This is a genomic window from Streptomyces sp. NPDC087422 (genome assembly GCF_044744145.1).
GTDB lineage: Bacteria > Actinomycetota > Actinomycetes > Streptomycetales > Streptomycetaceae > Actinacidiphila.
This window is the reverse complement of record NZ_JBIUXT010000003.1, coordinates 1-461,373: the sequence shown is the minus strand read 5'-3', so window position 1 is coordinate 461,373 and position 461,373 is coordinate 1. Positions and strand designations below refer to the sequence as shown.

Genomic DNA, 461,373 nt, shown 5'->3' with positions numbered 1-461,373 from the left:
GGCGCCCGTCTCGGCGACCAGGCGGCTGAACGTGCCGGCGGCGCCGCCGTGGACGCGGGTGTCGGGCATGCCCAGCTCGCGGCACATGGCGTCGACCACGTCGGGGCCGACCGCGCGGAGGACGGCGTCGGCCGCGGCGTTGTCGGAGATGGTCATCATCAGGACGACCAGGTCGCGCAGGGACATGGTGACGGGGTCGCGGAGTACGGAGACGCCGGTCGCGCCGGGGACGCGCTCGTCGGGCTCCAGCGTCACCGGGCGGCGCGGGTCGAGCAGCCCGGCGTCCGCGAGGCGGCAGAAGGCGGCCATCAGCGGCACCTTGTAGACGGAGGCGATGGGCAGCCGTTCACCGGGGTCGATCGTCACCTGGTCGGACGGGCGGCGCAGATCCGCCACGTGCAGCCAGCCGCGGACGCCCGCGTCGTCGAACAGGGCGCGGATGGCGCGCTCGACCCCGCTCGTGTGCCGGGTGCCGCTCACGGCGCCACCCGCCGGGCCGGGACGCCGTGCGGAGAGTGCCCAGAGGTGTGAGGGGCCGCGATGCCACGGGCCAGGCTCTCCTCGAACCGCCGCGCCGTCCGCGCGGTCTCCCCCGCCCCCGGCCGCCGCGGATCCCAGGCCACCCGCAGCCGCAGCGGAAGCGGCGGATCGGCCGCCGCGCGCCGCTCCACCCCCGAGGCCGTCAGCGTGTCGTCCGCCGTGACCAGCACCGCCTGACCCGCCGCCACCAGTGCGAGCCCGGCGCGCTCGTCGGAGACCACCACCGTCTCCACCCGGCGGCCACGGCTGGCCAGGGTGTCCACGAACAGGTCGTGGGCCGCGGGCGCCTCGGCCCGCGGTCGTACGGCGACGGGCAGCCGCAGCGGCGCGCCACCGCCACCGGCACCGCCATCGTCACCGCCACCCCCACCCCCGCCGTGAGAAACGTGCGGACCGGCCGGGGTGAGGAGCCAGGTCGGCAGCAGGATCACCCGGCCCGCGGTGAGACCGTGCAGCACGGACGGGTGCCGGATCACGGCGATGTCCAGCCGCCCGGCGGCGAGGTCGTTGAGCAGTACGGCCGTCGGCGCCGTCGTCACGCCGATGCGCGTCCGTTCACCGGTCCGTACCGGCGCGCCCGCGACCTCGGCCGCCGCGGCGGCCGCGAGGGGCGCGGGCACCTCGGGGGCCAGCCCGAGGCGCAGACGGCGGCCGTCGGCCTGCTCACGGGCACCGGTCTCGCGCAGCTCCGCGAGCGCGGCCAGGGCCCGGCGGGCGTGCGGGAGCAGCAGGGTGCCCTCCTCGGTGAGGGACACCCCGCGCTCGCGGTCGAAGAGGCGGACGCCGAGCAGCGCCTCCAGCCGCCGCAGGCCCTGCGACAGCGGCGGCTGCGTGATGCCGACCCGCTGCGCGGCGCTCCCGAAGTGTCCCTCTTCCGCCAGCGCGACGAAGATTTCCAGATGCCGTTCCGTCAGCAATCCGTGCCCCCTGGCGTGGGCCGATACGGCCTGTGAATCGATCCGACATCAAGAGCATATTCGACATACGGCCCGGTCGCGGGCTTGACTCCGGGACGAGGGGCCGACCGTACGGTGTGCCCCCGCACCGACGCCGTGGGCCGTCCGCGGCCACCAGGACCGGCTCACCTCCTGAGCCGACCGGCGGCCCCCCGGTGCGAACCCACCCCCTTCAGAACTGCGAACCCACCCCCCCCAGAACGGAGTCCCGCACCCCATGGACACCCGCGCCCCTGTCTCCCGCCGTTCCGCGCTCGCCACCCTCGCCGGGATCGCGGCCGTGCCGATCACCGGCTGCGGCGGCTCCGGAACGTCCGCCCCGACCCGGTCGGGCGCGCGGCCGACGACGACGTCCCCGCCCGCGACCCGGCCCGCCCGGCCCACCGGGCCCACGCGACCCGCCCCGGGCGCGACGAACGCCGCCGACCCCGCCACACGGCGCGCCTTCGCCGACCTGGAGAAGAAGTTCGACGCCACCCTCGGCGTCCACGCGCTCGACACCGGCAGCGGCCGTACCGTCGCGCACCGCTCCGACGAACGCTTCGCGTACGCCTCCACCTGCAAGGCCCTGCTCGCCGGAGCCGTTCTGGAGAAGAACTCGCTGCGGCGGCTCGACCGCGTCGTGCGCTACGGCCGGGGCGACCTCGTCAGCAACTCACCGATCACCGAGAAGCACGTGGCCACCGGAATGAGCGTGCGCGACCTGTGCGACGCGGCCATCCGGTACAGCGACAACGCCGCCGCGAATCTTCTCTTCCGCGAACTCGGCGGCCCCCGGCGGCTCCAGGACGCCCTGCGCGCGCTCGGCGACCACGTCACCCACTGCGACCGGTACGAACCCGCGCTCAGCGACGCCGTCCCCGGTGACCTCCGCGACACCAGCACGCCCCGCACCCTGGCCACCGACCTGCGCGCGTACGTCCTCGGGACGGCCCTCCCCGCCGACAAGCGCGCCGTGCTGACCGACTGGCTCGTGCGCAACACGACCGGGGACCACACCATCAGGGCCGGTGCGCCGCGCGGGTGGCGGATCGGCGACAAGACCGGCACCGGCGGGTACGGCACCCGCAACGACATCGCCATCGCCTGGCCGCCCGGCGGGGGCGCGCCGATCGTCCTCGCCGTCCTGTCCCGCCGCGCGGCCGAGGACGCGACCCGCGACGACGCGCTCATCGCCCGGGCGGCCGAAGTCGCCTTCGGAGCACTGACGCGGTAACGGCGTCACCCGCGTCACCCGTGTCCGTACGTCACCGCGTCGTCCCCCGCCTCGCCTCAGCCGCCCTCCCGCTTGATCCAGTCGGTGTAGCCGGGCGGGTAGTCGTAGCCGGGACGGTTCACGTCGGCGCTGGTACGGAAGGGGACGCCCTTGTTGTCGATGTGGAGGGTGCCGTGGCGGGTGCCGCTCGACCAGTCCAGGAGCAGGTCCCAGCGGACGTCGTACGCCTTGGTGGTGGCGGTGACGCGGAAGACCTCGGGGTCCGACTCACTGACGCTGTACGGGAAGTCGCGCTGGCCGTTCTCCGGGGTGAGGTGCGGGCTGCCCTTGTCCAGGTCGACGCCGAAGTCCGCCGTCCCGACATTGCCGCCGCAGCCGACGGCCATCGCGTAGTCGTTCCAGGCGAGCGGCGCGGCCTTGGAGACGATCCGTACGTGCAGGGCCTCCAGGACGACGGTCTCGGAGCCGGTGCCCTGGACGGTGAGGGACAGGCGCTGTTCGTCGGAGGAGACCGCGCCGTACGCGGCGGCCCAGCGCGGTGAGTCCTGCTCGCTGGCGGGCGGCCCCATGTGCGAGGGCTCGGCGTCGACGAGGAAGTGCTGGCTGCACGGGTTCTCCTCGGCGCGGACGTAGGGGTGGACGTCGACGCTGACCGGCGGGGCCGTGCCGTCGCCTTCGCCGTCGCCGGTCCTGGTGGCGGGCGCGGCCCCGCCGGTCCTGGTGGCCGGGGGCGTGGTGGACGGGGTGCGGCTCGGCGCGGTCGAGGACGGGGTGGCGGGCGGCGTCGCGGTGGCCGCCGTACCGGTGGTCGTGGCGGCGGTGGTGCCGGTGGCGCCGACGGCCCGCTGTTTTCCGTCGGCGGACCCCCCGCCGTTCCCGCCGTCCCAGGGCCGGTCCACGGCGAGAACCACGGCTCCCAGGACGGCGGCCACGGTGACGGCCGCGATCAGGGCGTGACGGCGGCGGCGTGACGGCGGTGCGGGCGCGGGCGTGCGCGGCAGGTCGGTGACGACGAGGTCACCGTTCCCGTCGGTCTCGGCCTTGGCCTTGGCCGGGGTCCCGGCTTCGGCCCCGGTCCCGGTTTCTGCCCCGGCCCCGGTCCCGGTCTCGGCCCCGGCACCCGCCTCCGCCGCTTGCGACAACGGCGCCGCCTGCTCCGTAGCCGGTGCCGCTGCCTCCGCTGCCCCCGCTGCCGCCCCCGCTGCCGCCGCTGCCGCCCCCGCCCGCGCCGCCGCGGCCTGTTCCGCGCGCCGGTCGCGCGCCGCGTCCGCGAGGATCCAGCGGCGGTGCAGCTCCATCAGTTCCTCGGGCGTCGCCCGGCAGACCCGCGCCAGGCGCTCGACCGGCGCGTACTCGTTCGGCACCGCGGTGCCGTTGCAGTAGCGGTGCAGCGTCGACGTGCTCATGTGCAGCCGCTTCGCCAGCGCCCCGTAGCTCAGGCCCGAACGGTCCTTGAGCTGCCGCAGCAGGGTCGCGAACTCGTTCGTTTCACCGGCCCCTGTTGCCACCGACATCAGTTCCTCCATCCCCCCGCGTCCCAGTCACGCATTCCAGGGGATGTGCGTTCCCCCTGCTCAGAGCCCGTTTTTCCATCCCAGCGTCCCCAACTGCCCGCCGACGGTGGTGGCTGGGACGGATTGCCCCGCAAGCTCCAGTCATCCAAGCAGCACCACCACCCGAACGACTAAGGGGCACCCGCCACATGTCCAGCATCCGGAACTCCCGTACCCGTACCCGCTTCGTCACCGCCGCCGCGACCGTGGCGCTCGCCGCGTTCGCCCTGACCGCCTGCGACGACGGGTCGGGCAGCAGGGACGAGGGCGCCTCGCCGGCCTCTTCGTCCTCCTCCTCTGACGGCTCGCCCTCGGTCACCCCGACCCTCACTCCCGGTTCCGGCTCCACCACTGCGGACGCCGGGGGCACGCCGGTCGGTTCGAAGCCCGCCGCGGACGCCTCGACCAAGAAGCCCGTGGCCAAGGCACCCGCGCCGAAGAAGCCCGGGGCCAAGGACACGGCGGTCACCTGCCAGGGCTCCAACACCAAGACGGTCGCGTCCCCGCTGAACCGTCCCGTGAACCACATGCTGCTCACGGTCACCAACACCGGCGGGAACCCCTGCCTCCTCTACACGTACCCGTCCGTGCAGTTCACCGACGCCCAGGCCGAGCCGCCGGTCATCGAGGAGTCCCAGCCGCAGGCGGTCGTCACCCTGAACCCGGGTGAGTCCGGCTACGCCGTCATCGTCCTGGCCGCCGCCGACGGCAGCGCTGAGCACGGCCGCACCGTGAAGACCCTGAACGTCTACTTCCACGGCCGCTCCGGCAACGAGAGCGTCGGCACCGGCGCCCACCCGTCGCTGCCCGCCGGGGGCACCTACATCGACGACTCGCTCAAGGTCAGCTACTGGCAGCAGTCGATGAACGACGCGATCTCCTGGTAGCCGCCCCTCCGGGGGAAGGAGCCCGCCGACGCGGGGGCGGTTGGTTGACTGGCGCCATGACGTCATCGACCTCATCGCCCTCATCGAGCTCATGGAGTTCACCGAGTTCACCGACCTCAGCGGTCTTCGAGACCGTCGCTCCCGGCTCCGTCGTCTACCTCGACCGTCTCGCCGCGACCGACCTGGGCCGCTTCTACAAGGGCCGCATGCTCGACGCACTCGATGTCAGGACCGGCCAGACGGTCCTGGACATCGGCTGCGGCCCCGGCACCGACCTCGGCGCCCTCGCCGACGCGGTCAGCGGTACGGGCACGGGCTCCGCCCCCGGCGCGGTCATCGGTGTGGACCACGACCAGGTCGCCGTCGACACCGCCAGGGAACGTACCGCCGACCGGGACACCGTCACCGTCCACCTCGGTGACGTCCACGAACTGCCCCTGCCGGACGGCAGCGTGGACCGCGCCCGCACCGACCGGGTGCTGCAACACGTCGCCGATCCCGTACGGGCGCTGCGCGAGGCCCGCCGTGTGCTGCGGCCCGGCGGGCGGCTGGTGCTGGGCGAGCCGGACTGGGACACGCTGACCGTCGACCACCCCGACGACGAACTGTCGCGCGCCTACACGCGGTACGTGACCGACGAGGTGATCCGTAACGCCCGGATCGGCAGGCAGCTCCCCCGGCTGGCGGCGGAGGCCGGTTTCACGGTGCCGACGGTCGTCCCGGTGACGCCCGCCTTCCGGGACGTCGGCGCCGCCGACAAGGTCCTCGGCCTGGAGCGGACCACGCAACGGGCCCTCGCCGCCGGGTACTTCACCGTCGAAGGGGCCCGTCGCTGGCTGGACCACCTGGCCTCAGGGTCCTTCCTCGCTGCCGTGACCTTCTACATCGTGGTGGCGCAGGCGTAGCCGTGGCCCGGGCCGGTGGAGCCGGGGCGTCATTCCGCGAGCCCCTGAGGGGTCAGCGAACCCTGAGGGGTCAGGGAACCCCGAGGGGTCAGGGAACCCCCAGGGATCAGGCGGCCCGCACCGGCTGCCACAGCGCGTCGACGGCCTCCTCCGCCGCCGCGAGGCTCTTCTCGGCGAGCGGGATCAGCTCGGACATGGCCGGGGTGACCGGCGCGAGGGTCAGCTCGGCGGTGATGAAGCGCGGGACCAGGCCGGTCATGACCACGCCGTGCGGGAGCCACTGCTCCGCGTGGTCCCAGCCCTCGCGGGGGGTGCCGGGGGCGTAGCCGCCGCCGCGCGAGGCGAGGACGACGAAGTCGCGGCCGGTCAGCAGCGGGTCCCTCGTCTCGGCGTCGACGGAGAGACCGGGAACGATCAGGTGGTCGACCCATGCCTTGACGCTGCTGGGCGCGCCGAAGTTGTAGACGGGCAGACCGAGCAGAACGGTGTCCGCCTCCTTGACCTCACCGATCAGCGTCTCGGACAGCGCGTAGGTGGCGGCCTGCTCAGGGGTGCGGTCCTCGGCCGGGATCATCGCCACGCCCACGGTGCCGGTGTGGATGTGCGGAATCGGGTCCTTGCCCAGGTCGCGGTAGGTGACCGTGCCATCGGGGTGGGCGGCCTTCCAGGCGGCGGCGGCCCGCGCGGTCAACCGGCGGCTGACGGATCGGTCGCCCTGGACGCTGGAATCGATGTGCAGGAGGTGAGGCATCTCGTTAACCCTTCATACTTGGTTTGTGTAACGCCAACGATTTATAGCACGTCATGATTCCACGCCGCCCGATAGACTGAGGAAGTGGCCTCACTGCCCGTGCTCAACCAGCCCCCGCGACGTTCAGGCGCGCTGCTCGAACAGCTGACGCGCCGGATGCGACTGCACGCCGAGTCCGTGCTGACCCCGCTCGGCCTGCGCCCACGGCACCTGGTGGCCCTCACCGTCCTGCGTGACCAGCACGGCAGCACCCAGCAGGCGCTCTCCACGACGCTGATGATGGACCGCGCCAATGTCGTCGGCCTGCTCAACGATCTGGAGGCGGACGGCCTGATCGAACGGCTCCGCTCGCCCGAGGACCGCAGGCGCCACCTGGTGCAGCTCACCGACGAGGGCGGCAAGCGGCTGGCCAAGGCCGAATTCGCGCTCGCCCGCGTCGAGGACGAAGTCCTCTGCGCGCTCGACACCGGCCAGCGCGACACCCTCTACGATCTGCTCCAGCTCGCCGCGTCGGGACACGGCGTGGACGGGACGGCGACGGACGCGGCGTTGAGCTGCGTGACCGACGCCCCGGCCGCCGTGCCGGAGTGCCTGGGCGAGGCGGGGGACACGGAGACCTGCTGACGGTGCCCGGGGAGCCACGGGCGGCGTCGGCCCGCGCTCCCGGGCGGAGAACGGGGGCGTGATGTTCGGCATCCTGGGCGCGACGCGGGTGGTGGGCGCGGACGGCGCCGAGGTCGCGCTGGGCGGCCCCCGGCGGCGCGCGGTGCTCGCCCTGCTGCTGCTCGACGCGGGCCGGGCGGTGCCCGCCGAGCGGCTGATCGACGGCCTCTACGGCGACGAGCCGCCCGCGGGCGCGGGGAACGCCGTGCAGTCCCAGATCTCCCGGCTGCGCCAGGTGCTGCCGGTGCCGCTCGAAGGGCTCCCCGCGGGCTACCGGCTCGCCGTCGCACCGGACGAGGTGGACGCCCACCGCTTCCGGCGGCTGAGCGCCGAGGGCCGCGCCGCCCTGGCCGCGGGCGACCCGGTCCTGGCCGAGCGACTGCTGCGCACCGCCCTCGCGTTGTGGCGCGGCCCCGCACTCGCCGACGTCGGCGCCGCGCCCTTCGCCGCCGCGCAGATCACCCGGCTCGAAGAGCTGCGGGCCGGCGCCGTCGAGGACCGAGTCGACGCCGACCTCGCCCTCGGCCGCCACCGCTCCCTGGTCGCCGAACTCGGCGAACTCGTCACCGCGCACCCGCTGCGGGAGCGCCCGCGCGGCCAGTTGATGCGCGCGCTGTACGGCAGCGGACGGCAGAGCGAGGCGCTGGAGGCGTACGAGGAGGCCCGGCGTGAACTGGCCGACTCCCTCGGCGCCGACCCCGGACCCGAACTGGCCGCCGTCCACCTCGCGGTGCTGCGCGGCGACCCCGCGCTGCTTCCACGGGACATCTCACGCGAGGCCCCACGGGACGCGTCGCGGGCCGCCCGGCGGGATGTTCCACAGGACGCGCCGCAGGATGTTCCACGTGAAACAGACACGGCGGACAGGGTGGGCGCCGACGGACATGTTCCACGTGGAACATCGACGGAAGGCGCGGGAGGCTCAGGGGACGGCGCGCCCGCCCCGGCCTCGCCCCGGCACGAACTCCCCGCCCAGCTCACCAGCTTCGTCGGCCGGTCCGCCGAACTGGAGCGGATCGGTGAGCAGTTGGCGCGCCAGCGGCTCGTCACACTCACCGGCCCCGGCGGCGCGGGCAAGACGCGCCTGGCGGTCGAGGCCGCGGGGCGGTACGCGCACGACGCCTGTTTCGTGCCGCTGGCCGGACTCAGCGACGGCGCGGAACTCCCGCAGGCCGTCCTCGGCGCGCTCGGCCTGCGGGCCGGCGGGCTGCTGGCGGCCGGATCGGCCGCGTCCGGCGGCCAGGGGCACGACCCCGGCCCGCACGACCCCGTCGCGCGTATCACCGCCGCCCTGGACGGCCGCCCGCTGCTGCTGGTCCTCGACAACTGCGAGCACGTGGTGGAGGACGCGGCCCGGCTGGCCGAGCGGCTGCTCGCCGGGTCACCGCTGCTGCGGCTGCTCGCCACCAGCAGGGAAGCCCTCGGCATCAACGGCGAGACGCTGTGCCCGGTGCCCACGCTCGACGTGCCCCGGCCCGGCACCGACCGCGAGCAGGCGCTGCGCTCCCCCGCCGTGCGGCTGTTCACCGAGCGGGCCGCCGCCGTACGCCCCGACCTCGACCTCGACGCGACCGCGGACCCGGCCACCGTGGACGCCGTCCTGCGGCTGTGCACCGCGCTCGACGGGCTGCCGCTCGCCATCGAACTGGCCGCGGCCCGGCTGCGTTCGCTGTCGGTGACCGACATCGCCGACCGGCTCGGCGCGCTGCCCGACGACGACGCCCCGTACAGCCTGGGCGTACGGCCCGACGCGCTCTTCCGGCTGCTGTCGCGCGGCAGCCGCACCGCCCAGCCGCGCCAGCGCACCCTGCGCGGGGTCGTCGACTGGAGCTGGGACCTGCTGCCCGACGACGAGCGGGCCGTGCTCCGCCGTGTCTCGGTCTTCGCGGGCGGCTGGACGCCCGCCGCCGCGGAGGCGGTGTGCGCGGACGGCGCGCGAATCCTCGCCGAGGACGTGCTGGACCTGCTGGACGCGCTGGTCGACAAGTCCCTGGTGGTGGCCGAGCAGCCGGACGGCGCGGGCCGGATTCGCTACCGCGCGCTGGAGTCGATCAGGGCGTACGGCGCCGAGCGGCTGACGGAGGCGGGGGAGCGCGAGGCGACGGTGCGCGCGCATGCCGCGTACTTCCTGGACTTCGCGCTCACCGCCGACCCGCACCTGCGCCGCGCCGAGCAACTGGAGTGGCTGCGGCTGCTCGGCGACGAGCGCGACAACCTCCAGGCCGCGCTGCACCGCAGCCTGGAGGCGGGCGAGGTGCGTACCGCGATGCGGCTGATCGCGGCCCTGTCCTCGTACTGGCTGCTGCGCGGCGTGCGCTACGAGGGCTTCGGACCCGCCCGCCAGGTCCTCGCCGCCCTCGGCCCGAATCCGCCGGAGGGGATGGAGGAGGAGTACGCGCTGTGCGTGATGGCGGTGGTCGGGATGCTGCCCGACCCCGAGGAGTTCGCCGACCATGTCGCGGCGGCGACCCGGGTGGTCGAGGCGATGCACCGGCTGTCCCGCCGCTACCCCGTGCTCACCTTGCTGTGGGCGCCCTTCGCCGGGGTCCCCGACGAGGGCATCGACGTCCTGGAAGCGGTCTTCGACGAGTTCCTCACCGAGCGGGACCACCCCTGGTACCGCGCGCTGATCCTGCTCGGCAGCGGATTCCAGTCCTGGCTGACGCGCGCCGACCCGGTCGCCGCGCGGATCCACTGCACCGCCTCCTACGAGGAGTTCCGCCGCCTCGGCGACCGGTGGGGCATGATCACCACCCTCAACGTGCTGGCCGACCTCGCCGACCACCGCGGTGAACTCGCGCTCGCCGACTCCCTCCTCGAGGACGCGCTGCTGCTCGCCGAGGAGCTGGACTCGGCGCTCGACATGGCGGAGCTGCTCTGCATCCGCGCCGCGCACAGCACCAAGGGGGGCGACTACGCGACCGCCGCCGCGTACAGCGAGCGGGCCGTGGAGCTGTCCCGCCGGGCGGGCACCCCCGAGTGCCTGGCACTCGCCCACCTGGCGCTGGCCGAGTCCGTCCGGCTGCGCGGCGACGGCGACGGCGCCCGCGCGCTGTACGAGCAGGCGCTGGCCGAGTGCCCGGTCGGCTGGTTCTCCAGCAACGGCACCCGTTCCGCCGTCCTCGTCGCCCTCGGCCGGGTCGCCGTCGCCGACCGCGACCCGGACCTGGCCCGCGGCCACTTCCGCGAGGCGGTCACCCTCGACAGCGTCGCCATGCGGCTCCCGCTCAACGGCGCCGTCGCCGCGGAGGCCACCGCGGGCCTCGCCCTGCTCAACGGCGACGCGCCACGGGCCGCCGCCCTCCTCGGCGCCGCCGAGGCCCTGCGCGGCCGGCCGCCCACCGGGCCGGACGCCGCCGCGACCGTCGCCGCCGTACGCGCCGCGCTGGGCGACGAGGCGTACGAGCGCGAGCGCGCGCGGGCCGCTGCCCTCGACCGCGACGCGGCACTCGCCGTCCTGACGGCGTACCTCACGGCGGACTGAGCGGACGGCGAACCGGCCGCCGCGTGGGCGAGACCGGGCCCGAGACCCGCGCCCCTGACGCTCTCCGACCGCCTGCCGCGTGCGGCTCCCGTCCTGGGACCCGCGCCCCGGCCCAGCCCCGACCGCCCGCTGACCGGATCGCGCCCCGGCCCTGTCAGCCCACGGTGCGCCGGCCGTCAGCGGGCCGCCGCACGCTGCTTGCCATGACGACGACACCGAACGACGACGTGAGGGGCGGCGGGAGCGCCGCCGAACAGGCGCACCGGCGGCGCTGGGCCGTCCTGGCCATCTGCTGCGTGGCCGCCGCGCTGCTGGGCATCGACAACAGCGTCCTCAACTACGCGATCCCGTCCCTGTCCCGCGAGCTGGGCCCGTCCTCCACACAGCTCCTGTGGATCGTGGACATCTACGGCTTCGTCCTCGGCGGGCTGCTGATCGTGGCGGGCAACGTCGGCGACCGGATCGGCCGCAAGAAGCTCCTGCTGCTGGGCGTCGCGGGCTTCGGCGCCGCCTCCGCGCTCACCGCCTACGCCGACGGCCCCGGCATGCTGATCGCGTCCCGCGCGCTGCTCGGCCTGGCCGGGGCCACGATCATGCCGTCGACCCTGTCGCTGGTCCGCAGCGTCTTCGACGACCCCAAGGAGCGGACCACCGCGATCGGCATCAGCAGCGGCATCGGCGCGGCCAGCTTCGCGCTCGGCCCGGTCGTCGGCGGCGTGCTGCTCGACCACTTCTGGTGGGGCTCGGTCTTCCTGATCAACGTCCCCGTGATGGCCGCCGTCCTCGTCGCGGGCGCCGTCCTGCTCCCCGAGTCCCGCAATCCGCACCCGGGACGGCTGGACTGGCCGAGCGTGCCGCTGTCGATCGCCGGGCTCTTCGGCGTGATCTACGCGATCAAGGCCGCCGCACGCGACGGCGTCGACGACCACGCCGTCTGGATCTCGGCGGCCGTCGGCCTCGCCGCCCTCGTCCTCTTCCTGCGCCGCCAGACCACCCTCGCCGAACCGCTGCTCGACCTGAGGTTCTTCCGCAACCCCGCCTTCGCGGGGGCCGTCGGCTCCAACGTCGTGACGCTGTTCACCGCCACCACCCTGTCCCTCGGCTTCTCCCTGTACTTCCAGGTGGTACGCGGCTGGTCGCCGCTGACCGCGGGGCTCGCGCTGCTGCCGGGACCGCTGTCCGCCGCCTTCGCCGCGCCGCTGTCCGCGCTGCTGATCCCGAGGATCGGCCGGGCCCGTACCGTCTCGTTCGGCCTGCTGCTCATGGCGCTGAGCACCGCCGCGTTCGGGCTGATCAGCGCCGACACCAGCTACTGGCTGCTGCTTCCGGCGCTCGTCGTCAACGGCGCAGGACTGATCTTCGTCTTCTCGGTCACTGCCGACACCCTGCTGGCCAGCGTGCCCAGGACCAAGACCGGTACGGCCGCCGCCATTTCCGAGACCGCCATGGAGCTCGGCGGCGCCCTCGGAATCGCCATCCTCGGGTCGGTCCTCAGCGCCTTCTACCGCAACGGCCTCACCCTGCCCGCCGGGCTCTCCCCCGACCGGGCCGCCACCGCGCGCGAATCCGTCACCTCCGGCGTCGAGACCGGCGCCGCCCTGCCCGGCGCCACCGGGCGGCAGGTCGTCGCCGCCGCCAAGTCGGCCTTCACCGACGGGTTGCACGGCACCCTCTACCTCGCCGCCGCGCTGATGCTGGCCGGTGCCGTCGCCGCCCTGTTCGCCCTCCGCGGGGTCCCCGCCGTGCTCGACGTCCCCGAAGCCCCCGCGGAGCAGGCCCCCCAACCCGCCCCTGCCGTCTGACGACGGCGCACTTGTGCGCACAGTGGGTACAAGCCCCGAAGGGGCGCGGGGAACGGCGCGCTCAGCCCCCGCCGGGCTTTGAGCCCGAAAACGACAGCAACCGCCCCGCTGGGGACGGTTCTCACCCGCGCCACGGCGCGATCAGCCGTGACGTGCCACACACGTCACGGCTGATCGCGCGATTCGTCCCTCGTCGGCGGTTAGGGGTAGGTGCCGCCCCGGCCCTCGTCGTCGGGGCGGTCGGCGTCGGCCTGCTTGGCCTCGACCTCGGGGTCGAGGCCATCGGCCTCGAGGGAGCCGTCGACCTGGTCGATCGTGCCGTTCGGCGAGGACCCGTTGGGGTGGCCGACCGGCTCGACGACGGTGAGGGTGCCGCTGCTGTTCACGGGACCGCGGTCGGCGACGTCGGTCGCCTCGGGCGGCTCCACCAGCCAGTCCGGGTTGGTCTGCTTCGACCACCACTTCCAGGCGGCGAAGGCCGCACCGCCGACGAGACCGGCGACGACGAGCCCGCGGAAGACCCGGCCGGTGCGCTCGCGGCGCACCCGCCTGCGGACCAGCCCGTCGATCTCGGCCGCGGTCACCTGGCCGCGCAGGGCGTGCAGCGCGGCGGCACCGCGCAGCACCGCCTCGTCCTTGGCCGGACCGGCGACCGAGCGGGTCGCGGTCACGGCGGACTCCACCTTGGGCGCGGTGTAGTCGGCCGCCGCCCGCACCTTCGGCGCGGTGTAGTCGGCGGCGGCCCGCGCGCCGCGGCGGGTCCGCTTGGCGGCGGTGCCGAGCGCGTCGGCGGCCTTCGGCGGCACGGCCGACTTCGCCTGTTCGCGGGCCTGGTCGACCCGGTCGGCGAGATGGGCGTCGTACTGCTGCCTGGCCAGTGCGCCGGCCTGCTGCGCGTAGTACGCGGCGTTGTCCTTAGCCGTGCTCGCGTACGGCGCCGCCACCTCCGCGGCATGCCGCACGCTGTCCTTGGTCACGTCGGCTGCGTGGCGCACGCTGTCGATGCGGGTCACGGGATCCTCCTCCTCGGTGGCGTACGGTTTTCGCCTTTCCACCCAGTTTGAAATCATGCCTGTCGATGGCGGGTCCGGCATGTGTGGACGCGCATACGGGTCAGGTACCCGTTCCGAGCGGTCCGTCCCGGTGTCCGGGAGGGCCTTCGGGGCGCGCCGCCGGCTCCCTTGCCACGGACCCTCGGGGAACCCCGCGCGCGCCACCGCGTCCGTGAAAGGATTTGTCCCTGTCAGCGAAGACTATGGAAGGTAGACCGTGGCCGAGCAGCTCTACGCCACCCTGAGGACCAACCACGGCGACATCGTGATCCGGCTGCTGCCGAACCACGCGCCCAAGACGGTGGACAACTTCGTCGGGCTCGCCGAGGGCACCCGCGAGTGGACCGACCCCCGTACCGGCCGGCCTTCCACGGCCAAGCTCTACGACGGCACCGTCTTCCACCGCGTCATTTCCGGCTTCATGATGCAGGGCGGCGATCCGCTGGGGAACGGCACCGGTGGTCCCGGCTACGAGTTCGCCGACGAATTCCACCCCGACCTGGCCTTCGACAAGCCCTATCTGCTGGCGATGGCCAACTCGGGCCCGGCCACCAACGGCTCGCAGTTCTTCATCACGGTCGCGCCGACCACCTGGCTGACCCGTAAGCACACCATCTTCGGCGAGGTCGCGGACGAGGCCAGCAAGAAGGTCGTCGGGTCGATCATCGGCGCGCCGACCAACCCGCGCACCGACCGGCCGCTGGACGACGTCATCATCGAGACAGTCGTGATCGAGAAGCGCTGACGCGGCCCGCCGCCCCGCGGCCCGTATCCCGTACCCTTCGGAAGCACCTTCGGGGAACGTCTCAGGGGAACGTCTTCGGGAACATCGCGCCCCGCCCGCACGTAGGAGTGGGCGGGGCGTCTCAGCGCCTCCGCGCCGCATCGCGAGGCGCTTCATTCAGGGAGAAGGCTCATGGACCAGGCGGTCTGCTGCTACCGGCACCCGGACCGGGAGACCGGTATTCGCTGCACCCGGTGCGACCGGCCGATCTGCCCCGAGTGCATGGTCAACGCGTCGGTCGGCTTCCAGTGCCCGGACTGCGTCAACGAGTCCAGCCGGCACACGGCGGCGCCGCGTACGGTCGCCGGCGGCACGGTCGCGGCCGACCCGTTCCTGATCACCAAGATCCTCATCGGCCTGAACATCGCGGTGTTCCTGCTGGTCCAGGCGGTCGGCGACCGGCTGGTCTACGACCTCGGGCTGTACGCGGTCTGCGGCAACGACCCGTTCGGACAGCACGGCTGCATCGGCGTCGCCCAGGGCCCCGACCAGTGGTACCGCCTCATCACCTCGGCGTTCCTGCACCAGGCGGTCCTGCACATCGGCTTCAACATGCTGTCGCTGTGGTGGATCGGCGCCCCGCTGGAGCGGATGCTCGGCCGGGCCCGCTATCTCGCGCTCTACCTGGTCGCCGCGCTCGGCGGCAGCGCGCTGGTGCTGCTGCTCGCCCCGTCGTCGCTCACCCTGGGCGCCTCGGGCGCGGTCTACGGTCTGTTCGGCGCGACGGCCGTGTTCATGCGGCGGATGCGCTACGACATGCGGCCGGTGCTGATCCTGCTGGCGCTCAACATCGTGTTCACCTTCACCTGGGCCGACGTGAGCTGGCAGGGCCACATCGGCGGACTGGTGGCGGGCACCGCGATCGCCATAGGGATGGCCTACGCGCCGCGTGAGCGCCGCGATCTGGTGCAGTGGGGGACCACGGCGGCGGTCCTGGTGGTCTCGATCGCGCTCAGCGTGATCGCTGTGGCACAGGTCACGTCCTGAGGGACGGATTCGCGGCCGTGGACCCGTGTCCATTGGCGTTGATCACACGTTATCCACAGCGTGTAGGCGGGTCTTCGCAAGTTGTGCACAAGTCGTCGGAAGGCCGTGTTTCACGCCCGCACAAGCCCAAGATCAGCGAAAGACCGGTGGCCGACGTCCTGGCCACCGGTCGTACCGGCGTCAACCTCGTAGAGGTTATCCACAGATCTTCCGACCTTTTCCCCACTGTGGATAACCGTGTGGACAAACGTCCGGCAGCACGCCGACGCGGCCCCCGGCACCCCGCTGGGGACGGCTACTTCCACTGGGTGGACACGACGAACCCACCCGCGATGAAGCCGAAACCGACCACGATGTTCCAGTTGCCGAACGCTTCGACGGGCAGACTGCCCTGCGTCACGTAGAACAGCACGATCCACGCCAGACCGACGATGAAGAACGCCAGCATGAGCGGCGCGACCCAGTTGCGGTTGGTGTTGAACTTTATGGCGGTGGCCGTCTTCGCCGGTGGCGGCGTGAAATCGGCCTTCTTGCGGATCCGTGACTTCGGCACGAGGGACGCTCCTGTCGATGCGCTGCGTAACCGCGCGGGTGTGCGGGGTAAGCCGGGCGGGTTCTGGGCCTGGTAAGGGTCACTACCGCTTCCGGGCGTCCGTTAGCGTAGTGCTTCCTCGGGTTATAAGGAGACAGGGTACGGTGACGGATTCAGACGGGGTATCCCCCACCCCCTCCTCCCGTCCTGCCCACCGCACCGTAGCGCTGCGGACCATGAGTGCGGGAGTCTTCGCGCTCGCCGGACTGATCTTCTGGACCAGCTTCAACACCGCCAAGGGCGTCGACATCCGCAGCGACGACCCGCTGCCGAAGCTGTCCGACACCGTACGTACCAAGAACACCCGTAATCAGCAGCTGGAGGACCAGCTCTCCGGGGTGCGCAAGGACGTGGACCGGCTGACCCGGCAGGGCGACGGCGTCAGCCCCGCCGAGCGGGCCAGGCTCGACGCCCTCGACAAGGCGGCGGGCACCGGCAAGCTGACCGGCCCCGCGATCGACGTGACGCTCAACGACGCCCCGCCGAACGCGACCGCGCTGGTCCCCGGCGTCCCCGACCCGCAGCCCAACGACCTGGTCATCCACCAGCAGGACCTCCAGGCCGTGGTCAACGCGCTGTGGCAGGGCGGCGCCCAGGGCATCCGCGTCATGGACCAGCGGCTGATCTCCACCAGCGCGGTGCGCTGCGTCGGCAACACCCTGATCCTCCAGGGCCGCGTCTACTCCCCGCCGTACCGCATCACCGCCGTCGGCGACCAGGCCAAACTGCGCAAGGCGCTCAACGACAGCCCGGCCATCCAGAACTACCTCCAGTACGTGAACGCGTACGGCCTCGGCTGGAAGGTCGGCGCGCAGAAGCGGACGACGCTGCCCGGTTACTCGGGCTCGACCGACCTGCACTACGCGGAGCCGGCGTCGTGAGCGGCGGGCGTCCCCGGCCGAAGCATTGGCGAACGCATGCCGAAGCCTTTGTCCAGCCGGGCCCCCTATCACGCCGATCTCCCTTTACTCTGTTCCGGGGAAGAGGAAGGAAGGCAGCGCATGTACGGCTGGATCTGGCGGCATCTGCCGGGTAACGCGTGGGTGAGGGCTCTGATCTCGCTCGTGCTCGCCCTGGCCGTCGTCTACCTCCTCTTCCAGTACATCTTTCCGTGGGCGGAGCCGCTGCTGCCGTTCAACGAGGTCACCGTCGACAACGGGATGGCCGTCGTACGCGAGACGGGGACGGCCGCTGTCCGATGAGCGCACGCATTCTCGTGGTGGACAACTACGACTCCTTCGTCTTCAACCTGGTCCAGTACCTCTACCAACTCGGCGCCGAGTGCGAGGTGCGGCGCAACGACGAGGTCAAGCCCGCGCACGCGCAGGACGGTTTCGACGGCGTACTGCTCTCGCCCGGCCCCGGCACGCCGGAAGAGGCGGGCGTCTGCGTCGACATGGTGCGGCACTGCGCGGACACCGGGGTGCCGGTCTTCGGCGTGTGCCTCGGCCTCCAGTCGATGGCCGTCGCGTACGGCGGGGTCGTGGACCGCGCGCCGGAGCTGCTGCACGGCAAGACGTCGCTGGTGACGCACGACGGGACCGGCGTCTTCGCCGGGCTGCCGTCGCCCTTCACCGCGACCCGCTACCACTCGCTCGCCGTCGAACGCGACACCGTGCCCGAGGAGTTCCGGGTCACCGCGTGGACCGAGTCCGGCGTGATCATGGGGCTGCGGCACCGGGACGCGGCCGTCGAGGGCGTGCAGTTCCACCCGGAGTCGGTGCTCACCGAGTGGGGCCATCTGATGCTGGCCAACTGGCTCGCCGAGTGCTGTGATCCGGGGGCCGTCGGCCGCTCCGAGGGGCTGGCGCCCGTGGTCGGTACGGCGGGGGGCGCCGGAGGTTCGGGGAGTCCTGCGGGGAGGGCCGGGGCGTGACCACGCTCCGCCCGGAGCGCCCCTCGGACGGCCCGATGTCCTATGAGGACACCGGGCAGTTCAAAGCCGTTGTCGAGCAGCTCGACGACCCCCTGAACGACCCTCTCCCCGGAAGACCCCCCGCGGTTTCCGAGCCGACCTACGACGAACCGGCGTACGAGAAGCCGGTGTTCGACGAGCCGGTCTTCCCGGAACCGGCGTACGAGAAGCCGGTCTTCCCCGAACCGGCCTACGAAGAGCCGGTGTTCGACGAGCCGGCCGCGCCCTGGTTCGTACCCGAGGAGCCGCCGCAGGCGGCCCCGCCTCCTCCGCCGCCCCCGGTCCGGCCCGTCACCGCGGACGAGGAGCTGGACCTCGGCACGGCGACGGTCGTGCGGCCCGTCGTACGGCCGGTCGAGCAGCCGGCCGTCGAACCGCCCGCGGACGACGTACTCGAATCCGTCTTCCCCACCACGGAGTCGGCCCCGGAACCGGCCCCCGAGCCCGCGGGTCCCGGGCCCGGTCCGGCGCCGGGTCCCGCGCTCGGCCCCGACGGCGAGGGCGGCCGGGCCGCGCGGCGGAAGGCGGCGCAGGCACAGCAGCGCGGCGGCGCCGGACACGGCGGCCACCGCGCCAGGGGCCGTACGCCCGGCGGCGCGGCCGGTGCGGCCCCCGCCGGAGCCGTCCCGCTCAGCCGGGTCGAGGCCCGCAGGGCCGCGAAGGCCGCCAAGGAGAGCCCGGCGGTCGTCGTCAGCCGTATCGTCGGTGAGCTGTTCATCACCACCGGCGTGCTGATGCTGCTGTTCGTCACGTACCAGCTGTGGTGGACCAACGTCCGCGCGCACCAGCAGGCCAGCGGCGCCGCGAACAACCTCCAGCACCAGTGGGACGCCACGAAGGACGACCCGAACCGGGTCCCCGGCACCTTCTCGCCCGGCCAGGGCTTCGCGATCATGTACATCCCCAAGCTGGACGTCAAGGCGCCCATCGCGCAGGGCGTCTCGAAGCACAGTGTGCTGGACAAGGGCATGATCGGCCACTACGACGGCGTGTTGAACACCGCGATGCCGTGGGACAAGTCCGGCAACTTCGCGGTCGCCGCCCACCGCAACACCCACGGTGAACCGTTCCGCTACATCAACCACCTGGTGCCCGGCGACAAGGTCGTGGTCGAGACGGCGGACACCTACTACACGTACGAGATCACCAGTTCGCTGGCGTCCACCCCGCCGTCCAACATCAGCGTGATCAAGCCGGTGCCGACCGGCTCCGGCTTCACCGGGCCCGGCCGCTATCTGACGCTGACCACCTGCACCCCCGAATTCACCAGCACCAACCGGTTGATCGTCTGGGGAAAGCTGACCGAGGAACGGCCGCGCAGCAAGGGCAAGCCCGACGCGCTGGTGGAGTGATCCATGCTCCAAGCGGAACTTGAGGAACGGAACGGCGTGACCACGACCAAACGCGGCGGCCGGGGGCCCATCGCGGCCACCATCAGCGTCATCGGCGAACTCCTCATCACCGCGGGCCTGGTGCTCGCGCTGTTCGTCGCCTACTCGCTGTGGTGGACGAACGTCCTCGCCGACCGCCATGAGCACAAGGCGGCGGACAAGGTCCGGCAGGACTGGGCCCGGACGCCCGACGCGGGACCGGGGAGCCTCGACACCAAGGACGGCATCGGCTTCCTGCACGTCCCCGCCATGGGCAAGGACTACGAGGTGCTGGTCAAGAAGGGCACCTCGACCAAGGTCCTCAACGAGGGCGTCGCCGGTTACTACACCGACCCCGTCCCCGCCGCGCTGCCGACCGCCAAGACCGGCAACTTCACCCTCGCCGCCCACCGCGACGGCCACGGCGCCAAGTTCCACAACATCGACAAGATCCACGACGGCGACCCGGTCGTCTTCGAGTCGAAGGACACCTGGTACGTCTACAAGGTCTACAAGATCCTCGACCAGACCTCGAAGTACAACGTCGCCGTCACCGACCAGGTCCCCAAGGAGTCCGGCAAGACCACGCCGGGCCGCTACATCACCCTCACGACCTGCACCCCCGTCTACACCTCCCGCTACCGCTACATCGTCTGGGGCGAACTCGTCCGCACCGAGAAGGTCGACGCGGCCCGCACCCCGCCGGCCGAGCTGCGGTAGGCGCGTACGGCGACCCACGTGAAAGGGGGGCGGCCCGCACACCAGGTGTGCGGGCCGCCCCCCTTTCACGTACTGCCGGGGGTCAGCCGCCCCCGCCGTTGCCGTTGCCGCCGACGGCGATCAGCTTGACCGGCTGGCCCTCGGAGAGCTGCGCGCCCGCTCCGGGGTCGACCGAGATGACCATGGCGTTGTCGCCGACCGGGTTGCCGCCAGGACCGACTGCGGAGACCTGGAGGTTCAGGCCGAGCCCGTCGAGTTCGGCCTTTGCCTGACCCACGGTCTTGCCACCCAGATCCCCGGGCATCTGCTTCTGCGGGTCCTGCGTCTGCGGCGGGCCGGACGAGACCGTCAGGACGATCGAGGTGTCCAGGGCGATCGGGCCCGCGCCCGGGTCCGGGGTCTGGGCGGTGACGCTGCCCTTGGCGGTCGTGTCCGAGGGGACGTCCTGCGGCGCGCGGGTGATGTTGGTGAAGCCCTGCGCCTTGAGCTGGGCGACCGCGTTGTCGTACGGGACGCCCTTGACGTCGGTGGGCGCCTTCTTCTCGGGGGCCACCGCGACGGTCAGCGTGATCGTCGTGCCCTTGGGCTGCTTCGTACCGGCCTTCGGGGTCTGGTCGAGGACGGTGTCCGGGTCTTCCGTGGTGGTCGTCTTGTTCTTGCGGTCGACCTCGAAGCCCTTGGCGGTGAGCTGGCTCGCCGCCGAGTCGTACTTGTCGTTCTTGACGTCCGGGACCTCGATCGGCGCCTGGCCCTTGGACAGGACGACCGTGACCGTCTTGTCGTCCGGGATCGCGGCGTCGGCGGCCGGGGTCTGCTTGCAGACGAGGTTCTTGTCGATGCTGTCGCAGAACTCGGCCGGACCCTGGACGATCTTCAGATCGACGTTGGTGGCCTTGGCCTGCGCGTCGGTGAGGGACGCGCCGACCAGATTCGGCACGGTGCCGTTGTCCGCGGCGCCGCTGCCGCTGAACAGCGCCTTGCCCAGGAAGATCGCGCCGACCAGGACCAGGATGCCCGCGACGACCAGCAGCACCGTGGAGGTGTTGTTGCCGCCCTTCTTCTGCCGGCGGCGGTCCGGGCGGTCGTCGTAGCCGTAACCGCCGTCCTCCTCGCGCAGCGGCGGAAGCATGGACGTGTGCTGGTCGTTCTGCGACGGCATCGCCGTGGTGGCCTGGCTGTCCGGGTAGCCGTACCCGTAGCCGACCGAGCCCATCGCCGCCGTGGCGGCCACCGGCTGCCCGTCGAGGGCCGCCTCGATGTCGGCGCGCATCTCGTCGGCCGACTGGTAGCGGTAGTTCGGGTCCTTGGTCAGCGCCTTGAGGACGATCGCGTCCATCGCGGGCGTGACCTCGGGGTCGTACACCGACGGCGGCTGCGGCTCCTCGCGCACGTGCTGGTAGGCCACCGCGACCGGGGAGTCGCCGACGAAGGGCGGCCGCACGGTCAGCAGCTCGTAGAGCAGGCAGCCGGTCGAGTACAGGTCGGAGCGGGCGTCGACCTGCTCGCCCTTGGCCTGCTCGGGGGAGAGGTACTGCGCGGTGCCGATCACGGCCGCGGTCTGCGTCATGGTCATACCGGAGTCGCCCATGGCGCGGGCGATGCCGAAGTCCATGACCTTGACCTGGCCGGTCCTGGTGAGCATGACGTTGGCGGGCTTGATGTCGCGGTGCACGATGCCGGCCCGGTGGCTGTACTCCAGGGCCTGGAGGATGCCGACCGTCATCTCCATGGCGCGCTCGGGCAGCAGCTTGCGTCCGGAGTGCAGCAGCTCACGCAGGGTGGAGCCGTCCACGTACTCCATGACGATGTACGGGATCGAGACCCCGTCGACGTAGTCCTCGCCGGTGTCGTACACGGCGACGATCGACGGGTGGTTGAGCGAGGCGGCCGACTGGGCCTCTCGGCGGAACCGGGCCTGGAACGACGGGTCGCGGGCGAGGTCCACCCGCAGCGTCTTCACGGCGACAGTGCGGCCGAGCCGGGTGTCATGGGCGAGGTACACCTCGGCCATGCCACCACGGCCGAGCACTGAGCCCAGCTCGTACCGGCCGCCGAGGCGACGCGGCTCTTCCATAGCTCTGCCCTCTCCTCAAACCCGTTCTTGACCCAAAACCGGTAATGCCGTGCCCTGCGGATGCTCGGGCATACGCTACCGGGCGTTTCTGGTCCCTTCGCGCCCTGCCCGCCCGCCGATACCCGACCGGTACCTGTCCGGTACGTGCGCCGGTCCCGGGGGCGGTCTCCGGACCGTTTCCGGCGCCGGGACCGGGCCTGACACCGGGTTCGACGCCGGGCCGGGGACCGTGCCGGGGACCGGGCCTGCCGGGCGGCGGGCCCTCACTTGTTGAGGACGGCCTCCATGACCTTCTTGGCGATCGGCGCGGCCAGACCGCCACCGCTGACGTCGTCGTGGTTGGCCGCACCGTCCTCGACGACGACCGCGACGGCGACCGGCGACCCCTGGTCGGTCATCGCGTACGAGACGAACCAGGCGTACGGCGTGCCCTCGTTGTTGATGCCGTTCTGCGCGGTGCCGGTCTTGCCGCCGACCTTGACGCCGGAGATCTTGGCGTTGGTGCCGGTGCCGGAGTTGACCACCGTCTCCATCATCGTCTGGAGTTTCTGCGCGTTCTCCGGCGACAGCGGCTGCGACATCTCGCTCGGGTTGGTCTGCGAGATGGTGCTCAGATTCGGCGCCACCAGCTTGTCGACCATGTACGGCTTCATCAGCTTGCCGTTGTTGGCGATGGCCGAGGCGACCATCGCCATCTGGAGCGGAGTGGCCGCGGTGTCGAACTGGCCGATGGAGGAGAGCGCGACCTGGTCCTTGGTCATCTTGGTGTCGAAGTTGCTGGCGTTCGCGCGGACCGGGACGAACTGCTCCTTGTTGAAGCCGAACTTCTCCGCCTCGTCGACCATCGCCTGGAGGCCCACCTTGTCCGCGCCCAGGTGGCCGAAGACGGTGTTGCACGAAACCCGCAGGGCGTCGATCAGCGACGCTTCCTTGCAGGGGATGTTGCCCTCGTTCTTCAGCGGGGTCGTGGTGCCGGGAAGGATGTAGGGCAGCGGGGTGTCGGTCTTCGCGTTGATGTCGGTCACCGCGCCGTTCTCCAGCGCCGCGGCGGCCGTCACCAGCTTGAACGTCGAACCCGGCGGGTACGTCTGGCGCAGCGCGCGGTTCTGCGTCGGGTCGTCGGGGTCGTTCTTCTTGTCGAGCGCGACCCAGTTCTTCTCGTCGGTCTTGGAGTTGCCCGCGATGGTCGACGGGTCGTACGACGGGGTGCTCGCCATGGCCAGGATCGCGCCGGTGCCGGGGTCGAGCGCGACGACCGCGCCCTTCTTGTTCCCCAGGCCCTGGAACGCGGCCTTCTGCGCCTTGGCGTTCAGCGTCGTGACGACGTTGCCGCCCTGCTTCTCCTTGCCGGTCAGCAGGTCGATGGTGCGGTTGAAGAACAGCCGGTCGTCGTTGCCGGTGAGGAACTTGTCCTCGACGCCTTCGAGGAAGGTGGTGCCGAACGCCTGCGAGGCGTGGCCGGTGACCGGCGCCCACATCGGGCCGTCGACGTAGGTCCGCTTGAACTTGAAGTCGCTGCCCGTGGTCTCGGTGTGACCGGTGATCGCCTTGCCGCCGTCGACGATGATGTCGCCGCGCGGCTGGGCGTACTGGTTGATGGCGACCCGGCGGTTGTGCACGTCGTTGGAGAGCTGGTCGGCCTGGACGAACTGCACGTAGTTCACGCGCAGCAGAAGGGCGAGGACGAGCAGACCGCAGAAGACCGCGACCCGTCGGAGAGGCTTGTTCACTGGGTGCGCACCACCTGGGTCGGTTCGGCATCGGGGGAGGGAGCCGGGCTCGGGGCCGGACGGCGGGCGGTGTCGCTGATCCGCAGCAGGATCGCGACCAGCGCCCAGTTGGCGATCACCGAGGAGCCGCCCTGCGCCAGGAACGGCATGGTCATACCGGTCAGCGGGATGAGCCCGGTGACGCCGCCCGCGACCACGAAGACCTGGAGCGCGAAGGCGCCCGACAGGCCGATCGCCAGCAGCTTGCCGAACGGGTCGCGGGCCGCGAGGGCCGTCCGCACACCGCGCTCGATCAGCAGGGCGTACAGCAGCAGGACGGCCATCAGGCCCGCCAGGCCCAGCTCCTCGCCGACGGTGGCGAGGATGTAGTCGCTCTTCGGCGCGATGCCGCCGATCAGCCGGGAGTAGCCCTGGCCGAGTCCCGAGCCGAAGATGCCGCCGGAGCCGAACGCGTACATCGTCTGCGCGGTCTCGGTGACACCCCCGTTGGACGCCAGTTGCAGGGGGTGCAGCCAGTTGTGGACGCGCTCCTTGACGTGCGGCTCGATCGAGGAGACGACGACCGCGCCGCCCGCGCTGAGCAGCAGGCCGAAGACGATCCAGCTGGTCCGCTCGGTGGCGACGTACAGCATGATCACGAACAGGCCGAAGAAGAGCAGCGAGGTGCCGAGGTCGGTCTCGAAGACCAGGATCAGCAGGCTGATGCCCCAGATCACCAGGATCGGGCCGAGGTCGCGGCCACGCGGCAGGTACAGGCCCATGAAGCGGCGGCTGGCCAGCGCCAGCGCGTCCCGCTTGACCATCAGGTATCCGGCGAAGAAGACGGTGATGACGATCTTCGCGAACTCACCGGGCTGGAGCGAGCCGATGCCCGGCAGCGTGATCCAGATCTTCGCGCCGTTCACCCCGGGGAAGAAGATCGGCGCGACCAGCAGGGCCAGCGCCACCATCATCGAGATGTACGTGTACCGCTGGAGGATGCGGTGGTCCTTGAGGAAGACCAGCACGCCGACGAAGAGCGCCACTCCGAGCGTGGACCACATGAGCTGGTTGGGCGCCATGGCCTTGCCCAGCGACGGCTCCTGGTCGAGCCGCCAGATGAGCACCAGGCCGAGGCCGTTGAGCAGCGTGGCGATCGGCAGCATCAGCGGGTCGGCGTACGGCGCGAATTTACGGACCAGCAGGTGCGCGATCCCCGCGAGCAGACCGAGGCCGAGGCCGTAGCTGAGCAGCCCCGCCGGGACCGAGTCGTTCTTGGCGAGCCCGACGTTGGCGTAGGCGAAGACCGGGATGAGCACCGCGAAGACCAGCAGCGCCAGTTCGGTGTTGCGACGGTTGGGCGCGCCGATCGACGTGATGGTGGTGGTGTTGCTGGCGCTCATGACGAGCCGACTCCTCCTGCTGGTCCCGCCGCCGGCGCGCTCGCCGGTCCCCGCGGGGCTTCCGGTGCGCGACCAGCCGCTACTGCTGGCTCGTACCGCACTGCTGGGCCAGCTTCTTCTCGTCGGGCGTCAGCGGCGGCGTGGGGTCCGCCGTCGGGGTGGCGCTGCTCTTCTTCGCACCCGGCGTGCCGGTGGTGCCCGCTGCGGGCATCTTGTCCTCGGCGGCCTTCGCCGCCGCCTTGGCCTGGTCGGCGAGGGTCTTGGCCGTCGCGACCTTCTTGCAGACACCGGCCTGCGTCGCCAGCTCGTCGGCCTTGTCGTCGGCCTGGCCGAGGCTGCTGAGCGCGATGGTGTCCTGGACCTGCTTCTGCTGGTAGGCCGGTAGGTACTTTAGTTCGATGTCGGGGCGGTCCTTGTGGACCTTCGACAGCTTGATCCAGGCCAGCTTCTGGTCGATGCCCTGGTACACGGCGACGTGGTCGCCCTTGGCGCCGACGTAGTACTGCGTCTGCGTCCACGCGTAACCGCCGTACAGACCGCCGGCGATGACGGCGAGCACGATGACGGTGATCGCCGTGCGCTTGGGCCACTTACGGGTCTTGGCGGGCTTGGTCTGGCCGTCGTCGTCGTACGACCCGAAGGTGCCCAGCGGCGCGGCGCCGGCCGCGCCGGGTTCGCCGCTGCCGGGCGGCCCGAAGGAGCCCGCGGGGCCCTGCTGCTGCGGCGGGGGCGTACGGCCGAGCTCGGAGGCGCGCCCCGCCGGGGTCTGGAGGTGCCGCGGGTCGCTCAGCGGGAGCTGGGTCTCGGCGACCGCGCCGACGACCACCGGGGTGTCGTTGAGCTGCGCCGCCAGCGTGTCGCCGTCGTCGGTGTCCAGCACGTCCGCGACGATGCAGGTGATGTTGTCGGGTCCGCCGCCGCGCAGCGCGAGCTGGATCAGCTCCTGCACGGTCTCGTGCGGCGCCTGGTACCCGGCGAGGGTGTCCTCCAGCGTCTGGTGGCTGACGACGCCGGACAGGCCGTCGGAGCAGATCAGATACCGGTCGCCGACCCGCACCTCGCGGATCGACAGGTCGGGCTCGACGTGTTCGCCACTGCCCAGCGCGCGCATCAGCAGGGAGCGCTGCGGGTGGGTGGTGGCCTCCTCCTCGGTGATCCGGCCCTCATCGACCAGCCGCTGCACCCAGGTGTGGTCCTGGGTGATCTGGGTGAGGACGCCGTCCCGGAGGAGATACGCGCGGGAGTCGCCGACGTGCACCAGGCCGAGCCGCTGGCCCGTCCACAGCAGCGCGGTCAGCGTGGTGCCCATGCCTTCGAGCTGCGGGTCCTCCTGGACCATGTGCAGCAGTTGGTCATTGGCCCGCTGCACGGCGGTGCCGAGCGAGGTGAGGATGTCGGAGCCGGGGATGTCGTCGTCGAGCGTGACGATGGTGGAGATCACCTCGGACGAGGCGACCTCGCCGGCGGCCTGTCCGCCCATGCCGTCGGCAATCGCGAGCAGACGCGGACCGGCGTAGCCGGAGTCCTCGTTCCCCTCGCGGATCATGCCCTTGTGCGAACCGGCGGCGAAACGCAGGCTCAAAGACATGCGCACCTCCCCCGTCGGCTCCGGGTACATCCGCACGCTGCCCACCCTCTCGCTCGCGCGTCGTGGCTCCGCTCGCCCATAGTGCGACTACTTCCGCAGCTCGATGACGGTCTTGCCGATGCGGATCGGCGCACCCAGCGGGACAGGGGTCGGCGTGGTCAGCCGGTTCCGGTCCAGATAGGTGCCGTTCGTGGATCCGAGGTCCTCGACGATCCACTGGCCGTCGCGGTCCGGGTAGATCCTGGCATGCCGACTGGACGCGTAGTCGTCGTCGAGCACAATCGTCGAGTCATGTGCCCGGCCGAGGGTGATCGTCTGGCCCTGCAACGCGACCGTCGTCCCCGCGAGCGAGCCCTCGGCGACCACCAGTTTGGTGGGGGCGCCGCGGCGCTGGCGGTTGTTCTGCGGCTGCTGCCGCGGCTGGGCCTGCGCGGCGGCGGCCTGCTGCTGGCGCTGCTGCGGAGGGCGCGACTGGCCGTCCCCGCGGCGCGCCGCTCGCTGGGTCACCCGGGTACCGAAGAGGTCGCTGCGGATGACCTGCACCGCGACGATCACGAACAGCCACAGAACGGCGAGGAAACCCAACCGCATGACCGTCAGGGTCAGCTCTGACATTGCCCCCGCTTCACCCTTCGGCTTGCCTGTACACGATGGTGGTGCTCCCCACGACAATGCGGGAGCCGTCGCGGAGCGTAGCGCGCGTGGTGTGCTGTCCGTCCACCACAATGCCGTTTGTCGACCCGAGGTCCTGGACCACGGACGGCGTTCCGACCCGGATCTCGCAGTGTTTGCGCGATACGCCCGGGTCGTCCACCCGCACGTCGGCCTCCGTGGAACGGCCGAGAACGAGCGTCGAGCGGGAGATCTGGTGGCGGTTGCCGTTGATCTCGATCCAGCGGCGGGTGGCCGCGCCGGGGGCCCCCGCGGGAGCGCCGGTGCCGGGCAGCCGCGTGACGGGCGCCACACCGTGACGGGCGCCACCGCCGCCGGGGGGCGGGGCCGCGGGCATCGGCGGCGGACCCGAGGGCCGCTGCGGTCCGCCGGGCTGCGCGTACGTCGGACGCTGCGGCGCCTGCGGCTGGTGCTGCGGGCTCTGCTGGTACGAGGGGGCGGCCGGGGCCTGGTGGGCGGCCTGGTGGGCGGCTTGGGGCGCGCCGCCCTGGTGCTGCGACTCGCTGGAGGCCAGCGTGCGGCTGCGCACCCGGTAGAGCCCGGTGTCCAGGTCGTCGGCCCGCTCCAGGTGCACCTTGATGGTGCCCATGAATGTGTAGCGCTGCTGCTTGGCGTAGTCGCGGACCATCCCGGCCAGCTCGTCGCCGAGCTGCACCGCGTACGGGCTCAGCCGCTCGAAGTCGCCGGAGCTGAGCTCCACGATGAAGTCGTTGGGCACGACGGTGCGGTCACGGTTCCAGATCGTGGCGTTGTTGTCGCACTCGCGCTGGAGCGCGCCCGCGATCTCGACGGGCTGCACCTCGCTCTTGAACACTTTGGCGAAGGTGCCGTTCACCAGGCCCTCCAGGCGCTGCTCAAAGCGCTTCAGTACTCCCACGGGGCACCTCCCTCCTCGCGACCTTCCGGCCCAACGATTTCCGATACTGCTTACTGATCGTATCCACGCGCGGGAAAAACCTGTGGTTCCCCGAATCCCCTGGACCGGGCAGTGTCAACCCTCACACCGCCCGCGCCTCCTCCGCCGTCCCCCACTGGGATGGTAGATGCGCGTTCTGTCCATGGTGCCCGGTTCGCCGTCGTTCACCGCCGCCCTGTCCCCTCCCAGTGTCCCGCACCGCCCCCGGGTCCCTCTCCCACCTGCCCCCGCCCGGCTCCCGGCACTCCCCGGGCCGCCCGAACGCATGTGATTCCACCCCGGACCTCGTGCTAATCTTCTGCATGTCGGGAGGCCCTCCCACACCACTCGGACCCACCGGTCCGGACCGTGTGTGAGAATCAAACGGCAACACCCATGCGCGGGTGGCGGAATAGGCAGACGCGCTGGATTCAGGTTCCAGTGCCCGCAAGGGCGTGGGGGTTCAACTCCCCCCTCGCGCACAAAGAGGTACCGACGAGACGGGCCTCCGGAAGTGACGAAAGTCGCGACCGGGGGTCCGTTTCTCATTCCCCGGCGGGCCGGCTCCGGCCGGCAGGTCGCCTTCCCCCCGCCGATCCCCGCGGATCGGTCACGGCGGACGGCCCCGCGCGGCGCATCCCGGTGACGTACTGAAGGCCCGGGGGATCGAACGGCGGCGAACGGTGGCATCGGGGCGGGAACCGGTGCAGGGTGGTGTGCGTTGGAGTCATTGGGCAAAGGAATCGTCAAGTGGCGCGGCCCGCGCCGGATTGAGCAGGGAGATACACCATGGGTGTCAGCCTCTCCAAGGGCGGCAATGTCTCACTGACCAAGGAGGCCCCCGGACTCACGGCGGTCACTGTCGGCCTGGGCTGGGACGTGCGCACGACCACCGGTTCGGACTTCGACCTGGACGCGAGCGCGCTGCTGCTCGACGCCACGGGCAAGGTCCTGTCGGACAAGCACTTCATCTTCTTCAACAATCTCAAGAGCCCGGACGGCTCCGTCGAGCACACCGGTGACAACCTCACCGGTGAGGGCGAGGGCGACGACGAGGCGGTCAAGGTCAACCTGGCCACCGTGGCCGCCGAGGTCGACAAGATCGTCTTCCCGGTCTCGATCTACGAGGGCGAGAGCCGTCAGCAGAGCTTCGGCCAGGTGCGCAACGCGTTCATCCGCGTCGTCAACCAGGCCGGCGGCGCCGAGATCGCCCGCTACGACCTCACCGAGGACGCCTCCACGGAGACCGCGATGGTCTTCGGCGAGCTGTACCGCAACGGCGCCGAGTGGAAGTTCCGGGCCGTCGGCCAGGGCTACGCCTCCGGCCTGCGCGGTATCGCCCAGGACTTCGGCGTCAACCTCTGACGTGACGCCGTCGTTTTCGACGCGGCGCTTGACGTAGAGTCGGGCTCGTAGCGGCCCCGCCCGCGACCGTGCAGGTCGCGGGCGGGGCCGTTTTCGCTTGAAGGGCCCGTGCTTGACGAGGCTGCGCGTGACGGGCCCGTGCGTGACTGGCCCTTGTAGGACGCGCCCGCCCGCGGGTTACGGCAGCGGGTGCGCCGCCGCGTCCGCGTTGTAGCGGACCAGATACGCGGCGAAGCGCGCCAGATCCTCCGGGTCCCAGGCGGCCAGCCGCTCCTGGAAGATCTCCTTGCGGCTGACCCGCGCCGCGGCCAGCGTCTCGATCCCGTGCTGCGCGAGGTGCAGCACCTGCACGCGGTGGTCGGTGGCGTCCACCCGGCGCTCGATGTACCCGAGCCGTTCCAGCGCGGCCACCTGGCGGCTGACCGTGGACTTGTCGAGCAGATAGTGCGCGGCGAGGTCCGTCGCCCGGCAGCCCTGCTGCTCCTCCAGGTGCGCGAGGATGGTGAACGACACCAGCGACAGCTCGGGGTGCATGCGCGCGGCCGTGGCACGCGCCCGGCGCGCGAAGGCGGTCAACTCCCGCTGGATGCTCTCCACGGACGCCTCCCGTGCGGACATCGCGGCCACTCCATCCCGTCTCCACCTGCGCCGTTGTGGGACGCAACGGTATCAAGCGGGCAACGGAAGTTCGAACCAGACGACCTTCCCGACCGCCTTCCTGCTGGTGCCCCAGCGCCGCGACAGATTCGACACCAGCGCCAGCCCGCGCCCCTGCTCGTCGTCGGCGTCCGCGCGCTGCAACTGGGGCAGATTGTGGTTGTCGTCGCTGACCTCGACCAGCAGCTTCCCGACCCGCATCAGCCGTAGCTCGACCTCGTACGAGGCGGCCCGGATCGCGTTGGTGACCAGCTCGCTGACCAGCAACTCCGTGGTGTCGCTGAGGCGTTCGAGGCCCCACGCGGCGAGCTGGCGGCGGGTCAGGTCGCGGGCGGTGGCGACCTCGGCGTGGTCGAGCCGCAGCGTCCACTCGGCCACGTCCCGCGGCGCGATGCCCTCGAACCGGGCGACGAGCAGCGCCACATCGTCCCTGCGGTCCTCCGAGTGCAGGCGCGCGAGGATCTGCGCGCAGACGTCCTCGGGGGTCTGCTCCGGCTCGATGACGGTGGCGCACAGCGCGGCGAGCCCCGCGTCTATGCCCTGGCCGCGCACCTCGACGAGGCCGTCCGTGCACAGCACCAGCCAACTGCCGTCGGGCACCGGGATCTCCACCGTCTCGAACGGCACCCCGCCGACGCCGATCGGCGCGCCGCCGGGGATCTCCAGCAGCTCGGCCCGCCCGTCGTAACCGACCAGGACCGGCGGGATGTGACCGGCGTTGGCGAGCGTGAGGCTGCGGTGGATCGGGTCGTAGACGGCGTAGACGCAGGTGGCGAGGTGCTCGGTGCCGAGCCGGTGCGCCAGGTTGTCCAGGTGCCGCAGCAACTGGGCGGGCGGCAGGTCCAGGGCGGCCATGGTGATGACCGCCGTACGGAACTGGCCCATGACGGCCGCTGCCTGAAGGCCGTGGCCCATCACGTCGCCGACGATCAACGCCACGCGCCCGCCGGGCAGTTGGATGGCGTCGAACCAGTCGCCGCCGACCTGGGCCTGCCGGTCGCCCGGCATGTAGTGGTGCGCGATCCGGACACCGGGAATCCGCGGCGGCCGGGTGGGCATCATCGAGCGTTGCAGCGTGGCGGCGGCGCGCGATTCCTGGCGGTGCAGGCGGGCGTTGTCGATGTGGACGGCGCCGCGCGCGACGACCTCGGTGGCCGTGGCGGCGTCCCGCGCGTCGAACGGGCGGCGGCCGGGGCCGCGCAGGAAGCAGACCCGGCCCAGTACGGTGCCGCGCGCGGTGAGTGGCGCCACGATCATCGAGTGTCCGGGCAGCAGCGGGCCGAGCGCGGGCACGCCGAGGTCGAGCGCTATGTCGGGTGCGACCGAGGAGTCCACGACGGGGACGAGGACGTGGTCGCCGAGCCGCGGCACGATCCCGTCGACGGCGAGGGAGAGCAACTCGCCCTCCGGCAGGGCCGTTTCCCACGGTCCGGGCGGTCCGTCGTGGGCGATGGCGACGCGCCGGACGAGCACGGTGGCGGCCGGGCGGTCGTCCTTGGGCGGTTCGGAGTCGGAGAAGAGCTGGTCCACGATCAGGACGGCCGCGAAGTCCGCGAAGCGCGGCACGGTCACCGCGCACAGCTCGCGGGCGGTGGTCTGGAGGTCAAGTGTGGAGCCGACCACCGCGCCGGTCTCGCGCAGCAGCGCCAACTGCTCGTCCAGCGCGGTGCCCGGCAGGTGGGAGCCGTAGGGGCGGCCGAGCACGTGGCTGCCGAGCGGGTGGGCGCCGGACGCGGGGCCGCCGGGTTCGGGTCCGAACGGGGCGTGTCCGTAGGGGGGTTGGCCGAAGGGGGCCTGGCCCGGTGGCGTGCCGAGCGGCTGGACGGACGGCGGGCCGCTGAGGACCGGGGCGAGGCCGGGCGCGAAGCCGGGGGCGAGACCAGGTGTGAACTCGGTCGGGGACAGCGGCTGTTGGCCGGTCAGGGCGTCCGCCGAGCCGTTGGGGCCGAGGTCGGAGGTCAGGGAGGTGAGGGAGGCGAAGGGCACGGCGGTCAGTGCCGAGGCGCTGGAACGGTCGCCTGCGGGGGCGGCCTCCGCGCCGCCGTTCGCCCCGTGGACGTACTCGGGGTCGCGGCCGGGGCCGTACGCGGCGGCGTGTCCGGGGGTCTGATCGGGGGGCTGGCCGTGGCCGGGTCCGGGTGCGGGTCCGGGGCCGTGTTCCGCTCCGGGGCGCGGGCCGGGCAGCAACTCCCTGCGCAGGGACGGGTCCTGCTGGTCGGCGCGGGCGGCGGCGGCCATGCGGGCGTAGTCGTGCGGGGTGACCGGGAGCCGTGTGCCGCCGTCCACTTCGAGCGCCGGGGGACCGAGCGGCGCGATCTGCCGGACGAGCCGGTCGAGCCGTCCCGCGCTGACGCCGGGCAGTACGGTTCCCAGCCGGGCCGCGAGGGCCAGCGCCTGCGCCGGGTCGGCGACGCTGCCCAGGACGGCGGCCACCGAGATGTCCTGACGCTGCGGGCCTTCCGCGGTGTAGGGGAGTAAGCGACCGCCGAGCGCGATCCGCAGGCCGCCCGTGCGCAGCGGTTTGGCGTGCGCCGCGATGGCCAGCAGGCTGCGTCCGCCCGGCTCGGCGACGCGGTACGTCCACCACAGGACGTCCTTCAGCGCGCCGTCCCGGTCGGTGGCCGCGAGCGCGCCCGCCCACGCGGGCTGCGTGAGGTCGTCCAGCAGGTCGAGGGTGTCCTGGTGCGGCGAGGACGAGGTGCGCGCGACGCCCGCGGCGGACCGGGCGGGTGTCAGCAGCCCCGAGGCCCGGTGGCCGAAGACGTGATCCCAGCGGTGCCCGAACAGCTCCTCCGCGCCGCGGTTCCAGTACGAGATCCGGCCGTCGGGGTCGACGCAGAGGACGGCGAGGCGCAGCAGGGCGGCCACTCCGGTGAGGCCGTCGCCGAGCGGGCTCCGGCCGTTGGTGCCCCGGCCGTTGGCGCTCCGGCCGCCGGGGACTTGGGTGGTGGGGCCTGGGGCGTTGGGGCCTTGGGCATGGGGAACCTGGCCGTCGGACTCTCGCGTGTGGGGACCCGCGCTGTCGTGACCTGCGCTGTCGTGACCTGCGCTGTGGGGCGCGTCGAGGCTCGTACGGACGCTGTCCGTACCGGCGTGCTCCGTACCGGCCCTGTCCGTATCGACGTCCTCCGTACGGCTGCTGGTGTCGCTGCCACCGGTCGGCGGGTGGTCGGAGGCATGGGGGTCGCGCCGTGGGTGCCGCTCGGTGCCCTGGCGCGGCCGGTCTGCCTGTGCCGACTCGTCGGCCCGGGGTTCCGGATGCTCCGGTTGGTCGTGGAGGTCCTGCTGTTCGCGCTGTTCGTAGCGGGCGGAGCGGTCCGTCCGGTGTTCTGCGTCGCTGGCTGCGGGCTGCCGGGTGATCTCGTCCAACGTCGTGCACCTGCGGTTCGGCGCTGAGTAGGGTCCTGACGTCAAGGCAAGCACGAAACCCTGTGCGGGGTCGACCTATTGGCCGGATTACCCCCGGCGGTGGGGATTTGGCGTCCGTCCGTTGACGTGGGCGGTGGGGAGGGTGACCGGTGGATTCGAGAGTGCCGCACGTGGCGGGATTCGCGCGATGGCCGCATGGGGCGTCGCCGAAGCGGGCGGGGAAGGCGCTGCGGGAGAAGGTGCCGCGCGCCGCGCACGGCCGGCCGCCCTCCGGCATGTGGCGCGACACGGCGGACGTCGTCCCCGCGGTGGCCGGCGCGCTCGCGGCGACCGTGCCCCGGACCTCGACCGGGCCCCGGACCTCGGCCGCCCCCTGGACCTCGACCGCGCCCTGGACCTCGGCCGCGCTCCGGGCCGTCCACGACTCCAACGCGGGCCGGATACCCGAGCTGATACCGCTGCGCGTCGGCCGTATGGCCGCGAGCCCCTTCGCCTTCCTGCGCGGGTCCGCCGGGCTGATGGCCGCCGACCTCGCCGACAGCCCGGTGACCGGTGTCGGCGCGCAGATCTGCGGTGACGCGCACGCCGCGAACTTCGGCCTCTACGGCGACGCCCGCGGCCGTCTTGTCATGGACATCAACGACTTCGACGAGACTGTCGTCGGCCCCTGGGAGTGGGACGTCAAACGGCTCGCGGCCTCGCTGGTGCTGGCCGGGCGGGAGGCGGGCGCGGCCGAGGACGTGTGCCGGGCGGCGGCGTACGGCGCGGTGGGCGCGTACCGGCGGACGATGCGGCTGCTGGCGACGCTGCCCGTGCTCGACGCGTGGAACGCCATCGCCGACGAGGAACTGGTCACCCACGCCGACGCCCGCGACCTGCTCGGCACGATCGAGCGGGTCTCGGCGAAGGCCATGGCCAACACCAGCGCCAGATTCGCGGCGAAGGCCACGGCGGCCGTGGACGGCGGCGGGCGGCGCTTCACCGACGCGCCGCCCGTGCTGCGCCGGGTCGCGGACCGCGAGGCGACGGCGGTCGCGGGCGCCCTGGACGGCTATCTGCGGACGGTCGGCGAGGACCGGCTGCCGCTGCTCGCCCGTTACTCCGTCCACGACGTGGCCTTCCGCGTCGTCGGCACCGGAAGCGTCGGCACCCGCTCGTACGTGGTGCTGCTCCTCGACCACCTGGGAGAGCCGCTGGTGCTCCAGATCAAGGAGGCCAGGGCGTCGGCGCTGCTGCCGTACGTGGCCAAGGCCGGATTTCCGGCCGGTCCGGTGGGGCACGAGGGCCGCAGAGTGGTGCTGGGCCAGAAACGTATGCAGGTGGTGAGCGACTTCCTGCTGGGGTGGACGGACGTGGACGCGGTGCCGTACCAGGTGCGGCAGTTCAGGAACCGCAAGGGCAGCGTCGATCCCGCCGGGCTGGAGCCGGGTCTGCTCGACGACTACGGGCGGATGACCGGCGCCCTGCTGGCCAGGGCGCACGCCCACAGCGCCGACCCCCGGCTGATCGCGGGCTACTGCGGCAAGGGCGAGGCGCTGGACGAGGCCGTCGCGGACTTCGCCGTCGGCTACGCGGACCGTACGGAGGCGGACCACGCGGAGCTGCTGGCGGCGGTCCGGTCGGGGCGGCTGCCGGCGGAGCTGGGGGTGTAGGGGGTTCCCCGGCCGGGGAAACCGGGGTGTCCGGGGCGTCCGGGTTGCCTGGGGCGTCCGGGTTGCCTGGGGCGTCCGGGTTGTCAGGGCGGTGTCAGGGCCGGGCGGTGCGAGCCCGTACGGGGGCGGGCGCGCGGGTCGGCGCAGGTGGGCGGGGCGCCGTGGCGTGATCCGTGCGGGCGGGCGCTGCCGCGCCCCGCGGCCCCGCGAAGATCGGCGGTGCAGGGCCTAGGCTGTCCGAGTGACGAACAGCTCAGGAACCGAGTCCTCCGCCTCTTCCGCCACCTTCGCCGGACCCTCCGAGCCCGGCTCGCAGGATCGGCTGGCGAAGGCGGTACGCGCGGCTGAGCAGGCGTTGATCGAATTCGAGATCGCGGTCGAGACCTTCCGGGTCGAGGTGGAGAACTTCTCCCGGCTGCACCACCAGCGGCTCGGCCCGATGTACGCGCGGCTGGACGAGCTGGACGCGCTGGTCGCGGAGGCCGTCGCCGCCCACAGCGGTGAGCGGGAGGACATCGAGCGCGCCTGGGAGGCCAGGGCGCTGGTGATGCCGATGCCGGGCGTCGAGGAGCTGTTCGGCGGGCTGCTCGGCACGGACGGGGTACGGCCGGTCGACGACCCGAACCCGCCGCGCCGCGTCCGCCCCGGCAAGGAGGCGCAGCGCCTCTACCGCGAGCTGGCCCGCAAGGCGCACCCCGACCTTGCCCAGGACGAGAAGGAGAAGGAGCGCCGCAGCGCCTTCATCGCCCGCGTCAACGAGGCGTACGCCTACGCCGACGAGGACGCGCTGCGCGCCCTGTCCGCGGAGTGGGACGCGGGTCCCGTCGCGGACGAGGAGCTGCCGAGCGAGGCCGAGGTCCTGTACGCCCGGCTGGAGTGGCTGGCCGAACGCAAGGAGAAGCTGGCCGCCATCGCCGTCGAGCTGGACGAGAGCGCCATCGGCCAGATGATGAAGCTCTCCCCGGACGACCCCGACGCCCTCCTCAACGAGATCGCCGAACAGCTCCTGACCCAGGTCGCCCAACGCGAGGCCCGCCTGGCGGAACTGGTCCGCGACCCCGAATAGCGCCCTCTGCGGCCCGCTCGCACGACTCGCGCTTCCGTCCGGACGCCCCCTGCGGGCCCGGTCCCGGTGCGGGGGCCGGGGGACCCCGGGGAATCGGGCGGGGCGGGGGGTGGTTGGGGGCTGAGGTAGGTTTTTTCGGGTCAGCCAGTGATCTGGTGAGCCAAGGTGAGCGGGTCGCGGTTTCGCGGGCCGCGATTTCGTGCCCAGGAGGCCGCGTCCGATGTTCCGCTCTGAGCTGCCCGCGGTGGATGCCGCCGCCGTACCGGCCGACGCGATCCTGCTGGACGTGCGGGAGAACGAGGAATGGGCGGCCGGTCACGCCGAGGGCGCCGTGCACATCCCGATGGGCGAGGTCGTCTCGCGGATCGGTGAGGTGCCGGAGGGCGGCCGGGTGCACGTGGTGTGCCGCGTCGGCGGTCGCTCCGCCCAGGTCGCGCAGTACCTGATCGCCCAGGGCGTGGACGCGGTGAACGTCAGCGGCGGCATGCTCGACTGGGAGGCCGCCGGCCGCCCGGTGGTGGACGGCAGCGGCAGCGACGGCTTCGTCCTGTAAGCAGCCCCGCAGGGGTCACGTGGTCAGCGGATGGGCGGCGATCAGGTCGCCCAACGCCTCCTCGTGGGCCGCGGCCGGCCCCAGCGCCAGCTCCCACTGCTTGGCCCACGCGTGGTACCGGTGCAGCGGATAGTCGGTGTCCGCGCCGAATCCGCCGTGCAGGTGCTGCGCGGTCTGTACGACCCTGCGGACGCCCTCGGCCGCCCAGATCTTCGCCACCGCCACATCACCCGCGACCGGCAGGGGTCCGGGCGCCGAGGTGCTGAGCCGCCAGGCCGCCTGCCACAAGGTGGCCTCCATCGCCCGCAGGTCGATGTAACGGTCGGCGGACTGCACCGCGACCGCCTGGAACGTGGCGATCGGATACCCGAACTGCTGCCGCTTCGAGGCGTACGCGCTGGTCATCCCCAGCACCGCCTCCCCCAGCCCGAGCGCCAGCGCGCAGGTGCCGACGGTCAGCGCCTGCCGCAGCCACTCCCAGGCGCCGTCCGCGTCCAGCACATCCGTCGCGGGCACCCCCACACCGTCCAGCGTGACCTCGGCGAACCGCTCGCCGTTGGTGGAGACCTGCTCCGCCAGCGCCACCCCGTCCGCGTCCAGGGGAACGACGGCCACCACCGCCGCGCCGTCCGCCGTGTGCGCGGGCACCAGCACCAGGTCGCAGCTCCGCGCCCACGGCACCCCGGTCTGCACCCCGTCGAGCACGAAGCCGCCGCCGTCGGTGCCGCCGATGTCCACCCGCTGTGCCCGGACGGCGAGTTCGGCCCCTTCGTGCCCGCTGCGGCCGTTGGCGGCGACGGTGAGGACGGTCTCGCCGCGACCGGCCGCCGCCAGCAGCCGTTCGCGCAGGGGCGCGGAGCCGTAGCGCTGGACGGCGAGCGCCCCGGCGCAGCTCTCCAGCAGCGGGACCCGCGCCAGCACCCGCCCCGCCTCGCGCAGTACGAGGCAGAGCGCGATGGGGTCGAGCCCCGCCCCGCCGTACGCCTCGTCCAGCGTCAGGCTCAGCAGGTCGCCGTCGGCGAGCTTGCGCCACAACGCGCGGTCGAAGTCCTCGGCGACAGCGCCGGGGGTCAGCGCGGGGCTGGGCACCCCGTCCACCGCCACCCCGGAGAAGACGGACTTCGCCGCCTCGACCGCCGCCAATTGCTCCTCGGTGAAGCCGAAGTCCACGATCCGCTCCTCCCGCCACCAATTCTGACGATGCGTCAGATTAGGGCGGTCAGGCGTCGAAGTCCACCTCGACGACGGAAGTCACCGGGTGCGACTGACAGGCCAGCACATATCCGGCCTCCGTCTCCTCGGGCTCCAGCGCGTAGTTCCGGTCCATCCGCACCTCGCCGCTGACCAGCCGCGTCCGGCAGGTCCCGCAGACCCCGCCCTTGCAGGCGTACGGGGCGTCCGACCGGTTGCGCAGCACCGTCTCCAGCACCGACTCCCCTGCCAGGGACGGCCATTGACCGCCGCGGCCGTCGAGCGTCGCCCGTACGGTGCCGCCGCCGGGTATCGGCTCGGCCGCGGTGACGGCCGCCGGTACCTCGTCCACATGGAAGATCTCCTGATGGACGCGGGACCGGGGGACACCCAGCGTGCGCAGCGCCCGCTCGGCCGCGCCGACCAGTCCCAGCGGGCCGCACAGATACCAGCCGTCCACCGCCGCCACCGGCATCAGCGCCGGGAGCAGCGCCGTCAGCCGCTCCGCGTCCAGCCGCCCCGACGGCAGCCCCGCCTGCTGCTCCTCGCGGGACAGCGCGGACACCAGGTGGAAGCGGTCGGGCCAGCGGTCCTTGAGGTCCGCGACCTCCTCCAGGAACATCGTGGACGCCGCCGTACGGTCGCTGCGCACCAGGCAGAAACTCGCCCCCGGCTCACGCGCCAGCGCGGTGCCGATCTGCGACAGCACCGGTGTGATGCCGCTGCCGCCGACCACCGCGGCGAACCGCCCCGGCCTCGGCTCCAGCACGAACCGCCCCGCGGGCGTCATCACCTCCAGCACATCGCCCGCGGCCAGCTCCTTGAGCGCGTAGGTGGAGAACTCCCCCTGCTCGACCAGCCGCACCCCCACCCGCAGGGTCCGCGGCCCGGGCTCCACGCCGTCGTTCCCGAAACCCTCCTCGGGCAGCACCGGGTCGCACAGCGAATACGTGCGGCGGATCTCCACCCCGTCGGCGAACCGGCGGATCGCTATGTGCTGCCCCGGCGCGTACCGGTACTCCGCGCGCAGCTCCTCGGGGACCTCGAAGGCGATGGTCACCGAGTCGTCCGTGAGCGGGCTGACCTCCGTCACCCGGAGCGGATGGAACATTCACAGCTCCTTGAAGTGGTCGAAGGGCTCGCGGCAGGACTCGCAGCGGCGCAGCGCCTTGCAGGCGGTGGACGAGAACGGGCTGAGCAGCCGGGTGTCGGTGGAGCCGCAGTGCGGGCAGCGCACGGTCAGCTCCACGGCGACGGGCCCGCCGCCCGCCGGTCGCGCACCGGCCAGCGGGCGCGGCGGCGCCACACCGTGCTCGGCGAGCTTGCGGCGGCCCTCCGCGCTGATCGCGTCGGTCGACCAGGCGGGGGAGAGCACGGTGCGCACCTCGACGTCCGACATGCCGTGCTCGGTCAGCACCTCGGTGATGTCGGTGGCCATCGTGTCCAGTGCCGGGCAGCCCGTCCACGTCGGCGTCAGCTCGACCTCGACCCGGCCGGGCCCGGTCACCCGCAGGTCGCGCAGCACCCCCAGCTCGGCCAGCGAGATCACCGGCAGCTCGGGATCCGGCACGGCTCCGGCCAGCCGCAGCAGCTCCTTCTCCAGCGCGCTCGTCGCCTCGGCGGCGGGCGCGCTTCCGGTCACCATGACGCACCCGGGTGAGCGCGGTGCAGGTGCTGCATCTCGGCGAGCATCCGGCCGAACGCCTCGGTGTGCACACCCTGCCGTCCGGCCCCCGCCGACCACGGCGTCCGGTCGACGCCCTGGGGTATCTCCAGCGTGGCCCGGTGCAGGACGTCGGTGACGCGCTCCAGCCACGGCTCGCGCAGCGCCGGAAGGTCGGTGCCGAGCCCGTCGAGCGGTTCGAACAGTTCCCCGGTGTAGCGCCACAGGCCGTCCACCGCGCGCTGCGTGCGCCGGTGACTCTCCTCGGTGCCGTCGCCCAGCCGCAGCGTCCAGTGCTCGGCGTGGTCGCGGTGGTAGGCGACCTCCTTCACCGCTTTCGCGGCCAGCGGCGCCAGCTCGCCGTCCCCGGCCGCCAGGGCGGTGAACAGCAGCTCCTGGTGGACGGAGAAGAAGAGCTGCCGCACGATCGTCTCGGCGAAGTCCCCATTGGGCCGCTCCACGAGCTGCACATTGCGGAATTCGTGCTCCTCGCGGCCGAACGCCAGCTCGTCCTCGTCGCCGACCAGCGAGAGCAGGGTGCGGGCCTGCCCCAGCAGGTCGAGCGCGATATTGGTGAGGGCGACGTCCTCCTCAAGGACCGGCGCGTTCCCCGCCCACTCCCCCAGCCGCTGGGCGAGCACGAGCGCGTCGTCGCCCAGCGCGAGCGCGGCGGGGGCGGAGGCCCGTGCGGGGCGCGCCGCGGTGGCCGATGCCGTGGTCGTAGAAGAGGCCGTAGCCGTAGCCGTAGCCGTAGCCGTAGCCGTAGCCGTAGCCGCAGCCGCAGCCGTGGCCGTGGCCGGGCCCGGTGCGGGGTTCGGTGCCGTGTTCACAGGTGCTTCACCCCTTCCGGGATCTCGTAGAACGTCGGGTGCCGGTACGGCTTGTCGGAGGCCGATTCGAAGAACGGGTCCTTCTCGTCGGGGGAGGAGGCGGTGACCGCGGACGACGGCACCACCCAGATCGAGACGCCCTCGGCCCGCCGGGTGTAGAGATCCCGCGCGTTGCGCAGCGCCATCTCCGCGTCGGGCGCGTGCAGGCTGCCCGCGTGGCTGTGGCTCAGGCCGCGGCGGCTGCGGACGAAGACCTCCCACAGCGGCCAGTCGCCGCCCGTCTGCTCGGTCATGCCCGTGCCTCCCCGTGCTTGGCCGCGTATGCGGTGGCCGCCTCCCGGACCCAGGCGCCGTTGTCGTGTGCGGCGCGGCGCCGGTCGATCCGCTCCTCATTGCACGGCCCGTTGCCGCGCAGCACCTCCTGGAACTCCGTCCAGTCGATCGCCCCGTAGTCGTAGCCGCCCCGCGACTCGTTCCACCGCAGGGCGGGGTCGGGGAGGGTGAGCCCCAGCACCTCGGCCTGCGGGACGCAGATGTCCACGAAGCGCTGCCGCAGCTCGTCGTTGGAGTGCCGTTTGATCTTCCAGGCCATGGACTGGGCGGAGTGCGCGGACTCGTCGTCGGGCGGGCCGAACATCATCAGCGAGGGCCACCACCAGCGGTCCACCGCGTCCTGCGCCATCGCGTGCTGCGCCGGGGTGCCGCGGCTGAGCGTCAGCAGCAGCTCGTAGCCCTGCCGCTGGTGGAAGGACTCCTCCTTGCAGATCCGCACCATCGCGCGGGCGTAGGGACCGTAGGAGCAGCGGCACAGCGGCACCTGGTTGGTGATCGCGGCGCCGTCCACCAGCCAGCCGATGGCGCCGACGTCCGCCCAGCTCAGGGTGGGGTAGTTGAAGATCGAGGAGTAGCGCTGGCGGCCCGCGTGCAGCTTGTCGAGCAGCTCCTCGCGGCTGACCCCGAGGGTTTCCGCGGCGCTGTACAGATAGAGCCCGTGCCCGGCCTCGTCCTGCACCTTGGCCATCAGGATCGCCTTGCGGCGCAGCGAGGGCGCGCGGCTGATCCAGTTGGCCTCCGGCTGCATCCCGATGATTTCGGAGTGCGCGTGCTGGGCCATCTGGCGGACGAGGGTGGCGCGGTAGGCGTCCGGCATCCAGTCGCGCGGCTCGATCCTGGCGTCCTCGGCCACCGCGGCGTCGAACGCGGCCAGGAAGGCGTCCTGCCCTGCCGCCACCGCCTCCCCTGCGGTCGCCGCCGGCTCTGCCGTCGTCGTCATGCGGACCCCTCCTTCGTCATCACCGTCATCGGTGCCATCAGGCGTGCCACTCGGGCTTCGGCGCGGGCTCGACCACCCGTCCCGTCACCGTCACCGGCTCCATCGGACGACCGGCCGGCCGACTCCTCAACCGACCGACCGATCGTTCGGTTCGTTCCATGGTCGGTGGCGGGCCGAAGGGTGTCAAGGCCACCTCCCACGCCTGTGGATAACTCGGTATGGTCCCCGCCGGGACCTGCGGTGGGTAGCGTGCTGCCCGGCAGGCGTGCGTGCCCGGCACGGGTGAGAGCGGAGAGACGATGGAGTCATTCGAGGGGCCGCCGCCCCGGACCGCGGCGCTGTCCACGCCCGCGCGCATAGCCGTCGCCCTGGCGATCGGCGCGGTCGTCGTGGGCGCGCTGTACCACCTCGGCATGGTGTTCCTGCACGTCGCGCCCTCGAACACGCTCAGCAGGGAGCACGGCGCGGCGGTCGACGACTACGTCTATCCGGAGTTCGAGCAGAACTGGAAGCTGTTCGCGCCCGACCCGCTGCAACAGAACATCCATGTGCAGGCCCGCGCCGAGGTCCGCAAGCCCGACGGCAGCCTCTCCACCACGGGCTGGGTCGACCTCACCGCGATGGACGTCGCCGCGATGCGGCACAACCCCGCCCCCAGCCACACCCAGCAGAACGAGCTGCGCCGCGCCTGGAGCTTCTACACCGACACCCACGACGACAAGGAGCAGCCCACCGGCGGCGACCGCAGCGACATGAGCCGTACGTATCTCCAGCGGATTTTGCAGGAGCGTTTCGGCCCGCGGCTCAACGGCGGTGACGTCGTCCGCGTACAGGCACGTTCCGCCACCACCGCGGTCCCGCCGCCGTCGGGCAACGGGCAGCAGACCGGCACCCAGCCCTACTACCGGGAACTGCCCTGGTGGCCGGTCACCACCGCGGCCGCCGGTCAGGAGAACGCATCGTGAGCGCGCGCGACTCCTTCGTCCCCTCGCCGTTCGCCGGACTCGGCAAAGGACTCGACCGCGCCGTCGCGCGGGGGATCAACGCCATCACCGGCCGGGCCATCGGCCCGTACCAGAGCGCGATCATCCGGATCGGCTTCTCGCTGACCTGGCTGCTGTTCCTGCTGCGCGAATTCCCGCACCGCGCCGAGCTGTACGGCCCCGACGCGCCCTGGAGCTGGGACCTCGCCAAGCGGCTGGTCGCCGGGAACCACGCCTTCACCGTGCTGCTGTGGAACGACGGCCGCGCCTGGTTCGAGTGCGTCTACGCCTTCGCGATCGTCGCCAGCGCGATGCTGCTCCTGGGCTGGCGGACCCGTACCGCCTCGGTGTTCTTCATGATCGGCGTGCTGTCGCTCCAGAATCGCAGCGTCTTCGAGGGCGACGGCGGCGACAACGTCATCCACCTGATGGCGATCTACCTCGTCTTCACCCGCTGCGGCCAGGTCTGGTCGCTCGACCGGCGCCGCGCGGCCCGCGGGGAGGCGGCCGAGGCGGGTGCCGGACCGCCGGCCGCTTCCGCGTCCGACGCGGAGCCGGGCGCCGATCCGGTCGGCGTCGCCCTGTGGGCGGTGTTCGGCTTCGCGCTCGTGGCGGCGACGCTGTTCGGCAAGCTCAGCACCGGATGGGCGGTGCTGTTCTGGCTGTTCTGGCTGGTCCAGGCGCTGTGGTGGGCGGTGCGGCGGGTCGCGCCCGGCGAGCCGCGCACCGTGCTCGACATCATCGCCAACGTCATCCACAACGGCGCGATGCTCGTGATCGTCGCCGAGGTCTGCCTGATCTACTCCACCGCGGGCTGGTACAAGATCCAGGGCAGCCGCTGGCAGGACGGCACCGCGCTCTACTACCCGCTCCATCTGGACGACTTCACCCCCTGGCCCGCCCTGTCGCACGCCCTGGCGGGCAATGAGCTGATGGTCATGCTCATCACCTACGGCACGGTCATCGTCCAGGTCGCCTTCCCCTTCACCCTGTTCAACCGCCGGGTGAAGAACGTGCTCCTGGTCGCGATGATGCTGGAGCACGCCTCGATCGCCGTCGTGCTCGGCCTGCCCTTCTTCTCCCTCGCGATGATCGCCGCCGACGCGGTGTTCCTGCCGACGGCCTTCCTGGTCTGGGCCGGGGACCGGCTCGTACGGCGGCTGCGGCCGGGTGCCGCGCGCCCGCGGCCGGTGGTCCACGGGCAGCGCACCGCCCCCGACGACGCGTCCGCCGAGCCGGGCGAACCGGCCGTGGGACCACCGCCGCCCAGCGCCGTGACATGACGTGATCGGGCAGACGGGCCGCACCGTACGCTGAGGCCATGACCGAGGACGAGGCCGCCCACCGACCCGGCGCCGCAGCCGAACCCGACCCGGCGACCGGAGCCGACCCGGCGACCGAAGCCGCTCAGGCCACCGGGGCCGACGCGGCCACCGCAAGCGCCACGGCCGCCGTCCTCGCCTGGCAGGCCGCCGCGCCGGACGCGGTGCTGCTCGACGGCTTCCACGCCCTCAAGCACGCGCTGCGCTTCGGCGCCCGCGTGCGCACCGCGGTCAGCAGCGACAAGGCGGCCGTGCTGCGCCTCGCGGCGGAGCTGGCCCCCGACCTGGCCGAGGAGCTGGCGGCGCGCGTCACCGAGATCCCCGCCGCGGCGCTGCGCGGGCTGGTGACGCGGGTGCACCCCACCGCGGTGGCCGCGCTCGCCGACCGGCGCGACCGGGCGGCCAATCTGGCGCTGCTGGCCGAACGGCCCCGGCAGGCACCGGTCGTCGTCCTGGACAGCCCGCGCAATCTCGGCAACGTCGGGGCGGTGATCCGGCTGGCGGCCGGATTCGGCGTCACCGGCGTGGTCAGCACCGGAGATCTCGACCCCTGGCACCCCAACGCCCTGCGTGCGGGCGCCGGACTGCACTACGCGACCGCGGTGGAACGTACGGCCGCCGACGCGCTGCCGCCGGGACCGCTGTACGTCCTCGACCCGGAGGGCAAGGACATCCGCTCCGTCGAACTCCCCGACGACGCGCTCATCGTCTTCGGCTCGGAGCGGCACGGCGTCTCCGACGAACTGCGCGGACGCGCCGCCGAGTTGGTCGCCCTGCCGATGCGTCCGCAGGTCTCCAGCTACAACCTGGCCACCAGCGTCGGCATGGCGCTCTTCCACTGGGCGGCCACGTCCCGCTCGCCGCGGGTACCCGGCCGCCCCTGAACCCCGCGATCAGGCGGGCCGCCGCACCTCCACCATCCGGAAGCGGCTCGCGACGAACGCGCCGTCGCACAGCGCCGCGTTGGCCGCCGGATTGCCGCCGGAGCCGTGGAAGTCGGAGAAGGCGGCCGTCTGGTTGACGTACACACCGCCGGTCAGATTGAGCGAGAGCTGCGCGCACTCCTCCCAGCAGACCTCCTCCAGGCCGCGCTCCACCTCGGCGGAGGTGGTGTAGCCGCCGACCGTCATCGCGCCCTTGTCGCGGACGGTACGGCGCAGCAGCTCCAGCGCGTCGGCGGTCGAGTCCACGGCCACGGCGAAGGCGACCGGGCCGAAGCACTCCGACAGATACGCCGCCTCGGCGTCCGGCTTTGCGCCGTCGAGCTTGACCAGCACCGGGGTGCGGACGACCGCGTCGGGGAAGTCCGGGTGGGTCACCGAGCGGGAGGCGAGGGCGACTTCGCCCAGCCCGGGGGCCGCTTCGAGCCGTGTCTTGACGTCCGGATTCACCAGGGCGCCGAGCAGCGCGTTGGCCCGCGCGTCGTCGCCGAGCAGCCCGTCGACCGCGCCCGCGATGTCGGCGACCACCTCGTCGTAGCTCCGCCGTCCCGCGTCGGTGTCGATGCCGTCGCGCGGGATCAGCAGATTCTGCGGGGTGGTGCACATCTGGCCGCTGTAGAGGGACAGCGAGAAGGCGAGGTTGGAGAGCATGCCGCGGTAGTCGTCGGTGGAGTCGATCACCACGGTGTTGACGCCGGCCTTCTCGGTGAAGACCTGCGCCTGGCGGGCGTTGGCCTCCAGCCAGTCGCCGAAGGCGGTGGAGCCGGTGTAGTCGATGACCCGGACCTCGGGGCGCAGCGCCAGGGTCTTGGCCAGGCCCTCGCCGGGCCGCTCGACGGCCAGGCAGACCAGGTCGGGCGAGAAGCCCGCCTCGGCCAGCACCTCGCGCGCCACCCGTACGGTCAGGGCCAGCGGCAGCACCGCGCGCGGGTGCGGCTTGACCAGCACCGCGTTGCCGGTGGCCAGGGAGGCGAAGAGCCCCGGATAGCCGTTCCACGTCGGGAAGGTGTTGCAGCCGATCACCAGGCCGATGCCGCGCGGCACCGCGGTGAAGGACTTCCGCAGATTGAGCGGGTCGCGCTTGCCCTGCGGCTTGATCCACTCCGCGGTCTCCGGGGTGCGGACCTGCTCCACGTACGCGTACGCCACCGCTTCGAGGCCGCGGTCCTGCGCGTGCGGGCCGCCGGCCTGGAAGGACATCGTGAACGCCTGCCCGGAGGTGTGCATCACGGCGTGCGCGAACTCGTGCGTCCGCGCGTTGATCCGCGCCAGGATCTCCAGGCACACCATGGCGCGCGCCTCGGGTCCCGCGTCCCGCCAGGCGGGCATCGCGGCGCGCATCGCGGGCAGCAGCACGTCCGGATCGGGGTGCGGGTACTCCACACCGAGGTCCGGGCCGTACGGGGAGCGCTCGGTGCCCGTCCAGCCGTCCGTGCCGGGCTGGTCCAGCTCGAAGCGGTGGCCGAGCAGCGCGTCGAAGGCGGCCTTGCCCTCGTCGGCGTCGGCGTACGCCTTGGGGTGCTCGGGGTAGGGCGACCAGTACGCCCGGGTCCTGACGGCATCGAGCGCCTTGTCAAGCGTGTCACGATGGCGTTCGATCAAGGTCACGGCGGAGACAGTGGCGGACATGGCGGACCAACTCCTCGTCGAGCTGGGCTGAGTAGCAGAGACAACGCTAGATTAACCGAATGTTCGGTCGGGACAAGAGGGACGTCCCGGCCTGTGGATAACTCGGAAAGACCCGGCAGGATCTCCGCAGTACCTCGGGAAGGAGCTGTGCCACCGTGACCGCACTTGACCGCGGCGGTGTCGTCGCCGTCGTCGGCGCAGGCACCATGGGCCAGGGAATCGCGCAGGTCGCGCTGCTCGCGGGGCACCGCGTGCTGCTGTACGACGCCGCGCCGGGACTGGCCGCGAAGGCCGCGGCGGGCGTCGGGGCGCGGCTGGCCCGGCTGGCCGAGAAGGGCCGCCTCGACACGGCCGAACACCGGGCCGCGCTGGACCGGCTCGTCCCCGCCGACGGCATCGCGGACCTGGCACCGGCCGCGCTCGTCGTCGAGGCCGTCGTGGAGGATCTGGCCGTCAAGCGGCGGCTCTTCGCCGCACTGGAGGAGACCGTCGGCGACGGCTGCCTGCTGGCGACCAACACCTCCTCCCTGTCGGTGACCGCCGTCGCGGGCGCCCTGCGGCTGCCCGGCCGCCTCGTCGGCCTGCACTTCTTCAATCCGGCCCCGCTGCTCCCGCTGGTCGAGGTCGTCGCGGGCGCCGCCTCGGACCCCGCAGCCGTCGACACCGCCTACGACACGGCCGCCGCCTGGGGAAAGACCCCGGTGCGCTGCGCCGACACCCCCGGCTTCATCGTCAACCGGATCGCCCGTCCCTTCTACGCCGAGGCCCTGCGCGTCCACGAGGAGCGGGCCGCGGACCCCGCCACCATCGACGCGGTGCTGCGCGAATGTGGCGGCTTCGCCATGGGCCCCTTCGCGCTCACCGACCTGATCGGCCAGGACGTGAACGAGGCGGTCACCAGATCGGTGTGGGAGTCGTTCTTCCACGACCCCAAATTCACGCCGTCGCTCGCCCAGCGCCGCCTGGTGGAGTCCGGCCGCCTCGGCCGCAAGACAGGCCGCGGCTGGTTCGTGTACGAACCGGCGCCGGAGCATGGCGCCGCGCCCGGACCGCACACCGCGGAGCCCGCGGACGCGCCGCAGCGCGTGGTGCACGGCGATCTGGGTCCCGCGCAGGCCCTCGTCGGCCTGGTGCGCGCGGCCGGGATCGAGGTCACCGAGGACGACGGCGTCCAGGGCTTCGAGCTGAGTGACGGAACGTATCTCTACCCGGCGGACGGCACCCTGGAGCCGGGTATCCAGTTCGACCTGGCGGCCGACTACACGACGGCCACCAGGATGGCGCTCGCGCGGACCCCGGAGGTGCCGGACGCGGCGCTCGCGGAGGCCGTCGGGCTCTTCCAGGCGCTCGGCAAGCAGGTCAGCGTCATCCGGCTGGTCCCCGGACTGATCGTGGCGCGGACGGTCGCGATGCTGGTGGACCTCGCGGCCGACGCCGTCGCCAAGGAAGTGGCGTCCGCCGCCGATGTCGACACCGCCATGCGCCTCGGTGTGAACTACCCGCTGGGCCCGCTGCAATGGGGCGAGCGGCTCTCCCTGTCCTGGGTGCGCGAAACGCTGGAGTCGCTGCACTCGTACTACCCCAACGGCCGTTACGCGCCTTCGGTCGAAGTGCTGTGGCGCGCGAGGGCGGAGGAAGAATGATCTCCTCATGACCATGCCCAAGCGCGACACCTATACGCCGGATTCGCTGCTCGCCGTCGCCGTCGAGGTCTTCAACGAGCGCGGTTACGACGGCACGTCCATGGAGCATCTCTCGCGCGCCGCGGGCATTTCGAAGTCGTCGATCTACCACCATGTGCGCGGCAAGGAAGAACTGCTGAACAGGGCGGTGGGCCGCGCCCTTGAGGGGCTTTTCGGCATCCTGGAGGAGCCCGGAGCGGTCGACGGCCGCGCGGTGCGGCGCCTGGAGTACGTCACCCGGCGTACGACAGAGGTGCTGATGGCGGAACTTCCCTACGTCACCCTTCTGCTGCGGGTGCGCGGGAACACCGACACCGAGCGCTGGGCGATGGAGCGGCGCAGGGAGTTCGACCAGCGGGTGGCGGATCTGTTGAAGGCGGCGGTCGCGGACGGCGATCTGCGCGGCGACGTGGATGTCAGGCTGGCGACCAGGCTGCTTTTCGGGATGATCAACTCGATCGTGGAGTGGTACCGGCCGGAGGCCAAGGGCGCGCTCGACCGGCAGCAGGTGGCGGACGCGGTGGTGCGGATGGCGTTCGACGGGCTGCGTACGTAGCGACGGCGAGCCGGGCGACCGTGCGGTCGGATGGTCCAGACCATTGACCCACCGGGGGTGGCCCCGGCACGATCCAGCCATGTTCTCCGCTGAGCGATCTGTCGCGCGATTCGGGCCGCCGGTGCGGGCGGTGGCCGCCTCCGCGCTGGCCGTCTCCCTCCTGCTGCTGGCCGGGTGCGGAGGCGGCGGGGGCGCCAAGGACAAGGACAGGGCCGCGCCCGCCCCCACGCCCACCGCCACGGTGAACGGCTTCGGCTGCCTGTCACCCGAACAGGCCAAGGCGGGCTCGGTGAGTTTCCCGGCCGGGGACGGCCAGGACGTCGAGGGCTATCTGACCGGCACCGGCGGCACCGGGCTGGTGCTCGCCCACCAGGCGGACGGGGATGTCTGCCAGTGGGTGCCGCACGCGCAGGACCTGGCCGCGGACGGCTACCGCGTGCTGGCCGTGAACTCCGCGGGCAGCGAGGTGCGGGAACTCACCGCGGCGGCGGCCTACCTGCGATCCAAGGGCGTGACGAAGCTGCTGCTGGTCGGCGCGTCCAAGGGCGGTACGGCGGTGCTGTCCGCCGCGGGCACCATCACGCCGCCGGTCGACGCCGTCGTCTCGCTGTCCGCGCCCTCGACGTACTCCGGCATGGACGCCTCGATGGTCGTACCGAATCTGACGATGCCCGTCTTCTACATGGCCGCCGAATTGGACAGCCCCTTCCAGGACTCCACGAAGGAGCTGAGCAAGCTGACGAAGAAGGCGAAGGAGAACGACCTGACGATCGTCGGCGGCTTCAACCACGGCGTGAGCATGCTGTCCGACGAGGCGAACTACGCCAAGGTCAAGGCGTTCCTCAAGAAGTACGGCGGCTGACCGGAGGCGCTGGTCGCGGTCGCGGCCGGCACCGGTCCTCAGTCGCCGACGACCTGGTCGGTCTCCTCGAAGACCAGCAGGGTGCGGCTGCTGAGGACTTCCTCGATGGCCTGGAGCCGGGTGAGGACCAGTTCGCGCAGGGTCCGGTTGTCGGCGGTGTGGACCAGTAGCAAAACATCGAAATCACCACTTACCAGGGCAATGTGGGCAACACCCGGAAGAGTGATGAGTTGTTCACGGACGGTCCGCCAGGAATTCTGGACGATCTTGAGCGTGATGTACGCGGACGCGCCCTGGCCCGCGCGTTCGTGGTCGACGCGAGCGGTGAAACCTCGGATGACCCCGTCCTCGATGAGCCGGTTGATCCGGGCGTACGCGTTCGCCCGTGAGACATGCACGCGCTCGGCGACGGAGCGTATCGAGGCCCTTCCGTCCTCCTGGAGCAGCCGCAGGATCGTGCGGTCGATCGGGTCCAGCGGTCGGACCTCCGGGTCCTGTGCGGCCATCTGTTCTCTCGCCATCCCCCCGTGCCTCCTTACCATGGACGTACTGGCTCCATCTCAGGCTGTGCAGAACCGTTTGTCCACAGGCGAAACCACCCTGTAGCCAAAATGCCTCCGGCGACCGAACAATCGGTAGGGAGCGACACCCGCTCACGCCCGATCGCTTTTTCGGTCACCGACCACAAGGAGGTGCTCGCGATGACCGTGCTGGACACCCCTGCCTGGCGCCCCCGCACCGAAGCCGCGCCGCTGCTGCCCGACCCGGAGCCGTACCGGCTGCTCGGCACCCCCGCCGCCGCGGAGCTCGACCCCGCCCTGCTCCGCACGCTGTACGGGCAGCTCGTCCGCGGCCGGCGCTACAACCGGCAGGCCACCGCCCTCACCAAGCAGGGCAGGCTCGCCGTCTACCCGTCGAGCACCGGTCAGGAGGCCTGCGAGATCGCCGCCGCTCTCGCGCTGCGGCCCCGTGACTGGCTGTTCCCCAGCTACCGCGACACCCTCGCGGTGGTCGCCAGAGGCGTGGACCCGGTCGAGGCGCTGACACTGCTGCGCGGCGACTGGCACACCGGTTACGACCCGCACGAACACCGGGTGGCGCCGCTCAGCACCCCGCTGGCCACGCAGCTCCCGCACGCGGTCGGGCTGGCCCGCGCCGCCCGGCTGACCGGCGACGACGTCGTGGCGCTCGCCATGGTCGGCGACGGCGGCACCAGCGAGGGCGACTTCCACGAGGCGCTGAACTTCGCGGCCGTCTGGCAGGCCCCGGTGGTCTTCCTCGTGCAGAACAACGGCTTCGCGATCTCCGTGCCGCTCGCCAAGCAGACCGCGGCCCCTTCCTTCGCCCACAAGGCGGTCGGCTACGGGATGCCGGGACGGCTGGTCGACGGCAACGACGCGGCCGCCGTGCACGAGGTGCTGACCGAGGCCGTCGGGCGGGCCAGGGACGGCGGCGGCCCGACGCTCGTGGAGGCCGTCACCTACCGGATGGACGCGCACACCAACGCCGACGACGCCACCCGCTACCGCGACGACGACGAGGTCGCCGCCTGGCGCGCGCACGACCCGATCGCCCTGCTGGAACGGGAGCTGACCGGCCGCGGACTGCTCGACGACGACGTCAGGCGGAGCGCGGCCGACGAGGCCGAGACCATGGCGGCGGACCTGCGGGAGCGGATGAACGCCGATCCGCGGCTCGACCCGATGGAGCTGTTCGCCCACGTCTACGCCGAGCCCACGCAGCAACTGCGGCAGCAGGAGGCCCAGTTGCGGGCCGAGCTGGAAGCGGAGCGGCAGTCATGACCACCGTCGCACCGACCGCGGGCCGCGCCGCCGCGCCCACCCGCAGACCCGCCACCATGGCGCAGGCCCTCAACCAGGCGCTGCGTGACGCGCTCACGGCCGACGACTCCGTCCACGTCCTCGGCGAGGACATCGGCACCCTGGGCGGCGTCTTCCGGATCACCGACGGGCTCGCCGCCGAATTCGGCGACAGCCGCTGCACCGACACTCCGCTCGCCGAGGCGGGCATCCTCGGCGCGGCGGTCGGCATGGCGATGTACGGGCTCCGCCCGGTGGTCGAGATGCAGTTCGACGCCTTCGCCTACCCGTCGTTCGAGCAACTCGTCAGCCATGTGGCGAAGATGCGCAACCGCACGCGTGGCGCGCTGCCGCTGCCGATCACCATCCGCATCCCGTACGGCGGCGGAATCGGCGGCGTCGAGCACCACAGCGACTCCTCCGAGGCGTACTACGCGCACACCCCCGGCCTCCACGTGGTCACCCCGGCCACCGTCGAGGACGCCTACGGGCTGCTGCGGGCGGCCATCGCCTCCGACGACCCGGTGGTCTTCCTGGAGCCCAAGCGGCTCTACTGGTCCAAGTCCGACTGGTCGCCGGTCGCGCCGGCCGAGGTTCCGCCGATCGGCCGCGCCGTGGTGCGGCGCACCGGGCGCACCGCGACGCTGGTCACCTACGGCCCCTCGCTCCCGGTCTGCCTGGAGGCCGCGGAGGCCGCCAAGGAGGAGGGCTGGGACCTGGGCGTGGTCGATCTGCGCAGCCTCGTGCCCTTCGACGAGGAGACGGTCGCGGCGGCCGTACGCGGCACCGGGCGGGCGGTCGTCGTGCACGAGTCGTCCGGTTTCGGCGGCATGGGCGCCGAGATAGCGGCCCGGATCACCGAGCGCTGCTTCCACCACCTGGAGGCGCCGGTCCTGCGTGTCGCCGGATTCGACATCCCCTACCCGCCGCCGATGCTGGAACGGCACCATCTGCCGGGCGTCGACCGGATTCTCGACGCCGTCGGCCGCTTGCAGTGGGAGGGCTGATGGCCGTCGTCAAGGAATTCACGCTCCCCGACCTGGGCGAAGGGCTCACAGAGGCGGAGATCGTGCGCTGGCTGGTGGAGGTCGGCGAGGTCGTCGCCATCGACCAGCCGGTGGTCGAGGTCGAGACCGCGAAGGCCGTCGTCGAGGTCCCCTGCCCCTACGGCGGTGTCGTGACCGCCCGCTTCGGTGCCGAGGGCGACACCCTCGACGTGGGCCGCCCCCTGGTCACGGTCGCGGTGGGTTCGCACTCCGACGCGGCCGGGAACCCGGCGGGCCCGGACGCCTCGGGCGACTCGGACGCCTCGGGCGGCGGGGCCGATGAGGGCTCGGGCAATGTGCTGGTCGGTTACGGCACCGGTACGGCGGTGGCGCGGCGCCGCGGACGGGTGCGGGCGGTGGACGGGTCGGTGCAGGCGGCGGTTTCGGTCACCGAGGTGCCTGTCGCCGGGGCGCCTGTCGCTGACGGCCCGGTGGCCGTCATATCGCCGCTGGTCCGGCGGCTGGCCAGGGAACACGGGCTGGACCTGCGGGCCCTGGCCGGTACGGGGCCCGACGGGCTGATCCTGCGGGCGGACGTCGAGCGCGCGGTGGCGGCTCCGGCGGCACCTGCCGTGGCTCCGGCCCCGGCTCCCGCGCCAGCGGGGGAGGAGCGGGTGCCGCTGCGCGGGGTACGCGGCATGGTCGCGGACAAGCTGGCCCGCAGTCGGCGGGAGATACCGGACGCCACGTGCTGGGTGGACGCCGACGCCACCGAACTGCTGGCCGCGCGGGCGGCGATGAACGCCTCGGGCGGCGAGCGGATCTCGGTGCTAGCCCTCTTCGCCAGGATCGTGACGGCCGGGCTGGCCCGTTACCCGGAGCTGAACGCCACGGTCGACACCGAGCGGCGCGAGATCGTACGGCTGCCAGCCGTCCACCTCGGCTTCGCGGCGCAGACCGAACGCGGCCTGGTCGTGCCTGTCGTGCGCGACGCCCACACCAGGTCCACGGCCGGGCTCTCCGCGGAGATCGGCCGCCTGACCGAGGCCGCTCGGACGGGGGCGCTGACGCCGCGGGACCTGACCGGCGGCACCGTCACGCTCAACAACTACGGGGTCTTCGGGGTGGACGGTTCCACCCCGATCCTCAACCATCCCGAGGCCGCCATGCTCGGTGTCGGCCGTATCGCCCCCAAGCCGTGGGTTCACCAGGGCGAGTTGGCCGTGCGTCACGTCGTGCAGCTCTCCTTCACCTTCGATCACCGGGTCTGCGACGGTGGGACCGCAGGGGGGTTCCTTCGCTTTGTCGCTGACTGCGTCGAGAGCCCGGCCGTTCTCCTCGCCGCCGTCTGACCCCCGGGCGCTGGGAGGTCCCCCCGCGCCCCTTAAAAGATCGGCGCACCGTCCAGCGCGGGGGCGCGCCTAAAAAGATCGGGGTGCGCCGGGGCCGGGGATACTCGGGGGGTGGCGACTGGGTTTGATGGGGTGGTGTTGGCCGGGGGTGGGGCGAGGCGGCTCGGGGGGGTGGACAAGGCGGCGGTGGAGGTCGGGGGGCGGATGCTGCTCGACCGGGTGCTGGCGGCGTGCGCGGGGGCGGAGCGGACGGTGGTCGTGGGGCCGCGCCGGGGGACCGTACGGCCGGTGAGCTGGGCGCGGGAGGAGCCGCCGGGGGGCGGGCCGCTGCCCGCGCTCGACGCCGGGCTGACCGCGTTGGCCCACTTGGCCCCATCCGGGCCGCCGCTTCCCGCGCCGGAAATCGTCGTCGTGCTGGCGGCCGATCTGCCGTTCTTGACGGTCGGCGCCGTGACCGGCCTGGTGGAGGCGCTGGGCGCGCTCGGCACCGGGACGGAAGGGGTGCTGCTCACCGACGCGGGAGGGCGGGATCAGCCGTTGGCGGGGGCGTATTGGGGGGAGGCGCTGCGCCGGGAGGTGGCGCTGCTCAAGGGGGAGCACGGCGGGCTGGCGGGGCTGCCGTTGCGGCTGCTGACACGGGAGCTGGTGGTGCGCAGGCGGGCCGATCCGACGGGGGACGCGTCGTTCGACTGCGATACGTGGGAGGACGTGGCGGTGGCGCGGGCACGGCTGGACGGGGTGTCCGAGGGGTGAGCCTGTCCCACAGTGAGCCGGGTTTCAGGGACCATGGCCCTGTGTTGGACGAATGGATCGCAGCAGCCAAGACCGAACTGGGTATCGAGCTGGACGTGGACACCGGCGTCCTGCTCGATCTGGCCCGCGACGCGGCGCACGGCGTCGCTCGTCCGGCCGCGCCGCTGACCACCTTCCTGGTGGGTTACGCGGCGGCGCGCGCGGGCGGCGGCCCCGAGGCCGTACGGGAGGCGGCCGACAAGGCCGCCGCCCTGGCCGTGCGCTGGGCGCAGGAGGCCGACGCGCAAGAGGCCGACGCGCGGAAACCAGGCACCCCCGCCACCCCCGGCACCCCCGGCACCGACCCGGAACTGGCGGAATGAGCGGCACCCGTCCCGGCGCGGGCGCGTTCGACGCGGGCGCCTTCGACGCGGGCGCCTTCGACCCGCGCGCCTCCGACCCGCGCGCCTCCGACGCGGCCGACCGCGCGCTCGACGACGCCCTCGCCCTGGCGAACGAGTCGCGCCGTACCGCCGCCGGCGCGGCCCGTCCCGGAGGCCAGGACCGTAACGACCCGCTGTCCGTCGCCCTCCGCCACGGCCGGGACGACACCGCCCCCACCCCGGAGGGCCCCGCGCCCCGGCCCCCCGTCCAGGGCCCGGCCCCCGCGCAGGCACCCGCCCAACCCCAGCGCCAGCCCCAGCCCCAGCCCCAAACCCCGCTCCCCTCCCCCGCCGACGCCGTGCCGTGGCCCGAGGCGCGGCGGATCGCGCGCCGCGTCGGCCGCCGACTCGGCTCCGAAACACGGGAGTTGGGAGAGGACCTGCTGGGCATGACGCTGGCCAGGGCGCTGACGGCGCTGACGGACCTGCCGTCGTTCGACTCCTCCGCGATGGACGGCTGGGCGGTGGCGGGCCCGGGCCCGTGGCGGCTGCGCGGCGCCTCGGTGCTCGCCGGACAGCAGCGCCCGGCGGAGCCGCTGCTCGTCGGCCACGCCGCCCCCATCGCGACCGGCGCCGCCGTGCCGACCGGCACCACCGCGGTGCTGCGCAGCGAACACGGCTGGACGCAGCGCCGCACGGACGGCGAGTGGTTGCAGGTGCGGTCGCCGCACCCCGCGCCCGCGCCGGGCCAGGAGGTCAGAATGCGCGGCCAGGAGTGCAGGGGCGGCGAGGAGTTGCTGCCCGCGGGCACCGTCGTGACGCCCGCCGTACTCGGTCTGGCCGCCGCCGCGGGCTACGACGAGCTGACCGTCACCGTACGGCCGCGCGTCGAAGTCCTGGTCCTCGGCGACGAGTTGCTGGACCACGGCCTGCCCAGGTCGGGGCGGGTACGGGACGCGCTCGGCCCGATGCTCCCGTCGTCGCTGCGCGCGCTCGGCGCCGAAGTGGTGGCGGTACGGCGGCTGGTGGACGACGCCGACCTCCTGCGCAGGGCGGTCCGCGAGAGCACCGCCGACCTCGTGGTCACCACCGGCGGCACCGCGGGCGGACCGGTCGACCACCTGCACCCGGTCCTCGCCGCGCTCGGCGCGAAACTGCTGGTCGACGGCGTCGCCGTCCGCCCGGGACACCCCATGGTGCTGGCCGAACTCCCCTCGGGCACCCACCTCATCGGGCTGCCCGGCAACCCGCTGGCCGCCGTGTCCGGCGTCCTGACCCTCGCCGCCCCCCTGCTGCGGACCCTCGCGGGCCGCCCCGTACCGGCCCCGTACGCGGCCCCGCTCACCGCCGACGTGCCGGGTCACCCGGTCGACACCCGGCTCGTCCCGGTCGTCTTCGACGACGACTCCGCCGCGCGCCCGCTCACCTACTCCGGCCCCGCCATGCTCCGCGGCCTCGCCGCCGCCGACGGCATGGCCGTGATCCCGCCCGGCGGCGCCCGCGCGGGCGACGACACGGCCGTACTCGACACCGGGGCGCTCGCGCTGGCGTGGGGGAGCGGCACGTGAGGGCACCCCGGTGCGTACGCGGTGGTGCTCGATACGTGAAGGTACGGGGTACGTGACCGCCGTCAGCCCATGTCACGTGGTACGTGATCCCGTACGCGAAGCGATACGTCGTCGGACCGGTGGACGACACCGGTATATGAAGGTGAGCGGCACATGATGGGGAGCGGGATATGAAACTGCCCCGGTACGACGCGGCGGCCGGTCGCGCCGATCCTCCCCCCGGCGGCGCGGACGGCGCCGACGGCACGGGCGACGGCAGCGCCTCGGCGGCGATCTCCGCCGGTACGGCGGGGTACCGCCGGGTGGCCTTCCCGCGTCCCGCCGCGGGCCCGCTGCTCCAGGTCTCGCGCCGCCTGCTGATGGCGCTGCTGGTCCTGCTCGCCACCGTCCTGATCGTCTACTTCGACCGCGGCGGCTACCACGACAACGCCAACGGCTCGGTGTCGTTCCTGGATTCGCTCTACTACGCGACGGTGACGCTGTCGACGACCGGCTACGGCGACATCGTCCCGTACAGTACGGGCGCCCGGCTCGCGAACACCTTCCTGGTGACGCCGTTGCGCGTGATCTTCCTGATCATCCTGGTCGGGACGACCCTGGAAGTGCTGACCGAGCGGACCCGCGAGCAGTTCCGCCTCAAGCGCTGGAGGAGAACCTTGCGCGATCATGTGGTCATCGTCGGATACGGGACCAAGGGCCGGTCGGCGGCCCAGACGTTGATCGGCCGCGGCATCCCGCAGAGCCGGATCGTGATCGTCGACCCGAGCCCCAAGGTCGTGCAGGCCGCGACCGACGAGGGGTACGTCGCCGTCGTCGGCGACGCCACCCGCAACGACGTGCTGCTGCGGGCCGAGGCCCAGGTCGCCAAGGAGATCGTCATCGCCGCGCAGCGCGACGACACCGCCGTGCTCGTCACGTTGACCGCGCGTCAGCTCAACAAGCGCGCCCATATCGTCGCGTCCGTCCGCGAGGAGGAGAACGCGCCGCTGCTGCGGCAGTCCGGGGCCAACGCCGTCATCACCAGCTCCAGTGCCGCCGGGCGGCTTCTCGGGCTGTCCATGCTCAGCCCCAGCGTCGGGGTCGTCATGGACGACCTCATCACTTACGGGAGCGGGCTCGATCTCATCGAACGGCCGGTGACCAAGGCCGAGGCGGGGCAGGCGCCGCGTGACCTCCACGACCTCGTCGTGTCGGTCAAGCGGGGGCATCGGCTTCTCGACCACGACGATCCGGAGGCTGCGCCTCTGCTTCTCACCGACCGCGTGATCGCCATCCACCGTGCCGGGCCCGCCGGCCCGCCCCTCGCCTAGGTCCCCGCCCGCACGTGCGCAGGGCGTGTTTTTTAGGGGCGCGGCCCCTCGCGTCTCCTTCGCCTCGGGCCGCGCGCCGGGCTGGCGCAGGGCGTGCCTTTCAGACGGCGTCTGCCCCGCTGGGGCCGGTTTTTCGGGCGCGCCCCCGTGCTGGCTGGTCGCGCAGTTCCCCGCGCCCCTTAAAAGATCGGCGGGCCGTCCGGCGCAATGGAACCGGCGGGGGCCGTGCCCCCGGAGAGACTCGGCGGGCCGTCCGGCGCAAGGGAAACGGCGGGGTGGGGCCGTGGCGGGCTGGGGGGCTGAGGGCAGCGGTAGCCTCGGGGGATGTATGCGATGACGATTCCGGAGCCGGGCGGGCCCGAGGTGTTGACGTGGGCGGAGGTGGGGGATCCGGTCGCGGGGGAGGGCGAGGTCGTCGTCGAGGTGGCGGCGACGGCGGTGAACCGGGCGGATCTGTTGCAGCGGCAGGGGTTCTACGAGCCGCCGCCGGGGGCGTCGCCGTATCCGGGTCTCGAGTGTTCGGGGCGGATCGTCGAGGTGGGCTCCGGGGTCGCGGGGTGGCGGGTCGGGGACGAGGTGTGCGCGCTGCTCGCGGGCGGCGGGTACGCGCAGAAGGTGGCGGTGCCGGCGGGCCAACTGCTGCCGGTGCCCAAGGGGATCGACCTGGTGACGGCGGCGGCGCTGCCCGAGGTGACGGCCACGGTGTGGTCGAACGTGTTCCTCACCGCGCACCTGCGCCCCGGCGAGACGCTGCTGGTGCACGGCGGCTCCAGCGGGATCGGCACGATGGCGGTCCAGCTCGGCAAGGCGGTGGGGGCGACGGTCGCCGTCACGGCGGGGAGCGCCGAGAAGCTGGCGGCCTGCCGGGAGTTGGGCGCGGACATCCTGATCAACTACCGCGAGCAGGAGTTCGAGAAGGCCGTCACGGCCGACGTGATCCTCGACATCATGGGCGCGAAGTACCTCGGGCGGAACGTGGACGCGCTCGCGGTCAACGGCCGCCTGGTCGTCATCGGCCTCCAGGGCGGCCTCGTGGGCGAGCTGAATCTGGCCACGCTGCTGAGCAAGCGCGCCGCCGTCGCCGCGACCTCGCTCCGGCCCCGGCCGCTGGACGAGAAGGCCACGATCGTGGCGGCGGTACGCGAGCACGTGTGGCCGCTGATCGAGGCCGGAACCGTACGGCCGGTCGTGGACCGTACGCTCCCGCTGCGGGACGCGGCCGAGGCGCACCGCGTGGTGGACGGCAGCACCCACATCGGAAAAGTGCTCCTGACCACGGCATGAACACGCCCTCTCGCGGATAACGGTCCGATACGGAGCCGGCCGTCCGGGATGCCGGAAATGTTGCCGCGTGTGACGCTGAATCCACACAGGGTTCGGTGGAGAGGCGGGACGTGTGCGGCGGGCACCCGACAGGCGAAGCGCGATACGGAGGGCGGCGCCCGTGCTGCTCGCGGGGGCGCTGCTCGTTCCGGCGACGGCGACGGCGACGGTGATGGCGACGGGCTCCGCGTGGGCGGTCGCGCCCGGGCCCGACGAGCCCACGGCCCCGGCGGTCCGTCCGCTCCCGGCGCCGGGCGCGGACATCGTCACCGAGGTGCTCACCGGGCTGGTCCCCGGCCTCGTCGGCCGGCACGAGACGGTCGGCGGCCCCGGACTCGGGGGACGCCAGGACGCCGCGCCGACCACCGGGCCCAGCGGGCCGCCGGTGACGGAGGAGCCCACCACCGAGCCGACCGCTCCGGCCACCCCCACCCCCACCGCTCCGGCCGCCAAGCCGGCCCCCGACCCCACGGTCGGCGTCCGGCCCCCGGCCTCCCCCGCCGTTCCCGCCACCCCGGCGGGCCCGCTGCGGCCACCGGTCCCGACGCCGACACCGACGTCCGTACCGGGCGACGGGGCCGCCAGGCCGCCGCTCACCCCGCCCGTACGGTCCACCTACGGCGCCGCGCGCTCGGCGCCCTTCCTGGTCCCTGACGGCGGGCCCGCCCAGGCCCCGCCGCGCCCTTCGGCACCCGCAGGACCCGACGCCGCCCGCACCCAGGCCCGCGCGCAGACTCCCGCCGTCTACGAGCCCGGCCGCCGCGTCCTGCGCATCCTCCCCTTCGGCGCCGGCCTCGCCCTGGTCGGCCTGGGTCTCGGCTTCCTGGGCCTGCGCCTGCGGCGCGACTGACCCCGAGGCGGTCGCACGCGCCCCTCATGTCCCGTTGTGCCCGGTCGGACGGGTCGCCGCGGCCTTGAAAGGCGGGTCCATACTCGGTATACATACTCAGTATGTCGATCCGCCACGGCCTGCTGGCCCTCCTGGAGCGGGGGCCGCGATACGGCTTCCAGCTCAGAACAGAGTTCGAGTCCCGCACCGGTTCCACCTGGCCGCTGAACGTGGGGCAGGTGTACACGACGCTGGCGCGGCTGGAGCGCGACGGGCTGGTGGTGCCGGCGGGCGAGGACGACGCCGGACACGCGCTGTACGCCATCACGGAGGGCGGGCGGGGTGAGCTGCGGGAGTGGTTCGCCCGGCCCGTGGACCGGGCGAATCCGCCGCGGAACGAGCTGGCGATCAAGCTGGCCATGGCGGTCGGATCGCCGGAGGTGGACGTGCGGGCCGTCATCCAGGCGCAGCGCGCGCACACCATCCGGGCGATGCAGGACTACACCCGGCTGAAGGGCCAGGCGCTGGAGGCGGCGCCCGCGCAGAGCGGGGCGCCGGACCGCGACGACGTGGCCTGGCAGCTCGTTCTCGACCAGCTCATCTTCCAGGCGGAGGCCGAGGCGCGGTGGCTCGACCACTGCGAGACCCGGCTCGTACGGCTGACGGCGCTGGCGCCGACGGCCGAGCCCGCCGCACCGGCCCCGACTCCCGATCCCGCCGACCCCGCCGACGGCGGCGGCCTGGACGACGGGAAGGACGACGGGAAGGACGCCGCGCCGGACGGGGTGCTGCGCGGCGCGCTGAGGCGGACCCGGGCCCGCCGCTGAGCCGCGCGCCGACCGGCACCCGGCCCCGTACGCCTGACCGCGTACGCCCCACCCCGTACGCCCCACCCCTGCGCCCGGCCGCGTCGCGCGGCCACCTCCCGGCCAGGACCGGCCCGCCCGACCAGCGGCCGGACCACCGCCACCCGAGCACCCCGAAACCCGAGCACCCCGAAACCCGAGCACGCCGAAACCCGAGCACCCGAGCACTTCGCCGCACGAGCACTCCACGACCCTGGGGGACGCACCGCCCATGTCCGTAAAGCCGCACACCGAAGCCGCGCCGCCGGAAGCGCCCGTCCTCCGCCTGGAAGCCCTCACCCGCGTGCACGGCACCGGAGCGACCGAGGTGCACGCGCTGCGCGGGATAGACCTGGACGTGCGTCCGGGGGAACTGGTCGCCGTGATGGGCCCCTCGGGCTCGGGCAAGTCCACGCTGCTGACCATCGCGGGCGGCCTCGACCTGCCGACGTCCGGCCGGGTGATCGTGGAGGGCACGGACCTGACCACGGCCAGCCGCAAGGAGATCGCGGCCCTGCGCCGCCGCAGCATCGGCTACGTCTTCCAGGACTACAACCTGATACCGGCGCTGACGGCCGCCGAGAACGTGGCACTCCCCCGCGAGCTGGACGGCACCGGCGCCCGCAAGGCGCGCCGCGAGGCGGTCGCCGCGCTGGAGGAGATGGGCCTGGGCGAGCTGGCCGACCGCTTCCCCGACGAGATGTCCGGCGGCCAGCAGCAGCGGGTGGCCATCGCCCGCGCGCTGGTCGGCGACCGCCGCCTCGTCCTGGCGGACGAGCCCACCGGCGCGCTGGACTCGGAGACCGGCGACACCGTACTGGCGCTGCTGCGCTCGCGCTGTGACGCGGGCGCCGCGGGCATCCTGGTGACGCACGAGCCGCGGTTCGCCGCGTGGGCGGACCGGGTGGTCTTCCTGCGGGACGGCTCCGTCGTGGACATGACGCTGCGCTCCTCCGCCGAGTCGCTGCTGACCGGCGGTGCGGCCCAGTGAGCGGCGCCGCCTCGCAGGACCCCGCCGCCTCGCAGGACCGCGGCCCCTCGCAGGACCGCGCCGCCTCGCAGGACCGCGGCCCGAGCGCCCGCGCGGGGAACCTCAACTCGTGGCGCGCCGCCATCCGCATCGCCCGCCGTGACGCCTGGCGCTCCAAGGGCCGCAGCGCGATGGTGCTGGCGATGATCGCGCTGCCGATCATCGGCGTGAGCGCCGCCGACATCACCATCCGCAGCTCCCAGTTGAGCCCGGAGCAGAAGCTGAGCCGAGACATCGGCGCCGCCGACGCGCGCCTTGCGGACGCCGACGCCAACGGGCGGCCGATCTACCAGGACCCGCCCGCGGACATCTGGACCTCGGTGAAGGACGCCACCGCGGACCCGGACGCCACGCCGTCGGCGGCGGACCTGGCGGAACAGCAGGAGACCCCGAAGCCGACCGACCCGCTGACCGCGCTGCCCCGGGGCGCGCGCTGGATCTCCGACTCCCAGACCTACGCCCGCTTCAAGACGAAGTACGGTCTGCTCGCCGCCCCCGTGCGGGAGTTGGAGGCGGGCGACCCGCTGGCGCGCGGCATCACCCACCTGGACCGCGGGCGCTACCCGGCGGCCGACCACGAGGTCATCGCCACCACCGCGTTCCTCAAGTCCGCCGGTCTGAAGGTCGGTTCGAAGCTCGTCGTCCGCGACGTGGACCGTACGTACAAGATCGTCGGCGCGTACGACCTGCCGGACACGCTCGGCACCGAGCAGGTCATCGCGCGGCCGGGCGCTTTCATCGCGCCCTACACCGCCGCGCGCAAGGCGCTGAACGGCGAGGACGACTCGGCCTACACCACCTACCTGGTGGGGTTGCCGAGCGGCGACTACTCCTGGCAGATGGTGCAGCAAGCCAACACCCGGGGCATCTACGTCAAGTCCCGCGCGGTGGTGCTGCACCCGCCCGCCGACTCCGAAGTGCCGCTCTACACGAAGTCGCGCAACGGCAGTGCCCCCTACCGCACCGGCGACACGGGGAAGGCCACGGCCGTCGCCGTGGCGGCGACCATCGTCGGCCTGTCGATGCTGGAGATCTGCCTGCTGGCCGGTCCCGCCTTCGCCGTCGGCGCGCGGCGCTCGCGCCGCCAGCTCGGCCTGGTCGGCGCCAACGGCGGCGACCGCCGCCACATCCGGGCGATCGTGCTCTCCGGCGGCCTGGTGATCGGCGTCGCCGCGGCCGTCGTCGGCACCCTGCTGGGCCTGCTGCTCACCGTCCTGCTGCGCTCCCCGCTGGAGGACTTCGTCGGCCGCCGCTTCGGCGGTCTGACGCTGCGCCCGCTCGAACTGCTCGGCATCGCGGGCCTGGCCGTACTTACCGGTCTGCTGGCCGCCGTCGTGCCCGCGGTCACCGCGTCCCGGCAGAGCGTGCTGGCGTCGCTGACCGGGCGGCGCGGTGTGCGGCACGCCAACCGCGTGCTGCCGGTCCTCGGCATCGGCGCGATCTGCCTCGGCGGCGGCATCGCGGTCTTCGGCTCGCTGCGCACCGACAGCACCCTCGCGGTCGGCGGCGGCTCCGGCATCGCGGAGCTGGGCATCGTCGCGCTCACCCCCACTCTGGTCGGCATGTTCGGCAGGACCGGCAAGTGGCTGCCGCTGTCCCCGCGGCTCGCGCTGCGCGACGCGGTGCGCAACCGGGGCCGTACGGCGCCCGCGGTCGCGGCCGTGCTGGCCGCCGTCGCCGGTACGGTGGCGGTCGCCACGTACTCCGCGAGCGCCGACCGGCAGGACAGGGACGCGTACGAGGCCCAACTGCCGCGCGGCGTCGTGGCGGTGGCGGCCTACAGCGACCGCGGGCGTGACCTGACCGCGGTGCGCGCGGCGGTCGAGAAGCGCTACCCGGTCTCCGGCCGCGCCGACGTGTCCGCGATGGTCGTCGGCGGCAAGAACTGCCAGGCGGGCGGCGGTGGCGGCGACGGCTGCGGCGACGTCCAGCCGGTGAAGCCGGCCGCCAACGTGTGCCCGACCGACCGGCCGGAGGGCGCGACCGCGCTCACCCTGGCCGAGCGCCGTGCCCTGGCCCACGACTGGCGCTGCGCGTACGTGGAGGGCCTGACCGCCATGCCCACCAGCAGCGCCGTCCTGATCGGCGGCCCGGCCGTCCTGCACGCCCTCGGCATCCGGGACGGGGACGCGGAACAGGCGCTGGCGCGCGGCGAGACCGTGCTGTTCGACAAGGGGTACCTCGACCGCGGCACGCTCAAGCTGAAGATCACCCTGGACACGAACAAGGCGGTGCCCGACGGACAGGAGCCGGTCGGCCCGGTCAAGTCGGTGCCGGTGCACCTGGCGGCCGAGGGCCGTGACCGGACGTACGGGCTGCTGGCCGTGATGCCGCAGCAGGCCGCCGACGGCGTCGGGATCGACACGATGCCGCTGGGCTCCTTCTACACCAACGCCCGGATGCCCAACGGCCCCGAGCGGCAGGCGCTGGACAGCGACCTCGCCAAGATCGGCACCGACACGGAGGTCTATCTGGAGCGCGGCTACACCAGGGACAACAGCCTGGTGCTGCTCGCCCTGACGCTCTTCGCGGGCCTGGTCACCATCGGCGCCGCGGGCATCGCCACCGGCCTCGCGCAGGCCGACGCCGAGCCCGATCTGAAGACGCTCGCCGCGATCGGCGCGCCGCCGCGGGTGCGGCGCACGCTCTCCGGCCTCCAGTGCGGGGTGATCGCCACGATGGGCGTGGTGCTCGGCTCGGCGGCGGGCGTGCTGCCCGCGGTGGGGCTGCGGCACACCGAGCGGCGCGAGCAGTGGAAGTACTACCACCAGGCGCTGGACGGGGGCTGGGGCGGCACGAGCAGGCTGCCGCACGTGCCGATCGTCGTCCCGTGGAGCACGCTGGCCCTGCTGATCGTCGCCGTGCCGCTCGGCGCCGCTCTGCTCGCGGCCCTGGTCACCCGCTCGCGCACCCAGCTCGCCCGCCGCGCGTCCTAAGGGACAATGGCGGTATGGAGATGCCGATGAACGCGATGAACGAACGCTCGCCGGAAAGCTCGCAGAATCCGCAGAATCCGCAGCACTCACCGAATCAGCAGGTCCTGATCGTCGGTTCCGACGGAATGGCCCTGGGAGGCGCGCCGACCGGTGACGGCGGCGAGCACGGCGAGATCCCGGTGACGGAGATGGTCGAGCAGCCCGCGAAGGTCATGCGCATCGGCAGCATGATCAAGCAGTTGCTGGAGGAAGTGCGCCAGGCGCCGCTCGACGAGGCCAGCCGCGTACGCCTGAAGGAGATCCACGCCAGCTCGGTGAAGGAGCTGGAGGCCGGGCTCGCGCCCGAGCTGGTGGAGGAGCTGGACCGGCTCTCGCTGCCCTTCACCAACGACAGCGTGCCCAGCGAGGCGGAGCTGCGGATCGCCCAGGCCCAGCTCGTCGGCTGGCTCGAAGGGCTCTTCCACGGCATCCAGACCGCGCTGTTCGCCCAGCAGATGGCGGCCCGCGCCCAGCTCGAACAGATGCGGCGCGCCCTGCCGCCCGGCGCCGGCGGCCACGAGGAGGACGACGGCGGCAACCAGGGCGCCCGCTCGGGCCCGTATCTCTAGTCCGGATCTCATGTCCGGCCTTTAATCCGCATCCGAGCCGGTGAGGTGTCGCACCGGCGGGGGCCCGGTCAGTTCGAGCTCTTGCCGGTGGACACCCAGATGGTGACCTTGCCGCCCTTCTTCGGGTTGTAGTCCTCCAGATACTTCGGGGTCTGGCTGGTCACCGCGCCCTTGCCCCACTGCTGCTCGTCGGTCTGCTTGATCGTGTACTGCCAGCCCGCCGCCTTGATGCAGGCGACGACCGAGTCCACGTAGATCGACGTGAAGTCCGGCATCGTCATGACGTCCGGGTCGTTCGAGATCAGGTCGTTGTGCGCCTTGGTGCACTTGTCGGGGTCGATCGTGCGGCTCTGGTCGCCGTTCACGACGTCGCCCGCGCCGGTGCCCGTGGTCGGGTCGTCGGACGCCTGGGTCGAGGACGAGGTCGTCGGGCCGCCCGACTGGTCGTCGGCGCTGGGGCTGCCCTTGCCGCCGCCGCTGTTGGCCAGGACGATCGCGACGATCACCGCGATGGCCACGACCACGACGGCCGCGCCCGCGATCAGCGGTGTGTTGGACTTCCCGCCGCCACCGGTGCCGCCGCCGACACCGCCGTGACCGCCGGGGCCGCCTATGCCGCCGCCCGGGTGACCGCCCGCGCGCTGCTGCGGCATCTGCTGCTGGTGCTGCATCTGGGGCGCCATGGTGTACGCCGGGGTCGGCGGCGGCGTCTGGGACTGCTGCGGGTAGCCGTACGCCGAGGGCAGCGACGGGGCCGGCGCGGGCTGCCCGTAACCGCCCTGCTGCGGATTGCCCGGCGCGTACGGCGTCCGCATCTGCGGCGGCGGGGTCTGGAGCGGGCCCTGCGCGTACGGGAAGACCGACGCCGCCACGTCCTGGCCGCGGTTGCCGGTGGGCGGCGCGGAGCCGGACATCAGCGGCATCGTGTCGCGCCGCGTGGCCGCCAGGACCCGGTCCGCCTCGTCGTGCATCGCGTCCGCGGTCGGGAAGCGCTCCGCGGGGTTCTTGCGCAGCGCGCGCGCCACCAGCGCGTCCACGGCCGGGCCCAGCGCGCGGTTGAACCCCGACGGCGCGGGCGGGATCTCCTGTACGTGCTGGTACGCCATCGCCAGCGGCGAGTCCGCGTCGAAGGGCAGCCGCGCGGTCAGCAGCTCGAAGAGCATGCAGCCGACCGAGTACAGGTCGGAGCGCTCGTCCACACCGCGCCCCAGCGCCTGCTCCGGCGACAGGTACTGCGGGGTGCCGACCACCATGCCGGTCTGCGTCATCGAGGTGACACCGGACTGCATGGCGCGCGCGATGCCGAAGTCCATGACCTTGACCACACCGCGCTTGGTGATCATCACATTGCCGGGCTTGATGTCCCGGTGGACCAGGCCCATCTCGTGGCTGACCGCGAGCGCCGCCAGCACGTCCCCGGTGATCTTCAGCGCCTTGTCGGCGGGCATCGCGCCGTGCTGCGCCACATCGGCGGCCAGCACGTCGCCCAGCGGGCTGCCCTCGACGTACTCCATGACGATGTACGGCACGAGCTGGCCGTCGATGGTGTCCTCGCCGGAGTCGAAGACGGAGACGATGTTGGTGTGGTTCAGCTTCGCGACGGACTGCGCCTCGCGGCGGAAGCGCTCGCGGAAGGACTGCTCGTTGCCCAGGTTGGTGTGGAGGGTCTTGACGGCCACCGGCCGGTCGAGCACGGTGTCGTGCGCCAGGTGCACAGACGCCATGCCGCCCTCGCCCAGCAGGTCGCGCAGCACGTACCGCCCGCCGCCGACCGAGCGCCCCGTGTACTCGCCCTGCGTGGCGTCCCCGCTCATCTGTACCGCTACCCCCTGGAAAGTCCACCGGGGAGAGGGTCGCGCCGGTACCTGTGCGGTTGCCTGTGGCGATATTCGTCCCCGAGCTTGCCCGCCAAGTCTGGCCCATCGCACGGACACGTCAAGTTCGTTGACCATCTCGTCACCTGACGCACATCGGGCACGCACATGCTGTGTATCCCCGCGGGACCGCCGTATTGAGGTGCTGTGACGCGGACGTGTGCCCGGCGGGGCACGCGAAAGCGGTACGGTGGCCGCTCCGGGGCATCCGTACGATACGGGCGTCCGCGCGCGCCCGCCCGGACGATGACCGCGTACGAACGACGGCGAGGACTGATGGTCGACCCCAAAGAGACGGCCCCGGGCCCCGGAGCGTCGGAGACATCCGGCCAGTGGGGCGTGGGCACCGTCGTCGGCGAGGGCCGCTACCGGCTGACCGGGCGGCTCGGCCGCGGCGGCATGGCCGAGGTCTTCGCGGCGGAGGACGTACGCCTGGGCCGGATCGTGGCGGTGAAGCTGCTGCGCACCGACCTCGCCGAGGACCCGGTCTCCAAGGCCCGCTTCACCCGCGAGGCCCAGGCCGTCGCGGGTCTGAACCACCACGCGGTGGTCGCGGTCTACGACTCCGGCGAGGACCGTACGCCCACCGGCACCGTCCCCTACATCGTGATGGAGCTGGTCGAGGGCCACACCATCAGGGACCTGCTCTCCAGCGCCGAGCCGCCGCCCGTCGACCAGGCGCTGCTGATCGTCTCCGGCGTCCTCGAAGCGCTGGCCTACAGCCACCAGCACGGCATCGTGCACCGCGACATCAAGCCCGCCAACGTGATCATCACCACGAACGGCGCGGTCAAGGTCATGGACTTCGGCATCGCGCGGGCGCTGCACGGTGCCCAGAGCACGATGACGCAGACCGGCATGGTCATGGGCACCCCGCAGTACCTCTCGCCCGAGCAGGCGCTCGGCAAGGCCGTCGACCACCGCAGCGACCTGTACGCGACCGGCTGTCTCCTCTACGAGCTGCTGGCGCTGCGTCCGCCCTTCACCGGCGAGACGCCGCTTTCGGTGGTCTACCAGCACGTCCAGGACGAGCCGCAGGTCCCGTCGCAGATCAGCGACCGGGTGCCGCCCGAGCTGGACGGGCTCGTGCTGCGCGCGCTCGCCAAGCAGCCGGACGACCGGTTCCAGAGCGCCGAGGAGATGCGCGGCGTCGTCCAGTACGCGCACCAGGCGCTCGTCCAGCAGGGCGGCTGGACCGGCGGCATGTGGAACACCGGCGTCATCACCCCCCTCGCGGGCCCCCGGACCGGCGGCATGTCGCCGACCGTCGTGGCACAGGGGCGGCCCGGCAACAGCACCACCGCCGAATTCGGCGCCCCGCTGCTCGCCGGCATCTCCGGCACCGGTGACGACGACGGCGGTCAGGGCTACGGCGAGCGGCCGCCGGGCGGCGGCGGCAACCGCTGGCTCAAGCCGGTGCTCTTCGCCATCGCCGCGGTGCTGGCCATCGCGCTGGGCGTCTACTTCGCCACGCGCGGTACCGGCGGGGACGGCGGCGCGCCCGCCAACTCCCCGTCGCCGTCGGTGACCCAGGACACGGGCACCCCGTCCGACCCGCCGTCCACGGAGCCGACGGAGACCGGGTCCGACCAGACCGACCCGACCACGACTCCGGCGACGACCCCGCCGACGACTCCGACCACGACCCCGCCGACGACTGCGACCACCAAGCCCCCCACGACCCCGCCGACGACTCCGCCGACCACGCCCCCCACCACCCCCCCGACCACGCCCCCCACCACCCCGCCGACGACCCCGCCGACGTCGGACGCGGCCACCCCGGAGAACTGACCCTCACGGTCAGTGCCCCTCCGGGCGCACGGCCCCTCCTCCGTGGCGCGGCCCCGGACGGTTTCCTTGCGCTGGGCGGCGCGCCGAATCTTGTAGGGGCGCTGGGGGCACCTCCCAGCGGTAGCTGGGGGAGGAACTGCGCGCTCAGCCAGCGCGATGGTGCGCCGTGAAAAACCGGCCCCAGCGGGGCAGATGCTGTTGTTTTCGGGCTGACAGCCCGGTGGGGGCTGGTCGCGCAGTTCCCCGCGCCCCTAAAAACTCGGGGTACCGCCCTGCGCAAGGGCGCCCTTGTCGGGGGGGCCGTTAGGACGTGAAGGCGTCGATGACGGCGCCGTATTCGGCCGTCCACCAGACGGCCAGGGCAGAGGCGGGCGGGAAAAGAGGATCGCTGCGGGGGTCACGCCGCTGATAACGCCACTGGAGCATCCAGAAGTCGTTGAGGCGTTCCCACCAGACGCGGTGGACGGCGGTGGCCAGCTCGGCGACGGGAACCCCCGCCGCGGAGCGGTAGGCACGGGCGTAGGAGCGGATCTTCCGCAGGTCGAGACGCCCGTCCAGCGGGTGGACGAAGAAGATGGCGGCGGCGCGTACCGCCTCCTCGGCACGCGGCTGCACACCGAGCCGGTCCCAGTCGACGATGGCGGCGGGCTCCTCACCGCGGTAGAGCAGGTTGAGCGGGTGGAAGTCGCCGTGCACCCAGCCGCTGACCGTCCCGTCGGCGTCCGGCGGCCGGCGGTGGGCGTGGCGGCGCAACAGGGCGCGGCGCTCCAGCAGCCGGTGCTCGGCGAGTTCGTCGAAGGCGTCGCGCGGCCGGTGCCGGCGTACCAGCGCGAGCAGTTCGTCGATCTGCGCGTACGTACGGTCCGGGTCGGCGCTCGGGTGGTGGCGTTGGTCCTCCGGCGGTGGCGGCTGCACGCGGGCGAGCCCGGCGTGCACCATGCCGAGCAGCGTGCCGAGCCGCCGCGACTGCGTGGCGGTCAGCTCGGTGCCCTCGCGGTGCCTGCCCTCGATCCAGGGGAAGAGCGCGTATCCGTGGCCGCCGAGCCGCGCGACCGTACGCCCGCGGGAGTCCGGCAGGGGCGCGGCGACGGGCAGTCCGAGGCCGACCAGACCCCGCGTCGCGCGGTGCTGCCGGGCGATCACGCCGGGGTCCGCGGTGTCCCGGGCGACGTACTGCTTGAGGAAGAACCGGCCGCGGGTGGTGGTCACCTCGTAGCCCTTGTTGAGCAGCCCCCGGGGAACGGGTACGCAGGTCAGCGGGGTACCCGCGTCCTCGTAGCGGCGCAGCAGAGCGGTCAGCGAAGCCCGCGCCGGCGGCACCTTCGCCGTGCCCGTCACGTGCAGAAGCGTAGATCACCGCGACACCCCGCCCGCGCGGACTGGCGCCGACCCCCTGGGACGTGCTAAGGCATATGCCTCCGGTCACCCTCGGCCTGCATGCGGGCCACGTATGCGGCGGCCTGGGTGCGCCGCTCCATGCCGAGCTTGGCGAGCATCGAGGACACGTAGTTCTTCACCGTCTTCTCCGCCAGGTGCAGGCGCTCGCCGATCTGGCGGTTGGTGAGGCCCTCGCCGATCAGGTCGAGGATGCGGCGCTCCTGGGCGGTCAGGTCGGCCGTACGGTCGTCGCCCTCGGAGCGCGCGCCGCCGTGCCGGAGCCGGTCCAGGACCTTGGCGGTCGCGACCGGGTCCAGCAGCGACTTTCCCGCGGCCACATCGCGGATGGCGTCGATCAGGTCGTTGCCGCGGATCACCTTGAGCACGTATCCGGCGGCGCCCGCCATGATCGCGTCGAAGAGCGCCTCGTCGTCCGCGAAGGACGTCAGCATCAGGCACTTGATCGACGGGTCGTGCGAGCGGACCTCGCGGCACACCTCGACGCCGCTGCCGTCGGGCAGCCGTACGTCGAGCACCGCGACGTCCGGGCGGGTGGCCGGAATGCGCGCCACCGCCTCCGCGGCGTTCCCGGCCTCGCCGACGATCTCGATTCCCGGCTCGGCCGAGAGGAGTTCGTGCACCCCGCGCCTGACCACCTCGTGGTCGTCGAGCAGGAACACGCGGATTGTGGGGCTATTTCCTTCTACAGGCACCTGCCCAGCGTCGCACCGCCGGGAGCTCCCCGCCTCTTACGGACGACAGCCCGCGCCTCTTACGGACGACAGCGCCGCCTCTTACGCACTTTCCGTATCCGGGATACGGTGCGGTTGTCCCGGTGGCCTGCGGTAACGCGTATTTACTAGGAACTCCAAGCAAAACCGCAGGTCGGACGGCTTCGCGCGATGGCGTGGGTTATAGGTAACGTCTCTGTTGCAGGCCACTTGGCCGGGGCACTGTCACGCCTGGCTCGGCCATGCCGCACACACCCCGTGCGCCGCGTCGTACCAGGTGAGCCGCACACTGGCTGCCCGGCGGATCCCGGGGGCCGGACAGACGGAGGAGCGAACGTGAGCGTGAAGAGCACTGCCGCTGGGGCCACCCCCGCCAGGAGCGGGGGGCGAAGCACCGCCACTCCCGCCAAGGGCAGGGGACGGACCACCCGCGCAGCAGGCGCCAAGCGCCGTGGCACCGAGCCCGAACTCGTACAGTTGCTGACGCCCGAGGGCGAGCGCGTCGAGCACGGCGAATACTCCATCGACCTGACGCCGGAAGAGCTGCGTGGCCTGTACCGCGACATGGTGCTGACCCGCCGTTTCGACGCCGAGGCGATCACCCTGCAACGCCAGGGCGAGCTGGGCCTGTGGGCCTCGCTGCTCGGCCAGGAGGCCGCGCAGATCGGTTCGGGGCGGGCCACCCGCCCGGACGACTACGTCTTCCCGACCTACCGCGAGCACGGTGTGGCCTGGACCCGTGACGTGGACCCGCTCAACCTGCTCGGCATGTTCCGTGGTGTGAACCACGGCGGCTGGGACCCCAACGAGAACAACTTCCACCTCTACACGATCGTCATCGGCTCGCAGACGCTGCACGCCACCGGCTACGCCATGGGCGTGGCCAAGGACGGCGCGGATTCGGCCGTCATCGCGTACTTCGGCGACGGCGCCTCCAGCCAGGGCGACGTGGCGGAGGCGTTCACCTTCGCCGCCGTCTACAACGCGCCGGTCGTCTTCTTCTGCCAGAACAACCAGTGGGCGATCTCCGAGCCGACCGAGAAGCAGTCCCGCGTGCCGATCTACCAGCGCGCCGCCGGATACGGCTTCCCCGGCGTCCGCGTGGACGGCAACGACGTCCTCGCGGTGCTCGCCGTCACCCGTGCGGCCCTGGAGCACGCGCGCAGCGGCCAGGGCCCGATGCTGGTCGAGGCGTTCACGTACCGCATGGGCGCCCACACCACGACCGACGACCCGACCCGCTACCGCGCCGACGAGGAGCGCGAGCAGTGGGAGTCGAAGGACCCGATCCTGCGGCTGAAGACGTATCTGGACAAGCAGGGCCTGGCCGACGAGGCGTACTACACGTCGATCGAGCAGGAGAGCGACGTACTGGCCAAGCGGGTGCGCGACGGCGTACGCACGATGGAGAACCCGGACACCATGGCGATCTTCGAGAACGTCTACGCCGACGGGCACGCGCTCGTCGACGAGGAGCGCGCGCAGTTCGCCGCGTACCTGGCCTCGTTCGAGTCCGAGGGCGCCGCTTCCGGAGAGGGACGCTGACATGACCCAGATGTCCATCGCCAAGGCCCTGAACGAGTCGCTGCGCACGGCGCTCGACAACGACCCGAAGGTCCTCGTCATGGGTGAGGACGTCGGCAAGCTCGGCGGCGTCTTCCGGATCACCGACGGCCTCCAGAAGGACTTCGGGGAGGGGCGCGTCATCGACACCCCGCTCGCCGAGTCCGGCATCGTCGGCACCGCGATCGGCCTCGCGCTGCGCGGCTACCGCCCGGTGGTCGAGATCCAGTTCGACGGCTTCGTCTTCCCGGCCTACGACCAGATCGTCACGCAGCTCGCGAAGATGCACGCCCGCGCGCTCGGCAAGATCAAGCTGCCGGTCGTCATCCGTATCCCGTACGCGGGCGGCATCGGCGCGGTCGAGCACCACAGCGAGTCGCCCGAGGTGCTGTTCGCGCACGTCCCCGGCCTGAAGGTGATCACGCCTTCGAACGCCTCCGACGCGTACTGGATGCTCCAGCAGGCCATCGAGTGCGACGACCCGGTGATCTTCTTCGAGCCGAAGCGGCGCTACTGGGACAAGGGCGAGGTCGACACCTCGGCCGTGCCCGGCTCCCCGCACAAGGCGGTCGTGGCCCAGGAGGGCACCGACCTCACGCTCGCCGCGTACGGTCCGATGGTGAAGGTCTGCCTGGAGGCTGCCGCCGCCGCCTCGAACGAGGGCCGTAGCCTGGAGGTCGTGGACCTGCGCTCGCTCTCGCCCCTCGACTTCGACACTCTCCAGACGTCCGTGGAGAAGACCCGCCGCCTGGTCGTCGTGCACGAGGCCCCGGTCTTCTACGGCACGGGCGCGGAGATCGCGGCCCGGATCACCGAGCGCTGCTTCTACCACCTCGAGGCCCCGGTACTGCGGGTGGGCGGTTTCCACGCCCCGTACCCGCCGGCCCGCCTGGAGGAGGAGTACCTGCCCGGCCTGGACCGCGTACTCGACGCCGTCGACCGCGCGCTGGCGTTCTGAGGAGAGGGTTGTGACGACCATGACCGCACCTGCACAGCGCTTCCGCGAATTCCGGATGCCGGATGTCGGCGAGGGCCTGACCGAGGCGGAGATCCTCAAGTGGTACGTGGCCGTCGGTGACACCGTCACCGACGGGCAGGTCATCTGCGAGGTGGAGACGGCGAAGGCCGCCGTCGAGCTGCCCATTCCGTACGACGGGGTGGTGAGCGAGATCCGCTTCGGCGAGGGCACGACGGTGGATGTCGGTACGCCGATCATCGTGGTGGACGCCGGGGGGGACGGGTCCGCCGGGTCCGCCGATTCGGGCGGTTCCGCAGGGTCCGCCGATTCGGGCGGTTCCGCAGGGTCCGCCGGGGTCGCGGCTTCGGAGCCGCCCGCCGTGGAGACTTCCGCCCCCGAGGCCCCGCCCGCCGAGCCCAAGCGGCAGGCGGTGCTCGTCGGATACGGCGTCGCGCCGTCGGCCACGACGCGCCGTCCGCGCAAGCAGGCGGCCCCTGACGTACCAGCTCCTGACGTACCGACCGCTGCCGTACCGGCCCCCTCCGTACCGGCTCAGGCCGCCGAGCTGAACGGTCACGACCGTGCGGCGGCGGTGGACCGGCCGCTGGCCAAGCCGCCGGTGCGGAAGCTGGCCAAGGAGCTGGGCATCGACCTGGCGACCGTGGTGCCGACCGGGCCGAACGGCGTGGTGACCCGCGAGGACATCCGCGCGGCGGCGGCCCCGCCTGCCGCGCTGCCGCCGGTGACGGCCGCGCCCGAGCCGTTCGCGGCGACCGCCGGCGCCCGGGAGACGCGTATCCCGATCAAGGGCGTCCGCAAGGCCACCGCCCAGGCGATGGTCACCAGCGCCTTCACCGCGCCGCACGTCACGGAATTCGTGACGTTCGACATCACGCGGACGATGAAGCTGGTCCAGGAGCTGAAGGAGGACCGCGCCTTCACGGGCGTACGGGTCGGCCCGCTGCTGCTGGTCGCGAAGGCCCTGCTGGTCGCCCTCAAGCGGCACCCCGAGGCGAACGCCGCGTGGGACGAGGCCGCGCAGGAGATCGTCCACAAGTCGTACGTCAACCTGGGGATCGCCGCCGCCACCCCGCGCGGTCTGATCGTCCCCAACATCAAGGACGCGCACGACAAGACGCTCCCCGAACTGGCCGCCGCACTCGGCGAACTGGTCGCCACCGCCCGTGACGGCAAGACCTCGCCGGCCGCGATGCAGGGCGGCACGGTGACCATCACCAACGTCGGTGTCTTCGGCGTGGACACCGGAACGCCCATCCTCAACCCGGGCGAGTCGGCGATTCTCGCCTTCGGCGCGATCAAGCTCCAGCCCTGGGTCCACAAGGGCAAGGTGAAGCCGCGTCAGGTCACCACGCTCGCCCTCTCCTTCGACCACCGCCTGGTCGACGGCGAACTCGGCTCCCGCGTGCTGGCCGACGTGGCCGCCATCCTCGAACAGCCCAAGCGGCTGCTCACCTGGGGCTGACGCCGTCACCCGCACGGAGGGCCCGGACGTACAAACGTCCGGGCCCTCCGTCGTGCGTGCGTCCCACCCATTCGTCCCCTTTTATGCTGCCATCACCCCATGGCCGTCTCCGTCTCCGTCGTCCTGCTGCTCCTCGTCCTCGCCGCCATGATGATGCGCAACAAGTCCCTCAAGCCCAGCCACGCCGTCATCTGCGTCCTCCTCGGCTTCTGCCTCTCCTCCACCAGCCTCGCCCCCACCATCCAGTCCACGATGAACTCCACCGCCTCCCTGGTCAGCACGATCCGTCCCTGACGAACGCCGCTGACGCCCGCAGGACCATGAGCGGCCCCTCCACGGCCGCCACCATGGCGAAGGGGAACCGGTCGAGTTCGAGGCAGAGCGCGATGTCGTCGGGGTGCACTCCTTCGCGCACCCCCTCCGCCAGCTCGGCGGCGGCGCGCGACGTGGCGGCGCGGCGCAGGAACTCGGCGGCGTTTGTTCCGGCCCCGGCGGCCCGCCCGGCGATGTACTGAGCGCACGCCAGGTCCTCGTCGGCCTGCCCGTCCTCGCCGGTGACCACGAAGGTGACGCCGTCGCCCGCGTGCGCCCGCAGGTGGTCGGCCGTCGCCTCCGCCACCACGAACGCGGCGCACAGCACCAGCGGCGCGTCCTTCACCGCGAGCGCGCCGACCGTCCCCGCCGTGGTCTTCTGCACGACGGTCCGTCCCTCCAGGGCGAGCGACCGCATCAGGCCCGGTGAGTTGACGGTGTCGAACCCCGGCGCGGGCGCACCGTCCTTGACCGTCACCCAGTCCGGATGCCGGGCCTTGAGCGCCAGCGCCTCGTCCAACGACCCGGCCAGCACCACCTTCTCCGCCCCGCGCCCGAGCGCCCAAGCCGCCACGGTGAACGCCCGCATGACGTCCACGACCACCGCCACGGCCGGCGCCCGGCCCAGCTCGCCGAGTGCACCGATCCCGAGAAATGAAGTCTCCATACCGCCCATGCTCCCCCTCACCCTCGCCGTCGCCCCAGGGGCGTCAGATCCAACTCGGCCCAGACCGTTTTGCCCACGTCCAGGGGGACGACGGCCCAGCGGGCGGCGACGGCCGCGACGATCAGTAAGCCCCGGCCGGACTCGTCGTCGTCGCTCACGGCCTCGGGCACCTGGGGCCGCCGCTCCCCGCGCGCGTCGGTGACGCCCACCCGCAGTACGTCGTCGGCCAGCCGCACCTCGACCCGGAACAGCCGCCCGGCCACCCGCCCGTACCGGACCGCGTTGGTCGCCAGCTCGCTCACCAACAGCCCGGCGTCCAGGGCCACTTCGGGGTGCCCCCACTTCTCCACCAGCTCGGCGGTCCGCACCCGCGCCCTGCTCACACTCCGCGCCGTCGGTGCGTACAGGCATGTGTCATACGTCGTCTCCGCGTCGCCCATCCCGGCGACCTCCCAGCCTCGCGCGTCAGCCCGCGCACGGTCCCTGGCGGTGGCGTCGCCCCCACGCCCTCCGCCCCACCCGGGCATGACGCAGCGGTGCACTTCCGCCATGCGGCGCCGCTGTGCGAGCGGGTCGTCACCGACGGTAGAGGGTTCCCTTTCTTGGGTGCAACCTTCTTGGGGAAACATGTCTCCGTAACTGGCTTGCCGCTGCGGAAGATCGGTTGCAGACTGAGTCCGCTTCCAGGGAGGTGGCGACCCGTGGCAACCAGCCGGGCAGATGTGGGCAACCGCGTATCGACCGTGCTCGCCCGCAAGTTGGGCGGCGAACTGCTCCGCCTGCGCGAGGACGCCGGACTGACCCAGCCGCGCGCGGCGGAAGTGCTCAGCGCGTCGGTGGCCAAGGTGACGAAGATGGAACGGGGCTGGGTCCCGTTCCGCGACCCCGACGTCATCGCCCTGTGCAAGCTCTACGGCGTTCAGGACGAGTCCGCCGTGGAGGGACTGCTGCAAATCGCCCGGCTGGACCGGGAACGGCGCAAGGCAAAGGGCTGGTGGAAGCCTGACGCGGGCAATCTCAGCGAGTACATCGCGATGGAGGATGTCGCCGTACGTATCCGGACGTGGCAACTGTCGGTGGTCCCAGGCCTGTTCCAGACCGCCGACTACGTACGCGCGCTCGCTGTCAGCGGCGGCGTATGGGAGAACCCGGACGACATCGAGCGGTTGGTCGCCGTCAGGATGAAGCGCCAGGCCCGTCTGCAAGGGGAGAACCCGCTACGCGTGCACGCCGTCATCTGGGAGGCGGCTCTGCGACAACTCGTGGGCGGTGCCGAGGTTATGCGCGAGCAGTTGTCGCACCTCCATGACCTGGCCAAGCTCCCGAACGTGCACATCCAGGTGCTCCCGTTCCGAGCGGGCGCGCATCCCAGCATCGGCGGTCCGTTCAATATCCTTTCGTTCCTCGACAGCGCGGCGATGGAGGTGGTGCACATGGATACGCTTGCTTCCACGCAGTGGGTGGAGGACGCGGCCCATAGCACCGTCTACCAGTCGTTCTTCGAGAGCACGGCCCGGCTAAGTCTGTCGCCGTACGCGTCCTCGAAGCTGATCGATGACATGGGCAAGGGGTTGCACGACTGATGCAGTTCGAATTCGTGAAGTCGAGCTACAGCACTTCGGGTGGTGAGTGCGTTGAGGTCGCCGTCAACGTGCCCGGCACCGTACGTGTCCGCGACTCGAAGAACCCCGAGGGCCCGGCCCTCGCCTTCACCCCCGTCGAGTGGACGCACTTCCAACGGGCGCTCGCCGCAGGCGACTTCGTCAACTGACCGGCAGCCGCCGGTTACGGCGCCCGCACCACGGAACCACCTCGGCGTGCGCGCCCCACGGTGTCAGCGGTCGGCGTACAAACCGGCACCCGTACGGCACCGGCCCCGTCAAGGCCGCATGTCACCGCGACCCACCCCCGCCCGGGCCCGCCTGACAGCCCCGGCCGGCCCCCCTCCCCACCGCAGCCAGCGGCAGTGCGCCCGCAGGGCGCGAGACGAACCCGCCACGGCCCCACCGGGCCGTTCGCCCCCAGAGGACGCGGCGCCCGGCTGCGGCGACTGGCGCGCGAACTGGAACAGGCCATGCCGGGCGACCGCCCCTGAGGGCGTACGCGCGCGTCGTAGCCAGGCAACCTGACGGGCGGGGGCCGTACCGCTGGTCAGGCCGGGACGGCCGGGGAGGCGGGCTGGATCGCGCGACGCCTGACGAGCAGCACGATGATCAGGGCGACCTGGAGCAGGATGATCAGGAGGGTGCCCAGTGACACCTGGGGTTTGTCGCCCACGAGGTTGGAGATCAGGCTGGTGTCCCACAGGCCGTGGACGAGCATCGGCAGCACGAGGACGCCGCCGGCGCGCAGGCACAGGTAGAAGAAGTAGCCCGAGGTGGAGACGACGGCGGCCTGCCCGAGCGCTTGTGGTCCCTGGCTGATGGCGTTGCTGATGTGGACGAGGCCGAAGACGACGGAGGAGCAGAGCGCGACCTTGCCCTCGGTGAATCCCGCCCGGCGGAAGACATGGACGCCGATGCCCCGGAACATGAGTTCCTCGCCGACGCCGACGAACAGCCCGAGCAGCAGCAGGCAAGCCACGAGAGACAGGCTCTGGTCCGCCAGGTGCGGGTAGTTCAGCCCGATCACCGCGGCGGCGATCATCGAGATCGGTACCCAGCGCACCCAGCGCCGCACCGGCGCGCGGTAGCGCAGGACCTCGCCCCACCAGCCCAGCCAGGAGACGACCGCGGCGCCGAACGCGATCGACGCCCCGATCGGGATCAGCGCGTTGCGCACCAGGGACGCGGTCGTGGGGAACTGGCTGTCGGAGTCACCGGTGTCCACGCCGATCAGCAGGCCCAGGCCCTGGATGATGCCCACGTACACGACCACCACGACGAGGAACCAGGGCCACGACAGCCTGCGTCCCGCCCCGGCCTCCGGTATCGCTTCCGCCGTGTCGCGCATCGTGCAGCCCTTTCAGTGACGGCGAGGTTCGCCGCCCGACGGGCACCGTCACACATCGCCGCGGTTCCCCAGCAGACTCTCATACCGGAATGAACACCCCTCGTGCCCCTTCCCCGAACCGGCGGCACCACCCCGAGGACCGGCCGACCGTCCGCGGTGGCCGTCCCGGCGGGCCGCGAAAGCCGACGGGCGATCGGGGATTCGGCTACTCCGCGCTCCTGACACTTCACCGTGCCGCTGACACTTCACTGTCCCGGTGATGCCGAACGGGCATATGACGTCGAGGATATGGCAAAACGAATATGCCGGGAATCGTCTCGGGGCGGGAGGCGCATCATCCATGTGACCGCGCATGGGGGTAAATCGGCTATTCGGGAGGGGCGATGGGGCCCGGACCGGTGGGAACCGGACAGGCTCGGGCGCCGCGAAGTGGTGCGCAAGGAAGGTGAGTTGGGCGGGGCGGCCGGTCGGCAGGGCGGGGGACGGGCTGGTCAGGGCGGGAAACGACGGGACGGCAGCGGGTTGCGACGAGAGAAAGTTGATCTTGGCCGGAAGGGGCGAAAACTTGCCTCGGTGAGGCGGCCTCGGGGTGCCTCGAATTGCGCATGAGTGATATCGAGCCCCACGCGTCCCCGCTGTGTACCAATTTTGAAGATCAATATCGCCGAATGGCCGTATAGGTGATACAAGGTCGTACACCTGTGCGCGCGTGCCTCTCCGGCCTGCGCTGTCGTCACTTCACTCAGCAGGCAGGAAAATCCTGAGAGGGCCGCTCAAATGCAACACCACGAACCGCTCTGGTCCAACTCCCTTTATCCGACGTTCGCTTACGTGATCGCCTTTGTCGGCTCCGTGCTCGGCCTGGCCTGCTCGTCCCGGCTGCACCTCGTGGGATTCGGGCGGGGAAAGAGCTGGCTCGGATCGGGAGCCGTCGCGCTGGGCACCGGAATCTGGGGCATGCACTTCGTCGCGATGCTCGGCTACGACGTCCAGGGCGTGACGCTGCGCTACAACGTGACGCTGACCGTGCTGAGTTGGGTGCTCGCGGTGGGCGTCGTCGGCGTCGGGATCTACGTGGCGGGCCGGGACTCGTCCTGGCCGTCGCTGCTGGCGGGCGGCCTGCTCGCCGGGGTCGGCGTGGCGGGTATGCACTACCTCGGCATGGCGGCGATCATCATGCCGGGCACGATGAGCTACGACGGCTCCACCGTCGCCCTGTCGATCGTCATCGCCATCGTGGCCGCCACGGCGGCGCTCTGGGCGACGCTCCGCGCGCGCGGCCCGCTCTTCATCACCGGGGCCGCGCTCGTCATGGCCTTCGCGATCAGCGGCATGCACTACACGGGCATGGCGGCGGTCAGTTCCACGATCACCGACCACACCGACCCGACCACGGGCGTCTCGGCCTCGGCCTTCGTCCTGCCCCTGATCGCGGGCCTGAGCCTGATCGTCTTCGTGGTCGCCTTCGCGGTCCTGATGAACCCGACCGAGGAGCTGGCCGCCGACAATCCGGCCCCCGTCCGCCAGGCCCCGCCCCAGCCCGCGACGACCCACGGCGACTGGCCGTCCTGAGCCCGGACGCCCGGACGTCCGGACGCGTACGAACCGCCCTCCCCGGTCGTCCCGGCAGCCCCACCAGCGGGCCGACGCGGCCCGCTCGGTAGCGTGGACCGGGTTCCGGCGGCCCGAGGCCGTTACGGGGAAGTGTTGTTCACGGGGAAGCAGGGACTCATGGTTAACCGAAAGCACCGCGTCGCGCTGGCGGCGGGCCTCGCGGCGACGTGTCTCGTCCTGACCGCCGGGTGCGGCGGCTCGTCGTCGGACGAGACGTCGGACACGTCCACGGAGAAGAGCGGGGACGCGGGCAAGGGCAAGGGCGGGAAGAACGCGGCGCCGCTGCTGACCGTGCCCGAGGCGAACAAGATCGTGGACACGTATCAGGCGCTCAACAACGAGGCGAACGCGAAGCTCAGCCCGGCGCTGATCGCCAAGGCCGAGGCGGGGGCCATGCTCGCCTTCGACAAGGGCTACTTCACGCAGGCGTCCGGCCTCGACCAGAAGAACGTCAAGGCGAATCTGGCGGGCTTCGTGTACGTCAACCGCGCGTTCTACATCCCTCCGGCCGCGGCCAACACGGACTGGTTCATGGTGAGGGCGCAGGGCGCGGAACTGAAGGACGGCAAGCCGGGCGCGCCGTGGACGACCGGCACCCGCTTCATCGTCTTCAAGCACACGGCCGACGGCTGGCGCGCGGTCAACTCCCAGGACTTCTCGGGCGACGAGCAGAAAAAGATCCCGGAGATCGCGCTGGACGCGGACGGGCTGGCGCGGGTCGCCGAGCCGACGGCGAAGATCGGCGGCACCGCGCCCGCGGACCTGGCCGACCTGGTGGCGGACCTCTACGTGACCGGCGGCGCCGACACCCCGCTGGCGCGGACCAAGGCGCGCGAGAACGCGATCTCCGCGTACAACAACCGGCTCAACGGCCTCGACGGCCACGCGTACAACGACTACAAGAAGGCCGCCCCGCGCATCGGCACCACGTACGCGCTGCGCACGAAGGACGGCGGGGCCCTCGTGCTCAACGACAGCGCCGTCGACGAGACGTCACTGGCCAAGGACCTGACCTCGTACATCACCCTCGGCAAGCGGCTCAAGCCGTTCGTCAAGAAGGGCGCGAGCGACCACATGTACCAGGTCGTGAACCACGAGATGCAGATGGAAGTGGGCGTGATCGCCCCGAGCGGCACCCCCGCCGTCTACGGCCTCGAACAGCAGACGACGAGCGTGGACGCGACCCCGATGAGCACCGTCTGACGGACGGTGCGTCCGCGCCGACAGTACGGCGGGCGGCGGCCGTTGAGCCGCCCGCCGCCCGCCGCCCGCCGCCTCGCGCCCGTCCGTCCCGCCCTCTGTCCGTCCGGGACGACATCACCCGAAGACGGCTACCAGCCGTCCGATCACCTCGCCGCGCTCCAGCCGCCCGACACCCTCGCCGATCTCCTCGAATCCGATCTCGGTGACCCGCGACGACAGCTTCCCCTCGGCGACGAGGTCGAGCACCGCCGCGCAGTCCTCCTTCGATCCGGCCTGAGAGCCGACGAGTTCGACCTCGTTGAGGGTGAGCGCCTGAAGGTCGATCTCGCCGCGCGCGCGGCCGAGGCCGACCTGGACGATACGGCCGCCCCGGCGTACGGAGTGGATCGCGCCGTCGGTGGTCGTCCCGAACCCGGCGAAGTCGACGACCACGTCGAGGTTCTCGCCCGCGAAGTCGGTGATGTCGCCCGCGACCTTCTCCGCGCCGAGCGAGCGGGCGAAGTCGTGCACGCGCTCGTTCTTCTCGGCGACGAACACCGTCGCGCCGAGCGCGAGCGCGGTCTGGGCGCCGAGCGAGCCGAGCCCGCCGAGGCCGATGATCCCGACGCGGGAGCCGGCGGTGACCCTCCCCTGCACGGAGACCGCGTGGTACGAGGTGAGCCCGGCGTCGGTGGCGGCTGCCGCCTGGTCGAACGGCACCCCGTCCGGCAGCGCGACGACGAGCCGTTCGAGGACGACGACCTCGTCCGCGAATCCGCCGTTCTTCGACGTGCCGGGCCCCTCGATGGCGGCCGGGATGACGACCTTCTGGCCCACGGTGAACCGCGTCACGCCCGAGCCCACGGCGGAGACGACCCCCGCGATCTCGTGACCCAGTGTGATCGGCCGGAACGGGAGCAGCGGCGTCAGCGTGCCGTCGAGAAACCCGACGTCGCTGTGGCACAGCCCGGCCGCGCGGACGTGCACGACGAGTTCGTCCGCGCCCGGTGCCGGGGCCGGGACCTCACTGAGGGTGAGGGGCTGGCCGATGTCGGTGAACTGCCATGCGCGCATTTTCCGCTCCTTGGACGGTGGGCTCCCGGCGGGGCCGCGCTGATGTCGGCGGTCACCCGGAAGAATATTGGTACCTCATCCCAAAAATACTCCTCCACTACGCTCGGGCGATGACCACCTCCCGAAGGAGCCGCGGGCGACCGCCCGCCTCGACCCGCGAAGCCCTGGAGGAAGTCGCCTTCGACCTGCTGCTTCGCGACGGCTACGAGGCGACGACGCTCCAGGCGATCATGGCCGCGGGCGGTGTCGGGCGCTCGACGCTCTTCCGCTACTTCGGGTCGAAGGCGGGGATCGTGTGGGGCGAGTTCGACCGCGCGGTCGAGCGGCTGCGGGCCGCCCTTCGCGACGCCGACGACGTACCCGTCATGACGGCCGTACGGGCGGCGGTCGTCCGGTCCACGCGGCTTTCGCAGGCGGCGGCACCGGACTCGTGGCTCGACCGCTTCCGCGTGCTCGACCGGGACCCCGCGCTCGTCGCGGAGGCCGCCGCGCACTGGCGCGTCTGGGGCGAGACGGTGAGCGGGTACGCGGCCGGGCGCACCGGCCTCGACGCGGGCGACCCCGTCCCGGCGGCGATCGGCGGCGCCGTACAGGCGGCCTACGTCGCGGTGCTCAGGCGGTGGGCCGGGGCGGCGGAGGCGCGCGGGGACGACGCCGGGGCCGAAACGGTCGACATCGACGAGCTCGACCGGGACCTGCGCCCGGTCACCGACGCCTTCCAGGCCGTCCTGGACGGCGTGACGCGAGGCTGAACGGAGGCTCCGCCGCCGCTTGGCGACCTCCTTCGGCCCCCTTGTCCCGCGGCGGCGGCCGCGTTGCGACGGTGAGCGCGAGCCAGCCGAAGCGCGAGGGATATCAGGACCGCTTGACTACCGCTGATCTACTACTTTCTCCCGGACTGGTAGATCGGTGCTGTGACCTGCTCTTTTACCGCCGGATGCACGGGGACGCGGAGCCGGATGGCCGCCGCGGGAGTCAGGGGTGGGCGAGGAGGAGGGCGGCGGGGGTGGGGGAGTCGGGGGCGATGAGGGTTTCGGTCGCGACCGTGAAACCGGCCTCCTGGAGCCAGGCGGTCATCCGGGCGGCCGGGCGTTTGTGGACGTGGACCTTCATGGGGTGGCCGCCGTAGCCCTCCGTCTTGAGGCGGGAGACGGAGCCGGTGTGGAAGCCGGTCAGCAGCGGGGCGCCGGGGCGCAGGACGCGGTGGAAGCCGGAGAGGACGGCCGGGACCTCGTCGTCGGGGACGTGGATCAGCGACCAGAAGGCGACCAGGCCGGCGAGTGACGCCTCGGCGAGGTCGAGGGCGGTCATCGAGCCGACCTCGAACCGGAGTCCGGGGTGGTCGGAGCGGGCCACGTCGACCATGCCGGGGGAGAGGTCGATGCCGAAGGCGTCGACGCCCAGGCCGCGCAGGTGGGCGGTGACATGGCCGGGGCCGCAGCCCACGTCGGCCACGGGACCGCCCCCGGCGCCGGTGACCTTGGCGGCGAACAGAGCGAGCGCCGTACGCAGGGCCGGCGCGCCGTCCAGCGCCTCCCGTACGAAGTCCGCGTAGCTCACCGCGACCGTGTCGTACGAGGTTCGGGTGTCCGCCAGCCAGTCGTCCGCAGTCATGCTCCGAGACGGTAGCCCCGCGGCCCGCCGCCGCCGAAGCGCCCCTGCGCGACGGGCTCCTGGCATGTCCATATCCCGGACGGCCGTACCGTCCCCTCAGCTGTTGTATCTATGATGCGTGCATCATGGATGCCAGCACTCTCACCGTCGCCGCGCCCGGCCCCGCCGTCAAGGCGCCGCCCGCCGCCGAGCGGGTCTATCTGCACGTCAAGTCCGGTGTCCTGGACCGGAGTTACGAGGGCGGCACGCTGCTCACCGAGGGGGATCTCGCCGACGCGGTGGGGGTCTCGCGCACGCCGGTGCGCGAGGCGCTGCTGCGGCTGGAGGCGGAGGGGCTGATCAAGCTCTACCCGAAGAAGGGCGCGCTGGTGCTGCCGGTGTCGGCACAGGAGATCGCCGACGTGGTGGAGACCCGGCTGCTGGTGGAACAGCACGCCGTGGCCAAGGTGGTCGGGGCGGTGCCGCCGCGGCTCATCGCGCGGCTGGAGGAGTCCCTGGCCGAGCAGCGCGGGCACGCGGAGACCGGCGACCTGGCGGCCTTCGCCGTCGCGGACCGCTGCTTCCACGCGGAGATCGTCCGCGCGGCGGGCAACCGTATCCTCGCGCACCTCTACGACCAGCTCAGGGACCGTCAGTTGCGGATGGGGGTGGCCACCATGCACGCCGAGCCGAGCCGGGTGGCGAAGAACATCGCGGAGCACACCGAGATCCTGGACGCGCTCAGGGACGGCGCGGCCGACACGGCCGCCGACGTCGTGGACCGGCACGTCTCGTGGGTGAAGGTGCTCGCCAGGGGCGAGTCGTGAGCCGGAGCCCGGCCGCGGAGAAGGTCCTGCCGGGCGACCCGCCCGGCGGACGCCGTGCCGCCCTCGTCTGGGGCGTCGGCACCTCCGTCTACCTCGTCGCCGTCGTCCACCGCACCAGCCTCGGCGTCGCGGGCATCGACGCCGCCGACCGCTTCCACATCGGCGCCTCCGCGCTCTCCAGCTTCTCGATCCTCCAGGTGCTGGTCTACGCGGGCATGCAGATACCGGTCGGGCTGATGGTGGACCGGCTCGGCACGAAGAAGGTCCTGCTGCTCGGCGCCGTGCTGTTCACCCTCGGCCAGGGGGCGTTCGCGCTGTCCCACTCGTACGGCATGGCCCTCGGCGCCCGCGCCGTGCTGGGCTGCGGCGACGCCATGACCTTCGTGAGCGTGCTGCGGCTCGGCTCGCGCTGGTTCCCCGCCAGACGCGGTCCGATGATCGCCCAGGGCGCCGCGCTGTTCGGCGTCGCGGGCAACCTCGTCTCGACCGTCGTCCTCTCCCGCGTCCTGCACTCGGCGGGCTGGACCCCGACCTTCCTCGGCACCGCCCTGGTCGGCGCGCTCGTCCTCGTCCTGGTCGCCCTTTTCCTCAAGGACCACCCCGAGGGGTACGAACCCGCGCCCGCCGAGCACGCGGGCCTGACGTACGTACGCCGCCAGATCGCCGCCTCCTGGGCCGAACCCGGCACGCGCCTGGGCATGTGGACGCACTTCACCACCCAGTTCTCCGGCATGGTGTTCCTGCTGCTGTGGGGGCTGCCGTACCTCGTCGAGGACCAGGGGCTCTCGCGCGGCGCGGCGGGCGGGCTGCTCACGCTCGTCGTCGTCGCCAACATGTTCTTCGGCATGGTCTTCGGGCAGCTCATCTCCCGCCACCACGGCGCCCGCATGCCGCTCACCCTCGGCGTGATCGCGGCCACCGCCGCCGCCTGGGCCACGACGCTCGCCTGGGGCGGCGGCCACGGCCAGGACCCGATGTGGCTGCTGGTCGCCCTGTGCGTCGTCCTCGGCGCCTGCGGGCCCGCCTCGATGATCGGCTTCGACTTCGCCCGCCCCGCCAACCCGCCCGAGCGTTTCGGCACCGCCTCCGGGATCGTCAACATCGGCGGCTTCACCGCCTCCGTCCTCACCCTGCTCGCCGTCGGCCTGCTCCTCGACGCGACCGGCGACGACTACCGGATCGCCTGGAGCAGCGTCTTCGTGCTCCAGGCGGTCGGCACCGCCCAGATCCTCCGGCTGCGCCGCCGTGCGGAACGGCTGGAGCGGGAGCGGATCGCGGTCAGCCGCGTCGAGAGCGTGCACCGCCTGCCGGCGGCGGTCACCTCCGACTGACGCCCGGCGCGGCCGTACGACGCTGTACGGCGGCGGGGTTCATGGCGGGCGCGCCGTGATCCGGGAACGGCATGATCCGGGCGCGCGGTGATTCGGGAACGCCGTGATCCGGAAACGGCGTGTTCCGGGAACGGCGCCCGAGGCGCCGGGCGCTACTTCGTGACCGCGATGTGCGACAGGATCGCGTCCGCCAGTTGCCGGTCGCCCTCGATCTTGAGCTGGTCGGCGAGCGCGGCCGGACGCGCCCGGCCGGTGAGCAGCCGCAGGAACGTCTCCCAGTCCACGACGAAGGTGACGGCCGGGCCCAGCGAGACGGCCGAGTCGATGCTGCCGTGGCCCTCGGCGTTCACCCGTACGGTCCGCATGAACTCCAGCGGTCCGTGCACGTCGAAGACGACCGCGGAGCCCGGCTTGGCGCCCGCGTCCTCGGCGACCAGCTTCGGCAGCGAGCGCAGGAGGTAGTCACGGGCCAGTACGGCCGCGGGGGAGGCGAGGTTGCCCGGGGCGTCGAGGGCCCGGCGCAGATCCTGCTCGTGCACCCACACGTCGAAGACGCGGCCCCAGAGCTGTTCCTCCAGGGTGACCTCGCCGCCGCCGATCGCGCGGACCTCGGCGTCCGGCTGCCGCGACTCGTTCCTGAGCTGCCGCGAGCGGCGGATGATCGTGTACTCCAGCTCGGACGTCATCTCCGGCGCCGTGTGGTGGCGGCGGATGTCGACCGGGACCTCCGTGTAGCGGGCCGTCTCGCTGGTGATGTGCCGGAGGTCGCTGGGAAGTGTGTGGATGGGGCGCGGGTCGCCCAGCAGCTCGCACTCGAAGCCGATGATGTGGGACACGACATCGCGGACCGACCAGTACGGGCACTCGGTGTGGCGGTTCCACGCGCCGTCGGGCAGCGGCGTCACCAGTTCGTTGACGGATTCTATGGAGTGGGTCCAGGCGTCGATATACGGCTGGAGCTTGCTGTGGACGGTCACGGGACCCCTCGACGGTCGGTGCGCGGTCGTGGCGGTTGGCGCCTAAGTTACGCTGCGCGCGGGCGCCCACGCAGTGCTTTCGAGTGACGATGGTAGGCCCGGCTTGACGACCCAACGTATGGGCGGTGTCCGAGTGCGCGCAACGCTTCTTCAGATCGACGTGGACCAGAGGGAATCGGTCGCCTCGCGGCGCGACCGTGTGGCAGCGATGGTACGTGCCCACGCGGACGCGGATCTTGTCGTGCTGCCCGAACTGTGGCCGGTCGGCGCCTTCGCCGCCGAGGACTTCGCGGCCGAGGCCGAGACGGCGGACGGCGGCCCGACCGCCGAGGTGATGAGCGCGGCGGCGCGCGACGCCGGGGTGTGGCTGCACGCCGGGTCGATCGTCGAACGCGACGTCGTCGGCGGCGAATTGTTCAACACCTCGCTGCTCTTCTCCCCCGACGGCGATCTCGCGGCCGTCTACCGCAAGATCCACCGCTTCGGCTTCGACCAGGGCGAGGCCGTCCTCATGTCCTCCGGGCACGACATCGTCACCGCCCGCGTCCCCGGCACCGTCCTCGGTCTCGCCACCTGCTATGACCTGCGCTTTCCCGAGCAGTTCCGGCTGCTGCTCGACGCCGGGGCGCAGACGCTGGTCGTTCCGGCGGGCTGGCCCGCGCGGCGGCTCGCCCACTGGCGGCTGCTGGTGCGCGCCCGCGCCGTCGAGTCCCAGGCGTACGTCCTCGCCTGCGGGACGGCCGGCACCCACGCCGGGGTGGAGCAGGCCGGGCACAGCATGATCGTCGATCCCTGGGGTGAGATCGTCGCCGAGGCCGGGCCCGCCGAGCAGGCGCTCTCCGCCGAGGTCGACGTCTTCCGCGTGGACGTCACCCGCGCCGATTTCCCCGTCCTCCGCGACCGCGTCCTCGGAGTCCCCACCCCGAAGCCCCGCTAGGGCCTGTCCGGCCGCGAGAGGGGCCCGCCGGTCTTTCAGGGGCGCTGCGGGCACCCACCCCGCGTGAGGTTCGGGCACAGGGGCGGCGCCCCGGAAAGACCGGGTCGCCGCCCTGCGCAGGGCTATTCGTCCTCGTGCTCCTTGTCGACCATGCGGTCGACGCACACCGCCACCGCGATCAGCATCGCGGCATCGGCGTCCTCGCGCTCGATGTCGATGGCGTAGGCGTCACGGAGGGTGAACCACTTGCGGGAGATGCGCGCGAGGCGCTCCCCCTCGTACTCGATGTCGAACTCCTTGTCGATGATGTCGCCGCGCACTTCGAGTTCCTCGCCGGAGGCGAGCTCGGCGCGGAAGACGTCGCGGAGCAGGTGGAGGCGCTTCTTGCGGACGGTGACGAGGACGTCGCCGTCGCGCTCGATGGTCATGGCGTCCCGCAGGGACACCAGCTTCTTGCGGATGACGGCGACCTCGTTGCCGTCCGGGTCCTGGAGTTCGAGGGTGTCGCGGATCCGGAGGACCTTCCCGTCGACGTAGAAGGCCCTGCGGCCGTGCTCGTCCTCGATCCAGTAGTCGTCACCGATGGCGAACATCTTCTCTCGCACCACGTATTTCATAGGGAATGCCTACCCCGGCGGATGCTGTTGGATGGGGATATGACTGCACGTGCACGTGTCCGGGCGCCCGAGCTGACCGGCGAGGGCGGCTGGCTGAACACCGGCGACAAGCATCCGACCCTCGCTGACCTGCGGGGCAGCATCGTCATTCTGGATTTCTGGACGTTCTGCTGTGTGAACTGTCTGCATGTCCTGGACGAGCTGCGGGCCCTGGAGGAGCGGCACAGGGACACGGTGGTGATCGTCGGCGTGCACTCGCCGAAATTCGTGCACGAGGCCGAGCACCAGGCGGTCGTGGACGCGGTGGAGCGGTACGAGGTGCACCACCCGGTGCTGGACGACCCGCAGCTCTCGACGTGGAAGCAGTACGCCGTACGGGCCTGGCCGACGCTGGTGGTGATCGACCCCGAGGGGTACGTGGTCGCGCAGCACGCGGGCGAGGGGCACGCGCACGCGCTGGAGCAGCTCGTGACGGCGCTGGAGAAGGAGCACGCGGCCAAGGGCACCCTGCGCAGGGGCGACGGCCCGTACGTACCGCCCGAGCCGGTCGCGACCGGCCTCCGCTTCCCCGGCAAGGCGCTCGCGCTGCCCGGCTCCGGGCACTTCCTGGTGTCGGACTCGACCCGGCACGCCCTGGTGGAGCTGGCGGCGGACGCCGAGAGCGTGGTGCGGCGGATCGGCACCGGCACGCGCGGGCTGGCCGACGGCAACGCGGAGACGGCCCGCTTCAGCGAGCCGCAGGGGCTGACGCTGCTGCCCGACGGCAGCGTGATCGTCGCCGACACCGTCAATCACGCGCTGCGCCGCGTCGACCTGGGCACCGGGCACGTGACGACGGTCGCGGGCACCGGAAAGCAGTGGTGGCAGGGCTCCCCGACGTCCGGCCCGGCCCGCGAGGTGGACCTGTCCTCGCCGTGGGACGTGGCCTGGTTCGACGACCGGGTGTGGATCGCGATGGCGGGCGTGCACCAGCTCTGGACGTACGACCCGGCGACGGAGACCGTACGGGTCGCGGCGGGCACGACCAACGAAGGGCTGGTGGACGGGCACGCGGCGCAGGCGTGGTTCGCCCAGCCGTCCGGGCTCGCGGCGGCGCCGGAGCGCGGCGAGGCGGGGGCGCCCCCGGCCGACGGCTGGGGAAGGCTGTGGATCGCCGACTCCGAGACCTCGGCGCTGCGCTGGGTCGAGCGCGCCGACGACGACCCGGACGCGGACGCGGACACGGCAGGCGGTGACGGCGGAGAGCCGCGCCGCTACATCATCCGTACGGCCGTCGGCACCGGCCTGTTCGACTTCGGTCACCGCGACGGCCCCGCCGGGCAGGCGCTGCTCCAGCACCCGCTGGGCGTCACCGCGCTGCCGGACGGCTCGGTCGCGGTCAGCGACACGTACAACAACGCGCTGCGCCGCTACGACCCGGTGACCGGCGAGGTCACCACGCTCGCGACCGGCCTGCGCGAGCCCTCGGACGCGGTGGTCGTGGACGGCGACATCGTCGTGGTGGAGTCCGCCGGGCACCGGCTGACCCGGATGCACCTGCCGGAGGAGGCCGTCCGCGTGGAGGCCGTCGCCCACCGTACGCAGCGGGACGCGACCGACGTGGCGGCCGGTGCCTTCCGGCTCGACGTGGTGTTCACCGCGCCCGACGGGCAGAAGCTCGACGAGCGGTACGGGCCCTCGACGCGGCTGCTGGTCAGCGCCACCCCGCCGGAACTCCTGGCGGAGGGCGCGGGCAAGGGCACCGACCTCTTCCGCGACCTGGTCCTCGACCCGTCCGTCACCGAGGGCGTCCTGCACGTCTCCGCGATGGCCGCGTCCTGCGACGACGATCCGGCCAACCCCTACCCCGCCTGTCACGTGCACCAGCAGGACTGGGGCGTCCCGGTCCGCGTCGGCGCCGACGGCGACTCCCGGCTGGCGCTGGTCCTGGCGGGCCTGGACGCGTAAGGCGTACAGGCGCCGTACGGGCGTGCCCGGGCGGTGAGTAAGCTCCGGCCATCACTCTTGATCCGCCGGGGGGCGGAGCGTCACCTGGGGAGGGACCGAGTGCCTCGTCGCGCTCTCACACGCGGCTCCGTCGCGGCGGCCACCGTCGTCGTCATGGCCGCCGGGCTCGCCCCGGCCGCCACCGGCGGCACGGCGTACGCGGACGGTACGCCGTCCGGTACCGCGTCGCAGGAGACCGTCATACCCGCCGGTTCGCGGTGGCTGCCGCAGAGCGAGCCGCTGATCACCGCCGGGAACGACGGATACCTGGTCAGGGGGGCCAACGGCGCCCACTGGGTGAATCCGGCGGACGGCAGCGAGGGCCCGGTACTGCCGGATCCCACGCCCCTGGCCAACACCGGCCTGTCCGCGCACCTCATCCGCAACTTCCCGTCCCAGTCGGTGACGATCACCGACTACGACACCAACACCTTCCGCACGGTCACCGCGCCGGCGGGCCAGCGCTGGGTGCCGTTCGGCTTCAGCCTCGACCGCGTCCTCACCAGCGAGACCGCCGCCGACGGCACGCTCGCCGCGCTGCACGTGATCGGCGACGGCAAGGACGGTTCCGCCGACCTGACCGTCACCGGGCTGCCCCCGGGGACCGCCGTGCCCGACTGGCCCGACCTGCTCGCGCAGAACCGCGACCACGCCGTCCTGCGGCTGACCTCGGGCGCCGCGCCCGGCACCGCGCGCAATTACCTGCTGGACTACCGCACCGGCACGCTGCGCGCGATCCTCGCCGACGTGCCCGCCGCCGAGCAGACCACCGTCGTCCTCGGCAGGGACCGGGTGCTGGCGTACGGCGGCGCGGCCACGACGGCGTACACCGTACGGCTCGACGACCCGACGGCCCCCGTCGAGAAGACGCCGCTGCCCACCGACGGCCGGGACGGTACGCCGAAGCTCACCGTCACCGGGGACCGCGTCCTGGTGCTGGAGCGGTCGACGGACAGCCAGTCCGCGGGACTTCCGCTGCGGGCCGTCCCGGTCGGCGGCGGCCCCGCGCGGACCCTGCTGGCCAAGGTCGCCACGGACATGGCGACCGCGCCCGACGGCTCGGTGCTGGTCGAGGGCGGCACCGGACCCGACGACTGGGCGGTCCGCCGGATCACCGCGGCCGACGGCGCCGACGCGACCGTCACCGACCTCAAGACGCTGCCGCCGGTCGCGGCCACGGTCTACGGACTGTCCTACAGCGCCGGGCGGCTGGCGTACTCCGACACCACCCGGCCCTACCCGGCCCTGGTACGGCGCGATGTGGCCGCGGGCCCGGCGCCCGCCGTGTCGGAACCCGAACTGCTGTGGAGCTACGGTCCGAAGCCCGCCGACTGCGGCTCCGGCGTCTCCTGCGTGCACCTCCAGGGCACCGGCACCGGCACCGTGGCCTTCTCCGCCGCCAACATCATCACCGTGCCCCAGCCGCCGTCCCCGACCGATTCGCGCGCCGTCTTCCTCGGCGCGCCCGGCACGGTCACCGACGCCGCGGGACCGTACGTCGTGGTGCACACCGGCACCCCCGCGCGGCAGAAGGTCTTCGACCTCCGCTACGACGGCACCCTGTTCGACGGCCCGGTCACGGCCTCCGCGCTGTGGGGCCGCACCCTGTGGGTGCCCGGCAGCGCCACCGGCACCGTCCGCCCGTACGACCTGGAGCGGCGGACGTACGGCGCCACGGTCCAGACGGGCGCGCCGTGCGTGCCCAAGGAGCTTCAGGCGGACGGGCGTTGGCTGTACTGGTCGTGCGGCACCAGCGCCGGGGTGCACGACCGTACGACCGGCAAGAACGTGCCGGTGCCGACCGGGACCGCGCTGCTGGGCGACGGTTACGTCGTCCGGCACGACACGACGGCGGGCCGTCTGATGCTCACCGACGTGCACACGGGCTCGGCCGTCGGCAGCAACCTCGCGGAACTGGCAGCGAGCGACCTGGCCGACGACCGAGGCGTGACGTGGACGGTGGACAAGTACGGCGGCGGTGTCGCGTACGTCGATGCGCAACACCGCTTCCACGTGCAGCCGTTGACCTCGATACCGCGCAGCGCGGTGTCGGTGCTGAGCAGCGACGTCGGCCCGGCCGTCGTCGACGTCCTGGACAACCCCGAGGACTGGTACGGCAGGTGGACGCTGTCCCGGCCCGTCGCGGGCTGGAGCCTGACGGTCACGGACGAGGCGGGCAGGACGGTCGCCACCCGCCGCGGCTCCACGGGCGCGCAGGTGTCGGCGAGTTGGAATCTCAAGGGCGCAGACGGGGCGTGGGTCAAGAACGGCCGCTACACCTGGACGCTGACCGCGCCCCCGGCCGACGGCGGCCCCGGCGGGCTCTCCCTCACCGGCCTGATCGTCGTCAAGGGCGCCGCGGGCGTGCACGACTTCACCGGTGACGGGACCGGCGACTTCTTCGGCCTCACCCCGTCCGGCCGCCTGGACCTGCGCGCGGGCAACGGCAAGGGCAACGTCAACGCGGCGCGCTCCACGTCCGGTTGGCCGACGTCCTCGCTGTACGTGCCCTACGGCGACCTCGGCGGCGACCGGGTCAACGACCTGCTGGTCAGGGACGCCTCGGGCCAACTGTGGCGCTACGACGGCAAGGCGGGCACGAACTTCACCCCGTCCCAGCCGCGCACGCTCATCGGCCCCGGCTGGAACGCGTACGACGCGCTGGCCTCGGTCGGCGACCTGACCGGTGACGGCCGCGCCGACCTCGTGGCGCGTACGCCGTCCGGCAGCCTGTACCTCTACGCCGCCGACCGGAACGGCAGGTTCGGGCCACGCACCCTCATCGGCGGCGGCTGGAACACGTACAACCTGCTGATCGGCTCGCAGCACTCCGAATCCGTCGGCTACGGCCGTCAGCTTCTGGCCCGGGACAAGTCCGGGGTGCTGTGGGCCTATGACGGCGACGGCAAGGGGCACTTCGGGCCGCGCGTGAAGATCGGGTCCGGCTGGAACATCTACAACTCGATCGTGGGCGTCGGCGAAATCCGGCCGGTCCGGGGGGCGTACCTCACCGGACTGGTCGCCCGTGACGCGGCGGGCGACCTGTGGCGCTACGACGGCCGCGACAGCGAGCCGGGCTTTGCCGCCCGCGTCAGGCTCGGCGCGGGCTGGCAGATGTACAAGTCGCTGTTCTGAGATCCGGGGCTGACCTCACGTCAGAACGCCGGTGGTACTGGCCTGGTGTCAGTACCGCCGGTCACCCGGGTAGTAGCGCTCCTCGACGGGCGGGATGTCGCCGTCGGCCGTCGGGGGAATCCGGCGGCGCTTGAAGATGCTGACGTAAGCGGCGAGTCCGATGATGCCGACGGCCATCATGATCAGGCCGAGCAGATCCATGTTGACGCCCTTGGCGTGCCAGTCGGTGGCGAACGTGATGATCGCACCGACCGCGATCAGAATGATGCAGCCTCCGATGCCCACAATTACCGCTTCCTTTGGCCTAGTTGTGCTCCGGCGTTCTGAAGCAGCGCCTACCCCGGACCTCGGGGCACAAGCAGGCGCATCGGGTCACGGGCGGGCCGGGGCGCGGCCCCGGCCCGCAAGCAGGCCCCGGAAGGCCCCGGGAAGCAGTCCCCGGAGTCAGGCCGCCAGGAAGGCCGTCAGGGCGCTGGCCAGCAGATGCGGGTCGTCGGCGCCGGACATCTCGCGGGCCGAGTGCATCGAGAGGATCGGCACCCCGACGTCGACCGTGGTGATGCCGTGCCGGGCGGAGGTGATCGGGCCGATCGTCGTCCCGCAGGGCATCGAGTTGTTCGACACGAAGTGCTGGTAGGGGACGCCCGCGGTGTCGCAGGCCGCCGCGAAGACGCCGCGGCCGGTGCCGTCGGTGGCGTACCGCTGGTTGACGTTGGTCTTCAGGATCGGGCCGCCGTTGGCGCGCGGGTGGTGCGTCGGGTCGTGCCGCTCGGCGTAGTTGGGGTGCACGGCGTGGCCGGAGTCCGACGAGACGCAGACGCTCGCGGCCAGCGCGCGCTGCCGCTCCTCGAAGCCGCCGCCGCGCGCGTGCACCGAGCGGCTGAGGACGTTGCCGAGCAGCGGGCCCTGGGCGCCGGTGTCGGACTGGCTGCCGTTCTCCTCGTGGTCGAAGGCGGCGAGCACCGGGATGTACGTGAGGTCCTGGCCGCCCGCCGCGGCGGCCAGCGCGGCGGCGCCCGCGTGCACCGACAGCAGATTGTCCAGCCGGGGGCAGGCGAACAGCTCCTCGTCGCGCCCGAGGAAGGCGGGCGGCTGCGTGTCGTGCGTCATCAGGTCCCAGCCGACGACGTCCTCCGGGTCGAGGTCCGCCCGCTCGGCGAGGTAGCCGATCAGGTCGCCGTCCTGCGCGTCGCCCAGGCCCCACACCGGCTGGAGGTGGCGCTGCTTGTCCAGCGTCAGCCCGTCGTTCACGCCACGGTCCAGGTGGATCGCGAGCTGCGGCACCCGCAGCAGCGGGCGGTCGGTCGCGACCAGCCGCGTACTGCCGTCGCGCAGCGTCAGCCGGCCCGCCAGGCCCAGGTCCCGGTCCAGCCAGCTGTTCAGCAGCGGGCCGCCGTAGATCTCCACCGCCACCTGGCGCCAGCCCTGCGACCCCATGTCCGGGCGCGGCTTCACCCGCAGATTCGGCGAGTCCGTGTGCGCGCCGACGATCCTGAACGGTGTCTCCGGCCGTGCGCCGTCCGGCACGAACCACGCCACCACCGCGCCCCCGCGCAGCACATACCGCCCGCCCGGCTCGGCCCCCCACTTCTCCGTCTCCGCCACCCGCCGGAACCCGGCCCCCTCCAGCCGCTCCGCCACGGTCGCCACCGCGTGGTACGGCGTCGGACTCGCCTGCACGAAGGCGGCCAGATCTTCGGTGTGCTTACGGCCAAACGCCGGACGCTGAGAGCTCATGCCCTCAGCTTAGTTTTCGGCCACATGGCTCGCCCCGTGAGGGGCGCGGGGAGCTGCGCGAGCAACCCACCACCGGCGGGCAGTCCGGCGACCACCGGACTGCCCGCCGGGGCGGGTTGGAAGGAGTCCCCGTGGGCGGGTCAGAAGGAGTCCTCCGGGAGGTCCATGAGGCCGAGGTCGACGGATTCGGCCAGGGACCGAGCCGTCCCCACGCCGGGAAGGACATTGGCGGCGAAGAACTTCGCGGCGGCGACCTTCCCCGCGTAGAAGGCGGCGTCCTTGGCGGAGGCCCCGGAGAGCTTCTCGGCGGCCACGCCGGCCCCGCGCAGGAGCAGGTACCCGATGACCACGTCACCGGAGGCGAGCAGCAGCCGCGTGGTGTTGAGCCCCACCTTGTAGATCGAGCGGACGTCCTGCTCGGTGGCCGAAAGGTCCGTGAGCATGGCGCCGACGATCGCCTCCAGGTCCACCGCCGCCTTGGCGAGCTGGTCGCGTGCGGCGGCCAGGTCCTCCCCGCCCGTGGCCTCGGCGAGGAACTTCTTGATCTCCTCGCTGAGCGCCGTCATGGCCTGCCCCTGGTCGCGGACGATCTTCCGGAAGAAGTAGTCCTGGCCCTGGATGGCGGTGGTGCCCTCGTAGAGCGTGTCGATCTTGGCGTCCCGGATGTACTGCTCGATCGGGTACTCCTGGAGGTACCCGGAGCCGCCGAAGGTCTGGAGGGACTGGGCGAGCTGCTCGTACGACTTCTCGGAGCCGTAGCCCTTGACGATCGGCAGCAGCAGGTCGTTGAGCCCGTGCAGCCTCGTGGCGTCCTCACCGGCCGCCTCGGCGACCTGGATGGCGTCCTGCACGGAGGCGGTGTAGAGCACCAGCGCCCGCATGCCCTCGGCGTACGCCTTCTGCGTCATGAGCGAGCGGCGGACGTCGGGGTGGTGGGTGATGGTGACCTTGGGCGCGGTCTTGTCCATGAACTGCGCGAGGTCCGGGCCCTGCACGCGCTCCTTGGCGTACTCCAGCGCGTTCAGGTAGCCGGTGGAGAGCGTCGCGATGGCCTTCGTGCCGACCATCATGCGGGCGAATTCGATGATCCGGAACATCTGCCGGATGCCGTCGTGCTTCTCGCCGATCAGCCAGCCCTTGGCGGGGAGCCCGTCGCCGAAGGTCATCTCGCAGGTGTTGGACGCCTTCAGGCCCATCTTGTGCTCGACGTTGGTGGCGTAGACGCCGTTGCGCTCGCCCAGCTCGCCGGTCTCGAAGTCGAACTCGTACTTCGGGACCATGAACAGCGACAGGCCCTTGGTGCCGGGTCCCGCGCCCTCGGGGCGGGCCAGCACGTAGTGGATGATGTTCTCGGACATGTCGTGCTCGCCCGAGGTGATGAAGCGCTTGACGCCCTCGATGTGCCAGGTGCCGTCGTCCTGCTTGACCGCCTTCGTGCGGCCCGCGCCGACGTCGGAGCCCGCGTCGGGCTCGGTGAGGACCATGGTGGAGCCCCACTGCTTGTCGACCATGAGCGCGGCGATCTTCTTCTGCTCCTCGGTGCCCTCCTCGTAGAGGATTCCGGCGAAGGCCGGGCCGGAGGAGTACATCCACACGGCGGGGTTGGCGCCCAGCACCAGCTCCGCGTAGGACCAGATCAGGGAGCGCGGCGCGGTGGTGCCGCCGATCTCCTCGGGCAGGCCGAGCCGCCAGTACTCGGCGTCCATGAAGGTCTGGTAGCTCTTCTTGAAGGACTCGGGCACCGGGGCGGTGTTGGTCTTCGGGTCGAAGACCGGCGGGTTGCGGTCGGCGTCGGCGAAGGACTCCGCCAGCTCGTTCTCCGCCATGCGCGCCAGCTCGGCGAGGACGTCCTTCGCGGTCTCCACGTCCATCTCGGCGAACGGACCCGTGCCGTAGAGCTGGTCGCGGCCGAGCACCTCGAAGAGGTTGAACTCGATGTCGCGGAGGTTCGACTTGTAGTGGCCCATGACGTCGGCTCCGTATCGCAAGTGGGGTGGTCGTGGCACTCGTGGAAAATAATGCTACCCGTCGGTAATAAGAAGCAACCCCGGAAGGGTCGGATGTGACCGTTTCCTCGTCCCGGGGGCCGTTACTCTTGAGGCCGTGTACGGCTACGAGCAGAGCGTGAATCCCGGACCCGGCCCGGTCCAGGGCGCCGCACCCATGCCCGGTGGCTATCCGGAGCCCTCCCCGCCGTCCCTGGCCGACGCGGTCCGCGCCTTCACCACGGGTTCGATGGCCGCCGAGGACTTCCAGGCGATCTTCGCCACGTCCAAGGTGTACTGCCCGCGCGGCGACAATCCGGGCTTCCTGGCGCTGCACGACACCCAGCAGCCGGTCATCCCGATGTTCACCTCCCTGAAGGAGCTGCGGCGGTACGCGGGCAAGGAGTCCAAGTTCTTCGTGATCACCGGCGCCGAGGTGCTGGACCTGCTGCCCACCGGCTACGGCTTCGTGCTGGACATCGACGGCCAGCATCGCATGGTCTTCGACGCCAAGGCGGTCGAGCAGATGGTCGACTTCACGATGCGCCGGATGTACGGCTGAGGCTGCCCGGCGGCACGCCTGAGGCCGTACGGCGGCACGCCTGAGACCGTACGGGCGCACGTCCCGGACCGTACGCCCGCGCTTTCGATCTTCCCCTCCGGTGAGTGCTGGAATAGTCACGCCTTGCGAGATGTTCAGTGTTCAACTACTTTGGAACCGGAGCATCCCGAAGGAGGCAGTCATGCCCGCCGTGACCGTAGAGAACCCGCTGACCCTGCCGCGTGTGAGCGCGCCCGACGACGCCCAGCCCCGCAAGGCGCTACAGGTGTCCACCGCCCCGAGCGGTTTCGAGGGGGAGGGCTTCCCCGTGCGCCGCGCCTTCGCGGGCATCGACTACCGCAACCTCGACCCGTTCATCATGATGGACCAGATGGGTGAGGTGGAGTACGCGCCGGGAGAGCCCAAGGGCACCCCCTGGCACCCGCACCGCGGCTTCGAGACCGTCACGTACATCATGGACGGCACCTTCATCCACCAGGACTCGCACGGCGGTGGCGGCACGATCACCAACGGCGACACCCAGTGGATGACCGCCGGGTCCGGCCTGCTGCACATCGAGACCCCGCCGGAGTCGCTGGTCACCAGCGGCGGCCTCTTCCACGGCCTCCAGCTCTGGGTGAACCTGCCGAAGGCCGACAAGATGATGCCGCCCAAGTACCAGGACATCCGGGCGGGCGGCCTGAAGCTGCTCACCTCGGGTGACGGCGGCGCGCTGATCCGGCTGATCGCCGGTGACCTCGCGGGCCACGAGGGCCCCGGCGCCACCCACACCCCGATCACGATGATCCACGTCTCGGTGAACCCCGGCGCCTCGGTGACCCTGCCCTGGCGCGCCGACTTCAACGCCCTCGCCTACGGCCTCGCCGGCCGCGGCTTCGCGGGCCCCGACGCCCGCCCCTTCCGTATGGGCCAGGCCGTCGTCTTCGGCAAGGGAGACTCCCTCACCATCCGCGCGGACGAGACCCAGGAGTCCCGCTCGCCCAACTTCGAGGTCGTCCTGCTCGGCGGCCTCCCGATCCGCGAGCCGATGATGCAGTACGGCCCCTTCGTCATGAACACCCACGCCGAACTGGCCCAGGCGTTCGACGACTTCCAGGCCGGCCGCCTCGGCACCATCCCGGCCGACACGGTCCTCGGCCGCTAGCCGGTCCGCCCCGGCGGCCCGGACGGTGCGCCGGGCCGCGCGCCGGGCGGTGTGTCGAGCAGGCCCGCGGCACTGCGGGTCGTGACCTGACCCGACGGCGACGGCCGACGGCCGTCGGGGCTCCTTGACCGCGAGGTGGCCGGCCTACAGCAGGTGGTCGGCCTTGCCGGCCTTGATGTCGGTGATCAGGGTGCGGAGGGCTTCGCGGGTGTCGGTGAGGTATTCGTCCTCGCGGCCGTTGACGGCTATGTAGCCGTTGCCGTCGGCGTCGGTGCCGAGGCGGAAGCAGTTGCTTGCGTCTTGGCAGAAGGGGGCTTCCCAGGTGATGTCGGGCACGGGGGGACTCTCCTAGAGCTGGGACGTGATGGAGTGCACGAGGTCGCGCGTCTTTTCGGGCGGAAGGGCTATGCGTTGCATCTCGTCGAGGTGCAGTCGGTACTTGCACAAGTGCGCCTCGGTGTGCAGGAATTCGCCGACCGTGGCGCGGTCCAGCAGGGCCGTGTCCAAGCGGGCGACCTGGCCGCGGGCGTAGAGGATGGACTGGCCCGAGCCGGGAAAGGCACCGGCGGAGAACGGGATGGCCTGGACCGTGACGTTGTCGCGTTCGGCGGCGGTCATCAGGTGGTTGAGCTGGTCGCGCAGGACCGCGCGTCCGCCCACCTCGGTACGGAGGACACCCTCGTGGACGACGAGTTCGTACGCCGGGGCGTCCTGCCGGTCGATCGCCTCGTGGCGTTGGACGCGGTGGGCGACCCTGGCCTCGTACTCGGCCGGGGGCAACGCCGGGATGGCGGCGTCGAAGAGGGCGCGGGCGTAAGCCTCGGTCTGGAACTGGCCGGGCATGTGGGTCATCGTGCTGACGCGCAAGCCCTGGGCGTGCCACTCCAGTTCGGCGATGTCGAGGAAGGTCGACGGCAGGACGTCCTCGTACGCCTCCCACCAGCCGCGCACGCGGTCGCCGCACATCGCCACCAGCGCGTCGATCAGCGCTTGGTCGGTGCACTCGTAGACGAAGGCGATCCGGCGCACCCGTTCGGGACTCGTCCCGTGCCGACCGGCCTCGGTGCTGGAGATGACGGTCCGCTTCGTGTCCAGCAGGGCGGCCGCCTGCTCGGTGGACAGTCCCGCGTCCTCCCGTAGCTTGCGGAGCTCCGCACCCAGACGCTGCTGGCGTGCTGTCGGGTTGCTTCTCGGCGGCATGGGCTCCCTCCCCTCCGTGGCCCAGTCTGCCCTGCGGTGAGAAGCCCGGTCCAACGGGTCATCGGCGAATAGGTAGCACACGTACCCCCGATGCCCTACCGTAGTAGCGCGCAGCTACGCACAACTACGTCGGAAGCGCACCGCGAGTGACGGCGGCATGCCACCGGCGAACCCTCAAGACGCCACAAGACCCCTTCGACGCAACGGAGTTCGTCATGCCTGAAATCCCCCGCTTACCAGCACTCTGGCGCTTCCCGGCGCGGCCGGAGTCCGTGCGCCGGGCGCGGCACGCCGTCGCGGAGGCGCTCCCTCGTGGGGTGGAGCCCCAACTGGCCGCGGATCTGGGGCTGGTGACCAGTGAGCTGGTCACGAACGCCGTGCGGCACGGGGACCGGTGCGAGGAGGACGCGGTCATCGAGCTGGTGCTGTGGCCCGCCGACGGGCACTACTGGGTGGCGGTGTCCGACGGCGGGCCGGAGAAGCCGGAGCTGGCCGAGGCCGGGCCGGAGAGCGAGGGCGGAAGGGGGCTGGTGCTCATCGACGCGCTCGCGGAGGTCTGGGGAGTCGTGCCGCGCCCGGTGCGCGGGAAGTCGGTGGTCGCCGGGCTCAGCGACGTCAGCCGGTCGAGGCCGGGCGCGGTTCGGACAGGCGGTTGGCCTGGTGGGTGAGCGCGCGGCGCAGGATCGGCGTCAGGGGGCGTTCGACCAGGCGGTAGATGAGGTAGGCGAGCAGCAGCATCGAGCCGATGGCGAGGGCGAGTACGCCGTAGTTCGGTATGCCGGTGTGGGCCTTCAGCTTCTCGATGACGAGCGTGCCCAGGATCTCGTGGACCAGGTAGAAGGGGTACGTCAGGGCGCCCGCCGTGGTCAGCCAGCGCCAGTCGACGTCGGCGACGCGGCGCACGAGCGTCACCGCGGCGATGGCGGCGAAGCCCGCGGCGACCAGGGCGATGACGACGGTCGGCGAGCGGTGGAAGGTGACGGCCACACCGGGCTTGGGGACGAGGCCCAGGACCGCGTAGTGCTGGCCGAGCAGGAAGCCGGTCGCGACGACGCCCCAGGTCAGCAGGTCGTGGCCGAAGCGGCGCAGCAGGTAGAGGCCGATGCCGCCGATGAAGAAGGGCGCGTACTCGGGCATCAGGGCCAGCTTGAGGAACTCCTGGCCGGAGGAGTCCGCGTACAGGGCGCCGATCGTCCACAGGGCGCAGAAGGCCAGGACGCGCTTGCGGGTGGCGCCGCGCCACAGGACGGTGACGGCGAAGAGCACGTAGAAGCGCATCTCGGCCCACAGCGTCCAGGACACGCCCAGGACGCGCTCGGAGCCCGCCGGGGTCTGGAGCATCGTGAAGTTGGTGAGCAGGTCGGTGCGCGAGACGGTCTTGTAGCCGAGGACGAACAGGACGACGGTCACCAGGATCAGCGCCGCCCAGTAGGCCGGGTACAGGCGGCTGATCCGGGAGATCGCGAACGCCTTGACGCTGCGGCCCCAGCCGCTCATGCAGATCACGAAGCCGCTGATGATGAAGAAGAACTGCACGCCCAGCGGTCCGTACGCGGCGGCGTGCGACAGGTGCGGGAAGATCTCCAGCGGCTGTCCGCGCCAGGCTCCGCTGCCCCGGAAGGCCAGGTGGTAGATCGCCACCATGAGCGCGGCCACCAGCCGCAGCCCGTCCAGCGCCCGCAACCGGCCCTTCCCGCCGCCACGCGGTGCCGGTGCGGCGGACGCCGCCGGTACGTGGCCGGGCGCGGTCGGGTCGCCGGGCGACGTCGGGTCGCCGGGCGCGGTCGGGTCGCCGGGCGACGTCGGATCGTCCGTGGGTGCGGGGAGTTTCAGGCTCATCCCAGTGCTGCCTTTTCGCCGGCGTGAGTGTCAGGGCGCGCGGTCGGCCGTACGATCGCCCGTCACGTAGGCGTTCAGGCTAGGTGGAGGCACCGGCCCCACGGGGCGTTGGAGCGGGCCCAACCGCTCTGTGCGACCAGTGTTTTCCTCCGTTTCACGGCCGGTTCACACGACCGTGACGGATTCGCGTCCGCGGCCGACCCCGCCCCCCGCCGGGCGGTCACCCGATCGACGGGCTCGTCGCCTCGTACAGCTCGAACCAGATGGACTTGCCGTCGCCGCGCGGATCGACGCCCCAGGCGTCGGCGAGCTCCTCGATGAGCATCAGGCCGCGGCCTGAGGAGGCCATCTCGCCGGGGGAGCGGCGGTGCGGCATGTCGTCGGAGCGGTCGCCGACCTCGACGTGGAGGCGGCGGGTGCCGGGCATGCCGGTGACCATGGCGGTCAGTACGGCGTCCTCGTCGGTGTGCACCAGCACGTTGGTGACCAGTTCGGAGACGAGCAGGACGGCGGACTCGACCTGGTCGGCCGAGGTCCAGTCGTGCAGCAGGGCACGGATGTCGTCGCGCGTGGCGCGGATGCGGCCCGGGTCGGTCTGCGAGACGGTCAGCACCGCGCGGCGGACCGGGACCGCGCAGGTCGGGCCGTCGGGGTCGCGGCGCAGCAGGACCAGCGCGATGTCGTCCTCGCGGCGGTCGGCCAGCGGCCCGGTGGTGTGGTGGGAGGCGGGCCCGTGCACCGCGCGGATCAGGGAGTCGGCCAGCTCCTCCAGATCGCCCGCGGGCCCGGCCTCCAGCACATCGCGCAGCCGCTGCCAGCCGGTCTCCAGGTCGTGGCCGCCGGTCTCGATCAGGCCGTCGGTGCACAGCAGCAGCACCTCGCCGGGCTCCAGGACCAGCCGGGTCGTCGGGTAGTCGGTGTCCGGCTCGATGCCCAGCGGCAGGCCGCCCGCCGTACGCCGGACGATCGTCGTACCGTCGCCGAGCCGGATCGCGGGCTCCGGGTGCCCGGCGCGCACCACGTCGAGCGTGCCGGTCAGCGGGTCGGCCTCCAGATAGAGGCAGGTCGCGAAGCGTACGTCGGCGGACTCGTCGGCGCTCAGCCCCTCGTGCAGGCCGTCGCGCAGCCCGTCCGCCGGCCCGTCGGGGAGCCCGTCGTGCAGCCCGGCCAGAAAGCGGGAGGTGCGCGAGAGCACCGCGTCCGGGTGGTGGCCCTCGGCCGCGTAGGCGCGCAGCGCGATCCGCAGCTGGCCCATGATCCCCGCGGCCCGTACGTCATGGCCCTGGACATCGCCGATGACGATCGCGGTACGGCCCGACGGCAGCCCGATCACGTCGTACCAGTCGCCGCCGACCTGGAGGCCGCCGCCGGTCGGCACGTACCGGGCGGCCACCGCCATGCCCTCGATGCCCGGCCTGCGCGCGGGCAGCATCGTGCGCTGGAGGCCGTCGGTCAGGGCGCGCTCCGACTCGTGCAGATGCGCGCGGGACAGCGCCTGCGCGAGCATCCGGGCCACCGTGGTGAGCACCGAGCGCTCGTCGGGCGTGAAGGCCACCGGGTCGCGGAAGGCCGCCATCCAGGCGCCGATCGTGGACCCGGCCACGACCAGCGGGAGATACGCCCAGGAGGAGCGGCCGAACGGTTTCACCAGCGGCCAGGTGACCGGGAAGCGGTCCTCGTACGCGGCCGGCGACGGCAGATAGACCGCCTGGCCGGTACGGACCACCAGCGCGGCCGGGTAGTCGGTGTCCAGCGGCATGTCGAGGAAGGGGTCCTCGGTGCCCGCCGCCTGCCCGTGGTGCCCGATCACCGACAGCCGGTCGCCGTCCGTGCCGAAGACGGCGAGGCCGTCGGGCGAGAAACCCGGCATCGACAAGGTGGCCGCCACCCGCAGCACCTCGGCGGTGGAGTCGGCCTCGGCCAGCGCGCGCCCCGCGTCCAGCAGGAACGCCTCCCTGGCCCGCCGCCAGCCGCCGCCCGCCTGCGCCGCCGCCCGTGAGGGGCCGCCGCGCACCTCGTGCAGCGTGCCCGCCATCACCGTGCCCTGCGGGCGCACCCTGGCCCGTACCGTCCGCAGGGTCGCGCCGTCGTCGCCCACCACCCGCACCAGCGCCTCGGCGACCGTGCCCTCCGAGTAGGCCAGCGAGACCGCGCCGGCCAGCGACACGTAATCGGCGGCGTGCAGGCACGCCCGAACGGCGGACGTCCGGTGCTCGGCCGGGCCGCCGGACAGCCCGAGCAGGCGCGCGGCGCGGGCGTCGACCGTCACGGTGCCGGTGGCCTCGTGCCACTGCCACAGCCCGGTACCGACTGCGGCCAGGACGTCCTCGGTGCGCATTGTGTCAGTTTATGAGAATTGGGGCGTTATGGCCCAGTAGGGCGGCCTTCGTGGCCTTACGCCCCACCGAATCCGGAGTGAGGCCGGTGTGCGGGCGCCGGTAAGCTGTGCTGGGCCGCTGGCCCGGCCACCCACCCAACATCCAGCGTCGAGGACGAATGATGCACCGGTACCGGTCCCACACCTGCGGCGAGCTGCGCGCCACCGACGTCGACACCGACGTCCGCCTGTCCGGCTGGCTGCACAATCGCCGCGACCTGGGCGGCATCCTCTTCGTCGACCTGCGCGACCACTACGGCTTCACCCAGCTCGTCGTCCGCCCCGGCTCCCCGGTGTACGACCAGCTCAGCGGCCAGTCCAAGGAGTCCGTCGTCCGCGTCGACGGCCGCGTCCTGGCCCGCTCCGCGGAGAACGTCAACCCGGAGCTGCCGACCGGCGAGGTCGAGGTCGACGTGACCGCCCTGGAGGTGCTGGGCGCGGCCGACCCGCTGCCCTTCCCGGTCTTCCCCGAGGACAACGCGAACGAGGAGATGCGGCTCACCAACCGCTTCCTCGACCTGCGCCGCCAGCGCATGCACCGCAACATCATGCTGCGCACCCAGGTCATCTCCTTCCTGCGCCGCGAGATGACCGCGCTCGGCTTCAACGAGATGGCCACCCCGATCCTGTCGGCCACCTCCCCCGAGGGCGCCCGCGACTTCCTGGTGCCCTCCCGCGTGCACGCCGGGAAGTTCTACGCGCTGCCGCAGGCCCCGCAGCAGTTCAAGCAGCTCCTGATGATCTCCGGCTTCGACCGCTACTTCCAGATCGCGCCCTGCTTCCGCGACGAGGACTCACGCGCCGACCGCTCGCCCGGCGAGTTCTACCAGCTCGACGTCGAGATGAGCTTCGTCGAGCAGGAGGACGTCTTCGGCGTCATCGAGAAGGTCATGACCGACCTCTTCACCGAGCTGGGCGGCGGACGCACGGTCACCTCGCCGTTCCCCCGCATCCCCTTCCGCGAGTCGATGCTCAAGTACGGCAACGACAAGCCGGACCTGCGCACCACGCTCGAACTGGTCGACGTCTCCGACGTGTTCGCCGGGAGCGGCTTCAAGGCGTTCGCCGGCAAGCACGTACGCGCGCTGGCCGTGCCCGACACCGCCGAGCAGCCGCGCAAGTTCTTCGACCAGCTCGGCGAGTACGCGGTCTCGCTCGGCGCCAAGGGCCTGGCCTGGGTCCGGGTCGGCGACGGCAACGCGTTGACCGGCCCGATCGCCAAATTCCTCACCCCCGAGGACGTCACCGCGCTGCTCGCCGCCGTCGGCGCGAAGCCCGGCACCGCCATCTTCTTCGGCGCCGGTGAGTTCGACGAGGTCTCCAAGATCATGGGCCCGGTCCGGGTCGAGGCCGCCAAGCGCACCGGCCAGTTCGAGGAGAACGTCTTCCGCTTCTGCTGGATCGTCGACTTCCCGATGTTCGAGCGCAACGAGGACACCGGGGCCGTGGAGTTCTCGCACAACCCCTTCTCCATGCCGCAGGGCGGCCTCGAAGCCCTCAACACCAAGGACCCGCTGGACATCCTGGCCTGGCAGTACGACATCGTCTGCAACGGCATCGAGCTGTCCTCCGGAGCCATCCGTAACCACGAACCCGCCGTCATGTACCGCGCGTTCGAGATCGCGGGCTACACCCGCGAGACGGTGGAGGCCGAGTTCGGCGGCATGCTCCGCGCCTTCCACTTCGGCGCGCCGCCGCACGGTGGCATCGCGCCGGGCGTCGACCGTATGGTCATGCTCCTCGCCGATGAGCCCAACATCCGCGAGACGATCGCGTTTCCGCTCAACCAGAACGCCCAGGACCTGCTCATGGGCGCGCCCTCCGAGGTCGAGGAGGCGCGGCTGCGCGAGCTCCACATCCAGCTCCGCCCTTCGGCAGGGCGCCCTTCCGCGGGGCGCTAGGACGGCGTCTCGGGAGGGGCGAGCCGGGGGGCAACCCCGGGGGCGGGTCACCGCGTTGAAGGGGTGTGGAGAGGAACAACGGTGTCGCACCCCGGTTTCGAGGAGTTCGTGGCGGCCCGCGGCCCCAGACTGCTGCGGGTCGCGTGGCTGTTGACCGGCGACCCGCACCTCGCAGAGGACCTGCTCCAGACGGTGCTGGCCAGGGTGTGGCCGAAGTGGCACCGGATCGCGGGCGACAGCCCGGAGGCGTACGTACGCAAGGCGCTGGTGCACACCCACGCCTCGTGGTGGCGGCGGCGCTGGCGCGGCGAGGTGCCGCACGGCGAGATGCCCGACCGCCCGCAGCCGGCGGACCCGTACGGGGACGTGGACCTGGAGCAGGCGCTGGCCGCGGCGATACGGGAACTGCCGGTACGCCAGCGCGCGGTGGTCGTGCTGCGCTACTTCGAGGACCTGAGCGTGGCCGACACCGCGGACGTCCTCGGCTGCACGGAGGGCACCGTCAAGAGCCAGGCGTCCAAGGCGCTGCGGGCGCTGCGCGGACGGCTGCCCGAAGCGGTCGACACGGGCGTCGGAGGTGAACACCATGCCGGATGAGCGTTTCGCGGAGGACGAGCTGCGCGACCTGCTGGAGCGCGCGGTGCCCCAACTGCCCGCCCCCGTACAGCGGTTGGAGCGGGTCAAGGAGCGTGCGCTGCGCCGTCGCAGGCGCCGCGCGGTCGGGATGTCCGCCGCCGTCGTGGTGGCGGTCGCGGCGGCCGGGACGGTGCTGCCCGGTCTCGGCGGCGCGGCGAGCGCCCCGGCGCCGCCCGCCGTCGTCACCTCGCTCGCGCCGCCCGCGTCCGGCAGCGGCGGCCCGACGGCGAGCGCTCCGACGGCGACCGGCCCGGTGGACAGCGGCCCGAGCCCGACCCCGAGCCCCGGACAGACCACCCGCGCGACCGAGTCGGCGTCCGCCGCGTCGGCGGCGGTCACGTACCACTTCCCCGAACTGGCCGGTCTCGACCTGCGGTTGCCGCCCGGCTGGACGACGGTCGTCGCGCCCAAGACGGGTGACGTCTTCGCCTCCTCGCAGGCGCTCGGCCTGCCCACCGACGGCTGCGTCAAGCCGCTGGACGGCTTCTGCACCCCGCTGGTCCGCACCCTGACCCGCGGCGGGGCGCTGATGATGCTGACGCTCCGGCACAGCAAGACGACGGTGGACAAGCTCAACGCCGACGGCCACCCGGTGACTTCGTCCGTCGTCGTCAGCGCCTGCCGGGCGGTCGGCGGCACCGCGCAGACCAAGGCCCTGCTCACCGACGCGTCCGGCTCCGACGTCCTGATCGAGGTCTCGGTGTGCCTGGCCGACGCCACCGACGCGCAGCAGTCCCAGATCAACGACGCGCTGAAGAACGCCGTCTTCTCGTGAAGGCTCCCGTGAAAGGCCCCCGCCACGTCATGCGCACCACCCGCCGCCCCCGCCGTCTCCTGGCCGCCGCCGTCCTGACCGCGCTGGCCGCCGCCCCGCTGGTGTCCGGCTGCGTGGCCGGTGGCACGGGCGTGCGGGCGTCGAAGGTCGGCGACGAGGGGCCGCTGAGCACGGTGGTGAGCGGTCCCGCGGGCCGGGCGGGCAGGTCCGCGCCCGAGCCGGTGCGCACGACACCCGCGCCGCCCGCCCAACTGCCGGGCCTCGGGCCGAAGACGCGCTCGCAGATCCCCGCCGACGCGCGGCAGGCCGTCCTGGTCACCGGCGCGGGCCCCGACTCGCCGGACGCGAAGGTCACCTTCTACACCCGCGAGAACACGGCCGGTTGGCGGCCGTCGGGTCCGGTGTGGGCCGCGCACAACGCGCTGCGCGGCTGGACCGACACGCACCGCACCGGCGATCTGCGCTCACCGATCGGCGTCTTCGGCCTCACCGACGCGGGCGGCCACCTCCCCGACCCCGGCACCGAACTCCCCTACGACCACGCGCCGATCGGCTTCAGCGTCTCCGGCACCGGCTTCAGGGGCGAGCCGCTGGCGGGCTCCTTCGACTACGTCATCGCCATCAACTACAACCACCTGCCCGGCACGTCACCGCGCGACTGGACGCGTCCGCTGGGCGCCTCGCGCGGCGGCGGCATCTGGCTGCACGTGGACCACGGCGGCCCGACCCAGGGCTGTGTCTCGCTGCCGCAGCAGGCCATGCGGACGCTGCTGCGCACCCTGGACCCGAAGCTGCACCCGGTGGTGGTGATGGGCGACGGGGCCGCGCTGGCGCGCTGAACGGCCGTACGCACGGCCCCGATCGCGTTCCTCAGGCGGCCGGCGCGTCCGGGTCGCCGCCGAACCGCTCGATGTACGACGCCAGGTCCTCGTCGGAGATCTTCGCGAAGAGCACCGGCGGCACCGTGAAGGGGGTGCCCGCGGGCACCGAGTCCAGCGCGCGGGCCTCGTCGGCGGTGACCCAGCGGGCGTCGTCGGCGGGCAGCGCGAAGGCGGCCCGCATGGCGGCGGCCGAGGCCGGGATGAACGGCTCGGACACCACCGCGTAGAGGTGGATGAGATTCATCGCGGTACGCAGCGTGAGCGCGGCGCCGTCCTGGTCGGTCTTGATCTCCATCCAGGGGGCCTTCTCCTCCAGGTAGGAGTTGCCCGCACTCCACAGCGCCCGCAACGACTGCGCGGCCTTGCGGAATTGCAGCGTCTCCATGTGGCCCTCGTATTCGGCGAGCAGCGCGGCGATCTGCTCGCCGAGCTTCGCCTCGGCGGCGCCGGCCGCCGAACCCGCGGGCACTTCGTCGCCGAATCGCTTGCGCGAGAAGGACAGGACGCGGTTGACGAAATTGCCGAGGGTGTCGGCGAGGTCCTTGTTGACGCCCGCCGCGAACAGCTCCCAGGTGAAGGAGGTGTCGTCGGACTCCGGCGCGTTCGCGATGAGGAAGTAGCGCCAGTAGTCGGCGGGCAGCAACTCGAGGGCGGCGTCGGTGAAGACACCGCGGCGCTGCGAGGTGGAGAACTTGCCGCCGTAGTAGTTCAGCCAGTTGAAAGCCTTGACGTAGTCGACCTTCTTCCACGGTTCACGGGTGCCCAGTTGGGTCGCCGGGAACATCACGGTGTGGAAGGGCACATTGTCCTTGGCCATGAACTCGGTGTAACGGACCGTGTCGTCGGCCTCGTACCACCACGACTTCCAGTCCCGTACTTCACCCTCGGACGCGGCGTCGGCCCACTCCTTGGTGGAACCGATGTACTCGATGGGCGCGTCGAACCAGACGTAGAACACCTTTCCGTCCGCGGCCAGCTCCGGCCAGGTGTCGGCCGGTACGGGAACGCCCCAATCCAGGTCACGGGTGATCGCCCGGTCCTGGAGTCCCTCGGTGAGCCATTTCCGCGCGATGGACGAGGCCAGGGTGGGCCAGTCGGCGCCGTTCGCGTCGATCCACGCCTCGACCTCGCCGGCGAGCTTGGACTGGAGGAGGAACAGGTGCTTGGTCTCGCGGACCTCCAGCGCGCTGCTGCCGCTGATCGCGGAGCGCGCGTCGATGAGGTCGGTCGGGTCGAGCACCCGCGTGCAGTTCTCGCACTGGTCGCCGCGGGCCTTGTCGTACCCGCAGTACGGGCACGTGCCGACGATGTAGCGGTCGGGCAGGAAGCGTTCGTCGGCGAGCGAGTACACCTGCCGGACGGCCCGCTCCTCGATGAAGCCGTTCTCGTTGAGCCTGCGCGCGAAGTGCTGGGTGATGTCGCGGTTCTCCGCCGAGGAGCTGCGGCCGAAGTGGTCGAAGGACAGCTCGAAGCCGTCGTAGATCGCCTTCTGCGCGAGGTGTGCCTGGCCGCAGAAGACGTCGACCGGCAGGCCCGCCTCCTTGGCGGCCAGCTCGGCGGGGGTGCCGTGCTCGTCGGTGGCGCAGATGTAGAGGACGTCGTGGCCGCGCTGCCGCAGATACCGCGAGTAGACGTCGGCCGGGAGCATGGACCCCACCATGTTGCCCAGATGCTTGATCCCGTTGATATAGGGGAGGGCTGAGGTGATGAGGTGACGCGCCATTGCGGGCTGCTCCCAATTCGTTGCGGGGAGTGAGTAATTCCTCTACGGACGGTCAATATCGTATCGGACGACCGGGGGGCATCCGCCGCCCCTTTTCCGGGTAGCCGGGCTGTGAAGGGCTGTGAACAGCCCCGGGGGGTCGAGCCCTGAAGATCACAGCGAGTGACTGCACGTGCACATGCACGTGCACATGCACGTGCCTGCCCAACGAGTTATGATCTGCCGTACCAGACATGGCACTTATGGGGAGTGGCTGATGCGCCGGACGCACAACGGAATGGCTGCAGAAGACCTACGTGGAGTGGTCTGGCAGAAGAGCCGTCACAGTAATGCCAATGGAACGTGCGTCGAGTTCGCCGCCCTGCCCGACGGCGAGGTCGCCGTACGGAATTCGCGCTTCCCCGAGGGTCCGGCGCTGATATACACACGTGCGGAGATCGAATCGATGATCATCGGCGTGAAAGCCGGTGAATTCGACCACCTGGTCCCGTAATGCGCCGGTTGCGCCGCGACCCGCGTGGAACCGGCGGAACTAACAGGGTCCGCCCGGTGTGAGAAAAAGCGCCCAGACGACCTTTCCCGTGCCGCTCAGCGGGTGCCATCCCCAGTTCTCGCTGAACGAGTCCACCAGATGAAGTCCGCGGCCGGTCTCGGCCACGAAATCAGGGTCCTTGGCGACGGGCGCCACCCCGCTGGGGTCACGCACCGCACACACCACGCGCGAGGTCCAGCGCACCAGGCTCAGCCGTACCGGGGCGCCGGGCGCGCCGATCGGCACCGCGTACCGCAGCGCGTTGGTCACCAGCTCGGACGCGACCAGTTCGACCGAGTCGCGGAGCGTGGACAGATCCCATCGTTGGAGCGTCGCGCGCGTGAAGTGACGTGCCTCACCCACTGACTCCAGGGCGGCGGGCAGCTCACAGGTGGCTCCGTTACCCGAGGCCACGCGCTCAGGCGCGAGCACTCCCTGCCATAACGGCTCCAGCACGGCGACTGCCTCTGCCTTCATACGTGCCCCCGGGGTATCTGCACGTCCACCATGCTCATGGATCAGCACCCTCCGATGCAAGAGCGTCTGCACGTGCATCTGCAAGGAATTGATGCACGTGTCGGTGGAGAGTGACCGAACGGGTACACCGCGCAGTCCGTTAGTGGCAGACTGCTGATGAACCAAGGGCGGAGCGTGACCTATGAGCGCAGGGCAGCCGGGAGGCGGGTCCATCGTGCGACGAATGCTGCTCGGAGCGCAGCTGCGGCGGCTGCGTGAGTCCAAGGGCATCACCCGCGAGCTGGCGGGCTACTCGATCCGGGCCTCCGAATCGAAGATCAGCCGCATGGAGCTGGGAAGAGTCAGTTTCAAGGAGCGTGACGTCGCCGATCTGCTGACCCTCTACGAGGTCACGGACGAAGCCGAGCGGGCGGCCATGCTGGGCCTGGTCCGCGAGGCCAACGCGGCGGGCTGGTGGCACGGATACGGCGAGGTCATGCCGACGTGGTTCCAGACGTACGTGGGCCTGGAGGAGTCGGCCGCGCTGATCCGCACCTTCGAAGTGCAGTTCGTGCACGGCCTGTTGCAGACCGAGGACTACATAAGATCGGTGATCCGGCTTGGTCACCCCGAGGCAGCCGTGCCCTGGGTGGAAAGACGAGTCGGTCTACGCCTGGAGCGGCAAAAGCTTCTCGTCTCCGAGCAGGCGCCCCACTTCGTCGCCGTCATGGACGAGGGCGCGCTGCGCCGTCCGTTCGGCGGCCGGCAGGTGATGATCGACCAGGTGCGGCACATCCTGGAAGCCGCCGAGCGGCCCAACGTCGACGTCCGCATCCTGCCGTTCGCCACGGGCGGGCACGCGGCGGGCGGCGGCGCCTTCACGCTGCTGAGCTTCCCGGAGTCCGATCTGCCGGACCTGGTCTACCTGGAGCAGCTCACCGGGGCGCTCTACATCGACAAGCCCGACGAAGTGGTCGAGTACCAGAAGGCGATGAACGCGCTGAGTGATGTCGCGCTGACGCCCACCGCTTCCCTGGACTGGCTGAACTCCTTCCAGTGCGAACTGTGAGTCGTGCGCCCGGGGCCGACTTCCGCCGATGACGGCGGGAGCCGGCCCTTCGCGTGTGCCCCGGCCCTTCGCGTGCGCGCCGCGCCACGGACAGCCGCGGATGCGGAGCTTCCGCTCCCGATTCCGTCACCCTCCCCGCATTGACGATTACCGAAATGCGCACCACGTACAGTGTCTCGCCGGGCAATTCCCCCGAGGCGGAGCCGGTGTGACGCGCGTCATACGAGCGGGATGGTTCAAGTGGTAAACGTTGGGGCTTCGTCGTGTGCGTGCGAGCCACCGGACTGAAGGTGTGGGAATGGGCGTTCGTGGGCGCAAGCGAGAACCCAAGCGCAGTCGCAAGCGCTGGATCATCGCGATATCCGTCGCCTTCGTGGTGCTGCTGGCCGGCGGCGCCGGCGCGATCTACCTGAAGCTCAACGCCAATATCTCGACGTTCGACTCGGCGGGGCTGAGCAAGAACCGGCCCAAGGCCGGGCCCGCGGACGCCAACGGCCACACCGCCGTCAACGTCCTGCTGATCGGCTCCGACACCCGCTCCGGCGCGAACGGCAAGCTGGGCGGCTCCGCCTCCGGCGACATCGGCCGCTCGGACACCACGATCCTGCTGCACGTCTACCCCGACCACAAACACGCGGTGGGCATCTCCGTACCGCGTGACTCGATGGTCGACATACCCCCGTGCCTGCTGCCCGACGGCAAGTGGTCGCCGGACCAGCCCAGGGCGCAGTTCAACTCGGCGTTCTCGATGGGCGACACGGCCAAGGGCAATCCGGCGTGTACGCAGAACACCATCGAGAAGCTGTCCGGGCTGCGCGTGGACCACACCATGGTGGTCGACTTCGAGGGCTTCGCGTCCATGACCTCCGCCGTGCACGGCGTCGAGGTCTGCGTGCCGAACAAGATCTACCAGGGGGACATGAACCCCAACCGCGGCAGCAAGGGCAAGGTCGTCCTCGACGCGGGCATGCAGAATCTCCAGGGCCAGCAGGCACTGGACTACGTCCGCGTACGGCACGGGGTCGGCGACAACTCCGACGTCGGCCGCATGCTTCGGCAGCAGGCGTTCCTGTCCGCCCTGATCGCCAAGATCAAGGGGCAGGGCATGAACCCGACGACGCTGCTGCCGCTGGCCGACGCCGCCACCAAGTCGCTCACCGTGGACCCGGGGCTCGGCAGCGCCACCAAGCTGATGTCCTTCGGGCTGTCGCTGAAGAACATCGACCTCAAGAACATCCAGTTCATCACCGCGCCGTGGAAGTACGACGGGCCGCGCATCGACCTCGTCCACCCCGACGTGGACGACCTCTTCGCGGAGCTGCGGGCCAACCGGACCCTGGAAGGCGTCGACGCCTCGGGCAAGCCGAAGTCGACGGCCTCCCCGACGCCCGCCGCCACGGTCGACGGCACCGGCGTCTCGGTCGGCGTCTTCAACGGCACCACCGTGGACGGGCTCGGCGGCAAGGCCGCCGACAAGCTCAAGGGCTCCGGCTACACCGTCACCGGGACCTCCACCGCCAAGTCCCAGGACCACGCCACCACCCGTATCGAGTACGGGCCCGCCGACAAGGCGCACGCCACCGAGCTCGCCAAGCTCTTTCCCGGCGCGGAGCTCGCTCCGCTCGCCATCTCGGGCATCAATCTCGTCGTCGGCCAGGATTTCGCCTCGGCGGCGAGCAAGCCGAAGCCGTTGCCGACCAATCTCACGCAGCAGGCTCGCGCCGCGGACACCGACCCCTGCAAAAAACTCTCCTACGGCTAGCCCCCCGCCGGGGCCCTCCCGGGCAGGGGCGCTCTTCCAGGGGCCCGGCCCCAGGGCGGTTCCTCTGCGCTGGTCGGCACGCCGATTTTTTAGGGGCGCGGCCCCGGGCGGTTCTTCTGCTGGGGCGGCAGCCACGCGTTTTTTGGGGGCGCGGTCCCTGGGCGGTTTCCTTGCGCTGGTCGGCACGCCGATTTTTTAGGGGCGCGGCCCTGGGCGGTTCTTCTGCCGGGGCGGCAGCCACGTGTTTTTTGGGGCGCGGCCCTGGTGCGGTTCTTTTGCCGGGGGGCCAGCCACGTGTTTTTAGGGGCGCGGGGAACTGCGCGCTCAGCCACGGCGGTGGTGCGCCGTGAGAACCGGCCCCAGTGGGGCAGATGCGGTTGTTTTCGGGCTGAAAGCCCGGTGGGGGCTGGTCGCGCAGTTCCCCGCGCCCCTAAAAAGATCGGCCCACCGTCCGGGCCACGTGCGGGCACGGGGGCCGGGCCCCGGGAAAGATCCGGCCCACTGCCCCGGGCGGGTGCGGGTGCGGGGGCCGGGCCCCGGAAAAGATCCGGCCCACTGCCCCGGGGAGGTGCGGGGACGGGGGCGGGCCCGGGAAAGATCGGCTCACCGTTCTGGGTGGGGGCGGGGCCCGGGGGCTAGTCGGCTACGGCGGCTTGGGCCGTGACACGGTTGATGCGGCCACGGACGAGATATTCACCGGGAACGGCGTTGCGGGCACCGAATTCGGCCCCCCGGGCGGAGCCCATGTAGCGGGAACCGATCTTGGTGGACCAGTGAAGCAGGGCGGCGGGGTCCTCGACGAGCTCGGCGGTGCACTCGAAGAGGACGTAGGAGTAGGGCGGCTCCTGATCGTCCACGCAGAGCGCGAAGCGGGCGTCGCGGCGCAGGGCCTTGCCCTTGAGGGAGTCGCTGCCGGTGTTGAAGACGACGCGGATGTCGGAGGGGTCGGTGTCGTCGAGCAGGAACCAGACGGGCGTGACGTGGGGACCGCCGTCCTTGCGCTGGACGGCGAGCTTCCCCGTGCGGGTACCGGTGGAGGCGAAGGCGCGCCATTCGGCCTCGGTCATGTGCTGCATGGGGTCAGGTTAGGGCCCGGCGGGTCCGGGGGTCAGGCCGCCCCGCCGTGGGCGCGGGCGGCGGCGCCGCGTACCTCCAGGCCGTCGAGGAGGTCGGCGGTGGCCGCGGCGACGGCGGCCACGGCGGCGTCGAAGACCTCCCGGTTGTGCGCGGCGGGCGCGCGGAAACCGGAGATCTTGCGGACGTACTGGAGCGCCGCCGCTTCGATGTCGTCCTCGTCCGGATCGGGCGTCATCGGCGGTCGCAGGGTCTTGATGCTTCTGCACATGCCTCCAGTGTCGCGCGGGGGTACGACATCGCGCCACGAACTCGGTCGCGGCGGCCCCTTGGCGTGCGGCCGTCGCAGTGCTTCAATGCTCTCCATTGGTTAGGAACCTTTCCTAACTGCACAGCAGGCCCCCGCAGTTGGCCGTTCCTCCGACGGCCGGAAACGGAGACGCACGTGCACCGATCCCCCCACTCGCACCGCTCGAACCGGCGCCCCAGCCGCCGGATAGCCATGATCGCCGCCGTCGGCGTACTGGCGGGCGGCGGCGCCTCGCTGGCCCTGGCCACGGCGGGCAACGCGGCCACCGCGCCCGGCGCGCACGCCGCCGCCGTCGCGCCCAAGGCGGCGGCAGCCGGTCTCGCCGACCCGCACAAGAAGGAAATCGCGATGGAGCTGGTCTCCAGCGCGGAGAACTCCTCGCTGGACTGGAAGGCCCAGTACAAGTACATCGAGGACATCGGCGACGGCCGCGGCTACACCGCGGGCATCATCGGCTTCTGTTCCGGCACCGGCGACATGCTGGACCTGGTCAAGCACTACAACGACCTCAAGCCCGGCAACGTCCTGGCCAAGTACCTCCCCGCGCTGGAGAGCGTCAACGGCTCCGACTCGCACTCCGGCCTCGGCTCGGCCTTCGTGAGCGCGTGGAAGACCGCCGCCAAGGACACCGTCTTCCAGACCGCGCAGAACGACGAGCGCGACCGCGTCTACTTCAACCCGTCGGTCAACCAGGCCAAGACGGACGGCCTCGGCACCCTCGGCCAGTTCATCTACTACGACGCCATCGTGATGCACGGCCCCGGCGACGACTCCGTCAGCTTCGGCGGCATCCGCAAGACCGCCATGAAGAAGGCCAAGACCCCGGCCCAGGGCGGCAACGAGACCACGTACCTCAACGCCTTCCTCGACGCCCGCAAGGCCGCGATGAAGACCGAGGACGCCCACGACGACACCAGCCGCGTCGACACCGAGCAGCGCGTCTTCCTCAACGCGGGCAACCTCAACCTGGACCCGCCGCTGAAGTGGAAGACGTACGGGGACTCGTACCAGATCCTGACGCTTCCGTAGCGCCCGACGCTTCCCGCCCCCGGCCCGCCGACCCTTGTGTCGGCGGGCCGGGTACGCTCCCGGGGTCGGATGCAGAGATCGGATGTATCGAAGGAGCCGCCGCCCATGCTGCGCTACGGACTGACCCACCCCGCGATCCTCGCCGCGCTCGCCGCCGCGGGCCACGGCTCCCGCGTCCTGATCAGCGACGGCCACTATCCGCACACCCGGCCGCCGAGCGCGTCTACCTCAACCTCAGCCCCGACCGGCTGCTGGTCACCGAGGTGCTGGACGCCCTGGTCGACGCGGTCCCGATCGAGGCGGCGGCCGTCATGACCCCGCCGCCTGACCGTGACGACGCTTCCGAGACGTCCGACACTTCCGAGACGTCCGACACTTCCGACCTTTCCGCGCCGGAGATCTTCGCGGAGTTCCGTACCGCCCTTCCCGGCCTCACCCTCGACGGCCTCGACCGCTTCGCCTTCTACGACGCGGCCCGCGGCCCCGACACCACCCTCGTGGTGGCCACCGGCGACCGGCGTACGTACGCCAATCTGCTGCTCACGATCGGAGTGCGGTCGGAGGACCGCTGAGCGGCGGACGGCCTTCGCCCCCTGCCGTCCCGGCCGGGTGGCGGCTTACGCTGGGGCCCACACGCTGTGCACGCTCGACACGGGGGTTCCTTCCGTATGAACTGGCTCTGGTGGGTGATCGCCCTCTTCGCGGTCGGCGGTTTCACCTCGATCGCCGACACCGTCCGCACCGCGCTGCGCACCCGGCACGAGCGCACGATGGAGCGCCTTGAGGCGGACCGCAAGGAGCGCCGCGAGCTGGAGGCGGCGGGGCGCGGCCCCGAGCCGGTCTGCGGCTGCACCCACCACCTGGCCAAGCACGACAAGTCCGGCCGCTGCCACGAGACCGTCGAGGTCCCCACGGCCTGGGACGCGGACAAGAAGCCCACGCACTACGAGCCGGGCACGTGCAACTGCCAGCAGTACGTGGGCCCGCAGCCGCTCACCACGCTCTACGCCCAGGAGATCACCGACCTCTGACGACGCGTCAGCGCGGCTCTCGCGTGACGGTCGGCAGCGCGCGGGCCAGGGCGCGGGCGGTGCGCGCGGCGCGGGACTCCGCGCGGGCGACGGCGTCCGGCGCCGGGCCGAGCAGACCCTCCGCGAGGAAGAGGACCAGGCCGTGCGCGGCCGAGGAGACGTCGAGTATCAACTCCACCGCGCGGTCGCCCGAGGTGAGGCGGCGGGCCGTCGGGAGCACGGCGGTCAGCACCTGGTCGCCCGCCGAAGCCAGGCTCGGATAGCGGGACTTGTCGAGTCCCGCGCTGAACGTGATGTCGAACAGGGCCCGTTCCTCCACCGCGAACCGGACGTAGGCGGCGGCGAAGTCCGCCAACTGCTCGACCGGGTCCGCGGATTGACGGACGGCGGCCGAGAACCGGCGGTGCTGCTCGCGGTACCCGCGCTCGGCCAGTGCCGCCAGCAGCGCGTCCCGGTCGGCGAAGTGCTTGTACGGCGCCGCCGCGCTGACCCCCGCCCGCCGACTGGCCTCCGCGAGCGTGAAGCCGTGCGGCCCGCGCTCGGCGACGAGGCCGAGGGCGGCCCGCTCCAGGGCGTTGCGGAGGTCGCCGTGGTGCTGTCCACTGCGGCGGGCCGGTGCGGTGCGCTCGACGGAAGGCGTCATATCCGCAGGTTAACACCCGTCACCACAAGGTGAATCACCGTAACCTCAGGCGTTCGCGACCGGCGAGGGGCGCACCATGAACACGTCGACCGCGTCCTCCGTCTCCAGGACGAAGCCCCACCGTTCGTAGAGCCGCCGGGCGGCGCTGCCCTGGAGGACGTTCAGCCGTACGTCCTCGCCGCGCGCGTCGGCGCGGCCCAGCAGCTCCCGCAGCACGGCCGAGCCCAACCCCCGCCCCTGGTGACGGGGTTCCAGATAGAAGTGTTCGAGCAGAGCGCCGCCGGTCCCGGCGGGCCGCAGCGTCACGCACCCGGCGAAGTCCCCCTCGACGGTGACGACCGAGGTGTACCGCGTCGAGAACGAGTCCCGCAGCCGCTGCCGTACCCGGTGCCCGTCGTACCGCCCGAGCCGTTCCAGATCCGCCCGCATCACGACGGCCCGCAGCTCGGCTATCGGCTCCACGTCCCCCGCGACGGCCGCGCGCAGCGCCCACCGCAGGTCAGCGCTCTGTACTGCCCCATTCGTCCGCATCCCCCAAGTATCCGCGAGTGCCCGCGCCGCCCCGCCCCGGCCCCCCTCGCGCCACCGCCCCGGCGGCAGACCGCGGAGCCACCGCCCCGGCAGCAGGGCTCGGGGGAGTCGTCCGCGCCGTCTTCCGCGAGGCGTACGGACGCGGGTCAGGTGCCGGGGGTCCCGGCGGGGCTGAGCGCCTGGGTGCCGACGACGCCGAGCAGGGTGAGGCGTTCGGCGTCCTCGGTGCCGGGCTCGGCGGTGTAGACCATGATCCGCAGATCGCTTCCGGCGACGCTGAGGATGTCGCAGTCCAGGGTCAGCGGGCCGACCACCGGGTGGTCGATCGTCTTGCGGGAGGCGTCGTGCCGGGTGACCTCGCCGGACTCCCACAGCTCGGCGAAGCGCGGGCTGCGGGCGCGCAGCTCGGCGACCAGGCGGCGCAGGCGCTGGTCGGCGGGGTAGCGGTTGGCGGTGGCGCGCAACTGGGCGACCTGGGAGATCTCCAGCAGCCGCAGCGACTCGGGGGTGTGGCGGACCCGGGAGCCGGAGCCGAGGAAATTGCGCCAGATCGCGTTGCGGTCGTTGCCCTGCTGCTGCCCCATCAGGGCCACGTACAGGGGGTTGGCCAGCAGCAGCGTCCACGCGGCGTCGCTGACGGCGACCGGCGTCCCGGTCAGCCGGTCGAGCATGCGCTGCACGCTCGGCGTGATGTACGCGGGGACGGTGCCCTGCCCCGGCGGGACGAGTCCGGCGACGTGGAAGAGGTGCTCGCGCTCGGCGGTGGTCAGCCGCAGCGCGCGGCCGAGCGCTTCGACGACCTGCTCGGAGGGGTTGGCCGCGCGGCCCTGTTCGAGCCGGGTGACGTAGTCGACGGAGATCCCGGCGAGCAGGGCCAGCTCCTCGCGGCGCAGCCCGGCCGCCCGCCGGTGGCCCCCGGCGGGCAGCCCGGCCGCCTCGGGGGAGACCCGGTCGCGCCAGCGCCGTACCGTGTGCCCGAACTCCGTGGTCGCCATGGTTCCACTGTGCACCGTGCGGCCCGCGCCGTCCTGGTACCGGCAGTCCCAGGAAGACCGGGCCACTGGCTGCCCCGGCGGGCCTGCCGCACCGTGGACGTATGACAACGACACTGATCACCGGAGCGAACAAGGGCCTCGGCTTCGAGACCGCCCGCCGCCTGCTGGCCGCGGGCCACACCGTCTACGTGGGCAGCCGGGACGCCGACCGCGGGCGGGAGGCCGTCGAGCGGCTGGGCGCGGGCGCGCGGGCGGTCCGGCTCGACGTCACCGACGACGCGTCCGTCGGGGCCGCGGCCGAGGCCATCGCGGCGGACGGCGGCCTCGACGTCCTGGTCAACAACGCGGGCATCGAGAGCAGGACCGCCGACAACGGCGTCGTCGGCGCCGCCGACCTGACCGCCGACGTCATGCGGGAGACGTTCGAGACGAACGTCTTCGGCCTGGTGCGCGTCACCCACGCGTTCCTGCCGCTGCTGCGCCGCTCGGCCGCGCCGGTCGTGGTCAACCTCAGCAGCGGGCTGGCCTCGCTGTCCCGGCTCAGCGCCCCCGGCACCCCCGCCTACGCGTATCCGGGCGTCGCGTACCCGGCGTCGAAGACCACCGTGAACATGATCACCGTGCAGTACGCGAAGGCGTTCCCCGAGATGCGGATCAACGCCGTCGAGCCCGGTTTCACCAAGACCGATCTGAACGGGAACACCGGGGTCCAGACGGTCGAGCAGGGCGCCGAGATCATCGTCCGGATGGCGCAGGTGCCGGCCGACGGCCCGACCGGCGGGTACTTCGACGCCGAGGGGCCGCTGCCCTGGTAGCCGCGGCCCCTGACGGGGCGGCCCCGACGGCCCCTGTACGCCGGGGCCGCGGGTGCCGCCCGCCCCTTGGCTCTCAGCCGAACATGCCCGGCTCGTAGTCCCCCGCGGGCTGCTGAATGATCACGTTCAGCCGGTTGAAGGCGTTGATCAGGGCGATGCCGGTGACGAGGGCGGCCAGCTCCTCCTCGTTGTAGTGCTTGGCGGCGTTCGCCCACACCTCGTCCGCGACGCCCCCGGCCGCGTCGGCGATACGGGTGCCCTGCTCGGCCAGCTCCAGGGCCGCGCGCTCGGCGTCGGTGAAGACCTTGGCCTCGCGCCAGGCGGCCACCAGATTGAGCCGCTGCTGCGTCTCCCCGGCCGCCGCCGCGTCCTTGGTGTGCATGTCGGTGCAGAATCCGCAGCCGTTGATCTGGCTGGCGCGCAGCCGTACCAGTTCCTGGGTCGCGAGCGGCACCGTCGAGTCCGCCAGCACTTTGCCGGCCGCGGTGAGGTGCCGCAGCGACTTCGCGGCGAGCGGGCTCTCGAAAAGGTTCAGACGGGCTTCCATGGCGTTACTACTCCTCGGGCTCGTGCGTTTCCGCGCCGCCGCCGCCCTTCCACGACGTCCCCGGCGCACGCACCTCTCTGACGCCCCGCCCCACCCCGATGTGACCGCCCCGCGAAGTGACCCCCGTCTCCCCTTCGGGGGCGGGAGGGCGGGACGGCGGGGTCTAGCCGCGCGGGCCGCGTTGGAGGGGTGTCACGACCGTGTCGTGGAAGCGGTCGACGGCTTCGTCCACACTGCGGATGAAGCCGGTCTCGGCCGTACCGCGGGTGCTGCCCATGCCCTTGAAGAGGGAGAGGCGGAAGCCGGTGATCGTGGCGCCGTCCCGGGGGAGCAGGTCGGCGGGCTCGGGGCGCAGCCGCTCCAGCGTTCCCCGGGGGCCGGAGCCGCGCCCGTCGACCAGCGTCTCCACGTGCAAGTCGGCGGGAGCGTCGGGAAGTTGGCGTACCAGTCGCTTCGCCCAGGTCAGCGGTGAGCCGGCGGCGGGCGCGGGAACGTCCAGGGACGTACGCAACTTGCTGGTCCGCAGATCGGCGGTGAGACCGAGGACGCCGGGGCTGTCCTCGATCCGCAACTCGGCCTGGAGGCGCCCTTCGCGACACAGCCGGTCGGCGAGCGCGGCGCGGCGCTCCCCGGGGTCGGTGCCGCGCTTGACCCGCTGCACCGGCAGCACCTTCTGGCCCAGTTCACCGCCCAGCCGCAGACAGACCTGACGGATCAGCCGCTCCCAGTTGGCGACCACGTCGACGGCGCGCGGATCACCCTCGCACAGCGTCTCCTCATCGATGCCCCGGCGCACCGGCACCCAGGCCGGGCCCATGTTCTGGAAGCCGTGGCAGCCGGAGTTCTCGTGCTGGAGGTAGTACAGCAACTCCTGCAACAGCCAGGCGTGCGCCGCGTTCCCGACGCCCTCGTGCCGGATCAGCATCTGCGCCTGGTGGGTGACCTCCGCCCAGGACAGGTGCCACAGGGCCACCTTGTGCTTGCGGCGGCCGTCGATCTTGACGTCCACGAGCGGACTGCCGTCCAGGGCGACGTCGTTGGAGAGCGTGATCACCGCTTCGTACGCGCGGCGGCCCGCGATGTCCACGTAGTCCTGGACCTGCGCGGTCCGCAGCGGATTTCCGTTGGTCTTCGTCTCGACCAGCGCGGTCCACAGCTTGCCCGCGCGCTCCACCCGGATCAGCCCGTCGGGCCGCTTGGGGCTCTCGCCGCCGTGCGGCAGCGAGACCTCGGTGTACGTCTCCATCCGCCCGGCGGGCGCACCGAACGCCGCCGTCAACCGCCGTCCGAACTCGGGCACTTGGGCCATCACCGAGAGCAGTACGGACGTGGCCCTGGTCTCCCGCTCGCGGTCGCTCTTGAGCGTGCCCGCGGGGAAGAGCCGTGCCATGCGCCAGGAGTCGTTCTCCGCGAGGGACTTGCGGGTGACGGCGGGCAGCGTGACCTTCTTGCGGGCGGTGCGGGGGCGCTTGGGCGGCGGTGCCTGCTCGACCGACGAGGCGGCCGTCGGGACGGCGGCCTGCGGCGCGACCTGCCGGGGGATCGACGCCGAGGTGCCCACCGGGTCCTGGGCGGCCACCGGGTCCTGGGCGTGTGCCGGGTCCGGAACGGCCACCCGCACCGACGCGTCCGTGGGAGCCTGGGGCTCCGGCGCCGCTTCCAGCGCGCCGCCCGGCTCCTCGTCGGCCGCCGTCTCGTCCGCGTCGTCCACGTCGATGCCGAAGTCCGTTGCCAGGCCCGCGAGGCCCGAGTCGTATCCCTGACCGACGGCCCGGAACTTCCAGCCGCCGTCCCGCCGGTACAGCTCCCCGAAGATCACGGCCCCGATCGGGCCCGCGTCCTCGATCGTGAACCGCAGCAGCCCCTCGCCGTTCCCGTCGGCGAGCGTCAGCCGAAGGTCGTCCAGGTCCCCGAACCGCGCGCCCCCGTACCGGCTCGCCGCCAGCACGATCCGCTGCACATCCCCGGCGGCGGCCGTCAGATCCAGGCTGATCCGGTCCTCGCTGCCGTTCTCCGTCGGGGTCTTGCCGAGCAACTGCACGCTTCCGTCCGCCGCCGCGGGGTTGTTGTAGAAGTAGAAGTCGTCGTCGCTGCGGACCTTGCCGTCGCCGTCCAGCAGCAACACGGACACATCGGCGTCCCCGTCCCCGCTCGCGCTGCTCCACCCCAGGCTGACGATCACCGCCCCGGCGTGCTCGCTCAATGCCGAAAGCCCGACATTGCCGCCCTTGACCATTTCGCGCATACGGCCCCCCACAGGCTGTGACCCAGCGCACAACCGCCGTGCGCTGCCTGCACCTTAGCGCCGCAATGTGCCCGCGCGATCCCATTCGCCCGGCCCTTTGCGCATGTGCCCGGATAAGGGGGCACCTGTGCCCCGGACGGCTGGGCCGGGAGGGCGGTTATGTCGCTGAGGGGGAGGCGGGCGGGCGGGTGGGGAGGAGGGGTTTGCAGGTGGTGTAGGCCTTGGCCGTCTTCGGGTCGGAGGTGTTGAGGTCGCCGAAGCCGAAGCCGCCGCGGCGGGTGGTGGGGGAGGGGGTGGGGAGGGTGACGCCGTGGTCCTTGAGGCAGCTCGTGAACGCCTGGAAGGCGGAGCTGTCGCCGCCGGGGCCGCCGCCGCGCTGGCCGTTGAACTGGGGACGCAGCGAGGCGCATGCCTCCATGGCCTTCTGGGTGGCCGGGTCGGCGGACTCGCCGCCGAAACCGCCGAAACCGCCGAAGCCGCCTGAGCCCCCGCCGAATCCGCCGCTCGGGCGGCCGGAGGGGCGGCCGGAGGGGCGGCCGGAGGGGCGGCCGGACGCGCGGTCGGAGGGGCGGCCGGAGAAGGACGGCAGCTTCACGCCGTGCTGGGAGAGGCAGTCGCGGTAGGCCGCCATGTCCTGCGCGCCGCCGGAGGCGCCCTTGGCGGAGGACGACGGCGAGGACGAGGACGACGCCTTCGCGTCGGCGGACGCCGAGCCAGAGGAGCCCGACGACGAGCAGGCGGTGAGCAGCAGCGCGCCCGAGGCGAGGACGGCGACGCACGCGCCCGCCCGCAGCGCGGAGCGGCGCGCGGACTGCCGGGTGGTGGTCAGGGTCATGACCGTGGTCTCCTCGGATGCGGGGGCGGGGGGCGCCGCTCACCCACGCGCACGCGCGGGACACGAGCACCCATGAGTGGCGGCGCATGAGTGAACCGCCGCGAGTTAGGCACAGCCAGGGCGCGAGCTGTGAGTTCCCGGGGAGCCGGGGCGCGCGAATCGGCCGTCGCGACCCGTACGGGCCCGCCGTACGGTCCGGTTGAGACGTAAAGCGACCGCTTCGTGCCGTGGCGGGGCGGCCTCGCGCACGGCGCCGTTCCCAGGAAACTCCCAGCCTTCTCCCAGGCCATCAAAGGCGTCGGCGGCCAGGATGCGCGCCATGAAGGTGCTCCCACGGCGGCGCAGGGCCGTCCTGATCAACTCGGTGCTCGGCGTGGTGGTCCTCGCGGGCGCAGGCGGCGCCTACGCGGCGGTCAACAACGGTGACAGCGGCAACACCCGTGGTACGGGCGCGCGCGTGGTGACGGTGTCCAAGGGCACGGTGCTGGCGACCGTGTCCGGCTCCGGCACGCTCGCCTCGCCCAGTGACGCCGGTGTGGACTTCACCACGGGCGGCACGCTCACCGAGGTCGACGTGAAGCCGGGCGACAAGGTCACCAAGGGCCAGGTGCTGGCGAAGGTCGATCCGACCGACGCCGAGGAGACGTTGCAGCAGGACCAGGCGACGCTGACGGCGGCGCAGGCCAACCTCACCAAGGTCGAGGCGGGCGAGCTGGTCACCTCCGCCACGGGCTCCAACACCGGCTCCGGCAGCGGCGGCTCGCGGGACGCCGCCCCGACGCCCACGCCGTCCCCCACCTACACCGTCGACCCGGCCCAACTCGCCCAGGCGCAGGCTCAGTTGACCCAGGCCCAGAACGCCGTGGACGCCGATCAGCGCGCGGTGGACGGCACCACGCTCAAGGCCCCGGTGTCCGGCACGGTCGCCTCGGTCTCGGCCGCCAAGGGCCAGACGGTGTCGGGCACCGGCGGCACCGGCAGCGGCTCGGGCGGCCAGGGCTCGAACTCCAGCAGCTCCAACTCCACGTCGAGCAGCAGCGGTTCCAGCACCCCGTCCGGTTTCGTCGTCCTGACCAACCCCACCGGCATGCAGGTGACGGCGAACTTCTCCGAGGCCGACTCGCTGAAGGTCAAGGCGGGCCAGCCCGCCACCGTCACCCTCAACGCGCAGTCGAGCACGGTGCTCAACGCCAAGGTGCTGTCGGTCAGTTCGCTCCCGGTGAGCAGCGGAAGCGGAAGCGGCGGCGGGAGCGGCAGCGCCGTGCAGTACGCGGCCACGCTCGCCATCACCAGCCCCACCGCGGATCTGCGGACCGGCCTGAGCGCCAGTATCCAGGTGATCACCGGCTCGGCGTCCGGCGCGCTGAACGTGCCGACCGCCGCGGTCTCCGGTACCGGCGCCAACCGTACGGTCACGGTGGTCAACTCCGACGGCAGCACGACCCGTACGTCCGTGACCGTCGGCGTCGAGGGCGACACCGCCGACCAGATCACCAGCGGTCTGAAGGAGGGCCAGCAGGTGCAGATCGCCACGGTCGCGTCCTCCGGCAACGGCGGTTTCCCGAGCGGCGCCTTCCCCGGCGGCCTCGGCGGCGGCGCGAACCGGATCGGCGGCGGCGGTGGCTTCCGTACCGGCGGTGGCGGCGGAGCCGGCGGTGGCCGCGGATGAGGCCCGCCCTGCGGCAGCGCCTCGGCGGCCTGCGGCCCGGCGCCCGTACCGGTGACGCCGAAGAGAGTCCGGGCGCGGAAGAGACCTCGGGCGTCGAGCGGACCTCGGGCGTCGAGCAGACCTCGGGCGTCGAGCAGATCTCGGGCCGCGAGGAAACCGCGGGTGTCGAGGGGGACGACGACAGCCCCTGGGGCCGCCCGCCGGTCATCGAGGTGCGGTCGCTGCTGAAGACGTACGGGCACGGCGACGCCGCCGTGCGCGCGCTCGGCGGCGACCCCGACCCCGTCACCGGCGTCTCGCCCGGCGTGAATCTGCTGGTCGAACAGGGCGACATGGTGGCCGTGATGGGCAGTTCCGGGTCCGGCAAGTCGACCCTGATGAACATCCTCGGCTGCCTCGACATCCCCACCGAGGGCCGCTATCTGCTCGACGGCATCGACGTCGGCGGCCTGGACGAGCACCAGCTCTCGCTCGTCCGCAACCGTAAGATCGGCTTCGTCTTCCAGTCGTTCAACCTCGTGCCGCGCACCCCCGCGCTCGCGCAGGTCGAACTCCCCCTGGCCTACGCGGGTGTGCGGTCCGCCGAGCGCAGGAGGCGCGCGCTGGCGGCGCTCGCGCTGGTCGGCCTCGCCGACCGCGTCGACCACCGGCCGAACGAACTCTCCGGCGGCCAGCAGCAACGCGTCGCCGTGGCAAGGGCGTTGGTCACCGCACCGGCCATGCTGCTCGCCGACGAGCCGACCGGAAACCTGGACAGCCACAGCACCGAGGAAGTGCTCGCCATCGTCGACCGGCTCAACGCCTCCGGGCGCACCGTCGTACTGATCACGCACGAGGACGAGGTCGCCCGGCACGCCAAGCGGGTGATCACGCTGGTCGACGGCCAGGTGGTCGAGGACCGGCGCCAGGCACCGGCCGACGGCCCGCCGCCCGCGCTGCGCGACCCTGCGTCCTTCGCCGCGCACCACCCGCAGGACCCGGTAACCGCCGGCCGGCGTCAGGCCCTCACCGGAAGCCGCCACGGCAACGGCGGTACGAGCAACGGCAGTACGGGCAACGGCTTCGGAAGCGGGGGCACCGCGTGAACCCCTTCGAGACCCTCCGCTTCGCCTTCGGCGGCCTCGCCGCCAACAAGGTCCGCTCCGGACTGACCATGCTCGGCGTCCTGATCGGCGTCGCCGCCGTCATCATCCTGCTCGCGGTCGGCAACGGCTCCTCGCAGTCCGTCAAGGACTCCATCGAGAAGCTGGGCACCAACTCGCTGACCATCTCCTCCGGCGCCGGATTCGGCGGCGGTTCGTCCTCGTCGGCGACCACCGTCAAGCCGCTGACCGTGGACGACGCGCGGGCGCTCGCCGACCCGACGGCCGCGCCCAGCATCGAGTCCGTCGCCCCCGAGGTGACCACGTCCTCGCAGACCGCGCTGTACGAGGGCACCTCGCACGACGTCGCGCAGGTCGTCGGCACCTACCCCGCGTACTTCAAGGCATCCAACAGCAAGGTCGCCAAGGGCGACTACTTCAGCGCCGACGACGTCCTCAACTCCCGCAAGGTGGCGGTGATCGGCTCGACCACGGCCACCGACCTGTTCGGCACGGCCGACCCGGTCGGCAAGAAGGTGGTGCTCGGCGGGACGCCGTTCACGGTCGTCGGCGTGCTGGAGACCAAGGGCGGCACCGGCTTCCAGGACCCGGACGACATCCTGGTCGCGCCGCTGCCGACCGTGCAGAACGCCTTCACCGGCTTCGGCTCGGTCAACCAGATCCTCGTGGAGGCCACGTCGGCCGACGCGACGACCCCGGCGCAGAACGAGATCACCACGATCCTGATGGGCACGCACGGCATCAAGGACGCCAACGCGCTGGACTTCCGGGTCAGCAGCCAGCAGTCGCTGCTCAGCACCCAGTCCGACACCAACAGGACGTTCACGGTGCTGCTCGGCGCGGTCGCGGCGATCTCGCTGCTGGTCGGCGGGATCGGCATCACCAACATCATGCTGGTGACGGTCACCGAGCGGACCCGCGAGATCGGCATCCGCAAGGCGATCGGCGCGCCCAAGGGCGTCATCCTCGGGCAGTTCCTCGCCGAGTCGACCCTGCTGTCGCTGGTCGGCGGCGGGCTCGGGGTGGTGGCGGGACTGATCGGCTCGCGCTTCACGATCGTCGGCATCAAACCGGTGATCATCCCGGAGTCGGTGTGGGGCGCCTTCGCCATCGCGGTCGCCATCGGCCTGTTCTTCGGCAGCTACCCCGCCAATCGGGCCGCCGCCCTGCGCCCGATCGAGGCCCTGCGCCATGAGTAGGCCGTCCACCACCACACCGCACGACGTACGAGGGACGAGGGAGAACCGGACATGGCGCGACGCCGCACCGAACTCGTGAAGGCCGACGCCGACACGGAGCTGCTGCCGCTCACCGACACGTTCGGCGAGGTGGAGATCGTCGAGCGGCCCGGCGAGGCGGTGCTCACCGAACGGCCGGAGGACGTCCTGTCCGAGCCGCCGGACGCCCGCGACATCTCGGCCGAGCTGGCCGCCCCGCCGCGCCGCAAACTGCCCTGGCTGACGCTGCTGCTGTCCGCGGGCGTCGTCGCTGCGGCGGCCTTCGCGGGCGGCGCGCTGGTGGAGAAGAACCACCTCAACGGCCGCTCGTCCGGCGGCGGTTCGGCTGCGGCCCGCGACTTCGCCTCGGCCTTCGCGGGCGCCAACGGCCGTACGGGCACGGGCTCGGGTACGGGTACGGGCTCCGGTACGGGTACGGGCTCCGGTACGGCGCCGGGCGCGGCTCCCGGCGCGGGCGGCGGCGCAGGCACCGGCGGCACCGGCTCCGGTGTCACCGTCGGCACCGTCAAGCTGGTGGACGGCGACACCATCTACGTCACCGACGCCCAGGGCGGCATCGTCAAGGTCACCACCGGCGGCTCCACGAAGGTCACCGTCACCAAGGACGGCAAGACCTCGGATCTCCAGCCCGGCCAGAGCGTGACCGTACGCGGCAGCGCGAACTCCTCAGGCGACATCGCCGCCACCACCGTCACCGAGGGCGCGGCCACCGCGGGCGGCTTCGGCGGCGGCTTCGGAGGCTTCGGCGGCCGTGGCGGCGCCGGAGGTGCCGGAGGTGCCGGAGGCGCGGGCGGCGGTACGGGTACGGCGGGCGGCTCGGGCGGCTCGGGCGGCGGTACGGGCAACTGACCCCGCCTTCACAGGACGGGAGCGTACGGTGCGAAACCGCACCGTACGACGGGGGCCAGGAGGACTCCATGGACACGACGCCCGAGGCCAGCCTGCTGGTCGTCGACGACGAGCCCAACATCAGGGAACTGCTCTCCGCGTCCCTGCGCTTCGTCGGCTTCAAGGTGGTCTCCGCCGCCTCGGGCGCCGACGCGCTGGCCGCCGTCGCCCGTGAGCGCCCCGACCTGGTCGTCCTCGACGTGATGCTGCCCGACATGACCGGTTTCGCGGTCGTCCGGCACCTGCGCGAGGAGTCGGGGCCGCACGCGCGCCCCGGCAGCGGCGCCGCCGACCGGCTCCCCGTGCTGTTCCTGACCGCCAAGGACGGCGTGGACGACAAGATCAGCGGCCTGACGGCGGGCGGCGACGACTACGTCACCAAGCCGTTCAGCCTGGAGGAGCTGATCGCCCGCATCCGCGCGATCCTGCGCCGTACCGGCGGCCCCACCGACGAGGGGCGGCTGGTCGCGGGCGACCTGGAGCTGGACCCGGTCGGCCACCAGGTGCTGCGCGCCGGCCGCCCGGTCTCCCTCTCACCCACCGAGTTCAAGCTGCTCGCCTACCTCATGGCCAACGCCGACCGCGTCGTGTCCAAGCTCCAGATCCTCGACCACGTGTGGGCGTACGACTTCGGCGGCGACCTCAGCATCGTCGAGTCGTACATCTCGTACGTGCGCCGCAAGGTCGACTCCGGCGCCGACGGCACGGTCAAGCTGATCCATACGGTGCGCGGCGTCGGGTACGTGCTGCGCCGACCGCAGGGCTGACGCCGTGCGCACCGTGCGGTCCCTCAGGTCCCTCAGCTTCCTCGGGTCCCTCCGCTCGTTGCGGCTCTCCGCGCTCTCGCTGCGCTCCCGGCTGGTGCTGCTCTGCCTGGTCCTCGTCCTGCTCGGCCTCGCCGTCAGCGACACCGTCGTCCTCGGCACGGTCCGCGGCCAGCAGGTGCGGCGCGTCGACCAACAGCTCCAGCGGTACGGCGAACCGCTCGCGCGGCGGCTCGGCACCGACGGGGTGCCCGCGCCGCGCTACGTACGGCCGGGGCCCGGCGCGCCGCGGCCGTGGCTGCCCAGCCAGTTCGTGGTGGCCTTCGCCGCGGCGGACGGGCGGGTCTCCGACCAGTTCCGGCTGCCGGTCTCGGCCGGGGACCCGCGCCCGCTGTGGCCGACGATGGACGCGGGGTCGCTGCGCGAGCGGCTGGGCAAGCCGTTCGACGTCGCCAGCGACCACGGCGGCGGGCGGTGGCGGGTGCTGATCGAACCGGTCGCCGCGGGCACGGCCGCCCCCTCCGCCGACCTGCCCGCGGGCGTCGTGGTCGCCGCGTCCCTGGACGAGGTGTCCTCCACGGCCTCCCACCTGCGCACCGCGTTCCTGCTGATCGGCGCGGTGGTCGCGGCGCTGCTCGGGGTGGCGGGCTGGTTCGCGGTACGGGCCGGGCTGCGGCCGCTGCGGCAGATCGAGGCCACCGCCGCCGAGATAGCCGCCGGGCGCCCGCTGTCGCACCGTATGCCCGCCGCGTCCCCGCGCACCGAGGCCGGGCGGCTGTCCGCCGCGCTCAACGGGATGCTCGCGCAGATCGAGTCGGCCTTCGCGGCGCGCGCGGAGTCCGAGAAGCAGATGCGCCGGTTCGTCGCCGACGCCAGCCACGAACTGCGCACCCCGCTGGCCGGTATCCGGGGCTTCGCGGAGCTGTACCGGATGGGCGCGCTGCCCGACGAGGCCGACGTGAAGCGGACGATGACGCGGATCGAGAGCGAGGCCGTACGGCTCGGCGGCCTGGTCGAGGATCTGCTGACGCTGGTGCGGATGGACGAGCAGCGGCCCGTGCAGCTCGCCCCGATGGACCTGCGCACCCTGGCCGTGGACGCCCTGCACGACACGACCGCCCTCGATCCGTCCCGGCCGGTCTCCCTCACCGGGCCGGGCGGGTCCGGTTCCGGCCCCGGCCCCGGCTCTGGCTCCGGCTCCGGTCCCGGTCCCGCACCCGTGCTCGGTGACGAGGCCCGGCTGCGGCAGGTCGTCGCCAATCTCGTCGGCAACGCCGTCGCCCATACGCCTCCCGGCACGCCCGTCCGGATCGGCGTCGGCACCGTCGGCGGACACGGGGTCCTCGAAGTCGCCGACGCCGGGCCCGGGCTCGGGCCCGACCAGGCCGCGCGGGTCTTCGAACGCTTCTACCGCGTGGACGCCTCCCGCAGCCGGGGCGCCGGGGGCGGCGCCGGTCTCGGGCTCTCCATCTGTGCCGCGTTCGCTGCCGCTCACGGTGGGTACATCGAGCTCGACACGGCTCCCGGCCAAGGCGCCCTCTTCCGCCTCCGCCTCCCCTCCGCTTCCCCGCCCCCACCGGCCGGTGGCCCGGACACCACCGAACTGCCCCTCCGGGGCGGGCGGTGACCTGCGGCAGCGTCGGCTCGCCGCCCGGGCGAAAGACGGTGCGCCCCGTCAGGGGCGCGGGGAACTGCGCGGGCAACCCACCACCGGCCGGTGGTCCGGGGACAACCGGTCTGCCCCGTCGGGGCGGGTGGTGAGGTGCGGGAGCGTGGTGGCTGGTGGCGCAGTTCCCCGCGCCCCTTAAAAGATCGGCTCGCCGCCCGGACGAAAGACGGTGCGCCCCTAAAGGCACGTGGCTGAGCGCGCCCACGCGGCGGCAGCCGCAGATCAGGAACAGTCCCGCGCCCCTTAGAGGATCGGCTCGCCGTCCGGGCGAAAGGGGGTGGGCCCCGTCAGGGGCGCGGGGAACTGCGCGGCCAGCCCACCACCGGCCGGTGGTCCGGGAACAGCCGATCTGCCCCGCTGGGGCGGGTGGTGACCTGCGGCAGCGTCGTGGCTGGTGGCGCAGTTCCCCGCGCCCCTAAAGGCACGTGGCTGAGCGCGCCCACGCGGCGGCGGTCGGGGCTACCAGGCGAAGGCTTCGGGGGAAGGGCCGGGGCCCGGGAAGATGGCGTCGAGGGCGGCGAGAAGGTCCACGGAGAGGTGGAGATCGAGGGCACGGAGGGCGCCGTCGAGGTGGGCGGGGGTGCGGGGCCCGATGATGGGCCCGGTCACGGCGGGCCGGGTGAGGAGCCAGGCGAGGGCCACCTCCCCGGGGTCGAGTTCGTGCTCGGCGAGCAGATCCTCGTAGCGCTGAACCTGGTCGCGGACCACCGGATCGGCCAGGCCCCGCGCCGAGCGCCCGGCGTGGGTGCGGGAGCCGCCCCCTTCACGGGACTTGCGGATGGCGCCGCCCAACAGCCCCTGGTGCAGCGGGGACCAGGGCACGACACCGAGCCCGTACGCCTCGGCGGCCGGGAGGACGTCCATCTCGGCGGTGCGCTCGAAGAGGTTGTACAGGCACTGCTCGCTGACGAGCCCGAGCGAACCGCGCCGCGCCGCCGCCTCGTTGGCCTGCGCGATGTGCCAGCCGGCGAAGTTGCTGGAGGCGGCGTAGAGCACCTTGCCCTGCTGGATCAGGACGTCGATCGCCTGCCAGATCTCGTCCCAGGGCGTGGCCCGGTCGATGTGGTGGAACTGGTAGACGTCGATGTGGTCGGTGCCCAGCCGCTTCAGGCTGGCCTCCACCTCGCGGCGGATGTTGAGGGCGCTCAGCCGCTGGTGGTTCGGCCAGGGCTCCTCCTGCCAGGGGTTGCCCTGCGTCATGTTCCCGTACAGCTTGGTGGCCAGCACCACCTTGTCGCGCCGGTCGCCGCCCTGGGCGAACCAGCTTCCGAGGATCTCCTCGGTGCGGCCCTTGCGCTCGTCCACGCCGTAGATGTTCGCCGTGTCGAAGAAGTTGATGCCCGCGTCCAGCGCGGTGTCCATGATCGCGTGGCTGCCGGGCTCGTCGGTCTGCCCGCCGAAGTTCATGGTGCCGAGGACGAGACGGCTGACTTTGAGGCCGGTGCGGCCGAGCTGGGTGTACTTCATGGCTCCACAGCCAACACCCTGGAGTGCGCTCTATCGCAAGGGGTGGGTCTCAGTGATGGACGAGCCTCGGCCGGTCCGGCGGGACGTTCTCGTCGACCGGGCCCGTACGGGCGTCGGGGCCGGTGTCCGGTTCCGCGTAGCCCGCGCCGTCGGTGGCCGTGTCCCCGGCCACGCGGTCGAAGAAGCGCAGGATCTCGACCGGGAACGGCATCACGAGGGTGCTGTTCTTCTCGGCGGAGACGTCCACCACGGTTTGCAGCAGCCGCAGTTGGAGGGCGCCCGGAGTGTTGGCCATCGTGGCGGCGGCGTCGGTCAGGCGCTGCGACGCCTGGAATTCGCCCTCGGCCGCGATGACACGGGCCCGCCGTTCACGTTCGGCCTCCGCCTGCTTGGACATCGACCGCATCATCGACTCCGGCAGCGCGATGTCCTTGATCTCCACGCGCTCGATCCGCAGGCCCCAGGGCTCCTCGGTCGGCTCGTCCATCACCGTCTTCAGCTCGGCGTTGACGTGGTCGCGGTCGGACAGCAGCGTGTCGAGGTCGGCGCGGCCGATGACCGACCGGAGCGAGGTCTGCGCGATCTGGGAGACGGCGCTGGGGTAGTCGTGCACGTTGACCAGGGCCTTGACCGGGTCCAGGACCCGGAAGTAGACGACGGCGTCGACGGTCACGGTCACGTTGTCGCCGGTGATGGCGCCCTGCGCCGGGACGCCGAGCACCTCGGTCTGGATGGAGACCTTGCGCATCCGGTCGACGATCGGGCGGATCGTCCGCAGGCCCGGCTGCCGCAGGTTCGGCAGCAGACGTCCGAAGCGGAAGACGACGCCCCGCTCGTACTGCTGCACATCGTGCAGGCTCATGGCGAGCAGGATCAGTCCGATCAGGACGACCACCACCAGCACAGTGATCAGAGCAACCATCGATCTCACGACCTTTCGGCGTGGCCGAAGACAGGCGCGCGCCGCACAGGCACGTGCCGCACCGCCACGCTCACCTGCACTTTCAGCCTACTCCGGCAGCCGCTTCCGGGGGCTGTCACCGGTCGCGGGCCGACTCCTCGGCCGACTGTCGGCCGACTGTCGGCCGACTCCTCAACGAGCTTCTGGGCCAGGACGTGAGCCGGGTGGTCAGGCCGCCCACGGCGGTACCGGGTCGTGCAGGTGCCGCGCCCGCTCGACGAATTCCACCAGCGCCACGCGCTGCCCCGGGCTCAGCTCCCCCGCGAGCCCCGACTCACGGATGTGCGCCCGCACCAGCAGGTAGTGGCTGTCGAACATCCCCATGCCCGGCAGCGCCCGCAGCAGCGCCTCCACCCGGATGCCCGCCGCGTCCTCGTCGCCCGCCGCCGCCCTGCGCAGCACTCGCGACAGCCCCACCATCCCCTCCGCCGCCACCTCGCTCAGCACCAGGGCCCTGCGGTGACTGGCCTCCCAATCCTCAGGGTCCGTGGTCCCACGGTGACGCGACCCCATGATCGTCATGGCCACCACCTCGCTCCCTTTAGTCCCTTTTATCCCTCTCCCCGGACGAGCGTACGCCCGTCCCCCCGCCCCGCAAACGGCTCACTCCCCGTGACCGTACCGGGCCCCTGCGTGGGTTTTCCCAAGGCCGGGTCGCCGGCGGCGGCCGTCGGTTACTGTGCGCGAATGTCTTACGCGCGGATGGACGGCGGGCGGAGCGCGCGGGGCGGCCCCGCCGGGCAGGGCGGATACGGCGCGTACGGCGGCTATCGGACGGGCCTGCTGTGGCTGGGCGCGGGCGCGGCCTTCGCGGTGCTCGCACTGGGCCTCGCGGTCGCGCTGTTCGGCATGATGGAGTTCGACGAGCGGTGCGCGCAGGGGATGACGAAGGGCCCCGGCCCGCTGGTGCGCACCCGGAACCAGGCGTTTCCGCCCGCCACCGTCTGCGAGTTCCGCGACGGCGACGTGACCTCCGTCGGCGGCGGCGCGGTGCTCACCGGACTGCTCTGGGCCGCCTTGCTGTTCATGACCGCGTGCGTGTTCCTCGCGCTGCTCGCCGAGTGCTTCGAGCCGCCGCTTCGCGGAGCCTTCGCCAGCGAGCTGGTCGTGCCGATGTCGCGGGACGAGAAGGTCCGCCGTACGGGGGCGGCGTTCTTCGTCACCGGCTCCTTCTTCCTGATGATCTACGCGCTGGCGGGCTGGAAACTGCTGGCCGGGCCGTCCTCCGCGTGCTCGGCGGGCGCCGACTGGGGCAGCGGCCCGCCGCGCACCGTGACGTACAGCTTCTTTCCGCCGCAGGCCACCTGCCAATACACCAGCGGCATGACCGACCGGATCAACCCCGACTGGCTCGCCTCGCTGACGGCCGAGATGATCGCCCCCGCGCTCCTGGCGGGGCTCGGGTTCTTCCTCGCGTGCCGCCGCAGGAGCGCGGAGCGCCGGACCGGGCGACCGACGGGGCGACCGACTGGGCGACCGGCGGACGCCACGAGCGGGGACCGGACACCGGCGACGTAGCATCGCCGCATGGAGCAGCGGATTCTTGGCAGGACGGGCCGGAAGGTGTCCGTCGTCGGGCTCGGGACATGGCAGTTGGGTGCCGACTGGGGCGAGGTGCGCGAGGAGGACGCCTTCGCCGTGCTCGACGCGGCCGTCGCCTCGGGCGTGACCTTCTTCGACACGGCCGACGTGTACGGGGACGGCCGCAGCGAGCAGTTCATCGGGCGGTATCTCAAGGAGCGCCCGGACGCCGGGGTGTTCGTGGCCACCAAGATGGGCCGCAGGGCCGAGCAGGTGCCCGAGAACTACGTACTGGCCAACTTCCTCGCCTGGAACGACCGTTCGCGCGCGAACCTCGGCGTCGACACCCTCGACCTGGTGCAGCTCCACTGCCCGCCCACGGCCGTCTACTCCTCGGACGAGATGTACGACGCCCTGGACACGCTGGTGGCGCGGGGGCGCGTCGCGGCGTACGCGGTGAGCGTCGAGACGTGCGAGCAGGCGCTGACCGCCATCGCGCGGCCCGGCGTCGCGAGCGTGCAGATCATCCTGAACCCCTTCCGCCTCAAGCCGCTTGAGGCGGTGCTGCCCGCGGCGGCCGAGGCGGGCGTCGGCATCGTCGCGCGGGTGCCGCTGGCCTCGGGGCTGCTCACCGGCAAGTACACCCGCGACACCGTCTTCGCCGCCGACGACCACCGTACGTACAACCGGCACGGCGAGGCGTTCGACCAGGGCGAGACCTTCTCCGGCGTGGACTTCGAGACCGGCCTCGACGCCGCCGCCGAATTCGCCGCGCTCGCGCCCGAGGGCGCCACGCCCGCGCAGACCGCGCTGCGCTGGATCATCCAGCAGCCGGGCGTCAGCAGCGTCATCCCCGGCGCGCGCGATGTCGCCCAGGCGCGGGCCAACGCCGCCGCTGCCGCGCTGCCGCCGCTGACCGACGCCACGCTGGACGCGGTGCGCGAGCTGTACGACCGCCGCATCAGGGCGCAGGTGCAGGGCCGTTGGTGAGGCACGGCTGAGGCACGGGTGCGCCGCCGGGCGGTTCGTGACCGACGGGTTCCGACCCGCTCGCCGGGCCGCCGCCCGCAGGGCCTACCGTCTTGCGGATGACTGCGAATGCTGCCAATGCTGAATTCCCCGGCGCCAGCGGGCCGTACGCCACCACCGAGGCTGAGCCGCGCGAGGTGGGCCGGGTGCGGACGTCGTACGCGCCGGATCACGACGGTGACCCCGACCCCGGGGAAATCGTCTGGACCTGGGTGCCGTTCGAGGAGAACGACGGGCGCGGCAAGGACCGGCCGGTGCTGGTCGTGGCGCGCGAGGCGGGCGGCACGCTGCTCGCCGTCCAGCTCTCCAGCAAGCGCCACGACAACGACCACGAGTGGGTGCCGATCGGCACCGGGCCCTGGGACCGTGAGGGCCGCGAGTCCTGGGTCGCCGTCGACCGCGTCCTGCGCCTGCACGACCAGGGCATGCGGCGCGAGGCGTGCGCCCTGGACCGGGGCAGGTTCAACCTCGTCGTGAACCGGCTCAAGGAGCTGTACGGCTGGGCGTGAGCCCCCGGTCGCGCATGACGCGTCGGGCTGACGCGTCGGGCAGCCGCGTCCACCTACGCGGCGGTGGACGCGGCTGCCCGTACGTCGACGCGTACGCCGTACGAATGCCGGCCGCGTCGTACGGTTACGGCTGCTCGTTCGACGGACGGGTGCCGCCGCCGAGCTGGTCGTTCAGCTTGTCCTGGACCTGGTCGACCTGGCCGCTGTACTTGTCGCCGGTCTTCTTGTCGACCATGTCACCGGCCTTTTCGACGCCTTGGTGCGCCTGGTCCTCGTGACCCTTCAGCAGGCCCTTGAGCTTGTCGAGCATGGACATGGCTGCCCTCCTTGGGGGAACGCCTTGCTCTCCCCGTTGCCCTCCCAGCATCGGGGCCCCCGAAGGTTTTCGCATTCCGGACAGGTCCGGACGAGTTCGTACGCTCTCCGGGGACGCCTTCCGGAACGTTTCCGCGGCGTACGGTCCGGTGAACGTATCCGCGTACCGGCGTATTGGCTTACCGACGTACCGGCGTACGGCTCAGGCGGCCTCGGCGGTCGCGCCGTCCAGCGCGGCCAGCAGCCAGTCGTGCGTGCTGCCCGGGGTCGGCTCCGCCGGGCCGAACAGCTCCCCGGCGAGCTGCCAGTAGCGGTCGATCCGGGGGTCCGCGCCGAGCACCCCGCCGAGGCGGCGGCGGAAGGCCGGGGTGTCACGGGCGCCGCGCGAGCGGGCGTACGCGGCGACGAAGCAGTCCAGCGCCTCGCCCTCCTGCGGTCGCCGCCCGGCCCGCAGATGCGGGGCGGCGAGCCCGTACGCCTCGATGAGGCCGTCGTACAGGACGGCCGGGCGGTAGCCCTCCTCGGGCCGGTGCGCGGCGGGCTGGGTGGGGTCGCGGCCGTCGCCGGTGCTCGTGCCGGAGGCTTTTCCGGAGATCTTTCCCGCACCGTCGCAGCTCCCCGACACCAGCGCGTGCAGGCGCGCGAAGGCCAGGGCCTGCGCCGGGGTCGGCGCCTCGGGGAGCTGCGGAATCGTCCCGTCGAGGATGGCCGAGACCAGCCGGGCGGGCATCCGCGGCGGCAGCCAGCGCCGCCAGAAGCGGGCCATGGCGGCGGTGCTCGGCGGGCTCGGCAGCGCGCCGACCAGCAGCAGCCGCTCGGCGCGCTCCCCGGGGCCGCAGTCCTGGAGCGCCTGGAGCGCGGCCTCGCGCCAGCGCAGGGCGGCCAGGCCCGCGCCGACCTCGCGCAGTTGCCCGGCGATCAGGCCGTCGAGCACGTCGGCCGCCGCGTCGGCCCCGGCCGCGCTCGCGCGGTCGTCCTCGTCGAGGACCCGGTGGACGTCGGGGACCGCGAGGCCGAGGCCGCGCAGGGAGCGGATCGTGCGGAGCCGGTCGAGCGCGGCGGGGCCGTACCTGCGGTGGCCCCCGCTGCTGCGGCGCGCCTCGGGGAGCAGGCCGCGGTCGGAGTAGTAACGGACGGTCTTGACGGTGACGCCCGCGCTCTCGGCGAGTTCCCCGATGGTCCACAAACGGTCAGGCGGCACGGCTTGAACCTCCCTCAGGGGGAGTTCCTACGGTACCCGCGGCCGGGAAAGCGGCCGTTCCGCAGGGTGACCGAGGAGATCTCATGACGGCGTACGTACTGGTGGCAGGCGCTCACACCGGCGGCTGGATCTGGCAGGAGACCGCGCGGGCGCTGCGGGAAGCGGGCGCGCGGGCGTATCCGGTGACGCTCACCGGCATGGGCGACGGCGGCCGTCCGGCCGGGCCCGACACCGATCTGGAGACGCACATCCGGGACGTGCTGGAGGTGATCGACGCGGTGGCCGCCGCCGAGGGGCCGGTGGTGCTCGTCGGGCACGACTACGGCATCCACCCGGTGGTCGGCGCCGCCGACCGCCGCCCGGCGCGTACCGCCCGCGTCGTCCATCTGGACACCGGTATCCCGCAGGACGGCGATCCGCCGCTCGCGCTCTACCGCGACCAGGAGCTGCGGGACCGCGCGCAGGACGGTGACGGGCCGGTCCCGCCGCCGTCCGGCCCGGAGGAGTGGGCACGGCACGGCAGTACGGCCGGGGTCCCGGCGGACGCGCTGGCCCGGCTGACCGACCGCGCCGTACCGCAACCGCGCGCCACCCTCACCCGGCCGCTCCGCCTGACGGGCGCGGTCGCGGCGCTGCCGGTGACAGGCGTCTTCTGTACGGCGAACGGTTCGAGCATCGCGCTGGTCGAGACGCTGGTCGGGCTCGGCGACCCCCGGCTCGCCGTGCTCACCGAACCGCGGGTGACCTTCTTCGACCTGGGCACCGGGCACTGGCCGATGCTGTCCGCGCCGCGCGGGCTGGCGGACGTCCTGCTGCGGGCGGTCGCGGGGGAGGGGCGGCGGCTCGCGCCCAGGGGTGAACAGGCCCCCCAGCAGCGGCCGTTCCCCCTCCCCGTCCCCGAACTCCCCCGCGAGCGGCACGGCCGCGTCGACCTCCACCTCCCCCGTGCCGAACGCCCGTCCCCCGCCGTCGTGTTCGTCCACGGCGGCCCCGTATCGCCGGACGTCCGCCCGACTCCGCGCGACTGGCCGGCCTTCCTGGGCTACGCCCAACTCCTGGCCTCCCAGGGCGTGGTGGCCGCCACCGTCGACCACCGCTTCCACGACCTCACCGACTTCGACCGCGCGGCCCACGACGTGGCCGAGGCCGTCGCCCTCGTCCGGGCCGACCCCCGCGTGGACCCCGACCGCGTCGCCCTCTGGTTCTTCTCGGCGGGCGGCCTGCTCTGCGCCGACTGGCTCGCGGCCCCGCCGCCGTGGCTGCGCTGCGTCGCCCTGACCTACCCCGTCCTCGCCCCCCTCCCCAACTGGGGCCTGTCCGCCACCCGCTTCCACCCCGCCCCCGCCGCCCTCCCCACCGTCCTCACCCGCGTGGCTCTCGAAGTCCCCGAAATCGCCGCCACGGTCGACCGGTTCATCGCCTCGGCCGCCTCCTCCGGCGCCCCCCTGGAGGTCGTCGAAGCCGCCGAGGCCCACCACGCCTTCGAATCCCGCGACCCCGCCCGCGTCTCCACCCCGCCCCTGCGCGCCGCCGTCTCCGCCGTCCTCGGCCACCTCACGGCGTGAGCGCGGCTCGGAATCCCGGACGCCGGACGCGGGGCATCGCAGTGGCGGTCGCCGGGACGGCCGGTCTATTGACAACGACAACCGTTTTCGTATAGTGGACGTCATGGCACGCAACGAAGTACGTCCCGTGATCAAGCTCCGGTCCACCGCCGGTACCGGATTCACCTACGTCACCCGCAAGAACCGTCGCAACGACCCCGACCGCATGGTGCTGCGCAAGTACGACCCGGCGGCGGGCCGGCACGTGGAGTTCCGCGAGGAGCGCTAGGCCCTGACGGGGTCAGAAGAAGGTCGGCTCGCGAGGGGTGTAGGGGGCCTCGAGGGAGTCGACCTCCTCCCGGGTGAGCGTGAGGTCGAGCGCGGCGGCGGCGTCGGCGAGGTGGTGGGGCTTGGTCGCGCCGACGATGGGGGCGGAGACGACCGGGTTCTTCAGCACCCAGGCCATCGCGACCCGGGCCATGGGGACGCCTCGGTTCCGGGCGATCTCCTGGACGGCGTCGACGATGGCCCGGTCGGCGTCGAGGAAGATCGGGCGGTCCTGCGGGTCGACGGTCCGGTTGACGGCCGCGCGCGGCGTGGAGCGCTCGCCCCAGGGCCGGGTGACCAGCCCGCCGGACAGGGGACTCCAGGGGATGCTTCCCACGCCCTGGTGGGCGAGGAGGCCGAACATCTCGCGCTCCTCCTCGCGGTGGAGCAGGCTGTACTGGTCCTGCATGGACACGAACCGGGTCCAGCCGTGGAACTGCGCGGTGTGCTGCATTGTGGCGAACTGCCAGGCCCACATCGACGAGGCGCCGATGTAGCGGACCTTGCCCGCCTTGACCACGTCGTGCAGCGCCTCCATCGTCTCCTCGACCGGCGTCTGGGGGTCGAACCGGTGGATCTGGTACAGGTCGACGTAGTCGGTGTCCAGGCGCCGCAGCGAGGCGTCGATCTGCTCCATGACGGCCCTGCGGGACAGACCGGAACCGCCCGGGCCCTGGTGCATCGGCGCCCACAGCTTGGTGGCCAGGACGATGTCGTCACGCCGGGTGTACTTGCGCAGCGCCCGCCCGACGATCTCCTCCGAGGTGCCCAGGCCGTAGATGTTCGCGGTGTCCCAGAAGGTGATGCCGAGCTCGACGGCCCGGCGGAAGACCGGCTCGGCCGCGTCGTCGTCGAGGGACCAGGTCAGTCTGGTGGCGGGGTCGCCGAAGCTCATACAGCCCAGGGCGATCCGGCTGACCCTGAGCCCTGACGTTCCCAGTCGCGTGTACTCCATGGCCTGTTCCTCCTCGGTGACGCGGAGCCGCTCGCCTGCTCCGGGACGGCGGATCGCCTTCCCTTCCCACCGTGGCACGAACCGCTGCCCATGGCCTCTCACCAGGGGATTCCTGCTGTTACAGGTACTGACGGAGCCTGTCAGGCGGGCGAAAACGGCCGTACGGTTGGACGCATGGACGCCCGCACCGAATTCCGCGACTTCCTCACCTCGCGCCGCGCCGGGATCACCCCGGAACAAGCCGGCCTGCCGGTCGGCGGCGGATTCCGCCGGGTGACCGGGCTGCGCCGCGAGGAGGTCGCGCTGCTGGCGGGCGTCAGCGCCGACTACTACATCAAGCTGGAGCGCGGCAACGCCCGCGGCGTCTCCGACGGCGTCCTGGAAGCCCTCGCGCGCGCCCTCCGCCTCGACGAGGCCGAACGCGCCCACCTGTTCGACCTGGCCCGCGCCGCCGGTTCCGGAGCGCGGACACCCGCCGCCCGCGCCCCGAAGCCTCATGTGCGCCCCAGCATCCAGCGCATCCTGGACTCCATGTCCACGACGACCCCGGCCTACGTACGCGACCGCCGCCTGGACATCCTGGCCACGAACCGACTCGGCAGGGCGCTCCTCGGCCCGGTCCTCGCGACCCCGGGGCGACCGCCCAACGTGGCCCGCTTCATGTTCCTGGACCCCGCGGCCACCGACTTCTACCGCGACTGGGAGCGGATGGCGGCGGGCACCGTCGCGATCCTGCGCGCCGAAGCCGGGCGCGACCCCCACGACAGGGCCCTGAGCGACCTGGTCGGAGAACTCGCCACCCGGAGCGACCTGTTCCGCACCCGCTGGGCCACCCACGACGTCCACCTGCACCGCGGCGGAGTCAAACGCCTCAACCACCCCGTCGTCGGCGAACTCACCCTCGCCTACGACGCCTTGGAGCTGCCCGCCGACACCGGGCTGACCATCATGGCCTACAGCGCGGAACCCGGCACGCCCGCGCGTGACGCCCTTGATCTGCTGGCCAGTTGGGCCGCGACCAACGACCGCGAGGCCGCCGATCACGCGGTCTGAGGCACGCGGGCTGACGCACGCGGTCTGAGGCGCGCTGACAAACCCGCGCGGTCTGCCCGCGCGGACTAACCCACGTGGACGCGGGGGCGGCGGGAGCGGTCGGGCTCGGCTTCGCGCAGGACCTCGCGGGTGACCGGGGCGACCTCGCCGTGGCCGAAGAGGAAGAAGCGGAGGAAGTTGGTGAAGGGGCTGCCCTCGGTCCACTCGAAGTAGATGTGCGGCTTGGTGCCGGTGGTGTCGCGGACGTGGAGGAGAAGGGCGGCCAGCGCGTTGGGGACGGACGAGCTCTCCAGGGACAGCACGCGGTAACGGCCGTGCAGGACATGCCCGGTGACGCGCAGGGCGGACTCGAACTCGGAGGCGTCGAGGACGGTGACCTCGACGAAGACGAGGTCGTCCTCGGGCGGGATGTCGTTGTCGGCGCGGATCTGGTGCACCTTGTCGCGGTACTCGGCCGCGTCGCGCAGCCCCGGCTCGTTGGCGATGAAGCGAATGCGGCGGCTGGCGATGTCGCGGACGAACCGCGTGGCCATGTCGTCCAACTCCACGCTGGTGACGCGCAGTTCGAAGGCGCGGGCGAGCCGGGACAGCAGCGAGACGAGGATGATCCCGGCGATGAAGCAGGCGCCGATCTTGACGCCGTCGGGCCGCTCCACGACGTTGACGACCGTCGTGTAGAGGAAGACCACCGAGATCACGGCGAAGACGACCGTCCAGCGCCGCTGCCCGGCCTTGCGGGCGGCGATCGTGACGGCCAGCGCGGCCGAGCTCATCAGGACGAGGACGCCGGTCGCGTACGCGCCGCCCTGCTTGTCGACGCTGGCGTCGAAGATCCAGGTGACGAGGAAGGCGACGAGCGTGAAGACCAGCACCATCGGCCGCACCGCGCGCGCCCAGTGCGGGGCCATGCCGTACCGCGGAAGGTAGCGCGGCATCAGGTTGAGCAGGCCCGCCATCGCGGAGGCGCCCGCGAACCAGAGGATGGCGATGGTGGAGAAGTCGTAGACCGTGCCGAAGACCGACCCCAGGTACTCGTGGGCGAGATACGCCAGCGCGCGGCCGTTGGCCTTGCCGCCGGTCTCGAACTCCTTCTTCGGGATCAGCACGGTGGTGATGAAACTGGTGCAGATTAGGAAGACGCTCATGATCAGCGCGGCCGTCGTGAGCAGCTTCTTGGTGTCGCGGATCCGGCCGACCGGCCGCTCCTCGGTGTCACCGGGGTCGCCCGCGACGTTCGGCATGACGGCGACGCCGGTCTCGAAGCCGGACATGCCGAGCGCGAGCTTGGGGAAGATCAGCAGGGACACGCCGATCATGACGAAGACGTTGCCCCGCTCGGCGGTCAGCGCGTGCGACCAGTCGGTGACGACGTGCCCGGCGGTCGCGACGTGCCAGAAGCCGGCGATGACGACCACCACGTTGAGCGCCAGATAGAGCCCGACCAGGACGACGGCGATCCCGATGGCCTCCAGGAAGCCCTTGAGGAACACCGCGCCCAGCAGCGCGACCAGGACCAGCGTGATCACCATCTGGTGGCTGTGCAGCGCCGTGGCGAAGTGCGGATTCTCCACCAGGTGGGTGGAGGCGTCGGCGGCCGAAAGGGTGATGGTGATCAGGAAGTCGGTGGCGGCGAAGCCCAGCAGCGTCAGGACGAAGAGCTTGCCCTTCCAGAACGACAGCAGCCGCTCCAGCATCGCGATGGAGCCCGCGCCGTGCGGGCTCTCCTCGGCGACCCGCCGGTAGACGGGCAGCGCGCCCGCCAGCGTGACCAGGACCAGTACGACCGTCGCGATCGGCGACAGCAGCCCGGCCGCGAGCGCCGCGATGCCGGGCTGGTAGCCGAGGGTGGAGAAGTAGTCCACGCCGGTCAGGCACATCACCCGCCACCAGCGCTGGCCCTTGTGGGCGGGCGCGGCTTCCCGCTCCGCCGCCCCGCCGCCGCCCGACTGGTGCTTGCCCATGTCGGAGAGACCTTCGAGCAGCCAGGCCCTGAAGCGGCTGCGCGGGGGCGTCGAGGACCGCTCGGGCGGGACGGTCGTGGTCATCCGGAGGGCTCCTGGGGTGCGGCGGATCGGTCGGGCCATCGCGGATGACGGCCCGGCCAGCGTACGCACCCCTGCCCCGCTGACACATGATCGGCCGCCCGGGGTGTTCCGGGCGGCCGACCAGGCATTTCATCGGGACGGTGGGGGCTTTGCCGGGGTCTGTCCCGGCGCGCCGGCCACCGCGGCCCGCGAGTCTTAACGCTTTCTTAGCGGCCCCGCGCGAAACCTGTACGGATCTCCGTATGGACTTCGCGCGAGGCGCTTGTCACGGGGTGTCGCTCAGCGCGCGCTTCTCACGGCGCGCTCCTCACCGCGCGCTCCTCGAAGGGCAGCCGTCACCACGCCGACGGAGCCGGCGGTGCCACGACCGGCGGGCGGTCGTCGCAGGTGATCGTGTTCGGCAGCTCCCACGACGCGAACCACGGCCCGGTCGTACCGCCGCCGGTGTTGCCGCCGAGGTCGGTCAGGGAGAACTCCGAGCCCGCGGGCGTGAAGTTGAAGGAACCGCAGTTGTTGACGCCGACGGCGCCGACATTGCGCGCGACCACGTTCTCGAAGGACGCGGAGCCCGCCACCCGGCCGCTGACCACCGAGGTACCGGTGCCGTCGACCTTGATGTCCTTGAAGTGGACGTTGGTGACCGAGTACAGGTCCTTCACCGGCCAGTCGGCGACGAGCATGATCGCGTTGTACGTGTTGTCGAGGAAGTTGTCCCCGGTCACCCGGATGTCCGCGTCGATGTTCTTCTCCAGCGCGTAGAACCAGATCGCGCCGAGCCCGATGTTCCAGTTCAGTTCGTACGTGCCCGCCCTGACCGTGGTGTTGTCCGTGATCCACAGGTGGCCGGTGAACGCCTCGGAGCCGAAGCGGGAGCCGACCTGGATGGCGCTGCCCTCGCGGATCGGGTCGGCGATCAGGTTGTTGGAGACGGTGTTGTCCGTGCCGCCGTAGAGCGCGATGCCGTTGGCGAGCACCGGCGTCTGCACGGTGTTGTGGTCGATGGTGTTGCGCGCGTCCTCGGTCTTCTCCGACCACAGCGCGAGCGCGTCGTCACCGGTGTTGCGCAGGAAGTTGTTGGAGACCGTCGAATTCGTCACGCCGGTGTGGAAGTTGATGCCGTCGGCGATCTGGTCGACGATCACGTTGTTGGTGATCCTCAGGTTGCTCATCGGCCCGTCGAACCACATGCCGACCTTGGTGTGCTGGATGTACAGGCCGTCGATGGTCGAGTTGCTCAGCGAGCCGCCGATGCCGTTGACCTGGTCGGTGTCGATGCGCTCCCGGACGTCGCCCTGGATCGCGAAGCCGGACAGGTGGACGTTCGAACTCCCGCCCTTCGAGGCGTCCTTGCCGTAGAAGCCGACACCGGTGTGGACGCTTCCGTCGGGCGCCGGGGTGGCGAGGTCGACCTGGCGGCCCTTGATGATCGTGTACCAGCTACCCGCGCCCTCGATCGTCACGTTGTCGACGACGATGTGCCGGTTCACCTGGTACGTGCCCGGCGGGATGTACACCTTCAGGTGCGTGAGCTTCGCGAAGGCGATGGCCTTGTCGATGGCGTTCGCCGAGTCGCGGCGGCCGGTCGGATCGGCGCCGAAGGCGAGGACGTTGGCCGCGATCAGGTCGATCTTCGGCGGCGCGACGAGCTGCGAGTCCAGCAGGTCGATCGTGGTGGTCGCGGCGGTGGCGCCCGCCGGGACCTGGAGCCGCACCTTGTCGCCCGCGCGGTACGTCTTCCCCAGCGACAGCCGCTGCTCGTCGTAGAAGTGGTTGGGGCGGAACGGCTTGGCGAACACCGGTGCGGGCGTGGTGTCCTGGGGCACGCAGGCGCACTCGGTCACCCAGTAGTCGGGGTGCAGGACGTCGGCGCCCGGGTCGTTCGAGAACGGGTACAGGTTGTAGAGCCACGCGTACTGCGAGGTGAGCGTCAGGGCCTTGCGGTCCTTGCCGTTCACCGTCACGTCGAGCGGCGAGGTGATGCCGCCGCCGGTCGGCGCGTCCGGGATGCTGTACCGCACGTTGATCGCGTTGGCGGCACTCGGAAGGGTGAACTCGACGTACTGGCCCGGCTTCAGCGACACCGCCTTGCGGCCCGACGCCTCGGCGGGCAGCGTGTACGCGTCCCGGCCGGGGCCGATGACCGTGCCGTTCGTCGCGGCGTTCTCCGCCTCCTGCTCCGCGAAGCCGACGTTCGCGCCGCGGCCGGCGACGAGCGAGGGGTCGAGCGCGGCCCGCGTCACCACCGGGGCCGTACCGCCGCCTGTTCCGCCCGATCCCGTACCCGCCAGGGCGGTCGTACCACCGGCCATGATGCTGAACCCGACGGCTACCGCGGTCGCCGTCGCGACCACGACCGCGGCTCTTCGCCGCGGTCTGCCCGACCACTCCACCACAGCGCCTGTGCTGCTCCGTGACATCGAAAGCTCGTTTCTGTCGAGACCTGCCGAGAGGGTGAGGTGACATTAGGGCGCGCGCGTCCGGTTCCACAAGGCTCATGCGAAATGATTTCGTAACCCTGCTGTCGAACTACGCCCGTTGGTTGACTTCTTGCAATCACCTGCAACTCCTGTTGCAGGCGTCCCCGCCTCCGCGCCGGAGCGATTGCCGGGAAGCGGCCCCGGCGGGGGTGCCAACAGGGGCAGAATCGGGGGGACTTCGGTGCCGCGCGGACGCGCAGGCGCGCGGGCGCGCAGGCACGAAGAGCGGTACCCGGGGGAGGCGACGAGGCGTGGGGCGGCGACTTGCTCCGCTGATCGCTCCGTACGAGCACGAGCACGAGCACGAGCACGAGGGCGCGGGGCTGCGGCAGTCGACCGCGCCGGGGCACGACGCGGAAGCCCCCGTCCTGCTCTACTTCACCGGCCACGGCCTCACGGACGACGCCGGACGGCTGCACCTGGCGACGGTCGACATCCGCCGCGACCAGAGCCCTGCCGGTGGCGCGTCTCCGTCGGCACCTCGCTCAACGCGTCGCCCGCGGTGGCGTACGGCGCCGGGTACGTCGGCGGTATGCGGTGCCCCGCGCCGGAGGGTGGGAACCGGCGCCGGAGGGTGAGAACCGGCGCGGTCCACGACGGTACGGCTACGCCTCGGCGTCCTCGGTGGCCTTGGCCTTCTTCTCGGCGGCCTTCTTCTCGTCGGCCTTCTCCGTGGCGTCGGTCGTGTCGGCCTCTTCGGCCTCCTCGACCTCTTCCACGTCGTCCGTGGCGTCGGCCGCCTCCGGCTTGTCGTCCTCGAAGTACGTGTCCAGCACCGCGTCCAGCTCGGCCGCCCAGGTCTTGAGCAGCGGCTTGGAGGGCGCCTCGACGTCCGTGTCGAACCAGCGGCGGGTCGAGGTGTAGACGGTGACGGAGAAGCGGCGGCCGAAGCGCGGGGTGTCGATCTCGACGGCGCCGATCTCGTCCCAGCCGAAGTCGGCGGTCTCGCCGTCCAGTTTGAAGGTGATGCCGGTGCGGTCGGCGGTGATCGAGCCGCGGCGGTCGGAGACCGAGAACACCGGGCCGGTGTCCTCCTCCGTCGCGTCCTCGTCGTCCACCGCGCCCGTGTCCTCGGCCACGGCCTCGACGGCGGCTTCGGGCACGGCCTCGGCCGCCGGTTCCGGCTCGGCCTCGGGCGCGGCCGGGGGCGGGGGCGCGTCCTCCGGGGCGTCGTCGTCCACCACGGGCGCGGGCACCTCGGCGGCGGACCGCGCGGGGGGCGTCAGGCCGGGTATGTACGCCGGGTCGACTCCGGCGGGCGGTATCGGCGGGGTGTTCGGACCTGTTTTCTGCTCCACGGCGCGAAGTATGGCCGATGAACCTGTGCCCGCGACAGCCGTAACGGCCCCTGGGGCCGGGATACGGGCGCGATCGTGATGCGCGCGCGCCCGGCCGCCCCCTCGCCCGGGCGAGGGGCCGACGACACCCCGACGACACCCCCGTCGGCACCCCGACGACACCCCCGTCGGCACCCCGACGACACCCCGTGGGGCGCGCCGGGGCGGGGTGTGACGCGTTTTACCCGGCGAAAATCTGGTTCCGTGGTACCGTTGTTTTCAGTTGCAGTTGTGGTTCCCAAAGACTTACAAGTGCTCCTTCATCGGCATACGTGCCGATAGGTGCACTTTTGTATTTCCGCTGTTCTTTCCTGAACGGGGCAATCATTGCGGCGACACGGGGTCCGTAATCCGCGGGCTTCGATGTACTGCCCCTGAAGGAGATTAATATGGCTTCCGGTACCGTGAAGTGGTTCAACGCTGAAAAGGGCTTCGGCTTCATCGAGCAGGACGGCGGCGGCGCCGACGTCTTCGCCCACTACTCGAACATCGCCGCCCAGGGCTTCCGTGAGCTCCAGGAAGGCCAGAAGGTGACCTTCGACGTCACCCAGGGCCAGAAGGGCCCGCAGGCCGAGAACATCGTTCCCGCCTGACGCGTCTGAATACGCCTGACACGTTCAGCGATATAGCTGGGGCCCGCGCCTTGGGGTGCGGGTCCCGGCTTGTTGCGTTGTACGGATTTCCACCGCGTTCCGCCGTTTTCCACGGCTTTTTCATGGCGCGGAAATGTCGAAGCCACGGGAGGAAATGTCCCGACCGGCTTCGTTTCGCTTTTTATCCGGCTCGTTCTTGCGATTGTCCCCGCCGCCTCACGGCCGCCGGGAAATCCTCGATACGTGTCGCATCGAGGAAGGGTTCCTTTGAACCGCACATCTCGCACGAACGACCGTTTCAGCCGCACCCGAACGGGTGGTTCCTCCCGTACGGGCGGCTCCGGCTCGGGCTCCGGCCGCTCCGGCGGCCAGTCCCGTAGCGGCGGCGGCTCCCGCTCCGGCGGCTACGGACGGCGGCCCTCCGCGCCGCAGGGCGAGTTCGCCCTGCCGGTGACGGTCACCCCGCCGCTGCCCGCCGTCGAGTCCTTCGCCGAACTCGACCTGCCCGACGCCGTGTTGAACGCGCTGACCGTACAGGGCGTCACCGTACCGTTCCCGATCCAGGCCGCCACGCTGCCCAACACCCTCGCGGGACGTGACGTGTTGGGCCGCGGGCGCACCGGCTCCGGCAAGACGCTCGCCTTCGGCCTGGCGATGCTGGCCCGTACCGCGGGGCAGCGCGCCGAGTCCCGGCAGCCGCTCGCGCTGGTCCTGGTCCCGACCAGGGAACTCGCCCAGCAGGTCACCGACGCCCTGACCCCGTACGCCCGCACGCTGCGGCTGCGGCTGGCCACCGTCGTGGGCGGCATGTCCATCGGCCGCCAGGCCAGCGCGCTGCGCGGCGGCGCGGAGATCGTCGTGGCGACGCCCGGACGGCTCAAGGACCTCATCGACCGCGGCGAGTGCCGGCTGGACCGGGTCGCGATCACCGTGCTGGACGAGGCCGACCAGATGGCCGACATGGGCTTCATGCCGCAGGTCACCGAGCTGCTCGACCAGGTGCGGCCCGGCGGCCAGCGAATGCTGTTCTCCGCCACGCTCGACCGCAACATCGACCAGCTCGTGCGGCGCTACCTCTCCGACCCGGTGGTCCACTCCGTCGACCCGTCGGCGGGCACGGTCACCGCGATGGAGCACCACGTGCTGCACGTCCACGACGCCGACAAGTACGCGACCGTCACCGAGATCGCGGCGCGCGACGGCCGGGTGCTGATGTTCCTCGACACCAAGCACGCCGTCGACAAGCTCACCCAGCACCTGCTCAAGAGCGGTGTACGGGCGGCGGCGCTGCACGGCGGCAAGTCGCAGCCGCAGCGCACCCGTACCCTCGCGCAGTTCAAGACCGGGCACGTGACGGTGCTGGTCGCCACGAACGTGGCGGCCCGCGGCATCCACGTCGACAACCTCGACCTCGTCGTGAACGTCGACCCGCCGAGCGACCACAAGGACTATCTGCACCGCGGCGGACGCACCGCGCGGGCGGGCGAGTCCGGCCGGGTCGTCACGCTCGTGGTGCCCAGCCAGCGCCGTGAGATGACCCGTCTGATGGCCAACGCGGGGATCGCGCCGCAGGTGGCCCAGGTGCGGTCGGGCGAGGCCGAGCTGACCCGGATCACCGGCGCCCAGGCGCCGTCCGGCATCCCGGTCACCATCACCAACCCGGTCGCCGACCGCCCGCAGCGCTCCGGCGCGCCGTCCTCCCGCGCCCGCCGCGGCCGTCCGACGTCGCAGTCCCGCCGCCGCTCGTCCCCGATGCGCGGCGCCGCGTAACCCCTCAGGGGCGCGCGACCAGCACGACCGGCGCCACCAGCACGACCGGCAGCACACGCACGACGAGGGCCCGAGCCGTTCGACACGGCTCGGGCCCTCGTGCGTCCTGGCCGCGTTCGTCCTCGCGGCCCGCGGTGCGCGCGCGTTCGTCGGCGGCGCGCGGACTACTGCCTGGTGCCCGTGCGGGCGCCCACCGGACCCAGGGGGCCCGGCGGGAGCGGGTCGGGGGCCGGGTAGAGGTAGGCGGGGCGGCCGAGCAGCAGGCGCTGGATGAGGAAGCCCAGGGCCAGGGTGAGGGCGCCCGCCACGGCGTCGGCGAGGAAGTGGTTGCCGGTGGCGAGGATGACGGTGAAGGTGAAGAAGGGGTACAGGAAGCCCAGGACCCTGACCCACGTTCTGCGGGCCAGTGCCGCGACCGTCAGACCGCTCCAGGCCGACCACACGATGTGGACGGACGGCATCGCCGCGTACTGGTTCGACAGCGACGACACGTCGTCGTTGTCCCACGAGCCCCACGTATGGTGCGTGACCACCGTGTCGATGAAGCCCTGGCCCTCCATCAGGCGCGGCGGCGCCAGCGCGAAGAAGGTGAAGCCGATCAGGGCCACGAAGGTCGCCGCGTACAGCGCGGTGCGCGCGCTGCGGTAGCTGGCGGGGTGGCGGGCGTAGAGCCAGATCAGGACGCCGAGGGTCACGATGAAGTGCAGCGTCGCGTAGTAGTAGTTCATGCCGACGATCAGCCAGTCGATCTTGTCGATCGCGTGGTTGATCGTCAGCTCGATGTTCACGTGCAGCTTGCGCTCGGCGTTGAGGATGTCCGTGGCGCGGTGCAGCGCGGCCTCGTGGTGCTCGGGCGCGGCGCGGCGGGTCAGCGAGTACGTCTTGTACAGCACCACGCTGAAGACCAGTTCGACCAGCAGGTGCGGGCGGCCGAGGCGGCGCAGCCGGGCGGGCAGGAGCGGGCCGAGGCGGCGGAATCTGCTCCTGGGGGCCTCGGCGGGCGCGGACCCGGACTCGGGTGCGGCCTCGGGCTCCGGGGCCGCGTCCTTGCGGAGCATGCCGGTGCGGGGCTCGTCGCCACGGGGTCCGTCCGTACGGGGTCCGTCCGTCCGCGCGCCGTCCGTACGCGGCGCGTTGCGCGTCGGGGACGTCATCGGCCGCCCTCCGGCGCGGCTGCGGGCAGGACCCGTCCCGGGTGCCGGGCACCTTGTGCGGGACTCGGGGGATACGCCAGCAGCATGAAGGTTTTCACTCTCGCCGTACGGTCCGGCCGTGGCCGGCGGACTCGGACGAGATTACATCGGACACCGAAGTTTCCGTCGTCCGGGTGGCGCCGAAGTGACGAGTCACCGCCCGCCGCGACGGGGTCCCGTCCCGCTCCTGAGAGGCCGCGGACAGGTGGTCCGTGACATGCCAGGGCCTACGCTCAAGGGCATGTCCCCGCACCACCCCGCGGTTTCCCCGCCGCGACCGCTCAGCAAGTCCGCCGACGCCCGGCTGCTCACCGAGGCCGTCACCCGGCTCCGCCGTGCCCTTCGGGTGTCCGTCGGCGGGGACGACCCGTGGGAGGCGCTGCCCATGGCCCAGGTGGAATTGTTGCAGGTCCTGGGCGAGCACTCGCCCGCCCGCATCGGTGATCTGGCCGTCCGGCGACGGCTCGCCGCCAGCACCGTCAGCGGGCTCATCGGGCCCATGATCGCCGCCGGGCTCGTCGCCCGGCAGACCGATCCCGCCGACCGGCGCGCCTCGGTCGTCACGCTCACCGCTGCCGGGCGGGAGCGGCTCGCCGCGTGGACGCTGGCGCACGAGCGGCGGATGGACGCCGCGCTTGAAGCTTTGCCCGATGCTGACCTTCGGGCGGTGCGCGCGGCCCTTCCCGCCCTCTTCCGGCTCGCCGAATTCCTCGACGGCCCCGCCCCCGCCCGGGACGGCTCGCCCCTGTAGGGCCCCGGGCCCGGTCCGTTCACCGTGCGCGGGCGGGCGCTTTTGAGGACCGCCGGGCTCACCCACCCGCCCGGAGCCGACGCACAGGGGGCCCGGCCCGGAAAAGACCGGGGGACGGGCACGTGGGAACGGGGGCAGCGGCGGGGGCCCTGGAAGGATCAGGGGGTGCCCGCCAGGGCGAACGGTGGGAGAGGCGGCGTGGAGTGGTGAGCGGACCGGTCGAGGGGGAGGCGGAGGGCACGGACGGGGGCCGGTTCGGGGTGGCGGAGGGCACGGACGGGGGCCGGTTCGGGGTGGCGGAGGAGGCGGTCGAGGCCATCGGAAGCACCCTGGACGAGCAGACGACCTGCGCGGAGCTGGTCGGCTTCCTGTGCCGCCGGGTGAGCGACGCGGCGGCCGTGGACCTGCTGCCCGAGGACGTACCGGCGGACCGGCGGCCGGAGGAGCCGGCGCTGACGCGGACGGCGGCGGCGGGCAGGTCGGAGCTGCTGGAGCCGAGGACGCCGCTGAGCGCGCGGTCGCTGTCGGTGCGGGCGCTGGACGAGGGGCATCCGATCACGGCGACGGCGGACGCGGACGGGAGTCTGCCGCGTACGGCGGTGTCGATGCCGCTGCTGGCGCACGGACGGCTGTACGGCGCGCTGTTGGCGGTACGGGCGGGCCGGCGGGGGTTCACGGCGGAGGAGACGGCGGCCGTGCACTACGCGGCGCGCCTGGCGGCCGTGCACCTGAGCCACGCGCGGCAGCACACGGCGGCGCACAGCACGGCGCTGAATCTCCAGCGGGCGCTGCTGGCCGAGCCCCGGCGCCCGCACCCGAACCTGGACATCGCGACCCGCTATCTCCCGGCGGGCGGCGGGAGCCTGGTGGGCGGCGACTGGTTCGAGACGGTACGGCTCAGCTTCGGCCGGACGCTGCTGGTGATCGGTGACGTGATGGGCCACGGCCTGGACGCGGCCGTGGACATGAACGCGTACCGCTCGATGCTGCGGTACGTGGCCTCGGCGGATCTGCCGCCGCACCGCGTGCTGCGCCAGCTCGACGCGGCCGTGGCCGAGGACGGCACCCGCCGCCCCGCGACATGCCTGCTGGTCCGGGTCGACCCGGCGCGGGGCAGCGTGGCACTGGTCAGCGCGGGGCACCTGCCGCCGGTGCTGTTCTCGGCGGACGGCGCGGGCAGCCTGCTGCACCTGCCCGTGGGGCCGCCGCTGGGCACGGGCGTCGGCGGCTACGAGCTGACCACCCGTGACATCACCCCCGACCAGACGCTGGTGATGTTCACCGACGGCCTGGTCGAGCGGCGCAAGGAGGACATCGACGTCTCCCTGGCCCGCCTCGCCGATCTGCGGCTCCCGCCGGGCGCCGCGATCCAGGCCGTCCTGGACGAAGTCCTCACCCGGCTGGACGCCACCCGCGCCGAGGACGACGTCGCCGTGCTCGCCGCCCGCCTCCACCCCCGCGCGCGCCGCCTGCCCTCCTGATCCGGTGGCCCCGGGCCCCGCCGCTGTTACAGAACTGTGGCGGTCCCGCCCTCGGGCGGTCCACAACCGGCCTTAGCTTCCGGGGGTGTTGGGGAAAAAGTGGCTGAAGTTAAGGCGGTTGGGCCGAGGCGCGGTACGCGTGACCCGTGCGAAACGCGTGGCCCGTGTGTTGCGGCCGCGCTATCCACGGCCGGGGCGGCGCGGGATACGGCGGTGGGTGCCGTCGCTTCGCCAGGCGTCGCTGCTGGCGCTGTGGGTGCTGGTGACGCTGACCGCCGTGGTGGGAGTGGCGTACGCGCGGACCCGGATACCCACCGACCTCAATGAATTCGCCACGCAGCAGGACAACGTCTACTACTGGGCCGACGGCACCGAGATGGCGCGGGTGGGCCCGGTGGACCGGCAGGCGATGCCGCTGGACCGGATACCCACGAGCGTGCAGTGGGCGGTGCTGGCCGCCGAGAACGCCTCCTTCTACTCCGACCACGGCGTCTCGCCGAAGGGCATCGGCCGGGCCGTCGCCACCATGGTGACCGGCGGCGACACCCAGGGCGGCTCCACCATCACCCAGCAGTACGTGAAGAACGTCTACCTCAACCAGAACCAGACGCTCTCCCGCAAGATCACCGAGATGTTCATCTCGGTGAAGCTGGACCAGAAGATGAGCAAGAGGCAGATCCTCGACGGCTACCTCAACACCGCCTGGTTCGGGCGCGGTACGTACGGCGTGCAGCGCGCCGCGAAGGCGTACTACGGCAAGGACGTCTCCCAGCTCGACGCCGGCGAGGGGGCCTTCCTCGCCACGCTGCTCAAGGGCGCCGCGCTCTACGACCCCGCGATCAGCCCGGCCAACCACCAACGGGCGGTGGCCCGTTGGAAGTGGGTGCTGGACCGGATGGTGAAGACCGGTCAGCTCTCGCGCGCCGAGCGCGCCGCGTACACCGTCTTCCCCGAGCCCAAGGCGCCGCCGAAACCCGTGGGGCTGAGCGGGCAGACCGGCTATCTCGTCGACACCGCGCGGGCGTACGTGTCCGCGCACAGCGACATCTCCGACGCGCGCTTCGACCTGGGCGGCTACCAGATCTACACGACCTTCGAGCGCCCGCGCGTCGACGCCCTGGCCGAGGCCGTGCGGCACGAGACCGCGGGCCTCGCACCGAAGGCGAGGACCGCCGACCGGAACGTCCGCGTCGGTGCCGCGTCCGTCGCCACCGACGGCCGGATCGTCGCGCTCTACGGCGGCCCCGACTACATCGAGCAGGGCTTCGACGACGCCAACATCACGATCGTGCCGGTCGGTACGGCCTACGCGCCGTTCGTCTACGCGGCCGGACTGCGGGACGGCGCGCTGCTCACCCGCGGCGCGCCGCGTACGCCCGTCACCCCCGACTCGGTCTACGACGGCGACGACAAGGTGCCGATACGGACGCCCGAGGGGCCGTACTGGAGCCGGGACGGCACGATCGTGAAGAGCCGCAACGACGGCGGGAAGTCCTGGGGGCGGATCAGCCTGCGGCAGGCGGTGGCGGACTCCGTCAACGGCCCGATCACCCAACTCGGCATGGACGTCGGCCTGGACCGGGTGCGGAAGGCGTCCGTCGACGCCGGGCTGCTGCCGCGCGGTTTCGGCGAGCAGGTGCCCGCCTTCGCCTCCGGCACCGGCGTCACCCCGAGCCCGATCCGGGTGGCGAGCGCGTACGGCACCTTCGCCGCCGCGGGCGCGCACACCGATCCGTACTCCGTGCTCAAGGTCACCCGCGACGGGCAGCGCGTGGACATCGAACAGCCCGCTGTCACGCACCCGTTCACCCCGAAGGTCGCGGGCGAGGTGGACGATGCGCTCAAGGACGCGGTGACCGGCGGGACCGCGCGCCGCGCGGTGAGGTCAGGCGGCGGGCTCGCGGGCAGGACGGATCTGGCGGGCAAGACGGGCACGGCGGCCGGGGACCTGTCGGCCTGGTACGTCGGCTACCCGCCGAGGGGGGCGCGGGCCGCGGCGGTGGCGACGTCGGTCGCCGTCTTCCGACTCGACCCGAAGACGCAGGAGTTGCTGCCGCTGACCGGGACCGGCGGGCCGTCGAAGGCCACGAAGGAGTTCGGCAGCACGTATCCCGTCGACATCTGGACGCGGTACGTGGCGGCGGCCGGCTGAGCGGGCCGGGCCCCTCGGCGCGGGGCCCGGCCGCCGCTTCCCTGATCTCTCCGCCAGGACCGGCTACTTGGCGGGAAACGTCGTCCAGTCCGGCGACTCGCTCGGGTCGAGGCCGCGCAATTCGGCCAGCACCGCCGGGTCCTGGACGTCCAGCCAGTCGGACAGCTCCTTGAACGACACGCAGCGCACCCCGTCCCGGTGGCAGACGTCCTTCACCACGTCCTCGACGGCCTGCATGTAGATGCCGCCGTTCCACGTCTCGAAGTGGTTGCCGATGAACAGCGGCGCCCGGTTGCCGTTGTAGACGCGCTCGAAGCCGTTCAGATAGCCCTGCCGGGTCTCGCGCTCCCAGGCCGGGAACTTCGCCGGGTCGCCCTGGGTCTGCTCGCCGCCCGACTGGTTGTAGAGGAAGTTGAAGTCCATCGACAGGACCTGGAAGTCCTTGCCGGGGTAGGGCATCAGCTCCAGCGGGAAGTTCCACACCCCGCCCGACTTGGCGGGCCAGAGCTGGAAGTCGCCGGGCGAACTGGCGTCGTACCGCCAGCCCAGCGCCTTGGCCGCGGGCAGCAGATTCTTCTGCCCCTCCAGGCACGGCGCGCGCCCGCCGACCAGCTCACGGCCGTAGTCGAAGGGCAGCGGCGGGAGGTCGGTGAAGCCGGTGTTCGTCTTCCAGTGCTCCACGAACGAGTACGCCTGGGCGATCTCCTTGCGCCAGTCCGCGGTGCTCCACGTGCCGCCGCCGCCCGCGTCGGGCGCGCAGAAGTGCCCGTTGAAGTGCGTCCCGATCTCGTCCCCGTCCTGCCAGGCCAGCCGCAGTTGCTCCAGCGTCTCCTTGATGTGCGCGTCGGTCGGGAAGTCGATCGCGGACGTCCCGGCCGCGTGCCGGGGCGGGTGGTAGAGCGACCGCTTCGCGTCCGGGACCAGGTAGATGCCGGACAGGAAGAACGTCATGTTCGCGTTGTTCTCCTTGGCCAACTCCCGGAAGCGCGAGAACAGATGGTCGTCGTTCTCCAGCGCGCCGTCCCAGGAGAACACCACGAACTGCGGCGGTTTCTCGCCCGGCTTGAGCTTCTCCGGCTTCGGCTGGTGCGGCTGCGGGCCGGTGTACGCGGTGGACCCGTCGCCGATCGGACCCTTCGTCTCGGTGACGGTCGGCGTCGGTGTCGGCGTCCCCGTCGATGGCCGTGCCGTCCTCGGGCTCGGCGCGCGGCTGGTCGGCGTCGCCCGCGACCGCGCCGCCGCGTCGTCCGCCTTGCCGCCGCCGTCCCCGCCTGCGCCTGCGCCTCCGCCGGTCAGCGTCGCGACCAGCGCGACCGCCACTCCCGCGGCGCCCACCGCCGACGCCCCCGCCACCGCCGCCTTCGGCCGCTGCCCGACCCACGACCGCATCGCCGCTAATTTCACCGTCGCCCCTTGCTCCCCACCGGCACCGCACACGTCCGGCGCCAGTATTGACCGCCTTGCTGTGTATGCAGACGCGCGTTCGGGGCGTCCTGTCACAGCCGATACGGCGGAATCGGCGGAGGCGGGGAATGCCGAAGGGCCCGGCGGAGGGTCGCTCCGCCGGGCCCTTCGGGGGATCGGTCAGCGGCGGCCGAAGGAGCGGAGGTAGGACAGGGTCGGGGAGCCGACACCGGTCGCGTTGTCGAAGCCGCGGACCGCGTTGAGCGAGGTGTCCTCGCCGAAGGCGGCGAGGCGCACGGCGAGGGTGCCGTTGACCAGGCCGAAGTCGGCGACGTTGCTCAGCGGGGCCTTGTGGTGGTGGGCGGCGTTCTGGTCCACGACGTCCTTGAACAGCCCGGCGCGGGCGTAGATCGCCGGGTTGGCGAAGCCGATGGCGTGGTGCCTGGCCTGGATGGCGTCGGCCTGGACCGCGGCGAATTCCGGCGCCGAGACGCTGGTGCCGCCGTAGCCGCCCTCGCTGTACGGGGCGCCGTCGGAGATGCCGACGAGGACCGAGGTGTACAGGTCACCGTTCATCGAGACGTCCGGCGTGACGCGCTGGGCCGTACGGCTCTTCGCGCCGGTCATCAGCGTGTGCGACAGCGAGCCGGGCACGACACCGCGCTGGTACGCGGGCTGTGCGAAGTCCTCGCTGGTGCCGCCGCCACCGCCGAAGTAGAACGGGGCCGGGGGAGCGGGGGTCCAGCTCTTGCCGTCGGCCGACAGGTTGGAGCGCAGCGTGCCCATGTCGGTCTCGAAGCCGTACGAGCCGCTCTTGTCCTTCAGACCGAGCGCGGTGCCGCCGACCGAGGTCACCCACGGGTCGGAGTCGGGCCAGTTGGCCTGCGCGCGCGAGGTGTCGGGCTGGCAGTTGACGCCGGTCGCGGCGGCCAGCGGGCTGCTGTCGCCGCAGTCGCCCGCGGAGAAGCCGATGGTGATGCCCTCGACGGCGGCCTGCTTGAAGACCTGCTCGTAGGCGGCGATCAGCGACGAGGTGACGTCGGCGTCGTCCGTGGTGTGCATGATCTCGCCCCACGAGTTGGAGACGACATCGGCCAGGTGGTTGTCGACGATGGTGCTGATGGCGCCCAGCAGGTCGTTGTCGTCACAGGAGTTGGCGCCCACGTAGACGACCTTGGCGTCGGGCGCGAGGCCGTGCGCCATCTCGACGTCCAGCGCCTCTTCCGGCGCCCAGCCCTCGGGGCCGCCGCACAGGTCCTGGTTGGTCCACTGCGACGGGTCGACGACCTCGCTGTACTGGCCGGACCTGAACGCCTTGTCACCGTGCGCGGTCGCGTATTGGTTGGCGTCCGCCAGCATGGTGGAGCTGCCGTACGCGTCCACGATCGCGATCGTCGCGCCCTTGCCGGTCAGTCCCGAGGCGGTGATGCCGTACGCCTTGCGGAGCTGCGAGGGGTAGAACGAGCACTGGTCGAACGGCACGTCGGACGTGGTGTATCCGGCCGGCGCGCCCTTGGCGATCTTCTGGCCCCAGTAGTCGGAGCAGGTCGCGGTGGTCGGCAGTCCGGCGTCGGGCTTGCCGCTCCTTGCCGGGGTCGCGGCGGAGCGGGCCGCGGTGTCGTCCACGCGGTGCGAGTTCGGCTTGGCGACGTTGGCGCCGGGCGTGGTGAAGCCCGTCACGCCGAGGATCGCGGAGGAGACGGACGCGGGGACCACGACGTCACGGGCCGGGGCGTGCCGCAGCGTGCCCGAGACGCGGTACTGGTGGATGCCGGTGCCGAACGCCTTGGTGACCGCCGCGTTGGTGCCCTTGACGGTGATCGCGTGGTCGGAGGTGCTCACGACCTTCAGGCCGGAGTCGGCCGCCCACTTCCGGACCGCGGAGACCTGCGCCTTGGTGGCGCCGAAGCGCGCCTTGTACGCGGCCGGGCTCAGGAACTCGCCGTAGCTCGCGTCGCTCGGGTCGGACACGGCCGTCGCGTACTTCGTCAGGCCCGCGGCGTCCTGGCCCGCCAGGTACACGGTGCCGGTGATCTCGGTGTTCGCCGCGACCGAGCCCTGGTCGGCGGAGGCGGTGGCCCAGTCCGGGTGGCTCTCCGCGATGGTCTTGGCCGCGGGCGCGGGGCCGCTGGCCTGCGAGGGCATGGCGAGGATCAGGGACCCGGACACCATGGCCAGCGAGGCCGCCGCGACCACCGCTGCGCGGGCCCGTGCGACACGGGGTTTTTGTATGTCGTTGATGACGACTCCAACGTGAGGTCAGGAACAGGACAAGGACGAGACCTGGATCGTGGTGCGATAGCTGCGTGTTGCACGCTTTTGACGGGCGACGGCTGTAGTGTGCACGCCACTTCCGGACGCTGGGAATGCCGAACAGCCGTCCTTAGCTGGACCTTTAACCACCGGGCGGGGATTTCGGCGGGCTTAGGTCATATGCCGGGTCTCGGACCGCATAAGGGCTGGCGCGATCACGTCGGACGGCCGGGGTATACGCGCGTCCGGCCCACGGCCCCGCGGGTCCCCGTGCGGCGCGGGTGCGTTCCGCCGTCCCTGTCATCTGTCAGGAGCGGGCCCGCCGGGCCGTTCCTACGGTGGTGGGTGTCCGGCCGGACCGGTCCGCACGGGGGAGCCCCCGCGCCCGAACTCGGCCGTCTCGCCGGGGCCGAGCCGCAGCAGCCTCGGGCGCCGCCCGGCCGGTTCCTCTCCCCACCGTGCCTCGGATTCCTCGGGCAACTGCACAATCACCGTGTCCACGCCCGACCCCCTTCCCACCCCAAGCGTCACACCTGTTGCGCAGGAGGGGACGCCCTTCGGGAAGAGCCGGTTGCGTGACCATCCCAGGATGACCGAGAAGCGTTCACTCGTTCGGGTGATGCCGGGGTCACGTTCCGTGCCCGTCCCGCGAGCCGGCGGGGCGGTCCCCTCAGCCCTCCTCGCGGACGACCACGGCGCTCGCGGGCGGCAGGACGGCGCCCTCGGAAGGAAGGGCGCGGGACGCCAGGAGATCGTGGCCCCGCACGGGGACGCGGACCTCGGCCGGGGAGTGGTTGAGGAGGAAGAGGTACGCGCGGCCGTCGTCGCTGTGGCGGCGGACCGCCTCGACGCCCGCCGGAAGACCGGGGAGTTCGGGCTCCGCGCCGCAGGCCCGTATCAAGCCGCCGATCAGCGCGGTGTACGAGGCGGGGGACAGCCGGGTGGAGGCGTACCAGGCGGTGCCCCGGCCGTGGGCGTGCCGGGTGACGGCGGCCCGGCCGGTCAACGGCCCTTCCGCGTAACCGATTTCGGCCGTCGCGCCCTCCAGCAGCAGCGCCTCGGTCCAGGTGGTGCCGGCGCCGCCGTCGGTCAGGGGGACGGCGGCGCCGGACGGCAGGGGGCGGAACTCCTCGGCGCGCAGGCCGAGCAGTGGCCGCAGCGGGCCCGGCGCCCCGCCGGGCCACGCGCGGTAGTGGGGGTCGACGGCGCCGCTGAAGCACTCGACCAGCAGGGTGCCGCCGCCCTCGACGTAGGCGGTGAGCGCGGCGGCGGACTCCTCGGAGACCAGGTGCAGGCTGGGGGCGAGAACGAGCCGGTACGCGGACAGGTCGGCGGACGGGTGCGCGAAGTCGGTGGTGATCCCGGCGTCCCACAGGGCGCGGTGGGCGCGCTTGAGTGCGGGCAGGTACGGGAGTTCCGGCGTGGGCAGGACGGGGGTGTCCAGCGCCCACCACACGTCCGGGTCGTGCAGGACGGCCGCCCGCGCCCGTACGGTCGAGCCGGTCACCTCGGCCAGCGCGGCCACGGCGCGGCCGGTTTCGACGGTCTCGCGGAAGATCCGGGTGTCCGGCCCCGCGTGCGGGACCATCGCGGAGTGCCAGATCTCGGCCCCGGCCGGTGACTGCCGCCACTGGAAGAACAGCACGCCCTCCGAGCCGCGCGCGATGTGGCTCAGGGAGTGCCGCAGGATGTCGCCCGGGTCCTTGGGCAGGACGAGGTCGCCCGCGTAGACGGTGCTGGTGGCCTGCTCGATCAGCAGCCACGGCCTGCCGCCGCCGAAGGAGCGCGCCCGGTCCGCGCCGAAGGCGGTGTCGGCGGCGGCGTCCAGGCCCGGCGCGTCCGGGTAGTGGTCCACGCCCACCAGGTCGACCTCGCGGCCGAACGCCCACAGGTCGAGCACCTGGTAGCCGGGCAGCATCACGTTGGTGGTGACCGGCACCCGGCTGTGCGCCCGGATCGCGTCGCGCTGCTCGCGGTAGGCGGTCAGCGCGAGGTCCGACCAGAAGCGCCGGAAGTCCAGCACCTGGCCGGGGTTGGGCCGCCACTGCGTGGCGCGCGGCGGCTGGATCTGCTCCCACGCGCCGTAGCGCTGGCTCCAAAAGGCGGTGCCCCAGGCCCGGTTGACGGCCTCCAGGGTGCCGTACCGCTCGCGCAGCCAGCGCCGGAAGGCGTCGGCGGCGTGCTCGCAGTGGCAGACGGTCGCGTACTCGTTGTGCACGTGCCACAGCGCGACCGCCGGGTGCTCGCCGTACCGGGCCGCCAAAGCCTCGGCGACGGCGCGGGCGGCCTGCCGGTAGGCGGGCGCGGCCAGGCAGTACGTGTCGCGGCTGCCGTGGGTCAGCCGGGTGCCGTCGGGGGTGACGGGCAGCGCGTCGGGGTGCGCGAGGCCGAACCACGGCGGCGGCTGCGCGGTGGGCGTGGCCAGGTCCACGGCCACGCCCGCGGCGTGCAGCCGCTCCAGCCGGGCGTCCAGCGGCGCGAAGTCGTAGCGCCCCGGCTCCGGTTCGAGCTCCGCCCAGCCGAAGACGTTCAGCGTCACCAGATTCACCCCGGCCCGCCGCATCAGCTCCTCGTCCTCGCGCCGTACGGCCGGGTCGTCGGCGAACTGTTCGGGGTTGTAGTCGCCGCCGAAGGCGGGGCCGCCGAGCCGGGCGGTCAGCCAACCGGCCGGATCGGCGCGGGAGTCGGGGACGGTGTTCATGGAAGGGCTCACCTCGGCTCCGCGATCGGCAGCCGCGCGCCGTCCCGCAGGAACAGCGGAATGCGGTCGAGCGGCGCCGCGGCCGTCACCGTACGGCCGCCGTCGTGCTCCTCGCCCGTCCACGCGTCCGTCCACCGCGCGCCCGCCGGGAGGTAGACCTCCCGCGTGACCGCGCCCGCCTCGGTGACCGGCGCCACCAGCAGGTCGGGCCCGAGCAGGAAGGCGTCGCGGATGCCCCACGCGTCCTGGTCGTCGGGGAACTCCAGCAGCAGCGGCCGCATCGGCGGCACCCCGCTGCGGGCCGTCACCCGCATCTGCTCGGCGATGTACGGCCGCAGCCGCTCGCGCAGCCGCAGATACGACGCCAGGACCGCGTACGCCCGCCCGCCGTAGGACCAGACCTCGTTGGGCAGGCCGGTCATGCCCGGCTCCAGGACCTGTTCCGGGCCGCGGAAGCCGTGCAGGCGGAACAGCGGGCAGAAGGCGCCGTACTGGAACCAGCGGACCAGCACCTCACGGTAGGCGGGGTCGTCGGGGTCGCCGCCGTGGAAGCCGCCGATGTCGGTGGTCCACCACGGGATGCCGGAGAGCATCACATTGAGCCCGGCGGTGATCTGGGCGCGCAGCGACGCGAAGTCGGTGCCGATGTCGCCCGACCACAGAGCGGCGCCGTAGCGCTGGGCGCCCGCCCACGAGGAGCGGTTGAGGGTCAGCACCTCGCTGTGCCCGGCCGCGCGCAGCCCGTCGTGCACCATGCGGGCGTGCTCGCGCGGGTAGAAGTTGGCGACTTCGAGCCCGGGCCCCGCGTGGAAGCGCAGATTGGCGGGGTAGTTGGGCTTCAGCTCCGGTTCGTCGGCGTCCAGCCAGAACACCGAGACGCCGTGCGCCAGGTAGTTGGCGGCCAGCTTCTCCCACACGTACGCGCGGGCCTCGGGGTGCGTGGCGTCGTAGAAGGCGACCTGCGCCGCGTACGCGCCGAGGCCCTTGTCCGGCCAGTCGGCGTGCGCGAGCGGGCCGTACTCGGTGCCGATCAGCAGCCCGCGGTCCCACATCGGCGCGTGGTTCTCGCTGGCCGGGCTGACCGACGGCCACACCGAGACCATCAACTTCACGCCCATGGAGTCGAGTTCGCGGACCATCGCGGCCGGGTCCGGCCACTCCGCCGGGTCGAAGCGCCAGTCGCCCAGGTGCGTCCAGTGGAAGAAGTCGCAGACGATGACGGACAGCGGCAGCTCGCGGCGGCGGTACTCGCGGGCGACCTCCAGCAGCTCCTCCTGCGTGCGGTAGCGCAGCTTGCACTGCCAGAAACCCGTGGCCCAGTCCGGGAGTTCGGGGCTGTGGCCGGTGGCGTCGGCGTACCGGCGAAGGATCGCGCCGGGGTCGCCCGCGGTGAACCAGTAGTCGATCTGCCGGGCGCTGTCGGCGACCCAGCGGGTGCCGGTGACGCCCAGCTCGACCCGGCCGACCGCCGGGGAGTTCCACAGCAGTCCGTAGCCGCGGCTGGAGATCAGCAGCGGCACGGTCACCTCGCCGTTGCGCTGCACGAGGTCGAGGACCGCGCCCTTCTGGTCGAAGAGTCCGTGTCCGTGCTGGCCCAGGCCGTAGCAGCGCTCGTCCGCGTACGCGCGGAAGCGCTGCTCCAGGCGGTGGTAGCCGTTGCCGGTGGCCGTGTAGAGGCGCGGGCCCGGCCACCAGAAGTGCGGCGGCTCCTCGGCCAGCAGCTCTCCGCCGTCGTCGGTGCGCTCAAAGGTCAACCGGCCCGCCGCGGCGGGCAGTTCCGGGGTCAGCCGGCCCTCGGCGCAGGCGTCGATCCGTACGGTCAGCGCGCCGTTGACGAGGGTCGCCGAGTCGCCGTGCACGGTGATCGCGGTGGTGGCGCCGGGCGGCGGCGCGTCCAGCGCGCCGGGCAGATCCTCGACGATCTCCCCGGCGGGCGCGGACCGCACCCGGACCGCGTCCGGGCCCCACGCCTCGACCCGCAACGTCTCACCCCTGGCCCGCCATTCGAGGGCGTGCTCGCGGATGCGGAAGTGCTCTGCCATGCGGTGGCTCTCCTGACGTGTCTGTGCGAGGGCGGAAACGGGCGTGCGGGGGTAGGGAAGCGGCGCTATTGGGGGAAACGGGGGGTCGGGAAGCGGCGCTATTGGGGGAAGCGGGGGGTAGGGAAGCGGCGCTACCGGGGGGGGGAAGCGGGGCTCAGTCGCGGTGCGGGGCCGGGCCCGTGCTCTCGCGTGTGGTCAACAGAGGTGTGAGCAGGGCGACTTCGTCGGCGTCCGCGCCTTCGATCCGCCGCATGACCAGCTCCACCGCGCGCCGCCCCAGATCCTGCGCGGGCCCGGTGACGGCGGTCAGCCGCGGCGAGTACTGGTCGGCCAGCGGCTCGGGGCACAGCGCCACCACCGAGGCGTCCTCGGGCACGATCCGCCCGGCCGCCCGCAGCAGGCTCAGCAGCGGCCCGATCGCGCCCTCGTTCTGCACGACGAAGCCGGTGGTCTCCGGCCGGTCGGCGAGGACGCGGGTGAAGGCGCCCGCCGTGCTCTCGTACGTCCCGTCGCACGGCCGGTGCACGATCCGCAGCCCGCGCTCGGCCGACCTCGTACGGAAGCCGGTCAGCGTCCGCTCCGCGTAACCGGCGTGCCGCCGGTAGACCGCCGGGCTGTAGCCGATGAAGGCCACGTCGCGGTGGCCGAGGTCGGCCAGGTGGTCGGCGCACAGCGCGCCCGCCGCCGCGAAGTCGTGGTCCACGCACGACAGTCCGGTGGCGTCGGCGGGCAGTCCGATCAGCGCGGCGTGCGTGTTCTGCGCCCGCAGGACGGGGATGCGGTCGTCGTCCAGCTCGACGTCCATCAGAATCACGCCGTCGGCCAGGCCGCTGGCCGCGACCCGCCGCACCCCGTCCGGGCCCTCGTCGTTGGTGATCAGCAGCACGTCGTAGCCGAAGCCGCGCGCGGCCATGGTCACCGCGATGGCGATCTCCATCATGATCGGCACGTAGACGTCGGTGTGCAGCGGCACCATCAGCGCGATGATGTGCGACCGCTTGCCCGCCAGCGCCCGCGCGCCCGCGTTGGGGTGGTAGCCCAACTCCCTGATGGCCGCCTCGACCCGGCGCCTGGTCGCCTCGGAGATCGAGCGCTTGCCGCTGATGACATAGCTGACCGTGCTCGACGACACCCCGGCGTGCTTGGCCACTTCGGCGATGGTCACGGCGGAGGTGCGTCCCATCATGCTGTGCTGCTCCTGTCGTGGTGGCGGCCCCGCGGTCCCCTGCGTACGTTCACCCGTGCCCCGACCGCTCATTCCGTGCCCGCTCATCCCGTGACCGTCCGTCCCCTGACCGCTCATCCCTTGACCGCTCCGGTCAGCACGCCGGTCTTGAAGTGCTTCTGCATGAAGGGGTAGACCATCAGGATCGGTACGAGGGTGAGCACCACGACGGCCATCTGGAGCGACAGCGGCGCGGTCTGCGCGTGCGCGGTGCCGAAGCCGCTGTTCACCGAACCCGGCATGTTCATCCCGTAGTTGACGTACTCCAGCAGCACGTACTGCAACGGCCACTTGGGGCTGTCCGTGGGCATGTAGAGCATGACATTGAAGAAGGAGTTCCAGTATCCGACCGCGTAGAAGAGCGTGACGACGGCGGTCACGGCCCGCGAGGTGGGCAGCACGACCGACCACAGGATGCGCCAGTCGTTCGCGCCGTCCATCCGCGCCGCGTCGATGAGTTCCGCGGAGGTGCCGGAGTAGAAGGCGCGCAGCACGAGGATGTTGAACACGGAGATCGCGCTGGGCAGGATCAGCGCCCAGTACTGGCCGTAGCCGCCGAGGCCGGTGACGACGAGGTACGTCGGGATCAGGCCGCCGCTGACGAACATGGTGACGATCAACACCATCAGGATCGCCCGGTGGCCGAGCGACCCGGAGCGCGACAGGCCGTACGCGCACAGCACGGAGACCACCATCGAGATCGCGGTGCCGACGCCCGTGACGCCGAGGCTGACCAGCAGGGCGCGGGTGACCGCGCCGTTCTCCAGCATCAGCCGGTAGGCGTTGAGCGTCACCCCGTCCGGCCAGATCACCAGGCCGCCCGCGCGGCCGATCGCGCCCGGCGTGGACAGGCTGGTCAGCGCCACGATCCACAGCGGCACCAGGACGGCCGCCACGACCAGGGCCAAGGTGGCGCCCTTGAAGGTCTGCCCGGCGACGCCCTGCGCCTCCTCCCACGACGGGCGCTGCGGGCCCTTGCGCGCACGGGGGTTCCGCGTACGGCCGGCGCGGTCGCCGCCCACGGTCAGTGTGTCGGTCATCTGCGGTACAACCCGTCCTCGCCGAAGGAGTGCGCCAGCCGGTTCGCGCCCCAGATCAGCAGCAGCGAGATGACGCTCTTGAACAGACCGGCGGCGGCGCCGTAGCTGTAGTTGTTGGTGGCGATGCCGTAATAGAAGGAGAAGGTGTCCAGGACGTCGGCCGCGTCGTGGCCGACCGCGCCGCGCTGGATCAGGAACTGCTCGAAGCCGACGGTCAGCGCGTTGCCGAGCCGCAGCACGAGCATCAGCACGATCACCCCGCGCATGCCGGGCAGCGTGATGTGCCACATCCGGCGCCACCGGCCCGCGCCGTCGACGGCCGCGGCCTCGTACTGGTTCTGGTCGATGGCCGCGAGCGCCGCGAGGAAGACGATGATGCCCCAGCCCGCCTCCTTCCACACCGCCTGCGAGGTGATGAGCAGCGCGAAGGTGTGCGGGTCGGTCATCACGTCCCAGGTGCCGATCGAGTGCCGGCGCAGGAACTGGTTGAGCACGCCCGCGCCGCCGAGCATCTGCTGGAAGACGGTGATCGTCAGCACCCAGGAGAAGAAGTGCGGCAGATAGACGATGGACTGCACGAAATTCCGCAGCCGTTCGCTGACCACGGTGTTGAGCATCAGGGCGAGCGCGATCGGCACCGGGAAGAAGAGGACGATCTGGACGGAGCTGAGGAAGAGCGTGTTGCGCAACGCGCCCCAGAACAGCGGGTCGTGGAAGAGCTGCCGGAACTGCTCCAGGCCCGCGAAGTCGCTGTTGCGGACGCCGACCAGCGGGTCGTAGTACTCGAAGGCGGTGACCAGGCCGAACAGCGGCGCGTAGTTGAAGACCAGCAGCAGCGCGACGGCCGGGAGGGTCATCAGCAGCAGCGACTTGTCGCGGCGCAGCCGCACGCGCCAGGTCAGGCCGCCGTGCGCCGTGCGCTTGGCTTCGCGTGAGCCCTTCTTGCCGTCGCGTGCGCCCTTGCCGGTGTCCCCGTCCGCGGCGCCCGGCTTCCCCGGTGTCCCGTCCGCCTTCCCGGTGATGATCGCGGCCACCGCCTACTGCCCCGAGCCGTACTTGTCGAGCACGTTCGTCTGCATCCACGTCGTCAACCGCGTGCCGCCGCTGCTCTTCCACGAGGAGATCGCGGCCTGCACGTCGGAGACCTTCTTCTTGCCGTGGTAGCAGTCCTTGATGGTGTCCTCGACGGCCTGGCCCGCGTCGGCGGTCGCGAAGCGCTGCGGCACGGTGATGTTCATGTTCCAGAACACCGGCTTGTACGCGGTCGCCGCCGCTGCCGCCTGCCAGGCCGCGTAGTCCTTGGTCACCTGCGGGGCACCCGGGTTGCTGATCACCGCGGAGCAGGTGGCCAGGAACGGGTACGTCTGCTGCTGGACGTCCTTCTTGCCCTCGTCGGTGAAGGTCGGCGTGCCGTTGTCCATCGTGTAGTGGACGCCCTCGGCGCCGTAGTTGACCATCGTGTACTCGGCGGAACCGAAGGGCGCGGCAAGGTAGTTGGCGACCGCCAGCAGCTCCTTGATCCGGTCCTTCGACAGCTTGATGTTCAGATAGCTCATCAGGCTGGTGGAGTTGCCGAGGAAGATGCCGGGCTTCGACGTGCCGTCGGCGGCGAAGACCTTGAACGCGCCGCGCCGGTACTTCGGATCGGCCGCCGTGCCCGCCTGCGCGTCGGCGAGGTTCCACGCGCCGGTGCCGTCACCGGTGACGACGACCTTGCCCGCGTAGAAGCGGTTCTTGCCGTCGTTGGTGTTGCCCGCGAGCGCGTCCGGGTGCATGTAGCCGGACTTGGCGAGCTTGTAGTGCCAGTCCAGCGCCTCCAGCAGCTCCTGGCCCTCGTACTTGTGGACCAGCTTGCCGTCCTTGACCGTCCACTTGTTGGGCACGCCCCAGAACGGGGAGAGATACGTCCACAGGTCGTCGAAGGCCCACACGCCGCCCTTGGCGTTCGTCAACTCCTTGCCGAGCGCGAGGAGATCGGCGGCCGAGGAGATCTCGTCCGGGTTGATGCCCTTGGCCTGGAGGATGTCGGCCCGGTGGTAGGTGGTGCCCGCGACGACGAAGCCGCTGGAGAAGGACGGGATGCCGTAGAGCTTGTCCTCCCACACCCCGGCCTGCCAGGCGCCGGTCGGGATCGCGGCGAGGTTCGGGTAGTCCTTGACCGCGTCGCCCGCCAGGTACGGCGTGAGGTCGGCCAGTTGGGTGCCGGCCAGCTTGCCGACGTTGAAGTTGGCGTTCCACCAGGTGGGGAGCTGGATCCAGTCCGGCAGCTTCTTGGCCGCGGTCATGGTGGGGATGGCGGTGTCGTAGTGGTTGCCGTCGGCGGGCTTCATCGTCAGCGTCACGCCGAGGGCCTTGCTCATGGCCTGGTAGAAGGAGTTGCCCGGCTCCGGGATGGTGCCCCACAGCGGGGTGACGGCGGTGTAGCTGCCGCCCTTGCCCGGCACGCCGTCGACCGTCTTCACCGGGTTCGCCGGGTAGGTCAGGAAGCCGGGGTCGGTGGCGGTGCCCGCGGCGCCCGGCACCGCCGGGATGTCCGCCGTGACCGAGCGGCTCGCGGTGAACTGCGGCAGCGCCGCCTTCAGTCCGCTCTTGCTGCTGGTGCCACCCTTGCTGCTCGACCCGCTTCCGCAGGCGGTCAGCAGCGGGGACAGCGCCGCGGCTCCGGCTGTCGCCGCCGCCGCGCTCACAAAGGTTCTGCGGTTCAACTGGCTGGTCATGGTGGGTCCTTCGCCGTGTGGGGTGGTCCGATCCGGGGGGACGCCGAGGGTGCGTGCCGTGGGTGCCGTTTTGCCGTGCCGGTGCCGCGTGGAGGGGGCGAGGCGCCGGGGAGAGTGTCGAAGAGGACTGTCGAAGCGCTTCGATATGTCGGCGACAGTAACCACGTGTTTCGGTTCCGACAAGAGTTCTGACGCGACTGCCCGGCGGGCGGATTCCGGCCCCGTACGGTCCTGCGGACACCATCGCCGCCCTGGTCAGGGCGTTCGATGAATTCGACAGCGGTGCGCCGGACGGAGGTTGTGCGCGACCCGTTGACACCCTCGTCGGCGGCGTGTCAGCTTCGGCGAAGCGCTTCACCACGTCACCGGCCCAAGGGGTTTGCCTCAGTGAGTACGACGCCCGTGCACGACCGGCCGTCCTTCCGCGACGCGGAACTGCCGCTGCGCGAACGGGTCGAGGACCTGCTCGGCAGGCTCACCCCCGACGAACGCGTGGCGCTGCTGCACCAGTACGCCCCGGCCGTGCCCCGGCTGGGCATCGCCGCCTTCCGCACCGGCACCGAGGCGCTGCACGGCGTCGCGTGGCTCGGCACCGCCACCACCTTTCCGCAGGCCGTGGGCCTGGGCGCCACCTGGGACGAGGAGCTGACGCACGCGGTCGCGACGGCCGTCTCCGTCGAGCAGCGCGCCTTCCACCACCACAGGGCCGCACCCATCGGCGCCGGGCCGATCAGCCTCCAGGCGTGGGCGCCGGTGGTGAATCTGCTCCGCGACCCGCGCTGGGGGCGCAACGAGGAGGGCTACGCGGAGGACCCGCTGCTCACCGCGCGCCTGGGCGACGCCTACTGCCGGGGCATGGCGGGCGACGACCCCGAGCACCTGCGCACGGCGCCGATCCTCAAGCACTTCCTCGCCTACAACAACGAGGACGACCGCTGCGTCACCTCCTCGGGGCTGCGCCCGCGCGTGCTGCACGAGTACGACCTCGCCGCCTTCCGCCCGGCCGTCGCCTCGGGCGCCGCGACCGGCGCGATGCTCGCGTACAACCTGGTCAACGGCCGTCCCTGCCACGTCAGTCCGCTGATCGAGTCGGAGCTGCGGCGCTGGGCCGCGCCCACCGGGCACGAGCTGTTCGTGGTCAGCGACGCCGAGGCGCCGAGCAATCTGGTCGACCCCGAGCACTACTTCACCGACCACGCCGAGTCGCACGCGGCGGCGCTGCGCGCCGGGGTCGACAGCTTCACCGACCACGGCGAGGACTCCGCCGTCACCGTCGGCCGCCTCCAGGAGGCGCTGCGGCGCGGGCTGATCGACGAGGACGACGTGACGCGCGCGGTACGGCGGCAGCTCGCGATCCGCTTCCGGCTCGGCGAGTTCGACCCGGAGCGCGACCCGTACGCGGCCATCGGCTGGGACGCCGTCGACTCGCCCGCGCACCGCGAACTCGCCCTGCGCGCGGCCACGGAGGCGGTGGTGCTGCTGAAGAACGACGGGACGCTGCCGCTGGAGCCGGTCGCGGGGGTACGGCACAAGGTCGCGGTGATCGGGCCGCTCGCGGACACCCTCTTCGAGGACTGGTACAGCGGCACGATGCCGTACCGGATCACGGCCGCCGACGGGCTGACGGCCGCGCTGGCCGCGCGCGGCGACGAGGTGACCGCCGTGGTCGAGGGCGTCGACCGGATCGCCCTGCACGCCACCTCGTCGGACGGCGCGCTGTCGGTGCCCGCCGCCGACCCGGCGGGCCCGCTGCTGCTCGCGGCCCCGGCGGCCGAAGTCCCGGCCGACGACTTCTGCTTCGACGTCTTCGACTGGGGCGGCGGTGTGCTGACCCTGCGCAGCGCCCGCACCGGCCGCTATCTGACCGCGCGCGACGGGGGTGTTCCCAGCGGCGGCGACGAAAACGCTTCCGGGCAATGGGTGTTGACGGCGGATCAGACGCTGCCCAACGGCTGGGACGTCCAGGAGACCTTCCGCCTTGAGGAGCGGGCGGACGGTACGGAGCTGCTGCGGCATGTGCACAGCGGCCGGTACGCGGCGGTGGACGGGGCGACCGGACGCGTGACGGTGAGCGCCGACACCCCCGCGGAGGCCGAGAGTTGGCGCCGTACGGTCGTACGCGACGGGATCGCGCAGGCGCGGGCCGCCGCCGCGGCGGCCGACACCGCCGTCGTCGTCCTCGGCAACGACCCGCTGATCAACGGCCGTGAGACGCAGGACCGCCCCGACACCGCCCTGCCGCCCGCGCAGGACGCGCTGCTGCGGGCGGTCGCCGCCGCCCAGCCGCGCACCGTCCTGGCCGTGACCAGCAGTTATCCGTACGCGCTCGACTGGGCGCAGGAGCGGGTGCCCGCGGTGCTGTGGACCGCGCACGGCGGGCAGGAGAGCGGCCGGGCGCTGGCGGCGGTGCTGCTCGGCGCGAGCGAGCCGACCGGGCGGCTGCCGCAGACCTGGTACCGCGGCGGCGACCCGCTCCCGCCGCCGCTGGACTACGACATCATCACGGCGGGCTGGACGTACCAGTACCACCGCGCGCCCGCGCTCTACGGGTTCGGACACGGCCTGTCGTACACCACGTTCGGCTACGAGGACCTGCGGCTGTCGGCGGCGCGGATCGCGCCGGGCGAGCCGGTGACGGCGACGGTGACCGTCGTCAACACCGGGGAGCGCGCGGGCACCGAGACCGTGCAGCTCTACACCCGTGCGGTGGACGCCCGTTACGACGCGCCGCTGCTGCGGCTCGCCGCCTTCCGCAAGGTGCGGCTCGCGCCGGGCGAGCGGCGCGAGGTGAGCGTCGAGGTGCCCGCCGACGCGCTCGCGCACTGGGATGTCGGGACCGGCGCCTTCACCGTGGACCCGGGCGCGTACGACGTCCTCGTGGCGCGCGGGGTCCAGGACGTCGCCGCGACCGCCCGGCTGGAGGTCACCGGCCCGACTCCCGCTCCCCGTACGGCGGTCGGAGTGCGCGTGGCGGCCGTGGACTTCGACGCCTGTACGGGGCTGCGGCTGCTGGACGCGGGCCCCGTCTCCGGTGACGCGGTCGGCCCCGCGGCGCCGGGGGAACCGGCCACCGCCGTCTTCCGGGACGTCGGCCTGACCGGGGCGCGTACGGTCGCGGTCGAGGTCAGCCGTCCGGCGGCCGAGGGCGGGTCCTGCGCCGTACCGTCCCGGATCGAGCTGCGCTGCGACGGCGCGCCGCTGGCCGCCTTCACCCCGCCGCCGACCGCCGACCGGCACACCTGGACGGAGCTGACCGCGCCGCTGTCCGCCCCGCCCGGCCCCGGCCCGCACACGCTGACCTGGACACTGACCGGAGACGCGCTGCTGGCCGGGTTCACCTTCGCGGAATGAGCCACGGCGCGCATTGAACGGCCGCGCTTCTTAATTCGTTCGCTTTCTTCTATTGGACGACTGCCCGCCCGACGGGTGAAGCTGGAGGTCCGTTGTCGTCGTAGGTGGAATGAGAGAGGCGCGAAACCATGCAGAGCCGTCGTATCGGTGCCGTCGAGGTCAGCGCGATCGGGCTGGGCGGGATGCCCATGTCGATCGAGGGGCGTCCGGAGGAGGCACGTTCCGTCGCGACGATCCACGCGGCGCTCGACGCCGGGGTGACCCTGATCGACACCGCGGACGCGTACCACTGGCACGCCGACGAGGTCGGGCACAACGAGTCGCTGATCGCGAAGGCGCTGGCCTCGTACGGCGGCGACAGCGACGGCGTGCTGGTCGCGACCAAGGGCGGCCACCTGCGGCCGGGCGACGGTTCGTGGACGCTGGACGGCAGGCCCGAGCACATCAAGGCGGCCTGCGAGGCGTCGCTGCGGCGGCTCGGGGTCGAGGCGATCGGCCTCTACCAGTTCCACCGGCCCGACCCCGCCGTGCCGTACGAGGAGTCGGTCGGCGCGCTCGCCGAGCTGCTGGACGCGGGCAAGATCCGGATGGCGGGCATCTCCAACGCGAGCCCGGACCGTATCCGGCTGTCCCAGGAGATCCTGGGCGGGCGCCTGGTGTCGGTGCAGAACCAGTTCTCGCCCGCGTATCGCTCCAGCGAGCCGGAGTTGACGCTCTGCGACGAGCTGGGCATCGCCTTCCTGCCGTGGAGCCCGCTCGGCGGTATCGCCCACGCCGGTGAACTCGGCTCCTCCTACGGGGAGTTCGCCAAGGTCGCCGCCGCGCACGGCGTCAGCCCGCAGCAGGTCTGCCTGGCCTGGCTGCTCGCGCTGTCCCCGGTCGTCGTCCCGATCCCCGGCTCCAGCCGCCCCGAGACCATCCGCGACTCGGTCGCCGCCGCCGAACTCACCCTGGACGCCGACGAGATCGCCCGGCTCAGCGCCGCCGGCTGACGGTCCGCCCGCGCCTTCGCATTCCGCAACCCCGAGAAGAGGAAGTCTGTGCGTTACCGCGAACTGGGCCGCAGCGGCCTGTCCGTGTCGGAGATCGGCTACGGCGCCTGGGGCATCGGCGAGGGGGCGTGGGTGGGCGCGACCGAGGACGAGTCGGTGCGCGCCCTGCACCGGGCCGTCGACCTCGGCGTGAACCTCATCGACACCGCCCGCGGCTACGGCGAGAGCGAGCGCATCGTCGGCCGGGTCGTCCGCGAGCGGGCGGCGGCCGGTGACGAGATCCTGGTCGCCACCAAGGTCCCGCCGGGCAACGGCACATGGCCCGCGCCCGCCGGGGTGACCGCGGAAGAGGCGTTCTCCGGCGAGCACATCCGCGCCAGCCTGGAGACCAGCCTGCGCGCCAGCGGCCTCGACCACTTCGACGTGCTCCAGTTCCACGTCTGGCGGGACGAGTGGGTCGGCAGGGGCGACTGGCTGGAGACCGTCGCCGACCTCAAGCAGCAGGGCAAGATCCGGCTGTTCGGCGTCTCGATCAACGACCACGAGACGGACAACTCGCTGGCGCTGGTCCGCAGCGGTGTCGTGGACACCGTCCAGGTCATCTACAACATCTTCGAGCAGACGCCCGCCGAGTCGCTGCTGCCCGCCTGCCAGGAGCACGGCGTCGGCGTGATCGTCCGCGTCGCGCTCGACGAGGGCGGTCTGACCGGCGCGGTCACGGCCGGTACGACCTTCCCCGAGGGCGACTTCCGCAACCGCTACTTCCGCGGCGACCGCCCGGCCCAGGTCGAGCAGCGCGTCCGGGCGATCGTGGACGACCTGGGCATCGCCCCCGACGCCATCGCCGAGACCGCCCTGCGCTACGTCCTCAGCGCGCCGGCCGTCTCCACCGTCATCCCCGGCATGCGGTCGGTGCGCAATGTCGAGCGCAACACCGCGGTCAGCGACGGGACGCCGCTGACCGACGAGCAGCTCGCGATCCTCGCCAAGCACCGCTGGCAGCGGAACTTCTACGCGTCGTAGCGGGCTGTCGCCTCACCACCGCGAGGCACGGCGAGCCACGGCGAGCCACCGTGAACCACGGCGAGCCACCGCGACGCACCGCTCATCACCGCTCACCGACTGCTCACCACTCCTCGGCGCCCCGCGCCGCTTCGCGCGCCGCCGTATGCGCCGCTGCATCCGCCGCCGTATGCGCCGCCTCCTGGGCGTCGAGGAGTTCGTCGCCGTGGTCGAGGGCCCAGCGGCCGAGCGCCCGCATCGGGCCGTCGACCAGGCTCTCGCCCAGCGCGGTCAGCCCGTACTCGACGCGCGGCGGCGCCTCCGCGTACGCCCGGCGGCCCACCAGGCCGTTCCCGAGCAGCCGGTGCAGCGTCTCGGTCAGGACCTTGTCGCTGATCCCGCCGATCGCGGCGCGCAGCGCGCGGCGGCGGCGCGGGCCCGTGCGCAGCGCCGCGAGCACGACCGGGTCCCAGGTGTGGGCGAACAGGTCGGTGGCCGCGCGCAGCCGGCAGTCGGCGACCCGTTCGTAGCAGTGCGCGCCGGGGCTCTCGCGCGTCTCGTCGGGGCTCTCGTGAGGGCTCATCGCGCCACCCATCATGGTCCGTCCCTCGCGCACCGGCCGGTGCGTATCGGCTTCCCTACCGTATCCGTCAGACGATCGCCGCTGGTCACGGCGCCGGGCGGGGACTGGTCGCAGCGCGGGTCAAGGCGCTGGTCACGGCACAGGCCACGGGCACGGGGCGGGCCACGGCACAGGGGCACGGTCGAGGGAGCGAAGGATGCGGATCGGGATTCTCGGTACGGGAACGCTGGCGCGGGCGCTGGGCGAGGGCTGGCTGCGCGCCGGGCACGAGGTGGTGGTCGCGGGGCGCTCGACGGCCAAGGCGGCGGCGCTCGCCGAGGCGCTGGGCCGCGGCACGCGGGCCGTCGAACCCCGGACGGCCGTCAGCGGGCGGGACGCGGTGCTGCTCGCCGTCGCCTGGGACGGCGCGGAGGACATGCTGGGCGCGGCGGGCGCGACCGAGGGACTGCTGGCCGGGACGCCGCTGATCGACCCCACGAACGCGGTGGCGCACGGCGCCGGAGTCCTGCTGACGGGACCCGCCGAGTCCATGGCCGGGCGCGTCGCCGCCCGCGCCCCCGGCGCGCATGTGGTCAAGGCGTTCCACCTCTTCCCCTCCACCCAGTGGACCGACCCCGTCGGGCCCACCGTCACCGTCCCGATCTGCGGCGACGACCCGGCCGCGCTGGACGTGGTCGCCCGCCTCGTCCGGGACGTGGCCGCGACCCCGGCCGTCCTCGGCGGACTGGACCGCGCCCGCCAGGTCGAGGAGGTCGCGGGCTTCGTCATCACCCTGGCCTTCGCGGGCCACGACCCCAACGCGGCCGTCCCGGTCGTCCCGTCCCCGGTCGCGTAACGCCCGCCGAATCCGCGTCCGAAGTGCCCTGATCCGCCTACCAGTTGGTGAAGGCGCCGTCCGGCGTGCGCAGATGGGGCCGCTCGGTCGTCGTGGCGCGGTGGGCGCGGGCGGCGTCGCGGTCGAGGGTGACGCCGAGGCCCGGCGCGTCGGTCGGGGTGACGCGGCCGGGGGAGATGGCCGGACGGCTGGGGAAGAGCGCGGCGATGGCGGGCTCGGGGTCCGTCTGGTGTTCCTGGATCGCCACATTCGGGCAGGCCAGGTTGAGTTGGAGCGAGGACGCGGCGGTGACCGGGCCCAGCGGATTGTGGGTGGCGAGCTTGATGTGGTGGGTCTCCGCCATCGCGGCGATCTTCTTCGCCTCGGTCAGCCCGGCCGCCACCCCGATGTCGACGCGGGCGTAGTCGATCAGCTCCTCCTCGATCAGGGTCCTGAACTCCCATTTGGAGCCGTACTGTTCGCCCGCCGCCAGCGGTACGCCGGTCCGCGCGCGCAGCATCCGGTAGCTCTCGGGGTTCTCGCTGCGCAGCGGGTCCTCGACGAAGTACGGGCGGGCCGCCTCGATCTCGCGGCACAGGGTGACCGCCTCCGGCGGGTCGAGCCGGGTGTGCACGTCCAGGATCAGCTCGATCTCGTCGCCGAGCGCGTCCCGCACCGCGTGGAACAGGCTCACCGAATCGCGCAGGCAGCGCCGGGCGTCAAGGACGTCGTCCACGTCGTGCGGCGCGGAGAAGCGCACATGCCGCCAGCCCTCGGCGACCAACTCCCGGCAGCGGTCGAGGAATCGCTCGCGGTCGTGGTAGTCGTCGCCGACGTGCACGTACGCCGGGACCCAGTCCCGTACGCGTCCGCCGAGCAGGTCGTGCACCGGCACGCCGAGCGCCTTGCCGCGGATGTCCCACAGGGCGACGTCCACGGCGGCGATGGCGGCGCCGATGATGCGGTCGGCGGGGAAGAAGCCGCGGCGGAACATCACCTGCCACAGGTGCTCTATGCGCCGCGGGTCCTCGCCGACGATCAGCTCCGCGAGGTGTTCGAGGCCGCCCGCGACCGCCCGCTGCCGGGATCTGATGCCGACCTCGCCCAGGCCGTGGATGCCCTCGTCGGTGTCGACCACCACCAGCATCATGCTGTCGCCGTGGTCGGGGAGGGTCAGCACTTCCAGGCCGGTGATCTTCATCCCGCTCCTCCGTGAGTGAGGCCCCCGCGAGTGAGGCACTGTGCGCGGCGCCGTCCGCGGCCGGTGAGCCGCTATGAAAACGTTCCCGCAACTTCATCATGCTTGCTGAGAACGCATCATCCGCAAGGACCGCCCTGATCCGCAAGACCCTGCTGCACTGGAGATTTTCATTGCGGTAACACTCTTGACACCTCCGGGAACGTTCGCAAGGATCCACGGCATCCGGCAGCAGCGACGCGAGGAGGCGGTCCGTGGCAATCACGATCCGGGAGGTGGCGAGCGCCGCGGGCGTATCGGTGTCGACGGTCTCCCGCGCCTTCACGGCGCCCGACCAGGTGCAGCCGAAGACCCGGCAGCGCATCCTGGAGGCCGCGGCGAAGCTCGGTTACGCGCCGAACCCGGCGGCGCGCAGCCTGCGCGGCGGCGGCACGGGCACGCTCGGGCTGATCATCCCCGACATCGCCAACCCGTTCTTCCCGCCGATCGTCAAGGCGATGCAGGCCCGCGCCCGGCGGCTCGGCTACACCGTGCTGGTCGCCGACAGCGACGAGCGCGAGGCCGACGAGCTGGAGACGATCGCGGCGGTCTCCAAGCGGGTCGACGGCCTGGTGCTGTGGGCGTCCACGCTCACCGAGGACCGGCTGGGCGAACTGGCCGACCAGATGCCGCTGGTGGTCGTCAACCGCCATGTGCCCGGCATCCCCGAGGTACGGATCTCGCTGTCGGCCGGGATCGCGCAGGCCGTGGAACACCTGCGCGCGTACGGCCACCGCCGGTGCGTGTTCATCAACGCCTCACGGGACGAGCTGAGCCGCGGCAAGTCCATCCACGAGTCCTTCGAGGCGCAGGACGTCTCCTTCGTCGAACTCGGGCCCTACGAGCCGCGGTTCGAGACGGGCGTGCTGGCCGCCACGCTGGTCGCCGCGCACGGCGCGACGGCCGTGCTCGCCCACAACGACCTCGTCGCCCTCGGCGTCCTGCACCAGATGGCGAGCCTCGGCGTGAGCGTGCCCGGTGACGTCAGCGTCATCGGCATCGACGACACCCTGCTCGCGTCCGTCTCCACCCCCAGCCTCACCACCATCAGGATCGACCCGGAGGAGGTCGCCACCCGGGCGGCCGACCTGCTCCTGGAGACGATCGCGGGCCACGGCGCGGCGCGTGCCGACGCGCCCGCCGACCCGCGGGCCACCCCCTTCGTGGAGATCGGCTCCCGGCTGGTCCCCCGCGCCTCCACCGGGCCCGCGCCGGGCCGCTGAGTCACCCGCCGTACCCGCGCCCACCGGCCGCCACGGCGCACATCGGCGCGACCCGCCCCCGGGAACCGCGTCCCCCCATTCACAGCAAGGCACCCCGCACCGACCTCACCCTGCCCTCCGTGGAGACGAAATGTCCAGACAATCCCGTAATGCGGCCCTGCTCGGCTGCACCGCCATAGCCGTGTCCGTGGTCCTCACGGCCTGTTCCGCCGTCACCCCGAGCAAGTCCGGCGGCGGCGACGGCGGCGGCGACCTCACCCTCCGCGTCCAGGGCATGCCGCCCGCCACCGACAAGGCCGCGCTGACCCTCTTCAAGCAGCAGGTCGCCGACTTCGAGAAGGCCAACCCCGGTATCAAGGTCAAGGGCTCCACCACCGTCTTCGACCCGCTGACCTTCTCCGCCAAGCTCGCCGGCGGCAACGTCGAGGACGTCATCAAGGTCCCGCTCACCGAGCCGCAGCGGCTGATCCAGCAGAAGCAGGTGCAGTCGATCAGCGGCCAGCTCCAGTCCTGGGACCACTTCAAGGAGTTCAACCCGCAGGTCCTCAAGCCGCTGAGCGACAGCGCGGGCCAGGTCTACGGCGTCCCGCAGAATCCTTACGCCCAGGGCCTGGTCTACAACCGCGCGCTGTTCAAGGCCGCCGGGCTCGACCCCGACAAGCCGCCCACGACGTGGGACGAGGTCCGCGCCGACGCCAAGGCGATCGCCGCGAAGACCGGCAGGGCGGGCTTCGTCCAGGAGTCCAAGGACAACCAGGGCGGCTGGCAACTCGCCATGCTCTCCTACGCGTTCGGCGGCGACCTCGAACAGCGGCAGGGCGACACGTACACCGCGACCCTCACCGGCGAGGCCACGAAGAAGGCGCTCGGCCTGCTCAAGGACATGCGCTGGAGCGACAATTCGCTCGGCCGGAATCTGCTGAACAACCAGAACGACGTCATCAAGCAGTTCGCGGCCGGACAGGTCGGGATGTTCATGGGCAGCCCCGGCACCTACCGGCTGGCCAAGACGCAGTTCGGCATGGAGAACACCGACGACTTCGGCGTCGCCTCGATGCCGCAGTCCGGCGGCAACGCGACCCTGACCGGCGGCGACATCTACATGGTGCCGAAGTCCGCCGACACCAAGCACGCGGCGGCCGCCGTGAAGTGGCTGACCTTCGCCTACGCCGAGCCGCAGTACAGCACCGAAGCCGCCGCGGGCCAGGCCAAGGCGCTGGCGGCCGACCCCAAGTCGGCGGTCGGCGTACCGACGTTGCCGGTCTTCGACACCGCGCGGCAGACCGAGATCAACGCGGCGATCAAGCCGTACGTGAACGTCGAGCTCGACAACTTCGCGCCGTACACCCAGGGGCTGGGCAAGCTCGACCTCAAGCCCGAGCCGCCGTACGAGGCGCAGACGCTGTACACCGCGCTCGACCCGGTCGTGCAGGCGGTGCTCACCGACCGCGGCGCGGACGTCGACGCGCTGCTCGCGAAGGCGGAGAAGGACGTCAACGCCAAGCTCGCCACCGACCAGTCCACCCAGAAGTAGCCGTTCATGAGCCTGCTCACCCACTCCCGGCGCGCCGCGCCCTCACCCGTCGCCCCCGCCAAGGGGAGCGCGGGCCGCCGCCGCGGCGGGACCGCCGCGCGCAAGCAGATCACGGCCTGGCTGTTCCTGCTCCCGGCCGTGCTGGTCTTCGGGCTCTTCGCCTGGTGGCCGATCGTCCGCAGCCTGCTGCTGAGCTTCCAGCGGACCAATCTCGTCGATCCCGCCGTCTGGGTCGGCTTCGACAACTTCCGCGCGGTCTTCGACGATCCGCTGCTCGGCACCGCCGTCGGCAACACCCTGTTCTTCGTCGGCCTCGGTCTGCTGATCGGGTTCCCCGCGCCGCTGATCCTGGCCGCGGTGATGTCGACGGTACGGCGCGGCGCGGGGGTGTACCGCTTCCTGGTCTATCTGCCGGTCGTCATCCCGCCCGTGGTCGCGATCCTGCTGTGGAAGTGGTTCTACGACCCGGGCAGCGGCCTGTTCAACACCGCGCTCGGCAAGGTCGGCCTCGGCCCGTACACCTGGCTGGAGTCCTCCGACACCGCGATGCTCTCGCTGGTCCTGGAGGCCACCTGGGCCGGGATGGGCGGCGCCGTGCTGATCTACCTGGCCGCGATGGTCGGCATCCCCGGTGAGCTGTACGAGGCCGCCGAGGTGGACGGCGCGGGCGTCTGGCGCCGGATCTGGCACATCATGCTGCCCCAACTGCGCTCGGTCATCGGCCTGTTGCTGCTGGTCCAGCTCATCAACACCGTGCAGGTCTTCACCGAGCCGTACGTCTTCACCGGCGGCGGCCCCGACAACGCGACGCTGACCGTACTGCTGCTGATCTTCCGCTACGCCTTCCAGGACGGCGAGTACGGCCAGGCCGCCGCGCTCTCCTTCCTGATGGTGCTCGCGCTGGGCCTGCTGTCCGGGGTGTATCTGCGCGCCACCCGCGGCTGGAGCACGTCATGACCCTGCTGAGCGAATCCCTCACCACCTTCGTCTCCGCCCACGACCGGCGGCGGCCCGGCGTACGGGCGGCCGTCCGCTCCGTCCAGGCGCTGACACTGATCCTGCTGCTGCTCATCGGCATCGGACCGCTGTACTGGATGGTCAAGGGCGCGGTGTCCGCGCCCACCGAACTCACCAACCACCCGCTGGCGTTGTGGCCCGACCGGCCGCGGCTGGGCAACTTCGCCACCACGTACACCGACCTGAGCGTCGGCCGCTATCTGATGAACACCTTCCTGGTGGTCGGCGGATCGTGGTTCGTGCAGCTCTTCGTCTCCGCGACGGCGGGCTTCGCGCTGTCGGTCCTCAAGCCGCGCTTCGGCAAGGCCGTCTACGGCGCGATCCTGGCCACGATGTTCGTGCCGTACACGGTGAACATGGTCAGCCTCTTCATGACCGTCATCGACCTGCCGCTGCTGCACCTCAACCTCGGCGACACGTACTGGGCGATCTGGCTGCCCGCCGGGACCAACGGCTTCACGGTACTGCTCGCCAAGCAGTTCTTCGACGCGCTGCCGAAGGAACTCTTCGACGCGGCACGGGTCGACGGGGCGAACACCTGGCAACTGCTCACCAGGATCGTGCTGCCGATGAGTAGGCCGGTGCTCGCCGTGATCAGCCTCCTCGCGGTCATGCACAGTTGGAAGGACTTCATCTGGCCGCTGGTCGCGCTCACCGATCCGGAGAAGCAGCCGATCAGCGTCGCCCTCGCCCAACTCGCCACCCAGGCACCGCAGGACCAGCTCATCGCGGCCATGGTGCTCGCCGTCGCGCCGCCGATCCTGTTCTTCGCCGTCGGCCAGAAGTACATCGTCGCCGGGCTCGGCTTCACCGGCGTCAAGGGCTGAGTACGCCCGCACCCCCCCCGCTTCATCCACGCACCTTCTCTTCGGGACAAGAGAGAGGCACCTCCATGCCAGTCGCACGCCGTACATTCCTCCAGGGCACGGCCGTCGCCACCGGGGCCGCGCTGCTCCCGGCCGTCTCCGCCCAGACCGCGCACGCCGCGGGCGCGGTCACCGTCTCCGCCGACGGCATCACGCTCGTCGGCCAGAGCGACGGCAGCGTCCTGATCAGCGACGGCTCGGGCACCGCCCGCGTCCTGATCAGCCACTTCATGATCAAGGACAGCGTCCTCGGCCAGCAGCGCACCTACGGCGGCACGCCGACGCAGGTCACGCTGCCCGACGGCCGTAGCGCCGTGCGGATCACGTACACCATGGGCAGCGGCGCGTCCGGCGTCACGGTGCGCGGCACCTTCGACGTCACCGCGCACAAGGCCCACATGTCCTGGGAGGTCGGCGGCTCCACCACCCTGACGCCCACCGGCTTCATGGTCGCCCGCACCGTCCAGACGCCGAGCGCGGCCGAGTCGTACGAGGCGCTGACCACCTGGACGAAGGACCCGCGCGGCGGCATCCCGTACGAGGTCAACGCGGGCGCCGCGTACACCGAGACCTGGCCCGACACCCGGGGCTCCTTCTGCCTGGCCGCCAGCAACTCCACCTATACGACGGCCACATGGCTGCACACCCCCGGCGCCGCTACGGGAACGGACACCGCCGCCACGACGGTGGACTTCGTCCTCGGCGGGCTGCGCCCGCGCGGCGCCGGGGTGCTGGCCGCGGGCAGGCCGCTGGGCGTGGAGGTGTGGACCGACCAGCCGTTCAACCTCTACAAGACCGCCGGGCAGACGATGACGCTCAAGGCGCAGGTCGTCAACGGCGGTTCGGCGGCCAAGCCGGTCACCGTGACGTGGTGGGCGCGGGACTTCGCGGGCACGCAGATCGCCGGCGGCACCGTCTCGCAGACCGTCGCCGCGGGCACCGCATGGGACGCCTCCTTCCCGGTCGCCGCCCCCGCGCACGGCATCGTCTTCACCGAGGTCAGCGCCGTGAGCGGCGCCGACTCCGCGCTCGCCAGGACCAACCTGTCTGTGCTGCCCGACTTCGCCTACCAGGCGGGCGGCGAGTCGATGTTCGGCCTCGCCAACTACCCCTGGCTGCTCAAGCCGAGCCAGGCCGACGTGCTGGCGCTGCTGAAGCTGATCGGCGTGAAGCGGATCAGGATCGCCTACGCGGGCGCGCCCGGCATCGACACCGCGACCCTCGACGCCCACGGCATCCACCACAACGTGGAGTTGAGCGGCATCCCGATCGGCGGCAGCGCGGACCAGATCGCCGCATGGGCCGACACCAACACCGCGAAGGCGACCGCCGCCGCCGCGGAGTACTTCGAGGTCGGCAACGAGGTGAACGCCCCCTGGATGGAGGGCCGGGGCGTCGAGGCGTACATCAGCGACGGGCTGAAGCAGGTCACCGACCGGCTGGCGGCGGCCGGTTCCACGATGAAGGTCATGAACGCGGGCCTCGGCGGCATGGACTACGTGTGGACCGAGAAGTTCCAGCAGGCGGGCGGCTGGGACCTCATCGACGCCTTCGCCTTCCACCCGGGTCGCGGCAACTTCACCCCCGACTACGCCCCTTCGCCCGACGACTGGGTGGAGGGCACCACCGGCACCTACTGGAACTTCCTCGGCGCGCTGCGCAAGGCCAAGGAGATCATCGCCGAGTACGGGCCGAAGGAGCTGTGGATGTCCGAGGCGTACGCCCCGACCAAGCCCAACTCCTGGTGGCAGGACACCTACCGGCACGCCGCCGAGAACGTGCTGCTGAGCCTGGCGCTGGCCAAGTCCGAGGGCGTGCGCGGCGTCAACTGGTACCAGTTGCACGACTCGACGATCCACCACCCGCAGGAGGCCGACCCGGACAACGTCGAGTTCCACTGCGGCATGATGCACCGCGACACCAGCGCCAAGCCGTCGCTGCTGGCGTACGCGACGGCCGCGCGCGTCCTCGACCAGGCCACGTACGTACGGCCGTTGGTCTTCGCCGACGCGGACGTGAAGGGGCTGCTGTTCACCACGCCCTCGGGCCCGGTGTCGATCCTGTGGACCCGCAAGGACGGCTACGTCCTCAACGCCGACCACGGCGCCGACTCCTGGTACGCCTCGCCCGAGCCGTGGACCGACCCGTGGCCGACGAAGACGCAGGTCGTCGCGCACTCCGGGACCGTGGCCGGGACGGTGCGGGAACTCAACTGCGTCGGCGAGGAGCGGACGTTGAACGCGGCCGGCGGGAAGGTCACGCTCACCCTGGACGGAGCGCCGCGCGTCTACTACGGCCTCGCCGCCAACCCCGACTGGAAGTAAGCACGTCATGAGGGGCCGAGAAGAGTCATGAGGACGTCATGAGGAACGACACCGCACGGCACGACATCACCGTCGTCGGCGGCGGCCTGGCCGGGGTCTGCGCGGCCGTCGCCGCCGCCCGGCTGGGCCGGACCGTGGCGCTGGTCAACAACAGGCCGGTGCTCGGCGGCAATTCGAGCAGCGAGGTCCGCGTGTGGGTCTGCGGTGCCACCGGGCACGGCAAGAACCACCACGCCCGCGAGGGCGGCATCATGGGCGAGCTGTTCGTCGAGAACCAGTACCGCAACCCGGACGGGAACCCGTACTACTGGGACACCGTGGTGCTCGACGCCGTGCGCGCCGAGCCCAACATCACGCTGTACCTCAACACCGATGTGCGCGAGGTCGACGCCGAGGGTCCCGACGACGCGCGCCGGATCACCGCGCTGACCGGCTGGACCATGGGCTCCGAGCGGCGCGTCCGCTTCGAGAGCGAGGTGTTCCTCGACTGCACGGGCGACGGCCTGATCGGCTACCTGGCCGGGGCCAGGCACCGCATCGGCCGCGAGGCGCGCGCGGAGTACGACGAGCCGTGGGCGCCCGAGACCGCCGACGACATCACGCTCGGCTCGACGCTGCTGTTCTACACCAAGGACGCCGGCCGCCCCGTCAAGTACGTGCCGCCGGACTTCGCCAAGGACATCACCACGACGTCCATCCCGCAGCGCCGCATCATCAAGGCGGGCGACAACGGCTGCGCGTACTGGTGGATCGAGTTCGGCGGCGAACTGGACACCGTCCACGACAACGAGCGCATCCGCGACGAGCTGTGGTCGGTCATCTACGGCATCTGGGACCACATCAAGAACTCCGGCGAGTTCGACGCCGAGACCATGACGCTGGAGTGGGTCGGCTCGCTGCCCGGCAAGCGCGAATACCGGCGCTTCCTCGGCGACTACGTCCTCCACCAGGGCGACATCCTCGGCCAGACCGAATTCGCCGACCGCGTCGCCTTCGGCGGATGGTCCATCGACCTGCACCCGCCGCAGGGCATGTACGCCACCGAGGCGGGCGCCAAACAGCGCTACGCGGACGGCATTTACCACATCCCGTACCGCAGCCTGTACTCGGTGAACACCGCCAATCTGCTCTTCGCCGGGCGGAACATCTCCGCCAGCCACGTGGCCTTCGGCTCGACGCGGGTGATGGCCACCTGCGCGACGATCGGGCAGGCGGCGGGCACGGCGGCGGCGCTGTGCGCGGACGCCGGGATCTCCCCGCGCGAGCTGGAAGTGGCGTCGCTGCACCGGGCGTTGCTCCGCGAGGACGCCTCGGTGATCGGGCTCGCCTCCGACGACCCGGACGACCTGGCGCTGCGGGCGACGGCGACGGCGTCCAGCACCCTGGCGGACCTGACCGTCGAGACCTCCGACGCCACCTGGCCGCTGACCGCCGACGCGGGCCTCGTCCTCCCGGCCGACCCCGCGCTCACCGGCCTCGAACTGCTGCTGGACGCCGAGCGCGACACCGTGCTGACCGTCGAGCTGTACGACCCGGAGCTGGGGCAGAACTACGTGCCGCGCCGCCTGGTCGGCTCGGTGTCGGTCCCGGTCGCCGCCGGGCGCGGGCAGTGGGTCAAGACCGGCCTGGAGTGGGCGCCGGACACCCCGCGCAACGCCTTCGTCGTCGTCCGCGCCGACCCGGCGCTCGCGCTGCGCGTCGCCGACCGGCCGACGCCCGGCGTGCTGTGCTTCACGCGGGTGCCGCTGCGACCGCAGGACGAGTCGCCGCAGCCGCTGCGCGAGTGGACGGACTCCGGCCTGCTGCGGCGGGCCTTCTGCCTGCGGGCGGGGGAGACGGCCGCGTTCGCGCCCGCCAAGGCGGTCGACGGATACGCCCGGCCGTACGCGGGCCCGCACCTGTGGGTCTCGGAGCCGGTGCGCGAAGGCGCGCGGGAATGGCTGGAGTTGGCGTGGGACGAGCCGGTCGCGCTGCGCCGGATCGAGGTCGTCGCGGACGACGACGTCAACGAGGACCTGATCAATCTGCACCACCACAGGACCCCCTTCGACACGCTCCCGACGCTGGTACGGGACTATCGGGTGGAGGTGCGCGACGCGTCCGGGGCCGACTGGCGGGTGGTGGACCGCGTGACGGCCAACCGGCGCCGCCGCCGGGTCCACGTCCTGGAGGAGCCGGTCACCGCCCGCGCGGTGCGGATCGTCGTCGAGGCGACCAACGGCGCCGCGTCCGCGCACGTCGTCGCCGTACGGGCCTACAGGTAAGGGAGTTGGCGGTGGTCACAAGGGTGCTGGTCACCGGGGCGGCCGGGCGGATCGGGCGGGCGGTCCTCGCGCTGCTCGCCGAGCGCGGCGTCGAGGCGAACGCGCTGGTCCTCGACGACCCCGGCGACCTGGGCCGGCTCGGCGCGCGGCTGGTCGTGACCGGCGACGCGGCCGACCCGGAGACCGTCCGCAGGTCCCTGGACGGCGCCGACGCGGTCGTCCACCTGGCGGCGATCCCGACGCCCGAACGCAACACGCCGCAGGAGGTGTTCAGCGGCAACACGCTCGCCACCTTCTCCGTACTGGAGGAGGCCGGGCGGGCAGGGGTGCGGCACGTGGCACTGGCCAGTTCGTGGGGGGTCACGGGACTGCCCTGGACCGGCGACCCCGCACCGCACCCGCCGTACGTCCCCGTGGACGCCGCCATGCCCGGCCAGGTCGAGGACCCGTACGGGCTGTCCAAGCAGGTGGACGAGGTGACCGCCGCCATGATGGCGCGTCGGCACGCCATGAGCGTGGTCTGCCTGCGCTACCCGTACGTCGGCGGCTTCGAGGAGCGGCTGCGGGCGCACGCGGCGCTGGTCACCGAGCAACCGGCGTACGGCGCGCGGGACTTGTGGACGTATCTGGAGGTCGGCGACGCGGCGCGGGCCGCGCTGCTGGCCCTGCGGGTGACGGAACCCGGCGCGCATGTCGTGCACGTGTGCGCGCCCGAGATCCTGGTGCCCTTCCCTACCGAGGAGTTGATGCGCCGCTTCCACCCGACGACCCGCGTACTGCGTCCGCTGCCCGGCCGTACGGCACCGGTCGACACGGCGGCGGCGCGGCGGCTGTTCGGGTTCACGGCGGAACGCCTGATCGACGGGTGAGGTGACACCGGGCGGGCGGCGCCCGGACGGCGCCCGGTCGGCCGCGCGGTCGGGCTGGCGGTTGACGGCTGGTGAGGCGGAGGCCGCGCGGGCCGCTACCTTGGCCCGTACAACGCTGCCGTCGGGCCGGAGGAAAAGCACGTGAGCCGTCGCTTCGAGGAGATCGACTGGCGTCCGACGCCGATGGGCGAGATCAGCCTGCGGCGACGGCGGGACGTGGCGACCGGCGAGGACGTGCACGAGGTCAAACTCGGCGACGAGTTCCTGATGTCGAGCCTGTTCACCGCCGGTGAGATCGCGCTGTCCCGGCTCGGCCTGGCCGAACTCCCGGACGGGGACGGGGACGGGGACGATGGAGGGGACTCGTACGCGGATGTCGCCGTCGGCGGGCTCGGCCTCGGCTACACCGCGCGCGCGGCGCTGGAGGACGCGCGCGTACGGTCGCTGGTCGTCATCGACGCGCTCGCCGAGGTGATCGGCTGGCACCGGGAGCATCTGGTGCCGCTGGGCGCGGAGTTGACGGCCGACCCGCGCTGCCGCTTCGTGCACGGCGACTTCTTCGCCCTGGCCGCCGACGCCGACGGGCTCGACCCCGAGACGCCCGGCCGCCGCTTCCACGCCGTGCTCCTGGACGTCGACCACTCGCCCGCCCACGTCCTCCACCCCCGGCACGCCGCCCTCTACCGCCCGGACGGCCTGCGGCGGCTGGCCGCCCACCTCCACCCCGGCGGCGTGTTCGCCCTGTGGTCCAACGACCCGCCGGACGACCCCTTCACCGCCACCCTCCGCGAGACCTTCGCCACGGCCGAGGCCCACGTCGTCACCTTCCCCAACCCGCTCCAGGACGGCGAGGCGACCAACACGATCTACGTGGCGCGCACGGCGTCCTGACGTCGGCGCCGTAATGACGGACCGTCAGGCGGGCTCCGTGGTCAAAAAGACGCGGGTCTCGGCGACCACACGGTCCTGGAACTCCGGCTCGCGCACCCGCGCGGTCCCACGTGCGGGCGCTACGCCCTCGGCACCCGCAGAATCCGCAGCATCGTCGTCCGTAGCGCTTCCCCCAGCTCCTCGTCGGAGAGGTCGGCGAGGAGCGGCAGGGTCTCCGGGGCGAGGAGGGCGGTGCTGTAGGCGATGCGTTCGGCGGGTGTCGGCTGCTCGCCGTAGAAGAGGGTGAGGCCGCGCCGGTGCAGTGCGGCCACCTCTTCGTGGTTCTTGGTGGTGTGCCGCGCGTCCGGATCGGTGGAGGCCATCACGGCGTAGTGCCGGTTGGTGACGAGGAATTCGGCGAAGCCGTTGACCACGTGCTCGATGCGCGCCCGCCGGCCGCGCATCGCGTCGGCGTCGTCCAGCAGCGTCTCCATCCGGCGCATGCCGGGCTGCATCGCCGCGTGCAGGATGTCGCCCTTCGCGCGGAAGTGGTAGTAGACGGCGGCCTTCGTCAGGCCCAGCTCGTCGGCGATCATCTGGAGCGAGGTGGCGTTGTAGCCGAGTTCGAGGAAGAGCCGCTGGGCGGTGTCCAGGATCTGCTGCCTGGTCTGCTCGGCCTGCGCCGCACGGGTGGACATGCCCTTGGCAGGCGTCGGCATGGTTCTTGCTCCTCCTTCGTGGGCCGCGAGGACCGCACCGCAGCATACAAGCCGCCGGGGGCCCGGAAGCCGGTCGTCCGGCGGGTCACGGCCCCCTCGCGGGCCCGTCGCGGGCCGGTCGCGGGCGGCCCGTCTCACCGGCCGGGGGCTGGGTCGCGGGCGTGCCGTATCACCGGCCGAGGCCCGGTCACTCGCCAGCCAAAGACTAGTGACTCACCTGCCGGTGTCCAGCGACTCACCTTACGTTGGCAAGCGATTTACTTGACCTGCGGCTAGTGAATGCTTAACGTCAGGCTCGGCGTGCGCTACCCGAACCGGCCGTGGAGATATGTACCCATGTCAAGCTATTTGTACCGACTCGCCCGGCTCGCCTTCCGGCGCCGACGGCTGGTCCTGGCGTTGTGGCTGGTGGCGGCCGTGGTCGCCATCGCCGCCGCCCAGATCAGCGGCGGGAAGACCAACGACAACTTCACGATCCCCGGCACCGAGGCGCAGAACGCGTCCGACGTCCTGTCCGCCAAGCTGCCCGCCTTCAGCGGCGGCCAGAGCACGATCGTCTTCGCGACGACCCAGGGCAGCAGGAAGGTCACCGACCCGGCCACCATGAAGGTGATCGAGTCGGCCATGACCAAGCTGCGGACGGTCCCTCAGGTCTCCAACGTCGTCGACCCGTTCCAGGGCAAGCTCGTCTCGCAGGACGACAAGATCGCGCTCGGCCAGGTGCAGTGGTCGGCGGCGGCCACCGACGTCAAGGACGCCAACCTCGACCTGTTCAACGACGCGATGAAGCCCGTACGGGCGGACGGCGTCCAGGTCGAGTACAACGGCAGCGTCTATCCGGGCTGGCGGCAGGTGATCTCCGAGCTGCCCGAACTCATCGGCCTGATCGTCGCCTTCTTCATCCTGATGATCACCTTCGGGGCGTTCGCCGCGGCGGGCATGCCGATCCTGGGCGCGATCATCGGCGTCGTCACCACGCTGATGGCCATCACGGCCGTCGCGTCCGTGGTCACCATCGCCTCGGCCTCCACCACCGTCGCGCTGATGCTCGGGCTCTCCTGCGGCATCGACTACGGCCTGTTCATCCTGTCCCGGCACCGTACGAACCTGCTCAACGGCATGACGCCCGAGGAGTCCGTGCCGCTGGCCATGGGCACGGCGGGCAGCTCCGTCGTCTTCGCCGCGCTCACCGTGATCATCGCGCTGTGCGGGCTCACCGTCGTCGGCATCCCGTTCCTCACCGTCATGGGTCTGGCCGCCGCGGCCTCGGTCGCCGTCGCGCTGCTCATCGCGCTGACCCTGCTGCCCGCGATGCTCGGCTTCGCCGGGACCAAGGTCGCCACATTCACCCGGCTGCCCTGGCTCGGCGCCCGCGCGGAGCGGGTCGCCCGCCGTTCGGCCGCCGACCCGGACAGCCCCAACGGCGCCCGCTGGGCCCGCTTCGTCGTACGCCACCGCATCCTCGTACTCATCGGCGGCGTCGCCCTGCTCGGCGTGCTGGCCATCCCCGCCCTTGACATCCGGCTCGGCCTGCCCAGCAGCGCCTCCCAGCCGAAGAGCACCACCCAGCGCAAGGCGTACGACCTCACCACCGAGGGCTTCGGCGCCGGTTTCAACGGCGCGCTGCTGATCGTCGCGCAGAACACCAGCAGCCCGGCGGACACCGCGGCCATCGCGGCGCGGCTCACCAAGGTGCCGGGCGTCGTCAAGGTGACGCCGCTGGCCTCCAAGAACGGGGTCTCGCTGATCCGCGTGATCCCCAAGACCGGGCCGAACGACCCCGCCACCGCCGACCTCGTGCACACCCTGCGCGACGACCGGCAGCAGCTCGAAGGTCAGACCGGCACCGACATCCTCGTCGGTGGCACCACGGCCTCCAACATCGACGTCTCGGCCAAACTGTCCAGCGCGCTGCCGGTCTTCCTGATCGTCGTGGTCGGCCTGGCCTTCATCCTGCTGACCTTCGCCTTCCGCACCATCCTGGTGCCGATCAAGTCCATCCTCGGCTTCCTGCTGTCGATGGCCGCGGCCCTCGGCGCCCAGGTGGCGACCTTCCAATGGGGCTGGGGCCAGCGGATCTTCGGCATCACGCCGACCGAGACGATCAGCTTCCTGCCGATCATCATGCTGGCCATCATCTTCGGCCTGTCCAGCGACTACGAGGTCTTCGTCGTCTCCCGCATCAAGGAGGAGTACACGAAGAACGGCGACGCCCGCCGGGCCGTGCAGCGCGGCACCGGCCTGTCCGCCCGCGTCGTCACCGCCGCGGCCCTCATCATGTTCTTCATCTTCGTCGCCTTCATGTTCACCGACGACCCCACCATCAAGGCCATCGGCTTCAGCTTCGCCGCCGGCGTCTTCCTCGACGCCTTCGTCGTCCGCCTCACCCTCGTCCCCGCCGTCCTCGCCATCGTCCGCTCCAAGGTCTGGTACCACCCCCAGTGGTTCTCCACATACATCCCCGACCCCGACATCGAGGGCCAACGCCTCGAACACGACCTGAAATCCGGCCGCCTGACCTGACCCGCCCTGACCTGACCTGACCTGACCCGTCCTGACCCCGGCCGCTCCGCGGTTCAGACCGAGCCGACGGCCGGCTCACCCCCACCGTCGTCCCGAGCGAAACGCCGAGCCCGCGTTCCCGCCGCAGTGCCGAGCAGCGCCTGATACCGCAAGTTGCTCGGCCGCGCGGCGTCGGGTCCGAGACGTGCTTCCCAGTCCCGGCAGACGCCCGCGACGAGCGCGGCCACGGCCACGGGGTCGGCGCTCCGCCAGGACGGGAACCGCCCGGCCCAGGCCACAGCGGCCTCGTCCGGCCAACCGGCTTCCATCAACCGCACCGCGGTGAGCGCCACGTCCACCCAGGCGGGCCCGGAAGCGACCATGGCCCAGTCCACGACGCGCGCGCCGCTCGCGCCGATCAGCAAATTGTGGGGATTGGTATCCGTGTGCAGCAACGCGTCCCCGGCCAGCAGCAGTTGCTCGTCATCCGACAGAACGTGCGCGTAGCGGTCACCCAACCGCGGCGCCAAGCCGTCCGCGGTCACCTCCTGCATACGCGCCAGCGCCCGCGCGACCAGTGCCGTGTCGGCGGAGCCCGGGGTGAGGTCGGCGTGCCGACCGTCGATGTACTCGAATACCAGCACATCCCACCCGGCGACCGTCACCCGGGCCAGCAACAACGGTGCCACCCCGGCGACCAGCGGATTCGCCGCGACTTCCCAGTCCTGGCCGACAACCCCGTCCGTGTCCGAGACCGGAACGCCCTTGACGAACACCCGTCCGTCCGCGGTGGCCAGTACGGCGGCGGTCTGGCACGTCAGCCCCTCCGCCACCGGCACCCAACCCGTCACCGCCCCCACGTACCCACCCACCGCTACCCGTACGGCGGACGGCAGCGCGTCCCATTCGGTACGTGGCATCCGGGCACCTCCGACGAAAGGTCCCCGAGGCGACCGCTTCGGGGCCGAACACGCTACTGCGTCGCCCCGCACTTCCGGCAGCGAATCTTGCCCGACCATCCGACCCACTCGTGATCGCAATTCGGCACGACGGTGGGCGGCCTGGTCGCGGTCGCCGGGATCTGCGCGTACGACTCCGACGCGCAGGGCCTCGCGCAGCGGTACTTCCACCAAGCGCTCCGCCTCGCAAAAGCCTCCGGTGACGGCGCCGACATGTTGCCCGCGCTGGCGACCGACCTGTACGCGATGCAGGCCAAGGCGTTCTCCCGCATGGGCGACCAGGCAGCCTCATCAGCCTGCGCGACTGGACCCCCGCCCAGACCTACGCTGCCGAAGCCGTACGCGCCCAGGCGCACGCGCGCGGTTCCGTGCACCGTCTGGCCACGCTCGCCACCGCCGACCTCGGTCGCGGCAACCCCGAGCAGGCCGCCGCCCACAGCGTCACCGCCCTCACCCTCGCCCAGGGCCAGGAATCACAGCGCCTGCGCGGCCGTCATCTCGATCATTACCTCATCCGCCAGCGGCCGGTCGCCCTGGCCACCACCGTCAACGAAGCAGGCGAAGCCCTCCTGCTGTGGCGCCACCGCTTCATCACCGACAGTTGGGGCTGGGAGCTGGCCGCCGGTGTCGTCGAGCACGGTGAGGACGTCGAAGCCGCGGCCGCCCGCGAAATGCTCGAGGAAACCGGCTGGCGCCCCGGCCCTCTCCGCCACCTGCTGACCGTCGAGCCCTCCAACGGCCTCACCGACGGCCGCCACCACGTCTACTGGTCCACCACCGCGGAACACATCGGCCACCCCGAGGACGACTTCGAATCCGAGCGCCGCGAATGGGTCCCCCTGTCCTCGGTCCCGACCCTGATCGAGCGCGGCGAGATCCACTCGGCCAACGCCGTCGCCGCTCTCCTTCTGCTCCACCACATGCACGCCACCACGTGAGTCCGGCACCGCCGGTCAGACCGAGCCGAGGTCGATCTCCGCGGCGAAGGGGACCACGGCCTTCACGGTGCCGGTGAACACGGCGGTCTGTTCGACCCTCCGGTCCCGCCAGGGGGTGCCGGGGAACCCCGGCCGCAGTAATCTGCGTCGACGCCTACGAGCGCGCGTGAGCGCGGCGACGGCCGCCGGGGGGCGGGCAGGGGCGGATGAGGGGGACGGCACACGATGGACGGAAACGACGGCTCCGGCAGACCGGCGTACGACCCGGCCAAGGGCTACGGCGGCACTCCCGCGAGCGGCGGCGGCACGGGCTACGGCGGTACGGGCCAGGGCGGCGCGGGCGGGGACGGGCCGTGGAGCGTGCCCGGGTACAGACACGAACGTGACCTCGGCGCGGGCGCGTCCGGCCGGGTCGTGCTGGCCACGCACATCGCCACGGGGACGGCGGTGGCGGTCAAGTACCTCGCGGGATCCCTCGGCGGCAACCCGCGCTTTCGCACCGCCTTCCGCGCCGAGGCGGAACTCCTCGGCGGCCTGCACTCGCCGTACATCGCGCGCTTCTACGAGTACGTGGAGGACGGCGGGAACGCCGCGATCGTGATGGAGCTCGTCGACGGCATCGCGCTGCACGCGCTGCTGCGGCAGGAGGGCGCGACCGATCCGGAACCGGCGCTCGCGGTGCTGAAGGGCTCGCTGCTCGGCCTGGCCGCCGCGCACGCGGCGGGGGTGGTGCACCGCGACTACAAGCCCGCGAACGTGCTGGTCACCACGGACGGCGTGTCCAAACTGGTGGACTTCGGCGTCGCGGTGCGCAGCGGCGAGACGGGCGCGGTCGCGGGCACGCCGTCGTACATGGCGCCCGAGCAGTGGGCAGGCGGCCCCGCCACCCCGGCGACCGACGTGTACGCGGCCACCGCGACCTTCTACGAGTGCCTGACCGGCAGTAAGCCGTACTCCGGCTCGACGATGTTCGAACTGGCCGTGCAGCACGCCGAAGCGCCCATCCCCGACGAGCGGGTGCCGGAGCCGGTGCGCGGTCTGGTCACCCGCGGACTGGGCAAGACCCCGCAGGAACGCCCGCAGAGCGCGGCCGAATTCGTCGCGGAACTCCAGGCGGTGGCGGGCGCCGCGTACGGCGAGGACTGGGAGGAGCGCGGGCAGCGCAAACTCGCCGCGCTCGTGGCCCTGTTGCCGCTGCTGCTGCCGTTCGGCGGCGGCAGCGCCGCCTCGGGGACGACGGCCTTCGCGCACACGCAGCTCGGGCAGGGGGCGGGCGTCGCCTCCGGCGCGGCCCCCGCGCCGACTCCGGGCGCGGCGGCACCGGGCGACGCCCTGGTCGCGCTGGAGCGGCACCGCCCGGTACGCCCGGCCCGCTTCGGGCGGCGCGCCAAACTGGTGGCGGGCGCGGTCGCGGCCGTCCTGATATCCACCGGGCTCGTCGTGACCGCGGTGGCCACCGGCGGCGACGGTCCCTCCGACGAGGTCACCGCCGCCTCGACCCCCTCGGCCCTGACCTCCCTGGTCTCCGGCCAGCCCGTCGCCCCCGCGACCGGCACCCCGGCGTCCGGTTCCCCGTCCGCGTCCCCCTCGGCATCGGGGTCCGCGTCCCCGTCCCCGTCCGCCTCGGACAGCGCCTCACCGAGCGGTACGACGACGACGGCGCCGGTCGATCCCCCGACGACATCGGCGCCGACATCGACGCCCCCCACCACGGCGCCCACGACGCCGCCGACGACACCGCCGACCACGACGACGCCACCCGCGCTGGTCGTGGACTCGGTCGCCATCGTGCGGTTCATCTGTAGCGCGGGCGCCGGACACACGGCGGTCGCGGCGGTCACCGTGCAGGGCAACGGAGCCGACGACGGCACCTTGGTCCTCACCTGGGCGCACACCACGGCATCGGGACTCGTGTCGGGAGCGGTCACCGAGTCGTACCCGATCCCCAGGGGCGAGACGTCCTCCACCCAGTCCTACACTCACGCGTTCGGCGTCAGCCGCTTCCCCGGCTGGACGCTCACCGTCTCCTCGACGCCCGCCGCGGGCAAGGGGAACGGCTCCTCACAGACGATCGACGCCTGCTGACCCGCACTTCGGCCCTCCGCCAAGGAACCCGCCCATGCCGCACGACCGTGACCGCGACCAGAGCCGTGACCCACGCCTGCACTTCAGCACCCGGCCGCAGGCCGCCCCCGCCCCCGCCGCGCCGGACGACGGCACCTTCCGGCTCAGCGACCTCGGCTTCGGCGGCGCGAGCGATACGGACGGCGCGAACGATACGGACGGCGCGCGCGGTACGGGCGGAACGAGCGATACGGACGGCGCGCGCGCCGAGGGCGGTGCGGGCGGCACCGAGGAGCCGGACGGCGCGACCGTACTCGACCCCGACTCCTGGTCCAGCGAGGTCCCGGAGGCGGAGACCTTCGCGCCCGGGCTGCGCCGCTTCGGGCCCGGGGTGCCCGACGGGCCCGAGCCGTCGGTCGGTACGGAGCGGACCGCCGCCGTGTGGCACGGCACCGTTCGGCCGGGGGAGCCGGTGCTGCCGCCCGAAGAGCCGCGCGGGAAACGGGCGTTGGGCGGCTGGCTGCTCGCGCTGCTGGTGCTGCTCGGGGTGGTGGCGTATCTGCTGTGGCAGCACTGGCCGGGCTCGGTGAAGGTCGACGGCGTCAGTGTCCGCAACGACACCGCCGTCCAGGGCTGCCACAGTACGGCGAAGGTGGTGGGCACGCTGCGGACCAGCGGGGACGCGGGAACGGTGCGCTACCGGTGGCGGCGCAGCGACGGCACGCTGTCCGACGAGTTGCGGCAGCGGGTGGCGAAGGGGCGGCGCAGCACCGACGTCGTGCTGCTGTGGTCCTTCGACGGCCGCGGCACGCTCCAGGCGACCGCGACCCTCGAAGTGCTCTCCCCGCAGCGGCAGTCGGGGTCGTACACCTTCACCTACCGCTGCTCCTGAGGCCGTTGACGCGCGCGGTCAGCCGATCCGCGCCTCCCCGTACGGGAGCAGCCGCACCGGACCGACCAGGCCGTACGGCTGGCGCGGCGATCCGCCGTAGACGCCCGGATCGCTGACGCGCAGCCGGTTGCCGAGGGTGGTGGCCACCTCGACCTCGATGGTGTTGTCGCCCTGGCGCAGCCAACCGCCCAGGTCCACCACGGGGTTGATGTGGTCGACGGGGTCGAGGCGGTGGCCGTTGACCGTCACGCGGCAGGTGTCGTAGACCGTGCCGAGGTCGAGCAGCGCGCCGTGGCCGCCGGTCCAGGCGCGGCCGAGGCGGACGGTGGTGCGGTAGCGGCCGATGCCGGAGACGTCGGCGAGCGCGGGGATGTCGGGCCAGGCGGCGAGCGCGTCGAGGGTGAGCGCGCGGCGCACGACCCTCGTCTCGGTGGCGGTGGCGCCCGGCTGCCAGTCCTCGACGTCCAGCTGCCAGCCCGTGAGCTGGGTGGGCTGCGGCACGCCGGAGATCCGGCTGCGCACCGTGCGGCGGCCTTGGGACAGTTCGGTGACGTACTCGCCGTCGGCGGAGCCGCGTACGGTCAGCCGCCCGTCGGCGAAGAGCACGGTGTCCGCGGTGGTGGACACCGCGTGCGGGCCGCTGCCCGTGCGGTCGCCGAACAGGCCGGGCACGCCGAGCGCGACGACCATGGTCTCGCCGGGCTGGAGCGCGACGCGCAGCGTGACCGTGTCGCCGGTCTCGGTGTACGTGCCGATCCGCCGCACGCGTCCGGTCCACAGGTCCAGCAGGTACGGGACGTGGCGGGTGCTGCCCCGGCGCAGGGTCACCTCGTGGTCGACGGCGGCGACCGGCGGCTTGACCGTCTCGGCGTGCTTGCCGTTGCAGAAGTAGAAGTAGTCGACGCCGTCCGCGTACCGGTGGGCGTTGAGCAGCGTGGAACTGGTCGCGTACGAGACGAGCGGTGTCACGCCGAGGTCGGCGAGCGCGGCGCCCACCGCGGTCTTGTCGGTGATCTGCCGGACGCGCGGCTGGGCCAGCAACTGGGCCAGCACCGCGCGCAGTCGGGCGTCCTGCCCGCCGGCGTCCAGGCCGGGGACGGTCGCGGTGCTCCAGTCGCCGAGCAGCACGATCGGCAGCCCGGCCTTGGTGAACGCCAGGAATTTCTCGGCGACTTCGACCGGCAGCGTGCAGGTGGACCCGGCGAAGAAGTCGGCCTCCACGAACAGGGCGCGGTACGCGGGTCCGCCCGCCGCCAGCACCCCGTTGGTCACCCGCGCCGACGGCAGGCTCAGCAGCGGCTCGCTGATGAACTGGTGGTTCCAGCCCAGCGGTATGCCGGTCGAGGTGAACCAGGACGCGCCGATGCCGGTCGCGGTGTAGCCGGTCTGCCGGAAGATCGCCACGTCCTGGCGCGGCTTCCCCGCTTGCAGGACCTGGTGCACACGGGCCAAGTAGCCCGACATGTCGGCGATGTGACGCCACGTCGGATGCCGCGGCCCCCACGACTCCCCGTAGCCGACACCGCCGTGGTACGGGGTGAAGGCCGCGTATCCCGGCCAGGCCACACCGGGCAGGGCCGCGTACGAGAAGCCGTGGATCACCGTCTGGTTGACCCCGGCCGCGTACGCGCCGCCCATCGTGCGCAGGAACTTCTGCCAGGTGGTGCTGTACGCGCCGCCGGTGTACGCGCCCGACTCGCAGGACAGAATGGTGCTGCCCGCCATGTCCCGCCCGCCGGCCAGGCACCGGTAGTCGTCCAGGTTCTTGAAGCCCAGCGACTCGCCCTCGGGGATGTCCAGGAGCGCGGCGGTCGCGATGGCGTCGGTCTGGAGCCCGTACGGCTGCGCGCGCAGCTTCAGTCCGAAGGTGCTCGCCCACTTCTTGATCGCGGTGACGTGGTGGGTGTTGTACAGCTCCGAGACCGTCTGCCAGAAGTCGTGGCGTACGCGGACGGTCAGCGCGGCGCCGTACGCGTAGACCTGGTTGCTCTTGTTGAGCAGCAGCGCGGGCAGGTACGGCAGCAGGTCGTAGCCGCGGCGGCGGGCGAATTCGGCGGGCAGCGCCGGGGTCCACAGCAGGGCGCGCGACTCCAGCTCGATGGAGTCCTCGAAGAGGGCGCCGCCCGCGCGGGCGATCAGCCGGCGCACCGGGCGGGTCAGCAGGTCCGACTCCCAGAAGTCGGTGATCGCGCGGGTGCCGGCGGGGCTGAAGTGGTCCACGACGTACGCGGTCGGCGCGGTGTGCGGCCCCGCCTCGGGGGTCTGGCCGGTGCCGCGCAGCCAGTGGGCGAAGAGCAGCCAGGACCCGCCGTCGTCGGGCGCGGTCCAGGTGACGGCGCCGTTGGTGACCGTGCGCGTGAGGTCCACCAGGGTGGCCGGGTCGAGGCCGGTCTCCTTGCGGGTGCTGTTGGCGGTGTCGACGCGGACCGCCTGCACGGCGAGCAGCGTGGCCTTCGCGGCGGCCGGGTCGGCGGCGACGACGGGGGCGGGGACGGGTCCCTCGTAACGGGCCCCGGCGGCCAACGCGGCGACACCGTAGGCGAGTTCCTGTACGGCGGCCGGGCTGTCCGGGGTGATCGTGGGGACGGCGGTCGGCCAGGCGGGGCCCGCGGTGAGGTCGACGGTCAGGCCGCGGCGGTCGGCCTGCTCCAGCGCGGCCTCCATCCCGGCGACCCAGCTCGCGCTGCCCCAGCCGTGGTGCGCGGTGTCCAGGACGGCCGGGTCGTCCACGCTGTGGTGGACCGCGGCGATCTCGACGCCGCCGAAACCGGCGTCCGCGATCTGGTCGATCTCGCGGCGGATCTCGGCGGGCTCGACCAGCCCGTCCGGCCACCACCAGCGGAATTTGGGCCGGACGGGGGCGGGCGGGGCGCTGAACCAGGAGGCGGAGCCGGGGGCGCCGGGTCGGCACGGGGCCGGGTGCGCGGAGGCGCTGCCCGCCGCTCTCGCCCCTTCGGCCGCGTGCGCGGTGCCGGTGGCCGCGCCCCACGTGAGGGCCGCGCCCGCGGCGGCTCCGGCTTGGAGGACGCGGCGGCGGGCGACACCGGTGTCCGGGCGGCTGTCGTCGGCGTGGCTGGCGTCGTCGGTCATGGTGCGCGTCTCCTCGTATGAAACGTTTTAAGTTCCGGGCGGACGCTATGGCCGAGAATCGTCAGACGTCAAGGGGGTGGACTTGTCGGATTCATTGAACAGATTCAATCGAGCGGGGAAATGCATGCCGCGGGGCCGAGGGCGGCACCCGTGGCGCGCGCCCGTCCGCCGCGCGCCCCGCCCCGTGTCCGCCCCGCGCCCGGCGCCGTGTCCGCCCCGCGCCCGGCGCCGCGTCACGCTCCGCCGTATGGAGGAAAGTTTCATCCGCACTCTGTTCTGCGGTGGTTACTTGGCATTAAGTTCCAACGGCAGCTGCCCGCACGGAATTTGACGCTCTCCCTCACCCCCACCACGGGAGCACACATGTCGGTCCCTGAGCACTTCGCCATGCCCCGCACCGCCCAGTCCCGCGCCGCCCAGTCCCCCACCGCCGAGTCCGGCACGGACGAGTCCCGCGCCGCCCTGTCCCGCCGCCGCTTCCTCGCCTCGGCCGCCGTGCTCGGCGCGAGCGCGGGAGCCGTGATCGTCGGCGCCGCGCCCGCCTCCGCCTCCGCCTCCGCCGCGCGGATCGTCCCCGAGCCCAACATGTTCGACACCACGGCATGGGGCGCCCGCCCGCCGTCCTCCCCGGTCAGCCTGGCCGGGAACAACCCCAACAAGATCGTCGTGCACCACACCGCGTTCGCGAACACCGCCGACTCCGGCACGTCCGGCTCGTTCGCCATCGCGCACGAGATCCAGGACCTGCACATGGACACCAACGGCTGGATCGACACCGGCAACCACTTCACCATCAGCCGGACCGGCATCATCATGGAGGGCCGCCACCGCAGCCTGGAACGGCTGCTCGCGGGCAGCAACATGGTCGTCGGCGCCCACACCGTCGGCCAGAACACGCAGGGCATCGGCATCGAGAACAACGGCACGTACACCTCGGTCGCGCCGCCGTCGATCCTCTACGCCAGCCTCGTCAGCCTCTGCTCGTACATCTGCTACAAGTACGGCCTCGCGCCGACGCAGATCTTCGGGCACCGGGACTTCAACGTCACCGAGTGCCCCGGCGACAAGCTCTACGCGATGCTGCCGCAGCTCCGGTCGGACGTGGCGTCCCGGATGTAGCGGCGGGTCCGCCGGGTGCGGCGCCGGGCCCGCGCGGGTTCGGCGCCGCGCCGTGCGGACCTCCGGGTTCGGCGCCGCGCCGGGCCCGCGCGGACGCCAAGTCCCTCGACACCTGGCAGTCCGCCCACGCGTCCCGTATCGCGGCCCCACTGTCGAGGCACGGCTGTCGAAGCACGGCTACGAGGACTGAGCCGGGCGCCAGCCCAGGGCCGGGCCCAGGGCGCCGGCGAGGTCGGTGAGGATCTGGACGTAGTCCTCGTGGGCGAAGGTGAAGGGCAGGGCGAAGGCGACCTCGTCGATCTCGCGGAAGGCGGCGTGGGCGTGGAGGCGTTCGGCGAGCTGGGCCGAGGGGCCGACGAAGTCGGGGGAGAAGAGCATGCGCGCCGGGCCCTGCGGAGCCGTGGTGCGCGGGAGGCGCTTGCGGGCGTACTCCTCGTAGCGGGCGCGCTGCGCGGGCGTGGCGCTGTCGGTCGGGATGACGACGAGGCCCTGTGAGACGCGGGCGCGGTCGCCGTCGGGGTGGTGGGCGCGGAAGGTCCTGATGTGGGAGAGCTGGATGTCGGCGAAGTCCGGCGCCGGGCCCGTCACCGCCGCCTCGGCCGCCGCCGGATTCTCCGCCGCCGCCGCCTTCTCCCGATACTCCGGCTCCTCCGCCTTGACGACGCTGCTCGTCAGGAAATTCATGCCGTTCTCGCCCGCCCACCGCGCCGACCGCAGGCTCGCGCCGCCGTACCAGAGACGGCCGCCGAGGCCGGGGGAGTGCGGCTGGACGCGGTCGGAGAAGACCTCGATGCCCTCGACGCCGCTGAAGTCGGTGGCGCGCTCGCCGCGTACGAAGTCCAGCAGCCGCCGGACGCGCGGGTAGCCGAAGTCCTCGGCGTCGGCGGTGTCCGGGTAGAGCGCGGGCCCGACCTGCTCGAAGTGCGTGGGCGGCCCGACGCTGACGCCGGGGTTGAGCCGTCCGCCGGACAGGATGTCGACCGTCGCCAGATCCTCGGCCAGCCGCAGCGGATTCTCCCAGCCCAGCGGGATGACGGCGGTGCCCAGCTCGATCCTGCGGGTGCGCTGGCTCGCCGCCGCCAGCACGGCGACCGGCGAGGAGATCCCGTACTGGAGGTGCCGGTGCCGCACCCACGCGCTGTCGAAGCCGAGCCGTTCGCCCAGCTCGATGATCTCCAGCGTCGACTCGTGCCCCCGCCGGGGATCGGCCTCGTCGAACAGCCCGATGGTCAGGAAGCCCAGCTTCCGCAACGGCTCGGATTCCAGCGGCACAGCACGCCTCCCACGTTTCCGTCCATACTCACGCCCGCCCGCCGCCCCCGCACTCCGTACCCACCGCGACCTGAGTACGAGCACGGATGATTCGGACACATCCGCGCGGCCACACTGGTCCAGGAGCGAAGATCACCTACGCGAGAGGCGGCAGCGCCGTGCAGACCAACCATCCCCGTCGGCCCCGGATTCCCGCCGGCCCCCGGCTCACCCTGATCGGACTGTCCCTCGCGGGCGTCGCCTTCATGGGGCTCGGCTCGGCGTGCAGCGTGCAGGACGCGATGTGCTCGGGCGGGGAGTACCCGGTGGCGTCGGTCGGGCCCCCGGCGGGCGGCGGGGCCTGCGTGTCGGACAAGGAGGAGCCGCCGAAGGGCTTCGTGCGCTACCCGAAGGGCAAGGTCCCCCGGCACGTGGACGACAAGTGGGACAAGTACTGGCAGGAGCACTCCCTGGACGCCGAAGGCAACGAGGTGAAGTGAGGCCCCGCCGCGGGGGGGGCGGGGCCTCACAAGGCGTGCCGGGCCCGCGTACGGATCGGCGTACGCGGGCCCATAGCGGCTACTTCAGCGTCACCGTCGCCGACGCCGTCAGGCCGCCCGAGGCGACCGTCACCGTGACCGTGCCGCGCCGCAGCGCGGTGAGCGTGGCGGTCGTCGGGTCCAGGACCGCGAGGGTCCCGGGACGGCGCTTGGCGGCCTTGGCCTCGGAGGGCGAGTCGGTGACCAGGACGCCCGCGGACCCCGACCAGACCACCGTGGTGGGGTAGCGCAGCGGAAAGCGCAGCCCGAACTCGCTGGTGATGCCGGTGGCCGCCAGAGCGGCCGACGTGCCGACGGGCACGGGACCGTCCGCCGTCAGCTCGATCCCGTCGATGACCGGGCGGCTCTCGGCCCGCAGCCACTCGCGGGTCCGCGGGCTCGGCTGCCCGGCCCGGACGCGCGCGGGCCTGGGGTCGACGCCGACGTGCATCCAGCCGAAGAAGCCGCCCTGGTCGGGCGAGCTGTAGGGCGTCTTGCCCACGGCCGGGGTGGTGACCTCCAGGACGCCGTCGGTCCGCGTGACCGACGCGGTGTGCGCGTGGCCGGTGAAGAGCGCGACCGGCTTGCCGGAGGTCTCCCGGAAGTCGGCCAGCCACTTCTGGAGGAGCCCGGCCTCCAGCTGGTCGGCGAGCTGTGAGGCGCCCGCGCCCGAGGGGTCCCGCAAGGGGTGGTGGAAGGACAGCACGACACCGGTCACCGACCGGTCCCTGGCCGCCTTCGCCAACTCGGCCTGGAGCAGCGGCACTTGGTCCCAGTCCGAGGTCCGCATGTCGCCGGTGTGCGAGTCCAGCAGGATGAAACGGGTCCCCTTGTGGTCGAAGACCTGCCGGTTAGGGCGGCCGGTCACGGCGAGGAACGCGTCGAGGCCGCCGGTCGCGGACAGCCCCGCCTCGTGGTTGCCGGGCGTCCAGTACACCGGCAGCCCGGCGGGTACGTGGTCGCGCAGCAGCCCGTTGGCGAGTGCGAAGTCCTCGGGGTTGTTGTTGTCCACGAAGTCGCCGTTGATCAGCAGGAAGTCCGGCCGGGTCGCGACGGCCTGGCCGAGCGCGGTCACCGCCTGCCGCCCGGAGAAGGAGTCGAGCCCGGCCGCCGCGCTGACGTGCAGGTCGGACAGGACCGCGAAGGTCCACCGCCGGTCCGGCAGTCCGCCCTGCTCGACCACGTACGGGTCGGGCTGCGGGGCCTGCGAGGTGTCCGGCTGCTGCCCGACCTGCGCGGCGAGCCCGTCGAAGTCGAGCCGCCCCGCGTTCTTGTTGGTCTGCGACGTCTCCGCGATGTAGATCCGCAGCAGCGTGACCGGCTCCGAGTACCCGGCGGGGAGGTCCCCGACGACCCGCCGCCACCCCGTCCAGTCCACGGTCAGCGCGAGCGTGAACGGCACATTGGTGGTGCCCTGCGAGTACATCATGCAGCGCAGCCAGTGGTTGTTGCCGTCGCCGTTGACCCACAGCGCGATCCGCTTCGTGCCCGTGGGAAGCGTGATCGGACCGCCGCCGGCCACCGCGTACGCCGCCGACGTACTCGTCTGCCCGGTGAAGTCGTACGTGAGCCGCAGCGCGTGGTTGTCGGCCGCCGCGCCCGGCCGGTCGGGGGCGGCGACGAAGGCGACCGACGCCGTGCCCCGCGCGGCCAGCGCCGTCCAGTTCTCGGCCGGCTCGAACTCGGCCAGCGACACGTCGACCAGGCCGACCGTCACCGGCAGCCGGGCCGTCACATCCCCCACGGTCGCCGTCAGGACGGTGGCCTTGCCGACCGCGCCCGCGTCACCGGTGATCCGTAGGCTGCCGTCGGGCTGCGCGGCCACCGTGATCAGGGCCTTGTCGTAGGCGAGTCGGACGTCACGCGGCGCGACGGGCGCGTCGAAACCGTCCGCGTCGTACCCGGTCAGGCTGACCGACGCGGTCGCGCCGGGGTCGATGGTGACGGCCCGCTCGGTGAACGCCAGCCGGTGCAGGTCGCCGAGGACCCGCAGTTCGTGCGCGCCGTCCGCATCCCCGGTACGGGCGCGCAGCGTTCCCGCGCCGGGCTTCCTGGCACGGAAGACGCCGTCGCGCGCGGTGCCGAGGGAGCCGGGGGAGGCCGACCACCGTACGGGGTCGCGGTGTTCGTCGATCGGCACCGGCGCCCACGTCTCGTCGTAGCCCGCCGCCGCGACGTCCACGGTCAGCCCCGGCACGACGCGGTCGGCGCGCGGGCGTACGTCGAGGCCGCGCAGCCGTCCCGAGCCCTTGCGGGCGGCGAAGAGGCCGACGCCGTTGGGCACGGGCCGCTCGCCGCCGTCCGAGGGGGTGTTGACGACTCCGGCCCCGGTGTCGCCGGGCCTGCGGGCGACGATCTCGGTGGAGCCGCCGCCGTCGAGCATGAACGCCTCGGTGGCGCCGAGCCGCACCAGCAGCTTGGCGGTGTCGTCGAAGCTGAGCCCGGCGGAGAAGTTGGCCGAGCCGTCGATCGCGACGAGCAGCAGGCGGTGGCCGCCGTCCAGCCACGCGATGGCGGTGCGCGGCTTGGCCGCGTCGTTGCCGGTGCTCGGCGGGAAGTCGATCGCCGTGCCGCCGCGCACCAGCACCTCGCCGCTGCCGAGCGCGGTGCGCAGCGCGACGGGCGCGTTCGTCCGCGGCGCGAAGTCGACGGTGACGGCGTCACCGGGCTCGGCGGCGGCCAGTTGGGCCGCCGCCGCGCCCCGGCCGAGCACGACGAGGCCGCCGTCCGGCACCGCGGTGTCGGTGAGTTGGGCGTTGACGGCGGTGATCTTCCCGCCCGCGACGACGAGTTCGGTGTACGGGCCCGCGTCCTGGATGAGCGTGCGGCGCCCGGCGCCCCACTTCGGGGTGTACGCGGCGACGCCGTCGGCGGGCACCGAGGGCGAGTTGAGGGCGGTGAGCGGCCGTCGCGTCCCGGCGACCGTGACCGTACCGGTGAGCACCAGGTCGGCCAGCCGGGCCACCCGGTCGGCACCGATCGCCGCGACGGTCGCCGTCTTGTTCGTGCCCTTGCGGAGTGTGCCGTCCTGGATTTCCGGGCCCTCGGCCGCGAAGGTCTCGGTGATGTCGAAATAGTCGCCGTTGACGGCGGCCACGGCGTGCTGCGCGTTCGCCGCCTGGGCGAGCGGACGCGGATCGCTCACCTTGTCCGCGACGAGGTCCACGCCGACCGACGCGTTGCCGAGATCGGCGTTGAGCACATGGACCCGCGTCCAGCCGGTGCGGCCGAATGTGTCGAAGGAGGTGAGGACGATACCCGGCGCGACCGGGTAGTCCGCGCGGCCCGCCACGAGGGATTCCCCCGGCACGGCCAACTGGTAATTCGGCGGCTTGTATTCGGCGTAACCGGGGTATTTCGCCGATTCCGGCGGAGTGAACGCCGGTGTGCTCCCGGCCTGTCCCGATGTGCCCTGTCGGCTCGTTTGCGCGCTCGCGGTTCCGGCGGTCGCGGTGAGTCCGGCGGCGACGGCGCCGACGATGAGGCCGCGTCGCGTTATCCCCGAGGCGGCGCTGGTTTGCTGATTCTCCATGGCGCATCACGCTATGGGTTTTTGCCGTCGATGAGATGAACGAAAACGTAGGTGAGGACATCGGGTTGCCGGTGCGCGGGCGGATTGCGCCCGAACGGCACCGTGGGCGGCGCGGCCTGCCGCACTTCACGTCGTTGACGCGGGTGCGGAACGTCCGCATTTGGCGGGCACGTCGGGATATTGCCGCCCAGGAGGCGGCGCGGCTTTTCAAAAAACACACAGGTCGCTTGCAACCCCTCCCGTTACAGCTGTTAGTTTCGGTCGGCTGCCCCTTCGCGGGGGACGTGGACATCCCTGCGGCCCACCCTCGGCCGCGAAGCCAGCGGAGAAAGACCACGAATGGATTACTGCTACACGTGCCGCCGCTCCGTCAACGGGGCGCTGGTGTGCCCGGGTTGCGGCGCCTACGCGCCGGAGACGGCCGCGGCTCCGGTCTCGTACGCGGACTCGGCGTCGTACCCGGCTCCGGTCTCGTACGCGGCCCCGGCCCCGTACGAGCCCGCCGCGTACATACCGGAGCCCTCCGTCTTCCCGGCCGCGCCTGCGGCTTCGGCTGGCGCCGCGGCTTCGGCTGCGGCTGACGAGGAGGGGACGGCGTCCGTCGTCGGGCCCTCTTCGCTCGTGCCCCGCTTGCAGGGCGGACGCGCCGCCCGGCGACGGCAGTTGGAGCGGTGGAAGAAGAACCGGCGCCGTGCGGGCGTCGCCACGGCGGTGGCCCTCTTCGGCGGCGGCGTGACCGTCGCGTCCACGCAGAACCACGGCTCCGGCCGGGGCACGACGGCGTCCTCGTCGTACGACACCGTGACGCCGGTGACGCTGCGCACCGACAACGCGCAGGCCACGGACCCGACGTCGGGCCCGCACGCCGCCGCGCCCGCCACCCAGCGGCACACTCGTACCCCGGCGCTCCCCACGGCCGAGGCGACCCACCCGGCCGCCACCAACGCCGGTACGGCCCCGCTGCCCGCCACTTCCCCGGCCACCGGCCCGGCCCCGTCCGCCTCGACGGCTCCTTCGACGCCCCCGTCGACCGGCACGCAAGCCGTGAACACCGGCACCGGCACCGCCGCCGACACCCCCGCGGACCCCGGCACGACGACGACGGCGCCCCCGGCCACCACCCCCGCCGACCCCGCGCCGCCGAGCACGTCCCCGACGACGCCGCCCGCGCACCAGGGCCTGTGCATCCTGATCCTCTGCCTGCCGTAAGACCCCGGCCGGGACGTGCCCCGTAGGGGCGTTGGCTCCGCCCCCGACGGCGGCCCCAACGCCCCTAAAAGATCAGGTGCACCGCACCCGTATGGCGCGGGTTAACAGAAGGCCTCGCGGACGGACCCGCCGACCGCGGCGCACCACGTGCTCAGGTCGACCTTGCCGTTGGGGCGAAGGCCGTGCAGCCGCTGGAGATCCTGGACGGCCTTCTGGGTGGCGTGGTCGAAGGTGCCGTTGACCGTGACACCGGCGAAGCCCTTGAGGGCCAGGATCGACTGGAGGCCGCTCACCGGCAGCCCGGTGGCGTGCTTGTCGAGTACGGGCGCCAGCGCTTCCCACGTGGCGGTGTCGAAGGTGGCGTCGGGCGTGACCGGAATGCCGTGCGTGGTCTGGAAGTCGGCGACCACGGCGTTCATGTCGGTGCCGAAGACGCCGTTGGGCGTCAGCGCGGTGTACCCGGCGTTGTTGAGCAGGTACTGCGCGACCCCGACGACCTGGCTGTCCACGAACCGCCAGATGTCCGGCCAGCGGCGCGCGGGGATGTCCCGCCGGGGCGTGCACATCTGGGTCAGGACGCGCGAGCGGATCGTCGGGAACTGCGCGTAGAAGGCGGCGCCGGGACACTCGGTGCCGAGCCGGAAGTCCCAGTGCCCGAAGATGTCCCAGGCGTGCAGGTCGAACTGCCTGCACACGGCGACGCACAGCTCCACCAGGGAGTCGAGCAGCGCGCGCGGCGGCGTCTCCGTGATGTACGTGCCCTCGTTCTCGATGCCGATCGCGTTGCCGTTCTCACCGGGGCAGTGCGCGGCCGTGACCTGGTGTTCCCCGGTGACCAGCGTCTCCAGGCTGCGGTGCCTGCCCTCCATGACGTAGCCGCCGCGGCTGACGGTGAAGTGCTGGCCGGTGTCGGCCCAGCCGTTGGTGTCCATGTGCAGGTCCTGGCAGTCCTTGGCGAGCTGGACCGCGTGGGCGCGCGAGTAGTCCGTGACGTTGGGGAACGCCATGTGGTGCAGGATGATCTTGTTCGTGGTGTTGCCCGTGATCTGGATCGGGCTGGACGGCGGCCGGGCGCCCCATGTGTCGCAGTCGATGATCCACGGGAATTGCGGCGACGGCGCGGCGACGGCCGCTCCGGGCAAGGCCAGTTCGGTACCGACGACGGCGGCGACCGCTCCGCCCAGGCCGACTCTGAACAACGTGCGACGGTCGACCTCGTGCTCGTGTATGGCCAATGCATGCTCCCCGAGGAACGTGGCAGTCACTGTTAACTGCCGTGCACCCGGAGACTATTGAGCCTTCTGATGTCTGACCAGAATTGTTTCAAGATCGTGATGCTCGGTGTGGAACCGAAGGCTCACCTGGCGTTCGCCCGCGGTTCGCCCGCCATTCGCCGGGCTGCCGGAGGCTTCGCGGGACCCCTGCTCATTTCCCGCCGTGCCGACCGAAGAGGGACCCACAGCCTTGCAAACCTTGCATAAGAGATGGCGTGCGTCAATCACTCTGGGCGTCGCGTTCCTGACCGCGATTCCCTTTTTCCTCGCGTCCTCACCCGCCGCCTCGGCGGTTTCGCCGGCCGGTTCGCCGGCCGTTTCACCGACTGTTTCGCCGACGGCCGACGCGGCGCCTTCCGCCGTGAAAATCAATGAGGTCGAGTCCAATGGCGGAACGCCGGGCGACTGGGTCGAGTTGGTCAATTCCGGTGCGATTGCTGTTGATGTGTCGGGTTGGCTCGTCAAGGACAATGACGACTCCCATGTGTTCACAATTGCCGCCGGTACGTCGATCGCGCCCGGCGGTTTTCTCGCGCTCGACGTCGACCCCGTCTTCGGGCTGGGAAGCGCGGATTCCGCGCGGCTTTTCCTGCCCGACGGCGTGACCTTGGTGGACGCGTACTCCTGGACCGCCCACGCGGCGACCACGTACGGCCGTTGCCCCGACGGCACCGGCGCTTTCGTCACCACGACCGCCTCCACCAAGGGCGCCGCGAACAACTGCGGAGCGCCCTCGTCGGCCGTGAGAATCAATGAGGTCGAGTCCAATGGCGGAACGCCCGGCGACTGGGTCGAGTTGACCAACACAAGTCCCGTGTCCGTGGACATATCGGGCTGGCTCGTCAAGGACAACGACGACTCCCACGTCTTCACGGTCCCCGCCGGTACGTCGGTCGCGCCGGGCGGTTTCCTCGCCCTCGACGTCGAGTCGGCCTTCGGTCTCGGCGGCGCCGACTCCGCCCGCCTCTTCCTGCCGGACGGCACGACGCTGATCGACGCGTACTCCTGGACCGCCCACGCGGCGACCACGTACGGGCGTTGCCCCGACGGCACGGGCGACTTCGCGACGACGGCCGCCTCCACGAAGGGCGCGGCCAACGCGTGCGCCGGTCAGGTCGCGGCCTCCCCGTGGCCGGGCGGCTCCTCGGTGACCACGGTCGACGACGCGAACGTCTTCGGTACGAACCTGAGCGGTCTGGCGTACGAGGGCTCCGGCGGGCCGACCCCCGGTGTGCTGTGGGCGGTCAGGAACGGCCCCTCCACGCTGTACCGGCTGGAGTGGGACGGCGCCAAGTGGGCGCCGGACACCGCCGACGGGTGGAGCGCGGGCAAGGCGCTGCGCTACCCGGACGGGACCGGTGACCCCGACGCCGAGGGGGTCGCCCTGACGGGCGCGGGCCCTTCCGGCGGCGTCTTCGTCTCGACCGAGCGCGACAACGCGGTCAGCGGCGTGAGCCGTCCCGAGGTGCTGCGCTTCGACCCGCCCGGAGCGGGGTCCGGCGCGCTGCGCGCCACCCGCGAGTGGAATCTGACGGCGGACCTGCCGCCGGTCGGCGCCAACAGCGGCCTTGAGGGCATCACTTGGGTGCCCGACAGCTACCTGACCTCGCACGGCTTCCGCGACCAGCACACGGGCGCCGCGTACTCCCCGGCCGCCTACCCCGACCACGGTGACGGCCTCTTCTTCGTCGGCCTCGAAGGCAACGGCAGCGTCTACGCGTACGCCCTCGACCAGTCCGGCAGCGGCTTCACCCGCGTCGCCGCCTTCGCCAGCGGCTTCCCGAGCGTCATGGAGCTCCAGTTCGACGCCGAGGCCGACCAGTTGTGGGCCGTGTGCGACGACACCTGCAACGGCCGTACGACGGCCTTCGCAGTGGGCGCCAACGGTGACTTCGCCGCCACCGGCCTCTACGAGCGCCCGGCCGCGATGCCCAACCTCAACAACGAAGGCTTCGCCTTCGCCCCGCGCTCCGAGTGCGTCGACGGCCGCAAGCCGGTCTTCTGGTCCGACGACAGCGACGACGGCGGGCACGCGTTGCGCGGCGGCACGATCGCCTGCGCGGCGGGCGGCGCCTTCCTGCCCCTGAACGGCTTCTCCGACGTGGCCCTCGGCGGCACCACATCCGGCCGTGTCGTCGCCACGGGCGGCCGTACGGTCCTGGTCTCCGACGCCCGCGACCCCGCGGGCGTGCTGGTGTACGTCGGCTCCGGATCCGCCCCCGCCCAGGTCCAGTTGACCGGCGGCGCGGCCACGCTCTCCCTCGGGCGCGGCTCCTACGAGATCACCGGCTCCGGCCGCACGGCCACCGTGCGTACGGTCGACGGCGAGCCCGCCGTCCTCGCCCCGGTCCCCGCGACCGTCGCCCGCGGCGCCTCCCTCACCTACACCGAGACCCCCACCGGCCTCACCGGCATCCGCCACACCGGCTCCGTCACCTTCGGCCCCTGCGCCGGCGTCGACATCCAGAACGTCATCCTCGGCACCCCCGGCAACGACCGCCTCACCGGCACCCCCGGCAACGACCTCATCCTCGGCCGCGGCGGCAACGACACCGTCGACGGCGGCGGCGGAAGCGACTGCGTCCTGACCGGCGCGGGCAACGACCGCATCTCCCTCCCGGGCACCGGCCCTTCGTACACCGACGCGGGCGGCGGCAACAACGTCGTCTCCACGGGCGACGGCGCCGATGTGGTCCTCGCGGGCAGCGGCAACGACCAGATCACGACGGGTGGGGGCGACGACCGTATCGACGCGGGCGGCGGCAACAACGTCGTCTCGGCGGGCGGCGGTTCCGACACCGTCCGGTCCACCACCGGCAACGACACCCTCGACTGCGGCCCCGGCCTCGACACCGCCCACCCCGGCACCGGCAACAACACCAACGTCGGCGGCCGTTGCGAGACCTTCCTGTCCTGACCCCCACCAAGAGAGGCCGGGCCCCCGCCCGGCCTCTCCCGTCCCCCCCACACGCGGCGCCACCCCGCCGTACCCTGTACCCGGCCCCGGCACGCACTCCCACCGCCTGGCGGTTCGCCCCATTTGCCCGACCCTTGACAGCTGGTTCCATCCGCCTCCCCCCACTGCTGAACATGCACGTCAGCGAGACCGCCCCCCGCGCGTGCGGGGATGACCCCCCCAGCCCGTGCCAGCTACGCGGGCCACAGCATCTGCCCCCCCGCGCGTGCGGGGATGACCCCTTCAGGATCGCGGCGTTCGGGAAGCGCTCGGGCTGCCCCCTGCGCGTGCGGGGATGACCCCGTCCAGGACCTCATGGGCATCGACTGGCCCGTCTGCCCCCCCGCGCGTGCGGGGATGACCCCCGGTCCAGCAGTTCGCCGATGCTGTCACCGAACTGCCCCCCCGCGCGTGCGGGGATGAGCCCATGTGCTTGGTGACGGTCTTCTCCAGGGCGTCGTGCACCCCGCGGCGTGCGGGGATGGCCCCGGGGGCTACTTGGCGCTGTGCCCCGCGCATGGCGGCCCCCCGCGCGTGCGGGGATGACGTGTTTGCTCAGGGCGCGGCTCCGCCGAGGGCTATTCGAGGGCCGCGACGGCGGCAAGGATCTCGGCGGGTTCCGACCGCGTCGTGTAATCGGGGTGGACGTCGATCCAGCGGATGGAGCCGTCGGCGCCGACGAGGACGGTCGTGGCGAGCGGGAGAGCGGCGGACCCGTCGGCGTTGACGTCGGTGAGGCGGACGCCGAGGGACGCCTGCGCGTCCTGCGCGCTGTCGGCGAGGGTGAAGACGATGCCGAGCTGCGCGGCGATCCGGTTCCCCGGGTCCGACAGTACGGCGTACGACAGGCCGAGCTTCTCGGTCATCGTCAGCGAGCCGTCCGGCTTCTGCGGGCTGAGCGCGATCAGGGCGACGCCCCGCGCTCGGAGTTGGTCGACCAGGGCCTCCTGGTAGGTGCGCAAGGTCAGGTTGCAGTACGGGCACCAGGCTCCCCGATAGAAGACGACGACGGCCGGGCGCCCCGCCCGTACGGCCGAAAGGCTCGTCGGCCGACCGGTCGCGTCCAGAAGGTCGCCGTCGGGCATGGCGGTGCCCGGACCGGCGACGCCGTCCGGGACACCGGCCGCCATCAGCCGCCGCCTCTCGTTCTCGAAGGCGGTTCCGACCTCGGCGGGCAGCCGCCCGGCGGCCTGCGCCTGGACCTCGGCGGCCCGGTCGGCGACCGGGGTTGCGATGTCGTTCATGAGAGCGCCCCTTGCGTGCTGCGAATCGTGCTGCGATGGGCCCAGTGATTTCTGGGTCGCAGATTCCACTCTCGCGTCCAAAAAATGGGTTCTCAAGTCCAAAACGGTGTTAGCGTGGCGTCATGGCTACCGATACGCGCCCGACGGCCAAGCTCACGCCCAAGGGGCTGCGGACCCGGGCCCGTATCGTCGACGCCGCCGCCGAACTCGTTCACGAACGCGGGGTCGCGGGCGCCACCCTCGAAGACGTCAAGGCCGCGGCCCAGGTCAGCGGCTCGCAGCTCTACCACTACTTCGCCGACAAGGAAGCGCTCGTGCAGGCGGTGATCGACCGCCAGGCCGACGCCATCGTCACCACCACCGAGCAGGCGGGGCTCGACACGGTCGAGGGGCTGCGCGCCTGGCGCGACCTCGTCGTCGCCGAGGCCGGGCGCCTCGACGGCCGGGGCGGCTGCCCGCTCGGGTCCCTCGGCGGTCAGCTCGCCGAGAGCGACGCGCGGGCCCGCGCTCGGGTCTCGGTCGGGTTCGGCCGCTGGTCCACCGTCATCGGCCAAGGGCTGGCCGCCCTGCACGCCGCCGGGCGCCTCCGGCCCGGCATCGATCCGGACGACCTGGCCGTCACCCTCCTCTGCGCCTTGCAGGGCGCACTCCTGCTCGCCCAGATCCAGCGGGACAGCCTTCCGCTGGAGACCGCACTCGACACCGTCCTGGCCCTGAGCCTCAGCCCTGGCGTCACCTTCGGCCAGGGCGCCGGATGACGTCCGACGGAACTCCGGGCGCCGCCGCCCCCTCGGTGCGGCGGAACGAACTGCGGTTCACGGCACGCTGATTGTCTGGACCCAGCCCCCGTGAGTCGCCCGCACCACCGTCTTGACGCTCGGTCCAGCCTTGGCCCCTGCGGCCGCCGGCCGTGGCCATATCCTGTGCTCGGGGCCGTGCGGCCCGCCTTCAGGAGCCGCTTGCCGTATTCGCCCGATCCTCGACAGTTGGTTCAATCGGCCCCTGCCCCCTGATAACCCCGCACGTCAGCGAGCCTGCTCCCCGCGCAAGCGGGGATGACCCCTGGTCAAAAGTCATCTCGGTCGGCATGAACGGCTGCTCCCCGCGCGAGCGGGGATGACCCCTTCATGACCTCGTTGGCGGCCGGGGCGACGTTCTGCTCCCCGCGCGTGCGGGGATAGTCCCAGCCCGCAGGCCGTGCGTTGGGGGAACGGCGATGCGTGTCCGGACGTGGGCGACCGTGGAGGTCGATCGTCCTGTGACCCTTACGGTCCTTACGGCCGGGGCGGCGACGGCGGCGCCGTAGAACGTGCGACGCGGAACCCCACGTCGTCGATTCCGAACGTCGGATGGCTGCGGCGCCGCACGGACGCGCGGCAGCTCCAGTGCTCGTCGGCCCAGCCGCCGCCGCGCAGCACCCGGTAGGTCCCGTACACCTCGGCGTCGTAGACGTCCCAGCACCAGTTCCACACGTTGCCCAACATGTCGTACAGGCCGAAGGCGTTGGGCTCCTTGCCGCCGACGGGGTGCGTACGCCCGTCCGAGTTCCCCTGGTGCCAGGCGACGGCGTCGAGCTGCCCGTACCTCGGCCCCGTCGTCCCCGCCCGGCAGGCGTACTCCCACTCGGCCTCGGTGGGCAGCCGGTAACCGTCCGCCGCCGCGTCCCACTCCGCCCGCTCGGCCTCACGGTCCAACGCGTACGCGGGCGTCAGCCCCTCCCGCCGTGACAGGGCGTCGCAGAACTCCGCCGCGTCCCACCACGAAACCCCCTCCACCGGCAGCCGCCCGCCCTCCACACTGCTCGGCCTCCGGCCGGTGACCTCCGCGTACGCCTCCTGCGTCACCGGCACCGCCGCCATCTCGAACGCCGCGACCTCGACCTGCCAGCTCTTCTGCGTCCGCCGGTCCGACACCGTCACCCGTCCCGCCGGGACCCCCACCATGGCCTCCACAGCCGGCCACCCTACCGACCACCCCGAATACGCCCCCACGGCCCGTCGGCACCGTCCCCCACCAGGCGGCCACCTGCCCCATTCGCCCGCCCCCGCCACCTCGCCGAATCCACCCCCACCCGCCGACAACCCCCCAGGTCAGCCCCTCCGCCGCCCCCGCGTAATGCGGGGAAGACCCCCTCCGCGGAAGTCGAGGTATTCGCGGTCGGCCCTCGTCCGCGTCGGCCGCGATTGTCCGAGGTGCGCGTTACGGTCCTGTCATGGCAGCAAGAATCGATCTGACCCTTGATTGCGCGGACGCGAAACTCCTCGCCACGTTCTGGAAGACGGCCCTGGGATATGTGGACGAGCCGCCGCCCGCTCCCTTCACGACCCGTGAGGAGTGGCTGGCGCAGTTCGACCTTCCGGAGGACGACTCCGCGGACGACGGCGCGTGGCTCTGCGATCCCGACGGCGTCGGCCCCCGGCTCTGCATCCTCAAGGTCCCCGAGCCGAAGACCGCCAAGAACCGGCTCCACATCGACGTCCGGGTGCCGGGACACGGCAGCCCCGACGAGCGGTGGGCACGGATCGAGGCGGAGTCCGAGCGGCTGGTGAAGGCGGGCGGGGTCGTCCTGGAGGAGTTCGAGGGGCACCATGTGGTGATGGCCGACCCCGAGGGCAATGAGTTCTGCGTTGCCGCGGCCTCGGCGGGAGGCTGACCGGGGACGGCATCCGCCCGCCCCTCACGTGGGGAGGGGCGGCGATGGAGCAGGGCACCCGTGGGGAGCTCATCGATCGGCTGGCGGAGGCGGTCGGGGCGGTCACGGCTGGGGCGGTCACGACAAGGCACCCGGTGCGGGTCGCGGTCGACGGGCCGCCGGCCGCGGGGAAGACGACGCTGGCCGACGAACTCGCCGTCGTGCTGCGGGCGCGGGGCCGCGAGGTCATCCGGGCGACGGTGGACGACTTCCTCGTCCCGCGCGCACAGCGCTACCGGCGCGGCCGGTACACCGCCGAAGGCTGCTACTTCGACGCCCACGACCGCGCCGCGCTGTGCCGGTTCCTGCTCGACCCGCTGGGACCTGGCGGAGACCGGAGGTTCCGAACGACGGCCTACGACGCGCAGACCGACACCGCGCTGTCGCCACCGGCCGCGACCGCCCCGGCGGACGCCGTACTCCTCTTCGACGGCGTCTTCCTCCTGCGCCCCGAACTCCTCGACCGGTGGGACCTGCGCGTCCTCGTGTCCGTCCCCTTCGAGCAGACGGTGGACCGGGCCCGGAGCCGGGACGCGGCGCCGACGGCCGCCGCCGAGATCGAACGGTCCTGGCGCGACCGCTACCTCCCCGCCCAGCGGCTCTACGCCGCCACGGCCCACCCCGCCGACCACGCCGACATCACCGTCCACAACACCCGCCTCCAGAACCCGAGTTGGGAGGTCCGGCCGGGCTGACCGGGAATCGGCGCCTCAGCGGAAGGCGGCGATGTTACGGGTGACCCAGTCGCGGAAGGGGCGCGGGGCGCGGCCGAGGACGCGCTGGACGTCCGGGCTGATGGCCAACTCGGCCGGACGCGGGGCGGAGAGGATGTCGAGGGTGTCGTCGGCGAGTTCGGCCGGTACGAAGCGGGTCATCGCCAACCGGGCCTCGTCGCGGGTGAGTTCGTGGAACCGTACGGGCGAGTCGAGCGCGGCGGCGATGGCAGCGGCCTGCTGACGTGGCGTGATGACCTCGGGGCCGGTCAGTTCGTACACCCCGCCGCTGTGCCGGTCGTCCAGGAGGCAGGCCGCCGCGACCTCGGCGATGTCGGCCGGGTCGACGACCGGAACCCCCACGTCGCCGAAGGGCGCGGCGACCGTCCGCTCCGTACGCACGGACTCCGCCCAGGCCAGGGCGTTGGACGCGAAGCCGCCCGGTCGTACGATCGCCCAGTCCAGGCCGGAGCCGCGCAACGCGTCCTCCACCGCGCGCATCGCGACCCGCGACGGGTCGAGCGGCCTGGTCGACACGCCCTGCGAGGACAGCAGGACGACCCGGCGTACGCCGTGGGCAGCGGCGAGACCGATGAGGTCGGCGGGCCTGGCTTCGGGGGCGTGCAAGTCGCCGGACAGGAGCAGGAACAGCGCCTTCGCTCCGTCCAACGCCGCTGCGAGGCTCGCCGGTTCGGCCAGGTCGGCCGACAAGTGGCGTACGCCGTGCGGCAGTTGCGCCGAGCCGGTCGGGGGTCGCCGCGACACCGCCGTCACCTGCTCGCCCGCCTCGGCCAGTGCCTGCGTCAAAGGTCGACCTACGTTTCCGGTCGCACCGGTCACCACGATCATGTTCGGCTCCTCGTTCCTGCTGCGTTATCCGTTGTGGCTACGGGGATTGACGCTAGGAGCCGGGCTTACTTTCCGTAAGGACATACCCCGAGGTAAGCTCCGGGCATGGAGGAAGGCGTGCAGCTGAAGCCGGTCGCGGCGGCCCATCGGTATGAGGTGTTTCACACCGACTGCCCCGCGCGCGACATGGTCGACCACGTCACCAGCCGGTGGGGCATCTGGGTGCTGATCTCCTTGCGGACCAACGACCTCCGGTTCTACGAGCTGCGCGACAGCATCCGGGGCATCAGCGAGAAGATGCTGGCGCAGACCTTGCGCGCCCTGGTCCAGGACGGCCTGATCTGGCGTGCGGTCGAGCCGACGACTCCTCCCCAAGTCACCTACGGCCTCACCGACTTCGGCCGCGACATCGGCGAGCCCCTCACCGACCTCTTCGACCGCATCACCCGCCGCCTCCCGCCGCCCTCGCCCGTCCCCGAAGGCGGTTCCACCCCGTCCTGGTCCCCTCGCCACTGACCGCCGACACGGCGCGCGCATGCGCCCGGGCGGGGGTGGGGCGGCCCGGTCAGAGGAGGGCGGCGGCCAGGAAGGCGAAGGCGGCGATGATGACGGCGACGCGGACGTAGTGAAAGCGGTCCCAGCGATTCATCTGCTGCTTCCAGTCGGCGGGCCGATTCTCTGGGGTCCAGGTCTTGCTCTGGTTGTTGATGGGGACGAGCAGCAGGATCGACATGATCACGCTGACGATCAGCAGCGCGGCACCGGTGATGACGAGGCCGACACCGTCGTGGTGCCGTCCGGCGACGGCCCAGACGGCGGCGAGGACGAGCGAGCCGATGTACCAGAACGGCATCACGGCGCCGAGCATGCGACCCCCGTGGGCGCGGGCGAGCTGGCCGCTGTCGTCGGGCAGCGCGTTGAAGATCGGGTTCATGACGAAGGCGACGGAGAACTCCACCCCCACCATCACGCCGACGACCACGGTGGTGATGACCTCAAGTGCGTTGAGCATGGTGACCCTCCGGGAGATCAGGATCTAGCGTTGCTAGCCGTTGGTTCAACGCTAGACCTGCTACCGCTCGATTGTCTAGCGGTGCTAGAATCGAGTCATGTCGGTACAGGAACGCAAGGAGCGCGAACGGGCGGGCCGCGAACGCCTCATCGTGGCCACGGCCCGCGAACTCGCCGAGCGCCAGGGCTGGGACGCGGTCACCACGCGCCGCCTCGCCGAGCGCATCGAGTACAGCCAGCCCGTCCTCTACAGCCACTTCCGGGGGAAGCGCGAGATCATCGGCGCCGTCGCCCTCCAGGGCGCCGCCGAGATGGCCGTGGCGATACGGGCCGCGACCTCCGCCGTGGACGACCCGCGCGCCCGGGTCACCACCCTCGCCCGCACCTACCTGGACTTCGCCGAACGCAACCCGGCGGTCTACGACGCCATGTTCAACCTCGACGGCGGCCTCGCCTTCGCGCACGAGGACACGCCGGAGCCGCTGAAGGACGCCTTCGCCGCTCTGCTGGAGACCCTCGGCGAGGTGGCCGGGGACGGCGTCCACCCGGGGCTGTTCACCGAGCTGTTCTGGGCGTCCCTGCACGGACTCGCCACCCTGACCCGTGCCGGGCGGCTCCCGCCGGGGGACACCGAACGCAGAACCGAGCTGCTGGTCGACCGCCTCGCCGTCCTCTGACGCCCCGCCCCGGCCCCGCCCCCGGCCTCGCGCCGGGGCGGACCGCTAGACGGTGGGGAGTTGGCCGGACTTCACGGCGTCGATGAAGGCGGACCAGGAGGCGGTGGGGAAGGTGAGGGCGGGGCCGTGAGGGTCTTTGCTGTCGCGTACGGGGACGGTGCCGGGGAAGTTGTCGGCGACCTCGACGCAACTGTCCGGGTCCGCCCCGCCGCTGTAGGACGACTTGCGCCACTTGGCGGCGTTCAGGTTCAGTGCGGTGCTCTGCATGACTAGTGGTCCTCCAGCGCGGATCGCAGTAGGTCGAGGGACTCGGTGGGCGACAGTGCGGAGTCCCGAAGACGATCGTAGGACAAGCGAAAGTGCTCCACCTCCTCCGTTTCCTCGACGAGGTGGCCGCTCCAACTGCTCTCGAAATAGGCGACCGTTCGCCCGCTGGGGAGCCACAGCAGTTGCAGCGAACTGCTGAGGAGGTTGTGCATCCCGACGCCGAACGGCACCACTTGCAGGGTGATGTTCGGCTGGTCGGCGGCTTCCGCCAGGCGCTCCAACTGCTCGCTCCAGACGCTCGCGTCATGGGCTGGTCGACGGAGGACCGACTCGTCCAGCAAGCCTCGGTAGTTCAGCGGTTTCGCGCTGGTGAGCCGGTCCTGCCGGGCGATACGGTCACTGACCCGTTTTGCCAGCAGCTCCTCGCTCTCCGGGCCGTGCGTCCGCAACAGCCCCTCGGCGTAACCCGGTGTCTGCAAAAGCCCTGGGACGGTGCTGACGGCGAACTCCTGGATGCTCGTCGCCTCGGCCTCCAGGTCCTTGAAGCCCTGGTAACGGCTCTGCCCCGCCTCGCGCTTGGCGGCACGCCACAACTTGCTGAGGAGTTCGCCGGTTCCGTACAGCCGGTCGAGCGCGTCGATGGCGTCGAGGGAGCCGAGCCGGACGCCCTTCTCCAGGCGTTGGAGATACGACGGGTCGTACTTGGAACGATCGGCGAGTTCGGCCAGCGTCCAACCGGCGCGCTCCCGCTGTCTGGTGAGTTCGGCCGCGAGCATCGCGCGTGGGCTGAGTTCGTCCTCGGCTCCGTCGATCATCCGAGCGCCCGTTCCTTTCGCCTTGCCTCCGCCGTGGGCAACGAGCCTGTGGCCAGCGCCGATTGGCGGCTCCGCCTGCGGGTTTCGCGGCGGCGGCCACGTACCCGGGCCCGTACCCCTTGCTGTTCGCGGGGTCAACGGCCGACCCCTGGCGATCGTATGGCTCCCGCCTCACGCTTGTGTACGGAAAGTGAGAATTCGATCACGCACGGAGAGACGGTAAGGCGCTATGTCGGGAGTTGCCGTAGAGGCGAAGGGCGGTGGCGCGCCGCCGCCCCCGCAGCCGTACACCGATCCACAAGAGCTGTGGCCCCCAACGGCGTTGGGAGTACGGCGCGCCCGTCACTCGCTGATGCGAACCCTTGCCGCGTGGCGGGCCGAACGCGACGTGGCCGAGGCCGCCTGCCTCGTCCTCGCCGAACTCGCCGCCAACGCACAGCGCCACGGGCACGTTCCCGGCAAGCAGTTCGGCGTCAGCGCCCATCGGCTCGCCGACGGCCTGCTCCTCGAAGTCCACGACGCCGCCGGCGGTTCCTTACCCGTCCTCCTCGACGCCCCCACCCCTGATCTTGCCGCCGAACGCGGGCGCGGGCTCCTCCTCGTGGACGCCGTCACCCACGGCCGCTGGGGTGTCGCCCCGCGCGCGGGCGCCCCCGGCAAGGTCGTCTGGGCCCTCGTCCCGGCCCCTGCCCCTGCCCCTGCGCCGTGGGGCGACTCTGCGGTGCCGGGCCCCGCCCGCTGAGTCCCCGCCGCATCCTCGGCCCTACCCTGTACGCGGGCGGCCTCGTCGCGACGCCGTTCGCCGCCTCTGCCTGACCCTTTGCACCCGGCTCAACCCGGGCTCTGCGCCCGGCAACTCCGCACGTCAGCAAGCCAGTTCCCCGCGTACGCGGGGATGACCCCCGCACGCGGGCCAGCGGCCGGGGCGCGTCCTGCCGCTCCCCGCGCACGCGGGGATGACCCCATCGGCCGCTTCGGCTTCGATGCGGCGATCTTCCGCTCCCCGCCCGCGCGGGGATGATCCCTTGACGTTCTTCGCGAGGCCGTACGGCCACTTCTGCTCCTCGCCTGCGGGGATGACCCCGCGCAGGGGTACGGCCTCGGCGCGCAAGCTGTCTGCTCTCCGCCCGCGCGGGGATGATCCCGGCGTGGTCGTCCACCACACCGTGACCCAGGGCTGGTCCCGCGCCTGCGGGGATGACCGCTCGTCGGGACTCACCGACGCTGGACGGGGCGTAGGGCCTCCCGTTTCTCCGACCGGGCGGTGCGGGGCGTACGGCGGGAGCTGCGGTCGCGGAGGGGAGCGGGGCACGTCGGAGGCTCGACTGCGTGCGTCGAGGCCGCTGACGGTCGATACGGGGTGGGTGCGGACGAAAGGGCGCCCCGTGTGATGCTGGCGGCATGAGTGATCAACCTGAGGTCGCCGTCGTCCGGTGGCCGGATCAGGCACCTTCGGCCGGTGACGGGCTGGACGGGCTGGACGGGCTGGCCGGGCTGGCCGGGCTGCTGGCGGCCTACCACCTGCGGACCGAGGCCGAGAAGGGGGAGCCGGTCGCGGGGGTGGACGGGCTGCCGGATCGGTACCGGGCGGAGATCACCGACCCTCGGAGCGCGTTCGCCGACGATGTCGTGCTGGTGGCGCTCGCGGGGGACGCCGCCGTGGGCTGCGTGGTGGTGACGCGTCCGGACCACGGGCACTCCGAGGTCAAGAGGCTCTGGACCGAAGCCGAGTTCCGTGGCCGGGGCGTCGCGTCCGCCCTGCTCGGCGCGGCGTTCGCGCAGGCGGCGGAGAACGGCGCGGATACGGTCCGGCTCTCGGTGTGGAAGTGGCGGACCGGGGCCATCGCGCTGTACGAACGGCTCGGCTTCACCGTCACCGACTCGTGGGACGAGCGGGAGCAACTGGTTTGCATGCGGCGCGCCTTGTGAGCGGTCGCCGTCACCCGCTGACGGCCGCGCCATCGCGTATCGCGTGGCGACGGCACGGCGCGTCGTCACCCCGCGTCAGCCGGGACGGCGGCTGCCGAGGCGCGCGTCGCCCCGGGCCCCGGGCCCGCTCCACGAACCTCGTGACGACCTCAGCCGCTCCCCGCCCACGCCGTAGGGGCTGGTCACTCGCCTCAGCTCTACGCTGTACGCGGACCGTCTCCACGCGCGCCGGGTTCGCCGCATTCGCCCGATTCCCGCCACCTGATGAATTCCGCCCCCACCCGCCGACAAACCCCCACGCCCCCCACGCACGCGGAGATGACCCCGACCCAGGCGGATATCGCCTCCCAGATGAGGGCTGCCCCCGCGCACGCGGGGATGAACCCTGCGGGGCGGTCGTGGCCGCGTTGAACAGGAACCGCCCCCCGCCCACGCGGGGATGACCCCGTCCAGTTCGGCGACCGCGCCCGGTACAAGCGCTCACCTCGCCCGCGCACGTGGGGATGACCCCGGCAGGACGGCTCGCTGGCGCTGAGCATCTACCTGCCCCCCGCACGCGGGGATGACCCCTTCTGTGACCGCACGTCGTAGACAGTCTGGTGCTGCCCGCCGCGCACGCGGGGATGACCCCAGGCGGCGCCACGTCTCCGGCCCCACGAGACCCTGCCCCCGCGCACGCGGGGATGACCCCTGGCGGCCGGGGAACGGTGGGGCAGTAGGCCCCTGCCCCCGCGCTCAAGAGGGATGACCCTCGGTCGTCGTGCTCGGCCTCTTCGGTTACGGGCTGCCCCCCGCGCACGCGGGGATGCCCCCCCGGCCGCTTCCAGCTCCCGGCGCACCAGCGCCCTGCCCCCTCGCACGCGGAGATGCCCCCCGGGCGCCGCCGCGACGGCCCACCGTCGCCGACCTCGCCCCGCAGCCCCCGGCGCGCCCGCCTCCCGGACCCCCTCCGCCCCGGCCGCGCCCGCCTCCCGGAACCCTCCGCCCCGGCGCGCCCCCGCCCGGGCCCGCCGCCCCGGCCCCACCGCCGCCCCGGGCACGCCCCCGCCCGGGCCCGCCGCCCCCCGACGGCGAGGGCAAGGCGAAGCGCACCCCCCGCCGGGGCGGCGTTATTGGTCGCGGCGGGGGATCGTCAGGAGGACGAGGAGGGCGGGGGCGGCGGCCCAGGCGGCGAAGGTGAGCCAGGCGCCGGGGATGGTGGAGGGGTAGGGGGCGTGGAGGATGGCGATGGGGAGGGTGAGGCGATACCAGGCGTTGAAGGGGAGCGCATGGGTGAGAGTGGCGCTGAGGTGGGTGCGGTCGGTGACGGAGACGGGGAGGATGAAGGCGAGAAGGAACAGCGTGACCATGGTGGCAACGCTGTGGCGGATGACGGCGCCGAGGCCGAGGCCGATGAGGGCGCCGAGCGGGGCGAGGACGGCGGAGGCGGCAGTGATGCGGAGGGCGACGGGGTCGGTGAGGGGGACGCCGGTGTAACGGCCGTACAAAATGGCCGCGTCGCACCAGACGGAGGCGGCGACGGTGAGGACGCCGAAGACGGCGGCGACCGCCGTCACGACCAGGACCTTGGCGGTCATGACCTCCCGGCGGGCGGGTACGGCGCAGAACGTCGTACGGAGCAGGCCGGTGGTCTGTTCGCTGAGGATCGCGATGGCGCCCACCGCGCCCATGGCCAGCAGGACCCAGGCGGCGGCGGGACGGCTGAACGCCTCTTGCAGGGCGCCGTGCGCGGTGAACGGGGGCGGCCCTGAGTGCCAGTGCGCGCGGGCGGCGCGCGCGGCGTTGGCGTTCACGCCGACCGCGGCCAGGGCGCTGAGCAGCACGAACCACGGGATGGACCGCAGCGACCACAGTTTGATCCACTCCGCCGCCAGCAAGTCCCAGAAGCGGGGCGCGGGTTCGAGAAGGCCGGATTCCGTACTCATGACCGCTCTCCCGACTCCGCCGCGTACTCCACGCTCGTACCTGTCAGTTCCATGAACGCCTGCTCCAACGAGCCGTTCCGCGTCGTCAGTTGGTGGACGAGGATGCCGCGCTCCACGGCGATCCCCGCGATCCGTACGGCGTCCATCCCGGAGCCTTCGGCAGCCGTCACCGTCAGCAGGCCGTCCGGCGCCTGCGTCACCCTGGCGCCCGCTCGCGTGAGCGCGGTCACCAGCCCCGCGGGGTCGTCGGCGCGGACCTCGACGACCTGCCCGCGCTGCCGCGCGCCGCGCGCGGCGAAGGCGGAAACGCTCTCGTCGGCGAGGAGTCGACCCCGGCCGAGGACGACGAGCCGGTCGGCGGTGTGCTCCATCTCCGTCATGAGGTGGCTGCTGACGAAGACGGTGCGCCCCTCGGCGGCCAGCCGTCTGAACAGCGCACGGACGAAGAGCACGCCCTCGGGGTCGAGCCCGTTCAGCGGCTCGTCGAAGAGCAGCACCGGCGGATCGCCGAGCAACGCGCCCGCGATACCGAGCCGTTGCCGCATGCCGAGCGAGAAACCGCCGATGCGCCGGCCGGCGGCGTCGCCGAGACCGACCTCGCGCAGGACGGTGCCGATCCGGCCGCGCGGAACGGCGTTGCTGCGGGCCAGGAAGCGGAGATGGTCGTACGCGGTGCGCCCGCCGTGCGCGTCGCCCGCGTCGAGCAGCGCGCCGACGTGGCGCAGGCCCCGGCGGCGGGTACGGAAGTCGTGGCCGTTGATGGTCGCGGTGCCGCCAGTGGGGGTGTGCAGGCCGACGAGCATCCGCAAAGTGGTGCTCTTGCCCGAGCCGTTGGGGCCGAGGAAGCCGGTGACGTGGCCGGGGCGGACGGTGAAGGACAGGTCGTTGACGGCGGTGGTCCGGCCGTAGCGCTTGGTGAGATGGCTGACTTCGATCACGGGACCACGCTGCCGTCCGGAGCGGCGCGGGGTCATCGGCCGCCGGAGGACGTCCCCCTGTCCGCCGGTCGCGGAACGGTCCGCCCCGCCGTACGCCCACGGGCTTACGTCCCCGGGTGAATGCCCAGGTGGGGGACGGTCGTTACGCTCGGAGCATGGACCTGGGCAGGGAGCTGAGCATGGACTTCACCCACTCACCGCTCAAACGCCTCTCCCGCGTACGGCCGGGTACGTGGATGGCGCTGATCTGGTTCGCGGTCACCGCGTACACCGTCTTCGAGCAGACGCAGACCCGCGGCCTCAGCGTCCTCGACCTGAGCCTCGGCAACCAGTTGGACGAAGTCCTCGCGGCCGTCCTCGTCCTGGCCGCCGCGCGCCGCGAGCGCCGCCCGCTCCCCGCCCTGTGCCTGCTGCTCACCGGGACCGTCTGCTCGGTGTTGGCCATGGCGGTGGGGGACATCCCGCTGTTGCAGTTCCTCGCGGTGGACGTGGCGGTCTGCTATCTGGCGGCGACGCAGCCGCTGCGCACGTCGGCGACGGCGGGCGTGCTGGCGCTGGCCACGCTGGTCGGCTACTCGGGCGGTCGCGCGCTGCTCGGCTACGAGACCGACGCGACGACGACGCTGACGGCCGCGCTCACGACGGCGATCGTGTGGCTGGTCGGCAACGCGGTGTGGCAGCGCCACGCGCACGCGGAGGCGTTGCGCGCGGAGGCGACGGAACGCGCGATTACGTCCGAACGCCTGCGGATCGCACGGGAGTTGCACGACATGGTCGCGCACACCATCGGGATCGTCGCGCTCCAGGCCGGTGCGGCGCGGCAGGTCTTCGACACCCAGCCGGACCGCGCCCGCGCCGCGCTCGGCGAGATCGAGACGGCGGGGCGGGAGACGCTGTCCGGGCTGCGCCGCATGCTCGGCGCCCTGCGCGAGGCGGACGGCAACGGCGCGGACGGGAACGGCGCGGACGGGAACAGCGCGCAGGGGAACGGCCCTGCCGGGACGGGAGCGACCGGGCGCGGCGCGCACGCGAGCGGCGCCCACGCGGGCGGAGACGGTACGCGCGAGGCCGTACGGGCCGCCCCCGCGCCGGGAATCGCCGACGTGCCCCGGCTCGCCGAGACCACGACCGCCGCGGGCGTACGCGTGGACGTGACCTGGTCCGGCTCACGGCGCCAACTCCCGCCGGAGATCGAGCTGTCGGCGTACCGCATCGTCCAGGAGGCGGTGACGAACGTCGTACGGCACGCGGGCGCGCGCTCCTGCGCGGTGACCATCGACTTCCGCGCGGCGGAGCTGGCCGTCGAGGTCAGCAACCCGGGCGCGGACCCGGAGCCGCACCCGGCGCGTACGACGACGCACGCCGTACGGGCCCCGGCACGCGGCGGCTACGGCATCGTCGGCATGCGCGAGCGCGTCGGACTGCTGCACGGCGACTTCTCGGCGCAGCCGCGCCCGGACGGCGGCTTCCGCGTGACGGCCCGGCTGCCGGTGCCGCCCCAGGAGGCCCAACCAGCCCCCGACGCGGGGACGTTCACGTGTATGCCGGTCGCGGAGCCCGTCCGATGACCGCCGACGCCGCCGGACCGGCGGTCCCCGTGCGCGTCCTCCTCGTCGACGACCAGCCCCTCGTCCGCGCCTCCCTCGACATGATCATCACCGACGCGCCGGACCTCGCGGTGGTCGGCGAGGCGGGTACGGGCGCGGACGCCGTTCGGCTGAGCGCCGAACTGCGGCCGGACGTCGTCGTCATGGACATCCGCATGCCCGGCATGGACGGCATCGAGGCGACGCGCCGGATCACTGAGGACCCGGTGTACGCGACCGCGGTCCCGCGCGTCCTCGTGCTGACGACCTTCGACCAGGACGACCACGTCTACGGGGCGTTGCGCGCGGGTGCGTCCGGCTTCCTGGTCAAGGACATGGCGCTGGACGACATCCTGGCCGCGATCCGCGTCGTGGCGGCGGGCGACGGCCTCATCGCCCCGGCCGTCACGCGCCGCCTGATCGCGCACTTCGCCCAACAGCCGCCGCCCGCGGGGCCGGTGGACGCACACGCTCCCGCGCGGCTGGCCGCCGTCACCGACCGCGAGCGCCAGATCCTCACCCTCGTGGGCCTCGGCCGCGCCAACGCCGAGATCGCCGCCGAGCTCTTCATCAGCGGCGCGACCGTCAAGACGTACATCTCCCGCCTGCTCACGAAGCTGGACGCCCGCGACCGGGTCCAGCTGGTCATCATCGCGTACGAGTCGGGCCTCGTCGGCACGGCCTGAGCGCTGCCTGAGCACGGAGTCGGCGCCCCGGCTCAAAGACCCCGGTTCAAGGCCCCGGCTCAGCGCCCCCGGCTCAGGGCGCCGTGAACAGCGTCGGGAAGCGCGGCGCGAGCCAGGGCCTGCGGCCCCAGGCCAGGATCGCGCCGCGCGCGAGCGCGCTCGTGGCGGTGCGGCGGCCGAGGGCGATGAGGAGGAAGGTGACGGGCTCGGTGACGATCGTGCAGTCGGGGCGGCGCGGCGGGGCGTCGGTCACGGCGAGGGCCCCGTCGGTGAAGGTGGCCGTGAAGCGGGGGCCGCCGCGCAGGCGGAGGTCGTAGCAGGCGGTGTGCCCGGCGGCGGTGCGGGGTTCGACGACGCGGGGCATGGCCGTCATGAGGAACGGGACGGTGAGCAGGGCCCGTTGGGGGCTGACCATGTGGGGGCGGCGGAGGGCGACGGCGATGTCGTAGCCGTGTCCGAGCATGTGGGCGAGCAGATACGCGCCGAGGTGGCCGAGGTCCATGGGGCCCATCGGGGTGGCCAGTTGGGCGTCCGGCTCCCTGGACGGCGCCGTGTCCGTGAACGCCCGCGCGTGCCGGACGATCCCGGCCGCCAGGATCGCCGGGTCGCGCTCGGTAAAGGCTTCCAGGGACGCGGTGTTGGCGGCGGCCAGGCCGCCCGGCGTCCCGTCGCCGTACGACCGCTCGCGCCCGGCGGCGAGGTCCGCCATCAGGGCGTTGGCCAGCATCAGATGCGCCGCCGCCTCCCCAACCGTCCACCGCGCGCCGGGAATCGGCACGGCCATGTCCGAGGGCGACCGCAGCAGCGCCGCGATCCGCTCGGCGACGGCCGGGACGGCCACGGACAGCGGCGAGTCCGCGCTGACCAGGGGGCTGGGTACCGTCATGGTGCAGAAGAGTGACCGAGCCCGCCGCTTCTGTCCAGGGTGCGCGTCGCGCGACGCGGCCCACGACCGCCGCTCCCTGCTCCCCGCTCGCGCCCGGCCCCCCGGGCGGACACGCCCTAGAGCCGGGGCAGCGGTGTGCGGTGGACCCAGGCCGTGAAGAGCGGGTCGAGCGAGTCGGCGCTGTAGCGCGCCGCGTGCGCGGCGAGGTCGGCCGTGACCACCGTCGAGTGGCGGTTTATGGTCGTCCACGCCTTGAGCATCCGGAAGAACGCGCCCTCGCCGAGGGCCAGTCGCAGGGCGTGGACGGTGAGGCCGCCGCGCTGGTAGAGGCGGTCGTCGAACATCAGACGGCGTCCCGGGTCGCCCAGGCGCAGATCCTGCGGGAGCCGGGAGAGGCGGTCGTGGGCGGTGGCGGCGTGCGCGGCGGCGAGCGGGCCGCCGGTGTGCTCCGACCACAGCCACTCGGCGTATTTGGCGAAGCCCTCATTGAGCCAGATGTGCCGCCAGTCGCCGATGGACAGGCTGTTGCCGAACCACTGGTGGGCCAGCTCGTGGGCGACCAGCCGTTCCCAATGCCGCCTGCCCCCCAGGTGGTTGGTGCCGAAGGTGGCCATGCCCTGCGCCTCCACCGGCACGTCCAGCTCCTCGTCGGCGACGACCACCGCGTACTCGCCGAACGGATACGGACCGAAGACGTCCTCGAAGAAGTCCATCATGCGGGTCTGCCGCTCGAAGTCGACGGCGAATTCACCGCGCAGCCCCGCCGGTACGTAACCGGTCTGCGGTACCGGGCGGCGCGGTGCGAACAGCGAGGCGCCGCCGGTGAGCTGGACCGTCTCGTAGCGGCCGATCGACACCGTCACCAGATAGCTGGACGTGGGCGCCGCCTGCTCGTAGACCCACGTGGTGCTGCTGGCCTTGGTGGTCCTGGACAGCAGCCGCCCGCCGACGACCACGGTGTACGCGGACGGCGCGGTGACCGCGATCTGGTACGACGCCTTGTCCGCGGGCCGGTCGTTGCACGGGTACCAGGACGGCGCGCCGACCGGCTGGCTCGCCACCAGCGCGCCGTCGGTCAGCTCCTCCCAGCCCAGGCCGCCCCACTGGCTGTTGATGGGCTGCGGGTTGCCGGTGTAGGCCACCTCGACGGTGAAGGCCGCGCCCGCCTCGACCGGCTTCGCGGGCCGTACGCGCAGCCGTCCCGCCCGGTGCGTGTAGTGCGCGGGCCGACCGTCGACCACGACCCGCTGGAGCCTGAAGTCGGCGAGGTCCAGGGCGAATTCACGCAGCGGCGCGCCGCCCGCGACCGCGCTGAGCCGCGCCGTGCCGCGCAGCCGGTTGGACGCGGGCCGGTAGTCCAGGGCCAGTTCGTACCGGTGGACGCCGTAACGGCTGTCGCCGTGCGCGGGGAAGTACGGGTCCGCCGCCCCCGGCCCGGCTGCTCGCTTCTGGCTCAACGGTTCCTCGCTCATCGTTCCCACCGGGCCGCACTCCCGTACGGCCTGGTCGTTCCCCCGGACGGGCCGGGCACACGTGCCGGCGCGCCGGCACGTGGCGCGCCGCCCGACGGACCGCGTCCGCCCCCGGCCGGCCGCGGGCGACCTCTCACGCCTCGCCCCGCCGCGCGGGCGGCTCCTCCTCGAACCACACCTCGGCCGGATTCCCCAGCCAGCGGCTGTCCGCGGGGATGGACTCGGCGCGCATCACCAGGGACGCGGGCCCCAGGGTGCTGCGGGCGCCGATCTCGCTGCCGGGCAGCACGATGCCACCGGGACCGAGGGTCGCGCCCGTGCGGAGCACCACCGTATCCATGCGCATGATCCGGTCGTGGAAGAGGTGGGTCTGGAGGACGCAGCCGCGGTTGACGCTGACGCCGTCCTCCAGGGTGACGAGGTCGGCCTCGGGCAGCCAGTAGCTCTCGCACCACACGCCCCGGCCGATGTGCGCGCCGAGGCCGCGCAGCCACAGGCTCATCACGGCGGTGCCGGGCACCGCGCCGACCAGCCACGGCACGGCCAGCACCTCCACGAAGGTGTCGGCCAGCTCGTTGCGCCACACGAAACCGCTCCACAGCGGGCGCTCGACCGCCCGGAAGCGGCCCACGAGCAGCCACTTCGCGGCGATCGACACCAGGGCGGCGGCGCCGCCCGCGGCCAGCAGCACCGGCCCCGACAGCAGTGCGACCGCCAGGACGCCCGCGTCGCGGGCCAGCCGGGCCAGCACGGCCAGGACGAGTACGGCCAGCGCGGCGGAGGCCAGCACCGGCACCAGGCGGCAGACCTCGACCAGCCCGCGCGCCCACACCAGCCGTACCGGCGGCGCGTACGTCAGACTCTGGTCGGCGTCGTCAGCCGTGCGCGGCAGCCGTACCGGCGGCATGCCCAGGTACGAGCGGCCCTCCTTGGCCTTCTTCGGCGTCGCCGACAGCACCCCGACCAGGCCGCGGTCCGGGACGGCGCGCCCCGGCGCCGTCATCCCCGAATTGCCGAGGAACGCGCGCTCGCCGATCTCGGCCGCGCCGATCCGCAGCCAGCCGCCGCCGAGCTGGTAAGGGGCGACGAGGACGTCGTCGGCGAGGAACGCGCCGTCGCCGACGGTGGTGAGGCTCGGCATCGCCAGAACCGTGGAGACCTCGGCGCCGCTGCCGACCTTCATGCCGAGCGCCCGCAGCCACACGGGCGTGATCAGGCCCGCGTACAGCGGGAAGAGCTTGTCGCGGGCGGCGTCCATGAGCTGGATGACCGTCCAGGACTGCCAGCCGACGCGGCTGTGCAGCGGGTGCCAGCCGGGCCGCAGGCCCAGGCTCAGCAGCCGGACGGCGGCGATCAGCAGCGCCGCGTACACCAGCGCGAAGGCGAGGGTGGCGGGGACGAGCGCGATGAGCGCGCCCCGCGCGGCGGCGCCGAGACCGCTGTGGGCGGGCACCAGGCAGGCCGCGACGGCCAGCGCCGCGAGCCCGGCGATCAGCGGCAGCAGCGTCACGCCGACGCCGCTCGCGCCGTACGCCGCCGCCCAGCGGGCCCGGCGCGCGGGCCGCTGCTTGGGCCAGCGCCGCTCGGCCTTGCCGACCTTGACGGCGGGCGCGCCCGCCCAGCTCTGCCCGGTCGGCACCTGCCCGGTGACGCTGGACCCGGCCGTGATCTGCGCGCGCTTGCCGATCCTGGCGCCCGGCAGGAGTGTGCTGCGGGTGCCGACGACGGCGCCGGAGCCGACCTTCACCGGGCCGACCTCGAGCCGGTCGCCGTCCAGCCAGTACCCGGCGAGGTCGACCTCGGCCTCGACCGCGCAGCCCCGGCCGAGCTTGAGCATGCCGGTGACCGGCGGCAGCGAGTGCAGGTCCACGTCCGGGCCGATCCGCGCGCCGAGCGCCCGGCCGTACCGGATCAGCCAGGCCCCGGACAGCGAGGTCGCGCCGGTCGCCTCGGCCAGCCGCTCGGCCGCCCACAGCCGCAGGTGGACGCCGCCGCCGCGCGGATAGCTGCCGGGGGTCAGCCCGCGCAGCAGCAGCCGGGCACCGGCCGCGGCCAGCGCGAGGCGGCCGGGCGGGCTGAAGAGCAGGACGGCCCCGGCGGCGACCAGCCACCAGGACGCGGTGGGCGCCCACGGGTAGTGGCCGGTCCAGGCAAGGGTGTTGCCCAACGCCAGCAGCCCGGTCGTCCAGCGCAGCCCGGTCAGCGCGAACAGCGGCAGCAGCGCGAGCAGTTGGACGGCCTTGGCGCGGCCGGGCACCGGCGCGATCTCGCGGGCCGGGCGGTCGTCCCGTACGGAACGGTCCAGCATCCTGGCCAGTTTGCGCACGGTCGGCGCCTGGTAGATGTCGACGACGGCCACCGACGGGAAGCGGGTCCGCAGCAGCGTCGTGAGCTGGGCCGCGGCCAGACTGCCGCCGCCGATCGCGAAGAAGTCGTCGCGCGCCTCGACCACCGGCACACCGAGGACTTCGGTCCACTGCTCGGCGACCCACGCCTCGGTGCCGCGCAGCGGCTCGGCGGCCTCCTCGCCGGGCGCGGGGCCCGCCGACTCCGGCAGCGGCCAGGGCAGCGCGGCCCTGTCCACCTTCCCCGAGGTGCGGGTCGGCAGGCCGGGGACGGTCGCCAGCAGCGGTACGAGGGCGGCGGGCAGCTTCGTGGACAGCTCCGCGACGGCCGCGGCCCGGTCCCAGCCCTCGCCCGCCACCACGTAACCGACCAGCAGCTGATTGCCGCGCCTGGTCGTGCGTACGGCGGCGGCTGCCCCCGCCACGCCAGGCAGCGCCTGGAGCGCCGCGTCCACCTCGCCCAGCTCGATCCGGCGCCCGCCGAGCTTGACCTGCTCGTCGGCGCGGCCCAGGAACAGCAGCCCCTCGGGCTCGGCGCGTACGAGGTCGCCGCTGCGGTACGCGCGCGCCCAGCCCATCGACTCCAGCGGCGCGTACTTCTCCGCGTCCTTCTCGGCGTCGAGATACCGGGCCAGGCCGACGCCGCCGATGATGAGCTGGCCGCTGCCGCCCATCGGCACCGGCTCGCCCGCCTCGTCCACCACGGCCAGCTCCCAGCCGTCCAGCGGCAGCCCGATCCGTACCGGGCCCTCGCCCGTCAGCAGCGCCGCGCAGGCGACGACGGTGGCCTCGGTCGGGCCGTAGGTGTTCCAGACCTCGCGCCCCTCGGTGACCAGCCGCTCGACCAGCTCCGGCGGGCACGCCTCGCCGCCGAAGATCAGCAGCCGCACCTCGTTCAGCGCCCCGGCGGGCCACAGCGCGGCCAGCGTCGGCACCGTCGAGACCACCGTGATCTCCTGCTCGGCCAGCCACGGCCCGAGGTCGCTGCCGCCGCGCACCTGCGAGCGGGGGACCGGGACCAGGCAGGCGCCGTTGCGCCATGCCAGCCACATCTCCTCGCACGAGGCGTCGAAGGCCACCGACAGGCTCGCCATCACGCGGTCGCCGGGACCGATCGGCTCGTCCTGGAGGAACAGCGCGGCCTCGGCGTCCACGAACGCCGCCGCGTTGCGGTGCGTGACCGCGACGCCCTTGGGGCGGCCGGTCGAGCCCGAGGTGAAGATGATCCAGGCGTCGTCGTCGGGGGAGGGGCGGCGCGGGGCTTTCGACGCGGGCGTGTCGTTCGGCGCGTGACGGGTGCCGGTCACGGTGGTGGCGTGACGGGTGCCGGTCACGGTGGTGGCGTGAGGAGTGCCGGGGCGGGCGGTGGCGTGAGGGGTGCCGGTCGGCGCGTGAGGTGCGCCGGTCAGGGTGAGGGCGCGGTCCGCGCCCAGTACGGCGGCCACCCGCGCCTCGCCGAAGACCAGCTCGGCCCGCTCGTCCGGGTCCTCGGCGTCCACCGGGACGTAGGCGGCGCCCGCCGCGAGCACGGCCAGGATGCTGACGTACAGGTCGTTGCTGCCCGAGGGCACCCGCACGCCGACCCGGTCGCCCGGCCTGATCCCGGCCGCAGCGAGCCCGCGCCGCAGCGTGTCGACCTCGGCGGCCAGCGCGCGGTACGTCAGCGCGGTGCGCCCGTCGTCCAGCGCGGGCTCCTGCGGGTGCGCGAGGACGGTCGCGTCGAGCACGTCCAGCAGCGTCCGCGCCCCGGCGGCCGTACCTCCCGCGAAGTGGGCGTGCGGAACGCTCGGCCGTTCGGCCGTGTCCAGCACTCCCAGCAGCAGGTCCACATCCCGCAGCGGGTCGCTCTCCACGCTCAGATCCATGCGCTCCTCGTCCCTCGTCCCCCGTCCGGGGGCCCGGCACCCTGCTCAGGCGTACAAAGCAAGACAAGCCGACCAATCTTACGGGCGGCCTTTCCGCGCCGCCTCCCGAGCGACCCCGCGCCCACCCGCGTTTCGAACGCGTTTCCGCCCCCTCTCGCGCCCCCTCTGACCTGCGCGGCGACCGTCCCTTCCACCCCGCCCGCCGACGCCCGGCCGGCGCGGCCGAACGTGCCGCAACACACACGAGGAGCCGCGAAGAGATGGCCGCGCGATGTCATCGCGGCGAACGTGCGGTGTACGGGAGATGTACGGCTGGGGTCAGACCGTTCTCCGGCTCGCCGACGGTCGCGCGAGAACCGCGACGAGCACGGCGAGATCGGCGGCTCCCGCCGCGTCGTCCGCGTAACGCGCGATCGTGAGCGGACCCACCTCGCGCAGGACGACGCCTTCGCGGGCGAGCACATACGTCAACGCCAGCAGCGCGGAACGGGCGTTGCCGTCGGCGAAGGGGTGGAAGAAGGCCACGTCCAGATACGTCCGGGCGGCGCGCGCGGCCAACGGCACGGCGGCGTCCGCGCTTTGGGCCAGGCACTCCGCGAAGTCCGCCGGGGTGCGCGAGTTCAGCCCGTACCGTTCCCGGCCGCCCTTCGCGTACGCGTCCCCGGTCCTGAACGCCGCCTCGTCCGCACCGAGCACGGTCCGCTGCCACCCGGCCAACAGGCCGAACGTCAGGGGCACTTCGCGTACGGCGTCGGCGCGGGCCGCCTCGTACGCGGCCAGCAGGCGGCGGGCGCGGACGGGGTCGCGGCGCCGGACGGGACCCACGCACCAGGCGGCGAAGCCGTCGACGGCCGGGGTGGTCCGGCCTGCCGTCACGTCGTCGGCGCCGGTGGCCGTCCAGTCGACCCGCCGCCGTACGCGGCACCAGGCCGCCAGCGCGTCGGGGCCGGTCCCGTACGCGCTCGCGGGAACGGCCGAGTCCCCGGGCGGCTGCGGCGCGGTGGACGTCATCCGCCGTCGTGCCGCTCTTCGAGGTGGCTGTACTCGCGGTGGTCGCGGTAGGGGAGGCTGCCGGTCAGGGCGACGGCCAGATCCTCGCCGACCGAATCGACGAGCGTGGACGGCGGGGCGACCCAGCTCGTGAAGCGTCCGCCGATGGCGCTGTCGACCACGGCCGTGGCCTCGGCGTCACCCATTCCGCAGGAGGTGAGGTACCACCCCAGCACCAGTCGGCACGTTCCGTACCAGCCGCTCTCCGCCTGCGTACGGTCCACGACGCGCGTGACCAGCCGGACCGCCGCGCGTTCCAGGTGCCAACTGCGCTGCTCGGGGGAGGCGTCCGGTGCCGGGGCCAACTCCCGGAAGCGCTCAGCCAGTTCTTCCAGCCAATCCCGCCACTCGGCCAGCGCGGCGACGGCCTTGGCCGCGGTCGCGTCCGGTGTCGTCACCGAGTGCGCCCCGCAGCACCAACTGCCGACCACACCGCCGTCGTTGTCGCCCTCGCCGACGCTCCAGTTCCACTCCCGCGCCCAGGAGCCGTACCGCTCGACGAAGAGCGCGGTGATCCGCGGCACGCAGCGGCGCTCCCGCGCCCACTTGCCCGCCATGCCGGACCGCACCTGCGGCACCAACTCCCTGACCAGCGCCTCGACTCGCGCCTTCTCGGCGTCGTCCCAGGCGAACGGGTGGCGCTCCGGGTCGAGTTCTGGCCAGGTGGGGACGCGGTACGGGGGCGGTGGCGCGGGCTGCTCGGCGGGCGTGGCGGGTTGCTCGGCCGGTGCGGCGGGCTGCTCGGCGGGCGTGGCGGGTTGCTCGGCCGGTGCGGCGGGCTGCTCGGCGGGCGTGGCGGGTTGCTCGGCTGACGTGGCGGGCTCCGGGGGTGCGGGTGCGGGCGGGGATGCGGACAGCCGTCCAGTGTCGCGGCCCGCGCCCGTGTCCGCCTCCGGTTTTCCGGCCGCCGGGGGCCTACTGACCGGCGGTGGCGGCGAAGCGCCGGGCGAGGGTCGCGAAGGCGTCCTTGAGCGCGGGCGGGCCGATGACCTCGACGGCGGTGTCGAACTGGGCGAGGGCGGCGGCCAGCGCGGGCCAGGACCAGGAGCCGAGGGTGAGGCGGCAGCGGTCGGCGGTGAGGGGTTCGACGAGGCCGTCGCGGGCGTAGGGGGCCACGGCGGAGGCGGGCAGGTCGAGCACGACGACACCGCGGCAGGGCCAGTCGGCCGCGCCCCGCGCGGGGGCCTCGGCGCCGCGGAAACGGGCGGTGACGAAGGCGGCCACGTCGCCGCCGGGCAGGTCGCGGGGGGTGAAGCGGGGTCCCGTGGGGGTGCGGGGGCGAATCCGGTCGGCCCGGAAGGTGCGCCAGTCGGCGCGGTCGAGGTCCCAGGCCAGGAGGTACCAGCGCCCGCCGCGCGCGACGAGGTGGTGGGGCTCGACGCGGCGGGGAGCGGCGGGGGAATCGGGCTCGACGCGGCGGGGCTCCGCGACGGAATCGGGCTCCTGCGCGGCGGGAGCCGCAGGGGCTCCGGCCTCGGGCTCCGGCGGGCCCGCGTAGTCGAAGCGCAGCACCTCGCGGGCGTGGACGGCGGCGCCCAGCGCGGTCAGGACGTCGCTGTCGGCGGTCGCGGCGCCGGGCGGCGGGACGGCCGTCACCTCCAGGGCGTCGATCCGGTGCCGCAGCCGCGCCGGCATCACCTGCCGTACGGTCGTCAGCGCGCGGGCGGCTGCCTCCTCGATGCCCGCGCCCGCCCCCGTGGCCATCCGCAGGGCGATGGCCAGGGCCACGGCCTGGTCGTCGTCGAAGAGCAGCGGCGGCAGCCGCGCCCCGGCGTCGAGCCGGTAGCCGCCGTCGGGGCCCTTGGAGGCCGCGATGGGATAGCCCAGCTCGCGCAGCCGGTCCACGTCCCGGCGGACCGTACGGGCGCTGACGTCCAGGCGTTCCGCCAGCTCGCCGCCCGGCCAGTCCCTGCGGGTCTGGAGCAGGGACAGGAGGGAGAGCAGCCGGGCCGACGTTTTCTGCATACGTCCGATTCTCTCCCGAGTACAGGACAGAAACTGTCCTGTACGGGTGCGAGGGTGGGTCGCAGACCGGGAAACACGCAGGTCACGAAGGTTCGAACCCGACAGCGCAAGGAGCCACCCATGTCCGTCACGACCGCCACCCACCTGAATTTCCGGGGCGAGGCCCGCGCGGCGCTCGACTTCTACGCGTCCGTCTTCGGCGGGCGCCTCACCGCCGTCACGTACAAGGACGCCGGCGCCGTACAGGCCGAGAGCGAGGCCGACTGGATCATGTGGGGCGAGGTCGTGTCCGACGACGGCTTCCACGTCATGGCGTACGACGTCCCGTCGCACCTGCCCTGGGACCAGGGCCGTAACGCCTTCTTCGTCTCGGTGCGCGGCGACAGCGCCGAGGAGATCACCGCGCTCTGGGAGAAGCTGGCGGACGGCTCGACGGTCGCGCAGCCGCTCGCGCCCGCGCAGTGGGCACCGCTGTACGGCATGCTCACCGACCGCTTCGGGGTCGTGTGGGTCCTGGACGTCACTGCCCCGTACGGCGGCTGACGCCGCGTCATGCCGCACGTGACGCCGTACGTGACGCCGCCGCTCGACAGCCGCGCCCTGAACCGGGCGACCCTGGCCCGCCAACTCCTGCTGGAGCGCTCGGACCTGCCGGTCCTGGACGCCGTCGCGCACCTCGGCGGCGTCCAGGCGCAGGAACCGCAGGAGCCGTTCACCGGGCTCTGGTCACGGCTGCGCGGCTTCCAACCCGCCGCGCTGGACTGCCTGTTGACCGGGCGCGAGGTGGTGCGCACCCATCTGATGCGCCGTACCGTCCATCTCGTCACCGCCGAGGACGCGCTCGCCTGGCGGGCCCGCCACGATCCGATGCTGCGGCAGCGCGTCCTGGGCACGTACCGCGACGAGTTGGCCGGGATCGACCTGGCCGCGCTGGCGGCGGCGGCCCGCGCCGTCGTGGCCGACGGCGAGGCCCGCACGATGGCCGAGATCGTCGCGGCGCTCGCGGACCGCTGGCCGGGCCCGCCCCGGCGCGTCCTCGGCGAACTCGTCGTCGCCGCCCTGCTCCCCATGGCGCAGCGGCCCCCGCGCGGCCTGTGGCGTACGAAGGCGGGCGTCCGCAACGTCCTGCTCTCGTCGTGGCTGGGCCGCGACATCGACCCGCCGCCCGCCGACGACGCGGCGGAGGACCTCGTCGGACAGGCGCTCGTACGCCGCTACCTCGCCGCGTACGGCCCCGCCGCCACCGCCGACCTGCGCGCCTGGTCCGGCCTCGCGGGGCTCCCCGCCGCGGTCGCCGCCGTACGCCCCGAACTCGTCGCCTTCCGCGACACCCAGGGCCGTGAACTGCTCGACCTCCCCGACGCCCCGCGCCCCGACCCCGGCACCCCCGCGCCCGTACGCTTCCTGCCCGCCTTCGACAACGCCCTTCTCGGCTACGCCGACCGGACCAGGATCGTGGACGACGCCCACCGCGGCCTGTCCGTCGCCGGTCAGCGCGTCGTCCTGGTCGACGGCCGCGTCGCCGCCACGTGGACGGCGGAGGCGCGGGGCGTCGCCGTCACCCCGCTCCGGCCGCTGCGGCGGGCGGAGCGCGACGCGGTCATGGACGAGGGCCGGGCCCTGGCGGCCTTCCTCACGGACGGGGAGAGCGACCTGGTCCGCACCGCGTAGGCGCGGCTTGAACGCGCCCTTTGTCTAAGGCTGTTGGGGTCCGTACGACTCCTCGCGCGTCGGCCACGCGTCGGCGCGCGCGAGGTCGAGGACGAGGGCGGCGATGTTCCAGGCGTCGTCCTCGCCCCGGTGGTGCCGCCCTTCGAGCGGCAGCCCGGCCACGCGCAGCGCCTCCGCCATCCCCGGCCGCTTGCGCAGCCCGTACCCTTGCGTGAACACCGCCTTCGCGTTCACATGCGACCTGCCGAAGGGGTACGTGACCTGCGTCGCCCGGCACTGCCGCGTGAACTGGTGCCGGTCGTAGTCCCCCCAACTCGCCCACACCCGCGCCCCCGCCAGGTGCTCCCGCGCCAACTCCCCGCAGGCGTCGGCGAACGACACCCCGCGGTCCACCTCCGCCTGCGTCAGCCCCGTCAACTCCGTGCAGAACGCGCTCACCCGCGACCGCACCGGCCGCACCACCCACCGGTGCCGCCCCACCCGCTCCCCGGCCGCCAGGTCCACCACGGTCAGCCCGATCTCGATGATCTCGCTCACCGCCCCCGGCGGCGGCTGTCCGTCCCAGCACGTCGCCTCGACATCCACGACATTCAGCAACTCCCCGCCCCAATTCATCCGTCGAGCATAGGAAGCCAGCCGCCGGACGCCGAACCATTTCCCGACCAGCCTTCGGCCGGGAGGTACGGGGACGCGTCGGCGTCTTCTACCGCGTCCGCGTCACCGGCGGCCGCCTCCGCCCCCAACAGGCCACGTGCCCCCGGTCCTGACCGGGGGCCTGATCCAGGACTGACCCCAAGGCGGACGTTCCCGGGAGGGTGCTTCGGGCGGCGGATCCGGGGGGGTTGGCCGGGCGTCTGGCGTAGGGGCCTGGCAACTGGGATGTCAGCAGGAGCCGTTGTCGGTCCAGACGGCCCAGGAGGAGGGGTCGGTGGGGACGGCGTTGGTGGAGTAGTAAGTCGCCGTGAATTTGTGGCCGTTGTAGGAGACGGCGTTGCCGGGGACGTAGGAGGCGGACGGGCTCCAGGGGGCGGGGCAGGCGGGGGTGCCGCTGCCGCCGCCGGTGGTGGTGGCGGACAGGGGGGCCGAGGCGGGGCTGACGGTGCCGGAGGCGGTGGCGGCAGCGACCGTGTAGGTGTAGGCGGTGCCCGCGGTGAGGCCGGTGTCGGTGAAGGACGTGCCGCCGGTGGTGCCGACCTGGGCGCCGCCGCGGTAGACGGTGTACGAGGCCGCGCCGGAGACGCCGGTCCAGGACAGGGCGACCGAGGTGTCGGTGGTGGCCGTCGCGTGCAGGCCGGTGGGCGCGGCGAGCGGCGGGGGAGTGCCGTTCGAGGAGACGAACTGCCAGGTGATGCCGGTGACGACACCCGTCCCGAGCGGCGCGAACTCCGCGAACGCGGGCTGGCTCAGGTCGATGTGCGTCGCGTCGCACGTCGGGCACTTGTCGGCCACCGGCACCGTGAGCGTCTTGCCGTTATACGTGACCTGGACCGAAATCCCGCCGCACAGAGGGTCGTTGTTGGGGTTGGCCGAGGTCCACCACTGGTACGACACCGCGACCAGATACTGCGTGGACGCGTCGATCCGCGTCCCGCACGCGCCGTACCCGACGTCGTTGTAGTACGTCATCGACCCGCTCATCGGCTGCCCGACCGGCACGGCGGCCACGGCCGGTCCGCCGGCGAGCAGCACGAGCGCCGAGGCACCCGCCAGGGCGCCGAGCCAGGGCGTGACGCGGCGCGTGCCCCGTCGGCCGATCCGTCGCCTGACGCTTCGCCTGATACCTCGCCTGACACCTCGCGGAGCGCGCAATGTACCTCTCCTCTACGTCTGTTCAGAGTGGGGGGAGCCTGAGCAAGGCGTTGAGCACGGGGCGTACGGGGCGTACGGGGCGTACGGGGCGTACGGGGCTGACAGTACGCGAACAAGCCGCCGTACGGTGGCGAGGCGGCGGCACACCGAACGGTTCAGGACGTCGTTGTCATGCCCTCCCACCGGGCACGGGTCACGCGCCCCCGCCCGGCTCCCGAGCCCCCGGCGCGCCCGCCGCGAGCAACCCGTCCACGAACGTCCGCAGCCCGTCGCGATACGTGTCCCGTAGGGCCAGTTCGTGCCACCGGCCGCTGACGGCCGCCAGGTGCGGCACCTTCTCCGCGTCGAACGTCTCGCGGAACACGGGCGGTTCGCCGCCGCTCGGCCACCGTACGGAGTGCGCGCGCACCAGGATCTCGCCGACCGTGTAGTACCAGATGCTGCGGAAGACGTGCACGGACTGCTCCTGCGTACAGCCGTGTTCGTCCGCCCCGGACACGATGCCCTCAACCATCCACAGCGCCGATTCGTCGAGCAGCCCGACGAAACCGTCCGTGGTCAGCACCTCCGCCGCCCACGGCCACGCGGCGAGCGCGTCGTGCAGCGCGGTGGCGGACGCGATGACGCGGTCGCGCGGATCGGCGGGGAGTTCGGGGCGTTCGAGCTGGCTGATGTGGTGTTCGAGCAACTGGACGAGCAGGTCTTCCTTGTCCCGGATGTGGTGGTAGAGCGTCGTCGCCCCGATGCCCAGCTCGGCGGCCAGCCGCCGGATCGTCAGCTTCTCCCAGCCGTCGCGGTCGATGAGCCGACGGGTCGCCGTGAGGATCTCCGCGCGGGAGGTCACGGGCGGGCGGCCGGTGCGGCCGTTCGGCGCGGGGGCGGCGCTTGCGCGCTTGGACGGCTTGGACGCCTTGGACGGCGCGGGCTGCTCGGACGGCTGGGGCGACGCGGGCTGTGTGGGCGGTCGGGGCATGGGCCCATCATGCCGCGCCGCCGCGCGCGGGCCGTACGACGTACGCCGTGACCTGCGCGAGGGTCCGTCCGTACCCCTGAAGCCCGCACCGGCCGCGTACGGCCGCCGTGCCCGCCCCGGCCGCCCGGCGTACCCCCGTCCGCCTCCGTCCACCCCCCGTCCGTCCCCGTCCGCCCCCTCCCGATTCCCATCCGGTACATCCGGTGCTACTTTCGGAACACGTTCCTAAAGTCGGGACGGCAGAGAGCGGCGGCGCGCGCCGGCGCCGAGAACGGGGAGTCCGCGATGCGGAAGAGGCTGAGGAAGAGTCCGAGCAGCAGCCCGATCGAACCGGGGGGTCCGGGCCGGGTTCCGGGCCGGGGTCCGGGCGGAGGTCCGGGCCGGGGCACCGGCATCCCGGTGCCCCCGACAGCCCCGCCGAGCGGGGCCCCGGCGGCCGTCCGCCCGGGGCTGACCCTCGCGGTCGTCGCCGTCGTCCAGTTCATGGTGTCGCTCGACGTGTCCGTCGTGAACGTCGGACTGCCTCAGATCGCGTCCGGCCTCGGCTTCGGCCCGGTCGGCCTGACCTGGGTGATCCACGCGTACGCCCTCACGTACGGCGGCCTGCTCCTGCTCGGCGGCAAGGCGGCCGACCGCTATGGCCGCAAGCGGGTGCTGCTGCTCGGGCTCGCCCTGTTCGGCCTGGCCTCCCTCGGCGGCGGCCTCGCCCAGAACCCCGCCCAACTCGTCGCCGCCCGCACGGTCCAGGGCATCGGCGCCGCAGCCCTCGCCCCCGCCGCGCTGGCGCTGCTGACCGGGACGTTCCCCGAAGGCCGGGCGCGCGTCAGGGCGTTCGGCATCTGGAGCGCGGTCAACGCGGCGGGCGGCGCCTTCGGCGTCGTGATCGGCGGTGTCCTCACGCAGTACGCGAGCTGGCGCTGGGTCATGCTGGTCAACGTGCCAATGGCGGCGTGCGCGCTGGCACTTGCCTGGCGCGGGGTCACCGCGACCGCGCCGAACGCGCGCGCAGGCCGCCCCGACGTGCTCGGCGCCGTACTCGCCACCGCGGGCATGACGCTCCTGGTCTTCGGCGTCGTCCGCACCGACCGGCACGGCTGGACCTCGGGCGCCACCCTCTCGACGCTCGCCGTCGCCGTCGTCCTGCTGGCCGCCTTCCTCTCCGTCGAGCGGACCACGGCCCGCGAACCCCTCATCCGGCTCGGCCTGTTCGCCAACCGCTCGGTCTCCGGCGCGAACGCGTTCAACCTCCTGGTCGGCGCCGCCATGACGCCGTCCTTCTACTTCGTCTCCCTCTACCTCCAGGACATCCTCGGCAAGGGGCCCGCGCTGACCGGCGCGATGTTCCTGCCCTTCACCTTCGGCCTGATCGGCGGCTCCGTGCTCGCCATCAAGTTGGGCTACCGCTTCCCGCCGCGCACCCTGCTCGTCACCGGCGGCATCCTGACGGCCGTCGGGCTCGGCTGGTTCGGCATGATCAGCGCCGACGGGTCCTTCGCCGCCGACATCCTCGGCCCCTCGATCGTCGCCAGCGTCGGCTTCGGCCTCTGCCTCGGCCCGGTCGTCTCCACCGCCACGGCGGCCGTCGCGCCCCACGAGACCGGCACCGCCTCCGGCCTGCTCAACAGCTCCCGCCAGATCGGCGCCTCCCTCGGCCTCGCCGCCCTGGGCACCGCCGCGCAGCACCGCACGGGCGGGCGCGCGACGCTCGGTGCGCTCTCCGACGGTTACGGGTTCGGCCTGACGCTGGGCGCGGCGCTGCTGGTCGCGGCCGTGGCCGTCGCCCTGACGGTGCTGCGGCGGACCGCGGTGCCGGGGCGTGAAACCCCGTCCGTGGAGCGGGACTTGGTGCCGACAGGGGACTGACGGGGGACTGAGGGGGCGGTACGGCCGGACGGGGGCGGGCTCTTTCCCGCCACCGTACGGTCAACTACCGGCCGAAGACGGCGCTTTCGGGTCGGGTCAGGTTGTCATGGGCATGACCTCATGCGTAATGCGAGCCCCATGCACCACCCGGCCCTCCGAGAGGATCGCATCAGCGTGAGAAGTCCGAGAAGCCTCGTGAGCAGTCTGAAGCCGAAATCGACGGCGACCGTTTTCGTGACCGCGGCGGCGCTGGCCCTGGGCTGCGGCCTGGGCACGGCCGCGGCGGCCCCTTCGTCCCCCGCGCCGTCCCTCGCGCCGTCCCCCGTGGCCGCCGCCGCCCCCGCGTGCGGCTCGGCGACGCTCTCCGGCCGTACCGTCAGCGGGGCGCTGCCCGCGGCCGAGGTCCACCGCCAGCTCGACTCACTGACGCGGCAGCACCGTTCGCAGTACGGGACGCCGTCCGGGATCGCGGCCAAGGGCCCGCTCGGTACGGCCTCCCCGGCCACGGGCACCGTCGTACGGCCGCTGCTCGACATCCACCCGGCGCAGGGCACGGCGTTCAAGTCGCTGTCCGGCTCGGACGGTTCGTGCGCCACCCAGTCCGTCTCGACCCAGCTCACGGTGCACGACAGCGGCACCACCATCTACACCCCGACGATGTACCCGGCGGGCGGCTCCTGCGTCGAACTCGTCACCGTCTACACGCGGACCGTCCGCTCGGTCTCCGCCTGGGACTGGTGCCGCAGCGTCAACTTCGCCGCCTCCGTCACCATCAACAGCTCCTTCCTCACCACCTACACCGGCGGCACCGGCTCCTACACCGGCCGCGTCGTCAAGACCTCCGCCGCCTCCAACACCTGGTCCGCGGACCTCTACAACTACTCGACCGGCAAGTGGGACACCCTCTTCGCCCAGTCCGGCACCAACCAGTCCGGCCGCACCGACGGCTGGGACATCGAAGAGCTCTACTCCACAGTCGGCACCTCCGGACAGGCGTCCTCCTGCGCCGACATGGCCAACCTCACCTTCGAGTCCGCCAACATCGCCGTCCGCACCAACGGCACGTGGTCCCCCGCCTCCACCGCCAACGCCGACACCCACTACGACTCCCCCGCCGGCTCCTTCTACTGCCCCACCCGCACCTTCCAGATGCTCACCCCTTACACCCACTGGAAAGCCACCGGCTGACCTCCCGTCCCCGGGTGGCTCTGGCCCGAAGGGCCCTGGCCTGCCGCGCCGGGCGGGCGGGCCGCCCAGGGGTCGGGCGGGGCCCGGCTAGGGTGGGGTGATGGCGGCGATTCGGCAGATCCAGGTGACCTTCGACTGCGCGGAGCCCGAGCGGGTCGCGCGGTTCTGGTGCGAGGTGTTGGGGTACGTGGTGCCGGCGCCGCCGGAGGGATTCGGGACGTGGGGGGAGTACGACGCCGCGCAGCCTCCGGAGGAGCGGGGGTCGTGGTTCGCGTGCGTGGACCCCTCGGGGGCAGGGCCCCGGCTGTACTTCCAGCGCGTCCCCGAGGGGAAGGCCGTCAAGAACCGGGTGCACCTCGACGTACGGGTGGGCACCGGCCTGGCGGGGGAGGAGCGGCTGGCCGCCCTGGAGGCCGAATGCGCGCGGCTGATCCCGCTCGGCGCGGTGCGCGTACGGCTGCTGTACGACGGCGGCAGCGACTCGTGCATCGTGATGCAGGACATCGAGGGCAACGAGTTCTGCCTCGACTGACCCGCTTGCGGGGACCCGCGCCGACGACCTCGGCCCGGAGATCGACGACCCGGAGCGCAGGGACGCGGTGCTCGTCCGGCTCGATGATCGAGGACGAGAGGCACCCTCGGAGGGTGGCAGGACCCGGGCGCGGGGCGGACGGTCCGGGTCTTGATCCGGCGGGATGCCGGTCAGTGGGGGTACGTGCGGGGCGGGCGTTGACGGGGGAGGGTGTCGCGGAACTGCTCGATGGCGGAGCTGATCTGGCGGGTGAGGTGGGTGTCCTCGATGCGGTCGAGGTAGAGGTTGCGGCGGGCGAGGCCGACGGCGTCGACGCAGAAGTAGAGGGACATGAGGGGGTTGATGAAGAGTTCGCTGCGCTTGGTGCGGGCGGTGAACTGGACGTCGCCGAAGTCGCCGCGGGTGGCGGCGGCGATGGAGCCGTGGACGATGCTCGGGTACTCGGGCGTGGACGCCTGGGCGTGGGCGACGGCGTCGAGGTAGAGGGCGCCCTCGCGGCTGGCGGGGGAGAGGGAGAAGGCCCCGAGGTAGGCGCCGTCGCGCTCCAGAGCGGCCAGATTCTCCAGTACGAGGGCGTGGTTGACCCCGTGGTACGCGTCCACGCCGAAGCCGAGGCAGGCGACGAGCCGTTGGGGGACCTCGTCCAGCGCGCGAACGGCGGCGAGGCTGGCCATGTCCTCCTCGGGGGTGCCGAGTCCGCTCTCGTCGCCGCGCATGAGGATGTCGGTGCCGCCGTCGACGAGGACGATCGCGTCGACGCCGCCGAGGTGGGCGATCAGCGCGCGGTACGCGGCTCGCAGCGGCTGGACTCCCGTCCGGTCGAAGGCGTGGACGGTGGACGGGAGGCCCTGCCCCTCCAGCCAGCGCGCCAGCGTCCGCTCGGGGAAGTAGTCACCCCTGGCCACGGTGTCGGGCCTGATGACGGCCACGTTGTGGTCCAGCCACACGCCCAGGTCCAGGCCGTGCAGATCGGCGAACGACAGATTCGCCAGGTGCACTTCCTTGCCCTCGGCGCGCAGCGCGGGCGCCAGCGGCAGTCCGGCGTAGACGTCGAAGCCGCCGCCCGCGCCGGCGACGAGCACGCGCCGCGCGTCGCGCAGCCGCGTGAACAGGGCGGGCTCATGAAGGGAGTACACCCAGGGACGGTAACAGGAGGGCGGCACACGGCCGTTGAGGACATCCGCAGGTCATGACCCGACACCGCGCCCCGCACCGCGCGACAGGCCGAATCCCCGACGCGTCAGGTCAGTTGCCGCTGGCGCAGCATCGCGTGGTGCGACAGCGACGGCCCTCCCCGAGGGCGCTCCCCGCACTACGCTCGTCGCCTGACCGAGAGGCACTGGGGCGGGGGTCACGGGCGTGAAGCGCATCGTCGGGGTGCACGGGATCGGGCAGTCCAGGACGTCCAAGGAGCAGCTGACGCGCGACTGGTCGGGGGCGCTCGACCGTGGCCTCGGCGCGGCGGGCGCGCCCACGTTGTCGCCCGGCACTCTCGAACTGCCGCACTGGACACGGCTCCTGGCCCGTCCGGGCAAGCACCTCGGCCCGGACGACGATCCCTTCGACAGCGAAGTCCCCCTGGGCGACGGCGAGGCCGACTTCGTCACCCGGGCGCTGGAGGACGTCGTTCCCCGCGAAGACCTCGACCGGATCGGGGAGTCGGAGTCGCAGACGCTCGGGCCGCCGCAGCTCTGGCCCGCGCGCCTCACCCGCCTGGTGATGGCGTACGACCTGCGCTTCCCCCGAGGCGGCGGCAGGCTCTTCGTGAGCGCGATGCGCGAGGTGCGCTTCTACCTGTACGAGCCCGGTCTCGCGGCCCGGGTCCGGGCCCTGGTCGCGGAAGCGTTCGACGCGGACACCGCCGTGGTCGTGGGGCATTCGCTGGGCAGCGTGATCGCCTACGACCTGCTGCGCCGGGAGGAGATCGCACCCGACCGCGCGTCCGGGGTGCGTACGCTCCTGACGTGCGGCTCCCCCTTGGCCGTTCCCTCGGTACGGCGCGGACTGGGCATCGCCGACGGTGAGCCCATGGGGCTGCCCGCCGGTACGGGGTGGGTCAATGTCTTCGACCCGGGGGACGTGGTCACCGGCGGCGGCGGACTCGGTGGTCTGGGGCCCTGGATCACCGACGAAAGGGTGAACAACGGCATCGGAGACCCGCACAGCGCCGCCCGCTACCTCCAATCCGGCCCCGTGGCACGCGTGATCGCGGACGGCTGCCGGTGAACCGGGGCGCGGCTCCGCGAACGGCCCGGCGATCGCTGATCGAGATCGCCGAATCGGAGCGGGACGACGACCCCGAATTCCGTGAAGGGATCGCCGCCCAAGTCGCCGTCGTACGGGAGTGGTGGGCCGAGAGACCGCCGAGCGAGAGCCGCTTCGAACGGCGCGGCCCGAAACGGCTCGACACGGTTTACGACCTGCGCGAATTCCTGGACGACGCGCGGCCGGAGGAGGCCGCCCACGATCACGCGCTCGTGGTCTACGTCACCGGCCACGGGGTCACCCGACCGTCGCACGACCACTTCCTCCTGCTGCGCGACTCCGACGAGAGACGTCTCCCGGCGACCGCGTTCCAGACCGGCGACCTGATCGCGCGCGTCCTGGACTCCGACTCCGACCACATCCTGGTGATGGTCGACTCCTGCTACTCCGGTGTCCTCCGCAAAGACCTGCAACGCCGGCTCGAAGCCTTGAACAGCGCACGGCGGAACCTGAACTCCCTCGTGGTCATCTCGTCCGCCAACGAGACGGGGACCCCGCGTCCGCAGCAGTTCACGCGCCTCCTGCAAGCCGTCTCCTCGTACTTCAAGGAAAAAGAGGCGGGGTTCGCGAACGCGCACCTGAGCTTCGCGGAGTTCTTCGAAGCGATGCGCGTTCTGCGCAAGCGGGATGTCTCGCTCGATGTGCAGTTCCTCTGGCCCAACTACGCGCTGATCAGCAGCGACGACCATCAGGACCTCAGCCCCTGCCTCCCGAACCCCGGTTACGCGCCCGAACGCGTCGTCGTCGGCCCCGCGCGCGGCGCCGTCGCCTGGAGCGCCGCCGACCTCGACGCGTACTGGCTCTCCCGCGCCTCCGGCCGGCCGTCGGACGGCGGCCCCGGCTGGCACTTCACGGGCAGAAGCGGGCTCGTACGGCGCTTGAACCGGTTCCTGACGGGAGACGCGAGCACGCTCGTCGTCACCGGAGAGGCCGGATCGGGGAAGTCCGCGCTGCTCGCCCGGGCCGTGACGCTCAGCGACCCGGGGTTCCGGGCGGACCCGGCGTACGCGCCCCTCATCGAGGACATTCCGCCCGGTCTCCTGGTGCCCGTGGGGGCGGTCGACGCGGCGGTGCTCGCGCGGAACGCGGACGCCGACGAGTTGGCGGCGGCGCTCTACGCGGCGCTCACCGGCACGGTGCCGACCGGGGGTCCGGGGGGCGGCGTCCTGGACGACCTGCTGGATCACGTACTGGCCACCGCCCGTCGGGAGGGCCGTCCGCTGACGATCGTCATCGACGGCATCGACGAGGCCAAGCACCCCGCGAGGATCGTCACCGACCTCGTCCGCCGCCTGGCGCATCAGTGGACCGACGACGAACTGCCCGCGGTACGACTGCTCTTGGGCGTGCGCAGCGCGCGCCCCGACACGGGCGGCGACGGCCCCCGGCCGCCGGTGGACCGGTCGGCGGATCTGCTGAGTCTGCTCGTTCGGTCCACGGACGCCGGGGAACCGCTGCGGACGGACACCGACGCCGACACCGTCGAGGACATCGCGGCGTACGTGGGCGCGCTGTTGAAGGCCCGGTTCACCACAGGTCCCGGCCCCTCGGCGCCCCCGGCCCCCCGCGCTCCGGACCGCCGCGCTCCGGACCGCCGGGCTCCGGACCGCCGGGCTCCGGACCCCCGCGCCCTGGAACGGCTCGCCCTCGCGGTCGCGGAGGAAGTGACGCCCTCCTTCCTGGACGCGCGCCTCGCCGCCGAAGCCCTGCTCGCGGCGCCGGACCGGCTGCCCCGCCCCGACGACGCCGACTGGCGGCGCGGTCTGCGCCGGGGCACCCAGGAGCTGCTGCGACAGGATCTCAGGGCGGTCGAGCGCGCCACGGGCGTACCGGCCCGGTCCGCCGTGCACGTCCTGCGCGCGACCGCGTTCGCCCAAGGGGAGGGCCTTCCGTGGGGCGAGGTGTGGCCGTGCGCCGTACAGGCGTTGGCGCGAGGCGAGGTCGCGGCGCCCGAGGCGCTGGTCAGGCGGGTGCAGGAAGGTCCGCTCCAGGGATATCTGGCCAAGGGGGTGGAGGACGGCAAGTACGTCTACCGGCCGGTCCACGAGCGCATCAGCGAGGTGCTGCGCGGGGACCCGCGCCTGCTGCTCTCCGGGGAAGCGGAACCCGGCACGTCCGAGGAGGCGGAGGCGGGCGTCAGGGCGGCCCACCGCCAACTGGCCACCGCCTTCAGCGCGCTTCACGCGCGGAAGACCGGGCTGCCGTACCCGTACGTGTGCCGCCACCTGGTGCAACACGCGGCGGCCGGAGGCGTACTGAACGACCGGGTCGTCACCGACGGCTTTCTGCCGCACGAGACGAGCGGGAACGTACGGGGCGCTCTCGGGCTGCTCGCGGAGCACGCCCCGGACACCGAGCGGCTGTTCGCGTGGGCACGGATCGAGCCGTTCCTGGCCGACGCGCCTCCGCTCGCGCGCGCGGACAGCCTGCGCTTCTCCCTGCTGGAGGGCAGGGAACCGGCGGCGGTACGGGACAGCGGCGGGCCGGCCGCCGGCCGTCTCGTGCCAGTGTGGAACCACCTCGCGGTGCCGGGCAACGTCTTGGCGAGGCAGGACGCGGACCTCTGCTCCCTGGTGTCCTTCACCCTCCGGGACGGGACACCGCTGATCGCCGTGGGCGACGCCGACGGGGCCATACGGGTCTGGGACCCGGCCACGGTGACCCCGGTCGGTCCGCCGATCCCGGGACACGGCCGCTTCGCGCGGGCGCTGACCGTCGTGAGCGATGCCGAAGAGCCATCAGCCGAGCTGCAATTGGCGGTCGGCTGCGATGAAGGCGTCTGGATCTGCGACCCGTTGAGCGGCAGCACGCGACAACTTCCGGTCACCTCGGCCGTCCAGGCCATGGTGTCCTTCAGCGACGTGTACGGGTCGCCGCGACTGGCGATCGGTACGGCCAGGGGGCTCGTGCTGTGCGATCCGCTCACCGGAGGGCCGCGCGGCGGCGAATGGGCGTACGGGGACGACTCGTTGACCTCGGTGCTCGGGCTCGCGGCCTTGGCGCTCACCGATGGCACCACACTCCTGGCCGTTCAACGGGCGGGCCGCGTCGAGATCGTCCAGGCCGCCGCGCAGGGCTTCCCCACCCGCCCGGTGTGCACCGTGCGGGTGGATGACGACGAGATCGCCGCGCTGGCCCTGATCGGGGACCGGACGGGCGAGAGCCCCTTCCTGGCACTGGCCTCCCGGACGCGCGGGACGGTCGGCTTGTGGGACGCGCTGACCGGCGCCGGATTCGGGGACCGCACGGTCAGGCGCTCCGCGACCGTGCTCGCGCCGTACCTCCGCGCCGGCTCGGAGCCGCTGCTCGCGCTCGGCACCGACGACGGCGCCGTCCACCTGTGGAATCCCGAGACGGGGGAGGAGGCACGCCGGTTCCCCGCCGACCACACGGACGGGGTGACGGGCCTGGCCGTCGTGCCCGGTCGGGACGGCGTGCCGCTTCTGGTCTCCGCCTCCGGTGACCGGACCGTGCGCGTGTGGAACCCCGAGGCGTGGGCGCGGCACCCGGAGCGGTTCGCGCGGTCCGTCCGGCGCGCCGACGGGACACTTCTCGCGGTACTGCCCGGCCCCGGCGACGCTTCCGAGACCGTCGAGGTCGGCCCGGACCGGAACCTGACCGTGAGATCGGCGGCCACGGGGGCGGTCATCCGGTCGATCGACCTTCCCAGGACCGGACTTGACGGTCCGGTGACGGCCTTGGCCGTCCACGCGCCGCCCGGCGGTTCCCCGATGGTCTTCGCCGGACTGCCGGACGGTGCCATCGGCGTCTGGAGCGAGGGCAGTTGGCGCATGATGAACGCGTGGATCTTCGGGGACGACCACGCCACCGCCTTCGCCGCCTTCGCCGACAGCGGGCGGACCGTGCTGGCCGTGGGGACGCGCCATGGGTCGGTCGTGTACTGCGACCCGGCGAACGGACAGGTGCTGGGGTGGCTCCACATCGGCGAAGACACCGGTTCCGTCAACGCGTTGACGTACGTGCCGCTGCCGTCGGGCGGCGTCCTCGCCCTGGCCTCCGAGGACGGCGGCGTGCGCCTGTGCCGCCCGTTCAGCGAACCGCACGCCGAATGGCCGGGAGACATCGGCACCGTGGAGTGCCTGGCGGTCCTTCCGGCATACGGGGAAGGGGAGTTGCTGCTGGCGGCCGGTGGTTCCGACGGCTGCGTACGGCTGTGGACGGGTGATCCGGAGCGGGAACCGTTCACGCTGCCGACCCGGCACGACGGTCCCGTATCCGCCCTCCACGCCGTACGGTCGCCCGGCTCCCGCCGCCTGCTGGTGAGCACCGGCCGCACGGACACGACCGTGCGGCTCTGGGACCCGGCCGCCGGGGAAGAGGTCACGCGCCTGGTCACCGCGGCGGCCCTGACGTCCCTCGGCGTCGTGCCGTCCACCGACAGCCCGGCCCCTCGCGAGCCCGTGATCGTCTTCGGCGGCCCGGCCGGAATCGGCGCGGTGACGCCGAGCGCGGCGCGGCCCGAGGGGTAGTCGCAGCACGTGCCGTTCAGGCCACCCGCATACGGGCGACCGCCTCGCGCGCGCGGCGCCGGGCCCGCTCCGACAGCACCTCCCGACTGTCGTGGGGCGACCCGAAGCCGCCGCAAGTATTGCTGAGGGCAAGGGCGTTGCTCTGCGAGACCAGGCGGCCGAAAGCCGTCAGGCGCACGGGATCGGCCGGCCGGATCAGCCGCGCCAGCTCCGTCCGCGCGCCGAGGCCCGCATCGCGGGCGACGTCGTCCGCCAGCGCGCACCTGACCGTGTCCCAGGCGGGTCCGCCGGTCGCCCGGTACGCCTTGGCGACGGTGTCGGAGTGCAGGACGTCGGCGCCGTGCCGGTTCAGCGCGTACGCGGCCACGTACAGGCCCTGGTGGTCGCGGTCGCGGCACTGCTCGCCGTCGACGTGATCGGCGCAGTCGCAGCCGGTCAGCCGGGGCAGCACCGCCGCCGTGACGTGCTCCGGATCGGCCCGGCGGCTCGGGGCCCCGGGAGGCGGCAGGGGAAGTCCCGCCTCCAGGGCCCGGGTCCGCCAGGCCGCGCGCGCCGCGTCGAGGGCCGCCGAGGGCCGCTGCCCCGCGCCGAACGAGGTCATCCGTGAAGGGTTGGCGTGACCGAGGCGGCTCACCCCCGCCAGGAAGGCGGCGGCCGTACGGGCGCTCCGCGCGTCGTCGGCCGCGAACGCGTCCGTGAGCTCGGCCCGTTGGCGCTCGCTCAGTACCCGGTCCCAGAGTTCGAGCATCACGCAGGCCGCGGTGGCCAGTTCGGCGACGAGCGGATTCCACCCGTGCGGCTCCGAAAGATCTACCGTGCCCCAACACCATTGATGTGCAATGTTGTTGAGTTCTCCTGGTTGGCCCACGTTGCCCTCATTCAGCGTGCTAGCGTCCTGCCGCATCTCATCAGACACAGCGGAGAGCGGAGCACGGATCAGGTGTCGTTGGCCGAATTACGACCGTCCCCGGGGCCGTCACGTCCCCGCTGGGACCCCAGAAGGCAGGCGTGCGTACCGGTGCTGACCGCCCGGGGGCACGGCACTCGCGTCACCCTCGTCCACGCACTGCGGCACGCGGACGGTCTGCGCGCCGTCTCGGCGAAGACCGCAGGGGAGACCGTCGCCCTGCTGGAGTACCTCCTCGCCGTCTGCTACGCCTCCACCCGCTGCCCGACGACCCGTGACGAGTGGCTCGGCTGGGTCCGCGACGGCACGCCGCTGACCGGGGCCGCCGACTGGCTGGACGGCCGCCCCGACGAGCACTGGGACCTCTTCCACCCGACAGAACCGCTGGGGCAGAACGCCCTCCTCGCCCCGTACCTCGACGAACACGGCGCGGGACCGGCCCAGTTGGTGATCGAGCACGCGGGGGACTACAACCAGTTCTTCGACCACCACCACCTCGAACACCCCACTCCGCTCCCCGCCGACGCCGCCTTCCGCGCGATGCTCACCCAGCACGCGTACGGACCCGGCGGCCGGGCCCGTATGCCCGGCAAGGAAACCCTCGGTCCCACGCTCACCAACCTGGCCGCAGGACGCCTCAGCACCCGTATCCGGGTCGTCGCGCTGGGGACGACGCTCGGCGACACCCTGCGGCTCAATCTCGTGCCGACCGCCGAGGACCCCGGCCGCTTCAACCGGACCTGGACGGTGGCGCCGGAGCCCCGGCGGGGCTTCCTGACCAAGCCGTCGGGGCGGCGGGTCGACGGACCGGCCGACCTGAACACCGTTCTGGGACGCTCGATCCTCCTGCGGCCGACCGTCACCGAGGACGGGACTCCCGCTGTCGACCGCGTCCTGATGGCGGCCGGTGAACTCCTCGAACCACTGGGCCACCACCGCACGCAGGACGCGGTCTACGACGGGGAGGGCGCGGGGAGCGCCGACGCCAAGCCGCTGCGGCCCTCCGCGACCAAGGCGTTGTGGCGCGAGGCGCACGCCCTGTACGCGGCCGTCGCCGACCGGACGCACGGACCCGACCTCTACGACCGCCTCGCCCTGCTGCGGGGCCGTCGACTCAGCCTCTGGGCCGTCGGGTTGATAGCGAAGCAGACCACGGTCGTCACCTGGGTGTCGGACACGTTCCCCTTCGTGCCGGGCCGCGAGCGGGACATGAGATACGCGGCCGAGCGGGGTTCGCTCATCGCCGACCATGTGGCGGTCTGGCTCTTCAAAGCGGCCTACGTCGCCTGGACGGTGACGTACCCCAACCCGAAACCGGGCGACAAGGACCGTCAGATCGCCCGGTTCGACGCGCGGCCCGAGCACTGGGCCCACACGGCCGAGCCCTTCCACACGCTGCTGGACGAGACGACGGCGGCCGGGACCGAGGAGCGGGTCGACGCGGCGATCGTCGCCTACGCGGCCGAACTCGCGGACTGCGCACGGCGGTTCCTGGGCAACCGGCTCGACTCGCTGCCCGCCAACTCGCGCGGGATGCGGGCACGGGCGCAGGCGGTCCGGTGCCTGGAGAGTGGCCTGACCGGACGCACCGCCCCCGACGAACTGAAGGAGGACCGCGAGTGACCGCGGACATACCGGGCACCGCGTACCGCGACGGCGCCGAGCGCGCCGCCGGTACGGAGGCGCGCGACCGCGCGCGGAGCGAACAGCTCACCCGCTGGCTGGTCGGCCTGGTGCGGAGCCGCGACAACGGCACGCTCGCCGAACTGCGCCGCCCCACGGTCAGCCAGAACGCCCACATCGAGGCGGGCTGGTTCGACCCGTCGCGCCGCGCGGTGTTCGAGCAGGTGGCCTTCCTCTTCGCCGTCTACCACCGGGGCGCCGTCGAACCGTCGTGGGGATACGGGAGCCTGGGCACCGCGGCCCGCAGGATCGGCACCAGCCTCGGGTACGGGCCGGACGACGCGGGCGCCGGCAGGCTGATGGACCGCGTCGTCTCCAGCCGCCGGCCCCCTCTGCGGCACCTTCAGCACACCGTCGCCCGGCTGCGCTCGTGCGGCAAGCCGCCGCCGTCCTGGGCACAGCTCGCGGACGACCTCGCCCGCTGGTCCGACCGGCAGGCCCGTATCCGGTACCACTGGGCCGTCGACTTCCACGCGCCGTCGCCCGGCACCGCCGCCAGGAGCAGCAGAACCACCAGGACCGTCACGACGAAGGAACTGCCCACGTGAGTAACCCCGTCGCCCTCACCGGGCGCCAATTCCTCTCCCTGCACCTGCTGGAGACGCTGGTCGCGGTCCTCCCCGTCAGGGACGAGAACGGCGCGCCCAAGTCGATCGTCTACGGCGGTGTGGAACGGCACATGATCACCAGTCAGGCGCGCCGCCGCGCCGAGCGGGTGTACTCCCGCGACCGGGCGAACGCCCAGGAAGGGCCGCTCGCCGGGCACGCCATGGGCGTCCGTACCCGTGAATGGGCCCTGGTGACCGCCCGAGCCCTGGAGTCCCGGCACGGCTGGACGAGGGAGGAGGCGCTGCCCACGGCGCGGGCCGTCCTCCAGGCCGTCGGCCTCAACTTCGGCGATCCCGCCAAGCCCACGGTCGCCGACCTGACCAAGGTGCTGCTCTTCGCGCCCGCTGACGCGGGTGACCGGATCGCCGACCACATCCACACCGACCGGGCGGCGGTCGGCGCGTGGGCGGAGCGGTACCTCGCGCAGTCTCAGGCGGCAGCGGCCAAGAAGCCCAAGGGACGGCGCGGGAGCGGTCAGCCGGAGGAGGCGGGCGCGGACGGAGCGGGCACGGACGGGACGGCTCCTGACGAGGCGGGCGCCGCCGGAGGCAAGCTGCCCGCGCTTCCCAAGGCCACCAGGACCGCGGTCCTGACCGCGCTGGCCCCCCGCGACGCGATCGACATCGCGCTCTACGGCCGCTTCCTGGCCGAGATCCCGGACTCGCCGAACGTCGACGGCGCGATCCAGAGCGGCCACGCCTTCACCGTCCACGAAGCCGAGTTGACCGACGACTTCTACGCCGCCGCCGACGACGCCAAGCTCGCCCGCAAGAGCAACGCGCTCGACTTCCTCGACTCGGCGGACGACTCGGGGGCGGGCATGACCGGCTACCAGTCGCTGATCTCGGGCACGTTCTACCGGCACGCCGTCCTCGACCGGCGCAGACTGCGGCAGAACCTGCGCGCGGCGGGCATGTCGGAGCAGGACGCGGAGACCGCGTCCGTCGCCGCGGAAGCGGAGTTCGTCAGCGCCTTCGTCAACGCCTTCCCGCAGGCCAAGAAGAACTCGACCGCGTCCACCGGGTCGTTGCCCGCCCTGGTGCTCGCCTTCGACGGCGACCGGCCGTTCAACTACGCGTCGGCCTTCCAGCGGCCCGTCGACGAACTCGCCGAGGGCGGGCCCGCCGGGGAACTGGCCGTACGCCGCCTCCTCGCCCACCACGCGTTCGTCCTCCGGCGGCGCGACGACATCACGGCGGGCCGCGTCCTCACGTACGACCCGGCCGTGCACGCCGTGCTCCAGGAGCTGGGCGTCACGGATGTCGACTCCGTCGAGAAGCTGACGGAGCTGACGGAGCTGACGGGGTCGTCGGCGAAGTCGTCGGCGCAGTCGCAGTCGGCGGAGCTGCCGGGGTGAGCGGCCACGTCCTGCTCATCCGCCTCGCGGCTCCGCTCCAGTCCTGGGGAGTGGTCTCCTGGTTCTCCCGGCGTGACACCCACAGCCGCCCCACGAAGTCCGGCGTGATCGGTCTGTGCGCCGCGGCCCTCGGCCACGAACGCGCCGACGACCTGGGCGAGTTCCACGCCGTCCGGTTCGGCGTCCGCGCCGATCACCCCGGCACCCCGGTACGCGACTACCACGTCGTCGGATCCGGCCGGTATCCCGTCCGCCCGCGGGACGTCATCACCGACCACCGCAGGGCCGCCGCGCTGTCGCCCTCCATGGCGGAGGCCGGGGGCACCGCCTTCGGCCACCACGAACTCGCCGACTGGTACGGGGCGCCGAAATACGTCACCACCGATCCGTCATCGGGTGCCCTGGTCTCCCGGCAGCTCTCCCGGGGCGCGCTCGTCACCGAGCGCTGGTACGTGTCGGACGCCGCTTTCGTGGCCGCGCTCCAGCATCAGGACCGGGCCTTCCTCGCGACGGTCGCGACGGCGCTGGAGAGCCCGGAACGCCTGCTGTGGCTGGGCCGCAAGTCGTGCCCGCCGTCCGGAACACTGGCCGGGCCGCTGCTCGCCGGGACCGTCGAGGAGGCCTTCGCGTCCGTCGCGCTGCTGCCTTCGCAGGGCGTCGGGGCGCCGCCGTCGCCGCGGCCCTGGGCATGGATCGAGGCGGTGGACCCGGACGGTACGGCGACTCCCGTACAGGACCAGCCGGTCACCTTCGACCCGGACCGTCGCGCGCACACCACGCGGTGGGAGACCCGTACCCGCGTCACCATCGACGAGAACGCCACCGAATGGGACGTCATCCCGTGACCAATCCGCCCGCCGCCGCCCGATTCGTCGCCACGCACAGCGTCCTGACCATGGACGCCCGGCACCCGTACACCGCCAAGTCGCTGGTGGACGCCCAGGACATGCACCGCACCGTGATGAGCGGCTTCCGCGGCTGGGTCGCGGACGGCGACCCCGACGCCCGCGCCCAGACAGGGGTGTTGTCGACCTGGTCCGTCGATCTCAAGGCAGCGGCGCTCGTGCTGGTGGTGCAGTCCAGGGTCCCGGGAGACTGGGCGGGCGTGCCCCGCGACGCGCTCACCGGGACACCGCGGGTGATCACCGTCGACCGCACCATCCGCGCCGGGGACTCCCTGACCTTCCGCACCGTCGTCAACCCCACTCAGAGTCGTCCGACCGGGCCGCCCACCCCCGAGCGCCGCCGAGGTCAACGCACCGCCCACACCCGGCCCGACCACGTACGGCACTGGTTCGCCCGGCGGTTCCAGCAGCCGGGCGAACCCCGCAGGGCCCCCGACGGCGTCGCCCGGATCGGCGCCACCGCCGAGGAGGAGTCCCTGGCCGTCCGCATGCTTCCCACGGTCACAAGTCCCGCCCCCCACAAGGGCCTTCGCATCGCCCGCGCGGAGATCCGCGGCACCCTGACCGTCACCGACCCGGCCGCCCTGGTCGACGCGATGACCCAAGGCATCGGCCACGCGCGCGCGTACGGCTGCGGGCTGCTGCTGACGCGGTGAGCGCACCGAAGTTCGGGCCAACGGACGTTACGAGCACGGCCGTTGGTAGGGAATGCCGGGGAAGTGGGCGGACCACACCGCGTCGGTGAGGACGTTGGCGGTGGCGGCGCAGACGCGGGCCGCGGCGGTGTCGGGGGCGAGGGGCCAGCGGCGGAGGGTGCCCGCGACGGAGGAGGTGATGAGGGTGCGGCCGTCGTGGGTGGGGGCGAGGGGGCCCGCGCCGGGGGCGGGCAGGGGGCGGCCCTTGGGCGCGGGGTGGTGGAGGTCGGAGACGTCCCAGAGGCGGACGGTGTTGTCGGCGCTCGCGCTGGCCAGCAGCGAGGTGTGGGGGACGAAGGCCAGGGACTCGATCCGGTCGCCGTGTCCGGTCATCGGGCCGCCGAGGGCGGCGGGCCTGTGCGGGTCGGAGACGTCCCACAGGCGCAGGGTGCGGTCGTGGGAGAGGGCGAGCGTGCGGCCGTCGGCGGAGAAGGCGGCGGCCGACGCGCCGTAGCGGGAGTCCCCGTAGGCGCTGGTGGGGATGGCGGCGAGCGCGGCCGGGCGGGTGGCGTCGCGGGTGTCCCAGAGCTGGTACGGCTCGGGGGTGTTCTCGGTCAGGGTGAGGCGCCCGTCGGCGCCGAGGGCCAGCAGGTTCCCCCGGAGCGGTGAGTCGGCGACCAGGGGGCGGGGGCCGGCCGGGCCCGAGATGTCCCAGAGGCTGCTGTGGAGCGCGGTGGTGGACCACAGGCGCTTGCCGTCCGCCGTGAACGACAGCTTGCGGATCGACGCTCCGGAGGGCTCGCCGAAGGGCTCGCCCAGCGGCGCGGGGCGGGCCGGGTCGGCGAGGCTCCACAGCGCGATCGTGGTCCCGTCCGCGGCGACGTCCATGTCGGCCACGGCCGTCGCCAGGGTGCGCCCGTCGGGGCTGACGGCGAAGACCGAGGTCCGGCCGTCGGGTCCGGGCGTCGGCCGGCCGGTCGGCGTCGGACCGCGGGCGTTCGTCAGATTCCACAGCCCGACGGCGGAGTGCGGGACGGAGGAGTTGTCGTCGACTCCGGCGATCAGCGTCCTGTCGCCGGGCAGGACGGTGATCGAGTCGACGGCGCCGCCCGGGGTCGCGACCGCGGGCGGAAGGTCCCAGACCCGGACGGTGGAGCCGTCGCCGCTGGCCAGGGCGGACCCGTCCGGGGAGAACGCCAAGGCGTCCACGGTCTCGGTGTGTCCGCCCAGCGGCGCGTACATCGCGACGAGCGGATGCGGGAACTCCTCCTCCAGCGAGGACGACGCCAGGCCGGTGTCGGCGACGCGCCAGAGCGTGACCGTACGGTCGTCCCCTGCGGTCGCGAGTACCTGGCCGTCCGGCCGCATGGCCATGGACAGAGCCGCCCCGCGCGGGAGTTGGTGCTCGTTGTGCAGGGCGGGCCGGGTCCGGACGGTCAGGTCCCAGACGCGCAGCGTCTCCGGGGACAGGGTGCTCGGCTCCCCGTTGCCGCCGGGGTCGCCCGCGGTGGCCAGCCACCGGCCGTCCGCGGAGAAGGCGACGTCGGGCGTCAGTGTGGCGCCCACTTGCAGGCCCTGCGGCAGCAGTTCCTCGAAGCGGCCGGGCGCGGAGACGTCGACGAGTTGCAGGGTGTTGCCGTCCTCCCACACCGCGAGGGTGCGTCCGTCGTGGCTCAACGCGACGGCCGCGCCTGGCCGTTCGGCGCCGGGCTTCGGGTGGGCGGGGTCGGTGAGGCTCCACAGCGTCGTGGTCCCGCCGTTGACGCCCACGTCGGCGGTGATGAACTCCCGTCCGTCCGGGGTGAAAGCGACCATGCGGGTGTCCTCGGTGCCCGTCATGCTGCCGGTGCGGCGGAAGTGCGCCGGGTCGGACACGTCCCACAGGTCGAGTACGGGGTGCGGGGCGGAGCTGTCGGCCGTCGTCCCGTCCGAGCCCTCGGTCGCGTCGCGGGCGAGCGGCGCGTACACCGCCAGCCGTCGCCCGTCCCGGCTCAACCGCACGTCGGCGGCGCTCTTCAGGCCCGGTACGGGCCGTCCGACGCGGCGCGGGTGCGAGGGGTCGCGGCTGTCCCACACCGTCACCGAGCCGTCCGCGGCCCTGGTCGCCATCCGCCTGCCGTCCCCGCTGAAGGCCGGCGCGCCCGTCGCGCCCGGCACCAGGGCCGCCAGCGGGCCGTTCGCCCAGGACAGGAGGTTGGTGTACTTGTCGTCGTCCGGCCGCATCCGGTACGAGGCCAGGTCGAGCAGGGCGGCGAGCGACGGGTCGCTGGTGCGGACGCGGTCGGCCTCGATCGCGACCTGGCCCGCGATGGCGGTGTCCCGCTCCTTGCGCGCGGTGTCCCGCTGCGTCTGCGCGGTCGCGCGCTGCTGGAAGGCGAAGACGGCGGTGCCGGAGGCGATCAGCACCAGGGCGGTGAGCACGGCGATGACATTGCGCCGTAATCGCGCGGCCCGCGCGGCCTGTTGGGTCGAGGCGGCGAGGAAGTTCCGTGCCGCCGGGCTCAGATGGTCGGGGGCGGAGGTCGCGGCGGTGGTCGCGCGCTCCAGCCGACTGCCCCGGAACAGCAGGGCGTGGTCGGAGCCGCCGTGCTCGCTCCACGCCCGTGCCGCCTCTTCCAGCTCCTGGCGCACCAGGATGTCCGCCCGGCCGCGGTCGATCCAGCGGCGCAGGCGGGGCCACGCGCGGATCAGCGCCTCGTGGGTGATCTGGACGGTGACGCGGGCCGCGGCGCGGCTCTCGTCCTCGGGCCCGTCGCCGTGCGGCCCGTCGCCGTGCGGCCCGTCGCCGTGCGGTTCGCCGCCTTCCGGGGCGCCGTCCAGGGTGAGCAGCCGTGCCCGGCTGAACGCGGTCAGCGCGGCGGCCGTCGCCGAGGCCGCGGAGCCGTCGGTGGCCAACTCGCCCAGTGACGCGCGCCGCCGGGTGTCCTCGGCGCCGTGCCCGATGCGCACGAGCCGCAGGAACAGCGCCTCCGCCGCCTGTCGGGCGGCCATGTCCAGTCCGGCGTAGGCGCGTTCGGCCGACGTGGAGATCGCCTGCCGGATTCCGCCGGTGGCCTGGTAGTCCGCCACGGTCAGCGCACTGCGGCTGCGCCGTATCCACGTCATGTGCAACGCGTGGGCCAGCAGCGGCAGTCGGCCCGCGGTGAACCACGCGTCGGGGTCGGGGTCGCCGACCGTCGGGTCGTCGGGGAAGACGCCGAGGTCCCGCAACAGCAGCTCTTCCAGGCCCGGTTCCATGGTCAGCCCGGTCGCCTCGGCGGGCGCGACGATCGCGGCGCGCAACTCGTCCTCGGTCATCGGCCCGACCAGGACCTGGCGGCCCCTGAGCACCGCGCGCAGTCGCGGGTGGGCGATGGCGTGGCCGTAGAAGTCGGCGCGGAGGCCGAGGACGAGCAGGACCGGGGGCGGGGTCCCGTGGGGCGCGGGGCCAGGCGCGGGGCCCGACACGTGGCTCGGCGCGGGCTCCTGCGCCATACGGCTGACGGCGTCGATGAATGCGCGGCGCTCGGTGTCGTCGGTGCAGAGGGTGAACAGCTCTTCGAGCTGGTCCACGATCACGACGAGGCGGGGCGCCGGTGCGTCGGCCGCCCCGGCCCGCGCGGCCAGGGCGACGCTGAGCCGGTCGGTGTAGCCGCCGGGGTCGGTCCGTAACGCCTGTTGTACGGCGGCGGCCTCTTCGCCGGTCGCGGCGGCCAGCTGTCCGGCCAGTGCCGCGAGCGGGTGCGCCGTGGGCGTCAGGACGAGCTGCGGCCAGTCCCGCGAACCCTCCACCGGAAAGCGGTTGCCGCTCAGCGCGGGCCGTAGACCCGCCATGAGCAGCGACGACTTGCCCGACCCCGAAGGGCCGACCACCGCCAGCGGTCCGCCCGCCTCCAGTTGCGCGACGACCTCGGTGATCAGGGGATCGCGCCCGAAGTACCACTGCGCCTGGTCGACGCCGAAGGGGGCCAGGCCGGGGTACGGGCACCGGTCGTCGTCACCCGCGGGCCCGTCGGCGCGCCGGTCGGTCCGGCCGCGGGCGCCGTACATGAACAAGTCGCGGGCGGCGTAGTAGATATCGCCGCCCGCCTGGTTGATCCGGCTGTCGCCGGACGCCGTCGCGGTCTGCTCCAGCGAACGGGCGTCCGCTCGGCCGCCGGTGGCGGGAGTGCCGGCCGGTCCGGCCGGGTCAGGCGTCGGGGGCATCGGTGAGGTGGATGCTGCCGCCCGCCTGGAAGACGCGGTTGCCGCGGCCGGAGACGCTGGCGCGCTGGGTGACCGTCGTCCCGGGCGTCGTCGGGGCCGCGGCCGGGCTCAACTCGTCCAGCACGCGGCGCAGTTCGGCGGCCAGCGCCGGGTCCGCGTCCAGCATGCGCTGCAATCTGCGCTGCCAGTCCGCGGCGAGCTGCGTCTCCGTCTCGGCGTCCCCGCTGTCCCGCGCGGCCAGCACATCCGTCCGGACCTCGGCCAACTCGGCCTCCACGGTGGCCACTCGCTCGGGATGCACGCGCCGCCACAGCGCCAGCGCGGTCGCCCGCGCGTCCTCCCAGGCGTCACTGGCCATCGCACTCACCAGCGTCGTTCCCGCCGCCAACACCAACGGATCCACCCCGCCCGCCCCCCACCGACCCCGGCTGCCTCACGGACCGTCATCGTATCGGCACATCCCGTTCGGCCAAGGGAGAACGCCGGGCTCCGCTTGGGCCGTTCGTCCGACCGCCGACCGTTCGTCCGGCCGCCGGGCCGCCGGGCCGCCCGCTCTGCCCGAGCGGGCGGCCCGAGGGCGTACGGGCGTATGGGCGTATGCCGGTGCGGGTCAGCGCACGCGGACGGTCACCGTCACGGTCTTGAGGACCGCGGGGAGCTTGGTGGTGTCGACCTTCAGGATCTCGCCGTTGTCGGACTTGGACGTGGGCGGGAGGACCTTCTGGTGGACGGTCCAGGTGCCGTCCGGGTCCACGGCGATGGTGTCGATGCCGAAGTCGTCGTCGTTGGAGAGGTAGAGGGTCCGGCCGGCGTCGGCGGTGGCGACGCCCTCGACCTTGTCGTGGGCGAAGAAGGCACCGGTGGGGTCGAGTTGGCTGACCAGGGTGCCGACGTTGAGATAGGGCTGCTTCTGGGCGACGTTGACGCCCGCGGCCGTGAGCGCGGTGAGGGCCGCGTTGGTGCCGCCCGTACCGACCAGCGCCTCGGGGGACTTGCCGCCGAGGGTGAGGCCGCTGACGTCGGTGGCCCCGTTGATGTCGACCTGGAAGAGCGTCTTGGAGGCGAACGGCTCGTAGTTGCCGTCCCGTTCGTCGACGAGGAACGTGGTGTTCGACAGCGCGGTGATCTCGCTGTTCGCGGCGCCGGTCGTCGCCGGGTTGTCGAGCAGGTAGAGGTACTGCTTGGCCTTGTAGTTGCGGAGGTCGACGGTGATGATCCGGGTCGCCGCCACATTCCCGGCCTTGGTACCGCCGAGGTCGGGCTGCTGGAGCGCGGACTGCATGACGCCCACCAGCGTCGAGCCGTCCGGCGTGACCGTCAGCCCCTCCATGCCCTTGTTCTTGACGCGGTACGCGAGTTCGGCCGGCAGGTAGCCGACGATCTTGTGGAAGGCGTTGTCGGCGCTGTCGCGGTACGGGGTCAGCCGCCCCAACTCGTAGCCGTCGGCGTCGAAGTGGGTGATGTACGGGCCGTACTCGTCGGAGACCCAGAAGGTGCCGTCGCGCAGCGCGACCAGGCCCTCGGAGTCGTAGCCGTACGGGTCCCTGGCGACGGGAACGGGCTTGCCGCCGTTGGCGTTCGTCGCGTTGACGTCGTCGATCGTCTCGCTCGTGTCGTGCGGCGGACGCCCGCTGTAGGGGACGCCGCCCCGGCTCTTCGGTCCCTTCAGCGTGACCCGCTTGAGGAGCTTCGCCTTGCCGTCCACGAGCTGGAACTCGCCGATCTGCGGCGTGAAGTCGAGCAGCATCTCGGACTTGTTGCCGTCGGGGGCGTCGGCGTTCGGACCGCGGTCGGTCAGGCCGTAGAAGTGCCCGGGCCTGCCCGGCACCGGCGCGAGCGAGGAGCCGTAGCCCTCACCGGAGATGCGCGTGGTCGTGTCGCCGGGCCCCGCGACCGTGGCGAGCGGCGGCAGCGCCGACCCGTCGCGCCGCGTGTCCTTGAAGAGCCGCACGGCGTCGGTCGTCGTGTACGTGAAGGTGTCCGTGCCCGTGAAGCCGGGGCGCGGGGTGTACGTGAACGAGCCGTCCGCGTCGACCGTCGCCGTACCGTCCTTCGGGTCCGTGTGCCGTACGACCGCGGTCGCGCCGACGTCGTTCCGCAGCACATTGCCGGTGACCTGGCCGTGGCCGGAGAAGGTGTCGGCGGTCGCGCCGAAGTCGTGCGAGGGGGCCGAGATCCAGCCCGCGGTGTGGGCGGCGGCCGTGCCCGTACCCACCACGACGAGCGTGGCGCCGATCGCGACGACGATCCGGGTGCGCTTGCGGGAGAAGCGTCCTGAAGTGCGTGATGTCATGGTCCTGAACCTGTCGGTCACCGGTGAACTGCGCGCCGACGTCAGGTGAATGCCGGGTTCACGCCTCGGTGCGCGCTCGCGCCGGGCGGGAGGTCCCCGCCCGGCGCGAACGCCCGCACATCAGGAGCCACTTCCGTGCCGGGCCGCGCCCGCGTCAGGCGGCACCAGAGACAGACCGCCCCGGCATCAGGCCGCCTCGGCGTCAGGCCGCGCAGGGACCGTGCCGCGGCAGCGTCACGCCGCGCCCGCCGCCTGATACGTCGTCAGGGCCTCGTCGCCCAGGTACGGGTGGTACTCGTTGTTGCCCGAGCTGACGCTGATGTTGCCGACCAGGTACCCCGTGCCCGCGCCCGTGTCGAAGTTGGACAGGAAGCCGCCGCCGCTGGAGCCGCCGGTCTGCACGCAGTCGATGCCCCACATCGTGGAGTCGCCGCGCCCGGCGTCCGGATACTCCGTGCCCTCGCAGTGGTTGAGCTGCTCGCCGTTGCCCTCGGCGTCCGAGCCGCCGTAGCCGAAGGAGTGCACGTGCTGGCCGGTCGGCGAGTTGAAGGCGATGCCCTCGGCGCCCACGGTGTCCACCAGCGAACGGCCGTTGACGGTGTTCACCACCGCGTAGGCGAAGTCCCAGTTGGCGTTGCCCGCCGTCGAGACATAGCCGGACCACCAGTACAGGACGCGGGCGGAGAAGGTGCCGAACGGGCGGTTGCCGTGGTTGTAGCCGGGGATGAAGACCCAGTTCTGGTAGGACTCGCCGGTGCCCGCGTTGACGATGCAGTGGCCCGCGGTGAGGACCACCGACTTGTTGTCGGCGTTGGCGACGGTCGCGGAACAGGCGAAGGTGCCGCCCGAGGAGTTCTGGAAGAACACCTTGCCCGCGGTCGTGCTGATCAGGCCGCCGCCGTTCCACGCGGTGGGCGAGGACATCGGGGTGACCCGGCCGCCCGCCGTCGTGCGCGGCCCCGCGACCGGCGGGACCGCCACGCGGGAACCCGAGGCGGCGGGCGCCGCCGTCGTACGGGCGGCGGCCGTGCCCGTGGCGGCGGGCAGATCGGTCACGTCCTTCGCGCCGCGCAGGCGCTCGGGTGTCCAGAAACGCTCCGCCGCGCTCTGCTGCGCGGCGGAGACGGACGTCTGACGGACGCCCGCGGGCGAGGCCGGCGCGGCGTGCGCCGCGCCCGCCGTCCAGGCGGTCGCGGCGAGTGCTAACGCGCCGAGGAGAGCAGCCGATCGCTTCATAGCGACAACTCCAAGTCCTTTTGGGGGAAGGGGGGAGTGCGTGGTGGGGCCGGTGGTGCCGGAATCGACCCGAATCCCGCCTCGACAACGTTGTCCAACTGCACCTGCGTGACGTCGCCGAAACGTGAGCGGGGGCCACGCTAACTCCACTGGAGTGTCGTGTCCATGGCATCTTCAGCCGAATGTGAGTGGCCGGTGGTGCGCGTGGGGCGACGGGCCGTGACCGTGCGCCGTGCGCCGTGCGAAGGAGCGCGCGCGGGGCCAAGCGAGGGAGTGCGCGCGGAGGGGTGCGCCGGGGAGCCGCGAGGGGGATGTGCGCCGACCCGCCCGCGCGCGTACGGAGACCACCCGGGTGGGCGTACACGGACGGGCGTACGTGGACGGGTGTACGCGGGTGTACGCGGACACACGCGCGCCCCCCGGGAGGTGATCCTCCTGGGGGGCGCGAGGGGCGAGGCGGGGGCTTCAGCCCTCAGTCGTCGCTCTTGTTGCTGTGGAAGACGTCCTTGGCGGCGTCCTTGACCTTCTCGCCGGCCTGACGGACATCGCCCTTGGCCTGGTCGGCACGGCCCTCGGCCTCAAGGCTCTCGTTGCCGACGGCGTGACCGACGGTCTCCTTGGCCTTGCCCTTCACCTGGTCGACCTTGGCCTTCGCCTTGTCGCTGTCGCTCATGATGAATTCCTCTTTCCTGGCTCTGTGCCGTGCCGTTTTTTCTGAGTGCTTTTCCTGTTTCGCTTGGCTTCCTGGCCGTTTACCAGCGGTACCAGCGGCCACGAGTGCCGCTCGGGCCGGTCGAGCGCAGCAGGAATCCCAGCGCCCACAGGACCAGTACCACGATACCGATCCACAAAAGCAGTTTCACGGCGAAGCCTGCGCCGATGAGAACCAGCGCCAGTAGAAGAACGATGAGCAACGCTGCCATGACGATCAACCTCCTGAAGTGTCTTCTGCCCCCGGATTCAGCGGCCAATCAGTCAGCGGGCCGCGAGCGCCTGGGGCTCAGGCGCGGCGTCGATCCGTCACGACGCGGTAGATCACCAGCAGGATCAGCGAGCCGACGATGGCCGCGATCCACGTGGACAGATGGAAGAAGCCCTTGATCGAGTGGACGTGGAAGATGACCTTGCCCAGCCAGCCGCCGAGCAGTCCTCCGAGAATGCCGATGACCATCGTCACGATGACACCGCCCGGGTCGCGCCCCGGCATCAGTGCCTTGGCGATAGCCCCGGCCAGCAATCCGATGATGATCCATGCGAGAATTCCCACGACGCCCTCTTCCCCTTCTGTCCCCCGGATAGTCCCTGTCGACAACCGCCTTTACCGGCCCGCGCCTTTCAAACATGCGTACCCACGGAAGATCTCGCGCGCGGACGTGAGAGCGGGGCCGACCGGCCGGTCGGCCCCGCTGAATACGCCTTGTCCGCGCGGGTCGGTCCCCGGGAATGAGGGCGTGATGGAGAGCCGTGACGGAGAGCCGTGACGGAGAGCGCCGCGCGGTTGCCGCCCGACGCACCGGGGTCGGCGGTGGCGGTGAAGCGGAAGAGCTCGGTGCCGGTGTCGTAGCCGACTGCGCTGACGTAGCCGACGGAGCCGGTGGTGGCGGCCACGGCGGGCTTGCGGGGGGGGGGGGGGGGGGGGGGGGGAGCCGGGGGGCGGGGGGGGCCCCCCCCCGGCGGCCACGCCGCCCGGGGGGCGGGGGGGGCGCGCGGCGCCGGGTTGGGGCAGCCCCCCGGGCCCCCCCCCCCCCCCCCCCCCCCCCCCCCCCCCCCCCCCCCCCCCCCCCCCCCCCCCCCCCCCCCCCCCGGAGCCGTGGAGCGTGACGGGCGCCTCGCCGGGCGCGAAGGCGACCGTGGCGCGGGCGGTGCCGTCGTCGCTGAGGTGCTCGACGCGCCGGTCGCCGTGCGAGACGAACTTCCCCGCGTGCATGCACCGCCGCGCGACCCGCGTCGCGCCCGGCCACCGCCCCGGATGGGGGCGTGTGAACCATTGACAGTGGGGGCGGTCGCCCGCATTGTGGGAGCGCTCCCACGCGTACGCGGCACGACCCCCCCACATCCCGCCTCCCGAAGGTGAGTACGCCGTGCGTCTTGTCATGCCCCCCGGCCCCCAGCCCTTACGCGGGCGCCGCCGCCCGCTCGTGGCCGCGGCCTCCGCCGCCGCGCTCCTCGGCACGTTGCTGCTCGGCGGCGCCACCGCGCGGGCCGACGACCCGCCCGCGGCGCCCGCGGACGTCACCGTCAACGCCAACGAGGGCCTGGGGACGATCCCCGGCACGGCGTACGGCCTCAACAGCGCCGTGTGGGACGCGCAGATGAACGAGCCGCAGGTCCAGGACCTGCTCCAGGCCGCCGACGTCGGAATGCTGCGCTACCCCGGCGGCTCGTACGGCGACATCTACCATTGGCGGACGAACACCGCGCCCGGCGGATACGTGGCGCCCGGCACGGACTTCGACGCGTTCATGGGCACGGTCAAGAAGATCGGCGCCCAGCCGATGCTCATCGCCAACTACGGCTCCGGCACACCGCAGGAGGCCGCGGACTGGGTGCGGTACGCCAACGTCACCAAGGGGTACGGCGCGAAGTTCTGGGAGGTGGGCAACGAGCTGTACGGGAACGGGCATTACGGCTCCGGCTGGGAGCAGGACGATCACGCCGACAAGTCGCCCGCCGCGTACGCGAACAACGTGCTCCAGTACGTGTCGGCGATGAAGGCCGTGGATCCGACGGTGAAGGTCGGGGCGGTGCTGACCATGCCGGGCAACTGGCCGGACGGCGTGATGGCCGACGGCGAGAGCGCCGACTGGAACCACACGGTCATCCCGCTGATCGCGGGCAAGGCCGACTTCGTGATCGTCCACTGGTACCCGAGCACGTCGGACACCGCGCAGATGCTCAACACGCCCTCGCAGCTTGCCGGTGAACTCGGCCAGTTGAAGGACCAGTTGACCGCGGCGGGCGCGGGCGACACCCCCATCGCGCTCACCGAGGTCAACGGCGGCCGGGACGTGGACACGCAGCCGAACGCGCTGTTCGGCGCGGACGCGTATCTGACCGCCCTTCAGAACGGGGTGTTCACCGTCGACTGGTGGGACACGCACAACGGCGCCCAGCAGATCTCGACGTCGCCCAACGGCGCGACCGATTACGGCGATTGGGGAGTGCTGTCCAGCGCGAACTGCGTCGGCACGGTGTGCGAGCCCGCGCTCAACACGCCGTTCCCGCCGTACTACGCGATCCAGATGCTGAGCCGGCTCGGGCGGCCGGGGGACCGGATGGTCGGCGCGGGCAGCGGTGCCGCGACGGTCGCGGCGCACGCCGTGCGCCGCGCGAACGGCGACCTGAGCGTGCTGCTGATCAACAAGGACCCGTCGGCGGCGCGGACCGTGGCCCTGCACTACACCGGCTTCACCCCCGACACGTCGGCAGGGGTGACCGTGGACACCTACCGCGACCAGGCCGCCGCGATCGACACCGTCACGTCGGCCTACAGCGCCCAACAGACGCTGCCGCCCTACTCGTTGACCACCGTCACCCTGCACCCCAAGGCCGGTACGGGCTCGGCCCTGACCGCGCCCGGCGCGCCGAAGGTGACCGCGGCCGGGGACACCACCGCCACCGTGAGCTGGACGCCGTCGACCGGCGGCGCGGTGACCCGTTACGAGGTCTACCGGCAGGTCGGCACGGTCAGCGAGCTGCTGGCCGACAGCACGGGCACCTCCGCGACCGTCCACAACCTCACGCCCGGTACGACCTTCACCTGGAACGTCCTGGCGCGGGACGCCAACGGCCGCCTGTCGCCGCCGTCCGACCCGGTGACCGTACGCACCGGCACCCCCGCGCACTCGACCTGCCAGGTCGGCTACCGCACCACCGCGGGCTGGGGCAACGGCTTCAACGCCGAGGTGACCGTCACCAACACCGGCCCGAGCCCGATCACCGGCTGGACGCTCGCCTTCGCCTTCCCCAGCGCGGGCGAGTCCGTGTCCGGCTTCTGGAACTCCAAGGTCACGCAGACCGGCAGGCAGGTCGTGGCCACCCCGGTCGACTGGAACGCGACGCTCGCCGCCAACGGCGGCAACTCCGCCTCCTTCGGCTTCACCGGGGCCAACGACGGCGCGGCGCCCCCGCCGACCGTCTTCACCCTCAACGGCACGGTCTGCACGACGACGTGAGCTCCCGGTCCCGTACGGCTTCCGCTACGGCTTCCGGTACGGCTTGCGGTCACGCCAGCGCGAAGTAGCGCAGCCACAGATAGAGGGCCGATACGGCGACGGTGGCGGCGGTGACGACCAGGCCGTAGCGGGTGAACTGCCAGAAGGAGATGGGCTGTCGGGCGCGTTCGGCGATGCCGAGCACGACGACGTTGGCCGAGGCGCCGATCGCGGTGGCATTGCCGCCGAGGTCGGCGCCGAGGGTCAGCGCCCACCACATGACGTGGTCGGGGTCGCCGCCCAGGTGACGGACGAGGTCGGCGGCGACGGGCGCCATCGTGGCGACGTACGGGATGTTGTCGACGACGCCGGACAGGACGGCGGAGGCGCCGAGCATCAGCATGGAGCCGCCGAGTTCCCGGTCGCCGACGGCGTTGGCGAGGGCGTCGGAGACCTGGCCGATGACGCCGGTGTCGATCAGGCCGCCGATCATGACGAACAGCCCGGCGAAGAAGGCGAGGGTGGGCCACTCGACCTCGGTCAGCACCTCGCCGGTGTTCGCCCGGGACACCGCGACGAGCAGTCCCGCGCCGAGCAGGGCCACGACGCTCGGTTCGAGGTGCAGCACCGGGTGCAGGACGAAACCGGCGATGACGAGGGCGAGTACGGCCAGGCCCTGCCGGAGCATCCGCGGGTCGCGTATCGCCTCGCGCTCGTCCAGCGCCATGACCGCCAGCGCGCGGTCGGCGTCCCCGTCGAACGCCGAGCGGAACATCACGCGTGACAGGCCGATCAGCACGAGCACCAACACCACGGCCAGCGGTGCCAGATGGACGAGGAAGTCGTTGAAGGTCAGTCCCGCGCGGCTGGCGATGATGATGTTGGGCGGGTCGCCGACGAGCGTCGCGACCCCGCCGATGTTCGCGGCGAAGACCTCCGCGATCAGGAACGGCGCGGACGGCAGGGCGAGGCGTTCGCAGACCAGCAGGGTGACGGGCGCGACGAGCAGCACCGTCGTCACGTTGTCCAGCAGCGCGGAGGCGGTGGCGGTGACGACGATGAGCATCACCATCACGCGGAACGGTTTGGCCCGCGCCCGCTTCACCGACCAGATCGCCAGGTACTCGAAGAGGCCGGTGCGCTTGAGCACGCCGACGATCATCATCATGCCCAGCAGCAGGAAGATGACGTTCCAGTCGATGCCGGAGTCTTCGGAGTAGAAGGCGGAGACGTCGTCGGTCGCGCCGATCGCGAGCATCAGTCCGGCGCCGCCGAGCGCCGCAGCCACCCGGTGGACGCGTTCGCTGATGATCAGCGCGTACGTCCCGAAGAAGACGGCGACGGCCGCCCACGCGTGCCAGTCACTCATCCGGCACCGCGTGTTTCGCCCGTATCCACGTCACGACTACCACGGACGGTGCCCCCGATCAGCGAAGAGAGTTCTCTCGTATTCGCCGACCAGACTTCCCGGCACACCAGCGACCAATTTACACGTCTCATACGACTTCTTGACGCGGATGCGGTGATTCCGGGGGTCCGGGGGTCCGGGGGTTCGGGGGTCCGTCACGGGCGGAGGGCGGGGTCGGTGGGCGTTTGGCGGTGGGCGGGGGTGGTCGCCGGTCGCCGGGCGGCGGGGGAACGGGGTCCCGCGGCGGCCTAGTTCAGTCGAACCAGGCCGGATCGCCGGTCTCTATCAGGTGCTTGAGGACCGCCTTGTCGGTCAGGGCCTCCTTGAGCAGGGCGCCCAGGGCCTGGAGCGCTTCGGGGTCCGTGCCGTAGGCGACGAACATGCCCGCTTCGGGGTCGAAGGAGACGCGGTCGAGGAGTTCGGGCGCGCGGGAGCGGATGGCCGAGCGGGCGACGCCCGTCCAGCCGTAGCCGCTGCCGTACTGCTCGCACTCCTCGAAGACGTCCATGAAGGGGACCATGTCGGTGTCGCTGAGCAGCAGGCAGTAGTTGCCGGGGTCGTGGTCGTACTCGAAGAACGTGAGCGGGTCCAGCGTCGAGGTTTCGGTCATGGGCTGACGCTATAGGGAGCCACTGACAGGCTCAGGCGGCCCGCGTCGTCGTGACTTTGCCCTTGCGGAGGGTGAGGGTGCGGTCGGAGCGGGCGGCGAGGGTCTGGCTGTGGGTCACGACGATGACGCACTTGTGCTGGATGTGCGCCAGGTCGCGGAAGATGTCGATGATGCTGTCGGCGGTGTCCTCGTCGAGGTTGCCCGTGGGTTCGTCGGCGAAGAGGATGTCGACGTCGCAGGCCAGGGCCCGGGCGATGGCGACGCGCTGCTGCTGCCCGCCGGAGAGCTTGAGCACATTGCGGTGCGCGGCGTCGGGGTCGAGGCCGACGCCGGCCAGGATGTCGAGCGCGCGGGCTTTGCGCCGCCCGGTGGCGGGCCGGGCGCCGGTGATCTCCATCCCGGTGACGACGTTCTGAAGGGCCGTCATGTACGGCAGCAGGTTGTACTGCTGGAAGACCGTGGCGGCGTGCTTGTTGCGGTAGCGGCCGAGGCCGATGGACGCGATGTCCCGCCCGTCGAAGCGGACGGTGCCCGTGGTGGGGCTGTCCAGGCCGCTGGCCAGGCTGAGCAGGGTGGTCTTGCCGCTGCCCGAGGGGCCGAGGATGGTGGAGAACGTGCCCCGCTCGAAGGACACGTCGATCTGCCGGAGCACGGTGGTCTTGCGCCGCTGGCCCTGGTAGGTGTGGCTGACGGCGGAGAGTTGGAGGACGGGGGGAGCGGCGGGGACGGCGGCGGAGGTGGCGCCGGAGGTGGCCTCGGGGGCGGCGTCGGGGGTCGCGCCTGCCGCCGTAGCGGCGCCCCGGGACTCGCGCGGAGTCCGTGAGATGCCCGAATTCCGTTTCATAAGAGGTCACTTGCCCTTCGTGAGGATCGTGCGCGGGGTGAGCCGGAGTACGGCGGCGCCGGGGACGGCGGTGGCGAGCAGGCCGATGCCGAGGCCGACGCCCGCGACGGTGGCGAGGTCGGACGGCGACAGCCGTACCGTGATCGAGTCGATGGGGACGGCGCCCTCGACCGGCTTGTCGTTCATGTCGATGCCTTCCTTGAGGCCGGTGGAGCCGGGGGGCGGCGGCTGCCAGGCGTCGATCTTCCGCTGGGCGGAGGCCGCTTCGCCGCTGAGCAGCGAGTCGCCCGCCTTCTGCGTCAGGCTCTGGGCGAACAGCGCGCTGAGCCCGACGGCGAGCGCGGCGGCCACGGTGATCTCCACGGCCTGCTGGGCGACGAGCTTCCACTTCCTCTCGCCCATCGCGAGCAGCACGCCGAACTCCCGTCGCCGCTGCCGGACCGCGAGGGTGGCGAGCAGGCCGAGGACGAGCGCCCCGGCCACCCCGATCAGCCACATCGCCGCCGTCGCGGAGGACGTGATGCTCCGCAGCGGGCCGGTCATCTGCCGCAGCGCCTTGTCGTTGAGGTCGAAGGCGAGGCCGTGCAGCGCGTCGCCCGCCGTCCGCTCCGCCTGCGCGCGGAAGGCGTCGTACGTCGCCGGGTCCTTCAACCGGAAGGTGGCGCCCTGGAGTTGCGGCGCTCCCCCGCTGCCGTCGGAGTTGAGCCTGCTCAGCGCGGCGGCCGGAACGATCAGCCGGTCGCCGGGCGCGATGCCGTACTCGCTGTCGACGGTGTCGGACGGGTCGCGGTAGACGCCCTTCACGGTGAAGACGGCCTTGCGCTTGCCCTTCGGGTCGTTCTCGCCGAGCGTGAGCGTGCCGCCGGGCGCGAGGCCGTTCTTCTTCGCCAGCCGCTCCTCGACGAGGACGCTGTCGTCCTCGCGGTCGGCCGCCGTGATCGGCTGCCCCGACAGCAACGTCCAGGTGCCGTCGCTGAAGTGCGGCATCAGCGTCGAGTCCAGGACGCCGAAGGCGAGTGTCGAGTTCGCGGGGTAGTCCGGGGCGAGGGGCTTGCCGGTGGCGGTTCTCGCGCCGTTCAACAGCCGTGTGCCGTCGAAGGAGTTGTACGTGTACTTCTCCACCAGTGGGGACGCGCCGATCCGGTCCACGACGTCCGCGCCGATGGTCGGTGCCTGTCCGGTGAACGGCGCGTCCATGTCCGCCCCGAGCGTGACCTCGGCGCCGAGCCGCTGCCTGGCGGCTTCTGTCGCCCGCGCGGTGCCGGACTTGATGAGGACGCCGCCGAGCACCATGGCGGAGACGACGAGGAAAGTGCCCAGGGTGATCAGGGTCTTGCCTTTGCGGGACCACAGGCTCAGGCCCGCGCGTTTGACGAAGTTCATGACAGTCGGCCTCTTGGGGGGTCGGTGGTGGTGCGCATGGGTGAGGGCGTGGGCATGGGCGGGGGCGTGGGCGGCGGGATTTCGCGGTGCGGCTATTCGGTGTCGGTGAGGATCGAGCGGGGGTGCAGGCGCAGGATTCCGACGCCGGGCAGGACCGTGGAGACGAGCGCGATGCCGAGGCCGATTCCGGCGACCTTGCCGAGGTCGCCCGCGCTCATGCGGATGTCGGGTACGGCGGGGGTGTCGTCGGGGGCGGCGGCTTCGTCGGGCGCGGAGCCGCCGGGGCGGGACGCGGCGCCGCCGTACTGCTCGCGGGCCAGCAGCGTCTCGCCCGCCCGGTGTGCGAGGGACTGCCCGGCCAGTGCGGCCACCCCGAGCGCGGGCACCAGCAGCACGGTCACCTCGACGGTGTGCTGGCCGATGAGCTTCCACTTCCGCTCGCCCAGCGCCAGCAGCATGCCCAGTTCGGCCCGCCGCTCCTTGACCGTCAGCAGGACGACCAGCCCGAGGATCGCCGCGCCGCACAGCGCGATCAGCCAGACCAGCGCCCCCGCGAACGCCCCGACCCGCCGCAGCGGCAGCACTTGGTCGCGGTACGCCTTGTCGTTGACGTCGAAGCGGAAGCCCTTCGGGCCCAGCAGCCGTACCGCCTCCGCGTGCAGCGGTTCCGCCAGGTCGGGCGAACCGATCGTGAAGACCGCCTCCGTGGGCTTCGCCCCGAGCCCCAGCGCGGTGACGGCGGCGACCGGCACGTACACCTGGTTCGCGCCCAGGTCGGCGGCGGACGTCCACTGCGGCGGGTCCTGGCGCGTGTCCCGGTAGAGCCCCACGACCTCGAACGGCTCCCGCCGCCCGCCCGCGCCGCCCAGCTCGACGGTGTCGCCCACCGCGAGCCCGTGCTTCGCGGCCAGCCGCCGTTCGAGGAGGATCACCTTGCGGCGGGCGTCCGCCACGGTGATGCCCCGGCCCGCCACGACACGGACCCGGCCGGTGGCGAAGTCGAGGAGCGTGTCCGACGCGCGGACGCCGTTCAGCGTGAGCCCGTCCTTGCCGCCGCCGCCCGGAGTCCCCTCCGGCACCACGGCCGCCAGGCCCTGCGGCGGGACCGTCACCGCGCGCAGCAGCTCGTTGTACCGCTCGACCAGCGGATACGTCCCCAGCCGCCCGACCACCGCCGAGGTCAGCCCGTCCCCGCGCACGGTGACGTCCACCCCCACCCGCCGCTGCGTCTCCGCCTCCCGCCGCTCCGTCGCCCCCCTGAGAAGGAACCCCCCGAGCAGCAGCGTGCAGATCACCCCGAACACGCCCAGCAACAGCGCGGCCTTCCCCGCCCGTGCCACCAGACTGAACGCTGCCCGCTTGACGAAGTTCATGCGCCGAGCACACCAGCCGCCCCCGCGCAGCGGCATAAACCCGGTTACGTTCCCATAAGCCCCCGGCCAGCAAAGCCCCCGCCCACGCCCCACGTCGGCGGCCGTCTGCCGACGTCCGGCAGGCGGGCGTAGCAATGGCCCGGCGGGCCGTCTACGGCGGGGGTCCCGCATGCCCCGTCCGGCAGGCGGCGGACCTGGCCCCGTATCGCCTTCGGCCCTGCGTCGCCGACCGCCGCGCGCACGGCGTACCCCAGGGGTCCCGCAGGCCCCCGTCCGGCAGGTGGCCACCGGCCGCTGGTACCGCGTAGCGCTTACGGCTCCCGCGCCCGGCGGGCCGCCGCCGGCCACGTACCGGCACCGGCTGACACGTACCGGCACCGGCTGACACGTACCGGCACCGCCGGCCACGTACCGGCGTCGCCGGTCGAGCCCCGGCTCCGGCGCCTGCCGGTTCTTCGGCGACCCGTCCGGAGGACGCACGCTTATCTCCGCGTACGGCCCCCCGTGTTTCCCTGGCCCGCATGAGAGTTCTGGTGGCCGAGGATCATCACGTGTTGGGGCGGACGATCGTGATCGGGCTGCGGCGGCAGTCGATGGCGGTGGACCTGGCGGTGTCGGGGGACGCGGCCGAGCGAATGTGCGGGGTCACGGAGTACGACGTGCTCGTGCTCGACCGGGATCTGCCGGTGCTGAGCGGGGACGAGGTGTGCCGGAGGGTGCGGAGGATGGCGGCGCCGCCGCGGATCTTGATGCTGACGGCGGCGGGCGGGGTCGAGGACAGGGTGTACGGGCTGGAGCGGCTGGGGGCGGACGACTACCTGGCCAAGCCGTTCGACTTCGCCGAACTGGTCGCGCGGATCAGGGCGTTGAGCCGCCGGGCGCTGAAGGCGCCGCCCGTCGTGGTGGCGTACGAGGGCATCACGGTGGACGCCGCGAGGCGCGAGGCGCGGATCGACGGGCGGGCGGTCGAGCTGACGCCGAAGGAGTTCGCGGTGCTGCACGCGCTGGTCGGCGCGGGCGGCGAGGCCGTCACGCAGGAGGAGTTGGTGCGGTCCGTGTGGGACGAGCACCTGGACCCGCGGACCAGCGCCGTGCGCGCCACCGTCAGCCGCCTGCGCGGCAAGCTCGGCCCGCCCGACGTGATCGTGGCGGACGCCGGAGAGGGGTACCGGCTGTGCCGCTGATCAGGCCCCCGCGCCCGCACCTGACGTTCCGCGCCCGGCTGGCCGCCGCCTTCGCCGGGCTCTTCCTCCTCTCGGGGACGGCGCTGCTGGCGTTCGTCGTGGTGCTGGCGCGCTACGGGACGACACGGCAGGTGCAGGGCATCGGGGTCAGCCGCGCCACCGGGGGACCGACGGACGCGGCGAGGTACGCCCCCACCGGCCGCACCGGACCCGTCGTACCCCACGGCGGCTCCGGCGGCACGGGCGCCATCGATGGCGCGGGCGGCACGGGCGGCACCGGCGACGGCATCTCGATCCGCGCGCTGCACTGGACCGTGGGCGCCGTGCAGGACGCGGCGCTGCACCAGATGATCCTGTGGTCGGCGATCGGCCTGGTGCTCGTGACGGTGCTGGCCGCCGCCACCGGCTGGTGGCTCGCGGGGCGGGCGCTGCGCCCGGTCGCGGCCGTGACGGACGCCGCCCGCCGGATCAGCGAGCAGAACCTGCACGAACGGCTCGCGTTGAGCGGCCCGGCCGACGAACTCCAGCGCCTGGCCGACACGTTCGACACGATGCTCGACCGGCTGGAGAAGTCCTTCGAGGGCCAGCGCCGCTTCGTGGCCAACGCCTCCCACGAACTGCGCACCCCGCTGGCCGTCCAGCGCGCCTGCCTCGAAGTCGGCCTCGCCGACCCGCTTCCCGACGGCCTCGCGGACGTGCGCGACGACCTCCTCACCGTCAACCGCGACGCCGAGCGGCTGATCGACGCGCTGCTGCTGCTCGCCCGCAGCGACCGCGGCCTCGAACGTACCGAGCAGGTCGACCTCGTACCGCTGGTGCGTCAACTGACCGGCGAGCTGCGCCACTTGGCGCAGGAGAAGGACGTCCGGCTCACCGTGACCGCCGACCGGCCGCTGTGCGTCGAGGGCGACCCGGTCCTGCTGCGGCACCTCCTGTTCAATCTGATCCGCAACGCCGTCCAGTACAACCACCCCGGCGGCGCCGTCTCCCTCGACCTCGCCGACGACACCCTCACGGTCACCAACACCGGCGATCCGGTGCCCGCCGACCGCGTGCCCGACCTCTTCGAGCCCTTCCGCCGTCTCGCCCCCGACCGCACCAGCGGCTCACCCGCGTCCGGCCACGGACTCGGCCTCGCGATCGTCCGCTCCATCGCCACCGCCCACCACGCCACGCTCACCGCCCGCCCCACCCACCCCGGCGGCCTGGCCGTCACCGTCACCTTCGCCCGCGCCGACCGTACGATCGCGGCGTGACGATCACCTACGAGTGGCGCGGCCACGTCGACAACGAAGCCCTCAACTCCCTTCACGCCGACGGCTTCGGCGGCCCGCCCGCCCGCACCGACTGGCGCGCCCGCCTCGAACGCCACAGCCTCGGCTGGGTCTGCGCCCACGACGACACCCGCCTCATCGGCTTCGTCAACGTCATCTGGGACGGCGGCGCCCACGCCTTCCTCCTGGACACCGTCGTCTCCCGGCCCCACCGCTCGAAGGGCGTCGGCGCCCACCTCGTCGCCACCGCCGCCCACCACGCCCGCGCCGCCCACTGCGAATGGCTCCACGTCGACTTCGAGCCCCACCTCCGCCCCTTCTACCTCGACACCTGCGGCTTCCGCCCCACCCCAGCGGGCCTGATCGCCCTGTGACCCGGGCCCAGTTGGGCTCGAATAGGCCCGGGGACCTCAGGTTGTTGATGTTGCCGGGTCGCTGGTGCTGGGGGTGCCGGTTTCCACGTGGGCGGCGAAGCGGCGGAGGTAGGCGGGGTCGGTGGTGGTGGTGACGGTGATGTCGTACCAGTGGTTGCCGGCCGGGACGCCCCAGGCGGGGACGGTGCGGGAGGCGCCTGCGGCCACGGTGTAGGTGTAGTGGGCGGTGGGGGCGTAGGCGTCGGTGGCGTTGAAGGTGACGGGGGCGCCGGTGGGGTTGCTGAAGACGAGGGTGACCTGGCCGGTGGCGGGGGTGTGGCGGGCGGTCACCTCGGGGCCGATGGAGCCCGCGGTGCCGGCCATGCGGCGCAGGAAGCCGTTGGGGCCGTGGACGGAGAAGTCGTAGCGGTCGGAGGCGGCGGGCATCAGCCAGGTGTCGACCAGGGATTTGCCCGCCTCGACGGTGTACGGCCAGGGGCCGTCGGAGCGGACCGCGGAGGTGACGAGGAAGGCGGCGCCCGCCGTGCCGAAGTTGCGGAAGGTGAACTGGAAGCGTCCGCCCGCGGGTTGGGTGTCGGCGGCCAGGTCGTACGGCAGCGGGCGGGCGTTGCGCAGGCCCGGTTCCTGGCGCGGGACGGCGCCGGTGGCGGGCGGGGTGGGGACGTAGTCGCCGGGGTTGTTGTGGTTCGGCGGTACGTAGCCGCCGGTGCCGGGGAGCGCGGGCGCGGCGGCGTTGCTGCGGGTGAAGTCGAAGGCGGCGGTGAGGTCGCCGCAGACCGCGCGGCGCCAGGGTGAGACGTTCGGGTTGCGCACACCGAAGCGCTTCTCGATGAACTGCACGATCGAGGTGTGGTCGAAGGTCTGCGAGCAGACCCAGCCGCCCGTGCTCCAGGGCGAGAGCACCAGCATCGGCACGCGCGGCCCGAGCCCGTACGGCCCGGCCGCGTAACCGGAGAGCCCGCCGGTGTAGAGGTCCTGGGTGACGTCGGCGGTGGACAGCCCGCGCGCGGCGGAGGCGGGCGGGAAGGGCGGCACGACGTGGTCGAAGAAGCCGTCGTTCTCGTCGTACGTGAGGAAGACGGCGGTACGGCTCCACACGTCGGGGTCGGCGGTGAGCGCGTCCAGCACCTGGGAGATGTACCAAGCGCCGTAATTGGCGGGCCAGTTGGGGTGTTCGCAGAACGCCTCGGGGGCGGCGATCCAGGAGACCTGGGGGAGTTTGCCGCCCACGACGTCGGCCCTGAGCCGGTCGAAGTAGCCGTCGCCGTTGCGGGCCGAGGTGCCGGTGCGGGCCTTGTCGTACAGGGCGCTGCCGGACTGGGCGTTGCGGTACTGGTTGAAGTACAGCAGGGAGTTGTCGCCGTAGTTGCCGATGAAGGGGTCGCTCGTCCAGCCCCAGCCGCCGCCGGAGTTCAGGCCGGTGCCGGTGTCCTGGTAGACCTTCCAGGAGACGCCCGCCCGCTCCAGGATCTCGGGGAAGGTGGTCCAGCCGTACCCGGCCTCCTCGTTGCCCAGCACCGGGCCGCCGCCCTTGCCGTCGTTGCCCGAGTAACCGGTGTACATGTAGTACCGGTTGGGGTCGGTGGAGCTGAGCATCGAGCAGTGGTAGGCGTCGCAGATGGTGAACGCGTCGGCGAGCGCGTAGTGGTACGGGATGTCCTGGCGGGTGAGGTGCGCCATCGTCGTGGTGGTCTTGGCCGGGATCCAGCGGTCGTAGTTGCCGCCGTTCCACGCCTGGTGCGTGCCGTACCAACTGTGGTCGAGGTCGCGGAGGAACTGGAGGCCGAGGTTGTCGATGTTCGGCCGGAAGGGGAGCGTCTCGTGCCCGGCGGCGTCCGCCTGGTGGAAGACGGATTTGCCGCTGGGGAGGGTGGCCGGGCGGGGGTCGCCGAAGCCGCGCACGCCGCGCAGGGTGCCGAAGTAGTGGTCGAAGGAGCGGTTCTCCTGCATCAGGACGACGATGTGCTCGACGTCCTGGAGGGTGCCGGTTCCCGCGGCGGCCGGGATCGAGGCGGCCTTGGCGATGCCGCCGGTGAGGACGGACGCGGCGGCGGTGGCTCCGGCGAGTTGCAGGAACCTTCGGCGGTCGACGTTGGGCACGGGGCTTCTCCTGACGGTCCGGTGGGGGCGGGCCGTGCTGCCGGTGGCGCTCTGGGCGTGCTCTGGCGGTGCCCCGGCAGGGCGGGTCCGGCTGCGCGGTGGTGCGTGCGGAGGGGGCATTTGCGGCATACGCGAACACGTGTGGCGTGCACATGATGGTGATCCGGGGCGGATGGTGTCAATGGGGCGCGGGGGAGTACGGGTTGACCGGCCGAGTCGTACCGCCTTGGGTGATTGACATGCCCACGGTCACTCGCGATGCTGTTGGAACGTGCTACCACCGGTGTTGACCCTTGTGCGGGAGCGGTGGAAACGGTGGGATTCAAGCGGTCAGAGCGCCAAGTTCCCCCCTCCGATGCGGTTCTGACCGGACGTCGTCCCTCGGCGGGCGCTCCACCGCCCGCCCGGCGTCGAAGCGGAGGCCCGACCATGGAACGGGACTATGAAGCTTCTGCGAAGTCTCCACAGTGCCTTGGCAGGCGGCGGCCGGGGCGGTTCGTCCGGCACCGGTCTGGGCGGCTCGTCCGGCGGCTCGTCCGACGGTGACCCGGCCGGTTCGTCCGGCAGCGGCCCGGCCGGTTCGTCCGGCACCGGCAGGGGTGCCCTGGCCGGCCCAGTGTGCGCAGCCCTCGTGGCCGTACTCGCTCTGCTGGCCGTGCTGTGTTCCGCGCCCGCCCAGGCGTCCCAGACCACCATCCACAACGCCGACCCGAGCGTGATCCGGGTCGGCAGCACGTACATCTCGGCCGAGACGTCGGGCGGCGGCATCGCCGTACGGAAGGCGTCGTCGCCCGACGCCCTCGGCGCGGCGGCCTCCCGCAAGGTCTGGTCGGACACCAAGGGCCGCGGTGAGGTGTGGGCCCCGGAGATCGTGGTGGACGGCGGCCGGTACTACATCTACTTCACCTCGGGCGCCGGAGCCGCGCACCGGATGTACGTCATCAGCTCGGCGACGGCCGACAGCGGCTACGGCGCCGAGACCCAACTGGCCCTGCCCAACGACAAATGGGCCATCGACGGGAATCTCTTCACCTTCAACGGGCAGCGCTGGTTCGTCTGGTCGGGCTGGGCGGGCGACACGAACGTCGAACAGAACCTGTACATCGTCCGGATGAGCAGCCCCACCACGCCGACCGGCGCGCGCTACATCATCTCCCAGCCGCGCGAGAGCTGGGAGCGCGTCGTCGGCAACCCGTACATCAACGAGGCGCCCGCCGCCGTCAAGGACCCCAACGGGCAGCTCCACATCGTCTATTCGGCCAACGGGAGCTGGAGCGACCAGTACTGCATGGCCGATCTGCGGCTGCGCTCCGGCGGTGACCCGACGTACGTCTGGGACTGGTACAAGTCCAACGGCTGCCTGTTCGGCGCGCACGCCGCCACCATGATGTCCGGCTGGGACCCCACCCTCTACGTCAACGGCCCCGGCTCCCACAGCTTCGTCCTCCTCAACGGCGACATCGGCACCAGCCCGCCCGCCGGCCCCCGCTTCCCCCTCATGTTCACCGCCGTCCCCAAGGGCACCCCCTACTCCTGGTCCAACCGCTACTGGTTCACCGGCACCTTCTGCTGGTGGGGCAACACCACCTACTCCCGCGCCAACGTCCCCGGCCCCACCTCCGACACCGGCTTCAGCCTGAAGTTCTTCGAATAACCCCCCGGTCCGGCGGCCCCTGGCCCCGGCCCTTCCCCCGCCTCGCTCCGACGGCGCCCATGACCGAGGGACACGTGCGAGGTGGCGTCAACGGACGAACTCGTCCGCCCCGATGCCGGAAAGCCGGCTGGCTGGGGCGGACGAGTTCTGGGGCCGAACGGCAAGCGCCGTGTCAGATCAGGCTGTTGTAGGTGTTCCAGCCGGGTCCGATCTTCGTGCGCGGCGCGAAGGTGCCGTTGCCGCGACCCTGGTAGAGCCACAGGGCGCCGGACGCGTCGCGGGCGACGAGGTCGGGCTTCCCGTCGCTGGTGAGGTCACCCGCGCCGGCCATCGCCGTGAAGGTGTTCCAGCCGGGTCCGATCTTCGTGCGCGGCGCGAAGGTGCCGTTGCCGCGACCCTGGTAGAGCCACAGCGCGCCGGACGCGTCGCGGGCGACGAGGTCGGGCTTCCCGTCGCTGGTGAGGTCACCCGCGCCGGCCATCGCCGTGAAGGTGTTCCAGCCGGGTCCGATCTTCGTACGCGGCGCGAAGGTGCCGTCGCCGCGGCCCCGGTAGAGCCACAGGGCGCCGGACGCGTCGCGGGCGACGAGGTCGGCCTTGCCGTCACCGGTCAGATCACCCGCGCCGATCAGCGCGTTGAAGATGTTCCACCCCGCCCCGACCTTCACGCGAGACGTGAACGGGCGGGCGTCCCCGCCGCCGCGGTAGTACCAGAGCACGCCGCTCGCGTCGCGGGCGACCAGGTCACCCGACCCGTGCACGGTCAGGTTCGACAGCGCCGTTATCGCTGTGTACCCCTGCCAGCCGCCACCGACGGCCACGCGCGGCTGGTACGGCCCAGCGGCCTTCCCCGTACCGTCGTAACGCCACAGCGTCCCCTGCGCGTCACGCGCGAGGAGGCGGCTGTTGGCCGGGACGGCAGACGGGCTGTCGACGTCGAAGCCGACAGTGGCTTCCGGACTGGCTGTGCCCGGGTCGGACGCCTTGAAGCGGACGTCCGTCACGACCTTCCAGGCATCGACGGACGCACCGGCCGCCAGCGCATAGGTCAGGGTGTGGTCGCCGGCGGGCAGGTCGCACGACACGGCCTCGGCCGCGTCGTTGACCGGTCCTCCGGTGTGCTCGCAGGCGCCCTGCGGCCCGCCGCTCACCGACGCGACCTTGATGTCGACCGCGGCCTTGCTCCAGTCGGGCTGACCTTCCGCCGGGCGGAACGCGACGGTGAGCCGACCAGGGCTCTCGGCGTGGACGCGCACGGTGTGTGTCGCCGTGGACGACGCCTTGAGGTCGGTGACCGTCAGGTCGAGGAAGCTCTGGGTCTGTTCGATCAGGCCGCGCGAGTACGTGGGATCGGAAGGGCCCTCCACCGGTCCCGGATACTCGCCGACCGCGAGGAACCGGCTGCCGTTGACCGGCGCGATGTCATGGAACGTGTAGGACGGATAGGTGGTATCGGTCACGGTCGCCCCGAGCCGCTTCGTCCAGGCGGTGCCGTCGTAGTGCCAGAAGACGGGGTCGGCGCGCAGCGACGAATCGTCCGAGCCGGCCGCCCACAACCCGCCGTGTCCGTCCGGCCGGAGGGCCTCGAGGAGGAACCCGGTCAGATCCCCGGTGACGTCGTGCCACGCCGAGCCGTCCCAGCGCTCGACGTGGGTGAGGGCTGGTCTGGCGCCCGGGGAATAGCCCCAGCCGGCCATGTAGACACTGTCCGGGGACACCGCGGCCACCGTTGCCATGGTGACGACCGCCGGCGCCGGCGGCTGGGGCATCAGCGTCCAGGTCGTCCCGTCCCAGTGGTACGCCACCGGGTGGCCGCCTTCCACGGGGAACTGCATTCCCGTCGCGTAGGCGTCGTTCGCGGACAGGGCGTCGATGCCGCGGATGTCCACGCCGGCCGGGAGAGCGAAGGTCTGCCAGGCACCGTCGCTGTAGGTGTAAAGAGCGTTGCCGCCCTTGAAAAGCCTGCCGGGGACGGCCTTGATCGGCACCTCGATCCAGGCCCGGTCGAAAGCACCGGCGGTCGGTACGACCTCCCAGCGCGTCCCGTCGAAGTGGACCAGATGCTGCGTCCCGGCGGAGAAGGTCGGCTTGGAACCGTAGGCCCACACGTCGTCCGCCGATGCCGCGCTGACCGCCGACCACGAGTCGACCTGCGGCAGTGCGGGGTCCGTGACCGCGGACCACGCCTGCCCGTCCCAGCGCATGAGAACGCCGTTGCCGTCACTCCCCCTGCCGGACGCCCAGGCATGGTCGGCATCCACCGACGTCACCGAATGCAGTGAACCCGCGGCGGTCGCTCCGGACAGCGTTGTTTTCCAACCCGGTGTCGATACGTGGTGCGTCGCGGGTCCTGTGTCGGCCGCGGCCGTCTGCTCCGAGCCCACCAGCGCGGTGAGCAGGGCGAGCCCCACGGTGCTCGCCACGGCGAGTCGCCCGGCATGTCTGAGCGTGCGCTTCCTTTTCATGACGCGTCCCCTCCCTCCGGCAACGCCCCCCTTGCACGGGGCCGTCGCGTTCTCCTCATGTCCTCCGCAGCGGGACCTGGCGCGTTGCGCGCGGGCACGGCGCAGCCGTTCGCGGCGCGTTCGCGCGTCCTTGGCCTGAAGTCCCCTCCGTACGCGGCTCGTCCGGGCGCCCGTGGGCTCGGCACGCATGCCGACTTTTGGGGCCCGCCCAGCCGCGGGATTGGCCAGGCGTATCCGCCCGTGCCCGTGACCGCCCCCTGCGGTGCCGGGTAGTTTGCCACATCCGTCTCAGGAGTTGCCGAGCGGAGTCGGCTTGACCGGCGGTATTCGCGGAGGCCGTCGTGGGCCCGGACGCCGCTCGGCCCGACGTCGCGGGATCGGGGTGCTGGCGGGGGCGGGGGGAGGGGGATGGCGTACGGGGTGCGCCCCTGCCCCCGGCGGTTGTCCGAACGTACGGTTTGAGCAGGTGAGGGCTTTGACGCAGCACCCCCATGGGCGGAATCCGGCGAGCGGCGCGCTGGGCGCGTACGAGCTGGGCGGGTACGAACGGCACGCGGACGCGCTGTTCTCGCTGGCGCTGTCGCTGTGCCGCGATCCGGAGCGGGCGGTCGACGCGGTGGCGGCGGCGGTGGCGCTGTCGTATCGGGGTGCCGGCGCCCGTGGCGACCTGGGAGCTGCGGTCGGTTCTGCGCCGTGCCGCCGACCTCCCGGCCGGGCGCACGGTGTGACGTCGGGGGGCCCGCGGACGCCCGGGAGGTAGGGTGGAAGGAGCGTCCCTGCCCCTGGCGCAGTCGGTTGAGTGCGATGCCGCCACCGGGGCCGCGGATCTCCCGCGGACCACCTCGCCGTGACGGGCGGAACCCACAACCGCTGAACGGATGACCGTTCACCCTTACGCGAACGCGATGACCGCGTGACCGGTCTCCGTCCGTCGTTCCTTCCGCGCTCGGGGAATCGAGGCCATGTGAGGCCGTATGCGGTGGTGCCCGATGGCGGCTGAGCGCCTGGCGGAGGCACTGCGTCTGCTCCAGGACGGCCAGGGGTCGCCCGCGGTGGCCGTGGCGGGCGCCGCGGCCCTTGAGGTGGACGGCGTCGCCGTCTCGCTGGGGAACGAGCCGGGCAGGACCGAGGTGCTGTGGTGTTCCGACGACGTGTCGCGCGGCTTCGAAGACCTCCAGCTCACACTGGGGCAGGGCCCGGGACCCGACTGCATGGTGAGCGGTACGACGGTACGGGTGCCGGATCTGGCCCGCGTCCGGCACGACCGCTGGCCCGAGCTGGTCATGGAGGCGCCCGGCCTGGCGGCGCGCGCGGTCTTCTGCTTCCCGCTGCGCATGGGCGGGATCGGACTCGGGGTGCTGACCGCGGTGCGGCGCGCGCCGGGGCCGTTGACCGGCGGGCAGAGCGCCGACGCGGCGATCCTGGCCGCCGCCCTGACCAGGTATTTCCTGGCGGGTGCCGGTCGGGCACGCCAAGAGGCGGATCGTGTGCGGCCCCAGGACCCTGTGACCCCGCGGGGCCAAATGAACCCGCCGGACCCGATGAACCCGCCGGACCCCGCGGACCCGCCGGACCCCCTCCCCTTCCTCCATCACGCCGTGGTCCACCAGGCGACCGGCATGGTCAGCGTCCAGCTCGCCGTCCCCCTCGCCGACGCCCTGCTGCGGCTGCGGGCCCACGCGTACGGCAGCGGGCGCACCGTGACGGACGTGTCCCACGACGTCGTGGCCACCATCGCGATCCTCCAGCAGCGGACCCTCGCGCACGCCGAGGCGGAACGCGACCAGCTCCAGTACGCGCTCCACAGCCGGATCATCGTCGAACAGGCCAAGGGCATCCTCGCCGAGCGCTGGAACATGTCCCTCGACCAGGCCTTCGCCACCTTGCGCTCCTTCGCCCGAGCGCGTCAGCACAAGATCTCGCACCTGGCCCGCCTGATCACCGAGGGCGGCTTCGACACCGACGTCATCGCGCACGGCGTCAAGGAAACCAATCGCGCGGAACCGGGCGGCCCCGTGGCCGGTAGGGAGACATCCTGATGGACCAGCACGACACCCCGCACAACCCCGAGCAGCACACCGACACCCCGCACACCGAGAGTCCCGAGCACGCCGATCCGCTCCAGGCGCCCGGCACCGACGAGGAGCAGTGGCGCGTCTGGGACGGCTGGGCGCACCTGGCCGACACCGAACTGCCCACCGCCGGACGGGTGGTGGTCGTGGCCGCGCACCCCGACGACGAGGTGCTGGGGGTGGGCGGCAGCATCGCGCTGCTCGCCGCGGCCGGTGTGGCGGTCACCGTCGTGTCGGTGACCGACGGCGAACTGTCCCACGCCGACAGCACGGCCATCACGTCCCATCAGCTCGTCGGCATCCGGGCCGCGGAATTGCGCGAGGCCCTGGCCGAACTCGGCGCCGACGCACAGGACATCGTCCGGCTGAGAGTGGCGGACACCGAGGTGGCGGGCCATGAGGACGAGGTCGCCGCGGCCCTGGTGCCGCTGCTGTCCGACGCCGACCTGTGCCTGGCGCCGTGGACCGGTGACGTCCACAGCGACCACGAGGCCGCGGGCCGCGCCGCGCTGACCGCCGCCCGTAAGGCGTCGGTGCCCTGCCTGCTCTATCCCGTGTGGATGTGGCACTGGGCCCGCCCCGGCGACCCCCGCGTGCCGTGGGCGTCGGCGTCCCTCGTCCGGCTGCCGGAAGAGGTGGCCGCCCGTAAGCGGGCCGCTGTCCAGCGGTTCGTCAGCCAGGCCAGGTCGCTCGGCAGCTCGCCGGATGACGCGGCGGTCCTGCCGCCCGGCGAAATCGCCCACCACGTCCGGGACTTCGAGGTCGTGTTCACACCGGCCTGAGCACCCCAGGGCCTGGGCGTCCCGGCGCCTGAGCGCCCCAGTGCCCGGGCGTCCCGGCGCCTGAGTGTCCCGCTCCTACGCGCCCGTCCGCGGCGCGCGCGTCGGAAAGGTGCGGATGGTCTCCGTGGCCTGCGTGCCGTCGGCGATCTCGCGGGCCAGGTCGGAGAGTTTGCGGCCGTGGGCGTGGGCGTAGGACCGGAAGACGCTGAACGCCTCGTCGACGCCCAGGTGCCAGCGCTCGGCGAGGATGCCCTTGACCTGTTCGATGGTGATGCGGGCGTTGAGGGCGTACTGGAGCTGGTCGCGTTCGGCCTCGGCGTGGGCGAGCGTGCGCTGTTGGAGGATCGCGATGGTGGCGACGTCGGCGAGGGCCTGGGCGAGGGTCACGTCCTGGTCCGTCAGCGGCTCCGGGTCGGTCTGGAAGAGGCTCAGCGCGCCGATCACCCGGCCGCGCAGCCGCAGCGGCAGCGCGTTGGTGGCGACGAATCCGGTGGCCTCGGCCCCGGCGGTGAACTGGGGCCAGGCGGCGGCCACTTCGGGAGCGCCGAGGTCGACGTTGGTCCGCGGCTCGCCGTCGTGGTAGCAGTCGACGCAGGGACCCTGGTCGTGCTGGAGCGCGAACAGCTCCAGCAGCCTGGTGTGTTCGTCGGAGGCCGCGAGTACGTGCAGGACACCGTTCTCGTCGGCGAGCAGGACGCCGACGGCGGCGACGTCCAGCAGCTCCATGCAGCGCACCGACAGCTTCTGGAGGAAGTCGATCACGTCGAAGTCGTCGATCAGGAAGTCGGCCACCTCGACGAAGACCTCGGTGACTTGCTGTTCGCGGGTCGTCATGGCGTCAGTCCTTGTCTGCTGCAAGTGAAGGCGGGTTCGGATCGGGGCTCGGGCCGCGGCTCGGTTCGGTGCTCGTACCGGTGCTCTGTTCGGTGCCAGGATCGTTGCTCGTACCTGGGCTCTGACCGGGGCTCGGGTCGGGGACCATCCTCAGCCGTCTGGCCACGACGTCCCGGGCCACGTCGGTCAGGGGACGGTCGTTGCCGTACGCGTAGGCGCGCAGCCGCAGCAGCGCTTCCGCCAGCGGCACGGCGAGCTGGACGCTGACCATGCCGGTCGCCTGGTGCAGCACGGCCTGGTGCAGGGCGGGGGCGGGCAGAGCGGGGCCGGGCATACCGGGAGCGGACAGGCCGGGACGACCGGCCGACGGCGTCCACGCGTCCCCGGGGTCGAGGAAACGCCGGGTCAGCAGGCCCGCGAGGACACCCGCGTCACCGTCCTGTTCGGGGGTCAGGCGGCCGGGCGCGTCCCTGACCAGCGTCAGCACGCCCAGCGTGATCGCGCCGACGCGCAACGCGAAACAGAACACCGCCCGTACGCTGAGCGCGGGCGTCTCCCGCAGCAGGGCGGGCCAGCGGCCGGCCGGCGTGAGCCCCAGGTCGGGGACGCGTACCGCGGTGCCGCCGGCCAGGCAGTCGGGTCCCGGGCCCTGACCGACCGTGAGCTGGAGATCCTCGAAGGCGCGCGCTCCGGCACCGGAGGACCACAGGACCTCCGACGCGCCGGGCCGGCTGCCCGCGCTGATCGCGATGCCGTCCACGCCGAGCGTCTCGGCGACCTCACCGGCGACGTCCGGCCAGTCCGAGGTCTGGAGCGCCCGCAGGATCTCCGCCATGCGGTCGCTGATCACGCGGCACCGCTCGACGGCCGTCGTACGACCGGCGCCCCACGGGCAGGGGGAACCGCGTAGAGGTCGATCTCGCCCTCCCAGCAGACGGCCGCCCGGATGTCGCACCGGAACGGCATCATCGTACGCACACCCCCCACGCCTGCCCCGCGCTTCCCCGTACGCACGCCGCACACCCCGCCCCGCGCCCCGCGCGCTTCCCCGAACCCCGCCGCGGCCGGTCCACAGGCTGTGGACACCGCTGGGGAACGCCCGGCACGTCACCGCACGGGAACGTCACCGCACGGGAACGTCACCACGGCGGCACGTCACCGCTCCGGCACGTCACTACGGCGGCACGTCACCGCACCGGAAGGCGTACGCGTACGCGGAACGAGAACCCGGCCGGGTCAGGCGCGCGGCGGGACCCGCAGCGCGAGCAGCGCGGTGTCGTCGCTGGCCCAGCCGCCGTGGTAGTCGCTGAGCGTGTCGGCGATGTACTCGATGGTGTCGGCGGCGCCCATGGTGTGGGTGTCGCCGAGGGTACGGGCGAGGGCGGCCTCGTCGAACATCGGCCGGCGCGGCTCCGCGCCGCGCGGGTCGGGCCGCGCCTCGCAGGCGCCGTCGGTGTAGAGCAGCAGCAGGTCGCCGGGGGTCAGCCGGAAGCGGACGTCGGAGAGGTGTACCGGGTCGACCACGCCGAGGAGGGTGCCGGGGGTGCCGGCCTGCCGGACGCGGCCGTCGGCGCGGCGGATCAGGGCGGGCGGGTGTCCCGCCAGGCACAGCCGCCCCGACACCCCGGACCCGCTGGCGCGGAAGGTGGTCTGGACGGCGGTCAGGAAACGGGGGGCGCCCTGCGCGAGCATGGCGGTGTTCAGCCGGTCGAGCACCGCCGCGGGCGACAGGTGCTCACCGGCGTCCGCGCGCAGGGTGTAGCGGGCCAGCGCGGTCACCTTGGCCGCCTCGGTCCCCTTGCCGCACACATCGCCCATGACCGCGGTCCACCAGGCCCCGCGGGCCTGGAACAGGTCGTAGAAGTCGCCCACCACGCTGATGTCGCCGCTCGCCGGGATGTACAGGGCGGCGGCGTCCACACCCGGCACGGGGCGCAGGGCCGGGGGCAGCAGGCTGTCCTGGAGGCTGCGGGCCAGTTCGCGGGAGGCGGCCAGCGCGCCCTGCGCGGTCGACAGCGCGTTCTCGGCGGTCTGGAGGGCGGTGTGCACACGGTCGAGCGACATCCGCACGTTGATCTCGTTGGACACCGCCCGCGCCAGGACCGACATCGTCTCCAGTTCCTGCGGTGTCCACACCCGAGGGTTGGCGTCGATCACGCACATGGTGCCGATCGGCTGCCCGTCCGTGGTCACGATCGGGAATCCGGCCCACGCGCCCACGCCCCACGGCCCGATCGCCGGATGCCCCGCCGTCCGCGGGTCCTTCTCCGCGTCCTCCACCACGAACGGCCCGTTCTCACCGACGGCGAAGTAGCAGAAGCTGTCGCCCACCGCGTTCTGCCAGCTCTCCACGTCCCCGTAGGGCAGGTGCGGTACCGACTTCCAGTACGTACGCGTCTCGCCGACGAAGGTGATCGCGGAGATCGCGGCGCCGGTCACCGACACCGCCAGCCTGGTCAGATCGTCGAAGACCCGCTCCGGAGCGGAGCCGACCATGCCGCTGGCGTCGAGCGCCGCCAGCCGACCGGGGTCGGACAGCACGGCCGGCAACCCGTCCGCCCGCACGCCGCCCGGGTACTCCATCGCTCCCGCCACAACCCTTGCCCGTTCCGTCAGACGGCGTTTTTCGCGCGCCAGCCAACCACGCGTTCCGGACCCCTGCCAGCTTCCCGCCGCAACGATCCGAACACCTGTCCCTGATCCAGTATGAGGGCCTGCCCCCCGGGTCGCGCGGGCGAACGGCCCGTTCGGCGCCGACGACCGGGTCCCGGCGGCTTTCGTGGGTGCGGTCTGCGGTGGCGTGGGAGCCTTGGCCGCGTATGGGAACGGTCTGCGAGGGAAGCTCACCATTTATGAACGGTACGAGCGGCGGTACGGGTGGCAGCGCGGTCAGCGGTACGAGCGGCGGTACGAGCGGCAGCGCGGTCGGCGGTACGGGTGGCGGCGATACGAGCGGTGACCCGGGTCAAGGCGCGGACGTGCGGGAACTCCTCATCCGCGCGGGCAAGGGCGACCGCGACGCCTTCGACCGGCTCTATCCGCTGCTGGCCCCCGCCGCCTACGGCCTGGCGCACTGCATGACGGGCGACGCGGCGCGGGCCGAGGAGCTGTCCCGCGAGGCGCTGGTCGACGTCTGGCGCACGGCGCCCCGCTTCGACCCCGCCCACGCCGACGCCCTGACCTGGGCGGTCACCCGCGTCCACCGAAGCCTGGTCGGCCTGCTCAGGTCCGGGCGGGACACGGAGGCCGTACGGACCGACGTCGGCCCGACCCTGGACGCGATCCTCGGGCGGCTGCGGGAGATCCGCGCCGACCCGCGGGTACGGACGGACCTCAAGCGGCTGACGCCCCGGCAGCGCGAGGCGGTGGTCCTGGCGGGCCTCGGCGGACACGCCTGTCCCGCGACGGCCGTCGACCACGGCGATCCGGCGGCCACGAGACGGCCGGTCGATCTGCGCGACGGCCTGATCCGGCTGCGGGACTGGCTGCCCGGGCGCTGAGCCGGGCTGAGCCGGGCAGAGCCGAGCCGCGCACAGCTCGGCCGCCGAGCGGATCGCTGTCCGGTCGGCGGCCGTGGTGCTGTGAGTCGCGGGGCTGTCCTGCTGGCCGGTTGGCGGCTACTTGTCGGTGAGCATCCCGGCCCGCAGCTTGGCCAGGGTCCGGCTGAGCAGCCGGGACACGTGCATCTGGGAGTAGCCGAGCTCCGCGCCGATGTCGGCCTGGGTCAGCTCCTGGCCGAAGCGCATCCGCAGGATGCTGCGCTCGCGGTCGTCCAGCTTCGCCAGCAGCGGCGCCAGTGCCTGGAAGTCCTCGACGAGTTCCATCGCCGGGTCGGCCGCGCCGATGGTGTCGGCGTACGAGCGTCCGGCGTCCTCGCCGTCGTCACCGGCGGGCAGGTCGATGGAGCCCGCGGTGTAGCCGTTGGCGGCCACCAGGCCCTCGACGACCTCGTCCTCGGTGATCTCCAGGTAGGCGGCCAGCTCGGCGAGGGTCGGCGGCGCGTCCAGGACGGCGGTCAGGTGGTCGCGGGCCTTGGCCAGCTCGACCCGCAGCTCCTGGAGGCGGCGCGGTACGTGGACGGCCCAGGACGTGTCGCGGAAGAACCGCTTCATCTCGCCGACGATGTACGGGATGGCGAAGGTGGTGAACTCCGTCTCCCGCGACAGGTCGAACCGGTCTATCGCCTTGATGAGGCCGATCGTGCCGACCTGGACGATGTCCTCCCACTCCTGCGGGCCGCGGCTGCGGAACCTGCGGGCGGAGAAGCGGACGAGGGACATGTTCATCTCGATCAGCGTGCCGCGCGCGCGGCTGTACTCCTCGGTGCCCTCCTCCAGCGACTGGAGGCGGTCGAAGTACAGCTTCGACAGCTCGCGGGCGTCCTTCGGCGAGACCTTCGCCGGGTCCGCGACCTGCGGCACCTCACCCACGGCCGGAACGCTCCGGCCGACTCCGGTCGGCAGTGCGGTGGTTCCCGCGTCGTGCGTGATCGCCGTCATGTGTTCGCCCAACGTCGTCGGCTGTGACCCCAGGCACGTACCCCCTCTCACGCGTCGCACGCACGAAGACTCAGGAATTTCTTTTCCGGCCCCCACCCGTCACCCACCGTGCCCCCGGTCCGCCGTCCACCCGTCACCCGCGGTGCCCTCGGTCCGCCGTCCACCCGTCACCCGCGGTCCCCCGCTCCGCCGTCCACGCCTCGACCGCCGCGTCCGCGCTCGGCGCCGCGGTGAAGACCTGGTCGAGTCCCGTGACGCGGAAGACCCGGTCGAACCGCTCGGGGACAGCGGCCAGGACGGTGTGGGCGTGGGCCTCTTCCGCCCGGTGGTGGGCGGCGAGCAGCGTGCTGAGACCGCTGGAGTCGATGAAGTCCAGCCCGCCCATGTCCACGACGAGCTGTCGGCCGGGCCCGAGGGCGAGGCGTTCGACGGCCTCGCGGACCTGCGGCGCGGTGGAGTAGTCGAGCGCTCCGGCGAGTGCGACGACCGCGCCCGCGGGGGTGGCGCGGACGTCGACGGTCAGGAGTCCCATGGCACTCCTCTCGCGGACTGGCCTCATACGTGAGGTAGTTCGGAGCCGAGGTGCCCGCGGATTGGTGTTCGTACGATAAAAGTTCAGGCTCGCCGCTCTTCCGTCCGGTCCAGCGCGTCCCGCAGCGCCGCCCGCGAGGTGATGCCCAACTTCGGGAAGAGCTGGTGGAGATGGGTCGAGACGGTCCGCGGCGACAGCAGCAGCCGCTCCCCGATCTGCTTGTTGGTCAGGCCGGTGGCGGCCAGCCGGGCGACCTCCCACTGCTGCGGTGTCAGGGCGGGGCCCTCGGGCGGGATGCGGGCGGCGACCGGGATGCCGCAGGCGCGCAGCTCCTTGTTGGCCCGGTCCGCCCAGGGGCGGGCGCCGAGCCGTTCGAAGCCGGCCGCGGCGGCGCCGAGCAGGTGCCCGGCCCGGCCGGGCGCCTTGCTCCGGCGCAGGCGTTCACCCAGGTAGAGCTGGACGCGGGCGTGGTCGAAGGGCCAGCGCTCGGCGCCCTCGACGGCCAGCGCCTGGCCGAAACCCCGTACGGCCTCGTCGTCGCGGTCCGCCGTCAGCGCGGCCGACGCGAGCAGCACCATCGCCAACCGCGGTGACACCGCGTCCAGTCCGGCGTCGCGCGCGGCCCGTACGTGCGCGGCGGCCTCGTCCCGCCGCCCGGTCCGTACCGTCGCCTCGACCTGGTCGAGAACCGCCCACACCGCGTGCCCGGCGAACGGCGCGAAGGTCCCGGGCGGCGTGATCCGGGAGGCGTGGCGGTACGCCTCGTCGAAGTCGCCGAGCGCCAGGGCGGTCAGCGTCCGCGCGTGGGCGGCGTAGCAGCCGACGGCGTAGCCCCTGCGGGAACCCGCCCACTGGTCCATCCGGTCCGCGAGCCGCCGGGCCCGCGCGTACTCGCCGCAGGCCGCGTGCAGGCAGGCGAGGACGAATGTGCCGGTCCAGGAGCGCAGCGGATAGGCCATCTCCTCGCACCACCGCAGACCCTGCTCCGCGACCTGCCGCGCCTCGGCCCACTGGCCGGTGAACCAGGCGTGGCTGCTCCACAGGAACGACGCCTGGATGGCGGGGAAGATGTTCTGCCCGTCCAGGCCGCCGCGGGCGGTGAGCCGCAGCGGCGCCTCCATCGCGTGCAGGCGGTCGCCGTACGCGGCGGCGGTGGCGATCCGGACGATCCGCACCGGGTCCGCCGTGCCGGGCAGGGTCCGGATCGCGGTGTCGAGCCGCGCCCAGTCGGCCGGGCGGGCGCGGGCCGGGTCGCCGAAGGTGGTCCGCAGCAGGTGCAGGGTGTCGGGGACGGCGGCGCACTTCGCCAGCGCCGCGTCGAGCTCCGACCACAGCTCGCGCCGGCCGCCGTGCACGCACACCATCAGCAGCGTGGTCAGGGCCTCCACGAGCGTGGCGTCCGTGAGGTCGTACGGCTCGGGCTGGAGCGCGACGGCGCCGGACAGCAGGCGGTGCGCGGTGTCGATGTCCCCGTAGCTGTTGAGCAGGTACAGCGCGGCGGCCACCGCGACGGCCGGGGAGTCCGCGTCCGGCGACGCCTGCCGCGCGTCGTGCAGGAGGCGCGGTACGTCGCGTACGTCGCCGGTGAGATTCGCGCCGACGTACGCCGCCTTGGCCAGCCGCCGGGCGTACGCGTCGCCCGCGGGGCTCAGCTCGGCCGAACGGACCAGCGCGGCAACGGCGTTGGGCCCGTCGCCGCGGCGTGTGCCGACGTCGGCGGCCTCCTCCAGGAGCGCGGCGATCGACTCGTCCGGCTCGTCGGCGGCCTGGGCCAGGTGCCAGGCGCGCCGCTCGGGGACCGCGGCCCACGCCGCCGCGAGCGCGCGGTGGACGCCCCGGCGCTGGTCGCTGGTCGACAGCTCCACGACGGCGGAGCGGATGAGGGAGTGCCGGAAGTGCACGCGCCCCATGTCGTCGTCCACGCGCACGAGTCGCAGGCGCTCCGCCGGGGCCAGGTGCTTCGGATCGCACCGGCCGGCCACCGCGCGGCGCACGATCATCATGGTGCCGCTGCCCTCCAGCGCGGCGACGAGCAGCAGGTGCCGGGTGGCCGGTGGCAGCGTCCTGATGCGCGAGGCGAAGGTCGACTGGAGCCGCTGCGGCAGCGGCAGCCGCTTGGGCAGGGCCTGGGAGGCGCGCCGCTGGGGCTCGGTCAGGGCGGCGGGCAGCTCCAGCAGCGCCAGGGGGTTGCCCTCGGCCTCGGCGATCACGCGCCGCCGCACCCGCGAGGCGAGCGTCGGGAAGCGGCGGCGCAGCAGCTCGTCGGCGGCGGCCTCCGGGAGCGGCCCCAACTCGTGCAGGGGAAGGCCGTTGTGGTCGAAGAAGCTCTCCTCGCCGAGCCTGACCGCGCACACCAGACCCGTGGCCGTGCCCGGCAGGCGACGGGCGACGTGCCCCAGGACGACGGCACTCGACCGGTCAAGCCACTGCGCGTCGTCCAGCACCAGCAGGGCGGGGCGGTCGCGGGACAGCGCGGCGGCCAGCGCCGCCGCGGCCTCCACGACCGTCCGGTGGCCGGGCGCCGCGTCGTGCTCCAGGCCCAGGACACCGGCCAGGGGCGGCAGTTCGGCCGCGCGGGCGCGGACCTCGGGCACCGACGTCAGCAACTGCCGCAGCGCGCCGTAACTCAACTGCGCCCGGTACTGCACACCGTCCGCGCGCAGCACCCGCATCCCGGCGGCCTCGGCGCTCCCGGCGACGGCGGCGAGCAGCGCCGACTTGCCGACGCCCGGCTCGCCCACCAGCGCCAACGACCCTCCGCGGCGCGGGACTTCGGCCAGGAACGCGCCGAGCCTGCCGAGGTCGGCGTCCCTGCCGACCAGCAGCCCGTCCCTCGCGTCGCCGGCTCCGTCGCTCATCACTGCCCCCTGCCGCGCCCCGGCCGACCGCCGTCACCCGACTACGTCATATGACGGAATCGGGCAGGCCCGCCAGGCTCCTAGTGTGCATCCCACGACCTCGTCCGTCCGAGGGAACCGGCAGGTGGCGGGGGAAACCCGCCGGGTGACGGGGAGCACGCGGAACGCCGCACCCTCGGACGACGCCGGCCGGCGGCCGGGGAGGGACACCTCGGCTCCGCAGCTGAGGGGAGTGGTGCGCCATCACCGGACGTACGGGTTTCGGCGAGGTGCTGCGCGGCCATCGCCGCGCGGCGCGGCTGACCCTCGAGCGACTGGCCGAGGCGTCCGGTGTCAGTGCCCGGACGCTGTCGGACATGGAGCGCGGCCGGAGCCGCGGACCCCAGCAGCGGACCGTGACCGCGCTGGCCGACGCCCTCGCCCTGGAAGGCGCCGCGCGCGCGGAGTTGCTCGACCTGGCGCGGGACGGCCGCCTGCGCGGCCACTGGACGCGTCCGAGCGGCCTGTGCGAACTGCCGGGCGCCGTACCGGACTTCACCGGCCGCGCCGCCGAACTGGTCTGGATGAGCGAGCTGGTGTACGCCGAGAGCGCGCCGGGCGTCGGGGTGGTCGGTCTCGTCACCGGCGCCGCGGGTCTGGGCAAGACCACCTTCGCCGTCCGGGCCGCCCACGCCGTACGGCCGAGCTTCCCCGAAGGGGTGTACTTCCTGGACCTGCTCGGCATGTCGCAGCGGCCCGTGACCGCGGACGAGGCGCTGCGGCACGTCCTGCGCGCGCTGGGCGTCGGCGACCAGGACATCCCGGCCGCCACCGAGGGCCGCGCCTCCCTGTACCGGTCGGTCCTGCGCGACCGGCGCGTCCTGGTCGTCCTCGACAACGCCGCGTCGGAGGAGCAGGTGCGCCCGCTGCTCCCGGCCGGGGGAGCGGGCCGGGCCATGATCACCACCCGGCGGCTGCTGGCAGGACTCGAAGGCGTCCGCAGGCTGGTGCTCGGCCCGCTGCCGCTCCCGGAGGCCACGCACCTGCTGACCGGGATCATCGGCGAACGCGCGGCCACCGACGAGGAGTCCGACCTGACCAGGCTCGCCGAGCTGTGCGGCGGTCTCCCGCTCGCGCTGCGGATCATCGGGAACCGGCTGGCCAGCAGGCCCGGTTGGGCGGCCGGTGAACTCGCCGCCCGGCTCGCGGACGAGGAGCGGCGGCTGGACCAGCTCACGGCCGGTGACCTCAAGATCGCCAACGCCTTCGGGATGTCGTACGAACAACTCGCCGCGCCCGCACGGGCGTTGTTCCGGCGGCTGGCCGCCGTGCCGGGGCCGGACGTCGACGCGGACCTGGCCGCCGTCGCGGGCCGGATGCCGGTCAAGGAGACCTGGGACGCGCTCGACGACCTCGTCGACCTCGGCCTGCTCCAGGACAGCACCGCCGGGCGCTACCGCTTCCACGACCTGGTCCGCCTCTTCGCGCGCGAGCGGCTGCGGGAGGAGGAGAGCCCGGCGCGGCGCGCGGAGTTGGCGGACCGGGTGACGGCCTGGCTGCTGCGGACGGCCACCCTGGCCGGGCGGTGGTTCGAACCCGGCTACGGCCGTCCCGACCGGCCCGACCCCGAACTGCCGAGCCTGGCCTCGGAAGAAGAGGCCGAACGCTGGCTGCGGGCGAACGTGGACAACTGGCTCGGCGCGATGCGGGCCGCCGCGGCCCGCGGCCGGTACGCGCCCGTGCTGGACTGCGCCGAGTCCATGCACTGGTTCTCCGACCGGTGGGCGCACGGCCCGCACTGGCGCGAGGTGTTCACGCTCGGCGCCGAGGCCGCCGCGGCCCTCGGCGACCTGGCCCAGCAGGCGGCCCAGCTCAACTATCTGGCCTGGGTCCACTGGGTGCCGTCCCGCGACCCGCGGGCGGTGCTGCGGTACGCGCGTGAGGCGCTGGAGCTGGCCGAACGCGGCGGCGCCACCGCGCAGATCGCCTGGTCCCACCAGTACGCCGCCGGGGCCGCGCGCCTGCTCGGCCGCCCCGCCGAGGCGATCGCGTCCGCGTCCCGGGCGGCGGAGACGTTCCGGGCCCTCGGCGACATGGACTCCTATGTGCAGTCCCTCGCCTCGATCGGCAACTCGCTGCGGGAGGAGGGCCGTTACACCGAGGCGCTGCGGCAGTTCCGTACCGCTCTCGCCGTCATCGACGACGAGGAGCCGCGGATGGCGCCGACCGTCGTGGCGCACTGCCGCCCGCTGGGCCTGATCCGCATCGGCCAGTGCCTGGGGCACCTCGGCCGCCGTCCTGAGGCGATCGCCGCGCTCACCGCGGCGATCGCCTCCCTGGACGCGCAGCGCCTGACCGGCTTCCGGCTCGCCGAGGGACTGGAGACGCTGGGCGCCCTGCTGGCCGACGAGGGCAGGACCGACGGGAGCCGGCGCGCCTACGCACGGGCCGCCGAGGTGTTCGCGGAGGTCGGGGACACGGAGGCGGCCGGCCGCTGCCGCCCGTTGTCCGCGCAGCCCTGACCCGCCTCACGGCGGGGCGGGCCGGGGTCAGAAGCCGCCGTTGGCGCCCTGGGCGGCCTGCGCGATGACGGCGGCCACGACGGCGGGCCGGGACACGTACACGGCGTGGCTGCCGGGCGTCTCGGAGACGGTGGCCTTGGCCCGCTCGGACATGGCGCGCTGCGCGGGCGGCGGGATCATCCGGTCGTCGGTCGCGACCAGGTACCACGACGGCTTCGTCCGCCACGCGGGCTCGGAGACCGTACCGGCCAGGGCCTCCACACCCCACGGGACCTGCGCGTCGGCCATGAAGGCGGCCACGTTCGCGGGCACGTCGGCCGCGAAGGACGCCGCGAACTTCTCCCGGTCGAGGAAGAGGAACCCGTCCTGCGGCGGCAGGATCGGCGGCACCGGCGCACCGGGCGGCGGGTCGGCGATCAGCGTGTTGACGGACTCACCCGCGTCCGGCGCGAAGGCCGTGATGTACGCGAGCGCGGCCACGTTGGGGTGGTTGCCCGCCTCGGTGATGACGGCGCCGCCGTACGAGTGCCCCACGAGCACCGCGGGACCGTCCAGACCGTCCAGCACCCGCCGCGTGACCGCCACGTCGTCGGCGAGCGACAGCGTCGGATTCTGCACGACCGCCACCCGGTAGCCGTCGGCCGTCAGATGGTCGTACACCCCCTGCCAGCCCGCCCCGTCCACGAATCCGCCGTGCACCAGCACGACATTCCCGATCGCCGTCATGACCTCTCCTGACCTGGTGGTCCGCGGCCCCGACGGCCGCCGCCCCACCGCCGAGTCAAGTCCTCGGGAGCGGCCGGGACCACGCAGAACAGCACGCAGAAGTACGGCGGCGCGGGTGTCGGCCGAGGGGCCCTGATGCAGCCGGGGTGAATTTCATACGGTCATCTCCTTGCGGGCTGCCCAGCGCTGGATGACAACCTGCTGAACCGTTCCCGATCCCGGCCCGCGGGCCTGGTTTCGCGCCGAGCGACCGCCCTACGTTGAAGTGCTCCGGAGCGCGCGGGAGAGCGCGGACGGAAGCCCTGACCACGGACCCGAACTGGCGGAATCAGCACATGAGGCATGCGGGCGGCGGCTCCGGCGACGACTGGCCGGGGGGCCGCGGCGGCCCGGCGGGCGGCGGGGTGCTGCGGACCGAGGAACGCCCCGCCGCCGAGGCGCTGCCCGCGCCGGGACCCCTGGCCGTACCGGCCCCGCCCGCGCGCCGCCCGCGGCTGTACGTGATCGACGCGCTGCGGCTGTGCGCCGCGCTGATGGTCGCGCTCCACCACTACGTGGGCACCAACCGCGTGAACCAGCCGCACAATCCGGTCTGGGACCGCCCGGCCTCCCACGTCTTCCCGGCCGTCTTCCGCGTGTCGTCCTACGGCTGGATCGGCGTCGAGATCTTCTTCGTCATCAGCGGATTCGTGATCTGCATGTCGTGCTGGGGGCGCGGACCGCGGGACTTCTTCGTCTCCCGGGTGATCCGGCTCTACCCCGCGTACTGGTTCGGCGTGCTGTTCACCGCCGCCGTGCTCACGCTGTGGCCCGCGGTCTTCAAGGCGCCCGCCTCCGCGCGCGACACGCTCTTCAACCTCTCGATGCTGCAACAGGGTTCGCGCATCGCCGACGTCGACGGCGTCTACTGGACCCTCTGGTCGGAGCTGCGCTTCTACCTGATCTTCCTGCTCGTCGTGGCCACCGGTCTGACCTACCGCAAGGTCGTCGTCTTCTGCTGCGTGTGGGGCGTCGCCGCCGCCCTCGCCCCCGTCGCCGGGACGCCCGCGCTGACGCTGCTCGCCAACCCGGACGCCGCCTGGTACTTCATCGCGGGCCTCGCCCTGTACCTGATGCACCGCTTCGGCCAGGACCTGCTGCTGTGGGGCATCCTCGGGATGTCCTGGCTGATGGCCCAGAGCGAGATCGCCCAGCGCGTCGACACCGTCGAGCACGTCTCCAGTTGGCGCGGCGCGCTCCTGCTCTACACCGTCTTCCTGCTCCTCATGGTCGGCGTCGCCGTCGGTCTCACCGACCGCCTCCAGTGGAAGTGGCTCGCCACCGCGGGCTCCCTGACCTACCCCTTCTACCTGGTCCACTACGCCGCGGGCACCACCGCCATCCACTACCTGCGCGACCGCGCCGACCCGCGCCTGCTGGTCGCCGCGCTCATCGGCGCGATGCTGCTGCTGAGCTACCTCGTGCACCGGCTGGTGGAACGCCCGCTGTCCACGCTCCTCAAGCGCGGCCTCACCCGCTCCTTCGCCCGCCTCGGACCGCCGCCGGTCCGCCGGACCCCGTAGCCGTACCGGTCCGCCGGACCCCGTAGCCGTACCGGGCCGCCGAGGAATAGGGCGGGCGGCCCGAGCGCTTGCCGGTGCATGACGCTGGTGGATGGGTCGGCCGCGCCCCTCGGCGGTGTGCGCGGTGTGCCGACGTGGGACATGGTGGCCGTGACGGTCCGCCGACTGGGCCCGGGAGAGCGGCTGGACGGCGGCGACGGCGCGATCTGGGCGCTGGTCCTGGACGGCGACGCGCGGCTGGAGACGGCGGCGGGCGCCGAGGCGCTGTGTGCCGGGGACGCCTTCCACGTGGACGCCAGGACCACGTACCGGCTCGTCGCGCCGACCCGCGCGGAGGTGGCCGTCGGCACTCTGCGGGCGGTGCCGCCGATGCCGAGCCCGCTGGTGGCGCGGGACTTCGCGGGGCGCAACCGGGGCATCGTGGAGCTGGTGCGGATGTGCCCGCTGGACCCGAGGCACGGGCATCCGCTCTTCGCCGCGAGCTACGGCGGGCTGATCCAGGCCGCCATGGTGCAGGCCGTCGAGGAGAGCGCGCGGCAGCGCTCGGACCCGCGCCTGACCGCGCTGGTGTCGGCGCTCGACGCGCATCCCGGGCGGGCCTGGACGGTGGACAGCATGGCGCGCTTCGCGCACCTGTCCCGCTCGTCCCTGAGCGAGCGCTTCCGCCGCGAGCTGGGCCGCAGCCCCGCGCAGGTGCTCCGCGAGGTACGCATGCGGCACGCCCGCGAACTCCTCGCCGGTACGGACAAGCCGGTCGAACGGATCGCCCTCACCGTGGGCTACGGCTCCGCCGCCGCCTTCAGCCGCGCCTTCTCCGCCGACCACGGCCGACCGCCCCAGTCCTGGCGCTCCCACCCGGGGTCCGCGCGGCCCCCCGAAGCCGATGCCGCCTGCGGCGGCGGGTCCGGGGAGTAGCGCGGGTCGCGTACCGGTCGTTCAGGCCGGGTGCTCGGCGAGGAGGCCGAAGCCGGTACGGCCTGCGGCGGCGGCTCCGTGGAGTAGCGGGGGTCGCGTACCGGCCGTTCAGGCCCGGGATCTGGCGAGGAGGCCGAAGCCGATGCTGCCCGCGAGTGCGGCGGCGGCTCCGACCAGGAGGGCGCCGCGTACGCCGCCGTTGTCGACCACGGCGCCGCCGATCGCGGAGCCGGCCGTGATGGCCACCTGGAAGGCCGTCACCTGCAAGGAGAGGGCGGATTCGACGCGCTTCGGCTCGGCGCGGGTGACCCACAACTGGGTGGCGACCGGGACCATGTTGAAGCCGAAGCCCCAGACGACGATCGCCACGACCGCGACGGGGAGCCCGGAGGTCGTGCCCAGCACGAGCAGGCTCGCGCCGAGCAGGACGGGCGCGACGACGACGGCGAGCCCGAGACGGCGGGAGAGCGCTCCGGCGGCGAGGTTGCCCGCGAGGCCGCCCACACCCCAGCCGAGCAGCAGCCAGACCGTCGTACCCGAGGTGACCCGTTCGATCGCGAGCCGGATGTACGGGTAGGCGGCGAAGTTGCCGAAGGCCAGCAGCACGATGCAGCCCACCCCGGCCATCAGCCGCCGGTTGGCCAGCGCCTGCCGGAGCATGCCGAGCCCCGCCCCCGGCTGGGCGGGCACCGGCGGCAGCGTCGCCACCACGGCGGCCAGCGCCAGCAGGCTCAGGCCCGCGGCGGCCCAGAACACCGGCCGCCAGCCCACCGCGTCGCCGAGGACCGAGGAGAGCGGTACGCCGACGATGGTGGCCGCGCTCACGCCCAGCGCCAGGCTGGTGGACACGACGTGGTCGCGCCCGGGCGCCGCGCTCGTCCCCGCCCCGAGCGCGAACGACCAGAAGCCCGCGATGGCCACGCCCAGCAGCAGGCGGCCCGCGAGCAGCAGCGGGAAGTTCGGCGTCACCGCCACCACCGCGTTGGACAGCACGGCGGCGGCGAGCAGGCCGATCAGTACGGTCCTGCGGTCGGTGCGCGGCAGCAGCACGGCGATGGTGGGCGCGGTGAGCGCGCCCGCGATCGCCGTGGCCGCGACGGCCAGCCCCGCCGTGCCCTCGCTGACGCCGACGTCCGACGCCATGGCGGGCAGCACGCTCGCGGGCAGGAATTCGCTGCCGACCAGGGCCCCGATCCCCAGCGTGAGCGCCGCGACCGGGGCCCAGGAGGCCGCGCCGGGTCCGCCGCCCGCGGCGGCCTCCACGGACGGGTCGTCCGTGCCGCGGACCGCCGCCGGCTCGGTACTGGTCGCATAGCTCTCTGAGGTCATGCGCCCAGTCTCACGGGCGCGGCCCGCCGCGGCTTGACCGTTCGGCCGCACTCCTTGATGGCGCGGCCGGACCCCCGCGACCGGACCTGTGGCTGGACCCGCGGCCGGACCCCCGCGGCCCGACCCGTGGCGTGGCCCGCTCAGCAGCAGGCCGCCGGGCCCTCCTGCGCCACTGCCGCCGGTGCCCCGGCGCCGAGCTGGACGAGTCGCGGCGTCGGGGCGCAACAGCCGCCGCCCTGACCGGCGTTGGCGTCGGCGTCGGCGTCGATGTCGGCTTCGTCGTAGAGGCCCGCGCCGCCGCAGACTCCGGTGTCGGGGAGGGTGAGTTCGACGCGGTCGGCGGCTTCGAGGTCTCCGGCGACGGCGGCGGCCACCGAGCGGACCTGCTCGTAACCGGTCATGGCGAGGAAGGTGGGCGCGCGGCCGTAGGACTTCATGCCGACGAGGTAGACGCCGCTCTCGGGGTGGGCCAGTTCGCGGTGCCCGTGGGGGTAGATCGTGCCGCAGGAGTGCTGGTTGGGGTCGATGAGCGGGGCGAGCGCGACCGGGGCCTGGAGGCGTTCGTCCAGGCCGAGGCGGAGTTCGGACAGGAACGACAGGTCGGGGCGCAGGCCGGTGAGCACGACGACCTCGTCCACCGGGTCCAGGCGGCGGCCGTCGTCGCCGACCAGGACGACGCGGCCGTCGGCGGCGCGCTCGACGGCGTCGGTGCGGAAACCGGTGACGGCGTCCGCGTGCCCGTCGTCCACGGCGGCCTTCGCGGCGAGGCCGAGGGCGCCGCGCGCGGGGAGCTGGTCGGCGGTCCCGCCGCCGAAGGTCGAGCCGGACAGGCCGCGGCGCAGCACCCACACCGCGTGCGTGCCCGTACCGTCGTCGGCCTCGGCCAGGTCGGCCAGTGCGGCGAGCGCGGTGAAGGCGGAGGCGCCGGAGCCGATGACGGCGGTGCGTTTTCCCGCGTAACGGGCCCGTACGGAAGGGTCGTCGAGGTCCGGGACGCGGTAGGCGATACGGTCGGCCGCCGCGCGCTCGCCGAGGGCAGGGAGCCCGTTGGCGCCCGCGGGGGAGGGCAGGGTCCAGGTGCCGGAGGCGTCGATGACGGCGGAGGCGAGGACGCGCTCCTCACGTCCGTCGGCGAGGACGTAGTCGACGGTGAAGGGCTGCCGCTCGCGGTCGGCGTCCACGATCCGGTCCCGGCCGACGCGGGACACGCCGGTCACCGTGGCCCCGTAGCGGACGGCGTCGCCGAGGACGTCGGCGAGCGGCTGGAGGTAGCGCTTGGCCCAGTCGCCGCCGGTCGGGTACGCCGCCGGGTCGGGCCTGGTCCAGCCGGTGGGGGCGAGCAGCTCCTCGGCGGCGGGGTCGGTCAGCTCGGCCCAGGTGGAGAAGAGCCGTACGTGCGCCCAGCCGCGTACGGCGTGGGCGGCGCGGGGCCCGGCCTCCAGTACCAGGACGGCCTGACCGCGCGCGGTCAGGTGGGCGGCGGCGGCGAGGCCGGTCGGACCGGCTCCGATCACGACGGCGGGCGGGGCGGTGGTGGACGCGCTCACGGTGCTTCCCCTCTGAGGTCTCTGGCTCCCGGAGTCCCGGACGCTCGGGAGTTCCGGAGTTCCGGAGTCCCGGACGCTCGGGAGTCTCCGACGCCCGGATTCTCTGATTCGACATCTGTCGATGTCCTGTGCCGCCAGCGTGGCACCTGAATCGATAACCGTCAAATTAGATGTCCGTCGAATCCGTCGCTCCCGACGTCCGGGCCGCCGCCCTGATTCGACATGTGTCAACATAGACGCATGTCGAAAACCGAGCCGCTCCCCGCGCCTGCGGCGGACACCGCGCCCTGCTGCCCGCCGCTGAGCGAGCGCGCCCTGACGGCCGAGGAGGCCGAGCGGACCGCGGCGATGTTCAAGGCGCTCGGCGACCCCGTACGGCTGCGGCTCTTCTCGCTCATCGCCTCGCACGACGGCGGCGAGGCGTGCGTGTGCGACATCTCCGACGTCGGCGTCTCCCAGCCCACGGTCTCCCACCACCTCAAGAAGCTCCGCGAGGCCGGACTGCTCACCTCCGAGCGGCGCGGGACCTGGGTGTACTACAAGGTCGCGCCGTCCGTCGTGGCGGGCATGGGCAGTCTCCTCGGCCCGCCCGGCGCCACGCGCCGGTAAGCGCTACGGCCGCGGCCCGCGCCGGGCCGCAGCGGCGGTCAGACGACGATGGAGGTCATGGCGGCCCACAGCAGGGGCGAGTGCTCGACGCGGCCGGTGGCGCGCCAGCGGGTGAGCCGTTCGCGCTGCCAGCCGGTGAAGTGGCGTACGGGGTCCGGGTCTTCGTGGGCGGCGTCCACGGCGAGGACCGCGTCGGTCAGGGGGCGTACGGACTCGGGCAGGCCGCCGAGGCGGTGGAAGGCGAAGCTGGTCGGGAGCGGCCAGCGCGCGGCGGTGACCAGCTCCGCGCCGTTGTGGAGCATCGCGGTCGCCAGCCCGAACGACTCGGCGAAGCGCAGGTCGCCGCCGCTCTCGCAGCCGATGAGGGCGACGCGCGGCGGCGCGGGCCAGATGCGGGCGCCCGGCTCGCCGTCCGCGCGCAGGGGGAGCGTGCCGAGCAGCAGGTCCTTGGCGGACAGCGGCCGGTGGGTGCGGACCGGCTCGGCGAGGCCGTCGGTGCCGGGCCCGCAGCACAGATGCAGGGTGCCGTCCTCGCTCTGGCCGCCCTCGACCGGCGCGCCGCTCACGTGCCCGACGTACATCAGCCGCCGTGGCCGCTTCCGCAGCGCCCCGCTCAGCCAGTCCCGGTCGAGGTCGGTACGGCGGAACGCCTCGGCGGGCGCGGCCACGGACGGTACGACCGCGCCCGCGTCGAGGCGGCGCCGGACGAGGGACAGCAACTCCGGGTCGGAGCCGGGCGGTCCGAGGACCGAGCCGAGCGGGGAGTCGGCCCGGAAGCCGGGCACGCGGGGGTCGAGGACGAGGACGACGGCGCCGGTTTCGCCGTGGGGCACGGCGACGGGGGCGCCGGCTTCCCGAGTGTCGGCGCCCGCGTCGGCGCCCGCGCCGGTGACCCGCGTCCGCCGCAACGACGCCGGTGCGGTCGTCACGACGTCCGCCAGCTCGATGAGCCGTACGTCGCCGGTGTCGTCGACGGCCAGCAGTTCCCAGGGGACCTGTGCCACCCTCGGCGACGGCTGGATACGGATCAGCGGACGGCCCGCCCGCGCCGCGACCTGCCGGATCTGCTCCGTCAGCCCCTCGGGCCACAGCGCCCGGGCCAGCTCCCGCGCGAGCCGGTGCTCGGCCTCGCGGTCGGTCAGCGCGCCCGTGGCGAAGGCGCGCCGCATTCCCTCCGCCCCGTCGCCCGCCCCCGGCAGCGCGGCGGCCAACGCGCCCACCGCGCTGTCGACTTCGTCGGCGGGCCCGTGGCCCGTGCCGAAACCGCGCACTCCGCCGGCCCACGTCCAGGCCATGAACAGGTCGTCGGCGTCGGCCAGCCGGATCTGGACCACTGGGCGGGCCGTGAGGTCGTCGGTGACCCAGAACGGCACCTCCTCCTCGTCCACGATCCGCCGCTGATAGCGGAACTCGGCCGCGGCGACGTACTCCTGGAGCGCGACGCGGCCGGACTCCGCCGACATCCGCACCTTCGGCGGCGGCGCGACGCGCAGTCCCGCGGAGGCGGCGGCGTCCGCCGCCACACCGCCGAGCGTGGGCGCGGAGCCGTCGCGCCCGCCGGGCCCGTAGACCTTCACGGCCGCGCCGGGGAAGACGGCGGGCCCGGCGGCCCCGGTGCGCGTGGCCGACGCCGTCGTACGGTCCAGGGCCAGGGAGGCGCCCGCGCAGCGGTGCTCCACCAGCTCGAACAGGAGCCCCTGGTCCTGGCGTCGTACGGCGAGCCGGAAGGCCAACGCCATGGCGTCGTCGGCGAGTTGGAGCCATTGGCTGCGGGCGTGGGCGGTGGCGAAGTCGTAGCGCGCGGCCTCCAGGGCGAGTGCGGCGGGAAGCGCGAGGGAGAGTGCGGTGCCGACGGACTCCGGCTCGCGGGCGCCGTGGTCCGTGACGTTCAGATTGTGCTCCAGGGTCTTCGCGAGCAGGAGGTCGACCTGCGCGCACCGCTCGTACACCTCCCGCGCCTGGTACGCGTCGCGGGCCTGCTGGGCCAGCCGCTTCATCTCGGTGATGTCGCCCCGGTCGTACGCCTGTTGGGCGCCCAGCAGCATGGTGTCGGCGGCGGCGATGACGGCGCCGAGGCGTTCGAAGCGGGCCAGGCTCGACTCCAGCAGGTCTGCGGCGCGGGTGGCGTCGCCCCGCAGACCGGCGAGGTACCCGCGGGCCTGTTCGCAGACCGCCAGGTCACCGAAGCGCTCCTGTTGGGCGAAGACCGCCGCCGCCTCGGCGAACAGCCGTTCCGCGAGGTCCGGTTCGCCCCGGTGCATCGCGGTGTACGCGCGGTGGACGACCAGCGTTTGCTGCTCGCCGACGTCCCCCAGCGCGCGGAAACCGTCCTCGGCGCGGGTGAAGTAGTCCTCGGCCAGGTCGTACCGCCCGGTCGAGGAGCAGATCAGACCGAGGGCGGTCAGGAGGCGGGGCACGGTTTCCAGTACGGGACGTGCGGCGGCCTGCGCTCCGGGTTCCGTCGCGGCCTCCGTTCCGGGTTCCGTCGCGGCCTCCGCTCCGGCCTCCGCCCCGGGTTCCGTCGCGGCCTCCTTAGCGGTCTCCGCCCCGGCCTCCGGCATCGTGGACAGCAGGGCCGAGGCGTGCTCCTCGGCTCTTCCCCACTCGCCGCGTTCCATCAGCAAGTGGACCCGGTTCAGGCCGAGTTCGGACGCGCGCAGCCCCTCGACGTCCTCGAATTCGGGCAGCCGGAGCGCCGCTTCGTCCAGAGACGCCAGCGCCTCGTCCAGGCGCCCGGACCTGCGCAGCAGGTCGGCCCCGCAGAGCAGCGTCTTCAGCAGCACCTCCAGCCACAGTTGACGGCCGCGCGGTCCCATCGGCTCGGACGCGATGCCGTCCAGAAGGCGGCGGGACCGTTCGACGGCGTCCTCCGCACCGGTCAGGTCGGTGGCGGTGAGCCGGACGCTCGCGAGGTCGGAGAGCAGATGCGCCCGGAGGAAGCGCACGTCGGGCGAGTCCTCGACCGACTCGGCCAGCGCGAGCAGTTGCTCGTACACGGCGGACGCGGCCCCGTGATCCGCCGCCAGTTGGTGCTCCTGCGCCAGCGCGAAGCCGGAGTCGAACGGCTCCCCGTAGAGCTGTATCACCTCCGCGTCCGGCCCGGCGCTCCCCTCGTCACCTGTCGTCATGCGTCAGTAGTCCTCACCCGTGGTGGTGGCGGCGACGATCTCGGCGAGGAAGGGGGCCGAGGGCGTGGCGCGGGCCGACGCGTCGTACGGCGCCGTGCCCTCGACCGGTCGGGCCGCCGCGCTCACGAGGCGGTCCCGGACCAGCGCGCGGACCGCCTCACGGTCGGCGTGGCCTTCCGGGCCTGGACCGGGGTCGAAGCCCGGCAGCAGTACGGCGACCTCGAAGCGCGGCGTCAACTCCCCTGCGGACAGGCCCGGTTCCAGATCCGCGCGGCCGGTCCACACGTCGTCCCGCCTTGTGAGGGGCGCGCGGACCGGGAGCCCGCCGTTGACCCGTACCTCCGCGACGAGGGGCGCGCCGCAGACGGGCGCCGCGATGTGCGCGACGACCTCGACCTCGATCCGGCGCCGCCCGCCGAGCGCGCGCGCCGTCCAGGACACCGCCGACTCGGCGGCGTCCACGAACCCGGGCGGGTAGCGGCGCCAGTCGTTGGTCCCGGTGCCCCGGGCGATCACCCGGCCGCCGACGGGGAGGGGTTCGCCCGCCGCGAGCGTGTAGCCGAGGCGGGAAGCGAAGAGCGCGCCAGGGGTGAGGGGCGCGGGTGCCGTACGGTCCGCGTCCTGGTCCTGGTCCTGGTCCTGGTCCACGGTCTGGTCCGCGTCCAGGTCCGCGTCCTGGTCCGCGTCCTGGTCCGCGTCCTGGTCCGCGTCCAGCTCCGCGCGGAGGCGGCGCAGCTCCGGTCCGTCGAGACCGGCGGCGTCGGCCGCGCCGTCGATCAGCCGCAGCACGCTCTCCAGGTGACGCGCGATGTGCCCGGACCGCGGCTCCGAGCGCCACCACCGGACGAGCGGGTCGAGAGCGGCCTGATGGTCCCCGATCAGTTCCGCCACGCAGTCGTCCGGCTGGTCCCCGCGGTCGTCGAACAGCTCCTGGCACCGGTGGGTGAGCGCGGCCAACTCCAGCCCGAGGACGTCCGGTTCGAGCGCCGGAATCCCGTCCGCGTACGACGCCGGCCACCACCGGGAGGCCCAGTGCCCGAAGGCGAGGCGGGCGGCGGCGTCCGCCAGAGCGGTTCCGTCGCCGGTCACCCGCGCTGGTGCCGGGCCCGCGACCGTGTCCCCGGCCGCCTCGCCTGTCGTGTCCCCGGCCCCCTGTCCGCCCGCGCAGGACCGCACGGCAGCGGCGGCGCGCTCGCCGTACACCGCCCACAGCCACTGCTGCGCCCGCTCCACGTCGTCCACCTCGGCCACCGGCAGGACCGGGTCCCCGAGGACGGGCCAGAGCAGGACCGCGCCCGCGACGTCGAGGACGGCTTCGGTGAAGCCGGAGCCGGGGCCGGGGCCAGGGCCAGGGCTGGGGCTGGGGTCTGGGCCGAGCGGGTCGCCGCCGTTGTCGGCAGGGGAGCCGGAGGAAGGGCCGGGGGAAGGGCCGGGACCGGCGGTGATCCGTACCGCCCCGTCCTCGCCCCGCGTGACGTAGAGGTCCGTGCCCGCCGCCATCACGCGCTCCTCGGCTCGGCCGCTTCGGCGGCGGCGCCCGCCGACAGGCTCCGCAGCGCCGACCTCACCCTCGCGCGGTGGTCCATCATCACCGAGCGCGCGACCCCGTCGAGCACCGCCCAGGCCGCCCCGGCGTCCGCCAGCGGCGCCCCGTGGACGTCCCGGCCGTGCAGCCGTACCCACAGCCTCCGCATGTACGCGGCCCACGGCGCGCGGAGGTCGTGCGCGAGGGCGTCCAGGACCCCGCCGTCCGGGTCGGGCCGAGGGGAGACCGTCATCCTGCGGGCGCGCAGGACCGAAGCCTCGCGCCGCCAGCGGCTGTTGACGGCCCGGTGCGCGGCCGTCCGCCCCAGCGCGGATTCGCCGCTGCCCAGCGGGTCGAGGCCGACGGCGAGCCGCCCGCCGAGGACCGCGGCGACCCGCAGGCTCTCGTCGTACAGACCGAGCGGGGCGCAACCGCGGCCGACCTCCCGGTCCACGAGGTCCGGCACAGCGGGTAGTTCGTCGCGCCGGGCCGACGACTGGAGGACGACGAAGAGCCGTTCGAAGAGCGTACGGTCCAGGGGCGCGGGAAGCGTGGCCGTCGAAGCGCCCCGTCCCACCTCGGGACACGGCGGCGACTGCCGTGCGGTGAGCCCGAGATGAGGCGGCAGATCGGCCCGGCCCCACACCCCGTCGCCTGCGTCCGCCGCCCACAGCGCCCGGCCGAAGGACGCGCCGTGGCCCGCCTCGACCATGGCCGCGTACGGCGCCGAATTCCGCGACCGGTCAGGGGCGTTGCTGCTGCCGTTGCCGATGCCGCAGGACTCCAGCACCTCGGCCGCCGCGACGGCCGCCGCGAACGCGTCGGCGGCGGGGGCCGGTTGACGGCTCTTCCAGCGGGCGGCCAACTCCCTTTCGAGCCGCGCGCGTCGGACGCCGTCCGCCAGGTGCTCCTTCAGCGCCTCCACGGTGCGTCCGCCGGCCGTGTCGGCCACGTCCTCCACGACGTCCCTGGCCACCGCGTCCGCACCGGCCGAGGGCGGCCCATGTTCCGTGGCCAGTTCGAAGCAGCGCTGGAAGTACAGGTCCTGGGGGTTGCCGGCCACGACGCCCAGCGCCCTGCGGGTCCTCTTGAGCAGCGTGAACCACCGCGCCGTCGCCTCCAGCCGCCCGCCGGACTCCCGGATCAGCGCCTCCAGCCGCGCGGCCTGCTCCGGCAGGAGGAAGTCCGCCGCGAATTCGGGGTGCAGCGCCGGCCGGACGATCAGCGGCAGCACGATCAGCTTGACCGTCCTGGTCAACGGCGCCCCGCCGGGGCCGCTCAGCGATTCCAGCCCGGGCCCGAGGGCACGCCACGCCCGGTCGATGACCATGGCGCGCGCTCGGGCCGGGGCGCCGGTCGGCTGGCTGGCAGGCGGCATGTGAGGAGCGTACGTCGTACGGAATCGGGCTGGCGAACCTGGGATCGGTAGGTGTTCCCGGCCCCCTAGCGTCCCTGTCGTCAGCCCGTCGACCCCCGTCTCCGTACCGCACCGGGTGCGCGTCGGGCGTGCACAGGACGTGCACAGACCGTGCACAGGGCGTGCGCCGGGCGGCACGGGACCGGGCATCACCAGAAGGAGCAGCCGTCATGGGAATCTTCAGGAAGCGCCGCCAGAGCCGCGAGGAGCGGGCGGCCGAGATCGCCGGCAAGGTGGCCAGCGGCAAGGGCTTCTACGGCCGTACCACCCGCGCGTTCCTCGGCGAGGAGGACTTCAGCCGGGTCCAGCAGTCCATCGGGGCGTACAACTCCGGCCTCGACGTACAGCAGTTGCTCGCGGCCGGGGCGCCGACCACCCCCGCCGTGGTCGTGTCGATCAGCGACACCGGCAGGCTCGTCAACTTCGACCCGGTGGTCGACCTGGTCCTCCAGCCGAACGGGACCGCCGACCGGATCGCGCTCCAGACCATCGTCTCCAAGCTGCGGATTCCGCGCGCCGGGGACCAGGTGCTGCTGGTGGCGGACCCCGCCCGGCCCGGCGGCTACCTGTACGCCGGGCCGGGCGGGGTCACGCCGTGAGGGCCGCCCGTACTCCGGCGCCGTGCCCCGTCCCGGCCCCGACGCCGATGCCGACGCGCCCGCCGACGTCCGCGTCCGCGCCAGCATCCGCGTCCGCGTCCGCGTCCGCGTAGGAAACTCTCCGGGGAGGGTCACATGCGGAGCTACGCCGGTGCGTTCATCGGCAATCTCCTCTTCACCGCGATCTGCTGCATCGCGGGCCCGTTCTTCCTGCTGATGGGGCTCCAGATATGGCACAGCGGGACCGACCGGGGCGCCGCGCTGGTCTGCCTCGGCGTCGGCCTGGCCGGCACGGTCACGATTCCCGTCGCGGCCTACACGTCCACGCGGCAGGGGTTCCCCCGGATCACGCGCCGGGACCGGGCGAAGGACGCGAGTGTCCGCTACGACGACGACACTCTCGTGATGCTGTCGCCGGAGTCCCCCAAGGGCCCGGCGCGGGCGTGGCTGGCGCGGGCCGACGTCCTGGAGGCGTCATTGGTGCGCTACAGCCCCGACGGCGAGGCCACCTTCACGAAGCACTTCGGCAACTACGCGCCCGACGAGTTCACGCCGCTGATCCAGCTGAGGCTGCGGGTGCACGGCGTCGAGGGCGCCGACCCGTTCGAGGTCACGCGGGAGTGGCGGGTGCCGTCCATGTGCCTGTCCGCCGTGACGGCCGGGCGCCTGGTCGTCCTCGTCCACCCGGCCCCTGCCGCCGGGCCTTCCGCCGGACCTGCCGCCGGGCCTGCCGCCGGGCCTCCCGGCTCCTCGGACGCCGTCCCCGGCACAGCCTCGGACGCCGCCCCGGCCACCCCCGGCGAGGTCACCCCCCAGTGGCCGCGCAGCCTGCTGCTCGCGGGGACGAGGACCAGTCGGCTGCTCGACCTCGACGGCCACCGCACCGACGTCACCCGGCGCCCCGGCCGCCTGCTGGAGCAGATGCGGATCTCACGGGCGGCCGGAGGAGTCGTGATGACCGGCGACACCATCGACCTCCGGCGACTGGACCCGCACACGGCCGGACGCTACACCGCCCTGGCCGAGCGAATCCGCGCCCACCCCGAGGACCGTGCACCGGTCACGGAACCGTGGGAGGAGTCCCGCTGGATCGTGGACGAACTGCCCGGCCCCACAGGCGAGTTCGGCTCCTCGGGCCGCCGCTGGTCCCGCCGTGGCGGCCACCTGATCCGCGCCCGCTTCGTCGAACTGCGCGGCACGACCACCTTCCAGGACCACGGCCCGGTCCTCGACACCGTCGTCCGCGTCCGACCGGAGGACGGCACGCCGCCGTTCGACGCCGCCCGTCGCCTGACCCTCCCGATGAACTACCTCGCCGTCCTCCACCGCACCCGGGACGTCGTCCTGTGCGTCGCCCCGCGCGGCACGTCCTACGTCGTCGACTGGCCCCGCACCAACCTCCTCGCGGGTGTCACCCCCGCCAAGGTCATCACCCCCGACTCGGCCGAACTCCCCCTCACCGGCCGCCCCGACCTCATCTGGCCCTTGATGACCCTCCTCGCCGCCCACGGCCTGTCCGCCCCCGCCCCCACCCTCGACCTCCGCCGCCGCCGTATGGCCCCCATCGCGCCGTTCGCCCTGCGGATACTGGACTCGGCGCCTCCCCGCTGACCCGGCGAAGTCGGCGCGGGCCTCCCACCGCGCCGCCTCCGCCGGGGCAACCGCCCATGCCGGAAACAGCCGTTAGAGGCGGCGGCCCAGCAAGTGGGCGTCGAGGAAGCCCCGTTCGGAGGCCGGGTCGTGGACCAGGCGGGCGAGGTTGAACAGCCCCGCCCCGGCGAGGAGTTCGGCGAAGCGGTCCACCGGCCAGCTGTAGGCGGGCGAGACCTTGTGGTCGAAGCGGACCGGCTCCGGCCCTTCGGTGGCGAAGAAGGAGGCCATGAGCAGGCCGCCCGGGGCCAGGACGCGTACCTGTTCCGCGAGGAGCGCGGGCACTTCCTCCGGCGGGGTGTGGATCATCGAGTAGTGCGCCAGCACGCCGCCCAGTGCCCCGTCCTCGACCGGCAGCGCCTCCATCCGCGCCTCGTCGAACTGCAGCGCCGGATGAGCGCGCCGGGCGTGGCCGACCATGCCGGGTGAGAGGTCGAGTCCGAAGGCGTCCAGCCCCAGGTCGTGCAGCATGGCCGTCATGTGCCCCGGCCCGCAGCCGAGGTCGGCCGTCCGCACGTTCCCCGTGCCGCGCACCAACTCGGCGAAGGTGCCGAGCATGCCCCGCGCGAACGGCTGCGTCTCCAGCCGGTCGGCGAACAGCGACGCGTACAGCTCGACGACCCCGTCGTAGGCCGCCCTGGTCCCGTCCTGGTGTTCCGCCACGCGAAGGAAGCTCACACCTCCGCCACCGCCGCCGCCCCCGGGTGACAGGCCCCGCCCGGCGCTCACGGACGGCCCCGCCCGGGGCTCAGGGACGGCCCCGCCCCACCCCGTCCACCTGGACTTTTACGGGCCTGGGGCCGTTCGACTGGGCCGCTCACCACAACGGCCGAACCTGGCCCCGTCGGTCACGGTTCGTGTCCGCCGCCGGCCCGATCCTGGCGGCGGACCGCATCTGCCCAGGCCGTGGGCAGGGGGCCATCTCGCCGACCCAGCTCCCGAAGGGGAACGATGAAGCGCATTCTCTCGCTCACTCACGCCGCCTGGACCGCCGCAGCAGTGGCGGGCTCCATGGCGGTGTTCGCCCTCCCGTCCGCGTCGGCGGCGGCGTCGCCCGCCCCGTATCCCAGAGGTTCCGAGGGCCCGGTGTTCGTCCAGACGGACAACACCGCCCACAACGAGATCGTCGCCTACCACCGCGCCCCCGACGGCTCCCTCAGCCGACGCGGCACCTTCGCCACCGGTGGCAAGGGCGGTGTCCTCGACGGCTCGGTCGTCGACCACCTCGCCTCGCAGGGCTCGCTCGTCCACGACTGCGCGCACCACCTGCTCTTCGCCGTCAACGCGGGCAGCGACACCGTCACCGTCTTCTCGGTCGACGGCGAGAGGCTCCACCGCGAGCAGGTCATCACCTCCGGCGGACGTTTCCCCGTCAGCCTCACCGTCCACGACGACCGGGTCTACGTCCTCAACGCCCGCGACGGCGGCTCCGTCCAGGGCTACCGGATCGCCGGGGGCAAGAGGCTGGAGCGCGTCGGCGGGTGGAGGCGGGAGCTCCGCCTCGACACCACGACGGCGCCGGAGTTCACCCACACCCCCGGCCAGGTGTCCTTCACCCCCGACGGGTCCCGACTGATCGTCACCACGAAGGCCGGCGGCAGCAGCGTCGACGTCTTCCGCGTGAGCCCGTCCGGTGCCCCGTCCGCCCGTCCCGTCGTGAACGTGGAGAACGGGGCGGTCCCCTTCGGCTTCACCTTCGACAGCCGTGGCCGCCTGGTCGTCACCGACGCGGGGACCAACGCCGTGCTGACCTTCGCGGTCCGCGAGGACGGCCACGTCGTCCGGCTCGACAAGGCGCTCACCGGCGAGCAGGCCACCTGCTGGATCTCCCGCGCCGGGGACCGCTTCTACGCCTCCAACGCCGGCAGCAACGCGGTCTCCGGCTTCCGGCAGACCCGCCGGGCGACGCTCGAACCGCTCGGCACCACCGCGACCGGCGCGGGTTCCACGGACTCCGCCGTCACCCCCGACGAGCACTTCCTGTACGTCCAGACCGGCGGTACGGGCGGTGTCGACGCCTTCCGCGTCGAGCGGGACGGCTCGCTCCACAAGGTCGGCACCGTCATCGTCCCGGACGCCGTCGGCGGCGAGGGAATCGTCGCCCTGTAGAGGCCAGGACCGCTCGTAGAGCCTGGGACCGCCTGTAAAACCTGGCACCGGCTGTAGAGCCTGGGACCGGCTGTAAAACCTGGCACCGGCTGTGTAAAGCCCGGGACCGCCCGGAGAGTCACCGCCGGGCGGCACCCGAGCCGGAGCGCGCCGCGCGGAGCACCCCGCGCGGCGCGCGGCACGGGCCCGCCGAAGCGGCTTTTCGGCTGGCCCCACGGCGTTCTCGGCGGTGACGACCGCCCGCCGCCGCCCGGGGGGGGTCTTGACAAGGCCCGCCACCTGGCACGTACGTTCATTCCGCACCGTCAACCCGCATCACGCGGCCGAAGCGTTCTCCCGGCCGCGTCGCTGTGCCCGGCTTTCGCCGCCGGGCCGATCGGAGTCGTCGTGAAGGGATCGCGCGCCGTATCGGTCGGGGCCGCCCTCCTGCGGCCCGGCCGGACGAAGCGTCGGCACGTCGATCTGTGCCGGATCCACACCACGCTCTGTCGCTGACGATCCGCCGTCCACGACGGCTTTCTCCCCCTCTTCTCCGGGTACCGCCGCGCGTTTTCGCGCGCCTCCGCACCTCGCGGCAGCACGTCCGCACCCCGCGGCAGCACGTCCGCGCACAGGGGCGGGCACCCGCGCTGCCCGTCGGCCCGCGCCGGAGAAGACCCCGATCCTCAGCCACATGACGCACCGGTGCCGTCGCCGCCGGTGAGAAGGGACGACCTGTGAGCGCGCAGCCTCCGAGGACGCTGAAGACCGTGACCGGGGCCGGCGGTGTGTCGGAGACGTACGACCTGGCCGTCGATCCGGAGCGGTCCACCCTGGACACCGCCGTGCGGGTCGCGGCGCTCGCCGAGGCGGCGCGGATCGACGCGCTGTTCACCGCCGACCTGCTGAGCTTCGGCGCGCAGGGCGCGATCGGCTCGCAGGAGCCGCTGGTGTTCGTGTCGGCTCTGAGCCAGGTCACGTCGCGGATCGGCCTGATCGCGACCGTGTCGAGCACCTTCCACCACCCGTACAACCTGGCGCGCCTGTTCGGCACGCTCGACCACGTCAGCAACGGGCGGGCCGCGTGGAATCTGGTGACCTCCTCGCTCGGCGAGGAGAACTTCGGCCCCGGCGCGCTGCCCAGTCCCGAGGAGCGTTACGCGCGCGCCGCGGAGACGCTCGAGGTCGTCAACGCGCTGTGGGACAGCTGGAAACCGGGCGCGCTGACGCGCGGGCCGGACGGCGCGGCGGTGCTGGACCCCGCCAAGGTCCGGCCCGTCGACCACCGCGGTCCGTACTTCTCGGTGGCCGGTCCGCTGAACATCCCGCCGCTGCCGCAGCGCCGCCCGGTGCAGTTCCAGGCCGGGCAGTCCGAAGCGGGCCGGGCACTGGGCGCGCGGTACGCCGAGGTGGTGTTCACCTCGCTGCCCACGCTGGACGTCGCGCTGGACTTCACCCGCCGCATCCGCGCCCAAGCGGCGGAGTTCGGCCGCCCCGGCGGACTGCCGCTGATCTTCAGCTCCTTCCACGCCACCTACGGCGCGACGGAGGAGGAAGCGCGCCGACTGGTGCGCGAGCGGCGCGAGTCGATCGACTTCGAGCGCGGCCGGGCGCAGGTGGCCGACATGCTCGGCGGCGGCGTCGACCTCTCGGAGCTGCCCCTGGACGCGAAGCTGCCGGACAGCCTGCTGCCGGACGTCACGTCGGTGAACCGGCGGCGCGGCCGGGTCGACATCTTCGTCGGATACGCCCGACAGGGCTACACGCTGCGGGAGTTGATCGTCGCCGCGCAGGACACCGGCCACTGGGCCGCCGCGGGCACGCCGGAGCAACTGGCCGACGCGGTCGAGGAGCGCTTCCGGGCCGGAGTGCTGGACGTCATCACGCTCGGCGGCCTCGCCGACCCGCGCGAGCACGACTTCGTCGTCAACGGCCTGCTGCACGAGCTGCGCAAGCGGAAGGTCGTCGCCGAGGACTACGCCGGGAGGACGCTGCGCGAGAACTTGGGGCTCGAACTGCCCTCGTGAGACGCCCGGTTCGCCTTCCGCTCCCACCGACTGTCACCGCTTGTCACCGAATTTGACCATCTGCCACCGCCCGTCCACCCCGACGAAAGGCCCTGCCGTGCCCGTCGAATTCCTCGGTATCGCCGCCACGAACGACGGCTCCGAGACCACACCGCGCAGCGGCGCGTCCTTCGACAAGGACTACACGCTGCGACTCGCCCGCGCCCACGAGGACCACGGCTGGGACCGGGTGCTGTTCGCGTACAGCTCCGCCTCGCCGGAGCCCGGTACGGCCGCGGCGTACATCGCCGCGCGCACCGAACGCCTGGAGATCCTGCTCGCGCACCGCCCCAACGTGTCGTATCCGACCTTCGCCGCACGGGAGTTCGCGACCCTCGACGCGATCAGCGACGGCCGGCTCGCCGTGCACTTCATCACCGGGGGCAGCGACCACGAGCAGCAGCGCGAGGGCGACGTCCTGAGCAAGGACGAGCGGTACGCGCGCACCCGTGAGTACATCGAGATCGTCAAACGCGTGTGGACCGAGCACGAGGCGTTCGACCACGAGGGCGCGCACTACCGCTTCCGCGACTACGTCTCCGACGTGTTCCCGGTGCGGCAGCCGCACCCGGACGTCTCCTTCGGCGGTTCGTCGGCCGCCGCGTACGCCGCCGGTGGCGCCGTCGCCGACATCTACGCGCTGTGGGGCGAGCCGCTGGCCGAGACCGCCCAGCAGATCGAGGCGGTGAAGGCCGCCGCGCTGGCCGCGGGCCGCGGCACCCCGCCGCGTATCCAGGTCGCCTTCCGGCCGATCATCGCGCCCACCGAGGAACTGGCCTGGGAGAAGGCGCACCGCACGGTCGCCGCCATCGAGCAGCGCCGGGCGGCGGGCGCGTGGCGGCGGCGCGGCGGCGACGCCCCGCAGAACACCGGTTCGCAGCGGCTGATCGGCATCGCGGAGCAGGGCGAGCGCTACGACCGCGCGCTGTGGACCCGCACCGCGGCGGTCACCGGGGGAGCGGGCAACTCCAACGCCCTGGTCGGCACGCCGGAGACCGTCGCGCGGGCGCTGCTCGACTACATCGACCTCGGCGTCGATATCATCTCCGCGCGCGGCTACGACCTGCTGGGCGACGCCATCGACTTCGGCCGCCACGTCATTCCGCTGGTACGGGCGGAGGTCGCCCGGCGCGACGCCGAGCGGGCGGCGGGGCCGGTGCCGGCGGGGCGGTGACGGCAGGCACCGGGCGGATCGGCGGATCGGCGTACGAGCGGGACGACGTACGAGCGGGACGACGTACGAGCGGATCGGCGTACGGGTGCGCGGGCCGTACCGCTGCCCCCGCTCCCGGGGTGTGCGGGCCGTACCGCCGACCCCGCTCCCGGGGTGCGCGGGCCGTGCCGCTGACCCCGCTCCCGCCCCCTCCCGGCGCCCACCACTCAAGGAGATCGCATGGCCAGATACGAGTCGGTGCTCGACGCCATCGGCGGGACACCGTTGATCCGCCTCACCCGCGCCGCCGAAGGACTGCGCCCGCGCGTGTACGTCAAACCGGAGTGGCAGAACCCCGGCGGCAGCGTGAAGGACCGGGCGGCGCTGTCGATGCTCCGCAGGGCGGAGGCGGACGGCTCGTTGCGTCCGGGAGGCACCGTGGTGGAGGTGACCAGCGGCAACACCGGCATCGGCCTGGCGCTGGCCGCCGCCCACCTCGGCTACCGGACGGTGGTCTTCACCGGCTCCGCGACCTCGCGCGAGAAGCGGGACCAACTCGCCGCCTACGGAGCCGAGGTGCGGCTGGTCGACGCCTTCGTCCCGCGCGACCACCCGGACAGCATGCGCTCGCAGGGCACGCGCTTCGCCGCCGAGACGCCGGGCGCCTGGTTCGTCGACCAGTACGACAACCCGGCCAATCCGGCCGCCCATTACGCCACCACCGGCCCCGAGATCTGGACGGACACCGAGGGCGCGGTCACCCACTTCGTCGCCACCGTCGGCACCGGCGGCACGATCTCCGGGACCGGCCGTTACCTCAGGGAAGTGAGCGGAGGCCGGGTCCGGGTGATCGGCGCGGACCCCGTCACCTCGATGTACGCGGGCGGCGACGGCAGCCAGAAGTACATCGAGGGCGCGGGCCACTTCCTGCACCCCGAGGCCACGGCCGACGTCTGGCCGCTCGCCCTCGACTCCGCCGTGATCGACCGCTACCTCGCCGTCGGGGACCAGGACGCGATCGACGCCGTGCGGCGGCTGGCCCGTACCGAGGGCATCCTCGCGGGCGGCTCGTCGGGCGTCGCGCTCGCGGCGGCCCTGCGGGTGGCCGAACACCTCACCGAGGACGACACCGTGGTGGCCCTGCTGCCGGACTCGGGCCGGGCCTACCTGTCGACGTACTTCAACGACGACTGGCTCACCGCCAACGGCTTCCGAGGCCCGGCCCCGGCCGACGGCCCGACCGTCGGCGACCACGCCACCCCGGCGCCGGTGGTGGAGCGGGACGAGGACCCGGCCGACGCCGTACGGCGGCTCACCGCGGACGGCCTCGGCGACGACGACGTGGTGCTGGTCGCGTACCGCCGCGACCGCCGCCTGCTGGCCCCCCACCCCACCGACCTCCTCGGCTGGACCACCCCCGCCCGCCTCCGCACCGCACCGACCGTCGCCGAATCCGCCCAACCCCTCGCCCCCCGCCTCGGCGCCGCCCTCCCCCTCACCGCCCCCGCCGTCACCGACTGGCCCCCCTCCGCCGCCCCCATCGCCCCCGTCCTCACCCAAGGCCGCGCCACCCACACCGTCCCCCGGCACTCTCTGCGCACCCCATCCGAACCCGCCCCGTCATTTGATCTGAGCGGATGAGCGAGGAGTCGCCACCACAGGTGTTCTCCAACCGCTGGGCCGACGCGGCCGGTCCGAGCGGGCCCGGTCCGTCCCGCGACCGTTGCGGGTGCATCGAGCGGACCGGTACGGGACCGCAGCGGGCCGCCCCCAGTTGCCGCCGTCGCGGTAACTGCTCGGACCGGAGCCGCCTACTTCACGCGGACGTAGGTCTCCGGGCCGTTGGAGTCGATGTGGCGGCTGTCGGAGGTGAACCACACGACGACCCAGGTGCCGCTGCGAGTCGACTTGCCGCGCAGGTAGTAGGCGCCTTTGGAGTCGGTCTTCGCGCGGGTGACGTAGTGCCAGGTCTTGCTGCCCGCGGGCCGGAATTCCAGGTACGCGTAACTGCGGGAGATTCCGGACCACTTGCCGGAGGTGCTCCGCTGCTGGAGGTGGCCGCCGAAGGTGACGTAGGTGTTCTTGCGCACCGTGGTGCGGCTGGGCTTGCCGCCGGTGACGCGGGTGGGGGTGCGGTAGATCTTGACGGCCGCGCTGTAGGAGGGCGAGAAGTCCGGGGTGCCGGGGAAGTACGCCCGCCAGTAGCCGTTCGCCTGGCCGCCGTAGGTCGCGTAGGTCATGAACTCGTCGCCGGGGAGGCCCTGGCGGCCGATCCGGGTGGTGCCGACGGTGTGCCAGGACTTGCCGTTGGACGAGTACTGGATCGTCATGGAGTGCGTGTTGTTCGCGAACTCCGATCCGTACAGGTCGAGATGGCCGTCGATCACCGCCTCGCCGTACTCGTCCTCGCTGACGCGGAACGGGGTGACGCGGCTGGGCGTCGGGATGTGCACGTGGACCGGCGTCGTGCTGTTGTCGGTGGGCAGGAGGAAGGGGTCGTAGTTCCAGTAGTTGCAGAAGTAGTACGAGCCCGCGGTGCCGGTCGTGACGGTGAAGGTGCCGTCGGCCCTGGTCCTGGCCGTGGCGTCGAAGTACGCCGGTCCCTGGGTGTAGATCTTCTGGCCCGGCGTGCCCACCCACGCGGACCCGGCCTTCCGCTCGTACACGCCCGTGATCGTGGTCCGGCCGCCCCGGGGGACGTTGACGTCGGTCTTGCTCAGGACGCGGATCCGGGTGGTCTCCGCCTTCGCCGGCACGGTGAGCGGGGTCTGGTCGCTGCCGTCGAGGAAGTACGGGTAGCCCGCGGTGGCGGTGCCGTCGGCGCCCGCCGTCCGGTAGGTGACGTCGCCCTTCACCGTGACCGGCGCGCTGACCCGCCCGTCCGCCCGCGCGGTGGCGACGGCGACCGTATCCACACCGCCCCCGAGGTCCGGGTTGGTCAGGTCGACCGACACACCGGCCGGGTCGAGCGCCGCGCCCGTGCTGGGGTCGGTGACGGTGACCGGGGCCGAGACGGCGTACGAGCGGTGCTCGTAGTCCACCGAGCCGCGGTCGGCCGAGAGCTTCCCGACGGACACCTGCGCCGCGTACGTGAACTGGCCCGCGTCCGGGAAGTGTTCGACCTCTCCCCGGCTGTCCGTGATGTCCACGGAGATGTCGTAGACGCCCATCGCGGGAAGGGCGATGCGCTGCGCCGCCGTCCGGTCGTTGTCGAGGTACGGACTGGTCACGAAGGCCGATGTCGTACCGGCGTCCGGCGCGTCCGCGGGCGCACCGTGCGGACGGTAGTGCGCGGTGATGCCCGCGACCGCCGAGGTGTCGCTGTACACGGACACCGAGAGTTTCCAGTGGTCGGACCAGGAGTTGCCGACTCTGTACACCTGGAAGCGGTGCGGGGGCGGGGTGGTCTCGGCCGGGTCGGGCGTCCCGCTCCCTGACGGCTCCGGACTCGCGGTGTCCGTGGGCGTGGGTGTGGGCGCGTCCGTGGGCGGGTCCGTAGGCGCAGGCGGGTCCGTGGGCGTGTCGCCGACGGTGCCGGTGGGCGTGGTGGTGCCGGTGGGCGTGCCGGTCGCGGTGGCGGTCGGCGTGTCCGTCGGACCGGGGCTCGCCGCGCCGGACGGGCTCGCGGTGGCACCCGGCACCGCGTCGTACGGCGCCGCCGTCCCGGAGTCGGCGGCGGTCGCCGGAAGCGCGAGCGCGGCCGTCAGCAGTGCGCCGGCCGTCACGGCAGGCAGAAGAGCGCGAAGTCTCACTCGGTGTATCCCCCCAAGGAAAACGAGTACCCCTGCCGCCCGCGCCATCCCGGCGCCGATAGCGGACATGTACGGGTCAGCCAATCCTAGAGCCGGCCCCCGGCACCGCCGCGCACTGGGTCCGGGGCACGCCGATGACGGCGGGCGCGACGCATCTGCACATCAGCGCCGCGTACCCGGTGTACGGACAGATCATGGTGCAGGCGCAGTTGGTGGACGGTGCGACCGGCAAGGACATCGCGGGCTCCTCCACCAACCGCTCGACGAGCGACCTGATCGTGAATCAGCCGTATTTCAAGCCCAGTTGGACCGATGGGGGCGTCACCTCGTACAGCGCGAGCCCGCAGATCGCCACCGGGGCGCCGCACGCCGTGACCGAGCGGCTGAACATCCGGATCGTCTGGTTGAGCCCGGCGTCCGCGCATACGACGAGCACCCAAGTGGTCTTTACGGCAGCCCAGATCGCCGCAGCCGGATACACGCCCGAGCAGCTCGAGAACGCCGTTACGGTCCGGTTCAGCGCCGACGGACAGAACTATGCGGGCAGGCTCGTCGGCACGATCGAGGTCCGCGACCCGCAAGGGTGGCAGTGCGTCGGCGCCACGCAGACCCTGCGCCCCACTGCCGACGTGCGACCCGCGGAACTCGTCCCCAGCGTCTTCGGGCGGGACGCCAAAGGCGATCTGTGGCTCATCCCCGGTGCCAGGGGGCCCGTTCGTCCGCGTACTACGACGCCCGCAGTCTGGTCGGCCCCGGCTGGAACACCTACACCCGCCTCCTCGGCACCGGCGACCTCCGCCTCGACGGCCACGACGACCTCATCGCCACCGGTCGCACCGGCCTCTGGTACTACGAAGGCACCGGCAACCCCGCCGCCCCCTTCAAGCCCCGCCTCAAGATCAGCGACGGGTGGCAGGCGTACAACTCCCTGCTCTGACCCGCCCTTTAGCCGCTGAACGGGGGTGCGGACGGGGCGATGGCGACGTCGGCGGGGAGTTCCGCGCCGACCGCTTGGCCAGGGTGCCGATCCGGTCGGCTCGCCCGGGTATACGGGTCCTACCGGCCTCGGGCCTGTTCCATGTTGGCCCGGTGAGGACGGGAGAGCCAGTCCGCGTGCGGCCCCAGGCGCGCGTCGACCGGGTCGTCTCCTCGCCGGAGCGCGTCGATGTAGGCACGCTCGGCGGCGAAGCGGGCCGCCACCTCGCGGCCTTCGGCAACGGAGCCGTGGCCCGGGACCACGACGTCGGCCTGCCCGGCAGCCTCGGCCAGCCGGTCGAGAGCGCTTTCGTAGGCTCCCACCTGATCGTCCTGGCGAGCGTCGAAGAGCGGGATCAGGACGTCGGAGAGCATGTCGCCGACGAGCAGGACGCCGCGGTCCGCCAGCAGGACCGAGGCGTGGCCGACAGCGTGCGCCTGGTGCTCGATGACCTGGCCCGGCACCGCTCCGCCGTCGGCGGGCAGCGGGGTGACGAGCGCGACGAGGTCGAGGGGCACGCCGGACGCGCTCTCCGCAGCCATCGCCTGCGCCCGCTCCCGGGCCTGACCGGCAACGTCGGCGGCGGCGGTGGTCGCGTAGCGCGGCACATCGCCGAACCGGGAATGCCACAGCAGATGGTCCCAGTGCGGATGAGTGCAGAACCCGGCCACCACCGGAATGCCGAGCCCGTCCACATCATCGGCGAGCTGGTCCAACTCGGAACCGTCGATGCCGGGATCGATCAGGACCAGCCCGTCCTCGCCGCGCACCACGATCGAATTGGACCAGACCCAGTCGCTCTGCCGCACCCAGACACCGTCGGCCACCTGCTTCAGCTTGCCCATCTCTGCTCCCATCGCTTGCCTGCACCACTGAGACTGCTGCCCGCGGCCGAACTCATCGCTCCCATCGCCGCCCGCCGCGACGGATTCAGCGCGGATGGCCCCAGCTCCTTGACCTGGCGCTTATCAAAGGAGCGGACTGCTTCTCGTCCTGGCCGACCGCCGCGCCGGTCATGCGCCGTACGGCGAAGCTCGGGATCGGCGAGGACGGCACGGTCGTCAGCAGGACGGACTTCGTCTGGGGCGGTACGTACGCGACTGGCCGAGCAGATCGTCTCCACCGGCTACGGCTACGGCCACGGCTCCGGCTCCGGCTACGGCTACGGCACGGTCGCCGTCACGGCCTGGGACGCCCTGCCCGGCAGTCATCGACCGGTCGGCCAGACCGAGCGTGTTCAGGGACTCGACGGCGCGGCGCGGCTGCGCGGCACCGGTGAGCCCTGGCCGCTGGAAATGCGTCGCGCTCACGCACGCCGGGTCACCGGTCACGTATGGCTGCACGTCCTCGACGACGCGGCCACCGAAGAGGCACGCTCGGCCACATGCCGACCGACCACCAGCCGGAGGCCGCCGCCACGGCCGTCGCCGAATGGGGCGCCCGCGAATGCGGCTTTCCGCCCCCAACCGTCGAAGTGACCTTCCACCGGGAGGGACCGGCGGCGGAGGGGCCGGCGTTCAGAACGCGTATCTGACCCGTAGCCAAGGGGCGTGCGTCGCGATCAGCTCCCGGAGCCGGACGACGGCGCCGTGCTTGACATCGCGCGCGTAGCGGACATTGAGCGCGCCGTTCTCCGAGCGTTTGACCTCCTGGGCGTCCGGCTGCCACAGGAGGTCCTCCGCGCGCGGGTGCCAGCCGAGGTTGACCTCGTGCAACTGCTGGTTGTGGGTCAGCAGGATGACCTCGGCGGCAGCCTGCCGCTTCACCCGGACGGGCAGGACATCGTCGAGGTGGGCGAGCAGATCGGCCCAGTCCCGCTGCCAGCCGGGCCGCAGTACGACCGGTGAGAGGTTGAAGTGGACCTCGTAGCCGGCGTCGAGGAAGTCCGCGGCCGCGGCGACGCGTTCCGCGACCGGGCTGGTGCGGATGTCCAACAGGCGCGAGTCGCGTTCGGGCATCAGCGAGAAACGCACCCGGGTACGGCCCCGCGGGTCCAGCGCCAGGAGGTCGGGGTTGACGAACTTCGTGGCGAATGACGCCTTGGCGGTGGGCAGGGCGCGGAAAGCGGCGATGAAGTCGGCGGTGTTGTCGCAGACCAGGGCATCGACCGAGCAGTCGCCGTTCTCGCCGATGTCGTAGACCCACGAGTGGGCGTCGCACTGGTTCGGCTCTCGCTTGGGGCCCTGCGTCCGCACATGCCGCCTGACGTGGGCGATGATCGCCTCGACGTTGGTGAACAGCGTGATCGGGTTGGAGTATCCCTTGCGGCGCGGTACATAGCAGTAGGCGCAGGCCATCGCGCACCCGTTGGAGGCGCCGGGGGCGATCCAGTCGGCTGATCTGCCGTTGGGGCGCGTCTCCAGGGTGCGCTTCACGCCCAGGACGAGTGTCTCTGTCTTGACGCGCACCCAGCGGGAGACGTTTCCCTCGTTGCCGTGCAGGGAGGGGATGCGCCAGTGGCTCGCCACCTCGGTGACGGGGACGCCGGGGAGCCGCGCCATGATCTGCCGGCCACGCGGGGAGGCGAGCGCGGCCGGCTCGGCGTACACCTGCCGTACGTCCAGCATTCGTCGGGCCTGCGGGCTGTCCCGGAATCCGCCGTCGTCGGGCGGGGCGGCGGACGGTGTGTCCTCCCACCCGAAGAGGGTCTGCTGCTCGGGAGCGCCGGGAGCGCCGGGAGCGCCGGGAGGGCCGGGAGGGCCGGGAGCGCCGGGAGGGCCGGGAGGGCCGGGAGGGCCGGCCGTATCGGGCCGGTGCGGCAGGTCCGGCCGGTGGTGGGACGAGTCGGCCGGGGGCTGTGGCACGGCGCTCCTCCTGCCCTCGGCCTGATCCGTATCCGTATCCGTATCCGTATCCGTATCCGTATCCGTGTCGGCCGTTCGAACGGTACGCGCGGGGGCGGGCCCGCGCCGCATGTGGTCGGCGGCGCGTCCGGCGGACATCGCGGCGGACATCGCGGCGGACGGACACGTCCGAGCCTACGGGCCCGAGTCCAGGGGCGGTCGTCAGGGCCGAGCCCGGCGGGGCGGAGAGGAGCGACCCGGTGGCGTACGTCTCGGCCCTCCGGAGTCCGGTCGCGCCGGAGTGTCGGCGCGCAGGACCCGCGCGGAGGCTGGCAGCATCGGCCGAAGGGACGGCCCCGCCGCGCGGAGCACCCGGGCGCCGCGAGAGGAGACCCCCATGGAACCGCGACCGCACTGGCTGTTCGGCGACCAGCTCGGCCCCCACTTCCTCGATCCCCGGCACGGCGGCCCCGACGCACAGGCGCCGGTGATCATGATCGAGGCCCGTTCGGTGCTGCGCCGCCGCCGGTTCCACCGCGCCAAGGCGCATCTGGTGCTGTCCGCGATGCGGCACCGCGCGGCCGAACTGGGCGACCGGGTGACGTACGTACGCGCCGAGACGTATACGGAGGCGCTGGCCCAGGTGCCGGGCGGCGGCAGGGACCGGCTCACGGTCTGCCACCCCACCTCGCGCGCCGCGCTGGCCCTGGTCACGTCGCTGGAGCGGGTGGACGTGCTGCCCGCGAAGGGCTTCCTGGTGCCTCGGGCCGAATTCGCGGAGTGGGCCGGACGCCGAGACGGTCGCAGCCTGCGGATGGAGGGCTTCTACCGCTGGGTGCGCGAGCGGCACGACCTCCTCATGGACGGGGACGGGCCGGCGGGCGGCCGGTGGAATCTCGACCACGACAACCGTGAGCCGCCGCCGCGCGGCCGGGACACCCTGACGGTGGCCGGTCCCTCGCGGCCGGAGGAGGACGAGATCGACGACGAGGTCCGCCACGACCTCGACCGGTGGGAGCGCGACGGCCAGGTGTCCTTCGTCGGACGCGACAGCCCCCGGCTCTTCCCCGCCACCCGCCGCGAAGCCCTGTCGGCGCTGCGCCGCTTTCTCTCGCACCGGCTGCCGGACTTCGGACGGTACGAGGACGCCATGCTGGCCGCCGATCCGGTGATGAGCCACAGCCTGCTGTCCGCACCGCTCAACCTCGGACTCCTCGACCCGGCCGAGTGCGTCGAGCGGGCCGAGGCCGCGTACCGCGCGGGTGACGCGCCGCTCAACAGCGTCGAGGGCTTCGTCCGGCAGATCGCCGGCTGGCGGGAGTACGTATGGCAGGTGTACTGGCACTTCGGCGAGGACTACCGGCACCGCAACGCGCTGCGCCACCACGCCCCGCTCCCCGACTGGTTCCTCGAACTGGACGCCGACGCCGTCACCGCCAACTGCCTGTCCACCGTCCTCGCCCAGGTCCGGGACACCGGCTGGACCCACCACATCCCCCGGCTCATGGTGCTCGGCAGCCGCGCCCTCCAGGACGGCTGGGATCCGGCGGCCGTCACCGACTGGTTCCACCGCTGCTTCGTCGACGGTTACGACTGGGTCATGCTGCCCAACGTCGTCGGCATGTCGCAGTACGCCGACGGCGGCCTGATGACCACCAAGCCGTACACCTCCGGCGGCGCGTACCTCCACAGGATGAGCGACCTGTGCGGGCCGTGCGCCTACCGCCCCACCGACCGCGTCGGCGACCACGCCTGCCCCTACAGCACCGGCTACTGGGCCTTCCTCCACCGCCACCGGGCCCGGCTGTCCGCCAATCACCGCACGGCCCGCGCCGTCCAGGGCCTCGACCGGCTCAAAGACCTTCCCGAACTCCTGGACCAAGCCGCCGCCCGCGGCCCCCAGGCCCCGTGACCCCCCGGCCCCCTCCGGCGGCTCGACGGACCCGACACCTCACGTGCGGCAGGTCCGCCCCGGACAGCCAGGGCCGAGGTGATGCCGATGAGAACGGCGCCCGGTCCGGCGAGCACGGTGGAGAGGGCGCCGCCGACGGACCGTACCGTCTGGCCGCCACGCGCGAGGTGCGCGGTTTCCCGGGCCCGTCGCCAGGCGCGCCGGGTCCCTTCCGCTGTGGATCGGCCCCGGCGGACACGACAGCCGGAACGGCAAGCGAGCGGCGACCGGCACCTGCTCCGCGGCCGACCGAGCGGACTCCGCGGCACCGGTCTCTGTCGGTGTACGGGTGCTGCCCCGCAGCGACGCCGAGGCCGCGGGCGTCAACGGCGTTCTGCTCTCCCTGACCTGGTATTACGACGACGGACCGCTGACGCTCGCCAACGAGCGGACCTGGAACCAGTTCCGCGGCTTCCAGGGCATGAAGGTCACCACCGGCAACGCGCCCGACCCGGTGACCGAGAGCGACTACACGTACTTCCGCGGCATGGACGGTGACACCCTGCCGAACAAGGGCACCCGCTCGGCCACGATCACCGACTCGCGCGGCGACCCCGCGGTCACCGATCTCGACCAGTACGCCGGCATGGCGTACGAAACCGTCCAGTACGACGGCGCCGGCAGCGGCAAGGTGATCACCGACACCGTCACCGACCCGTGGACCTCGGCCTCCCGGGCGACCCACAGCCTGGGCGACACGCTGCCCGCCCAGAACTCCTATCTCACCGGTCAGAGCAGGGAACGCGTCTACACCCCCTACTCCGACGGCCGAACCGGCGAGACCGAGACCGACTACACCCACGACTCGTACGGCCGGGTCACCAGGACCGACGACCTCGGTGACGTGACCACGGCGGCCGACGACCAGTGCGTCACCACGACATACGCCGACAGCACCAGTGCCTGGATCCTCGACGCCCCGGACGAGAACACCACCGTCGCCGTCAAGTGCGCCACGACGCCCGTCCTCCCACGCGACTCCGTCTCCGACACCCGTACCTACTACGACGGTTCAACCGCCTTCGGCACGGCGCCGACGGCGGGCTCCGTGACCATGAAGCAGAACGCCGCCTCGTACAGCGGCTCCACGCCGTCGTTCGTCACCATGTCCAGCAGCACCGTCGACGAATACGGCCGGACGCTGAAACGACCACGGACCACGACTTCACGGCCCTGACGATCGCGCCGTCGAAGCCGGCGGCCGCGGCGAAGTCGGCGTCGGGGGCGGCCCGGAAGACCGCGGCGGTGGCCGTCCTCACCACCACCTGGCACCACCCCTTCTGGAACGTCACCACCTCCCAGTGGACCGACGCCTCCCACCTCACCCCCGGCACCCACCTCCGCCAGTCGGACGGCACCACCGCCGTCGTCACCGCGGTCCGCAATTACCACACGACGGCAGTGACGTACGACCTCACGGTCGCGAACCTGCACTCGTACTATGTACTCGCCGGTAGCACGCCGGTGCTGGTGCACAATTGCAACGGGACAATCGACCCGAGCTTGGTGAGGTTTTCGCAGGATACTGTCAGCCCACGTTTCGGCAGTGGAGAGACGATTGAGCAGACGGCGGCCGGTTTGCGATCTGGATATAGCAAGCCAGAAGATCTTCCCACGGTGAGACTTCAGTACAAGGATGGAAATCTCTTCTCGTTGGACAATCGGCGGCTCGTTGCATTTCAGAAGGCTGGGATTCAGATGCCGTTCCGGATGGCGACTCCCGAAGAAATCGCAGGGGAGGCGTGGAAGTTCACCACTAAAAATGACGGGGCGTCGATCTTGATTCAGCACTTCGACCCAGTGGAGTGGCCGTGAACTGGCCGGACCCAGCATTGAACGTAATCAACACGCGCGAGGATCTCGCCAAATACCTGCAAGGTCTGGCAATCCTTCTGCGCGATGGAAAATTGGAACTGCAGAATCCATCCACCTCGGACTTTGTGGACGCCTCCGCGCGTTGGACTAAATCGATGGACGGATTCTTTAAGAATGTCATCGGCGAGCCGGTTCCTGAGGTGCCCGACTGGGCGTTGATTGCAGCAATCTTTCGTGCGGCAGTCGTGTACGAGTAGAACGCGTTCGAGACTGTCAAGATAGTACTGAGCGGAATTGCAGCGGCCCCACTGGTTTTTTCCAGTGGGGCCGCTGAGGGTCTCTGACGGCAGTAGTTGACGGCAACGTCAGCGGACGGGTGCTGCACAAGTGGGTGGTTCGTCGCTGTCGTCGCATCCAGCGGCGGGCTGGGCGGGGTGGCGGAGGGCGTTGCCGAGGAGGTCGATGGCGTCGCGCTGGAGGCGGAGCCGGACGTGGGCGTATACCGTGGCGGTCACCCCGATGTGGGCATGACCGAGGAGCTCCTTGATCACGACGAGTTCGACGCCCTGCTCCAGGAGGAGGGTGGCTGCTGAGTGTCGGAGGTCGTGGAACCTGATGCGTCGCAGGGCGGCTCGGCGAAGGAGGGCGTTGAAGTGGCGGGTGAGGGTGGTGCCCTCGATCGGGCTGCCGTCGGGCCGGGTGAAGACGTAGCCGCTCGCCTTCCAGCCCGCCCCTGCCGCTTCGCGCTCCTGGCGCTGCCGGTCGCGGTGCTGTTCGAGGGAGTGCAGGCATTCGGTGGGTAGGGCGATGCGCCGTTCCGAGCTCTGGGTCTTGGTCGGCAGTGCGGTCAGGCCGCCGGAGTTGGTGCGCTGCAAGGTGCGGCGGATGCTGGCGGTTCCGCCAGCAAGGTCGAGGTCTTCCCAGCGCAGGCCGAGGAGTTCGCCCTTGCGCAGTCCGGTGTGCAGGGCGAGTTCGAACAGTGCGCTGAGTCGGCGTCCGTCGACGGCGGCGAGGAACGCTCGGGCTTCCTCTGTGGTGAGGGGTTCGAAGCGGCGGGGTCGGGGTGTGCCCATGCGGACGTTGCGGGCGACGTTGCGGGGGATCTCCTCTTCGCGGACGGCGTGCTCCAGGGCGGACTTGAGCACGGAGTGCACGTAGGCCAGCGTCAGCGGGGAGAGCCGCTTGCGGCAGCAGGTCCCGGCCGCGCAGCACTGGGGCTGGTCGCGGGCGGTGTCCAGGCCGCGTGTGCAGCACTTGCAGGTGGTGCGGAGGTGGTCGAGCCAGGTGCGGACGTCCTTGGCGGTGAGCTTGGCGAGCTTCCTCCTGCCGAGACCGGGGATGACGTACAGGCGCACGCAGGCGGTGTAGCGGGTGTGGGTGTTCTCCCGGAGCCGGTGGACCGCGACGGTCTCCAGCCAGTAGGTGAGGAACGCCCCTACGCTGCCCTGCGCCGAGGGGGCGGCGATGCCGCGGTTGCTGGTGGCGACCTTCTCCGTCAGCAGAGCCAGCGCCTCCTTCCTCGTGCTCCCGTAGACGTGGATGCGCTTGCGGGTGTCGCCTGCGGCGAGGACGTATCCGGCGGCTTCCCAGCGGCCGTCCTTGCGCTGGTAGACGGTGCCGTCGCCGTTAGGTGCTGCTGGTGGAGGTGGTGTTGGTGTTGGGGTTGGTCATCAGGCTGCCTGTTCGAGTTGGTGGTGGACGAGGGCGTCAAGGGCGTGGGTGGGGATGCGGCGGGCGCGGCCGATGGTGAGGGAGGCGAGCTGGCGGGTGCGGATGAGGTCGTAGACGGTGGAGCGGCTGATCTTCAGGCGCGCCATGACCTCGGGCACGGTGAGGAGCTCGGCGTCGGCGGTCACCCGGTCACCGCACTCCGGACAGGGGCGGTCAGCGGGGCGCCGGAGTGACCGGCCCGGTCACCGGGGCGTCGCGCCTGCCGGGGGCGGGCAGCTTGCTCAGGTAGGGGCTTCGGGGCAGCGCCCAGGAGGTCGGCGAGGTGGGCGAGTTCGGGCAGGAGGCCGCTGCCGGTGTACTGCCAGTGCGAGATCACCAGGGTGGTGTCCGTGCCGGCGCGTCGCCCGCTCTGCGCGTGGTGACCGCTGGGGTGACCGGCGTCGGGGTCGGTGTGACCGGCGGTCAGGTAAGCGCGGTCACTGCGCTGGTCAGTGACCGGCCCGCCCTCACCTGCCCGCTCCTGGGCATCGTTTTGGCGGGTGCGCCAGGCGCTGCGATCGGCTCGGAGCTGGGTGAGAGTGGTGGAGTAGTGGCGGGTGCGGGTGGAGAAGTGGCCTCGGAATCCGAGCATGTGGGCCCACTGCCGCAGGCGCAGGTAGGCATGCCGGAGCTGGGCTCCGAGGTGCCAGGCGGTGTGGATCATGCGGCGCGCATGGTCGGTGAGGTCGTGCTGGGCGAGTTCGGCCAGGAACCGCAGTTAGCGGTCGAGGGTGCCGGTGGTGGTCTCGGCTCCCTTGGTGGCGTACTTGGCGATATAGGCGGCGACGTGCCGGTCGGTGGGGGTTCCGTCGCCGGTGAAGTCGGTACTGCGGATCGCCCGGACGTCGATCTGCTGCCCGAATCGGAACACCGAAGGCTCCGAACCCTGTGCCAGGTCGGCCCTCCCTGCCTGGGAGGGCCGTTGAGGCTGAACGCGGCTGCGCTTTGCGGCGGCGCGGACGGCGTGGTCGAGGAGCCCGGTGGTGGCCCAGGCGGGTGGGGTGCTGGTGGGGCCGGTGGGTCCGTCGATGCGGATGACGGTGTGGAAGTGGATCTGGCCGCGCTTCTGGTACTCGGCGACCTTGGCGTAGGACAGGGTCGCGTGGTGGCGCAGGGTGCGCTGGGTGAGTCCGGCGGCGTGGGCGATCTCGCGCCGGAGGTGGGTGGTGAAGCGGGCCCACAGGGCGGGGGCGTGGGCGTTCCACAGCACCGCCCCGGTGTAGTCGTACCGCTGCGGGTCTAGCGGCGTGCCGAGCAGCGGGTCGCCGTCGGTGTGCCGGGTGCCGCAGGTGCACGGGGACGCGCCGGGTTGGTTGTGGACGGGGCCGAAGCCGGGGGCGGTGAGGGTGGCGAAGACGCGTGGGTGGGTGGAGACGGTGGCCGGGACGGCCTTGCCGCCGCGTAGTCCGGCGGCGATGAGCTGGTAGGTGTCGTAGCGGTAGACGTGCGAACAGGAGGGGCAGCGGGTGGCGCGGCGGTTGCCGCAGCGCAGCAGGAGTTCCCCGGCTGGGAGGCGGCGAGTGTCGAGGTGGTCGAGGATCTGGCCGGTGGCGGCGTCCAGACGGGTGCGGTGCCCGGTCATCCGGATCGGGCGGGCGCAGCCGCCCAGCGAGCCGATCTGCCGGGCCAGGGGTGCGAGGTGTCCGGCGGCGGCGAGCTTGGCCAGCCTGGCGGTCAGCCGCGCCCGGCGTTCCAGCGCCGAGTTCCTGTTCGCTGACGTGTCGGGGCTGGTGGTGCGCGCCGGTGCGGCGAACGCCGTGCTGGCGGGAGTGAAGGTGGTTGCGGGGGTGGGGAGTTGGAGCTGTGCGGGCATGGGGACAGACCTCCGGCAGGAGTCGGGAGAAGAGGAGAGGCGATTGAGGGGCGACCCGGGTGGTCGGCGCACGTGGGTGCGGTGCGCGTATGGCGGGCGCGGATGGTGGGCCGGGGACGTCTGGCCTGGTCAGCGGTGCTGTTCTGCGGCGGTGCGTGAAGGTAGCATCGCTTCAAGCGCGCATTCAAGTACATCCCTCCTCATCTGTTTCGGTGGTCGGTGGGGACGCGGGTACTGTGGCCCCGGTCTTCCGTTTTGGACGGGCCGGATTTCGGTGGTAGTGGCGCAGAGGGGGCGGGTGACCTGCGGTGACAGTGGGGCGGCGCGGGCGTAGACCGGCTGGCGGCACGGTGTTGCTGACGTTCGAGGTCATCACCGAGGCCCTGCGGGAGCGGATCCGCTCCGGGGAGCTGAAGCCCGGGGACGCGCTGCCGACGCAGGCCGTGTTGATGGCGGAGTACGGGGCCTCCAGCCTGTCCGTGCAGAAGGCCATGGCCCTGCTGAAGCAGGACGGCTACGCGATCTCCCGCCCTGGCAAGGGAGCCTTCGTCGCCCACCCCGACGACGGCATCGACGGCGACTCAGGTGACGGGGAGGCGGGGAGCACGCCCGTCGGCGGGACGGCGGCGCGCGTCGAGGCACTGGAGCTGGCACTGGCCGAGACGATTGATCAGCTCACCGCCCTGCGTGCCCGCGTCGAAGCCCTTGAAGCGGGCGGCACCGAGCGAGGCTGCTGATCTGTCGGCCGCAGGACGTGCCAGGGGCCGGGGTGCGTCCAGATTTTCTCTACGAGGTTCAAGGCGGGCCCTGTCCGCCGGAGCTCGCCGACCGTCGCCGACCGACTCGTCACTGGGCAAGCACCCGACGCCCGACGCGGGGTGTCGGCGGAGACCGGGCCGCGCCGAGGGTGCGGTCCCGACCGATGCCCGCAGGCAGCAAGTTGTGGCGTAAGGACTCCTTGCCCCGTGGCGGAGCAAGTTGTCGCCTGCGACCGTCCTACGGCCGGACCGCAGACAGAGGGCCAGCCAGGGGGCCGACCCTCACGTCCGTCGCCGCGGTCACCGAGGGCGGTGGCCGAGGCTGCCTCCAGCGGGGAGCGAAGCTCCCGACAACCCGCCGTCGCCCGACCCCTCCGCCCCGGGTTGCCCGACCATCGGGGCGCGAGGCAAGCCGTTCGCCCAACGGGGGCCTCGACGGCCAAGCCGCCGAGGCCCCCGGATCACGTGACTGGTCTACACCGCCGACGGCAGGAGTGACGGCAACAACCACGAACAACCCCGGCCGACCCCGTACCCCAGCGAGACACCGAAAGTCGCTCTACCTGCGAAAACGCAGGTAGAGAGGGGTCGCATAGCACTCGTACTATGTGCTGGCGGGGGCCACACCGGTCCTGGTCCACAACTGCGACGTAGAGATCACTCAGGAACAATTGGATACCCTTTCCGTCGGACCCCATGCGAGCGGCGAAGGAATTTCTACGACGGAACCGGACCCCTTGCCCCAAGAAATTCGAGACGCAGTTCAAGATGATGTCTGCCACACCTGCGGTGATACGTAGCCCGGTGCCGGTCCGGTGAAGATCGGCGATCACCAGCCGCCTGTCAGTGTCAGTCCCGTCGGCTTCAGCTACCGCGTTTTCAGTCATTGCTCTGTGTGCAGCGGAATCCAGAGCAGGGCGGTGCAAGTTCTGGCTCGCATCGGAAGAAACCACCAGATCTACGAACCCAAGGGGAAACTACGAAGAGTTGATGGAGCTTGCGCGTTCACACGTTTCGGGTGGATAGGCGAAGGAATTGACTGGGAGAAGAATATGAAAATCGGAGAAATCGAGGTGGTCCTGAATCACGGCCTTCTGGTGATTGGGTCAGGCGAGGATCCGGAGTTCGACCTATTGGTGGACTCTCCTCCGGTGAGTGATCAAAGGCATGTCATGGTCGCTACTCGTGCTCAGATCGCACCGGTGAGGGTAGGAGTGTGGCGTGGGACTTCACCAGTCGCACCCCGACCGGTCTTCACCGGTCGGCTGCTCCTCGCTACCGGATATCTGACGTTCAGAGAGAGCTCGGAACAGCCGTTTTTCGCATGGCCGGCCGTGAGCTCGGGGTCCTCGACCCTGGTGTCGGTCGGTACCGACGCGTGGGACGCGGCAACGGACGTGACGGTCGTCATCGATCCGAGCCGGGAGAGCTGGCCGGATCTGAGAAGTCGAGAGGGATTCGTGGCTTCATCAGCCGAGGTTTCCTCCATTTCGCAGATCGACCGGGTACTTGACGGGCATAATTACCCGGAGGAGCGCCTCGCGGCGGCGTTGAGGATTCTGTCCATGGCATCTTCGGAAGACGTCTCGGCGGCGCGTATTCGATATGGAGTTGAATCCGTCAAAGAATGGATGAAGTGGCTGCACCCGGCCATTTCCGCGAACTCCTTCGGCGGGGTTCCGGAGATCATTGAAGACACCGTCACCGGGACGAAAAGCGTGGAGGCGGGCGCGCGAGCTGTCATGATGAGTATTTCGACCGCCATCGGTATTACCATTGATGAGCTGGTTTTGGCTCACCGGTAGGGGCAACTCGCCGATTTGAAGTCGGCCGCTGCGTGGTCGATTGGAGAACGTCCCGTTTGGCGCTCTCGAAGAGCGGGATCGAAGACTATGCTGCCGTTCCAATCGATGACCCCAAGCGAGCCTCCCGCGTTGACCTGGTGCTCGACGGAGGCGGCGACGAAATCGAGATCGGCACCGTGGCGGAGTTGCCGATTCCTCGGATCGGCGGTGTCACGGGTACCGTCGATCCCGATGCTGCGCTTCATCTGATGTTGAGCGAGCACGACCTCCCCCTTCACCGACTGGCCAACGCTCTCGATCTCATCCTCAGAGAGTCGGTGAGCAGTTTGAGCGGTGGGTCACCTCGAGCGGGAGCGCTGAGGTCCGCACGCCTTACCCGACTCGTCCAATGGCTGCATGGGCAAGCTCCATGGGCTTCGCCCAGCACCCTTCTTAATGTCAGGACTTCTACAGAAGAACGGATCGTACAGGCTGGCCGGAGAAGCCTTGAAGATTTCGATGCCGCTGGCACCGCGACCGAGATCATCCGGCTTCTCCAACAAGACCGCTTCCGACCCATCGTGCCAGAATTCGGACCTGGGGCCCTATCAATGGAGCGGATGACGGGAATCGACCCGCGCTCTGAGGGAGCGATCTCGGACATGGCCCAGTTCGGTGCGAAGGGGATGTGTGGCGATCGCTGTTCGCGAGAACGGTTGAGATGTTGCGGGTCCGGTCCGCATGGGACCAGATCGTAGGCGGGTTTCTCACGTACCTCTGCTGTCACAGACAGCGGGTGGAACAATGGCTGTTCGCCGAGGCTGATGGGGGTGCTGGCGGGGTGACGGGGCGTCCGACGGATTGGGATGTGCTGGATCTGGACCGGGATCCGGTGCCGGGTGATCCGTTCGAGGTGAAGGAACTCGCGCGGAAGCGGGGGGATTTCGCCGATGATGTCGCCTCGGCGCTGCGGTCGGTGCGGGGTCTGAGCGGTGACTCCGTGGTGCAGGAGTGGGCGGGGCTTTCGGGTGACGCGTACCGGCAGCAGTTCGGGGATCTTCCCGGTGAGCTGGACAAGCTGGAGCGGTCCTACCGCCTCGCGTCCGGGGCCCTGGACGACTACTGGCCGAAGCTGGAGACCGCGCAGGGTGACGCGGACCGGGCGCTGGCGCAGGGGCGCACCGCCCGCCAGGAACTGGACACCGCGCAAAGCCAGTTGACGAACGCTGATGCGTGGGTGAAGCGGGCGCAGGACAAGTCGAAGTCGTACCAGGAGGACCCGAAGCCGGACGTGCCGCCGCCGTCGGCGGAGGAGGTGCGGGCGGCGGCCCGTAATGCCACGGACGCTAACAGCGCCCACACCACCGCCTCCACCGCCGTCCACAGCGCGCAGGCCAAGCTCGACGCGGCCAAGCAACTGGCCGCCGACGCGGCCCAGCTCAGGGACGACGCGGCCTCGACGGCCCAGCACGCGCTGCATGAGGCGTCGGATGCGGGGATCAGGAACAAGCACTGGTGGGAGAAGGCGGTCGACTGGGTCGCGGACCACTGGGACGACATCATCGCGGTCTGCAAGGTGATCGTCGCGGTCCTGGGCATCGTCGTCCTGATCATCGGCGGCCCCCTGGCGTGGCTGGTGCTGGCCGCCGCCGTCCTGGTCCTGGCCGACACCGTCATGAAATACCTACAAGGCAAAGCCAGCCTGTGGGACGTGCTGTTCGCGGCGCTGGACTGCATCCCGATGTTCAAGGGCCTCACCACCGCCGGCGGCCTGTTGAAGATGGCCCGCGAACTCCCCGCCCTCCTCAAATCCGGCAAGGCCCTGGAGAACATCGCGAACAGCGTCCGCAAGGGCGGCGCCGCCCTGCGGGACATGCGCGAGACCGCAGTCCGCATGTTCAGGCGCTTCAGGTGCGGCGATCCGATCGACATCGCGACCGGCGAAATGGTCATGTCCGCGGTGGACATGCAGTTGCCCGGAGTTCTTCCGCTGGTGCTGGAACGGCACCATGTGTCGTCCTATCGTGCGGGCCGGTGGTTCGGCACGTCGTGGGCTTCCGGCCTGGATCAGCGTCTCGTCCTGGACGATCAGGGAGCGCAGTACACATCCGAGGACGGAATGGTCCTCTATTACCCGATTCCGAACCCGGATTGGGACGTCTTCCCGGCCGAGGGGCCTCGCTGGCCTCTGCGTTGGGACGGTGTTCCGGGCGGGGAGATGCGCATCACGCGCCCGGGTCAGGGCCAGATCCTTGGCTTCCGGGCGCTGCCGGGCGGCCCCCCGGCGGAACTCGCGCTCACGTCCGTCGCGGACCGCAATGGGAACGTCATCGATGTCCTCCACACGGCGGAAGGCGTCCCCCACGAGATCCGGCACAGCGCTGGCTATCGCGTCGGTCTGACGACGCAGGACCGGCGAATAACCGAGCTCAGGCTGCTGAGCGACGCCGACCGGCCGGTTGTGCTCCGCTATGGATACGACGAGCGTGGCGACCTCACCGAGATCATCGACTCCTCCACTCTGCCGTTCCGCCTGAGCTACGACGACCATCATCGTGTCACCGGCTGGGAGGACCGCGGCGGCACGCGGTACCGGTACGAGTACGACACGGAAGGCCGCTGTGTCCGTACGGCCGGCTCGGAAAACGTCCTCGCCTACGACTACGCCTACGACACCGCGAACCGCACCACACGCGTCACCGATTCGCTCGGGCACACCACGACGTACGAGTTCAACGAGCTGGGCCAGCTCGTCCGTACGACCGATCCCCTCGGCAACGCCACCGTCCGGACATGGGACCGCCGGGACAATCTGCTGTCCCGCACCGACGCCCTGGGCCGCAGCACCGGCTACGCCCACGACGAGGCCGGCCGCCTGACCCGCTTCACCCGGCCCGACGGCGCCGTGACCAGGGTCACGTACAGCCCGCTGGGGCTGCCGGAGACGGTCACGCTGCCGGACGGCGCCGAGTGGCGCCACGAATACGACGAGCGCGGCAATCTGATCCGTACGGTCGACCCGCTGGGCGCTGTCACCGGACGCGACTACGACACGCGCGGTCGGCTCGTCCGGATCACCGACGCCCTGGGGGGCGTTCGCGAGATGACGCCGAACGGCGCGGGCCTGCCGACGGCCACCACCGACGTCGACGGCGCGGTGACGGGCTACAGCTACGACGCGTTCGGCCGGATCATCGGGATCGTCGACGCCCTCGGCGCGGAATCGACGCTCAACTGGACGCCGGAAGGCAAGCTTCGCGGCCGGACGCGTCCCGACGGGACGACGGAAGAGTGGATTCACGACGCCGACGGCAATCTCGTCCGGCACACCGATCCGCAGGGGACTGTGACGCGCTTCGACGTCGGGTCCTTCGACCGTCTGATGACGAAGACCCTCGCCGACGGCACGACCCTGCGGTTCGCCTACGACACCGAACTGCGGCTGACCTCGGTCACAAACGCCACCGGCCGGCAGTGGACCTACGACTACGATCCGCGCGGTGTACTCCGCGGCGAAACGGACTTCAACGGCCGGACGGTCCGGTACGTCCACGATGCCGCGGGCCAGCTCGTCGAGCGGATCAACGGCGCCGGTGAGGCTACGCGTTACGTCAGGGATGCCGCCGGACGCGCCGTCGAGTGGCACGACGGCGACAGCGCCACGTACATGGAGTACGACCCGACCGACCGGCTCACTCGCGCCGTCAACGCGGACACGGAACTGCTGCTCGAACACGACGCCCTTGGACGGGCGGTTCGGCAGACCGTCAACGGCCGCACGCTGACCAACACGTACGACCGGCTCGGCCGTCGGACCGAGCGCCGCACCCCGAGCGGTGCGGTGAGCACCTGGGAGTGGGACACGGGGATGCGTCCCACGGCCCTGCGCGCCTCCGGCCGGCACATAACGTTCGGATATGACGTGGGCGGCCTGGAGACCGAACGGGTCCTCGACGGCGGCCTGGTGAGGATCCGGCAGGAGTGGGACAGCAACCGTCGCCTCGCCTCCCTGACTGTGAGCCGCGGGGGCTCGTCGGACGGGCCGGGGACGCCGGCCGCCCGGCGTACGTACGCATACGGGGCGGACGACCACGTCATCCGCGTCACGGACGCGGCGGGCGGACGCGGATTCACCCTCGACGCGATGGGCCGGGTCACCGCGGTGTCCGCCGAGAGCTGGACCGAGCGATACGCGTACGACGCGCTGGGCAACGTCGTGGTCGGTCAGTGGGACACCGGGCGGCTCGGGGACAGCAGCCCGAACGGTGCCGCGGAAGCCTCCGCCGTGACCGGCGACCGTGTGTACGACGGCACGCTGATCAGGCGCGCGGGCCGGACCTCGTACGCGCACGACGCGCAGGGCCGGGTGATCCGCCGCGTGCGCAGGACGCTCTCGGGGACCACGACCGCCTGGCGGTTCCTCTGGAACGCCGAGGACCGGCTCGTCGAGGTGCGCACGCCCGACGGGATCCGCTGGAGGTATCTGTACGACCCCCTGGGGCGCCGTACGGCGAAGCTCGGGATCGGCGAGGACGGCACGGTCGTCAGCAGGACTGACTTCGTCTGGGACGGTATGCAGCTGGCCGAGCAGATCGTCTCCACCGGCTCCGGCTCCGGCTCCGGCTCTGGCTCTGGCTCCGGCTCTGGCGACGGCACGGTCGCCGTCACGACCTGGGACGCCCTGCCCGGCAGTCATCAACCGGTCTGCCAGACCGAGCGGGTTCTGACCGCCGACTCGCCGCAGAGCGACATCGACGCACGTTTCTACGCGATCGTCACCGATCTGGTCGGTTCACCGACCGAATTGGTCGACCCGGACGGCGATGTGGTCTGGCGGGCCCGCGGCACGCTCTACGGCGTCCGCCCGCCCGACGCCGCCGACGGTGTCCAGTGCCCGTTGCGCTTCCCCGGCCAGTACTTCGATGCGGAGACGGGCCTCCATTACAACGTCTTCCGCTACTACGACCCGGAAGTCGGCGGTTACTTCAGCCCGGATCCGCTCGGGCTCGATCCCGGACCCAACCATTACGCGTACGTGCCGAATCCCCTGTCATGGTGCGATCCCCTGGGGCTGAAATGCCTGGAGTTCTTCTCCGTCCAGGGACTCGACGACGCGGCGCGGCTGCGCGGCACGGGTGAGCCCTGGCCGCTGGAAATGCATCGCGCTCACTTCGGTCCGGGCGTCTACTCCTGGGGGTCGCGTGCCGAAGCGGAGAAGTACCTGGCCCTCAAACTCCGGAGGTCGGAGAACGCCGATCTCGAACTCATGCGGTTTACCATCCACGAGAAGGACTTCGCCAAGCTCAAGAAGGTCGACATCTCACAGATGACCGACGACGAGGCGCAGGCGTTCCTCGACCGCTACAGCCTGATGTCCGACACCGGGAAAACGGACCACGGGCTGGAGTACATCACCCGGCCGACCGGCATGGGCCCCGAGCACTTCTTCGACAAATCCGTCTTCGGCCACCTCACATTCGACTAGGGGCCGACCGCCTTGACGAGCTGCGACCAGCCGTGTGACCAGTCATGACCAGCACATCCGACAAGCCTGGAGTTCCGTTGAGTCCCAGCCCCTTCGTCTACCGCAAGATCCTCGGTCCCTGGGCGCTGTACGCCGAACTCTCCGCCGCCGTCTCGACGCCGCCGACGCCGCCCGACGGCGCACGCCGGGTCACCGATCACGTGTGGCTGCACGTCCTCGACGACGCAGCCACCGAAGAGGACGTGACCCAGCTTGAGTTCGGCCTCCGTCAGGTGGCCGCGCAAATCGAGGGCTCGCACCAGAGCGACCTCGTCGTCATCGAGGTCAACACGCTCGACTACATGCCGACCGACTACCAGCCGGAGGCCGCCGCCGCGGCCGTCGCCGAATGGAGCGCCCGCGAATTCGGCTTTCCGCCCCCGGCCGTCGAAGTGACCTTCGACCGCGCCACCGGCTACACCCTCACCTGGCCGCCCCCCCACTGAAAACACCCTGCGGATCACTTCGGCGCCCCCCGCCATGACGTCGCCTCCGGACACGCTTCTGGGGCGCAATTGACGCAGTGGCCGACGACGGAGCGCGTCGCGGTCGAGCGCGCTCACGAGGCGTTGCTGGCATTCGGAGTGAGCGATGGTCGGCCCATGTGGGAGGCCACCGACCTCATCGAGGGAATCGCACATGCAATGGGCGGCCTGGAACAGCGGCTTGTTCATCAGGGCGCGCTACGCGGTCCGGGGTCGGACGTGGAATGAAGGACAACGAGAAAAAGCCCCGGGCGGTAAACCCGGGGCTTTATTAATGGAGCGGATGACGGGAATCGAACCCGCGCTCTGAGCTTGGGAATCGCAGGGGCGCGCGGTCGGTGAAGCTGCAGGTCGCGACCTATCGGCGGGCGGGCGGTTGCTTGTCGGGTGTGCGGAGCCTGACCGTGGTTGGCCGAGCCGTACCTGTGCGTCTGGCGCGATGTGGTGCGCGGCGCCGGCCCGCGGGTCGGCGCCGACGACCTCTGTCGGCACCGATCCGCGGGCTCATCGCGTCACCGTCGACCGGTGGGTCAGTCGAGCTGGACGGCTGCGGGGGCGTCACCTCCTGCGGCTGCGTCCGCCGGAGGCAGGGCGCTGGGGTAGGTGCGGACGTTGCTTATCTGTGCGTTGGCGTATTCGCCGTAGGCGCCTTGGTAGAGGCGTCGGCCGATCTGGAGCGGGCCGACCGCGTTCCAGACGGTGCCGCCGTACGCCTTGGTGGCGGCGAGGCGTCCGTTGACGTAGAGGCTGAGCTGCTTGCCGGCCGCGTCGTAGACGCCCACCAGATGGGTCCATTGCCCGGCGGCGGCGCGAGTGCCGTACGCGGTGCTGTAGTCGGCACTGGTGGTGTCGTCGTTATGGCGGCCGAAGGCCCAGGCCTGTGCCCCCGAGGAGTAGTAGAGCTGGAATCCGTTGGCGTTCCCGGCGGTGTCGGACTGGGAGACGATGGTCGAATTGGCTGTCAGAGAGGAGAGTTTGGCCCATGCCGAGACGGTGAAGCTCTTCGAGTTGTCGACGGCGGGTCCGCCGACCGACCCGTAGCCGGTCGTGCCGCTGAGGCTGATCACCTTGCCGCGAGTGCCGTCGGTCGCCCACGTATAGGCACCGCTCAGAGTGGCGTTGAGACCGCTGGCGGTGTCGGATGCGGTGGCTCCGCTGCCCTCGGCGAGGCTCCACTTGTGGTTGGCGGTATCGGTCACCGTACCGAGGGACCGGGGGGTGTCGAAGATGTAGATCGGGGGAAAGATCATCTGCCCGCTCTGGATGTACGGATACTCGATCAGCTGGCCGTGGGTGTCGGCCGCGTAGAGGTCGGGCACCCCGTCCGCCGCGCCGTCGGGGCTGTTGACATCGCCGGGAGAGGCCACGATCGGATAGGTCGCCGGCGGCAGCGTCAGTGGGAGCGTGCCGTGGCTGTCCGGGTGCAGCAGGGGCGGCAAGCCGGTGCCCTGGTCCACGGTCAGGGGGTAGCTGTAGAGCGCGCCGGTCGCGTTGTCACGCGACCACATCACCGGATTGCCCTTGACAGTGCCGGGGGCGATGAGGGTCTGGCCGGTCCAGTCGCCGTCGCCGAGCAGGATCGGGTTCTTCAGGTGGTACCCGCCGTCCGACTGGTAGAGCCACAGTTCCTTGTGCTCCACGGTGATGACGGCTGGGTAGCCGCTGGTGTTGCCGTAGACGTTTCCCGGCGTGATGAGTTGGGTGATGTCCCAGGCCGTGCTGTTGTAGTCGGTGCTCCGGCAGCGCGAGTCGTCGGGCTCGAACTGGGCGGTTTCACAGGGGTCCTTGGGAACGGCGTCGAAGCGTCGTCCGACGAAGCCTCCGACGGTGGACCAGGCGACGGGAGGGAAGGCTGTGTCGCTGCCCGGGTCCAGGTCGTTCTTGATGACATAGAGCTGTTTGTCCGCGCCGGTCTTGTTGTAGGCGAACAGGTCGTCGACGTCCGCGCCGTGCAGGTTGCCGCGGTGGGCGATCAGGTAGTTGTTCCAGCCGCTGCCGTCGGGGGAGTCGGCCTTGGTCGAGACGGTGACGGGGCCGGTGACGGCGGGCGGTGTGCCACTGACCGGGCCGGACTGGGCCGGTGCGGCGGTCAGGGCCGGATCGGTGTCGCCCGGAATGAGGTCCAGGTCGCCGGTCTTTGTCGTGGCGAGCAAGTCGGGCACTCCGTCACCCGAGATGTCACCGGGGGTGATCTTGGTGGCGGGGTTCCATGGGACGGTATACGTATAGCTGGAAGGCGAGGTGGAGATGTTGCCGGCCGCGTCGACGCCGGCGACGTACAGCGTGTGCACACCCCAGTCGACGATCGGGACAGTGAGGGCGCTCGTAGCGGTGCCGTCGGAGGCGGTACTGCTCACCGCCGCGACGATGCCGTTCTGAGCGGTCGGCTGGCTGTCCAGTTTCCAGATGAAGTGGTCGATGCCGCTCGAAAGGCAGGCGTGCGGGGTGCAGCTGTCATCCGCCGGGTCGCCGTCGGCATCAGCCACCGTGAAGCGGGTCGTCTTGCCGGGGCCGGCGTAGACCACCGGGGTGGCGGCTCCCGCCCCCACCGGTGGGAACGACGTGTTGGTGGCGACGACGGGCGTGTCCGGCGGAGTGAAGTCCGCCTTGAACCAGCAACGGTCGCTCATGGGAGAGTCCAGGTGCAGGGGGGAGTCGTCCTTGGCGTATACGTCCCAGCCGTACTCGTGTCCGTCCAGGAGTCTGAACCCGATCGGGACGGAGGCGTCGGTGCCGGATGCCAGGTACGTGGTGTCGGGCGTGGACTTGTCGAGGCCGTTGCCGCTGGAGTCCGAGACGCTGCGGTCCCAGACGTCGTAGTGAGCGGCGATGTGCCCGCCGGAGATCTGGCTGGTGACGGTCGAGTGGAGCTGGATGTTGCTGCCGGACTCCGAGTATGTGGTGGCGCCTATCCAGCCGTCATCGGAGGTCACGCAGGAGCCTCCCGCTTGGACCGGTGCGGGGACGGTGTGCAGGCTGCTCTGCGAGATGGAGGGCGGGATGTCGAACTTCGTTGTGAGCGTGAGCGATTCCGACATACGCAGATAATCGACGTTGCCCGATGTCTCCGACTCGTTGCCGTAGAGGCCGATGGTCCAGGTGTTGGGCTCACTCCAGATGCCGCCGCTCCCGTCGTAACCGTCTCCGTCGTGGTCGGCCAGTTTCTGGGCGAGCCCGGTGACGGTGAACGTGGCGGTGTGGTTGCTGCACGACCTGTTGGAATTCGCACCGCTTGGCACGCTCGTGGTCACCGGGGGGAACTCGGTGTCATGGGCGCCTGGCTTGTTCTGCCAATCCGTGTTGGCGTCGATGGCGTTCGTGGTGTGGAGGGTGATCGGCTGGTTCCGCGAACAGTCCCAACTGGCCGCGTACGTGGTGCTGATGCTCAGCTTCGCGTCGTACACCACGAACGAACTGTGCAGGTTTCCGGTTGAGATGCTGTAGTACGACCGTTCCAGGCCGCTGCCGCAGGTGCCCCCTTCCTGCTGGTAGCCCACGCCCTCGCCCTTGCTCTGCGGCTTGTCGTACTGCGGAGCGTTGGAGCATTGGCTGTTCGAGTAGAGCTCGTCGTAGTGGCCGGCGGTGCCCGTCACGGGGTTCATGTACGGGTCGATGAACAGCGGATACCGGGTGGCCGGGTCGCTGAGCACCGACGCGTCCGGAGTGAGCGTCAGTCCGTCGGCGCTGGTGGCCATCGGCACGGTTTCCACCCGTGCGCCTGAACCCGGCCCATCGGCGGAGGAGACGGCGTCGCCGATGCCTGAGCCGCTGCCCTGGGAGTCTCCGGCGTCGGCGGATCCGGCGAACTCGGTGAGCGGCACGGGCAGGGGAGTGGAGTCCCACATCAGCGGCCCCGGACTGGTGTAGGCGAGCGTGCCGTCGCTGGTGGTGGCGTCCATGCCGCCGGACGCGTTGGCCCATAGCGCCAGACCCTGGGTGTCGGTCGCCAGCGTCAGTTGGTGCAACCGGGGATCGGCTGCGGCAGCGGCGTCATGAATGATCAGGACATCGCTGAATCCGCCCTGGTCGGTGACGGACACCGAGAGGTCGACCCCCGGCAGAACCGATGTGTACAGAGCTGTGTCATCGCTGATGCTCGGCGTGGGCAGCGCGAACGGCATGGTCAGAGCCATGCTGGTGCCGTCGGCGTGGGTGAGGGTGACGAGTGGTCCCGAGCCGCCTCCCGACAGCCGCACGGCGTTCGGCGTTGCCTGAGGCGACAGGGTTCCGTCGGCGTTGACGGCCAGGCTCGCGTCCACCGGCGTCCACGCGCCGTACTTCTTCACCCGCACCGGCAGAAGACTGGTGGTGGAGGTGAAGGTGCCATCGGGGTCGGCCTGCACCGTGGAGATCTCGGTGGTCAGATCGTCCACCGGTACGGACACCCCAGTAGCGATGGCCTGGTTCTGCGCGACCGACATCGAGTCGGTGTCCGAGGGCGTGTCAGCGGAGGCCTGACCGGCCGGCACGACGGCGAAAAGCCCGGCCACGATGGCGAGCACGGTCAGACGGGTTACCGAGGGGGCGCGACGCCGGCGGCGCTTGAGTGAGAGAGGAGCATCATATTCCGTTTCTATCGCCAATAGATGACGGTGCGTCAATCTAAAGGAGTGTCTATTTTTCCGTTTGCATTCAGGCGGCATTGAGTAAAGTCCCCCCTGGTGGAATTGTCATTTAGGTCTGTGATGTGCGCCACATCTGCGGATTTCTTCGGTGCTTCGCGAGGTTATGTGGTGTCCGATTTGCTGACGCCTGCTCCCATTTACCCCTCCATGGAACGGGCGCATCGGACATTCATTCATCGCACGCCCTTTCTCTGCGCCGGCACAGGCTATTGAATTGCATCTCGCCCATCAATAGCCTCCGGTCGATCACCAGTTAGGTGGCGGAGACCCGGGGGGGTTGGTTTGAGCGGCAGACGTCGTTGGCATGCGCAAGTGCAGAACCGGATCTGGACAAGGACGCTGACGTTCGGCACAGCACTTGTCGGGGCGCTGGTCCTCCTCGTGCCGATGGCTGCCGCTGAGGGTGTGGGGCCGTACCACTTCAAGGGAACCGTCTGGAATCCGAAGGCGCTGCCTGAGACTCCGGCGGTCGGCGGGCATCAGCTCACCGCCCCGGTTCCTGCGGGAGTCAAGAGCCGCAACGCGCTCCGCGACTATCAGGCGAAGGCACCGTCTTGGCCCGCTGCGGGCGCCGTCACCGTCACCCTGAACGGTTCGGCGAGCAAGCCGACGAAGGCCGGCAAGCTGCCGGTATGGGTAACGTCAACCGCCGAGGGGAAGGGCACACGATCCACGGGCAACGGCGCCGCCCCCTCGGTCCGCGTCCAGGTCGCCTCCCACGACAGCACGCTCCGGGCCGGTGCCGACGGCATGCTGATCGGCGTCAGCCGGGACGCCACGAGCAGCACGTCCTCCAAGTTCCAGGTCGTCGTTGACTACTCCGCTCTCGCCAAGGCGTACGGCGGCGGCTTCGGCTCTCGGCTCAAGCTGGTCAGCCTGCCCTCATGCGCCCTGACCACCCCCCAGGCCCAGGCCTGCCACGCCCAGGCGTCCCTCGCCTTCACCAACCGAGTGGGCGCGGAGCAGCTGACCGCCGACCTGGACCTCAAAGCCGTCGCACCGGCCGCCGCGACCGCGCAGGGTTCCGTCACGCCGCGCACGGCCACCGCTGCCATCGCCGTGACCTCGGGCAGCTCCGGCTCGCAAGGTGACTACACGGCGACGTCACTCAGCGCCTCCGGTACGTGGCAGGCGTCAGCCACCGGATCGTTCACTTACTCGTACCCGATCGACGTGCCCACCGCGGTCGGCGGCAACGCGCCGTCGGTCGGCCTGGACTACGACTCCCAGTCCCAGGACGGCGAGACCTCCGCACGCAACTCTCAGTCGTCGTCGATCGGAGACGGTTGGGGATACCAGCCCGGCTACGTCACGCGTTCCTATCGAGGCTGCGGCTCTCTGCTGGACAGTGACGGCAACAAGATCCTCAAAGGCTCGGGAGACAGTTGCTGGGAGGGGGACAACGCAACGCTGGCTTTCGGGTCGCATTCCGGAACGCTCGTCCCCACCTCGCTCGATCCCGGCGTGTCCGGCGAGCTGAAGGCATGGAAGCTGCAGGGCGACGACGGCACCGTCGTCCAAGAACTGTCCGGGGCGGCCAACGGGCTCAACGACGGCGCCTACTTCCGCGTCCTGACGACTGATGGCACCGCCGCCTACTTCGGCGCCGACCACTCACCGACCGCGGCAGGCACCTCAGGGGCCATGCAGTCCGGAACGCCGGCCGACGACTCCACCGACTCGGCCTGGGGCCTGCCCGTCCTCCACCCCGTCTCGGGCGACCCCTGCTACGACTCCGCCAAGGGCAAGGCATCCCGCTGCGACAAGCCGGAAGGCTGGCGCTGGAACCTGGACTTCGTCGTCACGCCCAGCGGGTTCGTGCAGCGGTACGACTACTCGGCCGAAACCAACTACTACGACCTCGGCGGTGGCCAAGCAGCCCCCGACAAGGACGGCACTCTGGTGCCGTACACCCGCGGCGGCTCACTGACCGCCATTTCCTACGGTTACACGCTGGCCGATGAGCGAGCCGGTCGGACCCCCGCGGCACAGGTGGACTTCGACGCGCGGCAGCGCTGCCAGACGACATCCACTTTCACCGACTGCTCGGCCGGCAATCTCAATGATTCCACCGCTCCGCACTGGCCGGACGTGCCATGGGACCTGCACTGCGACTCGAGCGACAGCACTCATCTGCCGACCGGCTCCACCACAGTCCCCACGAACGTGTGCATCACTTCGTCACCGACGTTCTTCTCCACCACCCGGCTGGACAGCATCACCACCAAGGTCCATGTCAAGGACAGCTCCACCGACAAGCTTGTGGCCGTCGACGGCTACCAACTCGGCCAGGTCTACTCCGATGCCGGTGGCACGGTGGATCCGGTCACCGGGACCACCGTCGACCCGGCAGACGCGGGCTCGCTGCAGGCTGTGATGTGGCTCCAGTCCATCCGGCACACCGGCAAGGGCACCTACGGCAACGGCAACAGCGACATCTCGCTGAATCAGCTCTCCTTCACCGGCAAGGAGATCGACAACCGGGTCAACGACTCCTCGCCGTCAGCTCCGCCGCTCTACCACCCCCGCATCTCGTCGATCCAGACGGAGACGGGTGAGTCGATCTCGGTCGAATACAACCTCGACCCATGCGCGGGCAAGACGCTGTCGATCTCCGCGGCCGACGTCAACACAAACTCCTGTTACCCCGCCTACTGGACGGTGCCAGGGGCCTCGAAGCCCATCGCGGACTGGTTCAACAAGATCACCGTGCACCAGGTGACGGGTTCGGACCTGACGATCGCCGCTCAGTACCGACCGGACTCCCAGAAGATCCTCGCGGGCTCGGAGGCACAGGTCTCCACGTACAGCTACAGCGGTCCTGCTTGGCACCGCGACGACTCGGCACTCACCGACGACCAGTATCGGACGTGGGACCAGTTCCGCGGCTTCCACCAGGTCACTGTTGAGACCGGCGTCGCACCCGAGCCGGTGACCAGAACGGCTACCACGTACTTCCAGGGGATGAACGGCGATTACAAGGCGGACGGCACTCGCCGCTCGGTGTCGTTGAACGCCACGGTGGGCACTTCCTCTGTGGAGACCGTCACCGACTCCGACCAACTGGCCGGCACTGCCCTGGAGACCGACACCTATACGTCCGCCGGCGGCAGTATCTCCGCCGAGACGGTGAACGGTCCCTTCACCTCCACCACTACTGCGAGCGTCACGCAGTCGTCGTGGACCGGGTGGACCCAGGAGGCCAATCCGGGGGAGTCCCAGCCGGCGCGTTCCACTCTCCCCGACCTGATCGCCTACCGGGCCAAGACCGTCCGCAGCAGCGGATACGCCCTGCTGGCCGACGGGACCTGGCGCCACACCGAGACTGACAGCACCAACGACAGCCAGGGCAGGCTGTGGACTGTCGATACCCACGGGGATGTCTCGGTGCCGGCGCAGGAGAAGTGCGCCACCACCACCTACGCGGCGGCCGCGGCGTCCAACACCGCGACGACGTCCTATCCGGACCAGGTCACGGTGGTCAGTGGTCCGTGCGGCACCGCGGCCGACGCGTCCACGCTGCTGTCGGACAAGAAGATCTACTACGACGGCGACGGCACTCTGACGAACCTGGGGACCTTCGGTCAGCTCGACCAGAGCGGCACCTCGGCTGTCGGCCGGATCTCGGCCGTGCGTAGTTCCACCGGATACAACGGCAGTACCGAGAACTGGCAGACGGACATGGCGACGGTGTACGACGGCGCCGGCCGCGCCGTCGATGCGCTCGACATCACCGGCCAGGACACTCATACCGACTTCACACCGGCCTGGACCTCCGCAGGCGGAAACACCAACGCCGTCGGCATCACCACCTACAACGCGCAACGGTGGAAGGAGGTCTCCACACTCGATCCGCTGCGCGGTGTGCCGACCGAGGACATCGACGCCAACAACCGCGTCACGGACATCAGTTACGACGCACTTGGCCGACGCACTGCGGTCTGGCTACCAGGCCGTGACAAGGACGGCGGACAGAGCGCGGACATGACGTTCGCCTACTCGATCAACCCGGGCGCGGTGGCCGCCCCGGGGGGCACGATCACCTCTCCGGGTGCCCCGTCCACGGTGACCACGAAAACGCTGCGCGAGGACGGCACCTACGCAACGTCCATCGCGATCTACGACGGGATGCTCCAGTCCCGCCAGACGCAGAGCACCGCTGCCGGAGACAGCAACTCCGGCCGGATCATCTCCGACACCTTCTACGACTCCCACGGCTGGCCGACGGTGTCGTACGCCCCGTACTCCGAACCCACCGCGGTCCCCGGCACCACACTGTGGGCCGCCAACGAGAACGAAGTCCCTTCGGAGACCACCACCGAATACGACGGCGAAGGCCGCGCGGTCACCAGCACGCTGTGGCACCAGGCCGTCCAGCAGTGGCACACCACCACCGCCTATCGCGGTGCCGACGAGACCGACACCACCGCACCCGTGGGCGGCCGCACCACAGCCAGCTTCACCAACGCGCTGGGGCAGATCACCAGCAACGTGGTGAAGAACACCGGTGCGACCGTCACTCTCGCCCCCGGCCAGACCATCCCGTCCGGCACCTCGCTCACCTCCGACAGCGTACGGCTGACGATGCAGGCGGACGGAAACCTGGTCCTCAGCGCATTGGCCACCGGGACGACCATCTGGTCCAGCGGCACGAGCGGCAACCCCGGCGCCTTCGCTCAGTTCGGCACTGACGGAAACCTCGTCGTCCGCACCACGGCGGGCACGTCCAAGTGGACCACCGGTCTCACCGCCACCACTGGCGCAACCTTCCAGGTGCGCAACGACTCCACTGCGGCCGTCGTCTCCAGCGCAGGCGGCACGCTCTGGCACCAGGGAACCGCGGACGCCGTCCGGGCTGCCGACGCCACCACCCGCTACACCTACACACCCGACGGCCAGGTCGAGTCCGTCAAGGACACCGCCGGCAACACCTGGTCCTACGGATATGACTTCCTTGGCCGCCCGACGACCCGGACCGACCCCAACGTCGGGCAGAGCAGTCTCGACAAATACGACATCGCCGGAAATCTGTTGCAAAGCACGGATTCCCGCGGCCAGGTCATGTCGTACAGCTACGACTGGGACAACCGCGTCACAGCCGAGTACAGCGGCGCCTGGTCGGCCACGCCCGACGCCACGAAGGAACAGGCGTCCTGGGTCTACGACACGCTGGCCAAGGGGTACCCGACCTCCGCTACCCGCTACCTCAACGGTGCCACGGGGACGACGAGCAAGGCGTACACCCAGGCTGTGACCGGCTACAACGCCGCCTATCAGCCGTCAGGTTCCACGGTGACCGTGCCCGCCGCGGACGGGTTTGCCGCCGCCGGGCAGAGCCAGCCTCCCGCGAGCGGCACTGTCACGTACAGCACCACCAACGCGTACACGCCGACCGTCGGTCTGCTGTCGACCGTTAAATACCAGGCAGACGGCAAGCTCCCGGCCGAGGACATCGACTTCGGATATACGCAGCAGGGAAACCTCGACGGCATCGGCGGGTTCATCAGCAGTTCCAACACGCCGTCCTACCTCGACACCGCGGTCCACGACCCGTTCGGGCGAGTGCTGCAGACCAACTACGGCCCCACCGGCAAGGAATTGGCGACCTTTGCCCAGTACGACGTCACCACCGGCCGCACCACACAGACATCAACGATGGTGCAGACCTCAGTCACCGCCCTTGATGTCGTCAACTACCGCTACGACCAGTCGGGTCAGCTCACCGCTGCCGACGACCTGCAGAACAACACCACGCACGACACCCAGTGCTTCAGCTACGACTCGTTCCAGCGGCTGACCGCTGCTTGGACCGACACCGCGGGAATCACGAACCCGAGCAGCGCCCCGGTCGGCAGCGTCGGCCGCTGCAACACCGCTTCCGTGCAGACGAGTACCACCACACCCGTCAAGACGACGACCGTCGGCGGCCCGGCACCGTACTGGCAGAGCTACAGCTACGACCTGCTCGGCGACCGTACGGGCATGGTCGACCACGACTCCACCGGCAACGCAGCCGGCGACTCCACTCAAGCCACCTCCTACACCGGCGCCAACGGCACGACCAGCGCGGCATTGCCCGACCAGGCGGGCGCCACCACTACGACAAACCCGACCACCGGCACCGCGACCTCGACGCCCGCGTACACCGACCCGACGCACGGTGGTGTCAACGCGGGCGACACGACCAATCGCAAGGTGGCCTCGACCGGACCGCTGATCAGCGGATTCGCCCTGAGCGGCGGCGGCAGGAAATGCGTCGAGGACGCCGCGTCCTCCACCACGCCCGGCGCCAAGGTACAGATCAACACCTGCGGTACCGCCAACGCCCAGAAGTTGTCGGTCGGCACCGACGGCACCATCCGGGTGATGGGTCTGTGCCTGGACACCACCGGTAACGCCACCACGTCGGGCACAAAGATCGTCATCGACACCTGCTCTACAGATGTCACCCAGAAGTGGAAGATCACCAGTGCCAACACGGTTGTCAGCGCAGCTGCCACCACGATGTGCCTCACCGACCCGGCGGCCAGTGCCACCAACGCCACCCAGCTGACGCTGGCGGCCTGCGGAAGCAGTGGACAGACCTGGACCAACGCCGCGGTCGGAGCCGTGTCCGCCGGCCAGACGCAGACCTTCACCTATGACGCCGAGGGTCGTACCGCGAGCGTAGCCACCGGTAGCGGAGCACACACCAACACGAGCAAGTACCTCTACGACGCTGACGGCAGCCTGCTGGAGCAGACCGCGGCAGTCGACAGCACCGACACCACCCGGGTCCTCTACCTCTTCGGTGGCACCGAGCAGATCACCCTGAACGTCGCCAACAGCACACTGACCGGCCTGCGCAACATCACCGGACCTGACGGCACCACCGTCACCCGTTCCAGCACCGGCACGGTCACCTACCAGGTCGCCACCGTTCAGGGCACCGCCACCACCGCCGTCGACGCCACCACACTGGCGGTCACCCGCCGTTTCTACGACCCCTACGGCAATCCGCGCGGCGCCAAGCCGACGACCTGGGTGGCTCCGGACGAGAATCGCGGCTTCCTGGGACAACCCACGGACGCGGCCACCGGACTCGACCTGCTCGGCGCCCGCAACTACGACTCCGCTCAGGGCCGTTTCCTGACAGCGGACCCGCTCTTCCAGGCGGGCGACCCCAACCAGATGGGCGGCTACGCCTACGCCGCCGACAACCCGGCCAGTGGTTCCGACCCCACCGGATACGACGACTGGTACAACGACCCGTCGATGAACACGTGCGCCATCGATTGCGGCCCGCCCCCCGGCAATCCTGACGCGGGTAGCACCTCCACCTCCTCCACCACCTCCAGCGGGAGCACTTCGAGTACTGGCAAGAAGAGCGGTGGTGGCGGTTGCCACAGCTTCTGGAGCTGTGCGGGCCACGTCGTTGAGAAGGCCGCACCATACGTGGCCGTGGCCACGGTCGCAGTTGTCGCAGTGACGGCTGTCGGGGTTTGTACCGGGGAGTCTCTCGGTGTTGCTGGACCAGCTTGTGCTGAGGCCGGAACCGCAGCGGTCGTTTCCTCATGTGCCGCCCTCATGGGCGACTGCGGCCCCGGTGTGGGAGGCGACCCCACCAGCGAGGACTCCGGCGAGGATTCAGGCGCGGCCAAGTCCGCGGAGACCGACGGCGGCAAGGCCAAAACGCCCACGGCCGGCACGAAGGCCTTCGAGGACGCAGCTGGTGATGGCCACCCGGCCCCCGCCGACAACTGGGAAGCGGACCCCGCCCAGAACAGGGCCGTAGCCGAGCCGAGCGATCCGGCTACGGGCACTGAAAAGCCCAGCCCACGGGGAACCACCTCACGCGGACCGCGCGGCGCGAAGTCTCGTCCCGCGTACCTGCACAAGGAAGCAGCCCCCGCAGACTGGTCACCGGCCGAGCGAACCGACCGAGGTGATAATCTCGCCCGTTCCGCGGCCGTCGACAACCGCGTCTCGAAACTCGCCACTCGATCGTATGTCTCGGGTTATCACACCGAGACTGGCGAGATGGCAGTTGCCTCGTCCGGTCCGGATGTCTTGGGCTGCGAAGCCACCTATTGCGCAGAAGGGAATGTGGTCCGCGCACTGGGCGGGGACTGGACGAAGGTGCGTCTTGGCATCGCCTACACAACGAAGGCTGTGACAGGGTCGGATCCAAGAGAATATGAGCCGGCTGCGAAGAGCGTCTGCATAAAGTGTCAACTTGATTATCCACCCAGTGCCTTCGGTCCGGGTGTCGAGGGCGAGCCGGGTGGAGTATGGTGATGTGGCCTTGAGTAAATAGTAAAGTAAACAGGAAAGTAAGTCGGGTGCTCCAGTACGGCTTGCTCCCATCCTAGTTCGAGGAGCTGAATTAATTGAGTCTTGCGCGAAGAGAACTAGGTCGGCAGGACTGGGATGCGGTGGAGTGTGGTTGCGGAGAATCGGCGGTACATCTGATCGCGCTGCTGGAATCCGCGATCGACGGGAACCCGGGTGTGCTGCGCGCTTTGGACGGGCATGTGTTCATCCAGTCGATCCTGATGCCCCCTGCGCCTGCGGTGTGCACGGTTGTCATGGCGATGTTCGCCGACGGGCTGCCGCCGGCCCAGGTGGAAGAAGCCACATGGGCTGTTCTCGGGTTTGCTGCCGGAGAGGAAGATGGCGATTCGATCGAGTCGGGCTACTATTGGCGCTGCTTTGAGACTATTCGCGATGGTCTTTTGTTGCTGTATCAGGAGTTTTTGAGGGAGCACAGTTACGAAACCGGTGGATATCTCGATGACATTCTTGAGATTATGGAATGGGACGCCTCGCGTCTAGCGCACTATCGAAGCCGGCCTTGAATATCTACCATCGGTCGTCCTTGACCGCGCGTTCCCAGAATCGGTCTTGACAAAAAAAGCCCCGGGTCTTCGACCCGGGGCTTTAGTAATGGAGCGGATGACGGGAATCGAACCCGCGCTCTGAGCTTGGGAAGCTCATGTTCTACCATTAAACTACATCCGCGTGAAGGCCCTGGTGGGGGTGGCTTCGTGGGGGAGTCTACCGCATGTGGGGGGTGGGGTGGGGCGTAGGTTGGGGGCGGAGTGGTGAGTGGGTGCGCGGTGGGTTGATCCCCTAATGTGTGGGTTTGTCGTCCACGCCGGTTGGTTGGGGAAGGGACTTGATGGAGCGCACCGTTGTTCGTTGTGCTGAGGGGCATGTGTTCAGTACGGCTTCGTTCCCGATGCAGCATTTGGGGGCCGAGCGGTTGGGGCCCGGGCGGTTGTTGAGGTGTCCCAAGTGCGCGCGGCTGAGGCACGCGGTGCCGGTGGCCGGGGGCGGGGAGAAGCGGTAGTCGGAGGCCGGTGAGGTGGCGGCTCCGGGCCGGAGGATTGGGTCGGGGCCGCTCCGGGCGCGTAACCTTCGGGGCGTGCTTCTCTCTGACAAGGACATTCGAGCCGAAATCGACAACGGACGCGTGCGCGTGGACCCGTTCGAGCCGTCGATGGTGCAGCCGTCGAGTATTGATGTGCGGCTGGACCGGTTCTTCCGGGTGTTCGAGAACCACCGGTATCCGCACATCGACCCGGCGGTGGAACAGCCGGACCTGACGCGGCTGGTGGAGCCGGAGGGTGACGAGCCGTTCATCCTGCATCCGGGGGAATTCGTGCTCGGGTCGACGTACGAGGTCATCTCGTTGCCCGACGACATGGCGTCGCGGCTGGAGGGGAAGTCGAGTCTGGGGCGGCTGGGGCTGCTGACGCACTCGACCGCGGGGTTCATCGACCCCGGTTTCTCCGGGCATGTGACGCTGGAGCTGTCGAATGTCGCGACGCTCCCGATCAAGCTCTGGCCCGGAATGAAGATCGGGCAGCTCTGTCTCTTCCGGCTGACCTCGCCCGCCGAATTCCCTTACGGATCGCAGCAGTACGGCTCCCGTTACCAGGGGCAGCGCGGGCCGACGCCTTCACGGTCCTTCATGAACTTCCACCGCACCAAGGTCTGAGACCCCGGGGCGGGTCAGATCAGCGGCAGCTTGAACAGGCAGAGCAGCGCGATCAGTTGGATCGACGCCGCCCCGAGCGCCTTCGGCCACGGCAGGTCGTGCGACTTGCTGACCATCGAGGTGAGCAGCGCGGCGCAGCCCAGCCAGGTGAGCCAGCCCAGGAGTTGGACGAAGCTGTTGGCGCCGCCGAGGAAGAGTGCGAAGAAGAGACGCGGGGCGTCGGTGAGCGTCGTGATCAGGAGCGAGAGCCCGATCGTCGGCGCCCAGGCGCCGTCGCCGCCGAACTGCCGCGCGAGGGTGTTGGTGACCGCGCCGAGCGTGACCGCGGAGATGACGACGGCGACGGCCGTGGTGAGCACCCACGGGATGCTGGTGGTGAGCGTCGCGTCCAGGACGTCGCTGCGGGCGGCGTCGAAGCCGAAGACGGCGAGCAGCCCGTAGAGGAAGGTCACGGTCAGGGCCGGGCCCCAGACCGTGTGGTCGCGCATCTGCCAGAAGGTGCGGCCGGGGCGCAGCACGACGCCGCTCAGCAACTCCTTCCAGTGCAGCCGCGGACCGACCGGCGGCGCGGCGGACTGACCCGCGCGGTACGTCGCCACGTTGTCGCCCGAGTACGGGGGCTGGGCGTACGGGGGCTGGGTGTACGGGGCCTGTGCGTGCGAAGGCTGCGCGTACGGCTGCTGCCCGGCGTACGGGTCGACGTACGGCTCCTGGCCCTGGCCCGCGAACCCGGCGCCCAGCGTGAACGCCTTCGTCTGGCCGGGCGACTCGTCGTACCCGCCGGGCTGCCCCGCCGCGGGCGCGTAGTACTCCGGCTCGCCGGGAGGCGTTCCGTAGGAGCCCGGCCCGTGACCCGCGCCCTGCCCGTAACCGGCGCCCTGCCCGTACCCCGCGCCGTGTCCCTGACCCGCGCCCTGCCCGTGACCCGCGCCCTGCCCGTGACCCGCGCCGTATCCCGGCCCCTGGCCGGGACGGCCGCCCCGGCCACCGCCCTCACCGTGTCGATTCCTGAATCCAGCCACGTCATCGAACGTACCCGGTAAGCCGCCGCACCGCTCCTGTCGGCCGGTCCGCCGCCGCCCATTGCTGCCAACCTGTGACACGCGGCGGCGAACCCGTCGACGGACCCCCGGGCAAACCCCTAGGGGAACCCGTAAGGGCTGGTGAGGCCCCGGATCAGGCCGTCCCGGCCGGCGCTTCCTCGCTCAGCTCGGCCGCGTCCGCCGGCGCCTTCACCGACTGGAGGAGAAGCTGCGAGACGTCCACGACCTGGAGGGCCTCCTTCGCCTGGCCGTCGTTCTTCTTGCCGTTGACGGAGTCGGAGAGCATGACCAGGCAGAACGGGCACGCGGTGGAGATGATGTCCGGGTTGAGGGAAAGCGCCTCGTCGACGCGCTCGTTGTTGACGCGCTTGCCGATCCGCTCCTCCATCCACATCCGGGCGCCGCCCGCGCCGCAGCAGAAGCCGCGCTCCTTGTGGCGGTGCATCTCCTCGTTCCGCAGACCGGGCACGGACGCGATGATCTCGCGCGGCGGTGTGTAGACCTTGTTGTGCCGCCCGAGGTAGCAGGGGTCGTGGTACGTGATCAGGCCCTCGACCGGCGTGACCGGCACCAACTTGCCCTCGTCCACGAGGTGCTGGAGGAGCTGGGTGTGGTGGACGACCTCGTACTCGCCGCCGAGCTGCGGGTACTCGTTGGCGATGGTGTTGAAGCAGTGCGGGCAGGTGGCGACGATCTTCTTCGAGGCGCGCGGCTTGCGCGTGGAGGGGTCCACCGCGCCGTCCTCGTCGAGGGACTCGCCGAAGGCCATGTTGAGCATGGCCACGTTCTCCTGGCCGAGCTGCTGGAAGAGGAATTCGTTGCCCAGGCGGCGGGCGGAGTCACCGGTGCAGTTCTCGTCGCCGCCCATGATCGCGAACTTGACGCCCGCGATGTGCAGGAGCTCGGCGAAAGCCTTGGTGGTCTTCTTCGCGCGGTCCTCCAGGGAGCCCGCGCAGCCGACCCAGTACAGGTACTCGACCTCGGTCAGGTCCTCGACGTCCTCGCCGACGACCGGCACCTCGAAGTCGACTTCCTTGACCCAGGCCAGGCGCTGCTTCTTCGGCAGGCCCCACGGGTTGCCCTTCTTCTCCAGGTTCTTGAGCATCGTGCCCGCCTCGCTCGGGAACGACGACTCGATCATCACCTGGTAGCGGCGCATGTCGACGATGTGGTCGATGTGCTCGATGTCGACCGGGCACTGCTCGACGCAGGCGCCGCAGGTGGTGCAGGACCACAGCACGTCGGGGTCGATGACCCCGTTCTCCTCCGCCGTGCCGATCAGCGGGCGCTCGGCCTCGGCGAGCGCGGCGGCGGGGACGCCCGCGAGCTGCTCGGGCGTACCGGTCTCCTCGCCCTCGGCGTTCTTGCCGCCGCCGGCCAGCAGATACGGCGCCTTGGCGTGCGCGTGGTCGCGCAGCGACATGATCAGCAGCTTGGGGGAGAGCGGCTTGCCGGTGTTCCAGGCGGGGCACTGCGACTGGCAGCGCCCGCACTCGGTGCAGGTGGAGAAGTCGAGGATGCCCTTCCAGGAGAAGTGCTCGATCTGGGAGACGCCGAACTGGTCGTCCTCGCCCGGGTCCTCGAAGTCGATGGGCTTGCCCGCGGAGACCATCGGCTGGAGCGCGCCGAGCGCGACCGGACCGTCCGCGTTCCGCTTGAACCAGATGTTGGGGAAGGCCAGGAAGCGGTGCCAGGCCACGCTCATGTTGGTGTGCAGGCCGAGCACGATCGCCCAGATCATCGTGACGCCCAGCTTGACCATGGCGACGGCGTAGACGGTGTTCTGGAGGCTGCCGGTGCTCATCTTCCGGAAGGCGGCGACCAGCGGGTACGAGACGAAGTACGCGGCCTCGTAGTGGTCGACGCCGTGCAGGGCGCCCTCCAGGCCGCGCAGCGTCAGGATCGCCAGGCCGATGATCAGAACGACGTACTCCACGAAGTACGCCTGCCAGGCCGTCGAACCGGTGAAGCGGGACTTGCGGCCGGCGCGCGAGGGCAGATTCAGCAGCCGGATCACGATCAGGGTGAGGATGCCGAGGGTGGTGAGCGCCGCGATGAACTCGGTGTACACCTCGTACGGCAGCCAGGTGCCGATCCACGGCAGGATCCAGTCGGCCTTGAAGAGCTGGCCGTACGCGTTGACGATCGTCAGGCCGAGGGTGAGGAAGCCGACCGCCACGAACCAGTGCGCGACGCCGACGACGCCCCACTTGTTCATCCGGGTGTGGCCGACGAATTCCCTGGCCAGGGTCGTGGACCTGGCCACCCAGTCGTTCGTGCGGGAGCCCGCGGGCACGGGCTGGCCGAGCGTGACGAACCGGAAGATCTGCGCGACGGCGAGGCTGATCAGGGCGACGCCGACCGCGGTGAGGACCAGCGACACGATGATCGCGGCGAGTTGCATGTGGGCTCCTCGGGCCTGCGCGGCGGTTCAGTGGGAGGGGGCCGTGGGTTCAGGATCGGGCGGGAAGGCTTCGTGCTGGCAAGGTCGTACGGGCAACGCTTGTACAGGGTCGTACGGGTCGTACGAGCAAGGTCGTACTAAGCGGTAACTTAATCCGGTCTCCGCTGAGATTACCCGCGATCCGCGGGCGCATACAGCCGTGCAACTCGTGATCTGCGTCGCGGTGCGGCCTGTCGCGCCCTGCCGTGACCGGCTCAGAGCCGCTCCACGCTCTCACCCCGGCACCGGTTCCGCGTGTCGAAGACGTACGTCGCCGCCCGCGCGACCATCGTGTAGTCGAAGACGTCGTGGTCGGTCGCGACGACCACCACATCCGCCGCCGCGGCCTCCTCCTCGGTCAGCTCCACGCACAGCAGGTCGGCGGGCAGCCGGGCCGGGTCCGCGTACGGCTCGACCGCGCGCACCCGGGCGCCGAGCGCCGTCAGCCCGGCCGCGATGGCGAGCGCGGGCGATTCGCGAAGGTCTCCGCTTTCGCGTTTGTAAGCGAGACCCAGCAGAAGGACGCGGCTTCCCTCGACCGGCCGCTGCCTGGCGTCGAGACCGGCCGCGATCCTGTCCACCACCTGGGTGGGCATCAGCCCGTTGATCTCCTCGGCGAGCGCCGCGAAACGCAGCAGACCGCGGGGGACCGGCAGCCGGTGACCGCCGACGCCGGGGCCGGGGTGGAAGGGCAGGAAGCCGTAAGGCTTGGTGGCCGCCGCGTCGATCGCCTCGCGGATGTCGGTGCCCATCGGCCCGGTGACGGTGGCCAGTTCGTTGACCAGGGCGATGTTCACCTGGCGGAAGGCGTCCTCGATGAGCTTGGTCAGCTCGGCGGTGCGCGGCGACGAAACCGGCACCGTATTGCGCACGATTCGGGAGTAGAAGCCGTCGACGGCGAGGAGCGATCGTACGTTCACACCGGAGACGACCTTGGGGGTGTTCTCCAGCCGCCACCGGGGGTTGCCGGGGTCGGTGCGCCCGGGGCTGTAACCCAGGTGGAAGGCGCTGCCCGCGGTCAGGCCGCTGATCTCCTCCAGGACCGGCCGCAGCAGCTCCTCGGTGGTGCCGGGCGCGGTCGTGGACTCCAGGACGACGGTGGCGCGCGGGCGCAGGTGCGGGGCGACAGCCCGGCCCGCGTCCACGATCGCGCCGCGGTCGGGGACGCCGTCGTGGACCGGTACGGGGACGGTGATCACGCAGACGTCGAAGTCGCGGGCGTCGGCGTAGTCCGTACTGGCCCGGTAACGGCCGGAGGCGAGGGCCTCGGCCAGCCGCTCCGCGGGGACGTCGCCGACGCGGGAGTCCCCGGCCGTCAGCCGTTTGACCAGCTGTTCGTCGATGTCGATCCCGGTGACCGTGAAACCGGCCTCCGCCGCCCGCAGTGCCAGCGGCAGCCCGACCTGGCCCTGGCCTACGACGACGACGTGCCGGCTGTCTTCGGTGGGTTCCATGACGCTTAAATTAGCTCTAATCGTGACAAGTATGGCAAAGGCGACATTAAGTTCATCGGATGTCGGGCCACCGCGCGAGCGGGCCATGACGGACGAGGCGCCACGATCACGCGGGAGGAGGCGGGCATGCGGGCCGTGCTGCGCTGGGTCGCGATCGGCGCCGGGCTCCTCCTCGTGGTGACGGCGGGTCTGGGCTGGGCGTCCTACCGGAAGTTCAGCGGCAACATCCACACCGACCGGGCCGCGGACAAGGTGCTCGCCCGGTACGCGAAGGAGCGGCCCCGCGCGCTGGTGCCGCAGGCGCGCAACATCCTGATGCTGGGCTCCGAAAGCGGCCAGGGCGGCCAGGGCGGCCAGAGCGGCCCGAGCGGCCAGGGCGGCCCAAGCGGCAGCGGAGCCCACGGCGGCCAGAACGCCGAGCGCGGCCCGGGCTCCGGCGCGCCCCCGGGTGAGGACACCTCCGACGCCGCCGTCCTGCTGCACCTGTCCGCCGACCGCCGCCACGCCGCCGCCGTCGGCGTACCGCGCTCCCTGAAGGTCGGCGTGCCGAGCTGTCCCCGCCCGGACGGCGGTACGAGCCCGGCCGCGTACGAACCCTTCGGCCGCGCCTTCAGCAGCGGCGGGGCGGCCTGCTCGATCCGCGCCTTCGAACGGCTCAGCGGCATCCGCGTCGACCACCACATGGTGGTGGACCTCGCCGGGTTCGACCGGATCGAGGCCGCGGTCGGCGCCCACACCGGTGAGCGCCGCCGCGAGCTGTTGCGTACGCTGACCCGTGAGGCGCGCGGGGCGGACACGCTGCGCCATCCGGCCCGGTTCTTCGGCCTGGTCGACACGGCCACCTCGTCCCTCACGGCCGATCCCGGACTCAGTACGCTGCCCGCGCTGTACGAGCTGGCGGGAAGCCTGCGCAAGGTGCCGGACGGCGCCCTCGCCTTCCGTACGCTGTCGGCCCGGCCGGCCGAGTCCGGTCCGCTGCTGGCGGCGCTGCGCGCGGACCGCCCGGTGCCTGCCTCTCCAAGCCGCTGACGCGGCACCTCGCCGCACCTCGCCGCACCCCATCCGACCTGCGAGAACATCCGCCCTGCGCACATAAAGCAGAGATAAGTTGAGTGGGGTCGACTCACGTCTGTTGACAGAAGATCCCGGGTCGTGCAGTCTTGAGTCAGTTCCACTCAAGTCAGCAGGAGGATTTCACCATGGCACGTGCGGTCGGCATCGACCTGGGCACGACTAATTCCGTCGTCAGCGTTCTCGAAGGCGGCGAGCCCACCGTCATCACCAACGCAGAGGGCGCCAGGACCACGCCGTCCGTCGTCGCCTTCGCCAAGAACGGCGAGGTGCTCGTCGGCGAGGTCGCCAAGCGCCAGGCTGTCACCAACGTCGACAGGACCGTCCGGTCGGTCAAGCGCCACATGGGCACCGACTGGAAGATCAACCTGGACGGCAAGGACTTCAACCCGCAGCAGATGAGCGCCTTCATCCTGCAGAAGCTCAAGCGGGACGCGGAGTCGTACCTGGGCGAGAAGGTCACCGACGCGGTGATCACCGTCCCCGCGTACTTCAACGACTCCGAGCGCCAGGCCACCAAGGAGGCCGGTGAGATCGCGGGCCTCAACGTGCTGCGCATCGTCAACGAGCCGACCGCCGCCGCGCTGGCCTACGGCCTCGACAAGGACGACCAGACCATCCTGGTCTTCGACCTCGGTGGCGGCACCTTCGACGTCTCGCTGCTGGAGATCGGCGACGGCGTCGTCGAGGTGAAGGCCACCAACGGCGACAACCACCTCGGTGGTGACGACTGGGACCAGCGCGTCGTCGACTACCTGGTGAAGCAGTTCCAGTCCGGCCACGGCGTGGACCTGGGCAAGGACAAGATGGCCCTCCAGCGCCTGCGCGAGGCGGCGGAGAAGGCGAAGATCGAGCTGTCCTCGTCCACCGAGACCTCGATCAACCTGCCGTACATCACGGCGTCCGCCGAGGGCCCGCTGCACCTGGACGAGAAGCTCACCCGCGCCCAGTTCCAGCAGCTCACCACCGACCTGCTGGAGCGCTGCAAGACGCCGTTCCACAACGTCATCAAGGACGCCGGGATCCAGCTCTCGGAGATCGACCACGTCGTCCTGGTCGGCGGCTCGACGCGTATGCCCGCCGTCGCGGAGCTGGTGCGCGAGCTGACCGGCGGCAAGGACGCCAACAAGGGCGTCAACCCGGACGAGGTCGTCGCCATCGGCGCGTCCCTCCAGGCCGGTGTGCTCAAGGGCGAGGTCAAGGACGTCCTGCTGCTCGACGTCACCCCGCTGTCCCTCGGTATCGAGACCAAGGGCGGCATCATGACCAAGCTGATCGAGCGCAACACGACCATCCCGACCAAGCGCTCCGAGATCTTCACCACGGCCGAGGACAACCAGCCGTCGGTCCAGATCCAGGTCTACCAGGGCGAGCGCGAGATCGCGGCGTACAACAAGAAGCTCGGCATGTTCGAGCTGACCGGCCTGCCGCCCGCCCCCCGCGGGATGCCGCAGATCGAGGTCACCTTCGACATCGACGCCAACGGCATCATGCACGTCGGCGCGAAGGACCTCGGCACCGGCAAGGAGCAGCGGATGACCGTCACCGGCGGCTCCTCGCTGCCCAAGGACGAGGTCGACCGCATGCGCCAGGAGGCCGAGCAGTACGCGGACGAGGACCACAAGCGCCGCGAGTCCGCCGAGACCCGCAACCAGGGTGAGCAGCTCGTCTACCAGACCGAGAAGTTCATCGCGGACAACAAGGACAAGCTCCCCGAGGACGTCAGGTCCGAGGTCGAGACCGCGGTCGCGGACCTCAAGGAGAAGCTGAAGAACGAGTCGACGGACGACGGCAACACCGCCGCGATCCGCGAGGCCACCGAGAAGGTCGCGGCCACCAGCCAGAAGCTGGGCCAGGCGCTGTACGCGCAGACCGACGGCGCCTCCGGCAGCGCGACCGCCGACGCCCCCTCCGACGGTCAGGCCGACGCCGCCGCGGACGACGACGTGGTCGACGCCGAGATCGTCGACGACGAGAACGCCAACAAGAGGGACGGTGCCGCGTGACGGAGGAGCCGAAGGGCTTCGAGTCGGAGCCCGACGTCCCTTCAGAGGCCGGCGAGGAGCAGCCGGACGCCGCCGCGAAGGCCGCCGGGTCCGCCGATGAGGCGGGCCCGGCGGCCCCGGCCCCGGACGGGGACGCGAAGGAGCTGACGGCCCTGCGGGCACAGCTGGACCAGGTGCGCACCGCGCTCAACGAGCGCACCGCGGACCTCCAGCGGCTCCAGGCCGAGTATCAGAACTACCGCCGCAGGGTGGAGCGGGACCGGGTCGCCGTCAAGGAGGTCGCGGTCGCCAATCTGCTCACCGAACTGCTCCCGGTGCTCGACGACATCGGCCGGGCGCGGGAACACGGCGAGCTGGTCGGCGGCTTCAAGTCGGTCGCCGAGTCGCTGGAGACGGTGGCGGCGAAGCTGGGGCTGCAACAGTTCGGCAAGGAGGGCGAGCCCTTCGACCCGCTGGTGCACGAGGCCCTGATGCACAGCTATTCGCCGGATGTCACGCAGACCACATGCGTGCAGATCCTCCAGCCCGGGTACCGCATCGGGGAGCGCAATCTGCGGCCCGCCAGGGTCGCGGTCGCCGAACCGCAGCCGGGCAGCCAGGGCAAGGACGAGTCGGCGGCGGAGAAGAAGGCCGACGAAGAGGAGACCGGTGGCCCGGACGAGGGCTGACGGCGTAGAAGTAAGTGGGCGTAGGAGTGTGCCGGTCACCGGCGGCGCGCCTGGAAGTGGTGGAGAGGAGGGACGTCGGGGATGAGCGTCAGTAGGGACCTGTTGGAGAAGGACCTGTACAAGGTCCTCGGCGTGCCCAAGGACGCCACGGACGCCGAGATCAAGAAGGCGTACCGGAAGCTCGCCCGCGAGTTCCACCCGGACGCCAACAAGGGCGACGCGAAGGCCGAGGAGCGCTTCAAGGAGATCTCCGAGGCCAACGACGTGCTGTCCGACGCCAAGCGTCGCAAGGAGTACGACGAGGGCCGCGCGCTGTTCGGGAACGGCGGCTTCCGCCCCGGTCCCGGCGCGGGCGGCGCCGGCGGCTTCAACTTCGACCTCGGCGACCTGTTCGGCGGCACGGGCGGCCAGCCCGGCGGGCAGACCACCGGCGGGCAGGGCGGCGGCTTCGGCGGCGGCCTGGGCGACGTCTTCGGCGGTCTGTTCAACCGGGGCGGCGCGGGCACGCGGGTGCAGCCGCGCCGCGGCCAGGACATCGAGTCCGAGGTGACGCTGAGCTTCACCGAGGCGGTCGACGGGGCCACGGTCCCGCTGCGGATGTCCTCGCAGGCGCCCTGCAAGGCGTGCTCCGGCACCGGCGACAAGAACGGCACGCCCCGGGTGTGCCCGACCTGCGTCGGCACCGGGCAGGTCTCGCGCGGCGGCGGTGGCGGCTTCTCGCTCACCGACCCGTGCGTGGACTGCAAGGGCCGCGGCCTGATCGCCGAGACCCCTTGCGACGTCTGCAAGGGCAGCGGGCGGGCCCGTTCCTCGCGCACCATGCAGGTCCGTATCCCGGCCGGTGTCACCGACGGGCAGCGGATCCGGCTGCGCGGCAAGGGCGCGCCCGGCGAGCGCGGCGGCCCCGGCGGCGACCTGTACGTGGTCGTGCACGTCGGAGCGCACCCGGTCTTCGGGCGCCGCGAGTCCAATCTCACGGTCACCGTGCCGGTGACCTTCGCCGAGGCGGCGCTCGGCGGCGAGATCAAGGTGCCCACCCTGGGCGGCCCGCCGGTCACCCTCAAGCTTCCGGCCGGTACGCCGAACGGCCGTACGCTGCGCGCCCGCGGCAAGGGCGCCATGCGCAAGGACGGTTCACGGGGCGATCTGCTCGTCACCATCGAGGTGGCGGTGCCGGAGAAGACCGAGGGCAAGGCGCTGGACGCGCTGGAGTCCTACCGGGAAGCGACCGCGGGGCACGACCCGCGGGCGGAGCTGTTCAAGGCCGCAAAGGGAGCGTGACCTGAATGAGCGTCGACGGAAGCGGTATGAGAGGCCCGCGCGGCCGTAATCCCTACCAACTGACCGAGGAGTCCCCGGTCTACGTCATCTCGGTGGCGGCCGAGCTGTCCGGGCTGCACCCGCAGACCCTGCGTCAGTACGACCGCCTCGGGCTGGTCTCGCCCGACCGTACCGCCGGGCGCGGCCGTCGCTACTCCACCCGTGACATCGAGCAGCTCCGCGAGGTGCAGCGGCTCTCGCAGGACGAGGGCATCAACCTCGCGGGCATCAAGCGGATCATCGAGCTGGAGAACCAGGTCGCCGCCCTCCAGGCGCGCGTGGCCGAACTCTCCGCCGCCGTCGAGGGCGCCGCCGCCGTCATCCAGCAGCGCGAGGCCGCCGTGCACGCCTCGTACCGCCGGGACCTGGTTCCCTACCAGGACGTCCAGCACACCAGCGCGCTGGTGGTCTGGCGGCCCAAGCGCGACGGCTGACGCCCGCTCACCCGCACGGCCCAGGGCTCCTTACGACGGACGGTCCGTCTCCCTCACGTGAGGGAGACGGACCGTCCGTCGTCGTGCGTCCGGTCGGCGGCGCCGGTCAGTGGAGCGCGGCCGGGACGACCTGGACGGAGTCGCCCACGGCGCGCTCGCCCGTCGCGTCCGAGGGGTTGTTGGCGAGGGTGCCGTCGACGGCGAAGGTGGTGGAGCCGCCGCCGTCGAGGTTGAGGGCCTGGACGGCGCCCAGGGAGCGCATGAAGGCGGCGGCCTCCATGAGCGTGAAGCCCTCGCTGCCGCCGCCGGTCTGGCGGCCGTCGACCGTGACCAGCAGCAGGCGGCCCCGGTCGTCGATCCCGGCCAGGGTGCGGGGCTGGCGGCCGTTGGCCCAGACGTAGCCGAAGGACAGGTCGAGCGGGTCGACGACGCCCTCGGCGGCGGCGTCCACGGCGATCCGGCCGTCCTGGACGAGGGTGGGGGCGGCGCTGACGACGCTGTCGTCGGGGCCGAGGGCGAGGATCTCGCCCTCGGTGTCGCGGATGGTCGTCCCGACCGATACGCGCTCACCCGTACGGGCGTACGTGGTCAGCCAGTCGGCGGCCGAGCCGATGCCCTGGAGCACCGAGCCGTCGGCGGGGACCCGGCCGCCGCGCGCGCCGACGGACACCACGTCGCCCTGGGCGTCGAGCACGGCCTGGACGCCGGTGCCGGTGGGCAGGGCGGCGCCGAAGGCGGGGGTGAACGCCACCAGGTCGTCCTTCTCGTAGCAGGTGACGTCCTGCCAGGGCAGCTCGCTCGGGGTGCCGCCGGGGCGCCCGCAGTCGCGGACCGTGCCGGGCAGCCGGTTGACGCCCTGCACGGCGTAGGACGCGCCGCCCGCGCGGGCGGTGGCCGTGCTGTTCAGGTCGGCGATACGGAAGTGCCGCCCGCCGTCGGCGAGCACCAGGGCGGCGCGCGCGCCGGCCGACATCGACTCCAGCCGCCCGTCGTAGGCGCCGAGTCCCGACTGGGTGCCCTGGATGCCGCCGGCGTTGGTGATGACGAAGAAGCCGCCGTTGACGGCGACCAGGGAGCCCAGCTTCCTGGCGACCGACGACGGGGTCTCGCGGCGCGCGACATCGCCGTCGTGGGTGCCCGCGACCGTGCCGCGGAACACGCGCGGGTCGACGGTCGCGATGTGGATGTTCTGCACGTCGGCGGGCTGGTCGGCGTCGTAGCCGGTCCACTCGACGGCGGTGAGGAAGCCCGCCGCGGTGACGGGCTGCGCGGCGGCCGTGGCGGCGGCCTGCGTGGCGTACCCGCCGATCCGTACCCGCAGGCCCATCGTGCCGTGCGGGGTGTCGCTGTAGGCGGGCCACCGGACGGTCTCGACGCGTGGCGCGAAGCCCGCCGCGCGCAGCCGCGCCGCCGTGTCGTCCGCCCACGCCCTGTCGCTCACTTCGAGCCCGGTCGGCGCGCCGGTCAGCCTGCTGGTGGCCGGCCGCTGGACGGTGACGGTCCAGGACGGCGCCGCGTCCGCGCGCCGGATCGTCCCGGTGCGGACCTGGAGGCCGGGCGCGAGGTCCCGCGTCGTCCACCGCGACGAGACGGGGTTGCGGTGGCCGGTGGCAGCCGAGGGGTCCGGCTGGTGACCGGGCACGGCGGCCTGGGCCGTCGAGTCGAGGGCGAGCGGTACGACGGCGGCGAGTACGGCGACGGCGGCCACGACGGTGCGGACGCGTACCCGTGCGGCACCCTTGGTGTGCTCCATGAAGACCCCTTCACGTACGACGGCTGACGGCTGACGACTGCGGGCGGGCGGCTTCCGCGCCCGATGAGAGCCGTCCTACGCGAAGACCCCGCCTTGTGGGGGTGAGTTCCGGGCGAACAGCCGACGAATGCCGTCATCCGCCGTACGCCGTACGGGCGTTGCGGCTGTTACGCGTGTTGTGGACGTTACGCCGACGGCGTGCCGTGATACCCCCTCACGCGTTGCCCATCGCCCGGGTCAGGGCGATCTCGATCACGACGCGGTCCGGGTTGGGGGAGGGGGTGCGGCCGTAGCGCTCGGTGTAGCGGCGTACGGCCTCGGCGACGCGGTCCGGGTCGGCGGAGACGGTGGCCACGCCTTCGAGGGTGGCCCAGATCCGCCGCTCGACCTGGCAGACCGCGACCCGCGCGCCGCCGGGGCCCGCCGCCAGGACGTTCAGGGCCTTGGTGCTCCTGCCGTTGGCGATGACGCGGGCGAGCCCCGCCTCGGGGTCGTACGTGACGCCGACCGGGACGACGTGCGGGGAGCCGTCGGGGCGCGGGGTGGTGAGGGTGCACAGGTGCCGCTCGCGCCAGAAAGCGAGGTAACCGGGTGCGGGGGAGCGGGGATCGGATGCCATGGACGGGACGGTACGCGGAGGCGCGCGGGCGGGTGCGCAGGGGGCGGCCTCGGGCTCGTACGGGCCGGCCTCCGGCTCGTACGGGTCAGGAGCGGGCTCGTACGGGTCAGGCCCGGGCTCGCACAGGTCAGGTCAGGCGGACCGGGAGCGCGGCGGTGCTGTTGCCCACGAAGCCCGGCAGCGGCGGGAGTTCGGCGTCGGGGACGGCGAGGGCGAGGCCGGGGTACGCGGCGTACAGGCCGCGCAGGGCGATCACCGCTTCGAGGCGGGCCAGCGGCGCGCCCAGGCAGTAGTGGCTGCCGTGGCCGAAGGCGAGGTGCCGGTTGGCGGGGCGGGTGATGTCGAAGCGGTCGGCGTCGGGGCCGTACTCGCGCGGGTCGCGTCCGGCGGCGGCGTATCCGGCGAGGACGGCTGTACCACGCGGCACAGAGGTGCCGTCAACCACCAGATCGGTGATCGGGTAGCGGAACGGGAAATTCGCCACTGGGCCGTCCCAGCGCAGCGTCTCCTCGACCACCGCGTCCCAGGACACCTCGCCCGTCAGCACGAGCGCGAGCTGGTCGGGGTGGCCGCACAGGGCGCGTACCGCGTTGACGATCAGATTGAGGGTCGTCTCGTGCCCGGCGACGATCATCAGCAGCAGGGTGCCGGTCAGCTCGGCGTCACTGAGGCGCCCGCCGGAGGCAGCGCGGGAGCCGTCGCGGGAGTCGCCCGAGCCGGCGCCGGAGCCGTCACCGCTCTCCTCGCCGCGCGCCGCGATCAGCGCGCTCGTCAGGTCGTCGCCGGGTGCCGCGCGCCGCTCCGCGACGACCTGGCCGAGGATCGCGTACGTCTCGCGCTGCGCGGCCATCGCGTCGGCCGCGGAGCTGCTGGTGCTGACGATCAGGCGGCTGAGGGCGTGCAGCCGGTCCCGGTGGGCGGGGGCGATGCCCAGCAGCTCGCAGATCACGCCCATCGGCAGCGGATAGGCGTAGCACTCGCGCAGGTCGACCACGCCGTCGGCGTCCGCGCGGCCGGGGAGCGCGGCCAGCAGCTCGGCGGCCTGGGCCTCGATCCGGGGGCGCATCGCGGCCACCCGGCGCGGGGTGAACGCCTTGGTGGCCAGGCCGCGCAGCCGCCTGTGGTCGTCGCCGTCCGCCGTCGTCATGCCGTTGACCAGCGCGAAGGCGTTGAGCTGCCACTGTTCGGGGACCTCGCCCCGCTGGAGGGCGGCGAAGTGCGCGGCGTTCTTGGCCACCTTGGGGTCGGCCAAGAAATCGCGCAGCTCCTGGTAACGGGAGACGATCATCCCGGGGACGCCGTCCGGCAGTGTCACGGGGCAGACGGCCCCCGCCTCGCGCAGTGCGGCGGCGTCCGCGTGCAGCGCGGCGCCGGTCGGGTCCATGGAGTGCGCGTCGCTCATGGGAGTCCTCACGGACGGCGGGTATGGAGGAGTCAAGCGGACATGCGGCCGTACGGACAAGCGCAGATGCGGCCAAAACGGCTGGAGCGGACCCCAACTCCGCTGCCTTCCAGCGGAGTTGAAGCAGGCATTGTCGCACCGCCGCCGGGATTTACTCAACGTTCATACAAAAACACATCTGCTCGCCTCGGGGTCCGGCGCGCGGACTCTCCGCCCCGTTCCCGACGTCTCCGTGTGACCGTTCCCGAAGTCGCCCCAAAGTCACCTTGAGTGGAATAGACTCAACTTGCCTCATGTTGCTCAAGGCAGGTTTACGCCGATCGCATCGGAGCATCGGACACGTCGATCAAGAGGAGGAGCCGACGCCAGTGGACGCCGAGCTGACCAACAAGAGCCGGGAAGCGCTGAACGCCGCCAACACCCGGGCCGTCTCCGAGGGCAACCCGGACCTGACGCCCGCGCATCTGCTGCTCGCCCTGTTGAGCGGCACGGACAACGAGAACATCCTCGACCTGCTGGCCGCCACCGGCGCCGACCCCGATACGCTGCGGGCGGGCGCGGAGCGGCTGGTCGCGGCTCTGCCGAAGGTGCAGGGCTCCACCGTCGCGCCCCCGCAGGCCAACCGCGACCTGCTGGCCGTCATCGCGGACGCCTCGCAGCGCGCCAAGGAGCTGGGCGACGCCTACTTGTCCACCGAGCACCTGCTGATCGGGACCGCCGTCAAGGGCGGACCCGCCGGTGAGCTGCTCGCCGCCCAGGGCGCCAAGGCCAAGAGCCTGCTCGACGCCTTCGAGACCGCCCGCGGAGGGCAGCGCGTGACCACCCAGGACCCCGAGGGCACGTACAAGGCCCTGGAGAAGTACGGCACCGACTTCACCGCCGCCGCCCGCGAGGGCAAGCTCGACCCGGTGATCGGCCGCGATCAGGAGATCCGCCGCGTCGTCCAGGTGCTGTCCCGCCGTACGAAGAACAATCCGGTGCTGATCGGCGAGCCCGGCGTCGGCAAGACCGCCGTCGTCGAGGGCCTGGCCCAGCGGATCGTCAAGGGCGACGTGCCCGAGTCGCTGCGCGACAAGCGGCTGGTCTCGCTCGACCTCGGCGCGATGGTCGCGGGCGCGAAGTACCGCGGCGAGTTCGAGGAGCGGCTCAAGTCCGTCCTGGCCGAGATCAAGGACAGCGACGGCCAGGTCATCACCTTCATCGACGAGCTGCACACCGTCGTCGGCGCGGGCGCTGGCGGCGACTCCGCCATGGACGCGGGCAACATGCTCAAGCCGATGCTGGCCCGCGGCGAGCTGCGGATGGTCGGCGCGACGACGCTGGACGAGTACCGCGAGCGGATCGAGAAGGACCCGGCGCTGGAGCGCCGCTTCCAGCAGGTGCTGGTCGCCGAGCCGTCCGTCGAGGACACCGTGGCGATCCTGCGCGGCCTCAAGGGCCGCTACGAGGCGCACCACAAGGTGCAGATCGCCGACTCCGCGCTGGTCGCCGCCGCCACCCTCTCCGACCGCTACATCACCTCCCGCTTCCTGCCCGACAAGGCCATCGACCTGGTGGACGAGGCCGCGTCCCGGCTGCGCATGGAGATCGACTCCTCGCCGGTCGAGATCGACGAGCTCCAGCGGGCCGTGGACCGGCTGCGCATGGAGGAGATGGCGCTCAAGAACGAGACCGACCCCGGCTCCGTACAGCGGCTGGAAAAGCTCCGCAAGGACCTCGCCGACCGCGAGGAGGAGCTGCGCGGGCTCAACGCGCGCTGGGAGAAGGAGAAGCAGGGCCTCAACCGGGTCGGTGAGCTGAAGGAGCGGCTGGACGACATCGGTACGCGGATCGAACGCGCCCAGCGCGACGGCGACTTCGAGACCGCGTCCAAGCTGCTCTACGCCGAGAAGCCCAAGCTGGAGGCCGAGCTGGAGGAGGCCACCAGGGAGGAGGAAGAGGCCGCGGCCCAGGGTCCCTCGACGAACATGGTCAAGGAGGAGGTCGGCCCCGACGACATCGCCGACGTCGTCGCCGCCTGGACCGGCATCCCCGCGGGCCGCCTGCTGGAGGGCGAGACGCAGAAGCTGCTGCGCATGGAGGAGGAGCTGGGCAAGCGGCTGATCGGCCAGACCGAGGCCGTACGCGCCGTCTCCGACGCCGTACGCCGCTCGCGCTCCGGCATCGCCGACCCCGACCGCCCCACCGGCTCCTTCCTCTTCCTCGGCCCCACCGGCGTCGGCAAGACCGAGCTGGCCAAGGCGCTCGCCGACTTCCTCTTCGACGACGAGCGGGCCATGGTCCGGATCGACATGAGCGAGTACGGCGAGAAGCACTCGGTCGCCCGGCTGGTCGGCGCGCCTCCCGGCTACGTCGGGTACGAGGAGGGCGGCCAGCTCACCGAGGCGGTACGGCGCCGCCCGTACAGCGTCGTGCTGCTGGACGAGGTGGAGAAGGCGCACCCCGAGGTCTTCGACATCCTGCTCCAGGTGCTGGACGACGGACGGCTGACCGACGGGCAGGGCCGTACGGTCGACTTCCGCAACGTCATCCTGATCCTCACCTCGAACCTGGGCAGCCACTACCTGGTCGACCCGGCGCTGGACCCGGCGCAGAAGAAGGAGCGGGTGCTGGAGACGGTCCGCGCGTCCTTCAAGCCGGAGTTCCTGAACCGGCTGGACGACACCGTGGTCTTCTCCGCGCTCGACCCGACCGAGCTGCGGCAGATCGCCCGGCTCCAGACCGACCGGCTCGCGGACCGGCTGCGCGACCGCCGCCTCACCCTCGAAGTCACCGACGGCGCCCTCGACTGGCTCGCCGAGGAGGGCAACGACCCGGCGTACGGCGCCCGGCCGCTGCGCCGCCTCGTGCAGACCGCGATCGGCGACCCGCTGGCCCGCGCGATCCTGTCGGGCGAGGTGATCGACGGGCAGAACGTACGGGTGGACCGGGCGGCCGACGGCCTGATCGTGGGGCCGACGACGGGGCCCGACCTCAGCAAATGAGGTGCCCGACGGGCAGGTGGTGACGCCCTTCGGGGGCGGGTGGTGACCCCCTTCGCGGGCGGGCGGTGACGCCTTTCACCGGCGGGCCCCCGGCGGTACGCCCAACGCGTATCGCCGGGGGTTGCCACCGCCCGGCGGGAATGGGGGAGGATGGAGGAGAAACGTCTCGAAGGGAACCTTCACCGTGAGCATCGACCCGTCCTCGATCCCCAATTTCGGGGGCCAGGACCCCGAGCCGAACGGACCCGCCGGCAGCGTGGTCATCCCTGACCAGGAACTGGTCAAGCAGTTGCTCGAACAGATGGAGCTGAAGTACCTCGTCGACGAGGAGGGCGACCTCGCCGCGCCGTGGGAGGAATTCCGCACGTACTTCATGTTCCGCGGCGAGGGTGAGCAGGCGGTCTTCGCCGTCCGGACCTTCTACGACCACGCGTACTCGGTCGACGACAAGCCTCAGCTCCACGAGGTCATCGACGACTGGAACCGCCGCACCCTGTGGCCCAAGGTCTACACGCACACGCACGACGACGGCTCCGTCCGTCTGATCGGCGAGGCCCAGCTCCTGATCGGCCTCGGCGTCGGCCTCGAGCACTTCGTGTCCAGCACGGTGAGCTGGGTGCGCGCGTCCATCGAATTCGACAAGTGGGTCGGCGAGACGCTCGGCCTGGAGAAGGACGTCGAGGGCGGTACGGACGGCGGCGCCGAGGGTGACGGCGGCAGCGACGACTGACGCGGTCCCCTCGCTTCGGAGGGGCACGGGTCCGTTAGAGGGGCACGGGCACGACCGTCAGCAGGTACGTCCCGTAGCCGAGTGAGATCCCGGCCAGCGCCGCCACCGTCACGGCGGCGGTGCGCGGCCGGGCTTTCGCGAGCGCCGCCGCGCACGGCACCAGCAGCGGGAAGGCGGGCAGCAGGAAGCGCGGCTTGCAGGAGAAGAAGCCCGCGCCGCCCAGCGCGATCACCACCAGCACCGCCGCGTACACCAGCAGCGGCAGCGGCATCCGGTCCAGCAGCGCCAGTACGAGCAGGACGGCCGCCGCCGCGCACACCGCCGTCGCCATGTAGGCGGAGAGTGTCTCGGGTTCGAGCACCATGTGCTTGACGTAGTGCAGCGCGTAGTGGCCGAAGTCGAACCGCGAGCCCCAGCGGGTCTGCACGTCGAAGTAGCCGCGGACGGCTCCGGTCCGCAGGCCCACCCAGCCGAGGTAGCCGCACCAGCCGAGCGGCGCGGCGACGGCCGCGGCCCAGGCCCGCCAGTCGCGCGGGTCCCTGCGGCAGTGCGCGAGGGCCGCGATCGAGACGGCGGCGGCCACGGCGACGGCGTTCGGCCGGGTCAGCCCGGCGAGTACGGCCAGCAGCCCGGCGGTCAGCCAGCGGCGCGTGACGGCGGCGTACAGCGCCCAGGCGGCGAAGGCCGTCATCAGCGACTCGGTGTACGCCATCGACAGCACCACCGAGTGCGGCAGCAGCCCCCATACGAGGACCAGCGCGGTCGCCGTCCTGCGGCCGTAGCGGTGCTCGGTCACCGCGTAGATCCCCCACGCGGCGGCCACCGCGCCCGCCCACGCCACGAGCAGCGCGCACGCCACCGAGCCGACCGGGAGCACCGCGTCGGCGGCGCGCACCGTCATCGGGTAGAGCGGGAAGAAGGCCAGATCGTCGTACCGCAGGCCCGGCGCCTCCCAGGCCGGGATGAAGGTGCCGTAGCCCCACTCCGCGATCCGGTGGTACCAGAGGCCGTCCCAGCTCAGGCCGAGCAGATCGCGCGGGTGGCGGTGGGTGCGGTGCGCCCACAGCGTCAGCACCACCAGGCCCGCCATCCGGGCCACGACGAAGCCCGCCACCGCGGGGCCGGCCCCCGTCGCCGCCCGCACGGCCAGTGCTTTCGGCGACGACGTCACCGGTTCGACGACGACCAATGGACCCGGCTCCTCGGGGGGCTCGCGAACTTCTCTTAGTCGGACAAAACGACTATCGCGCTCCGCGCCCCGTGGTCCGGGTCTGACACGCCCGAGGAGGACGCACGTTCACCCACGGTCGGGGGTGCCGGGGGTCGCTTTTGGGGTCGCCGGGTGGTGGCGGGGTGACCGGCGTAACGGTCCCGGGGCGACCGCCTCGGGCCGTCGCCGGGTGATCGTCGGGCCGCCCCGGCCCCGGCTTAGGGTGCGGACATGACTTCCGCATTCGCCCGCAGCCTCACCCCGCACGAGCTCACCGCAGGTGACCTGCGTCTGCGCCCCTTCGCCGAGTCCGACGAGCCCGCCGTCGCCCGCGCCATGGAGGACCCGGAGATCCTGCGCTGGGCCGGTGGCCTGGCCGTCAACGCCGCGCCGGTCGCGGACCGCGCCGCCATATGGCTCGCGCCGCGCCTGGTCTCCTGGCAGAACGGTTCGGCCGCGCTCGCCGTCACCGACGCCGCCTCGGACGACCTGCTCGGCTACGTCACCATCCGCGACGTCCACCGCGTCCCCGGGCAGGCCGAGGCCGCGTACTGGGTCACCCCGGCCGCCCGTGGCCGCGGCGTCGCCGCCCGCGCCCTGCACGCCGCCGCCGGCTGGGCCTTCGCCGTCCCCGCCGCGGGCGGCCTCGGCGTGTACCGCATCAGCCTCGACCACTCCCTGGCCAACCCCGGCTCCTGCCGGGTCGCCGCCCGCGCGGGCTTCCGTGAGGAGGGCCTGATGCGGGCCTTCTTCCTCGACCCGGCGGGCGCGCGCCACGACTCCCATCTGCACGCGCGCCTCGCGACGGACGCGGTCGGGCCGCCCGCGTGAGGCCGTCGGGCCCTACGCGTCCTGCTCCAGCACGGACAGCACGTTCCCGGCCGGGTCGGTGAACCACGCGATCAGCGGGCCGCCGCCGCGGAAGATCCCCTTCTCGTCCGTCGGCATCCCCTCGTACCGCTCGAACCGCACGCCCCGGCGGCCCAGCTCGTCCACGGCCGCGTCGATGTCCGGCACGGGGAAGTTGAGAATCGTGAACGTGGCGGGCCGGTGGTCCGCCCCCTTCGGGTACACCAGCACATTGCGGTCCCCCGCGAGGTGCAGCGTCAGCAGCCCGTTCGCCTCGGACACCCGGATTCCGAGCGTCTCCCCGTAGAACTTCCTCGCCGCTTCCACGTCGTCCACCGAGAATCCGCTGAACGCCTGCGTCTGTCCGAACATGACCGCTCCCTGTTCCTCGTAGGTACACCTCCCCCTACGACCGCCGGGGCACGGAAAACTCATCGCTCCCCGGGAATCGGTCCGTCCTGTCGGTCCTTGAGGTCAGCTCTCGTAGTGGTACCGGCACTGTGCGATCAGGACGCTGTCCTCGGTGACGCGGTAGATCAGGCGGTGCTCGTCATTGACGCGGCGTGACCAGTAGCCCTGGAATCCGTGCTTGAGGGGTTCCGGTTTGCCGATCCCCTCGTTCCCGTTCCGGGCGATATCCGCGATGAGGGTGTTGATGCGCTTGAGGATCTTCCGGTCCTGAAGCTGCCACCACAGGTAGTCCTCCCAGGCGCGGGAGGAGAAGGTGATCTTCACACGCGGCCCTTATTCGTCCGTCGTGTCCGTCACGAGTTCGCGTACCGTGCCGCCGCCGTTCTCCAACTCGTCGATGGACGCGAGGAGGCGCCGGGCATTCGCCGGGCTGCGCAGCAGGTAGGCCGTCTCCTTCAGGGACTCGTAGTCCTCGAGGGAGACGATGACGACCGGGTCGTGTCCGGCCCGGGTGATGACGACCTCTTCGCGGTCGTCGTTGACGGAGTTGAGCACCTCGGCGTACCGCGCGCGCGACTCCGAGTACGTCATGGTCTTCATAGTCGGCTCCTTTACGTACAGGAAATTGTACGTCGATCTCCTGGGGTGTGACAAGCGCCGGAGCGCCCGGCGCGACTGTCACCGTCGTGACCGTGTCACCGCCGCGTCCTGACCAGCAGATACACGAAGTACGGCGCCCCGATGACCGCTGTCATCAGGCCCGCGCCGAGCTGGGCGGGGGCGATGACCGTGCGGCCGAGGAGGTCGGCGACGGAGACGAGGGTGGCGCCGAGGAGGACGGCGACGGGGATGACGCGGATGTGGCGGCGGCCGACGAGGGCGCGGGCGGCGTGCGGGGCGACGAGGCCGACGAAGCCGATCGTGCCCGCGGCGGCGACCGCGGTGGCGCTGAGCAGGACGCTGACGGCGAGCAAGCCGAGGCGGGTCGGCCCGAGGGCGAGGCCGAGCAGGCGCGGGGTGTCCTCGTCGAGCGAGACGAGGTCGAGTTCGGCGCGGCGGGAGAAGGCCACGGCAGCGCCGACGACGAGGACGGCCGCGACCGGCAGCACATCGGTCATGGTCCTGCCGTACGTCGAACCGGACAGCCAGATCAGCGCCTTCGTCGCGTTGAACGGGTCGGTGAGGACGATGAGCAGGCTGATCAGGGCCGAGGTCCCGGCGGCGGCGCCGACACCGACCAGGACGAGCCGGTTCTGCTGGAAACCGCCCCGGGCGCAGAGCCCGAAGACGACCGCGGCGGTGGCCGCCGCGCCCGCGAAGGCCGCGCCCGCCACGCTCCACGACCCGGCGGTCGGCACGGTGGTGACCAGCAGCACGGCGCCGAGACCGGCGCCGCCCGAGACGCCGAGGATGCCGGGCTCGGCGAGCGGATTGCGGGTGACGGCCTGGACGAGCGTCCCGGACAGGGCGAGCGCGGCGCCCGCCAGGAGCGCGGCCAGCACGCGAGGCACGCGGGTGTCGAGGACGAAGGTGACGACGTGGTCGGCCCTGCCCTGCGCCCAGTTCACGACGTCGCCGAGCAGCAGCTTGGTGTCGCCGAGAAGCACCGCCGCGACGGCCGCGGCGACGAACACGGCCACGAGTACGGCCAGGACGGCGACGAACGCCGCCCGGCTGGGGATACGCAGCCGGTCCGGCGCGGCGGACGCGCCGGAGCCGCGGGTGCGCAGCGCGATCACGACGAGGAACACGGAGCCCGCGACGCTCGTGATGACCCCGGTGGGCACGGCGACCGCCGACTCGGCGCCGACCGTGGCCCGCAGCAGCACGTCGGAGCCGAGGACCAGGGCCGCGCCGGCGAGCCCGGCGACCGGAACGGCCGCCCGCGCCCTGACCAGACCGCGGAACCGCCGGGCCAGCGGGCGGACGAGCGCGGGCGCGCACAGGCCGACGAAGCCGATCGGCCCGGCCAGTGTCACCGCCGCCGCGGACAGCAGCGTCGTGAGCAGGACGACCGTGACGCGGGTGCCCAGGACCGGCACGCCGAGCCCGCGGGCCGCGTCGTCGCCGAGCGCGAGCGCGTCGATGCGGCGGCCGGCCAGCAGCAGCCCGAGCAGGGCGAGCAGGGCGATCGGCGCCATCTGGTTCACGCCGTCGAAGCCGTTCTGGCTGATGCTGCCCTGGCTCCACTGGTAGAGGCCGTTGGTCTGCTCGGGGAAGAGCAGGAGCAGCGCGTCGGTGACCGAGCCGAGGCCGAGCGCGAGGGCGCTGCCCGCCAGCACCAGCCGTACGGTCCCGGCCCCGAGCCCGGACAGCGCGAGCACCAGCGCCGCCGCCGCGAGACCGCCGACGAACGCGACGCCCGAGGAGGCGAGCAGCGGCAGCGAGGCGCCGGTGACGGTGAGGATGCCGAGCGCCAGGTACGAGCCCGCGTTGACCGCGAGCGTGTCGGGCGCGGCGAGTACGTTCCGGCTGACCGCCTGGAGCGCGGTGCCGGCCGCGCCGAGCGCGACGCCGACGACGAGGCCCGCGACCATGCGCGGCAGCCGCGAGGCGATGACCACGGAGGCGTCGCCGTGCTCCGCCCGTCCGGTCAGCGCCTTCCACACCTCGCCCGCGCCGACGTCGGCGGTGCCCTGCGTGATGTCGACGACGGCGAGGACGGCGACCGCGAGGACGAGGACGAGGACCAGTCCGGCCGTCACCGCGGCCGCGCCCTGGGCGGGCGCGGCCGTCCGTGCGTCGGACGCGGGCTCGGTGGTGCGCGGGGGAGTCGTGACGCTCACGGCGCTGCTTCGCCCTTTCGCTACTTCGTGAGGGCGGCGACGACGGCGTCCACGTACGCCTCCATCGACGCGGGACCGCCGAACATCCAGACGCCGTCGGGCAGTCGGCTCACGTGGCCCGCCTTGACGAAGGGCAGCGACTTCCACACGGCGTTCTTGGCGAGGGTGTCGGCGAAGGGGTCGCCGTCGGAGGCGTTCGCGATGTAGGTGAAGCGGATGTCGCCGAGCCCGGTGAGGCCCTCGACGTCGGTGGTGGCCAGGCCGTAGTCCTTGTCGCCCTTGACCTTCCAGGCGTTCGTGAGGCCGATCCGCTCGTTGACGTTCCCGATCAGGGAGCCGCTGGTGAACGGGCGTATCGAGACCTGGTTGGCCTGCACGTACCCGTCCCCGAAGGCGTACGGGGTCCCGGCGAGACCGGCGTCCGCGAGGGCCTTCTTGCCCTCCGCGAGCTTCGCGTCGAACGCCTGCTTGACCTCGGTCGCCTTCTGCGTGGTGCCGGTCGCCTGCGCGATGAGGTCGAGGGACTTCGTCATCAGGCCGATCTGGTCGGTGGAGTCGGCGGACCTGATCTGGAGGACGGGGGCGATCTTCCGCAGTTGGGTCACGGCGGACGAGGTGAGGTCGGTGGTCGCGACGATGAGGTCGGGCGACAGGGCCGCGATCGTGTCCATGCTCGGCTCGCCGCGGGTGCCGATGTCCTTGGGGGAGTTCTTCAGCGGGGCGGCCTTGTCCCAGTCCGTGTACCCCTTCACATCGGCGACGCCGACCGGGTCGACGCCGAGCGCGACCAGGTCCTCGACGACGTTCCACTCGGTGCCGATCACCTTGGTGGCGGGCGCGTCGAGGCGTACCTCCGTACCGCTGGCGTCGGTGAGGGTGATCGGCCCCGGGGCCGAAGCGGAGGCGGAGTCCGTGGACTTGACCGACTCGTCGGCGGCGGAGTGCGTCGTTCCGCATCCGGTCAGGGCGAGGGCCGCGACGGCGGCGACGGTGGCTGCGGCGGCGGGTACGGGGAGGCGTCTCATGAGGTGGGGTGGAGCCTTTCGCTTCTGGTCCGGTCGCTTGTGGTCGGGTCGTTTGTGTTCCGGTCGCTTGTAGTCCGGTCGTTTGTGGTCCGGTTCTCGGTCTGGCTTCTGCTGTGGTGGCGGCCGACGGCACGGGTCCGCAGCCGGCCGGTCGAGGGGTCGGTGTCGACGTCGACCCGGATGCCGTAGACCTCGGTGAGGCGTTCGGGGGTCAGGACGTCCTCGGGGAGGCCGTCGGCGACGATCCGGCCGTCGTGGAGCAGCGCGACGCGGTCGGCGACGGCCGCGGCCTGGTCGAGGTCGTGCAGGACGACGCCGACCGCGATCCCGTGGTCGTCGGCAAGGTCGCGGATCAGGTCGAGCAGTTCGATCTGGTACCGCAGGTCGAGATACGTCGTCGGCTCGTCGAGCAGCAGCACGCCGGTCTCCTGCGCGAGGCAGCTCGCGAGCCAGACCCGCTGGAGCTGTCCCCCCGACAGGTGCTCGACGCCCCGCGCGGCCAGGTGCTCGACCCCGGTCAGCGTCAGCGCCCGCTCCACCGCGCCGGTCCCGCCGGGGTCCGGCCGCCCCCAGCGCCCCCGGTGCGGATACCGGCCGAACTCCACGACGTCCCGCACGCTCAGCCCGCTCGGCGTCGGCCGCCCCTGGGTCAGCAGCGCCACCTGCCGCGCGAACTCCCGTGACGTGAGCTGGAATCCGTCCGTTCCCGCGTCCAGCGTCAACGCGCCCTCCCGGGCCCGCTGCAACCGCGCCAGCGTCCGCAGCAGCGTCGACTTCCCACTGCCGTTCGGCCCCACCAGCGCCGTCACCTCGCCCGGCCGCAGCGACACAGCGGCGTCATGCACGACATCCACCCGGTCGTACGCGACCGTCATCCCTGTGGCCGCCAACTCATGCCCCCGCGAGGGCATCCCGCCGCCAGCACTCTCCCCAGCTCTCACACCGCTTAGGTTAGCCTAACCTAATCCCCTCTTCCCGCCGGGGTCACCTCTGCCCCTCCGGGACCCGCACCCCCGCGTCCGAACCCGGCCTCTCTAGGCTCCCCTGGTGGACACCTTGGGGGCCGGAGCGCCCTGGCACGTTCTGGAAGAGGTCCCGCCCGGGCGCGAGCGGACACCGGGGCTGCTGGCCGGACTCCTGACGGCTGCCGACCGGCGCGCCTCCTGGGCGGAGTTGGACAAGCGCCTCCGCGATCACGTCGGAGCCCCGTACTTCGCCCCGGCCGCCGCCGCTCTCCTCGGTCTTCTCCCCGCCCTCGACCCGCACCACCGCCGCAGGATCCTCGATCTGCTCGCCCGGCAGGCCCGCCTGCTGTCCGGGAAGCGGTGGCGGGAGGACCGGCTGGCGCTGGCCGCGCTGGTGGCCGGCCGGCCGCGGGTGGTCCCGTTCCTGTCCGACCCGCACGCGGGCGTGCGGACCTGTGCCGCCGTGTTCCTGGGGGAGGTCCCGGGCGACGACGCGTCGGCCCTCGACGGCCTCAGGAAGCAGGCGGCGGCTGAATCGGACCCCACGGCCCTGCAAGCCCAACTACTGGCGCTGGGAAGCCTGTCGGCGCACGGCGCGGTCACCGACGCGTCCTGGTTCCGGCCCTGGCTGACGCACCCCGACCCCCTGGTCCGGCTGGCCGCGATCCGGGCCGCCTTGCCGACCGCGACAACGTCCGCCGCCAGGGGACTCGGCGGCGCGGCCGGAAGCGCCTTCGTCGCGTTCGGTGCCGCGTCCCTGCCCGACGTGCCGTGGTGGTCCCAGGGGCGCGAGGCGGTCCGCGGCTTCGCGGATCCGCTGCGGGCGCAGCCGCGGGAGGCGCGGGAACTGGTCGGCGCGTTGACCGGGGCCCCGAGGGCGGACCTGCGCCGCGCCGCCCTGGTGGCAGCCGACGCCCAACTGCGGTACTGGCGGCGTCCGTCGGCCGGACTGTGGGAAGCGGTCGTCGCCGGACTGGACGACGAGGACCGGGTCCGCGCGCAAGCGCTCGACATTCCTCGCCGGGGGCGGAGCGGCGGTGACCCCGTACGCGGACCGGCTGGCGCGCTTCGTCCAAGAGCAGGACCGGGCCGCCACCTCAACGTTGACCGTCGATCTGGCAGTGCGGGCGCTGATGGGCGCGGCCGACGACCGTGCCCTGCCCCGGTACCGGGAGCGCTTCGGCAGCCATTACCGCAGGGGCGAGCCGCCGCCCCTGCGGTGGGCGCCGCACTTGCTGCCCGCCTTCCGCGAACGGCTCCGCGGCGGCCCCGGCGCCCGGGGCATACCCGAGGTGCTGAACGCCCTCACCGCGTGGGGCCCGTCCGCCGTGCCCGCGACACCGGAGTTGGCCGGACTGCTCGACACGACGTACGCCGGGCCCGCGGCCGACGCCCTGGGGCGGATCGGTCCCGCGGCCCGCACGGCGGGCGGCGAGGCGATGGCCGACCTGCTCGCCGGACTCGCCCGCGGGGACCTGCGTCCCCCGCGCGGCGCCGACGGAATCGGCTGTGTGCCGCCGCCCGCGTCGCAGGGGTGGCACGGCGCGCAAACCGCTGCCTGGGCGCACTGGCGCGTCACCGGCGACCCCGAACTGGCCCTGCGCGTGATCGGCGCGGCAGCCCTTGCGGGCCTCGGCCGCCCGGCACTGGCCCGTCTCGCCGACCTCGGCTCCCTCGCCTTCCGCTACGCGGACGCCGTCCGGCCGTTGCTCGGCTGCCCCGGCGCGTGGAGCCGGGTCGGCGCGGCCGAGGCATGGTGGCGGCTGACCGGCGACGCGGCCACCGCCGTCGACACCCTGCTGCCCGAACTGCGGCCGCTGGCCGCGTACGAGGTCACGCCGCTCGTCCTGCGAACGGTCCAGGCGCTGGGACGCATCGGCAGCCCTGCGGCGGCCGCGGCGCCGACGCTGCGCGCCGTGCTGGACGCGGACCGCCGCTACGGCGGCGGCATCCTCCTGGACGAACAGATCTGCCGCGCGGCCACGGAGGCGCTGGACCGGATCGGCTGAGCCGCCTCGGCAGCCCGGCCCCGCTCAGCTGTTGAATGCCGTGCGGAGGCGGTCGGCGGCGTCGCGGAGGCCCGCCGCCAGCAGGTCGCGCTTGGCGCGGAGGTCGGCGGCGAAGTCGGCGTAGTAGGCGTCGGGCAGGGCGAGGGCCTCGGCGACGGCGTACTGGAAGGGCCCGGAGGCGACGTAGGTGAGGAACTGCTTCGTCGTGCGGACGGCGGCCACCAGCTCCCGCGGCCCCGTCACCCAGCCCACGCCGTTTTCACGCACTCATTGCAGCGGTAGGTCGTCGGGCAGGATGCGGAAGGATTTGTGCCGGCTCAATGGGCGGACGGCACGGAAGTCCCGACGGTCGAGCGTGAGAACGGCGTCAGTGTCGTACTCGGCAGCGAGTGCGACGTTCACGGCGTCGGCGAGATCGAGGCTGAGCGCGGCATACCGGGCGCGCAGCGTTTGTGCGGCTGAGAGGTGAGCCTCGGTGATTTCCGGCACGACGATCCGGCTTGTGGGCATCCACCGCCGGATGTCGTCGATCGCGCTGACAGCCGCTTCCCGTCCCAGCTCGCGGGTCGCGACATGATCGATCTCGGCGAGCAGCAGTGGGGACATCACGAGGAGTCCGGCAGCCATGATCGCCTCGTTGGCCCCCTGGTGTTCCGGGTGCGTGGAGTCGAGCGCGGCCAGCAGGCCCGATGCGTCGGCGACGACGATGATCACGCCGTGACCTCGGAGTTGCCCTCGCGCCGGACGCCGTCGGCGACCGCGTTGCGGACGTCGTCCTTGGAAGGAGTACGCCCCGAACCTTCAAAGGTGCGGGAGAAAAGCGGTTCGTCCCAGACGCGGTTCGCCATGGCGGCGAGATGGATGCCCTGCCGGATGATCTCGGCTTCACTGACCCCGCGCCGGGCCGCGGCTTCCTTGATGATCGCCAGATCTTCCGGGTCGGCGTAGACGTTGGTGCGCTTCATAGGCATGTACCAAGATTAGTCCATGTACCACGAATGGTGCACGTCGGTCGGCGGCATAGTTAAGCAGCGCCTGGCTGCGAAACGCGTCCCCTGGCCTCCGGGCCATGGATGACTGGGGGCCGGGGTGCCCTGGCACGTGCTGGAGGAGGTTCCAGCCGGGCGGGAACACATACCCGGGCTGCTGGACCGGCCGCTGGTGGCCGCGGAGCGGCGGACCTCGTGGCACGCCGCCCGGGAACGGGTCAGTCACATGGCACTGCACGGCGCAATCACGTGCCTGTTCTCTGGCCCCACCTGTTCTCCTACGGAGACGCCGAGTTCTGCGTGTGCCGCTGCCGCCGCGTCACGGTGATCACCGTGCAGGCCTGGCGAGACGCCATCGAACTTCCTGTCCAAGAGACGAAGTCACTCGCCACGTCCGCTGGATCCCTCACCTACGCGCAGGTCACAGCGGAGCTCGACTCGATTGGCTGCCGCTTCGTTCCAGTGACAGTCCATCAGCCGTCGGGACAGCTGGCTCTACAGGTGGAGTCGACGGGGACCACCTTCACCTTGCGGACAGAGGCCGGCTCCGACACCCTTCCGGACAGCGCCGGCCGCTGGAATTTCCACCCATGAGTGCACGCCTCCGGAAGCCGACGCCCCAGACGACGGCTTCGGTGCGTGATCACCACGCAGTCGGCCTCAACCGACAGGCAGCCGACTGCCAGGGCGGATTCAAGTTCCGTGTCGGGGTGGGTTGTCGGTGATGCCCCAGATCCAGAGGGCGTGTTCGGGTGCGTTCCGGATCGCTCGGGTGGTCTTGGCGATGTTGTCCGCTCCGAGCAGTCGTAGCCTGCCGATGGCCAGGTTCCGCAAGGAGGCCATCGCCCGTGGCGCGCTGCCGGTGTGGACGGTGGAGGCGTCCTCGGCGAAGGTCATGTCTCTGACGTGGTGGCTGGAGTTTTCGATTGCCCAGTGCCTGCGGACATATCCGCCCAGGTAGGCGGGGCTGGCCTGGTGGGTGTCGAGGCTGGTGACGGCGTAGACGGTCTCCCGAGTCTGTCGCTTGCCGGACTCCTGTCGGCGCCGGTGGACGCGCAGTGCCAGCCGTGCTTCGGGGAAGGCGATCCCGCCCAGGTCTGCCGCGATGGCCATGGTCTTGAGCGAGCGGGACTCCCTCCGCCCGTGTTCGGCCCGGGAGACGGTGTGCGCCACGGGCACCTTCTGCCACGGCAGCGCTTTGAGCTGGGCCGACGCGGTCGGCTGATTGCCCTTGATCACCGCGATGTAGTGGGCTTTCTTCTCCTGCACCAGCCAGCGCACCTGGTCTTTGACGCTGTGCAGGGAGTCGAAGGTGACCACGACGCCGGTCAGTTCGAGTGGTTCGGGCAGCGGCCGGAAGGCGGCCGTCTCGTTGGTCTTGACCCCCACCTCAGCCTGGGCCAGGGCGACGGCGGGGGCGTGGGTGACTGCAGACAGCAGGTGCCGGTGGCGCTGCCGACGGTGCGCGGACCCGGACAGCGCCTTGCCGTCCACCGCGATCGCCGCCCCGGGGCGCCGAGCTGACGGCGCGGGCATCGGTGTGGCCGCGTTCGGCCAGGTAGGCGCCGATCGCGGCGTCCAGGGCATCGCCGTCGAGGGCGGCCAAGAGCCGGGTGAGGGTGGCGTGGGGACGGGGCGCATGCACGCTGTACCTGCTGGAGCACTCAGAGGAGTACCCCGACAACGGCTGTCGCGATCTCCCGTATGCGGTCATGCGCGATGCCGTTGCGCTGCGCGATGTCGAGGGAATAGCCCGTGTGCTCCAATCGATGGCCTCCCGCCGCCTGCTGTGTGGCGCAGGCACGCTCCAGGCTCGGCTGTCGGTGGCCACTGCGAGGATTCCCGGGATGCTCCGCGAGGAGATCACGTGGGTACCTGGGACATCGGCCCCTTCGACAACGACACCGCCGCTGACTTCGCCGGCGACCTGGACGAGGCGGCGCTGGAGGAGCGCGAGCCCATGATCCGCAGAGTCCTCAAGCGCGCTGCCGATGTCACGGATTTCCTGGAGACCCCTGACGCCGAGCGAGCCGTTGCCGCAGCAGCCTTGGTCGTCGCGCAGCAGCCGGGCGGCCGACCCGCGTGTTCGAACTACAGTCCGTCGGAGCCGTTGCCAGGGCTTTCGGCTGAACTCCGGACGCTCGCTGTCGAAGCCCTGGACCAGGTGGTGGCTGAGTCGTCGGAAATCGCAGAGCTGTGGGACGACGTTGCGGAAGGGCGGAAGTGGCACCGGGACATCACCCGCCTCCGTGATGTCCTCGACCCTCCGGTACCGCCGCAAGAAGAGGCCGTTTTCGGGATCTGACCGGTGACGTATACCCACGGACCGTGGGAGGTGGGCCACGATCGGCTCCCGGCCTGGCCCGGGTTTGAGGAGCCGGCACGCTGAGTAATTCGTTGGGGACGGCGATCCCACCTGGCTACTCTCCGAGCCATGAGCGGACCCGTGTTGGTGATCGAATTGGCTGAGGCCCCGTCGCACGCGGCAATCCTGCGGGTCCGCGAGTTCCTGGTTCGCTCCTCGGTGGGGTTTGAGGAGACGCGGCTGGGCGAGTACAACGTGCACATCCGCGCGGAGAGCCTTGGTGTCACGGACACCTCGGGCGAAGACGGACGTCGGCCCATCTTGGTCTCCCTCGTGGGATCCGGTATCGGCGACGAGGTCGTCTTCGAGGCCGAACACGCCGATGAGGTCGACCAGGAACCTCTTATCGGGTTCGCTCCGACCCACGCCGTCGATGTCGTCGCGTTCTGCAACAGTCCCGTCGACCATGTCGTGGCGGCCCTGCTGACCGCCGCCGTCATGGACTTGATCGGCGGCATCGCCAACGTCGAACTACGGGAGGACCAGGTACCGATCGTGACCGGCCTTCCGGGCATCGTCGCGACGGTGACCGATCCGTGGCTCGCCGCGTACGGCTCAGCCGACTTCCTCAGGGCGTGGGTACAACAGCCCGGCTTCCGACTCCTGAAGTAGCCGGGAAAAGGACGTTTCCCGGACCCCAGGTGCCCCCAGCTTCGCTGATCGGAAGGAGACCGATCCCGCGCAGGAAGGGGATGGGGCCGACCGGATTCGAACCGGGGTCCTCCCACATGCGGTGAAGGCGCGACGACCACTGCGCTACGAGCCCCATCCCGCTCGCGATCGTACGAGCCACCTGCACTCCACCGCTCCCGAATTATTCGAGCGTGATGGTAGATCGCTCGGTGCGGCCAGCCTGCGGAGGCTGAGTCGGGGCCGCCGGACGTGAACGAAGCCCGTCGGGGCTGCGCCATCGGCTTCTATCACGGATTTCCGGTCTGACCCAGCTCCTGATCGTGTGGGACTGTCGGCTCCGGCGCGGGGGCTCGAGGACCGGGTTTCTCCTGCTGACGAGTCGTGCCGATGGCGAGCGAGGAGACATGGGATGGATGCGGGAGACGGTGGGGTCGTGGAGAGGGCCGACTGAGGGTGTGGTGTTCCGGTCCGCTTTGTAGCCCGGAAAATGCCGTCAGGCAAAACGTGTTTTCTGCGGATCATTGTTGTCATCCGCCGCTTGGAGGGAGCCAGACCTCCGACCGACGGCCGCCCGGCCCTGTGGCGTTGGAGCACCACCCGCCGGAGCGCATGACGACCGCCCTAAACGATCTACCCCGGCGCCGCTGGCCTGCCAGCCGATACGGCGCCGAGTGAGGAAGCACTGTGGACCAGCCTACGTCTCGACTGTCACGGGCCTCGCCTTTGCAGCCCACTTGCGCACGGCAGAGGCCCCGCACCGCCGGTCGGCCAGAGCGCCGGACGTGTGGCCGACGAAGCCTCAGTGAACCGCTGCCCTGGCAGTGGGGATGTTCAGCAACCGGGCGGACGACTCTCTGCCGCCACCCGGACCCTGCATTACAGCTGTGAGCTGCTATCCGTGGAGGCGGGCTGCCGCTTCCTTGAGGACGTCTTGCCGCTTGCAGAAGGCGAAGCGGACCTGGGTGCGGCCGGCGGTGGGGTGGTCGTAGAAGACGGAGTTGGGGACGGCGACGACGCCGCAGCGTTCGGGGAGGGCGCGGCAGAAGGTCAGGGCGTCCTTCTCACCGAGGGCTGCGATGTCCGTCGTGATGAAGTACGTGCCCTGGGGGCGGTAGACCTCGAAGCCGGCCGCGGTGAGGCCGTCGGCCAGGAGGTCGCGCTTGGTCTGGAGGTCGTCGCGGAAAGCGGTGAAGTACGCGTCCGGGAGGCGGAGGGCTTCCGCGATGGCGTACTGGAACGGGCCCGAGGCAACGTAGGTGAGGAACTGCTTCGTGGTGCGCACGGCCGCGAGGAGGGGAGCGGAGGCGGTAACCCAGCCGACCTTCCAACCCGTGAACGAGAAGGTCTTGCCCGCTGAGGAGATGGAGACCGTGCGGTCGCGCATGCCGGGGAGGGAGATCAGGGGGGTATGGACGCCGTCGAAGACGAGGTGCTCGTAGACCTCGTCGGTGACCACGAGGAGGTCGTGGTCGACGGCGATGGCGGCGATCTCGGTGAGTTCGGCGGGGGTGAGGACCATGCCCGTCGGGTTGTGCGGGGAGTTGAGGAGGAGCAGCCGCGTACGAGGCGTGACGGCGGCGCGCAGGGCGTCGAGGTCGGGGCGGAAGTCGGGGGCGCGCAGGGTCAGGGGGACGCGGACGGCGCCCGCCATGGCGATGCAGGCGGCGTAGGAGTCGTAGAACGGCTCGAACGCGATGACCTCGTCGCCCGGTTCGAGCAGGGCGAGCATCGCGGCGGCGATGGCCTCGGTGGCGCCCGCGGTGACCAGGACCTCGGTGTCGGGGTCGAAGTCGAGCCCGTAGAAACGGCGTTGGTGGTCGGCGACGGCGCGCCGCAGCTCGGGGACGCCGGGGCCCGGCGGGTACTGGTTGCCGCGGCCGTCGCGCAGGGCGCGGACGGCCGCCTCCCGTACGGACTCGGGACCGTCGGTGTCGGGAAAGCCCTGGCCGAGGTTGATCGCGCCGGTCGAGAGGGCCAGCGCCGACATCTCGGCGAAGATCGTCGTACCGAGGCCGTCGAGGCGGCGGTTCAGCAGCGGCCTGTCCCGCATGCGCCCACCTGCTTCCAGCCCGCCCGCTTCCAGCCCGGCCATTTCCCGCCCGTCTGCTCCCAGCCCGTCCGTTTCCGGCCCGTCCGCTTCCCACCCGCCCATTTCCCGCACCCACTCTCCGTCGGAACCGTACGGGGACCGTACCGGGACGCGTCCCGGGTTCCGTACCGTACGGCGTCCGCAGCCGGGGGTGTGCGCCGGGCGCGCCCGGAAGCGGTGTGGGAACGACGTAGTGAACACGTGAGCCCTTAAGCGCTCCAAGGGATGGAAAGTACGCACAGATGGGTAAAAACGCTGAGGACGGCGCGAGTTTCATGATTCCGTAGCTCTCGGATCTACCGGACCCCACGTGGGCACCGAGCCGCCGCGTCTCTCCGTCAGACGCGGGTCGGCCCATCATCCACTGCGTGCTTGCGGAGCCGACCCATGCTCACCACCCTCCAGACCGCCTACACCGACACCCGTGCCGGAGACCTCGCGTGGTGTCTCGGGAAGGACCCGCTGCCCGCGCTCGCCGTGCTCGACCTCGAAGTCGGCGACACGCGCGGGCTGCGGGCCAAGGTCCAGATGCGGCTGCTCGGCGCGTCCCACCAGGTACTGGTCGACACCGGTCGTGACGGCGGGTGTTCGGAGACCGTCGCGTGCATGCCGGGCAGCCAGGCGCCGCTGCCGTTCGGCGTGGCACGCAGGGTCGGCGGCTGGGACTACGAGTTCGCGGCCCGGATCGAGACGCTGTCGCAGGGCTCCTTCGCGGGCCGCGCCCAGGAGTTGCTCGCGCTGGTCGCCGACCACCCCAACGGCCTCGCGGGCACCTTCCCCGGCGACCCGCACGCCTTCACCGCGATGCTCGTGCAGTGCGCGGAGGGCAGCGTGCGGTGGCGCACCTGGCACGCGTACCCGCAGGAGGGACGGCTGGTCACCACCAGGACCCGGGTGAACGCCCTTCCTTGAAGGGGTGTTGGGGCGTACGGCGCCGGTCCGCGCGGAGCCGCGCCTTCCGACCCGTGCGGTACGGACGTACGTCGGCGGCACCCGCGCGCGGGCGGTCCGGCGCGCGAACCGTACCTCCGTACGCACCGACGGACGAACGCCCGTACGGCCGACGGTACATACGTCCACACCGTGCGCCGCACCCGTACCCCCGTGCGCCGGTGCGGTCCGCGAAAGCGCCGTCAACCGCCCCTGATTACACCCCTGTGGGTGACTTGTGCCGCCACCGGACTGACATAGCGTGCACTCATGATCGACCAGCCAGGCCGCACCGCGGCACCACTCGACCTGCGGCTTCCCGTGGCCGCGGGCGCCGCACGCGCGCTGGTCCTGGCCGCCGTCTTCGTCTGCGCCGCCTGCGGCCTGGTCTACGAGCTCGAACTCGTCGCGCTCGCCTCCTACTTGGTCGGCGACTCCGTCACCCAGGCGTCGGTCATCCTCTCCGTGATGGTCTTCGCGATGGGCTGCGGCTCGCTGCTCGCCAAGCGGCTGCGGATACGGGCCGCGGCCGGTTTCGCCGCCGTCGAGACGGCGCTCGCGCTGGTCGGCGGGCTGTCGGTGATGGCGCTCTACGCCTGCTTCGCGTGGGCGGGACAGGCCCGACTGGCCATGATCGGCTGCGCGTTCGCGATCGGCGTGCTGATCGGCGCCGAGGTGCCGCTGCTGATGACGCTCGTCCAGCGGATCCGGCGGCAGGACGCGGGCGGCGCCGTCGCCGACCTCTTCGCCGCGGACTACGTGGGCGCGCTCGTCGGCGGCCTCGCCTTCCCCTTCCTTCTCCTGCCGCACTTCGGGCAGTTGACCGGCGCGCTGGCCACCGGCGTGGTCAACGCGGTGGCGGGCGGCGCGACCGTGCTGTGGCTCTTCCGCGGCGACCTGTCCGCCCGCACCCGCTGGTGGCTGCTGGCCGCGAACGTCTCCGTGCTCGCGGTGCTCGGCGCCGCCGCCGCTGCCGCCGGGCCCTTCGAAGCGGCGGCGCGGCACGCGGTGTACGGGGGACAGGTGCGCGTCGCGGAACAGACCGCCGTGCAGGAGATCGTCCTCACCGGCGGCGGCAGGACCGGAGCCCCGCTCCAACTCTTCCTGGACGGACGGCTACGGGTCTGCGGAACGGACGAATTCCGTTACCACCAGGCCCTGGTGCACCCCGCGATGAACGGCCCGCACGGCCGCGTCCTCATCCTCGGCGGCGGCGACGGCCTCGCCCTGCGCGAAACGCTGCGCTACAGCGGGGTCCGCGCCGTCACCGTCGTGGACCTCGACGACGAACTCGTCCGCCTCGCCCGTACCGACCCCGGCCTGTCCGCGCTCAACCGGCACGCGTACGACGACCCGCGCGTCACCGCCGTCACGGCCGACGCCTTCGACTGGCTGCGCGAGGAGCGGCGCGGACCGTTCGACGTGATCATCGCCGACCTGCCGGACCCGGGGATCTCGCGCAGCGCGAAGCTGTACTCGGAGGAGTTCTACGGGCTCGCCGCGCGCACGCTGGCCCCCGGCGGGCGGCTCGCCGTTCACGCGGGCACGCCCAGCGCCTCCACGCACACCTTCTGGACCATCGAGGCCACCTTGCGGGCGGTGGGGCTGCGGACGGCGCCGTACTGGATCACCGGCCGCACGTGCGGGGCGCAGGCGGGGCCCGACCGCTGGTCGGGCTCGGTGCCGCCGTCCGCCACGAACTGGGGCTTCGTGCTGTCCGGCCTCACCACCCCCGCCATCGCCCTCCCGCCCCGCCACCCCCCTGACCTCTGGCTGACCCCCGCGCTGCTGCGCAAGGCCGCCGCCGCCCCGCTGGCCGGCCGCCCCACCGAGTCCCTCCCGGCCTCGACGTTGCTGCGCCCGAGGGTGCGGTGAGACGGCCGGCCGGCGGGGACGCCGGGTGGCGTAAGGGGACGGGACGCCCGCGTACGGGTGCGGGGGCGGGTGTACGGCGGCGGGTGCGTCGACAGGGGGACGGGTGTGCGGCGCCGGGCGTGTGCACAAGGGGGCGGGTGTACGGCGGTGGCGTACGGCGGCGGGCGCGTCCGTACGGGCCGGGGCCCGCAGGTGTACGGCGGCGGGTGTACGGCGGCGGGCGCGTCCGTACGGGCCCGGGCCGCGTGCCACGTATGCCCGTAAAAAGTTCCGCCCGCGAAGCCGCGTGGCACCGTCCCGATGGGTAGGCTCCGCCGCATGGAGCACGAGGTCTTCGTCCCGGTCAGCCCCACCCGCATCGGCCACGCCCTGCGCAGCCCCGCGCGCGTGACCGCGAGCCTGCCCGGCTGGCAGCCGGACGCGTCCGGCGCCGCGGACGGCGCCGACGGGGCTGACGGGTCCGCGCCGGAAGGCGGCGCCGCGGGCCGCCTCCGGCTGCGCGTGGGCGGCTCCACGATCACCTACCGCGGCACGGTCCGCGTCACCGGCGCCTCGTCGCCCTTCGCGGCGGAGGCGAGCGGTACGGAGGTGCGCGGTACGGGCACGGTCAAGGCCACGCTGGAGATCGTCGTGGCCGAGGCCACGCACCCGGAGCCGGGCGCCCTGCTGATCTTCCGCGGCGCGGCCCAGGCCGAGGGCCGCCTGGCGTCGTACGAGCCGGACGTCGTGGAAGCGGCGGTACGGCGGCTGCTGGACCGTTTCTCCGCGGACCTGGCGGCGCACGCGCCGGAGGAGGAGACGGCCCCGGACCCGGCGCCCTCGGACGTGACCGTCGAAGAAACGATCGTGCCGGTCGTGGAGGCAGGGGCGGCCTCGGAGCGGCCGGAATCCTCGGAGCGGGCGGAATCGGCGGAGCGGGCGGAATCGCTGAAGCAGGTGGAATCGTTGGAGCGGCCGGAATCGGCGGAGCGGCCGGACGAGCCGGGCGCCGAGGCGGGAGCGGCGGACGCCGCGGCCGAGGAAGCCGCCGACACCGCTGGCGATACGGCTGACACCGCTGATGACACCGCGGAGGACACCGCCGACACGCCCGCCGGGGACTCCAGGATCACCACGGAGTCCGACCCCTCCGACACCGACACCGACGCCGCCGCCGACTCGGACGAGGCCGACTCCGATGAGGATGCCGAGCCCGCCGAGCCCGAGGCGGACGTCGTGGACGACCTCGGCGAGCCCGCCCCGCCGTCCGACCTGGACGACTTCGAGCTGGTCGAGGTCGAGGTGGAGGTCCCGGAGAGCGCCGCCGCGCTGGACGACCTGGTGCCGCCCGCCGAGGCCGCGCACGCCCGCCGCACGATGATCGGCCGCAGCGCCGAGGAGGTCGACCACGCGCCGCCGCGCGGACGCTACGCGCCCGTACCCGCGCCGGACGCCACCTCCGCGGCGGCGACCCTGCGCTGGGCGGCCCCCGCCGCCGCGGCTCTCGTCGCGTCCGCCGTGGTCGTCGGCCGGGTGCTGCGACGCCGCAGGTAACACAGCCCGGTTACTCTCGTTCCGTGTCGAACGAGACGAAGCTGACGGCGGGCGACGCCGAACTGATCCTGCGGCCCCACGACGGCTGCCGGATCGCCTCATTGAAGGTCGGCGGGACCGAACTCCTGCGCCAGGGAGACAAATTCGGCGCCTTCCTGATGGTGCCGTGGTGCGGCCGTACGGAGAACGGGGTGTTCCGCAACGGCGGCGTCACCCATCAACTCCCCGTCGACGCGCCCCCGCACGCCATCCACGGCACCGGGCGCCACACCGCCTGGCAGGAGGCCGCGCCCGCGACCGAGACCACCGCCGCGTACTACTTCGACCTCGCCGAGCCGTGGCCGTACCCCGGACGGGTGACGCACACCGTCGAGTTGGCCCCGCACTCGGTGAAGCTGACGCTCAGCGTCGAGGCGGACGCGTCCGGCGACTCCTTCCCCGCGCAGGCGGGCTGGCACCCGTGGTGGCTGCGCAACCTCGGCCAGGGCGGCCAGGACGTCGAACTGGCCTTCACCGCCGCCTGGCAGGAGGAGCGCGGCGACAACCACCTGCCGAACGGCAACCGCGTCGACCCCAGGCCCGGCCCCTGGGACGACTGTTTCGGCATGCCCGACGGCGTGGACATCACCCTCACCTGGCCCGGCGAGATGACGGTCCGGGTGACCAGCCCCTCCGAATGGGCGGTCGTCTACACCGAGCCGACCGAGGCGGTCTGTGTCGAGCCCCAGTCCGGCCCGCCGAACGGCCTCAACACCCTGCCCCGCCTGGTCACCCCGATCGACCCGCTGGAGATCAGCACGGAGTGGACCTGGCACCGGATCGGCTGAGCCCCCGGCCTGCCGGGATACTGGTCGGCATGAGTGACCAGACGCGAGACGCGCTGCTGCGGCAGATCAAGGACAAGGCCGTGGTGCACGGCAAGGTGACCCTCTCCTCGGGGCTCGAGGCCGACTTCTACGTCGACCTGCGCCGGATCACCCTGGACGGCGAGGCCGCGCCGCTCGCCGGACAGGTGATGCTCGACCTCACCGCCGAACTGGACTTCGACGCGGTGGGCGGGCTGACGCTCGGCGCCGACCCGGTGGCCACCTCGATGCTGCACGCCGCCGCGGCGCGCGGGCAGCGGCTCGACGCGTTCGTGGTCCGCAAGGCCAACAAGGCGCACGGCTTGCAGCGCCGTATCGAGGGCACCGAGGTCAAGGGCCGCCGCGTGCTGGTGGTCGAGGACACCTCGACCACGGGCGGTTCGCCGCTGACCGCGGTCGAGGCGGTACGGGAGGCGGGCGGCGAGGTGGTGGCCGTCGCCGTCATCGTGGACCGCGGCGCGGCCGGGGCGATCGCGGACGCGGGACTGCCGTACCTGGCCGCGTACTCGCTGGACGACCTGGGCCTCGCCTGAGTCGCGTGAGCCGCCTGAGCCGCGCAGCCGTGTCGCGGTCCTGAGCCGGTCCTGAGCCGGTCCTGAGTCGGCGCTGAGCGGCCTCCGAGCTTGCCCCGACCGGGTCCTGAGCGCTTTCGACCGGCTCTGACCTGCGTTTTTCCGGCCTCTGGAGTGTTTCACGTGAAACACTCCAGAGGCCGTCGTCCACTGGGTGTGCACGGAGGTGGTGTATCCGTTCGAGTCTGGGAAGATGGGGGCGACAAAGACGTCGCCACGCCAGTAAGGCCACAGCAGGACCACCCGCAGATCATGAGGAGCGGACACGATGCCCATCGCAACCCCCGAGGTCTACAGCGAGATGCTCGACCGGGCGAAGGCAGGCAAGTTCGCCTACCCGGCCATCAATGTCACCTCGTCGCAGACCCTGCACGCCGCGCTGCGCGGCCTCGCCGAGGCGGAGAGCGACGGCATCATCCAGATCTCCACGGGCGGCGCGGAGTTCCTGGGCGGTCAGTACAACAAGGACATGGTGACCGGCTCGGTCGCGCTCGCCGAGTTCGCGCACATCGTGGCCGAGAAGTACCCGATCACGGTCGCGCTGCACACCGACCACTGTCCCAAGGACAAGCTGGACGCGTACGTGCGTCCGCTGCTGAAGGTCTCGCAGGAGCGCGTGGCCGCGGGCCGCGACCCGCTGTTCCAGTCCCACATGTGGGACGGCTCGGCGGAGAACCTGGACGACAACCTCGCCATCGCCAAGGAACTGCTGGCCGAGGCCGTCAAGGCCAAGATCATCCTGGAGATGGAGATCACCCCGACCGGCGGTGAGGAGGACGGCGTCTCGCACGAGATCAACGACAACCTCTACACCACCGTCGACGACGCCTACCGCACCGTCGAGGCCGTCGGCCTGGGCGAGCAGGGCCGCTACCTGCTGGCCGCCTCCTTCGGCAACGTCCACGGCGTCTACAAGCCGGGCAACGTCGTCCTGCGTCCTGGCATCCTCAAGGAGCTCCAGGACGCGGTCGCCCAGAAGTACGGCAAGGCCAACGCCTTCGACTTCGTCTTCCACGGCGGCTCGGGCTCCACGCTCGAGGAGATCAACGAGGCGCTGGAGAACGGCGTTGTCAAGATGAACATCGACACCGACCTCCAGTACGCCTTCACCCGGCCCGTCGCGGACCACATGTTCCGCAACTACGACGGCGTCCTGAAGGTCGACGGCGAGGTCGGCAACAAGAAGACGTACGACCCCCGCGTCTGGGGCAAGGCCGCCGAGGCCGGCATGGCCGCCCGCGTGGTCGTCGCCGCCGAGAACCTGCGGTCGGCGGGCAACAAGCGCAAGTAGTCCTCCGGACGGGTTCCGGGACGGCGTTCCGGACGGGACCGGCTTCCGGACGGGACCGGCTTCCGGACGGGTTCCGGGACGGCGTACTGCACAGGATCGGCTTCCGGACGGGTTCCGGGACGGACCGCATGACGTTGTCGGTGCTCGTACGGCTGGATGTGCGGGCGGCCTCCGGGCCTCCCCGCGCGGTTTCGGGCTCGTCGCCGAAGGCCCCTGGCATCTGCCGGGGGCCTTTCCGGTGGGGGCTCGGGCAGACTGGAACGCATGGCCATCAACGAGAACCTGCTCGGGGGACCCGCCCCGACCCATCTGCCCGAAGACCCGGAGCCGCGCGAACTGCTCGCCTCCGGTACCGCGCCCGCCGAGGTCGCGGCGAAATACCCGGCCTCCTCGCTGGTCTGGGCGCAGCTCGCCGACGACGCCTTCGAGGCCGGCAGCGTCGTGGAGTCGTACGCCTACGCCCGTACCGGCTACCACCGCGGCCTCGACTCGCTGCGCCGCGCCGGGTGGAAGGGCCACGGTCCCGTGCCCTTCGAGCACGAGCCGAACCGCGGCTTCCTCCGCGCCCTGCACGCGCTGGCCCGCGCCGCCCAGGCGATCGGCGAGCAGGACGAGTACGAGCGCTGCACGGTCTTCCTGCGGGACAGCTCGCCGACCGCCGCCGACACCCTGACCTGACGGCCGGCCCGCCCTTCTTTTCCTGTTTCCCCCGCGTTCCCCCTGGGTCTCACCAGGGGGAACGTGCTTTGTCGCAGTCGTGCCACAAGGGCGGACCGACGCCTCAGCCTCCGTATCAATGTGCGATTCTGATCCGGTTGTCCACACGCAGCACGGGGTGCGACCGGCCGGGGAGCCGGGGCCTCGACGACCGCTGCGCCAGCGCAGGGGGAGTCTTGGCACAGCCACGCCGTCAACCGGGCCGACGTCGGACAAGGGGCCGCGCCGCGATAGTCGGCTCCGCCCTGGCCGTGGGACTGATCATGGTGACGGCGGGCGTCGGGTACGCCACCTGGAACCACGGCAGGAACGTCGACTCCGCCGCCGCCATCGACCACGGCCTCGGCGCCACCACGGCACCGGCCCGCGACGCCAGCGGCAGTGACGGTGACACCGGGGGCGGCACTCCGCCGTCCGCGAGGGACAAGGCGGAGCCGCCGAAGGTGCCCGTCTCCGGCACCGGTCGCTTCAGCACCGCCGACGCCAGCGGCAAGGCCACGGGACACGGCACCATCCGCCGCTACAAGGTTGAGGTCGAAGGCGGTATCGACCTGTCCGCCGCCGACGCCGCCCACGAGATCGCCGCCATCCTCGCCAACCCCCGCGGCTGGACCGCCGACGGCCACGACGGCTTCCAGCTCGTCTCCTCCGGCCGCGCCGACTTCGTCGTCAAGATCGCCACCCCCGACACCGTCGACGACATCTGCGGCGCCGCCGGTCTCCTCACCCGCGGCGAGGTCAACTGCGACGTCGGCTCCACCGTCGTCGTCAACCTCAAGCGCTGGTTGCTCGGCTCCCCCGAGTTCAAGGGCCCCATCGAGGGCTACCGCGCCCTGATCATCAACCACGAGGTCGGCCACCGCATCGGCCACGGCCACGAGGGCTGCCCGGGCCCGGGGAAGCCGGCCCCGGTGATGATGCAGCAGATCAAGGGCCTGAACGGGTGCCGAGCGAACGAGTGGCCGTACGACCCGAAGGGGACGTACGTGGGAGGTCCGGGGGTGGAGTGAGGGGGTGATCCCTCTGGCGTTGGCTCAGGGTGGCGGTGGGACGTGCGGGGGCCGTCGTGGGTGAGGTCGGGGTGGCGGTGGGACGTGCGGGGGGCCGTCGTGGGTGAGGTCGGGGTGGCGGTGGGACGTGCGGGGGAGCCGCCTTGCGCAGGCTCACCGTCCTTCCCCCTTTTTTGCCGCCCTTCCGCCTCCGGGCGCTTAGATCCGGTGTCGACGGTCCTCTTCGACGGTCGCTCGTTCCTCGCTCCCTGCTCATCGTCGCTTTCGACACCGGCGCGCCCTTCGGCTCCATGGCTACCGGCGAACCCGCCTGCGCAGCGGTGCCGGAGGGGCGGTGGCCCTTGCGCAGGGGCACCCTGGGGGGAGCCGGGCCTTGCCGGATTGGGCCGCACCGCAGATGATCTCGGCGTAGCCCGGTGATCCCGGGTCCGCTTCTGGAGGTAAGACCATGTCCGACGCACCGACCGATGAGGCGGCGACCCCGAACCTCTCGTTCGAGGGCAGCACGCCGTACGAGGACTACGTGCAGGCGTCCGTACTGACCCACTTGCAGCACCCGTTGTCCGACGAGCCCGGCGAGATGGCCTTTCTGGTCACCACGCAGGTGATGGAGCTGTGGTTCACGTTGCTGGTCCACGAATGGACCACCGCGGCGGCGGCGCTCAGGGAGGACGACCTGCCGACGGCGATGGCGGCGCTCAAGCGCAGCCTGCCGGAGCTGGAGTCGCTGAACGCCTCGTGGAAACCGATCGCCAATCTCACCCCCGCGCAGTTCAACGCGTACCGGTCGGCCCTCGGTGAGGGCTCCGGGTTCCAGTCGGCGATGTACCGGCGGCTGGAGTTCCTGCTCGGGGACAAGTCCGCGTCGATGCTGGTGCCGCACCGGGGCACCCCCAGCGCGCACGCGGAGCTGGAGAAGGCGCTGACCGAGCCGAGCCTGTACGACGAGGTGCTGCGGCTGCTCAGCCGCCGCGGCTACGCGGTGCCCGCCGAGGTGCTGGAGCGCGACCCGGCGCTGCGGTACGAGCCGCACGCGGAGGTCGAGCGGGCGTGGCAGAGCGTGTACGCGGACGCCGACCAGGACACCGAGCTGATCAGGCTCGGCGAGGCCCTGACGGATGTCGCCGAGCTGGTCTGGCGCTGGCGCAACGACCACCTGGTGGCCACGCGCAGGGCGATGGGCGCCAAGTCGGGCACGGGCGGTTCGGCGGGGGTGGCCTGGCTGGAGAAGCGCGCCACGAAGAACGTCTTTCCCGAGCTGTGGACGGCGCGCAGCCATGTCTGAGGCCGTCGCGGCAGGGGATGCCGCCCTTCAGGACCGCGCGGACGCGCTGGACGCCGCCGATCCGCTGGCCGCGGTGCGGGACCGCTTCGTGCTGGACGACACCGTCTATCTGGACGGCAACTCGCTGGGCGCGCTGTCCACCGCCGTGCTGCCCCGGCTGAGCGACGTCGTCACCCGGGAGTGGGGCGAGCTGCGCATCCGGTCCTGGGAGGAGAGCGGCTGGTGGACCGCACCCGAGCGGATCGGCGACCGGATCGCGCCGCTGGTGGGCGCCGCGCCGGGGCAGGTCGTGGTCGGGGACTCGACCAGCGTGAACGTCTTCAAGGCGCTGGTCGCCGCCGTGCGGATGGCGCCCGCCGACCGCACCGAGATCCTGGTGGACGCGGCGACCTTCCCCACGGACGGCTACATCGCCGCGTCGGCGGCCCGGCTGACCGGTCACACCGTGCGCGCGGTGGACGCGGCCGAGATCGCGGACGCGGCCGGTGACCGTACCGCCGTGGCGCTGGTCAACCACGTGGACTACCGCACCGGGCGGCTGCACGACCTGTCCGCCGTCACGGCGGCCCTGCACGCGGCGGGCGCGCTCGCGGTCTGGGACCTGTGCCACAGCGCGGGCGCGCTGCCCGTCGCGCTCGACGCGGACGGCGTGGACCTCGCGGTCGGCTGCACGTACAAGTACCTCAACGGCGGCCCCGGCGCACCCGCGTACCTCTATGTGCGGCGTGAGCTTCAGCCGCGCTTCGACTCGCCGCTGCCGGGCTGGAACTCGCACGCCGACCCGTTCGGCATGGCCCCGGAGTACGCCCCGGCGGACGGCGCGCCCCGCGGGCGGGTCGGCACGCCGGAGATCCTGTCGCTGCTCGCGTTGGACGCGGCGCTCGACGTCTGGGACGGTGTCGCCGTCGCGGATGTGCGGGCCAAGAGCCTGGCGCTGACCGACTTCTTCCTGGACTGCGTGGCCGCCTTGGTGCCGTACGGGCGCGCCGAGCCGATCACACCCGCCGACCACGCGGAGCGCGGCAGCCAGGTCTCGCTGCGCTGCGCGGGGGCGGCCGAGGTGATGCGCGAGCTGACCGCGCGCGGCATCGTCGGCGACTACCGGCGCCCCGACGTGCTGCGCTTCGGCTTCACACCGCTCTACACCCGGTACGCCGACGCCTTGCGCGCCGCCCGCGTACTGGCCGACGTCCTGGCCGGCGGACCGGGCACGCCCGTCGCGGCCCGACCCACCGCCGTACCGCAGGAAACCGACCCGCTCGACGTACCCGAAGGGACCACGTAACCGATGTCCGCTGCCGACCCCTCCACGTCCCCGCCCGCCGCCGATGCCGCCTCCGGGCGACGGGCGGCGGCCGAGGAGGCGTCGGCGTTCGGCCACGCTCCGGTGCCGCCGGACGCCACCGCGTCCTACGGCGACCACCCCGACCAGGTGGTCGACTTCTACCGGCCCGCCCCCGCCGAAGGCGCCCCCACCGGCCGTCCGGCCCCGCTGGTGGCCCTCTTCCACGGGGGTGCCTGGCGCGCTGCCCACGACCGCGCCCACGTCTCGCCGCTCGCGGCCCACCTCACCACCCACGGCTACGCCGTCGCGTCGGTCGAATACCGCCGCGGCCCGGCCCTTGAGGCGCCGCAGGAAGGCCGCGACGGCTCGGACCCCGCGCCCGACGCGCTGCCACCGGCCGGGCGCTGGCCCGACACCTTCGACGACGTGGCCGCCGCCCTCGACGCGCTGCCCGCGCTCGCCGTGCGGGCGCTCGGCGCCGACGTGGTCGACCCCCGCCGCACCGTCCTGACCGGCCACAGCGCGGGCGGCCACCTCGCGCTGTGGGCCGCCGCCCGTCATGTCCTGCCCCCTGAATCCCCCTGGCACCGCCCCTCACCTCCCCCCGTACGCGGCGTCGTGGCCCTCGCCCCGATCGCCGACCTCACCTCGGCGATCCGGCTGGGTGTCTGCTCCGGCGCGGTCGTCGACCTGCTGGGCGGACCCGAGCACCTGACGGCACGTCTGCCCGACGCCGACCCCGCCGCGCTGCTGCCCACCGGTATCGCCACAACCATCGTGCACGGCACCACTGACAATGAGGTTCCGTCGCAGGTCAGCCAGGCTTTCGCCCGTGCCGCGGCGGTCGCGGGCGAGGAGGTCGTCGCCGCGTGGCTGCCCGGCACCGGCCACTTCCCGCTGATCGACCCGTCCACGGCGGCCTGCGCGGCCGTCGCGGACGAGATCGCCCAACTCGCCTGGTAGCCGGGGCTGCCCGGCAGCGCGAAGGCCCCCGCCCGGTTCGACCGGGCGGGGGCCTTCGTGTGCGTGCGGTGCGGAGGGGGTCAGCGGGAGCGCTTGGCCAGCCGCTCGACGTCCAGGAGGATCACGGCGCGGGCCTCCAGGCGGAGCCAGCCGCGGCCCGCGAAGTCCGCGAGGGCCTTGTTGACGGTCTCGCGCGAGGCGCCGACGAGCTGGGCCAGCTCTTCCTGCGTGAGGTCGTGGACGACGTGGATGCCCTCTTCCGACTGCACGCCGAAGCGGCGGGAGAGGTCGAGCAGCGCCTTGGCGACGCGGCCGGGGACGTCGGAGAAGACCAGGTCGGACATGACGTCGTTGGTGCGGCGCAGGCGGCGGGCGACGGCGCGCAGCAGGGCGGTGGAGACCTCGGGCCGTACGTTCAGCCAGGGCTGGAGGTCGCCGTGGCCCAGGCCGAGCAGCTTCAGCTCGGTCAGCGCGGTGGCGGTGGCGGTGCGCGGGCCGGGGTCGAAGAGCGACAGCTCGCCGATCAGCTCACCGGGGCCGACCACGGCGAGCATGTTCTCGCGGCCGTCGGGCGAGGTGCGGTGCAGCTTGACCTTGCCTTCGGTGACGACGTACAGCCGGTCCCCGGGGTCACCCTCGTGGAACAGCGAGTCGCCACGCGCGAGCGTGACCTCCGTCATGGAGGCGCGCAGTTCAGCGGCCTGCTCGTCGTCGAGCGCCGCGAAAAGCGGGGCACGGCGCAGAACGTCGTCCACGAGCTCTCTCCTTGTCGACATCGCTGGGATTTCCCCATGATGCATGACGTCTCAAACAGTGCGATCAATCACAAGGATGTCTTATCCAGGCCCGTAGCCGTGCTCCGGGGGTCCGATTGGGGGTCCGATCGGGGTCCGTAAACGGCTCAGGAAGGGCCGAACGGGTGGCCCCTGAGCCGGATTCCGCTATGAGCGAACAACATAACGGCTGGGGCGTCGGAGTGGGCCCTTCGCGCGCGGCCGTACGAATTTCGTACGAATTCCTGCGCGCCGGACGGCTCGAACGCCCGCGTCGGCGCGGGTTTACCGGACCTTCGCGGATTTACGGCACCGGCACCGGTTCAGGCGCCGGTGCCTGCGCCGCGGCGGACGCTCCCTCGTGGGCGCCCTCGTGGGCGGCCTCCGGTACTTCCGTCCCCGGTGCCGTCGTCAGGTAGCGCGCGGCCACCGACCGGTTGTATTTGGTGAACATCGCACCCAGCGTGCGCCGTTCCTCCTCGGTCCAGCCGTCGAGCAGTCCGGCCAGGCTCTCCGCGCGCCGGGCGCGTACCTCCTCCATCCGCCGCAGCCCCTCGGCGGTCGGCGTGACGATGCTGCGCCGCCGGTCGGTGGGGGCGGGGGAGCGGGCGACCAGGCCCTGGGCCTGGAGCGCTGCCGCCTGGCGGCCGGCCGTCGAGGGGTCGAGGCCGAGCGCGGCGGCGAGCGAGTTGATGTCCTGCGGGCCGCCCCCGGCCAGGGTGCGCAGCAGCAGGTACTCGGCCCGGTCCAGGGTGTCGTGGATGTCGGTGCGCCGGTAGAACAGCTCGAAATTCCTGACGAGCACGGCGGTCTGATGCTCGATCACATCGAGCGCGGCGGAGGTCCCCTCGGTCCCCTCTGCCTTCTCGGTCCCTGCCACGGCCACTCCAGATCCAGATATCGGTACGATGCACGTGTTAATATCGGCATCATACCGATGAATTCGGCGAGGCCGAGCGGGAGGGGATGCGGTGGGGTCGAGCGGCTGGACGCGCGAGGTCTGGGACCGGATAGTCGGATCGGACCCGGGCCTGCAAAGACTCCGCACGGCGTTCGGCGCGGCGGTCGCCATGAGCACCACCCTGGCGATCGAGTACGGCTACGGGCGCGCCACGCACGCGGGCCCCCAGGGCACCCTCGTCGGCATGCTGCTGGGCACCGTCATGGCGATGATGGGCTCGATGGCGCTGGACGGCACCCAGGTGCTGCCGAAGATCCGCACGGCCGTGTTCTTCCCGGTCGCCATCGGCACCGGCATGGTCATCGGCGTCTCGGTGGCCGGGCACACCGACGCGATGCTCGCGGTCTTCGTCGCCGTCATGTTCGTGGCCGTCTTCATCCGCCGCTTCGGACTGCCGTACTTCTTCTACGGCTTCATGATCTGGATGGGCTACTTCTTCGCCGCCTTCCTCGACGCCCGCCTCGCGCAGCTCCCCGACCTGCTCGCCGCGGTCGGCATCGCCACCGGCTGGGTCCTGCTGCTGTCCACCACCGTGCTGCGCGCCCACCCCCAGCGGACGCTGACCCGCGTCCGCCGCGCCTTCGGCGCCCGTGCCGGGGCCGTCGCCCGGGTCTGCGCCGACCTGCTGGAGACCGACCCCGAGGACGTGCGGCGGCTGGCCCGGCTCCGCCGCGAGCTGCACTCGCGCCAGCTCAGGCTCGCCGAGACCGCGCTGGTCATCGAGGGCTGGTCGGCCCACCCCGGCACCCTGCCGCCGGGCCGGTCCGCGGCCGGAGTACGCCGCAGGACGCTGGACGCACATCTGGCGGTGGACGCCGTGGCGACCGCGGCCGACGCGCTCGCGGGCACCGGAGGGCGCCTCGCGCCCGAGGCCGCGGCCATCGCCGCGCACCTGGCGCGCAGCGAATACGCGGCGGCCGAACGGCGGGCCAGGGACGTACTGTCACTCGTCGACTCCGACGACCCGGTGACGGCCGCGCGCGCCGAACCCGCCACAGATTGCTTCGCCTATCACCTGGCCACCGCCGCCTGGGAGTTCACGGTGCTGGTCAGGGAGGTCAGGCGCGCCGCGGAGGCGGACGTCGGACGATCCCACAACGGAAGCGGGCACAAGGTGCGGCGCCCGAAGGCCGCACAAGGCGCGGCAGACGGCCCCGGCCGCGACACCCGTCCCGCTCACGGCACCCACAACGACGCTCTCGACGCCCCCGCCGACTTCGCCCCCGCCGTGACCCTGGCCATGGGCGGGCTGCCCGGCTCCGCCGCGGTCGCGGGCGGTGTCTCGGCGCGCGGCGGCTGGCGGCGGCTCAGCGGCCTCTCGCTGACCACCCGGCAGGCGATCCAGGTGGCCGTCGCGGGCACCCTGGCCATCGTCATCGGCCGCGAGCTGTCGGAGGCCCGCTACTACTGGGCGGTGATCGCCGCCTTCATCGCCTTCACCGGCACCGCCACCCGCTCGGAGACCTTCATCAAGGCGACCAACCGCGTCGTCGGCACCCTGCTCGGCCTCGGCGCGGGCATCGGCCTCGCGCACCTGACCGCGGGCCACACCCTGTGGGTGATCGCGGTCATCGTGCTCAGCATGTCCTGCGGCTTCTACCTGGTCAGCCTCTCCTACGCGGCCATGATCTTCTTCGTCACGATCATGGTGTCGCAGCTCTACACCCAGCTCCACGAGTTCTCCGCCGGTCTGCTGATGCTGCGTCTCGAAGAGACCGCCATAGGCGCCGCCATCGGCATAGCGGTCGCCCTGGTCGTCCTGCCGACCAGCACGCGCGACACCGTCAGCAGCGCGCGCGGCAGCTACTTCGCTGCCGTGGGCGAGCTGCTGCATGCCGCCGCCGCGCGCCTGGAGCACGACGGCCGCCCCGACCGCGAGGACGGGTCCGCAAGCCCCGACGGCGCCGACCTCGACGCCCTGGTGCGCGTGGTGGACCACCGCCTCCAGCAGCTCGCCCTGGTGGCGCGCCCGCTGACCCGCCCCCTGGTGTGGGGCAACGACCCGCGCCTCGTACGGCACCGGCTCACCCTCTACGCGGCCGTCACCCGGCAGACCAGGGCCCTGGCGCTCGGCCCGCGCCGCTCACCCGGCCTCGCGCCCGCGCCGCACCTGGCGGAGGCCAGCCGCGCGCTCGGCCACGCGGCCACCGCCCTGGCGCTCGCGCCCGCCCCGCAGGGCCGGCCCGCCGCCGAGGTCGCCCGCGCCCTGCGTACCGCCGACGCGGCGCTTCTGACCAGGCTCCCCGCCGCCGGTACGGTGCTGCCGCCGGTCACCAGGCCGCTGCTGCGGCTGCGGCAGCTCCTGCACGAACTGGCCGTACTCCCGCCGGGACACGGCGTCGGCCGCGGCTTCACCGGGCGCGGCGCGGGCCCCGCCGACACTTCGCGGATCGTCACCGGCTCCCATGCCGCCCTGCCCGTACGGGACACGCCGCACGGCGTGACGGCGGGTGCCGCGGGGGAGCGCCCCGGACCGGGGGACGACCTCCCGCACGCGTCCGGCGCGGCCGGTGACGGCGCGCCCCGCCGCCCCTGAGCCGCCGGTCCCGGCCGCGCGACACCGCGCCCCGATCGTTGTGGCGCCCTGTGTCGGCGGCGGCCCGTAGGCTGGCGGCATGGCGACGAGTGGTGCGGTGGTCAAGAAGATCAAGAAGGCGAAGGTCGCGCAGACGCATGCGGGACTGGTACGGCAGGCGCGGCGGATCAACCGCGAGCTGGCGGAGGTTTATCCGTACGCGCATCCAGAGCTGGACTTCGAGAATCCCTTCCAGCTCCTGGTCGCCACGGTGCTGTCCGCGCAGACCACGGACCTGCGGGTGAACCAGACGACGCCCGCGCTGTTCGCGAAGTACCCGACGCCCGAGGACATGGCGGTGGCCGACCCCGAGACGCTGGAGCAGATCCTGCGCCCGACGGGCTTCTTCCGCGCCAAGGCGAAGTCCGTGCAGGGGCTCTCGGCGGCGCTGCGGGACCGGTTCGGCGGTGAGGTGCCCGGCCGTCTCGAGGACCTGGTGACCCTGCCGGGCGTCGGCCGCAAGACGGCCAATGTCGTACTCGGCAACGCCTTCGGTGTCCCCGGCATCACCGTGGACACCCACTTCGGCCGCCTCGCCCGCCGCTTCGGCTGGACCGAGTCGCAGGACCCGGAGAAGGTCGAGGAGGACGTCGCCGGGCTCTTCCCGAAGTCGGACTGGACGATGCTGTCGCACCGCGTCGTCTTCCACGGCCGCCGTATCTGCCACGCCCGCAAACCCGCCTGCGGCGCCTGCCCGATCGCCCCGCTCTGCCCGGCCTACGGCGAGGGCGAGACGGACCCGGAGAAGGCGGAGAAGCTGCTCAAGTACGAGAAGGGCGGCGCCCCCGGACAGCGCCTGAAGCCCCCGCCGGACTACCCGGGCCAGCCCGCGCCCCCGCTGGCGGCCTCATGACCCACGCGCGGGGGGCGGGCACCGGAGCGGACACGGGTGCCGGGCCGGAGACGGGCGCGGGCTTCGGCGCGGACCCGCGAGCGGGCCTCGGCGCCGACGCGCGAGCCGGCTTCGGCGCCGACGCCGGAGAAGGCACCGGGGTCGAGATCAGCACGGCCGGGCTGCCGCGGTGGCTCGAACCGGTGGCCGACGCCGTCGCCGGGGTCCGGCCGGAACAGCTCAGCAGCTTTCTGCCGCCCGAAGGCGGCGGCCGGCAGTCCGCCGTCCTGATCCTGTTCGGGGACGGCGACCGGGGCCCCGAGATGCTGCTCATCGAGCGGTCGAGGGCGCTGCGTTCGCACGCGGGCCAGCCCTCCTTCCCCGGCGGCGCCCTCGACCCCGAGGACGGCGACCCGGACGGCGACGGACCGGTGCGCGCCGCGCTGCGCGAGGCCGAGGAGGAGACCGGCCTCGACCCGACGGGCGTCCAGGTCTTCGGCGTGCTGCCGCGGCTCTACATCCCGGTCAGCGGCTTCGTCGTGACCCCCGTGCTCGGCTGGTGGCGCAGGCCCACCCCGGTCGGCGTGGTCGACCCGGCCGAGACCGCGCGCGTCTTCCGGGTGCCTGTGGCCGATCTCACCGACCCCGCCAACCGCGCGACCCTGACCCACCCCAGCGGCTTCCTCGGCCCGGCCTTCCTGGTCGAAGGCGCGCTGGTCTGGGGTTTCACCGCGGGGCTGATCGACAGGATCGTGCAGTTCGCGGGCTGGGAGCGGCCCTGGGACCGCGACCGCAAGGTGCCGCTCGCCTAGGGCGTGTCCGCGCCGTACCCCGCCTCTGCGGGGCTTGTACGGCGGTCCTCGGGGGCGCGTGCCGAGGCGCGTACGGCGGTCCCCGGGGGCGCGTGCCGGGGCTCCGCCGAGGGGTGTCCAGGGCGTGTCCGGGGCGAGTTCGGCCCCCTGGTGCCGGTCATCGGCCGTACCGCGCAGGTCACCTGGGCCGTACGGTGCCGTCGGGCGGGGCGGCCATGAGACCGTGTCCAGGTGAACGTGCTGGACTTTCTGCTCATCCTCGCCGCCGTCTGGTTCGCCGTGGTCGGTTACCGGCAGGGCTTCGTCGTCGGAGTCATGTCGGTGGTCGGCTTCCTCGGCGGCGGTCTCGCCGCGATCTATCTGCTGCCGCTGTTCTGGGACAAGGCGACGGACCACTCCTCGCCGGGCTCGGTCGCGGTGATCACCGCCGTGGTGGTCGTCATCGTGTGCGCGTCGGTGGGGCAGGCGTTCACCACGCACCTGGGCAACAAGCTCAGGACCCGCATCACGTGGTCGCCCGCCCGCGCCATCGACGCGGGCGGCGGCGCGCTGGTCAATGTGCTCGCCATGCTGCTGGTGGCCTGGCTGATCGGCAGCGCGCTGGCCACCACCGCGCTGCCGACGATAGGCCGCGAGGTGCGCTCGTCCAAGGTGCTGCTCGGCGTCTCCAGGGTGGTGCCGCAGGAAGCCGACACCTGGTTCACCGACTTCAGCTCCACCCTCGCGCAGAACGGCCTGCCGCAGGTCTTCGGGCCCTTCGGGTCCGAGCCGATCACCTCGGTGCCCCCTCCCGACCCGAACCTCGTGCACAGCGCCGTCGTCACCGACGCCCGCCGCAGCATCGTCAAGATCGTCGGCACCGCGTCGGGCTGCGGGAAGGTCCTCGAAGGGTCCGGCTTCGTCTTCGCCAAGGACCGCGTGATGACCAACGCGCACGTCGTCGGCGGCGTCTCCGAGCCCACCGTGCAGATCGGCGGCAAGGGCCGCCTGTACGACGCCCGCGTGGTCCTCTACGACTGGCAGCGCGACATCGCCGTCCTGGACGTGCCGCGCCTGAACGCGCCGGCGCTCACGTTCACCAGCGGCGACGTACAGTCCCGCGACGACGCCATCGTGGCCGGTTTCCCGGAGAACGGCGCCTTCGACGTACGCGCCGCCCGCGTCCGCGGCCGTATCGAGGCCAACGGCCCGGACATCTACCACCGCGGCACCGTCCACCGCGACGTCTACTCGCTGTACGCGACCGTCCGCCAGGGCAACTCCGGCGGCCCGCTGCTCACCACGAACGGGCAGGTGGCGGGCGTCGTCTTCGCCAAGTCACTCGACGACTCGAACACCGGTTACGCGCTCACCGCCGACGAGATCCGCCCGGACATCGCGGCGGGCACGGCGGCGAGCCGGCAGGTCGACACGGAGAACTGCGCGCTGTGAGGTGACCGACGGACGGCCCGGCGTACCTGTCGGCCGGGCCGTCCGTCGGCCGGGCGGTCACTGCGCCCTGGCGTGCCGCAGCCGGGCACCGACCCAGCGGGCCCGGCGCCGCAGGATGCGCGGGATTCCGATCTGGGGCTCCCCCGGCGGGAGCACGGCCAAGGGCGCCCCGCTGTTGACGGAGACGGAAGTGTTACGGCGATTGCGTGATACGTCACGGTAGTCGTGCGTCCAACCCATACGAAGCTAAGTGCCCGCAGCCCTTGGTCGGTAATCGCCCTTCGGTCGCCCGGTTGGCGTATGCGTCCGGCATTTTGCGGATCATATGACCGACACGCGGACGCCTGATGCGTACGGGGCGGGCGCGCTGGCAGAGGGACACCTGATGGGGGGTCAGAGCCTCGCTGAGGGTGAGTCAGTTACGGCGCGAGGCCGTGCGGAGGCGGCGGCTTGGGCCCGTCGGGAGCGTACGGCTCAGCGGTCCGGCTCCGGGTCCTTCAGCCAGTTGATCAGCTCGGTCGAGAACGCGGCCGGGTCCTCCTCGTGCGGGAAGTGCCCCAGGCCGTCGAAGAGCCGCCAGCGGTACGGCGCCTCGACGTACTCCCCGCTGCCCGCCGCGCTGCGGCTGCGGATCGCCGGGTCGAGCGAGCCGTGCAGGTGCAGCGTCGGCACCCGGACCGGCCGCTTCATCCGCCGGTTGAACTGGATGCCGTCGGGCCGCGCCATCGACCGCACCATCCAGCGGTACGGCTCGACCGCGCAATGCGCCGTCGAGGGGATCTGCATCGCGCGCCGGTAGACGTCCACGGCCTCGTCGTCCGGCAGCCGCGGCCCCGACCACTGGTGGATCAGCCGGCCGACCAACTCCGCGTGGTCCGCCACCAGGTGACGCTCCGGCAGCCAGGGCGACTGGAAGCCCCAGATGTACGCGCCCGACTTGCTGTGCCGCAGATCGGTCAGCATCGCGTTGCGCCAGCGGCGCGGGTGCGGCATGGACTCGACCGCGAGGCGGCGTACGAGCTTGGGCCGCATCGTCGCGGCCGTCCACGCCAGGTAGCCGCCGAGGTCGTGGCCGACCAGCGCGGCGTCCGGCTCGCCCAGCGACCGGATCACCCCGGTGACGTCGAGCGCGAGGTTGCCCGCGTCGTAACCGCGCGGCGTACGGTCGCTGCCGCCCACCCCGCGCAGGTCCATCGCCACCGCGCGGAAACCGGCCTCGGCGAGTGCGGGCAGTTGGTGCCGCCAGGTCCACCAGAACTGCGGGAAGCCGTGGAGCAGGAGGACGAGCGGGCCGTCGCCCATCTCGGCGATGTGGAAGCGGGCGCCGTTCGCGGCCACGTCACGGTGGGTCCACGGCCCTTCGAGGCGGGGGACGGAACCGCCGCCGCCCGCACCTGACGGCCCGGTTCCCGGCCCGTTCCCCGAGCCGTTCCGCGACTCTTCTCCCGAACCGCTTCCACTGTCGTTTCCCGTGGCACTGCCCGACCTGCCGACGACCCTCATGGTGGAGAGAGTGTCACATCTTCAGGTCGGGTGCTCTGGTCGAACCGGCCATCGAATCCGGCCCGGCGCCGGACACCGAATCCCGGACGCCGCCGCGTCCCGCGTCCCTGTCCGCGCGGGGCAGCGCGGGCTTGGCGGCGGCCTTGTCCAGACTCGTGGCCGTGTCCTGCGGACGCGGGTGCGGCTTCGCGTTCTTCATCACCGCTGCGGTCTGCTTGGCCGACTCGATGGAGCGCTCCGGCTTCTTCACCTTCTTGAACCGGCCGTACGCGATCAGGCCGAGGAGCGCGGCGATCAGCACGTACGCCCCGGCGACGATCAGGAACGACCACCCCAGGGTGATCCCGAGCGCGTGGATGCCGTACGCGGCGGCCATGCTGAACATCGGCATGGCGAAGAAGGCCAGGGTCAGGGCGACACCGATCGCGCCGCTGCCGAACAGCGCCCGCTTCACGTCCTGCCGCAGTTCCACCTTGACGAGGGCGATCTCGTCGTGCACCAGGGCGGAGACATCCGCCGTGGCGGAGGCGAACAACTGGCCGAGGCTGCGCCCGTCGTCGTCGTGGGCTGCGCTCATTGCGTCCTCCGTCGTCAAATCGTTGTCGTTCCGTCAGATCATGCCTCAGCCGGAGTCATCTCCGCCGTCGCCCCCGGCCAGACGGGCGAGCCTGCGGTGTTCCGCGGCCTTCCGTTCCAGGATCTCGGCCATCCGCAGGTGGTAGGCGGGCTGGTCCTGCTCGTACACGTCGGGGACTCCGTCGCCGTCCTCGTCGCGCTCCTCCTCGTCGCACAAGGCGCGGTATTTGTTGTTCCGCAGCTTCAGCAGAATCGTCGCCAGCACCGCGGAGAGCAGCGAGCCGACCAGGACGGCGGCCTTCGCCTCGTCGGCGAGCAGCGCGTCGTCCTTGAAGGCGAGTTCGCCGATCAGCAGGGAGACGGTGAAGCCGATCCCGGCGAGCGAGGCGACCGCCAGGACGTCGGGCCATTTGAGGTCGGCGTTGAGCCGCGCCCGGGTGAAGCGGGCCGCCAGCCAGGTGCCGCCGAACACGCCGACGATCTTTCCGACCACCAGTCCGATCAGCACACCGAGCGTCTCGGGCTTGGTGAACACATCGCGCAGCGAGCCGCCCGAGACCGCGACCCCGGCAGAGAAGAGGGCGAACAGCGGTACGGCAAGGCCCGCCGAGATCGGCCGCACCAGGTGCTCGATGTGCTCGCCGGGAGATTCGCGCTCACCCTCGCGCCTGGTGCAGCGCAGCATCAGGCCCATGGCGACGCCCGCGATGGTGGCGTGCACGCCGCTGTTGTACATCAGGCCCCAGATGACCAGCGCCAGCGGCACGTACACGTACCAGCCGCGTACTCCCGAGCGCAGCAGCAGCCAGAAGACGACCAGCCCGGCCGCCGCTCCGCCGAGCGCGGCGTAGTTGATCGAGGAGGTGAAGAAGACGGCGATGATCAGGATGGCGAAGAGGTCGTCGACGACGGCGAGGGTGAGCAGGAAGGCGCGCAGCGCGGCGGGCAGGGCGGTGCCGATGACGGCGAGGACCGCGAGCGCGAAGGCGATGTCGGTGGCGGTGGGGACGGCCCAGCCCTTGAGGGAGCCGCCGCCGGTGGCGCTGACGACGGTGTAGAAGATCGCGGGGACCGCCATGCCGCACACGGCCGCGATCACCGGGAGCGCGGCGGCCGAGGGGGTGCGCAGCTCGCCCGCGACCAGTTCGCGCTTCAGCTCGATGCCCGCCACGAAGAAGAAGACGGCGAGCAGGCCGTCCGCCGCCCAGTGCGCGACGGACAGGTCGAGGCCGAGCGTGGAGACGCCGAAGTGGAAGTGGCTGACGCTCTCGTAGCTGTGGTGCAGGGTGTTCGCCCAGACCAGCGCCACCACGGCGGCCACCAGGAGCAGGACTCCGCCGACGGTCTCCGCGCGCAGCGCGTCCAGGACGAAGGTGCGTTCCGGGAGCGGCAGCCGTCCGAGGACGGTGTCGGCGCGACGGCGCGGTTGCTCAGTCACGCGGGTACTCGGTCATGGGGGCGGCCTCCTGGGCGGGTGCGGCTGGCTGCGGACACAGGTGTCCCGTGTGCCGACCAGACTTCCCGGCGCGCCCTTAAGTTTTGTCGCGATCCTGCCGCGATGTGTTGTCAGCCTAACCCGAACGTGTGAGGGGCGTCCCGGTGGTTGCCGGGGCGCCCCTCACGGGTGTGGCCGCGCGGGTGTGGCCGCGCCGGGTGTGCTGGGGCCGGGGGTGTCAGTCCTCGCTGGGCGCGCTCGGCAGCTTGCTCTGGATGAGGTCCATCACCGTGGAGTCGGTGAGGGTGGTGACGTCGCCCAGCTCGCGGTTCTCCGCGACGTCGCGCAGCAGGCGGCGCATGATCTTGCCGGAGCGGGTCTTGGGCAGCTCGTTGACGATGAGGATCCGCTTGGGCTTGGCGATCGGGCCGAGCGCCTTGCCGACGTGGTCGCGCAGCGCGCCCGCGAGGTCCGCGCTGTCCTCCGCGGTGCCGCGCAGGATGACGAACGCCACGATGGCCTGCCCGGTGGTGGCGTCGGCGGCGCCCACGACGGCGGACTCGGCGACCTTCGGGTGCGAGACCAGCGCCGACTCGACCTCGGTGGTGGAGATGTTGTGGCCCGAGACGAGCATGACGTCGTCGACCCGGCCGAGCAGCCAGATGTCGCCGTCCTCGTCCTTCTTGGCGCCGTCGCCCGCGAAGTAGCGGCCGGGGAAACGGGACCAGTAGGTGTCGATGTAGCGCTGGTCGTCGCCCCAGATGGTGCGGAGCATCGACGGCCACGGCTCGGTGAGGACCAGGTAGCCGCCGGAGCCGTCCGGCACCTCGTTGGCCTCGTCGTCCACCACGGTCGCGGCGATGCCGGGCAGCGCGCGCTGCGCCGAGCCGGGCTTGGTCTCGGTGACGCCGGGCAGCGGGGAGATCATCATGGCGCCGGTCTCGGTCTGCCACCAGGTGTCCACGATCGGGGTCCTGCCGCCGCCGATGTGCTCGCGGTACCAGACCCACGCCTCGGGGTTGATCGGCTCGCCGACGCTGCCCAGCACGCGCAGGCTCGTCAGGTCGAACTTCGCGGGGATGTCGTCGCCCCACTTCATGAACGTACGGATCGCGGTGGGCGCGGTGTAGAGCAGCGTGACGCCGTACTTCTGCACGATCTCCCAGAACCGGCCCTGGTGGGGGGTGTCCGGCGTGCCCTCGTAGATCACCTGGGTGGCGCCGTTGGAGAGCGGGCCGTAGACGATGTACGAGTGGCCGGTGACCCAGCCGATGTCGGCGGTGCACCAGTAGACGTCGGTCTCCGGCTTGAGGTCGAAGACCGCGTGGTGGGTGTAGCTGGCCTGGGTGAGGTAGCCGCCCGAGGTGTGCAGGATGCCCTTGGGCTTACCGGTGGTGCCGGAGGTGTAGAGGATGAACAGCGGGTGCTCGGCGTCGAAGGGCTGCGCGGTGTGCTCCGCGGACTGGCGCGCGGTGATCTCGTGCCACCACACGTCCCGGCCCTCGGTCCACTCCACGTCCTGGCCGGTGCGGCGCACCACCAGGACGTTGGTGACCTGCGGGGAGCGGGAGACGGCGTCGTCGATGGCGGGCTTGAGCGCGGACGGCTTGCCGCGCCGGTAGCCGCCGTCGGAGGTGATGACGAGCTTGGCGTCGGCGTCGGCGATCCGGGACGCGACGGCGTCGGCGGAGAAGCCGCCGAAGACCACCGAGTGCGCGGCGCCGATCCGGGCGCAGGCCAGCATCGCGATGACGGCCTCGGGGATCATCGGCAGGTAGACCGCGACCCGGTCGCCCTTCTCGACGCCCAGCTCGGTCAGCGCGTTGGCGGCGCGGGAGACCTCGTCCTTCAGCTCCGCGTAGGTGATGCTGCGGCTGTCGCCGGGCTCGCCCTCGAAGTGGATGGCGACCCGGTCGCCGTTCCCGGCTTCCACATGGCGGTCGACGCAGTTGTACGCGACATTCAGCTCACCGTCGGCGAACCACTTCGCGAACGGCGGGTTCGACCAGTCCAGGGTCTGCGTGGGCTCGGTGGCCCAGGTCAGACGGCGGGCCTGCTCGGCCCAGAACCCCAGCCGGTCGGCCGCCGCCTGCTCGTACGCGTCCGCCGTGACGTTGGCGGACGCCGCCAGTTCGGCCGGGGGAGCGAACCGCCGCTCCTCCTTCAGCAGGTTGGCCAGGCTCTCGTTGCTGCTCACGCCAGCTCCTTGTCAGGGTGTCCCACATGTCCCAGCACTACCTCACCAGTCCTGGGCCACCCTGACAATAGCTACCCGAAAAATGGTTTAGACCTTTGCGGCCTCCCGGGCGGTGTCCGGTGCGGCGTCGGGCCCCACCGCCGCGAACACACTCGTCAAACCGTCCAGGATGTACGCCTGCGCCTCCGCGACATGGAAGTACATGCCGTGCAGTTGGAGCGTGCCCTCGCTGACCCGACGCGCCACGCAGGGGTGCGCCATCAGGTGTTCGAGCTGCTGCATCACATTGACCAGGCTCAGTCTTTCGAGGTCGTCGGCGACCGGCCGGTCCGCCAGCGCCACCTCGCCGCGGCCGAGTCTGCCGATCCGGTTGAGCCGCGCCAGGCTGGGGCGGCCGTGCCGCAGCCACCGGGCCAGCGGGGTCTGCGCGCCCGGCTCGTGGTCGGAGCCCAGCAGTGCCTGCATCGCGCCGCACCCGGAGTGTCCGCACACCGTGATGCTGGAGACCTGGAGCACGTCGACCGCGTACTCGACGGCGGCGGCCACCGAGTCGCAGGAGGCGTCGGAGCCGGGCGGCGGCATCAGATTGCCCACATTGCGCACCGTGAAGAGGTCTCCGGGACCGCTTGAGGTGATCATGCTGGTGACCAGCCGGGAGTCCGCGCAGGTGAGGAAGAGCTGGCCGGGCCGCTGTCCTTCGCGGGCCAGCCGCGCCAGCTCCTCGCGGACCAGCGGCGCGGTGTTGCGCTGGAAGGCGCTGACGCCGCCGAGCAGTTGACCGCCGCTGGTGGCGGGCACGGTGCCGGAGCGGGTGCAGTGGTGGTTGCGCCACGGCGTCCAGGGGCGGCAGGCGTGCGCGCTCACCGGTTCGCTGACGGTCCGTCCGACCGCGTCGCCGAGCGTCGCGTGGCCGCCGCGCGAACGGTGCCTGGCGCACCAGGCGTTCAGCGCCTCGTAGGCCGCGTGGTCCATGAAGGAGCCGTCCAGCTCCACCACCGCGTTGGCCCCGTCGGGGACCTGGGCGAAGGCCCGGGTCAGCCGGGGCACCGCCAGGAACGTCAACTGGCCGGTGACCCGCACCCGGTGGCACTCCGGCTCCTCGGTGACGGTGATCCGCGTGTGCGTCAGGCGGCGCAGCGACAGGCACAGCGCGACCACGATCCCCACGATCACGCCCTGGAGCACACCGAACAGCACCACGGAGCCGAGCGTGGCCGCGTACACCGGGAATTCGCGGTGCCGCTGGACGTGTCTGATGTGCGCGAAGCTCACCATGCGGACGCCGACCAGCATCACCAGGGCGGCGAGCGCGGCCAGCGGGATCAGCTCCAGCGCCCAGGAGGCGAGCCCGGCGCAGAGCAGCACCCACACGCCGTGCATCACGGTGGCGCGGCGCGTCACGGCGCCCGCTTCGACATTGGCCGAGCCGCGGATCGCGCCGCCGGCCACCGGCAGGCCGCCGAGCAGGCCCGACACCATGTTGGCCGCGCCCTGGCCGAGCAGTTCGCGGTCGAGCTTGGCCGGCGGGGCGTGCGGTCCCGGCCGCCGGCCCTGGAGGGTGTCGATGGCGACCGCGGACAGCAGCGACTCCATGCTCGCGACCAGGGTGACGGTGAGCACGGCGGCGACCACCCCGAGGACCGGCCCCGAGGGCAGGGTGGGCAGCACGGGCGCGCTCCACGCGGGCAGATTCACCCGCGGCAGTGACAGCCCCGCGCTCACGGCGGTGGCCAGGACGACCGCGGCCAGCGGCGCGGGGATCGCGCCGAGCAGCCGTCCCGCCCTGCCTCGCAGCCGTCGCCAGCCGAGCAGCACGGCGACGGTGATCGCGCCGATGGCGGGTGTGGCCGGGTTGGTGACCGCCAACTGGCCGGGCAGTGCGGTGATGTTGTCGAGGGCGGAGCTCTGCGGGCTGCCGCCGAGGACCACATGGAGCTGGCCGAGGGCGATGACCGTACCGATGCCCGCGAGCATGCCGTGGACGATGGCGGGACTGACCGCGAGCGCGGATCTGGCCACCCGCGCCATGCCGAGCACGAGCTGCGCGAGCCCGGCGAGCACCGTGATGGCGCAGGTGCTGCGCCAGCCGTAGCGGTGGACGAGATCGGCGGTGACCACGACCAGGCTGGTCGCGGCGCCGCTGACCTGGAGGGGCGCCCCGCCGAGCAGCCCGGCGACGATGCCGCCGACGACCGCGGCGACGAGGCCGGACTGGAGAGGCGCCCCGGTCGCCAGCGCGAGGCCGAGCGACAGCGGGACGGCGATCAGGAAGACCGTGATCGAAGCGGACAGATCGGACCGGTGGATTCTCTGCATAATTCCCGTCTCCTTCGGTGGGCGGCGGGACGTGATTGCGGAGCGTTATCGCTCGCTACTCTCAAGCGTCAGTAAATGGAGAGTAATCGACTGACTGCGGAGAGTGAAGTCCAGAGGTCTGATCGGGGCTTTATTTACTGCTATCGAGTGAATTGGCAGATAAACGGCCAGGTCGTTGCGGTCACGACAAGGTCGCATGTCACTTTTTGGGCAAATCCCTTTTTCTGTGATGTGAGGTACGAATGCACTCCCTGCGCAAGGCACCGGCGCTACTCGCCGTAGCCGCGCTGGCCGCAGGCGCGGTCGCGTGCTCCGCCGCCGGCGGCTCGGGCTCCGGCACCGGATCAGCCGCCGGGTCCGGCCCCGGCGCCGCCCCGGCCGTCGGCCGCGCCGAGCCCGGCAACGCCGGCACCCGCCCCGAAGCCGCGGCGCCCCACGCCGTCCGGCTCATCGGCGACGGCTCGACCGCCGACACCGGCCCGCAGCCCCATCAGCCGGTCTTCACGCGCCTCAAGCCGGGGGAGCGACCGCCGCAGCTCGTCGTGTTCTCCTGGGACGGCGCGGGTGAGGACAGCCAGAAGCTCTTCTCGCACTTCCGCGAGGTCGGCGAGCGCTACAACGCGGCGATGACGTACTTCCTCAGCGGCGTCTACCTGCTGCCCGGCGACCACAAGGACGTCTACGCCCCGCCCAAGCACCCGCGCGGCGCCTCCGACATCGGCTTCAACGACCGCCAGGGCATCACCGATACCCTGCGCGAACTGCGCCTCGCCTGGCAGAACGGCAGCGAGATCGGCACCCACTTCAACGGCCACTTCTGCGGTCCCAACGGCGGCGTCGGCACCTGGTCGAGCGACGAGTGGTCCAGCGAGATCCAGCAGGCCGAGGGCTTCGTGAAGAACTGGAAGACCAACTCCGGCCTCACCAAGCTCGACCCGCTGCCCTTCGACTACAGCAAGGAACTGGTCGGCGGGCGCGCCCCGTGCCTGGAGGGCCAGCACAATCTCATCCCGGCCGCCAAGGCCGCGGGCTTCCGCTACGACGCCAGCTCGATCGGCGGCCGGCAGACCTGGCCCTCCAAGATCGACGGCGTCTGGGACTTCCCGCTCCAGGACATCCCGGTGCCGGGACGCGCCTTCGAGACGCTCTCCATGGACTACAACTTCCTCGCCAACCAGTCGGGCACCGTGCACGGCGACCCCGCCAAGCAGGCCGCCTGGGGCAAGCAGATGCACGACGGACTGGCCGCCGCCTTCGAGCGCGCCTACAACGGCAACCGCGCCCCGCTCTTCATCGGCGACCACTTCGAGTCCTGGAACGGCGGCGTCTACATGAAGGCCGTCGAGGACACCGTCAAGGAGGTCTGCGGCAAGGAAGGCGTGCGCTGCGTCAGTTTCAAGCAGGTCGCGGACTGGATGGACGCGCAGGACCCTGCGGTGCTCGCGCGGCTGCGGACGCTGGACGTCGGCCAGGCGCCCAAGGACGGCTGGAACACCTTCATGGGCGGAGCGCCCGCCGCCGCGACGGCGGGCGGTCCCGAGCGGATCAGGCCGACTGTGCGCTAGCGGCCGCAGCGGGGCGGGGCAACTGCTCGTGCTGTTCCCGTTCCCGTTCGCCGAGTACGAAGTCGGGGTCGACCTGCGCCGCCAGGTCGGCGCCCGTCTTCGCGTTTCCCCAGCTCTCCGCGTTCTTGAGGTGGAAGTGCACCATCTGCTGGGTGTAGCGCGCCCAGTCCCTGCGCTCGTACGTGGCGTCCGCCCGTTCGTGCAGCGTGCGCAGCGCGCGGCGGTTGTCCTCCTCCAGCCGCGCGAACCGCGGCGGCCTGCCCTTCTCCATCGCGCGCACCCAGTCCGAGTGCCCGACGGTGACCAGCAGGTCGTCGCCGACCTCTGCGCGCAGGAAGGCCAGGTCGTCCGCGTCCCGCACCTTGTTGCCGACGACCGCGAGATCGACGCCGAAGTCGCGGGCGTACTCCTTGTACTGGCGGTAGACGGCCACACCCTTGCGGGTCGGCTCGGCGACCAGGAACGTCATGTCGAAGCGGGTAAACATCCCGGAGGCGAAGGAGTCGCTGCCCGCCGTCATGTCCACGACCAGGTATTCGTCGCGGCCGTCCACCAGGTGGTTCAGGCAGAGTTCGACCGCGCCGACCTTGGAGTGGTAGCAGGCGACGCCGAGATCGGACTCGTTGAAGGGGCCGGTGACCATCAGCCGCGCGGTGTCGCCCCCGGTGTTCCCCGCGCTCTCTGTGTCCCCGTCGTCTCGGTGGCCTCGGTCCAGGTGCACGGTGCGCGCGCAGGCCGCGTAGACGGGGTTGTCCTCGACCAGCCGCAGCAGCCGGGATCCGTGGCCGGGCGGGGTGGTCTTGATCATGGTCTCGGCGGAGGCGATCCGGGGGTTGGCACCGCGCAGGTATTCCTTGATCTCCGGCAGGTGCGCGCCGAGCGCGGGCAGCGCGGCGGCGTCGTCCTCCGCCAGCCCGAGCGCCGGGCCGAGGTGCTGGTTGATGTCCGCGTCGATCGCGACGACCGGTACGCGGGAGGCGGCGAGATGGCGGATGAAGAGGGAGGACAGCGTGGTCTTGCCGCTGCCGCCCTTCCCGACGAAAGCGATCTTCATGTTCGCTAAGCGTAGTGGCACGGATGCGGATCGTGAGCGTTTGGAGTGGGGAAGGCCACTCTTTCGGGGTCGTTCCGCGGGTTGGGGGGTGGCTAGGGTCGGAACCATGGCTACGAACGCTGATCCCGCTCCCGCCGCCGGTCGGACGGACCCGATGGCTGTCCTCGGCGCGCTGCCGGGCGTACCCGAATCGGTGGACGCCGTACGGCAGGCGGTGGACAAGGTCTACGGGCACCGGGTCATGCGGCGCCGCTCCACCGAGGTCACATCGGAGGCGGCGCTGCGCGGTGCCCGCGGGTCCGCGGCGCTGGCCGGCGCCGACTGGCCGCTGGAGGAGGTGCGCAGGCGCAGCGACTTCTCGGCCGACGAGCAGGCGCGCACGGTCGGCGCGGCGCTGCGGCTGACCGCCGAGGCCGGTCAACTGCTCAGTGTCTGGCGGCAGTCGCCCGTGCAGGCGCTCGCCCGGCTGCACCTGGTGGCGGCGGGCGGAGTGGCGGACGAGCCGACGGTCGGCCGCCCGCGGCGGGCGGGGGAGCCCGTGGACGAGCCGCTGGTCGAGATCGCCGAGATCCCGCTGCCCGACCCCGCCGAGGTCGCCGCCCGGCTGGACGGTCTGACCGGCCTGCTGCGGGCGGGCACCGACGCGCCCGCGCTGGTCGTCGGCGCGGTCGTGCACGGCGAATTGCTGTGCCTGCGGCCCTTCGGCTCCTTCAACGGGCCGGTCGCGCGGGCCGCCGAGCGGATCGTGCTGGTCGGCAGCGGTCTCGACCCGAAGTCGATCTGTCCGGCCGAGGTCGGTCACGCGGAGTTGGGCCGGGCCGGTTATCTCAAGGCGCTGGAGGGATACGCGTCCGGTACTCCGGAAGGCATGGTCCAGTGGATCAGCCATTGCGGGCGGGCACTGGAACTCGGGGTCCGCGAAAGTGTCGCGGTGTGCGAAGCGCTTCAGCGGGGCGCCGCCTGAGCGGTCGACCGCCGGATGTGTGGTGGCTGAAAAGAGATGCGGCGGCACCTTGAGGTGCCGCCGCTGCCATGTCCGTCAAGTTACCAGTGCGTGCACGGTAATTGCCGATCAGGCCGGGATCTTCGCCCGTCACCTGGTGCGGCTGGCCCGATAAGCGGGTCGGCTCCGCGTGGGTGCCTGACTTCCATGCTCGGTCCGTGGGGCCTGGTGCTGTGAACTGCGGTCTTCCTCTCGGAACTCCGTGGTCTCGCGGGCCGCTACGTCCTTTGTACCGCCGTGGGGGGCGCAGGGGAACCCCTCGCCCGACTTCTTTACTTTTGGGATCAATCAGGACATAAGGGCGGGCCGACGGCGTCGGGAGGCCAGCCACACCAGCCCGGCCGTCGCGGCCGCCGCCCCCACGGCAGCCGCCGCGAGCACCGGCCGGGGCGGCATCGACAGCGACGGAATCCGCTGTCTCAGCCGCACGGGACGGCTGAAAGTCAGCACTGGCCAGTCGCGTGAGACGGCCTCCTTGCGCAGCGCCCGGTCGGGATTGACCGCGTACGGATGACCGACCGACTCCAGCATCGGGATGTCGGTCACCGAATCGCTGTACGCGAAGGACCGCTCCAGGTCGTAGCCCTCCGACTTCGCCAGCTCGGCGATGGCGTCCGCTTTTGCGGGACCGTAGACGTAGTGCTCGATCTCCCCGTTGTACGCGCCGTCCTCCACGACCATCCGTGTGGCTACGACATGGTCGGCACCCAGCATCGCGCCGATCGGCTGGACCACCTCGGAGCCGGAGGCGCTGACGATCACCACGTCGCGGCCCGCGGCGTGGTGCTCCTCGATCAGCGAGGCCGCCTCGTCGTAGATGATCGGGTCGATCAGGTCATGCAGCGTCTCCGCCACGATCTCCCGCACTTGCTGGACATTCCAGCCCCGGCACAGCTCGGAGAGGTATTTGCGCATACCTTCCATCTGGTCGTGATCCGCGCCCCCGACCAAGTACACGAACTGGGCATATGCGGTACGCAATACCGCACGTCTGTTGATGAGACCGCCCTGGTAGAAGGAGCGCCCGAAGGCGAGCGTGCTGGACTTGGCGATCACGGTCTTGTCGAGATCGAAGAACGCCGCGGTGCGCGGTGGCAGGTGGTTTTCCACGTGACGAGCATAGGCAACCACCATTCGGCGTAAGCTCGGGCGTGTGGGTTTGCCTGAGAAGGGCTTCGGGTACACCATGGAAGTCACGGATCGTTCGCGACCGTGCTAACCCGGTCTGGCTCCTCCCCCCCCCGAGTCGGACCGTGGGGACGACCCCCGCTCTCCCCCCCGGCGGGGGTCGTCGCATGTCCGGATGCCTTTTCCCGGTTCTCGCGACGTCCTTCCACTCGCATCCTCATGTCGTTCCCCCTCGCGTGCGGCACGGCTGTGATGCGTACGACGTGTGACGGTCCGTAATCGTTGCCAGGAGTCGGCGAACTCACCCGTGAGAGTGGCGGAGTTATCCACAATCGCTGAGTTGTCCACAGATTCCGACCAAGATCATCTCAATTCTCCTGTCTGCCCCAACCTGATCGCAGGCGATGCACACCGGTGCTCGCGTCAGAAGCGACGGGGGACAGGAAATGACGGGATCGACGACACCCGACCAGCGGCCGACCGCCATCGAAGGCCCGGCCGGGCCGCTGATTGTCACTGAGGACGAAACGCTCCTCGACGACCTGCTGCGGCTGTGCGCCGCGGCCGGTACGGAACCGGAGGTGGTCTTCACCGCGCCCCCGCGCGCGACGAGTTGGGACACAGCGCCCCTCGTCCTGGTCGGCGCCGAGGCCACCTCGCGGGTCCAGGACACCGTCCGCCGCAAGGGAGTTCTGGTCGTCGGGCGTGATCTGCACGACCACGACGTGTGGCGCAGAGCCGTCGCGATCGGCGCCGACCATGTCCTCTTCCTGCCCGACGCCGAGAGCTGGCTGGTCGACCGCATCGCCGACATCGCCGAAGGCGTGAGCGAACCCGCCCTGACCGTAGGGGTGGTGGGCGGCCGGGGCGGCGCGGGCGCCAGCACGTTGGCCTGCGCGCTCGCCGTCACCGCGGCCGGTACGGGCAGGCGCACCATGCTCATCGACGGCGATCCGCTCGGCGGCGGCCTCGACATCCTGCTCGGCGCCGAGCGCGTCGGCGGCCTGCGCTGGCCCGACCTCGCCGACTCACGGGGCCGCGTCAACAGCGGGGCACTGGAGGAATCCCTGCCCAGGCTCGACGCGTTGAGCGTCCTGAGCTGGGACCGCGGCGACTCCGTGCTCATCCCGCCCCAGGCCATGCGGTCCGTGCTCGGCGCCGCCCGCCGCCGCGGCGGAGTCGTCGTGGTCGACCTGCCACGGCGCGTGGACGACGCGGTCGCCGAGACCCTCGCCCAGATCGACGTCGGACTCCTCGTCGTACCCGCAGAGTTGCGGGCGGTCGCCGCGGCCACCCGCGTCGCCGCGGCGGTCGGCATGGTCCTCAAGGACCTGCGCGTCGTCGCCCGCGGCCCCTTCGCCTCCGGCCTCGCCGACGACGAGATCGCCCGTCTCGTCGGCCTGCCACTGGCGGGCCAACTCCCTCCGGAACCAGGCTTGTCGGACGCCCTGTCCGGCAGCGGACCACCGGGCTCCGCGAGCCGCGGCCCGCTCGCCCGCTTCTGCGCCGCCTTCCTCGCCCAGGCCCAGCCCAGTGGCGGGAACGTGACGGTATGAACGCCGAACTCCTCGACGCCGTGAGGCTGCACCTCGCGGAACACGGCGGCGAACCCACCCCGGCACGCGTGGCCGCGGCGCTGCGCGCCCGCGGACGCCTGCTCGGCGACAGCGAAGTTCTCGACGTGGTCGCGGCACTGCGTTCCGAACTCGTCGGCGCGGGCCCGCTGGAGCCGCTGCTCGCCGACCCCGCCGTCACCGACATCCTCGTCAACGCCCCCGACCAGGTGTGGATCGACCGCGGCAGCGGTCTCGAACGCGCCGCCGTCCGCTTCACCGACACCACCGCCGTGCGCAGGCTCGCCCAGCGCCTCGCGACCACCGCCGGCCGCCGCCTGGACGACGCCCACCCGTGGGTCGACGCCCGACTGCCCGACGGCACCCGGCTGCACGCCGTCCTGCCGCCGGTCGTGGTCGGCTCGCCGTGCCTGTCGCTGCGCGTGGTGCGGGCCCGCGCCTTCACCCTCGCCGAACTCGTCGCGGCCGGAACGCTCGACACCGAGACCGCCCGGCTGCTGCGCGCGGTCCTCGACGCCCGGCTGTCGTTCATGATCAGCGGCGGCACCGGGTCGGGCAAGACCACACTCCTGAGCTGCCTGCTCGGCCTCGTCGACCCCGCGGCCCGCATCGTCCTGGCCGAGGACTCCGCCGAGTTGCGCCCCGACCACCCGCACGTCGTCCGCCTGGAGACCCGCCCCGCCAACCAGGAGGGCGCGGGACACGTCACCCTGCGGGACCTCGTCCGCCAGGCGCTGCGCATGCGCCCCGACCGGCTCGTGGTCGGCGAGGTCCGCGGCGCCGAGGTCACCGACCTCCTGAGCGCGCTGAACACCGGCCACGAAGGCGGCTGCGGCACCGTCCACGCCAACGCCGCCGCCGACGTCCCGGCCCGCCTCGAAGCCCTCGGCTCCACCGCGGGCCTCGACCGGGCCGCCCTGCACAGCCAGTTGGCCGCCGCACTCGCCGTCGTCATCCACCTCGTCCGCGACAGCTCCGGCCTGCGCCGCCTCGCCGAGATCCACGTACTCAAGCGGGGCTCCGACGGCCTGGTCGCCACCGTGCCCGCCCTGCTCCGCGACGCCCGCGGCCACCACGAACGCGGCCCCGGCTGGGACCGGTTGGCGGCACTGTGCTCGGCGGGTGCGTCATGAGCGCCCTGCTTTCTCAACCTGATGTCGTGCGGGCTGCCGCCCGGCGTGGTGATTCTGTTGCTCGCGGGGGTTCGCTGGCGCGCCTCGAATCCCCCTGGCCTGGGCTGCGAGCTGCGGGTCGCGCATCGCTGGGCAGGTGCGTCATGAGCGCCCCGGTCTCTCCACCTTCGGTCGTCGGGGCCGCCACCCGGCGTGCTGTTCCGGCGGGCGTGGGGGTTCGCTGGTACTGCGGTCCGGGCCGTGAGCCGGCGGTCGGACATCGCCGGGCAGGCGCGTCATGAGCGCGGCGACCTTTCAGCCCTCGGTCGTGTGGGCCGCTGCCCTCTGCGCTGGCTTGGCCCTCCTCATGACGCGCTGGCGCACCTCCGATCCTCGCCGCCGGGCGCGCGATCTGCTGATCGGACCAGGACCCGAAGAGGTGGGGGAGGGCGAGCGGGGACCGGTCACCGGCGAGCAGCGGGCGAATCCGCTGGCACGGCTGAGGAAGGCGGGGGAGACGGCTCGCGGCGAGTGGGCGATCCGGCTTGCGCGGTGGCGCGACGGACGGACGGCGGGCCGTCGCCGGGCGTGGGAGCCGCTGCGGATCGCCGCACGGTTCGCCGGTCGGCGCGGCCGGGTCGGGCCCGAGGCGGTGTGCCTGCCGGTGGGCGGTGGGCTGGGGCTGCTGACGGGATCGGTACTGCCGGTGGTCGCGGGCGCCGTGGCGGTGCCGCTGGTGGGGCGGGCGTTGCGACGGCGGGGCGAGCGGGCGGCGGCCGAGCGCGGGGCGGTCGCGGTGAGCGCGCTGTGCGGCACCGTGGCCGGCGACCTCAGGGCCGGACGGCCACCGCACTCGGCGCTGACCGACGCGGTCGAGTCGGCGGGCTGGCCCGCCTCGCCCGACCTCGCCGACGCGGCACGAATGGTGCTGTCGGCGGCCAGATTCGGCGGCGACGTGCCGCACGCGCTGCGGGAGGCGTCCCGGCTCGGCGCGGGGACGCACGGGCTCGCCGCGGTCGCCGCCTGCTGGCAGGTCGCGGTGGACGGCGGCGCAGGACTGGCCGCCGCGCTCGACCGGGTCGCCGCGGCGCTACGGGCGGACGCCGATCAGCGCGACGATCTGCGCGCCCAGTTGGCGGGTCCGAGGTCCACGTCGGTGCTGCTCGCGCTGCTGCCGCTGTTCGGCGTCGTGCTCGGCGCGGGCCTGGGCGCCGACCCCTCAAGAGTGCTGCTGCACACCCCGGCGGGACTGCTCTGCCTGGTCGCGGGCGGCTGCCTGGAGTGGGCGGGGCTCGCGTGGACGGCGCGGATCGTCCGCGCGGCGGAGGGCGGACCGACAGCGGTCAGAACTCGGCCCCCCGGTCCTGCGAAGGGCGCTTCGAAGGCCGCCGTTTCCGTGAGGGACGGTTCCTCGGGGGGCGGCTCTCCAGCGGCCGGTGGCGCGGTGCTCGAGACCGCGACGGTCGGCCGGGGAAAGGCGGCGACCCCGACGGGGTCGCGGGACCGGGGGCGGCCGTGAACGGTGGGAGTGTCCACAGCCTGGGGACAGCCCTCGTGGCGCTCGCGTTGGTGGCGGCTGCGGTGGCTGCGGTGGCCGCCGTCGGCGGGGCGCTGGCCGAGGCGCGGAGGGAGAGATCGGCGGCGCAGCGGCTGGGCGCGGCGCTGGGGACCGGGCGGTCGCGGAAGTCCCCTCGGCGGGCGCTCCGGCGGCTCAGGGGACCGCTGCGCGACTGGGGTCCGCCGGTCGCGGCCGGGCTGGGGGCCGCGACGTTGATCAGCGGGGTGCTGGGCGGCCTGGTGGGGGTCCTCACGGCCCTCGGGGTCAGGAGATCACTCCGGGGGCGGCAGAACGCCACAGAGAGCTCCGAGGCGGACGAGGAGCCCGATCCGTCGGAACTCCCGCTCTGCGTGGACCTGATGGCCGCCTGCCTCGCCGCCGGGGCGTCACCCGGAGAAGCGGCGGGCGCCGTGGGCCGGTCGTTGGCCGGGCCGCTCGGGACCGCGCTGATACGGGTCAGGGCCGAGCTGCGGCTGGGCGGCGACCCGGCGGAGTGCTGGCAGCGGTTCGGACGGCTGCCCGCCGCCCGCGAGATGGGGCGCTGCCTGGCCCGCGCCTCCACGACGGGCAGCGCGCCGGTCGCGGAGATGTCCCGGCTGGCCGCGGACTACCGGGCCGCGTACGCCCGTTCGGCACTCGCCAGGGCCCGGCGGGCCGCGGTGCACGCCACCGCGCCCCTGGGGGTCTGCTTCCTCCCGGCCTTCCTGCTGGTCGGCGTCGCCCCCGTGGTGATGGGCCTGGCGGGCACCGTCCTCGGCCGCACGGGCTGACGCCCCGCCCCGGACCGCACGGGCTGACACGCCGCCCGGACCGCCCGCGCCCGACGCACCACCCGAAGCGAACGACTCGAACAGCCATGTCCACACGCACACCCACACGCACATCCACGACACCAGGAGATCCCGATGACGCATCAGACGATGGACCAGCACCTCGCCCGGACGGCCCAGCCGGCCCTGACGAAATCGATCAACTCGATCAACTCGAAGAACCCGCCCGGCGCGATGGCCTCGGCTCCGCCCGCGCTCCGGGTGCCGCCGGTGCCGCGCGCGGTTCGCCTGGCGCGGGCCGAGCGGCGGCGGTGGGTCGCCCGGATGCGGCGGAGGGCGGCGCGGTACAGGGACGTGAGCCGTACGGCGGCGGAGGCGGGGATGAGCACGGCCGAGTACGCGGTGGGGACGATCGCGGCGTGCGGGTTCGCGGCGGTGCTCTACAAGATCGTGACGAGCGGGCCGGTGCGCTCGGCGTTGACCGGCGTGATCGTGAAGGCACTCCATGTGCCGTTCTGAGCGGGGCCGCCCGCCGCGCGACCAGGGGTATGTGACGGCGGAGGCCGCCATGGTGATCCCGATGCTGGTGGCGCTCACCGCCGCCCTGATCTGGGGCCTGATGGCGGCTGCGGCGCAGGTGCGGTGCGTGGACGCGGCGCGGGCGGGGGCGCGTGCCGCGGCGCGCTCCGAGGCGCCGGGCGAGGTGCTGCGGGTGGCGCGGGAGGCCGCGCCGTCCGGAGCGCGGGTCGGCGTGGAGCGGTCGGGCGACCTGATCCGGGTCCGGGTCACCGTTCCGGCGCCGCGCTTCCCCGTCACCCTGCGGGCCGAGGCCGTCGCGCTCGCCGAGGACGCCGTGGGCGGGGGTGGGCAACCGTGAAGGTCCCCGCGCCCCGCGGGGACCGGGGCTCCGCCACCGTGTGGTCACTGGGGCTGATCGCCGTGCTGGGCGCGGTCTTCGCCGCCGTGCTCTTCATGGACGAGGCGGTCATCGCCCGGCACCGGGCGGGCGGCGCCGCGGATCTGGCGGCGCTCGCCGCGGCCGACCACGCGCTGGAGGCCCGTACGCGGGCCTGCGGGCTGGCGGCCGAGGTGGCGGCGGCGCAGGGCGCCCGGCTGGTGAGCTGCGTGGTGGCGGGTGAGATCTCCGACGTCACCGCGGAGGTCGACGGCGCCCGTGTGCGGTCCCGCGCGGGACCGTCACTCGACCCCGGTCCCGACCCCGGGTCGGCCACCGTCAGCGGCACCGGGCGCGGCCTCAGGACCGGTCTCGGCCCCGGCGCCGTCCCCCGCCTCAGGCGCGGCCCCGAGACCGGCCCCGGCGCCGTCAGCGGCCTCGGCGGTGCCCGCCGTCAGCAGGCAGTCCAGGAGGCGGACGGCGGCGGCCTTGTCCAGGGGGTCGTTGCCGTTGCCGCACTTGGGGGACTGGACGCAGGAGGGGCAGCCGAATTCGCATTCGCAGGAGGCGATGGCCTCGCGGGTGGCGGTGAGCCAGGTGCGGGCGGTGTGGAAGGCGCGTTCGGCGAAGCCCGCGCCGCCGGGGTGGCCGTCGTAGACGAAGACGGTGGGCAGGCCGGTGTCGGCGTGCAGGGGTATGGAGACCCCGCCGATGTCCCAGCGGTCGCAGGTCGCGAAGAGCGGGAGGAGACCGATCGCGGCGTGCTCGGCGGCGTGCAGGGCGCCGGGCAGCTCCTCGGGGTGGATCCGGGCGGCGTCCAGCTGCGCGTCCGTGACGGTCCACCACACGGCCCGGGTGCGCAGGGTGCGCGGGGGCAGGCCGAGCTTGGTCTCGCCGAGGATCTCACCGGTGATCAGCTTGCGGCGCAGGAAGGACACCACCTGGTGGGTCACCTCGACGGAGCCGAAGTGGATCCGCGCCTCGCCCCACGGCTCCTCCAGGTCGCCGCTGAGCACCCGGATGTCGGTGGTGTCGCGGGCCATCGTGGAGTAGGACGGGTCGGCGGGCTCGACCAGCGCCACGCCGTCCTCCAGGTCGAGCCGCTTGACCAGGTAGGTGCGGCCCTGGTGGAGGTGGACGGCGCCGTCGTGGACGGCGGTGTGCGCCGAGGAGGCGTCCACCGTGCCCAGCAGCCGTCCGGTCGCCGTCTCCACGACCTGCACGGGACTGCCGCCCTCGCCGCGGATGTCGGTGAGGTCCGCGGCCCGCTCCCGGCGGGTCCAGTACCAGCCGGAGGCGCGCCGGCGCAGCAGCCCGCGCTTCTCCAGCTGCGGCATCAGCGACGCCGCCTCGGGGCCGAACAGGACGAGGTCGTCGTCGGTGAGCGGCAGCTCGGCCGCGGCGGCGCACAGGTGCGGTGCCAGCACATAGGGATTGTCCGGGTCCAGGACGGTGCTCTCGACGGGCTGCTCGAAGATCGCCTCGGGGTGGTGGACGAGATACGTGTCCAGCGGGTCGTCCCGGCCGACCATGATCGCCAGCGCGCCCTGCCCGGTCCGTCCGGCGCGGCCCGCCTGCTGCCACAGCGAGGCCCGCGTGCCCGGGTAGCCGGCCAGCAGGACCGCGTCGAGGCCGGAGATGTCCACGCCCAGTTCGAGGGCGGAGGTGGAGGCGAGGCCGAGCAGGCGGCCGGAGTGCAGGTCGCGTTCCAGGGCCCGGCGCTCGTCGGCGAGGTAGCCGCCGCGGTAGGCGGCGACCCGCCCGGGAAGCGAGGGGTCGATCTCGGCCAGGCGTTCCTGGGCGATCAGGGCGACCAGTTCCGCGCCGCGCCGGGAGCGGACGAAGGCCACGCTGCGCACGCCCTGGACGACCAGGTCGGTGAGGAGTTCCGCGGTCTCGGCGGTCGCGGTGCGGCGCACGGGAGCGCCGTGCTCGCCGGACAGCTCGGTCAGCGGCGGCTCCCACAGCGCGAAGGCCAGGCCGCCGCGCGGCGACGTGTCCTCGGTCACTTCGGCCACCGGCACCCCGGTGAGCCGGGAGGCGGCCCGCGCCGGGTCCGCGGCCGTCGCGGAGGCGAGCACGAACACCGGCTCGGCCCCGTACCGCGCGCAGACCCGGCGCAGGCGGCGCAGCACCTGGGCGACGTGCGAGCCGAAGACACCGCGGTAGGTGTGGCACTCGTCGATCACCACGTAGCGCAGTTGACGCAGGAAGGAGGCCCAGCGGGCGTGGCCGGGCAGGATGCCGCGGTGCAGCATGTCGGGGTTGGTGAGCACGTAGGTGGCGTACTGCCGGACCCACTCGCGTTCCTCGACGGGGGTGTCGCCGTCGTAGACCGCGGGGCGGATCGCGGTGCCCAGGGGCGCGGCGAGGCGGGTGACGGCGCGGCGCTGGTCGGCGGCCAGGGCCTTGGTGGGGGACAGGTAGAGCGCGGTGGCGCCCCGGCCGTTCGGCGCCTCGGAGCCGTCCAGCAGGGCGCTGAGCACCGGTGCCAGATACGCCAGCGACTTCCCGGAGGCGGTTCCGGTGGCCACCACCACCGACTCGCCGCGCGCCGCGTGGCCCGCGGCCAGCGCCTGGTGCTCCCAGGGACGGTCGATCCCGGCCGCGCGGATCGCGTCCACGACCTCGCTTCTGATCGTGTCGGGCCAGGAGGCATGGCGGCCGACCCGCGGGGGCAGGTGCTCCGTATGGGTGATGCGCGCGGCTCGGTCTGCCCCCCTGGCGAGCCGCTCCAAAGCGGTTCGGGGGGACGGGCGGCCGTGCGCCGACTGCGGAAGATGATCCTGGGCCATCGGCACTCAGTGTGTCACCGGCGTGACGGACAATCGCAGTAAGGCGTCGTGCTCGCCCGCTGCGAAGTGATTGAATGCCATCGCGGCCGTCGATCCGTCCCCTACCTTCTGGTGGGGGCCCCAGGGGGGCGCCGCGTCGATGCAAGGTGCTGGAGGATCCGTGGACCTGTCCCTGTCGACCCGAACCGTCGGCGATCGTACGATCGTCGAAGTCGGCGGCGAGATTGATGTGTACACCGCGCCCAAGCTGCGGGAACAGCTTGTGGAGCTTGTGAACGACGGGAGTTACCACCTGGTCGTGGACATGGAGGGAGTGGACTTCCTCGACTCCACCGGCCTGGGTGTGCTCGTCGGCGGGCTGAAGCGGGTGCGTGCTCATGAAGGATCGCTGCGACTGGTGTGCAACCAGGAGCGCATCCTGAAGATTTTCCGTATCACCGGTCTGACCAAGGTGTTCCCGATTCACACCTCGGTCGACGAGGCTGTCGCGGCGACCGACTGACGATCGCCGTCGAGGGGTACCGGACGGGATCACCGTCCGGGCCCCCGTGATGCCCACCCAAAGGACCGAAGGGGAGGCCATGCCCACCGTAGAACTGCTCTTCAGCGCCCAGCCGGAGCATGTGCGAACAGCACGGCTCGTAGCGGCGGCGGTGGCGCGCCGGGCGGGGGTGGACGAGGCGGTTCTGGACGAAGTACGGCTCGCGGTGGGCGAGGCGTGCAGCCGCGCGGTGGGTCTGCACCGTGGCAACGGTGTGGAAGAACCGGTCCGGGTGATGCTGACCGAGGAGGAGAAGAAGTTCTCCATCGAGGTCGCCGACGAGGTCCCGGGCAACGCCTCGGGCTCCGCGTCCGACGCCGCGGGTGACGAGCTGAGCGACGAGGGCGAGATGGGCCTCGCCGTGATCAGCGGCCTGGTCGACGACGTCGAGGTCACCGAGACCGCCACCGGCGGTGTGATCCGCATGAGCTGGCCGATCGTCCCGCCCGTCTGACCGTAGCCCGTCCCGCCCGTCCGACCGTGGACCGGCGGCCCTCTCGACCGGCGCACCGGCTCGACCGGCGGGCCGGCCTGACCGGCACACCGTTCTGAGCGCGACGCGGCCCCCGGCCGCCCCTCAGATCATCTTTCTCGCCTGATCACAGGCGACACTCACTCCTGTTCACAGGCGAACGCCGCGTTCACGAATATCCTTTTTCGACGCGGCACCCTGTTTTGAAGTGCTGCGGCTCCCTACAATCCGTCCATCTTGCTCAGCTCGCCTGAGCGTTGCGGCTTGTCGAGCCGTGAAGCCGCACGCCCATGCGCCAAACGTCAAGGAGGACGAATGGCGGGGCCACTTACCCCTCACACGCTTGCCGCGACACCGGTACTGACCGACGGAAATCGTCTCCTCGTATGGATCATCGCCGTCGTCGCACTGGGCGCACTCGCGCTCGCCGCGGTGTTGGTACGTCAAGTGCTCGCAGCGGACGAGGGCACCGACAGCATGAAGAAAATCGCGGCTGCCGTGCAGGAAGGCGCCAACGCCTACCTCGCACGGCAGTTCCGTACTCTGGGAATTTTCGCCGTGGTGGCGTTCTTCCTGCTCATGCTGCTGCCCTCGGACACCACTTCGCAGCGGATCGGCCGGTCGATCTTCTTTCTCGTGGGCGCCGTGTTCTCCGCGGTCACCGGATATGTCGGAATGTGGCTGGCGGTCCGCAGCAATGTGCGGGTCGCCGCCGCGGCCAGATCGGCGACGCCGGCACCCGGCGAACCCCCGGCCGACCTGACCGACGTGTCGCACCGGGCGATGCGGATCGCGTTCAGGACCGGCGGCGTCGTCGGCATGTTCACCGTGGGCCTCGGCCTGCTCGGCGCGTCCGCCGTCGTCCTGATCTACAAGGCCGACGCGCCCAAGGTGCTCGAAGGATTCGGATTCGGCGCGGCGCTGCTGGCGATGTTCATGCGCGTCGGCGGCGGCATCTTCACCAAGGCGGCCGACGTCGGCGCCGACCTGGTCGGCAAGGTCGAGAAGGGCATCCCCGAGGACGACCCGCGCAACGCCGCGACCATCGCCGACAACGTCGGTGACAACGTCGGCGACTGCGCGGGCATGGCGGCCGACCTCTTCGAGTCGTACGCCGTCACCCTGGTCGCCGCGCTGATCCTCGGCAAGGTGACCTTCGGTGACTCCGGCCTCGCCTTCCCGCTGCTCATCCCGGCGATCGGCGTCCTCACCGCCATGGTCGGCATCTTCGCGGTCTCCCCCCGCCGCAGCGACCGCAGCGGCATGACGGCCATCAACCGCGGCTTCTTCATCTCCGCGGTCATCTCCCTGATCGGCGTCGCCATCGCCGTCTACACCTACCTGCCGTCCTCCTACGCCGACCTCAAGGGCGTCGACAGCGACATCTCCGGCCACGCAGGCGACCCGCGCACCCTGGCGATGGTCGCCGTCGCCATCGGCATCGTGCTGGCCGCGGTGATCCAGCAGCTCACCGGCTACTTCACCGAGACCACCAGGCGCCCGGTCCGCGACATCGGCAAGACCTCGCTGACCGGCCCCGCCACCGTCATCCTGTCCGGGATCTCACTCGGACTGGAGTCCGCGGTCTACTCGGCGGTGCTGATCGGCCTGTCCGTCTACGGCGCCTTCCTGCTCGGCGGGACCTCCGTCTGGCTCGCGCTGTTCGCGGTCGCGCTGGCGGGCACCGGCCTGCTGACCACCGTCGGCGTCATCGTCGCCATGGACACCTTCGGACCCGTCTCCGACAACGCGCAGGGCATCGCCGAGATGTCCGGCGACGTGCACGGCGAGGGCGCCCAGGTGCTCACCGACCTCGACGCCGTCGGCAACACCACCAAGGCCATCACCAAGGGCATCGCCATCGCCACCGCGGTACTGGCCGCCACCGCCCTGTTCGGCTCGTTCAAGGAGGCCATCGACACCGCCGTCGCCAAGGCCCATCCAGCGGCCTCCGACGCCCGCTGGCTGTCCCTGGACATCTCCCAGCCCAACAACCTGGTCGGGCTGCTGCTCGGCGCGGCCGTCGTCTTCCTCTTCTCCGGCCTCGCCATCAACGCCGTCTCCCGGTCCGCGGGTTCGGTGGTCTACGAGGTGCGCAGGCAGTTCCGCGAACACCCGGGGATCATGGACGGCACCGAACTGCCCGAATACGGACGGGTGGTCGACATCTGCACCAAGGACGCGCTGCGCGAACTGGCCACCCCCGGCCTGCTCGCCGTCCTCGCGCCCGTGGCGGTCGGCTTCACCTTCGGCGTCGGCTCGCTCGCCTCGTACCTGGCGGGCGCGATCGGCGCGGGCACGCTGATGGCGGTGTTCCTGGCCAACTCCGGCGGCGCCTGGGACAACGCCAAGAAACTCGTCGAGGACGGCCACTACGGCGGCAAGGGCAGCGAGGCCCACGCCGCGACCGTCATCGGCGACACGGTCGGCGACCCGTTCAAGGACACCGCGGGCCCGGCCATCAACCCGCTGCTGAAGGTGATGAACCTGGTGGCGCTGCTGATCGCCCCCGCGGTGGTCAAGTTCAGCTACGGCGTGGACGCGAATCTCGGCGTACGCGTCACCGTCGCGGTGGTCTCGATCGCCGTCATCGTCATCGCGGTCTACATCTCCAAGCGGCGCGGCATCGCGATGGAGGGCGACGACGACGGCGACGGCGGGGACACCGGGACCCGCACCCCGGACACGGCCGCAGTGGCCTGATCCGACGCACCGTCAAGGGCCGGGCCCGTCAAGGGTTCCGGTCCGCCGAGGGCCCGGTGGGCGACCGTACGTGATCCGGTACGTGTGCGGTCGCCCACCGCACCTTAGTGCGAATGGCTTGAATGTCGGACGAATCACCTCACGGATTCACGGTGACCACCCGTCAGCCGTGTATGTTCCGGGGCCGTAAGGCCACGGAAGGGACCCATCCGGTGAAGGTGAACAAGAAGCTCCTGGCCGCGCTCTCCGGTGCGGTCATGCTGCTCGCGCTGTCGGGGTGCAGCGACGACTCCAACAAGAAGCTGGACAACTGGGCTAAGGGCGTCTGCGACCAGGCCGCGGCCCAGACCAAGAAGATCAACGACGCCAACACGGCGATCACCCAGGTGAACAGCAACGGCAAGCCCCAGGACGTCAAGTCCGCCGACTCCGCCGCCTTCCAGTCGATCTCCGAGGCGTACAAGTCGCTCGCCGACATCGTCAGCAAGGCCGGCGCCCCGCCGGTCAAGGACGGTGCGAAGATCCAGCAGGACGCGGTGAACGACCTCAACGGCCTGTCCACCCAGTACGGGACGCTCAAGAAGCAGGTCGACGGGCTCGACACCAGCGACCAGGCGAAGTTCGCGGACGGCCTGAAGGGCGTCTCCAACTCGCTGGGCAAGGTCAGCCAGAACGGCGAGCAGGCCCTCGACTCGCTCCGCCAGGGCGATGTCGGCAAGGCCATGGCCAAGCAGCCCGGCTGCAAGCAGGCGTCCGGCTCCTCCTCGGCCTCACCGTCGGCGTCGTAGGCCCCCGGCCCCCTCAGGCCCCGGCCCCCTCAGGCCCCGGCCCCGGGCCCCCGGCCCGTGGCCACCGGACCGCGCCCACGAAGGCCCCGCGCCCACGACCGCGCCCCCGTAGCACCCCCTTAGCACCCCCGCTGTCCGATACGCCACGGCCCGCCGCCCCGCACAAGGGGCGCCGGGCCGCGGCGATTCCGCGACAATGGCCGGTGTGAGTACGCCCCTCCTCCCCGCCGCCCGGAACGCCCCGTCCCTGCGCGACGACCTGCGCGCCGCAGCCTTCACCGCGGACGGCTGTCTCGACCTCCTCGGAGCCGCCGCCTACGCGGCCCTCTCCCGGGCCGAGACCGTCCCCGCCCTGCGCGCCACCCGTGGCGGCAGCCCCCTGGAGACCCTGGTCAGGCTCTTCCTCCTGCAACGCCCCGTGTCCTACGCGCGGGCCCGCGCCGCCCTGCCCCGGATCGACGACTACGCGACCGACGGCTGGCTGGCGCGCGACGGCGACGACGTACGCGCCACCGTGGACGTACGCCCGTACGCCGGTGAGGAGGGCGCGGACTGGTGGATCGTCTCCGACCTCGGCTGCGCGGTCGGCGGCGCGGGCGGTATCGGCACCGGTACCGGGACCGACGGGGAGAGCACGCCCGGCGTCGACCGGGCCGACCTGGTGCTCGGCGTCGGCGGCGCCTCCACGACGCTGGCCGGGCTGACCGTGCCCGAGCCGGTCGGCAGCGCCCTGGACCTCGGCACCGGCTCCGGCATCCAGGCGCTGCACGCCTCCCGGCACGCCACCCGCGTCACGGCGACCGACGTCAATCCGCGCGCCCTGCACTTCGCCCGGCTCACCCTCGCGCTGTCCGGCGCCCGCGAACCCGACCTGCGCGAGGGCAGCCTCTTCGAGCCGGTCCGCGACGAGCGCTTCGACCTGATCGTGTCCAACCCGCCCTTCGTGATCTCCCCGAGCGGGCGCTTCACCTACCGGGACGGCGGTATGGCGGGCGACGACCTGTGCCGCACCCTGGTGCAGCAGTCGGCAGACCATCTCAACGACGGCGGCTACTGCCAGCTCCTCGCCAACTGGCAGCACACCGAGGGCCAGGACTGGCGCGAGCGCCTGGTCTCGTGGATCCCGCGCGGCTGCGACGCCTGGATCGTGCAGCGCGAGGTCCAGGACGTCACGCAGTACGCCGAGCTGTGGCTGCGCGACGGCGGCGACCACCGTACGGATCCGGCCACGTACGCAGCCCGCTACGACGCGTGGCTCGACGAGTTCGAGCAGCGCAAGGTGAACGGCGTCGGCTTCGGCTGGATCACGCTGCGCAAGTCGGGCGCGGACCAGCCCGTGATCACCGCGGAGGAGTGGCCGCACCCCGTGGAGCAGCCGCTCGGCCCGCACATCGCCGGGTGGTTCGACCGCCAGGACTTCCTGCGCACCCATGACGACGCGGCGCTGCTCAGCTCCCGTTTCGCGCTCGGCGACGGGGTGGTGCAGGAACAGGTGGGGCTGCCGGGCGCCGAGGACCCGGAGCACGTGGTGCTGCGCGCGGCCCGCGGTATGCGGCGCGCGACGAAGGTCGACACGGTGGGCGCGGGCTTCGCGGGCGTCTGCGACGGGACGCTGACCGCGGGGCGGATCGTGGACGCCATCGCGCAGCTGCTCGGCGAGGACCCGGTGGTGCTGCGCGACCGCACGCCGGAGTCGATCCGGCTGCTGGTGGAACAGGGGTTCCTCGACGCGGCGGAGTGACGCGGCGGAGTGACGCGGGGAGTGGCTTGACGAGTGGCCTGGCGAGCGGCCCGGGGACGCCTCGGAGAAGGGGCCCGGCGGACTGACGCGCGGTGGAGCGGACGACGCGTCAGAACACGTTGCGGACAACCGTCCACGTCACGGCCACGCACAGCACGGCCAGTGACACCCGCGGGCTCACCACCAGCCGTCGGCGACGGCCGCGCAGCCCCTCGACCATCCAGCGCCCGCACAGCCACAGCGCCAGGGGCGCGGCCAGCAGCAGGACGGCGTTGTCGTGGAAGGCGCGCCCCACGTCGCCGTGCATCAGGTCGTACACCATGCGCGTACCGCCGCAGGCCGGGCAGAGCAGCCCGGTCGCCCAGTTGAACGGGCAGCGCGGCAGCCAGTGGCCCGGCTGGTGCGGGTCGGTGCCGTAGAGATAGACGGCGCCCGCCACCCCGGCGGCGAGCGTCGCCAGGGGAGCGGTGGCCGGGTGGCCGAGAACCGCCGACGGGCGGCGCGCCCCCGGGGAGACCGGGGGAGCGCCGACCTGTGGCCGACGGACTCCGTCAGCCACGCAGCACCCGGCCCTGCGCGTCGGTCGGGTTGTCCCCGGCCAGCAGCATGATGCCGTCGATCAGCGCCCAGATGCCGCAGCCGCCGCACGTGAAGAGCTGTCCCAGCGCCATGCCGGTGTGGCCGGTGTAGAAACGGCCCACGCCGAAGCTGCCGAGGAAGAGCTGAAGCACTCCCGCGACCACCTTGGACTTGTCCGAGTACGGCCGCCCGTAGGGGTCGTAGCCGTACGGCGCGGACGGGTCCGCGGCGTACGCGGCACCGGGCGGCGCGTACCCGCCGCCCTGCGGCGGGTAGCCGTAACCGGGTGCCTGGCCGCCGCCCTGGGGCGGGTAGCCGTAACCGGGAGCCTGGCCCCCGGGCTGCTGCGGGTATCCGTATCCGGGCTGGCTCCCGGGCTGCTGCTCCCCGTACGGATTGTCGCCCTGCGGCTTGTCACCGTACGGATTCTGGCCGTACGGATTCTGGTCGGACATGCCCCGTCCCCCTGTGCTGAACGTCGTTGAACGTCTTGTTGTGTACCGGTCGTTGCCGGACATCTTTGCAGGACGGCCCCCGCCGCGTCCCACCCCCTGGGAGCGGAGACCTGTGTTCACCCGTGGTTCGCGTGCCGGACGCCCTGGCGTGGCAGCGTCCGGGAGCACACACCTGGACAGGACGAGACGGGACGAGGGGACGCATGGAGCGGGTGCCCGCACTCTTCGCCGGAACGGTCTTCGCCGTCTTCGGGGCCGCGCTCCTGCTCTGGACGGCCGCCCGGCTGCGCGCCCGGCAACCCGTGACGGCCGCGGGATCCACCGCCGCAACTGTCATGTCCATTTTCTTCGGCGCGGTCGCACTCCTCACCGGCGTCTGGTGTCTCACACAGGTCTGACCGCCACCGCCCTTCCCCGACCCTCCTGACGTGCGTGAAATCACGCACGCGCCCCCGGGAACGCGCCCCCGCGCCCCTCCGGGAAACCGACCGGAGCGGCCGTCCATGCGGCAGACAGACCGGTTGTCGGGTTACCGTTCCAGTGGCGTTGTGGACTTTTCCCGTTTGACACGGGACAGGGAGGTACGGTCACACTCCGCAGCGACACACCTTCGACCGGGAGAGAAGAGCGACGTTGTCCCCGACCCGCGAGACCGCACACAGCGGCCAGCGACTCGTCATTGTCGAGTCGCCTGCCAAGGCGAAAACGATCAAGGGATATCTGGGCCCTGGATACGTCGTCGAGGCCAGCGTCGGGCACATCCGCGACCTCCCCAACGGGGCCGCCGAAGTGCCGGCGGAGTTCAAGGGCCAGCCCTGGGCGCGGCTCGGCGTCAATGTGGACAGTGATTTCCAACCCATCTATGTGGTCAATGCCGATAAAAAGGCACAGGTCAAGAAGCTCAAGGACCTCCTCAAGGACTCCACTGAACTCTTCCTCGCCACCGATGAGGACCGCGAGGGCGAGGCCATCGCCTGGCATTTGCAGGAAATCCTCAAGCCCAAGGTGCCCGTTCACCGGATGGTGTTCCACGAGATCACCAAGGACGCCATCCAGGAGGCCGTCCGCAATCCGCGCGAGCTGAACCAGCGCCTGGTCGACGCCCAGGAGACCCGCCGCATCCTCGACCGGCTGTACGGCTACGAGGTCTCGCCGGTGCTGTGGAAGAAGGTCATGCCGCGGCTGTCGGCCGGCCGCGTGCAGTCCGTCGCCACCCGGCTCGTCGTCGAGCGCGAACGCGAGCGGATGGCGTTCCGTACCGCCGACTACTGGGACCTGACCGGCACCTTCGCCACCGGCCGCACCGGTGACGCCTCCGACCCCTCCACGCTCGTCGCCCGGCTCACCACCGTCGACGGCCGCCGGGTCGCGCAGGGCCGGGACTTCGACGCGGCCACCGGCCAGCTCAAGTCCGGCTCACAGGTGCTCCAGCTCGACGAGAGCGCCGCCCGCGCCCTGGCCGCCGCGCTCGCCGACACCCAGTTCGCCGTACGCAGCGTCGAGTCCAAGCCGTACCGCCGCTCGCCGTACGCCCCCTTCCGCACCACCACCCTCCAGCAGGAGGCGTCGCGCAAGCTGGGCTTCGGCGCGAAGGCCACCATGCAGGTCGCGCAGAAGCTGTACGAGAACGGCTTCATCACCTACATGCGTACGGACTCCACCACGCTCTCGGAGACCGCCGTCCGCGCCGCCCGCGCCCAGGTCACGCAGCTCTACGGGGCGGACTACCTGCCGGACAAGCCGCGCGTCTACGCGGGCAAGGTCAAGAACGCGCAGGAGGCGCACGAGGCGATCCGCCCCTCCGGAGACCGCTTCCGCACCCCGGCCGAGACCCGTCTGACCGGCGACCAGTTCCGGCTCTACGAGCTGATCTGGATGCGTACGGTCGCGTCCCAGATGAAGGACGCGGTCGGCCAGTCCGTCACCGTCAAGGTCGGCGGCGCCTCCGCCGACGGCCGCGACGCCGAGTTCAGCGCCTCCGGCAAGATCATCACCTTCCACGGCTTCCTGAAGGCGTACGTCGAAGGCGCCGACGACCCCAACGCCGAGCTGGACGACCGCGAGCGCAGGCTGCCGCAGGTCACCGAGGGCGACGCGCTGAGCGCCGAGGAGATCACCGCCGACGGCCACTCGACCAAGCCGCCCGCCCGCTACACCGAGGCGTCGCTGGTCAAGGAGCTGGAGGAGCGGGAGATCGGCCGCCCGTCGACGTACGCCACGATCCTGGGCACGATCCTCGACCGCGGCTACGTCTTCAAGAAGGGCACCGCGCTCGTCCCGACCTTCCTCTCCTTCGCGGTCGTCAACCTGCTGGAGAAGCACTTCGGCCGTCTGGTCGACTACGACTTCACCGCCTCCATGGAGGACGACCTCGACCGCATCGCCCGCGGCGAGGCCCAGGCCGTGCCGTGGCTGCGCCGCTTCTACTTCGGCTCCGACGACGGCAGCGCCACCGTCGGCTCCGCCGCCGACGCGGGCAACGGGGACGGCGACCACCTCGGCGGCCTCAAGGAACTCGTCGAGGACCTGGGCGCGATCGACGCCCGGGAGATCTCCTCCTTCCCGATCGGCGACGGCATCATGCTGCGCGTCGGCCGCTACGGCCCCTACATCGAGAAGGGCGAGCGCGGCGAGGACGACCACCGCCGCGCCGACGTACCCGAGGACCTGCCGCCGGACGAGCTGTCCGTCGAGTACGCCGAGGAGCTGTTCGCCAAGCCCAGCGGCGACTTCGCGCTCGGCGACGACCCGGCGACCGGCCGCCCGATCATCGCCAAGGACGGGCGCTACGGTCCCTACGTCACCGAAGTCCTGCCCGAGGACACCCCGAAGACCGGGAAGAACGCGGTCAAGCCGCGTACCGCCTCGCTCTTCAAGTCGATGTCCATCGACACCGTCACCCTTGAGGACGCCCTCAAGCTGATGTCCCTGCCGCGCGTCGTCGGCAAGGACGCCGAGGGCGTCGAGATCACCGCGCAGAACGGGCGCTACGGGCCCTACCTGAAGAAGGGCACCGACTCGCGCTCGCTGGAGACCGAGGACCAGCTCTTCTCGATCACCCTCGACGAAGCGCTCGCCATCTACGCCCAGCCCAAGCAGCGCGGTCGCGCCGCCGCCAAGCCGCCGCTCAAGGAACTGGGCACCGACCCGGTCAGCGAGCGCCCCGTCGTCGTCAAGGACGGCCGCTTCGGCCCCTACGTCACCGACGGCGAGACCAACGCGACGCTGCGCCGCGACGACGAGGTGGAGTCGATCACGCCCGAGCGCGGGTACGAACTCCTCGCGGAGAAGCGGGCGAAGGGGCCCGTGAAGAAGAAGACCGCCGCCAAGAAGGCACCGGCCAAGAAGGCTCCCGCCAAGAAGACGGCGGCTTCCGGCACCGCGAAGAAGACTGCCGCGAAGAAGGCGCCGGCCAAGAAGGCGGCTGCCTCCGCGGCGGCGAAGAAGTCGACGGCCTCAGCCGACTAGGGCGTGTCCGGCACACTGGGCCGGTGGGCGGGCGACGACAGCGCCTGCCCCACCGGGCCGGCGGTGAACCGCGCGCCGGTCATGGGCCGGTCGCGCGGTTTCCCGCGCCCCTGAGGAGCTGGCCATGCGTCAGCGCGCCGTACCTTCCGCCTCTCCTGCCTCCCCTTCCTCCCCCTTGAAGGGCCCGCGGAAGGGCCCCTCGAAGGGCGGTCTTCGCCCAGGTGAGTGCGCTTCCCCGCCCTCCTTGAGGGGTGGTCCGCCCGGGAGTGGGACCGGCTCCGTGTAGGGCGTCGTAAGGCGGATAGGCTGTTGGGATGACGCCATCCGAGCAGCCCAAGCCGCCCGCCGCAGACGTCACGGCCGCAGATGTCAGGGCCGAGGACGTCGAGGGGGACGTGACCGACGCGTTCGCCACCGACCTCGCCGCTGACAGCCGTGAGCGAGCGGTCGGTGCGCTGCTGAAAATCCCGGCGCTGCGCAAATTGTGGAGCGCGCAGCTCACCGGGGCGGTGGCGGACCGACTGGGTCTGCTCGTCCTGCTGTGGCTCGCCGTGCAGGCGGCGGTGGCCGACCACGCGTACGGCGGCGGCTACCGGGGTATCGCCTTCGCCACCGCGGCCGTCTTCGGGGCGCGCCTGGTCTCGACGCTGCTGTTCGGCGCCGTCCTGCTCGGCCCGCTGTCGGCGCTGACGTCCGAGAGCGGCCGGCTGGACCGCCGGTGGACGATGATCGGCGCGGACGCCGTACGACTCGGGCTGTTCATCGTCGCGCCGCTGTGGATCACCTGGTCGCAGCACACCGCGCTGACCTGGCTGCTGGTGACCGCCTTCGTCACCGGGGTGGCCGAGCGGCTGTGGGCCGTCGCCAAGGACGGCGCCGCCCCGCTGCTCCTGCCGCCGCCCGGCGACACCTCCGTGCGGCCCGCGCCCGACCACCTGGCGACGCTGCACCGGCTGGACCTGCGGACGAGCTTTGTCGCACTGCCGCTGGCAGCGGCCGGTCTCGTCGTCGTCACGCTGGTGAACACGCTGATCGCGGTCGGCGTCACCTGGTTCGACCAGCACCAGGTGGCGCTCGCCTCGTACGTGGCGGCCGGGCTCTTCTCGTCCTCCATGTCGGTGCTCTACCTCCTCGAACTGCCCTCGGGCACGGTGGCGCGTCCGCGCTCCCCGCTCGAAGGGCTGCGGCTGCCCAAGGGCCCCGCGGGCGCCGAGCGCGGCAGGACCGGCGTACTGCCGCTGCTGGTGCTGGCGACCGCCGCGGTCGTCGGCGCGATCGGCGCGGCCGTGGCCGTGGCCGTCCTGCACGCGCTCGCCCTCGGCTTCGGCCCGACCGGCTTCGGCCTGCTCGTCCTGGCCCTCACCGCCGGTACGGTCATCGGCATCCGCCTCGCCCCCCGTACGCTCCCGGCGCTGTCCAGGCGCCGGCTGCTCGCGCTGTCCATCGGCGTCACCGGGCTCGGCCTGCTCCTCACCGGCATCGTCGCCGACCAGACCACCGTCCTGCTGCTCGCGCTGCTGGCCGGCGCCGCGGCGGGCGTCACCGCCAACACCGGGCACATCCTGATCGAGCAGGAAGCCGAGGCGGGACGGCGCGGCCGCACCACCGAGCACCTGCACGCGGTCTCGCGCGCCGTCCTCGCCCTCGCCGTGATCGTCGCGCCGCTGGTCGCCGCCGCGATCGGCCCGCACCGCATCCAGAAGGGTCACTTCACCTTCGACCACGGCGGTGCCGCGTACACGCTGATGCTGATCGGCGCCCTGCTGCTGCCGGTCGCCGCGCTCGTCCTCGGCAAGACCGACGACCGCAGCGGCGTACCGCTCCGGCGTGACCTGCGCGAGGCCCTGACCGGTGCGGAACCGGCCGTCGCCCCCGCCGCCACCGGATTCTTCATCGCCATAGAGGGCGGCGACGGCGCGGGCAAGTCCACCCAGGTCGAAGCCCTCGCCGACTGGATCCGCGCCAAGGGCCACGAGGTCGTCGTCACCCGCGAGCCCGGCGCCACCGCCATCGGCAAGCGCCTGCGCTCCATCCTCCTCGACGTCTCCTCCGGCGGGATCTCGCACCGCGCCGAGGCGCTGCTCTACGCCGCCGACCGCGCCGAGCACATCGACTCCGTCGTCCGCCCCGCCCTCGAACGCGGCGCCGTCGTCATCTCCGACCGCTACATCGACTCCTCCGTCGCCTACCAGGGCGCCGGACGCGACCTCGCCCCCACCGAGATCGCCCGCATCTCCCGCTGGGCCACCGACGGACTCGTCCCGCACCTCACCGTGCTCCTCGACGTTAGCCCCGATGCCGCCCGCGAACGCTTCACCGAAGCGCCCGACCGCCTCGAATCCGAACCCGCCGCCTTCCACCAGCGCGTCCGCGCGGGCTTCCTCACCCTCGCCGCCGCCGACCCCGGCCGCTACCTCGTCGTCGACGGCGCCCAGGACCCCGCCGCCGTCACCACGGTCGTACGCCACCGCCTCGACCAGCTCCTCCCGCTCTCCGCCCAGGAGATCGAGGCCCGCGCCGAGGCCGAGCGCCAGGCCGCCGCCGAGGCCGCGCGCCTCGCCGCCGAAGAGGCCGCCCGCAAGGCCGAGGAAGAGCGCCAGGAGCGCGAGCGCCAAGCCCAGCTCGAACGGCTCCGCCGCGAGGAAGAGGAGCGCCGCCTCGCCGCCGAGGAGGCCACCCGCCGTGAGATCGCCGAGCGCGCCGCCGCCCGTGAGGCCGAGGCCGAACGCCTCCGCGCCGAGGAGGCCGCGCGCATCGCCGCCGAGGAGACGGCTCGCCGCGAGGCCGAGGAGGCCGCCCGCGCGGCCGAGCAGGAACGGCTCCGCCGCCTCGCCGAGGAGCAGGCACGCCTGCGCTCCGAGGCCGACGCGCGCCGCCTCGAAAAGCAGCGCAAGGCGGAGGAGGCCCTTCTCCGCGCCGAGGAGGCCCGCACCGCCGCGGCTGCGGCTGCCGCCGCCGCGAGTGCCGGTTCGGCCGGTTCGGCTGGCTCCTCCGGCTCCTCCGACTCCGAGAAGACCACCGAGCTGCCGCAGACTTCGGACTCGGCCGAAACCACGACGGTCAATGTCGTGCCTCCGCCGCCTTCCTCGGCTCCCGCCGAGGACGAGACGGCGGTCCTCCCGGCCGTTCCGGCCGTTCCGGCCGTTCCGGCCGTTCCGGCCGTTCCGGCCGAGCCGGACGTGCCCGCTGGTCCGGGCGCCGATGAGACGGCGGTTCTCCCGGTCGTTCCGGCCGAGCCGGAGGATGCTCCCGCCGAGGACGCCTCGTCGGCTGACGGCACCACTTCTGACGAGTCGGCTTCGGATGAGGACGGTTCTCGCTCTCGCGGAGACAGCTCTCGCGAAGACAGCTCGCGCGAAGACAGCCCTCGTGAGGACAGTTCCGAGACCACGACGGTGCTCCCGCCGGTCGTACCCCCGGTCGGGTCCCCGGCCTCGGACGACCCGACCGACCGGGTCCCGCCGTGGCTCTTCCGCCCCGAGGATCAGCCGGGCAACGAGCGCACCCGCGAATTCCCCACCGCCGAGACGCCCTCGGCCGCTCCGCGCCGTCCTCGCCCCAACTGGGCCGAGGAGACCCCCCTCGACGACCTGCCTACTCTCGCCGACGAACTCCTCGGCCCTCACGACGACGACCGTCGGCCGCCGGGGCGTTCTTGACCTTTGTCTTTCCCGCCCGCCCACCCGTGCGGGTGTTTTGTCGTCTGCGGGTGCCGCTTGTGCCTGGTCGGTGCCGGTCCGGGGTACCTCCTCGAAATCCGTATCACCTGGCCTTTGCGCATTCGGTACCCGGCCGTCAACGTATTTCTGCGGGGGCACCCCGGCCCGTCCCCTCCTCGCTCGTCGGCGTCCGCCTGCCGGTGGGGGTGGCCGGGGAGGGTAGGGGGGGTCTTTCCGGCGTGCCGCCCTGCGCCGGTGCCCCCTCCGAGCGGATCGGAGAGCTCGGGCCCTTCCCCAACCGCCCAACCGCCCAACAGACCCCTCCGGTCACGCCCCCTCCGACTCCCCGCCAACCACCTAGCCCCCGCCATACTGTCGGCCCGCGCAGATCCCGGCCGAACGTCAGGCGCGGCAGGCCCCAGCCCCCGCACCCCTTCCGCCCACCCGGGTGACGCAGGTCCCGCACCCCACCCACGCCCTTCCGCCGACCGGGCGGGCGTCCGGGTGGCGCAGGTCCCGCATCTCACGCACCCCTTCCGCCCGCCCCGCCCGCCCCGCCTGGACGTCTATTGGCGCAGGGACCTGGCCCCCCAGCCCCCCTCGCCCACCCCGCCTGGCCGTCATGTGAGGCGAGGCCCGCACCCCACCCACCCCTTCCGCCTGCCCCGGCTGGACGTTGGGGGGAGCAGGTCCCGGTCCTCACCCCCCTCCGTTCACCCCGGGGCGGACCGTCGGCCGTACAGGTCCCGCACCCCACCCACCCCCTTTCGCCCACCCCGCTGGGAGGTCGGGGGGCGCAGGGGCCTGGCCCCCGCCCACCCCCCTCCCGGCAACCCCCACCGGACCGTCGGACGCCGACGTACCGGGAGGGGACGGGCCGGGGTGCCCCCGCAGAAATGCGGTGACAAGAACGGCACCGGATACACGGGACCAGGTAGCCGCATTTCGAGGAGGTGCCCCGGACCGGCACCGACCAGGCACAAGCGGCACCCGCAGACGGAGAAAGCACCCGCACGGGTGGGCGGGCGGGCAGAACCCCCACCCCCACCCAAGGGCGAAGGTTCGCTCTTTTGGGGCGCCGTCCGCGAAGATGACCCCGTGCGGTATCGGATTCTTGGGGTCACGGAGGCCCGCCCCTCCGACGACGGGCCCGAAATCGGCCTGGGCGGCAGCCGCCTGCGAGCCGTCCTCGCGGTGCTGGCCCTCAACGTGGGCCGCCCCGTACCCCCCGAAGCCCTCATCGAACAGGTCTGGGCGGCCGACCCCCCGGCCGACGCCGCCGGCGCCCTGCAAGCCCTGATGTCGCGGCTGCGACGAGCCCTGGGCCGGGACGCCGTCGTCTCGGAACCCGGCGGCTACCGCCTGGCCACCCCCCGCGACTCGGTGGACCTGTACGAGTTCGAGCGCCTCGCCCGCGAGGGCGATACGGCCCTGGCGGCCGGAGACGCCGCCACGGCGGCCGACACCCTGACCCGCGCCCTCACCCTGTGGCGCGGCCCGGCCCTGGCCGACCTCCCGGACCGTACGTCCGCCGCGGCCCGCCCCGAAGCTCTGAAGCTGGCCGCCCTGCGGAACAGGGTGGAAGCCGACCTCCGCCTCGGCAGGGCGGCGGACACCCTCCCCGGCCTGCGCGCGGCCGTGGCAGAGCACCCGCTGGACGAGTCGTTCAGGGCCCAGTTGATGCGGGCGTTGCACGCCGAGGGCAGGACGGCCGACGCCCTGGCGGCGTACGAGGAGACCAGGACCGTACTCGCGGAAGCGCTCGGCACCGATCCGGGCCCGGAACTGCGGTCGCTGCACGGCGAGTTGCTGCGGCGCAGGCCGCCGCCCCCCGCGCAGGGCAACATCCGCGCCCGCCTCACCAGCTTCGTCGGCCGCGAGGCCGAACTCGACGACATCAGAAGCGACTTGGCCGCGGCCCGGCTGGTGACGCTGACCGGCCCCGGCGGGTCGGGCAAGACGCGCCTGGCGCAGGAGGCGGGCGACGCGGCGGCGCGCCGCCACCCGGACGGCGTGTGGCTGGTCGAACTCGCCCCGCTGGACGACCCCTCGGCGGTCCCGCACGCCGTGCTGAGCGCCCTCGGTCGCCGCGACACGCTGCTGCTCGGCGGCGCGGGCCGCGACCAGTTCCTGTCCGAGGCGTCGCACGGCGAGGACCCGCTGGCCCGGCTGCTCGAACACTGCGCGCAGCGCCGCCTGTTGCTGGTGCTCGACAACTGCGAGCACCTGATCGGCGCCGCCGCCTCCCTCGCCGCCGAGCTGCTGGCGGCCTGCCCCGGCGTGGCCGTACTGGCCACGAGCCGCGAGCCGTTGGGCGTACCGGGCGAGGTCGTACGCCCGGTGGAGCCGCTGCCGCCCGCGACCGCGTACCGGCTGTTCGCCGACCGCGCGGCGACCGTACGCGCGGACGCCCGCCTCACCACGGCGGAGAACGACGCTGCCGTACGCGAGATCTGCCGCCGTCTCGACGGCCTGCCGCTGGCCATCGAGCTGGCCGCGGCCCGGCTGCGGGCCCTGTCGCCGCGGCAGATCGCGGACCGGCTGGACGACCGGTTCCGGCTGCTGACCAGCGGCAGCCGTACTGTGCTGCCGCGCCAGCAGACACTGCGTGCGGTGGTCGACTGGAGCTGGGAGCTCCTGACCGAGCGGGAGCGTACGACGCTGCGCGGGCTGAGCGTCTTCTCCGGCGGTTGCACGCTGTCGGCCGCCGAGGCGGTGTGCGGTCCCGACGCGCTGGAGACGGTGGCCCAACTGGTGGACAAATCCCTGGTGGTGGCGGTCCACGCGCCCACCCCCGGCCAGGACGTCCGCTACCGCCTGCTGGAGACGATCCACGAGTACGCCGGCGAGCGCGCCGCCGAGCGGCCCGAGGAACTGGCCGCGGCCGAGCGACGGCACACCGCGTACTTCCGCGAACTGGCCCGCACGGCCGACTCCGAACTGCGCGGCGCCGACCAACTCCACTGGCTGGAAGTGCTGGAGACGGAGCTGGACAACGTCCGCGCCGCGCTGAATCGGCTGGTCGAGCCGCCCTCAGGCGGGAAAGAGGACACCGGGAGCCAGGACGCGGAGCTGGACGCGATCACGATCGCGCTGTCCATGGGCTGGTTCTGGTGGCTGCGCAATTACCGCGACGAAGCGGACGCGTGGCTGGAGAGGGTGACGGAGCTGGGCGGCGAACCCCCGCCCGACCCGGCGGACCGGATGTTCTGGCCACGCCTGGACCTGCGGATGCTGCACTTCTTCGTGAAGAGCGACCACGCCTCGGAGGCGCAGTGGTCCTCGGCCGACTCGCGGGCGATGGCCGCGCTGCTGGCGGCGGCGTACAGCCAGGGCGGCCCGCCCGCGGCGCGCTTCCCCGGCATGCTGTGGCCGTTCACCACGTATCTGCTCGGCAGGGACGAGGAGATCGGCCGGCACGCCGACACCGTCGTCGCCAACTGCCGTGAGCACGGCGGCGAGTGGGAGATCGCGGTGGCGCTGATGCTCCGTACGCACATCGCCGTGGACACGCCGGGCGGGCTCGCGCGGATCGACGCCGACTGGGCGGAGCTCCAGGAGCGCAGGGAACGGCTCGGCGACCGCTGGATCCGCGCCCAAGTGCACGGCGCGAGCGCCGAGATCGAGGTCGTCCGCGGGCAGTACGCGGCGGCGCACGCCGACTTCGAGGCCGCGCACCGGCTCGGCCGGGAGCTGGGCGCGGACGGCGAAGGGGCCTTCCTGCTCGCCCGGATGGGGGAGTTGGCGCACCGCCGCGGGGACGACGAGGAGGCGCGCAAGCTGGTCGAGCAGGCCGGGGAGGAAGCCGAGCTGTACAGCGTGTGGGACGCCCGCACGTACATCCGCTACCTCAAGGCGCTGCTGCTCCTGCGCCGGGGCGAGCCGCGGCAGGCCAGGGAGCTGTGCGAGACGGCGGTCGGGCACCTGGCGGACGGTACGCCGCCGCCGACGTTCAAGGTGCTGCTCGCGAGCCTGGGCGCGCGGATCACGGCGGCCGAGGGCGACCCGGTGGCGGCGCTGCTCGGTCTCGCCGAGTCGGCGAGCCTGGCGCTGGCGGAGGGCTGCACGGAGCCGGTGGTGGGCGCGCAGCTCGACTCGGCGGCCGAGGTGCTGGTCGAGCTGGGCGACCTGCGGTCGGCGGCCCGGATGTCGGCGGCGTCCTCGGCCGTACGCGGGCCGCTGCCGCGCACCGTGCCCGAGCTGGTCACCGCCGACGCCGTGGAGGAGCGGGCCAGGGCGGGCCTCGGCGACGGCGAATGGGCGGCGGCCTGCGCGGAGGGCGCGGTGCTGGACGCTTCAGAGGCGGTGGCGGCGCTGCTGGAGACGGCGCACGCGATGGCGGCGGGCTCGTAGGCGGAGCGGGGGCGTACGGCCGTACGGGAATAGGTCCCGCGCGCGTCCTCGTTGACGTCGGAAACCTTGATTGAGCATTCAAGGAATAGCCAGCGCCCGCCTACGCCCGGAAGTGAAAAGCCTTGAAAGTTGAGATCTACTCCGATATCGCCTGCCCCTGGTGCTACCTCGGAAAATCCCGCTTCGAGCGCGCCCTCGCCGCTTTCCCGCAGGGAGATTCGGTCGAGGTGGTCTACCGGCCGTTCCAGCTCGACCCGACCGCGCCCGAGAGCCCGCAGCCGCACCGCGAGGTGCTGGCGAGGAAATTCGGGCCGCAGGCCGTGGCCATGGACGACCGGCTCGCCTCGATGGGCGCCGCCGAAGGGCTGACCTTCGACTTCGACACGGTCGTGGAGAACAACTCGCTGCTCGCCCACCGCCTGCTGCGCTTCGCCCTGGACACGTACGGCCCCGAGACCCAGAACCGGCTCAAGGGCCGCCTGATGACCGGGCACTTCGGCGAGGGCCTGGACATCGGCGACCGTACGGCCCTGACGGACGCGGCCGTCGCGGCCGGCCTCGACCGGGACGCGGTCGCCGCCTTCCTCGCCGGTGACGACCTGCGCGACGAGGTCGTGGCGGAGATCGACCAGGCCCGGCAGATCGGCATCACGGCCGTGCCGACCTTCGTCTTCGAGGGCAAGTGGGCGGTGCAGGGCGGCCAGGAGACGTCCGTCTTCCTCCAGGCGCTCGAACAGGTCGCCAAGGACTCGGCCGCCGAGGCCGCTGCCCTCGCCGGTACGGAGGACGCGGCCGCGGACGCCGCCTGCGCCGACGGCGTGTGCGCGGTCCCGCCGGCCACCACCGCGGACGCACCGGCCGCGAACAGCTAATCGGTTCATAACCGCAGAGCGCTCATCGCCGAGAGCACTCGTGACCGCAGAGCGCTCATCGCCGAGAGCGCTCCTGGCCGCAGAACCCATGGCCCGGGCGCTCTCCGTACGAAAACGCCCGGAGCCCGCGGACCGGCCGCCTACGAGCAGCTGATCACCGAATCCGCCCAGTCGGCCAGATTCGCCAGCCCGAGACCGGGCCCGCCGCCGTGCCGCCCCTCGGGATCGACCACCAGCCGGATCGTCTTGTACCCGGTGATCCCGACGTGCACGGGCACGGCCGCGTCGCCGCCGCGTACGACACCCGACTGCCACAGCCGGGTGTCGTCGCCGTACACCGAGAAGCTGGCCGCGCCGAAGCGCCCGGTCAGGCCGTCGATCCCGGCCCGCGCGTCATAGGTGACGCATGCCTGGTTCAGGTCGATGGTCAGCGACGACGGCGCGTGGACGGTGATGCCGTGCTCGTACTGCGTACCGCCGATCGTCAGGCCCCAGCGGTTCCACCACCAGCTCGTGACCGACGGCCGGATCGTCGGCCCGGAGGTGTCGCCGAAACCGCTGATGCCCAGCGAATTGACCTTGTACGCGGTCGGCGCGGGCGGCGGAGGGGTCGGTGTCGGCGTCGGGGTCGGGGTCGGCGTGGGGGTCGTCGGGGCCGGCTCGGGCGGCGGAGGGACGACCGGCTTCGGCTTCGGCTTCGGCGCGGGCTTGGGACTCGGCTTCGGCGGGGTCGGCTTCGGCTTCGGCGGCGGAGTCGTCTTCTCGACCGGCTGGACGGGCGGCGGAGGGACGACCGGCTTCGGCTTCGGCGCGGGTTTCGGCGCGGGCGGCGGGGGAGTGGTCACCACCGCGACCGGCGGCGGCTTGGGCTGGGCCTTCGGCGGCGCCTTCTCGTGGCCCCCGGTGAGGGCCAGCGCGAACGCCGCCGCCGCGGCGGCGACCACCACGGCCGCGGCGATACCGACCTTGGCGGGCGCGCCGAGCCCTTCGGACGCGGCGCCTCCCGCGGCCGCGCCGCCCGCGCTCGACGTCGTACCCGACCCGGCAGCGGCGGCGGCCACGCCTCCCGCGGCCCCCGCCGCGCCGACCGCTCCGCCGACCGCGACGATCCCGGCGGCCTTGGCGGCGTAGACGGCGGCGAACCAGCCGATGTACGCGACCGGCAGCAGCCCCTTGAGCGCCGAGTTGAGGTCGGCCAGCTCCAGCGAGGCGGCCGTGCACCGCTCGCACTCCTTCAGGTGCCTGCTCAACTCGCGGTCCGCGCGCATCCGCAGGCCCCCGCGCGCGTGCGCCCCGAGCCGGTCGGCGTACCGCGCGCACTCGCCCTCGGCGGTCAGCGTGGAGCTGACGTGCGCCTGGAGATACGCCTGGCGCAGGCCCTCGCGGGCCCGGTGGGCCAGGACGGCCGTGGCGTTGGGCGTGAGGCCGAGCAGCGGCGCGATGGCGGACGGCGACTCGTCCTCGACGGCGGTGTGCCACAGCACGGTCTGCCAGCGCTCGGGGAGGGTACGGAACGCCTGGATGGCCAGCGTCTGCTCGGCCTCCTGCATGGCCCGTACGTCCGCGCCGAGTTCGTTGGTGTCCTCGGTGGCCGTCGAGCCCGCCGCGGAGACGGCGAAGACGGCGAAGTCCTCGACCAGGTGCTCACGCTTGGCGGTGTTGCCCCAGGACGCGGCGACCCGGCGCACCGTGGTGAGCAGATACGCGCGGACCGCCGACTCGGGGCCGCTGCCGCCGCGGATCGCCTGGAGCGTACGGGCGAAGACCTCGCCGGTCAGATCCTCCGCGGTGTGCGCGTCCCGGCAGCAGGTGCGTGCGTAGCGGCGAACCGATTCGGCATGCCGCCGGTACAGCTCCTCGTACGCGCTGTCCTGCCCGCCGCGCACCCGGGCCACCAACTCGGCGTCGGACAGCGCGGATTCGAGGGCGTCGGCCTCGGCGGAGGCGGTGTGCGCGGGATGGCCCTGGACGGAGAGCAGGTCGTCGTCGGCCGGCGCCTCGGTGGCCGGTGTCCCGGCGGACGGCGGCGCGGCGGGGGCGGGTACGCGGCCGGGCTCCGGGTCGGCGGTACGGCCCGGCTCGCGGTCCGTGCCCCAGTCGGTCTCACGCGCGCCGTCGCCGGTCCCCTCGCGGGTTTCCTCGCGGACGTCGTCGCGTGCGGCCGGGTCGCGCTGCCCCGGCACTTCGCGCTGCCCCGGCACCCTGCGCGAGGGCAGCCCGTCGCCGGTCTCCGGGCCCGCGGCGGGAGCGCCGGACTCGCCGTTTGCCTCTTCCACGGGGCAAGCGTGGCACAGGAGGGCGGGCCGGGGTCACGGGATACCGGGGAACCACTCATCCGTGGAGAGATCGTTCACGATTCCTCTACGTTCACCCGATCGGTGGAGCGCGTGACGCCGACCCGAGCGGCGCCGGGTCGCGCGACGTCCCGCCGCGTGACTCCGAGCGCCCGGTGCCGCGCCGTTTATATCGAGCCGGGTCCTTAAGCCGAGCCGTGTTGCTCGGCTGATCCGAGTCGCTGAGCCCGGCGCTGTCGTAGAGCCCAGCCCTGCGGGGTGAGCCGCGCCGCGTTACGCCGGCTCCTGACCGTCCGTCACGCCCTCGCCCCGCGCCGCCGCGCCCCCTGACGGGGTGTCGGCCGCCCGCTCGCCGGGCCGCGAGCGCAGCCCGTCCAGCAGGATGTCCAACAGCCGCGCCGAGGCCGCCGCCTGCTGCTCGGGGTCGGGCAGCGAAGGCGCCGAGGTGGCGATGACCAGCAGGACGTCGGCCACCGACACGTCGAGGCGCAACTCGCCCGCCTCGCGCGCCCGGTCCACGAGCCGTCCGACGACGTCGAGCAGTGCCCGTATGCCGTCCTGGTCGCTGCTCCGGTCGGCGCCGCCGTCGCTTCCGCCGATGTCGTCACGGCCCGCGTGGTCCGCGACCTCACCGGCCGTTCCCGTGACCGTGCCCGCAACCGGACCCGTGCCCGCTGACGTCGTCGCCGCGGCGCTCCCGGCCGCCGTCGCGAACGGATTGCGCTGCTGCGGCACCCGGTTCGGCTCGACGCCCAGCGGCGACGTACCGCCGTGCTCCGTACCGGCGCCCGTCGACGGGCTCTGCACCCGCAGCACCTGCGGCGGCAGCAGCCGCCCGGCGCCCGAGGCGACCGAGGTGCGCAGGAAGCGCGCCAGCGCCGACCACGCCTCGTTCTCCTGGCCGAGCGCCGTACGCGCCTGCTCGGTCAGCCGCGCCGTCTCCTCCTCGGCGATCCGCCTGACCAGCACGTCCTTGCTCGGGAAACGGCGGTAGACCGTACCCACGCCGACCCGCGCGCGGCGGGCGACGTCCTCCATCGGAGCCCCGTACCCCGACTCGCCGAAGACTTCACGCGCGGCCCGCAGTACGTGTTCCAGATTGCGCTGCGCGTCGACGCGCAGCGGTGCCGGACGGTTTCCGCCGACGGCGCCGTCCGAACCGGCCGCGGCCGTCGTCCACTGAGAGTCCTGAATGTGCATATACGTATCCCCCGGAAAATTCGCGTCTCCCCCCGGAGACTCCCCGCTCATGGGCGATCATCAGTACGCGTCCCCCGCAGTACTACGAGATACGAACATAGTTGAGCCCACGTCAAGAAAGAAGGGGGTTGTGATCCGACCGGCGCGCGCCCCCGATCGGAGCAACGGGCACCGTGCACTTCCGCGCGGCCTTTGCCCGGTGATGGGTGCACCGCTGACCTGCTGCGTCGCCGAACCCGTCGAAGAAACCGGGGAATCATCACGTCCGCGCTGTGGACAAACGGCTATGGTCCATTGCGTCATGGAGCAATGACGGAGTCGGCAGCGAGGAACAGAGCAGGCATCCCGCGCATTCTCGTGGTGGGCGGTGGCTATGTCGGGATGTACACCGCACTGCGGTTGCAGCGGAAGCTCAAGCGCGACGAGGCCGAAGTCGTCGTCGTCGAACCGCAGCCGTACATGACCTACCAGCCCTTCCTGCCCGAGGCCGCCGCCGGATCCATCTCCCCTCGCCATGTCGTCGTACCGCTGCGGCGGGTGCTCGGCAAGTGCCGGATCGTGGTGGGCGAGGCGCGCGGCATCGATCACGCCAAGCGCGTCGCGAGCATCGCCACCCCGGTCACCGACGAGGAGGGCGGCGACCTGCTGGAGCTGGCGTACGACCAGCTCGTGATCGCGCCGGGCTCGGTCTCCCGCACCCTCCCGGTCCCCGGACTCGCCGAGCACGGCATCGGTTTCAAGACCGTCGAGGAGGCGATCGGGCTGCGCAACCACGTGCTGGAACAGCTCGACATCGCCTCCTCCACCCGTGACGTAGACGTCCGCGAGGCCGCGCTGACCTTCGTCTTCGTCGGCGGCGGATACGCGGGCGTCGAAGCGCTCGGCGAGCTGGAGAACATGGCGCGCTACGCCGTGCGGTACTACCACAACATCCGCCCCGAGGACATGAGATGGGTCCTGGTCGAGGCGACCGGCCGGATCCTGCCCGAGGTCGGCGAGGAGATGGGCAAGTACGCGATCCGCGAGCTGCGCGGGCGCAACGTCGACATCCGGCTGGAGACGCGGCTGGAGTCGTGCGAGAACCGGATCGCCGTACTGTCCGACGGCGAACGGCTGCCCACCAGGACGGTGGTCTGGACGGCGGGCGTCAAACCGCACCCGGTGCTGGCCGCGACGGACCTGCCGCTCACCGACCGCGGACGGCTGCGCGCCGAGGCCACCTTGCGGATCGCCGGTTCGGAGACGGCGTGGGCGGCGGGCGACGCGGCGGCCGTGCCCGACCTGACGGCGCGGGAGCCTGGCACCGACTGCGCGCCCAACGCCCAGCACGCCCTGCGGCAGGCCCGCGTCCTGGCCGACAACGTCCTGGCGACCCTGCGCGGCCGGCCGCTGACCGAATACCGCCACAAGTACGCGGGCTCGGTCGCCTCGCTCGGGCTGCACGAGGGTGTCGCCTTCATCTACGGGCGCAAACTCAAGGGTTACCCGGCCTGGTTCATGCACCGCGCCTACCACCTCAGCCGCGTCCCCACCTTCAACCGCAAGGCCCGTGTCCTGGCGGAATGGCTGCTCGCGGGGCTCTTCAAGCGCGAGATCGTCTCGCTCGGCTCACTGGAACACCCGCGCGCCGAATTCGAACTGGCCGCCGGATCGCACCGCGATCCCGACGCCCCCTGACCCGCCCCGGACGCCGCGCGATTCCCCCCGGGGTCGCCGGTCGGCCACACTGGTGGTGTGACCACGCGTGCGCCAGCACCTGCAAAGAGTGACAAATACGAGGAATCGGACGTTTGAACCTTACGCGTTGGAGCGCCCGGCTCCCCGGAACACAGCGACGCAGTGCCGTACCCGCGGCGCGCGCCAAAGTCGGCGACCCCGTGCGCGCCGACGCGGCCGACCCCGCGACGGCACCGCAGGACGCGGGCAGCGGCATCGCCCCTGACGCCGACCCCGAAGGCACCCGCCAGGCCCCCGGCCCACCGGCCGGTCGGGCCACGGGTCCCGTCCCCGCCGCCGGCGCCGTCACCGACGAACCGTCAGTCACCGGCGTCCTCAGCCGCCTTCCGGCCCTCATCGCCGTCACGCACGGCCCCGCGCACCGCGTGGACTTCGTCAACGACGCCTACACGGAGGTCTTCGGCGCCCGCACCACCGGCGCCCCGGCCCGCGAGGCGCTGCCCGAACTCGACGAGCTCGGCCTGCTCCCGCTCATGGACCAGGTCCACCGCAGCGGCAAACCACGCACCGTCAAGGCCCGCAAGGTGGTCGGCGGCGACGACCGCTCACCCGCAAAGCCCGGCTACTTCACCTTCACCTGCACCCCCGTCAGGGCGGGCGACCCCGACCCCGAGCGCCGCGGCGTCCTGGTCTTCGCCGCCGACGTCACCGACCAGGTGCACTCCGCCGAGCGCCTGCGCGAGAGCGAACGCCGCCTCCACGAGACCGCCGTCACCCTCCAGCGCAGCCTCCTCCCGCAGGAGCTCGAACAGCCCGACGACCTCCGCGTCGCCGCCACCTACCAGCCCGGCGGCACCGACGCGGCCGTCGGCGGCGACTGGTACGACGTGATCACCCTCGGCGCGGGACGCACCGCCCTGGTCATCGGCGACGTGATGGGCCGGGGCGTCCGTGCCGCGGCCGTCATGGGCCAGCTCCGTACCGCCGTACGCGCCTACGCCCGGCTCGACCTGCCGCCGCACGAGGTCATCCAGCTCCTGGACGGCCTCGCCTCGGAGATCGACGCCACCCAGATCGCCACCTGCGTCTACGCCGTGCACGACCCCAGCGAGGGCCGCCTGTCGTACGCCACCGCGGGACACCTGCCGATCCTGATCCGCGACCCGGACGGCACCGTCCGCCGCGCCGACGAACCCACCGGACCGCCGCTCGGCACCGGCGGCTGGATCCACACCTCGGGCTCGGTCGCCCTCGGCCCCGGCTGCACCGCCGTCCTGTACACCGACGGCCTGATCGAGCGGCGTGGCGAGGACATCGATGTCGGTGTGGACGCCCTGATGTCGGCCCTGTCCGGCGCCACCGGCGCGCCCCAGGTGATCTGCGACCGCCTGATGCGCGCCCTCGGCGTCACCTCGGAACACGACGACGACGTGGCCGTCCTCGTCCTCCAGTACCCGGACCACACCGGCAGCGAGGCCGAGCTCTTCCGCAACGCCTCGCTCGAACTCCTCGGCGGCGTCGAGGCCGCACCCCGCGCCCGCGCCTTCGCCTCCGGGGTGCTCGCCTCCTGGCGCTTCCCCGTCGAACTGCGCGACCTCGGCGTCCTCGCGGCCAGCGAACTCGTCGCCAACTCCCTCAAGCACGGCACCCCGCCCATGCGGCTGCGGCTGCGCCGCACCGACCGGCGGCTGATCATCGAGGTCACCGACGGCGACGACCACCTGCCGCGCCGCCGCCGCGCGGAACCCGGCGACGAGGCCGGGCGCGGCATCTCGATCATCGCCACCGTCGCCTCGTCCTGGGGCTCCCGCCGCACCCCGGGCGGCGGCAAGGCCGTCTGGTGCGAATTCGCCCTGCCGGGCTGAGGGTGCCAGCGGGGTGAGGCGGGCGGGGTGACGGTGCCGCCGCTGCTGGGCTGGAACCGGGGCCGTTGGGGGTCCGGGTCCGTTCGGGTCCGAGTCCGTTCGGGTCCGGGGCCGACCGCCTGGCCGAGGGCCGGGAAGGCCCTCGGGCCGGAGGGGCGGGGGCGGCGACTACCGGGAGACGGTCGTGGCCGGTTCCGGTCGCGCTTCGGCCGTGGCGCCGACGGGCGCGGCCGGTATTCGGGCGGCCGGGTCGGCTTCCGCGGTCACCCGCGAGTCCAGGTCCAGGTCCTTGGCTTGAGCCGAGTCGAGGACCACGTCCACGGTCGTGTCCGTGTCCGTCCCGGCAGGGAGCCGCGGCGCGGAACGGGCGACCACGCGGGCCGCCGCCAGATGCGGACTGTCCTGCAAGAGCGTGAGGTGCCGCCCCATCCGCAGCGCGGTCACCGAGATCGCCAGCGAGCAGAGCACCAGCATCACGATGTACGCCCCGTACGCGCCCGCACCCGCCATCAGGCCGCCGACGGCGGGACCGAGGGCGAGGGCCAACTGCTTGACCAGGGCGAACGCCGAGTTGTACTGACCGACCATCCGCGCGGGCGCCAGATCGGCGACCAGCGGAGCCACGGTCGGCGCCAGCATCGCCTCGCCGAGCCCGAACAGCGCGTACGTCGAGATGATCGCCGCGACCGCCATCGCGTGACTGCCGTGCACCAGCCCGGACGCCCCGGCCACCAGCCAGGCGACCGTCCAGACCAGACCGACCGCCGCGATGACCCGGCTGCGCCTGCGCTGCTCGACCAGCCGCAGCACCACGAACTGCGCCAGCACGATCACGGCGGTGTTGGCCGCGAGCGCCACGCCCAGCGTGGTCGGCGAAATCCGGGTGACCTCGACGGCGAACGCCGAGAGCCCCGACTCGAACTGCCCGTAGCAGGCGAAGAACATCACGAAGCCCAGCACGGACACCATGACCATCGCCCGGTCCCCGAGCAGCAGCCGCCAGCCGCCGGAGGCAGCGCCGTCGGACCGCACCGCCCCGTCGACCTGCGGCGCGTGCGGCATGCGCACGGTCGCTATGACCGCGCCGAGCACCAGGAACATCGCCGCCTCGATGGCGAAGAGCCGGATGAACGACGCCGGATGCGCGGTGTCGACCAGCAGACCGCCGAGCAGACCGCCGAGGCCGAGCCCCAGGTTGTTGAGGAAGAACTGCGTGGCGAAGGCGCGCGACCGCGTCGCGGTCGTCGAGCACCACACGATCATCGTCGCCAGCGAGGGCTGCACCACCGCTATACCGGCACCGAGCGCACCGGCCGCCGCGATGACCACCGGCTCACTGCCGGACAGCCCGAGCCCCAGTGACCCTGCGGCGGCCAGCACCGTACCGACCACCGCGACCGGCACCGGTCCGCGCTGATCGATGACCCGACCGGTGAAGGGCAGCACGAAGAGCGCCGCCACGGCGAACGTCGCGAGCACCACACCTGCGGTACCCGCGCCCAGCCCCCGCACCTGCGAGACGTAAATAAAGGTGAACGGGACCGTGAAGCCGTTCCCGAACGCGCTCAGCGCTGTCCCCACCTGGATCCGGCGCAGCGCCGCGCCCATCGCCGTTGTCACACTCACCCCACTTGACCATTGAGTCTTCGCCTTGAAGACTTCAGCACTAAAGTTCGAAGCTAAAGAGTACATCGCGAAGGGCTTTAGCGCAAAGGGTTCCGTGCCATACTCGAAGGATGACCGCAGCCGCAGGTACACCGGGGGCGCCGCAGGAGCTGGACCTCGACGCCCAGATCGCCGCCTACCAGCGCGAATTCCCTGAGGTCGACCCCCAGGTGGAGAAGGTCGTCACCGCCCTGGGCCGCCTCAACCGCCGGATGAACGTGGCGTACGGCCGCCAGCTCGTCGACCTCGGCATCAGCAGCGCCGAGTGGGAAGTCCTCAAAGCACTCGTCGTCGTCGGCAAGCCCTACCGTCTCGGCCCCGGCGACCTCGCCAAGCGCCTCGGCCTCACCCCGGCCGCCATGACCCACCGGATCGACCGCATGGTCGCCGAGGGCTTGGTCACCCGCGAGCGCGACGAGGCCAACCGCGTCCGCGTCATCGTCGAGCTGACCGACGAGGGCCGTGACAAGTGGCTCCAGACCATGCGCCTGGCCGCAGTCTTCGAGGACGAGCTCCTCCAGGACCTCACGACGGTGGAACGCGCCGCCCTCGGCGAGATCCTCACCCGCCTCCTGCGCCGCGTCGAGTACAGCCAGCCGGACGCCGGCGGCCGGCTCGAAGACCTGGACTGACCCGTGTGATCGGGACCACCTTGCCCCGAGTTGACATGGGTGGTCCTCGTCCGTAGCGTTCTCCGAGTTGTCCGACGTGAGCGCCGACTCCGGTCGGTCCCCGGACAGCCATTCCGCAGGAACCTTTCGACCATGACCGACAGCCTTGTGTTGTCGCGTTGTCGTCGTGCGTTTGTGTGTTTCCGCGGAATGCAGGCGGTGTTTCGTTCGACCGGGCCGATTTGGCCGGGCGGTACGGGATCAGCTAATGTCTCACTCGTCGGAACGGCCGAACAGCCGGAAAGACAAGCCCCGCTGACTGGGGGTCAGGCACTGGAAAGCGTCTGATAGAGTCGGAGACACGACGAAGGGAAAGCCCGGAGGGCCGGTGAAACGGTCTGAAGGAAGCTTCCGTTCCTTGAGAACTCAACAGCGTGCCAAAAGTCAACGCCAGATATG

At 72.2% G+C, this 461,373-nt stretch carries 359 protein-coding genes, 3 tRNA genes, 6 pseudogenes and 1 CRISPR repeat array (1 of these 369 only partly in view); of the genes and pseudogenes, 201 read left to right on the top strand and 167 right to left on the bottom strand.

All coding sequences use genetic code 11. The annotated features are described in order from the left end of the window. Positions 1 to 480: the 5' portion of a serine hydrolase gene (locus ACIO6U_RS11635; protein ID WP_391158777.1), read on the bottom strand. 435 nt of this gene lie to the left of the window's left edge; the window shows 480 of its 915 coding nt (coding positions 1-480); it begins with the start codon at positions 478 to 480; its stop codon lies beyond the left edge, outside the window. Then, on the bottom strand, positions 477 to 1,457 hold the full coding sequence (locus tag ACIO6U_RS11630; RefSeq protein ID WP_401717836.1) for a LysR family transcriptional regulator: 981 nt from the start codon (positions 1,455 to 1,457) through the stop codon (positions 477 to 479). The genes ACIO6U_RS11635 and ACIO6U_RS11630 overlap by 4 nt, the downstream gene beginning before the upstream one ends. Positions 1,458 to 1,713: 256 nt before the next feature. On the opposite strand from ACIO6U_RS11630, the gene bla reads away from it, so the two are divergent. Continuing rightward, positions 1,714 to 2,712 (top strand): class A beta-lactamase, encoded by a 999-nt coding sequence (gene bla, locus ACIO6U_RS11625; RefSeq protein WP_401717833.1) that lies wholly within the window; start codon positions 1,714 to 1,716, stop codon positions 2,710 to 2,712. Positions 2,713 to 2,768: 56 nt separating this feature from the next. Here bla and ACIO6U_RS11620 read toward each other — a convergent pair whose 3' ends face one another. Next, positions 2,769 to 4,226, bottom strand: coding sequence for a helix-turn-helix domain-containing protein (locus ACIO6U_RS11620; protein ID WP_401717830.1), 1,458 nt, complete (start codon positions 4,224 to 4,226; stop codon positions 2,769 to 2,771). 188 nt (positions 4,227 to 4,414) lie between these two features. Here ACIO6U_RS11620 and ACIO6U_RS11615 point away from each other — a divergent pair, with 188 nt between their 5' ends. Then, positions 4,415 to 5,152, top strand: a complete 738-nt coding sequence (locus ACIO6U_RS11615; protein ID WP_401717827.1) for a DUF4232 domain-containing protein — start codon at positions 4,415 to 4,417, stop codon at positions 5,150 to 5,152. A gap of 56 nt (positions 5,153 to 5,208) precedes the next feature. Beyond that, entirely contained in the window at positions 5,209 to 6,057 is an 849-nt protein-coding gene (locus ACIO6U_RS11610) for a methyltransferase domain-containing protein (RefSeq protein ID WP_401717824.1), read from the top strand. Between the two features lie 106 nt (positions 6,058 to 6,163). Here the strand turns inward: ACIO6U_RS11610 and ACIO6U_RS11605 are convergent, their stop codons facing one another. Continuing rightward, the gene (locus ACIO6U_RS11605) at positions 6,164 to 6,808 is read right to left on the bottom strand and encodes an NAD(P)H-dependent oxidoreductase (RefSeq protein ID WP_355336689.1); all 645 of its coding nucleotides are present in this window, start codon (positions 6,806 to 6,808) and stop codon (positions 6,164 to 6,166) included. Between the two features lie 84 nt (positions 6,809 to 6,892). Here ACIO6U_RS11605 and ACIO6U_RS11600 point away from each other — a divergent pair, with 84 nt between their 5' ends. The 3 genes from ACIO6U_RS11600 (at position 6,893) to ACIO6U_RS11590 (ending at position 12,757) form a co-directional block, all read left to right on the top strand. Then, positions 6,893 to 7,432, top strand: coding sequence for a MarR family transcriptional regulator (locus ACIO6U_RS11600; protein WP_391041982.1), 540 nt, complete (start codon positions 6,893 to 6,895; stop codon positions 7,430 to 7,432). 61 nt (positions 7,433 to 7,493) lie between these two features. After that, positions 7,494 to 10,955 (top strand): AfsR/SARP family transcriptional regulator, encoded by a 3,462-nt coding sequence (locus ACIO6U_RS11595; protein ID WP_401717820.1) that lies wholly within the window; start codon positions 7,494 to 7,496, stop codon positions 10,953 to 10,955. Positions 10,956 to 11,158: 203 nt separating this feature from the next. After that, positions 11,159 to 12,757 (top strand): MFS transporter, encoded by a 1,599-nt coding sequence (locus ACIO6U_RS11590; protein ID WP_401717817.1) that lies wholly within the window; start codon positions 11,159 to 11,161, stop codon positions 12,755 to 12,757. A 200-nt stretch (positions 12,758 to 12,957) separates the two neighbouring features. On the opposite strand, the gene ACIO6U_RS11585 is transcribed toward ACIO6U_RS11590, so the two are convergent. Then, the gene (locus tag ACIO6U_RS11585) at positions 12,958 to 13,770 is read right to left on the bottom strand and encodes a DUF5324 family protein (RefSeq protein WP_355336692.1); all 813 of its coding nucleotides are present in this window, start codon (positions 13,768 to 13,770) and stop codon (positions 12,958 to 12,960) included. Between the two features lie 256 nt (positions 13,771 to 14,026). On the opposite strand from ACIO6U_RS11585, the gene ACIO6U_RS11580 reads away from it, so the two are divergent. Together ACIO6U_RS11580 and ACIO6U_RS11575 are read left to right on the top strand one after the other, a co-directional pair. Next, positions 14,027 to 14,554, top strand: coding sequence for a peptidylprolyl isomerase (locus ACIO6U_RS11580; RefSeq protein WP_355336693.1), 528 nt, complete (start codon positions 14,027 to 14,029; stop codon positions 14,552 to 14,554). Between the two features lie 171 nt (positions 14,555 to 14,725). Continuing rightward, on the top strand, positions 14,726 to 15,580 hold the full coding sequence (locus ACIO6U_RS11575; protein ID WP_401717815.1) for a rhomboid family intramembrane serine protease: 855 nt from the start codon (positions 14,726 to 14,728) through the stop codon (positions 15,578 to 15,580). A gap of 295 nt (positions 15,581 to 15,875) precedes the next feature. On the opposite strand, the gene crgA is transcribed toward ACIO6U_RS11575, so the two are convergent. Then, entirely contained in the window at positions 15,876 to 16,133 is a 258-nt protein-coding gene (gene crgA, locus ACIO6U_RS11570; protein ID WP_188281586.1) for a cell division protein CrgA, read from the bottom strand. Positions 16,134 to 16,348: 215 nt separating this feature from the next. Here crgA and ACIO6U_RS11565 point away from each other — a divergent pair, with 215 nt between their 5' ends. The 5 genes from ACIO6U_RS11565 (at position 16,349) to ACIO6U_RS11545 (ending at position 20,177) form a co-directional block, all read left to right on the top strand. Then, positions 16,349 to 17,053, top strand: a complete 705-nt coding sequence (locus ACIO6U_RS11565) for a DUF881 domain-containing protein (RefSeq protein WP_355336695.1) — start codon at positions 16,349 to 16,351, stop codon at positions 17,051 to 17,053. Between the two features lie 120 nt (positions 17,054 to 17,173). Beyond that, positions 17,174 to 17,374, top strand: coding sequence for a hypothetical protein (locus ACIO6U_RS11560; RefSeq protein ID WP_355336696.1), 201 nt, complete (start codon positions 17,174 to 17,176; stop codon positions 17,372 to 17,374). Further along, positions 17,371 to 18,048, top strand: a complete 678-nt coding sequence (locus ACIO6U_RS11555) for an aminodeoxychorismate/anthranilate synthase component II (RefSeq protein ID WP_401717811.1) — start codon at positions 17,371 to 17,373, stop codon at positions 18,046 to 18,048. Before ACIO6U_RS11560 ends, ACIO6U_RS11555 begins: the two co-directional genes overlap by 4 nt. Further along, a complete protein-coding gene (locus tag ACIO6U_RS11550; protein WP_401717808.1) occupies positions 18,045 to 19,439 on the top strand; it encodes a class E sortase in 1,395 nt (464 codons plus the stop codon). The genes ACIO6U_RS11555 and ACIO6U_RS11550 overlap by 4 nt, the downstream gene beginning before the upstream one ends. A gap of 36 nt (positions 19,440 to 19,475) precedes the next feature. Beyond that, complete coding sequence (locus ACIO6U_RS11545) at positions 19,476 to 20,177, top strand: class E sortase (protein ID WP_391041969.1); 702 nt, start codon at positions 19,476 to 19,478, stop codon at positions 20,175 to 20,177. An 82-nt stretch (positions 20,178 to 20,259) separates the two neighbouring features. Here the strand turns inward: ACIO6U_RS11545 and pknB are convergent, their stop codons facing one another. The 6 genes from pknB to ACIO6U_RS11515 form a co-directional block, all read right to left on the bottom strand. Next, positions 20,260 to 22,251, bottom strand: coding sequence for a Stk1 family PASTA domain-containing Ser/Thr kinase (pknB, locus tag ACIO6U_RS11540; RefSeq protein ID WP_391158751.1), 1,992 nt, complete (start codon positions 22,249 to 22,251; stop codon positions 20,260 to 20,262). Between the two features lie 263 nt (positions 22,252 to 22,514). After that, positions 22,515 to 23,981, bottom strand: a complete 1,467-nt coding sequence (locus ACIO6U_RS11535) for a penicillin-binding protein 2 (protein WP_355336701.1) — start codon at positions 23,979 to 23,981, stop codon at positions 22,515 to 22,517. Further along, on the bottom strand, positions 23,978 to 25,363 hold the full coding sequence (locus tag ACIO6U_RS11530; protein WP_355336702.1) for an FtsW/RodA/SpoVE family cell cycle protein: 1,386 nt from the start codon (positions 25,361 to 25,363) through the stop codon (positions 23,978 to 23,980). The genes ACIO6U_RS11535 and ACIO6U_RS11530 overlap by 4 nt, the downstream gene beginning before the upstream one ends. Before the next feature lie 79 nt (positions 25,364 to 25,442). Continuing rightward, positions 25,443 to 26,981: a Stp1/IreP family PP2C-type Ser/Thr phosphatase gene (locus tag ACIO6U_RS11525; RefSeq protein WP_355336776.1), complete on the bottom strand. Its 1,539-nt coding sequence runs from the start codon at positions 26,979 to 26,981 to the stop codon at positions 25,443 to 25,445. 57 nt (positions 26,982 to 27,038) lie between these two features. Next, complete coding sequence (locus ACIO6U_RS11520; protein ID WP_355336703.1) at positions 27,039 to 27,566, bottom strand: FHA domain-containing protein; 528 nt, start codon at positions 27,564 to 27,566, stop codon at positions 27,039 to 27,041. Between the two features lie 10 nt (positions 27,567 to 27,576). Continuing rightward, on the bottom strand, positions 27,577 to 28,500 hold the full coding sequence (locus tag ACIO6U_RS11515) for a DUF3662 and FHA domain-containing protein (RefSeq protein ID WP_355336704.1): 924 nt from the start codon (positions 28,498 to 28,500) through the stop codon (positions 27,577 to 27,579). A gap of 416 nt (positions 28,501 to 28,916) precedes the next feature. Here ACIO6U_RS11515 and ACIO6U_RS11510 point away from each other — a divergent pair. Further along, positions 28,917 to 29,000: transfer RNA gene (locus ACIO6U_RS11510), tRNA-Leu, on the top strand. Between the two features lie 307 nt (positions 29,001 to 29,307). Continuing rightward, the gene (locus tag ACIO6U_RS11505; protein ID WP_401717802.1) at positions 29,308 to 29,883 is read left to right on the top strand and encodes a TerD family protein; all 576 of its coding nucleotides are present in this window, start codon (positions 29,308 to 29,310) and stop codon (positions 29,881 to 29,883) included. 177 nt (positions 29,884 to 30,060) lie between these two features. Here ACIO6U_RS11505 and ACIO6U_RS11500 read toward each other — a convergent pair whose 3' ends face one another. Both ACIO6U_RS11500 and ACIO6U_RS11495 read right to left on the bottom strand, forming a co-directional pair. Then, entirely contained in the window at positions 30,061 to 30,501 is a 441-nt protein-coding gene (locus ACIO6U_RS11500; RefSeq protein ID WP_355336706.1) for a MarR family winged helix-turn-helix transcriptional regulator, read from the bottom strand. A gap of 51 nt (positions 30,502 to 30,552) precedes the next feature. Further along, positions 30,553 to 33,909: a SpoIIE family protein phosphatase gene (locus tag ACIO6U_RS11495; protein ID WP_401717799.1), complete on the bottom strand. Its 3,357-nt coding sequence runs from the start codon at positions 33,907 to 33,909 to the stop codon at positions 30,553 to 30,555. Positions 33,910 to 34,058: 149 nt separating this feature from the next. Here ACIO6U_RS11495 and ACIO6U_RS11490 point away from each other — a divergent pair, with 149 nt between their 5' ends. The 3 genes from ACIO6U_RS11490 to ACIO6U_RS11480 all read left to right on the top strand — a co-directional run bounded on the left by ACIO6U_RS11490 (position 34,059) and on the right by ACIO6U_RS11480 (position 37,180). Further along, entirely contained in the window at positions 34,059 to 35,561 is a 1,503-nt protein-coding gene (locus ACIO6U_RS11490) for a DUF2252 domain-containing protein (RefSeq protein ID WP_401717796.1), read from the top strand. 241 nt (positions 35,562 to 35,802) lie between these two features. Further along, entirely contained in the window at positions 35,803 to 36,627 is an 825-nt protein-coding gene (locus ACIO6U_RS11485; protein WP_391041946.1) for a hypothetical protein, read from the top strand. A 220-nt stretch (positions 36,628 to 36,847) separates the two neighbouring features. Beyond that, positions 36,848 to 37,180: a rhodanese-like domain-containing protein gene (locus ACIO6U_RS11480; RefSeq protein ID WP_355336710.1), complete on the top strand. Its 333-nt coding sequence runs from the start codon at positions 36,848 to 36,850 to the stop codon at positions 37,178 to 37,180. 15 nt (positions 37,181 to 37,195) lie between these two features. Here the strand turns inward: ACIO6U_RS11480 and ACIO6U_RS11475 are convergent, their stop codons facing one another. Genes ACIO6U_RS11475 through paaA form a run of 6 tightly spaced genes read right to left on the bottom strand, consistent with a single transcriptional unit; the run spans position 37,196 to position 42,137 of the window. After that, complete coding sequence (locus ACIO6U_RS11475) at positions 37,196 to 38,350, bottom strand: acyl-CoA dehydrogenase family protein (protein WP_401717792.1); 1,155 nt, start codon at positions 38,348 to 38,350, stop codon at positions 37,196 to 37,198. A 49-nt stretch (positions 38,351 to 38,399) separates the two neighbouring features. Further along, positions 38,400 to 39,482 (bottom strand): 2Fe-2S iron-sulfur cluster-binding protein, encoded by a 1,083-nt coding sequence (locus tag ACIO6U_RS11470; RefSeq protein WP_391041942.1) that lies wholly within the window; start codon positions 39,480 to 39,482, stop codon positions 38,400 to 38,402. Then, a complete protein-coding gene (gene paaD, locus ACIO6U_RS11465) occupies positions 39,483 to 40,016 on the bottom strand; it encodes a 1,2-phenylacetyl-CoA epoxidase subunit PaaD (protein ID WP_391041941.1) in 534 nt (177 codons plus the stop codon). It abuts the gene before it with no gap. Next, complete coding sequence (gene paaC, locus ACIO6U_RS11460) at positions 40,010 to 40,864, bottom strand: 1,2-phenylacetyl-CoA epoxidase subunit PaaC (RefSeq protein ID WP_401717788.1); 855 nt, start codon at positions 40,862 to 40,864, stop codon at positions 40,010 to 40,012. Before paaC ends, paaD begins: the two co-directional genes overlap by 7 nt. Beyond that, the gene (paaB, locus tag ACIO6U_RS11455; protein ID WP_188279883.1) at positions 40,861 to 41,157 is read right to left on the bottom strand and encodes a 1,2-phenylacetyl-CoA epoxidase subunit PaaB; all 297 of its coding nucleotides are present in this window, start codon (positions 41,155 to 41,157) and stop codon (positions 40,861 to 40,863) included. Before paaB ends, paaC begins: the two co-directional genes overlap by 4 nt. After that, on the bottom strand, positions 41,154 to 42,137 hold the full coding sequence (gene paaA / locus ACIO6U_RS11450; protein ID WP_401717785.1) for a 1,2-phenylacetyl-CoA epoxidase subunit PaaA: 984 nt from the start codon (positions 42,135 to 42,137) through the stop codon (positions 41,154 to 41,156). Before paaA ends, paaB begins: the two co-directional genes overlap by 4 nt. A gap of 299 nt (positions 42,138 to 42,436) precedes the next feature. On the opposite strand from paaA, the gene ACIO6U_RS11445 reads away from it, so the two are divergent. The 3 genes from ACIO6U_RS11445 to ACIO6U_RS11435 are packed head-to-tail and all read left to right on the top strand — an operon-like array spanning position 42,437 to position 45,326. Continuing rightward, positions 42,437 to 43,102 carry a DUF5819 family protein gene (locus ACIO6U_RS11445; protein ID WP_401717782.1) on the top strand — a complete coding sequence of 222 codons (666 nt, stop codon included), beginning with the start codon at positions 42,437 to 42,439 and terminating at the stop codon, positions 43,100 to 43,102. After that, entirely contained in the window at positions 43,099 to 44,403 is a 1,305-nt protein-coding gene (locus ACIO6U_RS11440; RefSeq protein WP_401717779.1) for an HTTM domain-containing protein, read from the top strand. The genes ACIO6U_RS11445 and ACIO6U_RS11440 overlap by 4 nt, the downstream gene beginning before the upstream one ends. Positions 44,404 to 44,441: 38 nt before the next feature. Continuing rightward, positions 44,442 to 45,326: a TrmH family RNA methyltransferase gene (locus ACIO6U_RS11435; protein ID WP_401717777.1), complete on the top strand. Its 885-nt coding sequence runs from the start codon at positions 44,442 to 44,444 to the stop codon at positions 45,324 to 45,326. Positions 45,327 to 45,335: 9 nt separating this feature from the next. Here the strand turns inward: ACIO6U_RS11435 and paaN are convergent, their stop codons facing one another. Next, positions 45,336 to 47,012 carry a phenylacetic acid degradation protein PaaN gene (gene paaN, locus ACIO6U_RS11430; protein ID WP_401717774.1) on the bottom strand — a complete coding sequence of 559 codons (1,677 nt, stop codon included), beginning with the start codon at positions 47,010 to 47,012 and terminating at the stop codon, positions 45,336 to 45,338. 155 nt (positions 47,013 to 47,167) lie between these two features. On the opposite strand from paaN, the gene ACIO6U_RS11425 reads away from it, so the two are divergent. The 3 genes from ACIO6U_RS11425 to ACIO6U_RS11415 all read left to right on the top strand — a co-directional run bounded on the left by ACIO6U_RS11425 (position 47,168) and on the right by ACIO6U_RS11415 (position 50,112). Beyond that, positions 47,168 to 48,655, top strand: a complete 1,488-nt coding sequence (locus ACIO6U_RS11425) for a 3-hydroxyacyl-CoA dehydrogenase (protein ID WP_401717771.1) — start codon at positions 47,168 to 47,170, stop codon at positions 48,653 to 48,655. 7 nt (positions 48,656 to 48,662) lie between these two features. Then, positions 48,663 to 49,250, top strand: a complete 588-nt coding sequence (locus ACIO6U_RS11420) for a TetR/AcrR family transcriptional regulator (RefSeq protein WP_401305523.1) — start codon at positions 48,663 to 48,665, stop codon at positions 49,248 to 49,250. Positions 49,251 to 49,329: 79 nt separating this feature from the next. Continuing rightward, positions 49,330 to 50,112, top strand: coding sequence for an alpha/beta hydrolase family protein (locus tag ACIO6U_RS11415; RefSeq protein WP_401717768.1), 783 nt, complete (start codon positions 49,330 to 49,332; stop codon positions 50,110 to 50,112). Between the two features lie 38 nt (positions 50,113 to 50,150). On the opposite strand, the gene ACIO6U_RS11410 is transcribed toward ACIO6U_RS11415, so the two are convergent. Then, positions 50,151 to 50,633 carry an Lrp/AsnC family transcriptional regulator gene (locus tag ACIO6U_RS11410; protein ID WP_188279875.1) on the bottom strand — a complete coding sequence of 161 codons (483 nt, stop codon included), beginning with the start codon at positions 50,631 to 50,633 and terminating at the stop codon, positions 50,151 to 50,153. Between the two features lie 180 nt (positions 50,634 to 50,813). Here ACIO6U_RS11410 and pdhA (ACIO6U_RS11405) point away from each other — a divergent pair, with 180 nt between their 5' ends. From pdhA (ACIO6U_RS11405) to ACIO6U_RS11350, 12 genes and pseudogenes are all read left to right on the top strand, one after another. Continuing rightward, positions 50,814 to 51,914 (top strand): pyruvate dehydrogenase (acetyl-transferring) E1 component subunit alpha, encoded by a 1,101-nt coding sequence (gene pdhA, locus ACIO6U_RS11405; protein WP_401305528.1) that lies wholly within the window; start codon positions 50,814 to 50,816, stop codon positions 51,912 to 51,914. Next, positions 51,911 to 52,939 carry an alpha-ketoacid dehydrogenase subunit beta gene (locus tag ACIO6U_RS11400; RefSeq protein WP_401717764.1) on the top strand — a complete coding sequence of 343 codons (1,029 nt, stop codon included), beginning with the start codon at positions 51,911 to 51,913 and terminating at the stop codon, positions 52,937 to 52,939. Before pdhA (ACIO6U_RS11405) ends, ACIO6U_RS11400 begins: the two co-directional genes overlap by 4 nt. Continuing rightward, entirely contained in the window at positions 52,939 to 54,270 is a 1,332-nt protein-coding gene (locus ACIO6U_RS11395) for a dihydrolipoamide acetyltransferase family protein (protein ID WP_401717761.1), read from the top strand. The genes ACIO6U_RS11400 and ACIO6U_RS11395 overlap by 1 nt, the downstream gene beginning before the upstream one ends. Before the next feature lie 135 nt (positions 54,271 to 54,405). Then, positions 54,406 to 55,385, top strand: a pseudogene (locus ACIO6U_RS11390) (DUF6457 domain-containing protein). Further along, complete coding sequence (locus ACIO6U_RS11385; protein ID WP_401717759.1) at positions 55,382 to 56,953, top strand: molybdopterin molybdotransferase MoeA; 1,572 nt, start codon at positions 55,382 to 55,384, stop codon at positions 56,951 to 56,953. Before ACIO6U_RS11390 ends, ACIO6U_RS11385 begins: the two are co-directional and overlap by 4 nt. Positions 56,954 to 57,123: 170 nt before the next feature. Beyond that, positions 57,124 to 58,263 (top strand): TrkA family potassium uptake protein, encoded by a 1,140-nt coding sequence (locus ACIO6U_RS11380; RefSeq protein WP_188279870.1) that lies wholly within the window; start codon positions 57,124 to 57,126, stop codon positions 58,261 to 58,263. A gap of 324 nt (positions 58,264 to 58,587) precedes the next feature. Next, a complete protein-coding gene (locus tag ACIO6U_RS11375; RefSeq protein WP_355336726.1) occupies positions 58,588 to 59,547 on the top strand; it encodes an NAD(P)H-quinone oxidoreductase in 960 nt (319 codons plus the stop codon). Positions 59,548 to 59,707: 160 nt separating this feature from the next. After that, positions 59,708 to 60,436 (top strand): hypothetical protein, encoded by a 729-nt coding sequence (locus tag ACIO6U_RS11370; protein WP_401717755.1) that lies wholly within the window; start codon positions 59,708 to 59,710, stop codon positions 60,434 to 60,436. 101 nt (positions 60,437 to 60,537) lie between these two features. Next, positions 60,538 to 61,242, top strand: a complete 705-nt coding sequence (locus ACIO6U_RS11365; RefSeq protein WP_401717752.1) for a PadR family transcriptional regulator — start codon at positions 60,538 to 60,540, stop codon at positions 61,240 to 61,242. Positions 61,243 to 61,492: 250 nt separating this feature from the next. Then, positions 61,493 to 62,251, top strand: a complete 759-nt coding sequence (locus ACIO6U_RS11360; protein WP_355336729.1) for an ABC transporter ATP-binding protein — start codon at positions 61,493 to 61,495, stop codon at positions 62,249 to 62,251. A gap of 182 nt (positions 62,252 to 62,433) precedes the next feature. Continuing rightward, positions 62,434 to 65,226 carry an FtsX-like permease family protein gene (locus tag ACIO6U_RS11355; RefSeq protein ID WP_401718501.1) on the top strand — a complete coding sequence of 931 codons (2,793 nt, stop codon included), beginning with the start codon at positions 62,434 to 62,436 and terminating at the stop codon, positions 65,224 to 65,226. A gap of 35 nt (positions 65,227 to 65,261) precedes the next feature. Then, a complete protein-coding gene (locus ACIO6U_RS11350) occupies positions 65,262 to 65,834 on the top strand; it encodes a proteasome activator (protein ID WP_391043469.1) in 573 nt (190 codons plus the stop codon). Positions 65,835 to 65,902: 68 nt separating this feature from the next. On the opposite strand, the gene ACIO6U_RS11345 is transcribed toward ACIO6U_RS11350, so the two are convergent. Further along, entirely contained in the window at positions 65,903 to 67,648 is a 1,746-nt protein-coding gene (locus ACIO6U_RS11345; RefSeq protein WP_401717749.1) for a protein kinase, read from the bottom strand. A 336-nt stretch (positions 67,649 to 67,984) separates the two neighbouring features. On the opposite strand from ACIO6U_RS11345, the gene ACIO6U_RS11340 reads away from it, so the two are divergent. After that, the gene (locus tag ACIO6U_RS11340) at positions 67,985 to 69,499 is read left to right on the top strand and encodes a protein kinase (protein ID WP_401717746.1); all 1,515 of its coding nucleotides are present in this window, start codon (positions 67,985 to 67,987) and stop codon (positions 69,497 to 69,499) included. Between the two features lie 303 nt (positions 69,500 to 69,802). Here the strand turns inward: ACIO6U_RS11340 and ACIO6U_RS11335 are convergent, their stop codons facing one another. Beyond that, a complete protein-coding gene (locus ACIO6U_RS11335) occupies positions 69,803 to 70,837 on the bottom strand; it encodes a phosphotransferase (protein WP_401717743.1) in 1,035 nt (344 codons plus the stop codon). 65 nt (positions 70,838 to 70,902) lie between these two features. Next, positions 70,903 to 71,562, bottom strand: a complete 660-nt coding sequence (locus tag ACIO6U_RS11330; protein WP_355336779.1) for a response regulator transcription factor — start codon at positions 71,560 to 71,562, stop codon at positions 70,903 to 70,905. Positions 71,563 to 71,943: 381 nt separating this feature from the next. Here ACIO6U_RS11330 and pdhA (ACIO6U_RS11325) point away from each other — a divergent pair, with 381 nt between their 5' ends. The 4 genes from pdhA (ACIO6U_RS11325) to ACIO6U_RS11310 all read left to right on the top strand — a co-directional run bounded on the left by pdhA (ACIO6U_RS11325) (position 71,944) and on the right by ACIO6U_RS11310 (position 75,905). After that, positions 71,944 to 73,152 carry a pyruvate dehydrogenase (acetyl-transferring) E1 component subunit alpha gene (gene pdhA, locus ACIO6U_RS11325; protein WP_401717740.1) on the top strand — a complete coding sequence of 403 codons (1,209 nt, stop codon included), beginning with the start codon at positions 71,944 to 71,946 and terminating at the stop codon, positions 73,150 to 73,152. A 1-nt stretch (position 73,153) separates the two neighbouring features. Continuing rightward, positions 73,154 to 74,128, top strand: coding sequence for an alpha-ketoacid dehydrogenase subunit beta (locus tag ACIO6U_RS11320; RefSeq protein ID WP_355336735.1), 975 nt, complete (start codon positions 73,154 to 73,156; stop codon positions 74,126 to 74,128). Positions 74,129 to 74,138: 10 nt separating this feature from the next. Next, positions 74,139 to 75,611: a dihydrolipoamide acetyltransferase family protein gene (locus ACIO6U_RS11315; RefSeq protein ID WP_401717736.1), complete on the top strand. Its 1,473-nt coding sequence runs from the start codon at positions 74,139 to 74,141 to the stop codon at positions 75,609 to 75,611. 99 nt (positions 75,612 to 75,710) lie between these two features. Next, positions 75,711 to 75,905, top strand: coding sequence for a hypothetical protein (locus tag ACIO6U_RS11310; protein WP_355336737.1), 195 nt, complete (start codon positions 75,711 to 75,713; stop codon positions 75,903 to 75,905). Here the strand turns inward: ACIO6U_RS11310 and ACIO6U_RS11305 are convergent. Together ACIO6U_RS11305 and ACIO6U_RS11300 are read right to left on the bottom strand one after the other, a co-directional pair. Further along, positions 75,886 to 76,590, bottom strand: a complete 705-nt coding sequence (locus tag ACIO6U_RS11305) for a 2-phosphosulfolactate phosphatase (protein ID WP_401717733.1) — start codon at positions 76,588 to 76,590, stop codon at positions 75,886 to 75,888. The genes ACIO6U_RS11310 and ACIO6U_RS11305 overlap by 20 nt on opposite strands. Positions 76,591 to 76,607: 17 nt before the next feature. Further along, positions 76,608 to 77,030: an ATP-binding protein gene (locus tag ACIO6U_RS11300; RefSeq protein ID WP_401717730.1), complete on the bottom strand. Its 423-nt coding sequence runs from the start codon at positions 77,028 to 77,030 to the stop codon at positions 76,608 to 76,610. Between the two features lie 261 nt (positions 77,031 to 77,291). On the opposite strand from ACIO6U_RS11300, the gene ACIO6U_RS11295 reads away from it, so the two are divergent. Continuing rightward, positions 77,292 to 78,173: a helix-turn-helix transcriptional regulator gene (locus ACIO6U_RS11295; RefSeq protein WP_355336740.1), complete on the top strand. Its 882-nt coding sequence runs from the start codon at positions 77,292 to 77,294 to the stop codon at positions 78,171 to 78,173. Then, positions 78,173 to 78,361, top strand: a complete 189-nt coding sequence (locus tag ACIO6U_RS11290) for a DUF397 domain-containing protein (RefSeq protein WP_401717727.1) — start codon at positions 78,173 to 78,175, stop codon at positions 78,359 to 78,361. The genes ACIO6U_RS11295 and ACIO6U_RS11290 overlap by 1 nt, the downstream gene beginning before the upstream one ends. A 380-nt stretch (positions 78,362 to 78,741) precedes the next feature. Here the strand turns inward: ACIO6U_RS11290 and ACIO6U_RS11285 are convergent, their stop codons facing one another. Further along, on the bottom strand, positions 78,742 to 79,542 hold the full coding sequence (locus ACIO6U_RS11285) for a CPBP family intramembrane glutamic endopeptidase (RefSeq protein ID WP_355336741.1): 801 nt from the start codon (positions 79,540 to 79,542) through the stop codon (positions 78,742 to 78,744). 831 nt (positions 79,543 to 80,373) lie between these two features. Here ACIO6U_RS11285 and ACIO6U_RS11280 point away from each other — a divergent pair. Then, the gene (locus ACIO6U_RS11280; protein WP_355336742.1) at positions 80,374 to 81,114 is read left to right on the top strand and encodes an MHYT domain-containing protein; all 741 of its coding nucleotides are present in this window, start codon (positions 80,374 to 80,376) and stop codon (positions 81,112 to 81,114) included. A 159-nt stretch (positions 81,115 to 81,273) separates the two neighbouring features. Next, positions 81,274 to 82,359 carry a hypothetical protein gene (locus tag ACIO6U_RS11275; protein WP_401717724.1) on the top strand — a complete coding sequence of 362 codons (1,086 nt, stop codon included), beginning with the start codon at positions 81,274 to 81,276 and terminating at the stop codon, positions 82,357 to 82,359. A 114-nt stretch (positions 82,360 to 82,473) separates the two neighbouring features. On the opposite strand, the gene ACIO6U_RS11270 is transcribed toward ACIO6U_RS11275, so the two are convergent. Continuing rightward, positions 82,474 to 83,412 (bottom strand): zinc-binding dehydrogenase, encoded by a 939-nt coding sequence (locus ACIO6U_RS11270; RefSeq protein WP_401717722.1) that lies wholly within the window; start codon positions 83,410 to 83,412, stop codon positions 82,474 to 82,476. 110 nt (positions 83,413 to 83,522) lie between these two features. On the opposite strand from ACIO6U_RS11270, the gene ACIO6U_RS11265 reads away from it, so the two are divergent. Then, positions 83,523 to 84,164 (top strand): TetR family transcriptional regulator, encoded by a 642-nt coding sequence (locus ACIO6U_RS11265; RefSeq protein ID WP_401305563.1) that lies wholly within the window; start codon positions 83,523 to 83,525, stop codon positions 84,162 to 84,164. 223 nt (positions 84,165 to 84,387) lie between these two features. Here the strand turns inward: ACIO6U_RS11265 and ACIO6U_RS11260 are convergent, their stop codons facing one another. Further along, positions 84,388 to 85,026, bottom strand: coding sequence for a class I SAM-dependent DNA methyltransferase (locus tag ACIO6U_RS11260; protein ID WP_401717719.1), 639 nt, complete (start codon positions 85,024 to 85,026; stop codon positions 84,388 to 84,390). 125 nt (positions 85,027 to 85,151) lie between these two features. On the opposite strand from ACIO6U_RS11260, the gene ACIO6U_RS11255 reads away from it, so the two are divergent. Both ACIO6U_RS11255 and ACIO6U_RS11250 read left to right on the top strand, forming a co-directional pair. Further along, positions 85,152 to 85,832 carry a GntR family transcriptional regulator gene (locus tag ACIO6U_RS11255; protein WP_355339557.1) on the top strand — a complete coding sequence of 227 codons (681 nt, stop codon included), beginning with the start codon at positions 85,152 to 85,154 and terminating at the stop codon, positions 85,830 to 85,832. After that, positions 85,829 to 87,163 (top strand): MFS transporter, encoded by a 1,335-nt coding sequence (locus ACIO6U_RS11250; protein WP_355339560.1) that lies wholly within the window; start codon positions 85,829 to 85,831, stop codon positions 87,161 to 87,163. The genes ACIO6U_RS11255 and ACIO6U_RS11250 overlap by 4 nt, the downstream gene beginning before the upstream one ends. Before the next feature lie 152 nt (positions 87,164 to 87,315). On the opposite strand, the gene ACIO6U_RS11245 is transcribed toward ACIO6U_RS11250, so the two are convergent. Beyond that, positions 87,316 to 88,140: a maleylpyruvate isomerase family mycothiol-dependent enzyme gene (locus ACIO6U_RS11245; RefSeq protein ID WP_355339563.1), complete on the bottom strand. Its 825-nt coding sequence runs from the start codon at positions 88,138 to 88,140 to the stop codon at positions 87,316 to 87,318. A gap of 133 nt (positions 88,141 to 88,273) precedes the next feature. Between ACIO6U_RS11245 and ACIO6U_RS11240 the strand changes: the two genes are divergently transcribed. Next, complete coding sequence (locus tag ACIO6U_RS11240; protein WP_401717715.1) at positions 88,274 to 89,077, top strand: carbon-nitrogen family hydrolase; 804 nt, start codon at positions 88,274 to 88,276, stop codon at positions 89,075 to 89,077. A 122-nt stretch (positions 89,078 to 89,199) separates the two neighbouring features. On the opposite strand, the gene ACIO6U_RS11235 is transcribed toward ACIO6U_RS11240, so the two are convergent. Then, a complete protein-coding gene (locus ACIO6U_RS11235) occupies positions 89,200 to 89,694 on the bottom strand; it encodes an LURP-one-related family protein (protein ID WP_355339569.1) in 495 nt (164 codons plus the stop codon). A 39-nt stretch (positions 89,695 to 89,733) separates the two neighbouring features. Between ACIO6U_RS11235 and ACIO6U_RS11230 the strand changes: the two genes are divergently transcribed. Together ACIO6U_RS11230 and ACIO6U_RS11225 are read left to right on the top strand one after the other, a co-directional pair. Then, entirely contained in the window at positions 89,734 to 91,641 is a 1,908-nt protein-coding gene (locus tag ACIO6U_RS11230) for an NHL domain-containing thioredoxin family protein (protein WP_401717712.1), read from the top strand. Between the two features lie 99 nt (positions 91,642 to 91,740). After that, complete coding sequence (locus tag ACIO6U_RS11225; protein WP_401717709.1) at positions 91,741 to 94,815, top strand: hypothetical protein; 3,075 nt, start codon at positions 91,741 to 91,743, stop codon at positions 94,813 to 94,815. Between the two features lie 48 nt (positions 94,816 to 94,863). Here ACIO6U_RS11225 and ACIO6U_RS11220 read toward each other — a convergent pair whose 3' ends face one another. The 3 genes from ACIO6U_RS11220 to ACIO6U_RS11210 form a co-directional block, all read right to left on the bottom strand. Continuing rightward, complete coding sequence (locus tag ACIO6U_RS11220) at positions 94,864 to 95,100, bottom strand: hypothetical protein (RefSeq protein WP_188282515.1); 237 nt, start codon at positions 95,098 to 95,100, stop codon at positions 94,864 to 94,866. A 159-nt stretch (positions 95,101 to 95,259) separates the two neighbouring features. Continuing rightward, positions 95,260 to 96,552: a M18 family aminopeptidase gene (locus ACIO6U_RS11215; RefSeq protein ID WP_401717706.1), complete on the bottom strand. Its 1,293-nt coding sequence runs from the start codon at positions 96,550 to 96,552 to the stop codon at positions 95,260 to 95,262. 140 nt (positions 96,553 to 96,692) lie between these two features. Further along, entirely contained in the window at positions 96,693 to 98,519 is a 1,827-nt protein-coding gene (locus tag ACIO6U_RS11210; protein WP_391158659.1) for an acyl-CoA dehydrogenase C-terminal domain-containing protein, read from the bottom strand. Between the two features lie 136 nt (positions 98,520 to 98,655). Between ACIO6U_RS11210 and ACIO6U_RS11205 the strand changes: the two genes are divergently transcribed. Together ACIO6U_RS11205 and ACIO6U_RS11200 are read left to right on the top strand one after the other, a co-directional pair. Then, positions 98,656 to 99,099: an SseB family protein gene (locus ACIO6U_RS11205; RefSeq protein WP_391041886.1), complete on the top strand. Its 444-nt coding sequence runs from the start codon at positions 98,656 to 98,658 to the stop codon at positions 99,097 to 99,099. 181 nt (positions 99,100 to 99,280) lie between these two features. Next, entirely contained in the window at positions 99,281 to 100,243 is a 963-nt protein-coding gene (locus ACIO6U_RS11200) for a pirin family protein (RefSeq protein ID WP_355339584.1), read from the top strand. A gap of 144 nt (positions 100,244 to 100,387) precedes the next feature. Here the strand turns inward: ACIO6U_RS11200 and ACIO6U_RS11195 are convergent, their stop codons facing one another. Both ACIO6U_RS11195 and ACIO6U_RS11190 read right to left on the bottom strand, forming a co-directional pair. Beyond that, on the bottom strand, positions 100,388 to 100,579 hold the full coding sequence (locus tag ACIO6U_RS11195; protein ID WP_391121693.1) for a hypothetical protein: 192 nt from the start codon (positions 100,577 to 100,579) through the stop codon (positions 100,388 to 100,390). 12 nt (positions 100,580 to 100,591) lie between these two features. Continuing rightward, on the bottom strand, positions 100,592 to 101,443 hold the full coding sequence (locus tag ACIO6U_RS11190) for a Scr1 family TA system antitoxin-like transcriptional regulator (protein ID WP_391158644.1): 852 nt from the start codon (positions 101,441 to 101,443) through the stop codon (positions 100,592 to 100,594). 215 nt (positions 101,444 to 101,658) lie between these two features. Between ACIO6U_RS11190 and ACIO6U_RS11185 the strand changes: the two genes are divergently transcribed. Next, the gene (locus ACIO6U_RS11185) at positions 101,659 to 102,111 is read left to right on the top strand and encodes an ATP-binding protein (RefSeq protein ID WP_355339609.1); all 453 of its coding nucleotides are present in this window, start codon (positions 101,659 to 101,661) and stop codon (positions 102,109 to 102,111) included. Here the strand turns inward: ACIO6U_RS11185 and ACIO6U_RS11180 are convergent. Both ACIO6U_RS11180 and ACIO6U_RS11175 read right to left on the bottom strand, forming a co-directional pair. After that, complete coding sequence (locus ACIO6U_RS11180; RefSeq protein ID WP_401717700.1) at positions 102,059 to 103,282, bottom strand: acyltransferase family protein; 1,224 nt, start codon at positions 103,280 to 103,282, stop codon at positions 102,059 to 102,061. The genes ACIO6U_RS11185 and ACIO6U_RS11180 overlap by 53 nt on opposite strands. Positions 103,283 to 103,502: 220 nt before the next feature. After that, positions 103,503 to 105,620: a SpoIIE family protein phosphatase gene (locus ACIO6U_RS11175; protein WP_355339615.1), complete on the bottom strand. Its 2,118-nt coding sequence runs from the start codon at positions 105,618 to 105,620 to the stop codon at positions 103,503 to 103,505. A 161-nt stretch (positions 105,621 to 105,781) separates the two neighbouring features. Between ACIO6U_RS11175 and aspS the strand changes: the two genes are divergently transcribed. From aspS to ACIO6U_RS11155, 4 genes are all read left to right on the top strand, one after another. Next, complete coding sequence (gene aspS, locus ACIO6U_RS11170; protein WP_355339618.1) at positions 105,782 to 107,560, top strand: aspartate--tRNA ligase; 1,779 nt, start codon at positions 105,782 to 105,784, stop codon at positions 107,558 to 107,560. Positions 107,561 to 107,623: 63 nt separating this feature from the next. After that, complete coding sequence (locus tag ACIO6U_RS11165; protein WP_401717696.1) at positions 107,624 to 108,157, top strand: SigE family RNA polymerase sigma factor; 534 nt, start codon at positions 107,624 to 107,626, stop codon at positions 108,155 to 108,157. Then, positions 108,147 to 108,971, top strand: a complete 825-nt coding sequence (locus ACIO6U_RS11160; RefSeq protein ID WP_401305580.1) for a hypothetical protein — start codon at positions 108,147 to 108,149, stop codon at positions 108,969 to 108,971. Before ACIO6U_RS11165 ends, ACIO6U_RS11160 begins: the two co-directional genes overlap by 11 nt. A gap of 29 nt (positions 108,972 to 109,000) precedes the next feature. After that, positions 109,001 to 109,810, top strand: coding sequence for a hypothetical protein (locus tag ACIO6U_RS11155; RefSeq protein ID WP_391041861.1), 810 nt, complete (start codon positions 109,001 to 109,003; stop codon positions 109,808 to 109,810). 31 nt (positions 109,811 to 109,841) lie between these two features. On the opposite strand, the gene metG is transcribed toward ACIO6U_RS11155, so the two are convergent. Beyond that, positions 109,842 to 111,575: a methionine--tRNA ligase gene (metG, locus tag ACIO6U_RS11150; protein WP_355339630.1), complete on the bottom strand. Its 1,734-nt coding sequence runs from the start codon at positions 111,573 to 111,575 to the stop codon at positions 109,842 to 109,844. A 256-nt stretch (positions 111,576 to 111,831) separates the two neighbouring features. Here metG and ACIO6U_RS11145 point away from each other — a divergent pair, with 256 nt between their 5' ends. Then, positions 111,832 to 112,068 (top strand): DUF397 domain-containing protein, encoded by a 237-nt coding sequence (locus ACIO6U_RS11145; RefSeq protein ID WP_355339633.1) that lies wholly within the window; start codon positions 111,832 to 111,834, stop codon positions 112,066 to 112,068. A gap of 39 nt (positions 112,069 to 112,107) precedes the next feature. Here the strand turns inward: ACIO6U_RS11145 and ACIO6U_RS11140 are convergent, their stop codons facing one another. Next, a complete protein-coding gene (locus tag ACIO6U_RS11140; protein ID WP_355339636.1) occupies positions 112,108 to 112,584 on the bottom strand; it encodes an ATP-binding protein in 477 nt (158 codons plus the stop codon). Between the two features lie 181 nt (positions 112,585 to 112,765). On the opposite strand from ACIO6U_RS11140, the gene ACIO6U_RS11135 reads away from it, so the two are divergent. Then, positions 112,766 to 113,632: a helix-turn-helix domain-containing protein gene (locus ACIO6U_RS11135; protein WP_401717691.1), complete on the top strand. Its 867-nt coding sequence runs from the start codon at positions 112,766 to 112,768 to the stop codon at positions 113,630 to 113,632. A 298-nt stretch (positions 113,633 to 113,930) separates the two neighbouring features. After that, entirely contained in the window at positions 113,931 to 115,394 is a 1,464-nt protein-coding gene (locus ACIO6U_RS11130; protein ID WP_391041857.1) for an LCP family protein, read from the top strand. 635 nt (positions 115,395 to 116,029) lie between these two features. Here the strand turns inward: ACIO6U_RS11130 and ACIO6U_RS11125 are convergent. Then, on the bottom strand, positions 116,030 to 116,470 hold the full coding sequence (locus ACIO6U_RS11125) for a PPOX class F420-dependent oxidoreductase (RefSeq protein WP_355339645.1): 441 nt from the start codon (positions 116,468 to 116,470) through the stop codon (positions 116,030 to 116,032). A 32-nt stretch (positions 116,471 to 116,502) separates the two neighbouring features. Next, positions 116,503 to 116,739: a DUF2277 domain-containing protein gene (locus tag ACIO6U_RS11120; protein ID WP_355339648.1), complete on the bottom strand. Its 237-nt coding sequence runs from the start codon at positions 116,737 to 116,739 to the stop codon at positions 116,503 to 116,505. Between the two features lie 231 nt (positions 116,740 to 116,970). Between ACIO6U_RS11120 and ACIO6U_RS11115 the strand changes: the two genes are divergently transcribed. The 3 genes and pseudogenes from ACIO6U_RS11115 to ACIO6U_RS11105 all read left to right on the top strand — a co-directional run bounded on the left by ACIO6U_RS11115 (position 116,971) and on the right by ACIO6U_RS11105 (position 118,838). Continuing rightward, positions 116,971 to 117,807, top strand: coding sequence for a chitosanase (locus tag ACIO6U_RS11115; RefSeq protein ID WP_355340133.1), 837 nt, complete (start codon positions 116,971 to 116,973; stop codon positions 117,805 to 117,807). Positions 117,808 to 117,876: 69 nt separating this feature from the next. Then, a pseudogene (locus ACIO6U_RS11110) lies at positions 117,877 to 118,379 on the top strand (RbsD/FucU domain-containing protein). A 96-nt stretch (positions 118,380 to 118,475) separates the two neighbouring features. Next, positions 118,476 to 118,838: a hypothetical protein gene (locus ACIO6U_RS11105; RefSeq protein ID WP_355339653.1), complete on the top strand. Its 363-nt coding sequence runs from the start codon at positions 118,476 to 118,478 to the stop codon at positions 118,836 to 118,838. Between the two features lie 7 nt (positions 118,839 to 118,845). On the opposite strand, the gene ACIO6U_RS11100 is transcribed toward ACIO6U_RS11105, so the two are convergent. The 3 genes from ACIO6U_RS11100 to ACIO6U_RS11090 form a co-directional block, all read right to left on the bottom strand. Next, positions 118,846 to 119,481, bottom strand: coding sequence for a TetR/AcrR family transcriptional regulator (locus tag ACIO6U_RS11100; protein ID WP_401717687.1), 636 nt, complete (start codon positions 119,479 to 119,481; stop codon positions 118,846 to 118,848). A gap of 45 nt (positions 119,482 to 119,526) precedes the next feature. Further along, the gene (locus ACIO6U_RS11095) at positions 119,527 to 120,012 is read right to left on the bottom strand and encodes a GNAT family N-acetyltransferase (RefSeq protein ID WP_401717684.1); all 486 of its coding nucleotides are present in this window, start codon (positions 120,010 to 120,012) and stop codon (positions 119,527 to 119,529) included. Positions 120,013 to 120,158: 146 nt separating this feature from the next. Then, the gene (locus ACIO6U_RS11090) at positions 120,159 to 121,007 is read right to left on the bottom strand and encodes a helix-turn-helix domain-containing protein (RefSeq protein WP_391158623.1); all 849 of its coding nucleotides are present in this window, start codon (positions 121,005 to 121,007) and stop codon (positions 120,159 to 120,161) included. 101 nt (positions 121,008 to 121,108) lie between these two features. Here ACIO6U_RS11090 and ACIO6U_RS11085 point away from each other — a divergent pair, with 101 nt between their 5' ends. After that, the gene (locus ACIO6U_RS11085) at positions 121,109 to 121,822 is read left to right on the top strand and encodes an SDR family NAD(P)-dependent oxidoreductase (protein ID WP_355339665.1); all 714 of its coding nucleotides are present in this window, start codon (positions 121,109 to 121,111) and stop codon (positions 121,820 to 121,822) included. A gap of 73 nt (positions 121,823 to 121,895) precedes the next feature. Here ACIO6U_RS11085 and ACIO6U_RS11080 read toward each other — a convergent pair whose 3' ends face one another. From ACIO6U_RS11080 to ACIO6U_RS11070, 3 genes are all read right to left on the bottom strand, one after another. Beyond that, entirely contained in the window at positions 121,896 to 122,369 is a 474-nt protein-coding gene (locus tag ACIO6U_RS11080) for a carboxymuconolactone decarboxylase family protein (protein ID WP_355339668.1), read from the bottom strand. 163 nt (positions 122,370 to 122,532) lie between these two features. Continuing rightward, on the bottom strand, positions 122,533 to 124,605 hold the full coding sequence (locus tag ACIO6U_RS11075; protein WP_401718497.1) for a TerD family protein: 2,073 nt from the start codon (positions 124,603 to 124,605) through the stop codon (positions 122,533 to 122,535). Positions 124,606 to 124,771: 166 nt separating this feature from the next. Then, the gene (locus tag ACIO6U_RS11070) at positions 124,772 to 125,449 is read right to left on the bottom strand and encodes a hypothetical protein (protein WP_401717680.1); all 678 of its coding nucleotides are present in this window, start codon (positions 125,447 to 125,449) and stop codon (positions 124,772 to 124,774) included. A 319-nt stretch (positions 125,450 to 125,768) separates the two neighbouring features. Between ACIO6U_RS11070 and ACIO6U_RS11065 the strand changes: the two genes are divergently transcribed. The 6 genes from ACIO6U_RS11065 to ACIO6U_RS11040 all read left to right on the top strand — a co-directional run bounded on the left by ACIO6U_RS11065 (position 125,769) and on the right by ACIO6U_RS11040 (position 132,738). Next, complete coding sequence (locus ACIO6U_RS11065) at positions 125,769 to 127,118, top strand: efflux RND transporter periplasmic adaptor subunit (protein ID WP_401717678.1); 1,350 nt, start codon at positions 125,769 to 125,771, stop codon at positions 127,116 to 127,118. Next, complete coding sequence (locus ACIO6U_RS11060; protein ID WP_401717675.1) at positions 127,115 to 128,203, top strand: ABC transporter ATP-binding protein; 1,089 nt, start codon at positions 127,115 to 127,117, stop codon at positions 128,201 to 128,203. Before ACIO6U_RS11065 ends, ACIO6U_RS11060 begins: the two co-directional genes overlap by 4 nt. Further along, positions 128,200 to 129,420 carry an ABC transporter permease gene (locus ACIO6U_RS11055; protein ID WP_355339680.1) on the top strand — a complete coding sequence of 407 codons (1,221 nt, stop codon included), beginning with the start codon at positions 128,200 to 128,202 and terminating at the stop codon, positions 129,418 to 129,420. Before ACIO6U_RS11060 ends, ACIO6U_RS11055 begins: the two co-directional genes overlap by 4 nt. A 51-nt stretch (positions 129,421 to 129,471) precedes the next feature. Beyond that, positions 129,472 to 130,308: a hypothetical protein gene (locus tag ACIO6U_RS11050; RefSeq protein WP_401717672.1), complete on the top strand. Its 837-nt coding sequence runs from the start codon at positions 129,472 to 129,474 to the stop codon at positions 130,306 to 130,308. A 68-nt stretch (positions 130,309 to 130,376) separates the two neighbouring features. Next, positions 130,377 to 131,114, top strand: coding sequence for a response regulator transcription factor (locus ACIO6U_RS11045; RefSeq protein ID WP_355339686.1), 738 nt, complete (start codon positions 130,377 to 130,379; stop codon positions 131,112 to 131,114). Positions 131,115 to 131,127: 13 nt separating this feature from the next. Next, entirely contained in the window at positions 131,128 to 132,738 is a 1,611-nt protein-coding gene (locus ACIO6U_RS11040; RefSeq protein WP_401717669.1) for a sensor histidine kinase, read from the top strand. 501 nt (positions 132,739 to 133,239) lie between these two features. Here ACIO6U_RS11040 and ACIO6U_RS11035 read toward each other — a convergent pair. The 3 genes from ACIO6U_RS11035 to ACIO6U_RS11025 all read right to left on the bottom strand — a co-directional run bounded on the left by ACIO6U_RS11035 (position 133,240) and on the right by ACIO6U_RS11025 (position 135,730). Continuing rightward, a complete protein-coding gene (locus ACIO6U_RS11035; protein WP_355339692.1) occupies positions 133,240 to 134,247 on the bottom strand; it encodes an aldo/keto reductase in 1,008 nt (335 codons plus the stop codon). A 49-nt stretch (positions 134,248 to 134,296) separates the two neighbouring features. Beyond that, positions 134,297 to 135,169, bottom strand: a complete 873-nt coding sequence (locus ACIO6U_RS11030) for a slipin family protein (RefSeq protein ID WP_401717666.1) — start codon at positions 135,167 to 135,169, stop codon at positions 134,297 to 134,299. Between the two features lie 207 nt (positions 135,170 to 135,376). Next, on the bottom strand, positions 135,377 to 135,730 hold the full coding sequence (locus tag ACIO6U_RS11025; protein ID WP_355339698.1) for a hypothetical protein: 354 nt from the start codon (positions 135,728 to 135,730) through the stop codon (positions 135,377 to 135,379). 165 nt (positions 135,731 to 135,895) lie between these two features. Here ACIO6U_RS11025 and ACIO6U_RS11020 point away from each other — a divergent pair, with 165 nt between their 5' ends. The 3 genes from ACIO6U_RS11020 (at position 135,896) to ACIO6U_RS11010 (ending at position 138,267) form a co-directional block, all read left to right on the top strand. Continuing rightward, the gene (locus ACIO6U_RS11020) at positions 135,896 to 136,726 is read left to right on the top strand and encodes a hypothetical protein (protein ID WP_401717663.1); all 831 of its coding nucleotides are present in this window, start codon (positions 135,896 to 135,898) and stop codon (positions 136,724 to 136,726) included. A 9-nt stretch (positions 136,727 to 136,735) separates the two neighbouring features. Then, a complete protein-coding gene (locus ACIO6U_RS11015) occupies positions 136,736 to 137,719 on the top strand; it encodes an aldo/keto reductase (RefSeq protein ID WP_401717660.1) in 984 nt (327 codons plus the stop codon). A gap of 98 nt (positions 137,720 to 137,817) precedes the next feature. Next, a complete protein-coding gene (locus ACIO6U_RS11010) occupies positions 137,818 to 138,267 on the top strand; it encodes a type II toxin-antitoxin system PemK/MazF family toxin (RefSeq protein ID WP_391158600.1) in 450 nt (149 codons plus the stop codon). Positions 138,268 to 138,391: 124 nt separating this feature from the next. Here ACIO6U_RS11010 and ACIO6U_RS11005 read toward each other — a convergent pair whose 3' ends face one another. Together ACIO6U_RS11005 and ACIO6U_RS11000 are read right to left on the bottom strand one after the other, a co-directional pair. Next, positions 138,392 to 138,583 (bottom strand): antitoxin, encoded by a 192-nt coding sequence (locus ACIO6U_RS11005; RefSeq protein ID WP_355339710.1) that lies wholly within the window; start codon positions 138,581 to 138,583, stop codon positions 138,392 to 138,394. A gap of 201 nt (positions 138,584 to 138,784) precedes the next feature. Then, positions 138,785 to 139,783, bottom strand: a complete 999-nt coding sequence (locus ACIO6U_RS11000; protein WP_401717655.1) for a MerR family transcriptional regulator — start codon at positions 139,781 to 139,783, stop codon at positions 138,785 to 138,787. 83 nt (positions 139,784 to 139,866) lie between these two features. On the opposite strand from ACIO6U_RS11000, the gene ACIO6U_RS10995 reads away from it, so the two are divergent. Then, positions 139,867 to 141,348 carry an alpha/beta fold hydrolase gene (locus ACIO6U_RS10995; protein ID WP_401717652.1) on the top strand — a complete coding sequence of 494 codons (1,482 nt, stop codon included), beginning with the start codon at positions 139,867 to 139,869 and terminating at the stop codon, positions 141,346 to 141,348. 103 nt (positions 141,349 to 141,451) lie between these two features. Then, complete coding sequence (gene rpmG, locus ACIO6U_RS10990) at positions 141,452 to 141,616, top strand: 50S ribosomal protein L33 (protein WP_355339719.1); 165 nt, start codon at positions 141,452 to 141,454, stop codon at positions 141,614 to 141,616. Between the two features lie 12 nt (positions 141,617 to 141,628). Here rpmG and ACIO6U_RS10985 read toward each other — a convergent pair whose 3' ends face one another. After that, positions 141,629 to 142,609, bottom strand: coding sequence for an aldo/keto reductase (locus tag ACIO6U_RS10985; protein WP_401717649.1), 981 nt, complete (start codon positions 142,607 to 142,609; stop codon positions 141,629 to 141,631). A gap of 174 nt (positions 142,610 to 142,783) precedes the next feature. On the opposite strand from ACIO6U_RS10985, the gene ACIO6U_RS10980 reads away from it, so the two are divergent. Then, on the top strand, positions 142,784 to 143,662 hold the full coding sequence (locus tag ACIO6U_RS10980) for a helix-turn-helix transcriptional regulator (protein WP_401717646.1): 879 nt from the start codon (positions 142,784 to 142,786) through the stop codon (positions 143,660 to 143,662). 65 nt (positions 143,663 to 143,727) lie between these two features. Here the strand turns inward: ACIO6U_RS10980 and ACIO6U_RS10975 are convergent, their stop codons facing one another. The 3 genes from ACIO6U_RS10975 to ACIO6U_RS10965 all read right to left on the bottom strand — a co-directional run bounded on the left by ACIO6U_RS10975 (position 143,728) and on the right by ACIO6U_RS10965 (position 149,482). Further along, a complete protein-coding gene (locus ACIO6U_RS10975; RefSeq protein ID WP_355339728.1) occupies positions 143,728 to 145,707 on the bottom strand; it encodes an amino acid transporter in 1,980 nt (659 codons plus the stop codon). A gap of 335 nt (positions 145,708 to 146,042) precedes the next feature. Next, positions 146,043 to 148,124, bottom strand: a complete 2,082-nt coding sequence (locus ACIO6U_RS10970; protein WP_391158589.1) for a glycosyl hydrolase family 28-related protein — start codon at positions 148,122 to 148,124, stop codon at positions 146,043 to 146,045. Between the two features lie 665 nt (positions 148,125 to 148,789). Continuing rightward, positions 148,790 to 149,482 carry a hypothetical protein gene (locus ACIO6U_RS10965; protein ID WP_401717642.1) on the bottom strand — a complete coding sequence of 231 codons (693 nt, stop codon included), beginning with the start codon at positions 149,480 to 149,482 and terminating at the stop codon, positions 148,790 to 148,792. A 428-nt stretch (positions 149,483 to 149,910) separates the two neighbouring features. Here ACIO6U_RS10965 and ACIO6U_RS10960 point away from each other — a divergent pair, with 428 nt between their 5' ends. Together ACIO6U_RS10960 and ACIO6U_RS10955 are read left to right on the top strand one after the other, a co-directional pair. Beyond that, entirely contained in the window at positions 149,911 to 150,114 is a 204-nt protein-coding gene (locus ACIO6U_RS10960; RefSeq protein WP_161307368.1) for a cold-shock protein, read from the top strand. A 267-nt stretch (positions 150,115 to 150,381) separates the two neighbouring features. Beyond that, complete coding sequence (locus ACIO6U_RS10955) at positions 150,382 to 151,884, top strand: DEAD/DEAH box helicase (protein ID WP_391041817.1); 1,503 nt, start codon at positions 150,382 to 150,384, stop codon at positions 151,882 to 151,884. A gap of 164 nt (positions 151,885 to 152,048) precedes the next feature. On the opposite strand, the gene ACIO6U_RS10950 is transcribed toward ACIO6U_RS10955, so the two are convergent. Further along, positions 152,049 to 152,942 (bottom strand): phosphatase PAP2 family protein, encoded by an 894-nt coding sequence (locus tag ACIO6U_RS10950; RefSeq protein WP_401718494.1) that lies wholly within the window; start codon positions 152,940 to 152,942, stop codon positions 152,049 to 152,051. Between the two features lie 376 nt (positions 152,943 to 153,318). Between ACIO6U_RS10950 and ACIO6U_RS10945 the strand changes: the two genes are divergently transcribed. The 3 genes from ACIO6U_RS10945 to ACIO6U_RS10935 all read left to right on the top strand — a co-directional run bounded on the left by ACIO6U_RS10945 (position 153,319) and on the right by ACIO6U_RS10935 (position 157,461). Next, complete coding sequence (locus ACIO6U_RS10945) at positions 153,319 to 153,828, top strand: MarR family winged helix-turn-helix transcriptional regulator (RefSeq protein WP_355339742.1); 510 nt, start codon at positions 153,319 to 153,321, stop codon at positions 153,826 to 153,828. 206 nt (positions 153,829 to 154,034) lie between these two features. Then, complete coding sequence (locus ACIO6U_RS10940) at positions 154,035 to 155,309, top strand: SpoIIE family protein phosphatase (protein ID WP_391041812.1); 1,275 nt, start codon at positions 154,035 to 154,037, stop codon at positions 155,307 to 155,309. A gap of 217 nt (positions 155,310 to 155,526) precedes the next feature. Next, positions 155,527 to 157,461, top strand: coding sequence for a transglycosylase domain-containing protein (locus tag ACIO6U_RS10935; protein WP_401717638.1), 1,935 nt, complete (start codon positions 155,527 to 155,529; stop codon positions 157,459 to 157,461). A gap of 63 nt (positions 157,462 to 157,524) precedes the next feature. Here ACIO6U_RS10935 and ACIO6U_RS10930 read toward each other — a convergent pair whose 3' ends face one another. The 8 genes from ACIO6U_RS10930 to ACIO6U_RS10895 form a co-directional block, all read right to left on the bottom strand. After that, entirely contained in the window at positions 157,525 to 158,850 is a 1,326-nt protein-coding gene (locus tag ACIO6U_RS10930; RefSeq protein ID WP_401717635.1) for a hypothetical protein, read from the bottom strand. Positions 158,851 to 159,045: 195 nt separating this feature from the next. Next, positions 159,046 to 161,061 (bottom strand): protease pro-enzyme activation domain-containing protein, encoded by a 2,016-nt coding sequence (locus tag ACIO6U_RS10925; protein WP_401717632.1) that lies wholly within the window; start codon positions 161,059 to 161,061, stop codon positions 159,046 to 159,048. Between the two features lie 727 nt (positions 161,062 to 161,788). Then, the gene (locus tag ACIO6U_RS10920; protein WP_401717629.1) at positions 161,789 to 163,819 is read right to left on the bottom strand and encodes a beta-galactosidase; all 2,031 of its coding nucleotides are present in this window, start codon (positions 163,817 to 163,819) and stop codon (positions 161,789 to 161,791) included. 8 nt (positions 163,820 to 163,827) lie between these two features. Next, complete coding sequence (locus tag ACIO6U_RS10915; protein ID WP_401717626.1) at positions 163,828 to 165,861, bottom strand: TIM-barrel domain-containing protein; 2,034 nt, start codon at positions 165,859 to 165,861, stop codon at positions 163,828 to 163,830. A 154-nt stretch (positions 165,862 to 166,015) separates the two neighbouring features. Beyond that, the gene (locus tag ACIO6U_RS10910; protein ID WP_401717624.1) at positions 166,016 to 167,047 is read right to left on the bottom strand and encodes a LacI family DNA-binding transcriptional regulator; all 1,032 of its coding nucleotides are present in this window, start codon (positions 167,045 to 167,047) and stop codon (positions 166,016 to 166,018) included. Positions 167,048 to 167,160: 113 nt separating this feature from the next. Continuing rightward, positions 167,161 to 168,126 (bottom strand): carbohydrate ABC transporter permease, encoded by a 966-nt coding sequence (locus tag ACIO6U_RS10905; protein ID WP_401717621.1) that lies wholly within the window; start codon positions 168,124 to 168,126, stop codon positions 167,161 to 167,163. Further along, positions 168,123 to 169,160, bottom strand: coding sequence for an ABC transporter permease (locus ACIO6U_RS10900; RefSeq protein WP_401717618.1), 1,038 nt, complete (start codon positions 169,158 to 169,160; stop codon positions 168,123 to 168,125). The genes ACIO6U_RS10905 and ACIO6U_RS10900 overlap by 4 nt, the downstream gene beginning before the upstream one ends. 3 nt (positions 169,161 to 169,163) lie before the next feature. Beyond that, positions 169,164 to 170,843 carry an ABC transporter substrate-binding protein gene (locus ACIO6U_RS10895; RefSeq protein ID WP_401717616.1) on the bottom strand — a complete coding sequence of 560 codons (1,680 nt, stop codon included), beginning with the start codon at positions 170,841 to 170,843 and terminating at the stop codon, positions 169,164 to 169,166. Positions 170,844 to 171,230: 387 nt separating this feature from the next. Between ACIO6U_RS10895 and ACIO6U_RS10890 the strand changes: the two genes are divergently transcribed. From ACIO6U_RS10890 to ACIO6U_RS10880, 3 genes are all read left to right on the top strand, one after another. Next, positions 171,231 to 174,194 carry a glycoside hydrolase family 3 C-terminal domain-containing protein gene (locus tag ACIO6U_RS10890; RefSeq protein ID WP_401717613.1) on the top strand — a complete coding sequence of 988 codons (2,964 nt, stop codon included), beginning with the start codon at positions 171,231 to 171,233 and terminating at the stop codon, positions 174,192 to 174,194. A 128-nt stretch (positions 174,195 to 174,322) separates the two neighbouring features. After that, positions 174,323 to 175,186: an aldo/keto reductase gene (locus tag ACIO6U_RS10885; protein ID WP_355339778.1), complete on the top strand. Its 864-nt coding sequence runs from the start codon at positions 174,323 to 174,325 to the stop codon at positions 175,184 to 175,186. Between the two features lie 48 nt (positions 175,187 to 175,234). Further along, positions 175,235 to 176,209 carry an aldo/keto reductase gene (locus ACIO6U_RS10880; RefSeq protein WP_391041793.1) on the top strand — a complete coding sequence of 325 codons (975 nt, stop codon included), beginning with the start codon at positions 175,235 to 175,237 and terminating at the stop codon, positions 176,207 to 176,209. A 103-nt stretch (positions 176,210 to 176,312) separates the two neighbouring features. On the opposite strand, the gene ACIO6U_RS10875 is transcribed toward ACIO6U_RS10880, so the two are convergent. After that, the gene (locus ACIO6U_RS10875) at positions 176,313 to 176,771 is read right to left on the bottom strand and encodes a winged helix-turn-helix transcriptional regulator (protein WP_391158560.1); all 459 of its coding nucleotides are present in this window, start codon (positions 176,769 to 176,771) and stop codon (positions 176,313 to 176,315) included. Between the two features lie 196 nt (positions 176,772 to 176,967). Between ACIO6U_RS10875 and ACIO6U_RS10870 the strand changes: the two genes are divergently transcribed. After that, a complete protein-coding gene (locus ACIO6U_RS10870; RefSeq protein WP_401717608.1) occupies positions 176,968 to 177,606 on the top strand; it encodes an NADPH-dependent F420 reductase in 639 nt (212 codons plus the stop codon). Between the two features lie 37 nt (positions 177,607 to 177,643). On the opposite strand, the gene ACIO6U_RS10865 is transcribed toward ACIO6U_RS10870, so the two are convergent. Next, on the bottom strand, positions 177,644 to 178,786 hold the full coding sequence (locus ACIO6U_RS10865) for an enolase C-terminal domain-like protein (protein WP_391041789.1): 1,143 nt from the start codon (positions 178,784 to 178,786) through the stop codon (positions 177,644 to 177,646). A gap of 251 nt (positions 178,787 to 179,037) precedes the next feature. Between ACIO6U_RS10865 and ACIO6U_RS10860 the strand changes: the two genes are divergently transcribed. From ACIO6U_RS10860 to ACIO6U_RS10825, 8 genes are all read left to right on the top strand, one after another. Next, entirely contained in the window at positions 179,038 to 180,045 is a 1,008-nt protein-coding gene (locus ACIO6U_RS10860; protein ID WP_355339792.1) for a LacI family DNA-binding transcriptional regulator, read from the top strand. 130 nt (positions 180,046 to 180,175) lie between these two features. Beyond that, entirely contained in the window at positions 180,176 to 181,579 is a 1,404-nt protein-coding gene (locus ACIO6U_RS10855) for an ABC transporter substrate-binding protein (RefSeq protein ID WP_401717605.1), read from the top strand. A 6-nt stretch (positions 181,580 to 181,585) separates the two neighbouring features. Continuing rightward, entirely contained in the window at positions 181,586 to 182,536 is a 951-nt protein-coding gene (locus tag ACIO6U_RS10850; RefSeq protein ID WP_401717602.1) for a carbohydrate ABC transporter permease, read from the top strand. After that, positions 182,533 to 183,423 (top strand): carbohydrate ABC transporter permease, encoded by an 891-nt coding sequence (locus ACIO6U_RS10845; protein WP_401717599.1) that lies wholly within the window; start codon positions 182,533 to 182,535, stop codon positions 183,421 to 183,423. Before ACIO6U_RS10850 ends, ACIO6U_RS10845 begins: the two co-directional genes overlap by 4 nt. 65 nt (positions 183,424 to 183,488) lie before the next feature. Then, complete coding sequence (locus ACIO6U_RS10840; RefSeq protein WP_401717596.1) at positions 183,489 to 185,786, top strand: hypothetical protein; 2,298 nt, start codon at positions 183,489 to 183,491, stop codon at positions 185,784 to 185,786. Positions 185,787 to 185,824: 38 nt separating this feature from the next. After that, entirely contained in the window at positions 185,825 to 188,050 is a 2,226-nt protein-coding gene (locus ACIO6U_RS10835) for an FAD-dependent oxidoreductase (RefSeq protein ID WP_401717593.1), read from the top strand. Between the two features lie 11 nt (positions 188,051 to 188,061). Continuing rightward, positions 188,062 to 188,919 (top strand): NAD-dependent epimerase/dehydratase family protein, encoded by an 858-nt coding sequence (locus tag ACIO6U_RS10830; protein WP_391121886.1) that lies wholly within the window; start codon positions 188,062 to 188,064, stop codon positions 188,917 to 188,919. A gap of 141 nt (positions 188,920 to 189,060) precedes the next feature. Continuing rightward, entirely contained in the window at positions 189,061 to 189,810 is a 750-nt protein-coding gene (locus ACIO6U_RS10825; RefSeq protein ID WP_401717590.1) for a spermidine synthase, read from the top strand. 119 nt (positions 189,811 to 189,929) lie between these two features. Here the strand turns inward: ACIO6U_RS10825 and ACIO6U_RS10820 are convergent, their stop codons facing one another. Further along, on the bottom strand, positions 189,930 to 190,508 hold the full coding sequence (locus tag ACIO6U_RS10820) for a TetR family transcriptional regulator (RefSeq protein WP_355339816.1): 579 nt from the start codon (positions 190,506 to 190,508) through the stop codon (positions 189,930 to 189,932). A 336-nt stretch (positions 190,509 to 190,844) separates the two neighbouring features. Between ACIO6U_RS10820 and ACIO6U_RS10815 the strand changes: the two genes are divergently transcribed. Beyond that, positions 190,845 to 193,031 carry an MMPL family transporter gene (locus tag ACIO6U_RS10815; RefSeq protein ID WP_401717587.1) on the top strand — a complete coding sequence of 729 codons (2,187 nt, stop codon included), beginning with the start codon at positions 190,845 to 190,847 and terminating at the stop codon, positions 193,029 to 193,031. Positions 193,032 to 193,084: 53 nt separating this feature from the next. Here the strand turns inward: ACIO6U_RS10815 and ACIO6U_RS10810 are convergent, their stop codons facing one another. After that, positions 193,085 to 193,870, bottom strand: a complete 786-nt coding sequence (locus tag ACIO6U_RS10810) for a phosphotransferase (RefSeq protein WP_401717584.1) — start codon at positions 193,868 to 193,870, stop codon at positions 193,085 to 193,087. Positions 193,871 to 194,451: 581 nt separating this feature from the next. Here ACIO6U_RS10810 and ACIO6U_RS10805 point away from each other — a divergent pair. The 3 genes from ACIO6U_RS10805 to ACIO6U_RS10795 all read left to right on the top strand — a co-directional run bounded on the left by ACIO6U_RS10805 (position 194,452) and on the right by ACIO6U_RS10795 (position 197,863). Continuing rightward, positions 194,452 to 194,907, top strand: a complete 456-nt coding sequence (locus tag ACIO6U_RS10805; protein WP_401718491.1) for an NUDIX hydrolase — start codon at positions 194,452 to 194,454, stop codon at positions 194,905 to 194,907. 225 nt (positions 194,908 to 195,132) lie between these two features. After that, a complete protein-coding gene (locus tag ACIO6U_RS10800; protein WP_401717581.1) occupies positions 195,133 to 196,992 on the top strand; it encodes a protein kinase in 1,860 nt (619 codons plus the stop codon). Positions 196,993 to 197,026: 34 nt separating this feature from the next. Next, positions 197,027 to 197,863, top strand: a complete 837-nt coding sequence (locus tag ACIO6U_RS10795; RefSeq protein WP_401717578.1) for a hypothetical protein — start codon at positions 197,027 to 197,029, stop codon at positions 197,861 to 197,863. An 18-nt stretch (positions 197,864 to 197,881) separates the two neighbouring features. Here the strand turns inward: ACIO6U_RS10795 and ACIO6U_RS10790 are convergent, their stop codons facing one another. Continuing rightward, a complete protein-coding gene (locus ACIO6U_RS10790; protein ID WP_401717575.1) occupies positions 197,882 to 200,953 on the bottom strand; it encodes a glycosyl hydrolase in 3,072 nt (1,023 codons plus the stop codon). A 363-nt stretch (positions 200,954 to 201,316) separates the two neighbouring features. Between ACIO6U_RS10790 and ACIO6U_RS10785 the strand changes: the two genes are divergently transcribed. After that, positions 201,317 to 202,072, top strand: a complete 756-nt coding sequence (locus ACIO6U_RS10785) for a peptidoglycan recognition family protein (RefSeq protein ID WP_401717572.1) — start codon at positions 201,317 to 201,319, stop codon at positions 202,070 to 202,072. A 177-nt stretch (positions 202,073 to 202,249) separates the two neighbouring features. Here ACIO6U_RS10785 and ACIO6U_RS10780 read toward each other — a convergent pair whose 3' ends face one another. Continuing rightward, positions 202,250 to 203,344: an LLM class flavin-dependent oxidoreductase gene (locus tag ACIO6U_RS10780; protein ID WP_401717569.1), complete on the bottom strand. Its 1,095-nt coding sequence runs from the start codon at positions 203,342 to 203,344 to the stop codon at positions 202,250 to 202,252. A 158-nt stretch (positions 203,345 to 203,502) separates the two neighbouring features. Here ACIO6U_RS10780 and ACIO6U_RS10775 point away from each other — a divergent pair, with 158 nt between their 5' ends. Then, positions 203,503 to 203,823 (top strand): SCO0607 family lipoprotein, encoded by a 321-nt coding sequence (locus tag ACIO6U_RS10775; RefSeq protein ID WP_401717567.1) that lies wholly within the window; start codon positions 203,503 to 203,505, stop codon positions 203,821 to 203,823. 79 nt (positions 203,824 to 203,902) lie between these two features. Here ACIO6U_RS10775 and ACIO6U_RS10770 read toward each other — a convergent pair whose 3' ends face one another. Further along, positions 203,903 to 207,394 carry a phosphodiester glycosidase family protein gene (locus ACIO6U_RS10770; protein WP_401717563.1) on the bottom strand — a complete coding sequence of 1,164 codons (3,492 nt, stop codon included), beginning with the start codon at positions 207,392 to 207,394 and terminating at the stop codon, positions 203,903 to 203,905. A gap of 621 nt (positions 207,395 to 208,015) precedes the next feature. Here ACIO6U_RS10770 and ACIO6U_RS10765 point away from each other — a divergent pair. Beyond that, entirely contained in the window at positions 208,016 to 208,603 is a 588-nt protein-coding gene (locus ACIO6U_RS10765; RefSeq protein WP_401717561.1) for a hypothetical protein, read from the top strand. 101 nt (positions 208,604 to 208,704) lie between these two features. Here ACIO6U_RS10765 and ACIO6U_RS10760 read toward each other — a convergent pair whose 3' ends face one another. Both ACIO6U_RS10760 and ACIO6U_RS10755 read right to left on the bottom strand, forming a co-directional pair. Continuing rightward, complete coding sequence (locus ACIO6U_RS10760) at positions 208,705 to 209,838, bottom strand: N-acetylmuramoyl-L-alanine amidase (protein WP_401717558.1); 1,134 nt, start codon at positions 209,836 to 209,838, stop codon at positions 208,705 to 208,707. Positions 209,839 to 209,892: 54 nt separating this feature from the next. After that, entirely contained in the window at positions 209,893 to 210,342 is a 450-nt protein-coding gene (locus ACIO6U_RS10755) for a hypothetical protein (protein WP_401718572.1), read from the bottom strand. Here ACIO6U_RS10755 and ACIO6U_RS10750 point away from each other — a divergent pair. Then, positions 210,239 to 212,794, top strand: coding sequence for a lamin tail domain-containing protein (locus tag ACIO6U_RS10750; protein WP_401717555.1), 2,556 nt, complete (start codon positions 210,239 to 210,241; stop codon positions 212,792 to 212,794). The genes ACIO6U_RS10755 and ACIO6U_RS10750 overlap by 104 nt on opposite strands. Before the next feature lie 192 nt (positions 212,795 to 212,986). Next, positions 212,987 to 213,383: direct repeats of the CRISPR family, unit length 20 nt; unit sequence GCGCGTGCGGGGATGACCCC. Between the two features lie 28 nt (positions 213,384 to 213,411). Here the strand turns inward: ACIO6U_RS10750 and ACIO6U_RS10745 are convergent. Continuing rightward, positions 213,412 to 214,077: a redoxin domain-containing protein gene (locus ACIO6U_RS10745; RefSeq protein WP_391041760.1), complete on the bottom strand. Its 666-nt coding sequence runs from the start codon at positions 214,075 to 214,077 to the stop codon at positions 213,412 to 213,414. Between the two features lie 122 nt (positions 214,078 to 214,199). Here ACIO6U_RS10745 and ACIO6U_RS10740 point away from each other — a divergent pair, with 122 nt between their 5' ends. Further along, a complete protein-coding gene (locus tag ACIO6U_RS10740; RefSeq protein ID WP_401717552.1) occupies positions 214,200 to 214,835 on the top strand; it encodes a TetR family transcriptional regulator in 636 nt (211 codons plus the stop codon). Positions 214,836 to 215,351: 516 nt separating this feature from the next. Here ACIO6U_RS10740 and ACIO6U_RS10735 read toward each other — a convergent pair. After that, on the bottom strand, positions 215,352 to 216,020 hold the full coding sequence (locus ACIO6U_RS10735) for a formylglycine-generating enzyme family protein (protein ID WP_401718488.1): 669 nt from the start codon (positions 216,018 to 216,020) through the stop codon (positions 215,352 to 215,354). A 269-nt stretch (positions 216,021 to 216,289) separates the two neighbouring features. Between ACIO6U_RS10735 and ACIO6U_RS10730 the strand changes: the two genes are divergently transcribed. Together ACIO6U_RS10730 and ACIO6U_RS10725 are read left to right on the top strand one after the other, a co-directional pair. Beyond that, positions 216,290 to 216,730: a VOC family protein gene (locus ACIO6U_RS10730; RefSeq protein ID WP_401717549.1), complete on the top strand. Its 441-nt coding sequence runs from the start codon at positions 216,290 to 216,292 to the stop codon at positions 216,728 to 216,730. 44 nt (positions 216,731 to 216,774) lie between these two features. Further along, positions 216,775 to 217,464: a cytidylate kinase family protein gene (locus ACIO6U_RS10725; protein WP_401717546.1), complete on the top strand. Its 690-nt coding sequence runs from the start codon at positions 216,775 to 216,777 to the stop codon at positions 217,462 to 217,464. A 15-nt stretch (positions 217,465 to 217,479) separates the two neighbouring features. Here ACIO6U_RS10725 and ACIO6U_RS10720 read toward each other — a convergent pair whose 3' ends face one another. Then, a complete protein-coding gene (locus ACIO6U_RS10720) occupies positions 217,480 to 218,331 on the bottom strand; it encodes an SDR family oxidoreductase (protein ID WP_401717543.1) in 852 nt (283 codons plus the stop codon). Positions 218,332 to 218,436: 105 nt separating this feature from the next. On the opposite strand from ACIO6U_RS10720, the gene ACIO6U_RS10715 reads away from it, so the two are divergent. Beyond that, a complete protein-coding gene (locus ACIO6U_RS10715) occupies positions 218,437 to 218,847 on the top strand; it encodes a winged helix-turn-helix transcriptional regulator (RefSeq protein ID WP_401717540.1) in 411 nt (136 codons plus the stop codon). A 49-nt stretch (positions 218,848 to 218,896) separates the two neighbouring features. On the opposite strand, the gene ACIO6U_RS10710 is transcribed toward ACIO6U_RS10715, so the two are convergent. Then, the gene (locus ACIO6U_RS10710) at positions 218,897 to 219,343 is read right to left on the bottom strand and encodes a DUF1772 domain-containing protein (RefSeq protein WP_355339867.1); all 447 of its coding nucleotides are present in this window, start codon (positions 219,341 to 219,343) and stop codon (positions 218,897 to 218,899) included. Between the two features lie 97 nt (positions 219,344 to 219,440). On the opposite strand from ACIO6U_RS10710, the gene ACIO6U_RS10705 reads away from it, so the two are divergent. Continuing rightward, positions 219,441 to 220,019: a WHG domain-containing protein gene (locus tag ACIO6U_RS10705; protein WP_391041751.1), complete on the top strand. Its 579-nt coding sequence runs from the start codon at positions 219,441 to 219,443 to the stop codon at positions 220,017 to 220,019. A 45-nt stretch (positions 220,020 to 220,064) separates the two neighbouring features. Here ACIO6U_RS10705 and ACIO6U_RS10700 read toward each other — a convergent pair whose 3' ends face one another. Both ACIO6U_RS10700 and ACIO6U_RS10695 read right to left on the bottom strand, forming a co-directional pair. After that, the gene (locus ACIO6U_RS10700) at positions 220,065 to 220,286 is read right to left on the bottom strand and encodes a DUF397 domain-containing protein (RefSeq protein ID WP_401717535.1); all 222 of its coding nucleotides are present in this window, start codon (positions 220,284 to 220,286) and stop codon (positions 220,065 to 220,067) included. 2 nt (positions 220,287 to 220,288) lie between these two features. Further along, entirely contained in the window at positions 220,289 to 221,101 is an 813-nt protein-coding gene (locus tag ACIO6U_RS10695; protein WP_401717532.1) for a helix-turn-helix domain-containing protein, read from the bottom strand. A 229-nt stretch (positions 221,102 to 221,330) separates the two neighbouring features. On the opposite strand from ACIO6U_RS10695, the gene ACIO6U_RS10690 reads away from it, so the two are divergent. Beyond that, positions 221,331 to 221,843, top strand: a complete 513-nt coding sequence (locus tag ACIO6U_RS10690; protein WP_401717528.1) for an ATP-binding protein — start codon at positions 221,331 to 221,333, stop codon at positions 221,841 to 221,843. A gap of 659 nt (positions 221,844 to 222,502) precedes the next feature. Continuing rightward, positions 222,503 to 223,030: a GNAT family N-acetyltransferase gene (locus tag ACIO6U_RS10685; protein ID WP_401717525.1), complete on the top strand. Its 528-nt coding sequence runs from the start codon at positions 222,503 to 222,505 to the stop codon at positions 223,028 to 223,030. Between the two features lie 1,109 nt (positions 223,031 to 224,139). Here the strand turns inward: ACIO6U_RS10685 and ACIO6U_RS10680 are convergent. Continuing rightward, positions 224,140 to 224,955: an ABC transporter permease gene (locus ACIO6U_RS10680; protein WP_401717522.1), complete on the bottom strand. Its 816-nt coding sequence runs from the start codon at positions 224,953 to 224,955 to the stop codon at positions 224,140 to 224,142. Next, on the bottom strand, positions 224,952 to 225,893 hold the full coding sequence (locus tag ACIO6U_RS10675; RefSeq protein WP_401717519.1) for an ABC transporter ATP-binding protein: 942 nt from the start codon (positions 225,891 to 225,893) through the stop codon (positions 224,952 to 224,954). Before ACIO6U_RS10675 ends, ACIO6U_RS10680 begins: the two co-directional genes overlap by 4 nt. Before the next feature lie 155 nt (positions 225,894 to 226,048). Between ACIO6U_RS10675 and ACIO6U_RS10670 the strand changes: the two genes are divergently transcribed. Next, positions 226,049 to 227,461 carry a sensor histidine kinase gene (locus ACIO6U_RS10670; protein ID WP_401717516.1) on the top strand — a complete coding sequence of 471 codons (1,413 nt, stop codon included), beginning with the start codon at positions 226,049 to 226,051 and terminating at the stop codon, positions 227,459 to 227,461. Then, positions 227,458 to 228,165 carry a response regulator gene (locus ACIO6U_RS10665; protein WP_401717513.1) on the top strand — a complete coding sequence of 236 codons (708 nt, stop codon included), beginning with the start codon at positions 227,458 to 227,460 and terminating at the stop codon, positions 228,163 to 228,165. Before ACIO6U_RS10670 ends, ACIO6U_RS10665 begins: the two co-directional genes overlap by 4 nt. 73 nt (positions 228,166 to 228,238) lie before the next feature. Here ACIO6U_RS10665 and ACIO6U_RS10660 read toward each other — a convergent pair whose 3' ends face one another. From ACIO6U_RS10660 to ACIO6U_RS10635, 6 genes are all read right to left on the bottom strand, one after another. Next, positions 228,239 to 229,051 (bottom strand): maleylpyruvate isomerase family mycothiol-dependent enzyme, encoded by an 813-nt coding sequence (locus ACIO6U_RS10660; RefSeq protein ID WP_401717510.1) that lies wholly within the window; start codon positions 229,049 to 229,051, stop codon positions 228,239 to 228,241. A gap of 116 nt (positions 229,052 to 229,167) precedes the next feature. Continuing rightward, the gene (locus ACIO6U_RS10655; protein ID WP_355339903.1) at positions 229,168 to 230,523 is read right to left on the bottom strand and encodes a M1 family metallopeptidase; all 1,356 of its coding nucleotides are present in this window, start codon (positions 230,521 to 230,523) and stop codon (positions 229,168 to 229,170) included. A 133-nt stretch (positions 230,524 to 230,656) separates the two neighbouring features. Further along, positions 230,657 to 234,733: a Pls/PosA family non-ribosomal peptide synthetase gene (locus tag ACIO6U_RS10650; protein ID WP_401717507.1), complete on the bottom strand. Its 4,077-nt coding sequence runs from the start codon at positions 234,731 to 234,733 to the stop codon at positions 230,657 to 230,659. A gap of 318 nt (positions 234,734 to 235,051) precedes the next feature. Continuing rightward, entirely contained in the window at positions 235,052 to 235,744 is a 693-nt protein-coding gene (locus tag ACIO6U_RS10645) for a Fic family protein (protein WP_401717504.1), read from the bottom strand. Further along, positions 235,741 to 236,361: a hypothetical protein gene (locus ACIO6U_RS10640; RefSeq protein ID WP_401305709.1), complete on the bottom strand. Its 621-nt coding sequence runs from the start codon at positions 236,359 to 236,361 to the stop codon at positions 235,741 to 235,743. Before ACIO6U_RS10640 ends, ACIO6U_RS10645 begins: the two co-directional genes overlap by 4 nt. A 337-nt stretch (positions 236,362 to 236,698) precedes the next feature. Next, a complete protein-coding gene (locus tag ACIO6U_RS10635; RefSeq protein WP_401305711.1) occupies positions 236,699 to 237,748 on the bottom strand; it encodes a helix-turn-helix transcriptional regulator in 1,050 nt (349 codons plus the stop codon). Between the two features lie 120 nt (positions 237,749 to 237,868). Between ACIO6U_RS10635 and ACIO6U_RS10630 the strand changes: the two genes are divergently transcribed. Continuing rightward, the gene (locus ACIO6U_RS10630; protein WP_355339918.1) at positions 237,869 to 238,291 is read left to right on the top strand and encodes a VOC family protein; all 423 of its coding nucleotides are present in this window, start codon (positions 237,869 to 237,871) and stop codon (positions 238,289 to 238,291) included. Between the two features lie 9 nt (positions 238,292 to 238,300). Next, on the top strand, positions 238,301 to 239,419 hold the full coding sequence (locus tag ACIO6U_RS10625; RefSeq protein ID WP_401717500.1) for a winged helix DNA-binding domain-containing protein: 1,119 nt from the start codon (positions 238,301 to 238,303) through the stop codon (positions 239,417 to 239,419). Between the two features lie 24 nt (positions 239,420 to 239,443). On the opposite strand, the gene ACIO6U_RS10620 is transcribed toward ACIO6U_RS10625, so the two are convergent. The 3 genes from ACIO6U_RS10620 to ACIO6U_RS10610 form a co-directional block, all read right to left on the bottom strand. Further along, complete coding sequence (locus ACIO6U_RS10620) at positions 239,444 to 240,034, bottom strand: exonuclease domain-containing protein (RefSeq protein ID WP_391158460.1); 591 nt, start codon at positions 240,032 to 240,034, stop codon at positions 239,444 to 239,446. 267 nt (positions 240,035 to 240,301) lie between these two features. Further along, positions 240,302 to 241,228, bottom strand: coding sequence for a cysteine/serine endopeptidase inhibitor (locus tag ACIO6U_RS10615; RefSeq protein ID WP_401305717.1), 927 nt, complete (start codon positions 241,226 to 241,228; stop codon positions 240,302 to 240,304). 193 nt (positions 241,229 to 241,421) lie between these two features. Next, complete coding sequence (locus tag ACIO6U_RS10610; RefSeq protein WP_401718485.1) at positions 241,422 to 242,072, bottom strand: TetR/AcrR family transcriptional regulator; 651 nt, start codon at positions 242,070 to 242,072, stop codon at positions 241,422 to 241,424. A 528-nt stretch (positions 242,073 to 242,600) separates the two neighbouring features. Here ACIO6U_RS10610 and ACIO6U_RS10605 point away from each other — a divergent pair. The 3 genes from ACIO6U_RS10605 to ACIO6U_RS10595 all read left to right on the top strand — a co-directional run bounded on the left by ACIO6U_RS10605 (position 242,601) and on the right by ACIO6U_RS10595 (position 245,784). Then, positions 242,601 to 244,064, top strand: coding sequence for an MFS transporter (locus ACIO6U_RS10605; protein WP_401717496.1), 1,464 nt, complete (start codon positions 242,601 to 242,603; stop codon positions 244,062 to 244,064). A 195-nt stretch (positions 244,065 to 244,259) separates the two neighbouring features. Further along, on the top strand, positions 244,260 to 245,252 hold the full coding sequence (locus ACIO6U_RS10600; protein ID WP_401717493.1) for a hypothetical protein: 993 nt from the start codon (positions 244,260 to 244,262) through the stop codon (positions 245,250 to 245,252). A 100-nt stretch (positions 245,253 to 245,352) separates the two neighbouring features. Further along, a complete protein-coding gene (locus tag ACIO6U_RS10595; protein ID WP_355339936.1) occupies positions 245,353 to 245,784 on the top strand; it encodes a VOC family protein in 432 nt (143 codons plus the stop codon). Positions 245,785 to 245,954: 170 nt separating this feature from the next. On the opposite strand, the gene ACIO6U_RS10590 is transcribed toward ACIO6U_RS10595, so the two are convergent. Beyond that, entirely contained in the window at positions 245,955 to 246,920 is a 966-nt protein-coding gene (locus ACIO6U_RS10590) for a DUF1152 domain-containing protein (RefSeq protein WP_401717490.1), read from the bottom strand. Between the two features lie 223 nt (positions 246,921 to 247,143). Here ACIO6U_RS10590 and ACIO6U_RS10585 point away from each other — a divergent pair, with 223 nt between their 5' ends. Further along, a complete protein-coding gene (locus ACIO6U_RS10585) occupies positions 247,144 to 248,010 on the top strand; it encodes an alpha/beta fold hydrolase (RefSeq protein WP_401717487.1) in 867 nt (288 codons plus the stop codon). Continuing rightward, on the top strand, positions 248,007 to 252,539 hold the full coding sequence (locus ACIO6U_RS10580; protein WP_401717484.1) for an AAA family ATPase: 4,533 nt from the start codon (positions 248,007 to 248,009) through the stop codon (positions 252,537 to 252,539). The genes ACIO6U_RS10585 and ACIO6U_RS10580 overlap by 4 nt, the downstream gene beginning before the upstream one ends. A gap of 16 nt (positions 252,540 to 252,555) precedes the next feature. Here ACIO6U_RS10580 and ACIO6U_RS10575 read toward each other — a convergent pair whose 3' ends face one another. Beyond that, the gene (locus ACIO6U_RS10575) at positions 252,556 to 253,407 is read right to left on the bottom strand and encodes an HD domain-containing protein (RefSeq protein WP_401717481.1); all 852 of its coding nucleotides are present in this window, start codon (positions 253,405 to 253,407) and stop codon (positions 252,556 to 252,558) included. A 150-nt stretch (positions 253,408 to 253,557) separates the two neighbouring features. Here ACIO6U_RS10575 and ACIO6U_RS10570 point away from each other — a divergent pair, with 150 nt between their 5' ends. Genes ACIO6U_RS10570 through cas6e form a run of 5 tightly spaced genes read left to right on the top strand, consistent with a single transcriptional unit; the run spans position 253,558 to position 258,656 of the window. Next, complete coding sequence (locus ACIO6U_RS10570) at positions 253,558 to 255,069, top strand: type I-E CRISPR-associated protein Cse1/CasA (RefSeq protein WP_401717478.1); 1,512 nt, start codon at positions 253,558 to 253,560, stop codon at positions 255,067 to 255,069. Beyond that, positions 255,066 to 255,677 carry a type I-E CRISPR-associated protein Cse2/CasB gene (gene casB / locus ACIO6U_RS10565; RefSeq protein WP_355339954.1) on the top strand — a complete coding sequence of 204 codons (612 nt, stop codon included), beginning with the start codon at positions 255,066 to 255,068 and terminating at the stop codon, positions 255,675 to 255,677. Before ACIO6U_RS10570 ends, casB begins: the two co-directional genes overlap by 4 nt. Beyond that, complete coding sequence (locus ACIO6U_RS10560) at positions 255,674 to 257,095, top strand: type I-E CRISPR-associated protein Cas7/Cse4/CasC (protein WP_401717475.1); 1,422 nt, start codon at positions 255,674 to 255,676, stop codon at positions 257,093 to 257,095. The genes casB and ACIO6U_RS10560 overlap by 4 nt, the downstream gene beginning before the upstream one ends. Next, positions 257,092 to 257,940, top strand: a complete 849-nt coding sequence (cas5e, locus tag ACIO6U_RS10555) for a type I-E CRISPR-associated protein Cas5/CasD (protein ID WP_401717472.1) — start codon at positions 257,092 to 257,094, stop codon at positions 257,938 to 257,940. The genes ACIO6U_RS10560 and cas5e overlap by 4 nt, the downstream gene beginning before the upstream one ends. Then, positions 257,937 to 258,656: a type I-E CRISPR-associated protein Cas6/Cse3/CasE gene (gene cas6e, locus ACIO6U_RS10550; protein ID WP_391041700.1), complete on the top strand. Its 720-nt coding sequence runs from the start codon at positions 257,937 to 257,939 to the stop codon at positions 258,654 to 258,656. The genes cas5e and cas6e overlap by 4 nt, the downstream gene beginning before the upstream one ends. A gap of 27 nt (positions 258,657 to 258,683) precedes the next feature. Here the strand turns inward: cas6e and ACIO6U_RS10545 are convergent, their stop codons facing one another. From ACIO6U_RS10545 to ACIO6U_RS10515, 7 genes are all read right to left on the bottom strand, one after another. Beyond that, on the bottom strand, positions 258,684 to 262,820 hold the full coding sequence (locus tag ACIO6U_RS10545) for an AAA family ATPase (RefSeq protein ID WP_401717469.1): 4,137 nt from the start codon (positions 262,818 to 262,820) through the stop codon (positions 258,684 to 258,686). Beyond that, positions 262,804 to 263,178: a hypothetical protein gene (locus ACIO6U_RS10540; RefSeq protein ID WP_401717466.1), complete on the bottom strand. Its 375-nt coding sequence runs from the start codon at positions 263,176 to 263,178 to the stop codon at positions 262,804 to 262,806. The genes ACIO6U_RS10545 and ACIO6U_RS10540 overlap by 17 nt, the downstream gene beginning before the upstream one ends. Before the next feature lie 252 nt (positions 263,179 to 263,430). Beyond that, positions 263,431 to 265,113 carry an esterase-like activity of phytase family protein gene (locus ACIO6U_RS10535; protein WP_401717463.1) on the bottom strand — a complete coding sequence of 561 codons (1,683 nt, stop codon included), beginning with the start codon at positions 265,111 to 265,113 and terminating at the stop codon, positions 263,431 to 263,433. 234 nt (positions 265,114 to 265,347) lie between these two features. Continuing rightward, positions 265,348 to 266,349: a trypsin-like serine peptidase gene (locus tag ACIO6U_RS10530; protein ID WP_401717460.1), complete on the bottom strand. Its 1,002-nt coding sequence runs from the start codon at positions 266,347 to 266,349 to the stop codon at positions 265,348 to 265,350. Between the two features lie 472 nt (positions 266,350 to 266,821). Beyond that, positions 266,822 to 267,022, bottom strand: coding sequence for a CsbD family protein (locus ACIO6U_RS10525; RefSeq protein WP_355339978.1), 201 nt, complete (start codon positions 267,020 to 267,022; stop codon positions 266,822 to 266,824). Between the two features lie 79 nt (positions 267,023 to 267,101). Then, positions 267,102 to 267,272 (bottom strand): hydrophobic protein, encoded by a 171-nt coding sequence (locus tag ACIO6U_RS10520; protein WP_355339981.1) that lies wholly within the window; start codon positions 267,270 to 267,272, stop codon positions 267,102 to 267,104. A 77-nt stretch (positions 267,273 to 267,349) separates the two neighbouring features. Then, the gene (locus ACIO6U_RS10515; RefSeq protein WP_355339983.1) at positions 267,350 to 267,616 is read right to left on the bottom strand and encodes a GlsB/YeaQ/YmgE family stress response membrane protein; all 267 of its coding nucleotides are present in this window, start codon (positions 267,614 to 267,616) and stop codon (positions 267,350 to 267,352) included. An 814-nt stretch (positions 267,617 to 268,430) separates the two neighbouring features. Between ACIO6U_RS10515 and ACIO6U_RS10510 the strand changes: the two genes are divergently transcribed. Continuing rightward, the gene (locus tag ACIO6U_RS10510; RefSeq protein ID WP_401305746.1) at positions 268,431 to 270,524 is read left to right on the top strand and encodes a cellulose binding domain-containing protein; all 2,094 of its coding nucleotides are present in this window, start codon (positions 268,431 to 268,433) and stop codon (positions 270,522 to 270,524) included. A gap of 49 nt (positions 270,525 to 270,573) precedes the next feature. On the opposite strand, the gene ACIO6U_RS10505 is transcribed toward ACIO6U_RS10510, so the two are convergent. The 5 genes from ACIO6U_RS10505 to ACIO6U_RS10485 all read right to left on the bottom strand — a co-directional run bounded on the left by ACIO6U_RS10505 (position 270,574) and on the right by ACIO6U_RS10485 (position 276,121). Continuing rightward, positions 270,574 to 271,872 (bottom strand): SLC13 family permease, encoded by a 1,299-nt coding sequence (locus tag ACIO6U_RS10505; RefSeq protein ID WP_401717455.1) that lies wholly within the window; start codon positions 271,870 to 271,872, stop codon positions 270,574 to 270,576. Between the two features lie 292 nt (positions 271,873 to 272,164). Further along, on the bottom strand, positions 272,165 to 272,521 hold the full coding sequence (locus ACIO6U_RS10500) for an Imm51 family immunity protein (RefSeq protein ID WP_391041687.1): 357 nt from the start codon (positions 272,519 to 272,521) through the stop codon (positions 272,165 to 272,167). Positions 272,522 to 272,552: 31 nt separating this feature from the next. After that, positions 272,553 to 273,365 carry an ABC transporter ATP-binding protein gene (locus tag ACIO6U_RS10495; RefSeq protein ID WP_401717451.1) on the bottom strand — a complete coding sequence of 271 codons (813 nt, stop codon included), beginning with the start codon at positions 273,363 to 273,365 and terminating at the stop codon, positions 272,553 to 272,555. A gap of 6 nt (positions 273,366 to 273,371) precedes the next feature. After that, positions 273,372 to 274,748: an ABC transporter permease gene (locus tag ACIO6U_RS10490; RefSeq protein ID WP_401717448.1), complete on the bottom strand. Its 1,377-nt coding sequence runs from the start codon at positions 274,746 to 274,748 to the stop codon at positions 273,372 to 273,374. A gap of 92 nt (positions 274,749 to 274,840) precedes the next feature. Then, positions 274,841 to 276,121 (bottom strand): ABC transporter permease, encoded by a 1,281-nt coding sequence (locus tag ACIO6U_RS10485; RefSeq protein WP_401717445.1) that lies wholly within the window; start codon positions 276,119 to 276,121, stop codon positions 274,841 to 274,843. A gap of 521 nt (positions 276,122 to 276,642) precedes the next feature. Here ACIO6U_RS10485 and ACIO6U_RS10480 point away from each other — a divergent pair. Genes ACIO6U_RS10480 through ACIO6U_RS10470 form a run of 3 tightly spaced genes read left to right on the top strand, consistent with a single transcriptional unit; the run spans position 276,643 to position 278,953 of the window. Then, positions 276,643 to 277,305 carry a response regulator transcription factor gene (locus ACIO6U_RS10480; RefSeq protein WP_401717442.1) on the top strand — a complete coding sequence of 221 codons (663 nt, stop codon included), beginning with the start codon at positions 276,643 to 276,645 and terminating at the stop codon, positions 277,303 to 277,305. After that, positions 277,296 to 278,561: a sensor histidine kinase gene (locus ACIO6U_RS10475; RefSeq protein WP_401717440.1), complete on the top strand. Its 1,266-nt coding sequence runs from the start codon at positions 277,296 to 277,298 to the stop codon at positions 278,559 to 278,561. The genes ACIO6U_RS10480 and ACIO6U_RS10475 overlap by 10 nt, the downstream gene beginning before the upstream one ends. Continuing rightward, positions 278,558 to 278,953, top strand: coding sequence for a GNAT family N-acetyltransferase (locus tag ACIO6U_RS10470; RefSeq protein ID WP_355340012.1), 396 nt, complete (start codon positions 278,558 to 278,560; stop codon positions 278,951 to 278,953). Before ACIO6U_RS10475 ends, ACIO6U_RS10470 begins: the two co-directional genes overlap by 4 nt. Positions 278,954 to 278,989: 36 nt before the next feature. Here the strand turns inward: ACIO6U_RS10470 and ACIO6U_RS10465 are convergent, their stop codons facing one another. Then, a complete protein-coding gene (locus ACIO6U_RS10465; protein WP_391041672.1) occupies positions 278,990 to 281,053 on the bottom strand; it encodes a phosphocholine-specific phospholipase C in 2,064 nt (687 codons plus the stop codon). Positions 281,054 to 281,495: 442 nt separating this feature from the next. Here ACIO6U_RS10465 and ACIO6U_RS10460 point away from each other — a divergent pair, with 442 nt between their 5' ends. Then, complete coding sequence (locus tag ACIO6U_RS10460) at positions 281,496 to 282,707, top strand: glycoside hydrolase family 43 protein (protein WP_401717436.1); 1,212 nt, start codon at positions 281,496 to 281,498, stop codon at positions 282,705 to 282,707. A gap of 172 nt (positions 282,708 to 282,879) precedes the next feature. Here the strand turns inward: ACIO6U_RS10460 and ACIO6U_RS10455 are convergent, their stop codons facing one another. After that, positions 282,880 to 285,171 carry an FG-GAP-like repeat-containing protein gene (locus tag ACIO6U_RS10455; protein WP_401717434.1) on the bottom strand — a complete coding sequence of 764 codons (2,292 nt, stop codon included), beginning with the start codon at positions 285,169 to 285,171 and terminating at the stop codon, positions 282,880 to 282,882. Positions 285,172 to 286,160: 989 nt separating this feature from the next. Between ACIO6U_RS10455 and ACIO6U_RS10450 the strand changes: the two genes are divergently transcribed. Beyond that, positions 286,161 to 287,210, top strand: a complete 1,050-nt coding sequence (locus ACIO6U_RS10450) for an ANTAR domain-containing protein (RefSeq protein ID WP_401717431.1) — start codon at positions 286,161 to 286,163, stop codon at positions 287,208 to 287,210. Then, positions 287,210 to 288,025, top strand: coding sequence for a PIG-L deacetylase family protein (locus tag ACIO6U_RS10445; protein WP_401717428.1), 816 nt, complete (start codon positions 287,210 to 287,212; stop codon positions 288,023 to 288,025). The genes ACIO6U_RS10450 and ACIO6U_RS10445 overlap by 1 nt, the downstream gene beginning before the upstream one ends. Before the next feature lie 75 nt (positions 288,026 to 288,100). Here ACIO6U_RS10445 and ACIO6U_RS10440 read toward each other — a convergent pair whose 3' ends face one another. The 3 genes from ACIO6U_RS10440 to ACIO6U_RS10430 all read right to left on the bottom strand — a co-directional run bounded on the left by ACIO6U_RS10440 (position 288,101) and on the right by ACIO6U_RS10430 (position 291,442). Then, positions 288,101 to 288,859 carry a GAF and ANTAR domain-containing protein gene (locus ACIO6U_RS10440; protein WP_355340038.1) on the bottom strand — a complete coding sequence of 253 codons (759 nt, stop codon included), beginning with the start codon at positions 288,857 to 288,859 and terminating at the stop codon, positions 288,101 to 288,103. A gap of 4 nt (positions 288,860 to 288,863) precedes the next feature. Then, positions 288,864 to 289,709, bottom strand: coding sequence for a GAF and ANTAR domain-containing protein (locus ACIO6U_RS10435; protein ID WP_401717425.1), 846 nt, complete (start codon positions 289,707 to 289,709; stop codon positions 288,864 to 288,866). Positions 289,710 to 290,095: 386 nt separating this feature from the next. Next, complete coding sequence (locus ACIO6U_RS10430) at positions 290,096 to 291,442, bottom strand: GAF domain-containing SpoIIE family protein phosphatase (protein WP_355340044.1); 1,347 nt, start codon at positions 291,440 to 291,442, stop codon at positions 290,096 to 290,098. A gap of 269 nt (positions 291,443 to 291,711) precedes the next feature. Between ACIO6U_RS10430 and ACIO6U_RS10425 the strand changes: the two genes are divergently transcribed. Next, a complete protein-coding gene (locus tag ACIO6U_RS10425; RefSeq protein WP_401717422.1) occupies positions 291,712 to 292,359 on the top strand; it encodes a sigma factor in 648 nt (215 codons plus the stop codon). A 117-nt stretch (positions 292,360 to 292,476) separates the two neighbouring features. Here the strand turns inward: ACIO6U_RS10425 and ACIO6U_RS10420 are convergent, their stop codons facing one another. From ACIO6U_RS10420 to ACIO6U_RS10410, 3 genes are all read right to left on the bottom strand, one after another. Continuing rightward, positions 292,477 to 293,358: a SigB/SigF/SigG family RNA polymerase sigma factor gene (locus tag ACIO6U_RS10420; protein ID WP_355340050.1), complete on the bottom strand. Its 882-nt coding sequence runs from the start codon at positions 293,356 to 293,358 to the stop codon at positions 292,477 to 292,479. A 133-nt stretch (positions 293,359 to 293,491) separates the two neighbouring features. Then, positions 293,492 to 293,890: an STAS domain-containing protein gene (locus ACIO6U_RS10415; RefSeq protein WP_401717417.1), complete on the bottom strand. Its 399-nt coding sequence runs from the start codon at positions 293,888 to 293,890 to the stop codon at positions 293,492 to 293,494. 83 nt (positions 293,891 to 293,973) lie between these two features. Further along, positions 293,974 to 296,748, bottom strand: a complete 2,775-nt coding sequence (locus ACIO6U_RS10410; RefSeq protein WP_401717414.1) for an AAA family ATPase — start codon at positions 296,746 to 296,748, stop codon at positions 293,974 to 293,976. A 269-nt stretch (positions 296,749 to 297,017) separates the two neighbouring features. Between ACIO6U_RS10410 and ACIO6U_RS10405 the strand changes: the two genes are divergently transcribed. Continuing rightward, positions 297,018 to 299,249, top strand: coding sequence for an NB-ARC domain-containing protein (locus ACIO6U_RS10405; protein ID WP_401717411.1), 2,232 nt, complete (start codon positions 297,018 to 297,020; stop codon positions 299,247 to 299,249). 27 nt (positions 299,250 to 299,276) lie between these two features. Here ACIO6U_RS10405 and ACIO6U_RS10400 read toward each other — a convergent pair whose 3' ends face one another. Then, positions 299,277 to 299,975 (bottom strand): alpha/beta hydrolase, encoded by a 699-nt coding sequence (locus ACIO6U_RS10400; RefSeq protein WP_355340061.1) that lies wholly within the window; start codon positions 299,973 to 299,975, stop codon positions 299,277 to 299,279. A 335-nt stretch (positions 299,976 to 300,310) separates the two neighbouring features. On the opposite strand from ACIO6U_RS10400, the gene ACIO6U_RS10395 reads away from it, so the two are divergent. After that, positions 300,311 to 301,537, top strand: coding sequence for an acyltransferase family protein (locus ACIO6U_RS10395; RefSeq protein WP_401717408.1), 1,227 nt, complete (start codon positions 300,311 to 300,313; stop codon positions 301,535 to 301,537). Positions 301,538 to 301,615: 78 nt separating this feature from the next. After that, positions 301,616 to 302,452, top strand: coding sequence for a helix-turn-helix transcriptional regulator (locus ACIO6U_RS10390; RefSeq protein ID WP_401717406.1), 837 nt, complete (start codon positions 301,616 to 301,618; stop codon positions 302,450 to 302,452). Between the two features lie 108 nt (positions 302,453 to 302,560). Here ACIO6U_RS10390 and ACIO6U_RS10385 read toward each other — a convergent pair whose 3' ends face one another. Together ACIO6U_RS10385 and ACIO6U_RS10380 are read right to left on the bottom strand one after the other, a co-directional pair. After that, entirely contained in the window at positions 302,561 to 303,781 is a 1,221-nt protein-coding gene (locus tag ACIO6U_RS10385; RefSeq protein WP_401717403.1) for an MFS transporter, read from the bottom strand. 140 nt (positions 303,782 to 303,921) lie between these two features. Beyond that, on the bottom strand, positions 303,922 to 305,328 hold the full coding sequence (locus tag ACIO6U_RS10380; protein WP_401717401.1) for an NAD(P)-binding domain-containing protein: 1,407 nt from the start codon (positions 305,326 to 305,328) through the stop codon (positions 303,922 to 303,924). Positions 305,329 to 305,568: 240 nt separating this feature from the next. Here ACIO6U_RS10380 and ACIO6U_RS10375 point away from each other — a divergent pair, with 240 nt between their 5' ends. Beyond that, positions 305,569 to 305,937, top strand: coding sequence for a metalloregulator ArsR/SmtB family transcription factor (locus tag ACIO6U_RS10375; RefSeq protein ID WP_355340076.1), 369 nt, complete (start codon positions 305,569 to 305,571; stop codon positions 305,935 to 305,937). Positions 305,938 to 305,975: 38 nt separating this feature from the next. Here ACIO6U_RS10375 and ACIO6U_RS10370 read toward each other — a convergent pair whose 3' ends face one another. The 3 genes from ACIO6U_RS10370 to ACIO6U_RS10360 are packed head-to-tail and all read right to left on the bottom strand — an operon-like array spanning position 305,976 to position 311,968. After that, a complete protein-coding gene (locus tag ACIO6U_RS10370) occupies positions 305,976 to 309,065 on the bottom strand; it encodes a hypothetical protein (RefSeq protein WP_401717400.1) in 3,090 nt (1,029 codons plus the stop codon). A 3-nt stretch (positions 309,066 to 309,068) separates the two neighbouring features. Continuing rightward, positions 309,069 to 310,565: a hypothetical protein gene (locus ACIO6U_RS10365; protein ID WP_401717397.1), complete on the bottom strand. Its 1,497-nt coding sequence runs from the start codon at positions 310,563 to 310,565 to the stop codon at positions 309,069 to 309,071. Next, positions 310,565 to 311,968, bottom strand: a complete 1,404-nt coding sequence (locus tag ACIO6U_RS10360) for a hypothetical protein (RefSeq protein WP_401717395.1) — start codon at positions 311,966 to 311,968, stop codon at positions 310,565 to 310,567. Before ACIO6U_RS10360 ends, ACIO6U_RS10365 begins: the two co-directional genes overlap by 1 nt. Positions 311,969 to 312,177: 209 nt before the next feature. Here ACIO6U_RS10360 and ACIO6U_RS10355 point away from each other — a divergent pair, with 209 nt between their 5' ends. Next, positions 312,178 to 312,606, top strand: a complete 429-nt coding sequence (locus tag ACIO6U_RS10355; protein WP_401717392.1) for a hypothetical protein — start codon at positions 312,178 to 312,180, stop codon at positions 312,604 to 312,606. 135 nt (positions 312,607 to 312,741) lie between these two features. Further along, complete coding sequence (locus ACIO6U_RS10350) at positions 312,742 to 314,217, top strand: hypothetical protein (RefSeq protein ID WP_401717389.1); 1,476 nt, start codon at positions 312,742 to 312,744, stop codon at positions 314,215 to 314,217. Between the two features lie 72 nt (positions 314,218 to 314,289). On the opposite strand, the gene ACIO6U_RS10345 is transcribed toward ACIO6U_RS10350, so the two are convergent. Beyond that, on the bottom strand, positions 314,290 to 314,919 hold the full coding sequence (locus ACIO6U_RS10345; RefSeq protein ID WP_401717386.1) for a class I SAM-dependent methyltransferase: 630 nt from the start codon (positions 314,917 to 314,919) through the stop codon (positions 314,290 to 314,292). Between the two features lie 288 nt (positions 314,920 to 315,207). Between ACIO6U_RS10345 and ACIO6U_RS10340 the strand changes: the two genes are divergently transcribed. The 4 genes from ACIO6U_RS10340 (at position 315,208) to ACIO6U_RS10325 (ending at position 321,204) form a co-directional block, all read left to right on the top strand. Continuing rightward, a complete protein-coding gene (locus ACIO6U_RS10340; RefSeq protein ID WP_401717383.1) occupies positions 315,208 to 316,365 on the top strand; it encodes a lactonase family protein in 1,158 nt (385 codons plus the stop codon). A gap of 716 nt (positions 316,366 to 317,081) precedes the next feature. Beyond that, the gene (locus tag ACIO6U_RS10335) at positions 317,082 to 318,371 is read left to right on the top strand and encodes an NtaA/DmoA family FMN-dependent monooxygenase (protein WP_401717380.1); all 1,290 of its coding nucleotides are present in this window, start codon (positions 317,082 to 317,084) and stop codon (positions 318,369 to 318,371) included. Positions 318,372 to 318,468: 97 nt separating this feature from the next. Further along, on the top strand, positions 318,469 to 319,584 hold the full coding sequence (locus ACIO6U_RS10330; protein ID WP_401717377.1) for an LLM class flavin-dependent oxidoreductase: 1,116 nt from the start codon (positions 318,469 to 318,471) through the stop codon (positions 319,582 to 319,584). Between the two features lie 219 nt (positions 319,585 to 319,803). Next, a complete protein-coding gene (locus ACIO6U_RS10325; protein WP_401717374.1) occupies positions 319,804 to 321,204 on the top strand; it encodes a PLP-dependent cysteine synthase family protein in 1,401 nt (466 codons plus the stop codon). A gap of 170 nt (positions 321,205 to 321,374) precedes the next feature. Here ACIO6U_RS10325 and ACIO6U_RS10320 read toward each other — a convergent pair whose 3' ends face one another. Further along, positions 321,375 to 323,288: a hypothetical protein gene (locus ACIO6U_RS10320; protein ID WP_401717371.1), complete on the bottom strand. Its 1,914-nt coding sequence runs from the start codon at positions 323,286 to 323,288 to the stop codon at positions 321,375 to 321,377. 310 nt (positions 323,289 to 323,598) lie between these two features. After that, complete coding sequence (locus ACIO6U_RS10315; RefSeq protein WP_401717368.1) at positions 323,599 to 323,751, bottom strand: hypothetical protein; 153 nt, start codon at positions 323,749 to 323,751, stop codon at positions 323,599 to 323,601. A 249-nt stretch (positions 323,752 to 324,000) separates the two neighbouring features. On the opposite strand from ACIO6U_RS10315, the gene ACIO6U_RS10310 reads away from it, so the two are divergent. Then, the gene (locus tag ACIO6U_RS10310) at positions 324,001 to 324,252 is read left to right on the top strand and encodes a hypothetical protein (protein WP_401717365.1); all 252 of its coding nucleotides are present in this window, start codon (positions 324,001 to 324,003) and stop codon (positions 324,250 to 324,252) included. A gap of 119 nt (positions 324,253 to 324,371) precedes the next feature. Here the strand turns inward: ACIO6U_RS10310 and ACIO6U_RS10305 are convergent, their stop codons facing one another. Together ACIO6U_RS10305 and ACIO6U_RS10300 are read right to left on the bottom strand one after the other, a co-directional pair. Beyond that, positions 324,372 to 325,136 carry an MBL fold metallo-hydrolase gene (locus ACIO6U_RS10305; protein ID WP_401717362.1) on the bottom strand — a complete coding sequence of 255 codons (765 nt, stop codon included), beginning with the start codon at positions 325,134 to 325,136 and terminating at the stop codon, positions 324,372 to 324,374. A gap of 672 nt (positions 325,137 to 325,808) precedes the next feature. Then, entirely contained in the window at positions 325,809 to 327,095 is a 1,287-nt protein-coding gene (locus ACIO6U_RS10300) for a spore photoproduct lyase family protein (protein WP_401717359.1), read from the bottom strand. A gap of 376 nt (positions 327,096 to 327,471) precedes the next feature. Between ACIO6U_RS10300 and ACIO6U_RS10295 the strand changes: the two genes are divergently transcribed. The 4 genes from ACIO6U_RS10295 (at position 327,472) to ACIO6U_RS10280 (ending at position 331,097) form a co-directional block, all read left to right on the top strand. After that, positions 327,472 to 328,986: a cryptochrome/photolyase family protein gene (locus ACIO6U_RS10295; protein WP_401717356.1), complete on the top strand. Its 1,515-nt coding sequence runs from the start codon at positions 327,472 to 327,474 to the stop codon at positions 328,984 to 328,986. Positions 328,987 to 329,314: 328 nt separating this feature from the next. Continuing rightward, positions 329,315 to 330,202 carry a hypothetical protein gene (locus ACIO6U_RS10290; RefSeq protein WP_401717353.1) on the top strand — a complete coding sequence of 296 codons (888 nt, stop codon included), beginning with the start codon at positions 329,315 to 329,317 and terminating at the stop codon, positions 330,200 to 330,202. A gap of 68 nt (positions 330,203 to 330,270) precedes the next feature. Then, complete coding sequence (locus ACIO6U_RS10285; protein ID WP_401717350.1) at positions 330,271 to 330,840, top strand: polymorphic toxin-type HINT domain-containing protein; 570 nt, start codon at positions 330,271 to 330,273, stop codon at positions 330,838 to 330,840. Continuing rightward, entirely contained in the window at positions 330,837 to 331,097 is a 261-nt protein-coding gene (locus ACIO6U_RS10280) for a hypothetical protein (protein ID WP_401309746.1), read from the top strand. Before ACIO6U_RS10285 ends, ACIO6U_RS10280 begins: the two co-directional genes overlap by 4 nt. Positions 331,098 to 331,205: 108 nt before the next feature. Here ACIO6U_RS10280 and ACIO6U_RS10275 read toward each other — a convergent pair. From ACIO6U_RS10275 to ACIO6U_RS10265, 3 genes and pseudogenes are all read right to left on the bottom strand, one after another. Beyond that, positions 331,206 to 332,504: pseudogene (locus tag ACIO6U_RS10275) on the bottom strand (tyrosine-type recombinase/integrase); the annotation flags it as partial. Between the two features lie 6 nt (positions 332,505 to 332,510). Then, positions 332,511 to 332,696, bottom strand: a complete 186-nt coding sequence (locus ACIO6U_RS10270; RefSeq protein WP_391041612.1) for a helix-turn-helix domain-containing protein — start codon at positions 332,694 to 332,696, stop codon at positions 332,511 to 332,513. Further along, positions 332,693 to 334,363, bottom strand: a pseudogene (locus ACIO6U_RS10265) (replication initiator). The gene ACIO6U_RS10270 and the pseudogene ACIO6U_RS10265 overlap by 4 nt, the downstream one beginning before the upstream one ends. A 350-nt stretch (positions 334,364 to 334,713) precedes the next feature. On the opposite strand from ACIO6U_RS10265, the gene ACIO6U_RS10260 reads away from it, so the two are divergent. Together ACIO6U_RS10260 and ACIO6U_RS10255 are read left to right on the top strand one after the other, a co-directional pair. Continuing rightward, positions 334,714 to 335,100: a winged helix-turn-helix domain-containing protein gene (locus tag ACIO6U_RS10260; protein ID WP_401717346.1), complete on the top strand. Its 387-nt coding sequence runs from the start codon at positions 334,714 to 334,716 to the stop codon at positions 335,098 to 335,100. Positions 335,101 to 335,936: 836 nt separating this feature from the next. Beyond that, a complete protein-coding gene (locus ACIO6U_RS10255) occupies positions 335,937 to 336,926 on the top strand; it encodes a hypothetical protein (protein WP_401717343.1) in 990 nt (329 codons plus the stop codon). Here the strand turns inward: ACIO6U_RS10255 and ACIO6U_RS10250 are convergent. Further along, complete coding sequence (locus ACIO6U_RS10250) at positions 336,917 to 337,189, bottom strand: hypothetical protein (protein ID WP_401717340.1); 273 nt, start codon at positions 337,187 to 337,189, stop codon at positions 336,917 to 336,919. The genes ACIO6U_RS10255 and ACIO6U_RS10250 overlap by 10 nt on opposite strands. A 584-nt stretch (positions 337,190 to 337,773) precedes the next feature. Here ACIO6U_RS10250 and ACIO6U_RS10245 point away from each other — a divergent pair. Further along, positions 337,774 to 342,390, top strand: coding sequence for a DUF6531 domain-containing protein (locus ACIO6U_RS10245; protein ID WP_401717335.1), 4,617 nt, complete (start codon positions 337,774 to 337,776; stop codon positions 342,388 to 342,390). Positions 342,391 to 342,467: 77 nt separating this feature from the next. Continuing rightward, positions 342,468 to 342,875 (top strand): hypothetical protein, encoded by a 408-nt coding sequence (locus tag ACIO6U_RS10240; protein ID WP_401717332.1) that lies wholly within the window; start codon positions 342,468 to 342,470, stop codon positions 342,873 to 342,875. A 569-nt stretch (positions 342,876 to 343,444) separates the two neighbouring features. Here the strand turns inward: ACIO6U_RS10240 and ACIO6U_RS10235 are convergent. Then, complete coding sequence (locus tag ACIO6U_RS10235) at positions 343,445 to 347,416, bottom strand: LamG domain-containing protein (protein WP_401717329.1); 3,972 nt, start codon at positions 347,414 to 347,416, stop codon at positions 343,445 to 343,447. Between the two features lie 510 nt (positions 347,417 to 347,926). Between ACIO6U_RS10235 and ACIO6U_RS10230 the strand changes: the two genes are divergently transcribed. Then, on the top strand, positions 347,927 to 355,816 hold the full coding sequence (locus ACIO6U_RS10230; protein WP_401717326.1) for a ricin-type beta-trefoil lectin domain protein: 7,890 nt from the start codon (positions 347,927 to 347,929) through the stop codon (positions 355,814 to 355,816). A gap of 92 nt (positions 355,817 to 355,908) precedes the next feature. Beyond that, on the top strand, positions 355,909 to 356,376 hold the full coding sequence (locus ACIO6U_RS10225; RefSeq protein WP_391041598.1) for a hypothetical protein: 468 nt from the start codon (positions 355,909 to 355,911) through the stop codon (positions 356,374 to 356,376). A gap of 89 nt (positions 356,377 to 356,465) precedes the next feature. Here the strand turns inward: ACIO6U_RS10225 and ACIO6U_RS10220 are convergent. Continuing rightward, positions 356,466 to 356,539 (bottom strand) — tRNA-Gly (locus ACIO6U_RS10220). Between the two features lie 406 nt (positions 356,540 to 356,945). Between ACIO6U_RS10220 and dcd the strand changes: the two genes are divergently transcribed. Further along, complete coding sequence (gene dcd, locus ACIO6U_RS10215) at positions 356,946 to 357,521, top strand: dCTP deaminase (protein WP_355346279.1); 576 nt, start codon at positions 356,946 to 356,948, stop codon at positions 357,519 to 357,521. Positions 357,522 to 357,535: 14 nt separating this feature from the next. Here dcd and ACIO6U_RS10210 read toward each other — a convergent pair whose 3' ends face one another. The 3 genes from ACIO6U_RS10210 to ACIO6U_RS10200 form a co-directional block, all read right to left on the bottom strand. Then, a complete protein-coding gene (locus ACIO6U_RS10210) occupies positions 357,536 to 358,543 on the bottom strand; it encodes a YIP1 family protein (RefSeq protein ID WP_401717322.1) in 1,008 nt (335 codons plus the stop codon). A gap of 154 nt (positions 358,544 to 358,697) precedes the next feature. Then, positions 358,698 to 360,968: a heterodisulfide reductase-related iron-sulfur binding cluster gene (locus tag ACIO6U_RS10205; protein ID WP_391041594.1), complete on the bottom strand. Its 2,271-nt coding sequence runs from the start codon at positions 360,966 to 360,968 to the stop codon at positions 358,698 to 358,700. A gap of 254 nt (positions 360,969 to 361,222) precedes the next feature. Next, positions 361,223 to 362,461 carry a nucleotide sugar dehydrogenase gene (locus tag ACIO6U_RS10200; protein WP_401717319.1) on the bottom strand — a complete coding sequence of 413 codons (1,239 nt, stop codon included), beginning with the start codon at positions 362,459 to 362,461 and terminating at the stop codon, positions 361,223 to 361,225. A gap of 126 nt (positions 362,462 to 362,587) precedes the next feature. Here ACIO6U_RS10200 and ACIO6U_RS10195 point away from each other — a divergent pair, with 126 nt between their 5' ends. The 5 genes from ACIO6U_RS10195 (at position 362,588) to ACIO6U_RS10175 (ending at position 367,960) form a co-directional block, all read left to right on the top strand. Continuing rightward, complete coding sequence (locus ACIO6U_RS10195) at positions 362,588 to 363,490, top strand: LCP family protein (RefSeq protein WP_401717316.1); 903 nt, start codon at positions 362,588 to 362,590, stop codon at positions 363,488 to 363,490. 170 nt (positions 363,491 to 363,660) lie between these two features. Beyond that, entirely contained in the window at positions 363,661 to 365,538 is a 1,878-nt protein-coding gene (dnaK, locus tag ACIO6U_RS10190) for a molecular chaperone DnaK (protein WP_355346264.1), read from the top strand. Continuing rightward, complete coding sequence (gene grpE / locus ACIO6U_RS10185) at positions 365,535 to 366,206, top strand: nucleotide exchange factor GrpE (RefSeq protein WP_355346261.1); 672 nt, start codon at positions 365,535 to 365,537, stop codon at positions 366,204 to 366,206. Before dnaK ends, grpE begins: the two co-directional genes overlap by 4 nt. Positions 366,207 to 366,287: 81 nt before the next feature. Beyond that, positions 366,288 to 367,487 carry a molecular chaperone DnaJ gene (gene dnaJ / locus ACIO6U_RS10180; protein WP_355346258.1) on the top strand — a complete coding sequence of 400 codons (1,200 nt, stop codon included), beginning with the start codon at positions 366,288 to 366,290 and terminating at the stop codon, positions 367,485 to 367,487. 5 nt (positions 367,488 to 367,492) lie between these two features. Beyond that, positions 367,493 to 367,960 (top strand): heat shock protein transcriptional repressor HspR, encoded by a 468-nt coding sequence (locus ACIO6U_RS10175; RefSeq protein ID WP_391041587.1) that lies wholly within the window; start codon positions 367,493 to 367,495, stop codon positions 367,958 to 367,960. A gap of 106 nt (positions 367,961 to 368,066) precedes the next feature. Here the strand turns inward: ACIO6U_RS10175 and ACIO6U_RS10170 are convergent, their stop codons facing one another. The 3 genes from ACIO6U_RS10170 to ACIO6U_RS10160 all read right to left on the bottom strand — a co-directional run bounded on the left by ACIO6U_RS10170 (position 368,067) and on the right by ACIO6U_RS10160 (position 371,734). After that, the gene (locus ACIO6U_RS10170; RefSeq protein WP_401717311.1) at positions 368,067 to 369,713 is read right to left on the bottom strand and encodes a phosphodiester glycosidase family protein; all 1,647 of its coding nucleotides are present in this window, start codon (positions 369,711 to 369,713) and stop codon (positions 368,067 to 368,069) included. Between the two features lie 214 nt (positions 369,714 to 369,927). Next, positions 369,928 to 370,332 (bottom strand): TIGR03618 family F420-dependent PPOX class oxidoreductase, encoded by a 405-nt coding sequence (locus ACIO6U_RS10165; protein ID WP_355346252.1) that lies wholly within the window; start codon positions 370,330 to 370,332, stop codon positions 369,928 to 369,930. A gap of 127 nt (positions 370,333 to 370,459) precedes the next feature. Further along, entirely contained in the window at positions 370,460 to 371,734 is a 1,275-nt protein-coding gene (locus tag ACIO6U_RS10160; RefSeq protein WP_401717308.1) for a cytochrome P450, read from the bottom strand. 368 nt (positions 371,735 to 372,102) lie between these two features. On the opposite strand from ACIO6U_RS10160, the gene clpB reads away from it, so the two are divergent. Further along, positions 372,103 to 374,718, top strand: coding sequence for an ATP-dependent chaperone ClpB (clpB, locus tag ACIO6U_RS10155; protein WP_355346249.1), 2,616 nt, complete (start codon positions 372,103 to 372,105; stop codon positions 374,716 to 374,718). Between the two features lie 184 nt (positions 374,719 to 374,902). Further along, positions 374,903 to 375,448, top strand: coding sequence for a YbjN domain-containing protein (locus ACIO6U_RS10150; protein ID WP_355346246.1), 546 nt, complete (start codon positions 374,903 to 374,905; stop codon positions 375,446 to 375,448). A gap of 34 nt (positions 375,449 to 375,482) precedes the next feature. On the opposite strand, the gene ACIO6U_RS10145 is transcribed toward ACIO6U_RS10150, so the two are convergent. Then, complete coding sequence (locus ACIO6U_RS10145) at positions 375,483 to 376,637, bottom strand: hypothetical protein (protein ID WP_355346243.1); 1,155 nt, start codon at positions 376,635 to 376,637, stop codon at positions 375,483 to 375,485. A 252-nt stretch (positions 376,638 to 376,889) separates the two neighbouring features. On the opposite strand from ACIO6U_RS10145, the gene ACIO6U_RS10140 reads away from it, so the two are divergent. Next, positions 376,890 to 377,489, top strand: a complete 600-nt coding sequence (locus ACIO6U_RS10140) for a GNAT family N-acetyltransferase (RefSeq protein ID WP_401717303.1) — start codon at positions 376,890 to 376,892, stop codon at positions 377,487 to 377,489. 12 nt (positions 377,490 to 377,501) lie between these two features. Here ACIO6U_RS10140 and ACIO6U_RS10135 read toward each other — a convergent pair whose 3' ends face one another. The 6 genes from ACIO6U_RS10135 to ACIO6U_RS10110 all read right to left on the bottom strand — a co-directional run bounded on the left by ACIO6U_RS10135 (position 377,502) and on the right by ACIO6U_RS10110 (position 382,640). Then, positions 377,502 to 377,879 (bottom strand): VOC family protein, encoded by a 378-nt coding sequence (locus ACIO6U_RS10135; protein ID WP_355346237.1) that lies wholly within the window; start codon positions 377,877 to 377,879, stop codon positions 377,502 to 377,504. Between the two features lie 102 nt (positions 377,880 to 377,981). Continuing rightward, the gene (locus ACIO6U_RS10130) at positions 377,982 to 378,242 is read right to left on the bottom strand and encodes a Txe/YoeB family addiction module toxin (protein ID WP_355346234.1); all 261 of its coding nucleotides are present in this window, start codon (positions 378,240 to 378,242) and stop codon (positions 377,982 to 377,984) included. 9 nt (positions 378,243 to 378,251) lie between these two features. Continuing rightward, positions 378,252 to 378,518, bottom strand: coding sequence for a type II toxin-antitoxin system prevent-host-death family antitoxin (locus ACIO6U_RS10125; RefSeq protein WP_391041576.1), 267 nt, complete (start codon positions 378,516 to 378,518; stop codon positions 378,252 to 378,254). 95 nt (positions 378,519 to 378,613) lie between these two features. Next, positions 378,614 to 380,704: an iron ABC transporter permease gene (locus tag ACIO6U_RS10120; RefSeq protein ID WP_401717300.1), complete on the bottom strand. Its 2,091-nt coding sequence runs from the start codon at positions 380,702 to 380,704 to the stop codon at positions 378,614 to 378,616. 20 nt (positions 380,705 to 380,724) lie between these two features. Further along, the gene (locus ACIO6U_RS10115; protein ID WP_401717297.1) at positions 380,725 to 381,729 is read right to left on the bottom strand and encodes an iron-siderophore ABC transporter substrate-binding protein; all 1,005 of its coding nucleotides are present in this window, start codon (positions 381,727 to 381,729) and stop codon (positions 380,725 to 380,727) included. Continuing rightward, on the bottom strand, positions 381,726 to 382,640 hold the full coding sequence (locus tag ACIO6U_RS10110; protein WP_401718482.1) for an ABC transporter ATP-binding protein: 915 nt from the start codon (positions 382,638 to 382,640) through the stop codon (positions 381,726 to 381,728). The genes ACIO6U_RS10115 and ACIO6U_RS10110 overlap by 4 nt, the downstream gene beginning before the upstream one ends. Positions 382,641 to 383,731: 1,091 nt before the next feature. Here ACIO6U_RS10110 and ACIO6U_RS10105 point away from each other — a divergent pair. Beyond that, positions 383,732 to 384,703 carry a hypothetical protein gene (locus ACIO6U_RS10105; protein ID WP_401717294.1) on the top strand — a complete coding sequence of 324 codons (972 nt, stop codon included), beginning with the start codon at positions 383,732 to 383,734 and terminating at the stop codon, positions 384,701 to 384,703. Between the two features lie 57 nt (positions 384,704 to 384,760). Here the strand turns inward: ACIO6U_RS10105 and ACIO6U_RS10100 are convergent. The 4 genes and pseudogenes from ACIO6U_RS10100 to ACIO6U_RS10085 all read right to left on the bottom strand — a co-directional run. Then, a pseudogene (locus ACIO6U_RS10100) lies at positions 384,761 to 384,955 on the bottom strand (aminotransferase); the annotation flags it as partial. Positions 384,956 to 384,970: 15 nt separating this feature from the next. After that, positions 384,971 to 385,417 carry a type II toxin-antitoxin system VapC family toxin gene (locus tag ACIO6U_RS10095; RefSeq protein ID WP_401717292.1) on the bottom strand — a complete coding sequence of 149 codons (447 nt, stop codon included), beginning with the start codon at positions 385,415 to 385,417 and terminating at the stop codon, positions 384,971 to 384,973. Next, positions 385,414 to 385,674 (bottom strand): CopG family transcriptional regulator, encoded by a 261-nt coding sequence (locus ACIO6U_RS10090; RefSeq protein WP_401717289.1) that lies wholly within the window; start codon positions 385,672 to 385,674, stop codon positions 385,414 to 385,416. Before ACIO6U_RS10090 ends, ACIO6U_RS10095 begins: the two co-directional genes overlap by 4 nt. Positions 385,675 to 386,385: 711 nt before the next feature. Further along, positions 386,386 to 387,228 carry an ISAs1 family transposase gene (locus ACIO6U_RS10085; RefSeq protein ID WP_401717286.1) on the bottom strand — a complete coding sequence of 281 codons (843 nt, stop codon included), beginning with the start codon at positions 387,226 to 387,228 and terminating at the stop codon, positions 386,386 to 386,388. A gap of 331 nt (positions 387,229 to 387,559) precedes the next feature. On the opposite strand from ACIO6U_RS10085, the gene ACIO6U_RS10080 reads away from it, so the two are divergent. Then, entirely contained in the window at positions 387,560 to 387,997 is a 438-nt protein-coding gene (locus ACIO6U_RS10080) for a DUF4259 domain-containing protein (RefSeq protein WP_401717283.1), read from the top strand. 129 nt (positions 387,998 to 388,126) lie between these two features. Continuing rightward, entirely contained in the window at positions 388,127 to 388,669 is a 543-nt protein-coding gene (locus ACIO6U_RS10075; RefSeq protein WP_401717280.1) for a DUF6368 family protein, read from the top strand. 81 nt (positions 388,670 to 388,750) lie between these two features. Here ACIO6U_RS10075 and ACIO6U_RS10070 read toward each other — a convergent pair. Further along, a tRNA-Ala gene (locus ACIO6U_RS10070) sits at positions 388,751 to 388,824 on the bottom strand. A 758-nt stretch (positions 388,825 to 389,582) separates the two neighbouring features. After that, positions 389,583 to 390,740, bottom strand: coding sequence for a pyridoxal phosphate-dependent aminotransferase (locus tag ACIO6U_RS10065; RefSeq protein WP_401717277.1), 1,158 nt, complete (start codon positions 390,738 to 390,740; stop codon positions 389,583 to 389,585). Positions 390,741 to 391,166: 426 nt separating this feature from the next. On the opposite strand from ACIO6U_RS10065, the gene ACIO6U_RS10060 reads away from it, so the two are divergent. The 11 genes from ACIO6U_RS10060 (at position 391,167) to ACIO6U_RS10010 (ending at position 403,106) form a co-directional block, all read left to right on the top strand. Next, the gene (locus ACIO6U_RS10060) at positions 391,167 to 391,691 is read left to right on the top strand and encodes a DUF2617 family protein (RefSeq protein ID WP_355346222.1); all 525 of its coding nucleotides are present in this window, start codon (positions 391,167 to 391,169) and stop codon (positions 391,689 to 391,691) included. Positions 391,692 to 391,979: 288 nt separating this feature from the next. Continuing rightward, positions 391,980 to 393,584, top strand: coding sequence for a polyamine aminopropyltransferase (locus ACIO6U_RS10055; protein ID WP_391041565.1), 1,605 nt, complete (start codon positions 391,980 to 391,982; stop codon positions 393,582 to 393,584). A 318-nt stretch (positions 393,585 to 393,902) separates the two neighbouring features. After that, complete coding sequence (locus tag ACIO6U_RS10050) at positions 393,903 to 395,117, top strand: CoxG family protein (protein ID WP_401717273.1); 1,215 nt, start codon at positions 393,903 to 393,905, stop codon at positions 395,115 to 395,117. Between the two features lie 23 nt (positions 395,118 to 395,140). Beyond that, complete coding sequence (locus ACIO6U_RS10045) at positions 395,141 to 395,944, top strand: aldose 1-epimerase (protein ID WP_355346213.1); 804 nt, start codon at positions 395,141 to 395,143, stop codon at positions 395,942 to 395,944. A 29-nt stretch (positions 395,945 to 395,973) separates the two neighbouring features. Beyond that, positions 395,974 to 396,516: an orotate phosphoribosyltransferase gene (pyrE, locus tag ACIO6U_RS10040; protein ID WP_355346210.1), complete on the top strand. Its 543-nt coding sequence runs from the start codon at positions 395,974 to 395,976 to the stop codon at positions 396,514 to 396,516. A gap of 307 nt (positions 396,517 to 396,823) precedes the next feature. Then, positions 396,824 to 397,846: a class II fructose-bisphosphate aldolase gene (gene fbaA / locus ACIO6U_RS10035; RefSeq protein ID WP_355346207.1), complete on the top strand. Its 1,023-nt coding sequence runs from the start codon at positions 396,824 to 396,826 to the stop codon at positions 397,844 to 397,846. Positions 397,847 to 398,110: 264 nt separating this feature from the next. Beyond that, entirely contained in the window at positions 398,111 to 398,524 is a 414-nt protein-coding gene (locus tag ACIO6U_RS10030; protein WP_355346204.1) for a DUF3151 domain-containing protein, read from the top strand. Between the two features lie 290 nt (positions 398,525 to 398,814). Beyond that, complete coding sequence (locus tag ACIO6U_RS10025) at positions 398,815 to 399,573, top strand: DUF3152 domain-containing protein (RefSeq protein ID WP_401305913.1); 759 nt, start codon at positions 398,815 to 398,817, stop codon at positions 399,571 to 399,573. Between the two features lie 448 nt (positions 399,574 to 400,021). Beyond that, positions 400,022 to 400,858: a tryptophan 2,3-dioxygenase family protein gene (locus ACIO6U_RS10020; RefSeq protein WP_355346201.1), complete on the top strand. Its 837-nt coding sequence runs from the start codon at positions 400,022 to 400,024 to the stop codon at positions 400,856 to 400,858. After that, entirely contained in the window at positions 400,851 to 402,143 is a 1,293-nt protein-coding gene (gene kynU / locus ACIO6U_RS10015; RefSeq protein ID WP_401717267.1) for a kynureninase, read from the top strand. Before ACIO6U_RS10020 ends, kynU begins: the two co-directional genes overlap by 8 nt. 3 nt (positions 402,144 to 402,146) lie before the next feature. Beyond that, positions 402,147 to 403,106 (top strand): alpha/beta hydrolase fold domain-containing protein, encoded by a 960-nt coding sequence (locus ACIO6U_RS10010; protein WP_391041556.1) that lies wholly within the window; start codon positions 402,147 to 402,149, stop codon positions 403,104 to 403,106. Between the two features lie 80 nt (positions 403,107 to 403,186). Here the strand turns inward: ACIO6U_RS10010 and ACIO6U_RS10005 are convergent, their stop codons facing one another. Next, positions 403,187 to 403,861: a Crp/Fnr family transcriptional regulator gene (locus ACIO6U_RS10005; RefSeq protein WP_033174884.1), complete on the bottom strand. Its 675-nt coding sequence runs from the start codon at positions 403,859 to 403,861 to the stop codon at positions 403,187 to 403,189. Positions 403,862 to 404,183: 322 nt separating this feature from the next. After that, positions 404,184 to 404,759, bottom strand: a complete 576-nt coding sequence (locus ACIO6U_RS10000; protein ID WP_401717263.1) for a MarR family winged helix-turn-helix transcriptional regulator — start codon at positions 404,757 to 404,759, stop codon at positions 404,184 to 404,186. 190 nt (positions 404,760 to 404,949) lie between these two features. On the opposite strand from ACIO6U_RS10000, the gene ACIO6U_RS09995 reads away from it, so the two are divergent. From ACIO6U_RS09995 to ACIO6U_RS09980, 4 genes are all read left to right on the top strand, one after another. Beyond that, positions 404,950 to 407,376 (top strand): FUSC family protein, encoded by a 2,427-nt coding sequence (locus ACIO6U_RS09995; RefSeq protein ID WP_401717260.1) that lies wholly within the window; start codon positions 404,950 to 404,952, stop codon positions 407,374 to 407,376. A 79-nt stretch (positions 407,377 to 407,455) separates the two neighbouring features. Further along, positions 407,456 to 408,268 (top strand): endonuclease III, encoded by an 813-nt coding sequence (gene nth, locus ACIO6U_RS09990; RefSeq protein WP_355346183.1) that lies wholly within the window; start codon positions 407,456 to 407,458, stop codon positions 408,266 to 408,268. Next, positions 408,265 to 409,059, top strand: a complete 795-nt coding sequence (locus ACIO6U_RS09985) for an NUDIX hydrolase (protein ID WP_401717257.1) — start codon at positions 408,265 to 408,267, stop codon at positions 409,057 to 409,059. The genes nth and ACIO6U_RS09985 overlap by 4 nt, the downstream gene beginning before the upstream one ends. A 231-nt stretch (positions 409,060 to 409,290) precedes the next feature. Then, entirely contained in the window at positions 409,291 to 410,490 is a 1,200-nt protein-coding gene (locus ACIO6U_RS09980) for a MarP family serine protease (RefSeq protein ID WP_401305924.1), read from the top strand. A gap of 57 nt (positions 410,491 to 410,547) precedes the next feature. On the opposite strand, the gene ACIO6U_RS09975 is transcribed toward ACIO6U_RS09980, so the two are convergent. The 6 genes from ACIO6U_RS09975 to ACIO6U_RS09950 form a co-directional block, all read right to left on the bottom strand. Continuing rightward, positions 410,548 to 410,730, bottom strand: a complete 183-nt coding sequence (locus ACIO6U_RS09975; protein ID WP_223187240.1) for a hypothetical protein — start codon at positions 410,728 to 410,730, stop codon at positions 410,548 to 410,550. A 234-nt stretch (positions 410,731 to 410,964) separates the two neighbouring features. Further along, positions 410,965 to 411,993 carry an alpha/beta fold hydrolase gene (locus tag ACIO6U_RS09970; RefSeq protein ID WP_391158230.1) on the bottom strand — a complete coding sequence of 343 codons (1,029 nt, stop codon included), beginning with the start codon at positions 411,991 to 411,993 and terminating at the stop codon, positions 410,965 to 410,967. 13 nt (positions 411,994 to 412,006) lie between these two features. Beyond that, positions 412,007 to 412,570 (bottom strand): phage holin family protein, encoded by a 564-nt coding sequence (locus ACIO6U_RS09965; RefSeq protein ID WP_355346170.1) that lies wholly within the window; start codon positions 412,568 to 412,570, stop codon positions 412,007 to 412,009. A 45-nt stretch (positions 412,571 to 412,615) separates the two neighbouring features. Further along, a complete protein-coding gene (gene nhaA / locus ACIO6U_RS09960; protein ID WP_391158228.1) occupies positions 412,616 to 414,007 on the bottom strand; it encodes a Na+/H+ antiporter NhaA in 1,392 nt (463 codons plus the stop codon). 235 nt (positions 414,008 to 414,242) lie between these two features. Then, entirely contained in the window at positions 414,243 to 416,201 is a 1,959-nt protein-coding gene (gene acs, locus ACIO6U_RS09955) for an acetate--CoA ligase (RefSeq protein ID WP_355346164.1), read from the bottom strand. An 87-nt stretch (positions 416,202 to 416,288) separates the two neighbouring features. Further along, positions 416,289 to 418,517, bottom strand: coding sequence for a bifunctional SulP family inorganic anion transporter/carbonic anhydrase (locus ACIO6U_RS09950; protein WP_401717250.1), 2,229 nt, complete (start codon positions 418,515 to 418,517; stop codon positions 416,289 to 416,291). Between the two features lie 242 nt (positions 418,518 to 418,759). Here ACIO6U_RS09950 and ACIO6U_RS09945 point away from each other — a divergent pair, with 242 nt between their 5' ends. Further along, complete coding sequence (locus ACIO6U_RS09945) at positions 418,760 to 420,082, top strand: hypothetical protein (protein ID WP_401717247.1); 1,323 nt, start codon at positions 418,760 to 418,762, stop codon at positions 420,080 to 420,082. Here the strand turns inward: ACIO6U_RS09945 and ACIO6U_RS09940 are convergent. Next, positions 420,063 to 421,136, bottom strand: a complete 1,074-nt coding sequence (locus ACIO6U_RS09940) for an ATP-binding protein (RefSeq protein ID WP_401717245.1) — start codon at positions 421,134 to 421,136, stop codon at positions 420,063 to 420,065. The two genes, ACIO6U_RS09945 and ACIO6U_RS09940, sit on opposite strands and share 20 nt — an antisense overlap. A gap of 106 nt (positions 421,137 to 421,242) precedes the next feature. Here ACIO6U_RS09940 and ACIO6U_RS09935 point away from each other — a divergent pair, with 106 nt between their 5' ends. After that, positions 421,243 to 422,100, top strand: coding sequence for an oxidoreductase (locus tag ACIO6U_RS09935; RefSeq protein ID WP_355346152.1), 858 nt, complete (start codon positions 421,243 to 421,245; stop codon positions 422,098 to 422,100). Positions 422,101 to 422,427: 327 nt separating this feature from the next. Here ACIO6U_RS09935 and ACIO6U_RS09930 read toward each other — a convergent pair whose 3' ends face one another. After that, positions 422,428 to 423,273, bottom strand: a complete 846-nt coding sequence (locus ACIO6U_RS09930; RefSeq protein ID WP_355346325.1) for an HAD family hydrolase — start codon at positions 423,271 to 423,273, stop codon at positions 422,428 to 422,430. A gap of 440 nt (positions 423,274 to 423,713) precedes the next feature. On the opposite strand from ACIO6U_RS09930, the gene ssd reads away from it, so the two are divergent. From ssd to ACIO6U_RS09895, 7 genes and pseudogenes are all read left to right on the top strand, one after another. Beyond that, the gene (ssd, locus tag ACIO6U_RS09925) at positions 423,714 to 424,823 is read left to right on the top strand and encodes a septum site-determining protein Ssd (protein WP_401717241.1); all 1,110 of its coding nucleotides are present in this window, start codon (positions 423,714 to 423,716) and stop codon (positions 424,821 to 424,823) included. Beyond that, entirely contained in the window at positions 424,820 to 425,974 is a 1,155-nt protein-coding gene (locus tag ACIO6U_RS09920; protein ID WP_401717238.1) for a TadA family conjugal transfer-associated ATPase, read from the top strand. The genes ssd and ACIO6U_RS09920 overlap by 4 nt, the downstream gene beginning before the upstream one ends. 346 nt (positions 425,975 to 426,320) lie before the next feature. Beyond that, positions 426,321 to 427,472, top strand: coding sequence for a type II secretion system F family protein (locus ACIO6U_RS09915; protein ID WP_401717235.1), 1,152 nt, complete (start codon positions 426,321 to 426,323; stop codon positions 427,470 to 427,472). Positions 427,473 to 427,507: 35 nt separating this feature from the next. Further along, entirely contained in the window at positions 427,508 to 428,281 is a 774-nt protein-coding gene (locus ACIO6U_RS09910; protein ID WP_401717232.1) for a type II secretion system F family protein, read from the top strand. A gap of 135 nt (positions 428,282 to 428,416) precedes the next feature. Continuing rightward, positions 428,417 to 428,800 carry a DUF4244 domain-containing protein gene (locus ACIO6U_RS09905; protein ID WP_355346140.1) on the top strand — a complete coding sequence of 128 codons (384 nt, stop codon included), beginning with the start codon at positions 428,417 to 428,419 and terminating at the stop codon, positions 428,798 to 428,800. Next, positions 428,787 to 429,158 carry a TadE family type IV pilus minor pilin gene (locus tag ACIO6U_RS09900; RefSeq protein ID WP_391158210.1) on the top strand — a complete coding sequence of 124 codons (372 nt, stop codon included), beginning with the start codon at positions 428,787 to 428,789 and terminating at the stop codon, positions 429,156 to 429,158. The genes ACIO6U_RS09905 and ACIO6U_RS09900 overlap by 14 nt, the downstream gene beginning before the upstream one ends. Beyond that, a pseudogene (locus ACIO6U_RS09895) lies at positions 429,155 to 429,406 on the top strand (Rv3654c family TadE-like protein); the annotation flags it as partial. The gene ACIO6U_RS09900 and the pseudogene ACIO6U_RS09895, both read left to right, overlap by 4 nt. Positions 429,407 to 429,478: 72 nt before the next feature. Here the strand turns inward: ACIO6U_RS09895 and ACIO6U_RS09890 are convergent. After that, entirely contained in the window at positions 429,479 to 431,971 is a 2,493-nt protein-coding gene (locus tag ACIO6U_RS09890) for a DEAD/DEAH box helicase (RefSeq protein WP_401717229.1), read from the bottom strand. A gap of 160 nt (positions 431,972 to 432,131) precedes the next feature. On the opposite strand from ACIO6U_RS09890, the gene bldG reads away from it, so the two are divergent. The 5 genes from bldG (at position 432,132) to ACIO6U_RS09865 (ending at position 438,216) form a co-directional block, all read left to right on the top strand. Then, positions 432,132 to 432,473 (top strand): anti-sigma factor antagonist BldG, encoded by a 342-nt coding sequence (bldG, locus tag ACIO6U_RS09885; RefSeq protein WP_031520166.1) that lies wholly within the window; start codon positions 432,132 to 432,134, stop codon positions 432,471 to 432,473. A gap of 79 nt (positions 432,474 to 432,552) precedes the next feature. Next, positions 432,553 to 432,966 carry an ATP-binding protein gene (locus ACIO6U_RS09880; protein WP_355346130.1) on the top strand — a complete coding sequence of 138 codons (414 nt, stop codon included), beginning with the start codon at positions 432,553 to 432,555 and terminating at the stop codon, positions 432,964 to 432,966. Positions 432,967 to 433,299: 333 nt separating this feature from the next. After that, the gene (locus ACIO6U_RS09875; RefSeq protein WP_355346127.1) at positions 433,300 to 435,687 is read left to right on the top strand and encodes a sodium-translocating pyrophosphatase; all 2,388 of its coding nucleotides are present in this window, start codon (positions 433,300 to 433,302) and stop codon (positions 435,685 to 435,687) included. Positions 435,688 to 435,899: 212 nt separating this feature from the next. Next, entirely contained in the window at positions 435,900 to 436,475 is a 576-nt protein-coding gene (locus ACIO6U_RS09870; protein ID WP_355346124.1) for a small secreted protein, read from the top strand. Positions 436,476 to 436,671: 196 nt separating this feature from the next. Then, the gene (locus ACIO6U_RS09865; protein ID WP_401717224.1) at positions 436,672 to 438,216 is read left to right on the top strand and encodes a methyltransferase; all 1,545 of its coding nucleotides are present in this window, start codon (positions 436,672 to 436,674) and stop codon (positions 438,214 to 438,216) included. A 109-nt stretch (positions 438,217 to 438,325) separates the two neighbouring features. Here ACIO6U_RS09865 and ACIO6U_RS09860 read toward each other — a convergent pair whose 3' ends face one another. Continuing rightward, positions 438,326 to 438,775 (bottom strand): DUF2752 domain-containing protein, encoded by a 450-nt coding sequence (locus ACIO6U_RS09860; RefSeq protein WP_391041513.1) that lies wholly within the window; start codon positions 438,773 to 438,775, stop codon positions 438,326 to 438,328. Further along, positions 438,768 to 439,250 carry a TM2 domain-containing protein gene (locus ACIO6U_RS09855; RefSeq protein ID WP_401717219.1) on the bottom strand — a complete coding sequence of 161 codons (483 nt, stop codon included), beginning with the start codon at positions 439,248 to 439,250 and terminating at the stop codon, positions 438,768 to 438,770. Before ACIO6U_RS09855 ends, ACIO6U_RS09860 begins: the two co-directional genes overlap by 8 nt. Positions 439,251 to 439,453: 203 nt before the next feature. Between ACIO6U_RS09855 and ACIO6U_RS09850 the strand changes: the two genes are divergently transcribed. From ACIO6U_RS09850 to ACIO6U_RS09830, 5 genes are all read left to right on the top strand, one after another. Further along, positions 439,454 to 439,648: a hypothetical protein gene (locus tag ACIO6U_RS09850; protein ID WP_355346115.1), complete on the top strand. Its 195-nt coding sequence runs from the start codon at positions 439,454 to 439,456 to the stop codon at positions 439,646 to 439,648. A gap of 235 nt (positions 439,649 to 439,883) precedes the next feature. Then, positions 439,884 to 442,718 (top strand): type I DNA topoisomerase, encoded by a 2,835-nt coding sequence (gene topA / locus ACIO6U_RS09845; RefSeq protein WP_391130041.1) that lies wholly within the window; start codon positions 439,884 to 439,886, stop codon positions 442,716 to 442,718. Positions 442,719 to 443,032: 314 nt separating this feature from the next. Continuing rightward, positions 443,033 to 446,377, top strand: a complete 3,345-nt coding sequence (gene tmk, locus ACIO6U_RS09840) for a dTMP kinase (protein ID WP_401717216.1) — start codon at positions 443,033 to 443,035, stop codon at positions 446,375 to 446,377. A 1,098-nt stretch (positions 446,378 to 447,475) separates the two neighbouring features. Next, positions 447,476 to 450,730, top strand: coding sequence for a BTAD domain-containing putative transcriptional regulator (locus ACIO6U_RS09835; protein ID WP_401717213.1), 3,255 nt, complete (start codon positions 447,476 to 447,478; stop codon positions 450,728 to 450,730). A 122-nt stretch (positions 450,731 to 450,852) separates the two neighbouring features. After that, positions 450,853 to 451,602 carry a DsbA family protein gene (locus ACIO6U_RS09830; RefSeq protein ID WP_391041504.1) on the top strand — a complete coding sequence of 250 codons (750 nt, stop codon included), beginning with the start codon at positions 450,853 to 450,855 and terminating at the stop codon, positions 451,600 to 451,602. Between the two features lie 140 nt (positions 451,603 to 451,742). Here ACIO6U_RS09830 and ACIO6U_RS09825 read toward each other — a convergent pair whose 3' ends face one another. Both ACIO6U_RS09825 and ACIO6U_RS09820 read right to left on the bottom strand, forming a co-directional pair. Next, positions 451,743 to 453,878 (bottom strand): sigma-70 family RNA polymerase sigma factor, encoded by a 2,136-nt coding sequence (locus tag ACIO6U_RS09825; RefSeq protein WP_401717210.1) that lies wholly within the window; start codon positions 453,876 to 453,878, stop codon positions 451,743 to 451,745. A gap of 291 nt (positions 453,879 to 454,169) precedes the next feature. Beyond that, positions 454,170 to 455,096, bottom strand: coding sequence for a TetR/AcrR family transcriptional regulator (locus ACIO6U_RS09820; protein WP_401717208.1), 927 nt, complete (start codon positions 455,094 to 455,096; stop codon positions 454,170 to 454,172). Positions 455,097 to 455,405: 309 nt separating this feature from the next. Here ACIO6U_RS09820 and ACIO6U_RS09815 point away from each other — a divergent pair, with 309 nt between their 5' ends. Both ACIO6U_RS09815 and ACIO6U_RS09810 read left to right on the top strand, forming a co-directional pair. Further along, positions 455,406 to 456,773 (top strand): NAD(P)/FAD-dependent oxidoreductase, encoded by a 1,368-nt coding sequence (locus tag ACIO6U_RS09815; protein ID WP_355346094.1) that lies wholly within the window; start codon positions 455,406 to 455,408, stop codon positions 456,771 to 456,773. A gap of 113 nt (positions 456,774 to 456,886) precedes the next feature. Beyond that, positions 456,887 to 458,638: a SpoIIE family protein phosphatase gene (locus ACIO6U_RS09810; protein ID WP_401717205.1), complete on the top strand. Its 1,752-nt coding sequence runs from the start codon at positions 456,887 to 456,889 to the stop codon at positions 458,636 to 458,638. A 168-nt stretch (positions 458,639 to 458,806) separates the two neighbouring features. Here the strand turns inward: ACIO6U_RS09810 and ACIO6U_RS09805 are convergent, their stop codons facing one another. Further along, positions 458,807 to 460,258 carry an MFS transporter gene (locus ACIO6U_RS09805; RefSeq protein ID WP_401718479.1) on the bottom strand — a complete coding sequence of 484 codons (1,452 nt, stop codon included), beginning with the start codon at positions 460,256 to 460,258 and terminating at the stop codon, positions 458,807 to 458,809. A gap of 116 nt (positions 460,259 to 460,374) precedes the next feature. Between ACIO6U_RS09805 and ACIO6U_RS09800 the strand changes: the two genes are divergently transcribed. Continuing rightward, complete coding sequence (locus tag ACIO6U_RS09800; RefSeq protein WP_401717202.1) at positions 460,375 to 460,935, top strand: MarR family winged helix-turn-helix transcriptional regulator; 561 nt, start codon at positions 460,375 to 460,377, stop codon at positions 460,933 to 460,935. Positions 460,936 to 461,373 lie beyond the last annotated feature (438 nt).

What these genes read in the sequence shown, in the direction of transcription:
- paaN (WP_401717774.1), bottom strand. Translation starts at nt 47,012, where the DNA reads ATGTCCGCCACTGTCTCCGCCGTGACCTTGATCGAACGCCATCGTGAC.
- ACIO6U_RS10960 (WP_161307368.1), top strand. Translation starts at nt 149,911, where the DNA reads ATGGCTTCCGGTACCGTGAAGTGGTTCAACGCTGAAAAGGGCTTCGGC.
- ACIO6U_RS10870 (WP_401717608.1), top strand. Translation starts at nt 176,968, where the DNA reads ATGCGGATCGGGATTCTCGGTACGGGAACGCTGGCGCGGGCGCTGGGC.
- ACIO6U_RS10175 (WP_391041587.1), top strand. Translation starts at nt 367,493, where the DNA reads ATGAGCGTCGACGGAAGCGGTATGAGAGGCCCGCGCGGCCGTAATCCC.
- ACIO6U_RS10665 (WP_401717513.1), top strand. Translation starts at nt 227,458, where the DNA reads ATGACCGCCGACGCCGCCGGACCGGCGGTCCCCGTGCGCGTCCTCCTC.
- ACIO6U_RS11025 (WP_355339698.1), bottom strand. Translation starts at nt 135,730, where the DNA reads ATGACGATCATGGGGTCGCGTCACCGTGGGACCACGGACCCTGAGGAT.
- ACIO6U_RS11010 (WP_391158600.1), top strand. Translation starts at nt 137,818, where the DNA reads ATGACTGCGAATGCTGCCAATGCTGAATTCCCCGGCGCCAGCGGGCCG.
- ACIO6U_RS10740 (WP_401717552.1), top strand. Translation starts at nt 214,200, where the DNA reads ATGGCTACCGATACGCGCCCGACGGCCAAGCTCACGCCCAAGGGGCTG.
- ACIO6U_RS11050 (WP_401717672.1), top strand. Translation starts at nt 129,472, where the DNA reads ATGGCGCGACGCCGCACCGAACTCGTGAAGGCCGACGCCGACACGGAG.
- ACIO6U_RS10385 (WP_401717403.1), bottom strand. Translation starts at nt 303,781, where the DNA reads ATGACCTCAGAGAGCTATGCGACCAGTACCGAGCCGGCGGCGGTCCGC.
- ACIO6U_RS10905 (WP_401717621.1), bottom strand. Translation starts at nt 168,126, where the DNA reads ATGACCGACACACTGACCGTGGGCGGCGACCGCGCCGGCCGTACGCGG.
- ACIO6U_RS10395 (WP_401717408.1), top strand. Translation starts at nt 300,311, where the DNA reads ATGAGGCATGCGGGCGGCGGCTCCGGCGACGACTGGCCGGGGGGCCGC.
- ACIO6U_RS10915 (WP_401717626.1), bottom strand. Translation starts at nt 165,861, where the DNA reads ATGGCAGAGCACTTCCGCATCCGCGAGCACGCCCTCGAATGGCGGGCC.
- ACIO6U_RS10365 (WP_401717397.1), bottom strand. Translation starts at nt 310,565, where the DNA reads ATGGCGGCGGGCACGGACCTCTACGTCACGCGGGGCGAGGACGGGGCG.
- ACIO6U_RS11070 (WP_401717680.1), bottom strand. Translation starts at nt 125,449, where the DNA reads ATGACCCTGACCACCACCCGGCAGTCCGCGCGCCGCTCCGCGCTGCGG.
- ACIO6U_RS11125 (WP_355339645.1), bottom strand. Translation starts at nt 116,470, where the DNA reads ATGCAGCACATGACCGAGGCCGAATGGCGCGCCTTCGCCTCCACCGGT.
- ACIO6U_RS10670 (WP_401717516.1), top strand. Translation starts at nt 226,049, where the DNA reads ATGGACCTGGGCAGGGAGCTGAGCATGGACTTCACCCACTCACCGCTC.
- ACIO6U_RS10975 (WP_355339728.1), bottom strand. Translation starts at nt 145,707, where the DNA reads ATGACCACGACCGTCCCGCCCGAGCGGTCCTCGACGCCCCCGCGCAGC.
- ACIO6U_RS10985 (WP_401717649.1), bottom strand. Translation starts at nt 142,609, where the DNA reads ATGGAGTACACGCGACTGGGAACGTCAGGGCTCAGGGTCAGCCGGATC.
- ACIO6U_RS11415 (WP_401717768.1), top strand. Translation starts at nt 49,330, where the DNA reads ATGTTCTCCGCTGAGCGATCTGTCGCGCGATTCGGGCCGCCGGTGCGG.
- ACIO6U_RS11395 (WP_401717761.1), top strand. Translation starts at nt 52,939, where the DNA reads ATGGCCGTCGTCAAGGAATTCACGCTCCCCGACCTGGGCGAAGGGCTC.
- ACIO6U_RS09855 (WP_401717219.1), bottom strand. Translation starts at nt 439,250, where the DNA reads ATGTCCGACCAGAATCCGTACGGCCAGAATCCGTACGGTGACAAGCCG.
- ACIO6U_RS11595 (WP_401717820.1), top strand. Translation starts at nt 7,494, where the DNA reads ATGTTCGGCATCCTGGGCGCGACGCGGGTGGTGGGCGCGGACGGCGCC.
- ACIO6U_RS09965 (WP_355346170.1), bottom strand. Translation starts at nt 412,570, where the DNA reads ATGAGCGCAGCCCACGACGACGACGGGCGCAGCCTCGGCCAGTTGTTC.
- ACIO6U_RS11560 (WP_355336696.1), top strand. Translation starts at nt 17,174, where the DNA reads ATGTACGGCTGGATCTGGCGGCATCTGCCGGGTAACGCGTGGGTGAGG.
- ACIO6U_RS10340 (WP_401717383.1), top strand. Translation starts at nt 315,208, where the DNA reads ATGAAGCGCATTCTCTCGCTCACTCACGCCGCCTGGACCGCCGCAGCA.
- ACIO6U_RS10370 (WP_401717400.1), bottom strand. Translation starts at nt 309,065, where the DNA reads ATGACGACAGGTGACGAGGGGAGCGCCGGGCCGGACGCGGAGGTGATA.
- ACIO6U_RS10030 (WP_355346204.1), top strand. Translation starts at nt 398,111, where the DNA reads ATGGCCATCAACGAGAACCTGCTCGGGGGACCCGCCCCGACCCATCTG.
- ACIO6U_RS09820 (WP_401717208.1), bottom strand. Translation starts at nt 455,096, where the DNA reads ATGCACATTCAGGACTCTCAGTGGACGACGGCCGCGGCCGGTTCGGAC.
- ACIO6U_RS10970 (WP_391158589.1), bottom strand. Translation starts at nt 148,124, where the DNA reads ATGTCACGGAGCAGCACAGGCGCTGTGGTGGAGTGGTCGGGCAGACCG.
- ACIO6U_RS10855 (WP_401717605.1), top strand. Translation starts at nt 180,176, where the DNA reads ATGTCCAGACAATCCCGTAATGCGGCCCTGCTCGGCTGCACCGCCATA.
- ACIO6U_RS11480 (WP_355336710.1), top strand. Translation starts at nt 36,848, where the DNA reads ATGTTCCGCTCTGAGCTGCCCGCGGTGGATGCCGCCGCCGTACCGGCC.
- ACIO6U_RS10950 (WP_401718494.1), bottom strand. Translation starts at nt 152,942, where the DNA reads ATGCTCCGCAAGGACGCGGCCCCGGAGCCCGAGGCCGCACCCGAGTCC.
- ACIO6U_RS11410 (WP_188279875.1), bottom strand. Translation starts at nt 50,633, where the DNA reads ATGGCGAGAGAACAGATGGCCGCACAGGACCCGGAGGTCCGACCGCTG.
- ACIO6U_RS10650 (WP_401717507.1), bottom strand. Translation starts at nt 234,733, where the DNA reads ATGGATCTGAGCGTGGAGAGCGACCCGCTGCGGGATGTGGACCTGCTG.
- ACIO6U_RS11340 (WP_401717746.1), top strand. Translation starts at nt 67,985, where the DNA reads ATGGTCGACCCCAAAGAGACGGCCCCGGGCCCCGGAGCGTCGGAGACA.
- ACIO6U_RS11285 (WP_355336741.1), bottom strand. Translation starts at nt 79,542, where the DNA reads ATGCGCGACACGGCGGAAGCGATACCGGAGGCCGGGGCGGGACGCAGG.
- ACIO6U_RS10685 (WP_401717525.1), top strand. Translation starts at nt 222,503, where the DNA reads ATGAGTGATCAACCTGAGGTCGCCGTCGTCCGGTGGCCGGATCAGGCA.
- ACIO6U_RS11175 (WP_355339615.1), bottom strand. Translation starts at nt 105,620, where the DNA reads ATGCGCACCGAGGACGTCCTGGCCGCAGTCGGTACCGGGCTGTGGCAG.
- ACIO6U_RS11045 (WP_355339686.1), top strand. Translation starts at nt 130,377, where the DNA reads ATGGACACGACGCCCGAGGCCAGCCTGCTGGTCGTCGACGACGAGCCC.
- ACIO6U_RS10715 (WP_401717540.1), top strand. Translation starts at nt 218,437, where the DNA reads ATGGAGGAAGGCGTGCAGCTGAAGCCGGTCGCGGCGGCCCATCGGTAT.
- ACIO6U_RS11130 (WP_391041857.1), top strand. Translation starts at nt 113,931, where the DNA reads ATGGGCGTTCGTGGGCGCAAGCGAGAACCCAAGCGCAGTCGCAAGCGC.
- ACIO6U_RS11190 (WP_391158644.1), bottom strand. Translation starts at nt 101,443, where the DNA reads ATGCCGCCGAGAAGCAACCCGACAGCACGCCAGCAGCGTCTGGGTGCG.
- ACIO6U_RS11210 (WP_391158659.1), bottom strand. Translation starts at nt 98,519, where the DNA reads ATGGGCCACTACAAGTCGAACCTCCGCGACATCGAGTTCAACCTCTTC.
- ACIO6U_RS11350 (WP_391043469.1), top strand. Translation starts at nt 65,262, where the DNA reads ATGAACGAACGCTCGCCGGAAAGCTCGCAGAATCCGCAGAATCCGCAG.
- ACIO6U_RS11290 (WP_401717727.1), top strand. Translation starts at nt 78,173, where the DNA reads ATGCAGTTCGAATTCGTGAAGTCGAGCTACAGCACTTCGGGTGGTGAG.
- ACIO6U_RS10540 (WP_401717466.1), bottom strand. Translation starts at nt 263,178, where the DNA reads ATGGCCAGTGACGCCTGGGAGGACGCGCGGGCGACCGCGCTGGCGCTG.
- ACIO6U_RS09865 (WP_401717224.1), top strand. Translation starts at nt 436,672, where the DNA reads ATGGCCGGTGTGAGTACGCCCCTCCTCCCCGCCGCCCGGAACGCCCCG.
- ACIO6U_RS10480 (WP_401717442.1), top strand. Translation starts at nt 276,643, where the DNA reads ATGAGAGTTCTGGTGGCCGAGGATCATCACGTGTTGGGGCGGACGATC.
- ACIO6U_RS09930 (WP_355346325.1), bottom strand. Translation starts at nt 423,273, where the DNA reads ATGGTGGTTGCCTATGCTCGTCACGTGGAAAACCACCTGCCACCGCGC.
- ACIO6U_RS11100 (WP_401717687.1), bottom strand. Translation starts at nt 119,481, where the DNA reads ATGACGCCTTCCGTCGAGCGCACCGCACCGGCCCGCCGCAGTGGACAG.
- ACIO6U_RS10850 (WP_401717602.1), top strand. Translation starts at nt 181,586, where the DNA reads ATGAGCCTGCTCACCCACTCCCGGCGCGCCGCGCCCTCACCCGTCGCC.
- ACIO6U_RS11235 (WP_355339569.1), bottom strand. Translation starts at nt 89,694, where the DNA reads ATGAAATACGTGGTGCGAGAGAAGATGTTCGCCATCGGTGACGACTAC.
- ACIO6U_RS10735 (WP_401718488.1), bottom strand. Translation starts at nt 216,020, where the DNA reads ATGGTGGGGGTCCCGGCGGGACGGGTGACGGTGTCGGACCGGCGGACG.
- dnaJ (WP_355346258.1), top strand. Translation starts at nt 366,288, where the DNA reads ATGAGCGTCAGTAGGGACCTGTTGGAGAAGGACCTGTACAAGGTCCTC.
- ACIO6U_RS11445 (WP_401717782.1), top strand. Translation starts at nt 42,437, where the DNA reads ATGGAGTCATTCGAGGGGCCGCCGCCCCGGACCGCGGCGCTGTCCACG.
- ACIO6U_RS10695 (WP_401717532.1), bottom strand. Translation starts at nt 221,101, where the DNA reads ATGATCGACGGAGCCGAGGACGAACTCAGCCCACGCGCGATGCTCGCG.
- ACIO6U_RS11365 (WP_401717752.1), top strand. Translation starts at nt 60,538, where the DNA reads ATGTCGATCCGCCACGGCCTGCTGGCCCTCCTGGAGCGGGGGCCGCGA.
- ACIO6U_RS11275 (WP_401717724.1), top strand. Translation starts at nt 81,274, where the DNA reads ATGGTTAACCGAAAGCACCGCGTCGCGCTGGCGGCGGGCCTCGCGGCG.
- ACIO6U_RS11620 (WP_401717830.1), bottom strand. Translation starts at nt 4,226, where the DNA reads ATGTCGGTGGCAACAGGGGCCGGTGAAACGAACGAGTTCGCGACCCTG.
- ACIO6U_RS10195 (WP_401717316.1), top strand. Translation starts at nt 362,588, where the DNA reads ATGCGGGCCGTGCTGCGCTGGGTCGCGATCGGCGCCGGGCTCCTCCTC.
- ACIO6U_RS10075 (WP_401717280.1), top strand. Translation starts at nt 388,127, where the DNA reads ATGAGCGGACCCGTGTTGGTGATCGAATTGGCTGAGGCCCCGTCGCAC.
- ACIO6U_RS09880 (WP_355346130.1), top strand. Translation starts at nt 432,553, where the DNA reads ATGCCCACCGTAGAACTGCTCTTCAGCGCCCAGCCGGAGCATGTGCGA.
- ACIO6U_RS09875 (WP_355346127.1), top strand. Translation starts at nt 433,300, where the DNA reads ATGGCGGGGCCACTTACCCCTCACACGCTTGCCGCGACACCGGTACTG.
- ACIO6U_RS09995 (WP_401717260.1), top strand. Translation starts at nt 404,950, where the DNA reads ATGAGCACCACCCTGGCGATCGAGTACGGCTACGGGCGCGCCACGCAC.
- ACIO6U_RS11305 (WP_401717733.1), bottom strand. Translation starts at nt 76,590, where the DNA reads ATGGAGACTTCATTTCTCGGGATCGGTGCACTCGGCGAGCTGGGCCGG.
- ACIO6U_RS10505 (WP_401717455.1), bottom strand. Translation starts at nt 271,872, where the DNA reads ATGAGTGACTGGCACGCGTGGGCGGCCGTCGCCGTCTTCTTCGGGACG.
- ACIO6U_RS11530 (WP_355336702.1), bottom strand. Translation starts at nt 25,363, where the DNA reads ATGAGCGCCAGCAACACCACCACCATCACGTCGATCGGCGCGCCCAAC.
- ACIO6U_RS11505 (WP_401717802.1), top strand. Translation starts at nt 29,308, where the DNA reads ATGGGTGTCAGCCTCTCCAAGGGCGGCAATGTCTCACTGACCAAGGAG.
- ACIO6U_RS10800 (WP_401717581.1), top strand. Translation starts at nt 195,133, where the DNA reads ATGGACGGAAACGACGGCTCCGGCAGACCGGCGTACGACCCGGCCAAG.
- ACIO6U_RS10495 (WP_401717451.1), bottom strand. Translation starts at nt 273,365, where the DNA reads ATGAAACGGAATTCGGGCATCTCACGGACTCCGCGCGAGTCCCGGGGC.
- ACIO6U_RS11435 (WP_401717777.1), top strand. Translation starts at nt 44,442, where the DNA reads ATGACCGAGGACGAGGCCGCCCACCGACCCGGCGCCGCAGCCGAACCC.
- ACIO6U_RS10530 (WP_401717460.1), bottom strand. Translation starts at nt 266,349, where the DNA reads ATGAAGCGATCGGCTGCTCTCCTCGGCGCGTTAGCACTCGCCGCGACC.
- ACIO6U_RS10660 (WP_401717510.1), bottom strand. Translation starts at nt 229,051, where the DNA reads ATGACGGTACCCAGCCCCCTGGTCAGCGCGGACTCGCCGCTGTCCGTG.
- paaB (WP_188279883.1), bottom strand. Translation starts at nt 41,157, where the DNA reads ATGACCGAGCAGACGGGCGGCGACTGGCCGCTGTGGGAGGTCTTCGTC.
- ACIO6U_RS11615 (WP_401717827.1), top strand. Translation starts at nt 4,415, where the DNA reads ATGTCCAGCATCCGGAACTCCCGTACCCGTACCCGCTTCGTCACCGCC.
- ACIO6U_RS10355 (WP_401717392.1), top strand. Translation starts at nt 312,178, where the DNA reads ATGGGAATCTTCAGGAAGCGCCGCCAGAGCCGCGAGGAGCGGGCGGCC.
- ACIO6U_RS10115 (WP_401717297.1), bottom strand. Translation starts at nt 381,729, where the DNA reads ATGAGACGCCTCCCCGTACCCGCCGCCGCAGCCACCGTCGCCGCCGTC.
- ACIO6U_RS11145 (WP_355339633.1), top strand. Translation starts at nt 111,832, where the DNA reads ATGCGCCGGACGCACAACGGAATGGCTGCAGAAGACCTACGTGGAGTG.
- ACIO6U_RS10440 (WP_355340038.1), bottom strand. Translation starts at nt 288,859, where the DNA reads ATGACGACCCGCGAACAGCAAGTCACCGAGGTCTTCGTCGAGGTGGCC.
- ACIO6U_RS09945 (WP_401717247.1), top strand. Translation starts at nt 418,760, where the DNA reads ATGCACTCCCTGCGCAAGGCACCGGCGCTACTCGCCGTAGCCGCGCTG.
- ACIO6U_RS11500 (WP_355336706.1), bottom strand. Translation starts at nt 30,501, where the DNA reads ATGTCCGCACGGGAGGCGTCCGTGGAGAGCATCCAGCGGGAGTTGACC.
- ACIO6U_RS11115 (WP_355340133.1), top strand. Translation starts at nt 116,971, where the DNA reads ATGATCGCCGCCGTCGGCGTACTGGCGGGCGGCGGCGCCTCGCTGGCC.
- ACIO6U_RS11520 (WP_355336703.1), bottom strand. Translation starts at nt 27,566, where the DNA reads ATGTCAGAGCTGACCCTGACGGTCATGCGGTTGGGTTTCCTCGCCGTT.
- ACIO6U_RS11200 (WP_355339584.1), top strand. Translation starts at nt 99,281, where the DNA reads ATGCCCGCCGTGACCGTAGAGAACCCGCTGACCCTGCCGCGTGTGAGC.
- ACIO6U_RS11140 (WP_355339636.1), bottom strand. Translation starts at nt 112,584, where the DNA reads ATGAAGGCAGAGGCAGTCGCCGTGCTGGAGCCGTTATGGCAGGGAGTG.
- ACIO6U_RS11385 (WP_401717759.1), top strand. Translation starts at nt 55,382, where the DNA reads ATGAGCGGCACCCGTCCCGGCGCGGGCGCGTTCGACGCGGGCGCCTTC.
- ACIO6U_RS09890 (WP_401717229.1), bottom strand. Translation starts at nt 431,971, where the DNA reads ATGGCCCAGGATCATCTTCCGCAGTCGGCGCACGGCCGCCCGTCCCCC.
- ACIO6U_RS11015 (WP_401717660.1), top strand. Translation starts at nt 136,736, where the DNA reads ATGGAGCAGCGGATTCTTGGCAGGACGGGCCGGAAGGTGTCCGTCGTC.
- ACIO6U_RS09940 (WP_401717245.1), bottom strand. Translation starts at nt 421,136, where the DNA reads ATGAAGATCGCTTTCGTCGGGAAGGGCGGCAGCGGCAAGACCACGCTG.
- ACIO6U_RS10485 (WP_401717445.1), bottom strand. Translation starts at nt 276,121, where the DNA reads ATGAACTTCGTCAAGCGGGCAGCGTTCAGTCTGGTGGCACGGGCGGGG.
- ACIO6U_RS10840 (WP_401717596.1), top strand. Translation starts at nt 183,489, where the DNA reads ATGCCAGTCGCACGCCGTACATTCCTCCAGGGCACGGCCGTCGCCACC.
- ACIO6U_RS11105 (WP_355339653.1), top strand. Translation starts at nt 118,476, where the DNA reads ATGAACTGGCTCTGGTGGGTGATCGCCCTCTTCGCGGTCGGCGGTTTC.
- paaA (WP_401717785.1), bottom strand. Translation starts at nt 42,137, where the DNA reads ATGACGACGACGGCAGAGCCGGCGGCGACCGCAGGGGAGGCGGTGGCG.
- ACIO6U_RS10170 (WP_401717311.1), bottom strand. Translation starts at nt 369,713, where the DNA reads ATGGAGCACACCAAGGGTGCCGCACGGGTACGCGTCCGCACCGTCGTG.
- ACIO6U_RS10795 (WP_401717578.1), top strand. Translation starts at nt 197,027, where the DNA reads ATGCCGCACGACCGTGACCGCGACCAGAGCCGTGACCCACGCCTGCAC.
- ACIO6U_RS11080 (WP_355339668.1), bottom strand. Translation starts at nt 122,369, where the DNA reads ATGGAAGCCCGTCTGAACCTTTTCGAGAGCCCGCTCGCCGCGAAGTCG.
- ACIO6U_RS11300 (WP_401717730.1), bottom strand. Translation starts at nt 77,030, where the DNA reads ATGGGCGACGCGGAGACGACGTATGACACATGCCTGTACGCACCGACG.
- ACIO6U_RS11270 (WP_401717722.1), bottom strand. Translation starts at nt 83,412, where the DNA reads ATGCGCGCATGGCAGTTCACCGACATCGGCCAGCCCCTCACCCTCAGT.
- ACIO6U_RS10710 (WP_355339867.1), bottom strand. Translation starts at nt 219,343, where the DNA reads ATGCTCAACGCACTTGAGGTCATCACCACCGTGGTCGTCGGCGTGATG.
- ACIO6U_RS10325 (WP_401717374.1), top strand. Translation starts at nt 319,804, where the DNA reads ATGGCCAGATACGAGTCGGTGCTCGACGCCATCGGCGGGACACCGTTG.
- ACIO6U_RS11380 (WP_188279870.1), top strand. Translation starts at nt 57,124, where the DNA reads ATGAAACTGCCCCGGTACGACGCGGCGGCCGGTCGCGCCGATCCTCCC.
- ACIO6U_RS11255 (WP_355339557.1), top strand. Translation starts at nt 85,152, where the DNA reads ATGGATGCCAGCACTCTCACCGTCGCCGCGCCCGGCCCCGCCGTCAAG.
- ACIO6U_RS10425 (WP_401717422.1), top strand. Translation starts at nt 291,712, where the DNA reads ATGAACGGTACGAGCGGCGGTACGGGTGGCAGCGCGGTCAGCGGTACG.
- ACIO6U_RS10635 (WP_401305711.1), bottom strand. Translation starts at nt 237,748, where the DNA reads ATGCAGAAAACGTCGGCCCGGCTGCTCTCCCTCCTGTCCCTGCTCCAG.
- ACIO6U_RS10360 (WP_401717395.1), bottom strand. Translation starts at nt 311,968, where the DNA reads ATGCCGCCTGCCAGCCAGCCGACCGGCGCCCCGGCCCGAGCGCGCGCC.
- ACIO6U_RS10125 (WP_391041576.1), bottom strand. Translation starts at nt 378,518, where the DNA reads ATGAAGACCATGACGTACTCGGAGTCGCGCGCGCGGTACGCCGAGGTG.
- ACIO6U_RS11030 (WP_401717666.1), bottom strand. Translation starts at nt 135,169, where the DNA reads ATGGTTGCTCTGATCACTGTGCTGGTGGTGGTCGTCCTGATCGGACTG.
- ACIO6U_RS10010 (WP_391041556.1), top strand. Translation starts at nt 402,147, where the DNA reads ATGTCCGCTGCCGACCCCTCCACGTCCCCGCCCGCCGCCGATGCCGCC.
- ACIO6U_RS10065 (WP_401717277.1), bottom strand. Translation starts at nt 390,740, where the DNA reads ATGCGGGACAGGCCGCTGCTGAACCGCCGCCTCGACGGCCTCGGTACG.
- ACIO6U_RS11320 (WP_355336735.1), top strand. Translation starts at nt 73,154, where the DNA reads ATGACCCAGATGTCCATCGCCAAGGCCCTGAACGAGTCGCTGCGCACG.
- ACIO6U_RS10390 (WP_401717406.1), top strand. Translation starts at nt 301,616, where the DNA reads ATGACGCTGGTGGATGGGTCGGCCGCGCCCCTCGGCGGTGTGCGCGGT.
- ACIO6U_RS09935 (WP_355346152.1), top strand. Translation starts at nt 421,243, where the DNA reads ATGGCTACGAACGCTGATCCCGCTCCCGCCGCCGGTCGGACGGACCCG.
- ACIO6U_RS11525 (WP_355336776.1), bottom strand. Translation starts at nt 26,981, where the DNA reads ATGTACCCGGAGCCGACGGGGGAGGTGCGCATGTCTTTGAGCCTGCGT.
- ACIO6U_RS10085 (WP_401717286.1), bottom strand. Translation starts at nt 387,228, where the DNA reads ATGCCCGCGCCGTCAGCTCGGCGCCCCGGGGCGGCGATCGCGGTGGAC.
- ACIO6U_RS09970 (WP_391158230.1), bottom strand. Translation starts at nt 411,993, where the DNA reads ATGAGGGTCGTCGGCAGGTCGGGCAGTGCCACGGGAAACGACAGTGGA.
- ACIO6U_RS10645 (WP_401717504.1), bottom strand. Translation starts at nt 235,744, where the DNA reads ATGACGTCCACCGCGCCGCAGCCGCCCGGGGACTCGGCCGTTCCCGCG.
- ACIO6U_RS10455 (WP_401717434.1), bottom strand. Translation starts at nt 285,171, where the DNA reads ATGAAAAGGAAGCGCACGCTCAGACATGCCGGGCGACTCGCCGTGGCG.
- ACIO6U_RS10420 (WP_355340050.1), bottom strand. Translation starts at nt 293,358, where the DNA reads ATGACGGCGATCACGCACGACGCGGGAACCACCGCACTGCCGACCGGA.
- ACIO6U_RS11155 (WP_391041861.1), top strand. Translation starts at nt 109,001, where the DNA reads ATGCGCACCACCCGCCGCCCCCGCCGTCTCCTGGCCGCCGCCGTCCTG.
- ACIO6U_RS10445 (WP_401717428.1), top strand. Translation starts at nt 287,210, where the DNA reads ATGGACCAGCACGACACCCCGCACAACCCCGAGCAGCACACCGACACC.
- ACIO6U_RS09850 (WP_355346115.1), top strand. Translation starts at nt 439,454, where the DNA reads ATGGAGCGGGTGCCCGCACTCTTCGCCGGAACGGTCTTCGCCGTCTTC.
- ACIO6U_RS10295 (WP_401717356.1), top strand. Translation starts at nt 327,472, where the DNA reads ATGGAACCGCGACCGCACTGGCTGTTCGGCGACCAGCTCGGCCCCCAC.
- ACIO6U_RS10140 (WP_401717303.1), top strand. Translation starts at nt 376,890, where the DNA reads ATGACTTCCGCATTCGCCCGCAGCCTCACCCCGCACGAGCTCACCGCA.
- ACIO6U_RS10595 (WP_355339936.1), top strand. Translation starts at nt 245,353, where the DNA reads ATGGCGGCGATTCGGCAGATCCAGGTGACCTTCGACTGCGCGGAGCCC.
- ACIO6U_RS11160 (WP_401305580.1), top strand. Translation starts at nt 108,147, where the DNA reads ATGCCGGATGAGCGTTTCGCGGAGGACGAGCTGCGCGACCTGCTGGAG.
- ACIO6U_RS10375 (WP_355340076.1), top strand. Translation starts at nt 305,569, where the DNA reads ATGTCGAAAACCGAGCCGCTCCCCGCGCCTGCGGCGGACACCGCGCCC.
- ACIO6U_RS10430 (WP_355340044.1), bottom strand. Translation starts at nt 291,442, where the DNA reads ATGGAGTACCCGGGCGGCGTGCGGGCGGACGGGTTGCCGGCCGTGCTG.
- ACIO6U_RS10930 (WP_401717635.1), bottom strand. Translation starts at nt 158,850, where the DNA reads ATGCGGTCGTGGGTCGGGCAGCGGCCGAAGGCGGCGGTGGCGGGGGCG.
- ACIO6U_RS10050 (WP_401717273.1), top strand. Translation starts at nt 393,903, where the DNA reads ATGGAGCACGAGGTCTTCGTCCCGGTCAGCCCCACCCGCATCGGCCAC.
- ACIO6U_RS09900 (WP_391158210.1), top strand. Translation starts at nt 428,787, where the DNA reads ATGTGCCGTTCTGAGCGGGGCCGCCCGCCGCGCGACCAGGGGTATGTG.
- ACIO6U_RS10895 (WP_401717616.1), bottom strand. Translation starts at nt 170,843, where the DNA reads ATGACCAGCCAGTTGAACCGCAGAACCTTTGTGAGCGCGGCGGCGGCG.
- ACIO6U_RS11590 (WP_401717817.1), top strand. Translation starts at nt 11,159, where the DNA reads ATGACGACGACACCGAACGACGACGTGAGGGGCGGCGGGAGCGCCGCC.
- ACIO6U_RS11075 (WP_401718497.1), bottom strand. Translation starts at nt 124,605, where the DNA reads ATGGTCAAGGGCGGCAATGTCGGGCTTTCGGCATTGAGCGAGCACGCC.
- ACIO6U_RS11135 (WP_401717691.1), top strand. Translation starts at nt 112,766, where the DNA reads ATGAGCGCAGGGCAGCCGGGAGGCGGGTCCATCGTGCGACGAATGCTG.
- pyrE (WP_355346210.1), top strand. Translation starts at nt 395,974, where the DNA reads ATGAGTGACCAGACGCGAGACGCGCTGCTGCGGCAGATCAAGGACAAG.
- metG (WP_355339630.1), bottom strand. Translation starts at nt 111,575, where the DNA reads ATGGCGCGTCACCTCATCACCTCAGCCCTCCCCTATATCAACGGGATC.
- ACIO6U_RS10490 (WP_401717448.1), bottom strand. Translation starts at nt 274,748, where the DNA reads ATGAACTTCGTCAAACGCGCGGGCCTGAGCCTGTGGTCCCGCAAAGGC.
- ACIO6U_RS10305 (WP_401717362.1), bottom strand. Translation starts at nt 325,136, where the DNA reads ATGGGCAAGCTGAAGCAGGTGGCCGACGGTGTCTGGGTGCGGCAGAGC.
- ACIO6U_RS10230 (WP_401717326.1), top strand. Translation starts at nt 347,927, where the DNA reads ATGGCTGCCGCTGAGGGTGTGGGGCCGTACCACTTCAAGGGAACCGTC.
- ACIO6U_RS11120 (WP_355339648.1), bottom strand. Translation starts at nt 116,739, where the DNA reads ATGTGCAGAAGCATCAAGACCCTGCGACCGCCGATGACGCCCGATCCG.
- ACIO6U_RS10500 (WP_391041687.1), bottom strand. Translation starts at nt 272,521, where the DNA reads ATGACCGAAACCTCGACGCTGGACCCGCTCACGTTCTTCGAGTACGAC.
- ACIO6U_RS11610 (WP_401717824.1), top strand. Translation starts at nt 5,209, where the DNA reads ATGACGTCATCGACCTCATCGCCCTCATCGAGCTCATGGAGTTCACCG.
- ACIO6U_RS10720 (WP_401717543.1), bottom strand. Translation starts at nt 218,331, where the DNA reads ATGATCGTGGTGACCGGTGCGACCGGAAACGTAGGTCGACCTTTGACG.
- ACIO6U_RS11605 (WP_355336689.1), bottom strand. Translation starts at nt 6,808, where the DNA reads ATGCCTCACCTCCTGCACATCGATTCCAGCGTCCAGGGCGACCGATCC.
- ACIO6U_RS10110 (WP_401718482.1), bottom strand. Translation starts at nt 382,640, where the DNA reads ATGCCCTCGCGGGGGCATGAGTTGGCGGCCACAGGGATGACGGTCGCG.
- ACIO6U_RS11420 (WP_401305523.1), top strand. Translation starts at nt 48,663, where the DNA reads ATGACCATGCCCAAGCGCGACACCTATACGCCGGATTCGCTGCTCGCC.
- ACIO6U_RS10165 (WP_355346252.1), bottom strand. Translation starts at nt 370,332, where the DNA reads ATGGCATCCGATCCCCGCTCCCCCGCACCCGGTTACCTCGCTTTCTGG.
- pdhA (WP_401305528.1), top strand. Translation starts at nt 50,814, where the DNA reads ATGACCGTGCTGGACACCCCTGCCTGGCGCCCCCGCACCGAAGCCGCG.
- ACIO6U_RS09950 (WP_401717250.1), bottom strand. Translation starts at nt 418,517, where the DNA reads ATGCAGAGAATCCACCGGTCCGATCTGTCCGCTTCGATCACGGTCTTC.
- rpmG (WP_355339719.1), top strand. Translation starts at nt 141,452, where the DNA reads ATGGCACGCAACGAAGTACGTCCCGTGATCAAGCTCCGGTCCACCGCC.
- ACIO6U_RS10885 (WP_355339778.1), top strand. Translation starts at nt 174,323, where the DNA reads ATGCAGAGCCGTCGTATCGGTGCCGTCGAGGTCAGCGCGATCGGGCTG.
- ACIO6U_RS10460 (WP_401717436.1), top strand. Translation starts at nt 281,496, where the DNA reads ATGAAGCTTCTGCGAAGTCTCCACAGTGCCTTGGCAGGCGGCGGCCGG.
- ACIO6U_RS10135 (WP_355346237.1), bottom strand. Translation starts at nt 377,879, where the DNA reads ATGTTCGGACAGACGCAGGCGTTCAGCGGATTCTCGGTGGACGACGTG.
- ACIO6U_RS10745 (WP_391041760.1), bottom strand. Translation starts at nt 214,077, where the DNA reads ATGAACGACATCGCAACCCCGGTCGCCGACCGGGCCGCCGAGGTCCAG.
- ACIO6U_RS11310 (WP_355336737.1), top strand. Translation starts at nt 75,711, where the DNA reads ATGGCCGTCTCCGTCTCCGTCGTCCTGCTGCTCCTCGTCCTCGCCGCC.
- ACIO6U_RS11085 (WP_355339665.1), top strand. Translation starts at nt 121,109, where the DNA reads ATGACAACGACACTGATCACCGGAGCGAACAAGGGCCTCGGCTTCGAG.
- ACIO6U_RS10920 (WP_401717629.1), bottom strand. Translation starts at nt 163,819, where the DNA reads ATGAACACCGTCCCCGACTCCCGCGCCGATCCGGCCGGTTGGCTGACC.
- ACIO6U_RS10525 (WP_355339978.1), bottom strand. Translation starts at nt 267,022, where the DNA reads ATGAGCGACAGCGACAAGGCGAAGGCCAAGGTCGACCAGGTGAAGGGC.
- ACIO6U_RS10160 (WP_401717308.1), bottom strand. Translation starts at nt 371,734, where the DNA reads ATGAGCGACGCGCACTCCATGGACCCGACCGGCGCCGCGCTGCACGCG.
- ACIO6U_RS10090 (WP_401717289.1), bottom strand. Translation starts at nt 385,674, where the DNA reads ATGCCTATGAAGCGCACCAACGTCTACGCCGACCCGGAAGATCTGGCG.
- ACIO6U_RS10350 (WP_401717389.1), top strand. Translation starts at nt 312,742, where the DNA reads ATGCGGAGCTACGCCGGTGCGTTCATCGGCAATCTCCTCTTCACCGCG.
- fbaA (WP_355346207.1), top strand. Translation starts at nt 396,824, where the DNA reads ATGCCCATCGCAACCCCCGAGGTCTACAGCGAGATGCTCGACCGGGCG.
- ACIO6U_RS10655 (WP_355339903.1), bottom strand. Translation starts at nt 230,523, where the DNA reads ATGAGCGAGGAACCGTTGAGCCAGAAGCGAGCAGCCGGGCCGGGGGCG.
- ACIO6U_RS10400 (WP_355340061.1), bottom strand. Translation starts at nt 299,975, where the DNA reads ATGACGGCGATCGGGAATGTCGTGCTGGTGCACGGCGGATTCGTGGAC.
- ACIO6U_RS11020 (WP_401717663.1), top strand. Translation starts at nt 135,896, where the DNA reads ATGTCTTACGCGCGGATGGACGGCGGGCGGAGCGCGCGGGGCGGCCCC.
- ACIO6U_RS10845 (WP_401717599.1), top strand. Translation starts at nt 182,533, where the DNA reads ATGACCCTGCTGAGCGAATCCCTCACCACCTTCGTCTCCGCCCACGAC.
- ACIO6U_RS11265 (WP_401305563.1), top strand. Translation starts at nt 83,523, where the DNA reads ATGACCACCTCCCGAAGGAGCCGCGGGCGACCGCCCGCCTCGACCCGC.
- ACIO6U_RS09915 (WP_401717235.1), top strand. Translation starts at nt 426,321, where the DNA reads ATGACGCGCTGGCGCACCTCCGATCCTCGCCGCCGGGCGCGCGATCTG.
- ACIO6U_RS09985 (WP_401717257.1), top strand. Translation starts at nt 408,265, where the DNA reads ATGACCCACGCGCGGGGGGCGGGCACCGGAGCGGACACGGGTGCCGGG.
- aspS (WP_355339618.1), top strand. Translation starts at nt 105,782, where the DNA reads ATGCACCGGTACCGGTCCCACACCTGCGGCGAGCTGCGCGCCACCGAC.
- ACIO6U_RS11355 (WP_401718501.1), top strand. Translation starts at nt 62,434, where the DNA reads ATGATCGCGCTGCCGATCATCGGCGTGAGCGCCGCCGACATCACCATC.
- nth (WP_355346183.1), top strand. Translation starts at nt 407,456, where the DNA reads ATGGCGACGAGTGGTGCGGTGGTCAAGAAGATCAAGAAGGCGAAGGTC.
- ACIO6U_RS09975 (WP_223187240.1), bottom strand. Translation starts at nt 410,730, where the DNA reads ATGGGTTGGACGCACGACTACCGTGACGTATCACGCAATCGCCGTAAC.
- ACIO6U_RS11215 (WP_401717706.1), bottom strand. Translation starts at nt 96,552, where the DNA reads ATGAGCTCTCAGCGTCCGGCGTTTGGCCGTAAGCACACCGAAGATCTG.
- ACIO6U_RS10690 (WP_401717528.1), top strand. Translation starts at nt 221,331, where the DNA reads ATGTCGGGAGTTGCCGTAGAGGCGAAGGGCGGTGGCGCGCCGCCGCCC.
- ACIO6U_RS10875 (WP_391158560.1), bottom strand. Translation starts at nt 176,771, where the DNA reads ATGAGCCCTCACGAGAGCCCCGACGAGACGCGCGAGAGCCCCGGCGCG.
- ACIO6U_RS11035 (WP_355339692.1), bottom strand. Translation starts at nt 134,247, where the DNA reads ATGAAGTACACCCAGCTCGGCCGCACCGGCCTCAAAGTCAGCCGTCTC.
- ACIO6U_RS11400 (WP_401717764.1), top strand. Translation starts at nt 51,911, where the DNA reads ATGACCACCGTCGCACCGACCGCGGGCCGCGCCGCCGCGCCCACCCGC.
- ACIO6U_RS10415 (WP_401717417.1), bottom strand. Translation starts at nt 293,890, where the DNA reads ATGGGACTCCTGACCGTCGACGTCCGCGCCACCCCCGCGGGCGCGGTC.
- ACIO6U_RS10700 (WP_401717535.1), bottom strand. Translation starts at nt 220,286, where the DNA reads ATGCAGAGCACCGCACTGAACCTGAACGCCGCCAAGTGGCGCAAGTCG.
- ACIO6U_RS11185 (WP_355339609.1), top strand. Translation starts at nt 101,659, where the DNA reads ATGCCTGAAATCCCCCGCTTACCAGCACTCTGGCGCTTCCCGGCGCGG.
- ACIO6U_RS10630 (WP_355339918.1), top strand. Translation starts at nt 237,869, where the DNA reads ATGTCCGTCACGACCGCCACCCACCTGAATTTCCGGGGCGAGGCCCGC.
- ACIO6U_RS10060 (WP_355346222.1), top strand. Translation starts at nt 391,167, where the DNA reads ATGCTCACCACCCTCCAGACCGCCTACACCGACACCCGTGCCGGAGAC.
- ACIO6U_RS09905 (WP_355346140.1), top strand. Translation starts at nt 428,417, where the DNA reads ATGACGCATCAGACGATGGACCAGCACCTCGCCCGGACGGCCCAGCCG.
- ACIO6U_RS10980 (WP_401717646.1), top strand. Translation starts at nt 142,784, where the DNA reads ATGGACGCCCGCACCGAATTCCGCGACTTCCTCACCTCGCGCCGCGCC.
- ssd (WP_401717241.1), top strand. Translation starts at nt 423,714, where the DNA reads ATGACGGGATCGACGACACCCGACCAGCGGCCGACCGCCATCGAAGGC.
- bla (WP_401717833.1), top strand. Translation starts at nt 1,714, where the DNA reads ATGGACACCCGCGCCCCTGTCTCCCGCCGTTCCGCGCTCGCCACCCTC.
- ACIO6U_RS11575 (WP_401717815.1), top strand. Translation starts at nt 14,726, where the DNA reads ATGGACCAGGCGGTCTGCTGCTACCGGCACCCGGACCGGGAGACCGGT.
- ACIO6U_RS10535 (WP_401717463.1), bottom strand. Translation starts at nt 265,113, where the DNA reads ATGACATCACGCACTTCAGGACGCTTCTCCCGCAAGCGCACCCGGATC.
- pknB (WP_391158751.1), bottom strand. Translation starts at nt 22,251, where the DNA reads ATGGAAGAGCCGCGTCGCCTCGGCGGCCGGTACGAGCTGGGCTCAGTG.
- ACIO6U_RS09920 (WP_401717238.1), top strand. Translation starts at nt 424,820, where the DNA reads ATGAACGCCGAACTCCTCGACGCCGTGAGGCTGCACCTCGCGGAACAC.
- ACIO6U_RS10815 (WP_401717587.1), top strand. Translation starts at nt 190,845, where the DNA reads ATGTCAAGCTATTTGTACCGACTCGCCCGGCTCGCCTTCCGGCGCCGA.
- ACIO6U_RS09800 (WP_401717202.1), top strand. Translation starts at nt 460,375, where the DNA reads ATGACCGCAGCCGCAGGTACACCGGGGGCGCCGCAGGAGCTGGACCTC.
- ACIO6U_RS10450 (WP_401717431.1), top strand. Translation starts at nt 286,161, where the DNA reads ATGGCGGCTGAGCGCCTGGCGGAGGCACTGCGTCTGCTCCAGGACGGC.
- ACIO6U_RS10410 (WP_401717414.1), bottom strand. Translation starts at nt 296,748, where the DNA reads ATGAGCGACGGAGCCGGCGACGCGAGGGACGGGCTGCTGGTCGGCAGG.
- ACIO6U_RS11065 (WP_401717678.1), top strand. Translation starts at nt 125,769, where the DNA reads ATGAAGGTGCTCCCACGGCGGCGCAGGGCCGTCCTGATCAACTCGGTG.
- ACIO6U_RS11230 (WP_401717712.1), top strand. Translation starts at nt 89,734, where the DNA reads ATGACTGCACGTGCACGTGTCCGGGCGCCCGAGCTGACCGGCGAGGGC.
- ACIO6U_RS10835 (WP_401717593.1), top strand. Translation starts at nt 185,825, where the DNA reads ATGAGGAACGACACCGCACGGCACGACATCACCGTCGTCGGCGGCGGC.
- ACIO6U_RS11470 (WP_391041942.1), bottom strand. Translation starts at nt 39,482, where the DNA reads ATGTTCCATCCGCTCCGGGTGACGGAGGTCAGCCCGCTCACGGACGAC.
- paaD (WP_391041941.1), bottom strand. Translation starts at nt 40,016, where the DNA reads ATGGTGACCGGAAGCGCGCCCGCCGCCGAGGCGACGAGCGCGCTGGAG.
- ACIO6U_RS10680 (WP_401717522.1), bottom strand. Translation starts at nt 224,955, where the DNA reads ATGAGTACGGAATCCGGCCTTCTCGAACCCGCGCCCCGCTTCTGGGAC.
- ACIO6U_RS10520 (WP_355339981.1), bottom strand. Translation starts at nt 267,272, where the DNA reads ATGGCAGCGTTGCTCATCGTTCTTCTACTGGCGCTGGTTCTCATCGGC.
- ACIO6U_RS10545 (WP_401717469.1), bottom strand. Translation starts at nt 262,820, where the DNA reads ATGCCCCCGACGCCTGACCCGGCCGGACCGGCCGGCACTCCCGCCACC.
- ACIO6U_RS11095 (WP_401717684.1), bottom strand. Translation starts at nt 120,012, where the DNA reads ATGCGGACGAATGGGGCAGTACAGAGCGCTGACCTGCGGTGGGCGCTG.
- ACIO6U_RS10995 (WP_401717652.1), top strand. Translation starts at nt 139,867, where the DNA reads ATGACGGCGTACGTACTGGTGGCAGGCGCTCACACCGGCGGCTGGATC.
- ACIO6U_RS11565 (WP_355336695.1), top strand. Translation starts at nt 16,349, where the DNA reads ATGAGTGCGGGAGTCTTCGCGCTCGCCGGACTGATCTTCTGGACCAGC.
- ACIO6U_RS10020 (WP_355346201.1), top strand. Translation starts at nt 400,022, where the DNA reads ATGTCCGACGCACCGACCGATGAGGCGGCGACCCCGAACCTCTCGTTC.
- ACIO6U_RS11345 (WP_401717749.1), bottom strand. Translation starts at nt 67,648, where the DNA reads ATGAGCGGGGACGCCACGCAGGGCGAGTACACGGGGCGCTCGGTCGGC.
- ACIO6U_RS11090 (WP_391158623.1), bottom strand. Translation starts at nt 121,007, where the DNA reads ATGGCGACCACGGAGTTCGGGCACACGGTACGGCGCTGGCGCGACCGG.
- tmk (WP_401717216.1), top strand. Translation starts at nt 443,033, where the DNA reads ATGACGCCATCCGAGCAGCCCAAGCCGCCCGCCGCAGACGTCACGGCC.
- ACIO6U_RS09815 (WP_355346094.1), top strand. Translation starts at nt 455,406, where the DNA reads ATGACGGAGTCGGCAGCGAGGAACAGAGCAGGCATCCCGCGCATTCTC.
- ACIO6U_RS10625 (WP_401717500.1), top strand. Translation starts at nt 238,301, where the DNA reads ATGCCGCACGTGACGCCGTACGTGACGCCGCCGCTCGACAGCCGCGCC.
- dnaK (WP_355346264.1), top strand. Translation starts at nt 363,661, where the DNA reads ATGGCACGTGCGGTCGGCATCGACCTGGGCACGACTAATTCCGTCGTC.
- ACIO6U_RS11555 (WP_401717811.1), top strand. Translation starts at nt 17,371, where the DNA reads ATGAGCGCACGCATTCTCGTGGTGGACAACTACGACTCCTTCGTCTTC.
- ACIO6U_RS11260 (WP_401717719.1), bottom strand. Translation starts at nt 85,026, where the DNA reads ATGACTGCGGACGACTGGCTGGCGGACACCCGAACCTCGTACGACACG.
- kynU (WP_401717267.1), top strand. Translation starts at nt 400,851, where the DNA reads ATGTCTGAGGCCGTCGCGGCAGGGGATGCCGCCCTTCAGGACCGCGCG.
- ACIO6U_RS10200 (WP_401717319.1), bottom strand. Translation starts at nt 362,461, where the DNA reads ATGGAACCCACCGAAGACAGCCGGCACGTCGTCGTCGTAGGCCAGGGC.
- ACIO6U_RS10785 (WP_401717572.1), top strand. Translation starts at nt 201,317, where the DNA reads ATGTCGGTCCCTGAGCACTTCGCCATGCCCCGCACCGCCCAGTCCCGC.
- ACIO6U_RS10820 (WP_355339816.1), bottom strand. Translation starts at nt 190,508, where the DNA reads ATGCCGACGCCTGCCAAGGGCATGTCCACCCGTGCGGCGCAGGCCGAG.
- ACIO6U_RS10770 (WP_401717563.1), bottom strand. Translation starts at nt 207,394, where the DNA reads ATGGAGAATCAGCAAACCAGCGCCGCCTCGGGGATAACGCGACGCGGC.
- ACIO6U_RS10055 (WP_391041565.1), top strand. Translation starts at nt 391,980, where the DNA reads ATGATCGACCAGCCAGGCCGCACCGCGGCACCACTCGACCTGCGGCTT.
- ACIO6U_RS10790 (WP_401717575.1), bottom strand. Translation starts at nt 200,953, where the DNA reads ATGACCGACGACGCCAGCCACGCCGACGACAGCCGCCCGGACACCGGT.
- ACIO6U_RS11180 (WP_401717700.1), bottom strand. Translation starts at nt 103,282, where the DNA reads ATGAGCCTGAAACTCCCCGCACCCACGGACGATCCGACGTCGCCCGGC.
- ACIO6U_RS10205 (WP_391041594.1), bottom strand. Translation starts at nt 360,968, where the DNA reads ATGCAACTCGCCGCGATCATCGTGTCGCTGGTCCTCACCGCGGTCGGC.
- ACIO6U_RS10705 (WP_391041751.1), top strand. Translation starts at nt 219,441, where the DNA reads ATGTCGGTACAGGAACGCAAGGAGCGCGAACGGGCGGGCCGCGAACGC.
- ACIO6U_RS11360 (WP_355336729.1), top strand. Translation starts at nt 61,493, where the DNA reads ATGTCCGTAAAGCCGCACACCGAAGCCGCGCCGCCGGAAGCGCCCGTC.
- ACIO6U_RS11060 (WP_401717675.1), top strand. Translation starts at nt 127,115, where the DNA reads ATGAGGCCCGCCCTGCGGCAGCGCCTCGGCGGCCTGCGGCCCGGCGCC.
- ACIO6U_RS10730 (WP_401717549.1), top strand. Translation starts at nt 216,290, where the DNA reads ATGGCAGCAAGAATCGATCTGACCCTTGATTGCGCGGACGCGAAACTC.
- ACIO6U_RS10945 (WP_355339742.1), top strand. Translation starts at nt 153,319, where the DNA reads ATGTCCCCGCACCACCCCGCGGTTTCCCCGCCGCGACCGCTCAGCAAG.
- ACIO6U_RS10620 (WP_391158460.1), bottom strand. Translation starts at nt 240,034, where the DNA reads ATGAATTGGGGCGGGGAGTTGCTGAATGTCGTGGATGTCGAGGCGACG.
- ACIO6U_RS10725 (WP_401717546.1), top strand. Translation starts at nt 216,775, where the DNA reads ATGGAGCAGGGCACCCGTGGGGAGCTCATCGATCGGCTGGCGGAGGCG.
- ACIO6U_RS11375 (WP_355336726.1), top strand. Translation starts at nt 58,588, where the DNA reads ATGTATGCGATGACGATTCCGGAGCCGGGCGGGCCCGAGGTGTTGACG.
- ACIO6U_RS10910 (WP_401717624.1), bottom strand. Translation starts at nt 167,047, where the DNA reads ATGATGGGACGCACCTCCGCCGTGACCATCGCCGAAGTGGCCAAGCAC.
- ACIO6U_RS11005 (WP_355339710.1), bottom strand. Translation starts at nt 138,583, where the DNA reads ATGTCCATGCTCGACAAGCTCAAGGGCCTGCTGAAGGGTCACGAGGAC.
- ACIO6U_RS10865 (WP_391041789.1), bottom strand. Translation starts at nt 178,786, where the DNA reads ATGAAGATCACCGGCCTGGAAGTGCTGACCCTCCCCGACCACGGCGAC.